Below are 457,071 nucleotides of genomic sequence, written 5' to 3' on the forward strand. Positions count from 1 at the left end.
GAAGCCCAGCCGCCTTCCATCTGACGCATTTCACGGCGCAGCACTTCATCTTCAGACTTGGTGTTGCCACGGAAGTTGATGCGGTTAACGTAGGCGCGCTTGCCAGGATCGACCACAAAGGTAATCGAAACGGTGCCATCGTCATGGGCTTCTGGAACGCCGTTGACGTTGGCAAAGGTATAGCCTTCGTTACCCAGGCGGCGGGTAATCAGCTCGGAGGTCGTGGTCATCACCTTGCGCGAGAACACCTGACCTTCCTGAACCAGCAGCAAAGCACGTACGTCCTCTTCCGGCACTTTCAGCTCACCGCTGAGTTTGACCTCACGCACCGTGTACTTCTCGCCTTCATCAACGTTGACCGTGACATAGACATGCTTCTTGTCTGGGGTGATGGATACCTGGGTCGAGCTGATATCCATATTGATATAGCCACGGTCCAGGTAATAGGAGCGCAGACGTTCCAAGTCGCCGGAGAGTTTCTCGCGGGCGTACTTGTCATCATTTTTGAAGAAGGACAGCCAGTTGGTGGTCTTCAGCTCGAACAGATCAATCAAGTCCTCATCGGAGAAGACCGAGTTGCCCACCACGTTGATGTGCTGAATGGCGGCAACCGAACCTTCATTAATATTGATCTTCAGCGCCACGCGGTTACGCGGCTGCGGAATTACTTCAGCTTCGATTTCAGCTGAGTAACGACCTTGAGCGACATACTGACGCTGCAACTCGTTGCGCACGCCTTCCAGAGTAGCCCGCTGGAAAATTTCGCCTTCGGCCAGACCGGACTGATTCAAGCCCTTGAGCAGGTCTTCGCTGCTAATGGCCTTGTTGCCCTCGATCTCGATGCTGGAGATCGACGGGCGCTCGACCACGGTAACAACCAGAACATCGCCATCGCGACCGAGCTGGATGTCCTGGAAAAAACCGGTTTTGAACAGTTCACGTGTCGCCTCAACCAGTGATCGGTCGTCGGCTTGCGCACCCACGTTAAGAGGCAAGGCTCCAAATACGCTGCCAGCGGAAACACGCTGCAGACCGGTGACCCGGATATCGGAGATGGTGAAGGACTCGGCGTGAACTTCGGTGATCATCAGTGCGGCAAGCACCGCAGGTAGCAGCAGACGTTTCATGAAGTCCTTTCTTATTCCAACTGACAATAAAAAATCTGCCGCTAAGTGCGACACGTCTTGTTCGTACCGAGAGCGTAATTCAGCAGCGGCTACAGGCGGCCCAAGTCGTTCACCAGGGCCAGCAACATCACCCCGACGACCAAACTGATGCCGATCTGCATCCCCCAACCCTGTATCCGTTCCGACAGCGGGCGACCACGCACCCATTCGACCAGATAAAAAAGCAGATGCCCCCCATCCAGCACGGGAATAGGCAATAAATTAAGAACCCCCAGACTAATGCTCAAGTAGGCGAGAAATTTCAGGAAATCACTCAAACCTGACTCAGCAGAAGCGCCCGCCACTTTAGCAATGGTTATCGGCCCGCTCAAGTTTTTTACCGAGAGCTCGCCAAACAGCATTTTCTTTAGAGAATTAAGGGTCAGAACACTCATCGTCCATGTGTTTTTGGCACCTTCGGCGATGGCTTCTAGCGGGCCATAGCTGACCTCGCGCAGCATCTCGGCCGGCCATTCGCCACCCGCCACGCCAGCACCCAGATAACCGCTGAGCGCCTCACCCTCACCACGGGCAGCCAGGGTCAGCGGCACATCCAACTGCTGGCCTTGACGCTCCACCTGCAGATTAATCGTTTTACCCGGCAATCCGCGGACCTGATCTACCAACTGCTGCCAATCAGCCAAAGGTCGGCCGTCAAGGGCAAGTAGGCGATCACCGACCTGCAAGCCCGCCGCAAATGCCGGCCCCCCAGGATCAAGCTGCGCCAGAATCGGTTGCAGCACGGGCCTCCACGGACGAATCCCCAAAGAAGCGATAGGGTCCGGCTCATCGGCGCCACGCAACCAGTTGTCCAGTACGATCTGCCGGGGGCTGTCGACCGAGGAGCCCGGCTCGCGCACCGCCAGATCCAGGCGACCGCTCTCACCCAAGCGACTGACCAGTTGCAGATTTACTGCAGCCCAGCCGGTGGTGGACTGGCCATCAATTGCGACGATTTCCTGCCCTGCCTGAAGGCCGGCAACATCGGCCAGACTGCCCGCCTCGACCGCACCGATAACCGGGCGCACCTGCAGGCTACCCAGCATCGCCACAACCCAGAAGAACAGCAGCGCAAGCAGGAAATTCGCCACCGGCCCAGCCGCCACGATAGCAATGCGCTGGCGAACCGACTTGCGATTGAACGATTGGTCAAGCAACTCCGGCGGCACATCGCCTTCGCGTTCATCGAGCATCTTCACGTAGCCGCCCAGCGGGATGGCGGCCAAAACAAACTCAGTCCCCTGGCGGTCATGCCAACGCAGCAGCGGGCTGCCAAAGCCGACAGAAAACCGCAGCACCTTGACGCCGCAACGACGGGCGACCCAGAAGTGTCCGTATTCGTGAATGGTTACCAGCACCCCAAGTGCAACCAGGGTACCGACCAGCATATAAAGCGCACTCATCAAACTTCTCCGCGTCAGCGATCAGCGCCGACTCAGCCATTGCTCAGCCAGATGGCGGGCGCGACCATCAGCGGCCAGCACGGTATCCAGACTCTGAACCGCCAGGGCGGGCTCGGTGTGCAGAACGTCTTCGATCATACTCGCGATCTCGGGAAAGCGGATGCGCCGCTCAAGGAACGCGGCAACCGCCACTTCATTAGCCGCATTGAGCATGGCCGGCGCTGTACCTCCGGCCTGGGCTGCTTCGCGCGCCAGACGCAGACAAGGGAAGCGCTGCTCGTCCGGCGCCTGAAAATCTAGCCGCGCGATAGCAAACAGATCCAGAGGCGCAACACCCGAATCAATACGCTCCGGCCAGGCCAGAGCGTGACTGATCGGCGTGCGCATATCCGGATTACCCAACTGAGCCAGCACCGAGCCATCGACATAATCGACCAGCGAATGAATCACGCTCTGTGGATGCACCACCACTTCAATCTGCGCCGGCGCGGCATCAAACAACCAACAGGCCTCGATCAACTCCAGACCTTTGTTCATCATGCTTGCCGAGTCGACCGAGATTTTTCGCCCCATCGACCAATTGGGATGGGCGCACGCCTGCTCGGGTGTGACCGCATGCAACTGCTCCAGCGGCATTTCGCGGAACGGCCCACCCGAAGCGGTCAGCAGAATACGCCGCACTCCGACTGACTGCAGTCCGCGAGCGTAACCACCGGGCAAGCACTGAAAAATCGCATTATGTTCGCTGTCGATTGGCAGCAGCACAGCACCACTTTTACGCACAGCCTGCATAAACAGCGCGCCCGACATCACCAGGGCTTCTTTATTTGCCAGCAATACCTTCTTGCCGGCCTCGACCGCCGCCAGGGTCGGCGGCAAACCCGCTGCACCGACGATAGCGGCCATCACCGCATCCACTTCAGGATGCGCCGCCACTTCACACAAGCCCTCGGGGCCATGTAGCACCTGAGTGGCCAGGCCGGCAGCACGTAAACATTCCTGCAGATCGCGGGCTTCCAGAGCCTGCGACACCACTGCAAAGCGCGGCCGGTAGATCATGCACAACGCTTCCAGCTCAGCCAGGCGACTGAAACCAGACAACGCGAATACTTGATAACGCTCAGGATGACGAGCAATGACATCGAGGGTACTTAGACCGATCGAGCCGGTTGCCCCCAGCACGGTAATCTGCTGCGGTTGACTCACAGCGGGCCCCAGCCCGCCAACCACAGCAACGCGGCAAACACCGGAATCGCCGCTGTCAGGCTGTCGATACGGTCGAGCACACCGCCATGGCCTGGCAGCAGATTACTGCTGTCCTTCACCCCAGATTGGCGCTTGAACATGCTTTCGGTCAAGTCGCCGACCACCGAGATCAGCACCACCACGGCCGTGCCGAGCAGGCCCAGCAGCAGGCTGGCAAACGACCAGTCACGGTAAATCGCCACACCCACGCAGATCAGCAGCGTTGCCAACAAGCCACCGAACACCCCCTCCCAGCTTTTACCGGGACTCACCCGCGGGGCCAGCTTGCGCTTGCCGAAGCGTCGCCCGGAGAAATAGGCGCCGATATCCGCACCCCATACCAGCACCATCACCGCGAGGATCAGCCAGTTTGCTTCAGGCCATTGCTTAAACAGTACGAGGCCCTGCCAGGCCGGCAGCAGAATCAGCAGACCAATCAGCAACCTGACCGGTGCCTGCGCCCAGTATCGGCTGCTGGCCGGATAGCCCAGCACCAGAAAGGTCGCCACCGCCCACCACGCCACGCCAGCCCACAGCACCCAGAGCGCCAAAGCGGGCAGCAGGTACAAGCCGAACAATAAGCCTGCTACCAGCGCGGCGTAGGCCACCCGCTGCATTTGCGCAGTAAAACCTGCCAGGCGCGCCCATTCCCAGGCGCCCAGGCTGACCACTGCGCCGATAAACAGCGCAAACAGCGCGCCGTCTAACAGAAAGAAGCCACCTAAGGCGAATGGCAACAGCACCAGTGCCGTGATAATTCGTTGTTTGAGCATCAGCTACGGACCTCAGCTGCCACCTGATCGCTGGTTTTCCCAAAGCGACGCTGACGGCTAGCAAAATCGGCCAAGGCTTTGCGCATGGCGTCGTGTTTGAAATCCGGCCAAAACAGGCCGGAGAAATACAGCTCGGTGTAAGCCAGCTGCCAGAGCAGAAAATTACTGATGCGGTGTTCGCCACCGGTACGGATACACAGATCTGGCAGCGGCAAATCGCCGGTGACCAGGCAGCTCTGTAGCAGCTCGGGGGTGATGTCCTCGGCGCGCAAATGACCTCCTTGAACTTCACGGGCCAAACGCTGCGCCGCCTGAGCGATATCCCACTGGCCGCCGTAGTTGGCCGCCACCTGCAGGACAAAGCGCTTGTCACCGGCAGTCTGCGCCTCAGCCTCACGCATCGCGGCCTGCAGCTCAGGGTGAAAGCGCGAGCGATCACCGATAATGCGCAGGCTGATGTCATTGGCATCGAGCTTCTTCGCCTCGCGGCGCAACGCACTGAGGAACAGCTCCATCAGCGCACTGACCTCCTCGGCCGGGCGCTGCCAGTTTTCACTGGAGAAGGCGAACAAGGTCAACACCTCGACCCCTGCCTCAGCGCACACCTCAATCACCGCACGCACCGCATCGACACCGGCTTTATGGCCGGCAACGCCAGGCAGCAGACGCTTCTTCGCCCAGCGATTGTTACCGTCCATGATGATCGCCACATGCCGTGGCACGGCGAACAGACTACCGTCTTTGGTCTTTTCCATGACGATATCCTGGCCGTTAAACGGCCATCAGATCCGCTTCTTTCTGCTTCACTGCGACTTCGATTTCCGCCACAAACTTGTCGGTCAGCTTCTGGATCTCGTCGGCGGCACGGCGCTCTTCGTCTTCACTGATTTCCTTCTCCTTGACCAGGTCTTTCAACTGGCTCAAGGCATCACGACGGATATTGCGCACCGCTACGCGACCATCTTCGGCGGCATCACGGGCCTGCTTGGTGAAGCCTTTGCGGGTTTCTTCGGTCAGCGCCGGCATGGAAATCAGCAGCAGCTCACCCAGGTTGGTCGGATTGAAGCCCAGACCGGAGCTCTGGATCGCCTTATCGACAGCCGCCAGCATGTTGCGCTCGAAGGCTACAACTTGCAGAGTGCGTGCGTCCTTGACGGTAACGTTGGCCACTTGATTGAGCGGGGTGTCGGAACCGTAGTAAGGCACCATCACACCACCCAGGATACTCGGGTGCGCCTGGCCGGTGCGGATACGGCTAAAGGCATGGACCAGCGATTCCAGGCTCTTCTGCATGCGGACCTGGGCGTCTTTTTTGATCTCATTGATCATGTTTATCTTCCTCAATCAGAGTGCCTTCAGCGCCGCCGACTACAACGTTCAGCAGGGCACCGGGCTTGTTCATATTGAAAACGCGCAACGGCATAGCATGGTCACGGCACAGACAGATGGCCGTCAGATCCATGACACCCAGCTTGCGATCAAGCACTTCATCGTAGGTCAGGCGCTCGAATTTCTCGGCGTGCGGATCCTTGAACGGATCGGCAGTGTACACACCATCCACCTTGGTCGCTTTGAGCACCACGTCGGCATCGATTTCGATGGCGCGCAGACAAGCGGCCGAGTCGGTGGTGAAGAACGGATTACCAGTGCCAGCGGCGAAAATCACCACCTCACCGGTTTTCAGATGACGCAGCGCCTTACGGCGGTCGTAGTGGTCGGTCACGCCAACCATGGAGATGGCCGACATGACGATGGCCGGGATATTCGAACGCTCCAGCGCATCGCGCATGGCCAAGGCGTTCATCACGGTAGCCAGCATGCCCATGTGGTCGCCGGTTACCCGATCCATACCCGCCGCGCTCAGCGCCGCGCCACGGAACAGATTGCCACCACCGATCACCAGACCGACCTGTACGCCGATACCGACCAGTTGACCGACTTCCAGCGCCATACGGTCAAGCACCTTGGGATCGATGCCGAAATCTTCCGACCCCATCAGGGCCTCGCCGCTAAGTTTGAGCAGAATGCGCTTGTAGCGCGGTTGACGACCACTCATCTGCTGAGCCATTGCGAGTCTCTCCTGCGGCGTTTGAATTCTGTGCAAACCTTCGGTTCGCTTTTATCGAGCGCTTCGACAGCGCCCCGAGTCATTGGTGCCAAAGCCCCAACCACCCCACAGCTTAGCTGTGCCCTCAATTTGACAAAGAGGCCGCGCGCGTTAGCGGGCAGCCTCTTTGGGGCAACAGCGGTTAGCCGTCTTACTGCTTGCTGGCAGCAGCTACTTGCGCAGCAACTTCTTCAGCAAAGTTGTCGACCGGCTTCTCGATGCCTTCACCAACCTTGAAGTAGGTGAAGGAAACGATTTCAGCACCGGCTTTCTTGGCCAGAGCACCGACCTTGATTTCCGGATCCTTAACGAAGGCTTGCTCAACCAGGCTGGCTTCAGCAAGGAACTTCTGGATACGACCAGCAACCATCTTCTCGACGATTTCGGCCGGCTTGCCCTTGATCTTGTCTTCGTTGAGGCTGACGAACACGGCTTTCTCGCGCTCGATGGCTTCAGCGGAAACTTCCGAAGGCAGCAGGAATTCAGGGTTGCTTGCAGCTACGTGCATGGCGATGTCTTTGGCCAGGTCGACGGTGCCGCCCTTGAGCACAACCACAACACCGATCTTGTTGCCGTGCAGGTAAGAACCCAGAACGTCACCCTCAATACGCGCCAGACGACGGATATTGACGTTCTCGCCGCACTTGGCAACCAGAGCCAGACGGGCTTCTTCTTGAGCAGCGATCAGCGGCTCAACGTCAGACAGTTTGTCAGCGAAGGCTTTCTCGACGCTGGCAGCAACGAAGCTCTTGAAATCGTCCTGCAGAGCCAGGAAGTCGGTCTGCGAGTTAACTTCGAGAATGACTGCAGTCTTGCCGTCTTCCTTGATGCTGATGGCGCCTTCGGCAGCCACGTTGCCAGCTTTCTTGGCAGCTTTGATCGCGCCGGAAGCACGCATGTCGTCGATGGCTTTTTCGATGTCGCCGCCGGCCTTGGTCAAGGCCTTCTTGCAATCCATCATGCCTTCGCCAGTACGCTCACGCAGTTCTTTAACCAACGCTGCAGTAATTTCTGCCATTTCAAAATCCTCTGGATAGGTTGTTAACCATTCCACCCGCCAAAAACGGGCGCTCAATTCGTAACGCATTGCCGACAATGACCAGAAACAATTGCAACTGCACGTCGGCGATGGTTTTCAAGGTGGCAAAAAGGGGGCCAAGCCCCCTTTTTGCGAACTAAGCAAACGCTATACGCGTTTTACTTAGCCTTCTGCAGCTTCTGCAGCCGGGGCTTGCTCGACGAATTCGTCGGTGCCGCCGTTAGCGTTGGTGCGACCACGGATTACCGAGTCAGCCATTGCACCCATGTACAGCTGGATGGCGCGAATGGCGTCATCGTTACCTGGGATGATGTAATCAACACCTTCCGGGCTGCTGTTGGTATCAACTACGCCGATAACCGGGATACCCAGCTTGTTGGCTTCGGTGATAGCAATGCGCTCGTGGTCAACGTCGATCACGAACAGAGCGTCTGGCAGACCGCCCATGTCCTTGATACCACCCAGGCTGCGATCCAGTTTTTCCAGATCACGGGTGCGCATCAGGGCTTCTTTCTTGGTCAGCTTGGTGAAAGTGCCGTCCTGGGACTGAACTTCCAGATCACGCAGACGCTTGATCGAGGCGCGGATGGTTTTGTAGTTGGTCAGCATGCCGCCCAACCAGCGATGATCGACGTACGGCGAACCGCAACGTGCTGCTTCTTCAGCAACGATCTTGCCAGCGGAACGCTTGGTGCCCACGAACAGAATCTTGTTTTTGCCCGAAGCCAGTTTCTCAACGAACGACAGCGCGTCATTGAACATTGGCAGGGTTTTTTCAAGGTTGATGATGTGGATCTTGTTGCGCGCGCCGAAAATGTACTTGCCCATTTTCGGATTCCAGTAACGGGTCTGGTGGCCGAAGTGCACACCGGCCTTCAGCATATCGCGCATGTTGACTTGGGACATGATAGTTCCTTGATAAGTCGGGTTAGGCCTCCACGTATCCCGATCTCCAACCCGGCGAACTTGTCGCAAGGCACCCAGGAAACCGTGTCGATACGTGTGTGGGTTTAAGCTTTCGGGCACACAGCCCGTAAAGCGGCGCGTTTTATACCATAAAAGCCAGGAGCAAGCTACTTGCAGACAGCACATATACAAGTGGCGCAACGGCAGGTTTTTACGTGGAGCTTATGGCTGGCGGATTGTAGCTGTTAAGATGGCGCCCTTTCTGTTCGCGTTCGAGAGCCGCACATGACCGTCACCATCAAAACGCCCGACGAAATCGAGAAAATGCGCGTAGCCGGTCGCCTGGCTGCCGAAGTTCTGGAAATGATTGGCGAGCACGTCAAGCCCGGCGTCACCACCGAAGCGCTCGACCGTATTTGCCATGACTATATTGTCAACGTGCAACAGGCCATCCCTGCGCCGCTCAATTACAAAGGCTTCCCCAAGTCGATCTGCACTTCGGTCAACCATGTGGTCTGCCACGGCATCCCGAATGACAAGCCGTTGAAAGAAGGCGACGTGATCAACATCGACATCACCGTGATCAAGGATGGCTACCACGGCGATACCAGCAAGATGTTTATGGTCGGCAAAGTGCCTGAGTGGGCCGAACGCCTGGCCAAGATCACTCAAGAGTGCATGTATAAAGGCATCGAGCTGGTCAAACCCGGCACGCGCCTGGGCGATATCGGCGAAGTGATCCAGAAGCACGCCGAGAAGAACGGTTTTTCCGTTGTGCGCGAATACTGCGGCCATGGTATTGGCGCGGTGTTCCATGAAGAGCCGCAAGTATTGCACTACGGCCGCGCTGGCACCGGCATGGAACTGAAAGAAGGCATGACGTTCACCATCGAGCCGATGATCAACCAGGGGCGCGCGGAAACCCGCACTCTGGGTGACGGCTGGACCGCGATCACCAAGGACCGCAAGCTCTCCGCCCAGTGGGAGCACACCATTCTGGTGACCGCTGACGGCTACGAGATCTTCACCTTGCGCAACGACGACACCATCGCCCGCACCTCAGCCTGAGCCTCTCGCCGAGTCTGCTGTATAGATAGAAGGAAGGCCGCAATGCCGCAGGTAGATCCCGAGCTGTTCGACCGCGGCCAGTTCCAGGCAGAACTGGCGCTCAAGGCCAGCCCTATTGCGGCATTCAAGAAGGCCATCCGCCACGCCCGTGAGGTGCTCGACGGGCGCTTCACCAGTGGCCGCGATGTGCGCCGCCTAGTCGAAGACCGCGCCTGGTTTGTCGACCAGATCCTGCGTGAAGCTTGGGAGCGCCTGGACTGGAGTGAAGACGCCGATATCGCCCTGCTGGCTGTCGGCGGCTATGGCCGCGGCGAGTTGCATCCCTTCTCCGATATCGACCTGCTGATCCTGCTTGATAACGCCGACCACGAAACCTTCCGCGAGCCCATCGAGCGTTTCCTTACTCTGCTCTGGGACATCGGCCTGGAAGTCGGGCAAAGCGTGCGCAGCGTGGATGAATGCGCCGAGGAAGCCCGCGCTGACCTGACGGTGATCACCAACCTGATGGAAAGCCGCACCATCGCCGGCCCCGAGCGCCTGCGTCAGCGTATGCAGTTGGTTACCAGCACCGAGCAGATGTGGCCGAGCAAGCAGTTCTTCCTGGCCAAGCATAAAGAGCAGCGTGCCCGTCACGGCAAATACAACGACACCGAATACAATCTGGAGCCCAACGTCAAAGGCTCACCCGGGGGGCTGCGCGACATCCAGACCATCCTCTGGGTCGCGCGCCGGCATTTCGGCACGCTGAACCTGCACGCCATGGTCGGCCAGGGCTTTTTGCTGGAAAGCGAATACGCCCTGCTCGCCTCCAGCCAGGAATTCCTATGGAAAGTGCGCTACGCCCTGCACATGCTCGCCGGCCGCGCCGAAGACCGTCTGCTATTTGACCATCAGAGCAAGGTGGCGGCCCTGCTCGGTTACGAGGACAGCGACAGCAAGCGCGCCATCGAGCGCTTTATGCAGAAGTACTACCGCGTGGTGATGGCGATTGCCGAGCTCAGCGACCTAATCATTCAGCACTTTGAAGAGCAGATCCTGCGCGCCGGCGAGAGCGGCCCGGCGACCCAACTCAACAGCCGTTTCCAGGTGCGCAATAACTACATAGAGGCCACCCACCCTGGCATCTTCAAGCGCACTCCGTTCGCCATCCTGGAAATTTTCGTGGTGATGGCCCAGCACCCGGAAATTGAAGGTGTTTGCGCCGACACAATCCGCTTGCTGCGGGATCACCGCTACCTGATCGACGATGACTTTCGCCGCGACATTCGTAACACCAGCCTGTTTATCGAGCTATTCAAGTGCAAGGAAGGCATCCATCGCAACCTGCGGCGGATGAACCGCTACGGCATTCTCGGGCTCTATCTGCCAGAGTTCGGCCTGATTGTCGGGCAGATGCAGCATGACCTTTTCCACATCTACACGGTCGATGCGCACACCCTGAATCTGATCAAGCACCTGCGCAAACTGACCAAACCTGGGGTCGCGGAGAAATTCCCACTGGCCAGCGAGCTGGTCGAGAAGCTGCCCAAGCCAGAGCTGATCTACCTTGCGGGGATTTACCACGATATCGGCAAAGGTCGCGGCGGCGATCACTCTGAACTTGGCGCAGTCGACGCAGCCGCGTTCTGCGAGCGTCATCAGCTACCCAGCTGGGATTCCAAGCTGATTGCCTGGCTGGTACAGAGCCATCTGGTGATGTCGACGACCGCGCAGCGCAAGGACCTTTCAGACCCACAAGTGATCTCCGACTTTGCGCATTTAGTCGGCGACCAAACGCGCCTGGACTACCTCTATGTGCTGACCGTGGCCGACATCAACGCCACCAATCCAAGCCTGTGGAACTCCTGGCGCGCCAGCCTACTGCGCCAGCTGTATACGGAAACCAAGCGCGCACTCAACCGTGGCCTGGAGAACCCGCTGGACCGCGAAGAACAGATTCGCCTGACCCAGGTCGCAGCGCTGGACATTTTGGTGCGCGGTGGCACCGATGCCGACGTAGCCGAACAACTGTGGGCGCAACTGGGCGATGACTACTTCCTGCGTCACACCGCAGAGGATGTTGCCTGGCACACGCTGGCAATCATCCGCCACCCAAACGATGGCAACCCTCTGGTATTGATCAAGGAAACCACCCAGCGCGAATTCGAGGGCGGCACGCAAATCTTCATCTACGCCGAAGACCAGCACGACTTCTTTGCCGTGACAGTGGCGGCCATGGCCCAGCTCAACCTGAACATCCATGACGCACGGATTCTCACGTCCACCAGCCAGTTCACCCTCGACACCTATATCGTGCTGGAAAGCGAAGGCGGCTCGATTGGCGACAATCCGCAGCGGATCGAAGAGATTCGCCAGGGCCTGATCGATGTACTGAAGCATCCCGACGACTACCCCAGCATCATTCAGCGCCGCGTACCGCGCCAGCTCAAGCACTTTGCCTTTGCCCCGCAAGTGACGATTCACAATGACGCGCATCGTCCCGTGACCATTATCGAAGTCACCGCACCGGATCGACCGGGATTGCTCGCGCGGATCGGGCGAATCTTCCTCGACTTCGATCTGTCGCTACAGAACGCCAAGATTGCCACCCTGGGCGAGCGAGTCGAAGACGTGTTCTTCGTTACCGACGCGCACAACCAGCAGCTGTCTGACCCCGAGCTGTGCACGCGCCTGCAGGCCACCATGGTGGCGCAGCTGTCCGATGCGCCGGGGGCGCAGGTAGAACCGACCCGAATCATTATTTAAGCCACTTGCCCTTGCCTTGAGCCGCCCGATATCTAGGATGCGGGCGCTGGCAGACCTCAGGAAGCAACAATGAACGACGCGTTAAACCAGCTTCAGCCCTACCCGTTTGAAAAGCTCCGCGCATTGCTGGGCAGCGTGCAGGCTAGCGCCGACAAGAGCCCGATCGCCCTGTCGATCGGCGAGCCCAAACACCGCTCACCAGAGTTTGTCGCCGAGGCATTGCGCGCCAACCTCGACCAGCTTGCGGTCTACCCGACCACCCTGGGCATTCCGGCGCTGCGTGAAGCCATCGCCAACTGGTGTAACCGCCGCTTTGGCCTGCCGGCCGGCGTGCTTGACCCAGCGCGCCATGTGCTGCCGGTCAACGGCACCCGTGAGGCGCTGTTTGCTTTTACCCAGGCTGTGGTCAAACGCGATGTGGATGGCCTGGTAGTCAGCCCCAACCCCTTCTACCAAATCTATGAAGGCGCAGCTTTTCTTGCAGGCGCGCAGCCGCACTACCTGCCGTGCTTGGAAGAGCATGGCTTTAACCCGGACTTCGACGCCGTCAGCGACGAGGTCTGGCAGCGCTGCCAAATCCTCTTTCTCTGCTCGCCCGGCAACCCCACTGGTGCGTTGATTCCGCTGCCCACACTGAAAAAGCTGATCGCCCTGGCCGACACCTTCGACTTCGTGATCGCGGCCGACGAGTGCTACAGCGAACTGTATTTCGATGAAGGCAATCCGCCGGCCGGTCTGCTGAGCGCTTGCGCCGAGCTGGGCCGCACTGATTTCAAGCGCTGTGTGGTATTCCACAGCCTGTCCAAGCGCTCCAATCTGCCGGGCCTGCGTTCTGGCTTCGTGGCTGGCGACGCCGACATTCTGAAATCTTTCCTGCTGTACCGTACCTACCACGGCTGCGCCATGCCGGTACAAACCCAGCTGGCCAGCGTTGCCGCCTGGAACGACGAAGCCCACGTCAAAGCCAACCGCGATCTGTATCGCGAGAAGTTTGACGCAGTGCTGGAGATTCTCGATGGCGTACTGGATGTACAGCGCCCTGATGGCGGCTTTTACCTGTGGGCGAAAACCCCGATAGACGATGAAACATTTACCCGCGAGCTGTTTGCCCGCGAGCATGTCACCGTGGTGCCCGGCTCGTACCTGTCGCGCGCAGTGGACGGCCACAACCCAGGCGCCGGCCGCGTGCGCATGGCCCTGGTCGCGCCGCTGGCCGAGTGTGTGGCAGCAGCCGAACGTATCCGCGACTTTGTGAAGAGCCTCTGATGAGTAAGTCCCTGTTTGGCATAAAAGCCTGCGACACCATGAAAAAAGCCCGCACCTGGCTCGACGAGCACGGGGTAAGCTACGCCTTTCATGATTACAAAGCCTGCGGCATCGACCGTGGCAACCTGGAAAAGTGGTGCAATGAGCATGGTTGGGAAACCATCCTGAACCGTGCAGGCACCACCTTCCGCAAGCTGGACGAGGCGCAGAAAAGCGACCTCGATCAGCACAAGGCGATCGAACTGATGCTCGCCCAACCGTCGATGATCAAACGCCCGGTGCTGGATCTCGGCAACAAGACCCTGGTTGGCTTCAAAGCCGACCGTTATGCCGCCGAACTGGTTTGAATCAGCCGGCCCACACGAATTTGCGGTAAGGAAAACAGCATGAGCACAACCCTCTTCAGCCTGGCCTTTGGCGTTGGCACCCAGAACCGTCAGAGTAACTGGCTGGAAGTCTTCTACGCCCAACCGTTGCTCAACCCGGCCAGCGAGTTGGTCGCCAAAGTAATCGAAAAGATCGATTACCAGGGCGGCAACCACGCCATCATGATCAGCAACAACCAGGCCGGCGAACTGGCCGAAGCCTTGAAAAATATCGATGCTGCGCAATCTGCCCTGCTCACCCGCCTGGCCGAGAGTCAGAAGCCGCTGGTAGTCACTCTGCTCGCCGAAGACAGCGTACTGACCAGCACCCCTGAGGCCTACCTCAAGCTACACCTGCTGTCGCATCGCCTGGTTAAGCCACACGGTTTGAACCTCACCGGTATCTTCCCACTACTGCCCAACGTGGCCTGGACCAGCCAGGGTGCAGTCGATCTCAGTGAACTGGCTGAACGTCAGCTGGAAGCGCGCCTGAAAGGCGAGCTGCTGGAAGTGTTCTCGGTGGACAAGTTCCCGAAAATGACCGACTACGTGGTACCGGCTGGCGTGCGTATTGCTGACAGCGCCCGTATCCGTCTGGGCGCCTATGTGGGCGAAGGCACCACCGTGATGCACGAAGGTTTCGTCAACTTCAATGCCGGTACCGCCGGCCCAGGCATGATCGAAGGCCGCGTGTCTGCGGGCGTATTCGTCGGCAAGGGCTCGGACCTCGGCGGCGGCTGCTCGACCATGGGCACCCTGTCCGGTGGCGGCAATATCGTGATTTCGGTGGGCGAAGGCTGCCTGATCGGCGCCAATGCCGGTATCGGCATTCCGCTGGGCGATCGCAACACCGTGGAATCCGGCCTGTACATCACCGCAGGTACCAAGGTGGCGCTGCTGGATGCTGACAACCAGCTGGTCAAGGTACTCAAGGCCCGTGACCTGGCGGGTCAACCGGACCTGCTGTTCCGTCGCAACTCGCAAACCGGTGCCGTGGAGTGCAAAACCCACAAGTCGGCGATTGAACTGAACGAAGCCCTGCACGCGCACAACTAAGCGCAGCGCAGTTGCCACAGGCCGGGCCCATGCCCGGCCTGTCTATTTATACTCAACAGACAGTTCCTACGGTGCCGAAGCCAATGTCACTGATCTCACCCTGGCGTGCTGACTTCCCTGGTGTCCAGGCCCTTGCGGCCGAAGGCCAGACCTATCTGGACAGCGCCGCCACCGCGCAAAAACCCCAGGCCATGCTCGATGCTCTGCTTGGCTATTACGCCGGTGGCGCAGCCAATGTGCATCGCGCCCAGCATGTACCGGGCGAGCGCGCCACCCGTGCCTTCGAAGCCACTCGCGAAAAGGCCGCACGCTGGCTAAATGCGCCCGACGCGCAACAGATCATCTTTACCCGTAGCGCCACCGAAGCCTTCAACCTGCTGGCCTACGGCCTGGAGCAGCGTTTACAACCTGGCGACGAGATCGTTATCAGCGCGCTAGAACATCACGCCAACCTGCTGCCCTGGCAGCAACTGGCACTGCGCCGGCAGCTCAAGCTGGTGGTGCTGCCACTGGATCAGCATGGATTGATCGATCTAGCCCAAGCGGCGCAGCTGATCGGCCCGCACACCCGCCTGCTAGCGGTCAGTCAGCTGTCCAATGTGCTCGGTTGCTGGCAACCGCTTGAGCAACTGCTCGCCATGGCACAGGCGCAAGGCGCGCTGACTCTGGTCGATGGCACCCAGGGTGTGGTGCACGGTCGTCAGGACGTGCAGGCACTGGGCTGCGATTTTTATATCTGTTCCAGCCATAAGCTCTATGGCCCGGATGGCGTCGGCCTGCTTTATGGCCGCACGCAGGCCCTGGAGCAGCTGGCGCATTGGCAGTTTGGCGGCGAGATGCTGTTGCACACCGACTACACCAGCGCCAGCTTTCGTCCTGCGCCACTGGGTTTTGAGGCCGGCACGCCGCCAATTGCCTCGGTGATCGCCCTTGGCGCCAGTCTGGATTACCTGAGCAGCCTCGACGCCAGCACCGTCAGCGCCCACGAAACAGCGCTGCATGCAGAGCTGATCGCCGGACTGCAGCAGCGCCAAGGCGTGCGCCTGCTCGGCGCGCCTAACGTCGCCCTGGCCAGTTTTGTGGTCGACGGCGTGCATAACGCCGACCTCGCCCACCTGCTGACCGAACAGGGAATAGCCGTGCGCGCCGGCCATCACTGCGCGATGCCGCTACTGCAGGGCCTTGGTCTGAGCGGGGCAATTCGCGTATCCCTAGGGCTGTATAACGATGGCGGCGATCTGCAGCGCTTCTTCAGCGCTCTGGATCAAGCGCAGGAGCTGTTGCAGTGAGCCACCTGCCCGCCAGCGCCCAGACTGCGTTACAGGCCTTTAGCGCCTGCGCCGGCTGGGAACAGCGCGCACGCCTGTTGATGCAATGGGGCGACCAGCTGGCCCCGCTCAACGACGCAGAGCGCTGTGAAGCCAACCAGGTGCAAGGCTGTGAAAGTCAGGTGTGGCTACTGGCCGAGCGCGACGGCGCGCACTGGCAGTTTCGCGCCAGCAGTGATGCTCGACTATTGCGCGGCCTGCTTGCGCTACTGCTGGCACGGGTCAACGGCCTGGGACAAGACGAACTGATAGCGCTGGATCTTGCCGATTGGTTTACCCAGCTCGGCCTCGCCCGCCACCTGTCGCCCTCCCGCAGCAACGGCCTGCAGGCTGTGCTGACACGGATGCAGCAATTGTTGGATACGGCCGATCAGGGCTCCGTCAGCCACTGATCGGCATCACCTGAATACAAAGCCTGCTGCAAACGCTCCAACTCGCCATTTTCGGCCAGGCGACGCAAGCCGGCATTGAACACCTTGCGCAATCGATCAGCCTTGGCATCGCCCTTGCGAAATAGCAGGTGCAGCGGCTCGGTGTTCAACGTACGCGGGTGGTGGGTAATTGTCGCGCGCGCTTCAGGGCTGAACATCCGCCGCAGCATGGCGTAGCCCACCGCGCGATCCTGCGGATGAAAATCCACCCGGCCCAACTCCAGCAGCCGAAATCCGGTGTCCTCCTTGCCGCTCTGCTGCACCGTCAGCGCCCCACTCTGCACCGCCGCATCAAACTCCGGGCCATAGGAATAGCCCAGAGTGGTGGCGATGCTAAAGGCATCGAGGTCGTCGATAACATTCCAGTTCAGCTGCTGGTCGGTGCGCTGGAACAGCACAATTTCGCCTTGCACCACGGGATCACTGCACTCACTGATGCGCCGCCGCGAGGCAGAGCAGGAGTAAGGCATAACCGCATCCAGCCCGCCCTGTTCGAGCATCAGCAAATTACGGTCCCAGGGGTAATAGACGAATTCAACCTGATAACCCGCCGCCTTGAAGATATCGCGCACCAGTCGCGACAAGGCGCCACCATCGGTACGCTGTTGATCGACATAGGGCACCCAATCACCGGTTCCAACCCGTACAACCGGATGGGCATAAGCATTCAGGCAAGCGAAAAACGCTGCACACAGCAACATAGATCGCGGGAGATGACGTAACACATGACGCAGCAGGGACAACACAGCACACCTCAGAAGAGAATCACCAGCACATCCCTGCTGAACATCGACCGCAATCGGCCATTCTTTAAAGCTTAGTTAACATCATCATGTGCGGGCCGCCGCTCCGCCGGCCGCCGCGTACCAGCGACCAATTTATCGACGATGCGCGCGGCGGCCACCATGCCAAACGTTGCGGTCACCATCATCACCGCGCCAAAGCCACCGGCGCAGTCGAGCTTGACCCCTTCGCCGACAAAACCCTTGTACTGACACACCGTGCCATCGGGTTTGGGATAGCGCAGCTGCTCGCTGGAATACACGCACGGCACGCTGTAGTTGCGCCCCGGTGTACGTGAAAACCCATAGTCGCGGCGCAGGGTGGAACGCACCTTGGACGCCAGCGGATCGTTCCAGGTCTTGTTCAGGTCGCCGACCTGAATCTGCGTCGGGTCGATCTGTCCGCCTGCGCCGCCGGTGGTAATCACCTGAATCTTGCGGCGTTTGCACCACGAAATCAGCGCGGCCTTGGCGTTGACGCTGTCGATGCAGTCGATAACCGCATCAAGCTGCTCGGTGATGTAGTCGGCCATGGTTTCACGGGTAACGAAATCCGCTACCGCATGCACCACGCAGGCCGGATTGATTGCGCGAATACGCGCCGCCATCACCTCGACCTTGGGCTGGCCAATGGTGCTGTCGAGTGCATGCAGCTGGCGATTGCTGTTGCTGACGCAGACATCATCCAGGTCAAACAGAGAGATCTCGCCTACCCCGGAACGCGCCAACGCTTCAGCTGCCCAGGAGCCCACGCCGCCAATACCGACCACCGCCACATGCGCAGCCGCCAGCCGTTCGGCTCCTTGGCGGCCATACAGACGGGCAATTCCGGCAAAGCGTTGTTCATCCACAGGCATTCTTCTCTCTCGCTAACTACAGCGGCGCGCATTATAGGTAGCCGGCGGACAGCACCCAAGCGCTGTATCGCGCCAATGCGTGTTAACCGATGAACAGCAGTGGCACTTAGCCACAACAGGAACCTTCCACGCGCACGACCGTCCCATCAACATGCCCTAGCTATACAGCCCTGCGCCGGCGTAGCATGCGCCACCCGACGTCCGTCGCTTTTTATTGCCCCTTCGCTGGACCTGCACACTATGCCTTCGCGTAAGTTTGGACTGAACCTGGTCATGTTCCTGGCGATTGCCGCCCTGTTTACTGGTATTTGGGCGCTGTATAACCGCCCGGTAACGGCCCCCGATTGGCCAGAACAGATCTCCGGGTATTCATTTTCGCCCTTCCGCGCCGGGCAGAACCCACAGCAGGACACCTACCCCAGCGATGAGCAGATGCGTGCCGATCTGGAACTGCTGAGCACCCAGACCGACAACATCCGTACCTACTCGGTGGATGGCCCGCTGGGAAATATCCCTTTATTAGCCGAAGAGTTTGGCCTGCGCGTGACCCTGGGCATCTGGATCAGTCCGGACTTGGAGCGCAATGAGCGGGAAATCGCCAAGGCCATCGAGATTGCCAACAATTCACGCAGCGTGGTGCGTGTGATGGTCGGTAACGAGGCCCTGTTCCGCAGTGAAGTGACGCCAGAGAATCTGATTACCTATATCAAGCGTGTACGCGCTGCGGTCAAGGTGCCTGTCACCACTTCCGAGCAATGGCACATCTGGCAGGATCATCCGGAACTGGCGCAGCACACCGATCTGATTGCCGCACACGTGCTGCCCTACTGGGAGTTCGTACCCATGGAGGACTCCACCGAGTTCGTCCTTGAGCGCGCCAAAGACCTGAAGAAGCTCTTCCCGAAAAAGCCCCTGCTGCTCTCCGAAGTTGGCTGGCCGAGTAATGGCCGTATGCGCGGTGGTGCCGATGCCTCACAAGCGGACCAGGCGATCTACCTGCGCACCCTGGTCAACGCGCTGAACGCTAAGGGCTACAACTATTTCGTCATTGAAGCGTTCGACCAACCCTGGAAGGCCAGCGATGAAGGCTCGGTGGGGGCTTACTGGGGCGTATATAACCTCGAGCGTCAGGCCAAATTCGCCTTCGAAGGGCCGGTGGTGGCGATTCCACAGTGGCGCTTGCTGGCCATCGCCTCAGTAGTACTGGCGCTGCTTAGCCTGGCCATGCTGCTGATCGACGGCAGCGCTCTACGCCAGCGTGGGCGTACCTTCCTGACGGTTGTGGCCTTCGCTGGCGGCTCCGCTCTGGTGTGGATCGGTTATGACTACAGCCAGCAATACAGCACCTGGTTCAGCATCCTGGTCGGCCTGCTGCTAGGTATCGGCGCCTTCGGCGTGTTTATCGTCCTGCTCACCGAGGCTCACGAACTGGCCGAAACCGCCTGGACCCATGCACGCCGCCGGCCGTTCCAACCGGTCGTAACCGACACTGCCTACCGGCCCAAGGTGTCGGTCCACGTGCCCTGCTACAACGAGCCGCCGGAGATGGTCAAAAAGACCCTCGACGCTCTCGCCGCACTGGATTACCCGGACTACGAAGTCATCATCATCGACAACAACACCAAGGACCCGGCCGTGTGGGAGCCGGTAGAGGCGTATTGCAAAGTACTAGGCCCGCGCTTCCGCTTCTTCCATGTCGCGCCGATTGCCGGTTTCAAGGGCGGGGCGCTGAACTACATTCTGCCGCACACCTGTCCGAGCGCCGAAGTGGTGGCGGTGATCGACGCCGATTACTGCGTCGACAAAAACTGGCTCAAGTACATGGTGCCGCACTTCAGCGACCCTAAAATCGCCGTAGTGCAATCGCCGCAAGATTACCGTGACGGCAACGAAAACGTCTTCAAGAAACTCTGCTACGCCGAATACAAAGGCTTCTTCCATATCGGCATGGTGACCCGTAACGACCGTGACGCGATCATCCAACACGGCACCATGACTATGATCCGCCGCACCGTGATGGATGAATTGAAGTGGGCTGACTGGACCATCTGTGAAGACGCCGAACTGGGCCTGCGTGTGTTTGAAAAAGGTTACAGCGCCGCCTATGCCCACGAAAGCTTTGGCCGCGGGCTGATGCCGGACACCTTTATTGATTACAAAAAGCAGCGTTTCCGCTGGGCCTACGGTGCGATACAGATCATGAAAGGCCATGCCCGCAGCCTGTTCCTCGGCAAGGACTCCGAGCTCAAGACCGGTCAGCGTTACCACTTCGTAGCCGGCTGGCTGCCGTGGATTGCCGACGGCCTGAATATCTTCTTTACCGTCGGTGCGCTGCTCTGGTCGGCAGCGATGATCATCGTGCCGCAGCGGGTCGATCCGCCCTTGATGATCTTCGCCATCCCGCCCCTGGCGCTGTTCTTCTTCAAGCTGGGCAAGATTTTGTTCCTCTACCGCAAGGCCATGGGCGTCGATCTGGTGCGTTCATTCCAGGCGGCAGTAGCGGGCCTGGCGCTGTCGCACACGATTGCCAAAGCAGTGCTCTACGGCACCTTTACCAAGACCATCCCGTTCTTCCGCACACCAAAGATGGCCAGTAATCACGGCATCATGGTGGCCTTGGCCGAGGCCCGCGAAGAAGTGTTTATCATGCTGCTGCTATGGGGAGCGGCCGCAGGTATCAGCGTTGTCCAGGGCCTACCCAGCGCCGATGTGCAGTTTTGGGTGGCTATGCTGGTGGTGCAGTCGCTGCCCTACCTGGCGGCGCTGATCATGGCGCTGCTGTCGTCCTTGCCAGCGCCACAGGCAAGCGCGCAGCAAACGGTCGCTGCCAGCTGACACTGGCTATGCCCGAATGCTAGACGGCGGCCAAGGGCCGCCGTTTTGCTTTAAGATGGCGGCCTTTCCGCTTGATGCCGCCTTGGAGCCGCAATGACCGCCAACGCCACGCCCCTCTCCCCGACGCTGGAGCTTGCCTGCGAGCTGATTCGTCGCCCGTCCGTCACGCCGCTCGATGAAGGCTGCCAGGAACAGATGACGCGCCGCCTTGCCGCCTGCGGCTTCGTCATCGAGCCGATGCGGATCGAGGAAGTGGACAATTTTTGGGCCAGCCACGGCAGCCAAGAGGGACCCGTACTGTGCTTTGCCGGACACACCGATGTAGTGCCAACCGGCCCAGTACAAAACTGGCAGCACCAGCCATTCGATGCCCTGATCGACGAGCAAGGCATGCTCTGCGGTCGTGGCGCAGCGGACATGAAAGGTAGCCTGGCGTCGATGATCATCGCCGTTGAGCGCTTTGTTGCCGAATACCCGGACCACAAAGGCCGTATCGCCTTCCTGATTACCAGCGACGAAGAAGGTCCGGCGCATAACGGCACCAAGGCCGTGGTCGAGCGCCTGCGCGAACGTAATGAACGTCTGGACTGGTGCATCGTCGGCGAACCATCAAGCACCACCCTGGTTGGTGACGTGGTGAAAAACGGTCGCCGCGGCTCCCTCGGCTGCACGCTCACCGTACGCGGCAAACAAGGTCACGTGGCCTACCCACACCTGGCGCGCAACCCGATTCACCTGGCCGCGCCGGCCCTGGCCGAACTGGCTGCCGAGCATTGGGACGACGGCAACGCGTTCTTCCCGCCGACCAGCTTCCAGATCTCCAACCTCAACTCGGGCACTGGGGCGACCAACGTGATTCCGGGTGAGTTGAAAGCCATCTTCAACTTCCGCTTCTCGACTGAATCGACGGTTGAGGGCCTGCAGCAGCGTACTCAGGCCATCCTCGACAAACACGGCTTGGATTTTGAGCTCGACTGGGCACTCTCCGGCCTGCCTTTTCTCACTGAGCCAGGTGCCTTGCTCGACGCCGTAGCGGCCAGCATCAAGGCCGTCACCGGCCGCGACACCAAGCCCTCGACCAGCGGCGGCACCTCGGATGGGCGCTTTATCGCCACCCTCGGCACCCAGGTGGTCGAACTCGGCCCGGTGAACGCCACCATCCACCAGGTAGATGAACGCGTACTGGCCAGTGATCTGGATGTGCTGACCGAGATCTACTACCGAACCCTGGTCAATCTGCTCGCATGAAAATCCATGAACAAGCCTGCTACGCACCCCGATAGCTGCGTTGGGCGGTACTCGCTCCTCGCCTATCTATTTGATATGTCTCGTCGCTGCGTTCCGTCCGCCTTGCTCTCGGGGCGCTCGCGACGGCCTGTTAATGGATTTTTCGCATGCTGATCTGCCCTATCTGCCAGGCGGCGCTGCAAACGCTCGATAATGGCGTCACCTGCCCGGCCAACCACCGCTTTGACCGTGCGCGCCAGGGTTACCTGAACCTGCTGCCGGTGCAGCACAAGAACAGCCGCGACCCGGGCGACAACGCCGCCATGGTCGAGGCGCGGCGGCGATTTCTCGACGGTGGTCATTACGCACCATTAGCCAAGCGCCTGGCCGAACTGGCGGCCGGTTATAACCCGGCACGCTGGCTGGATATCGGTTGCGGCGAGGGTTACTACACCGCGCAGATCGCCGATGCCCTGCCGCATGCCGATGGCTATGCCCTGGATATCTCCCGCGAAGCGATCAAGCGCGGTTGCAAGCGCGCGCTCCAGCTCAATTGGCTGGTGGCGAGCATGGCCCGCGTGCCACTGAGTAATGCCAGCTGCCAACTGCTCGCCAGCGTTTTCAGCCCACTCGACTGGCAGGAAGCCAAACGCCTGCTCGCCCCCGGTGGTGGCCTGCTGCGTATGGGCCCGACCAGTGAGCATCTGATGGAGTTGCGGCAGAAGCTGTATGACGAAGTGCGTGACTACGATGATCAGAAGCACCTGGAGCTGATCCCGGAGGGCATGCGCCTGGCCCACAGCGAAACCCTGACCTTCAATCTGCACCTGCCGAGCAGCGAGGCCCGCGCCGACCTGCTGGCCATGACCCCACACGGCTGGCGCGCCAGCGCCGAACGCCGCGCCGCGGTAATCGCCGAACCATGCGACGTGACTATCGCCATCCGCTACGACTGGATCGAGAGACTATGACCATGCGCCAACCGGATATCGAGATTTACCTGAAAGACGCCGACCACACCGCCATTGGCGAGTGGCTGAACAGCGCACTAGGTAACTGCACGCCCTGGCAGCAGAAAGGCCAGACCTACAAATGCATGGCTGGCGACGTGCCCGTTACCTGGCTGCCAAAAGCCGTCGGCAAGTGGAACAGCCTGTTTCTGGAAAGCGACGCCACACCCTGGGCCGACGACCTGGCCTGCGCCCAGGCCGCCTTCGCCGCACTGAATGTTGAAGTGCGTTGCGCCCCCGGCGGCTGGCAGGAAGAAGAAAGTGACGAGCAAGCCGACCGCTGGATGCGTATCAGCGCCGACGGGGTAGAAGAAATCACCTGGCGCACCGCTTAACCGACCGCTGAAAACTACTGCACTCGGCTATTCAGCGTCGGAAGCAGCCTCAAAATGCTCATGTACAGACGTACACTCCGCTTTTTCGGCTACTTCCGCCTTGCCTAGCCATCGCTCGCTACGTTTTCAACGACCGGTTTATAGACGAGCACAAAAAACCCCGCCTAGGCGGGGTTTTGTTTAAACGGGCGTTTACTTCTTGCCCAGTTTCTTCAGCTCTTCGTCACGCAGTTCGCGGCGCAGGATCTTGCCAACGTTGGTAGTCGGCAGTACGTCGCGGAACTCGACAGCCTTGGGCACCTTGTAGCCGGTGACGTTGGCGCGCATGTGCTCCATAACCTGCTCTTTGGTCAGGGTTTCACCCGGCTTGACCACCACAAAGATCTTGATCGCTTCGCCCGACTTCTCATCCGGCACACCAATGGCTGCGCACTGCAGCACGCCCGGCAGCGTGGCGAGCACGTCTTCCAGCTCGTTCGGGTAGACGTTGAAGCCGGACACCAGAATCATGTCCTTCTTGCGGTCGACGATGCGCATGTAACCGTCTTCCTGGATCACCGCGATGTCGCCGGTCTTCAACCAGCCTTCGGCGTCGAGGATTTCGTCGGTGGCTTCCTGGCGCTGCCAATAGCCCTTCATCACCTGCGGACCTTTGACGCACAGCTCGCCAATCGAACCCAGTGGCTGCTCGACACCTTCGTCGTCGATTACCTTGCATACTGTCGATGGAACCGGAATACCGATGGTGCCAATCTGGATATTGCTGAACGGGTTGACCGAGGCCACCGGGCTGGTTTCGGTCATACCGAAGCCTTCGCAGATCGAGCAACCGGTCACCTGCTTCCAACGCTCGGCGGTCGCCAGTTGCAGCGCCATACCACCGGAGAAGGTGGCCTTCAGGGTGGAGAAGTCCAGCTTGCGGAAGTCCTCGTTGTTGCACAGGGCAACGAACAGGGTGTTGAGGCCGACAAAACCGGTGAACTTGTATTTGGCCAAGTCTTTGGTCATGGCTGGCAGATCACGCGGGTTGGTGATCAGCACGTTGTGCCCACCAATCAGCATCATTGCCATGCAATGGAAGGTGAAGGCGTAGATGTGGTACAGCGGCAATGGCGCGATCAGCACTTCGCTGCCTTCGCTCATTTCCGAGCCCATCAGCGCCTTGACCTGGAGCATGTTGGCGATCAGGTTGCGGTGGGTGAGCATCGCGCCCTTGGCCACGCCAGTGGTGCCGCCGGTGTATTGCAGCACGGCGATATCGCTATTGCTCGGCGCTGCATCCTTGGGTGCCTGGCCACGGCCTTTGCCCATGGCGGCGGTGAATTTGATGGCGTGCGGCAGGTTGTAGGCCGGCACCATCTTCTTCACATGCTTGACCACGGTATTGACCAGCAGGCGCTTGAGCGGCGAGAGCATGTCACCGACTTCGGTGATGATGACCGTCTTGATCCCGGTTTTCGGCAGAACCTGTTCAGCCAAATGGGCCATGTTGGCCAAGCTGACCAGAGCCTTGGCGCCGGAATCGTTGAACTGGTGTTCCATTTCCCGGGCGGTGTACAGCGGGTTGGTGTTGACTACCACCAGGCCGGCACGCAGGGCACCGAAGACTACAACCGGATACTGCAGCACGTTGGGCAGTTGCACGGCGATACGGTCGCCGGGTTGCAGGTCGGTGTTCTGCTGCAAGTAGGCGGCAAAAATGCCGGACAACTCGTACAGCTCACCATAGGTAATGGTTTTACCCATATTGCTGAAAGCTGGCTTGTCGGCGAAGCGTTGGCAGGACTCTTTCAGTACCGCCTGGATGTTCGGGTACTGGTCAGGATTGATTTCGGCAGCAATCCCAACGGGATACTTATCCTTCCAAAAGTTTTCGGTCATGGAAGCCCACTCCTCAGCAACAGCTTGATCTTCACCGCGCGTAGACGGTTGTTTATTGTAGATTTGCGTGTTTTCTGCGATTTGAACGGCAAAGAAATTGCCGGGAGCAATTTTGGACGTCGCACAGCGCCGGCCCCAAAAGGTGTGGTCGCCATGGATGATGGATCACAAAAAAGCCGCCCGAGAGTAGCAGCTTTGCCAAACAGCGACCAGCACCAATAAGCGCCGCAGCGGTCACAAAAGTGACCAACCACAAGCACTTGGTCACTTCTATAATTTCGCTGAAACAGGCGAGCTACAGGCGTTGCGCTAGAACGAAAGAGGTTCAGCGCAACCGCAGGTGGCCTGCGGAATGCGCTGAAACGGTCCGATTCTCAAAAATCAGGCGATATCGCGCAGCTCGCGACGCAGAATCTTGCCAACCGGCGTCATCGGCAGCGACTCACGGAAGACAATCTGCTTGGGCACCTTGTAGCCGGTGAAGTTTTCCTTGCAGTAGGCCTTCAGTTCATCGGCGCTTAGGCTGCTGTCGCGGGCCACTACAAACAGTTTGACTGCTTCGCCAGACTTCTCGTCCGGCACACCGATGGCCGCGCAGCTGGCGACCTTCGGGTGGGCCATGACCACATCCTCGATTTCGTTGGGGTACACGTTAAAGCCGGAGACGATGATCATGTCCTTCTTGCGATCGACGATGCGCACGAAACCGTCCGGGTCGATCACCGCCACGTCACCACTCTTGAACCAACCCTCGGCGTCCAGCACCTCGGCGGTGGCTTCTTCGCGGTTCCAGTAGCCTTTCATTACCTGCGGGCCCTTGATGCACAGCTCGCCACGCTCGCCCAGCGGCTGCTCGACGCCATCATCATCGATGACCTTGAACGCCGTGCCCGGCACCGGAATGCCCACAGTGCCCAGACGCGCCTTGTCGCCGTAGGGATTGGTGCTGGCCACCGGTGAGGTTTCGGTGAGGCCATAGCCTTCAACCACGGTGCAGCCAGTCATCGCCTGCCAACGCTCAGCGGTGGCTTTGACCAGAGCGGTGCCGCCGGAATTGGTGACCTTGAGCTTGGAGAAATCCAGCTTCTGGAACTCGGGGTTATCCATCAGCGCAACAAACAGCGTATTGAGGCCCAGCAACGCGGAAAACTGCCACTTGCCCAGCTCCTTGACGAAGCCTGGGATGTCACGCGGGTTGGTGATCAGCACGTTGTGGTTGCCGTTAACCATCATGCACATGCAGTTCGCGGTGAAGGCATAGATATGGTACAGCGGCAGCGGCGCGATCATGATTTCCTGGCCCTGCTTCATCAGCGGGGTGCCATCGTTGCCCAGCTGCGACAGGCAGGCATCGACCTGCAGCATATTGGCCACCAGGTTGCCGTGGGTGAGCATCGCGCCCTTGGCCACGCCCGTGGTGCCGCCGGTGTATTGCAGCACGGCGATGTCTTCCTGGCCGACTTTGACCGGTTTCAGTGCATGACCATGACCCTGCTTGAGGGCGTCCTTGAACGCCACCGCCTGCGGCAGGTGGTAATCAGGGACCATCTTCTTGACCTTCTTGACCACGGTGTTGACCAGCCAGCCTTTCAGGCTTGGCAGCATGTCACCCATCTTGGCTTCGATCAGGTAGTCGATCTCGCTATCCGGCAGCACATCCTGCACCAGCTTGCCGAACATGTTCAGGTACACCAGCGCGCGTACGCCGGCATCCTTGAACTGGTGGCGCATCTCGCGGGCGGTGTACAGCGGGTTGGTGTTGACCACAATCAGCCCAGCGCGCATGGCGCCGAACACGGCAATCGGGTACTGCAGCACATTAGGCATCTGCACGGCGATGCGCTCGCCCGGCTGCAGATCAGTGTGCTTTTGCAGGTAGGCGGCAAAGGCCGCCGAGAGCCGATCCAGCTCGGCATAAGTCAGGGTCACGCCCAAGTTGCTGAAGGCGGGCCGGTCGGCGAACTTCTTGCACGAGCGCTCGAACACCTCAATCACCGACTTATAAGCCCCCAGGTCGATGTCATTGGGTACGCCGGCCGGGCGTTTGTCGCTCCAGAAATCAGGCTGCATTATTTTTATCCTCTTGCCCTGAAATGATCCTAATCCGCGCAAGAGGGTGCTTACAAAAGTAGCGAGCGATGGCCATGCAAGGCGAGATCAGCCGAAAAAGCGGAGTGTACGAATTGTACACGAGCATTTTGAGACGCCGTGTCTCGGGCGGGGCTCAACGCAGCATGAGCGAGCGCAGTATTTTGTAAGCACCCTCTAGCGGAGTTGGCTGGAAGTTAACAGCTAACGTCAAACAGGCAAATAGCCAGGCAGCGTCATTGACGCACTGAATCTTGCAGCTCCGTGTGGAACTATCCTGCCGCGCCGCCTATAACCAATCTGCCTCTTCAGCTTGTGGTCGTTCATGCCTATCGTGCTATTCGCTGCAACATTGCTATTACTCTTCGCGCAATCGGCGCAGGCCGAACCACAGCTGCGCATGGCCACCCTGGAATACCCGCCCTACAGCTCTGAACATCTACCGGATGGCGGCAGCATCGTCGCCCTAACCCGCCGCGCCTTTGCTGTGCGCGGCTATCCGCTGCAGATCGATTTTCTACCTTGGGCGCGGGTACGCGTGGAGTTGGCCAAAGGCAACTACCAGGGTGCGCTGGCGCTATGGCCCAAGGAAGTCAAAGAAGAAAGCCTGCAGCCCTCGCGCCCGCTGTTCTACAGCGAGCTGGGTTTGTTTATCCGTAACGACTATCCGCTGCAATTCAGCCAGCTGCAGGAACTGCGCGGCAAAACCCTAGGCATTGTGCGTGGTTACGGCTACCCACAGCATATTCTTGACGCTGGGCTGACACTGGAATACGCCGTGGACGACATCAGCAACCTGCGCAAACTCAATGCCCGACGCTTCGACATGGTGCTGCTCGAGCGCATTGTCGGTAATCACCTGATCGCCCACGATGAGCAGCTGCGCGGCAAGCTCAGCTGGCACGGCAATGTGCTGGAGCGCATCCCGCTACTGGTCGGCTTTACTCCGAAAAGGGCCGGCGAGCCGGACTGGAGCCAGGTGTTTGAACAGGGCCTTCGCGACCTGCACAGCAGCGGCGAATATATGCAGATACTGCGCGACCATAACCCTTAAGCCCGCGCGGACTTTGCGCCGCGCTGCGCGGGGTGCACAATGCGCAGCTTATGCAGGCTTAAGGGATTCGCCATGCTCCACCAAGCGTTCTGGCTCAACAGCACCGATGCAGCGCCCCTCTACGTCAATCGTTGGTACGCCGAACAGCCGCCCAAGGCGCTGCTGATGGTCGCTCACGGCATGGCCGAACACAGCGGGCGCTATGCACGCCTGGCCGAAGCGCTGGTGGCGCAAGGTTTCGAGGTGTATGCGCATGATCAGCGCGGGCATGGCAAAACCGCCGAACATGGTCTACTTGGCCACTATGCCGACAGCAAGGGCTGGGAGCTGGTGGTCAATGACCTGGCCAACCTCAACCACCATATACGCCAGACCCACCCGCAAACGCCGATCTTTCTGCTTGGCCACAGCATGGGCAGCTATATCGGCCAGGCCTACCTGATGCAGCACAGCTGCAGTCTGCAAGGGGCAATTCTCTCCGGCTCCAACTACCAGCCCGTGGCGCTGTACCGCATCGGCCAATTGCTGGCGCGCTTCGAGCGCTGGCGGCAAGGCCCGCAGGCTTACAGCGCCCTGCTCGAATTCGCCTCATTCGGCTCATTCAATAAAGCCTTCAAGCCCAACCGTACTGCCTTCGACTGGCTGAGCCGCGACCCGCTGGAAGTCGATAAATACGTCAACGACCCGCATTGCGGCTTCCGCTGCAGCAACCAGCTGTGGGTCGACCTGCTCGGTGGCCTGCAACAGATCACCCCGCTGCAGAGCCTGGCGCAGATCGACAACAGCCTACCGCTGCTGGTGATTGGCGGCGCCTGTGACCCGGTCAGCGACGGCCATCGTCAGCAAGACCTGGTCAATGCCCTGCAAGCCTCCGGCAACCCGCATGTGCAGGTGAAAATCTACCCGGACGCGCGTCACGAGCTGCTCAACGAGAGCAACCGCGACGAAGTGACCGCCTACATCATCGACTGGTTGCAACAGGCACTCAGCCAACCGCGCCAGCGCCATCTACAGAGCCAAGAGAGTCATCCATGAGCCAAAGCAGCAACACGCCCTACGACGCCCTCGAAGTCGGCCAGACGGCCAGCTACAGCAAGACCGTCAGCGAACGCGATATCCAGCTGTTTGCCGAGGTATCCGGCGACCATAACCCGGTGCACCTGGATGCCGAATACGCCGCCACTACCATGTTCAAGGAGCGTATTGCTCATGGCATGTTCAGCGGCGCATTGATCAGCGCCGCCGTGGCTTGCGAGCTGCCTGGCCCAGGCACCATCTATCTCGGCCAGAGCATGCGTTTTACCGCACCGGTAAAACTCGGTGACACCCTCACCGTGCGCCTGGAAATTCTCGAAAAACTCCCGAAATTCCGCGTGCGCGTGGCCACTCGTGTGTTCAACCAGAACGATGAGTTGGTGGTGGACGGCGAAGCGGAAATTCTAGCCCCACGTAAAGCACAGACTGTTGAACTGACTAAGTTGCCGCCGATCACCATCGGCTAAGAACTTGCCTCGGATCTGCTGCGCGTCGGCCCTGCGGCGTTAAAAACAGGCTCGGAATGCTCATGTACAAAAGTACACTCCGCTTCCTCGCCTGTTTTTGCCTTGCAGGACTCTAGCTCGCGAGATCCCAAACACGTTCTAAGCTTGCTGCCTCAGGCCGCTGCCTGCGGCGGTGCACTGCCCTTCTACATAATCGCGCCCGGGCAATCGGTTTCGGCGCTTCTGGAGATACCCATGTACCTGTCCATGTACCAAGCATCCATCCCTGTCTTCACCCGTCAACTGAACAACCTGTCGACCTTCCTCGGCATCGCCGCGGCCCACGCCGAAGAGAAAAAAATCGAGCAAAGCGTGTTTCTCAACGCGCGCCTGGCCCCCGATATGTTCCCACTGAGCCGCCAGGTGCAGATCGCCTGCGACGGCGCCAAGGCTGGCGCTGCGCTGCTAGCTGAAGTGGAAGCACCGAGCCACGCCGACGACGAAACCAGCTTCGCCGAGCTGCAAGCGCGCATCGCTAAAACCCTGAGTTTTCTGCAAGGCCTGAACGCCGCACAGATCGACGGCAGCGAAGCCCGCACCATCACCCTCAAGCGCCGCGACAAGGAAACCCACTTCCAGGGCCAAGCCTTCCTGCTTGATCACGTGCTGCCAAACTTCTACTTCCACCTCACCACCGCCTACGCCATCCTGCGCCACAACGGCGTGGCAATTGGTAAGCGTGATTTCCTCGGTACTCGCTAAGTAGCTCTGCGCCTTAAAGCCGCGCCCACTGCCCATCCTCACGATGGGCCTGCAGGTGCGGCAACACTGCCGCCAGCAAAGGCTCCTTGAACGCTTCCTGAAAGCGATGTGCCAGGCCAGGTATCAGCTTTAATTCGCTGTTTTTAATATGCGCCGCTACATGCACACCGTGCATCACCGGTAGCAGCGGATCGGCCGTGCCATGCACCACCAACGTTGGCACACGCAGACGGTTAAGCAGCTCGACCCGGCTCGGCTCAGCCAAGATCGCCAGCAGCTGGCGCTGCACACCCTCCGGATTGAAGGCGCGGTCGTAGGCGATCTGCGCCTGTTGCAGCAATAACTGCCGGTCATCGCTGACCGTGGGGCTGCCCAATGCCGCCAGCAGGTCAGCTTGTTGCTCCAACGCTATCGCGCGGTTGGGCGCTTCACGCTTGGCCAGCAGGCTCAGCAGCGCGCTGCTTGGTGCCGGCAAGCCCTGAGCACCGGAGCTGGTCATGATCAAGGTCAGGCTCTGCACCCGCTCAGGGGCAAGGTCGGCCATATGCTGGGCAATCATCCCGCCCATGCTCGCGCCCAGCACATGCACCTGATCCACCGCCAGGGCATCCAACAGGCCCAGGGCATCCAACGCCATATCGCGCAGCCCATAGGGCGCAGCCACCGACAAGCCAAGCCGATAACGCAGCGCTTCATAGGTCAGATTGATTTCCGGCGCGCTGCCAGCCCAAGTGCTCAGGCCGACATCCCGGTTATCGAAGCGGATCACCCGAAAGCCTTGCTGACACAGGCGCGTGACCACCTCATCTGGCCAGTGGATCAGCTGTCCACCGAGGCCCATGACCAGCAGCAGCGCCGGATCACTTTCACGACCAATGCTCTGGTACGCCAGACGCACCTCGCCCACATCAGCCGTGTGCATCGGCACCTGAACATCACAACGCTGCGCCGCAAAAGCCGGCAGGCCGCACAACAGTGCGGCGAAAAGAATCAACCCACGCATAACATCACCCAGACCTAGGGCAGCAGAACGCAGCACCCCATTAAGACGCGAGTGTGGTGATGTTTGTGCGAGCGCGCTGCCACACAAGCATGACAATTTGATGAAGGGAGACGAGCGGTCTCCCCTGCTACACCTGATCAGGCGCGCGGGAGGTGCTTTAGCGGCGACAGAACGCAGCTCAGGCCAGCTCAGTACGCAGCTGCCGTGCGGCAGACACCATGTTGATCAACGCTGCCTCGGTCTCCGGCCAGGCGCGGGTTTTCAGGCCGCAGTCCGGGTTGACCCACAGCCGCTCGACGGGGATGCGCTGGGCAGCCTTGCGCAGCAACTTGACCATATCGCTGCTGTCCGGCACCCGTGGCGAGTGGATGTCGTATACACCCGGACCGATGTCGTTGGGGTAATCGAAACGCTCGAAGGCCTCCAGCAGCTCCATGTCCGAACGTGAGGTTTCGATGGTGATCACGTCAGCATCCATGGCGGCGATGGAGTCGATCACATCGTTGAACTCGCTGTAGCACATATGGGTATGGATCTGCGTTTCATCGCGCACGCCGGAGGCGCACAGACGGAACGCCTCGGTGGCCCAGCTCAGGTAGCCCTGCCACTGCGCCTGACGCAGCGGAAGGCCTTCACGGAAGGCGGCTTCGTCGATCTGGACGATCTTGATCCCGGCCGTTTCCAGGTCAACCACCTCGTCACGAATGGCCAGGGCCAGCTGGCGCGCCTGCTGCTCACAGGAGATATCGTCACGCGGGAAGGACCACATCAGCATGGTCACCGGGCCGGTCAGCATGCCCTTCATCACCTTGTTAGTGAGGGTTTGTGCATAACCGATCCAGGCCACGGTCATGGCCTTGGGCCGGCTCAGGTCGCCATAGATCACCGCTGGTTTGACGCAGCGCGAGCCATAGCTCTGTACCCAGCCAAAACGGGTAAACGCATAACCGTCGAGCTGCTCGGCGAAGTATTCGACCATGTCATTGCGCTCAGCTTCGCCATGCACCAGCACATCCAGGCCGAGGTTTTCCTGCACCTGGACGGCGTGGCGAATCTCGCTGTGCATGGCCTCTGCATAATCACCCGCCGACAGTTTGCCGACTTTGAACGCCTGACGCGCCAGGCGGATCGAAGCCGTCTGCGGGAACGAACCAATGGTGGTGGTCGGGAACGACGGCAACTGTAGGCGCGCACGTTGCAGCTCGATGCGCGTGGCAAACGGCGACTGCCGCTGGCTATCAGCGGCAGTAATGGTCGCGAGGCGATCCTGCACGTTCTGCTTATGGATACGCGGTGATTGCGCACGACTGGCCTGCACGGCATTGCTGGCCGCCACTGCCGCTTGCACCTGGGCGTTCCGCGGGTCATTCAGAGCGCGGGTCAGCAGCGCAACTTCCTCGCACTTCTGCACGGCGAAGGCGAGCCAGCTTTTCAGCTCGTCATCCAGCTTGTCTTCGCGGTTCAGATCGACCGGGCTGTGCAGCAGCGAACAGCTCGGTGCCACCCACAACCGCTCACCCAAGCGCTCCTGAGCCTGTTGCAACGTCTCCAGCACCGCCTGCAGATCGGTACGCCAAACGTTGCGGCCGTTGACCACACCGAGAGACAGCACCTTATAGGCCGGCAGGCGGTCGAGGATAGTCGGGAACTGCTCAGGGGCACGCACCAGGTCGATATGCAAGCCGTCCACCGGCAGGCTGGCGGCCAGGCCGAGGTTGTCTTCCAGGCCGGCAAAATAGGTGGCGATCAGCTTCTTGCCCGGTTCACGCTGCAGCAGGTTATAGGCACGTTCGACGGCATTCTTCCAGGCTTGCGGCAGGTCCAGCACCAGAATCGGCTCGTCGATCTGCACCCACTCCACCCCCTGAGCGGCCAGGCGCTGGAGAATTTCGCCGTAGACCGGCAGCAAACACTCCAGCAGGTCGAGTTTGTCGAAATCGGCGCCCTTGGCTTTGCCCAGCCACAGATAGGTCAGCGGGCCGATCAGCACCGGCTTGATGCGGTGACCCAGGGCGCGTGCTTCTTCTACTTCATCGAACAGCTGCTCCCAGCTCAGGCGGAACTGCTGATCGGCAGTGAATTCCGGCACCAGATAGTGGTAGTTGGTATCGAACCACTTGGTCATTTCCTGGGCATGGGCACCGCCGCAGCAGCTATTACTGACGCCGCGCGCCATGCCAAACAGGGTATCCAGGGTCGGCTTGCCATTTGCCGGACGGAAGCGCTCGGGGATCACGCCGAAGGTCAGCGAATGCGTCAGCACCTGGTCGTACCAGGCGAAGTCACCAACCGGCAGCAAGTCGATGCCGGCGTCTTTCTGCAGTTGCCAGTGAGCGGCGCGCAGCTCGCGGCCAACCGCTTGCAGGCCGGCCTCGTCCAGTTCATCTTTCCAGTAGGCCTCCAGGGCCTTTTTCAGTTCACGGTCGCGACCGATACGCGGAAAACCAAGGGTATGGGACAGGGCCATGTCAGAACGCTCCAGCAGATCAATAAGATGCAGCTATTCTCGGCACCCCGTCTAAGTGAGACAAACTCAATCTATTCGCCTTGATCTACAGTTTCACTCATGTTCTGCTTGTCGTCGGAATCCCGCCCTGCCAAATACCGAGGCCCGCCATGCTCGAATTGCGTCACCTGAAAACTCTGCATGCCCTGCGCGAAAGCGAAAGCCTGGTGGATGCTGCCGAGCGTCTACACCTGACCCAATCAGCACTCTCCCATCAGTTCAAGGAGCTGGAGGAGCGCCTGGGCATGCAGCTGTTTGTGCGCAAGACCAAACCGGTGCGCTTTACCAGCGCCGGTCTGCGCTTGTTGCAGCTGTCCGACACGGTGTTGCCGCTGCTGCGCGGGGCCGAACGCGACCTAGCGCGCCTGGCCGGTGGCACCGCGGGCAGGCTGCATATGGCCATCGAATGCCACAGTTGCTTCCAATGGCTGATGCCGACCATCGACCAGTTCCGCGACGCCTGGCCGGAAGTGGAGCTGGACTTGGCATCGGGCTTCTCCTTCGCCCCGCTGCCGGCGTTGGCCCGCGGCGATCTGGACCTGGTGGTCACCAGCGATCCCGTCGAGCTGGCCGGTATCACCTATGTGCCGCTGTTTACCTATGAGGCGATGCTGGCGGTTGCCAATCAGCATCCACTGGCGAGCAAGCCGTGTATCAAGCCGCAGGACCTGGCCACGGAAACCCTGATCACTTACCCGGTGGAGCGTGATCGCCTGGATATCTTCACCCGTTTTCTCGAACCCGCTGATGTCGAGCCCGCTCAGGTACGCACGTCCGAGCTGACGGTGATGATGATGCAACTGGTGGCCAGCGGGCGCGGGGTGTGCGGCCTGCCCAACTGGGCACTGCATGAATACAGTTCGCGCGGCTACGTGACCGCCAAGCGCCTGGGCGACAAGGGCTTGTTCGCCACCCTGCATGCCGGTATCCGCACCGACATGCTCGACGCGCCGTTTATGCGCGACTTCCTGCTGACAGCCAAGGACACCTCCTTCGCCAACCTGGAAGGCGTCAGCGTGGCGCGCGGCTAGAGTGAGTGTGCTTAGCTTGAATAAACCGCCACCTGAATATCGAGCACTGCATGCGTCGTTTGCTCACCGTCTTGCTGCTCTGTGCCGGCCTTTGCCAGCCCGCACAGAGCCAGGAACATATCCGCATCGCCATCGGCGAATGGCCACCCTTTATCGGTAAGGCGCTGCCGCACTATGGGGTGGTGCCACAACTGATCAACGAAGCCTTTGCCACCCAGGGTATCAGCGTGGAATACGGCTTCTTCCCCTGGAAACGCGCCTATGCGGAAGTTAAACGGGGCCGCTGGCAAGCCTCAGCCATCTGGGGTCGCACGCCGGAGCGCGAGGCCGACTGCCTGTTTTCCTCGGTGGTGTATCGCGATGAAGTAGTGCTGTTCTACCGCCGTGACAATCCCATCAGCTGGGACGGTAGCCTGGCCGGAGCCGAGCAGCTAAACGGCTTGCGCATCGGTATTCCGCTGGGCTCGGCGAAGATGCCGGTGCTGGAGCAAGCCGAACAACGCGGCTGGGTGCAGTACGAGGCAGGCGGTGATGAACTGATCAACCTGCGCAAGCTGGCCGCCGGGCGCATTGACGCGGTGGACATCGTCAAAGGCTCGGGGAGCCATGTACTCAACCAGCTCAGCGCCAAGGAGCGAGCCCGCCTGACCACCACGCAACCCTATGAAACCTGGGACTACCACCTGATCTTCTCCCGCCAGCTACCTGAGAGCGAGCGCCTGCAGCAACTGTTCGATCAGGGCCTGCGTGAGCTGAAAGACAGCGGCCGTTACGCAAAACTCTGGCAGCAGTTCACCTCGCCCACCACCCCCTGAAACCCTGTCGGATCGAGCCACGGCAAAGCCTGTTACATCTGCCGGCTTGCTCACCGTGACCGACAGTCATAGCATGACCACTGGTCACGACTTTCGATAAATACCCATGCGCTACCAAGACCAACTCTTTGAACAACGCGAGAAAACCCTCCTCGATGCAGCCCGCCAGCTGTTTGCCGAGCAGCCCTGGGACCGCGTAACCATTGCCGAAGTGGCGATTGCCGCCGGTATCGGCAAAGGCACGGTGTACAAACACTTCCCCAGCAAAGAAGCCCTGTATGCGCGCCTGGTGCTCGACCTCAGCCGCGACAACTTGCTAGAACTGCGCGAGCTGCATGCCGCTAGCCCAGCACAGGACGCCATGCGCCGTGTGATCCACCGCGCCTTCGAACAAATGCTGGCCAACCCGATCCAGGCGCAGCTGTGTTTGCACTGCGACCGTCCGGAGTTTCAAGAGCGCCTGGAAACCCCATATCGTCAGCAGTTCCTCGATATGGAGCGCGAATTTCAGCTGTTCTTCAGCGACATGCTCAGCGTCGCCTTAAACAACCAGGCGCTAAGCCAGCGCGACTGTCAGAACCTGTTGTGGGGCGTCGAGGCCTGCGTCAACGGGGTGATGGCGCGCATCGCCTCCGGTGGTTTTGTCCACTGGGCCGAACCGATTGCCCTGGATGAGTATTTCGCCCGCGTCACCGACTTCATCATTGCCGGCCTGCGTACTCAGGCCGCTGAATTGCTTGCGCAAGTCCCTGGTCAACCCTATAGCCACGAGTAACCACCATGTTCAGTCAGCTGTTCAAACGCCCCTGGTTGATCGCCGTCGCCATCAGTCTGCTGCTCGTGCTCTGGCTGTTCAGCGGTGCGCTGTTCGAGGCTCAGGAAACCGCCACGGCCGATGCGCCCACAGAAAAACAGGGCCTGGCCAAGGTTGAAGTGCAATGGCTGGAAGCCAGCCCGATGCAACGCCAACATGTGGTGCAGGGGCAGATCGAAGCCTGGCGCCGGGTCGAACTGCGCTCGCAGATCAGCGGCACGGTGGTACGTCTGGATCAGGATAAAGGCAACCCGGTCAAGCAAGGCCAGCTACTGCTTAGCCTGTCCACGGACAACCGCCCGGCCCAGGTGGCCAAGGGTGAAGCGGATGTACGCCAGCGCGCCGCCGATGCCAGCGCTGCCGAACGGCTGCGTGAACGCAACATGGTTTCCGCCAACGAGCTGATCCGCCTGCAGAGCGAGCTGGCCAAGGCCCGTGCCGAGTTGGACCTGGCGCGCATTCAGCTGGGCAATACGCAAATCACTGCGCCCTTTGCCGGGGTGTATGACCAACGCATGGTTGAGTTGGGCGATTTCGTTCAGCCGGGGCAAGGTCTGCTGACCCTGGTGGATATCAGCCAGCTCAAGGTCAGCGCGCAGATTGCCCAACAGGAAGTCACCCAACTGACTTTGGGCCAAAGCGTGCGCGTCGAGCTGCTCGATGGCCGCGAACTGCAGGGTGAGCTGCACTTTATCGCCGCAGCTGCAGACCCCGGCTCACGCAGTTTCCGTATCGAGGTCAAGGTCGACAATCCGCAGGCTCTGCGTCTGGCGGGTGCCAGCGCCACCCTGCATGTACAGACTGGCGAAGCCCTGGCTCATCGCCTGTCGCCTGCCCTGCTGAGCCTGGATAAAGCCGGCCGGCATGGCGTCAAGTGGGTGAACGAGCAGCAACAGGTGGAATTCACGCCCGTGCAACTGATCAGCGTCGACAATCAGGGAGCCTGGGTCAGCGGCCTGCCAAACAAGGTGGCCTTGATCACCCTCGGCCAGGGTTTTGTCGAGCCGGGCCAGCAGGTCATCAGCCAGCTGGCCAAAGGGGGTAGCTGATATGCATGGCCTGATCGCTGCAGCGCTGGATCGCAGCCGCACCAGCCTATTGTTATTGCTGTTTCTTATGTTCGGCGGGCTGACGGCGTATTTCGCCATCCCCAAGGAAGCCAATCCGGATGTCAGCATCCCGATCATCTATGTCTCGGTAACCCTCGAAGGCATCAGCCCGGAAGACGCCGAGCGCCTGCTGGTAAGGCCACTGGAGCAGGAGCTGCGCAGCCTCGAAGGGGTCAAGGAAATGCGTTCCATGGCCAGCGAAGGCCATGCTTCGGTAACCCTGGAATTCGATGCCGGATTCAATGCCAAGCTGGCCCTGGCCGATGTACGCGAGAAGGTCGATACCGCGCGCAGCAAGCTGCCGGAAGAGGCCGAGGAACCTACGGTCAATGAAGTCAACGTGGCGCTGTTTCCAGTGCTGTCGATTGGCCTGTCCGGGCCGATTGCCGAAACCGAATTGGTGTATATCGCCCGTCGCCTGAAAGAAAACGTCGAAGGCATCGCCGAAGTGCTGTCGGTAGAAATCGGCGGCGACCGCGAGGACCTGCTGGAGATCGTCGTCGACCCGCAGGTACTCGACAGCTACGGCATTGATTACAACGAGCTGTTCAATCTGATCAGCCGCAACAACCGCTTAGTCGCCGCCGGTAGTCTGGACACCGGTGCCGGGCGCATGAGCATGAAAGTGCCCGGGGTGATCGAAAACCTCGAAGACGTGCTGTCCATGCCGATCAAGGTGGTAGGCAACAGCGTGGTGACCTTCGGCGACGTCGCCACCATTCACCGCACCTTCAAGGACCCTACCGGTTACGCACGAATCAATGGCCAGCCGGCCGTGGTGCTGGAAGTTTCCAAACGCAGCGGCGCCAACATCATCGACACCATCGAGCAGGTCAAAGCGCTAATGGTCAAGGCTCAGCCGCTGCTGCCCGAAGGCCTCAAGGTCAGCTACATCATGGATCAGTCGCAGCAGGTAAAAACCATGCTCAGCGACCTGCTCAACAACGTGATAACCGCCATCGTGCTGGTGCTGATTCTGGTGGTGGCGAGCATGGGTATGCGCTCGGCCTTGCTGGTTGGCTTGACTATTCCAGGGGCTTTTCTGACCGGTATTTTGCTTATCTGGATGCTCGGATTCACCCTGAATATAGTCGTGCTGTTCAGCCTGATTCTGGTCGCCGGCATGTTGGTCGATGGCGCCATTGTGGTGTCTGAGCTGGCCGACCGTTACCTGCACCAGGGGCAAACGCCGCGCCAGGCCTGGGCTAACGCTGCCACGCGAATGGCCTGGCCGGTGATCGCCTCCACTGCCACCACCCTGGTGGTGTTTCTGCCGCTGCTGTTCTGGCCCGGTGTGGTCGGCCAGTTTATGAAATACCTGCCGGCCACGGTCATTGTCTGCCTACTGGCCTCGCTGGCCATGGCACTGGTGTTTCTGCCGGTACTCGGCGCGGTCACCGGCGGCCAGCCGCTGCCGCAAGCCACCCAGCCCGGCCGTGGCGCCGTCGGTTATCGGCGCCTGCTGGGCAACTTGCTGAAACGCCCCGGCCTGACCCTGCTGGGCATGCTCGCAGTGATCGCGCTGATTTACACCGCCTATGGCCGCTTTAACCATGGAGTGGAGTTCTTCCCCGAAGTCGAACCGGAAAACGCGCAAATCTGGCTGCGCGCCCGTGGCGATTTATCCGTGCAAGAGAAAGACGTTCTGCTGCAAAAGGTGGAACAACGCCTGCTCGGCATGAGCGAGGTCAAGGCGCTGTATGCCCGCTCCCTGGCGCAGCCGGACGGCCAGCTCGGTGCGGATGTAATCGGCACCCTGCAGTTCCAGTTCGTTGAATGGCACGAGCGGCGCTCGGCCGGCAAGATTCTCGCGGACATGAGCACGCGCACTGCGGATATCCCCGGCATCGTCCTGGAATTCCGCAAGCAGGAAGAAGGCCCGAGCAGTGGTAAGCCGGTGAAACTGCAGGTCAGCTCGCTGGACCCGGCCAAGGCTGATCAGTGGGTCGAGCAGGTACGCGCCAATATGCAGCGTCTGGGCGGATTCAAGGACATCGAGGATGACCGCGCCCTGCCGGGCATCGAATGGCGGGTCAAGGTCGACCGCGAGTCGGCCGCCCGTTTCGGCGCAGATGTGCTGAGCGTGGGCAATGCCGTGCAGATGGTTACCAATGGCCTGAAACTGGCCACCTACCGCCCAGAAGACGCCAATGATGAAGTGGATATCCGCGTGCGCCTACCGGCCAACTGGCGCTCCCTCGACCAACTCGGCCGGCTGACGCTGAACACCCCGGCCGGGCAGATTCCGCTGAGCAACTTCGTCTCCCTGCAACAGGCGCCCAAGGTCGGCACCCTGCGCAGGGTCGATGGCAACCGCACCATCACCGTGCAGGCCGATATAGCCGAAGGCGCGCGCCTGGACGAACGCCTGCAAGCCCTGCGCGAGGCTATGGGCGAAGTGTCCAGCGATGTGCAGGTGAAGTTCGCCGGCGAGGATGCCGACCAGCGTGAAGCCGCGACCTTTCTTGGAACCGCCTTTGCGGTGGCGATCTTCCTGATGTTTATCATCCTGGTGACCCAGTTCAACAGCATCTACCAATCGCTGCTGGTGCTCTCGGCCATCGTTCTGTCCACCGCTGGAGTGCTGATGGGCCTGTTGGTCAACGGTCAATCGTTCGGCATCGTGATGGTGGGTATGGGCCTGATCGCCCTGGCGGGCATTGTGGTTAACAACAACATCATCCTGATCGACACCTACAACCAGCTACGCCGTCAGGGCCTGGAGCCGCGTGAAGCGGCACTGGAAACCGGCAGTTTGCGCTTGCGCCCGGTGCTGCTCACTGCCGTAACTACAGTGCTCGGCCTGGTGCCAATGGTGATCGGGGTCAACGTCGACCTGCTCACCCCAAGCCTGGGCTTTGGCGCGCCGTCAACCCAGTGGTGGACCCAGCTCTCCAGTGCGATTGCCGGTGGCCTGAGCTTCGCCACTGTGCTGACTCTGTTGCTGACGCCTTGCCTGCTGGTACTCGGCTCACGATTCGAACGTCGCCCGCCGCCGCTGGAGACCTTCGACGACGACCTGTTCGACCTACCGGAGCACCTACTGGCCAATCCGCCAGGCAAAACCGAGCTGCAACGCACGCCATAAACTCTATGCCCAGGTCAGCAGTGGCCTGGGCATAGCCCCCCCAACGAAAGCCTGGCCTCCAGGCTGCGACTGGGTAGTCGGGCCGCCAGCCCGTACACTCGGCGCATCATTGCCGAGGGCACACCATGCGCACGCTTTATCAGTTCCCGATTTCCCACTACTGCGAAAAAACCCGTTGGCACCTGGACCATAAGGGCCTCGAGTTTCAGGTCGACAACCTCTTCCCCGGCCTGCACCGATTGAAGAGCAAGCGCCTGGCGGACATCGTCACCCTGCCAATTCTCAGGGATGGCGACAGCGTGATTGGCGACTCGACGCAGATTGCCCTGTATCTGGAACAGCGCTACCCGCAGCGCCCATTGCTGCCGAGCGACGCCGCACAACGCGCCGACGTACTGGAGCTGGAAGAACAGTTCGATCGCCTGGGCGTGCATGTACGGCGCTGGCTGTATGGCCAGATCAAACAGTGGGACTCGGTGATGCACGCCATGCTCAAGGTCTACCGACCATTGCTGGGCCTGCGCGACCTGATGAAGCCGGTGCTAATCAACGGAGTGCAACGTCTGTATGGCGTCACCCCGCCGCGCGTGGCGAAGTCTCAGGCCGAGCTGCTCGAAGGCCTGGCGCTGATCGAATCACGCATCCACGGCGATCCGTCACGCTATCTGGTGGGTGAGCAACTGACCCTGGCCGATATCAGCGCCGCCGCGCTGTTCGCCCCGCTGTTCACACCAGCAGGCACGCCATGGGCTGGCATCGCTGGACATGACAGCAAAACCCAGGCCTTTCTCGACGAACTGAACGCTCACCCGGCTGGCCAGTGGGTACTGCGCCGCTATGCCGAAGATCGTCAACGTAACTGAGTCGTTTCACTAAAGGATTCATGCCATGAACATCAGCGATATCCCCTTCGGCGTCACCGACTGGAGCCAGGTCGAGCGCAGCGAACACGCCGGCGAAACCGGCATGGCCTATTGGCGCACCCAAGTTTTCGGCAATATCCGCGTGCGCATGGTCGAGTACAGCGCCGGCTACCTGGCCGATCACTGGTGTAAGAAGGGCCATATCCTGCTGTGCCTGGATGGCGAACTGCACACCGAACTGGAAGATGGCCGGCGCTTTGTGATGACGGCGGGTATGAGCTATCAGGTCGCCGATCAGGCCGAAGCGCATCGCTCATCCACCACCAGCGGAGCGCGACTGTTTATCGTCGACTGAAGCGGCATATACATGCCCTCAGTCATGCTGGGCATCATCCACTTCGGCATAACCCTGGCCTCGCCATTGCAACAGGCAACAGCCATGGCCAAAAGGGTCGCGCAGGCCGACCAGACGCCCCCATGCCTGGTTCTGGATCGGTCCTTCCTGCCGTGCCCCAGCCGCCAGGGCGCGGGCCAGGGCGTCATCCAGATCCTCGACCTGCAGGTCGAGGTGCAACGGAGTCCAGTGCGGTTGATAGCTGCGCTCTGCAGTACTGCCCGCGAAGGGCACGGTGCCTGCAGCCTTGGCCAGCAGATAAATGGGCATTGGCGCGCCCAGCAGCTCGCGCACCTGGCCGGCAAACAGGCTCCGCCCCAGTTGCAGGCCAAAGGCCTGGGTATAAAACGCGCTGGCCGTATCGATATCCGGCACGTCGATATTCAGCAGCAGTTGCATCCACCCTCCTCTTTTCAGAGACCTGCTAGCCGCGCTCTGAGCTGAGCAGCATTAGCAGCGACACCGGCTGCTCGCTCTCTGGATGCAGCGGCTCCTGCAGCCATTGCAGGCGCCAGCCAGTGTCGCTGAACAGGCCCAGCCAAGACTCCAGCGTGCGGAAAAACCAGGGCATCGGCTGGGCAAAACCTTCGCCAAAGCCGGCAAAGGTTTCCACGCGCCAACCATCGCGATAACCCGCATCATTGCAGGCGCGCCAGGGATGTAGGGTCTGGATCAGCAGCCGACCATCGGCTGCCAGCAAGCCATGCAGGGCATTCAGGGTGGGCGCCAGGGGTTCTTCCAGCAGGGCGAAATTGCCCACCAGCGTATCGAAACGCCCTAGCTGCGCGGCCTGGCTTTCCAGCTCGGCATAACCGCACACGCGGTACTGCGATGCGCCGCCAGCCGCCTGTTGTGCCACGGCGATCAAAGGGGCGGAGGCATCCACGCCGACGGCCTCAATGCCATACTCGACCAGCCCACGGCACAACCAGCCTTCGCCGCAGCCCAGATCCAGCACACGTTTGGGCGCCAAGGCGAGAATCGCCTGGATGATCGCCGCGTCCGTCACCAATCGACGACTCTCGATGCGCTGCTCGCGCACCGCGGCCGTCCAGGCATCGGCATTCGCCTGCCAACTGAGGTTGAGTTGCTCCCGATGATCGCGTTGCATAGCTCACTCGTCGCCTGTTCCGTCACGGCAAAATTCTAGCAATCTGCAGGTGCACGCAGCGCCAGGGGCAATCCTGCGCCAGTTATCGGACAGCTGTGTTGCCGCTGATCACTTAATCCGCGCACCGGCACATAAAAATCAGCAAAAAATCCTCTCGCCACTATGTCCCGCCATGCCTACCTGGCCCACCAGCGGCTAAACTGCGGACAGTGGCCAGCTGAGAGGACTCAGTGTTCAAGCCCGCTGAAGTTATTCAGCAACCTGTCAAACCTTATGGATGAGTACATCAGGCTAAATGAATATGGGCGCACCCTGGCAACTCGACATCACTACCCTGCCAGCCGGCAAGCAACCCAACCGGCGCAAGCGCGCCAGTAAGTTGAAGGTCAGCTTCTGGCTGCTCGTTCTGCTGTCGTGCATCGCCGCCGGACTGCTGCTTATCGAGGAAGTACGTACCTCGCGCTTCCAGGCTCAGGAGCTTAGCCGCTACGCGCAAACCCTCAGTTACCGGGTCAAACCGGGCCCCAGCCCGGCGATCATCTACCCCAAGGAAGGCCCCTTCGACAAGCGCCAGGGCTACACCTACCTGCCCTTGATGCTAGAGCGCCTTGGCCAGCGCAATTTTATCGTGCAGCAACAGGCGCAGTTCTCTCCCGCCCTGCTCGACTATGCCCAGCGCGGCCTGTTTGTTCCCTACCCGGAAAAAATCCAGAGCGGCCTGCGCATCGATGACTGCAGCGGCACGCCGTTCTATGAGTTTCGCTACCCGCAGCAGCGTTACCCGAGCTTCAACGCCATCCCGCCGCTGGTGGCCGGCAGCCTGCTGTTTATCGAAAACCGCAAGCTGCTCGATCCCGAGCAACCACTGGCCAATCCGGCAGTGGATTGGCCGCGCTTCGTTATGGCGGCCATTTCCCAGGTCGGCAAACTGCTGGATATGCAGGACCAATCAGCAGGCGGCAGCACCCTGGCCACCCAGTTAGAGAAATACCGTCACTCCCCGGACGGCCTGACCTTGTCGGCCACCGAAAAACTGCGGCAGATGCTCTCCGCCAGCGTGCGCGCTTACCAGAGTGGCCCACAGACGCTGGCTGCGCGGGAAAATATCGTGCGCGACTATCTAAACAGCGTGCCGCTCTCTGCCGCCCCTGGGCACGGCGAGGTACATGGTCTGGCGGATGGCCTGCGTATTTGGTTCGGCGCGGACTTCGCACGAGTTAACCAGCTACTCGATCCCGCACGCTCACCGGATGCGAGCCTGGCAGAGCGCGGCCTGGCCTTACGCCAGGTGTTGGCCCTGATGATTGCTCAGCGGCGCCCATCCTATTACCTGGCCCAGGGTCGCAATGACCTGGCCGAGCTGACTGACAGCCATATCCGCCTGCTGGCCGGCGGCGGCCTGATTGACCCGCCGCTGCGCGACGCAGCCCTGCGCGAACAGCTCACCTACCGCGACTGGACGCTGGACCCCAACCTGCAGCCGGTAGATAGCAACAAGGGCATCAGCGTCTCGCGGGCGCGGCTTTCAACCATGCTCAATATGCCGCTATATGATCTGGACCGTCTCGATCTAAGCGCCACCAGCACACTGAACAACGAGCTACAGCAGGCCGCCAGCCACTACCTGCAGCAATTAGCCGACCCGGACTTTGCCGGGCAGATCGGTCTGTTTGGCGAACGTTTGCTGTCCCCGGAAAAAACCGCCGACGTGCGCTATAGCTTCACCCTGTTCGAGCGCACCAGTAACGGCAGCGTGGTGCGGGTGCAGACCGACAGCACCGACCAGCCGTTCGACATCAATGAAGGCAGCAAGCTGGAACTGGGTTCCACCGCCAAGCTCAGGGTGCTGGCCACCTATCTGGAAATCATTGCCGAACTGCACCAGCGCCACGCGGGGCGGAGCGCCAGCGAATTACGCGCGGTCAACGCCCAGGACAACCTCACCCGCTGGGCTATCAGTTACCTGCAGAGCACCCCCAACGCGAGCCTGCCGGCCATGCTCGACGCCGCGCTGGAGCGCAAATACTCGGCCAACCCTGGCGAGCGCTTCTTCACTGGCGGCGGCATCCACACCTTCGCCAACTTCCGCCGCGAGGATAATCAGCGCATCGCCAGCATGCGCGAAGCACTGCGGGAGTCGCTCAATCTGCCCTTCATCCGCCTGATGCGTGATCTGGTGCGCTACAGCACCTATCAGGGCCAGGACAACAGCGCCGAACTGCTCAAGGACGACAATGACCCGCGCCGCCAGGCCTATCTGCAAGATTTCGCCGACCGCGAAGGCACTACTTTCCTGCTGCGTTTCTGGCGCAAGTACCAGGGCCAGCCTGAACAACAGCGCCTGGATACCTTTCTCAATGGCCTGCGCCACACCTCGGTGCGCCTCGCCGCCGTGCACCGCTACCTGATGCCACATGCCGACGAAGCCAGTTTCGCCGCCTTCCTGCGCAAGTACCTGCCCCAGGAAAAACTCAGCGATAAGCGCATCGCCGAGCTCTATAAGCGCTACGGTCCCGGTGCCTACGACCTGCCGGACCAGGGCTATATCGCCCGCGTACACCCGCTTGAGCTGTGGCTGTTGGGTTATCTGATCGAACAACCGCAAGCCACCTTCAGCAATGCTGTGGCCGCCAGCCAGGACGAGCGCCAGAAAGTCTACGGCTGGCTGTTCCGCAGCCGCCATAAGAGCGCACGCGACAGCCGGATCCGTATCATGCTGGAGGTGGAAGCCTTCCTCGATATTCATCGGCGCTGGCAAAACCTCGGCTATCCCTTCGCCCACCTGGTGCCATCATTGGCCACCGCCATTGGCAGTTCCGGCGACCGCCCGGCAGCGCTGGCCGAGCTGGTGGGAATTATCCAGAACGATGGCATTCGCCAGCCCACCGCACGCATCGACAGCCTGCATTTTGCCGCTGATACGCCCTACGACACCCTGGTAGTCCGCGACCACACCGAGGGCAAGCGAGTCATGGCCTCTGAGGTCGCAGCGGCGCTGCGCAGCGCGCTCGCCGATGTGGTTGAAACCGGCACCGCGCGACGCTTGCTCGGCAGCTTTACCCAGGCCGATGGCCAGCCGCTCAAGGTCGGTGGCAAAACCGGCACAGGCGATAACCGCATCGAAACCGTTGGCGCTGGTGGCCGAGTGCTCAGCTCGCGAGCGATGAACCGCACCGCGACCTTCGTCTTCTACCTCGGCTCACGCCACTACGGCACCCTCACCGCATTCGTCCCCGGCCGCGCTGCAGAAAGCTTTCGTTTCACCTCGGCGCTACCGGTGCAGGTACTCAAGGGCATGGCGCCCATTCTGCAGCCCTACCTTGAGCCGGATACCTACAGTAAATGCCTGCCTCCTACGCCAGCGGTCCAGGCCAGTAACTTGTAAGGCCGCAATAAAAAACGGGAGGCTAATAGCCTCCCGTTTTTTGATACTTACGACTATTACTTCGCTTTATAGATAATCCCAGGGCTGCACTGCACCATCTGGTAGTGGTTAGGCAGACCATTGAGCGCTTCAGAAGCACCCAGGAACAGATAACCACCCGGTTTCAACATGGCGTGAATGCGCGTGAGGATGTCCTTTTTCACCTCGGCTGAGAAGTAAATCAGCACGTTACGGCAGAACACCACATCGAACTTGCCCAGGCTGGCGTAACTGTCCAGCAGGTTCAGCGGACGGAACTCGATACGACTACGAATCGCCGGTTTGACCACCCAGCGCCCCGGCCCTTTCGGGTCAAAATAGCGCTGCAGACGCTCCTGAGAAAGACCGCGGCCCATTGCCAGGCTGTCGTACTCACCGGACTTGCAGTTGATCAACATGGTTGGCGAAAGGTCGGTGGCAACAATCTGCAAACCGCCCTTGAGCTGACCGATATTGGTCTTCTCGAACTCATCGATGGTCATCGACAGTGAATAGGGTTCCTGCCCCGAGGAACAAGCCGCCGACCAGATGCGCAGGCGCTGACCAGGGCTTGCCTTGATCATCTCCGGCAGCACACGGTTTTTCAGCACTTCAAAGGGATAAGTGTCGCGAAACCACAGGGTTTCATTGGTCGTCATGGCATCGACCACCTGCTCACGCAACCCACTGCGCGGCTGGGTCTGCATGCGCTGCACCAACTCACCCAGAGTCTTGATGCTGTTCTGCTCCATCAACTTGTTGAGCCGACTGGAAACCAGATACTGCTTGTTGGTGCCAAGCAGGATGCCGCAGGCTTTTTCCAGGAAAGTCCGGAACTGCTCGAAATCCAAATTACCTGTAGACACTCGCGAGGCCTCGACAAACATATGATTCACTGAGGGCCAAGCCCTCAGTCCCCTGCCGCGATATTGATGCGGTCAGCTACTCGTGCCGCCAAGTCATCCGGGCGAAACTTGGCGAGAAAATCATCTGCGCCCACCTTTTTCACCATGGCCTGGTTGAACACGCCCGATAACGAAGTATGCAGGATGATGTGCAGCTTTTGCATGCGCGGATCAGCGCGGATCTCTGCGGTAAGCGTGTAGCCATCCATTTCCGGCATCTCAATGTCGGAAATCAGCATCAAGAATTCATTTGCGGGATTTTTGCCTTCTTCAACCATTGCCTTCAGATAGTCCAGCGCCTGACGTCCGTCGTTCAGCGCCACGACCTCCACACCGACAGTCTCCAGGCAGCGGGTGACCTGCTTGCGCGCCACCGAGGAATCGTCGCAGGTCAGCACGCGCATACTCACCGCACGTGCCTGGGTCTCAGCAGTGAGAACACCTTCGGAAATAACTTCGGATGTCGGCGCCACCTCGGCCAGAATCTTCTCGACATCGATGATCTCGACCATCTTGTCGTCCAGGTGGGTTACCGCCGTCAGATAATGGTCGCGGCCGGTGCCCTTGGGTGGTGGATGAATCGACTCCCAGTTCATATTGACGATGCGCTCGACCGATTGCACCAGAAAGCCCTGAACCTTGGTGTTGTATTCAGTGATGATGACAAAGCTGTTGTCGATATTAGCCAGCGGCGCGCTGCCGGTGGCCATGGACAGATCAAGAATCGGGATAGTACCGCCGCGGATATTAGCGACACCGCGAACGACCGGACTGGATTTCGGCATGATGGTGAGCTTGGGGCATTGCAGCACCTCTTTCACCTTGAATACGTTGATCCCATACAGCTGGTTGCTGTTCAAACGAAACAGCAACAACTCCAAACGATTCTGTCCAACCAACTGAGTTCGCTGGTTAACCGAATCCATCACACCGGCCATACCCAAACTCCTTATTTGAGTAACAGATTGCTGTCAGCGTAGCAGGCGGCACGCGCCTTGCTATCTAACCCATATGAACATTGAAACGACAACTAACCGACACTCAATGGCAAAATGCCGCTACTGGCTGGCAGTTGTACCCGCTTTGCTGGCACTCGGCTATAGCGCCTTGGTAACCGCCAACGCCACGCGGCCTGAACAACTTATCGGCGCTGGCGAGGTTTTTCTTGAGCAAGCGGTGAGCGATTATTTACAGCGTAGCAACATCGCTGGCCGCCATGAGATTCAAATCAACCGGCTCGACCCACGCCTGCGCCTGCCGCTGTGCGAACAACCTCTGACTACCACTCTGGAAAGCCCTGCCGAGCCTATTGGCCGGGTGACGTTGCGCGTACGCTGCGATGGCGCCGCTCCATGGACAGTGTTCGTGCCTGGGCAAGTGCGTCTATACCGCGAGGTGGTGATCGTCAGTCGTCCTCTGAAGCGCAACAATATAGTGACGGACATGGATATCGCACTGGCGGAGCGCGATGTTGGCCTGCTTAACCAGGGCTATCTCACTGCCCTGCGACAGGCAATCGGCAAAAAATTGACGCGCCCACTATCGCCAGATCAAGTGCTTACGCCGAGCCATGTGCAAGCAGCTGAAGCCATACGTAAAGGCGACCAGGTCGTAATCAGCGCCCACAGTGGCGGTATCAGTGTACGTATGCCGGGCGAAGCCCTATCAGACGGCACTATTGGCAAGCAGATCAGCGTACGCAACCAACGCTCGAATCGGGTCATCAGAGCCCGCGTGGTCGGGCCTGGGCAAGTTGAAGTGGCAATGTAGCGATGCTTCTTGTCTTAACTTTGTGCGCTCGTGGAGCTGACGATTATCCACACTGTGTTTAGACTGTTAACCGACGCAGATATTTTTGCCCTAAAGTTTTCCAAGGCAATGCCGACAAGCTAGGCAAGCGTCCAAATACTGTTCGAGGTTTTGCATCATGGTCATCGACATCAACCGGCTTAACAATGCCGCAACGCCAGCCAATTCGGGGCGGACCGGCAGTGCGCAGGCAGGTGGCAAGAACGAAGCCATCGGCAGCAAACAACCTGAAACCGCGGCCAAATCTGCTGAGCAGGCGCCACAACAAGCCGGCAAAAGCGGCGAGTCGGTACAACTGAGCCGTGAGGCCCAACAGTTGCAGAAAGTCAGCGAGAAGCTGCGCGATCAGCCAACCGTAAACAAAGAGCGTGTCGCCCAGCTCAAGCAGGCAATCGAAGACGGTAGCTACCAAGTTGATAGCCAGCGCGTCGCTAGCAAACTGCTTAATTTCGAGTCCCAGCGCTAGTCACAGGGCTACGCTGGGGTAAATGGTCGCCCAATAGACGCTTCAAGCAATGCCTTGAATCGCTTATTACCCCGAAGAGCCCGCAATGCATGACACAAACCTGCTTGAACTATTCACCGACGATATCGGCACGGCCGAGCAGTTGCTTGAATTGATCGACACCGAATTCCAAGCGCTGAATGATCGCGACCTTCCCCGCCTGCAGGGCATTTTGGCGGAAAAACTACCGCTGCTGGCCCTACTCGACCAGCATGGCAAAGAGCGCAGCCAAGTACTCGCCAGCCTTAACCTCGCCCCCAATCGCGAAGGGCTGCAAGCCCTTGCCGCACAGTCCAATCAGGGTGAACTGCTGCTTGAGCGTGGCGATAAGCTCAATGCCCTGCTCGAACGCTGCCAAGCGGCAAACCTGCGTAATGGTCGATTGATTCGCTCCAGCCACGCCTCAGCACAGAGCATGCTCGGCATTCTACGTGGCAACGAGACGCCCAGCCTCTATGACAGCCGCGGCAGTGCCGCTAGAATCGGCCAGCAGCGCCCGCTCAGCCAGGCCTGAAACCTATAAAAGGCACAGGGGACATACTGTCACATTGCCAGTATGCTAGTGCCATAGCATTTGCTCGGAGAGTTATGGACCGTGTCCAGTCCTTTTAGCCAGGAAGATGGCCCGCAGCCGCCCAAGGTGCTCAAGGCACCGGTGGAAATAGTTGCCAACCTGCGCCAACTGCAACAAAACCATGACCCGCTGATCATCACCTTCCACGAACGCAACCAACGCTTCCAGAGCTACGTGATCGAAGTTGATCGCGACAAGAAGCTGCTGATTCTCGATGAACTGATGCCAAGTGACGGCGAGCGCTACCTGGCCAACGGCGAAGCCTTCAATGTCGAGGCGTTTCATGAAGGTGTGCGTGTAGCCTGGAAATGCGAAGAGAACGTGCGTATCGCCGAGCATGAAGGCGCGCGCTGCTACTTTAGCCCGATGCCGCTTGAGGTGACCTATCACCAACGGCGCAGCGCATTCCGCGCCCCGCTTAAACAGGCTGAGCTGATCAAAGTCGAGCTGGCCGGCGATAAGCTGCGCGCCGCCCTACCTGGGCTATTGCTGGACATCTCGGCAACCGGCTGCAAATTACGCTTCCCGGGCAATATCAGCAGCAGCCTGCAAGCTGGCCAAGTATACGAGCGCTTTACTGCAAGATTTCCTTTCGGTGCCATGACCACTGCCATTGAAATGCGTCATGTGCAGTACGAGGAGAAGGTCGACACCACCTTTGTCGGCGCACGTTTCCATCGCATCAACGGCCAGGAACAGCGATTGGTCGAACGCTTCGTCTACCAGCTACAACGTGAAGCGCGCCGCGTTGAAAGCGACGGGCTGTTCTAGCGTCAGATAAGGATATCCAACGCCGCCAGGCGTGACAGATCCTCAGGCCGATCCACATCCCACAACGTAGTCAGCAGCGCCGGACGCCAGCCCAGCTGCTGCAGGCGTTGCAGCGTTATAGCGAAGACCCGCTCCGTGCCCCACGGCATATCGCTGAACAAGCTGGCGGTCATGCGACGCAATCCTAGCAGCACATAACCGCCATCTTCGGCCGGACCGATCACCACGGGCTGCTTCTGCAATGCATCGCACGCCGCCTGCAGATAACTGCCATCAAGCGCCGGGCAGTCATTACCGATCAGAATTACTGCATCGCTTTCGGCCAATCCCAGCGTGGCAATACGGCGCATACGCTCACCCAGATCGCCAGCCGGTTGCTCTACCAGCGTCCAGCCGAGGTTTTGCGCCAGCTGCTGCAAACCAGCATCCGGCAAATCATCCAGCCAGAGAAAGCGCTCGCTAAAGCCATAAGCCGGTAACTGCAAGGCGCGCTCCAGCAACAGCCGCTGCAAATCACAAGCACCCTGCGCCCCCAATGCCGGGATCAACCGTGTCTTTACCCGACCCGGTACGGGTGCTCGAGCGAGCATATGCAATGAGATCGACAGATTCATAGCAGCGACCCTCGACGGTACTGACGAGCGAGTTTTTCCGGGCTGACGCCACAGTAATAGGCCAGCCGCAAACACCACATCAGCACCACGGTACGCCAGATTCCATTCTGCTCCCAGCGCCGGCTAGACGTTACAAGCGGCGGGCGCAGACAGCGCGGCCATGCCAGCACTTTCAAACGGCGACAAAGGTGCAAATCTTCCATTAACGGAATCGGCGCATAACCACCCAAAGCCTCGAATCGCTGCCGGACAACAAATACTCCCTGATCGCCAGAAGCTATTCCGCTAAGGCGCGAACGCAGATTGATCATCGCGCCAATCAGCCGTAATGCCAGGCCAGGACCCGACAGGCGCACATCGAAACGCCCCCACATTGGCCGCTCGCTCAACGCCTTTTGCAAACTTATAAGGGACTCGGCACTAACCCGCGTATCGCCATGCACGAACCACAGGTACTCCCCGCGAGCCAAGGTCGCACCAGCATTCATCTGCAATGCACGACCGGGGGATGTTCGGAGTAACTGATCAACCCGCCCCAGCGCCAGTTCGCAGGTACCATCACTGCTGCCGCCATCGACCAGGATCAACTCGGCACCAGTGGAGCGCAAATCCGCCAAATCATCCAGCAAACCCGGTAACGCCTGCGCCTCATTGCGCACTGGGATCACCACACTAAGCAGCGGCGTCATTCACGCGGCTCTGCTGGAGCCGTAGGCTCAGCTGCTGGCTCTTGCACTGTAATGTTGTCGTGCATCTGCTCATGCACCACTTGCTCATCGACACGCGGGTCGAGGGCTGCCGTCAGCGGCGAGCTGGTGGTGCTATCCGGCATGGGGATATGGTGCAGCGGCGCGTCTTCAACCTGATGCAGATGGGTGACGCGCTCTGGCCGGATACGTAGCACCAGAATCAAGGCGCAGACACAGACGAAAACATACAGCATGTTGGCGCCAAGAAAGCGCATCAGCACACCCGCCAGCAGCGGCCCGATACTCGCACCAACACCGAAAGTCACCAGCAGCATCGCGGTCAGCGATACCCGTCGCTCAGCCTCGACATGATCATTGGCCAGCGCCACCGCCAGCGGGTAAAGACTGAATTGCAGGGCGCACACCGCAAAACCGCCGGCAAACAACAGCGGCAAGCTGGCCTGCGGCAGAATTGCCAAGGGCAGCGCCGCCAGTGCCAGCAAAGCAGCGCAACCACGAATCAGTTGCACGCGATCATGTCGATCAGACAACCAGCCCAACGGCCACTGCACCACCAGGCCGGCGATGATGCAGCACCCCATAAACAGACCGATCTGCTCAGTGGACAAGCCCATACGTGTGCCGTACAGCGGCGCCAGGCCATAGAACGAGCCGATCAACAAGCCCGACACCACAATGGTGGTCAGCGACAACGGCACGCGCTCGATAAAAAAGCGCATTTCCAGCGGCGCCGGGTGTAATGGCGCAGGGTGCAGCTTGCGGGTCAAGGCCACCGGTACCAAACACAGGGCAAAGCACAGCGCCACCAGCATTAGTAGCTCAAGACCCAGCGTCGGATGCACCACCAGTACCAGCTGGCCAAGGATCAAGCCGAGGTAAGAAGCCCCCATATAGCCAGCAAACACCTGGCCACGCTGGCTGGTTTCCGCCTGCTCATTGAGCCAGCTCTCGATCACCATGTACTGGCACATCATGCCTAGGCCAACCAGCATCCGCAGCAGCAACCAACTGGGCAGCCAATCACTCAAGCCATGTCCAAGCACCGCAGCGGTAACCACGCCGGCGCAGGCGACATAGGCCCGGATGTGACCCACCCGGGCGATCAAGCGATGGCCAATTTTGCCGCCCAGCACCAGCCCCAGGTAATTGGCCGCCATCAGCGCACCGACCCACAACCCATCGGCCGTTTCCGCCAGCCGCAACGCCAGATAAGTACTCAACAAACCCGAGCCCAACAGCATCAACAGGGTGGCGAAATACAACGAACTAAATGACTTAAGGATCACAGACATGGGGCAGCACATGGCTCCATAAAGGCCGCCGAAACCCTGTCCGGCGGAAAGACTCTAGGCGTGGGCCGCCAGTACGCGACGCTCCCACGGGGTAATTTCGTTATAGAAGCTGGTGAGTTCCAACGTCTTGCTGGCAATGTAGCCTTCGATGAACTCTTTGCCGAACAGTTCCAGCGCCAAGCCACTGCGCTTGAGACGCTCAATCGCGGCATGCATGGTACAGGGTAGCGCCAATTCGTCTGGCACTTCGAACTCGCCTTGGATTGGCGCGCTGGGCTGCAGCTGCTGTTCAATCCCGTACAGACCTGCCGCAAGACTCGCCGCCAACGCCAGATAAGGATTGGCATCGGCGCCCGGCAGGCGGTTCTCCACCCGCCGCGCTACCGGCGCACTGGCCGGAATGCGCAGGCCGGCAGCGCGATTATCCTCCGACCAGCAGGCGTTGTTCGGCGATGCATAAGGATGACAAAGGCGCTGATACGAGTTCACATGCGGGGCAAATAACAGAGTGAAGTCGGCCATGGCTGCCTGCTGTCCGGCGATAAATTGATAGAACGCCGGCGTTGCCTGGCCATCGGCCGCGCTAAAAATATTCCGCCCACCGTCCTGCGCCACCACGCTCTGATGAATATGCATGGAGCTGCCGGGTGTGTGTGCCAATGGTTTGGCCATACACACCACAGTGAGCCCGTGCTTGAGCGCGACTTCCTTGAGCAGGTGCTTGAACAGAAAAGTCTGGTCCGCCAGCAGCAGCGGATCGCCGTGCAACAGGTTGATCTCGAACTGGCTGACACCCATCTCATGCATAACGGTATCGCGCGGCAACCCCAGGGCCGCCATGCATTGATAGACCTCTTGGAAGAACGGGCGCAGACCGTTGTTGGAGCTCACGCTAAAGGCCGACCCGCCATCTTCGCGCCGACCATCCAGGCCCAACGGCGGCTGAAACGGCTGCAGTGGGTCGGCATTACGGGCAAATACAAAAAACTCCAGTTCGGTCGCCACCACCGGCTGCCAGCCATGACTGGCATAACGCGCGATCACCTGTTTGAGCAGGCCGCGGGTGGACAAGCCGGAGCTGCGACCATCCAGCTCATCGGCATCGCAGATGGCCAGCGCGCGCGGCGTTTCACTCCAGGGCAGCCGGTGAATCTGCGTCGGTTCGGCATTCAAGGCCAGGTCACCGTCATCACTGCCGTAATAACACGGCGCCGGGTAGCCACCCATGATGCATTGCAGCAACACCCCACGCGCCAACTGCAGGCGCCGCCCCTCTAAGAACCCCTCAGCCGTCATCACCTTACCGCGCGGCACACCATTGAGATCGGGCGTCACGCATTCGATTTCATCAACACCACGCAGCAGTTCAGCCAAGGCAGTGCGGTCTGGGGTACTCATATTGCTGTTGTCCTTATTGAGCAAGAGGCCGCAGTGAAAACGGCGAGGCGTACAAAATACGCACCAGCCGTTTGATATTTCAAGCAAAGCCACACCCGCTACCTGAAGCACAGACTATAGCGCCAAACACATCGATAAATTAGATGTTAATGATCATGTACATTCGCTCCAAAAACTACTTGGTCGGTATCAAAAAATACACGTAACAACATGATTAATAAATAATTAAACCGACTATCGATACCGTCGATGTTTACCATGCTCAGCCTGCACTTCTTCATCAAATTTTCATCCGTATTATTGGCTCCGTACTCACTTACTACCCGCCCTTACGAGGAGCCTGAACATGAAAAAGCAAATTCTTACCGCCGTGATCCTAAGCAGCCTGTCTATCAGTGCCTTTGCCCTGCCACAGAACAACCCGCAGCCATTGTTGGGCGAAATGCAGGACAGCAGCGTAGAAACCCTGATGGGTTTTGGTAGCAACCTGCAAACTGAAGGTGGTGCCGAGCGTACTGGCGCTAACCACGTAGCCGAAGGCGGTGCCGAGCGCACTGGCGCTAACCGCTTAGCCGAAGGCGGTGCCGAACGTACTGGGGCTAACCGCGTTGCTGAAGGTGGTGCCGACCGCACTGGCGCTAACCGCTTAGCCGAAGGCGGCGCCGAGCGTACTGGCGCTAACCGCGTTGCTGAAGGCGGTGCTGAACGCACACCAGGGCTACGCTACAGCTGATCGGCGATAATCGACAACATAAAAGGTGCTCAATCGAGCACCTTTTATGTTTATTGCGTAGGCGATTCCAACTGTGCCAAGCGTTCTTCCAGAGCGGCGATGCGCGCTTCCAGAGCCTCCAAACGCTCATCCTGCTGACCGCCCGCCGTGGCGCGCTGCGGCTCACTGGCCCTGGCTGCAAGTGCCGCCTGCAGATCCGCCGGATCACCCAGCACATGCATATAACGCTCTTCGCGCTGCCCGGGCTGACGCGACAACAGGCAGACAAGCTGTCGGCTGATCAGGCGGTCAAGGTGATGCTGCACCTGCTCGGCATCATCAAAATCATGCATGCGGCTGCTGCGCGTAAGCAGTTCGTTGATGGTTTGCGGGCCACGCAATAACAGCAGACCGAGCAATACCACCTGCGCCGCCACCAACTCCAGCGCCTTATCGGCGCGGTGCTCCCAGCGATCCGCGCGACTGCCCATTACCAGGCGCGCCATTTCGCGCCCTTCCAGACTGCGCAAGGCCTGGCCGACCTGGCCGGCGGTAAGGTTGAGCACCGGCTCACGGCTGGTTTTCTGATTACAGGCCAGCACCAAGGCGTTCAGCGTCAGAGGATAGGCTTCGGGGGTGGTCAACTGTTTTTCGACCAGGCAACCCAGCACCCGCGCCTCGACGATCGTCAGGGGTTCAAGAGCCGGAGCACTCGTATCTTCGTTGAACATAACCACCTCATGGCCTCGCAAAGGCCCTAGCCTAGCCCGCCTGACGGCCGGTTGATAGGCATATGCGCCGCTGGACGTGGCTCGCACTGCGCCAGCGCGTGACAGCGAGTCATTGTGATAGAGTCGCGCGCTATTTTTCAGCGTGGCCTTGTTTCATCCCCCCCGCGAAAAGCCTCATAACGCGCACTGCAGCCATGCATCCAGCCCCCGCGCCCCGAGCCCGGCCGGCAATAAAAAGAGATCGCAGGCCTGCCCGCCAAGTAGAGATGCATGTCATGACTGCCCAAAACCCGCTTATCCAACTGCTCAACCGCACCAGCCTGGTGCTGCAAATTGCCATTGGCCTGGTGGCCGGTATCGCCTTGGCGTTGTTCCTGCCCGACGCCGCGGCAAGCGTCAGCTTCCTCGGCACGGTGTTTGTCTCGGCGCTGAAGGCCGTAGCTCCGGTGCTGGTATTCGTGCTGGTGGCGGCGTCGATTGCCAACCATCAACAAGGCCAGCAGACCCATATCAAACCAATTCTGCTGCTTTACCTGATCGGCACCTTCAGCGCGGCGCTGATCGCGGTGGCCGCCAGCTTTGCCTTCCCGTCCAGCCTGACCCTGGTGATTAACAGCGCCGAATTGTCGCCCCCTGGCGGCATTAGCGAAGTGTTGAAAACCCTGCTGCTGAATGTGGTAGATAACCCGGTCAATGCCCTGCTCAAAGGCAACTTTATCGGCATCCTGGCCTGGGCCATCGCCCTGGGCTTTGCCTTTCGCCACGCCAGCCCCAACAGCAAGCAGATGCTCGCTGACCTCTCTAGTGGAGTAACCAGTATCGTCAAGCTGGTGATTCGCCTGGCACCGCTCGGGATCTTCGGCTTGGTTGCGGCAACGTTGGCCGAATCAGGCATGTCGGCCCTGCTTGATTACCTACACCTGTTGCTAGTGCTAGTAGGCTGCATGCTGTTTGTCGCACTGGTGAGCAACCCGGCGATTGTCTACTTCAAGACCCGGCGCAACCCCTACCCGCTGGTGCTGACCTGCCTGCGCGAAAGCGGCCTGACGGCGTTCTTTACCCGCAGCTCAGCAGCCAATATCCCGGTCAACCTGCAGCTCTGCCAGCGCCTAGGCCTGCATGAGGAAACCTACTCGGTATCGATCCCACTGGGCGCGACCATCAACATGGCCGGCGCGGCGATCACCATCACCGTGCTGACCCTGGCCGCGGTGCACACCCTGGGCATCGCCATCGATCTGCCGACAGCCTTGCTGCTCAGCCTGCTCGCCTCGATCAGCGCCTGCGGTGCATCGGGCGTAGCAGGTGGCTCGTTGCTGCTGATCCCGCTGGCGTGCAGCCTGTTCGGTATTCCCAATGATGTGGCCATGCAGGTCGTCGCCGTCGGCTTTATCATCGGTATCGTCCAAGACTCTGCGGAAACTGCGCTGAATTCTTCCACCGACGTGCTGTTCACCGCAGCTGCCTGCCAGGCCGAGCAGCGCGGTTAACGCCTGCTGAAACACCCTAGCGGCTTACCCCCATGGGTAGGCCTTTTGCTAACCCGCTATCCCTGCGGCGTTTGCCTGACCGACTGATTACGGTAGGCTTTGTCGCTTATTTATAAGGAGTAATTCCCATGCCACGCGCCACTGCCCGTCACATCCTGGTTGCCAGCGAAGACAAGTGCAACGAACTGAAAGCCGCCATCGAAGGCGGTGCTGACTTCGCCCAAGTCGCCAAAGACAACTCCAGCTGCCCGTCCAGCCGCAGCGGCGGTGACCTCGGCTCGTTCGGCCCAGGCCAGATGGTTAAGGAATTCGACACCGTGGTATTCAGCGCACCGGTCAACGTGGTGCAAGGCCCGGTGAAAACCCAGTTTGGTTATCACCTGCTGGAAGTGACCAGCCGCCAGGACTGATCCTACCCGCTCGCTGGGCCGCCCAGGCCCGGCGAATCCCTTCGTTTCGTGCAGCGCCGCCAGGCACAGCGCCACTGACCAACAACCGCAAGCCTCGGGCAATAGCCAGGTATACTCGCCGGCCTTTTCTTCTCGCACCCGCGGACATTGCCATGACCCAGACTCCAGCAGCTGAACCCACACTCGCCGTTCAGCCTGCCGACAGCGCAGCGCCGTCCGAAAGCGAGAATGCCGCTACCAGCGCACCCAAAACCAGCGGCTTTGCCTCGCTGTTCGGGGCAGCTAAGGCTGCTTCCGGCAAACAGAACGACCAGCCCTGGCACCAGAAGGGCAACAAATCGAGCCACGAAAAGAAGATAGGTCCAGCGCCAAGTGGTACCCGCCGCGCCATGGGCAAACGCTAAAAACCTGCTTACGATCTGCTGCGCGTCGGCCCTGCTGCGCTAAAAACAGACTCAGAATGCTCATGTACAACAGTACACTCGTGTGCGAGCCCAGTCCGCTTCATCGCCGTTTTGACCAGTCGAAGGCTGTTACTGGCGTAGCGCCTTGCAGGACTCTAGCTCGCAAGCTCGTAAACAGGTTTTATAAGGTCTAGGCCCAGCGCGCGCGCAAACGCTCCTGCAACCAGCCGCCGCAGACATTCAGCAGCAAGCCGAGCATCACCAGCAGCACTCCGACTAACTGCAAACTGCTCAGGCGCTCATCGAGTAGCAATGCGGCAGAGGTCAGCCCGACCACCGGCACCAGCAGTGAGAACGGTGCCACCTGGCTGGCCGGATAACGCGACAGCAAGCGGCTCCAAAGGCCATAACCGAGAATGGTCGCACCGAACGCCAGGTAGACCAGCACCAGCAGCGTATCCAGGCTAAAACCGCGCAGCGCTGACTCGATCACCTCGGGGCCTTCCAACATCCAGGACAGCGCAAAAAACGGCAGCGGCGGCACCAGGCTGCCCCACACCACCAGCCCCACCAAATTCACCTTGCCCAACTTGCGCGTGACGATATTGCCCAGCGCCCACATGGCCGCCGCGCAGAGTGTCAGCAGAAAACCGGCCAACGTCATCAGGCCGTTACCCTGCGAGCCGATCAGCAGTAAACCGCCGCTAGCCACCAACAACCCAAACAGATTGACCAGGCGAAAGCGCTCACCCAACAACAGCACAGCAAACAGCAGGGTAAATAGCGCCTGCGACTGCAGCACCAGCGATGCAAGGCCGGCCGGCATGCCGACGGACATCGCAGAGAAGAGAAAGGCAAACTGCCCCAGCGAGATGGTCAAGCCATAGGCCAGCAGCCAACGCAGGGGAATCTGCGGGCGCTTTATAAACAGCACAGCCGGAAAGGCCGCCAGAAGAAAACGCAACGCGCCCAGCAGCATCGGCGGCATCTCGTGCAGGCCGATCTTGATCACCACAAAATTCATGCCCCAGACGATGATTACCACCAGAGCCAGCAGTAAATCCTTGGGTTGCATGGGTGCTCCAGATTAATCAATCAGCGCTTATTAAAGCGGCCAGCAGCGCCATAGCGCCCATACAGAAACCCGGCAAATAAGCCGTACAGCACAACACTGATCCGCAGATTGCAGCGCCACAGGTGCCGCCAGCGCCTCGAAGGGCTAGAATCGCAACCCTTAGAATTTGTTTTCGGATCTTGCGCAGCTCGAGCGTCGCGTTTTTAGCGCGGTATCGCCGACGCGCAGCAGACCCGAAATCCACCTATCAACCCGCAACGACGAGATACCCCATGGGCGCCCAGTGGAAAGCCAAACCTAAAGAAGCCGCGGCCAACGCCAGAGGCAAGATTTTCGGCCGTTTGGTCAAGGAAATCATGATCGCCGCCCGTAATGGCGCCGATCCGGACCTGAACCCCAAGCTGCGCCTGGCGATCCATCAGGCGAAAAAAGCCTCGATGCCCAAGGAAACCCTCGACCGGGCCATCAAGAAAGGCGCCGGCTTGCTCGGCGATACCGTGACCTTTCACTCAGCCACCTATGAGGGTTTCGCCCCACATCAGGTGCCAGTGATCATCGAGTGCCTGACCGACAACATCAACCGCACCGTGGCCGAAGTCCGCGTGCTGTTCCGCAAGGGCCAGATGGGCGCTTCCGGCTCGGTGACTTGGGATTTCGACCACGTCGGCATGATCGAGGCCAGCACTGAGAGCGATGCCGACCCAGAGATGGCCGCCATCGAAGCTGGCGCCCAGGATTTCGAGCCAGCCGAAGACGGCAACACCCTGTTTATCACCGAGCCAACCGATCTCGACGCCGTGTGCCGCGCGCTGCCGGAGCAGGGTTTCAACGTCAACTCGGCGAAAATCGGCTATATCCCGAAAAATCCGGTAAATAGCCTGAGCGCAGAGCAGCTCGAAGAAGTCGAAGCCTTCCTCGAAGCCCTTGATGCTCATGATGACGTGCAGAACGTCTATGTTGGGCTTTCAGGCTAAGCACAAGGCAAACCAGGCCGCCGCGCAGGATGCGCGGCAGGCCCACGAACCGCACGAGCAAATGTGTGCAGTTCGTCGATTTGGCCGATTGGCCGCTGCCTGCGCCCAACAAAGCGGGTAGAATCCCCGCCCGCCGCGCCGCCAGCGCCAGGCGTGTACACAAGGACGTTGTCACACAGGAGTTTTACCGTGCATAAGTTTCTGATTCTGGCCGCCAGCCTGCTGCTCGGCGCCTGCGCCAGCAACCCGCAGACGACCTATCAGCAAGACGTCAAAGCGGGCAAAAGCCCGATGGCCAAAAGCGCCCTTGAGGCCATCCACAACACCCAAGCCATTCCGCTGCCGCTGAAACCTGGCCTGCTCGCCGCACAGTGGCCGATCAGTGCCGACGAGCCACGCCTGGATTTCGGCAGCTCGATCTCCAACTACCGGATCTTTTCCCTGCAGCTGAAAAAAGGCGAACGCTACACCCTCAACGTGCACTCTCTGTGCAACGACCCGTGCATGGGCGTCAGCAAATATGCCCTCAAGCCACGCGCCATGCTGCTAGACGCCTACGGCGCGGTGATCGCCGACAAGCCCTCGCATGCCGAAGCCGTGGTCGGGCAGATCAACCTCAGTTGGGATGGTGAAGCGACAGAAGATGGCACCTACTACCTGCTGGTAGCCGCCGATAAGGATGACATCGGCCAGACCATCGTGATCGACGATGTCTGGGTCAACAACTCGCCACTGATGGCGGTCAAGGTTGATATGCAAAGCGCACCGTTCGGCAAGATCAACGCCTTCTCGAGCACCAAGTGACTGTTCAGCACACTCGATAACTCAACAACCCGCTTCCCTCGCCATGCCAGGCACCTTGAATCAAGGTGCAGGGCGTGTCGTATCACCGTGCAACACCTGATCAAGGATGAGTCATGAAAACTCTGCATTACCTTGTAGCCGCACTGTTCAGCCTGAGCCTGACCGGCTGCGTATCCTTTACTCCAACAGGTCCAATTGGCGACCCTAAACAGCCCGCCAGCTTCACCCAACCCCGCGCGGTCATGGTCGATGACGTGCAGATCTCCGACAGCAAGGTCAACGACAACCTGCGCAAGACCTTGAGCAGCCAGTTCACCGAACAGCTGAGTAAGCGCATCGAACGCGGGGAGTACTTCGCGAAAGTCATCAGCTTCCCGGCCACCCTCGGCGAGCAGGATGTAACGCTCAAGCTCAACCTCACTTCGCTCAAAGGTAAGCGCACAACTCACCCGGCTTATTTGCCCGGCGCCCTGCTGACACTGACCATGTGGATCTGGGTCAATGGCCCCATCTATGTCGACAAATATGATCTGGCCGGCGAGCTGTCGATTACCGATGCCCAGGGCAAACTGCTCGCCAGCAGTCGCCAGCAGGTCAAGCTCGACCAGAACACAGGCCTCTGGGACAACGACTACTTCAATATGTCGCTCGGCTCAGACCAGCTCAACCAACTGGTTGAACAACTGCTGCAAGACAGCACCCGTCAACTCGCTCGCCCCTAACAAGGACGTTACGCATGAAAGCATTGTTTGCTGCTCTACTCTCCACCGCCCTCCTCTCACTGACGGGCTGCCTGTCTTACTCGCACAAGGATCTGGCCCAAGTTGAGCAGTGGCCACTGACGGCGGCCGAACAACCTACGCAGTCGGCCTACATCAACGTTGATAGCCAATACCTGTTCAATGACCAAACCCGCGCCGGCGGTTTCAACCAGGCAAACCTGGAAAAACTGATCGTCAAGCAGTATCAGGACAGCAAGCGTTTCAGCAACGTCACCACGGCCAAGCAGAACTCCGACCTGTATATCAGCGTGCGAGTGAGCAACCATGAGCGCGGCAGTATTGCCAGCGCAGTCATCACGGGTGCCACGCTGTTTGTCATACCAGGCAAGTTCAGCAATGAGCTGAGTATGGAAACCACCTTCAAGGACGCCTCCGGCAAGGTGTTGGGACGTATCGAGAAGAGCGAAACCATTACCACCTGGATGCAGCTGCTGCTGATATTCGCTCTGCCTTTCAACGAATCGGTCGACCCAATCCTCGACCAGCTGACCCAGAGCAGCCTGGAAGAAGCCGCACGACAGAAGTTGATCTAGTCACACAACACCGGGAACCACGACCGCAATGGTCGTGGTTTCAAACAGCCCGCACACCCACTTATTGATCCATCGCAAGATGCTCTGCCCATAGCTCCTTAGCCTATGCCGATGACTTCCACTGCCATCGACGAGGTTTCCATGAGCATCACCTCTGCCAGCATCTGTGCGGCTGCCGACCAACTGCAGGGTTTTGTTGGCTTCAATGCCAAGACCGGGCGCTATATCGTGCGCTTCTCCGAAGACTCCTTCGGTCTCGACGTGCTCGAGCAGAGCATCACCCCGACCTGCGAATTTGTCTGGCGCGCTTTTGACGGCGAGCTGATGAACCTCGACCGCGCGCGCCTGCAATTGCTGCTGGAACAGAACATCAATGATCGCCTGAACGTCAGCGAACCACTGCGAGTCTACGTGCGCCGCACCGATATGCCGGAGATCAGCGCCGAGCGCCGGCGCCTTAACGCCTAAGTAGTGAGCGGACTTAAGCGCCCGTGGCCGAATAGGCCCCAGCTTGTTCACTTATGCCCTCACAGCCGCCCCGCGCAGCAGACTAAGCTCGATTGGCCGAATTCATTCGCCTAGGAGCCTGCCGATGTTCGATGTGCTGATCAAGAACGCGCTGTTTTTCGATGGCAGCGGCGCGCCTGGGGTGCTGCGTCACCTGGGCATCGCCGACGGCACGCTGACCTGTATCAGCACCAGCGCCCTGGATGAACACGGCTGTGGTCAGGTGATCGATGCGCAAAACCGCTGGGTGACGCCCGGCTTTATCGACATGCACACCCATTACGACGCCGAACTGGTGGCCGCGCCTGCGCTCAAGGAATCGGTGCGCCATGGCGTGACCACGGTGATGATCGGCAGCTGCTCAATCAGCATGGTGCTGTCCAGCCCGGAAGACTGCTCCGACCTGTTCACCCGCGTCGAATCGGTGCCGCGTGAACATGTGCTGCCGCTGCTGCAGGCGCGTAAGACCTGGAACAGCGCCGGCGAATTCGCCGCCTTTCTCGATCAGCATCCGCTGGGACCGAATATCTGCTCCTTCCTCGGCCACTCCGATTTGCGCGTCGCCGTACTCGGTCTTGAGCGCGCGGTAGACGCCAAGGTACGCCCCAGCGAACACGAGCTGCAGCAGATGGAAAGACTGCTGGAAGATGCGCTGGACGCTGGCCTGCTCGGCCTGTCGAGCATGACCAACCCCTGGGACAAACTGGATGGCGACCGCCAGCGCTCAAAATCCCTGCCCTCGGTGTATGCGCGCTGGGCCGAGTACGCGCGGCTGAACAAAATCCTGCGCCGACGCGGACGCATCCATCAGGGCGCGCCAAATCTGGTGACCAAACTCAATGTGCTGGCCTTTCTTTGGGACAGCATCGGCGGCTGGTGGCGCAAGCCGCTGAAGACCACCCTGATCACCCTGATGGACGTCAAAGCCGACCCTTGGCTGGCGCCGATCCTCGGTCCGCTGACCCGCTGGATCAACCGCCTGACCCGCGCCGACTTCCGCTGGCAAACCCTGCCGGTGCCGTTCGAAACCTATGCCGATGGTATGGAGTTCGTGGTCTTCGAGGAATTCCCCGCCGGCCAGGCCGCCCTGCATCTGGCCAACCACGACATGCGCAGCCAGCTGTTTCAGGACCCGGCCTACCGCCTGCGCTTTCGCCAGGACGTGGAGAAGAAATTTGGCCCACGGGTCTGGCACCGCGACTTCGACGACGCCTGGATTGTCGATTGCCCGGACGCCAGTGTGGTCGGTAAAAGCGTCGGCGAACTGGCCAAGACCCGCAATGAACACCCTGCCGATCTGTTTCTCGACCTGCTGGTGGCCCACGGCCCGCGCCTGCGCTGGCGCACCCTGATCGCCAACCATCGCCCCGAGGTGGTGGAAAAACTGGTGTGCGAACCCAGCACCCTGATTGGCTTTGCCGACTCCGGCGCGCATATCCGCAATATGGCCTTCTACAACTTCGGCGTGCGCCTGCTCAAACTGGTGCGCGACGCCGAGCTATGCGGCCAGCCGGTGATGCCGATTGAAACCGCGATCTGGCGCCTGACCGGCGAGTTGGGCGAATGGTTCGATATCGATGCCGGCAGGCTGTACGAGGGCGCACGGGCCGATTTGGTGATCATCGACCCAAGCGCATTGGATGAGTCCCTGGCCAGTTATCAGGAAGCGCCGATGGAGGCTTTCGGCGGCCTGCAGCGCATGGTCAACCGCGGCGCGGCGGTGGATGCCGTGCTGATCAATGGGCGCATGGCATTTCAGCACGGCGAGTTCGCCAGCGACCTGGGGCATGCAAGCGGCTACGGGCAGTTTCTGCGCAGCAACGCCTAGCCTGGCGTCAGGGCATGCGACCTACGGCATAACAGCGGCGCGCCGGGCTGGCATAATGCGCGCCGCACAGCCCGATTACGTAACCCCGGGCCGGTATTGAAAGGACTCTAACCGAAATGCCCCGCACGCTTTCGCAGGCGGCCTGGCGCTGGCTTTGCGGCCTGCTGCTGGTCAGCCTGATAACCCCACCACTGCTCGCCGATGACAGCGGCACCCTGCGCTACCCACGCAGGGCCGACGGCGATGAGTTTCGCTCCATCTATGCCCTGGCGCAGCTGCAACTGGCGCTGGATAAAGCCGGCAGCGCGCTGCGCCTGGAGCCCTCGCACTACAGCATGGAGCAGGAACGCGCGCTGGTTAACCTGGAGCAAAACGACCGCCTCGACGTGGCCTGGAGCATGACCAGCCATGAGCGCGAGCAGCGCCTGCTGCCGGTGCGTATTCCGCTGGACAAGGGCCTGTTCGGCTGGCGCATCGCCCTGTTGTCCAAAGACCGTGTGCAGCTGCTCAAGGATGTGCGTAACCTTGAGGACCTGCGCCAGTTCTCTGCCGGCCAAGGCCATGACTGGCCGGACAGCGAAATCCTCCGCGGCCATGATTTGCCGGTCCGGGTTTCATCCAGTTACGGCAGCCTGTTCCGCATGCTGCAGGCGCAGCGCTTCGACTACTTTCCGCGCTCGGTGATCGAGATCTGGGATGAGCTGGAGCACCCGCGCGCGAAACAGCTGGTCGTCGATCCGCATGTGCTGCTGCACTACCCCACGGCGATGTATTTCTTCTTCTCGCCTAAACGCCCGGAGCTGGCGGAAACCGTGCGCCTGGGCATGGAAAAAGCGCTCGCCGATGGCTCATTCGAGCGCTTGTTCCAGCAGCATTTCGCCACCAGTTTGCAGCGCGCGCAACTCACACAGCGTCAGGTGATTGAACTGCGCAACCCGCTGCTGCCCAGCGCCACGCCCTTGCAGCGACATGAGTTGTGGTTCACTCCAGCGGCGCCAGCACTCTAGACCGGGCTGCGAATCAAGCAGGCTATGCCTTATCAAAGCAATGCCGCTGGGCGACACCGTGACCTTTGACGGCACCACCTATGCAGGCTAAGCGCCAGCTCTCGCAGCCAGACTGAGCTAAAGTACGCGTACAGCCAAGGGACAAACCATGTACATCGGACAACTAGCCAAACTAACCAACAGCACACCCAAGGCGATTCGTCATTACGAAAAGCTCGGCCTATTGCCCGAACCGTTGCGCCAAGGAAGTTATCGCTGCTACGACACACACCACGTAACCCTGGTACGAATGATTCGTATGGCCCAAGCCGCAGGCTTCCGGCTGCTGGAAATCACCCCGTTGATTACCGAGAAACTGCGCAGCCAGCGCTTTCCCCTTGAGGTCGCCAACCACGGCATCGAGCAAAAACGTCTGCAAGTGAAGGCCGAAATAGAAGCCTTACGACAACGTGATCTGCACCTGCAACAACTCAAGCAGGAGATCAACCTGCTGTTCGCCCCCGCACTCGCAACACCCACCTGTTGACTCTGTCCCTAGGGACAAGCTTTAGCCTCTCTTGCAACACGTCAATCAATCAAGGCGAAGGGAGAGGCAATGGGCAATCTATGTCTGGTCACAGGGGCCAATGGTCATCTGGGCAATAATCTGGTCAGAACCCTGCTCGAACAGGGTCATCACGTCAGAGCCGGGGTGCGTGACCTGAGCAATACCGAGCCGTTCCAAGGTCTTGAGTGCGAGTTGGTCTACGCCGAGCTTGAGGACAAGGCGGCGATGCTCAAGGCATTGCAGGGCGTCGAGGTGCTGTATCAGGTGGCGGCCGTATTCAAGCACTGGTCGTTGGATCCCGAAGCGGAAATCGTCAGGCCCAATGTCGACGGCACGCGCATAGTGCTGGAAGCCGCCGCGTTGGCCGGAATCAAGCGCGTGGTCTATGTCAGTTCGGTCGCCGCAGTTGGCCACAACGGGCAACCCTTGAACGAGGACGACTGGAACCAGGACCTGAGCAACCCCTACTACCGCTCCAAGATTCTCTCCGAACAAAAGGCCTGGCAAGTTGCCCAGGCCCATGATCTGCAGATGGTTGCGGTGCTGCCCTCAGCCATGATCGGCCCTAACGCCCAGCGTCTGACCGACACCATGGCGTTTCTCGACAGCATTCACAAAAAGGTCGTGCCTCTGGACCCGAACTTCCACTTTAACTTCGTCGATGTGCGCGATGTGGCGAACGCCTGCATCATGGCCGCGCAACAGGGCATCGCCGGGCAGCGCTACATCTTGGCCAACCAACACTCGTCCCCGTTCAGCGCGATAGTGGCGGCTGCCAATTGCGTAACGCCTGGATATAAACAGCCGCTCGTCGCTCCCAAATGGCTATTGCTGGCGGTAGCTTGGGGCACTGAGTGGCTCGCCACGCTGACCGGCAAGCCGGCGAATCTAACCCTGAGCCAGGTGCAGACCTTCTATGGAGTGAAGCAGGAATACGCCATCGCCAAGGCGCGCGAGCAATTGGCCTTTCGGCCCAGGCCTCCTGCGCAAGCCTTGCAAGAAACCTTCGCTTACTTGCAAAACAGACTGCCGAGCTAAGGCTGACTAGGCCGCCCACTCGCGGAGGCTGTTTTGCTCCGCCGCTCAGAGACCGCCCACGCCTCCTCTGCGGGAGGTTTATTCGATCACCTGTTCCACAGCGCTGCGTAGCCAGTCTGTGGCAGCACAAACCGTGACTCAGTCCATCGTCAAGTGTGCGCCAGACGCCGGCTGCGCCAAGGTGGTTTGCACCACGTTGCGAGTGTGTGCGCCGAAGCGTTTGAATAGCTCCAGCAGTAAGGGTTCGAGCAGCGGTTCCGCCTCGACCGGGGCCAGCTGATTACTGTCACTAAAGCCCGCGGCGACCGCCGGCTTGCGCGCCAGCCACTGGCCGATCACTTCATCTAAAGCATCGGCGCTGGCATAAGACTCGGCCGCAACCACCTGCTGCGCGTAGTCCACCGAATAGGCCGGATAGCTGTCCTGCGGGTTTTGCGTATAGGCCTGCAACAGAGGCGAGGTCGCCTGCTTATCCATCAGCTGCTGCATGCGCTCCAGCTGATACTCCTCGATGGCAGTGTGCCGGTCCGCGACGCGGGCAATGGTCGCCAGACGATCTTCGGGATAACCGCTCGCCGCCTTGAGGGCGATCAGCATCAGCTCGGCCGTGGCGACGCCCGGCACGGTCTTAGCGTGGTAGGGCTGGGTCAGGTCCTGCATGTAGTGCAGCGCCCAGCCGAGGAAACGGTAACCCCAGTAATCGTGCCCGCTTTCCAGGGCCAGCCGCGCCAGGCTGGTGTACTGGTAGATGCGCCAGTGCGGCAAAGTGCGGCGAAGATAGGGCGCCGCCTGCAACACCAGCTCCGGCTCGTGGTAATAGCCGATATGGAATGGCGCCTGGGAGGAATACTCGAAACGCGCATCGCCAAAGGGCTGCGCGCCAAAGTTGTAGTGCTCGCCGACTTCGCCTGGGTTGTCGCTGAACAGGTTGATGTCGTGGCCATAGTCCGGCTCATCGGCCGCACTGCTGAGCACCTGCACGGCACTCACCGCCTCACCCGACTGTAGGGCCAGATAACGCCAGTGGCTCCAGGGGCCGATCTTGCGAAACACCAGCACCTGCTCGGCGGCCAGACGCGGTCGGCCGTCATCGGCCTGCCCAGGCAATTGCTGAACGAAAGCAGCCAGGCGAATCTGCGGATTGACCCGTAGCGCCTGCAGAAACGCACTGCGCCTGTCAGACGAAGTAGTGGTCGCAGCGCTGAAACGCAAGGCATCCGGCCGCGCCGGGTAATCCGCAAAATGCGCGCGAGCAAAGGCTTCCTGCTGATCCAGCAGCTGCTCGATGGCCGGAGCCTGTGCGTTGAGAAAAGCCTCCAGCGGCTCGTAGCTCAAGGTGCGCTGCAGCTCCGGCACGGCCTGCAACGCCAACTGGCTGCCCAACGAATGATTGGACCAGGCCAGCGCGCTTAACGGCTGGCACACCAGGCAACAGGCAGATAGCAACAGGAGCAATGGCTTCACGGAGACTCCGACAGCAGATGGCAGGGCAAAGGCGCGTAGCCTAACGCCAAAGCAACCATTTGGCACTGTCGTATCAAGTCAGTCCATTCACCAATCGAGCAGCACGCTGCATGCCCAACCAGGGCGGGTTAAAGCGCAAACACCGCAGCCGCCACCACCAATCCAGTCACCAGCAGCAACGCCAATGCCAGCAAAGGTTTGTTCAGGCCGCTGGGCGCACTGACGGGCGCCGCCGCAGCACGCATCGGATTGGCCTGCGCGACAGTACGCAGTGGGTTGGCCTGGCTACTCGGCGAGCTGGACAGAGGTGCCGGTTTGAGCGGTTTGGGCAGATCCACAGCGCGCATAAACAGCGTGGCATCTTCATCCTCACTCGGCGCCACGGTGCTTTTCGGACCGATCACCAGCAGGCTGACCGAGCCCATCTTCAGCTGGTCGCCAGGCTGCAACACCGCCGTCGCAACCTTCTGCTGGTTGACCAGCAGGCCATTGGCCGACGCCAGGTCCTTGACCTCCAGCACGTCATCCTTGAGGTAGAATTCGCAGTGCCGACGCGACAACTCCTGGTCGCTGAAGCACAGCTCGCACTTCACCGAGCGGCCAAAGGTCATGGAGCCGTTGATATGGAATTTCTTGCCTTCGTGCTCGCCCTGAATCACCTGCAAATACCAGCGCGCGGCCTGTTCGGCCTTGGTCTTGCTGCGCGCTGGGTCGACCAGCAGCAGCTCCACCGAGCCCAGGCGTACGCGGTCGTCGGCGCGCAGCTGGAAGCGTGTATTGATCCGTTCGTCATTGACGAAAGAGCCGCTCGGGCTGCCAACGTCGGTCAGGTAGTAGAAGCCATGGTCCTGGCGAATTTCCGCGTGAAACGGAGCGATGCTCGGGTCCACCAGCACCAGGCTGTTGCGGCTGTCCTGGCCGATGGTGAAACGCTCGTCGACCAGCCAGATCGGGGCCTGACGATTATCACTGAAGTGAATTCTGAGCATCTGCGTACTCCGCCAAAACAGTTAGCCAACCATCAGGGACTCGCCACTTAGCATCAACAGCTGGCGCAATGAGCGAGGCGCGCATGCTGCCTGCCAATCAGCCAGGTAGCAATACGCCAGCATGACGACTTAATCAAAAATGTTGTTCCACAGCCGCTTGACTGGGTTAACCGGCGCCGGCTGCTTGGTCGCCGTCGGCCGGCGCGCAGGCGTTTGGGCCAGTCGAACACGCTGCTCGTGGCCATCGAGCAATTGCAATAACTGCTCGTTGGCCGGCTCCACTTCCAGGCCCTGCTGCACCAGCGCCAAGGCCAGCGCAAACTCGCGACGCTTGTACGCGGCTTCGCTTTGCTCGATGTAACGCTGCGCCACCCGGTTGATTCCGGCCAGGGCCAGCAGGTTGTCTGGCTCCCAGGCCAGCACCTGACGGAAGTAATGAGTGGCGCTGTCGCCTTCAGGCAGCAGCAACTGCTGATCGGCCAGACGCTGCTCGGCCAACTGCAGGTACTGATTGATCCGCGCCTGCAGCACGCGCGCCAGGCCATCCAGAGCCGCCGGGTTGTCCGGGTCCAGTGCTAGCACCTGGCGGAACAGATAATCAGCGTTGTCCTGCGGCGGCTCCAGCAGGCTGCCGTTTTGCAGGCGTAATTCGGCGCGCGCCAGGTACTCGCTGATCTGCTTCTGCTGATACAGGTAATAACCACCGCCGGCCGCCCCAGCCAGTAACACGATGCCGGCCAGCAGCGAGACACATAGCGTACTGCGCGCAGTTTTGCCTCTGGCCGGTTTGCCCAGGCTGAGCGCGGGGGCGATGCGCGTGCTGTCCGGGTCATCGCGGGTCAGCTCATCGAGGCTGGCCAGCAGCACCTTGCAGTCGGCAAATCGCTCATCCGGGTCTTTCGCTAGCATGCGTTCGAGCAGCCACTGGTAGTTCTGCAAATGCGCCGGCAGTTGCGGCACGTCCATCTGCAGGTGGTTCATCACCGTTTGGGTGTAGTTGGCGGCGCGGTAGGGGTTACTGCCAGTGAGCATCTCCAGCAGGATCACCCCCAGGCTGTAGATATCACTGCGCGCATCCAGCGCCTGGCACTGCGCCTGCTCAGGGCTGCTGTAGGACGGGCTGCCGACGGCGATGCCGAACTGGGTCAGGTCATGGTCCAGCTCGACTTCCTTGGCCACGCCGAAATCGGTGATTACCGCCGTGCCGTCGCTGCGAAAGAGGATGTTGGCCGGTTTGATATCGCGGTGTACCAGGCCCTTGTCATGCACCACGGCCAGGCCGCTGGCCACCTGCTGAACGATACGTAGCGCGCGCGGCAGGTCGAATACCTCGCCCTTGTGCTGCGCCAGATCGCCACCGGGGACGAACTCCATGGTCAAGTAGTGGCGACCATCGGCGAGCTGGTCAATGTCATAGATGGTGATGATCGAGGGGTGATGCAGGGACGCTACGATGTGGCCTTCCTTGAGAAAGCGCTGGCTGAACGCCTGATCGTCCGCGCTCAGCAGCACCTTGATCGCCACCTTGCGCTGCAGCGACGCCTGGGTGGCCAGGTATACCTCGGCCATGCCGCCTTTACCCAGGCGGCCATGCACCTGATAACCGGGGATTTCGAGCAATTGTTCAGTCATGGGAGTCAGTGCACACCGGCGAATTAGGGCTTGCGGGAGGTAAACAGGCGGCTGAGCAAACCTCGCGGTTTGGCCTCGACGCTGGGCGCGGCCGCATCACGGCCGAGCACGATACAGGAGATATTATCCTTACCGCCCAGCTCGTTGGCCTGCGCCAGCAGCTGCTCCACCAGCTCATCAAGGGTATGGGCGTTGCTGCATAGTTGTTGGATCTGCGCGTCTTCAAGCTCGCCGGTCAGGCCGTCACTACAGAGCAGCAACAGCTCATGCTCACCGAGTACGCCCTGCAGCAAACCCACCTGCAGCGGCTGATCGTCGCGGCCCAGGCACTGCAGGATGACATTGCGCTGCGGATGGCTGCGCGCCGCCTCGGCGCTCATCTGCCCGGCATCGATCATCGTCTGCACCCAGCTGTGGTCGTGGGTCAGGCGCTCGATATGCCCGGCGCTGACCCGATAGGCGCGGCTGTCGCCGGCCCAGGCAATGGTGAATGCGGCGCCAGCAAAGCGCACTGCCACCAGGGTTGTGCCCATGCCGCGATGCTCTTCGGCGCGCGCAACTGAAAGAATCTGCCGATTGGCCGCATGCACCGCCTCGACCAATTCCTGGCCATCGGCGCAGGCCGCCTGCAATGTCTGCAAGGCCAGGGCGCTGGCCACTTCGCCGCATCGATGACCGCCCATGCCGTCGGCGATCGCCCACAGATTCAGCTGCGGGCAACACAACAGGGCATCTTCATTGTGCCCACGCACCCGCCCAGGCACGCTTTGGCCGGCGTAAATCAGCGCTTGTTCCATCAACGTCTCGACCTAGGGGTTAACAGTCGTACAGCAGTCAGGCTGCACGCGGCGTAATAAGCCCATGATGCGGCGGCAAACTCAGGCTGTCACCGCCAGCCGCCGATTTTGCCGGTGAACTGTTAACCAGTCGAACCCAGACCAGCCCTCTGCCTGGCCGGATAACTCCCCAGCTATTCGCCCAGCATGGGCGTAGACTCACATCACCAGCCTCGCCTCACAGCGAGGGGATGGCCCGCTCCAGAACATTCAACCACGACATTGTCAGAGGTGAAGATCATGAGCAAAGGTATGGATTCGAAGAAACAAGTGAAGAAAAAGCCGCTGAAAACCGCCAGCGAAAAGCGCATGGACAAGAAAGACAAGCAAGGTGCGAAAACCCTGCTCGGCAGCCACGCCGCCGTCTGAGCCACCGATCTGAGGCAAGCATCGTGCTTGCGCTCAGGCATTCAATCAGCCGCATGACCACTACCCGCTATGCACTACCGCCTACTCCCCGCCCCGCTCAAACCACTTGCCGACAAGTTCTACCGCAGCCAACGCTCAGCCATGCGCGCCACTGCCGGTGCCCAGCTATGGGTGGCAGAAGATCAGGAAATCGTTGCCGCGCTATGCCTGCACAAGGTCGCGCATGGCCACTGGCTAACCAGCCTGCTGGTCGATAGCACGCGGCGTGGGCAAGGCATGGCCCGTCAGTTGATCGAAGCTGCGCTGGCGGATTGCACCACACCGGTCTGGCTGTTCTGCCACCCGCAGCTAAGCGACTTCTACCAGCTTCTGGGTTTTATCCCCTGTACCGACCTACCTCAGCCGTTGGCTGAACGCCTGGCCCGCTATCAGCGCAGCAAAAGCCTGCAAGCATTCTCCCGTGCGCCCTGCACAAGCCTTACTGAACAAGGGCTGGAACCTTAGTACCAGGCAACTCGGGCGCCATTCGGCAGATAGAGGCCCACACTGGCCCTTTGCTGGTTTTTACTATTGCCATCGCCAGGGCAAGCTCTGCATGCTTAGCTCATAACAACGACAACAATGGTCTTTTCTCTATGCGCATATCGCGGCTGCTCAGGCGCCTGCGTAACGACTTTCAGTTGTCCATCATTACGCTGATGGGCCTGTTTGGCGTGATTGGTATTACCCCCTATGCCGTCTACCGGTTAGCCACCGGTAACTACTTGGTAGGCACTGCCGACACCGTAATTGTGGTTTCCACCATGCTTGCAGTGCTCTATGCCTGGCGCACCGGTGACACCGTCAAACCCGGCATTTACCTGGCCAGCATTTTCTCTATCGGCTCGACGCTGATCGCCATCAACCTGGGCGTCAACGGTCTGTTCTGGATCTACCCACTGATCCTTTTTAACTTCTATATGGTGTCGCCCACCAAGGCCTTGATTGCCACCATTCTGGTGCTCACCACCTTGGTCGGTTACGGCCAGCTAAACCCTGGGGCGGTGTTCGAAAGCGACTACCAGATGGTTTCGTTTCTGGTCACCAGCATGATGGCCAGCATCCTCAGCTTCGTCTTTGCCTACCGCACCAACAGCCAGCGCGACCAGCTACAACAACTGGCCATCCATGACCCGCTGACCGGCGCTCGCAACCGCCGGGCGATGAATGAAGAGTTGAAAATCGCCGCCTCCACCTTCCGTCGCCATGGCAACAGCTACGGCGTACTGGTGATGGACCTGGATCACTTCAAACGGATCAACGACAACCACGGCCACCAGGCCGGCGACCAGGTGCTGGTGGACTTTGTCGAGCTGATCAAAAGCTCCTCGCGCAAGGAAGACCGGCTGTTCCGCTTCGGCGGCGAGGAATTCCTCCTGCTGCTGCCCAACACCGAGCGCGCGGGCCTGGTGGCCGCCGCGCAGCACCTGCAACAGCAAGTGGCGCAGCACCTGCGCGGCCCTGGCGGGGCGGTGACCATGTCGGTCGGCGGGGCCATCCTGCGCCGCGACGAGCATTGGGAAAGCATGCTGCAGCGCGCCGACGAACGCTTGTATCGCGCTAAAAATGCCGGGCGCAACTGCATCATGATCGATGAAGACACCGCCACCGCGCTCCGTTGCCCTTAAACCCAGCGCCGCCACACAACGTCCGTATATCAGGCGAATTTCTGCTCTGCCGACAGGGCACTACACTGAACGCATAACCACAATGACCTACTTCAACACAAGCAGACGCTGGGGAGTCTGCAACCGGTAGCGAATGAGGTGCAGCATGAATAGGCATTTTTACATCAGCGACAATCTGGATGATCTCGAATCTCTGGAACACGACCTGGAAGCCAGCGGCATCAGTACCGAGCAAATCCATGTACTGAGCGAAAACGATCGCGAGCTCGAACGTCACCATCTGCATGAGGTCTCGCCCCTGCTGAAAAAGGACCTGGTCAACTCCGGCAGCAAAGGCGTGCTGATTGGCGCAGGCCTGGCGGCAGTAGTAATCGCACTGGCGTACTTCACCGGGTGGAGCAACAGCCCGGCAGGCTGGACACCCTTCGCCTTTCTAGCCCTGGTATTACTCGGCTTTTGCATCTGGGAAGGTGGCTTTCTCGGTATTCAACGCCCCAACAGTTACTTCGAACGATTCCAACACAGTCTGCACACAGGCAAACATGTGTTCTTTGTTGACGTCGCCGATAATCAGGAAGCCGTGCTGGAACAGGTCGTCAGGCAATATCCGATGTTGCAGACTGCCGGCACAGGCGTCGCAACGCCTTATTGGCTGCTGCTCTGGCAACAGAAATGGCATCAGTTCAAGAGCAGTATCTAGCCTTCAGGTTGAGCGGCCTGAGCTAAATCGTGACGCTGAGTCTCGGCATTTGCTGGCGCGCTGTAACAAGTCAGGCACGGCAGGGTCTATTGGCCACACATCAATACAGAGCACTGCCATGAAAAGACGCTCCCTGCTCAAGGGAATGGCCCTGTTGCCAGCCCTGCCCCTGCTCGGTCATGCCCCGCTCAGCCTGGCGCAAGCCATCGCTAGTAGCGTGACCCCCTTGGATAAACCCCATGACGACTGGCGCGCCCTACTGACGCCCGAAGCCTATGCCGTGCTCTTCGAAGAAGACACCGAAGCCCCTGGCAGCAGCCCGCTGAATCAGGAAAAACGCGACGGCACCTACCTCTGCGCCGCCTGCTACCTGCCGCTGTTCGCCAGCCAGGACAAATATGAAAGCGGCACCGGCTGGCCCAGCTTTACCCAGCCGATTGCCGGCCACATGGGCACCAAGCGCGACTTCAAACTGTTCTTTCCGCGCACCGAATACCACTGCGCACGCTGCGGCGGGCATCAGGGCCATGTCTTCGATGACGGTCCGAAACCGCGCGACGAACGCTGGTGCAACAACGGCGTGGCCTTGCGCTTTATCCCCCAAGGCGAAGCCTTACCTGAGCTGCGGAGCTGAATATGACTGCGATTACCTCTACCTGGCGCCGCCGTCTGCTAGCCAGCAGCATCCTCGCTCTGGGCGGCCTACTGGCCGCCTGTGAACCCACCGCCGCGCAGGCGCCACAGCCACAAGCCAGTGCGTCAATGGTGGAAAACCCTGGCGTGGCGATCTTTGCCGGCGGCTGCTTCTGGTGCACCGAATCGGACTTCGACAAAGTACCTGGAGTGATTGAAACCACCTCCGGCTATATCGGTGGGCATGTCGATAACCCCACCTACGAACAGGTCTCAGCCGGCAGCAGCGGGCATATCGAAGCGGTGCAGGTGCGCTTCGATCCGAGCAAGACCAGCTACGCCAAACTGCTGGAAGCCTTCTGGCCCACCATCGACCCGGTTACCGCCAACGCCCAGTTTTGCGACCGCGGCCCGCAGTACCGCAGCGCGATCTTCTACAGCAATGCTGAGGAGCAGCAACTGGCCGAAGCCTCCAAGGTCGCCCTGGATAAATCCGGGCGCCTACCGGCCCCGGTGGTCACGGAAATCCTCGCCGCCAGCACCTTCTACCCCGCCGAGGACTATCACCAGGACTACTACCAGCGTAACCCGCTGCGCTACAACTACTACCGCAACGGCTGCGGCCGCGACCAGCGCCTGGAGCAACTCTGGGGCAAGAAGCAGTAAGCCGCGCCCATCAGCTGGCCCTCGCGCCAGCTGATGGCATTGTATTCAGCCGCTGATACCAGGCTGCGGCAATCGTCGTATCCGCTATGGTTGAGCTCACACCTTGCCCAGTGAGCACGCCATGACCCCGTTGAAACCCCTGTTCAAACTTACCTCGCTGATCGCCCTGGGCGGCTGGCTGATGCTGGTCTGCCTGCCGTTCTGGTCTTATACAGATGAGTTGGTACTGGGTCTCAGCGTGGTGCTGCTGGCCATCGTCTATAGCTGGCTGCTGTTCGTTGCGATGCGCCAGCGCCCCGAACCGGGCAGCGGCAAGCCCGGTTTCTTCAGCCTCGGCGGAGTACTTTCGCTGCTTCGCCAACCCACCGCCGCACTGGCAGCCTGGATACATATCCTGGCGTTCGATCTGATGGTCGGGCTGTATATCCGCCATGAAGGCGCCATCGCCGGCATCAGCCACTGGGCACTGCTGCCCTGTTATGTGCTGACCCTGATGTTCGGCCCGCTGGGCCTGCTGGCATTTCTAGCGCTGCGCTGGGGGTTGGTCATGGCGGCCTGAGCTAGCGACTGCGCTCGTAGTATTCGCTGCTCTGTCCCGGATACTGCTGCACCCGGTAGCCATTGGGGTACTCGATCGTTTGCTTGATCGTCCCACGATTTTCTATCGACTGGCTGCCGTAGCGCTGCTCATGGCGCTGCAGGCCGTCAGGAAGGCGCTGCCCGCCATAAAGGTTATGGCTTTCAATGCTCTGTGAGGTGCCGATGCTGCCGCTGGCACCGGGGCTGATATAGGTTTTCGGAATGACCCGCAACGTCTGCGGCGCTTGCGGCTCGGCATACAACGGAGTCACCAGCAGAAACCCCACCAGACTGAGCACATATCTGCACATCGTCATCACAACCTCTTCGCCATGGGCGCGAAACGAACCTGAAGGTTTGGCAACAGCAGCTCGCTTGCGGTTCCGACCATTGATCCATCCAGGCGGACGCGAGCCGTTTAATTGCTCAAATTATGCGCAATCTTCCTCGTATCGTTGAAAAGCGCAAGCAAGCCCAGATTCACCAAGCAGGAAACCATCTGGTAAATCCGACGTGCTGTTTCGCGATACCCGTCCCGCTTAATCTGCTGAGCATTTATTACTATCAATGGCCGCACTCGCCTGAGCATCGCCAACCTGATGACTACCCGTATCGCTTTACTCCTTCTCGCCTGCTTGCCAACCTTCACACTGGCTGAACCATTCACCTGCCGGGTGATGACCATCAGCGAAGGCGACACCTTTAGCTGCCTGACCACTGAAAATAAGCGGCTGCGGGTGCGCCTTGCGGAAATCGACGCGCCGGAAAGAAAGCAGCCCTATGGCGCCGAAGCCAAGCAGGCCCTGTCTGATCTGGTGCTGGAAAAGCAGGTGGTTCTGCATGTGCAAGAAATCGATCGCTACGGCAGAACCCTGGCGCGCGCTTTCGTCGGCAGCGTTGACGTGAATTACACCCTGGTCGCACAAGGCGCGGCCTGGGCCTATACCGAACAGCTGAAAGACCACCGCCTCAAGGATGCCGAGACCCTGGCCAGAAATATGGGTAAAGGCCTCTGGCAGCTTCCTGCCGAAGATATAGTCGCGCCCTGGGACTGGCGCTACGCCGGCAGAATTGCTGCGCCACAAAAAACCAAACCCAGTCGAACGGCGTCGTTTTCCCAGTTCGGTGGCGGCTAACGGATTGATGTGGATGGTGCCGGAGACAGGAATCGAACCTGCGACCTTCGCGTTACGAGTGCGCTGCTCTACCGACTGAGCTACACCGGCAAGATGTCGCTTAAGTCGCGCAGTACGTTACTTGCAACGCGACTCAAGCTGACACCTCAAGCCTAGCAAGCTAACTACAGAACGTACGACTCACCGCTGGCAATGCCGTGAGTCGTAAACGCGGAGCACTGCTGCTTACTTGCTCGGCAGTTCGATACGGTCTTCGTGGATCACGATACGACCCTGTTTGTACAAGCCGCCGATGGCTTTCTTAAAGTTGCCCTTGCTGACCCGAAACAGCCCAGCAATTTCTTCAGGCGAACTTTTGTCATTCACCTTGAGTACACCATCGTGCTCGCGCAGCTTGGCCAGAATCTGTTCACCCAGGCTGCTGGCAGCTTCCTGACCAACCGGCTGCAGGCTCAGGCTGATTTTGCCGTCGGCACGCACTTCCTTGATAAAGCCTTTTTCCTGCATGCCGCTGCGCACGAACTTGAACAGCTCATTCTTGTGGATCAGGCCCCAGTGCTTGCCATTGATAATGGCCTTGAAGCCCATATCGGTGGACTCGGCCACCAGCAAGTCGACTTCCTCGCCCGCCGTGTAGTTGGCCGGCACGTTATCCAGGTAGCGATCCAGGCGTGCAGTGGCGGTGATGCGCTTGCTGCGCTTATCGAGGAATACATGCACCACGCAGTAATCACCGATCTGCAAGGGACGTTTTTCTTCGGAGTGCGGCAGCAACAAATCTTTCGGCAAACCCCAATTAAGGAATAAGCCCACGCGATTTATATCCACAACTTTCAAACTGGCAAATTCGCCTACCTGAACTTTTGGCTTTTCCGTGGTGGCAATCAATTTGTCTTCACTGTCCAAGTAAATAAAGACGTTTAACCAGTCTTCCACTTCACTTGGGGTATCACTCGGAATATAGCGTTTGGGCAATAGAATCTCGCCATCCGCGCCGCCATCCAGATACAGGCCGAAGTCGGTGTGCTTCACCACCTGCAAACTATTCATTCGTCCAATTACAGCCATGATGCCCTACCCTCATTACCAGGCCGGCATTCTAGCCGACTCGCCTGTTAATTTCTCGGCCTACCGGCCATCGCACCGCGCCAGCCTGATGACCTGCGGGGCAATCCGACCGATGGCCCAGAGCGCGAAACGCGGCCTCAACACGAATTATCTATTCTTATTAAAACAATCACTTACCGGCATATCTGCTAATCACTAGGACTATTTACAGAATAATCTCTCTGCATATCGCTACATCCGAGCTTTATTTATCAAGCAATTGTCAAGTATTTCGAGTATTATGCGCGGCCAAATTAATTTTTGAGTAGGTTAATGGCCGTCATGCGCGTAAAAGCATCCAACAGCAAACCCAAGCCGGCTCCAGCCGTGGAAACCAGCGCCTCGATCGACGCACAGATCGAAGCCTTCCTGAAATCCGGCGGGGAAATTCAGCAAATTGCCAAAGGCGTCAGCGGTCAGGTGTACGGCACCACCAAGCAGATCACCATCGGCAAAAAGTAACGCTTTCTGGCCATGCAGCGCTTTGCTCGCAATGACAAGGCGCTGGCCAGTGCATAACCACCCCTAATCTCCCCGCTCTCCACCTCATCACAACACCCGTTGTTTTGCCCTTTTGTGCCCCGCGCACTGGCGCTTAGCACATCCTTGTTTCAGAATCATGTCAGCCCGCATCTTGCGGCTGATTCGGCATTGCCGTAGCTAAACCATGGCAATTGCCCCAGGAGTACCCGTGCGCGTTACCTGCAATTGGCTGCGACAGCCTTTCAGCACCCTACTTATTCTCGGCTTGTTATTGCTTGTCCTGCCGTTGCTCAGCCGCTATGCCCTAGGCTGGTCACATACCTATGGCTATCTATCCGACCTGGCAATTGGCAGCCTGCTGCTGGTTGTTATTCACCAGCGCTCCTGGCTGCTAGGCGTTCTCCTGCTGCTGGGCTGGTGCATCTTTACCCTAAGCACCGCCGAGCTGGTCAATGCAGTGGGGCGTATGCCCGAGCCTGCCGACCTGCAATACCTGGGTGATGCACAATTTATCAGTCACTCAACTCAGGGCAGCGGCTTGAGCCAACCGCTATTGGCTATAGCCATGGCCGTGCTGGTCACGCTTTACCTGGGCCTGCGCAGCGTACAAACGCCACGTCGCACAGCCCCGCTTGCACGCACCTGGCTGCTGCTTCCACTAGCACTGTTTGCGGTGCACAGCGTTGGCCAGCAATTCAAACCCAGCCAAGCGGATCAATGGCTGCAGTTCAACCTGCCGCACAAGCTGCTGGCGGAAAATAGCAATATCGCTCAACAACACCTAGCCGACTGGCTCGCGAATGATGAAGCCAGCAGCCCTGCCGATATCAGCGGCCTAAATCAACTTGACCTGAATGGCATGCCACTGCTCAAGCAGGCTGGCAGCGCCCGCAACGTGCTGATCATTACCCTGGAAGGCGTAACCGGCGCTTATTTGCAAGCCAGCCGTCAAGCCATCGGCAGCAGCTATACGCAAGACCCGATGCCGCGCCTAAGCCAATGGGCCGAGCGCGGCATGCTCACCACCGACTATGTGCTGCACGGCCATCAGACCATCCGCGGCCTCTACGCCATGCTCTGCGGCGACTACAACAAACTCGACTCTGGCACCCCGAAGGGCGTTGAACTGCTCAACAACCCGGCGCGCAGCGAGCAATGCCTACCCGCACAACTGCGCGAACGCGGCCTCAGCACGCACTTTCTGCAAGGGGCCGGGCTGCGCTTTATGGCCAAAGACCAGATCATGCCGCAGATGGGCTTCGACAAGACCTTGGGCCGCGACTGGTTCAAGAACAAGCCCTATCTCGAGTTCCCCTGGGGCATGGACGACAAGGCCTACTTCGAAGGCGCTCTGGGGTACGTGCAACAGCTGCGCAAGAAGCGCCAGCCCTGGATGCTCACCCTGCTGACTGTGGGCACCCACCAGCCCTACTCCGCCCCACAGGACTACCTAGACCGCCACCCCAACGCCAAGCTGGCGGCGATTGCCTATCTGGATGATGCCGTTGCCGACTTTCTCACTGCCCTGGAAAAACAAGGCGTAATGAAGGACACCCTGGTGATTGTCACCTCGGACGAATCCCACGGTCTGGAGAACGTCCGCCTGGCTTCGGCTTGGGGCTTCAACCTGCTGCTGGCCCCTGAGCAGACACAGTTGCCGGCGCGCAAGCACGGCGTTTATGGTCATGTCGACCTGACAGCCTCGGTACTCGACTATTTCGCCTTCCCGGTGCCGGCCAATATTGCCGGCCGCTCATTGCTGCGCGATTACACCACGGGCCGCGAGATCATCTCCTACACCAACGGTCTGTTACGCCAGCATGACGGCAACGGCACGCTGACCGAGTGCGACTTCCAGAATGTCTGTCGACGCTACGCCAGCCCTGGTTTTATTGCCGATAGCGCACGCTATCTGGGCCGTGTCAGCGGCAAGCCGGCGCGCTTGATCAGCCAGCAAGCGGCTCTGCTCGACCAATCGTTGAGCAACGGCAGCCAGGCCGAGCAGCGCTACCAGTTCGCCAACCAGCACCCCATCAAACTCAAACCCAGCGTCAGTGATGACTGGGCGGATAACCTGGTGGGTGCACAGTACCTGACGCTGGGGGCGAAAACTCAAACCACCGTGACCCTGAAAATCCGCGCGCTGGGTTTGGGTAAACAGGGCGCCACGCTGCAATTGAAAACCAAGGAATACGACCGCAATGTGGAACTGCCGATTCCTGAGCTGCCGCTGCTGACCCGCGACAAGCCAGTCGAAGTCAGCTTCACCTTCGACAATCCGCAAGCGCGCAAGGCGTTCTCCTTCCATCTGCTGGGACAAGGCCAGGGCGCTATCGAGATCGTCGATTTCAGCGTCAGTAGCAGCCCGCTACAAACCCGGACAAAGCTGCTGGCCGCCCAGGAGGGCCTCGACGAAGAGCCCCTGAGCCGCTAGGCCTGAGGCGTCAGTGCATCGCGTAACGGCGCTCGATGGCAATGTATTCACCATTTTCCCGAATCGTCGCCAACCCTTGATTGAAGCGCTCGCAATGAGCCTGCTGGCGGCAACCCAGCTTGTAGTCCGTAGCCGCAAAAATCGGATAGAGGGCTAGCGGCTGAGTTACGTCGACCTGGGTGTACACCTCGCGGTTGAAGTAACGCAGAATGCGCATATCCGTTACGACCACATCCACCCGGCCGCTGTAGAGCATGCGATTGCGGGCAATCTGGAAGGCTTCCTCGCGATAACGCGGGTTGTTTTCAGCCATGGCCTGAAACTCGCTACCCAGCAGAAAACGCGCACGCTGGAAGGCATTAACCGAGTAGCCGACCAAATCGCTAATGCGCTGGATATCCAGGTTTCGTGAACGCAACGCCACTGCAACGTTCTGGTAACGGATATAGACGTCCGAATAGAAAATTGAACCGCCACTGCGCTCGTTGGTGGTGGCGATAACGTCGATCTGGCCCTTGCTCAGCATCAGGTTCAAGCGCTCCATCGGCGCGTAGTACGCCACCGGCTCCAGCCCGCCGCGTTGCGCAGCAGTCATCACGATGTCGTACTCCAGACCACGGGCTTCACTCTCGAAAATATACGGCGGCTTGTGCGTACCAAAGCCTACGCGCAAGGCTTGCGCCGAGGCATTCAGGCTGCACGACAATAAACAACAGAGCCACAACCACTTCATGGTGATACCCGAGTTAAACCAGTGCCCAGCATAGCCGGCTCTGGGGTAACTCTGCATGGCTCTATCACTGAGGTCGATTAAGCAGCCGTGCAGGGAAGGCCTGCACGGTAGGCATATGCCGAGTGCTCCAAACAAATACCAAAGCCCTGGCTGCTGCCCAGCCATAACCCGGCCGGTCATAACCAGCGGCCATTAAAGGAGATTGGCTTTGCCTGCAGTTTCGTCAAAAACCTCCGGCACCAGGGCCGCCGTGCCTTGGTCGTCAAGCAGTTCACGGGAGTGCTCGCCCCCAGGAATACTGCTGTCAATCATGCTAAGCAGCTGCAAGCCGCGTGGCGTCAATACGAAGTTTTCGCCGTTACCACCCTCTTCCTCTGGTCGCGGCTCGATAAAACCCGCACTCAGCAATTGTGACTCATACTCTGCGGCCTGCGCCTTCAATGCATCCAGATCACGAGTGTGCTCACCCGCGCGCTCAAGCTCCTGCGCGAGTTCCTCGGCATAAGCCCGAGGGGCGAAATTTTTACCGGCAGAGTTTTGCACCTCATGCAGCAAGCGCTCGATAAGATCCCAGTTATAAGACATATCACCTTCTCCCGTTTACGTTGCGCTCACCCTGTGGCAAGCGCGAGGGACTCAATCGCACGTCGCGCATGGCCCTCTTAATTTCGGACCCATGCATAGCCGCTTAGGTTCGACCTTAAGCTGAACCGTGCCTGCGCACCCTGAACCATGCGCTTATAGCAGCAGTCAGACATTCGGCACCTGACATGCTTCGAGGTTTGTGCCCCATGCGTCTATCCCAGCCATTACTGGCCATTGCAATACTGACCATCATCACAGCTGCTCAGGCAGAAACGCCGCTGCGCCTGACGCACCTGCAGCGCTGCGGCGACCTATTCGACAAGCGTCAGCAGCATTTCTGCCTTGAGAGCCAGGGCTTACAACGCGGGCCGCTCAAGCTGATATTCAATGGCGCGCCGCTGCCGAGCACGGCAATAGAACGCAGCGGCAAGAAATTACAGATCAAGATTGCACAAGGCAGCCAAAAAAGCGGACCGATCTGGCTGGAGCAGCAGGGCCAAGCCAGCAATCCGGTTTGGCTGTCGCTCAAAGGTAGCCACGTGGTAGCCGCTAAACCCGACGAAGTGGCGAAGAACATGGACGGGCTGACCACCTATGTCGACCTGATCAGCCTGATTATCGAGGAAGACGCCGACGGCCTGGCCGTGTCGCGTCAGCTCGCGCAGAAATACGGCGCCACCGTGGTGGGTGCCATTGCCCCGCTCAACACCTACCAGTTGCGCTTACCGGTGGACAATCTCATTGAGCGTGACGCCATAGTGTTGCGCCTGGGCAGTGAGGTCAGCGTGGACGCCGTGGTGATCGAGGAATCCGGCGCGGAAGAAGGCGACGCTATGGCCCAGAACAGCCCTGCGGCAAATACGCCGAAGCAGAATGAATGGACCGCCAATCGCTTTCTCGACGCGGTCAATTATTACCAACGGCGCATTCCAGCCAAAAACTCGCCCATACCGACCACACCGGTGCGCATCGGCCTGATCGAGCGCGAGGTGGATTTCGATGCGGCCGATTTCAGTGACTACCTGGGTGCCGCTGCGCGCGCCGATGGCAAACCCCATACCCGCTTGTACGCCCGCGATGCCGCGCGGCCGGACGGGCACGGATCAACCGTCGCAGGGATTCTCGCCGCACGCTGGGATAAGGGCGGCAACACCGGCTTCCTGCGAGGTCTAGACGGTGCCGGGCCGGGCTTTGAGGTGATCGTTGAACGCAATTCGGATGCGGGCATCACTGCCAACATCGCCGCGTCGGTCAACTTGGTCGAGGATGGTGTGCGGGTGCTCAACTGGAGCTGGGGCCTTCATCGCATCGGTGCGAAAAACATTCGCGGCGACGAGGTCGACTCACTGGTTCGCTCGGGACTGGCCATGAGCGGCTATGAGGAACTGCTCGAAGAGTTTTTCTTGTGGCTGCGCAGCGAGCATCCCGAGGTGGTTGTGGTCAACTCGGCCGGCAATGGCGCGGCGTTCTCCGGTGCCGATGAATATCGGCTGCCGTCCTCGTTTATTACCGATCAGCTGCTGGTAGTGGGCGGGCATCAACGTAGCGAGAACGACGTGCCGGTGGAGGATGCCGGCTACGCCATCAAACGCAGCTCATCGAATGTCGATACCCGGGTCGATATCAGCGCCGCTGCCTGCGTGCAGGCCTCCACCATGGGCGCGGATGAGCAAGGCGATATCCATTGTGGAACCTCTTACGCCACTCCACTGGTCGCCGGCCTGATCGCTGGCGTGCTGTCGATCAACCCGGACCTGCACCCCGCCCAGCTGCGCATGCTGTTGCGCCGAAGCGCCATGACCTTGGGGGAAGAGTTCGACTTCGAACCGACCGACGCCGAGGACCTGACCGCGCCGATTCTGCCCTCCGAACGCGACTACGAGTTGAATAACCCGGACATTGGCCGCTCCGCGCGACTCGATATGCAAAAGGCCCTCGATCTTGCGGTGAAAAGCCGCGACCGCGTGCGCTAGAGCCAACTGTAGCTACCCGACAACGCCTGAACTTCCAAGGCCAGCTGAACTCAACCGAAGACGCCAGCCTGTTTCGCCCGCGAGGACATAGCCATGAAGACTAATCTGCCAAGTAAAACTGCCATCGGCCTTTGCGCCGCCTTCGCTTTATTTGCCCAGAGCCCGACCTACGCATCCTGCACGGCCGAAGAGGCGACCGCCAAAGCCGAGCAACTCGCGGCAAAAATCGCAGAAATCACCGAGAAAGACCCAGACCGTGCGGCCCAGTTGCGCGCAGAACTTAAAGAAGTATCGCCGCAGACCTCGTCCGACGAATTAGACACGGCGTGCGAGGGTTATGAACAACGCATCAAAGAGCTGGAAGAAGCCGGGGATGAAGTTGATAGCCAAAACTAGCCATCGCCCAGGTTGTTCAGCCGCCGCCAATCACTCATGTCGATGACAGAGGATTCGCCTCGCCTTGGCCACTCCGGTCTAGACTGCAGCCACTGTGTCCAGCCCCTAGCGGAGAATGTCCATGCTTAAAGCCGAGTACCAACACCGCGGCCCGCAACCCCATGAAGTGATCAGCGCAGTTGAGCTAAAACTGCCAGAGCCTGGCGCCGGTCAGGTACGGATCAAGGTACTGGCCGCACCGATTAATCCATCCGATGTGCTGACCCTTACTGGTGAGTACGGCATGCTGCCGCCACTGCCGGCGATTGGCGGTAATGAAGGCGTCGGTCGGATCGAAGCGCTGGGCGCCGAGGTCGGCAACCTGAAGGTCGGTCAGATGGTGTTGCTGCCGGTGGGTTGCGGCACCTGGGTCAGCCACCTCAACGCCCCGGCGAACAAGCTGATTCCGCTGCCCGAAGCCGACCCGCAGCAACTGGCGATGCTCACGGTAAACCCGCCGACCGCATCCCTGATGCTCAGTGAATTCGTCGACCTCAAACCCGGCGATTGGGTGATCCAGAACGCGGCCAACTCTGGCGTCGGCAGCTACCTGATCCAACTGGCCAAGCTGCGCGGCTTCAAAACCATCAACGTGGTACGCCGTGAGTCGGCCGTGGCGGGCGTTGAGGCCGAAGGCGGTGACGTGGTACTGGTCGATGGCCCGGACCTGGCCAAGCGGGTACGCGCAGCCACTGCCGGTGCAAACGTGCGTTTGGGTATCGATGCGGTAGGCGGCGAGTCTACCGACCACCTGGCTGCCAGCCTGTGCGACGGCGGCGTGCTGGTTAACTACGGCATGATGAGCCGCCAGCCGTGTCAGGTTTCACCCTCGTCGTTTGTCTTCCGGGACGTCAGCCTGCGTGGCTTCTGGTTGGCCAAGTGGTTCCAGAACGCCAGCCAGGCCGAACAGATGAAGGTGTTTGGCGAGTTGGTACAGTTGATCGCCAGCGGCAAGCTACACACCCGCGTTGCTGCCACCTATGACGTCAGCGAGATCAAGCAGGCCGTAGCAGCCGCCGCCGATGGCGAGCGCGATGGCAAGATATTGATCGTACCGAAGTAATCCTCAGGTGAACGGCGGTGGATACCACGCCGTCGTTCAGCCGCCTGTTGGCGTATTGCTCAACCACAGCACCAGCCCCGCCAGGGACAGGTGCAGCAAGACGATCAACCAGAACAGCAGCTGATAACTCAGTTTGCGGTTCTTGTGCCGAATCAGCCGCTGCGCCAGAAAACCGCCTGGCCAGCCACCCAACAACTCATACAGATGCAGGCGCGCCTCGGGTGTGCGCTGCTGGCCTTTGATGGCGAACTGTTTGTCGCGGTAGTAGGCGATAAAGCAGATCACGCTCATCAGCCCGTAAACCAGTGCGAGCACAGACAGCACATCGACCCCGACCAGCAGCGGCTGCAGCCGTTCGTGCCAGAGCGGTGCAACACCCTGCAGCAGCGGCGGGTAGCTGGCGTAGTCGCTGACACTCAAGGCCAGGTTGCTGTGGGCAATGCTGCAGGGCTGATCGGTGTAGAGCACCACACCGTCAGGCTGCACGCATTTGTGCACCGCGCCCTGGGCCTGCGCGGCGATTAACAGTGCAACAATCCAGCAGACCCAGCGGCCCACGCCGTTACTCGGCAGCTGGCGTACGGCGCTTCAGCGGCGCCAGGCCGTCCTGGCTGACCAACACCGGCGCATCGGGTTTCGGCCGGTTGATGGTGTTGCGCTTCGGCGCCTTGGCTGCCGGCTTCTTCGTGGCGAGCTTCTTGCCGGTTTTCGGGTCGATCTTTTTCTTCTTCGGGCCAACCGCCTTGCCGGACGCCTTGAGGTTTTTCGGGCCCTGGTAGATGCCCTTTAGGTCCTTGATATTGCGTCGCTCGAAACGCTGCTTGAGGTAGCGCTCGATGCTCGACATCAGCGCCCAGTCGTTATGGCAGATCAGCGAGATCGCCAGACCTTCAGCGCCAGCACGGCCGGTGCGGCCGATACGGTGCACGTATTCATCGCCGGAACGCGGCATATCGAAGTTGATCACCAGATCCAGACCGTCAACATCCAGGCCACGGGCCGCCACATCGGTGGCCACCAGAATCTTCACCGCGCCCTGCTTGAGGCGGTCGATGGCCAGCTTGCGATCCTTCTGGTCCTTCTCGCCGTGCAACACAAAGGTTTTGAAGTCGTGAGCGACCAACTTGCCATACAGGCGGTCAGCCTGGACGCGGGTGTTGGTGAAGATGATCGCCTTGTCGTAGGTCTCGTTCTTCAGCAGCCACTCGACCAGACGCTCTTTGTGATGATTGTGGTCAGCGGTGATGATCTGCTGACGGGTGCCTTCGTTGAGCTGGCTGACGCGGTTGAGCTGCAGGTGTTCAGGCTCTTTCAGCACCTTACCGACCACTTCACGCAGCACTGCGCCGCCACTGGTGGCGGAGAACAGCAGGGTCTGGCGATCGGAGTTGCACAGCTCGGACAAACGCTGCACGTCCTCGGCAAAACCCATGTCGAGCATGCGGTCGGCTTCATCGAGCACCAGCACTTCGACTTCATCAAGCAGCAGGTTACCGGCGTTGGCGTGTTCGATCAGACGGCCAGGCGTGCCGATCAGAATATCCACCTTGCGCAGCATGGCGGCCTGCACCTTGAAGTCTTCACCACCGGTGATCAACCCGCCTTTGAGGAAGGTGAACTGAGCGAAGCGCTCGACCTCTTTCAGGGTCTGCTGCGCCAGCTCGCGGGTCGGCAACAGAATCATGGCGCGTACGCTCATGCGCGGCTGGGAAGCGCCATCGCCGAGCAGGCGATTGAGCATCGGCAGTACAAAGGCCGCGGTCTTGCCGCTGCCGGTTTGCGCGGTAACCCGCAGGTCTTTTCCTTGCAGCGCCAGCGGAATGGCCGCCAACTGCACCGGGGTAGGCTCGACAAAGTTAAGCTCGGCCACGGCTTTGAGCAGGCGTTCATGCAGGGCGAATTGGGAAAACACGGGTATACCTCGACAAAAAATCAGCAAAACAGCGGCATAGATTACCGGTTCTGCCGGCTAAAAGCCCTAACGGCCTGGCCAACGGCGTCTGTAACCAAGTTCGCAGCTCTGCGAGAGGACGATCAAATGGCGTAGATCGACACCTCCGGTCAGGCCACTACGCAAGCGCTGCGTCACGCCGTTAGAATGCGCGCCGCCATTCAATTCCGGATGACATGGGTTCCCTAACCCCATTCAGCAAAAAGGTTTCGTCATGCTAATTGCCGCCCCTCAGCGCTTGCGCAATGCGCTTATTGCACTGGTGCTGTTCCATATCCTGATAATTATTGCCAGCAACTACCTGGTGCAGCTGCCTATCACCCTGTTCGGCTGGCACACCACCTGGGGCGCATTCAGCTTCCCGTTTATTTTTCTCGCCACCGACCTGACCGTACGCCTGCTTGGCAAACAAGCGGCGCGCCGGGTGATCGCCCGGGTGATGCTGCCGGCGCTGCTGATTTCCTACATCGTCTCGGTGCTGTTTCAGGAAGCCAGCTTTCGCGGTTTCAGTGCACTGTTGGAGTTCAACGAGTTCGTACTGCGCATTTCCATCGCCAGCTTCCTCGCCTACGTACTAGGGCAGTTCCTCGATATTCAGGTGTTCGACCGCCTGCGCCAGCTGTCGCTATGGTGGGTAGCGCCAACAGTCTCGACCGTCCTTGGCAACCTGCTGGACACCTACGCGTTCTTCTCGGTGGCGTTCTGGAACAGCAGCAACCCGTTTATGGCCGAGCACTGGGTGGAAATTGCCACGGTCGATTACGGGGTCAAACTTGTCGTCAGCCTGCTACTGTTCGTGCCGCTCTACGGCATGCTGCTCAATGCCATTCTGCGCATGCTGGCCGGACGCGATGACAGCACCCCGCCCGCCACGCCGGCCAATTCTGAGCCACACTGAAGCGAACGCAGCCGATGGCTGCGTCAGTTTTTAGCCACGCCACTCGCGGAGTACCGCCATGTACCGTTCCTTGTTGCTAACCGTCACCAGCCTGGCCCTGGCAGTTGCCTTGAACAGTGCCAGCGCCGCTCCCAAACACGACAAGCATGACAAGCACGGTGGCGATGGCGATATACAGATTGATGTGCGCGGCCCGAGCATCGATATCGGCCAGGTGCGTATCGTGCTTGGCGATAACCGCGCGCTGATCGGCCCGACCCAGTCTTTGCCGCCGGGCATCCGCAAGAACCTGGCGCGCGGTAAACCGCTGCCGCCGGGCATCGCCAAGCGTTTCGACAATCGCCTGCTCGGCCAACTGCCGCACTACGAAGGCTACGAATGGCGGCAAGTAGGTACCGACGTGGTGCTAGTGACCCTGGCTACAGGGCTGATCTACGAGATTCTGCAGAACGTACTGGACTGAAGCTCGCCAGGAAACTTTGTCCCCTATTGCCACTCCACTGATCAGGGCTTCAAACGAGCCCCTCATTGCGATTGGGGGCTCACAATGACATCCACTTTGATTTATTACGTGGCCGCCAGCCTGGACGGCTATATCGCTCGCCCGGATGGCCGTGTCGATTGGCTGGAAGCCATTCAGGCTTCTGGCGAAGACCACGGCTACCATGCCTTTTATGACGGCATGGATGCCCTGCTGATGGGCCGGATGACCTTCGATACGCTGATGGGTTTCAAGGGGGATTGGCCTTACCCGGGAAAGCCCTGCCATGTACTAACCCGCCATCCGCATGAGCAATTGCCGGCGGGCGTGAGCATGCGCCACTGCACTCCTATCGAGGCGCTGACAGAGCTGGCCGAGCAAGGCCATCAGCGTATTTGGCTGGTAGGTGGTGGCTCGCTGGCGGGCAATTGCTTCGCCGCCGGCTTGCTCAACGAGCTGGTGGTGAGCGTGGTGCCGTATCTGCTGGGTGCCGGTATTCCGATGTTCTCCAGCGGCCTGGAGCGCAGCCTGAAACTGCATGAGCAGCGCAGTTTCAGCAGCGGTGTGGTACAGCTGCATTATCACGTCCTGCCGGAAAACCCTGCGAATGCTGCCCTATAAGCCTTGCCGCGCCTGCTTGAGCAGCAGCCGCGCACTGTCCCAGCCGACTAACAGCACCGCCAGCCAGATCGGCAAATAGGTCAGCCATTGCGCGCTGTTGAACTGCTCACCAAGAAACAGCAGCGCCACCAGAAACAACAGCACCGGCTCGACATAACTGAGAATACCGAACAGGCCCATCGGCAGCAGGCGACTGGCGGCCATCATCGCGGCAAACGCCAGGGAGCTGAGAATCGCCAGCCCCGGCAGCAGCCACCAAAGTTGCGGTGCCTGGCTGAACAGCTGCGGCGGGCTCCACTGCAACACCAGCCAGATCGCCACCGGCGCCATAAACAGCATCTCGAAGGCGAAACCGGACAAGGCATCCAGGCGCATCCAGCGGCGCAACATAAAATACGGCGGATAACCCAGCACCGTGACCATCACCACCCAGGAGAACGCCTGGGTCAACCACAGTTCATGGGCCACGCCAAGCAAGGCGCAGAACACCGCCAGACGCTGCAACGGCCGCAGCCGCTCGCCATAGAACACCCGCCCGGCCAGCACCATGGCCAGCGGCAGAAGAAAATAGCCCAACGACACTTCCAGCATGCGCCCGGCCAGCGGCGCCCAGACAAACAGCGCCCACTGAATGCCCATCAGCAGCGCAGCCAGCGGCAAGCTGGCGAATAACAACGGCTCTCGTCGCACACGGCCGCAGGCGGCGAGCAGCATCGGCCATTGCCGCGACAGGGTAATCAGCAGCAATACCGCCGGAATCGACCACAGTACCCGCTGGGCAAACACCTGCAGCCCATCGAGCGGCGCCAGCAAGCGCACATAGCCGGGCACCAGGGCAAACAACCCCGAGGCAATAATCGACAGTGCTACACCACGCCCAGACAGCTGCATCACATTCCCCGGTTCAATCAGATCCAGCATCTTGCCTGGCTTGTAGTTAAGACCACAGCCACAAAGCGACACAGCTAGCCACTGAAACAGCCGTACAGAACAAATGCAGGACGTAAAAAAGCCCGCGCTGCTTCAGCAGAGCGGGCAGAGACGTCCAGGAGCACCGAACGCCAGGAGAGCCGGACTTAGCGGGAAAATCAGATAGCCTGGGCCAGTTGCGCCTTGGCCTGGTTCAGGCCCTTTTCCATAAACTCGCCGCCCAGGTTGAGGCCTTCGGCATGGATAAAGCTGACATCGTGAATACCGATAAACGCCAGCGCCTGGCGCAGGTAAGGTTCCTGATGATCCTGAGGGCTACCGGCATAGATGCCGCCGCGGGCCGTCAGGACAAAGGCACGCTTGCCGCTGAGCAGGCCTTGCGGACCGGTTTCGCTGTACTTGAAGGTCACCCCGGCGCGCAGCACGTGGTCGAGCCAAGCCTTCAAGGTGCTGGGGATGGCGAAGTTGTACATCGGCGCAGCCAGCACCAGTACATCGGCGGCCAGCAGCTCGTCGGTCAGTAGATTGGACAGCGCCAGCGCAGCCTGCTCGGTTTCACTCTGCTGTCCGGCCGGCGTCATCCAGCCGCCTAGCAGGTTGGCGTCCAGGTGCGGTACCTGGTCAACCGCAAGATCACGCACTTTGATCTGATCCGCCGGATTGGCAGCCTGCCAGTTGGCGATAAATTGCGCGGTCAGCTGACGTGAAACCGAACCTTGCTGACGGGCGCTGCTTTCAATTACCAGGACGTTTGCCACGTTGTTTGCTCCACCGAAGGGTTGTTGAACGTCGATGGGCAAAGAATAGGAGCGCACAATCCGATTAAAAAGCGCAAATACCTGCGCCAAACAATCTAATAATTTGATTTATATTCAACCCGCGCTTAGTCTCTGAAGCTGTCGCGGCCCAGCACCTAACTGAGTTCGCAGGTCAGCTTGACCCGTAACTTGATAATGCTGCGAGTCGACTTCAGTGTCAGGTTGCCGCTTTCACCTGCAGCCAGACTGACCTTACGGGTACGTGGCGCCTCAGGACCATTGCGAAACACCGCCGTGCACTTGGCGTCGCTGCGGCCATAGTTGTAGAGCTGCACGGCGCCCATGTTGTGGTCGATTTCTTGGGTAGTGGCCGACACTTCAGCGCCATTGAGCTGTTTCTCCAGCTCGATCGGGTAAGCCATAACAGTCAGCGGCAGGCAGGTGAGCAGTGCGCAACAGAGCTTTTTCATCAGGGCAGTCTCCGGCAAAAGACAGCCAGTTTAGGTTGATTACGTCGACATTTGCACCCTAGAACCTGTAGACGGGAAACACTATGAAAGCCCCCCGCGTAACCCTTGACCAATGGCGCACCCTGCAGGCGGTGGTCGATCATGGCGGCTTTGCCCAGGCCGCCGAGGTGCTGCACCGTTCGCAATCCTCAGTCAGCTACACCGTGGCGCGCATGCAGGAGCAGCTGGGCGTACCGTTGCTGCGTATCGACGGGCGCAAGGCGGTACTCACCGAAGCCGGCGATGTGCTGCTGCGCCGCTCGCGGCAATTGGTCAAGCAGGCCAGTCAACTGGAAGACCTCGCCCATCATATGGAACAGGGCTGGGAAGCCGAAGTACGCTTGGTGGTCGATGCTGCCTACCCAAACGCCCGTCTGGTACGCGCACTGACTGCGTTTATGCCGCAAAGCCGTGGTTGCCGGGTGCGCCTGCGCGAAGAAGTGCTGTCCGGCGTGGAAGAAGTGCTCAAGGACGGCATGGCTGACCTCGCCATCAGCGCGCTGAATGTTCCCGGGTTTCTCGGCGCAGAAATGAGTACCGTGGAATTTGTTGCCGTGGCCCACCCCGATCACCCGCTGCACCGCCTGCAGCGCGTCGTAACCTTCCAAGATCTGGAAACCCAAATGCAGGTAGTGATCCGCGATTCCGGTCGCCAGCAGCCACGCGATGTTGGCTGGCTCGGCGCTGAGCAACGCTGGACAGTCGGCAGCCTGGCCACCGCCGCCACCTTTGTTAGCAACGGTTTGGGCTTTGCCTGGTTACCGCGCCACCTGATCGAACGCGAACTTAAGGACGGCCTGCTCAAACCGCTGCCGCTGGATCAGGGCGGCAGCCGCAACCCGCTGTTCTTCCTGTATTCGAACAAGGACAAACCCCTGGGCCCGGCCACGCAGATTCTCGTCGAGCTGATCCAGCGCTTCGATGCCGCCCCTTTGCATGCAGCCTTTGCTGCGCCCCTGCCCCCAGCCTGACAAGGAGCCCAGCAGATGTCCTATTTCACTAACGACGACTGCCAGCTGCACTACGAGGAATACGGCCATGGCGCACCGGTGCTGCTGGTGCATGGCCTCGGCTCAAGCACCCGCGACTGGGAATACCAGATTCCCGAACTGGCCCGCCATTATCGGGTGATAGCCCTCGATGTGCGCGGCCACGGCCGCTCGGACAAACCCCGCGAGCGCTACAGCATTCAAGGTTTTGCCGAGGATGTCAGCGCGTTGATCGAGCACCTGAAGATTCCCCAGGTGCATCTGGTGGGTATCTCCATGGGCGGCATGATCGGCTTCCAGCTCGGCGTGGATCGCCCCGAACTGCTGAAAAGCCTGTGCATCGTCAACAGCGGCCCGGAAGTGAAGGCCAAAAGCCCGCGCGACTATATAGAGATCGCCAAGCGCTGGAGCCTGTCGCGCCTGCTCAGCCTCGACACCATTGCCAAGGGCCTCGGCCGCTTGCTGTTCCCCAAGCCAGAGCAGGAAGAACTGCGGCAGAAAATCCTGGCGCGCTGGCCGCAGAACGACAAGCGCGCCTACCTTGCCAGCCTGGATGCGATTATCGGCTGGGGCGTGCGGGAACGCCTGGCGCGAATCAGCTGTCCGACCCTGGTGGTCACGGCCGACCGCGATTACACCCCGGTGGCGCAAAAGCAGGCCTATGTTGACGAAATGCCCAATGCGCGCCTGCTTGTGATCGAAGATTCGCGTCACGCCACACCGCTGGACCAACCCGAACAATTCAACAGCAGCCTGCTAGCCTTCCTTGCCGAAGTCGAACAGACCGCCCCCACTGCCAAGCAACAATAAGGACTACCCGCATGTTCAAGACCCTCACCCTCGCCGCCTGCTCCATCCTGTTTGCCGGCAGCCTGCTGGCCGCAGAAAACCCGAAAGTGCTGCTGACCACCAGCCTTGGTGAAATCGAGATCGAACTGGATGCCGAGAAGGCGCCGATCAGCACCGCCAACTTCCTCGCCTACGTCGACAGCGGCTACTACGCCGGCACCCAGTTCCACCGCGTGATCCCAGGCTTTATGGTGCAAGGCGGCGGCTTCGATGCCGACATGCAGCAAAAAGACACCCAGGCGCCGATCAAGAACGAAGCCGACAACGGCCTGCACAACGTGCGCGGCACCCTGGCCATGGCCCGCACCCAGGTACGCGACTCCGCGACCAGCCAGTTCTTTATCAACCACAAAGACAACGCCTTCCTCGACCACGGCTCGCGTGACTTCGGTTACGCGGTATTCGGCAAAGTGGTGAAGGGCATGGACGTGGTCGACAAGATCGCCCAGGTGCCGACCGCCAACCGTGGCGGCCATCAGAACGTCCCGCGTGAGCCGGTGCTGATCACCGAAGCCAAACGTCTCTGATAGCACCACGCGGGGTGGGCCTGCTCACCCCGCGCGCGTCAACCCTCATTTTTCTGCGCAACACCCTCCTAAGCATTTGATTCGCTTCGCTCACCCCTTCGAGGCCGCGCTGAAGCGCATTCATCCTTCAGCTGTGAGGCTGTTTTTAACGCCGCGATGGCAACGCAGGTAGTTTTGCAATGGCCTGTTAGAATCGGGCGCTATTCCCTGATCTAGGCAGGATGCCTGACATGTTGTTTCGCCGTTTCGAACACCTTATCGACGTCTTCAAAGCCAGCCCGGATGTCGAGCCTCCGGCCGGCATGCTGGCGTTTTATGTCTACTATTTGCGCCAGGTCTGGCCGTTGATGATCGCCGTGCTGGTGGTCGGTTTCGTCGCCGCCCTGATCGAAGTGGCGCTTTTCAGCTTCCTCGGTCAGCTGATCGACATGACGCAGAACACCCCGAGTGGCGAGTTCTTCGCGCAACACCAGAACACCTTGCTGTGGATGCTGCTGGTGGCGCTGGTCATCCGCCCGCTGGTATTCGGCCTGCACAACCTGCTGACGCATCAGACCATCAACCCTGGCCTGACCAACCTGATCCGCTGGCAGAACCACCGCTATGTGCTCAAACAGAGTCTGAGCTTCTTCCAGAACGATTTCGCCGGACGTATCGCCCAGCGCATCATGCAGACCGGCCCTTCGCTGCGTGATTCAGCGATGCAGGTGGTTGACGCGCTCTGGCATGTGCTGGTGTACGCCGCCAGCGCGCTGTACCTGTTTGCCGCCGCCGACCTGCGCCTGATTGCCCCGCTGCTGCTGTGGATTGTGGGTTACTGCGCGGCGCTCTGGTACTTCGTGCCGCGCATCAAGGAACGCTCTGCGGCGGCCTCGGCAGCGCGCTCGAAAGTCATGGGCCGGGTGGTCGACGGCTACAGCAACGTCACCACGCTCAAGCTGTTCGCCCACACCCAGGTCGAGGAACACTACGCCCGCGAAGCCATGCAGGAATTGCTCGGCAAGGTGCGTTTGCAGTCGCGCATCATCACCACCCTGGATTTCCTGATCACCTGCCTCAACGGCATGCTGATCGTAGGCACCGGCGCGCTGGCGCTGTGGCTATGGGATCAGCAACTGATCAGCACTGGCGCCATCGCCCTGGCGTTGGGCCTGGTAATCCGCATCAACGGCATGGCCGAATGGATCATGTGGGTGGTTAACGGCATTTTCGAGAACGTCGGCACTGTGCAGGACGGCCTGAAAACCATCGTGCAGCCGCGCCAGGTGCTCGACCAGACCGAGGCCAAGCCGCTGCACGTCAGCCAGGGCGCCGTGCAGTTCGACAACATTCACTTTCATTACGGCAAACGCAACGGCGTGATCGCCGGCCTGAGCCTGACAGTGGCGCCCGGCGAGAAGATCGGCCTGATCGGCCCTTCCGGCGCGGGCAAATCAACCCTGGCCAACCTGCTGCTGCGCCTCTACGACCTGGAGAGCGGACGCATCCTGATCGACGGCCAGAACATCGCTGACGTGGCCCAGGAAAGCCTGCGCGCGCAGATCGGCATGGTCACCCAGGACACCTCGCTGCTGCATCGATCGATCCGCGACAACCTGCTCTACGGCAAACCCGAAGCCAGCGAAGCACAGCTGCTCGACGCCGTGCGCAAGGCCCGCGCCGACAGCTTTATCCCACTACTTGACGACGGCATGGGCGGCCATGGTTTCGACGCGCAGATCGGCGAGCGCGGAGTCAAACTCTCCGGCGGCCAACGACAGCGCATCGCCATCGCCCGCGTGCTGCTCAAGGACGCACCGGTCCTAGTGCTGGACGAAGCCACCTCGGCGCTGGACTCGGAAATCGAAGCGGCGATTCAGGAAAGCCTGGATACCCTGATGCAGGGCAAAACGGTGATTGCCATCGCCCACCGCCTGTCGACCATTGCGCGCATGGACCGCCTAGTGGTGATCGATCAGGGGCGCATCGTCGAAACCGGCAGTCATAGTGAGCTGATCGCCACAGGCGGCCTTTATGCGCGACTCTGGCAGCATCAGACCGGAGGTTTTGTCGGCGTCGATTAAAAACCTGCTCTAGGGGTAGATCTGGCGAAGCTCAGTTGCGCGCATGGGCCATCTGAAACTTCGCCACCCCTTCCAGCTGCGCCAGCTCATCAGCCATATCACTGATCCGCGCACTCTTCTGCCCGTCCACTGCCACGGCTACGAAGCGCCACTCCAGCTGCCCCTGTTCGAAGCTTACGGTGAACGAGCCGCCGGCAATCACATAGCCGCGCTCGCGGGCAATCTCACGTAAACGCGCCTCATGCGGGCGAACAAATCCCGGAGCGAAGCGCAGCACAATGGCCAGCGCCGGACGCGATGGCAGCCGCGCTTCCAGCTTGGCGCCCCACATCATCAACCCGGCGGAAATCAGACTAAGCAACACCGCCGCGCCATAGAAACCGACGCCCACCAGCACACCAATCGCCGAAGACGCCCAGATCGACGCTGCGGTGGTCAGGCCGCTGATGCTCATACCGTCCTTCATGATCAGCCCGGCGCCGAGAAAACCGATGCCGGTGACCACGCCCTGAATCACCCGCGTCGGGTCGACGCTGGATAATGAGTGATCGCCCAGCCAGTGCTGTGGGTACACACAGAGCACCGTCAGCGCGCAGGACGCCATGCAAACCATGCCATAGGTGCGCATGCCCGCCGCGCGACCATGGTAGGAGCGTTCATAACCCACCAGCAGGCCGAGCAGCAGCGCGCCAAGCATATTCAGAAACAGGGTCAGATTGACTGCCACGCCCGGCAGCAGCCAGAACTTATCGACCAGGGCAAATGCACTCACAACACACCTCGCGCAGCAGCGGACATGCTCTGAGCGTAGTTGCCGCCCCGACAAACTGCGCGAGCCGGGCGCTATTGGCGGTACGGCAGCAGCTCGCAAGCCTGTTCGGCATAGCCGCGCACGCCCTGCTGTTCTTCGGCGAGGAAGTTCGCCACCGCTGAGCGCAGGCCAGGGTGGCAGAGGTAGTGCCAGGAATGAGTGATCACCGGTTCAAAGCCGCGAATCAGTTTGTGCTCGCCCTGGGCGCCGGCGTCGAAGCGCTGCACCCCCTGGGCAATCGCATAGTCCATGCCTTGGTAAAAACAGGTCTCGAAATGCAGCCGGTCGAATTCGGCCAGGCAACCCCAGTAGCGTCCATACAGGCTGTCGCCGCCTAACAGGCTAAAGGCCATGGCCACCGGTCTGCCGGCCTGATGGGCGAGCACCACGCGGATCATCTCGGGCATGCGCTCGGCCAGCAGGCTGAAGAAAACGCGCGTCAGGTAGGGAGACTGGCCACGCACGCGGTAGGTATTGGCGTAACACAGGTAGACGAAATCCCACTCCAGTTCACTGAGCTGATGGCCCTCGCGCCACTCGAACTCGATGCCCTGCTCCGCCACCTGCTCGCGCTCCTTGCGCATCTGTTTGCGTTTGCGCGAACTGAGTGCGTCGAGAAAGTCCTGAAAATCCCGGTAACCCCGGTTGCGCCAGTGGAACTGACATCCCAGGCGCTGCAACCAGCCCTCGCGGTCCTGCAGCAGGGCATTTTCGGCCTCGCTGGTGAAGTTGATATGCAGGCTCGACAGCCCCTGTTGTTCCAGGCCGGCGCTTAGCTCATCGAGCAGTTGCCCGGCCGCCTCCGGCGCGCCCAGCAGGCGCTGGCCAGTCACGGGAGAGAAGGGAATCGCGCCGAGCAGCTTGGGGTAATAGTCGATCCCGGCGCGGTGGCAAGCATCGGCCCAGCCGTGATCGAACACGTATTCGCCGTATGAATGGCTTTTCACATAGCTCGGCATGGCAGCCAGCAGCTGGCCCTGCGCGCCATTTAAAACAGCATGGGCCGGCTGCCACCCACTGCGACCACCAACGCTGCCGCTGTCCTCAAGCGCACTCAGGAAGGCATGCCGGAGAAACGGCTGGGGTGAGGCGCACAAGGCATCCCAGGCATCAGCGCTCAAGCTGCTGACGGATTCGAGAGAGACAATCGGCATGCAGGATTCCATTTCGGGCGAAAACAACAGACAGCTGCAATATATCTCTAACAATGCCTACGCAAGATAGCGACTGCTCAATCCCCCTATCGAGGAGTCATCATGCAAAAGTCCCTGCTTGCCCTGGGCATCGCGCTGTTTATGGGCAGCACTGCGGTCATGGCTGAGAAAACCATTGTCCATCCTTTCCACGCCGCTCAAGCGGAAAATGCGCCGAACGACGTGCATATGGCCGTGGAAATCCCAGCCGGCAGCTTTACCAAGTATGAAATCAGCGAGGAAGGTCTGGTCTTCGTCGATCGATTCCAGTCCATGCCTGTGGTCTACCCGGCCAACTACGGCTCGCTATCGCGCACCCTGGGCGGTGACAACGACCCACTCGACGGCCTGGTGCTGACCCGCGAAGCTCTGCACCCCGGCGTGATGATCAAGTTCCGCCCGATTGGCTATCTGAAGATGATCGACGGCGGTGAAGCCGATGAAAAAATCATCGGGGTGCCCAGCAGTGACATTGACCCGACCTACGACAACATCAAGGACATTGAGGATCTGCCGGTTATCGAGCGCCAGCGCATTGAAGCCTTCTTCCGCGTTTACAAACAACTGCCAGAGGGCCGCAAGAAGGTCGAACTCAACGGTTATGGCAACGCCGAAGAAGCCCGCAAGCTAATCCAGCAGGCAATGGACAACTACAAAAAATAAGCTTGAGCTGCAGATCGCAACAAACCCCGCCTAGGCGGGGTTTGTTGTTTATCGGATTAGCAGACCGTTGAAAAACGTAGGCGAGGCAGTCAGCACAAGGCGAAAACAGGCGCTACGCAGCGAAGCGGAGTAACAGCTGCAGGCTGGCCCGCAGGGCGAACGTAGTGAGTCAAAAGCGGAGTTTACGAGCTGTAAATGAGCATTTGATTCGCTTCGCTCACCCCTTCGGGGCCGTGCTAAAGCACGTTCAACCTTCGGCTGTGAGCCTGTTTTAACGCAGTGATGGCAACGCAGGTAGTTTTTCAACAGCCTGCTAGAGCGAACGCTTGTGCTGGATCATATAGCCCAGCTTCTTGCTGGCCATCTTGCTCATTTCCTTGCGGTCGACAGAAGCATAACCACCCAGCTCTGACGCCTTGAAGCCGCTGTCGCCCACCGGGCTGTCGGCCTGTAGCGCCACCATCAGTTTGGCAGCCTCGGCAATCGCGTCACGGTAGTCGTCCTTATTGCGCAGGTCGTACTCGCTCAGTTTGAGCTCGCCGCGCAACCAGTTGCCCCAGTAGAACTCAAGAAATTCCGGCGCCACTTCGCCCGAGCGCGGTTTGTCATAGGCCACCTCGCGAGTGAAATACACCAGCGCACGGTAGGGATCATCCGCCAGGCTGCCCAGGCCCAGCTGCGCTGGAATCTGCTCCGGGCTGATCACCTGGCCCTGGCCATCCTTGAGCCAGACCTTGCGCGCTGCCTGCATGCGTTGCCAGAAGCTGCTCAAGTCCGGGCTGTCGCTGAAGTTGTCAGTCACCTTGACCCACATCTGCAGCGTTGCGCCGCCTTCTGGCTGTTCCCATAGCGTGGTGAAAGTGTGGTGACCATCGGTCAGGTACAGCTGGCCCTCTGGACCAACCACCACGGTCTTCATCTCGCTGCTATGCGCCCCCACCTCAGCCTGGCAGCTAAAACTGTCCGGCTGATACAGACTTGCACCCTTCGGCACCTTGCTGCTCTCGCCCTGGCCATTGGCCTCGCAGTACTCATCAAAGAGTTTGTTCGGCTCCTTGGCAAAGCGCCCGAGCTTGTAATAGATCTGGTCATAACCCACCACTGCCTGAGTCGGGTGCAACTGCTCAAGACGTACCTGCAACAACTCACCGGGCTTGGCCGAACGGTAGTCCTCGGCCACGGCAGCAACGCTCAAACCTGACAGCAGTAACAACACAGCACAAATGCGCATCAGACTTTTCCTCACGCAGAAAACGCTGAAAAAAAGCCCCGCACTGAGCGGGGCTTAAAGATAGGAGCAGCGGTTAAACGGTATTGCTTAGAACACGTATTGCAGGCGACCTACGATGGCTTTGCCATCATCTTCATTCTTGTCATTGCCACCCACGACAGCGACTGTATCGATGTTATCTACTTCGTAGTCGATGTAGTTCAAGCTCACGCGTACAGCGGGCGTGGCGAAGTAGTTCACACCTACCACCATGGCGCTGGCATTGAATTCATCACCGGTATCAGCCGCTACGACGCCAGCCAGACCCAGGTTGCCCGGGATAGCAGTCGCGTCAGAATCAACTTCGGAGTTCTCATAGCGCGCGAAGACTTCCCAAGTACCCTTCATATCGGTCGGCTTGTCCCACTTGCCATCACTGCCTTTGTAACCACGAGCGGCGCCGAACATGTAGGAAACCTGCGCGGTGTAACCGCTCATATCCACATCGGAGTCAACACCGACCAGGTTTTCACCGGCAATGCTGCGCTGGAAGTATTCAGCCTGGGCGCGCAGGGAACCGAACTGGACGCCCGACTCCAGCAGCCATTCGCTGTCCTTGTCCGCCACACGCACGTCACCGAGGGTCAGACGGAAATCGTTGTCGCTGCGGATGCCCATGCGAGTACGGGCGCGGGCACGGTCATCGTCCGAGCTGCTGTCGTGGTAGTTGGCCGCCAAGTGCACAACGTCAGTCCCGTTCAGGTACGGAGCCCAATGTGCGCGCAAGGTGTAGCCGTACAACTCATCGTTGTCGTCTGATTCGTAGTTATTGTTGTTGTCGCTGTCTTCGTAGGTCGCAACCTGAGCCATAAGGCCGTAGTTGTCGCCAGAGTGTTTGAAGTTCACGCCAAACTGGGTGTCTTCATCACCATGCAGGAGGTCGTACATAAACGGACGTTCGATAGCGGTGATCCACGACGAACTGGTGGTGCCTTCCAGGCCGTAATCAACACCAAAGCGGCCAACGGTGAAGGTGCCAAAGTCCAGACCGGTGTAGGCGATGAAAGCACGGTCAACACTGGTGTCATCGGTCTCGTCGTAGCTCAGACGCAGACCCCAATCCCAATCACTGTAAGCGGTGCCTTCCAGGCCGAACTCACCACGACGGATGTAGGTGTTGAAGGTATCGTCGAAGGGATCGTTTTGATCGGCAGCCATCAGGCCGTCGAAGTTGGTTGCGTCCCACTGCAGCTTACCGCTGAGTTTGAAGCTGAACGCTTTGTCGGTGGTAGCGACTTCCAGACCGCCTTTGGTCTTGATCACGATATCGGCGCCGTCAGATGTGACGGTACCGGCGAAAGCCTGGGCGGAAACGGCCAGGGCCAGAGCGCTGGTTGCGAAGCCGGCCATTACTCCACGAAAGCTGTGCTTACGGATCATCGAAGATTCCTCTAAATGGACTTTAAGTGTTGAAAACACCCGAGCGCTGGGGCTCGTTCGTGCTGGAGGGAATCTTGGCGGCGGGATATTTCAGGGCAGTTGCTGATATATAAATATTTGATTACAAGGGAACTTTTTACTTCCTTTGCCTATAAGCAGTGAAAAGCGCTCTGGAACCATGCTGTGCTAAAGGCCTATCGCCATTGCGGCGACAGGCCAGGTTCAGCTTATGGCTGCTTACGAAAGGCCTTGGCCAACCAGTAGTCCACGCTCAACCAACGCCCCGCGCCGCTGAAAAACAGCGCCACCAGCATCACCAGGTAGGTGGCGGCAAACTCGATGCCGTTGTTCAGTATCACCAGCTTGCCGCTGCTGGTCAGCCAGTCGTAGTTGCCGTGCTCTTTGAGCAGCTCACGGGCGCGTTCGAGCTTGCCCACCGACTCCATGACACGCTCATTGGCGAACGGCGCACTGGCATCGGCAATCGCCTGCCAGCCGTAAGGCAGGTGCACGGCGAAGATCGCCACCAGCATGGTGACAATCAGCGGGATGCTGATCCAACGCACCGCCAGGCCGAACAACAACAGCAGCGCCCCACCCGCCTCGGTCAAAGCCGCTGCCCAGGCCAGCAGCTCGGGGAATGGCAAACCCAAGCCCCAGTCCGGGTTGCCGAACCACGCCGCCGTAGCGTCGATATCGGCCAGCTTATGCATGCCAGCCATCCAGAACACCGGCACCAGATACAAGCGCAACAACAGGGGCCCAAGAAAATCCAGGCGACGAGAAGCGTCCAGGGCGTCCTGGAGACGATTGATAAAGCTCAGCATGGTAAATCTCCACAAGCCGGCGTTTGGCGCCGAGGTCAGGTACAGCGGGGGGTTAAGAACACCAGATGCCCTGGCGTTGCCAGTCATCCAGCAGGGTTTTGGCGTTGTTGAAATAGGCGTTGTCGGCGTTTAGCCCATGCTGCTGAGCCAGCGCTAACAACGCCGGTTCAGCCGCCTCACCAGCCTGCAGGCGCGCCGCCAGTTGGTAAGCAAAGGGGCTTATCTGCATAAAGCGCACCTTATCCTGCGTATCACGCCAGACCAGCAGACAGGTCGGCTCGGCATCTGCCTCACGGGGTTGGAAGTCCATACCTATGCGCTGCACCGGCCACTGATACGCCAACGGCCAGGCCAGTGGCGACCAACCCTGGGCCGGTAGCGTGGCTTCGCTGACATCCAGCGCCAACTCGACCCATTCGTAATGCGCCAACTCCAGAATAAACGGGGGATCGCCGGCTTCGGCGACGTAGCCCTGCTGCAACCAGGCAAGAAACTCCTGGCTGATCTCAAGAAAGTACGGCGTGCGCGCCTGATGCTCGGCGATAAAGCTGCGCACCAGGCGCTGCCAGCGACTTGCCTCGATCAGCCGGTGCAGCACCGGAAAGGCGCCGCTGATAAAGCCTTCGATATTGTTGAAGAACAGCGTTTCATACACCGCCATACGCTCAGCGCTGACGCCACCCAGCAGCGGCTGCTCTGCCGGTTGGCGAATACGCGCGGCAAAAGCGCGCTGTGCTTCGACGCCGCTCATGTGCCGTAACTCCGCAAAGGAACCGCTGCCGTTTGCAACTGACGAATCTGCGCCACCTCGGCGTACAGCTCGGCAATCGGCGGGAAGTTGAAATCCCGTTCCAGCAAGGTCGGGCGTATGCCGTGCACGGCATACGCCTGTTCTAGCAGCGCCCAGACAGGGTCGATCACCGGCGCGCCGTGAGTGTCGATCTTCAAATCACTGGCCTGGTCGTAATGCCCGGCCACATGCAGATAGGCGATGCGCGCACTGGGCATGCTGGCGATATACGCCTGCGCATCGAAGTTGAAATTGATGCTGTTGACGAAGACGTTGTTCACATCCAGCAACAGCTGGCAGTCGGCCTGTTCCAGCACCGCGCGGACAAACGCCGCCTCATCCAGCTCGCCCGGCAACTGCGCATAGGCTGAGACGTTCTCGATTATCAGCGGCCGTTCCAGCACGTCCTGGACGATGCGCACGCGCTCGGCGATACGCAGCACCGACTCCTCGGAAAAGGGCAGCGGCATCAGGTCATACAGCTGGCCATGGTCGGCGCAGGCCGACAGGTGTTCGCTGTAACCGCGCACGCCGTGCTGCTCGAGAAAGCCCTTGATGGCCTTGAGCAGCTCGATATCCAGCGGGGCAAAGCCACCGAGGTTGAGGGACAGACCATGACAGAGCAGTGGCAGGCGCTCGCTTAAGGCACGCAACTGCTTGCCCAAACGCCCGCCGACACCGATCCAGTTCTCCGGTGCCACTTCGAGGAAATCCACCTCGGCTGTGCTGCAGTCCTGCAGCGCGCCAAGCAGGCCGCGACGCAAGCCCAGACCGGCACCGTTGACGAAATCCATCTGCATACCCTGCCCCTGCCTCAGTTATTCAGTTACTCGGCTTTCTTCTCAGCGCCGCACTTGCCTTCACCGCATTTGCCCTCGCCATCGGCTTTGACTTCGCCACCACATTTGCCTTCACCACACTTGCCTTCGCCTTCGGCTTTTTTCATATCGCCGCCACATTTGCCTTCACCGCAGCTGCCTTCGGCGGATTTTTCGCCGGCAGCCAGGCTGTAGCCGCTGCTCAGTTCCTGCGCGGCAAACGGGTTGCTGGCGGCCTGCACGCTAAACGCAGCGCTGCTCAGCAGTACCGCGCCCAGGGATGCAACAACGGTGTTCAGATGGTTCATAGCAACTCTCCAATGGTGGTTTACAGTGGCGGCCGATTGGCTGCCTCGCGCTAATAGACGCAGCCAAAAAGCGGCTGTTACAGCTAACCCGTAAAAAGAATTCCGCGCGAGCTAAACCCTAGAAGATTTTTGCCGCCGGCCAAGCGATCCGGCACACTACGCCCCCCGAGCAAATGCTCGTTTTCAAGCCTGCAGACTCCGTATGACCCGATCCCCGCTCCGTCGTCTTATTTTTGGCACCCTGCGCCGCGTGCTGTACCTCTGGGTGCGCTCGGAAACCATCAACCAGTCCGCCTTTACCCTCAAGCTCGACCGCAGCAAGCCGGTGTTCTATGTGCTGCAGCAACCGTCGCTGAGCGATCTGGCGGTGGTCGATACCGAGTGCCGCAAGGCCGGCCTGCCGCGCCCGGTACTGCCGGTAGCGGTGGGTGAGCTGCTGGAGCCTGCCGCCTTCTTCTACCTGACGCCTGAGCCCGATTGGCTCGGCCGGCAGGACAAACGCGGTATCTCGCCCACCCTGCAACGCCTGGTCAGCGCGCTGAGCCAGCATGCGGTGGACGATGCGCAGATCATTCCGGTCAGCGTGTTCTGGGGCCAATCGCCCGACCGTGAAACCAGCCCGTGGAAGCTGCTGTTTGCCGACAGCTGGGCGGTTACCGGGCGCCTGCGCCGGCTGGTCAGCATCCTGATTCTCGGCCGCAAGACCCGCGTGCAGTTCTCCACCCCTATTCATATGCGCGAGTTGATCGAGCAGGACAAAGGCCACGAGCGCACCCTACGCATGGTCCAGCGCATCCTGCGGGTGCACTTCCGCAACCAGAAGGCCGCCGTGATCGGCCCGGACGTCTCGCACCGGCGCAACCTGGTCAAAGGCCTGGTGCACGGCCCACAGGTGCGTCAGGCGATCATCGAAGAAGCCGAACGCGAAAATATCAGCCTGGAGAAGGCCGAAAGCCAGGCGTTGCGCTATGGCAACGAGATCGCCTCGGACTACACCTACACCGCCATTCGCTTCCTCGAACTGGTGCTGAGCTGGTTCTGGAACAAGATCTACGACGGCATCAAGGTCAACCATATCGAGGGCGTGCAGGAAGTCGCCCAGGGCCATGAGGTGATCTATGTGCCCTGCCATCGCAGCCATATCGACTACCTGCTGCTGTCCTACCTGCTGTTCCGCAATGGCCTTACGCCGCCGCATATCGCCGCCGGTATCAACCTCAATATGCCGGTGATTGGCAGTCTGCTCCGGCGCGGCGGTGCGTTCTTTATGCGCCGCACCTTCAAGGGCAACCCGCTGTACACCGCAGTGTTCAATGAATACCTGCACACCCTGTTCAGCAAGGGCTTCCCGGTCGAATACTTCGTCGAAGGCGGCCGCTCGCGCACTGGGCGTATGCTGCAGCCGAAAACCGGCATGCTGGCCATCACCATGCGCAGCTTCCTGCGCAGCAACCGCCTGCCCGTGGTCTTCGTGCCGGTGTATATCGGCTACGAGCGCGTGCTGGAAGGCCGCACCTACCTGGGTGAGCTGCGCGGCGCGAGCAAGAAGAAAGAATCGATCTTCGACATCTTCAAGGTCATCGGCGCCCTCAAGCAGCGCTTCGGCCATGTCTGGGTCAACTTCGGCGAGCCGATCAAGCTGGCGGAATTTCTCGACAGTGAGCAACCGGACTGGCGCGAGCAAGATTACGGCACGCAGTACCGCCCGGCCTGGCTCAATGAAGCCACCAACAACCTGGGCGAGCGCGTGGCGCAGCACCTCAACGAGGCGGCGGCGATCAACCCGGTCAATCTGGTGGCCCTGGCGCTGCTTTCCACCAGCAAGCTGGCCCTGGATGAACGCGCCCTGTCGCGGGTGCTCGACCTCTATCTAGCCCTGCTGCGCAGCGTGCCTTACTCGCCGCACACCACCCTGCCGGACGGTAACGGCCAGGCGCTGATCGAATACGTGCAGAAGATGGACCTGCTCGCCGAACAGAAGGACGCCCTCGGCAAGATCCTCTATCTGGACGAGCACAATGCCGTCCTGATGACCTACTACCGCAACAACGTGCTGCATATCTTCGCCCTGCCTGCGCTGCTGGCGAGCTTCTTCCAGAGCAGTTCGCGGATGAGCCGCGAGCAGATCCTGCGCTTTACCCGTGCGTTGTATCCCTACCTGCAGTCCGAGCTGTTTATCCGCTGGGATATGGACGAGCTGGACGGTGTGGTCGATCAGTGGCTGGCCGCCTTTGTCGAACAGGGCCTGCTCAAGCTCGATGGCGACATGTACGTGCGCCCGGCCCCGAGCTCGCGCGAGTTTGTCCTGCTCACCCTGCTGGCCCGCGCCATCGTGCAGACCCTGCAGCGCTTCTATATGGCCACTGCCCTGCTGCTTAATGCCGGGCAGAACACCATCAGCGCCGAAGAGCTGGAAGATCTGTGCACCGTGATGGCCCAGCGCCTGTCGATCCTGCATGGCCTCAACGCCCCGGAGTTCTTCGATAAGAGCCTGTTCCGCCACTTTATCCAGAGCCTGCTGGAGCATGGGGTGCTGCGTCAGGATGAAGCTGGCAAGCTCAGCCACCACCCGCTTCTCAGCGAACTGGCTGAAGGCGCCGCCAAACGCGTACTGCCAGCAGAAATTCGCCTGTCGATTCGCCAAGTAGCCATGGATCAAAACGAGGATGTCGTCGAGCCGGTGTAACAGAAAATTGTAGGAACGGCTGGGCGGCACTCCGCCATGCCCGCGAACACAGCGCATCCAGCCAAGTGATCGCGGGCATGGCCCGCTCCTACACCATTCGCGACGTAGGGTAGATGACGCTTTTCTCATCCACCATGCGATTCGGTGGATGGATAAAGCGTCAGCCACGCGCCCCTATCCACCCTACGAAGTCACAGGCTTGTAGATACCCCAAGATCGACCACGGCAGAGCACCATGGCCCCAAGCGACGACAAAACCAGCAAACCGTCCCGCGCGGAATTTCACCAAGCCAATCAGACCCGCGCCGAGGCCGAAGCTCTGCGCCTTCTAGCCGCCAAGGCTGAAATGGGTGGACGCTGGTTAAGCTGGGTGGCAGCAGAGCTGTACGCCCTAAGGCCTGCTGCCTATGCGCAGATGGTGCGCCGCGAGTTGCAACGCCTGAACCACTAACGCCACAGCCACGCGATGGAATGAACGAGGGCACTGACTGCAAAGAATATGCGCGTTTACCGGCCTTACTGCTGATCAGTCAGCGCGCACGAACTGACGCGAGCGCGCCCTGCTTGCTTGGCCAGGTAGAGCTGCCGATCAGCTTCGCCAACAACGGTTTCGGATGTCGCTCCAGCAGCCGGCACAATAGTCGCCACCCCAAGCGAAACAGTAACAACGTGCTCCAAGTCGGAATCCATATGTTCAAGCTTGAGCGCCCGTACGGCTGTTTGCATGCGCTCGGCAAGCTGCACAGCATCGCTCAACCCTGTACTGGGCAACACACAGGCAAACTCTTCACCGCCATAACGCGCCAGCAAATCGTATGGGCGTCTAATCACACCATTAAGCGCCCCAGCCACAGCCTGCAAGCACGAATCACCTCGTTGATGGCCGTAGCAATCATTGAAGCGCTTAAAGTAATCAACATCGATCATGATGACCGATAACGCAGTTTTTTCCCGCAAACTGCGCCGCCAGTTGAGTTCAAGCGCTTCATCGAACTTGCGTCGGTTGGCAACACCCGTAAGGCCATCCAGTAAAGCAATAGAACGCAAGATGTCGCTCTGCCGTTTAAGCGTCAGGTGGGTGTTGACCCGCGCTTTTACAATGACGGGGTTGATCGGTTTAACGATAAAGTCCACCGCGCCCAGCTCAAAGCCACGCACCTCATCCTGCTCTGCCCCCTGAGCGGTAACAAAGATGATCGGGATGTCACGGGTTTCCGGGTCTTCTTTGAGATGACGGCACACGTCATGTCCGTCGAGCCCCTCCATATGCACATCAAGCAGGACCAGGTCCGGCAATATCGTGCGACAACTCTGCAATGCTTGCTCACCGTCCGTGGCCATAAAGATTTCGCACTCGTCACGGAACAACTCGTGCAGCACCAAGATATTGACGCGCTGATCATCAACCAAAAGTATTTTTGGTTTCTGCCGCATAGCCGTTTGCCACCGCTGCATCAATAAACCCTCAGACCGAATTCAGCAGCTCATGCCCAGCCAGTAAAGATGCAGCAAAGTCCAAGGACTGCACTGAATCTAGAAACTTGCCAAACTGGGGCCGCAGCGCCTGTGGCGTCTGCGCCAACAGCGCCTCACTTTGGACTATTGCCTGCATATTGCCGGTCTCTAACAACGCCAGAATATCCCCCAAGGCCTCACGCCATTGTTCGAGGGAAAATACTGCAGGATTTATCTCTGCTGAAGGCAACTCAGTAGGCAATTCAAACATAGCCTTCAGCGCTTGATCACTTGTGTGTAGCAGCTCACGCAACGCCTCAACAAAGCCGCCATCGGCTAACACTTGCGCCTTGGACGCGTCATCTCCATGCAGTAATTGCTGCTCCAGCTCACCCGCCAGCTGTGAAATGGCCCAGGCACCCATGGTGCCGCTGCTGCCTTTGATGGCATGTAGCACAGCGGCCGCACCGGCGGCATTGCGCTGTTCAACCTGCTCTTGCAAGCGAGCGAGCTGCTTCGCCTGCTCTGGCGCGAAACTGCTCAGCACATTGCGAATCAATTGATGATTACCGCCAAAACGTTGATTAATCGAAGCGGCTGACTCCACCGCAGAGTCATGCGGTTGTGCTGGTGGCTGGGTTACTGGCGCCACATCCTCGCGCCCCGCGTGACGCAGTAGTGTGGCAACCATTTTTTCCAGATCAATTGGCTTACCGAGGTGATCATCCATCCCCGCCGCACGGCATGCTTGCTCATCAGCGCTGGACGCATTGGCCGTCATGGCAATGATTTTTAGCCCCTGGTTCCGTGCATCTGCGCGAATCCGCCGCGTTGCTTCCAGGCCGTCGATGTCAGGCATCTGAACATCCATCAACACGGCATCCAGGGTTTGTGCGTTGTCAGTGACCAGCTGCACCCCGTCAAGGCCTCCCTCGGCAAGGGTCACCTGGGCTCCCTCGCCTTTCAATAACTCGAAGGCGACCTGACGGTTGAGCATGTTGTCCTCGACCACCAGTAAGTGCATGCCACTCAAACGCTTTGGCTGCGCAGCGCGTTGGCTGGCTACAGACGGCTGAGGAGCGACCTCCCCCATGGAGACTCGCTGGATCGTATCGGCCAGCTGCTGAGGCGTTACCGGTTTACTGAGGAACCCGGCAAAAGGCGCGTCATCTTCCTGTTGCGCATCAGCCAGCACCTCGCGCCCGTATGCAGTAATCATGATGACCAACGGCATCGACAGCCCCTGACTGCGCTGACGAATCAGCCGTGCTGCGCTCAACCCATCCATATCAGGCATGCGCCAGTCCATCAGGATTACATCGTAGGCTTTACCCTCGCGCTGCATTTGCTCGACGCGCTCAACCGCTTGTAAACCATCATTGACAAGGTCCACCTGCCATCCCAACGCCTCGACCATGCGCGCCAGCAGATAACCGGCCACCTCGTTATCATCTGCCACCAGCAAGCGCATTGGTCGATCAACACCCGGGCAGAACGCGCGCAACGGTAAGGGATGCGAGACACCCAGTTCGATGTCAAACCAGAAGCGGCTCCCTACGCCCACTTCGCTGCTGACCTGCAGTTCACCGCCCATCAAGTTGATCAGCCGCTTGGAAATAACCAAGCCCAACCCGGTGCCACCAAAACGCCGGGTAGTCGATGCCTCAGCCTGAGTGAAGCCATCGAAAATACGGGTCAGGTGATCGGCATTGATACCGATACCGGTATCCGTGACTTCAATACGAACGCTTACTTCCTCACCCAAGCGTTGCAACGCTTCGATCCTGACCACCACTTGACCGTACCGGGTGAACTTCAAGGCATTGCCTGCCAGATTGATCAGCACTTGCTGTAAACGCAGGCTGTCGCCAAGCAAGGCACTGGGTAATTGCGGGTCCAGATCGAACATTACTTCCACATCTTTGTGGCCCTGATTACCCGACAGCACGACCGCTAAATCGCGCATTAACGTCTCGAGTTCAAAGGTGTGTAGATCCAACTGCAACTTACCCGCATCAATTTTTGAGTAGTCGAGGATATCGTTCAGCAGCCCCAGCAAAGACTTTGCAGCTGTCTCGGCCTTGCTGACGTAATCCAGTTGCCGGCTATCCAGTTCGGTGTTCTGCACCAGGTGCAGCATGCCCAGAACCGCGTTCATTGGCGTGCGAATTTCATGGCTCATATTGGCCAGGAATGATGATTTGGATGCGCTGGCCGCATCCGCCTGCTCCTTGGCATCAAGCAACCGTGATTCGAGCTCACGTTGCTCAGTGATGTCGCGATTGATACCCGTAACCCGGACCGCAACACCCCGACTGTCCCTCTCCACCTGAGCGCCTGCCTGAACAACCCGAACCTGGCCATCAGGCCGTACGACACGGAAGATCGGGTCGTACAGGCCTCGCCCCTCGACCGCCATACTCAGCTTGCTCGCCGCCATTTCAACATCGTCAGGGTGTACGCGTGCATGCCAGTGTTCGTAGTTCAAGCCCGTATCACGCAAGCTCAGCGGCTGGTCATACAACTCGAACATACGGTCGTTCCAGCTCAACGAGTTGTCAGCCAGGATCCAGGACCAGATACCCAGCTCGGCCACATCAGCCGCCATCAATAACTGATCACGCGCCGACGCAAACGCATTCTCGGAAGCCTTGCGGGCAGTCAAATCCACAGCAATGCCGAGGTAACCGGTGATCTCGCCATGCTCATCACGCATAGCCGTGACGGCCAGGGACACAGGTAAATAGGTGCCGTTCTTGCGCACATAGGTCCATTCACGTGTCTCGGCCCCCTCGAGTTCGGCCGTGTGCACAAATACGCGGAAGCCTTCTATGGTTTGCCCGTATTGCGCAGTCAATTCGCGTGAGCGAGCCTCTACTTCTTGATTCAGATGGAAGATGGCCGGGCTGCTCTTATCGATCAGCTCAGCCGCCGTGTAACCCAATATGCGCTCTGCGCCCGTGTTGAATAAGCGAATAATGCCCTCGCGATCAGTGGCAATGATCGCGACTTCTGAGGCTGAACGCATCACGTTGCCAAGCAATACATTGAGCTGGTTTAACTCGGATGTACGTTGAACAACCTGAGCCTCAAGGCTGCTGTTGAGTTCATGAATCTTCGCCTCAGCAGCTATTTGCTCAGAGTTATCCCGTACGGTTTTTGACGCCCCGATTACTTGGCCCGCAGAGTCGCGGATAGGCGACACCGTGACGGAAACAGGGATCAACGTACCGTTTTTATCTTGCCGTTGGGTATTAAAACTGGGCACTGATTTGCCCGCTTCAATACAGGCCAGAATCTCGGCTTCTTCACTTTTTAGCGACTCGGGAACGATCAGCTCAGAAAGGCGGCGCCCTAACGCCTCCTGCGCACTAAATCCAAATAGCCTCTCGGCGCCTCCATTCCAACTGGTCACCGTGCCATCAAGGTTTTTCCCAATAATCCCGTCTACCGAACTTGCAACAATCGCGGCCAATTTGGCCTGTTCTGCGATGAACTGCAGTTGACGTGCACGACTAACGCTTAGCACGCCGACCAAGGCGGCCAACAGCACAGAACCAATCAACCCAAGACTCAATACCAATAACGGGGAAAGCTGACGAAGTTGGCTGATAAACAGCGGATGCACGCCGAACTGCAACTGCCAGCGCCGGCCATACACATCACGCTCTACAGTTTTTGAAAGCACAATATCCTGAGTAGCCTCATCCTCAGACTTATAAAAAACGACACCTTGTGTGGGGTCGGTAATGTCACGTAACTCAAGGCTAACGGCCTGCTCCGGCGGGCGTATCCCACTGAGTACGGCATCCATACTTAACGCCGCATAGCTCCAGCCAAATGCTTGCGCCTCACGTGCATCAACGGTGCTTGGATCAACCACGCTACGATAGATGGGCATCAGAATCAGAAACGATTGCTGCGGCTGACCAATGCCCTGCACCAGCGTAATAGGGCCTGACAGACGCACTTCACCACTCAACATGGCGGAACGTGCGGCCTGCCGCCGATTCGCCTCGGAGGCGATATCCAGCCCAATGGCCACCCTATTGGGCTCGACCGGGCTGATGTATTGGATGACATAACGCTCGGCGTCATGGGGCGTAAGCTGGCGAATAGCAAAGTCTGGCCAGCCATCAGCACGCGCCTGAGCCAAAAACGCCACTTCATCTTGCGGGGCTACGCGGCGAATAAAGCCAAACCCTCGCGCCCCCGGGAACTCTACTTCAACGTTGCGCGTCTTGCTGTAGCGGTCAAAACCCTCACGGGTGATGCCGTGCTCGCCCATCGTTTGGATCGAGCCGCGCGCGCCACGCAAACCATACTGATAAAGCTTGATTCGATTGACCACTGCATCGGCAGACTTCTGCGCAGCAGTATTGACGGCCTCACCAGCCTGCTGCTGATTAAACCGAGCAACTCCCACCGCTGCAGCAATGCTGATTACCAAGCCGGCAAGCAGGCTGAGAATGGTCCATTTATTGGCAGCAACGATGGCGTAATTGTTTTTTATCGACATAGCATCCCTACAACAATGTCAGAGCGCTGATCAGCAATGTTCACCCACAGCAAAACCTGGATAACTCAAGCGTGGTGCGGTGATTGGCGAATCAACAAAACGTATCGCACGACTGCTTTTATGGTTATCGAGCACTGAGGTTGCCAGAGTCCAGCAGTACGCAGAGTTGGATAAACGGCACCGGCCGAGAGTACAAGTAGCCCTGCATGATTTGGCAACCAAAGACTTGCAAGGCAGTAGCTTGCTCCTGGGTTTCCACGCCTTCGGCGACCAATTCAAGGCCGAACGCCTGAGCCAGTCTGACAATGGCCTCAATAATCGCTGCATCACTCTTATCAACCAACATGTCACGCACAAAACTTTGGTCGATTTTCAACACATCAACCGGAAAGCGTTTGAGGTAGCTAAGGCTTGAGTAACCCGTACCAAAATCATCGAGCGCAATACGCACCCCCATACCGCGCAAGGCGTTCAGTACGTGTTGCGTGTGCGCGACATCCTTTGCCAGTACACCCTCGGTGATTTCCAGCTCAAGAAACTCTGGCGCAAGCTTCGACGCCAGCAAGGCATCCTGCACTATCTGTAGAAATGACTCTTCGCGAAACTGCACCGCCGAAATATTCACACTAACCACAAGACGCATGCCCTGCGCGATAAGCATCTGGGCATCCTCACAGGCCTGCTGCAGTACGAATGTGCCGATGGGGATAATTAGCCCAGTCTCTTCGGCCAGGGGGATAAACTCGGCAGGGGAGATAAGCTGACCACTGCTGTTACGCCAACGTACGAGCGCCTCCATACCGACCACTACATTCTCGGTGGCCATGACCTTTGCCTGGTAGAAGACCTCAAATACGCCATTCTCCAGCGCTCCACGCATGTGCTGTTCCAACAGGTGCCGCCCGCGGGTGCTGCGCTCGATATCGGGGGAAAAGAAACGACAACGGTTACGCCCATCGAGCTTGGCTTGATACATGGCCGAATCCGCATGACGGTAGAGCGACTCGGTGTCCTCGCTGTCGTCAGGAAACAGACTGATGCCGATACTTGCCGTCAGGTCGTAGCGATTACCTTGAATCATGAAGGGTGTACTGATGATGGCGAGCAATCGCTCAGCAAAATCGCCGACCACATCAAACCCGCTGACTTCTGGCAATAGGACGATGAACTCGTCTCCGCCCTGTCGACTGACCGTATCCAACGCCCTGGATGCCAGCGATAAGCGAGCAGCGACTTCCTTGAGTAGCTCATCACCAATGGAATGCCCCTGCGAGTCATTAATGCCTTTGAAGTTATCCAGGTCCAGCAACAGCATGGCCACATGAACCTCGCTGCGACGGGCCTTCTGCAAGGCTTGCTCGGTACGGTCCTGCAGCAGCGTACGGTTTGGCAACCCTGTCAATGCATCATGATTGGCGAGTTTCTTAGCCTCATAACGCAATGCCAGGTGGGCTTTGATATGGGCCCTGGCCACCGGCGCGTTCAGCGGTTTGTGAATGAAATCAATGCCGCCATATTCCAGCGCGCGCAATTCGTTCTCAGACTGAACATGCGAAGTGACAAAGATAATGGCGGCATCGCAAAGTTTCGGATCAGCCTTCAGTGCCTTGCAGACGGCAAAGCCGCTCATACCAGCCATCTCGATATCCAGCAACACAAGATCCGGCTTGCACTGCCTGGCCATTGCCAAGGCAGAAGGGCCATCATTGGCTAAATGTACCTCCCCTAGATCGCGCACGGCCTCATGCAGAGCGAGCGCATCCGTGGTCTGGTCTTCGACGATCAGAATGACCGACTCGACGTCAATTCCTTTACTTATGCGCATGCGCGGCTCCAGATCCTTGCGTTGCAACTCCATACTCGCTCAGCCTAGCTCGCTTTGTGTTTACTGGTAGTTCACCGAATGTATGCCCATACCTCACGCCAAACCAGCGAGTCTGCTCAGCCGGTCAACAGTGGCCGGTGGTTCGCTATTATTTATAGCGGCTGCAAGCCGCATCAGTACCTGCTCGCGGCGGACCTGCGCCTGTGGCAGCGCATAAACAGCACCTATCAATTCTCGCAAGGCCATAGGCAGTTCCCACTGGGCTTTCAGCTTGATCGCAAATGGCGCGGCAAAATCGCAGATAGCCTGCATAAGCAGGTTTTCATCCAGCGTATTACCTTGGTTTTCCCACTTATAAGCTTGATAGATCACACACAGCTCGCCGATTCGATGTAACAGAGCAGCAGTCTGCAGTGGCACCGGCTCAATGCCACACTGCTTAGCCAACGAAACCACACGCTCAGCAAGAGCGGTGGCATTGTCCAAATAATCTTTCATGAGCACTGACAGGACTAAATTGTCCTGCATGTTGACCTGCTTTAAGGCAAACCCCATCGCCAGATTCACACTGGTACGCGGCCCGAGGCGCCTAAGCGCATCACGCAAGCTGGTGCACTGCGCGCCCAAACCGATATAGGCCGCGCTATTGGACGCGGCAATAAGGTGCACGCAAAGTGACGGGTCACCTTGCCAGCCACTCGCCAATTCACGCAAATCAAGTGACTCTCCGCGATAACCCAGTTGAAGCTGCTCTTTCACCTGTTCCAGCATCGGCAAGTCGAGGCCGTCAGCTGTCAGCCCGCTCAAATAGGCGGTGAATGCTTCCTGAGTCATGGGAGCCGTGGCTACAAAATCCTGCTGCGGGAGGAGCCCTTCAATACACGCCACAACACGTGGCACATCAAATGGCTTGGTAATGAAAGCACTAATGCCCAGCCGCCTTACCTCAAGCACACTCTGCCGGTCAGAGCGGCCGGTAATCATCACCAGTGGTGTTTCGCGGTCCTGTAAACGAATTTTCTGCAGCAAACTCACGCCCGAACCGTCAGGCAAATTCCAATCAGCAAGCACCAGGGTATAGCGCGCCTCCTGCCAAGAAGCGAAAGCACTTTGCATGTCACCAAAGCAATTGACCTGAATGCCGGGACGAAGGCTTAGGACGATCTGTTTCAACAAATCTGCTATCCATGGATCATCGTCAACAATCATCACCTGCATGTACCGCCCCCATGGCCGCTTCAATCCGTTACGCGATGTAGCTATAGGCTCGTGCCGCGTTTCTGACCGCCATTTCACCAACTCAGCCTAGCACTCCATTGATGACCCTGACCTGGCAGTAGACATTGACACGAGCACTGGCAGAGCAGCCGCCAAACGTGGAATGCCCGCAGAGATTCGAGAGATGCGCTGTCGACTCGCCAAGTTGCCATAGACCAAAACGCAGACGTCAGCAACCCGGTGTACGGACTGTAGAAACGGCGTGAACGCTTCGGCCAATGGCCGCGAATAGGCATGCCCCGCTCCATCTCCTACGAGACTTGGGGGATAACGCTTTAACCCGCTAACACAACCGTTCTACGAAGCAGGCACCTGCCCCACTGCCGCGTTAACACAAAAGACGCAACGCCTCGGGCGGCATCGGCCGGTTGAGAAAATAGCCCTGAGCTTCATCGCAACCGTATTTGCGCAGCAGGTCGAGTTGCTCCTGGGTTTCCACACCCTCGGCAGTCACGGTCAGCGTCAACGCCCGACCGAGGCCGATAATGGCCTGGATAATCGCCTGGCTATTCTCGGCGGCGTGCAGGTCGGTCATAAAGCTGCGATCGATCTTCAGGCCATCGAACGGGAAGGAGCGCAGGTAGCTGAGGGAGGAATAACCGGTCCCGAAATCATCCATCGACAGCCGCACGCCCAAGCCTTTCAGCTCCAGCATCAACGCCAGGGCACCCTCGGCATCCTCCAGCATGACGCTCTCGGTAAGTTCCAGTTCCAAGCGGTGCGCTGGCAGGCCGGTTTCTTCGAGCACAGCACGGATCTGCGCCACCAGTTGGCCGCGGCGAAACTCCACCGGTGACAGGTTGACCGACACGATCAGCGCTTCGCTCCAGCTTAGGGCTTCCCTACAAGCGGCACGTAGCACCCAAGCGCTGAGCGGGATGATCAGACCGGTGCTTTCGGCAATCGCAATAAAGCTGTCCGGCCCCAACAGACCACGCTGCGGGTGCTGCCAGCGAACCAGGGCTTCGGCCGCCACTATGCGTTGGCTGCTAACGCTGTAACGCGGCTGCAGCACCAAGCGTAATTCTTCATTGGCCAGGGCCTGGCGCAGGTCACTCTCCAGTTGGCGACGCTCGATGACTCGCTCGTTCATATCTTTGGCGTAAAAACACCAAGAGCTTTGCCCAATGCCTTTGGCTTGGTAGAGGGCGATATCAGCAAAGCGCAACAGCTCATCCGCCTCGGTAGTGTCAGCCGGTGACATGGCCACACCAATGCTGGCGCCGAGAAAAATAGTGTGGCTGCCAATGTTGAAAGGCTGTTCGATACCGGCGATCAGGCGCGCGCAAAGCCGCTCGACTTCCTGCGCCGCAGCTATACCGCAGACAATCAGGATAAATTCATCGTTGCCCATGCGCGCCACCAAGTCACCGTCACGCAGAGCGAAGCGCAAACGTTGCGACACCTCGGCAAGCACCTGATCGCCCACCTCATGGCCGAACGAGTCATTCACCGGTTTGAAACGGTCCAAATCAATGCTCAGCATGACCAAAGGCTTGGATGCTGAAGACAGGGCCTTGAGTTTGCCTTCGAGAAACGCCTGCATGCGATTGCGATTCGGCAGGCCGGTCAGCGCATCATGCAATAACAGATGCTCGATGCGCGCCTGAGCCTGTAGTTCATCGGTGATATCGCTAACCGTACCGCGGTAGCCATCGGCCATCGGGCCGTCCTCAATACGCAGCAATGTCAGATGACAGGTGCGCAGCTCACCATCGAGATCGCGGTACTGGCATTCGCAGTTATGGCTGGCCATTGCATGGCTGTTGCACCCCTGCAGCCAGGCATCCAACCCGCCAGGGAACTGCATCAACTCGCTCAACGGACGACCTAGCCAGGAACTGACCGGATGCCCGGTCAACGTCTGAAAGCGAGTCGACAGGTACGTCAGACGCAGCTCTGCATCAGCCTCCCAGATCCAGTCCGAAGCGGCCTCGGCTACATCGCGAAAGCGCAGTTCACTGGCAGCCAGCGCCTGCTGACTGGCATATAAAGAGGCATAACTGGCGTCTACTTCCCGCGCCGACGCGATGGCCCAACGCAGGTTCAGCCAAGTGATCAGAGCAAAAATAGCGCCGCCCAGGCCCAGCAGCGGCAAAATCAGATAGAGCAATTGTCTACCGGGCTGTGCAGGCTCCCAGTGCAACCACAGAGGCGCTGCCCCCACACTGGTCAGCGACAATGTGGGCGAGGCTTGGGGGTCGGCAGGCGCAGCCACCAGCCGTAAGTTATCGACGCCGAAATCCTGGCCAAGGGCCTGCAGCTTTGCGGGAGTGAGCAGGTCGACAAACAGCAGAAGCGAGGGCGGCCCTGTCTGTATGCCGACCTGCGGATCGCCACCCGTGGTAAAACCGGTAGCGGCCAGCAGCGCTGCTTGCCCGCCGACCTGCGCAAACCCGACAACCGGCTCCTCATCTTCGGTTTGTCTGCGTGCCTGCTCCAGCAGTTCGTCTATGTCTTGCCCCAGCCATTGCCCCAGTTCGCTGCTCACCCTCTGGCCGTTGACCACCGAATAGGAGGTACGCCCCTGAGGATCGACCACGAACACGCCCTCATAGGCGAAGTCCTGAAATAGGCTGGGCCCCAGATTCTGCCGGGTATAAGCCCACTCATAATTGACTGTGACGTGCAGGTTGCGATACGCCTCCCCCCAGTATGCGTAGTCTTTAAGGGTCGCCAATATCGACTTTTCTCGGGCTCTGATGGCCTTGTCGAGATAGAACAAGCTCTGCTCGGTCGCCCGCGCATTCTGCTGTAGGGCGATCTGCACCAGGCCCCCGCTGGTCACCACAAACAACAGCAATAGCAACGCGGCCATAAACAACAGGGAGTGGCGAGTGGCAGTTGAAGAGGCAACAGCTTTGCCGGGGAGGCGGGCCAATTCGGCGGGTAGCGGCATTTAGAGTCCTTAGGGCCTGTCCAAAAACACTGTCGTGCGGGAACCCATTTTATTTCACGAGCATAGCAGCATTAAAACGCCCTGCTCGCCGCCGACAGCCGTAGCTTTACTGACCTAAAAGCCGCACGCCACAGGGCGTTAAGCCGACAGGCGCGACCCAAAATCATTGACCAAGCCCAACACCTGTTGACCGCCAAGGCCGAACTTGGTGGGTGCTGGCCCAGCTGGATAGCCGCCAGCCTAGGCGCGCCTAAACTCTGCGCTTACCCGCAAAAAGCACCTGTTAGTTACAGCCGCTAGATAACAGCTAGCCCCGGCTTAATCCGGTCAACCGTGATGACAACGCCTGCATGGCACTGCTGACCTCATCCAGCGCCTGGGCATCGCGGGCGTTTTCTTCACTGATGCTGTGGATACGCACCGCCAGTTCGTTGATCTCCTGAGTGACATGGCTTTGCTGCTGCGCCGCCACGGCGATCTGCTGGGCGCGTTGGGAAATATCATCGAAGCTCTGCACTGTGCTGGACAGCGCCGACGCTGCGCCTTCGGCTTCAACCACCGCATGTTCGGTACGTGCCTCACCGGCCTGCATGGCCTGCACCGCCTGGCGTGAGGCCTGCTGCAAAGCGCTGATCATGGTGCTGATCTCATTGGCCGAGGCCTGGGTTTTACCCGCCAGGGTACGCACTTCATCGGCTACCACGGCAAATCCACGTCCCTGTTCACCGGCACGCGCGGCCTCAATTGCGGCGTTCAGTGCGAGCAGGTTGGTCTGTTCGGAAATCGCCTTGATCACATCCAGCACGGCGCCGACCTGCTGACTGTCTTTCTCCAACCGACTGATCACCGAGGCCGCGTCAGCCATCTCCGCCGACAGCGCCTGAATCGCCGAGCTATTAGAGGCAACCTTCTGCTGCCCCTGCTGCACGACTACCAGTGAACTCTGCGCGGTATTGGCGCAATCGTTGGTGTTCTGCGCCACTTCCTGGGCACTCGACGACATCTCGGTAATCGCCGCAGCCAGCTGGGTGTTCTCTTGCCGCTGTTGTTCAGCGCGCCCGGCCAGGGTGCTGCTCAAACCGCCCAGTTGTGCGGCTTCGGCCTGCAGGTGATCGGCTTCCTCGGCGATGCGCTGGAGCATGGTGCGTAACTGCCCGGCATAGCGATTGACCGCGTGGCGCAACGCGCCGATTTCATCCTCGCGCTCCACACTCAGCTCAACATCGCGGCTGGCCGACCCTCGGCCCAGGGAATCGATCTGCGCGGTGGTTTCTTCCAGTTGGCCGATTAGCTTGCGACCAGCAAACCAGGCCAGCGCCAGTAACACCGCCAGCAGCGGCAGGAGGAACAGCAGAATCTCCCAGGTCAGCGCCCTGGCCAGGCCGGTAACCCGCTCCTGCGGGGTTGCCAGGCCGATTACCCAGCCGGTATCGGGCATCACAAACAGGCTGACGCGGCTGGCCTGCTTAAGCTGCTCATCGTTCTCCAGGTCAAGGTTGCGAATCGCCCCTGAACTGCTGCTGGCCAGCGCCTCCTGCACCGGCTTAAGCCAGCTGTGCTGCTGCGCCAAATCGGCGAACTTGAGCATTGCGCCGCCCTTAGTTCCGGTCATGCCGGGAAAATGCAGCACGTTACCGGCCTGATCGAGGGCGAAGGCGTAGCCATCGGTGACCTTGCCCTGCTCGGTGAGAAAGCGCGCCAGATCATCCAGCAGCAGATCCAGGGTGGCGACGCCGGCAAAGCGACCCTCAAGCTGGTAAGGCACGCTACAGGTCACCATCGGCACGCCGGTCACCGCATCCTGATAAGCCTCCGACCACAGGCACTGACCGGCCGGGCTGCTGCGCGCACCGGTGTACCAGGCATCGTTGTGGTAACCGGGACCATCGGCGGCGTTGTAATCGTCGGAATAGGCCAACTGCCCGTCACCACCGCGCGCCCAGAAGAAACTACGGCGCGCCGTGCCCTCACTAAAGGCATTTGGCTCTGGCCACACACCACCGCCGGCAATCGCTTTATCACCCTGGCTATCGATCAGATTGGGCAGGCTGTTGAGGTACAACGGCTCTTCACGCGGCAGCACTTCGGCCAGATGCGCCAGGCTGGCCGTCACCCCTTCAATGCGCGCCAACTGCAACGCCAGCTGACGCACGATGGCGCTGCCGGTCTGCTCGATCAGCTCGCCACTGGCCGCCACCACACGCGGCTGACCACGCAGGGCCATCACGGCAAACACCGCCAGCGCGGTCAGAATCAGAAGGACGATGCAACCCAGGGTCAAACGCTGCGACAACCGAACGGGGACGAAAGCCATGCTATTACTCCTGCTTGGAAAGGACGCTCAGAGGGACTACCAGAACTGCTTACGAACCGCTCCTAGTTCCACCAGCAAGATCAGGTACTGCAAAAACAGTACTAATTTGCGTACGCGCGCTCTGATGCTGAACACCTCAGATGTATGCCATGAGTTATAGATGAATAAGCGCAGGGCCGTGGCGCTTGGCCCGCGCAGCACCAACTAACTGCACGGGCTTGCAACAGCCTGAGTACGACACGAGTACATTTGCCTGTACGCGCCACTCCGTTAAGCTCCAGCTACTGCCTTACCCATCGCACAAGGATGCCCCTCATGCTTCGTCTTATCTCCCTGGCCGCCGGCCTCGCCCTCTCCAGCAGCGCCTTCGCCCTGTCGCTGGCCGACCTCTCGCAAAGCGACGCCAGCGGCGGCCTCAAGGACGCCCTCACCCAAGGCGCCAAAGTGGCCGTGCAGCAACTGGGCAAACCCGGCGGCTTCAGCAATAACCCGGACGTACGCATCGAGCTACCGGGCAACCTCGGCAAAGCCGCAAAAACCATGAAGATGATGGGCATGGGCGCACAGGTTGATCAGCTCGAAGCCAGCATGAACAAAGCCGCCGAAGCCGCCGTACCGCAAGCCCAGGCGCTGCTGGTGGATTCGGTGAAGAAGATGACCGTGCAGGACGCCAAGAGCATCCTCGCCGGCTCGGAAGATTCCGCCACCCAGTACCTGAACAAAACCAGCCGCGAACAGATCCGCGCCAAGTTCCTGCCCATCGTTAAACAAGCCACCGACCAGGTCGGCCTGGCCAAGCAATACAACAGCTTCGCCGGCCAAGCCGCGAGCTTCGGCGTGATCGACGCGAAAAGCGCGAATATCGAGAACTATGTAACTGAGCAGGCGCTGGACGGCCTGTTTGCGATGATCGCTGAGCAGGAAGCCAGCATCCGGGAAAACCCGGCTGGGGCGGCGACCAGCTTGGCGAAGAAGGTGTTTGGGGCGTTGTAAGAAGGGTTGGATGGATGTGAAAAAGCCAGACCGTGAGGTCTGGCTTTTTTGGCACTGCAGAAATCTGGCTTATTGAAGAATAAATCTGCCCACTTTTCCGCAATAAATAAAGTATTGCATCGGCAAAAAAGCCGCAGCGAACAAGAAAAAGAACCAACACCCCTTAAGAAAGAACCACAGCCTAAATATTAATCAAACACAGCCATAACTATAAAACATATACATGCAACATACTGCTTCTAGAAAAGCTCGACCACCACATCTTCTGCAATTTTAATTTTTTTCACTTCGAAAGCCTCAACTTTCGCCCGACTGCCATCGGAAAAAAACAGATTACCACTTACCCAAACACGCTGCCTTTTAACATGCCTTTCGTTTAGACTTTCATAAAGAGAACCATCGACTAGAACAGAAGTGGAAAAAGTTCTTCCATCGTATTCAAAACGTATATACACGCGACCTTCAGCCTCACCCTCCCTGCGCGTAAAACTTTCTAAATATGCGGGAAGAGCCTCTACTCTCGCAACCTGATAGTGCATTAGTATCTTTGAGTACTCGATAATCCGTACACGATCTTCACGATCAAACGAAATAGCTTCTGGAGCCGATACTAACGTCGGCTCCAAGAAAGACCATACGAAACCAAAATCTACCGTATCAGCCTCATCAACAAAAACACTTGAAACACCATTGCAGTATCGATGATCAATACCTTCCCTCAAAAGAGAGCTTTTAACCGCGGCTTGATCTCCAGTTAAAATAGACTTAAATCTTTTCAACCTACTGGCAAAATTTATATTAATGAGGCGACCTATAGAACTAACACCAGCAACATTCAACACAGGGACATCTGCGCCAGGTGGATTGTAGAGCTTCGCATCAAAGTTGAAGATAAAGCTCCCTGCACGCGGAGCAGACAATCTAAGTGATTCTAAGTAACCACGAGATATATTTCTTTTCCCTTTTATATTTACAGCTGAACTAGCTGCAATCTTGAAAAGAGTATAAACACCTGACATCACAGTAACGCCTGAAGCCAAGCTAATAGCTCCTTCAGAAATAGCTGCTCCTGACTCTCTTAGGGAGAAAAAATCATAATCTGAACTCAATAGTAACTTTTGTATTTCAGCAAAACTCTTACCTTCCCTGGATGAAATAACCTCTATAGCTTCATCTAGCAAATCTCGAGATTGCTTGTGATTGACCAATATAGAATCAGGAATCAATAACTCCGAGGTCACATTATCTGGGGAACGATAGGCATCATAACGTCCCTCTTCACGACTAAAGCAAGTCCACTGATGAGCAGCTAAATACTTATGCAAAGAATAAAGAATCAATTCATTATAGGTTCTCATACTGGAGCCCCTACATTATTTTGAATGGGATAGCCTTGACTAACTTGTTGCATCATCCAAAGCAATGTATTAGGCCCCAACCTTTGGGCAAGAGGAATGCGCACTGAAATATTACTCTTATTAGCGCTAGGCGGAAGCCCTGCCAAGCTACACCAATACGTTGCATATCGAAGAGTGAGTCCTAAATCCTTGTGCTGCAACCAACAGACTTGATCAATAGGCGCAAAGTGAACAGCTAGCAAGATTGGAATTATTGAAGGTTCAACGAGATAATTATAATTATGGACTGGAAGCGGGTAAACCAACTCATTAGTAGCCGTATCAATATAAGAGTGCGAACTAGTACACTTAAGCTGGATTTCAACTTTAGGAGAAGAGAACCTCCCTGTAAAATTCTTTCCCCGAAGCGTGATATCTACACCATCATTATCAATTTCAGGCTCATTATGATTGAGACCAGTAGCAGCACATAACGCTTGGATATAAGCAAAACTCAACAACTCTTTTGAATGAGAAACAGCCGTACCACCAGACCCTCGAAGTCCTTTTTGAGATGACATTCACGCCCCCACCATCAACCACTAAACAATAGTGTTATTAAGCATCATATCTAGAAGCTGCTCGCGCACCAACAACTCACCCTTATATATTACAGAGCCGAAAGTATCGTCTACCAACCACTTCCCGTTGGCCCTGACGTGAACATGAACACCCTTCTCTTGAGAGCGATTGGCAGTCCACAGGATTGCAGGTGTCGACGCCCACACAGCAAAATTACAACCTTCAAACTCGTCTAAATTGAGAATTCTTTCAGGAACTTCATAAGCTGCTGAAGAATCAAACTGATCATGCAATGGCTTTAATGGGGTGGAAACAATTGGCTGCTTACTCCAAGTACTATCTCGACCACAATTCCCACAAAAATGTTTGCGATGGGGTTTCAAACCGAACTCACCCAAATCCAAGTGTGGATATCCACAAGTACTGCAGTTTATACAGTCCAAATCACGACCATGCTCAATTGCCAGCATAAACTCTAAAGCTGAAGGAGGCGTTATATTAACTTTTGATATTTCCGAATTACCAAATAAGTCAGACTCTGGATTATAGTGCAAAGAAATTGCCTCATAATCACCATCTATAACCTTGGCAGCATTAACCTCTTCTCTAACATGAAGATGTATTTTAGGGGGCCGTGGTCTAATAATTTCTCCGCTAGTGATTGCCGGGGGCAGCGAGCACCACATCCCCACTTCCACATGCTCATCTAAACGAATATGAAAAGGGTTCAAAACATAGCTCATAGGCTGATCATGGTTAGAGCAAATAGCTCGACCCGCTCGCCTGGCAGACAAAATATCGGCCTTTGTGCCCCAATGTTTCTGATGCGTTCGGCACCACCAACGATCAGGACCATGACGGAATTTACCAGCATCGACTAAATCGCAAGCAAGGATCGCATCATTACCTTGCTCAGCAGCAAAACTTCCGAGCACCTCTTGGGTAAAGACTGCAATGTTTCCTAATGTTCTTCCGTAAGCCCAGCAGATAGCCTCTGCCTGGGCATGCCCTTGATCGACTTCTGGCCGAAGCGGTTGCTCGAGACCTAAGCGCCTGAGAAAAACTTTGCGCGAAGGCTCTCCCTCTGGGCGCTCCCACTCACATTCCCATAGCTCAAGCCGGCCGTTGTGCTCGCGACGCTCGATAAACATCAGATACCCCCACCTTGCAGTCGTGTTTGAGTATCTCTCACGGGTGACTACATCGACAGTATTTTCTGAAACGCTCAGGTTCAAAGGGATCGTGATAGAACAGGAGCGACTATGCGGTGAATTTAGAGGATTACACTCGCCACGCAGAGGTGATTGAGAATGCAGGGATCCGGTTCGTACCCCTGCGTACACCAGACAAAACAATGGCTTAGCTCGTGAGGTTAAGCGCAGAGATATTCATCGACCCTCTAACGCCCGCCGCATTTTCTCTAACTGCTACTACTGGTTTCGCCTTTACGGCGAGTCACTTTCTCTTTGCGCGCGCAAAGAGAAAGTAACCAAAGAGAAAGCGCGCCCGGCATCCGGGTTTCGCTGCGCTCAACTCCCCTCGCTCCGGTGCTGTTCCGAGGGTCGTCACGGTGGGCCATCCCTGGCCCATCGTTCCTCGTTTGGCATCCATGCCAAACGCCCCTCTCCACAACACCTACGCTCGGCCTCCTGACGGGATTCGGGGACCGCGTTGTTTGGGCGAGCTTTGGATGGCAGAGCGAAAGGCAAAAGCAGAACGGAAAAGCAGAAGAAAAAGCAAAAACATCGCGGGCAAGCCCGCTCCTACAGTTTGCTTTGCTCCTAGAACACCAATCTCCCAGACGACGCCAAACGCCCCATCAGGAGGCCGAGTGGAATCGTTGTGGAAGGGTGCGAGCCGCATGGATGCGGCGAGAGGCGTAAAGGGCCAGGGACGGCCCTTGTACGCCGGTCCCTGGAGGAATGATGGAACGAGGGAAGTCGAGCGCAGTGAGACCCGGATGCAAGGGGCAAGACTTTTTGCTTACTTTTGGGGCGTCTGCCAAAAGTGAGCCGCCGTAAGGGCGGAACCGTTAGTCCAAACAACACATAAGCGGCGCAAACAAAGCCCCCAAAATAAACAACAAAGCTCGCGGCCATAGGCCGCTCCTCCAGAGGCGATATGCCCTCGCCCGGCCCAAAAAACAAAACCCCCGCCAATCAGCGGGGTTTTGTCCGTCAAACGCCTGGCTTATTCCGCCTGCGCCACCAGCGTGCCGTTGTGGTTACGGCTCCACTGCGGCAGCAGCGTACCAATCAGCATACCGGCCATGCTGAACAGCAGGCCCGCCAGCTGCGGCGGCCAGAAGGCGGCTTCGCTCCAGGTGTATTCCAGATAGATCCACGACACCAGACCAAAGGCGATGGCAACCAGCGCGCCCTGAGTGGTCGCACGCTTCCAGAACAGGCCTGCGAACAACGGCACTACGGCCGCCACCAGGGTCACCTTGTAAGCGTTGCCGACCATCTCGTAGATGCTCGCATCCGAATACAGGGCAAAGCTCAGGGTCGCCACCGCACAGACCACAATGGTGAGGCGCATCAGCAGCAGGAACTGCTTGTCGTTAAGCACCGGCAGGAAGCGCTTGAGCACGTTCTCGGTCAGGGTCACCGACGGTGCCAGCAGTGTGCCGGAGGCGGTGGACATGATCGCTGAGAGCAGCGCGCCGAAGAACATGATCTGGGCAAACAGCGGCGTTTTTTCCAGAATCATCAGCGGCAGAATCATCTGCGAATCTTCTGCCAGCCACTTCTCGACCAGCGCCGGGTCGATCATCGAGGCGGCGTACACCAGGAACACCGGCAGCATGCAGAAGCCGAGGTAGAACACCGCACCGGTCATCGAGGCGCGGGCGGCGATGTTCTCGCTCTTGGCCGACATCACGCGCTGGTATACGTCCTGCTGCGGGATGGAGCCGAGCATCATGGTCACCGCGGCGCCGATAAAGGCGACGATGTCCTTGGGCTCGAAGGCGTGCATAAAGGTGAACTTGCCTTCGCTGGCTGCCTTGCTGATCACCAGGTCAGCGCCGCCGGCCATGTCGCTGAATAGCCAGACCAGGTAGATCAGGCCGACGACGATGATGATCATCTGGAAGAAGTCAGTCAGGGCAATCGACCACATGCCGCCAAACAAGGTGTACAGCAGCACGATAAAGGTGCCGAGGAACATGCCCTGGGTGGTGCTGATACTGCCGTCGGAGATGACGTTGAACACCAGGCCCAGCGCAATCAGCTGCGCGGCGATCCAGCCCAGGTAGGACATGACGATGACCAGGCTGATGATCAGCTCGACCTGCGGGCCGAAGCGCTTCTTGAAGTAGTCGCCGATGGTCAGCAGGTTCATCCGATACAGCGGCCGGGCGATAAGCAGGCCGACCAAAAACAGGCAACCAAAGGAGCCGAATGGGTCTTCGACGATGCCGGCAAAGCCTTCTTCGAGGAAGGTGGCGGGGATACCCAGCACGGCCTCGGAGCCAAACCAGGTAGCGAACACCATGGCGGCGACGATGGGGAAGCCCATGCTACGACCACCGGAGGCGAAATCGCGGGTGTTGTGCACCCGGGTGGAGGCGTAGAAACCGATGGCGACAGTCACCAGCAAATAGAGCGCAACGAACCAGATCAGCATGCTTTCCCGTTCCACAGACGTCAGCCCACCGCATGCATGGCCCACGCAGGCTGCGCAGGACGCGACGATGGGCTACAGGTTTTTGTTATGTGCATTTTTGACGGGTAGCTGCACGCGCCCGTTCAAGGTCGCGCAGTCTGGCAAATACGTAAAATATGTCAAACAAAAACGACGAAACGTAAGCAGATAATTCTCCAAAACGCTCTACACACCTCTGTAACAGACTGTAATCGCTGCATAACCTGTTCATATGCAGTTGAAGGTAGTTGCATATTTTTGACAGCAGGCCAGCAAACGTCCTACCCGTCAGGCATAAAAAAGCCAGGCACTAGGCCTGGCTTTTTCCGATCAGCTGCCGCCGGGTCAGGCGGGCTTCGCTTCCGCTTCCTTAACCCGGAACCACGCCGCATACAGCGCAGGCAGGAACAGCAGGGTCAGCGCCGTGGCGACGATCAGGCCGCCCATGATCGCGACTGCCATCGGCCCGAAGAACACGCTGCGCGACAGCGGGATCATCGCCAGTACCGCCGCCAGGGCGGTCAGTACGATGGGGCGGAAACGCCGCACGGTGGCTTCAATAATCGCGTGCCAGCGGTCCATGCCGGCGGCGATGTCCTGCTCGATCTGGTCGACCAGAATCACCGAGTTACGCATGATCATCCCCGACAGGGCGATGGTGCCGAGCATGGCGACGAAGCCGAACGGCTGCCGGAAGATCAGCAGGAACAGGGTCACGCCTATCAGCCCCAGCGGCGCGGTGAGGAACACCATGGCCGAGCGCGAGAAGCTTTTCAGCTGCAGCATCAGCAGGGTCAGCACCACCACGATAAACAGCGGAATACCGGCGTTTACCGACGCCTGGCCACGGCTGGAGTCCTCCACGGTGCCGCCGACGTCCAGCTGGTAGCCGTCCGGCAGTTGCGCACGCACCGGCTCAAGAGTCGGCAGGATCTGCTTGATCAGGCTGGCCGGCTGCTCCTTGCCGTATACGTCAGCGCGTACGGTGACGGTCGGCAGGCGATTGCGGTGCCAGATGATGCCTTCCTCGAAGCCGTACTCCAGGGTGGCGATCTGCGACAGCGGCACGCTGCGGCCATTGTCGGTCGGCACCGCCAGGCTTGGCAGCAGGCCGAGCTCCTGACGCTCACTCAAGGTGCCGCGCAGAAGGATTTCGATCAGCTCGTTGCCTTCGCGGTACTGGCTGACTGGCGAGCCGGTCAGCGAGCTTTGCAGGAAGCGCGACAGATCGGCAGTGCTGACGCCCAGGGCGCGGGCGCGTTCCTGGTCGATGTTCAGGCGCACCACCTTGCTCGGCTCTTCCCAGTCCAGGTGCACGTTGCTCACGTGGCTGTTCTCGCGCACCTTGTCGGCGACCTGACGGGCCAGTTGGCGCACCTCGTCGATATGCTCGCCAGAGACGCGGAACTGCACCGGGTAACCCACGGGCGGGCCGTTCTCCAGACGCGAGATACGGGTGCGCAGGGTCGGGAACTCATCGTTGAGCACCTCGATCAGCCAGGTGCGAATCTTCTCGCGGTCTTCGATGCTTTTCGCCAGGACCACAAACTGGGCAAAGCTGGCGGCCGGCAGTTGCTGGTCCAGCGGCAGGTAAAAGCGCGGCGAGCCGGTGCCGACGTAGGCGACGAAGTTGTCGATGCCTTCATGGCCGCTGAGCAGCTGCTCCAGACGCTTGGCCTGCTCTTCGGTGGCGGCCAGGGACGCGCCTTCGCTGAGTTTGAGGTCGACCATCAGCTCCAGACGGCCGGAGGCCGGGAAGAACTGCTGCGGGACAAAGCGGAACAGCAGGATCGAGCCAATAAACAGGGCGATGGTGAGCACGATTACCGTCTTGCGCCGACGCACGCACCACTCCACCGCTGTACGCACGCGGCGGTAAAACGGCGTGCCGTAAGGGTCATGACCATCGGCGCTACCGCCGTGCTTGGCCGCGTGCAGCTTGGCCAGATCCGGCAGCAGTTTGGCGCCGAGGTACGGCACAAACACCACGGCGGCGATCCACGACACCAGCAGGGCAATGGCCACCACTTGGAAGATCGAGCGGGTGTATTCACCAGTGCCGGACTGCGCAGTGGCAATCGGCAGGAAGCCGGCGGCGGTGATCAGGGTGCCCGTGAGCATGGGAAAGGCGGTGCTGGTCCAGGCATAACTGGCCGCTTTGATGCGATCAAAGCCCTGCTCCATCTTGATCGCCATCATTTCCACGGCAATGATCGCGTCATCCACCATCAGGCCCAGCGCCAGCACCAGCGCACCGAGGGAAATCTTGTGCAGGCCGATGCCGAGGTAATACATGGCGGCAAAGGTCATCGCCAGCACCAACGGAATCGACAGCGCCACCACCAGCCCCGTGCGCAGGCCGAGGGAGAAGAAACTCACCAACAGCACGATGATCACCGCCTCGGTAAGCACACGGACGAACTCGCCCACGCCGGTCTTTACCGCCGCCGGTTGATCAGAGACTTTGTTCAGCTGCATGCCGGCCGGCAGGGTTTCCTGCAGCCGAGCAAATTCGCCTTCCAGCGCTTGGCCCAGCACCAGGATGTCGCCACCAGGCTTCATCGACACGGCGAGACCAATAGCGTCTTCGCCCATGTAGCGCATGCGTGGTGCGGGTGGATCATTGAAGCCGCGCTTGACCTCGGCCACATCGGCGATGCGGAAGGTACGATCGGCCACACGAATCGGGAAGTTGCGGATTTCCTCCACCGTCTCGAAGCGCCCGGTCACGCGCAGTTGCACACGATCAGAGGCGGTTTCGAAGAAGCCCGCAGCAGCCACGGCATTCTGTTCTTCCAGCGCCTGCTGCACGGCGGCCAGCGGTAGGCCGAGGGTGGCCAGCTTGGTGTTGGACAGCTCGATCCATACCTTTTCATCCTGCAAACCAAGCAGGTCGACCTTGCCGACGTCCTTAACCCGCTGCAGCTGCAGCTGGATGCGGTCGGCGTAATCCTTGAGCACGGCGTAGTCGAAGCCCTTGCCCGTCAGCGCGTAGATATTGCCGAAAGTGGTGCCGAATTCGTCGTTGTAGAACGGCCCCTGAATGCCTTGGGGCAAGGTATGGCGAATATCGCTGACCTTCTTGCGCACCTGATAGAACAGATCGGGAATGTCGGCAGAATGCATCGAATCGCGAGCGATAAAGGTGACTTGGGATTCACCAGGGCGCGAGAACGAGACGATCTTGTCGTAGTCACCGGTCTCCATCAGCTTCTTTTCGATGCGCTCGGTTACCTGACGCGACACCTCTTCGGCGCTCGCCCCCGGCCAGTTGGTGCGTACCACCATGGCCTTGAAGGTAAAGGGCGGGTCTTCGCTCTGGCCCAGCTTGGTGTAGGAAATAGCCCCGACCACAGCCAGCAACAGCATGAGATACAGGACAATCTGGCGGTTACGCAGCGCCCAGGCGGATAGGTTGAAATCCATCGGGCTTACTCCTCGACCGTCAGGTCGGCCTTGGCCGTCAGCTGTACCGCCCGGTTATCGCGGTCAACCGGACGCACTTGCTGGCCTTCGCGCAGCACCTGACCACCGGCGGCTACCACCCAATCAGTGGCTTGCAGTCCTTCGAGCACCGGCACGGTTTTCTCGCCGTAGGCACCGATGCGCACGTCGGTACGCTTGAGCGTGGAATCCTTCGGATTGACCACCCAGACGTAGGGCTGGCCCTTCTCTGCCGTCAGCGCCGACAGCGGCACGGCCAGTGGCACTTCACCGTTGTGGGCGATAAACACGCGAGCACTCTGGCCCAGCTCGGCCGGAACCTTGCCTTCGGTAAAGGCTACGCGGGCCGCAAAGGTACGTGATTGCGGATCGGCCGACGGCGACATTTCACGAATACGCCCGGGGAAGCGCTGATCCGGCTGCGACCACAACTCAACGGCCACTTCCTGACCGACCTTGAAGCGCTCGAAGGCTTGCTCCGGCAGGTTGATCAGTACTTCACGCTCACCGTCAGCGGCCAGGGTAAAGACTGTTTGCCCTGCGGCCACCACCTGGCCAACTTCAACCATGCGCCGCGCCACCACACCATCCTCGGAGGCACGCAACACGGCATAGCCGGCCTGGTTATTGGCCACGTTGAACTCGGCCTTGATCTGTTTCACCCGCGCTTCACCGGCACGGTAGGTATTTTCCGCATTGTCGTACTGCGAACGGCTGACCAGGTTGCGCGCCAGCAGGGTCTTATAGCGATCACGTTCGGCGCGCACCAGTTGCAGATTGGCCTCGGCCGCCGCTACCTGGGCGCGGGTGGCTTCCAGCTGCAGACGCACGTCCTGCGGGTCCAGCTCGGCCAGCGGCTGGTCCTTCTTCACCCGCGCACCGACATCGACCAGACGCTTGGCCACCTTGCCGCTGATGCGGAAGGCCAGTTCCGGCTCCAGGCGCGCACGCACCTCACCGGGGTAGGCATCCATCAGCTCGCCAGCCAGTTGCGGCTGCACCACCATGGCCGGGCGCACGGCAACCTTGGCGGGCTCGCCATTGCCGCAAGCGCCAAGCGACAGGATAAGACTGACAGGCAACGCAACAGACAGTGCATGACGGAACATGATGACGAACCTTTGTGGAGGCTTTTGAATAATTAAACTGGCAGGTATAGTAAAAATAGCAAACTCACTAGTCCAGTATTAAAAACGACCAATGCCAAACAAAGTGTTGCCAACCAGCGGCCCCGGCCGCCCCAAAGACCTGGCCAAGCGCAAAGCCATTCTGGAAGCGGCGAAAACCCTCTTCCTCAGTAATGGTTATGACGGTAGCAGTATGGATGCGATTGCCGCGGAAGCCGGGGTATCCAAGCTCACGGTGTACAGCCACTTCACCGACAAGGAGAAGCTGTTTGCCGCGGCGGTGCAGTCCAAATGCGAGGAGCAACTGCCGGAGCTGCTGTTCGAGCTGAACGACGAGGTGCCGGTAGCGCAGTTGCTGCTGAATATTGGCCGAGGCTTTAATGAGCTGATCAACAGCCGTGAGTCGGTGGAGCTGCACCGGGTGATGGTGAGCCTGGCCGCGCAGGACTCCAAGCTCTCGCGGATGTTCTACGAAGCTGGCCCACAGCGCGTGCTCCACGGCATGGAAGAGCTGCTGCGCCGCGCCGACCAGAGCGGCAAGCTGCGCGTGCCTGACCCGCTGAGCGCTGCAGACCAGTTCTTCTGCCTGATCAAGGGCGGTGCCAACTTCCGCCTGCTGATCGGCTGCGGCGAAGCCCTGCAGGGCGCCGAGGCCGAAGCCCATGTGCGCGATGCGGTTGAAGTCTTCCTGCGCGCCTTCCGCGCCGAGTAGCGCAAGGCATCGCCAGCGTCACTCGCTGGCGGCCTGCAGCTTCTTCTTCGGGTAGATATCGTAGCGGCTGGACTTACCTTCCAGGGCATAGCCCGGCTTGGCGCCGTCAATCAGCGGGGCCTTGCGTGGGCGTTTGACCACTACACGATGGCTGGCCAAATTCAGCGCAGCCTCAAGTAGCGCAGGCGCATCCAGGTCATCACCGACGAATGGGCGGAACAGGCGCATCTCTTTTTTCACCAAGGCGCTCTTGTCGCGGTGCGGGAACATTGGGTCGAGGTAGATCACCTGCGGCGGCTCGCCCTGCCAGGCGCGCATCAGCTCGATGGCGTTGCCATTAAGCAACTGCATCTGCGCGGCAATCGGCGCGACATCTCGGTCCTGCGCCGCACGGGCCAGGCCGTCTTCCAGCAGCGCGGCAATCAGCGGCTGGCGCTCGATCAAGGTCATGCGGCAACCCAGGCTAGCCAGGACAAACGCATCGCGGCCCAGTCCGGCCGTAGCATCCAGCACCGTCGGTCGCACCCCGGCCTGTACGCCTACCGCCTTGGCGATCATCTGACCACTGCCGCCACCGAATAGCCGGCGATGCGCCACCGCGCCTTCGACAAAATCCACTTTCACCGGCCCTGGCGCCTGCGGCCCCAGCTCCACCAGCTGCAAACCACCCTCACCCAGCTGCAGGGCAAACTCGCTGTCGCCATCCAGCGGTAAACCCAGGCGCGCCGCCCAGGTTTCAGCCGCTGCCTGCAGATGGGGAGCCAGGGCCTGCATACGAATTCTGGCTATTAGCCGCTCATCACTCATCAGAAAATGTGCTCAAAAATCACTCAATTGACTGCAAAAGCAGCCGATAACTTGCCTGAGCGGCATTTTGCCAGACCCGGCAGCTTCCAGCCGCACCGAGTTCGCCATGTTCGATGTGATTTCCGCTCCGCGCAGCACCGCCACGTCGGCTGCCGACACCCGTTCAATCAGCGAAACACTGGATGAAGGCAAGCGTGCCTCGCTGGATTATCAGATTCTACGACGCACCCTGATGCCCGATGAGGCGGAGACTGAAGCACCTGCCAGCCCACCGGAAACGCCCAGCGAACCACCCGCCGTCACGGCCCAGGCCAGCGATTTTCAGGAGCTGGCTGCCCAACGCGAGCTGGGGCTGAATGTCACCATCAACGCCGAGCCGCAAAAAACCGATCCTCTGGTGCTGGACCTGGCCAGCAACGGCTTCAGCACCAGCGGCCTGAATCGTTCAGTACATTTCGACCTGGATGGCGACGGCAAACTCGACCAGATCAGCGTGCCCACCGGCGATGACGCCCTGCTCGCCTATGACCGCAACGGTAACGGCCGCATCGACGATGGCCGCGAGCTGTTCGGCGACCAGAACGGCGCGGCCAACGGCTTTGCCGAACTGCGCAAATATGATGACAACAGCGACGGCCGCATCGACAACCAGGATGCGATCTTCGAGCGCCTGAGACTGCTGCGTTTCGATGCTCAGGGTCAGCAATCCAGCCAGTCACTGAGTCAGGCCGGCGTAAGCGCCATCGACCTGCAAGCACATGACGTGAAGATTGCCCTGGGCGCCTACGACGAAATCGCCCAACTCGGCCGCTTCGAGTTCGCCGACGGCCGCAGTGGCCAGGCTGCCGATCTATTGCTGGCGCAGCGTTAAGCCGGTACTTAGCGGCACATCCGCCACAGCCCCATATCCACATGAAAGTGGTCACGATGAGCCGCGTTGTATTCCGGCCCAAGGGTGGTGTTGAAGCGCCGGCAGGCGCCCTGCTGCACCTGGCGCAGGAACTCGGCGCTCTTGCTCTGCTTGGGCCAATCCTGCAGCACACTGATGCGCCGACCATCGGCCAAGCGAAACCCAACAATATCCAGCGCGTTGGCCGAGGCATGCTGGCTACGCCGCTGACTGCCAGCAATGCTTCGGCAGGCGAAGCTGCCCACATGTTCGACCCGCGCCACTCGCTGGCCAAACACGGCTTGGGCAGCTGGCTGCAGATCATGCTGTTCAAACAGGGCAAAGGCCGCAGCCAGCGGGCAACTGGCAAGAAAGCTGCTGCTGAACGTAACCCCGGAGCTGTGAACCCGCAGGGTATTGTTCAGCGGGCAGGCCACTCCAAGGTTGCTGTCGACCTGCGGAGTAAAACGCAGTGATGAGGTGCCCAAGGCCTGCTGACACAGCGCCGGATCATCCTGCAGCCGCCACAGTTTGAAGCCGGTCAGCAGGTTCGGTGTTTCGCGGATATCCAACACCGCCCAGGGGTTCCAGCGCGGCGGTACATCCAGCCAGCCACGCCAGATAGCCAACAGCAGGCCAGCGAGCACTACACAGAGAAGCAGAAAAGCACGGAAGAAGGTCATGCCGCGCAGCCTATCAGAGCAGCCCCAATTGCTCGACCGCGTCCTCACGCTGTATTTGTGGCAAGGCCGGCAAACCCGGTAAACGCTGCATCAACTGCTGATGAAAGCGCTGCGCCAGTTGCGGCGCCAGGCGGTTATCCGAGGTGTGCAGAAAGACGTAGGGCGTACGTCCCTCTTCGATCCAGCCTGCAACCTTATCCAGCCAGGGTGCCATAAACGGATCATTGGCCAGCAGCTCGGGATGACCAATAAAGCGCAGCTGCGGCGACTGACTAAAGGCCGTAGGGCGCAGCGGCAGGCGCGGCTTCTTCGCCTGCGCATGCAGTACCGCCGGGGCTGTGGAAACACAGCTGAACAGCGCCCGCGAATCCAGGCAGATGCGCTCGATACCACGGCCATGCAGCAGGCGATTAAGGCTGCGCTCCTCCTCGCCTTTGGCAAAGAACGCCGGATGACGCACCTCGACGGCCAGCTCCCCGGCCTGCCAAGGCTCGATAAAGGCGATCAATTCCGCCATACGCTGCGGACTGAAACTCGCCGGCAACTGCAGCCAGAACGGCGACACCCGTTTGCCCAGCGGCGCCAGCAAGTGGCGAAAATCTTCGGTAGCGCTCAGTTGCTCACGCAGGTCGCCGTTATGGCTGATCTCACGCGGCAGCTTGGCACAGAAGCGCAGGTGCACCGGCATGCGCTCGGCCCAGCGCGCCACAGTTGCAGAGGACGGCTGCGCATAGAAGGTGGTGTTGCCCTCAACGGCGTTAAACACTTGGGCATACATCGGCAGAAAGTCGGCGCTACGACTGCCTTCTGGATACAAGGAACCGCGCCAGACGGGCTCGCTCCATGACGGGCAACCGAGGTAGTAAGGCAGCATCAATTTGAAGACCGTTGAAGAATGTAACGAGCGCTGGCAAGGCAAGGCGAGATCAGCCGAGGGGGCGCAGTGTACGAGTTGTATATGAGTACGACGAGGCTGATATCAACGCGGCATGGCCGAGTGCAGTCGTATCGCAATGGTCTTCAGGCGTAAAGGTCGAGGCCCATAACCTGCTGGGCATCCGCCTCGCTGGCGAAACTGGCGGTTGAGCCGTAGCTGGCCAACGCCTGGGCGGCGCGGTTGTTCAGCGGAGGTTGGTAGAGTTGATCTTGCAGACGGGCTGGCAAACGGTCGGTGCTGGCATTGCTGGCTTCGACCTTGCGCATTTGCGCAACTTGCTCAAGGCCCTGGGTACTGGCGGGGGATGCCGGCTGCTCACGACGCTGCTCAATCTCGCGCTGCGCTTCGCGAAATGGCGTAACCGCAGAGCCCGGGCGGGCACTGCGATCTGGCGAATAGGAAGAAATAAAACCGTCGATACGCATCAGTTACTGCTCGGCTTGATTAGCCAACGATGGACTCAGATGGGCGCAATTTAGCTCTCGCGCGCCGGCTTGGCAATCAAGCGGGGGCAATGCAGCAAACTCCGCGACAAAAGGTAGAGCACAATCCTGATGTTTAGACTGCGGCCTTGGGCGTGGCCACCTGATCACGCAAATAAACCGGTTGCGCCAGGTCGGCATCTAACGCCTCACCACGGGCCCAGGCAAAGCGCGCCAGACTGAGCAGGTCTTCGGCGTGGGGCAGCATGGCGACATCGTGCCCGCTGATCGCAACAGGAATACGCGCGGCAAAGGTGCCCCAGCCGGTGCCGGCGGCAAACCAGTCGCCGCTGGCATCAACCGGCAAGCTGGCGCGCTCCGGCGGCAATACCGCCTCGACACCGGCCTGGCGCATCTCACCCTGCTCGGCGCGGTAGCAGCCCCAATAGACCTCATCCATACGCGCATCGATGGCCGCTGCCACCTGCTGCGCGCCATGCTCGCGCAAGCTGCGCTGCGCCAGCACGGCGAGGTTGGACACCGGCAGCACCGGACGCTCCAGGGCAAACGCCAGACCCTGCACCACGCCGATGGCAATCCGCACGCCGGTAAAAGCGCCCGGGCCACGACCAAAGGCAATTGCGTCGAGCGCTGACAGCGGCACCCCGGCATCGGCCAGCAGTTGCTTGATCATTGGCAGCAAGCGCTGGGCATGCAGGCGTGGAATCACTTCGTAATGGCTGAGCACCTGACCGTTATGCAGCAGCGCAACGGAGCAGGCTTCGGTAGCGGTATCCAGAGCCAGGAGAGTGGTCATTGCATTCGGACAGGTGACGAAATGGACCGGCATTAGAACGGCTTGAGGTTTTTTTTTCCAGCGCAATCACTGCCTCGCGGGCCGGTCACGCGAGGAAAATCACAGCACTAGAGGCATGCAGAGGCCCGACAGACCCGCTGCATGCCAGAACAAAAGCTGCTTACCAGGGTTCGATAACGGTCTTAGCGTCCCAACCTTGCAAAGGCGCTTTGGACCAGGTGCCGTAACTGGCGTTTGGGAAGACGATCCACTCGGTGCCCCATTTGCCAGCCTCAGCGGCGACGGTGGCGCGCTGATCGGCCAACGGCGTCTTGCGGAAGCGCCCATCGAAGTCATGCAACGTATCGCCCAGCAGCAACACGATTTGATGATCGGCGCTGACAATGGCGCGCCGCTCGACCTTGGGCGGCCCCAGCAGCAGCACGCTTTCTTCAGAGATCTGCGGCAGGCCAAGCTTACTCAGAGTGGCCAGGGTGTGCGGCTTCTGCTCGTCGGCACGGTCCGAGATATAGCGAATGGTCACCCCGAGCTTATCGGCGTGCTCAAGGAACTTCTTCGCCCCAGGAATCAGCCCTGGAGTACCGTCGCGCTCCCAAGGTAACCAGGTGTCCCAGGCGTCGTAGGTGTGACAGTTGGCAAGATCACGCGCAAGCAGTGCGCTGTTATCAATAACGGTTTCATCCAGGTCCGTAACGATGGCCAGTTTGGAGGAGTCTTTCGCTGCGGCCACTGCGGCATCCAGCTTAAGGGTGGCGATGTTGTAGGCCTGCAGCTGCAACGCCTGAATCTCCGCCGATTGCTGCTGGAAACGCAGGCCCATGGTGAACTCGGCAACAGCGCAGTCTGTTTTAGGCTTCGCAGCGGTATCGGCAAAGGCCGCAGGACTGCCCACCAGCGCTAAAGCAAGGCCCAACCAGATGGCGCTCTTTGCTGTTTTCTCGGTCATTGAATGCGCTCTCTTCCTTAGTATGGATTCAGGCTGAACGTCTACGACCACCTCATCTCGTGGTATAGACCAGCCGAATGCTAGCCTAGGCGAGCAAGGTTACTGTTCTATGAACGACGCTCAGCGATTCCTGCGCGCCAACCGCAGAAACAACAACGGCCCGCAAAAGCGGGCCGTTGATTGACTGCGACAAAGCTAACTGAGCGCAGCGAGCACCTTGGCAGTGATCTCGTCGACCGAACCAACGCCAGCAATGGCGCTGTACTTCGGCGTGCCTTCAGCGGCTGCGAGCTTCTGGTAGAAGTCCACCAGCGGCTTGGTCTGCGAGTGGTAGACCGACAGGCGATGACGCACGGTTTCTTCTTTGTCGTCCTCTCGCTGGATCAGCTCATCACCAGTTTCATCATCCTTACCGGCAACTTTCGGCGGATTGTGCTCGGTGTGGTAGACGCGACCCGAGGCCGGGTGCACGCGGCGACCGGCGATACGGCCAACGATTTCTTCGTCGTCCACGGCTATCTCGACCACGTTATCGATGACTACACCGGCTTCCTTTAAGGCTTCAGCCTGAGGAATGGTGCGCGGGAAACCATCAAAGAGGAAACCATTGGCACAATCGGGCTGAGCGATGCGCTCCTTGACCAGATTGATGATCAGGTCGTCGGAGACCAGGCCACCGCTGTCCATAACGCTTTTGGCAACCAGGCCCAGTTCAGTGCCAGCCTTGACCGCAGCACGCAGCATGTCACCGGTGGAGATTTGCGGAATACCAAATTTCTTGGTGATGAAACCAGCTTGGGTACCTTTACCGGCACCGGGCGCCCCCAGCAAAATCACACGCATCGATGTGCTCCTCAAGATTTAAGTAAAAATCGTCGGACTCGCCTCGTGGGGCCAATCTCAGAATTGTTCAAGCAGCGCTGCCAAACTGGGCCAGAGTGCCGAAAGGCCGCTCAAGATACACAGCGCACCCATAGCGCACAAGCCACCGAAAGTCGGATACACCTGCGACTACACTTGGTAGGTAGTGCTTTCGCCGACGCACTACATCGGCACCGGCGAAAGCACCACTGCACTGATTAATCCACCTAGCCAGTGTTGCGCAAACCGGCCGCAATACCCGCCACACTGACCAGTAATGCCTGTTCCAGAGGGCTGTCAGCCTGATTGCCACGCAACCGCGAGCGTGCCAGCAGCTCGGCCTGGAGCAGATGCAGCGGGTCCAGGTAGGTGTTGCGCACACTGATCGATTCCAGGGTTTCCGGGCTATGCGCCAGCAGCTGCGACTGCCCGGTCAAACCCAGCACTGCGGCCACCGCCTGCGACAATAGGCCGCGTAGATGCTCACCCAGCGGACGCAGGGCCTGCTCGACCAAACGCTCGTCATACAGCTGGGCAATGGACTCGTCGGCCTTGGCCAGCACCATCTCCAGCATGTCGATGCGGGTGCGGAAGAACGGCCAGTGTTCGCGCATCTGCCCAAGCAGCTCGCCTTCGCCGCGCTGAAAGGCATTGGCCAGCGCAGCTTCCCAGCCCAGCCAGGCCGGCAGCATCAGGCGGGTCTGGGTCCAGGCGAAAATCCATGGAATCGCGCGCAGGCTCTCCACCCCGCCCTCTCGGCGCTTGGCCGGGCGACTGCCCAGGGGCAAGCGACCCAACTCCTGCTCCGGCGTGGCCTGGCGGAAGTAATCGACGAACTGTGGGTGCTCGCGTACCACCGCGCGGTAAGCGCTGACGCCATCGCTGGCCAGTTTATCCATCAGCTCGCGCCAGGCCGGCTCCGGACTGGGTGGCGGCAACAAGGTGGCTTCGAGTACTGCGGCCAGGTAGAGATTGAGATTCTGTTCGGCAATATCCGGCAGGCCGAATTTGAAACGAATCATTTCACCCTGCTCGGTGGTGCGGAAACGCCCCGCTACCGAGCCAGGCGGCTGCGACAGAATTGCCGCATGCGCTGGACCGCCGCCGCGCCCGACTGTGCCGCCACGGCCATGGAACAGCAACAACTCGACATCCTGCTCGCGGCATACCTGAACCAGGGTTTCCTGGGCGCGGTATTGCGCCCAGGCGGCCGCCGTGGTGCCGGCATCCTTGGCCGAGTCGGAATAGCCGATCATCACTTCCTGCGGCCCGTGCAAGCGCGCGCGGTAGCCATGCAGCGCCAGCAGACGGCTGATCACCGGGCCAGCGTTGTCCAGATCAGTGAGGGTTTCAAACAACGGCACCACACGCATCGGCCGTTGCAATCCGGCCTCTTTAAGCAGCAGTTTCACCGCCAGCACATCGGAAGCCGCACCGGCCATGGAGATCACGTAAGAGCCCAGGGAAGCAGCGGGCGCACCGGCCACTTCACGGCAGGTCGCCAGCACCTCTTCGGTCTCACCGCTGGGTTTGAAGTGCCCCGGCAGCAGTGGCCGGCGGTTTTCCAGCTCTTTCAACAGAAACGCAAGACGCACTTCCTCATCCCATTCCGCGTAACGCCCAAGGCCGAGGTAATCGGTGATTTCGCTCATGGCGGCGGCGTGCCGGCTGGAGTCCTGACGCACATCCAGGCGCACCAGAAACAGGCCAAAGGTCGCCGCACGGCGCAGGCAATCGAGCAACGGGCCATCGGCGATCACGCCCATGCCGCACTCATGCAGCGACTGGTAACACAGGGTCAGCGGCTCCAGCAGCTCGCGATTGTCCTGCAGCACGGCTGCAGACGCGGGCACCTGATCCTGCAACGCGGCCTGAGCCCAGCTGCGGGTAGCGCGCAAACGCTCACGCAGCTGCTTAAGCAGGCTGCGATAGGGCTCGGCGCTCTCGCCTACCCGCGCCAGCAGCGCTGGGCTGGCCTGCTGCATGGAAAGCTCGGCGGCCAGGTTATCGACATCGCGCAAGTACAAGTCCGCCGCCATCCAGCGCGCCAGCAGCAGCACTTCGCGGGTAATAGTGGCCGTGACATTAGGGTTACCGTCACGGTCGCCGCCCATCCAGGAAGCAAAGCGAATCGGCGCAGCATCCAGCGGCAGGTGCAGCCCGGTGGCGCTGTGCAATACCTGATCGGCTTTGCGCAGCACATTGGGAATGGCGTGCCAGAGCGAATGCTCAATCACCGCAAAGCCCCATTTGGCTTCATCCACCGGGCTCGGCCGGCTGCGGCGGATTTCCTCAGTGTGCCAGGCTTCGGCAATCAGCCGCTGCAGACGCTGCTTGACCTGCTCACGCTCGGCCGCCGAAAGGTCGCTATGGTCGCCAGCCGCCAGCTGCTCGGCCATCGCATCGTATTTCTGAATCAGCGTGCGCCGTGCCACTTCGGTGGGGTGCGCGGTCAACACCAGCTCGATATCCAGACGGCCTAACTGGCGGGCCAGGGCCTCGCCCTTGTGGCCGTTGCTGGACAGCCGCTGCAGTAAGTCGGCGAGGATATTGTCTTCAAACGGCTGCGCTTCACCCGGCGCGCGGCGGCGTACGCGATGGTACTGCTCGGCGATATTGGCCAGGTTGAGAAACTGATTGAACGCCCGCGCCACCGGTAACAGTTCGTCATCGTCCAGCTGGTTCAGGGTTGCACTGAGTTGCTCCGTACCCTGCTGCGAACCACGGCGCGAGGCCTTGGCACCCTTGCGAATACGCTCGATCTTGTCGAGAAACACAGCGCCGTGCTGCACGCTGATGGTGTTACCCAGTAGTTCGCCGAGCTGGTGGACGTCCTCGCGTAGACGCGCGTCGATTTCTGCCATGAGTCTTGCCTCCGCTGATCCTGCCTTCAGAGTGCCCAGCGCGCCAACTTCTTACAAGTGCGCGACGCCCAGACCGCACTAATCGCGCTAAGCACTAGTCTTAACTGTGCAGCCCGTCCAACGAACGGCGGGCATAGAATAGACACGAGGCAATCATGAAGATTCGCGAGCTTGTTCAGCACTGGCAGGAAAATGCCCAGGGGCGGCTGAGCGCAACGCCTTATCAGATAAGGCTAGATCTGGAAGCGGCAGCGCGCTTGGCGGCGCTGCAGGAGATGTACCCCAAACACCACGTGGAAGAGCTGCTGGGGGAATTGCTCGGTGCCGCGCTCGAAGAGCTGGAGGCCAGCCTGCCCTACGTCAAGGGCAGCAAGGTGGTGGCCAGCGATGAACAGGGCGACCCGCTGTATGAAGACGTCGGCCTGACGCCGCGCTTTCTGGCCCTGTCACGCCGGCATCTGCAGCGCCTTAGCGAGCAGCAGAAGCAGGCGGGGTGAGCTTATTGGCCTTCACTGCAACGCACGGCCTGCTTGCGCCGGTCGACCAGTACGCCACTGAGGCCCTTCTGCTCCAGATCAAACAGCACCAGTACGCCATCGATGCACTGGGCGACTTGGCCGGCCGGTTTGAGCGAGACCTTGTAGTCCTCACCCGGCACGGTCTTGAGCATGGTGAACTCGGACAGCAGCAAGGCGTCTTCTGGCTTGGCGATATGCAGGTAGCCGTAATAACCGAGCACAGCCACCGTGGCGCAGATGCTGCCAATGCCGGTAAGGATCAGCGGGATAGGGTTTACTTCGCTCATAACAGACTCTCGGAATGATCAATTGGCGCAACAAGCGGCGCAGCTTGCAGCAAACACTCGCCCCTGCAAAGGCCCAGATTGCCGCATCATTTACCGCCAGCGCGCACTTCCTCGCGGGCCTTGAAGGTCGCCTCATAGATGCGCTCGGCCAGGCGCGAGAACGGCAGGCTCTGCACCCACACCGTGCCGGTGCCCTTGAGCGTGGCGAGAAGAATGCCCTCCCCGCCAAACAGCATGCTTTTCAAGCCGCCGGCCAGGGCGATGTCGTAATCGATGCCGCTGGTAAAGGCCACCAGGCAACCGGTGTCCAGGCGCAGAGTTTCGTTGTTCAGCTCCTTGCGAATCACCGTGCCGCCGGCATGCACAAAGGCCAGACCATCACCTTCAAGTTTCTGCAGAATAAAACCCTCGCCGCCGAAGAACCCGGCGCCCAGACGCTTGTTAAAGCTAATACCGACAGCCGTGCCGTAGGCCGCGCAGAGAAAAGCGTCCTTCTGACAGATCAGCGTGCCGCCATGCTCAGCCAACTGAATCGGCACCACGGTGCCTGGATAAGGGGCCGCAAACGCCACCCGCGCCGGGGTTTTACCGGCATTGGAGAAGTGCGTCATAAACAGCGATTCGCCGGTCAGCATGCGCTTGCCCATGCCCCACAGTTTTCCTAGCACGCCCGTGGCCGCCCCATCGCCCATGCGCGTTTCAAAGCGGACGCCGTCGGTCATGTAATTCATTACCCCGGCTTCGGCGATCACCGTTTCACCCGGATCGAGAATGATCTCCACACTTTGCGCAGAAGCGCCGAGGATTTCGTAGTCGAGTTGATGACTGGACATGCGCAGCTCCTGTTAATGCGGGAAGAGCAACACGGATTTCATCCGGGCTACGGAACGTCTATTAAAGGGCTAGGAGCGTCACGAGCGAAGGATAGGCAAGGCGCGCACGACCTGAAAAAGCGGAGTTTACGACTGTAAATGAGCATTTTTCAGGTTGTGCGCAACGCTGCATAACCGAGCGCAGTAGCGACTAGAGGATATTGGCGTAGTCGGCTTCGATCCGATCAAGACTCAGGTGGTTCAAGAAATTGGAGAAGCACATCCAGGCCGACAACGAGTTGAGGTCGCTGAACTGCGGTGGCAGGTACTTGGGCGCAACAACCAGCCCCTCATCCACCAACTGGCGCAGGGTGCGCATGTCTTCCAGGGTGGTTTTACCGCAGAACAGCAGGGGAATCTGCTCTAGCTTGCCCTTGCGCACGGCCAGCTGGATGTAGTTGTAAATCATGATGAAGCCTTTCAGGTAGGACAGGTCCTTGGTGAAAGGCAGACCGCTGGGGGTGGAGCCACGGAACACCCGGTTGGCGTTGCTGTAGCTGTCTTCCTGGCTGAAACCCTGCTCGCGGTAGAAGTCGAACACCTGCAGGAAATCCGCGCCCTCTTCGGCCATATGAATGGCGCGAGTGCGGTTGGTCAGCTTGCGCAACCGGGTTGGGTAAGAAGCGAAAGTGATCACTTCCATCAAAATCGCCAGCCCTTCCTGGGTCACCGTGGACGAAGGCGGGCCCTTGGCCAGAAAGGTGCAGATCGGCTGATTCAGCCCATTCAAGGTAGTGGCCACATGCACCAGGCCCTCGTGCACTTCCAGGGCTTTCACATCGCGGTCATTGAACATCGCGTCGGCGCGAATCTTGATGTAATCGGCACCGGCGGCGGCATCGGCAAGAATACCGTCGGACTCGAACACCCGAATGGTGCCCTCCTCCTCACCAAACACCTTGTTCAGGCGGTGTTGCAGCAGGCTGACGGCCTCTTTGGCGGTCAGGGTCTTGGCTTCGTCTTTGAGGTCGCCGCGCTTATCAATGTTATTGAGGAAGTCGGAAAACATCAGGCCCAGATCAGCCAGGGTCGGATCGCCGGCATGGAAGGCATCGGACGCCGCGCCGTAGAGCTCCTGGCTAATCAGACCGAAATCCTCGGTGCCGCGCGCTTCGAGCATGCGAATCACCATGCGGTACTCGCGGCACATGCGCCGCATGATCTTGCCTACGGGGTTGAACTGGCCGAGCTGGCGGGTGATATCGCGCTCGATATTCTGGAATTCCAGCTTCTTCGCCGCCGCGTCAAAGGGCAGCGGCCGGTTGGCATAGTAGAGCTGGTCGACGGCGGGCAGCTTCTTGCCCTTGTGCTTGAGAAACTCGCTGCGGATCGAGTCATCCCACTTCACCGCATCCAGCACGCGAATCGGCGTTTGCGCGTCGACCAGGCGGTCGGACAACGCGCGCACGATCAACTGATAATCGTCCAACCCGGTATGACTGTTCATGCTTTCCTCACCACAACCTACTAGTCACCCGCCCGTTGATAACGCGCGACTTCAATAAATACATCCGAATTGGCCTGATCGTCGAGGTAGCTGAACACCTGCTCCAGTGGGCTGCTGATCAACACACCATCGCCCTCTGCACCGTCAATCACCTCGCCCTGCAGGGCACCCTGCTCCAACTCCTGAAGAATTCGGTCGACATCTAGGTTGTAGATCACCAACTCATTGCTGGTGGTCAGCTCGAAACCGGCGATGGCGAAATTTGCCCCCAAGCTTTTTGGCAAACCCGCCGAGAGGTACCAGCGACGGCCATGGTGGGCGACGGTAAAGCCGTATTCTTCAACGCTGTCGAGGTTGTCCAGGCTGTCGACGTAGGCCCGCGCCTTATAGACGTTGGAGCCGGCACGGGTGATCTGCAGATACAGCTGCTCGCCCCATTCATTCTTGCGCGACCATTCGCCAAGCAGGGGAATCGGGGCTGCTTCATTGGCGGGAATCGGGTCCTTAAAGGTCACCAGACAACCACCAAGCAGCAGGAAGGACACGGCAAGCAGCGCGCGCCAGGCTTTCATTCAGCTCTCCTTGTGAACGGATTTAGCGGGCTATAACCCCAGCACCAGATGCATATAACGTTTAAGCATGGCCAACATATCCTCACTGTCCAGATGATCAACGCCATCGAGCAGGCCCTGATACTCCATGCGCACAATAATCGCCGTCAAGAGCTTGGCATCCTGCTCTGCCTGCTGAGAACCCAGCACCTCAAAGAAGTGCGTGACGCCCTGCAGCAGAATCTGCCGATGGGCACGCATCAGCCCGTGCAGACGCGGGTTAAGCAAAGCCTCCTGCTGAAAGGCCTGCTCGGCCAGCAAATGTTCGCGGCGGGTCAGCAGCTGCTGGCGCACGTATTCCACGGCCAGCCGGGCAATTTCATTGGCCAGGCGCCGCCGCGCCTCGGCGCTGCCATCCAGACGACTCACCTGATCACGCAGCAAACCCTCGGTGCTACTCCAGAACTGGCCCATATGCGCCGCACTGCGTTCAACGAACAGAGCGAAGGTGTCGGTGATCAGATCATTGATGTCTTTGAAGTAATAGGTCGTCGCCGACAACGGCACTTCGGCTTCGGCGGCCACGGCGCGGTGGCGCACCGCACGCACGCCTTCACGCACAATAAGACGCATGGCGGCATCGAGAATGGCCTGACGACGCTGTTCGCTGCCTTGGCGGCTGGCTTTGCGTCCTTGGTACTGCACGCTCTCAGCGACGGCATTGGCCACCAGGGTGGCGCTTTCTTGGGCAGGCTTGGCTGTCACAGCAAGGCGATCCTCAGTCGGTTATTCACGATTAGTCAGTAAATCGCAAAATTAATCCATTGGCCGGTGATAAAAAGACCGGCAACCAATAACCAGGTAATAAAAAGCCGCCCGGAGGCGGCTTATCAGCATCAGGCTTGCGGGCGCATGTGCGGGAACAGGATCACGTCGCGAATCGACGGTGAGTTGGTCAGCAGCATCACCAGGCGGTCGATGCCAATGCCCTCACCTGCGGTCGGCGGCATACCATATTCCAGGGCGCGAACGAAGTCGGCGTCAAAGTGCATGGCTTCATCGTCGCCGGCGTCCTTGTCGGCCACCTGCTGCATAAAGCGTGCGGCCTGATCTTCGGCATCGTTGAGCTCGGAGTAGGCATTGGCGATCTCACGGCCACCGATAAACAACTCGAAGCGATCGGTAACGCTCGGATCGTCATCGCTGCGACGGGCCAGCGGTGAGACTTCAAACGGGTAGCGAGTAATGAAGTGCGGCTGCTCCAGCTTGTGCTCGACCAGCTCTTCGAAAATCATCACCTGCAGCTTGCCCAGGCCTTCGAAGCCGAGCACCTTGGCACCGGCCTTCTTGGCAATGGCGCGGGCCTTGTCGATGTCGGTCAAGTCGGCGGCGGTCAGCTCAGGGTTGTACTTGAGGATCGAGTCGAACACCGACAGGCGCACAAACGGCTCGCCGAAGTGGAACACCTTGTCGCCGTACGGCACGTCGGTGGTGCCAAGTACCAGCTGAGCCAGCTCGCGGAACAGCTCCTCGGTCAGGTCCATGTTGTCTTCGTAGTCGGCGTACGCCTGGTAGAACTCCAACATGGTGAATTCAGGGTTATGACGAGTCGAGACGCCTTCGTTACGGAAGTTGCGATTGATCTCGAAGACCTTCTCAAAACCGCCGACTACCAGACGCTTGAGGTACAGCTCCGGCGCGATACGCAGGAACATCTGCATATCCAGGGCATTGTGGTGAGTTTCAAACGGCTTGGCCGCCGCGCCGCCCGGGATGGTTTGCAGCATCGGCGTTTCCACTTCAAGGAAGTCGCGCTGCATCAGAAAGCTGCGGATATGCGCGATGACCTGCGAACGCACGCGGAAGGTCTGGCGCACGTCTTCGTTGACGATCAGGTCGACATAACGCTGACGGTAGCGCTGTTCGGTGTCGCTCAAACCATGGTGCTTGTCCGGCAGCGGGCGCAGCGACTTAGTCAGCAGGCGCACGTCGGTCATTTCCACATAGAGGTCGCCCTTGCCGGAACGGGCCAGGGTGCCGACGGCGGATATGATGTCGCCCATGTCCCAGGTTTTTACGGCAGCCAGGGTTTCTTCCGACAGGGTCTTGCGGTTGACGTAGACCTGGATGCGCCCGGTCATGTCCTGAATCACCATAAACGAGCCACGGTTGAGCATGATGCGACCGGCAACTTTGACCGGAATGGCAGCCTCGGCCAGTTCTTCCTTGGTCTTCTCGGCGTACTGTTTCTGCAAATCGGCGCAGTAGTTGTCACGGCGGAAGTCGTTCGGGAAGGCATTGCCCTGCTCACGAACGGCAGCAAGTTTTTCCTTGCGCTGGGCAACCAGCTTGTTTTCTTCCTGCTGCTGGTCTTCGTGGGAAAGGGCTTGTGGGTCGAGTTGTTGGTCGCTCATGGTCATCGGTTTCCGTCACGGTGTCGTTGCCGCCCTCCCCTGGAGAGCGGAATCGAAAGGTATTACAGGCCCTGCTTCAGGCTGGCTTCGAGGTATTCGTCGATATCGCCGTCCAGCACCTTGTCGCAGTCGCTGCGTTCGATATTGGTGCGCAGATCCTTGATTCGCGAGGCATCCAGCACATAGGAACGAATCTGGTGGCCCCAGCCGATATCCGACTTGGTCTCTTCCAGCGCCTGCGAGGCGGCGTTGCGCTTCTGGATTTCCTGCTCGTACAGGCGAGCGCGGAGCATCTTCATCGCGGTGTCTTTGTTGGCGTGCTGCGAGCGTTCGTTCTGGCACGCCACCACGGTGTTGGTCGGTACGTGGGTGATACGCACGGCCGAATCGGTGGTGTTTACGTGCTGACCACCAGCACCGGAGGAGCGGTAGGTGTCGATGCGCAGATCAGACGGGTTGATCTCAATCTCGATGTTGTCATCGATTTCTGGCGAGACGAATACCGCGGAGAACGAGGTGTGGCGACGGTTACCAGAGTCGAACGGGCTCTTGCGCACAAGGCGGTGCACGCCGATCTCGGTGCGTAGCCAACCGAAGGCGTATTCGCCCTTGATGTGCACGGTAGCGCCCTTGATCCCGGCGACTTCGCCAGCCGACAGTTCGACGATCTCGGCAGAGAAACCACGTTTGTCGGCCCAGCGCAGGTACATGCGCAGCAGGATGTTGGCCCAGTCCTGGGCCTCGGTGCCGCCGGAGCCGGCCTGAATATCAAGGTAGGCGTTGTTCATGTCCATCTCGCCGCTGAACATACGGCGGAATTCGAGCTTCTCAAGGATCCCGCGCAGGCGCTCGACTTCGCTGACGACATCAGCCACAGCACCCTCGTCGTTTTCTTCGACGGCCATGTCGAGCAGATCGCGGGAATCGGACAGGCTGCCAGTAAGGTCATCGATGGTGTCGACGATCTGCGCCAGCATGGCGCGCTCACGACCCAGGTTCTGCGCGTATTCAGGGTTATTCCAGACGTTGGGGTCTTCGAGCTCGCGGTTTACTTCAACTAAACGATCATGCTTGTGATCGTAGTCAAAGATACCCCCGAATGGTCAGGGTGCGCTCGGACAAGTCCTTGATGCTGTTGAGGATCGGGTTGATTTCCATGGCGTTCAGCACTCGCAGGCGATTGAGGTGTACAGCGGCTCAGTGCGGCCCGACAAACCTACCTCACGGCAGCTGATCGAACGCGGCAACCAGACCGTGGCCCCGAAGTTTCAGAAAAGCCGGCGAGTATACCCCAGTCAACGCCCCCTGGCAGCCCATGCCGCACACCGCCACTCCAGAGGCCCCGAGTATGCGCGCACACCTCTAACCAGGCTCAACAACCCCCACCTGGTTACGCCCACTCTGTTTGGCCAGGTATAAACCTCGGTCAGCCAGCTCGACCAACTCGGTGGGGGCCATGTCGACCCGAGGCGTGAGCGTGGCAACCCCCAGGCTGATGCTGACAATAGAACCCTGCACGGGACATTCATGAGGGATCGCCAAGGCCTGCACGGAGAGGCGCACTTTCTCGGCAAACAAACGTGCGCCTCCACGCGTTGTTCCCGGCAGAATCATGGCGAATTCTTCTCCGCCATAGCGCGCAGCCATATCTGACGAGCGACTGCACATCTCATTCATGCACGCAGCAACCTTGCGCAGGGTTTCATCCCCCTCCACATGGCCAAAGCGATCATTGAAAGCTTTGAAGTAGTCGACATCGATCATCAGCAGCGACAGCTCGCTCTGCTCGCGCAGCGCGCGTGCCCATTCACTGTTCAGGCAATCATCAAAGTGTCGGCGATTGGCCAACCCAGTGAGTCCGTCAGATCGCATCAAGCGCTGCAGTACGAGGTTGGTCTCCAGCAACTGTTGCTGACTTTCACGCAGCGCACGAAAGGCATCATCGCGCTGCTGCAATGCCAGATAGGAACGTGAGTGGTAACGAATGCGCGCAACCAGTTCGATGACATCGGGCAGTTTGACCAGATAGTCGTTGGCGCCCAGGGTAAATGCCGCGCTCTTGACCTTGGGGTCTTCCTTGGTCGATAGCACGATAATCGGCACATCCTGCAGGGCGCGGCGAGCCCGGTATTGGGTCAAGAGTTCGAGACCGTCGACCCCCGGCATAACCAAATCCTGCAGTATCACGGTAGGTTTTATCTGTTCCGCCAGACTCACGGCTTGCAGAGGGTCCGAGCAGAAGTGAAAGCTAATGTTAGCCTCGGGTGCCAAGGCCCTGCGCACAGCCTCGCCAATCATCGCTTGATCATCAACCAGTAGAACCATCAATGGCGCAGATGTCGATGCATCCTCATGAGCACCGCTAAACTGAGGCAAACCCTGCATACCACTTTCTCCGGGCGTAGTGCCCTTTATCGTTATAGACCCTGCGACACCCAATAGCACCTAGCCATCTCCAGCAGTTAGTCACACAGCATCATCAAGCGTCGGCCAATATCGGCCAGCGGCAATATTTCCGTTGCGGCCTCGAGCTGCGCGGCAGCCTTGGGCATGCCGTATACCGCGCAACTGGCCTGATCCTGGGCGATGGTCATAAAACCACGCTGGCGCATATTCAGAAGACCTTGAGCCCCATCACGGCCCATGCCCGTGAGTAGCACACCAATGGCTTCACCTTTCCAATTGGCCGTCACACTGTCAAAAAACACATCAATCGACGGTCGGTAAATGTGCGCACTGGGCGTGGCGCTATAAGCCAGCTCACCACTGCCCTGTAAAATCAGATGGTCATTGGTACCTGCCAATAGCACGCAGCCCGGCTGCGGTATATCCCCCATACGCGCCAAGCGCACCGGCAGGGGCGACTCACTGGCCAGCCACTGCGCCATGCCAGTGGCGAATGATTCATCCACGTGCTGCACCAGCACGATGGCTGCGGGGAAACCCGGCGAAAGTTGTTTGAGCAAGTCAACCAAGGCCGCCGGCCCCCCCGCCGACGCACCAATCGCCACCAGGGACTGGCGGCAACTGTTACTGTCGCGCAGAGCCGGCTCAGGCGCTTTACGCGCTGTTTTCTGCCCCAGGAGCAGGCCCAGGTTATGAATCTTGCGCAGCAGCGCAGCCGCATCCGGCAACGGTGTCGCCCCCAGCACAGGCGTCGCCACCACATCCAGCGCACCATGCCCCATGGCTTCAAACACCCGACTGACGTGCCGCTCAACATCCGAGGTAACGATCAGAATGGCGCAGGGCGTATTGGCCATGATCTGCCGGGTGGCTTCAACACCATCCATTTCTGGCATCAGCAGGTCCATCAGCAGCAGGTCCGGCGTATCTTCGCGGCATCGCCGCACGGCCTCCGCGCCGCTGCCCGCGACCCAGGCTACTTGGTGCTCGGGGGCACGCGTCAGTGCGCGGTGCAATGCCTCTACAGCTAACGGCATATCGTTGACGATACCGATTCTCATCCTTGCGCCTCGCCTATCAATACCTGCACCGCATCAAGCAGCGCTTCGTCATGGAAACTGGCTTTGGCCAGGTAATAATCCGCACCGGCATCCAGACCTCGACGACGGTCTTCTTCGCGGTCCTTATAGGACACCACCATCACTGGCAACGTGCGTAAACGATTGTCACGGCGCACCAACGTGACCAGTTCGATACCGTCCATGCGCGGCATGTCGATATCGGTAATCAACAAATCGAAGTGTTCTGCACGCAGCGCATTCCAGCCATCCATGCCGTCCACGGCAACCGCTACGTCATAGCCGCGGCTGAGCAGTAACTTGCGTTCAAGTTCACGCACTGTCAGTGAGTCGTCGACTACCAACACTCGCTTACGGGCGGTTTCCTGAGCACCTTGACTACGCCGATCGACTCGCTCCAACTGGCCGCTGCCCAAGAGTTTGCTAATCGAACTGAACAAGTCTTCGACGTCCAAAATCAGCACCGGCGTGCCGTCATCCAGTAAGGCACCTGCGGCCACATCTCTGATCTTGCCCAATCGCACATCCAACGGCATGACCACCAGCGTGCGCTCGCCAATAAAACGCTCCACGGCAATGCCATAAAGGTTGTCGCGCTCGCGAATCAATACCAGCGGGATGCCCGCCTCTTCGGTACGCCCTTCTGGGCGCTGCAACAGCTGGCTGGCGGAAATCAGGCTGACATGGCGGTCGCCGTGCCAGAAGTGCTGGCGCCCCTCCAGCTGCACGAGATCTTCCGAGTTCACCCGCACCATGTGTTCGATATGCGCCAAGGGGAAGGCATAGGCCTCGCCGGCGACTTCAACTACCAGGCTGCGCACCACCGAAAGTGTCAGCGGGACTTGCAGAATGAATGTACTGCCCTCACCTCGACGCTGCTCAAGCCGCACGCTGCCGCGCAACTGGCGCAGTTCATGCTGCACCGCATCGAGCCCCACACCACGCCCGGACACCTCAGTCACCTGCTCGCGCAAGCTGAAACCCGGCAAGAACAGAAACGCCAGTAACTCGCCTTCATCCAGCTTGGCCGCCGTTTCGCTGCTGGCAAACTTGCGCGCAACCACCACGTCGCGCAGACGCTCCATATCAACGCCAGCGCCATCATCGCTCAGCTCCAGCAGCAGCATGCCGGCTCGGTGACGCGCCCTGAGCAACAGTCGCCCCTCTTGCGCTTTACCCTTGCGCGCACGCAGCTCAGGCCGCTCGATGCCATGGTCGATCGCATTGCGCAACAGGTGGGTTAAGGGCGCATCCAGGCGTTCAAGCACATCACGATCGACTTGCGTCGCCTCCCCTTCGATATCCAGGCGTACCTGTTTACCCAGCGAGCGCCCTAGATCACGCACCATCCGCGCACGCCCGACCAAGACATCGGCCAACGGCCGCATACGCGAAGACAATGCCGCGTCATAGAGTGAACGGCTGCGCTGCCCGCCCTCCCAGGAAAACTCATCAAAGGCTTCGAAATGATCGTGCAACAGCCGCTGACACTCATAGAGCTGCGTTCTAGACTCTTCCAGCAACGCCAACACCTGCGGCTCCAGCGAGCTGTTCAAGGTGGCATCGCGCAATCCATCCAGGCTCCGTCGAACGGAGGTTTGCTGGCGTTTGAGGCGCTGCAGCGAGTCAGCCAGGGGTTGAATACGCTGAAATTCGACCAGTGCTTTACCCGACATATCCAGCAGGTGATCAAGGCGCTCAGCCGACACCCGCAAAACCCGCCCACGATTATCCTCATGCAGCTCCTCAGCGGGCTCTGGAGCAGTCACCGGCGGCGGCATGACTTCGTTCTGGACCCTGGGTTCTTCTGCCGCAGCGGCACGCCCCAAGGCAGGCACCGCAGTTGCCAGCTGCTGCTGCAACAAGCCCACCAGTTGCTCAACTCGCTCGGCCGAAGGCGCATCGGCAACGACCGGAGCACCCACCCGGCGTAGTAGATCACTGCCCTGCAAAAGTCCGTCAATTTGCTCTGGTAGCAGACGCAACAGCCCCTCCTGAGCTGCAACCAACAGGTCCTCCATGGCGTGAGCGACTTTCACTCCATCGTCCAGACCAACAATACGTGCCGCACCCTTGAGCGAGTGCGCCGCCCGCATGCAGGCTTCCAGCTGCCCCGCATGATTGGGTTCGCGCTCCAAGACCAATAAACCTGCGTCCAGCACCTGCGCCTGGGCATCCGCCTCCATGCGGTAAAGCTCCAACAGAGAAGCGTCCCTCATCTGATCGGGCGTCATGCGAGGCTCCTGACCAGGGCCTGCTGCAGCCGTTCGTCATCGAGTTGGGTAATGCTACGGCCCTGCCACTGCAATACCCCACTGGCAAACTGGCTGACTGCCAGGCCACCATCGCGTACCGCGGGCTGCACGCTATGCAGAGGAATCGCGTGAATACCTTCCACCTCATCCACCGGCACCACCACCGGGCCACCTTGCCCGACCAGAATCAACATACGCGGAACGACCCGCTGATGAGACGTCGGTGCCGCGCCGCTAGCGATACCCAGCAGCTCAGCCAGCGACACGCAGGCCACCAAGGTGCCGCGCACATTGGCCACCCCTAATAGACTGCGTGAGCGCTGGTGGGGCAGCGAATGAATCGGCATCGGTGCCACCACCTCGTCCAGGCTACGCGTCGCAATCGCCAGCCACTCCTCAGCAACCCGGAATACCAGCAGCGAACGACATTCGACAGCTTGCTCTTGTGCATCAGTTTCAACATCGTCTTGCACCGACGCATAGCGTTCAAGCAGACGAATGGCGGCCGCCGCATACACCTCACAGTTGCGGCAGTGGACATGCTCACGCAGGCGCTCACAGCTCTTGTCGCCCTGCACACCGATACGGTTCCAGCAATCATCGATAGCTGCCCCGCCCTCTACCAGCCTCAGCTCATCGCTCATCGCGCGTCACTCCAGAAGGACTTGCCCGACTTACCCGTTGCTGCAGGCGCTTGGCGCCCTCATGGTCGCCGCGCGCAGCCAGTAGGGCCGCTAAGTGCACCAGGCTTGCGACATGCTCAGGCTCAAGATAAAGCGCTTTGCGGTAGTAAGCCTGGGCACTGTCGACCTGACCAGCCATGTCGTTAAGCAGGGCCATCCAATAGAACGCATCGGCACTCGGGCCGTGCTCAAGCAGGTACTGCTCGCAACCGCGTAGTGCCTCATCGCTGCGCCCAGCATCAGCCAACTCAACAACCCTCGCTAATGCACTGACGGCATGATCGCGCGGCGCTGTAGGTGCAGATGTGATGGGCGGCAGCACACGGGGTTGTTGCAGTGGCCGCGCCGGGCGAATAGGGGCAGGTGCAGCCAGGTTTACTGGGGCTTTCACGGCAGGCACCGCTACCATGCGCTTGAAAGCAAAGGTCAGCGGTGCGCCCAGCACCTGCATTCCGCGCTGACTCAGCAAGCTGGCCTCAGCTGGACCGACGAAGAACGTGCCAGCGGCGTGCAACAGGTTCTGTAATACATCCAGCACAGCATTCTGTGTTGGGCGGTCAAAGTAGATCAGCAGGTTGCGACAGAAGATAAAATCAAACGGGGCTTCCCCACCCAGCAGTGTGCTGTCCAACAAGTTGCCACAACGCAGCTTGACCCTATCGCGCACCCGCGCCTGCAACTGAAATCCACTGTCAGTGGCCTCGAAATATCGCTCGCGAAAGCTCAGGTCCTGACCACGAAATGAATTGCGCCCGTAGTGCCCCAGACGCGCCAGCTCCACCACCCGGGCACTGACATCCAGCGCCTCGACCTGAAACGCAGCGGGGGCAAACCCGGCGTCCAGCAGCGCCATGACAATCGAATACGGCTCTTCACCGCTGGAACACGGCAAACTGAGTATGCGCAACGGACGGCTACCCGCCAGCGCGGCCTTACGCTTGAGCGCCAAGTCGACCAAGGTGACAAACGACTCCGGATAACGGAAAAACCAGGTTTCCGGCACCACAACAGCCTCAATCAAGGCCTGTTGTTCGCCACTCGAACGATTCAGCTGCTGCCAATACTCAGCCGGCTCAGAAATATCCAGCGCCTGCATACGCTGACGGACAGCTCGTTCAATCACCAGCCGCCCCACTGACTCGGCTTCCAGGCCGATCAGTTGCTTCAGCAGACGCTCTACCTGGTTAATCATGTGGCATCGTCCACTCCAGGGAACAGCAGCGCACAGACATCGGCAGGCAGTAGCCCGGTCACGTCAATGCGCTGCACCAGCCCTTGCGCGCAGCCCTGCACCGCACCCAGATACGGCGCCTCATCCGAGGCCAAGCCAGAATCACGAAAGGCACTGGTAGGCAGGCGCAAGGTATCGGAGGCCTTTTCCAGAATCAGGCCCAGCACACGACTGGCCGGGCGATAGTGCACCAGTACCAAGCGCGTACTGGTCAGTTGCGCAGCGGGTCGTCCACACGCACGCACCAGTAGATCAATCACTGGCACCAGCGCCCCACGGTATTCAAAGCCACCGGCCACCCAAGCCGGCGCTTGCGGGAACGCCTTCAGGCGGCGTAACGGCAGCACCTCGACCACCTCATGCACAGTGAGGGCATAGCGGTCGCGGTCCAGATTGAAGAGCAAATACAACTCGCCCGCCTCACGATTGACGGACGTTTGGCCGGTACCCGGGCTGTGCATACTCAGACCTTGAATCGGCTAACGCCGCTGCGCAGGCTAGCGGCCACTTGGTTCAATTCATCAATCGCAGCACCGGCCTGACGCAGCGAATCAACCGTCTGCCCGCTAGCCTCACTCAGCTGCACCAGCGCCTGGTTGATCTGCTCGGCGCCAGTCGCCTGGGCTTGCATACCCTCGTCCATCATCTGCACCCGCGGTGCCAGCGCCTGTACCTGATGAATGATCTGCGACAGCTGATCACCGACCTGGATCATCTCGCTATTACCCCGGCGCACCTCTTCGGAGAATTTGTCCATGCCCATAACCCCCGCCGACACTGCAGACTGAATCTCACGCACCATCTGCTCGATGTCATAGGTAGCAACAGCGGTCTGATCGGCCAGGCGCCGTACCTGGGTGGCGACCACCGCAAATCCACGTCCGTACTCGCCGGCTTTCTCGGCCTCGATAGCCGCATTCAGGGACAACAAATTGGTCTGATCCGCCACTTTGACAATGGTGGTCACCACATGATTGATATTGCTCGCTTTCTCATTGAGGATCGCCAGCTTGGCATTCACCACATCGGCCGCCCCCGCCACATGACGCATCACATCCTCCATACGCGCCAGGCCTAGCTGACCAGAACCGGCGAGCACCGAGGTTTGTTCGGCCGTGCCGGACACCTCACTCATGGTGCGTACCAGGTCACGTGAAGTCGCGGCAATTTCACGCGAGGTAGCGCCGATTTCAGTCGTGGTGGCGGCCGTTTCAGTGGCAGTCGCCTGCTGCTGTCGGGACGTCGCGGCGATTTCGGTAATCGATGTGGTCATCTGCACGGCCGAACGCTGGGCTTGGGCTACCAGGCTCGTCAGCTCGTCGGCCATGCTATTGAACCCTTCCTCGATGGCGTTGAACTCATCACGCCGGCCCATACTCAGGCGTGCAGAAAGATCACCCGAACCAAGCACTTTGAAGGTATCTACCACCGCAGTGATGGGTTGGCTGATCGCTCGCTGCAGGGTCACGGAACTCATGGTCGCGACACCCAGGACGATGAAAATGGCCAGCACCAGACTTAACTTGGTCAACTCCACATCGGTGACAATTTGCTCCACTGCCTGGTCAGCAGTTTGCTGATTCAGCTCAAACAGCTGCGTCAGTACCGCGCGCGCCTCTAACCAGGCCGGCAGCAATTGCTCACGCGCCAACTGCACAGCCGCCATATCATTCCCCGCCGCCGCCAGCTCCAGCAACTGAGCATGCAATTTCATGTACTGGTCACGCTTGGCCAGAAAAGCCTGTGACTCAAGACGATCCTCTTCAGTGCTAAGGATCTTCTGGTAGGCATTCCAGGTTGTATCCAGACGCTGAGCCAACTCGGAGAAAGCCTTAAGCTCATTGGCATTCAGATTGCCTTGCGCCTCATCACCCTGACCAACCATCAGCAGGCGCTGGGTCGCCATAAAGTGATCAGCCCACGCCAGGCGCATCAATCCGGCCTGGTGCATACCCGGCGCTGCCGAAGCGCGCACGTTGATCGCGGCTTGCTCAACCATCGCCAAGCGGTAGTAGGCCGTGATAGAGAGCAGTAATAGGATGACCACCACCACAGAAAAGCTCGCGATGATGCGTTGCTGGACAGTCCAGTTTTTCACAGTATTCCCCACTCGATTAAACACGCCTGGTCTGCCATATGCCGCTCACGCGCAGATGTAAGGACTCTAGAGTTTGCTTCAGCCAGCGGCAAGCGTTGAAGTATGAGCGCATGATTAGTGAGGGGACGCTGTGCCTCAGTGTCGCTAAGCTAAACTTCTAAACATTCATGCGGGCCTTCTTGGCTAGGCTCCTGAAACAGCTTGATGCCTCAGCCTGAGATCAACGGAGTTGCTTCAGCATGGCTAGACCGTACAGCCTGCGTAGCCGTTTTGCGCTTCTAATCGCCTTATTGGTCGCAGGCTTGAGCTGGATGCTCGGCAGCCTGATAGGTCAGGACGCCAGCCAGCGAATCCGCGAGGAAGTCGGCCGGGACCTTGCCGAGGTCTCATTTATGATGGTTGACCGCCTGGACCGCGACATGCAAAGCCGCGCCGCCATGCTGCAAGTCCTGGGAAATCTGCGGGCGCTCAGTCAACCGGACGATATCGACGAGATTCGCGGGTTGCTTGACCGCCTGCAAAGCGAATTCCCCAGCATTGCCTGGATCGGCTTTACCGATGCCAAAGGTACGGTACTGGCTTCCAGCAACCGTGTATTGGAAGGCGCCAGCATCGCCCAGCGCCCGGTGTACCTTGAGGCGCAAAAAAGCGTGTTTATCGGCGATGTACATGAGGCCGTACTGCTGGCCAAGCTGCTGCCCAACCCCACGGGTGAGGCGATGAAATTTGTCGACATCAGCCTGCCGGTGTTCGGCCCGGATGGCAGCTTGGTCGGCGTGCTGGCGTCACATTTGTCCTGGTCATGGGCAGACGAAGTACGCATGGCCATTCTTGAGCCCATCCAGAAACGCCGTAATGTCGAATTCTTTGTCATCGGCCAGGATCGCACCGTACTGCTCGCCCCCAAAGACATGATCGGCCAGCGCTTGCACCTGCCAGCCCTCCAGCAACTGGAGACGCAGAACGACCTCTGGGCTGTTCAAGAATGGTCTAACGGCAAGCAATACCTCACAGGCATTGCTCGCAGCCAGGGCCATATGGAATACAAAGGCCTCGGCTGGACGGTGATTGCCCGCCAGCCGCTGGACGAAGCCTATGCCCCGGCGCGTGAGACAACGCGCTATATACTTTTCTGGGGCAGCGGCCTGGCTGTTGCCTTTGCGCTGATCGGCTGGCTCGGCGCCGGATATTTTACCCGCCCACTCAGGCAAATTGCCGAGGCCGCGGACCGCCTCAGCGCCGGTGAAATTGGCGTGATTCCCGAACTGAAAAGCACCCGAGAGATCGAGATTCTCAGCCACTCGATTCGCCACCTAGTGGAAAGCCTGACCCACCAGCAAAACGCCCTCGGCGCCATGAAGAACCTCGCCCACCACGACGCGCTCACCGGCCTGCCCAACCGCATCGCCCTGGAGAGTTATCTGCCGCGCGCGCAACAACGTAGTCAGACCAACCATAACTGCCTGGCCTTGTTTTATCTGGATCTGGACGGATTCAAACCCATCAATGACCAGTTTGGTCATGCGGCAGGCGATCAGCTGCTACGTGAGGTGGCACAACGTCTGCGTAGCTGCCTGCGTGATGGCGACCTGGTAGCACGCCTGGGCGGCGATGAATTCCTGATGGTGCTGCAAGTGCCCAGCGGCGAAGCCCTGCCGCAGGCGCAACTGGTGGCCGAACGCACCCTGAAGGCGCTAAGTGCGCCGGTCGACCTGGGTGAGAACCAGGTTAAGGTCAGCTGCAGCATAGGTGGCGCGCTCTGGCCGCTGGACAGCAGCAACCTGGCCGAAGCACTGGAACTGGCCGACCAGGCCCTGTACCGGGCGAAACATGCCGGCAAGAACTGCGCGGTGTTCCACTCGGCCTATCAGCACTGAGGCCTATTTAGCCCGCAGGCGCAGCAACTGGTCCGCCATCTCGGCTGCGTGCCGCTCGACCACCAGCGGCACCAGGTTGTCGTTGTAGCCAACCAGGCGTGAGTAGATAAACTTCCAGCGCGTCTGTGCCCGCTGCAAACGCTGTTGCTGCTCGCCGGTCAACTCCGTCGCCAGGCTGGCCAGCTCAGCATCGACCTGCTTGGCCAACACGTCGATATCCTGATTCAGGTAGTGCTGCTGTTGCTCAGGCAGGGTCTCGATATCGCCGACATAAGCCCGCGCGGTGTAGCGCGCCGCCAGGTATTGCACCTTTGCCGGCAGGCTCTGCAAACGCATATCCGCCGCTGGCAATGGCTGCGCCAGGCCTTTCAGCAGTTGCTGCTCAAGTGCCTCCACAGCCGCCACCAACTCGCGCATGGCCTTGCTGTACTGGAAGTTGAACTCCCACGGAAGGTCCGGCTCGCTGGGGTTATAGGCCAGGGTCTGCTCGACTAGCGCAGTAAAGGTTGCCAAGGGCGGCTGCAATTGCGCCATCGCCAAACGCGCCGAATCGGTCAGCGGCTGCGCCTGCAAGGTCGCCATGTTGTCGCGCAATTTGCCCAGGTCAGCCTGCACTTTGGTCGCCAGCTCGGCATGCCCGCCTTCACCACGATGGATAAACAGATCGGTACTGGCACGAAACACCTGCACCTGTGCTTGCTGTACCTGAGTCAGGGCTACATCAGGCGCGGCCTGGGTTATCGCGCTGAATACGATCAGCGCCAAGCTCAGCAGGCGATTGGTGTAGGTGCGGCGCATCGGGGCATCCATCCATAGCAAGGAAAGGCGCCGATTATAGGGAGGCCGCCGGTTAGCGGCCAGGACCCTGGGGCAGATAGCCGCTAGGCAGTATCAGCCGGCCACCAACTCCTGACGCACCTGGGCCTCAAGCTCGGCCTTTAGCGCCGGATCGAGCTTGAGCTGACGTGCCAGTTCTTCTAAGTAGGCGCGCTCCATAAAGTGCTCTTCATCGACCATCAGGACGCTGGCGATATACATTTCTGCCGCCATTTCCGGCGTGCTGGCGGCGCGGGCGATTTCGGCGGGGTCCAGCGGCTTATTCAACTCGGCCTGCAGCCAATGCTGCAATTCAGCATCACTGGTGAGTTTGACCAGCTCGCCTTCGATCAACTGCCTCTCGCGGGCATCGACATGACCATCGGCTTTGGCCGCACCGACCAGCGCCTTGAGAATCGCCTGGCTGTGCAGCTCGGCCTGCGGTGCTGGTAAGCGATCCAGGGTTTGTGGCTCGCCCTGGGGGGCACCCGCCTGCTGCGCCTGCCAGTTGTTGTAAGCCTTATAGGCAACCACACCAAGCGCGGCCAGGCCACCATAGGTCAGCGCCTTCCCGCCCATCTTGCGCGCACTCTTGTTGCCCAGCAGCATGCCCAGCGCACCCGCGGCCAGCGCGCCGCCACCCGCCCCCTTGAGCAGAGTGCCCAGATCACCGCCCTGGCTACCTTTGCCGGCACCGCCGAGCAAACCACCCAGAGCGCCGCCTAGGCCACCGGCCGAGCCACCTGAGTTATTGCCAGAGGATTTCTGCTGCATCAGGTCCTGGCCGGATTTCAACAACTGATCAAGCAAGCCACGGGTAATCATCAAGCGCTCTCCCTAAAAATAGTTGTGCAAGCACACGGGCTGATTCTAGAGACGGAGGTTTCTCGCCACCTAACGCCAGAGTGCTTCGAAAGATTGCCAACAGAGGTGAAAGCCAGGAAAACCGGCTATTCGTCGGCTTTATGCCGCTTGCACGACAGCAATATGTCAAATAGTGGTCACCATCACATTTTGCCGATGGCCGATCTATATTTGACGCCGATAGGATGACGGACACAAAACTCGCAACGGCAAAAGGCTATCAAGAGCCGACGCCGGAGACTTCGCGCCATGTCGCCACGCGCCAATCGCCCCGCCCACCGCTTACTGCGCAGCCTGCTTGCCAGTTGCTGGCTGTTCAGCCCAGTGCTGGTAGCCGATGCATCGAACACTCAGCACAGCGCCCTGGCAATGGCGCTTAGCGATACGCGCCTGGCGAGCTGGCTCAACCTGCTCGACAACTCCGCTGGCGACAACGAACGCGCCCAGTTGGAGCGGGTCAATCACTTTATCAATCGCTCAGTGAGCTTTGTCAGTGACCAGCAGGCCTGGGGCGCCGATGACTATTGGGCGACGCCCGCGCAGACACTGAGCCTAGGCAAAGGTGACTGCGAAGATTTCGCCATCGCCAAATACTTCAGCCTGGTGCGCATGGGCGTACCCAGCGAGAAGCTGCGCCTGACTTTCGTCAAAGCGCTCAAGCAGAACCAGGCGCATATGGTGCTGGCCTATTACCCCAGCGCCAGCGAGCAACCGCTGATTCTCGACAACCTCGACCCGCGCATCCGCCCAGCCAGTGAGCGTGGCGATCTGTTGCCGGTGTATTCCTTTAATAACCACGGCGTGTTTCTCGCCAAGTCGCCGCAGCGCGTCAGCCAGCCGCCGCAGTTTCTTGCGCGCTGGAATGAGTTAAGCGAACGGGCCCTGGCCGATGGCTCAGCCGCCCCATCACCGCAGAGCTAGCCCAATCAGCGCGGGCTGATATGGGCGATCAGCAACTGCACACTTTCCTGCCCACGGTACTCATTAACATCCAGCTTGTAGGCCAGCTCGACCCAACGCACAGTCGGGTTCGGCCAGATATCTCGGTCCACACCAAAGGCGATGCCATCGAGCTGCACGCTGCCGCATTCGCTCTTCAGCACCACCTTCAGATGGCGCTCGCCAACCACGCGCTGCTGCACCAGCTGGAATACGCCATGAAACAGCGGCTCGGGAAAATGCTGGCCCCAGGGACCGGCATTGCGCAGCTCTTTGGCCAAGGGCAGGTGAAACTCTTCGATGGACAAAGCACCGTCGGACAGCAAACGCCCGGTCAGATCGTCCTCACACAGCTGGCGACGTACTTCGGCATCAAAGGCGGCGGCAAAAGCGCCGAAATTCGTCTGCGGCAGTGACAGCCCAGCGGCCATGGCATGACCACCGAACTTGCTGATCAACGCTGGGTGTTTGGCGGCGACCGCATCCAACGCATCGCGGATATGAAAGCCCGGCACCGAACGCGCCGACCCTTTCAGCACGCCATCGCCAGCATCGGCAAAAGCGATGGTCGGACGGTGATAACGCTCCTTCATCCGCGAGGCGAGGATGCCGATTACGCCCTGGTGCCAATCCGCCTCAAACAGGCACAGACCAAACGGCATATCTTCCAGCGGCAGGTCCTTAAGCTGAGCCAGCGCCTCGCGCTGCATGCCCTGCTCAATGGCCTTGCGATCCTGATTAAGCTGATCCAACTGCACCGCCATATCGCGGGCCAGGGCTTCGTCTTCACAGAGCAAGCATTCGATGCCCAACGCCATGTCGTCCAGGCGCCCCGCCGCATTCAGCCGTGGACCAAGGATAAAACCCAGATCGGTGGAGGTAATACGCCGATGATCACGCCCGGCCACTTCGAGAATCGCGCGCAAGCCCGGCCGCGCCCGCCCGGCACGAATCCGCGCCAGGCCCTGATGCACCAGAATGCGGTTATTGGCATCCAACGGCACCACGTCGGCGACGCTGCCCAGAGCAACCAGATCGAGCAGCTCGCCGAGGTTAGGTTCCGGGCGCTGCACAGTGAACCATCCCATCTCCCGCAGCCGTGCGCGCAGGGCCAGCAGCACATAGAACATCACGCCAACCCCCGCCAACGCCTTGCTGGGGAACTCACAGCCTGGCTGATTGGGATTGACGATGGCATCAGCCGCCGGCAGCTCGGCACCGGGCAAGTGGTGATCGGTGACCAGCACAGTCAGGCCAGCCGTCTTCGCCGCAGCCACACCTTCGACACTGGAGATGCCGTTATCCACGGTAATCAGCAACTGAGGCTCGCGCTCCAGCGCCACCGCGACGATCTCCGGGGTCAGGCCGTAGCCGTATTCGAAACGATTGGGCACCAGATAGTCGACATGCGCCGCGCCGAGCATGCGCAACCCCAGCACTCCCACCGTACTGGCGGTGGCACCATCGGCATCGAAGTCGCCGACTATCAGCATGCGCTGGCCCTGCTGCAAGCCCTGCACCAGCAGCTCGACTGCCGCGCCCATGCCCTTGAGCTGCTGATACGGAATCAGCCGCGCCAAGCCCTTGTCCAGCTCGGCAGCCGACTGCACGCCGCGAGCGGCATACAAGCGGGTCAGCAACGGCGGCAGAGCGCCCAGATCAGGCAGAGTGGCGGGTAGCGGGCGGGACTCGATACGCATGGGGGGGGTCTCAACATCATGACGGGGCGAAACGTAGGATGGGTCGGGCCGCGTAGGTTGAGCCTGCGATACCCATCGTATGGTCGGTAGTTGATGGGTATCGCTGCGCTCAACCCACCCTACCAATCGAAGTCTTAGCGTTCACCCGCCAGCCACTCAATCGGCAACTCATGCTGACCGCGCTCATCGGTCACAAACAGCTCACCGTCACTGATCATCACGCTCCAGTTCAGTGAACGCGGCATGTCCAACGCCAGGCTAGCCAACGCCTCCTGATCCAGCGCCACCACATTGATATTTTTCAGGCTGCGCACCGGGTCGAGCGCCTTGGTCTGCCACACGCGCAGGTTGCCGTAGGCCACCAGGCTGAATTTCTCGGTACGCCGCGAGCACCAGGTGATGCGGTCGCTGTCCGGCTGGCCGACTTCGATCCAGTGCAGCACACGGTCATCCAGGCTCTTCTCCCACAGAGCAGGCTCGTCTACATCCGACAGGCCGCGGCCGAACGCCAGGTGCTCGTGATAGAACAAGGCATAGCCAATCAGCCGCGCGGCCAGGCGCTCTTCGGTTTCCGAAGGGTGGCGGGCCACGGTAAAACGCAGGTTTTCATAGACGCTGCGGTCCATGTCGGTGAGGTTAAGCTCGATTTTGTAGGTCGTAGACGGCAGGGCCATGGACGGGGCTTCTTGACTGGGCGAAAGAGCGCAAGTCTAACCCGAAACGCGACTCACCGAACCGATCAGCTCACTCAACAACGCATTTGCTGCTCGTCACCGCTCTCGGGGTCACGGTAGTCGATGATTGCCTGGCACGTGCTCAAGTCAACATACAACTGGCAGTAGTGCTCGCCATGACGCCAGGCAATCGCCACGCTGCCGTCACTGGAATGCTTCAGCTCAAAACGCCCAGCAAACGCAGGGTGGCTGTTGCGTAGCCGCATCAACGCCAACAACCGCTGCACCAACGGTTGTTGCAACGCCTGCTCGGCCTCCTCCACGCTGTAATAGTGACGGTTAACGTCACGCGCTTCGCCACTCGCCTCACACAGTTCAAAGTCGTTGCAGCCGGCCAGCAAGCCTACGTAATAGACCTGAGGAATACCGGGTGTAAAAAACTGAATGGCCCGTGCGGCGATATAGGCATCTTCGTTACGCATCAGCGCCTCGAAGAAGGTACAGGTCAATTGGTAGATGGCCCCTACGCTATGCACGCTGACCGCAGAACGGCGCATGATCGGATCGGCGCTGCGGGCTGAAACCTCATCGATAAGAAAGCGAATTTCTGTCTCCGGCAGCATGCTCTCAACGTCAGGGATGCAGATGCCGTCATGGGTATCCAGCACCGTCACCTGGTTGCGCGGGCACATGCGCAGCCACTGCTTGAGGTAGCGACTGTTGCCGCTGAGAAAGGCGTGCAGTACCAGCGGCGGCAAGGCGAAGGCATAGGGCCGCATATGCCGGCGCGAGATGGCGTACTGGTAGCTGATGTGGTCGTGCACTTCGGGGAGCATTTCGGCGCCGTACTTCTCACCCGTCTCGCGAAACCAGTCAAGGATGCGATAAACGTCCGGCTCGACTAGAAAACAGCTGCTGCCAATACGTTTGGTGGTATAGCCGAAGGCATCCAAGCGAAACAGCTTGACCCCGCGCGCAGCAAGAAACGCCAGATAACGCTCCATCAACTGATAGGTCAGTGGCGACTCGTAATTAAGGTCAATCTGCCGCTCGGTGAAGGTGCACCACACCCGGCAGGTCTCGCCATTCGCCAAGAGTACGTCGCGAAACGGCTCTTTCTCCTTGCGGATATGAATCTTGGCCAGGTCTTCCGGGCCAATCTCGCCGAGCTTGTCCACCTGTACGAACAGCTCGGCGTGGGCGGAGTCCTGTCCTTTGGCGACAAAATCGAGAAACTCCGGCGATTCGTCGGCGATATGGCTGATGACCAGATCAACACACAGATCGAAGCGTGCGGAAATCCGCTCGACATCGGCCCAGTCGCCGTAACGCGGATCGACCTCCATGTGAGTCAGCGGCGAAAAACCACCGTCGGCATTGGACGGGTAAAGCGGCAGAATGTGCACGCCGCCCACCGCATCGGCCAAGTGTTTGTCGAGCAATTGATAAAGCCCGGCGAGATCACCGCCCAAACGGTCCGGATAGGTGATCAGTTGCACCGCATTGCGCAACGCCATGCGTTCCCTCCTCTAACAACGAGCGAAAAACCCTACCGTCCGTTAAAGCAGGCTGAGCGCACACGTCAACCTAAAGGCGTTGCAACAGCGCCGTTAAAGCGGCTTGCGGCTCCAGTTGCCAGAGGGCGTAGCTCAGCGGCACGGCCTCCAATCCTGCGCGAGCCAGCACCAAGTAGCGCTCTAACTCAAGGAAAGCCTCGCTCTCACCGGGATAGCCAATCAGGTCGATGGCCAGGCAGCGCTCGCCGCGCTGGCAATATATATCCAGACGTTGCCCGGCCAACGGATGCCCCACCCAAGTACGCACACCCTGCTCCTGCAGTGCCTGACACACCGCCTGGGTAAACGCATCGAGAACGGGCGAACGCGCGTCCAACTGCTGCCACACCTGCTCGCTGCGCTCCAGATAGCGGCGCAACAGGTGCCCGGCCGCCAGGTCTCGCTCGTTACCACTGAACAGCAGCACCTGGCGCTCACGGGCACGGGTGATGGCCACATTGAACATGTCTGCACGGTTGAGGTAATTAGCCGCCTGAGAGCGGGCGTCGTGCAGTGCAAAGCTGATGATCATCAGGTCACGTTCTTCACCTTGAAAACCATAAGGCGTGGCAACCAGCAGGCGAAAGTCGCGCAACTGCTCCAGCGACATATCGGCGCCGATGCGCTGACGAATCGCCTCGACTTGATCGCGAAAAGGCGATAGCACGCCAATACTCGGTTTCAGCGCACTGCTGGCGTAGCGCATGACATGTTCGCGAACTAACTCCAACACCCGCTCCACTTCCACGTCATTAACGCCATTGCGTCCACGGCTGCCTGCCAGCCGCTCCAGCTGCAGGCTGTCGCACGCCTCCTGACCCGGCCGTTCCTTCATCACCTTGAGGCGCTGCTCGTAGAAGTGTTCGTTGCTAAAGCGGATCAGCGCTGGGCGGCTGCGGAAATGCTCGTCGAGGAAGATCACCGCTTCCTGCCGGGACAAGCGCAGACTGACCAGATCAAGCACGCTGTTATCACGGTAACTCCAGGCGTCACGGTCTTCGGCGGGCAGCCCGGCACGTTCCAGTAGCAGCGTCTCACGGGCCCGCGACAGAAAGGAGATATGCCGCAACTGCCGCGCATCACCGGCAACCACAGCGCGCCGGCAGCGCTGCAATGCGGGCAATGCCGAGGCGATGTCGCACTGGGTGGCCTCATCCATCACCAGCACATCAAATAGACCAGCCCGTAGCGGCAGCAAACGATGCAGTTCATCCAGGCTGACCACCCAGATCGGGAAAGCCGCCAGTAAGCGTTGTGGGTCGATGTCCTCGAATAATGCCAATTGGCGCTGTGAGTTGCGCGCGCGAATGGCCTGGTTGTAGCGCACTAGGGTGTCTCGATCACGGCTCAGTAACCGCTGCAAGCGACTCCGGCGGCGCACATTGATGTACTCACGGCTTAAACGTTCTCGGCGTTGCTGACACTCACGCAGCTCATCCAGCAACCCCCATGGCCTGGCACTGTTGCGCACCCGGTAGCGCGCCAGCGGCAACTGCAACCATCGCCGCCAGAACGGCAACGAGCCACGCTCGGCGCGCAACAACAGATGGCTCCAACGCTCGGCCCGCGCGCCACGACGGCGAAAGCGCCCGGCCAGTGATTGCTCTTGCTTCAACAGCTGCTGCAGCTCCTGATACAAACGCTTCTCCGCGCCGGCTTCGGGCACTGCCAACTCGCCTTGCAGCAGCCGCGCCAGCCGCTCTCGCAAGGTTTTGAGCATGCTCTGACCGTCGCCCTCGAGCACCGCATCCTCAAGGCCGAAGTCGTTGCGCAGCTTGTCGGCCATCACCCGCACGGCCTGCTCACTGCGGCTAACCAACAACACACTTTCGCCTTGCAAGTAGCGGTCTAGAGCCAGCGCCGCCAAGGTATAGCTCTTCCCAGTACCGGGCGGGCCAGAAATCTGGCTCAGTTCGAAGCGCGCCGCGTTACCCAGTACCTGACATTGAGAAGCACTGAGCAGTGCGGGCAAGGCCTGCGGGGTACTGGGCAACGTGGTCTCTTGCAAGGCAGAGGCATCGCCTAGCAATTGCCGCAGTGGCGGCGACAGTTGCTCTGCACTTTGCAGGGCTTGAAGTTCATGGGCGATACCACGGCTACCCGTGCCTCGCGGCACCAGAGCTACAGCCGCACCGGCCTGCAGCGACAAGCTCTGGCGGCGTTGTGCTTTGCTCAGATCGGCTGCCGGCGCCAGCGCGGGAAACCCTGCTGCCATTTCTACGCTGGCCACCTGCGTAGCGTTTTCGACCCAGGCCAACAACTCACCCAAAGCCAGGGTGTCGATGGCAGCGCCAGGCAGTGGAAAATCATCCAGCGGCCGTCCCGCCTCAACCAGGCTACGCAGCAGGCGCCAGTTAGCCTGGGGCAGCTGTAGGTCGATGGCGAGGAAATAACTTTGCCCGTCCGCAGCGGGTTGCAGGCGCGCCTCGTAATACACCAGGGGGCCACACAGATTGACGGTAGGGGCATCAGCCAGCGTCAACCGGCCGCAAACGGGCAACACCCCATAGACCAACTGCAACTCACGCTGATACAGGCGCTGCTGGGCATCTAGCGCTGCACCGAGCTCAGACGACAGCGGCAATAGCGGCAAGCCCCCACTGGCCAGCTCCTCGCCGCCCTCCAGCCAAGCCCAGCGATCAGCCGGCAACTTGCCAAGGTTGTCCAGATCCAGATCACGGCTGTCGGCCAGGTAGCAGCTGCGGTAAAAGCCGATGCGTTGCCGTACCTGATCAGCAGACGCTTCACTCATGCATTGTTCGCATAACGGGCCCACAACACTTCAAATTCGCGGGTGTAAGCAGCCAGCAACTGGGGATGGTCGACCACCATGAAGTTCTCTTCATTGCTGGTACTAGCACTGCGGGTCCAATTGAAGCTGCCATTAAGCAGCAGCTGGCCGTCGAACAGGGCGAACTTGTGGTGCATATGGAACGGGCCGGAATCAATGCGCAGAGGCACGCCCTTTTCGCGCAGCCATTGCACGTCGCTGCCGGCGTCGAACTGTTTTTCGTTATCACTAATCACCCGCACGGTCAGGCCGCGCTGATGGCAGGCGAAGATTTCTTCGCTAAGCGGGTCGTCGGAGATGGTATAGACGCAGATATCCACACTCTTGCGCGCCTGACGGCACAGTTCGCGAATCTTCCGCCGGCACTCCTCGCCAGGGCTGAAATGGGCGCTGGCGATATTGCGCGTCGGTACGACATTGGCATCCAGGGTTTTGATCACCTGTTCCAGCCACTTCAGCGCAGGCTCGGCGTTCTGCGGCTCGCGGATCAGCTCGCGCACCAGGGCAAAGGCGCGGTTGCGCATGTAGCGCACCTGATCGGGGCTCAATTCACTGCCGAGCTGACGCAGTTCGTCGCGCTCCTCGTTGCTCAAACGTAGATCGGCCAGGCTGTCGCGCAACTGTTGATCGAGACGGTTGAAATCCACTTAAGCTCCTTGTTTGCGGTGCAAGCGCGGGGAATAGCGCCAAGCTGCATAGAGTCCACCGCATAACGCGCCGGCCAGATGATATTCGAATGAGACGCCCTGCTGCGGCAGCAAACCGAAGACCCAGCCGCCATGCAGAAAGAACACCAGCACCGCCAGCAGCAGGTCGAGCCAGCTGCTGCGAAACCAAGCCCGCGCCAGCAGCAATGCCCACAAGCCAAACAGCCAGCCGCTGGCGCCGACATGAATACCCTGGCGGCCGAACAGCCAGACCAACAGCCCGCTGCCGAGGATGATAAACAGGCTGGCCTGGATAAAGTCGCGGCGCGATTCAAGCAGGGCCAGCAGCCCCAACACCAACAGGCCGCTGAGGTTACTCAACAGATGCATCCAACTGCCGTGCAGCCAGGGAGCAAATACAATACCCGGCAATGACTCCATTCGCCGAGGTATCACACCCCAGATATTCAGGCTGTAACCACTCAGGCTATTGACCAGCTGCACCACCAGCATCAGTGCGGCGATGCCCAGCAACAGCTGCACACGCGGCACCAGCCCGGCCTTCATGGCGTTTCGCTGTCGCTGTCGCCACCCAGGCGCTGCTCATGGCCCAACTGCTCACCGAGGTCGCGCAGCTGAGTGGAAATTTCCAGCATGCGGTTGTGCGTGCGCAGGTCGATATCGATCTTCTTGTCCATCGCTTTGACCAACGGCAGAAAGCTGTTCTGCAGGCTGTCGGCCAGGCCTTCCAACACTTTCTGCACCGCCGGCTGCGGCGGGGTAACCACCTCGACCTGCGGGCGCAGCTTGCCTAGGTTATCCAGGCCGGCGAGCAGTTCAGCCCAGGGAATAGTCGGCGCTGCGGCTTGCTCGCCCGGCGCCAGCTTGGCCAGGCCGCGCACGCCCTCGACCAGATCGTTGAGCTGCGCCACCACGCGGCCGCCGACATCGGTGTCGCTGCCGCCCATGGCCTTGTTGCGCATAAAGTCGCGCTTGATCTGCGCCCAGCGCTCGGCTTGTACGTCGGTCATATTTCCGCGCAGCTCGGCGAGCTTGAGCAGGTTTTCCTCGGCGCCGGTGGTAAGCAGTTGGGATTCGCCCTGGTAGTGATCGGCGATCAGTTGCAGCACCTCGGTATCGTTCATCACCGCGGAAATTTTCTCGGCCATCTTGTTCATATTGCGGTAGCTGCCCTGCAACTTGAACGGCGGTTCGGTGCGGTATTGATCGGCCTGGGCGGCGCTGGCGATGTACTGCTGGTTGACCCGGCCGACCACATCACGCACCTGCATCAGGCGCTGCAGGGTGGTGACGATTTCATTAACCTCGGCGCCGCTGTAGCTGTGGGAAAGCTCGTTACTGGAGAACGGCTTGCCCTCGGCCTTGGCGACGAAGCGATAGACATCGCCCATATCGCGGGTGGCCAGCGGCGCGAGCACAGGGTTGGAGGTCAGACCGTTTTCGATGTAGCTGAGAGCGAAGGCTTCCTGCATGCCGCCCAGGGTGTCGCCGAGGTTATAGATGTCAGCGCGGTTGGCCAGCATATCCGGGATTTTGAACACGTCGCCGGACTCGGTGTAGGGGTTACCCGACATGATCACGCAGAACTTGCGCCCGCGCATATCGTAGGTACGGGTGCGGCCCTTCCACACGCCTTCAATACGTCGCGTGCCATCACAGAGCGAGATAAATTTCTGCAGGAATTCCGGGTGGGTGTGCTGGATATCGTCGAGATAGAGCATCACGTTGTTGCCCATCTCCAGCGCCAGGTTGAGCTTTTCCAGCTCCTGGCGCGAGGTGGCGTCCGGCGCCTGGGCCGGATCCAGGGAGCGTACTTCGTGGCCCAAAGCCGGGCCATTGATCTTCATAAAGATCAAACCCAGACGGTGGGCGACGTATTCCATTAGCGTGGTTTTGCCGTAACCCGGCGGCGAAATCAGCATCAGCAGACCGGACAGGTCCGAGCGGCGGTTCTCCCCGGCGGTGCCCATCTGCTTGGCCAGGTTGTCGCCGATCACGCCGAGGTAGACATCGTTGATCAGCTTGTTGCGCACGAAGGAGCTGAGCGGCTTGGGCTTGAACTCATTGAGACGCAGCGCCTCGCGCTCGCGCGCTACCACTTCCTGGCGCAGCGCCTGGTAGCGCTGCAAACCGGGCAGAAACTGCTCGCGGTGTACGCGCAGGCGGGCGAAGAAGTCGTCCACCGCCAACACCAGTTGCCGCTCGCCAATGCGCGGATGCTCACCCATCAGCTCTTTGACGGTAAAGCGCAGGTCCACCTCGGTGATGCGCTTGGGCAAGTCCTCGGCAAGCAAGGTCAGGGCCACGGCCTCGGGCACATAAGCACTGAGCGCGGCGAATTCGTCTGCCGCGCAGAGGCCGCGCAGCCAATTTTCCACCAGGGCCCACTGGGCCGCCGGGCGCTCCTGCAGTTGCGTCAGAGTTTGCTGATAAACATCCCACATATGCGCCGTCTGCAAGCGCGCCTGCAGGCCAGCCAGCAGTTCGCGGGCGTATTTGCTAAAGACGAACTCGATCCGCTCGGCGGCCAGTTCCTGCACCAGGTATTCCGCCGCCTCGGCCAGCGTCGCCTGGCTTAGATTCATGCCCTGCTCGGCGATATAGCCGACCATGGCCTCGGCGATTTCCGCCTGCAACTGCAGCAGGCTGTCGCGCTGGCCAAATAACTGCTGAATATGCCGGGCGCTGCGCGCACGCTGCGGCCATTGCTGGGCATCGTCGCGACGTTGCGCCTGGCCCCAGAAAAAGCTGGCGAAACCTCGGGGCAGTGCGCCGTAGCTGAGTAGCCCGGCGCTGTCGCGCAGCGGCAGCAACTGGGCGAGGATCAGCGCCGCATCGTGGTCGTGGATGCCCTTCTCGTAGCCTTCCTTGTAGCGCGGTGCGGCGAAGTCGCGAATGCTTTTGATCAGCGCATCCGGCTGGGCCAGCTGTTGCTTCAGCAGATCCAGGCTGAGGCCATCGCGGCCGGCATCAGCCGCCGCCAACACTTCGCCAGCGAGGTATTCGGCGCGGTAGAGAGTGGCGGACTCGGACTCCAGGGATACCTGCCAATAATCGCGCAACGCTTCCAGTTCATCGTTACGCAGCGGCTCGAGGAATTCGGTGCCGGTCAGATGCAGATAGAGCTGATCGCCGCGCGGCATCAGGGTCAGGTCCAGCTCCTGGGTGTTGACGCTGAAGCGGTGGCGCGGGCCGAGCTTGATGACGTTGCCGCCTTCCTCGAACAGCTCGCTCTTGTCGCGCAGGCTGCGCACCGCCTGATCGCGGGCGGCCTTGAGGCGCGACTCGACATCCTCGGCCTTGACGCTGTCCTTCAGCTCGCGCAGGCGCTCGGCCAGTTCGCGCAGCTTGAGAATCAACGGATCGGAAGCGAAGAATGCGTTCAGCTCATCGGGCTGGGTCAGGCGCGCGGTGCGCCGACCGAGGCTTTCCAAGATCCGCCGGGCGGCATCGAGCAGACCCTGGGCCTTGCGCTGACGCTCGTCGAGCAGCGCCTGCTTGTGCGCCTCGAAGGTTTCCAGCAGCTCTTCGCGCTTGGCCAGGATATCGCCGAGGAACTGCTCCTGATCGCCGAACTGGCTCTCCAGCTCTTCCAGCTGCACCAGCAGACGCGACAGCTGTTCGTCGCAGCGCTCCGGGTCCTGGGCCATGGCCAGGGCGTTGGTAATGCCCTGGCTGAACAGTTTGAACTGGGCGCCGAACTGCGCCACCGTCTCCGCCGAACCCAGGCCTTTGCGCCGTTGTTCGGCGCGGGCCTTGGCCTGGTTGAGACGGGCGTAGACTTCGGAAATCGACTCGACGATCTCAGTACGCTGGGTGGCGTCGTCGATCGGCAACGAGGCCATCAGGCTGGACAACATATCCAGATTGCCGGCCATGGCCTGCAACGCCACCAGTGGCTCGTTGAGCTGGCTGACGCTTTCGGCCTTCTGCGCCTGGTTATCAAGCTGTGCAAGCTGCTGCACATAAGGCTCCAGGGCCGCCTTGCTGGCGAGGAACGCCGAGGTCGCAGTTGCGACCTGCTCCTGGGCCGCCAGCAAGTCGGTTTCCATGGCATCGATACGTGCCACGTCGATATAGCGGTAGTCGCGGATGGTCAGCAGTTGGCCGCGCTGGGCGTTAATGCCGTTGAGCGCCTCGACGAAGTGCTGCACCTCGTCCCAACTGTCGATCAGCAGGCCAGAGAGCAGCGTCTGTTGCCGGGTTTCGGCCTCGGCCATGGCGCGCGCCGATTGCTGACGAATGCTCTCGACCTTCTCGAATTCGTCGAGCACCAGCTCGCCCGTGGCGGCGATTTCGCGCAGCAGCGGCGCCATGCCCTGGCACTGGGCATCGCCCAGCCAGTGGTAGACGTCGAACAGGCGTCGGGTGTTCTGACACAGCTGCGTGTAGCGTGGCACCGAAACTTCCGGACTCTCGATCTCGCGGCTAAGGCCCAGCAGGTCGGAGACGCCGCGTACCAGCTCAGGATTGCCGATGCGCCCGAAGAAGCCGCTGCGCACCGGTTGGCGAGCGGCGAAATCATCACTGCAGAACGGCGTCTGCCAGATTTGCATCGGGTGGATACGGGTCGGCTCGCTGCCTTCGGCGGCGAAGATCACCATGCGCCCGTCCTCCAGGCGCGCGTAGCCGTGGCCAAAGATCGGGTTGTGCAACTGACGGTTGATCATGTTGTAGGTGAACAGTGCCGAACGGCCTTCTTCCGGGTGGTAGAAGATGTACTGCACGTCCTCGCCATTGGGCGAACGCACCGCGCGCTTGAAGCGCATACCAGCCATGGGCTGCTCGAACGCCTTGGACTCGCCGTTCTGCAGGTAATAGCCACCGGGGAAAATGATGCCGTGATCTTCCGGCAACTGCACGCAGGCCAGGCCGATGGCATCGATACGCTCAACCTTCTGCGTCAGGCTGTTGAACACCAGGTAGCGCCACTGCTCTTCGCGGTACGGCAGGACTTTCAGCAGAATCAGGCTGCCGAGCTTGGCGTACTCGATCTGCGCATCGTCCAGCGACTGGGTCTTGTCGACCACCGCTTCGCGGTAGATGCCCTGGCCGTCTTCGGTGTTGTTTTCGACCTTGACCGTGAGGTCGCCGCCGATGGTCTCGACGAAGATGGTGTCGAGGATATTCATATGCGGATGACGGCCGTTAACCACCATCTCGCGGGATGTCTTTTGCCATTCAAAATCGAACGGCTCGGGCAGCGCTATATCGCGCTCGCCGCGGTTGTCGATATAGCGAACCTCTTTGCCGTCGAGGGAGATCGACCAGCGAAACACGCGCACATCGGTAACCCGCTCGCCAATCTGGAAGCTCGCCAGCAACTTGCCATCGCGTACCAGCAATTGCAGCAAGCGGGTGTTCTTGTAGTAGGTATAGAGCTCATTGAAGTCGTTGACGAAGCTGCTCTGGCCGAGAAAGCTGTCGGCCAGCGCCACGCTCTCGGCTTCATAGCCTTCGTCCTGCTCGCTGAGGCGATACAGGGAGAACACGTCCTCGACCCGGGTTTCCTTTTTCAGGCCGAGAAACACGTTGTAGCCGAACAGCAGATTCTCGCCGACCTGGACGATATCGCGCGCAGTGCAGTTGTTCTCGGTGCGGATGCGCACCCGCCCCACCACTTCCATCTGGCTGCTGCCGAACTCCTGCAAGCGTTGAGCGTTCAGTGCCTCAGTGGTCTGGCGCAGGCGTAGGCCCTGCTCCAGCAGGCGCTTGTGCAGCACCTCATAGGCGCCGCCTTCGGCGACGGCCTTGTCCAATACGTCCTGTGGCTGGGCTACGGCTGGAGCATCCGACATCGTGGTCTTCCTGAATCTGCGCTGTCTGTAAGCAAAGACGCCCCCGCGCGGCGGGGACTGGGACGAGGGCCGGCGGCAACCGGCCGAAAGGGGAAAAACGAGTAATGTTGCCCCTTAGTTATGCACCGATTTTTTCCGCGACCTCGGCCAGCTTGTCGCGCATAGCTGGGTCGAGCTCTTCCGGTTTGATTCGGGCAATGATGTTCTTCAATACCCGCGTCTCGTTTTCGTCGATCACCCCGTCACGCTCAGCAATCTGCAATAGCGAACTCAACTCTTGTACATCCAAGCGGCCATCATTGGCGAAGCACTGGATCGAACGGAAGGACATTTCCAAATAGTCGCGTGGCTCTGACATAACGATTTCCCTGTCTCATATAAAGTGAATAAGGCTCTGCGCTTAGCGCCTTATTCAACTAAGCAGCACCCGACGTGATCATCAGCGTCAGGTGCCGGGCTCACTCACACTTCGGTGACATTCGACTCTGGCGCTTTGGTTTCGCCAGTACGACCGTTCAGCAAACGTGCGAGGACGTCCTGCACAACCGGGCTCTTGCCGACCACGCCTTCGATGGCTTTGCCCACCGACAGCGATTTGGCGAAGGAATTGAAGAAGTCGCCTTCGCCGCCGACGATCTCGATCTTCGCCTTGGACAGCGCCGCCGAGAGCACTTCGGCCTGGTCCTTGGCGATTTCCTTGTTGGCAGCGATCGCAGCCATGGCCTCGTCGAAGTTCTTCTCCAGCTGCATACGGAACTCTTCGTGCTGACGCGCGTTGTCGCTGAGCGCGTCGAGGGCGCTGAACTTCTTGCCCAGACCTTCGGCCTCGGCATTCAAGCGTTCCAACAACACATGGGCTTCAGCCATACCCAGATCCTGGGTGGCTTTGGCCTTGGCCGCGCCCAGTTGTTCTTCACCGCGCGCCTGTGCACCGAGATTTTCTTCCAGCACCTTGGCATCGGCCAGGCCGTCTTTCTCTTTCGCAGCAGCCTTGGCTTCGGTAACCCGCGCTTCGGCCATGCCCTTCTCCTGCTCGCCCTTGGCTTCGGCGATCAGTTGCTCGGCATGTACGCGCGCTTCGGCCAGGCCTTCCTTCTCCTTGGCGGCGGCGGTGACTTCACGCACCCGCGCATCGGCCAGACCAGGCGCTGCACGCTCGGCCTCGATACCTTCGGCCATTTTCTTCTTGGCTTCGCTTTGCTTGGCCGCAGCTTCCAACTCGGCCTGGGCCAGGTTGTTGATTTCCACCGCCTTGTGCTGGGAGCGGGTCTCGTCGGCTTCGGCCTGTTTGACCTGGCGCACCAGCTCCTGCTCAGCTTCGGCCTGGGCGTTAAGTACCATGACCTGCTTGGCCCGGTCGGCTTCGGAAACCTCACGCACTTCCTTGATGCGCTCTTCTTCCTGGGCCACGGTTTTCTCGACCGCCACACGCTCGCGGATCACCCCGGCGATGTTCTTGCGCTCGACTTCCAGGGCTTTCTCTTTCTCGATGCGCTGCAGCTCGACTTCGCGCTCGCGGGAGACGATTTCCAGGTCCTTGGCGCGGGTGACTTTTTCCACCTCAATAACCACGGCGCGCTGACGGTTCTGCTGCGCCACTTCGACTTCGCGCTGATGGTTCTCGGCGCGGATATCCAGTTCCTGCTGGGTATTGATGCGTGCCTGCTCGGACTTCAGGCGCTCTTCTTCCTGCACCTTGAGCGTTTCGGCTTGCTCGCGGGCGCGAATGGTCTCGATCTCGCGCTTCTGCCGCGCCACGGCGTCTGCTTCCTGGCGTTCCAAGGACAGCGTGGCCTCGCGGGTTTCGACGTTCTTCTTCTTGATCGCCAGCTCTTCGTTGCGCTCCAGTTCGTTGGTGATAACGTTCTGCGCGGCGGTCAGCTCGGTGATCTTGCGGATGCCTTCGGCATCGAGAATATTGCTCGGGTCAAGCGACGCCTTGGAAGTCTGCTCCAGATAGTCGATGGCTACGTCTTCCAGCACATAGCCGTTGAGGTCGTTGCCGATCACCTCGACGATGCGGTCGCGGAAGTCCTGACGATTTTCGAACAGCTGAACGAAATCGAACTGCTTGCCCACGGTTTTCAGTGCTTCGGAGAATTTGGCGTTGAACAGCTCATTGACCGCACTGCGATCAGAGGCGCGGTCGACGCCGATGGCTTTGGCCACCTTGAGCACGTCCTGCTGGGTTTCGTTGACCCGCAGGTAGAAAGCCACAGTGATATCGGCGCGCATATTGTCGCGGCAGATCAGCCCGTCCTTGGCGCGACGGTCGACTTCCAGGGTGATCAGGGAGATCTTCATGAACTCCTTAAGGTTGATCACCGGATACACCAATGCGCCAGTGAAATGCACCTTGGGCGTCGACGACATGTCGTTGACGATCAACGCCGTGCCTTGCGGAACCTTGATATAGAAGGCTTTGAACAGAACGAAAAAGCCAAAAATAACTAGAAAAAACAGACCTACGCCGGTCAGAAAAGGCATTAGTAGCTCGAGGCTCATTACAATCAATCTCCTTGATAAACGGGCTAGATGCCCTTGAACTCGTCTTCGGTAATCACCCGATAGGCGTGTTCGGCCTCCAGGTACTCCAGCAACACCACGCGGTCGCCACGTTTGAATCCATGCGCCTCATCGGCACGCACGCGCAAAATCAACCCGGCACCACCATCGTCAAGCATTGCCTCACCCTGAGTCGCAGTTACCCGCCCGCTACGCACAATGGCTACTTGCCCGAGCACGGACTTACTGGTGGTGGCTTCCAGCTTGAGAAACAGCGGACGCAACGGACGCACCAACAGGCTCACCACGGGCACCACGGCGATCAACGCAGCGGTAACCACCAGCAAGCCCAGGGGGTAACGCAAAATGCCCAAAGGCAAAAAGCGCAGTAAAAGCAGTTCGGCGAAATAGCAGAGCGCCCAGGCAAAAAAGAACAACAAGGTGAGAATCAGCGTCACCGGCACGCCATTGAGACCCAGTTTGAGTAACAGGCCGGCCAAGCCTTCGGGCTGCAGCGCATGGTTCTCCAGCGACGAGTCGACTTCGATATCCAACAGGTCGACATCGACAATCCCCATGGCGGCGACCAGCCAATACAGAATCGCCACACATAGCGCAAAACTGAGCAGCACCACGGGAAACGACAGCGCGGTCTGTATAAATAGCTCCATCTTCTTTACATCCTGGTAGTCGAAGAAGCGGGAGCCGAAGCCCCCTCATTAGCCGTTTAGGCTTCTGGTTTGGCCTTACTCTTCAAACGTGCCAGCACGCTGTCAGCACTTGCGTTGTCCGCCACAATGCCGGCAGCACGCAGTTTGACCTCCAGAGCATCATCCGGGGCGCTGGTTGCGGCCAGTTCCGCCGTCGCTTCCATTTTCGCCGCGCGCTCGGCCTGTTTGAGCTTGATCCGCTCCAGCGATTCGACGGCGGTGTGCAATTTGGCCTGCGAGCCGCCATAGCGCTGCGCCACAGCCATCTGCGCTTTCTGCACGCTTTCGGTGGCCTTGACCGTATCAACCTGCTGCTTGAGGCGTTTGATATGCCCTTCCGCCTGGGTTACCGCTTTGCGCAACTGCGCAACGCTGGCCGCAAACCCATCGGCCTGCTCACGGTCGCTGGCCTGTTCGGCTTCCAGATTGGCGATCTTCTCGGCGACTTCCTTGGCCAGGGTTTCATTACCAGCATCCAGAGCCTTGAGCGCGTACTGCTCATACTCGGCAATCTTCGCCGTGCTCTTGCCCAGGCGATCACTGGCCAGTTTCTGCTTGGCCATAATCTCAGCCAGGGCTTCCTTGGATTTGCGCAGCTCAAGGTCAGCATCGCGGATCTCCTGATCGAGAATGCGCAGCGCCTGACCGTCAACCACGGCCTCACCCACTTCATTGGCGCCGCCACGCAGCGCCGTCAGCAACTTGCTCCAGACGTTCATAGCATCACTCCTTAGCATCAGCTTTGAGGAAGCCTTCGTAGGCTTCGGTAGCCTTGATTACGTTGTCAGCCAACAACTCGATCTCAAATACCACGTCGGTCAATGTCGACGCCGAACTCAACGCACCGAACATGGTGTAGCAAGGCTGGCCATCCGGCAGGGTTTCTAGACCGATGCACGACAGCGGAAACAGTTTGTGAGTGCGCAACACTTCCTCGTTGAAGGCCGCCCTATCGCGCACATCGGCAGCCGGCCAGAGCAAACTCTCGACCACGATTTGCTCGCCAAATACGGCAATAAACAAAGGCAGATCGCCATAGTCGTGCATGGTCACATGCAAGCTGGCGTCCGAGCTTTGAATCAGCTCAATGCTCGCTTGCCCACCCTTGAATAACTCAGCGGCCGACAGCGCATCGTATAAAGCCTGTGCAGTCCAAACCTGCGGCATGCTCATACACTCCTCCTTTTCCGTTGAAGCCAGCTTTACTGGGTGCGGCTGGCGAAGTTTCCGCTCGAACGCCATAAGCAGCGGGGCATGCTCTGGCAGTATCCAGACCTCTTTTTTCACTAACCCCTGCTCGCGCAGACGCTGACGAAAAAGACGCTGGTAGTGGGCTGATGATTTGCTTTCCATGAACGCAGACTAGCCTCACACATGTAATGAATCAACAGATCACATGTAATATTTTAAAACGCATGTTTACTGTTTTTCAGGCATGCGAATGCGCGTCACTCAAAAGTAGCGCCGCAGAAAACACACAGGGGAAAGTCGCAGGACGAAACCATCCAAGGCTAGCAACGCAGAGCATCCATTCGTGATGGCAATTTAACGTTATATCGCTCATCAACTAAACAGCTAAATCTGCCAACCCCATCGCAGCCACAACACCCGCTAGCGACTATTCAAATATGACGTGACACCCCGCAATCGAATAGCCTTGGTCAGCCCCGCCAACGGAACCACCTTATGAACACATCCAGCCAACCCCTCAACGGCCTGAAAGTGATCGAGCTCGGCACCCTGATCGCCGGCCCCTTTGCTTCGCGCATCTGCGCCGAATTCGGTGCCAAGGTCATCAAGGTGGAGTCGCCTGATGGCGGCGATCCACTGCGCAAGTGGCGCAAGCTGTATGAGGGCACTTCGCTGTGGTGGTTTGTACAGGCGCGCAACAAGCAGTCGCTCACTCTCAACCTCAAACACGAGACTGGACGCGAGATACTGAAAACGCTGCTCAGCGAAGCCGACATATTGATCGAAAACTTCCGCCCCGGCGTGCTGGAAAAGCTCGGCCTCGGCTGGGACGTGCTGCATGCACTGAACCCCAAGCTGGTGATGGTGCGCCTGTCTGGCTTCGGCCAGACGGGACCAATGAAGGACCAGCCAGGCTTTGGCGCGGTGGGCGAATCCATGGGCGGACTGCGCTATATCACTGGCTTCGAGGATCGACCACCGGTGCGCACCGGCATCTCGATTGGCGATTCGATTGCCGCGCTGTGGGGTGTGATTGGCGCGTTGATGGCGCTAAGACACCGAGAAGTTAACGGCGGCAGCGGCCAGGTGGTCGACGTGGCGCTGTATGAGGCGATCTTCGCCATGATGGAGTCCATGGTGCCGGAGTTCGATGTGTTCGGTTTTATCCGCGAACGCTCCGGCAATATCATGCCCGGCATCACGCCCTCCTCGATCCACACGAGCTGCGACGGCAAGCATATCCAGATCGGCGCCAACGGCGATGCGATCTTCAAGCGCTTTATGCAGGCCATCGGCCGCCAGGACCTGGCTGACGACGTGACGCTAAGCAGCAATGACGGCCGCGACGCACGTCGCGACGAGATCTATGGCGTGATCGACCGCTGGGTCGGCGCGATGCCGCTGGAGCAAGTGCTGACTACGCTGAACCAAGCCGAAGTTCCGGCCAGTCGCATATTCAGCTCCGAGGACATGTTCCACGACCCACAATTTCTTGCCCGAGAAATGCTCCTGTCGGCCAAGCTGCCAGACGGCAAAGCGTTCAAAATGCCCGGCATCGTGCCCAAACTGAGCGACACACCGGGAGAGGTGAACTGGGTAGGCCCGGAGCTGGGCGAGCACAATGAACAAGTGCTGAGCGGGCTGGGCTACAGTGGCGAACAGATCACCCAATTGCGCCGCGATGGCGTTATCTAACCAGCAATCCCAGCAAGCGAGCTGTCGCTCGCAGACCGTTGGAAATGTGGGCGAGGCAGGCAAGACGGCCGAAAAAGAACTTACGGCTTTAATTAAGCATTTGCGGTGCATTTAACACAGGATTGCCACGCAGATAGCTCTCCACGGCCTGCTAGAGGTGAACGCCGTATTTAGCGTATATCGCTTCGATAACACCGCGGCGCTTGAGCTCTAAAATTGCCGTATCCAGCTTATCCAGCCAGACCTCATGGCGCGGATGAACACGCATGCTGACATCGAAAGAGCTCATTACATCGCCGATCACGAGGTTACGGTACTCAGGCGTCTTGGCGAGGCTGTACTGAGCGATCGCCTTGTTGATCACAATCTGATCAAAACGCGACTTCGCCAACATTTCCAGCAACTGCGCTTCATTGCGCGCATTGCGCCGATCAAGCTGCCCCGCCTCAATCAGCGCGCGCAAATCTGGGTAGGCATAGCCACGCACCAAGCCCACTGATTTGCCGCGCAAATCCTCAGGCCGCAACACAGGAAAAACCTTACCTCGGGCAAACATCATGACATCGACAACCTTCCCGAACGGCACCGAAAACACCCCAGGGATCGACTGGTTGCGTACCCAGCCCGGATAGACACCCGGCTCGATATCCAACTGCCCGCCATTGAACAGCAAGCCAATGCGCGGATAGGGATAGTACTGCACGCTGAAAGTGTCGCCTGTCAGCTTGCCCAACTCATCGAAGATGTCCTGATAGATACCGGTTTTACCCTGCTCGATCATCATCGGCGGGTAGTTGTAAAAACCAACTGAAAAGGTAGCGGCGTAGACCCCAGCCGAGAGAGAGGCAGCGCACAGCAGAAAAACCAACTTGATCAACCATCTCACCGCATCACCCTTACTCACCTTACGCATAACACACACTGCCGCTAGAACGCGCCAAACAGCCAGGCAATCATTACACCCAGCACAAGTAAGCCCAACAACCAGAAGATACCGCCATGCCCGCCAGACTGCACCACCGACATACCACCCGCCTGTCGTACAGGCCCGTAGTCATCCACGGCGTCCTTGGCCTCTTTCAAACCAATGCCTCTTAGCTCACGCAGCAGCTTGATCGCTTCGATTTTCCGCCCACGCTCAAGTGCCGCCACCACCTCTACCGGCAAATCCTGATCACACTCAGCCATGACACGCTCCATCCCAAAAAACCATCCAAAGCATAGCCGCAAAAAAAGCCGGCCCCTCGCGGGTACCGGCTTTATCGACAAGCGCCAAACTTACAGCGGCTTACCACGATTACCGTGCTGAGCCACAAAGCTCTGTACGGTTTTCAGATCATTGGTCAGTACCGTGCAGCGCTCCTCGCGCTCGAACAGATCCGCCAGATGCGCGGGCAGCGCCGGTGCCTGACCAACACCGGCCTTCTCCACGGCCTCGGGGAACTTCACCGGATGCGCCGTGCCAAGGATGACCATCGGCGTCGCCAGGCTGCGACGGCACTCACGGGCAGCACGCACACCAATCGCGGTATGCGGATCAAGCAGCTCACCGCACTCGTTAAACACGTCGGTAATGGTTTCGCAGGTTTGCGCATCATCCACAGCGAGGGAATCGAACAGCTTGCGCGCCTCGGTCCAGCGGTCCTGATCGACGCTGAAACCGCCACCCTGTTTGAAGGTGGCCATCAGCTCGGCAATCGCCGCACCGTTTCGGCCGTGCAGGTCAAACAGCAGGCGCTCGAAGTTCGACGAAACCATGATATCCATGGACGGCGACAGAGTTGGGTGCAGCTCGCCCTTCACGTACTGGTTGCCACTCATAAAGCGGTGCAGGATGTCGTTGCGGTTGGTGGCGACGATCAGCTGGCTGATCGGCAGCCCCATGTTGCGCGCCAGGTAGCCGGCGAAGATGTCGCCGAAGTTACCGGTCGGCACCGAGAACGCGATGGAACGCGCCGGGCCGCCCAGCTGCAGAGCCGCATGGAAGTAGTAAACAATCTGGGCCATGATCCGCGCCCAGTTGATCGAGTTGACCGCCACCAAACGGGTGCCCTTGAGGAAGCCCTGGTCAGCGAAGCTGTCCTTGACCATCTCCTGGCAGTCGTCGAAGTTACCTTCGATGGCGATGTTATGGATGTTGTCGCCGAAGATGGTGGTCATCTGCCGACGCTGCACCTCAGACACGCGGTTGTGCGGGTGCATGATGAAAATATCGACGTTGTCGCAAGCCTTGCAGCCTTCGATCGCCGCCGAACCGGTATCACCGGAAGTGGCACCCATGATCACCACACGCTCGTTCCGCTTGGCCAGCACGTAGTCGAGCAGGCGGCCGAGCAGTTGCAGGGCGAAGTCTTTGAAGGCCAGGGTCGGGCCGTGGAACAGCTCCAGCACCCACTCGTTGCCGTTCAGCTGGCGCAGCGGCGCCACGGCACTGTGGGCGAATACGCCGTATGTTTCTTCAAGGATTTTTTTGAAGTCCGCATCCGGAATGCTGCCAGTGACGAACGGGCGCATCACGCGGAAGGCTAGCTCGTGGTACGGCAGGCCGGCCCAGGAGGCGATTTCTTCCTGAGTGAAGCGCGGCAGGTTTTCCGGTACATATAGACCACCATCGCTGGCCAAGCCGGCGAGCAGCACGTCTTCGAAATTCAGGGCCGGTGCCTGGCCACGGGTACTGATATAGCGCATAAGGGCAAACCTTCGGTTGAATCTTCAAGAGCCGCCGCAGCCTGGCTGCGGCGACCAAAAGCGGGTTAGTTCAGCTGCTCGACGCGAATACGCACAACGCTGCCGACCACATCCTCAAGCGCCTCAAGGGCGCTGATCGCTTCGTTAATCCGCACTTCCACCACGCGATGAGTGACCAAGATCATCGGTACCAGGCCGTCCTGCTCTTCAACCTCTTTCTGCATGATCGACTCGATATTGATCCCGCGCGCCGAAAGAATGCTCGCCACCTGGGCCAGCACGCCGGGATGATCCTTGGCCTGAATGCGCAGGTAATAGGCGCTCTCGCAAGCTTCGATCGGCAGAATCGGGTGATCGGACAGCGAGTCCGGCTGGAAGGCCAGGTGCGGTACACGGTTGGTTGGATCGGCCGTCAATGCGCGAACCACATCAACCAGGTCGGCTACAACCGAAGAGGCGGTCGGCTCCATGCCAGCACCGGCACCGTAGAACAGCGTGCTGCCGGCGGCATCGCCATTGACCATCACTGCGTTCATCACCCCATTGACGTTGGCGATCAGGCGATCAGCCGGGATCAACGTCGGGTGTACACGCAACTCGATACCGGCGTCGGTGCGGCGGGCCACACCCAGGTGCTTGATGCGATAGCCCAGCGCTTCGGCGTAGTTCACGTCAGCGGTGGTCAGCTTCGTGATGCCTTCGGTGTAGGCCTTGTCGAACTGCAGCGGAATACCAAAGGCGATAGACGCCAGGATGGTCAGCTTGTGCGCGGCGTCGATGCCTTCGACATCGAAGGTCGGATCGGCTTCGGCATAACCCAGCGCCTGCGCCTCAGCCAGCACGTCTTCGAAGGTGCGCCCCTTCTCGCGCATTTCGCTAAGGATAAAGTTGCCAGTGCCGTTGATGATGCCGGCCAGCCAGTTGATACGGTTGGCCGCCAGGCCCTCGCGGATGGCTTTGATTACCGGGATACCACCGGCAACGGCGGCTTCGAAGGCGACGATGACGCCTTTTTCACGGGCCTTGGCGAAAATTTCATTGCCGTGCACGGCGATCAGCGCCTTGTTCGCGGTAACCACATGCTTGCCGTTTTCGATGGCTTTGAGCACCAGCTCCTTGGCCAGGGTGTAACCGCCGATCAATTCGATAACGATATCGATCTCGGGGTTGTTCACCAGCTCGAAGGCATCGCTGGTCATGCTAATACCGGTTGTGTCGTACTGCGGCTTGGGCGAGCGAATAGCGATCTGGGCAACTTCAATACCACGCCCTGCGCGCCGGGTAATTTCCTCGGCATTTCGCTTGAGTACATTCAACGTACCGCCACCGACGGTACCCAGCCCACAGATGCCTACTTTCACCGGTTTCACACTGAACTCCCCATCTGCACTGCGTAAAACGGCCGGAGCAAGCCCCGGCCGTAGAAAAGAGCCGCACCATACGAAGCGGCTGTTTATTAGTCAATCAGGCGCACGCCTCAGATCATTTGGATTCCAAGGCAATTTTCGCCAGCTGCGGTGCCGGTTGATAGCCAGGGATGATCTTGCCGTTGGCCAGAACGATAGCCGGTGTACCGCTGACACCGATCATCTGCCCCAGCGCGTACTGCTTGGCCACCGGGCTGTCACACTGTGCATCAGCCACGCCCTGGCGGCTCTTCGCACGGTTCATGGCGTCTTGCTGGTTCTTGGCGCACCAGACATTCGACAGTTCCTTGGCTGCAGCACTTTCCAGACCCTGGCGCGGGAAGGCCAGGTAACGCACTTCAACGCCCAGGCGGTTGAGCTCAGGCACTTCGCTGTGCAGCTTCTGGCAATAGCCGCAATCGGTGTCGGTGAATACGGTGATATGGGTTTTCGGCTGTTTGGGCGCAAACACCACCATTTCCGACGTTGGAATAGCATCCAGCAATTTGACCACACCACGGCTTTCCGCCGCTTCGGTAAGGTTCACCGGCTTGCCGTCCTTAACCTGAAACAGGTAGCCCTGCAACAGAAACTGACCATCAGCACTGGTGTAGAGCTGCCGCCCACCGGCCAGCTCGACCTGATAAACGCCCGGCATCGGGCTCTCGGCAATCGCCTCGATCGGCAGCGCCGGATCGATCGCCTTGAGGCTATTGCGGATGGCCTGGTCGGCATCGGCGGCAACGCCCACGCCGCTAAACAGACCCAAGGCCAACGCGACAACAATGCGGTTAAAACGCATACAAACTCCTGACGGAAGACGATCTAACAAAGGATGGGCGCAGCCTATCATAGAAGCCCACAGAGGCCGACCATCGCAGGCCAGACGGCGCTCTCAGCCTCGCGGGTGGTGTTGCGCATGCAGCTCCTGCAGCCGCGCGCGGGCAACATGGGTGTAGATCTGCGTGGTCGACAGATCGCTGTGCCCCAGCAGCATCTGTACCACGCGCAAATCGGCACCGTGATTGAGCAGGTGCGTAGCAAAGGCATGACGCAGGGTATGCGGCGACAAGCTCTTGGCAATCCCCGCCACCTTGGCCTGGTGCTTGATGCGATACCAAAAGGCCTGCCGGGTCATCTGCTCACCACGCTGGCTGGGGAACAGCACATCACTGGGCCTGCCATCGAGCAGAAACGGCCGAGCCTCCTTGCTGTAACGCTCAATCCAGGCGATCGCCTCCTCACCCAGCGGCACCAGCCGCTCCTTGCTGCCCTTGCCAAACACCCGCAGCACGCCCTGACGCAGATTGACTTGCTCCAACGTAAGACCAATCAACTCACTGACGCGCAGACCACAGGCATATAGCACCTCAAGCATCGCGCGGTCGCGCAGGCCAATCGGATCATCTAGCTCCGGGGCGGCCAGCAAAGCCTCAACATCCATTTCGGACAACGACTTGGGCAGCGGCCGACCCAATTGCGGCAAATCCACCTGCAGGGTTGGATCACGACTGATCAGCTGCTCACGCAAGAGAAACCGGTAGAAACCGCGCAACCCCGAGAGCAGGCGTGCAGTAGAACGCGCCTTGTAGCCCTCATTCAAACGCCAAGCCAGATGATCAAGGATCAGTTCCCTACCGGCGTCTGCCAACTGCACATCACGCGCCTGCAACCAGCCATTAAACAATGCCAGGTCACTGCGATAAGCCAAGCGCGTATGCGCCGAGAGCCCCTTCTCCAACCATAGGGCTTCAACAAAATGATCAATTAGTGGATGGTCGATGGCAGGCATGCTGAACTATGGGGCAGTTGAAAGCAGGTTAGTCTTTCACACCTGGGCCATGCAGGGCCAGGCACACACTCGCAAGGACCTTTGATGAACGAGCAGCATATTCTTCTCGCCTTCGCCGCCATCGGCGCTGGCTCTCTCGCCTGCCAGTGGCTGGCCTGGCGCCTGCGTCTGCCGGCGATCCTGTTTCTGCTGATAACGGGGATACTTGCAGGACCCATACTGGGCTGGCTTGACCCGCAGGCCCTGTTCGGTAACTTGTTATTCCCCCTCGTATCGATGGCCGTCGCACTGATCCTGTTCGAGGGCAGCCTGACCCTGCACCTGTCCGAATGGCGCGAAATCGGCTCGGTCGTCAGACGCATGGTAACGGTTGGCGCACTGGCCACTTGGGCCGTGATCGCGGCCAGCACGCATTATCTACTGGGCTTTAACTGGGATATGGCCCTGCTGTTCGGCACCCTTACGCTGGTCACCGGTCCTACCGTGATCGTGCCGATGCTGCGCGTCGTACGCCCAAAGTCGTCCATCGCCAATATTCTTCGCTGGGAAGGTATCGTTATCGACCCGATTGGCGCGCTGCTCGCCGTCGTGGTGTACAGCTTTATCATCGCCAGCAATGAAGGCAACGGCTGGAACAGTGGCCTGATCACCTTCGCAAGCGTAATCGCCTGCGGCAGCCTGTTTGGGATTGCCGGCGGCTGGGGCTTAGGCCAAGTGCTAAGACGTCAATGGCTCCCGGACTACCTGCATAACCTCGCCGTATTAGCCGCCGTACTAGGTGCCTTTATCGCCTCCAACGAAGTCATGCATGAGTCCGGCCTGCTCGCCGTCACCTTGATGGGCATGTGGCTCGCCAACATGAAGGGCGTCGATGTTCGACATATCTTGCACTTCAAGGAAAACCTCAGCGTCCTGTTGATTTCAGGACTATTTATTCTGCTGGCCGCACGCCTCAATCTTGGCGCCCTGCTCGCGCTTGGCCCGGCTGTGCTGGTGCTTCTAGCCATCATCCAGTTTGTCGCTCGCCCACTCAATGTGGCGCTATCCACTTTTGGCTCCAGCCTAAACTGGCGCGAGCGCGCCTTGCTGGCATGGATATCCCCACGCGGTATTGTTGCCGCTGCAGTCTCAGCTATTTTCGCAATCCGCCTCGACGAGCTAGGTTATGACGGCGCCCAGCTACTCGTCCCTCTCACTTTCGCCGTAATTATTGGCACCGTTGTCTTGCAAAGTGCCACGGCACGCCCGCTCGCCAAGCTATTGAAAGTGGCCGAACCGGCCCCCAGCGGCTTTCTTATCATCGGCGCCAACCCGGTGGCCCGCGCACTTGGCGCAGCCCTGCAAGACCTCGGCAACCGCGTCCTGCTGTGCGATTCCAGCTGGGAGAACATCAGCGCCGCACGCATGCAGAAACTGCCCACCTACTTCGGCAACCCCACCTCGCAGGATGCGGAGGCTCATCTTGACCTGATCGGTCTTGGCCACCTGCTTGCCGTGTCGCCCTCCAGCGAACTAAATGCACTGGCCTGCATGCACTTTCGCCACGATTTTGCCGCCACCCGCCGGTTCACCTTACCCAGCGGCACCGAAAGTCGGCGCAGCGATAAACACCGCTCTCGCGACGCCGTACGTGGCCGCCCACTCGGCAACCGCACACTGAGCTTTCCTCAGTTCGCCAGCCGCCTCAGCAAAGGCGCCGAGGTGCGAACCACCACGCTCACCAACACATTTGACTGGCCGGCCTATCAGAACCTGCATGGTGACCGCGCCGTTGTGCTGCTCGCCCGCGACCCAAGAGGCTGGATACACATCGCCACCCAACCTCTCGAGATTCAACCAGGCCCTGACTGGACTCTGGTTGCCCTGATTGATGAGGACCCGGACAGCCCCCGTTGACTACCAACAAGACAAGCTGCGCTATCGTCACCCTATCCTTGGATGGGTGACAGATATCAATTAGCGGCCCATGATTGCACCACGCCACTACAGTCGACGGGCCTAAACGATGTCCAGCCAACAGCATTCACGCCTTGGTCAGATTCTGATCAATAAAGGACTGATTAACCGCGGCCAGCTGGATGCTGCCATTCAACTGCAGCTCACCAATCAAAAACGCCTCGGCGAAACGCTGATTGAGCAGGGCTGGCTAACCGAGCGCCAGCTGAAAAAAGCCCTCAGCAAGCAAAACAACCTACGCCTAGCGGCCACCTTGGTCGCAGCCCTGCTCAGTCCCTTCCAAATCGCCAGCGCCGACGCGCCGCGCAACCTCCCCAGCGCCATCAGCCAGGAACAAACACCGAGCGGCCTACGCCCCTTGAGCGATATGGAAATGAGTAATGTCAGCGCCCAGGGCCTGGACGACGTGCTGCAAGGTTTATTTCTACAGGCTGGCAGCGGTGACGGCCTGGGCACCGTCGGTCAGCTGAGCAAACTGGTGATGCCGGTACTGAGCAGCCTGGAAGCGGAAACATCAATGAAGGACGTGCAGTACGACACCAGCAAGCTGACCTCGGTGATCAATGCCGACGGCTCGGTCAATGTGCGCTTGCCCAGCTCGATTGGCGAGCTGCGCTTTGACAACATCCGCGTCGCCGGCGCCCCCCAGGGCCAAAGCTTTGGCAGCCTGAGCCTGCATGACATCGACTTGTCGCAAGCCTCGCTAAAAATCAGCCTGCGCTAGCCGCAGCACACGATTATTCAGACCAGAAGAATCAGACCGCAGAAACGAAAAAAGCAGCCAGAAGGCTGCTTTTTTATTGGAAAGCTGAGACTTAGCCCAGTTTTTCCTTGATGCGTGCTGCTTTACCGGACAGGTCACGGAGGTAGTAAAGCTTGGCTTTACGCACGTCACCGCGACGCTTAACGGCCAGGCTGTCAACCAGCGGGCTGTAAGTCTGGAAAGTACGCTCAACGCCAACACCGTTGGAGATCTTACGAACAGTGAAAGCACTGTTCAGACCACGGTTACGCTTGGCGATAACAACACCTTCAAACGCCTGCAGACGCTGACGGTCGCCTTCCTTTACTTTTACCTGAACAACGATGGTGTCGCCCGGTGCAAAGGTCGGGATCTCTTTGCCCATCTGCTCAGCTTCAAGCTGCTGAATAATCTTGTTGGTCATGCTGCGCTCCTAAGACAGGCCTTGGCCGGTCATCGATACATTAACTATCGTCCCGCTGGCGGATGTATTCCTCCAGCAGCTTGTTCTCTTCCCCAGAAAGCGAGCGGCTATCCAGAAGATCGGCGCGTCGTTCGTGCGTCCTACCAAGGGACTGCTGCAAACGCCAACGCCGGATGTGTTCGTGGTTACCGCTAAGCAGCACCTGTGGAACACGTTTATCCGCATACACCTCCGGGCGGGTGTAGTGCGGGCAGTCAAGTAAGCCATCCGTAAAGGAATCTTCCTCGGCCGAACCTGCATGACCTAATGCACCAGGCAAAAGGCGCGTTACCGCGTCGATCAGCACCATGGCCGGCAGCTCACCGCCAGACAGGACGTAATCCCCAATCGACCATTCTTCATCGACATGCGCCTCAATAAAGCGCTCATCAATGCCTTCGTAGCGACCTGCGATGAGGATTAAAGCCTCTTCGTTTGCCAGTTCGCGTACTGCTGACTGCGTCAGCTGGCGACCTTGCGGCGAAAGATAAATCACCTTCGCTTTATCACCTGCGGCGTGCTTGGCATCGAGCAAAGCATCCTCAAGCGGCTTGATCTTCATCACCATGCCAGGGCCACCGCCAAAAGGCCGATCATCCACAGTGTGGTGACGGTCAGTGGTGTAGCTTCGCGGGTTCCAACAGGTTAGTTGCAACAACTCCTGTTTCACCGCGCGGCTGGTAATGCCGTATTCGCTGATAGCGCTAAACATTTCCGGGAACAGCGTGATGACTTCAACGCGCAGATTTGGCATCAGGCTTAAAAGTCCGCATCCCAGTCGACCCGCATTTCGCCAGCACTCAGGTCAATCGACAACACGCATTGCTCGGTATAGGGCAACAGGCGCTCACGACCATCCAAGCTGTCGGTGCAGGGTTTAACCACCATCACATCGTTGGCACCAGTTTCTAACAGGTGATCAATCTTGCCGAGCAACTGCCCCGCCTGGTCGATGACCTTCAGACCTACCAACTGGTACCAGTAGTACTCGCCGTCTGTTAATTCAGGAAACAGATCGCGTGGTACACAGATCTCATAACCGGCAAGAAGGCGTGCCTCTTCACGGTCATCAAGACCTTTGAGCTTTGCGACCAGGAACTTGTCACTCCCGCGTCCGCTGATCAGCTCTACCTGCTTGACACTGCCTTCGCGCCTAAGCGTCCAGGTCTTGTACTCGAGCAGATTTGCAACAGGATCGGTAAAGGAATAAACCTTCACCTCACCGCGAACGCCATGTACAGAGTAGATCTTGCCGATAACGATCAAATCATCGGTAGAAACAGGCGTCGCGCTCATATTGCTTAGGCCGCAGCCTTAGCAGCGTCCTTCAACAACTGAGCAACACGATCAGAAGGCTGTGCGCCAACGCTCAGCCAATGGGCCAGGCGATCTTGCTTCACGGACAGACGAACTTCCTGGCCACGAGCGATCGGGTTGAAGAAACCGATTTCTTCTTTGTGCGAACCGTCGCGTGGGTTACGGCTGTCGGTCACATTGATTTTGTAGAACGGGCGCTTTTTGGAGCCGCCAAGGGCAAGACGAATCGTTAGCATGTGAACATAGTTCCTGTAGTCGGTGCTGCAAATCTAAATGCACGGCGGGCATAGGGTGCCCGAAAGGCCGCATATTCTAAGGAATATCCGGACTTTTGCAAATGGCTTTTTCAGGCGCATAGGGCTGTGCGATCAAGATTTGCCAGAAGGCCGCAGTCAAACCGGCCAATCAGCTCCCGCAAAAGGCGGGTTTACTGTAAATCCCCGCCTTCAGCGGGGTCTGCGCCGACATCGCTGCCGACGCGGATTCCTTACATCTTCGGCATACCGCCCGGCATCATCCCGCCCATGCCGCGCATCATCTTGGCCATGCCGCCTTTGGCAGTGAATTTCTTCATCATTTTCTGCATCTGCTTGTGCTGCTTGATCAAGCGACCGATGTCCTGCACCTGAGTGCCGGAGCCCATGGCGATGCGACGCTTGCGCGAACCGCTGATCACATCAGGATCACGGCGCTCCTGAGGGGTCATCGAGTTGATGATCGCCTCCATCTGTTTGAACTGTTTCTCGGCAGCACCTTGGGCATTGCCCATCTGGGCCAGATTGACACCGCCCATCTGCGGCAGCTTGTCCATCAGGCCGCCGAGGCCGCCCATGTTCTTCATCTGCTGCAGCTGGTCACGGAAGTCTTCGAGGTCAAAGCCCTTGCCCTTCTTCAGCTTCTTGGTGAGTTTCTCGGCTTTCTCACGATCCAGAGTTTGTTCGGCCTGCTCGATCAGGCTGAGCACGTCGCCCATACCGAGAATACGCGAGGCAATCCGGTCCGGGTGGAAAGGCTCAAGCGCCTCGGTCTTCTCACCCATACCGATAAACTTGATCGGCTTGCCGGTAATCGCCCGCACCGACAACGCCGCACCACCGCGCGCATCGCCGTCAACCTTAGTCAGCACCACGCCGGTTAGCGGCAGCGCGTCATTAAACGCCTTGGCAGTATTGGCGGCGTCCTGACCGGTCATGGCATCGACCACGAACAGGGTTTCCACCGGTTTGATCGCCGCGTGCAGCGCCTGGATCTCAGCCATCATTTCGGCATCGATAGCTAGGCGACCGGCGGTGTCGACGATCACTACATCAATAAACTTGAGCTTGGCTTCCTTGATTGCCGCCTCAGCGATATCCACCGGCTTCTGGCTGAGATCGGAGGGGAAGAAGGTCACGCCAATATCGTTAGCCAGGGTTTCCAACTGTTTAATAGCAGCAGGGCGATAAACGTCGGCAGACACCACCATCACGGTCTTTTTCTTGCGCTCTTTTAGGAAGCGCGCCAGCTTGCCAACGGTAGTGGTCTTACCGGCACCTTGCAGACCGGCCATCAGCACCACAGCCGGCGGCACGGCATTTAGCGCAAGATCTTCGTTGGCTGCGCCCATCAGCTCTTCGAGTTCGGCGCGGACGATTTTCACGAACGCCTGGCCCGGCGTCAGGCTCTTCGACACTTCGGTGCCAACCGCGCGATCCTTGACCTTATTAACGAAGTCCTTGACCACCGGCAAGGCGACGTCAGCCTCGAGCAAGGCCATGCGCACTTCACGCAAGGTGTCCTTGATATTGTCTTCGCTCAGCTTGGCTTTGCCGGTGACATTTCGCAGGGTCTGCGAGAGACGGTCAGTCAGATTTTCGAACATGCGCGTTCCTTTCAGGCTCAGCCGAGCCGAGGGTGGGCTTGCAACAGGTCGCGGATTATAGCGAAGACTACGAGGTACCGACACCGCCAGACGCTTTCGTGGCGCACGGGTTGTATGCCACACTGGCCGCCTTTCGGGTTTGCCTAACAAGGATTTATGCACCCTCTGCTACCCAGCCTCGCCGCTGCCTGCCTCTATGCGGGAGCCGCACTTTATCAAGGCCTGCGCCTGCAACAGCGCAGCACGTCCAACAAGCGCCTGCTGGTTGTACTCGGCACACTGGCTTTGCTACTGCACGGCAGCAGCCTGTTTTTGCAGATGTTCGATGCCAGTGGTCTGTCGCTGGATTTCTTCAAGGCCGCCAGCCTGATTGCCGCTGCGGTTATTCTGCTGACGCTGCTGGCCTGCATGCGCATCCCAGTGGAAAACCTGCTGTTGCTGCTGTTTCCCTTGGGCTTTGTTACTGTGCTGCTCGCCCAATTTATGCCCAGCGGCACCACCCAGGCCATTGATGAAGCACCCGGTATCCTGGCGCATATACTGCTCTCGATTACCGCCTACGGCATGCTGACCATTGCCGTGTTCCAGTCGCTGCTTCTGCTATTGCAGGATCATCAACTCAAACACAAACACCCTTCCGGGCTGATCAAGAACTTTCCACCGCTGCAAACCATGGAAAGCCTGCTATTCGGTTTTCTCTGGGCCGGCTGGGCTCTGCTGTCACTCTCGCTGCTATCTGGCGCACTGTTTATCAGCGACCTGTTTGCCCAGCACTTGGCGCATAAAACCATCCTGTCATGCTTTGCCTGGGTGGTTTTTGCCGTGCTGTTGTGGGGCCGCCACCAACTTGGCTGGCGCGGCCACAAAGCCATTCGCTGGACCCTGGCGGGCTTCTGCCTGCTGATGCTGGCCTACTTCGGCAGCAAGCTGGTTCGCGAATTTATCCTGCATATCTGAGACCCCTTCCGTGGACGACCTTCACTCCGGCTACCTGCTTGGGCTGCTGATTTTTCTGATTCTATGCTCGGCATTCTTCTCCAGCTCGGAGACAGGGATGCTCAGCCTCAACCGCTATCGCCTCAAACACATGGCCAAGGAAGGGCATAAGGGCGCCAAGCGAGTGACCACACTGCTCAGCCGCCCGGACCGCCTACTCGGCACGATTCTGGTCGGCAACAATGTGGTCAACATCCTCGCGGCCTCCATCGCCACTGTGCTGGCCGTGGATATCTGGGGCGAGGCCGGGATTGCGATCGCCACCGCAGGCTTGACCATCGTGGTGCTGATATTCGGCGAAATCACCCCGAAAACCCTTGCAGCGCTGCGACCAGAACTGGTGGCGTTTCCCGCCAGCCGCGTACTGTTGTTCCTGCAACGCCTGCTTTATCCAGTGGTCTGGGCCACCAGCGCCATCAGCAACGTACTGCTGCGCCTGCTGGGTGTCGACCCGTCGCAACGCGCCAGCGACAGCCTTTCCACCGAAGAGCTGCGCAGCGTGGTGCGCGAATCCGGTGCCGGCATGCCGAAAAACCGCCAGAACATGCTGCTCGGCATTCTTGACCTTGAGCGGGTGACGGTGGATGACATCATGATTCCGCGCAACGAAGTCACCGGTATTAACCTCGATGACGACCTTGAAAGCATCATCAGCCTGCTGACGAACACCACCCATACGCGCCTGCCAGTATTTCGTACCGACATCAATCAGATCGAAGGCATCGTGCATATGCGCCAGATTGCCCGACTGCTAACGCATAACGAGCTGAGCAAAGAGGCGCTATTAGCGGCCTGTAACAAGCCGTACTTCGTGCCTGAAGGCACGCCGCTGTCGACCCAGCTGATTAATTTTCAAAAGCAAAAACGCCGGATTGGTATCGTCGTCGATGAATACGGCGACGTAATCGGCATCGTTACCCTGGAAGATATCCTCGAAGAAATCGTAGGCGACTTCAGCAACCAGGACACTCTGCGCAGCCCGGATATTCATCCCCAGGAAGACGGTACTCAGGTGATTGATGGCGCCGCCTATATCCGCGAAATTAATAAGGCGCTGGACTGGCACCTGCCCTGCGACGGGCCGAAGACCCTTAATGGTTTGGTGACCGAAGCCTTGGAGAGCATCCCCGACAGCGCCGTATGCCTGAAGATCGGCCCTTATCGGCTGGAAATTCTGCAGTCGTCAGAGAACCGGGTTAAAAGCGTGCGCGCCTGGCAAACCAAGCCTAAGCCGCACACCGAGCCGCCGGCACAAGACTGACGGCCAGCCCCTGAGCCCACACGCGGTAGCCCAGGCTTGACGGGTGATAACCATCACACGCCAAGTACTCGGCAGCAAACTCCAGCTCAACCGAGTGATGCCCCGCGCCGAGGCGCGCAGCCAACTGACGCAGGCGCGCGTCCAGCAAGCCAGCACGCATACCGAGCAAACGCCGCAACAACCAGGGCAACGCACTGAAATGCTGCAATGGTGGCACCGCGCTAAACGCCACTTGCGCGCCGCACGCGGCTAACGCCTCGGCCATGCCGCCAAGCGCAGCCTCCCAACGCGGCAGTGGAGTCAGATGGGTGGTGTCGTTGACGCCGAACACCAGCAGCACCAGATCAAAGGGCTGATCCAGCACCTGCGGTAATAGCCGTTCACGGGCCTGGGCAGCGGTAATACCGTTTTCACCACAAGCACGCCAGGCGACTGGCCGCCCGCAATGCAGCGCCAGCGCCGCAGCCAGCTGCCCGACCAACGCTGCATGCAGCTCATCGACACCCACGCCCACCACGGTCGATTCGCCCAGCACCAACAGGCGTAACGGCTCCCCCGGCAGATCTGCGCCTGCCACACCGCTCAACAACCCAGCGGCCGGAGGTAAACGAAGGGTGTTGCGCCGCGTATGCAGCGCCAACGGCAAGGCAATCGGCGCCAATAGCGCCAGCCCTAACCACCAGGCATAAGCGCGCCAGGCATTCACAGCTCGGCCTTGACCGCCTGCGCCGCACGCGTGGCCTTGGCCCGCGCGGTTTGTAATGACTCATCACGGGCCAGCGCCACGCCCATACGGCGCTGGCCGCTAACTTCCGGCTTGCCGAACAGGCGTAGAGCAGTATCCGGCTCGGCCAGAGCCGCGCCGAGGTTGCCGAAGCTGACCTGCTGCGACTCGCCCTCGATCAATATCACCGCAGAGGCGGACGGGCCGAATTGGCGGATCGCCGGAATCGGCAAACCGAGAATCGCCCGCGCATGCAGCGCGAATTCGGACAGATCCTGGGAAATAAGGGTGACCAGACCAGTGTCATGCGGGCGCGGCGAGATTTCGCAGAACCACACCTGATCACCTTTGACGAACAACTCGACGCCAAACAGCCCGCGCCCGCCCAATGAGCCGGTGACCGCCAGGGCAATACGCTCGGCTTCGGCCTGAGCCTTGGCGCTCATCGGCTGCGGCTGCCAGGATTCCTGATAGTCGCCCTTCACCTGACGATGCCCCACTGGCGCGCAGAAGGTGGTGCCGCCGCTGTGACGCACGGTGAGCAGCGCGATTTCGTAATCAAAATCGATAAACCCTTCGACTATCACCCGGCCTTTGCCGGCGCGCCCACCGGCCTGGGCGTAATCCCAGGCAGCTTGCAAATCATCCCGACTTTTCAGCACCGACTGACCCTTGCCCGAGGAACTCATAATTGGCTTGATCAGGCAGGGAAAACCAATGCTCTCCACCGCCGCGCTGCACTCTTCAAAGGAATCGGCAAACTGATAAGGTGAGGTCGGCAGGCCTAGCTCTTCGGCAGCCAGACGGCGAATGCCTTCGCGGTTCATGGTCAGCTGCGCGGCACGGGCGCTGGGGATGACGGTAAAACCTTCATTCTCCAGCTCGACCAGCGTTGCGGTGGCGATGGCTTCAATTTCCGGCACGATGTAATGCGGCTGCTCCAGCTCGATTACTGCCCGCAGCGCGTCACCGTCGAGCATATTGATCACATGGCTGCGATGCGCCACCTGCATGGCCGGCGCGTTGGCGTAGCGATCCACGGCGATCACCTCGACGCCGAGGCGCTGCAACTCGATCACCACTTCCTTGCCCAGCTCACCAGAGCCACACAGCAGCACACGGGTCGCGCTTGGCGACAAAGGGGTTCCGATACGGGGCATGGAATTTCCTCAAACGAATAGATGTACGCGGGGTTACAACAAGATGCCTTGAGCCTTCGCACGCTCATGACAACGCTGGAGCACCTGACGGCGCTCGGCGTTATCCATCAAGCCCCAGCGAGTTATTTCGGCAACAGTGCGCTGGCAGCCAATGCAAATGTCGTGATCATCCAGCGCACATACATGTACACAAGGTGACGCCACGGGACGCTCCGCCTGCATCAGTCCTCCTGCTCAAGCAGGTCACGAGCATAACGCTGGGCGTTGTGCACGTAATGGGCGGCGCTGGCTTCGAGCATCTTTTTCTGCGGTTCGCTCAACTCGCGCACCACCTTGCCGGGCGAGCCCATGACCAGCGAACCATCGGGAATTTCTTTGCCTTCACCGATCAGGCTATTGGCGCCGATGATGCAATACTTGCCGATTTTCGCACCGTTGAGGATCACCGCATTGATGCCGATCAGGCTGTAATCGCCCACCGTGCAACCGTGCAGCATGGCGTTGTGGCCAATGGTCACACCAGTACCGATATTCAGCGGGAAGCCCATATCGGTGTGCATCACCGTGCCGTCCTGCACGTTGCTATTCTCGCCGATGTGAATCAGCTCGTTGTCGCCGCGCAGTACGGCGTTAAACCACACACTGGCGCCCGGTTCCAATTTGACCTTGCCCACCAGCGTGGCATTCGGTGCGACCCAGCTGTCGGCATGGGTCTCGACGCGGGATGAACCCAGTCGGTATTTCATGGATGCTTCCTCAATAGGCTCAGGTGAGCTTGATAAAGTGCTCAGGCGGCTGGTGCATATCGATATGCACATCGTCGTACACCAGGTTGACCAACTCGACCAACATGATCGCCGTCAGCCCCCAGATTTTATATTCGCCATAACGGTAACTCGGCACATACCAGCTGCGCCCAAGGTAATCAATGCGATGGGTGGTTTCTCGCGGATCATCACGAAAGAACGCCAGCGGCACGGAAAACACTGCAGCAATCTCACCGTCATTGGGCTTGTACTCGACAAAGTCTGGCACTACGCCGACATAGGGCGTGACCTCAATACCGTGGCGCGATACCAAGGTGCTAAGCGGCCCAACCACTTCGACCAGGCCAGGCGGCAAGCCGATTTCCTCCTCCGCCTCGCGCAAGGCAGTTTCGATCAGATCGACATCTTCCGGGTCACGCCGGCCACCGGGAAACGCCACCTCACCACCGTGAGTAGACAGCCCGCTAGCGCGCAAGGTGAGCACCACTTCGGGCTCGTCGCTGCGGGTGATGGGCACCAGCACGGCGGCTTCAGGGTAGCGCTTGTCGGTCTGCAGAATGTGCGGGCTATAGCCGCGCATGCGATGGAGTAACTCATCCAGCATGGAGATTCTCGGTCTTTTATTCTGCGTTTGATCATGGCACGAAAGCAGCGCACGCCCCAAGCCCCGAGCCGCCAGCTGTAATCATTCAGGCGCTCGCTAAACCGATCCATCAGTCCGCTTGCCGTGCAGTTGAAATGCGCGCCAAGATAGCCAACACGTAGCGAGGACCTGGCATGAAGTTCTGTAGCAACTGTGGCGGCGCGACCAGCCACATCATCCCGCAGGGCGACAACCGCCCACGCCACGTCTGTGCACAGTGCCAGATCGTGCACTATCAGAATCCGCGAATCATCGCCGGCTGCCTGCCAGTGTGGGGCGAACAGGTGCTGCTGTGCCGCCGCGCCATCGAACCACGGCGCGGCTACTGGACCCTGCCGGCAGGCTTTATGGAGAACGGCGAAACCCTGGAACAGGCCGCCGCCCGTGAAACCCATGAAGAGGCCTGCGCGCGGGTGCGCAGCCTGAGCCTTTATACCCTGTTCGACCTACCGCACATCAATCAGGTGTATATGCTGTTTCGCGCAGAACTGGTCGACCTAGACTTTGCCCCTGGCGAAGAGAGCCTTGAGGTTCAGCTATTTCATGAACAGGACATCCCCTGGTCAGAGCTGGCTTTCCCGACCATCGGGCGTACCTTAGAATGCTATTTCGCGGACCGCCGCGAGCAGCACTACCCGGTCCGCAACGAGCCGCTTGAAGCCTTGCGCGCACACTACAAGAAAGCCTTTTGATCCATGGAAATTACGATGCGCTGGTTGTTCACCCTACTCTGCCTGACCGTTGCTCTGACTGGCCACGCCAGCACCACCCCGACCCTTGACGGCAAGACCATCGACAAAGTGCTGGTGGTCAAATCCGACCGCAAACTGCACCTGATCAGCCGCGGCAACACCCTCAAGTCCTACCGCATTTCCCTGGGTAAACAGCCTAAAGGAGCCAAGCAGCGCGAAGGCGACCTGCGCACCCCGGAAGGCTTCTATTGGATCGACTGGCGCAAGACCAGCGACAAGTACAACCTGTCCATGCACATCTCCTACCCCAACGCACGCGACCAGGCGCAAGCGCGCAAGAGCGGTGTATCGGCGGGCGGCATGATCATGGTTCACGGCACGCCGCTGGACGAGGAATACCCTGAGTGGATGTTCCACACCCTGGACTGGACCGAAGGCTGTATCGCCATGCGCAATATCGACATGCGCGAGGTCTGGAGCCTGGTCAAAGACGGTACGCTGATCGAAATCAGGCCCTGACCACCCCCCATAAAAAAGGCGCCTTCATAGCGCCTTTTTTATGGGTTAGAACTGGATATCCGACAATCGCCACACCTCAAAAGCCGGTGTCTCGTAGGGATGCTGCTTCTTCATGGCCTTGACCGCGTCATGGATAAGCTCATCGGCCACGACCATCTCGACTTTCCACTCTGCCACCTGTTCAACCTGCCCCGGCTGGCCGAGAAATGGCTGACTGCCTTCCAGAGCGCGGAACTGGCCCTGCCCCAGGGTCTGCCAACAACACTGATCATAATGACCAATACGTCCTCCACCGGCGCTGAATACCGCGCTTTTCACGGCATCCAGATGAGTTTCAGGCACATAAAAACACAGCTTGTACATCGAAGTCTCCGCCGGCAAGACTGATAAAAACAGTTCGATAATGATGCCACACAATAATGGCATTTTGCCTTATCGGGTATTCGCGCAGCGCATCACAGTTGCATCCTATGACCGGATAATGTGCTGTGTGTTCAACGTATTAGCTTAATAACCCCACAGGCTACAAGCCACGCCAGAATCGCCGCCAGCGGGCCTTGAAGCCGCTTACCGGCTGGTTATGGCTACCATCACAGTAAGGTAGACGTTGCGAGCGAGCGCAACGGCAAAGCAGCAGAAACTGCTCACGGTCAGGCTGTAGCTCAAGCGCATCAGGACAGGCGGAAACACAATCGGGACACTGGGACGAACGCCCGCAGCGGCACAGCAGCAAGGTATCGCCAGGTTTGACCTGGCGCACCTCAGGCATAATCGGCGCAGGCTTATTCGACATAAGCCCGCGCCACCCTGATCAATCCACCCACACGCGGGCATTGCGGAACATCCGCAGCCAGCCAGCATCTTCCTGCCAGTCATCTGGCTTCCAGGAGTTCTGTACGGCGCGGAATACCCGCTCCGGGTGCGGCATCATGATGGTCACGCGGCCATCGCGGCTGGTCAGACCGGTGATCCCGCGTGGCGAGCCATTTGGGTTGGCCGGGTAGGTTTCGGTGACCTTGCCGTGGTTGTCGATAAAGCGCATGGCCACGCAGCCGGACAGATCGGCCTCGAGCAGGGCTTCCTCATTCTCGAACTCGGCATGACCTTCACCGTGGGCGATGGCGATTGGCATACGCGAACCGGCCATGCCCTGCAGGAAGATCGACGCCGACTCCTGCACCTGAACCATGGCCACGCGCGCTTCGAACTGCTCGGAACGGTTGCGCACAAAATGCGGCCAGAACTCGGTGCCAGGGATCAGCTCGTGCAGGTTGCTCATCATCTGGCAGCCGTTACACACGCCAAGACTGAAGCTGTCCTTGCGCTCGAAGAACGCCTGAAAGCCATCACGAGCACGGGCATTGAACAGGATTGACTTGGCCCAGCCTTCGCCAGCACCCAGTACGTCGCCGTAGGAGAATCCGCCGCAGGCGACCAGGCCCTTGAACTCGTCCAGGCTGACGCGACCGCTGAGGATATCGCTCATATGCACGTCGATCGCGTTGAAACCGGCGCGGTCGAAGGCTGCAGCCATTTCCACCTGACCGTTGACGCCCTGCTCACGCAGTACGGCGATCTGCGGACGTACACCCTTACGGATGTAAGGCGCGCTGATGTCCTGATTGACGTCGAAGCTGAGCTTGGCCGACAGGCCCGGATTGTCCTCGTCGAGGATGGCGTCGAACTCCTGCTCGGCGCATTGCACGTTGTCGCGCAGACGCTGAATCTGGTAGCTGGTTTGTGCCCACTGGCGCTGCAGCAAGCGACGCTGGCCGGCGAATACCGGCTGACCGTTGAAGCTGATCGCCACGTCGTCGCTGTTGACCGGCTGGCCGATCACCGCCACACAGTCGCCCAGACCGGCAGCGCTGAACTGCGCCAGCACTTCAGGCGTAGCGTCCTGGTGCACCTGGATCACTGCGCCCAGTTCTTCGTTGAACAGCACAGCGGCCAGCTCAGCGCTGTTATCGGCCAAGGCATCGAGGAATAGATTCAGACCGCAGTGGCCGGCGAAGGCCATTTCCAGCGCGGTAACCATAAGGCCACCGTCGGAACGGTCGTGGTAAGCGAGGAGAAAACCGTCGGCATTCAGGCCCTGGATTACCGCGAAGAAGGCCTTGAGGTCTTCGGCGTCATCGACATCCGGCGCCTGGCTGCCGAGCTTGCCGTAGACCTGGGTGAGGATCGAAGCGCCCATGCGGTTCTGCCCACGGCCCAGGTCGATCAGGATCAGGTCGGTTTCGCCCTTGTCCATGCGCAATTGCGGGGTCAGGGTCTTGCGGATATCGTTGACCGGAGCAAAGCCAGTCACCACCAACGACAGCGGCGAGGTCACGCTCTTGTCCGTGCCCGCGTCCGTCCATTGGGTCTTCATCGACATCGAGTCCTTGCCGACCGGAATGGTGATGCCCAGCTCCGGGCACAGCTGCATGCCGACCGCTTTCACTGTGTCGTACAGGCGCGCGTCTTCACCCGGGTGGCCAGCGGCGGCCATCCAGTTGGCAGACAACTTGATGTCGGAAATCTTCTCGATGCGCGAGGCAGCCAGGTTGGTCAGCGTCTCGCCAATCGCCATACGCCCGGAAGCCGCAGCATCCAGCAGCGCCAGCGGTGTGCGCTCGCCCATAGCCATAGCTTCACCAGTGTAGACGTCGAAACTGGTGGCGGTGACGGCGCAATCGGCCACCGGAACCTGCCACGGACCAACCATCTGGTCGCGAGCAACCAGGCCGGTAATGGTGCGGTCGCCGATGGTGATCAGGAAGCTCTTGCTGGCCACGGCCGGGTGATGCAGCACGCGGGTCACGGCTTCGTCGATGGCCAGGCTGCTGGCATCGAAATCATCGCCCAATTCAGCTTCGCGAGCAGCCGAACGGTGCATGCGCGGCGGCTTGCCGAGTAGCACTTCCAGTGGCATGTCCACCGGGGTGTTGGCGAAATGGCTGTCGGTCACGGTCAGATGGGGCTCTTCGGTGGCTTCACCAACCACGGCAAACGGGCAACGCTCGCGCTCACAGATGGCCTTGAAACGCTCGAAATCGACGGCGCTGACGGCCAGTACGTAACGTTCCTGGGACTCGTTGCTCCAGATTTCGTGCGGCGCCATGCCCGGCTCATCATTCGGCACGTTGCGCAGTTCGAAACGCCCACCACGGCCACCGTCATTGACCAGCTCCGGGAAAGCGTTGGAAATACCGCCTGCGCCGACGTCATGGATGAAGGCGATTGGGTTGTTATCGCCCAACTGCCAGCAGCGGTCGATCACTTCCTGGCAACGGCGCTCCATTTCCGGGTTCTCGCGCTGTACCGAGGCGAAATCCAGATCAGCCGAGCTGGCACCGGTGGCAACCGACGAAGCGGCACCGCCGCCAAGGCCGATCAACATGGCCGGGCCGCCGAGCACGATCAGTTTGGCGCCCACGGTGATCTCGGCCTTCTGCACGTGATCTGCACGGATGTTGCCCATGCCGCCAGCGAGCATGATCGGCTTGTGGTAGCCACGCACTTCTTCGCCGCGTGGGGTCTGGATCGCCTGCTCGAAGGTGCGGAAATAGCCGGTCAGGGCCGGACGGCCGAATTCGTTGTTGAACGCCGCGCCGCCCAGCGGGCCTTCAATCATGATGTCCAGCGCGGTCACGATGCGCTCGGGTTTGCCATACGGCACTTCCCAAGGCTGCTCGAAACCGGGAATGTTCAGGTTGGAGACGGTGAAACCGGTGAGGCCAGCCTTCGGCTTGGCACCACGGCCGGTGGCACCTTCGTCGCGAATCTCGCCACCGGAGCCGGTGGACGCGCCAGAGAACGGCGAGATGGCCGTCGGATGGTTGTGGGTTTCCACCTTCATCAGAATATGCACGGGTTCCTGGGTCGAGCCGTACTGGCGGGTCTCAGGGTCCGGGAAAAAACGTCCGGCAACACTGCCGACGATCACCGAGGCGTTGTCCTTATAAGCGGACAACACGCCTTCGCTGTGCATCTGGTAGGTGTTCTTGATCATGCCGAACAGGGATTTTTCCTGGCTCTGGCCGTCGATATCCCAACTGGCGTTGAAGATCTTGTGGCGGCAGTGCTCGGAGTTGGCCTGGGCGAACATCATCAGTTCGATGTCGTGGGGGTTGCGCCCCAGACCGTTGAAGCTGGTCACCAGGTAATCGATTTCGTCTTCCGCCAGGGCCAGGCCTAGTTCCACGTTGGCCTTTTCCAGCGCAGCGCGACCACCACCGAGGATGTCCACAGCGGTCAGCGGCTTGGGCTGAGCGTGGCTGAACAGCGCAGCGGCGCCTTCGAGGTTATCCAGCACCAGTTGGGTCATGCGGTCATGCAGCACGTCGGCAACCTGCTGCGCCTCGGCAGCATTCAGCTCGCCGCTTACGTAGTAGGCCAGACCGCGTTCGATGCGCTGAATCTTCGCCAGACCGCAGTTGCGAGCGATGTCGCTGGCCTTACTAGACCAGGGCGAGATGGTGCCAAAGCGCGGAATGGTCAGGAACAGGCGGCCGCTTGGCTCCTGCACCGGCACACTCGGGCCGTATTTCAGCAAACGGGCCAATACCTGCTCTTCGTCGGCAGTCAGAACGCCGGTGACTTCAGCGAAATGCGCGAACTCGGCATACAGGCCGGTGACCGCAGGAACCTTGCTGGTCAGTTGCTCAAGCAGTTTGCCGTGACGGAAAGCAGAAAGGGCGGGAGCGCCGCGCAGGATCAACATCGGGGACAGCCTCTGGGAAGGGGTGTACTTTGAGGCCGTGCATTCTAGCCTAAAGCGTTGCCAACGGCACCCGTGGCGGCACGCCGCGTGCAGCGGCTGCGCTAGCAGAGAAGCCACCCGCTGTCGAGATATGGCGCGCCCCATGCTTTGCGTATACTGCGCCAATGTTTGCCCAATCTGCGTTCCGTGTGCGCCGCGCCTGCTGGCTGTCGGTGATCGGAATCCTCCTGGTGCTCGGCGGCTGTGCTGAAGAACCCAGCACACTCGAGCGCGTTCAGGCGGAGGGTGTACTGCGGGTGATCACCCGTAACAGCCCGGCCACCTATTTCCAGGACCGTAACGGCGAGACCGGCTTCGAATACGAGCTGGTGAAGCGCTTTGCCGAGGATCTGGGCCTTGAGCTGAAAATTGAAACTGCCGACAACCTCGACGAGCTATTCGCCAGCCTGAACAGACCCAACGGCCCAGTATTGGCCGCCGCCGGTTTGGTGGAAAGCGACGGACGGCAGCAACAGGCGCGCTTCTCCCTGCCCTATCTCGAAGTCACCCCTCAGGTGATTTATCGCAACGGCCAGCAACGCCCGACCCGCCCGAACGATCTGCTCGGCAAACGCATTCTGGTACTTAAAGGCAGCAGCCATGCCGAACAGCTGGCCGCGCTCAAGCTGCAGCTGCCAGACCTGGCTTACGAAGAATCCGCTGCCGTCGAGGTGGTCGACCTGCTACGCATGGTCGATGAAGGGCAGATCGACCTGACCTTGGTCGACTCCAACGAACTGGCGATGAACCAGGTGTACTTCTCCAATGTACGCGTGGCCTTCGACCTGGGCGATTCGCAAAACCTGGCCTGGGCCACCGCCCCCGGCGAAGACCGCAGCCTGCTCGACGAAATGAATGCCTTTATCGAACGCGCGCAGCAGAACGGCAGCCTGCAGCGATTGAAAGACCGCTACTACGGCCATGTCGATGTACTCGGCTATGTCGGCGCCTACACCTTCGCCAAACACCTGCAACAACGCCTGCCGCGCTACGAGAAACACTTTCGCGAAGCCGCCCAGGCCAATCAGGTCGACTGGCGCCTGCTCGCCGCCATGGGGTATCAGGAATCACTCTGGCAACCCACCGCCACTTCAAAAACCGGCGTACGCGGGCTGATGATGCTGACTCTGCGCACCGCCCAGGCCATGGGCGTATCGGATCGCCTAAACCCCAAACAGAGCATCGAAGGCGGAGCCAAATACGTTGTCTATGTGAAGAACCAGCTGCCGGAAAGCATTCAAGAGCCGGATCGCACCTGGTTCGCCCTGGCGTCCTACAACGTCGGTGGCGGCCATCTGGAAGATGCGCGCAAGCTCACCGAAGCTGAAGGCCTGGACCCGAACAAATGGCTGGATGTGCAAAAGATTCTGCCGCGCCTGTCGCAGAAGCAGTGGTACAGCAAAACCCGTTATGGCTATGCCCGCGGCGGCGAGCCGGTGCATTTTGTGCGCAACATTCGCCGCTACTACGACATCCTCACTTGGGTAACCCAACCGCAGCTGGAAGGCTCGCAAATCGCTGAAAGCAATCAGCATCTGCCGGGCATCGACAAGCGTCAGCCAAATGAGCAGACCCCGCCGCTTTAAAAACCGCTAGCGCTGCTCGCGCCTAGATTTAAAGAAGGCACTCAGCACCGCCCCACACTCCTCCGCCAGCACCCCGCCCTCAATCAACACGCGGTGATTGAGAAATTCCTGGCTGAAAAACTGCCCACGACTCAATGCCACCCCGGCCTTGGGCTCGGTTGCGCCATACACCACGCGCTGCACCCGCGCATGCACGATCAGCCCGGCGCACATGCTGCACGGCTCCAACGTCACATATAGGGTACTGCCCGGCAGGCGGTAGTTATCCACGGCTTGCGCTGCGGCGCGAATCGCCACCATTTCAGCGTGGGCGCTAGGGTCATGGGTGGAGATCGGGCAATTAAAACCGCGCCCGACAATCTGGCCATCCTGCACCAGCACCGCGCCGACCGGCACCTCGCCCAAGGCGGCGCCTTCGGCGGCCAGGGCCAGGGCCTCGCGCATAAAGTGCTGGTCCTGGCTGCGATCAATAATCAGGGGTTGGCGCACGCTTAAACGACCTCGATTGATGCCATCAGACCGGTTTCCATATGGTCTATCACATGACAATGGAACATCCAGACGCCTGGATTATCCGCGACCAGCGCCACCCGTGCACTTTCGTTCTTACCCAGCAAGTAGGTGTCAGTGAAATACGGAATGATCGACTTGCGATTGGATGCCAGCACCTTGAAGGTCATGCCGTGCAGGTGGATCGGATGCTGATACTGGCTGAGGTTGCGCAGCTCGAAGATATAACTCTTGCCCAGCTGCAGGCGAGCAATCGGCCGGTCGGCGCAGGTCTTGTCATTGATATCCCAAGCCTGGCCATTGATCTGCCAGAAACTGTGCGCCGCGCCCTGAGCCAAGCCGACCGACACCGCGCCGGCCCACTCGAAGTTGAACTTGATGGTGCGCGCATTGGCCAGATCCGGCTCGGCCACCGGGTTGGCTGGCAGCGCAGGCGGCCACTCACCCGCCGCCTCGACACTGGGCTGCGCACGCAGGGTCGCCAGACGCAATGGCCCATTGCGCAGCGACAGCTCTGCCCCAGCAGCCGGTACCTTCAAACCCAGCTCAATGCGCATACCAGGCCCCAACCAGTACTCCTTGCCCAGCGGCCGCGGCTCGACCGGGTTGCCGTCCAGCGCATAAATGCGCGCCTCCGCGCCAGGCAGATTAAGGCGGTAAGTCAGGGTGTTATCCAGATTGATCAGGCGTAAGCGCACCACCTGCCCGGCTGGTAGATCCAGGGTCGGAGCATGCTTGCCATTGACCGTACTCAAGCGCCCCGGCGTACCGCCTCGAGCAGCCTCGCGCGGTACGCTAAATGCAGTGAATGCGCCCTGCTCGTCGACATGCCAGCTTTTAAGATTCAGCGTGTGGTCATGTTGAAATCCGCTTGGCTCGCGCTCCTCGACAATCAGTGCGCCGACCAGCCCGCGCCCTAGTTGCTCGCTGCTGGCAACATGCGGGTGATACCAGAAGCTGCCGGCATCGGGGGTGATGAAGTTGTAATCGAAGTACTCACCCGGCAGCACCGGCGCCTGCGACACGTAGGGCACACCATCCATCTCCAGCGGCAGACGGATGCCGTGCCAGTGAATAGTGGTCGGCACGTCCAGCTTATTGATAAAGCGCACACGCAAGCGCTCGCCCTGCCGACAGCGCAACTCCACGCCAGGCGCCTGACCACCATACGCCCAGGCCGGCGTTGCATGCCCCGGCACCAGCTCGATATCCAGCGGCGCAGCGATCAGTTCATAGTCGTGGGTCGCCACATTTTCCGGGCGGCCCAGCCAGTAGCGCACGCCGCCGGCACCAAGGCCAACAACACCAAGGCCGGCCAGACCGACCAGCATTTGTCTGCGGGTAAAAGACATTGAGATTCCCGTAGCCCGGATGCAATCCAGGAAGATATCAGCCCGGATTTAAACCGGACCAGCAATTGCAATATCTTCTCATTTAAGCAGCCGGACTGACGACCCCGAAAAGCGGACAGGATGCCGCAGCAGAAACGACAAGGGCAGCTTACGCTGCCCTTGTCGGCTACATCACTCCCACTCGATGGTCGCTGGCGGCTTGCTCGACACGTCGTAAGTGACGCGGGAGATGCCTTCGATTTCATTGATGATGCGGCCGCTAACGGTTTCCAGCAGTTCGTAGGGCAGGTGCGCCCAACGTGCGGTCATAAAGTCGATGGTTTCCACGGCGCGCAGGGCGACAACCCAAGCGTAACGACGGCCATCACCGACCACGCCGACCGATTTCACTGGTTGGAATACCACGAAGGCCTGGCTGACCTTGTGGTACCAGTCGGCCTTGCGCAGCTCTTCGATAAAGATGTGGTCGGCGCGACGCAGCAGGTCGGCGTATTCCTTTTTCACTTCACCAAGGATGCGCACGCCCAGGCCTGGGCCGGGGAATGGGTGACGGTAGACCATGTCGTACGGCAGGCCGAGTTCGAGGCCCAGACGACGCACTTCGTCCTTGAACAGTTCGCGCAGTGGCTCGACCAGTTTCAGGTTCATTTCTTCCGGCAGGCCGCCGACGTTGTGGTGCGACTTGATCACGTGGGCCTTGCCGCTTTTGGCGCCAGCCGACTCGATCACGTCCGGGTAAATAGTGCCCTGAGCGAGGAACTTGATGTTGTCCAGCTTGCAGGATTCGGCATCGAACACGTCGATAAAGGTGCGGCCGATGATCTTGCGCTTCTTCTCTGGGTCCGCTTCGCCGGCGAGGTTGTTGAGGAACTGCTCTTCGGCATTGGCGCGGATCACTTTGACGCCCATGTTCTCGGCGAACATGGCCATCACCTGCTCGCCTTCGTGCAGGCGCAGCAGGCCGTTGTCGACAAATACGCAAGTCAGCTGATCACCAATGGCCTTGTGCAGCAGCGCCGCAACCACCGAGGAATCCACACCGCCAGAGAGGCCGAGCAGCACGTTGGCGCTGCCAACTTGCGCACGCACGTTGGCGATGGCGTCTTCTGCAATTTTCGACGGTGTCCACAGCGCTTCGCAGCCGCAGATCTCCAGGATAAAGCGCGAGAGGATGCGACCGCCCTGCTTGGTGTGGGTCACTTCCGGGTGGAACTGCACACCGTAGTAGCCGCGGCTGTCGTCCGCGATGGCGGCGATCGGGCAGCTCGGGGTGCTGGCAAGAATATGGAATCCGGCCGGCATGGCGGTGACTTTGTCACCGTGGCTCATCCACACATCGAGACCAAATACGCCGTCGTCATCGACGTGGTCTTCGATGCCGTTGAGCAGACGGGCTTTGCCGACGATATCAACGCGGGCATAACCGAACTCACGCAGATCGGAACCTTCAACCTTGCCGCCCAACTGCTCAGCCATGGTCTGCATGCCGTAGCAAATGCCGAAAACCGGTACGCCGAGGTCGAACACGGCTTGCGGCGCGCGCGGGCTGTCGGCTGCATGCACCGACTCCGGGCCACCGGCGAGGATGATGCCGCGCGGGGCGAAGGCACGGATATCATCGTCGCTCATGTCGAATGGGTGCAGCTCGCAATACACACCGATCTCGCGCACGCGGCGGGCAATCAGCTGGGTGTACTGGGAACCGAAATCCAGAATCAGGATGCGGTGAGCGTGGATGTCTTGATGAGCCATGGCCGTCTCTCGTAGCGGAATTCACAAATGACTCGGGGCTGCCCCATCGTTCTCAACAGCAGCAGCCCCGTGTATTCAACAGTATTAAAAATCGTTGGATTCGCGTCGCGAACGCAGCTCAGGCAAGGCGGAAAGTAGCGAGCAAGCGCAGTTGGCTGGAGCCAATGAGCATTGCGAGCTGCCTTCCAACGCCGCATGAGCAAGCGCAGCAGCGATCCGGCGATTTTTCAGCCCACGCGGTAGTTCGGGGCCTCTTTAGTGATCTGCACATCGTGTACATGGGATTCGGCCATGCCAGCGCCGGTGATGCGCACAAACTCAGGCTTGCTGCGCATTTCTTCGACCGTCGCACAACCGGTGTAGCCCATGGAGGCACGCAGGCCGCCCATCAACTGGTGAACGATGGCTGCCATCGCGCCCTTGTATGGCACGCGACCTTCGATACCTTCCGGCACCAGCTTCTCGGCACCGGCCGAGGAGTCCTGAAAGTAACGATCCGAAGAGCCCTGCGCCTGCGCCATGGCGCCCAGCGAACCCATGCCGCGGTAAGCCTTGTAAGAGCGGCCCTGGAACAGCTCAACTTCGCCCGGCGCTTCTTCAGTACCAGCGAGCATCGAACCGATCATCACGCAGGAAGCACCCGCGACGATGGCCTTGGACAGGTCACCGGAGAAGCGAATACCGCCATCGGCGATCAGCGGCACACCAGTGCCGGCCAGAGCGGCGGCAACGTTGGCCACAGCAGAGATTTGCGGCACGCCGACACCCGCGACGATGCGCGTGGTGCAGATCGAGCCTGGGCCGATGCCGACCTTGACCGCATCGGCGCCGGCTTCGGCCAGGGCCTTGGCGGCTTCGCCGGTGGCGATGTTGCCGCCGATCACCTGAACATCCGGGAAGTTCTGTTTGACCCAGCGCACGCGGTCGATCACGCCTTTGGAGTGGCCGTGGGCGGTATCAACGATAATCACGTCAACGCCAGCGTTAGCCAATGCAGCGACGCGGTCAGCGGTATCGGCACCGGTGCCGACAGCTGCGCCGACGCGCAGACGACCTTGATCGTCTTTGCTGGCCAGCGGATAGGCTTTGGCTTTTTCGATGTCCTTGACGGTCATCATGCCCTTCAGGTGGAAGGCATCATCGACGATCAGGACTTTTTCGATGCGGTGCTTGTGCAGCAGCTCGCGCACCAAGTCTTTGTCGGCGCCTTCCTTGACAGTGACCAGACGCTCTTTCGGCGTCATCACTTCACGCACGGTGGCGTCCAGGCGGTTCTCGAAACGCACGTCACGGGAGGTGACGATGCCGACCAGGTCACCATCGCTCAGCACCGGTACACCGGAGATGTTGTGCATGCGGGTCAGTTCGAACAGATCGCGCACGGTGGCGTCGGCTTCGATGGTGATCGGGTCCTTGACCACGCCCGCCTCGTAGCGTTTGACCTTGCGCACTTCGGCAGCTTGCTGCTCGACGGTCATGTTCTTGTGGATGATGCCGATGCCGCCTTCCTGAGCCATGGCAATCGCCAAGCGGGCTTCAGTCACGGTATCCATGGCAGCAGAGAGCAACGGAATATTCAGTTCGATGCCACGGGTCAGGCGCGTTTTGAGGCTGACATCCTTCGGCAGAACTTCGGAATAACCTGGAATAAGTAGAACGTCGTCGAAGGTAAGAGCTTCTTGACTGATACGCAGCATGGCGGGGGCTCCCGGACGGGAAAATTGGAAGCGCGCCATTATACTCAGACGCCCCCCTGCACTCAATGCAAACAATCGACTAGGCGTGCTGATCGTTGAGATGCGCGTCGACAACGTCGCCGAACTGACTTACAAGTCAACTCTTACCAGCGATAGCGGATAGCCTAAACGCGCGGCGAATTCGTCGAGAAAACTCTGCTTGAAACCGGCATCCGCCCAGTTATTAAAGATAAAACCCAGGTTGGAAAAGCCGCAGGGTTGCAGAAACAGAAAGCCGTTGATGTCGTCTTCATGGCCGCATAATGGACAGCGGAAATTATCGGTGTGCCCCGGCATCCACTCTTCCAGGCTGTCGAACAACCGCTCACCGACTTCCCGCCGGCACTCGGGACAGCCAGCCTCCTCAAGAAAACCGGCGGTTGGGGTATAGATGCAACGCTTGTAGATGATCTCCAGGCCATGCACCGCATGCCCGAACGGCAACAGCTCGGGCCGTTCGACCACTCGCCGCGCACCCTCGGCGATACCGTAGCCCATATGCTTGAAGGTGCGCCCACAGGTGGTCAGCTGCTCCTCGATGACGTTCTGCTTGACCAGCCAACGCACGATCAACCGCGCCCGCGCCTCATGGCCAGGAAAGCTGGAAATCTGCGGCACGATGATCGCCTGCTGCTCACTCATAATGGGGCTCGGTTTGCGGTGAAGGCGCGCAGCTTAATGGGCTAACGGCAGCGGTCAAGATCATTGCACTAACAGGCTGTTGAAAACGTAGGCGAGGCAGGCAAGACAAGGCAAAAGCGGCCGAGGAAGCGGAGTGTACGAGCTGCACATGAGCATGACTCGTTTCACTTCCCCTCCGGGTCGCGCTAAAGCGCGTTAGCCGCAAGCGGCTTTCCGAGGCCGCTTTTAACGCAGTATTGCCAACGCAGGTAGTTTTCAACAGCCTGCTATGGTCGCCTCGGCAAAGCCTTTATTATGCCGGCCATGATCAAAGATCCCTTCCAACGTCTGAACCTCGACCGTGAGGTTCTCAGCGTCAGCCAATTGAACAACCGCGCACGCCTGCTGCTGGAAGATGTATTCGGCGGCATCTGGGTCGAGGGGGAAATCTCGAACCTGGCCAAGCCGGCGTCCGGGCATATCTATTTCACCCTTAAAGATAGTCAGGCTCAGGTGCGCTGCGCGCTGTTCCGGCAGAACGCCGCCAAGGTGCGCCAGGCGCTGCGTGATGGTCTGGCGGTCAAGGTACGTGGCAAGGTCTCGCTGTTTGAAGGGCGCGGCGATTACCAGCTGATTCTTGATGCCGTCGAGCCCGCCGGCGATGGCGCGCTGCGCCTGGCCTTCGAGGCGCTGAAAGAAAAGCTCAGCGCCGAAGGGCTGTTCGCAGCCGAAGCGAAAGTTGCCCTCCCGGCTCATCCAAAACGCATCGGTATTATCAGCTCGCCGACCGGCGCGGTGATCCGCGACATCATCAGCGTATTCCGCCGCCGTGCGCCGCAGGTCGAGCTCACCCTGATTCCCACCGCCGTGCAAGGCCGCGAAGCTACCGCACAGATCGTCCGCGCCCTTGGCGTGGCCGACGCCCGGGGCTTCGATGCGCTGATCCTGGCCCGTGGCGGCGGCTCGCTGGAAGACCTCTGGTGTTTTAACGAAGAGCCGGTAGCCCGCTCGATTGCCGCCTGCGTCACGCCCATCGTCAGCGCAGTGGGCCATGAGACCGATGTGTCCATCGCCGATTTTGTCGCCGATATCCGCGCGCCAACACCATCGGCCGCCGCCGAACTGCTGGCCCCCGATAGCAGTGAGCTGGTGCAGCGCCTGCATAACCTCAAGCGTCGCCTCAACCTGCGCATGCAGCACCGCCTGGAACGTGAGCGCATGCGCCTCGAAGGCTTGCAGCGGCGCTTGCGCCACCCCGGCGAACGCCTGCGCCAGCACGCCCAGCGCGTGGATGATTTGGAGATGCGCCTGAGCCGTGCCTTCGCACGCCAGCTGAATAGCCGCCGCGAACGCCTGAATCACCTGCAAACCCGCCTGCTGAGCCTGCACCCTGAGCGCAATCTCAAGTTGCTCGATCAGCGCCTGCAAGCCCTGGCCGAGCGCCTGCAACGCAGCATGCGCGAAAGCCTCAAGGCGCGCCGTCTGCAGCTGCACAGCCAGGTGCAGACGCTGCACGCGGTCAGCCCGCTGGCGACCCTAGGGCGAGGCTACAGCATCCTGCTGGATGACCGCGGCCGCGCCATCCGCAACGCCGCCGACACCCGCCCCGGTCAGCGTCTGAAAGCGCGCCTGGGCAACGGCGAGCTGGATGTGCGGGTCGAAGACAACCATGTGCAGCCGGTTACCCTCTCGCTGCTCGACTGACCTTTTCGATTTACCTTTTAAAGCGGTGGATAAGCTTCGCGTTATCCACCCTACGGATATTCAATGCGCCTGTTCACGCTTATCACCCTGCTGTGCCTCGCCCTGCCCGTCCACGCCGAAGGCTTTATCAGCCGGCTGCTGAATAAACCGGTGCCGGGCGGCGTGGCCGTGGTTGATCTGGGGCCAGCAGCCAGCGCGCCCAGAGTGCGCTATCAGGGCAAGCCGGTACTGGTTATCCACGAAGACCAGCAGCGCTGGATCGCCATCGTCGGCATCCCGCTGAGTATCAAACCCGGCAATCAGCAGATCGGCGTCAACGGCAGACAGACACTGAACTTCCAGGTGGGCAGCAAGCATTACGTCGAACAGCGCATCACCATCAAGAATCAGCAGCAGGTCAATCCGAACGCCAAGAACCTTGCACGCATCGAACGCGAGCTGGCCGAGCAAACCCGCGCCTACCAGCAGTTCAGCGCGCGCCAGCCGAGCAATCTACTGTTCGACAAGCCGGTCAACGGTCCGCTGTCCAGCCCCTTCGGCCTACGCCGCTTCTTCAACGGCGAGGAGCGCAACCCGCACTCAGGGCTGGACTTCGCCGCCAATAGCGGCACGCCGATCAAGGCTCCGGCTGCTGGCAAAGTGATTCTGATTGGCGACTACTTCTTTAATGGCAAGACCGTATTTGTCGATCACGGCCAGGGCCTGATCAGCATGTTCTGCCACCTCTCGGCCATCGGGGTAAAAGTCGGCGATGAAATTCCCCGCGGCGGCGTGCTCGGCAAAGTCGGTGCCACCGGCCGCGCAACCGGGCCGCATCTGCACTGGAATGTCAGCCTGAACGACGCACGGGTTGATCCGGCGATCTTTATCGGTGCTTTCAAACCCTGAACAGGAGGACCGCCATGCGTATCCGCGCTCAAGAATCCTGCCTGCTGATTATTGATATTCAGGAGCGCTTGTTCCCTGCCATCGCCGAGCATGCCGAGCTGGCCGCCAATACCCTGTGGTTGCAGCAGGTGGCGCAGCGCATCGGCGTACCCGTGCTGCTCACCGAGCAATACAGCAAGGGCCTGGGGCCGACCATTGCCTCGCTGCGCGCCGGGCATGCGCCCGAGGCGATTGTCGAAAAACTGCACTTCTCCGCCGTCAGCGAGGGCGAGCTGCTGCAACGCCCTGGCGGCGACCGTCGGCAATTTGTTGTGTGCGGCAGCGAAGCCCATGTCTGCGTGCTGCAAACCGTGCTCGACCTGCTGGAGCAAGGCCGCACCGTATTTATCGTGGCCGAGGCCGTTGGCTCGCGCAAGCCAGCCGACAAGCAACTGGCGCTGCAGCGCATGCAGCAAGCCGGGGCGGTGATCGTCTCGCGGGAAATGGTCGCCTTCGAATGGCTGGAACAGGCCGGCAGCGAATTGTTTCGCAGCATCAGTCGGGAATTTATCCGCTAGCGGCGCTACAGGCCGCGCAATCAAAGGTCAAAGCCGCACACCGCAGCGCTATAAAATCGCAAACACCTATTCGTAGCGCGATTTATCACCAATTTTTTTAGCATGCTTGCACGCTTTACCCTCGCTGGTTAGGGTTGACGCCATGCACACTAATCACACTCTTATTCTGCTGCGCCAACACGCCAACCTCTGCTTGGTCAGCCAGCGACTGCGTGGCTAATTCTTAAGCCCACGCCCTGCCTTAATTTTTCAAATTCCGCCCGGCTCGCCGATTGCCGCAGCGCTAAAAGGATTGCCCCATGAGCATGCTTAAAGACCCGTCCAGCAAGTACCGCCCGTTCACCCAGATTGCCATCCCGGACCGAACCTGGCCGGACAAGATCATCGACAAGGCGCCAATCTGGCTGTCCACCGACCTGCGCGATGGCAACCAGTCGCTGATCGAGCCGATGGACGCCGAGAAGAAGATGCGCTTCTTCAAGTGCCTGCTGGCCGTGGGCCTGAAGGAAATTGAAGTGGGCTTTCCGTCCGCTTCGCAGACTGATTTCGACTTCGTCCGCGAACTGATCGAAGGCGGCCATATCCCCGACGACGTGACCATTCAGGTGCTGACCCAGGCCCGTGACGACCTTATCGAACGCACTTTCGAATCACTGAAAGGCGCAAAGAAGGCCATAGTCCACTACTACAACGCCTGCGCGCCGAGCTTTCGCAAGATCGTCTTCAATCAGGACAAGGCCGGGGTCAAAGCCATCGCCGTGGCCGCCGGCACCACCATCAAGCGCCTGGCCGATGCTGCACCGGAAACCCAGTGGGGCTTCGAGTATTCGCCGGAAGTGTTTAGCAGCACCGAAATCGACTTCACCGTCGAGGTGTGCAATGCGGTAATCGAGGTGTTCCAGCCGACTCCGGCAAACAAGCTGATCCTCAACCTGCCGGCGACCATCGAGTGCGCTACGCCGAACAACTATGCCGACCAGATCGAGTGGTTCGGCCGCCATATCGACAAACGTGACAGCGTGCTGATCAGCGTGCACACCCACAACGACCGCGGCACTGGCGTCGCGGCCTCCGAGTTGGCCGTAATGGCGGGCGCGGATCGGGTAGAAGGCTGCCTGTTCGGAAACGGCGAGCGCACCGGCAACGTCTGCCTGGTGACCCTGGCGCTGAACCTCTACACCCAGGGCGTCGACCCGGAGCTGGACTTCTCCGATATCGACACCGTGCGCAAGGTGGTCGAGGACTGCAACCAGATCCCCGTGCATCCACGCCATCCTTATGTCGGCGACCTGGTGCACACCGCCTTCTCCGGCTCGCACCAGGACGCGATCCGCAAGGGTTTCGCTCAGCAGCAGGCCGATGCAGTCTGGGAGGTGCCCTACCTGCCGATCGACCCAGCTGACATCGGCCGCGATTACGAGGCGGTAATCCGCGTCAACAGCCAGTCCGGCAAGGGCGGTATTACCTTCCTGCTCGAACAGGAATACGGCATCAACCTGCCGCGACGCATGCAGATCGAGTTCAGCCAAGTGGTGCAAAAGGAAACCGACCGCCTCGGCCTGGAAATGAGCGCGGCGCAGATCTATCAGCTGCTGGAGCGCGAGTACCTGCAAGCCACTGTGCCCTATGCACTGAAAAGCCATCGCCTGCAGGAAGAAAACGGCACCAGCGCGGTTGATGTCGAAATCACCAATGCCCGCGAAACCCAGCACTGGCGCGGTATTGGTAAAGGCCCGCTGGAGGCGCTGGTGGCCGGCCTGCCGGTCGCCGTGGAGATCATGGACTACTCCGAGCACGCCATCGGCGCCGGCACCAACGCCAAGGCGGCGGCCTATATCGAGTTGCGCGTGGCCGGCGGCCGCGCCCTGCACGGTATCGGCATAGATGAAAACCTCACCACGGCGAGCTTTCGCGCGCTGTTTAGCGCGCTGAACCGCGCCATCGGCCAGGCAGCCGAGCAAGCCGCCTAGCAGTGCGTTGAAAGCTGCCTGCGTTGGCAATACTGCGTTGAAAACGGCCTCAGAATGCTCATTTACAACACGTAAACTGCGCTTCTTCGGCCGCTTGACCAGCCGGAGGCTGTTACTAACGTAGCGCCTTGTCTTGCCTGCCTCGCCTACGCTTTCAACACACTGCTGATCGCTGCAGCCGCAGTCAGCGCTATACGGCTGACGGCTCGTTCGCCAGATAGCGTGCAGTCGCCTGCAACGCCTGGCCGATATCCGGCCACTGCAGTTGATGGCGCTGCGCCAAAACCTGGGTCGCGCCGGTATCGAAGCGGGTGGTCTGGATAAAATCCAGCGACTCGGCATCGGTACGCAGTAATCGCGGCACACCCGGAATTTTCAGCAACGCCCGCAGCAAAGGAATCGGCACATGCCGACTCGGCGCGCTGACGCCTAGCGTGTGGGCCAATTGCTGCAGCATGCCCTGCAGGTTGGGCGTCGCGGCATCCAGGGCAAGAATCTCCTGCCCGGCCTGCTGCTCATCAAAGGCCGCAGCCACGATCAGCTCGGCGAGAAAATCCACACTGACCAACGGCAACCAATGCGCTGTCGAACCCGGTATAGCCCCGAGCCGGCCGCCAGCCAGATTGCTGATCAGCCCAGCCAGCGGCTGCGCCGGCAAAATATGCCCGCTGCGACTATGGCCGCACACGGTAGCCGGATGCACCACCGTTAGGGGCGCCCGCAGCTCCGTCATTCGTGCACGTACGCGAAAATGCGCCTCCAGCTTGCTGCCCTCGTACGCCCCGGTGCGTTGATAAACCTTGTCCCAATCGGTGCGCTCGGGCAGCTGCAGATCGATGCCGATGCGCTGTAGATGCCCATGATTGGCCAACATAAAGCCGCCCACCATCAGCAGGCGACTGCCTTGCTGCGCCGCCAGCTCAGCCACCGCCAACGCGCCCTCGACATTGACCTGACGCGCCTGCTCGGCAGCCAGCCCCCAGGCGAACTGCGCGCCCAGGTGGAACACCACGGCAGCCTGACGCACCTGCTCACGTGCAGCGCCATCCAGGCCCAGGTCAGCGCGCCCCAAGTCACCAGCCACTGCCGTCAGCAGCTCACCGCGGCCGCCCAATTGCTCAATTTGTGCGCGCAAGGCCGGCAAGGTTTGCGGCTGGCGCATCAGCAGCGTCGCCGAATGGCCCTGACGAGTCAGTAGCGCCAGAAGATGCTGACCGATAAAACCGCTGCCGCCGGTTACCAAACAATGTTTGTTCATGATCAATCCACCCGAACCATTAATGACCCGAGCAGGCTAAACTGTCGAGCACACTCTACAGTCAAGCGAGATTTTCATGCGCATAGGCGAACTGGAAAAACGCAGCGGCGCTAGCCGCCACACCCTGCGTTATTACGAAAGCCTCGGGCTGATCAGCGCCCTGCGGCGCGACAACAATTACCGCGAATACAACCCGCAGACCTTGGGCGATCTGGGTTTTATCCAGCAGGCCCAGGGCATGGGCTTTTCTTTGGGCGAGATCGGCGAAATCCTCAAGGCCAGACGTGAACAACAGCTCGACTGCGCCCAGGGCGCGGAGCTGGTCAGCCGCAAGCTGATTGAGGTGGAGCAGAAGATTGCCGACCTGCAGCAGCTGCGCGCATTTCTGCACAGCGAGAAACTGCGTCTGGAGGCCAGCGCGGCAGAACAGGCGACTAGGTCAGGCTAAAGTCATCGGCATCCAGATGTGCTGGAAAACGCTGCCGATAAACCACTAAATCCTCCGCCTTGAGGGTTACTCGAAAAACACCATCCGCCGCTCCAGACTCAAGCAGCGGCTCGCCCTGGAAATCCAACACCTGGCTATCGCCACTGTAGGCGTGGCCCTTTCCGTCCTCACCGATGCGATTCACCGCCGCGACATAGCAGAGGTTTTCGATAGCCCGCGCCGGCAACAGGCGGTTCCAGTGATTGCGCCGCGCGGCTGGCCAATTAGCGGTATAGAGCAGCAGGTCGGTGGACTGTGGATCGCGACTCCATACCGGGAAGCGCAGGTCGTAGCAGATCAATGGCCGCACCTGCCAGCCGTTGAGTTCAAACACCACCTGCTCGGAGCCAGCCGCGTAATGCTTATGTTCGCCGGCCATGCGAAACAGATGGCGCTTGTCGTAGTGCGCCACAGAGCCATCCGAGCGCGCCCAGAGCAGGCGGTTGCGGTAGGAGCCATCAGCGGCCTGGATAATCAGGCTGCCGGTGACTACAGCCTGCAGCGCCTGAGCCTGCTCACACAGCCACTGGCTGGTTGGGCCATCTTCGGGCTCGGCCAGGGTGGCGGAGTCCATGGAAAAGCCGGTGCTGAACATCTCTGGCAACACGACCAGGTCCGCACCACGTGCTCGCTCCAGCAAGGATGCGAAATGTGCGCGATTAGCCGCAGGGTCCTGCCAGGCCAGGGTGGTCTGAATCAGCGCCAATTCGAGGTCGGGTTTGTCATTCACGTCATTTCACTCGCCGTAGGGTGGATGTCGCTTTTCACATCCACCACGCCTTGGTGGATAACGCTTCGCGGTTATCCACCCTACACCGCGCATAGCTTTTCCGCCGCCTGACGCAACGTCTCCTCACGCTTGGCAAAGCAGAAACGCACCAAACGCAAGTCCTTAGGTGGTGCCTGGTAGAACACCGATACAGGAATCGCCGCAACACCGTGTTCGCGGGTCAGCCATTCGGCCATGGCGACATCATCCAGATCATTGCGAATGGCCGAGTAATCGACCAACTGGAAATAAGTGCCCGCAGCTCGGGTGAAGGTAAAGCGCGAGCCGGCCAGCAGGTCGCAGAACAGATCGCGCTTAGCCTGATAGAAAGCCGGCAGCTCCTCGACGTGCTCCGGATGCTCGGCCATATAGTCGGCCAGCGCCCACTGCAGCGGGGTCACGCCGCAAAAGCTGACGTACTGATGCACCTTGCGCAGTTCGGCGCTCAAAGCCGGCGGCGCCACTACGTAGCCGGTTTTCCAGCCAGTGACGTGATAGGTCTTGCCGAACGAGCTGACCACAAAGGCGCGCGGATACAGCTCCTCGTGGGCCAGCACGCTGGCGTGCTGAATACCATCGAACACCAGATGCTCGTAAACCTCATCGCTGATCAGATAGATATCCCGTTCGCGGATCAACGCAGCCAGTTGATCCAGCTCGGCGCGGGAAATCAGCGCCCCGCTGGGGTTATGCGGGCTGTTGAGGATAATCAGGCGGGTCTTGTCACTCAATGCATCCTGCAGACGCTGCCAGTCGATGGCGAAATCCGGCAAGGCCAGCGGCACATGCACGCAGCGCCCGCCGGCCAGCTCGACCGAGGGCTCGTAGCTGTCGTAGCAGGGATCGAAGACGATGACTTCGTCGCCCGGATGGATCAGCGCCTGCACTGCGCAGAAGATGCCTTGGGTAGCGCCGGGAACTATGGTGACCTCGCTATCGGCGCTAACCACACGGCCATAACTGCGGGCGACCTTCGCCGCCACCTGCTCACGCAGCGCTGGCAAGCCGGTCATCGGCGCGTACTGATTATGCCCGGCGGCAATATGCCGGCCGACAGCATCACGCAATGCCTGCGGACCATCGAAATCCGGGAAGCCCTGGGACAGATTGAGCGCACCGGTTTCCACGGCGAGCTGCGACATGCGGGTAAAGATGGTGGTGCCGACGTTCGGCAGCTTGCTGATAAGCATCGCTCTATTCCCTAGGGCGGGAGCAACCCGCTAAAGATTCCAGGCCGGCGGGTTTGACCCGTCCTCCGCCAGTGTTGATGGCGCAGAATAGCCGATCCCCCAGAGACGCAAAAGGCACCCGAAGGTGCCTTTATAGAGCGATCAGACTCAAGCTTAGCGCTTGTCTTTGCGCTTCTTCTCGGCCTTTTTGTGGTGGCTCATCAGACGACGCTTCTTGTTCACCTGACGATCCGTGAGGGTGTTCTTGTTGCCCTCATAGGGGTTATCGCCGCCCTTGAACTCGATACGGATCGGCGTACCGACCAGCTTGAGCACGCGGCGGTAGGTGTTTTCCAGGTAGCGGATATAGGACTTGGGCACCGCCTCGACCTGGTTGCCGTGAATCACAATCAGCGGCGGGTTGGCACCACCCAGGTGGGCATAGCGCAACTTGATGCGGCGATTGTTGACCATGGGCGGCGCGTGATCGCTGACGGCATCTTCAAGAATCGTGGTCAGACGGTTGGTCGGCCAACGGGTGATCGCCGACTTGAACGAGGCCTGCACCGACTTGTACAGGTTGCCCACGCCGGTGCCGTGCAGCGCCGAGATAAAGTGGATATCGGCAAAATCAACGAAGAACAGCCGGCGTTGCAGCTCGACCTTCACATAATCGCGCTCGCTCGGCTCCATGCCGTCCCATTTGTTCAGGGCGATTACCAGGGCGCGACCGCTTTCCAATACGAAGCCGAGCAGGTTTAGGTCATGGTCAACCACGCCTTCGCGTGCGTCCATGACGAACACCACGACGTTGGAGTCCTGGATCGCCTGCAGGGTTTTCACCACCGAGAACTTTTCCACCGCCTCGAAGATCTTGCCGCGGCGACGCACGCCGGCGGTGTCGATCAGGGTGTACTTCTCGTCATCCCGTTCGAACGGAATGTAGATGCTGTCGCGAGTGGTGCCGGCTTGGTCATAAACGATGACCCGCTCTTCGCCGAGCATGCGATTGACTAGAGTCGACTTGCCGACGTTGGGCCGGCCGATGATCGCCAGTTTGATGCCGTCCTTCTCGCTCGGGCCGGGAATGCGCTTGGCTTCCTGTCCTTCGAGAACGACTTCCTCTTCCTCGCCGTCTTCCGGCTCGGTGGCATCCTTGGGGAAGGAACCGAGCACGGCTTCGAGCATCTGGGTGATGCCCCGACCGTGAGCACCGGCGATCGCCAGGGACTCGCCCATGCCCATGCTGGAAAACTCGGCGCGGGCCAGGTCGGCGTCGATGTTGTCGACCTTGTTGATCACCAGGAAGCTGCGCTTGTTACGGCGACGCAGGTGCTCACCGATCATCTGATCGGAAGCCGACAAGCCGGCGCGCGCATCCACCAGAAACAGCACGGCATCGGCTTCTTCGATAGCCTGCAGCGACTGCTCGGCCATCTTCGCGTCAATGCCTTCCTCGTCACCGGAAATACCACCGGTGTCGATGACGATATAGGTTCGCCCCTGCCACTTGGCCTCGCCGTACTGGCGATCACGGGTCAGACCAGACAGGTCGCCGACAATCGCGTCACGGGACTTGGTCAAGCGGTTAAACAGGGTGGACTTGCCGACGTTAGGGCGGCCCACCAGGGCAATTACGGGAACCATTAGGCTCTCCACTTCGTTATTTCAGAAAATACAAAAGCCGCTGCAGAGGCAGCGGCCGGAATTCATTGCGCTGGCCCGTGCCGCACAGCCCTAAGTGCAGTGCAGCATAGCCAAAGCCTCAGCGAGCGATCACTTGATGGTCAGAGCCACCAGATTGCCGCCGTTGCCGTAGGCATATAGCCAATCACCCACCACCAGCGGACGAGCACGTAGGCCGTCGCTGTCGATACGTGTGCGGCCAACAAAACGTCCGTCCACCTGGCTGACCAGGTGCAGGTAGCCTTCCAGGTCACCGAACGCGATATAGCTGGAGAACACTTCCGGCGCCGACAACTGGCGACGCGCCAGGGCATCGTTGCTCCACAAGGCCGAAGCCGAACGCTCGTCGATACCTTCAACGGTGCCACTGGCCAGGCTTACGTAAACACTGCCGTAACCCTGAGCAACGCCGACCGAACTGGACGCTTCACGTTGCCAGAGGATACGACCGCTTTCCAGATCCAGCGCAGCAACGCGACCTTGATAGCTGACTGCGTAGAGGGTGCCAGCCGAGAGCAGCAGGCCGCCGTCGATGTCGACCACACGATCCAGCTCGGAACGACCTTGCGGAATAGCCACGCGCTGTTCCCAGACCGGAATACCGCGCTGTGCATCCAGCGCAATCACCTTGCCAGTGGACAGGCCGGCAATCGCCAGACGGTTGGTCAATACCGGGCTGCCAGTGCCGCGCAGAGTCAGTACCGCCGGGGTGTTTTCAAAGATCCAGCGCTGCTCGCCCGTATCCATATCAAAGGCAATCAAGCGATCATCTTGAGTCTGTACCAGCACCACATCGCCATTCAGCGCAGGCGGAGCCAGCACTTCGCTAGTCACGCGGGCGCGCCACTTCTCTTCACCGTTTGCGGTATCGAGGGCGATGATCTCGCCTTTCAGCGTGCCAACCACCACCAGACCATAGCCTGCACCGACTGCGCCGGAAACCGGCAGCTCCAGGTCAGCTTTCCAGATGACCTTGCCAGTCATGCGGTCCATGGCCATGACCAGACCTTCGACGTCGGCGGCATAAATCTGCTCACCATCAATCGCCGGCACCAACATATTGAAGGACTCGCCCTGGCCGTCGCCAATCGAACGACTCCATTCCTTCTGCAGGCGCACTTCTTCCTCGAACTTGGGCAGATCGGCCGGTGGCAGTTCCTTCTTGCTATTGCTGCTGCAACCTACGGCCAGAACGGCCAGGGCCAGCAGTGCGGCATTCTTCCAGCGCATCACGTCACGCATCCCCTTTTGCCAGATCATCCAGCTTCATTTGCAGACCACCGACAGCAGCATCTTCAGACAGCGCTGCCTTGGCTTTTTCGTAGGCGGCGTGCGCATCGTCGGCACGGCCGAGTTGCACCAGCAGGTCACCTTTAAGTTCTTCACGGCTGGCGGCAAAGGCCGGCGCAACCTTGGCGTCCAGCAGCTTCAAGGCATCTTCTGCCTTGTCCTGCGCAGCGAACACGCGCGCCAGGCGCTGACGGGCCAGCTCGGCCAGGCTGTCATCAGCCGGCTTCTCGACAATAGCCTGCAGCTCGCTGGCAGCGTCATCCAGCTTGCCCGCTTCGACCGCAACCTTGGCTACAAACAGACGGCCATACTGGGCGTAATGGGTGCCGGAAAAATCTTTCTTCAGCGTATTGGCCAACTCAGCGACCTTGCCTGCGTCAGGCTTGCCGCTCGGGTCCAGTGCAGCTTCGAGCAATTGCTGATACACCAGCGAAGCACCCTGGGACTGATTAGCCTGATATTTCTGCCAGCCCTGCCAGCCAAACACCACCACCAACGCCAGCGCAACACCGGTCAGTAATGGCATACCATTGCGCTGCCACCAGTCCTTGATTACCGCCAGCTCTTCATCATCAGTACGCGAAACCACCCCAACACTCCTATTCGCTAAATCACTCAACAGGCGCTCAGGCCTGATCGGCGCAGGTCGCCAAATGGTCGGCCAATGCCGACCACGCAATACTTTGTTGCTCACCCTGACCGCGCAGCGGCTTGAAACCTACCACTTGCTGGGCCAATTCGTCTTCACCCAAGATCAAGGCATACAGCGCGCCACTCTTATCGGCCTTCTTGAACTGACTCTTGAAGCTACCAGCCCCGGCATTTACCTGCAGACGCAGGTTCGGCAGCTGATCACGCAGTCGCTCGCTCAAGGTCAGCGCCGCCAGTTCGGCAGGCTCACCAAAAGCGCACAGATAAACATCGACCGTGCGGGCGATTTCAGCCGGTACTTTACCTAGAGTTTCGAGCAACAGCACCAAACGTTCGATGCCCATGGCAAAACCCACGCCTGGCGTCGGCTTGCCGCCCATCTGCTCGACCAGGCCATCGTAACGGCCACCGGCACACACTGTGCCTTGGGAACCAAGCTGATCGGTAACCCACTCGAACACGGTCTTGCTGTAGTAATCCAGGCCACGCACCAGCTTGGGATTGATCACGTAAGGCACACCGGCGGCGTCCAGACGGGCCTTGAGTCCCTCGAAATGCACCCGCGATTCTTCATCCAGGTAATCCGCCAGCTTTGGTGCATTTACCAGCAGGGCCTGGGTTTCCGGCACTTTGCTGTCCAATACACGCAGCGGGTTGCTGCCCATACGGCGGCGACTGTCTTCATCCAGCTGATCGGCGTGCGCAGTCAGAAACTCAACCAGCGCATCGCGATATACCGCGCGGGCGGCGCTGGTACCGAGGCTATTGAGCTCAAGCTTCACCGCATCACGGATACCCAGCAGGCCCCACAGGCGCCAGGTGAGCACAATCAACTCGGCATCGATATCCGGGCCATCGATATTGAAGACTTCCACACCAATCTGGTGGAACTGGCGATAACGGCCTTTCTGCGGGCGCTCGTGACGGAACATCGGGCCGATGTACCAGAGTTTCTGGGTCTGCCCACCGCCCGCCAGACCGTGCTCAAGTACGGCACGCACGCAGGCCGCGGTGCCTTCCGGACGCAGGGTCAGGGAGTCGCCATTGCGGTCGTCGAAGGTGTACATCTCTTTTTCAACAATATCGGTGACTTCACCAATCGAGCGTTTGAACAGCTCGGTGAACTCAACGATAGGCATGCGGATCTGCCGATAGCCGTAGCCATCCAGTAGGCTGGCCACGCCGCCTTCAAAGTAGCGCCAAAGCGGGGTCTGCTCGGGCAGGATATCGTTCATGCCACGAATGGCTTGCAGGGACTTGCTCAATTCAATTCCTTAACGGTGTTAGCTGCGCAGAATCAGAGCGGCGTCAGCTGCGACCTTGTCGGCCGCTTTCTGGCGGATCAGCTTTTCTAGCTCATCGACCAGGTTGTCATTGCCCAGCTTGAGCGCCGGTTTGCCATCGATATAGATCAGATTGGGCGAGCCGCCGGTCAGGCCAATATGGGCCTCCTTGGCTTCTCCGGGGCCGTTGACCACACAGCCGATCACCGCAACATCCAGTGGCACCAACAAGTCTTCGACGCGCTGCTCCAACTCGTTCATGGTTTTCACCACATCGAAGTTCTGCCGCGAGCAGCTTGGGCAGGCGATAAAGTTGATGCCACGGGAGCGCAAGCGCAGGGATTTGAGGATGTCGTAACCGACCTTGATCTCTTCAACCGGATCAGCGGCCAGGGAAATGCGGATGGTGTCGCCGATACCTTCGGCCAACAGCATGCCCAAGCCCACCGCTGACTTGACCGTACCGGAGCGCAGACCGCCAGCCTCGGTGATGCCTAGGTGCAGCGGCTGCTCGATCTGTTTGGCCAGCAGGCGATACGCCTCGACGGCCATAAACACATCAGAGGCTTTTACGCTGACCTTGAAGTCCGGGAAGTTCAAGCGATCAAGATGTTCGACATGACGCAAAGCGGACTCAACCAATGCGGCAGGCGTCGGCTCGCCGTATTTCTTCTGCAAATCCTTTTCCAGCGAACCGGCATTCACCCCGATACGAATCGGAATGCCTTTGTCGCGCGCCGCTTCAACCACCGCACGCACACGGTCTTCACGACCGATATTGCCCGGATTGATACGCAGGCAGTCGACGCCAAGCTCAGCCACGCGCAAGGCGATCTGATAATCGAAGTGGATGTCGGCCACCAGCGGCACACGCACCTGCTGCTTGATCTTGCCGAAGGCTTCAGCGGCGTCCATGTCCGGCACCGAGACCCGCACAATGTCGGCACCGGCATCTTCCAGACGACGAATCTGCGCCACAGTGGCGGCTACATCATTGGTATCGCTATTGGTCATGCTCTGTACGGCGATAGGCGCATCGCCACCCACCGGTACAGAACCAACCCAGATTTTGCGTGAAATACGGCGTTTGATCGGTGACTCGCAATGCATGTTACTGCCCACCCAATTTCAGACGCGCGGTCTCACCGGAGATAAAGGGCGCCACATCGACGGGATTGCCATTCAGGCTGACCTGCACACCACGGGCATAACCCAGACGCAGCTCCAGCGGAGCCTTACCGGCCAACTGCAGGCTATCGCCTTTACGCTTGAGAGCGCTGAACAACACCTTGCCATTGGCATCGGTAAGTTGCGTCCAGCAATCGGCAGTAAAGCTCAGGCTGACAACCGCCTCGCCTGCGGCCGCTTGCGGCGGCGCTGTTTCCGTCGGTGTTGCCGGTAAAGCCTCAGAAATAACAGGCGCGGCGTTTTCCTGGCTAGAAAGCCCTGCGGGCGCTACCGGCAGACTTGTTGCGTCAGTTGGCGCTTGCGGTTGCTCCGCTTGCGGGGCAGTGACTGCAGCGGCGTCTGGCGATGGCAATGCCGGGGCACCCTCTGGAAGTAGTGGCAAGGTGATTTCTGCGTCCAGCTGGGCAGCTTCCACTGCCTGATCTTCCGGCTCATCCAACGGATGAATCTGCGTAGTGCCGTCAGCCCCGTCCACCTCGACGTGCTCAAGGCTGGTTGAAGCCAGATCCTCTGCCCGACGCTCGGCTTGTTCCTGCCACCAGAAAAAGCTCAAGCCGGCCAAGGCCAACAACAGAACAAAACTGACCATACGCAGAATGCGCTGCGAGTAGCTCACTGGTTCCTCGATTCGCCCTAGGCTGTGCACGCTGCTGCCGGCGGCGTCGCTGCCAGTGAACTGATCGAACTCCAGCACCAAACGGTTCTGATCGACTTCCAGCAACTTTGCATAAGCACGCACATAACCGCGGGCAAAGGTGTGTCCAGGCAGCTTGTCGAAGGCACCCTGTTCAACCTGGCTCAAGCGCTGCGGGGTCAGGTTCAACTGCGCAGCAACCTCGGCAATGGTCCAACCACGGCTCTCACGAGCCTTGCGCAAAGTCTCACCCGGATTGACACGAGGAACTGCTAGCACTTCTGAATGCGCCGCTTTCATCATTGCTCCGACAGGTATTGCTGATATTCCGGGGTGCCCGGATAAAGTCGTTTCAACTGCAATCCGAGGCTCGCGGCATTATCACGCTCCTCGAAAATCTTCGCCAGACGCACACCCAGCAGCAGGCTGCGAGCGTCAGGCTGGGCAAGCGCCATATAATTCTCGTAATAGCCACGCGCAGGGACGTACTGCTTATCCTCATAGGACAGCTGTGCCATTTCCATCAAGGCGCGAGGTCGGCGGCTATTCAAACGCAGCGAACGCTCAAAATAGGCCTTGGCCTGCTCACGCTGCTTGAGCTGCATCGAGGTCAAACCGAGGTTTTCAAAAACCCGAGAGCGCTCTGGGTAAAGAGTGTCCTGAGCCGCCTGGGCATAGCGTTCCAGCGCTTCATGATAACGCTGCTGTTCAAACAGAAAGCTACCGTAGTTATTCAACAAGCGAGCATCGCCGCTGCGTTGCGAAATAGCCTTGCGGAAGTGTTCATCAGCGAGCTTAGGTTCCATTTCAATCTGGAACACCAAGGCCAAAGCCGCATGTGCATCCGCATTCGAAGAGTCAAGCTCCAGCGCTTTTTTCAGTGGAACTTTGGCGCGCTCGGTTTCGCCTTGCTGCAGATAGCCGATACCCAGCTGGACATAAGCATCGCGTGCTTCGTCGCGACCCTTATCGGTTTTCATCGGATCAACATTACCGGTCGTAACGCAACCGACTAACAGACTGGCGGCCAACAGCAATAACGCGGGACGCAAGGTCATGGATATCCTCCCCTCAGGTTCGATTGGCGGCGGAACTCGGCGTTTCGGCCTCGCTACTCAATTCACGCACAGCAATGTAGCGCTCACTACGGCGGGTACGGTCCATAACCTGGCCGACCAACTGGCCACAAGCGGCGTCAATATCCTCGCCCCGCGTGGTGCGCACGGTGACATTGTGCCCGGCTTTGTGCAGCAGGTCTTGGAAACGGCGAATTGCATTGTTGCTTGGCCGCTCGTACCCGGAGTGGGGGAAGGGATTAAACGGAATCAGGTTGATCTTGCAAGGCACATCTTTGAGAAGTGCGATCATTTCCTCAGCGTGCTCGGTCTTATCGTTTACATCCTTGAGCAGGGTGTACTCGATTGTAAGCACGCGTTTCTCGCCGAGACGCGAGACATAACGCTTACATGCCGCCAGGAGCATTTCCAACGGGTACTTCTTGTTGATCGGCACCAGCTGATTGCGCAGCGCGTCATTCGGCGCGTGCAGCGACAACGCTAGCGACACGTCGATAACCTCACCCAGTTTGTCGATCATCGGCACCACGCCTGAAGTCGACAGGGTCACCTTACGCTTGGAAATACCATAACCGAGGTCATCCATCATGATTTTCATGGCGGCGACGACGTTGTCGAAATTCAGCAGCGGCTCGCCCATGCCCATCATCACCACGTTGGTGACAGCACGATCAATTTTCGCTGGCTGAGTACCGAATGACTTATTGGCAATCCACACCTGACCGATCACTTCAGCGGCGGAGAGATCGCTGTTGAACCCTTGCTTGCCGGTCGAGCAGAAACTGCAATCCAGCGCACAGCCGGCCTGCGACGACACACACAAGGTGCCACGCGTGCCCTGGGGAATGTAGACGGTTTCTACGCAACTGCCTGACGCCACTCGCACGACCCACTTACGCGTGCCATCAGTAGAAATATCTTCGCTGACCACTTCCGGGCCGCGGATTTCAGCACAGGCCTTGAGCTTTTCGCGCAAGACCTTGCTGACGTTACTCATGGCATCGAAATCATCAATGCCAAAGTGGTGAATCCACTTCATCATCTGACCGGCACGGAAACGCTTTTCCCCGATGCTTTCGAAGAATTGTTCCATTTCTGCCTGGGTCAGACCCAGCAGATTGATTTTACCGGTAGCTTCAGTCATGGCTTCACCCTCACCCGATTCGCTTAGCGAATACGTGCGCAAACTTCGGTGGCGGCGAAGAAGTAAGCGATTTCGCGGGCAGCGGAGGCTTCCGAGTCGGAGCCGTGAACAGCGTTTTCGTCGATGGAAACGGCGAAATCAGCCCGGATGGTGCCGGCAGCTGCTTCTTTCGGGTTAGTTGCGCCCATCAGATCACGGTTAGCCAGAACAGCGTTCTCGCCTTCCAGAACCTGAACGATAACTGGACCGGAGGTCATGAAAGCAACCAGGTCCTTGAAGAAGCCGCGCTCGCTGTGCTCAGCGTAGAAGCCAGCAGCTTCGCGCTCGGACAGTTGAACCATTTTCGAAGCAACGACGCGCAGGCCGGCTTTTTCGAAACGAGTGGTAATCTCGCCAACAACGTTTTTAGCAACGGCATCAGGCTTGATGATGGAGAAAGTGCGTTGAACAGCCATGTGAAACTCCAGAAACAATGATTAAAGCGAAAAATTAAACCCGCGAATTATACGCGGGTTCCGGTTAAATGCGTAGGCCAGGCCAAAAAGCCGGCTAATCCACCTCGTCAATCCAGGCGGCCTGAATGGCTTCAAGTACCTTCTCGCCGCCGCGCTGTGGATCGTCACTGAACTCCGGCAGCGCCAGAATCCATTTATGCAGATCGACAAAGTTAACATAGCGAGGGTCTACCTCAGGCTTGGACTCCGCCAACTGAATGGCGATTTCCAGAACATCAACCCACTTCAGACTCATAACAACTCCTGAACTCAATGCGGCGCTTCGGCAGCGTGGTTTAGCGAGTACTTGGGAATTTCCACGGTCAGGTCTTCATCACCCACAATAGCCTGACAGGAAAGCCGCGATTGCGCTTCCAGCCCCCAGGCTTTGTCGAGCATGTCTTCTTCCAGCTCATCGGCCTCAGCCAGCGAGTCAAAACCTTCACGAATGATGCAGTGACAAGTAGTACAGGCGCAGACACCGCCGCAGGCACTTTCGATCTCGATATGGTGCTCGTGAGCCACCTCAAGCACCGAAGTACCCGGCGCGACCTCGACCACGAGGCCTTCCGGACACAGCACAGCGTGGGGCAGAAAAATGATCTGCGGCATGCTTATTCCTCAATCTCATCAAGACTACGACCGGCCAGCGCGGCCTTGACCGTGGCATCCAAACGACGCGCGGCAAAAGCGTCAGTCACTTGGGTCAAACGTTTGGTTTGCTGCTCAATCGCCAGGCCATCACTGCCAGCCATCAATTCGCGCAACAGCTCTATCTGCGCATCGATTGCCAGACGCTCATCAGCATCCAGCAAGCGCTCGCCATCGGCCAGTAACGCTGCTTCGACCGCTTCCAGCAGGCGCCGAGCATCGACCTGCTGCTCGCGCAGTACACGGGCAACCTTGTCGTCGCCGGCGTTCTTGAAGGAATCTTGCAGCATGCGGGCGATTTCGCCATCGGTCAGCCCATAGGACGGCTTGACCTGGATACTCGCCTCGACACCCGAGGCCAGCTCACGCGCAGCAACACTGAGCAGGCCGTCAGCATCGACCTGAAAGGTCACGCGAATCTTCGCCGCGCCGGCAACCATCGGTGGAATACCGCGCAATTCGAAGCGCGCCAGGGAGCGGCAATCACTGATCAACTCACGCTCACCTTGCAGCACATGCACCATCATGGCTGTCTGACCATCTTTATAAGTAGTGAAGTCCTGGGCGCGGGCCACGGGGATGGTGGTGTTACGCGGAATCACCTTCTCCATCAGCCCGCCCATGGTTTCCAGGCCAAGCGACAGGGGAATCACATCCAACAACAGCAATTCTTCGCCATCACCGCGCTTATTGCCCGCCAGGGCATCGGCCTGAATCGCCGCACCAATGGCGACCACCTGATCGGGGTCGATATCGGTCAATGGCTCACGGGCGAACAACTCGGCGACGGCATGACGCACACGCGGCACGCGGGTGGAGCCGCCGACCATGACCACGGCTTCAATCTCTTCAAGCTCAATACCGGCGTCACGCACAGCGCGGCGGCAGGCCTTGAGACTGCGCGCCAGCATCGGCTCAATCAGTGCGTCAAACTGCTCACGACTCAACTGCCCTGTCCAGCCGGCATAGCTGAGGCTTGCCATAGCGCTGTCGGTCAGCGCTTCTTTAGCGGCGCAGGCAGCTTCTAGCAACAGTCGCTGCTGTGCTGGATCAAGATCAGGGGAAATCCCGGCCTGCTGCACAATCCAGCCAGCAATCGCATGATCGAAGTCATCACCACCCAGCGCGCTGTCACCACCGGTAGCCAGCACTTCAAACACACCACCGGTCAGGCGCAGCACGGAAATATCGAAGGTGCCGCCGCCCAGGTCATAAATGGCGACCACGCCCTCGGCGTGCTGATCCAGGCCGTAGGCCACGGCAGCAGCAGTCGGCTCATTAAGCAGACGCAGCACATTCAAGCCAGCCAGACGTGCGGCGTCTTTAGTGGCCTGACGCTGCGAGTCGTCGAAATAAGCCGGCACGGTGATTACAGCACCGACCAGCTCACCACCAAGGGCTTCCTCGGCGCGCTGACGCAGCACTTTGAGGATATCGGCAGAGACCTCGACCGGGCTTTTCGGCCCCTGCACGGTCTCAATAAACGGCATATGCGATTCGCCACCGACAAAGCGGTACGGCAGCTGCTCGCCGAGCTGTTTGACGTCAGCCAGCCCGCGCCCCATCAAGCGCTTGACCGAGAGCACGGTATTCAACGGGTCTCCCGACGCGGCCGCCTTGGCGACGTCGCCCACCTCTACACGATCAGCGTGATAGCGCACGGCGGACGGCAGAATAACCTGCCCCGCCGCATCGGCCAGCGGCTCGGAAAGGCCGCTACGCACAGCGGCGACCAGCGAATTGGTGGTGCCCAGATCAATCCCCACGGCCAGTCGACGCTGGTGTGGCTGGGGGCTTTGTCCGGGCTCAGCGATCTGCAGTAAGGCCATGATTAATCAGTGCTTAGGTATCAGGTACGCGGCAAGGGCATACCAGCGTTAATCGTCGAGGCGCTCTTCCAGCTGGCGCACCTCGTGAGAAAGCTTGTCGAGAAACTGCATGCGTCGCATCAGGCGCTCGGCCTCTTCGCGCCGCGAGGCATCATCCCAACAAACGGCAAAACTTTCGTTCAGCTCATCCTGAGCCACTTTCAGCCGCCGCTTGAACTGCGCAACACCCGCCAGGTCTGCACTGTCGTGCAGGTCTTCCAGCTCTTCGCGCAATTGCATCTGCTGCAGCAGGAAATCTGGGTCCTGCACCGTCACCTCAAGTGGTAGCTCAGGGCCGCGCAACGCCAGCAAATAGCGGGCACGCTGCGGCGCACTCTTAAGCGTACTGTAAGCCTCGTTGAGACTGGCGGACTGCTCGAGGGCCAGGCGCTGATCACGCTCCGACGCATCGGCGAAGCGGTCAGGATGGACATTGCGCGCCAGCTCGCGATAACGCGCGGCTAGCTGGTCAAGATCCAGGCGAAAGCTCGGCTGCAGGTCAAATAAAGCAAAGTGACAAGGACTGCCCACACGCGCCTCAGATATTGAAGCTTTCGCCGCAGCCACATTCGCCGCGTACGTTCGGGTTGTTGAACTTGAAGCCTTCGTTCAACCCTTCTTTGACGAAGTCGAGCTCGGTGCCGTCGAGGTAGACCAGGCTCTTGGGATCGATGATCACCTTGACGCCATGGTTCTCGAACACCTGATCTTCGCTGGCGGCCTCATCGACAAACTCCAGCACATAGGCCAAGCCGGAACAGCCCGTGGTGCGCACACCCAGGCGAATACCTTCGCCCTTTCCGCGCCCTTCAAGCGAGCGGCGCACGTGCTGAGCCGCAGCTTCGGTCATGCTGATAGCCATCGACGCCTCCTTAGAGCAAGCCTTTCTTCTGCTTGTAATCGCGTACAGCTGCCTTGATGGCATCTTCAGCGAGTACCGAGCAGTGGATTTTCACCGGGGGCAGAGCCAATTCCTCGGCCAGCTGGGTGTTTTTGATGGTTTCGGCTTCGTCCAGGGTCTTGCCCTTCATCCACTCAGTGGCGAGGGAGCTGGAGGCGATCGCCGAACCGCAGCCATAGGTCTTGAACTTGGCGTCTTCAATCACGCCCGCCTCGTTGACCTTGATCTGCAAGCGCATCACGTCACCACAAGCCGGCGCGCCGACCATGCCGGTGCCTACGCTTGGGTCTTCCGCGTCCATCTTGCCGACGTTGCGCGGGTTCTCGTAGTGGTCAATGACCTTTTCACTGTAAGCCATGCTGGTATTCCTTCCTCATCAGAGAGTCGCTCTTGCTTGGCGACTACTTAGTGCGCCGCCCACTCAATCTTGGAGATGTCGACACCGTCTTTGTACATATCCCACAGCGGCGACAATTCGCGCAGCTTGGTGACCGCCTCGCACACTTTCTGCGCGGCGTAATCGACTTCTTCATCAGTAGTGAAGCGGCCGAAGGTAAAGCGGATGGAGCTGTGTGCCAGCTCGTCATTGCGCCCAAGGGCGCGCAGTACGTAGGACGGCTCCAGAGAAGCCGAAGTACAAGCCGACCCGGACGAAACCGCCAGGTCCTTGAGCGCCATGATTAGCGACTCACCCTCAACGTAGTTAAAGCTGAGGTTGAGGTTGTGCGGTACGCGGGCGGTCATGCTGCCGTTGATATACAGTTCTTCCAGGCCATCGACCTGTTTGAAGAAGCGCTCACGCAGGGCCAGGATGCGCTGGTTTTCCTGGGTCATTTCTTCCTTGGCAATGCGGAACGCCTCGCCCATACCGACGCACTGGTGGGTCGCCAAGGTGCCGGAACGCATGCCACGCTCGTGGCCACCGCCATGGGTCTGAGCCTCCAGGCGCACACGCGGCTTACGGCGGACGTACAACGCACCTACCCCCTTGGGGCCATAGGTCTTGTGTGCGGAGAAGGACATCAAATCGACCTTGAGCGCGTCGAGATTGATCGCCACCTTGCCAGTGGATTGCGCCGCATCAACATGCAAGAACACGCCGCGCGAGCGGGTCAGCTCACCGATTGCAGCGATGTCGTTGATGGTGCCGATTTCATTGTTCACATGCATGATCGACACCAGAATGGTGTCCTCACGCAGCACCGCCTCGATCATGACTGGGGTAATCAGGCCATCTTCACCAGGCTCGATGTAGGTTACTTCGAAGCCTTCGCGCTCAAGTTGGCGCATGGTATCCAGCACCGCCTTGTGCTCGATCTTCGAGGTGATCAGGTGTTTGCCTTTGCTTTTGTAGAAGTCGGCGATGCCTTTGATCGCCAGGTTGTTGGACTCGGTAGCACCGGAGGTCCAGACAATCTCACGCGGGTCGGCATTGACCAGCTCAGCCACCTGGCGGCGAGCATTTTCCACCGCTTCCTCAGCCTTCCAACCAAACACATGGGAACGCGACGCCGGGTTGCCGAAGTTACCGTCGACCAGCAGGCATTCGCTCATTTTTTGCGCAACACGCGGATCAACCGGCGTGGTGGCGGAATAATCGAGGTAAATCGGCAACTTCATCAACTTTCTCCTAATCAGGTATCAGGTCAGCTAGCCAGCGCTTTGCGCTCAATCGACGGCGGACGTTTCGATCTTATCCAGGTACGGCGTCCTGCCATTGCAGCGGCGCTGATCCTGGCGCTGAGCAACTTCCTGCACTTCACGCCGGGTCACCAAGTCAGCAAGACTGATGCCGCTTAGAAATTCGTGTATCTGCTGGCTGAGGTCGCACCACAGATGATGGGTCAGACAAGTATCACCCGCATGGCAATCGCCCTGACCCTGGCAGCGCGTGGCATCGACCGACTCGTTGACCGCGTCGATCACCTCAGCCACTTGAATGCCTTGCATGTCACGTGACAGCTGGTAACCGCCGCCAGGCCCACGCACGCTGGAGACCAGATTGCCGCGGCGCAACTTGGCAAATAGCTGCTCCAAATACGAAAGGGAAATACCCTGTCGCTCAGAGATATCAGCCAAAGACACCGGCCCACGCTGAGCGTGCAGCGCCAGATCAAGCATGGCGGTGACGGCGTAACGGCCTTTGGTGGTTAGTCGCATAAGGGATTACCGCGTGGTCGCAATATGCCGCGAGTATGCAATTCCCGAGCATTTAAGTCAACTATAAGACCTACTGCTTTAGTCGGGATTAGCCAAAATGGAGGGCGCGCAGCATAGCAAAATGTGCGCACCCACACCATCAAGCTGCGGGCTTGTCTGCGTCTTTGACCACGCCGGCGAAGTCCTCGTCACGCAGTTGCGGCAAATCCTTGGCGCAGTAGTCACTGCCTAGCGACTTGAGCGCGCCGCACATGCCTTCCAGGCGCCCATCTACCGCATGCAGGTGGTCTAGTAGCTGACCAATAGCGCGCGCCACCGGGTCCGGCATGTCCTGGCTCACACCATACGCATCGAAACCGAGCTTTTCGGCAATTGCTTGACGCTTGGCTTCTTGCTCGTCGTCGGTTTTGACGATGACCCGCCCCGGAATGCCGACCGCCGTAGCACCCGCCGGCACTTCCTTGGTCACCACAGCATTGGAACCGATCTTGGCACCCGCACCGACAGTGAATGGCCCCAGCACCTTGGCCCCTGCACCGACCACCACACCATCTTCCAGCGTCGGATGCCGCTTGCCCTTGTTCCAGCTGGTGCCGCCCAGGGTTACTCCCTGGTACAGGGTGACGTCATTGCCGATTTCGGCGGTCTCACCAATCACGATGCCCATACCATGATCGATAAAGAAACGCCGACCGATCTTCGCGCCAGGATGGATTTCGATGCCGGTCATCCAGCGCCCGAAGTTCGACACCACACGCGCCAGCCACTTCCAGCCACTGCCCCACAGCGCATGCGCCACGCGATGCAGCCAGACCGCATGCAAACCGGGATAGCAAGTGACCACCTCAAAGGCATTACGCGCCGCCGGGTCGCGATGAAATACGCTCTGGATATCCTCTTGCATGCGCTCAAACATCTGCCTTCTCCTGCCTAGGGTGCTCACCACGCGCTGCCTTGATGGTTTCCGTCAAGATACCGCGCAAGATATTCATTTCCAGCTTGCTTATCGCACTGCGTCCATACAAGCGCCGCAGGCGACTCATCAAATGCCGCGGCTTGGCCGGATCAAGAAACCTGATCTCAACCAGCGCCTGCTCCAGATGCCGATAAAACGATTCCAGCTCATCCGCCGCAACCGGCTCTTCATCCGGATCGACAACCGCCACCTGCTTAACCGGCTGGCCTTCTGTGGCCAGCCAGGCCATGCGCACTTCATACGCCAGCACCTGCACCGCCGCCGCCAGATTCAACGAGCTGAACGCCGGATCGGAAGGGATGTGCACATGATAGTGACAGCGCTGCAGCTCCTCATTGGTGAGGCCGGCATATTCACGACCAAACACCAACGCAACCTGCGCACCTTGCTGCGCCTGCTCACACGCTGCCACGCCACACTCGCGCGGCTCCAGCATCGGCCAAGGGATATGCCGATCACGCGCACTGGTGCCGAGCACCAGGCGACAGCCGACCAGCGCCTCTTCAAGCGTCGCCACCATCTGCGCCGTGTCGAGAATATCAGTCGCCCCGGAGGCTCTGGCCACAGCCTCTTCGCTCGGGAAATCGCGCGGATCAACCAGCACCAATTGCGACAAACCCATGTTTTTCATGGCCCGCGCCGCACCTCCGATATTGCCCGGATGACTGGTGCCGACCAACACAACGCGAATATTTTCCAGCAACGCAAACGCTCACAGACAAGGCTTAGAGGGGCAAATCTTACAGAAGCCACCCGCCTTGCGCCACGCAAGGCGCAGGTTGCACTTCAACCTCTGGGCTTTTCTGCTAGAATGGCCGGCTTTCTTTAACGACCCAGGTGAACATCCATGCAGCCCATGCTGAATATCGCGCTGCGCGCAGCCCGTAGCGCCGGCGAAATGATCTTCCGCTCGACCGAACGCTTGGACGTCATCTCGGTCGACGAGAAAGAAGCCAAGGACTATGTAACTGAAGTTGATCGCTCTGCCGAGCAGCTGATCATTCAGGCCCTGCGCAAAGCGTTCCCGAACCACGGCATCCTCGGCGAGGAAAGCGGCCTCAGTGAAGGCAGCGGCGACGGCGCCGATTACCTGTGGATCATCGACCCACTGGACGGCACCACCAACTTTATCCGTGGCATTCCGCATTACGCCGTCAGCATCGCCTGCAAATACCGCGGCCGCCTTGAGCACGCCGTGATCATCGACCCGGTTCGCCAGGAAGAATTCACTGCCAGTCGTGGCCGTGGCGCTGCTCTCAACGGCCGCCGCCTGCGCGTTGGCAATCGCAAGAGCCTGGAAGGCGCCCTCCTAGGCACCGGCTTCCCGTTCCGCGACAGCCAGATGGAAAACCTGGAAAACTACATCGGCATGTTCCGCAGCCTGGTCGGCCAGACCGCTGGCATCCGCCGCGCTGGCGCAGCCAGCCTGGACCTGGCCTACGTGGCCGCCGGTCGCTTCGATGCATTCTGGGAATTCGGCCTGTCCGAGTGGGACATGGCAGCCGGCGCACTGTTGATTCAGGAAGCAGGCGGCCTGGTCAGCGACTTCAGCGGCAGCCACGAATTCCTTGAAAAAGGTCAGATCGTGGCCGGCAACACCAAGTGCTTCAAAGCTGTGCTGACGGCTATTCAGCCGCACCTGTCGGCCTCGCTGAAACGCTAATCGCGAGCCACAAAAAAAGCGCCCCGAGGGGCGCTTTTTTTATTGCAGCGCAGTTTTAGTTAGCCGACTCGTCCGCCAACACCAACTGACCATCTTTTACCGGAATCTGCCGACCCGGATCATTGGCCATGCGCACCTGACTCACTTTGCCATCGAGTTCGTATTTGACGTCATACCCCACCAGCTTTTCACTGGTGTCAGTCACCGTGCTGCAACGGGTTTCGGTAGTGGTGTAAGTGTCACGGTTCTGCAGATGCTCCTGAGTTTTATTGCCGGCATAACCGCCGCCGACCGCACCAGCGACTGTCGCCAGCTTCTTACCGTTACCGCCACCGACCTGATTACCCAGCAAACCACCAACCACTGCACCAATCGCCGTACCGGCTATCTGGTGCTGATCTTTGACCGGCGCCTGACGGGTGACCGCCACATCCTTGCAAACTTCGCGCGGGGTTTTGATGGTTTCATTGATGGGCTTAACTGCAAGCACTTCGGCATATTTCGGCGCACTGACGATGTTATAGGTGGCCACTGCGCCACCCGCTGTCACACCCACGGCACCCAATACCGCGCCTACCAACATAGACTTATTCATACATGCCTCCTTCCAACCGCTGCATAAGCGCTCAATGCACCTTACTCCTAGCCTTGGACCATAAAAAAGCCGGGCAGGTTCAACACCTGCCCGGCCCATTCAGCCATATGCGATAAAACGCACAGAATCAGGGACGCTCGTCGACCTCTTCTTCCACTACCGGCGGAATTAGGTCATCAACCGTAAGATCGAGCCAGACCAGCACCACGTTGGCGATATAGACCGACGAGTAAGTGCCCGCCGCCACACCGACAAACAGCGCCACCGAGAAGGCAAATAGGTTGTCACCCGCAAACAACAGCAGAGCAGCGATGGCCATCAACGTAGAAATTGACGTCGCCAACGTACGCAGCAGAGTCTGCGTAGTGGAGATATTGATGTTTTCAATCAGCGTTGCCTTGCGCAGCACGCGGAAGTTTTCCCGTACCCGGTCGAAGACCACAATGGTGTCGTTGAGCGAGTAACCAATGATCGCCAGCAAAGCCGCCAATACAGTCAGGTCGAAGGTGATCTGGAAGAACGACAGGATTCCAAGGGTGACGATCACATCATGGATCAACGAGACAATCGCCCCCGCACCGAACTTCCACTGAAAACGGAAGGCCAGATACAACATCACTCCGCCCAGCGCCAGCAGCAGGCCAAGCCCACCTTGGTCGCGTAGCTCTTCACCCACCTGCGGGCCAACAAACTCGACCTTTTTCACCTCAAGCTGCTCACCGGCCTGACGCAGCGCTGTGGCCACTTTATTACCCAAGTCCGGATCATTGCCCTGCATGCGCACTACCACATCGGTGGTAGCGCCAAAGCTTTGCACCACGGCGTCGGCATAGCCTGCGCCAGCCAGTTGCGCACGGATTTTACTGAGGTCCGCCGGCTGCTCGTAGCTCAGCTCGATCTGCGTACCACCGGTAAAGTCCAGGCCGAGGTTCAACCCTTTGGTAAACAGGCTAACCAGTGCCAGCAACGTCAGCAGCAGGGTGAAGGCGAACGCAATATTGCGCACCCCCATGAAGTTGATCGTACGATTCATCACAGCCCCTTAAATCCACAACTTCTTGAAGTCACGCCCGCCGCACGTCAGGTTGACCATGCAACGCGTCACCAGAATGGCGGTAAACATCGACGTAATAATGCCCAGCGACAGTGTCACGGCGAAGCCTTTAACCGGCCCGGTACCCATCGCAAACAGAATGCCGCCAACTAGAAGAGTGGTCAGGTTGGCGTCAACAATCGCCGAGTAGGCCCGATCGAACCCTTCATGGATAGCCCGCTGAATCGACATGCCATTGGCGATCTCTTCACGGATACGCGAGAAGATCAGCACGTTGGCGTCCACCGCCATACCCATGGTCAGCACGATACCGGCGATGCCCGGCAGGGTCAGCGTGGCACTGAGCAACGACATCAGCGCCAGCAACAGCACCATGTTCAAGCCCAGCGCAATAGTCGCCAGCACACCAAAGGCGCGGTAGATGGCAATGATAAATAGCGAAACGAACAGCATTGCCCACAGCGACGCATTGACGCCTTTGGCAATGTTGTCAGCACCCAGGCTCGGGCCAATGGTGCGCTCTTCAGCAAAGTACATCGGCGCGGCCAGACCACCGGCACGCAGCAGCAGCGCCAGCTCGGACGACTCGCCCTGACCATCCAGACCAGTGATGCGGAACTGGCTACCCAACGGCGACTGAATAGTGGCCAGACTGATGATCTTCTTCTCTTCGACGAAGGTCTGCAGCTCGACTTCTTTCTCGACGCCATCAATCACCTGGCGCACGTAGCGGGTTACCGGCTTTTGCTCGATAAAGATCACCGCCATGCTGCGCCCGACATTATTACGAGTTGCGCGGTTCATCAGGTCGCCGCCACGGCCATCCAGTCGGATATTGACCTGCGGGCTGCCGTTCTCATCGAAGCTGGCCTGAGCATCGGTGACCTGGTCACCGGTGATGATCAGATCACGCTCCAACTGCGCCGGCGGACGACCCTCCTGGCGGAACTCGAAGCTCTCGGTCGCAGCCTTGGCAGCGTCCGGCTCGGCAGCCAGACGGAACTCCAGGTTGGCGGTCTTGCCGAGAATACGCTTGGCTTCAGCGGTGTCCTGCACGCCCGGCAGTTCAACGACGATGCGGTTGGCGCCCTGGCGCTGCACCAGCGGCTCGGCGACGCCCAGCTCGTTGACCCGGTTACGCACGGTGGTCAAGTTCTGCTTGATCGAGTATTCACGAATCTCGACCAGTTTGGCCTGGGTCAGCGCCAGGCGTAGCACTTGCTGCTCGCCGCGCTCAACAGTGGTCATATCAAAATCATTGAAGTCCTTGCGGATCAGCTGCTGAGCTTTTTCCAGCGCGTCTTCATCGACAAAGCCCAGCTGAATAGCACCATCCAGCTCAGGCAGGCTGCGATAACGTACGCGCTCTTTACGCAGCAGGCTCTTGACCTCGCCTTCGTAGACCTTGCGGCGCGCATCCAGGGCTTTGTCCATATCCACTTCCATCAGGAAGTGCACACCACCGGACAAGTCCAAACCGAGTTTCATTGGGCTACCGCCCAGGTTGCGCAGCCAGTCTGGCGTGGTTTGCGCCAGGTTAAGGGCTACTACGAACTCATCGCTCAAGGCCTTGCGCACCAGCTCTTTGGCCGGCAGCTGGTCTTCAGCGCTGTTCAAACGCAGCAAACCGGCACGGCCCTGATTGGCCAGGCTGACGGCTTTTACGCTAATACCAGCTGCTTCCAGGGCGCGGCTGGCGCGGTCCAGATCAGCCTGCTCAACGCGCATGGCGGAGCTGTTGCCACTGATCTGGATCGCCGGATCATCCGGGTACAGATTGGGCGCGGAATAAAGGAAACCGATTGCCAGCACAGCTAGAATCAGCAGGTACTTCCAGAGGGGAAATTTGTTGAGCATGACGCCGCCCGTTATGACGCGGGGCGCATTAAGCGCCCCGTCGAATGGTAAAGGTGTGTTGCTTAGATCGCTTTCAGCGTGCCCTTAGGCAGCGAGGCGGCAATTGCCACTTTCTGAATCTTCAGCTCGACGGTGTCGGACACTTCGATTACCACGAAGTCATCGGAAACCTTCGACACCTTGCCAGCGATACCGCCGCTGGTTACCACCTCATCACCCTTCTGCAGGCCACCGATCAGACCCTTGTGCTCTTTCGCACGCTTGGCCTGTGGGCGCCAGATCATCAGATAGAAGATGACCAGAAAGCCGACCAGAAATACCCATTCAAAACCACTACCAGCAGGGCCGGCAGCCGGTGCGGCGCCTTCAGCGAAAGCAGCGGGGATAAAAAAGCTCATGTAACACTCCTGTTGCAAGGGTCTTTAAAAGGTTGGGAATCAATCCAGAGGCGGCGTTGGCAGCCCGCGCTTGGCATAGAAGGCATCGACAAAGGCGGCCAATGTACCCTGTTGAATAGCCTCGCGCAAACCAGCCATAAGCACCTGATAATGCCGTAAGTTGTGGATTGTATTGAGCATGCTACCGAGCATTTCGCCGCATTTATCCAGATGGTGCAGATAGGCGCGGGAGAAATGTTTACAGGTGTAACAATCGCAAGTCGGGTCCAGCGGCGAATTATCCTGTTTGTGGAAGGCATTGCGAATTTTCAGCACGCCAGTATCGACAAACAGATGGCCGTTGCGCGCGTTACGGGTCGGCATCACGCAATCGAACATATCCACGCCACGTCGCACGCCCTCAACCAGATCCTCCGGCTTACCGACGCCCATCAGGTAACGCGGCTTGTCGGCCGGCAGTTGCGCAGGCAGGTAATCCAGAACCTTGATCATCTCGTCCTTCGGCTCGCCGACTGACAGACCGCCAATGGCATAACCGTCAAAACCGATCTGCTCCAGACCATCCAGCGACACCTTGCGCAATTCCTCATGCATGCCGCCCTGAACGATGCCAAACAGCGCCGCCGTACTTTCGCCATGGGCCTCTTTCGAACGCTTGGCCCACCGCAGTGACAACTCCATCGAGCGCTTGGCCACATCGAACTCGGCCGGGTACGGCGTGCATTCGTCGAAAATCATCACAATGTCAGAGCCCAGATCACGCTGCACCTGCATCGACTCTTCCGGCCCCATAAACACCTTGGCACCGTCGACCGGCGAGGCGAAGTACACGCCCTCCTCCTTGATCTTGCGCATGGCACCGAGACTGAACACCTGGAAACCACCGGAGTCGGTAAGGATCGGTCCCTGCCACTGCATAAAGTCATGCAGGTCGCCGTGTTTCTTGATCACTTCAGTGCCGGGACGCAGCCACAAGTGGAAGGTGTTGCCGAGGATGATCTGTGCACCAATCGCTTCGATATCCCGCGGCAGCATGCCCTTGACCGTGCCGTAGGTGCCCACTGGCATAAACGCCGGGGTTTCCACCACGCCACGGGGGAAGGTCAGCCGACCACGGCGCGCCTTGCCCTCGGTCGCCAACAATTCGAAAGACATGCGGCAAGTGCGCGTCATAGCTGTTCCTCTGGCCCGCGCGGTGCGGGGTTGCGGGTGATGAACATGGCATCACCGTAACTGAAAAAACGATAATTCCCGGCAATCGCCACCTGATAGGCCGCCATGGTTTCCGGGTAACCGGCAAAGGCCGACACCAGCATCAGCAAGGTCGATTCCGGCAAATGGAAGTTGGTCACCAGTGCATCGACCACATGCAGCGGCCGGCCTGGGTAGATAAAGATATCGGTGTCACCGCTGAAGGCCTTGAGCACGCCATCACGTGCGGCGCTCTCCAGCGAACGCACACTGGTGGTACCGACTGCTACCACCCGACCGCCACGTGCGCGACAAGCGGCCACGGCATCGACCACATCCTGGCCGACCTCCAGCCACTCGCTGTGCATATGATGGTCTTCAATGCGCTCAACTCGCACCGGCTGAAAGGTGCCAGCACCGACATGTAAGGTGACGAATGCGCGCTCAACACCCTTCTCGGCAATCGCCGCGAGCAACTGCTGGTCAAAATGCAGCCCCGCGGTAGGCGCTGCGACAGCACCAGCACGATCCGCGTAGACAGTCTGATAGCGCTCACGATCAGCCTGCTCATCCGGCCGGTCGATATAAGGTGGCAACGGCATATGTCCGACCCGCTCCAGCAGCGGCAGCACTTCTTCGCTAAAGCGCAGCTCGAACAGCGCATCGTGACGGGCAAGCATCTCGGCCTCGCCACCGCCGTCGATCAGGATGTTCGAACCCGGCTTGGGCGACTTGCTCGAACGCACATGGGCCAACACGCGATGAGCGTCCAGCACGCGCTCGACCAGAATCTCTAGCTTGCCGCCCGAAGCCTTCTGGCCGAACAGCCGCGCCGGAATCACCCGGGTGTTGTTGAACACCATCAGATCGCCAGAGCGCAGGTAATCCAGCAGATCACTGAACTGTTTATGAGCCAGCTCACCTGTCGGCCCATCGAGCACCAGCAAACGGCTGGCACGACGTTCGGCAAGAGGGTGGCGGGCAATCAGAGCATCTGGCAGCTCGAAATTGAAGTCGGCAACACGCATGGTCGGAAGGGGGTCGTCTAGCAGGGCGGCAAAGCTTACCGGAAATAGTGCATGCTGACCACGCAAGTGGATTGACCAACCCCAATACCATCCCTATACTGCGCCGCCATTGTGCCCCGGTGGCGGAACCGGTAGACGCGGCGGATTCAAAATCCGTTTTCGAAAGAAGTGGGAGTTCGAGTCTCCCCCGGGGCACCATAGATCCGAAGAAAGGCGTTGAGATTCAAGGCCTTTTTTATTGCCTGAAATAAAGCTACGGCACACCCGAACAGCACTCCGATACCGCACTGACTAATGCGCCAACCTCCCACAAAGCGCCCCCTCTAAGGGCTGGGCAAAACACCTACAAGCCAGCAACCGCATGCCCCGCCGGGGCTTGGCATTTGCCTGGAAGTTGGCGTAGAGTTTCCCCACTGAGTTTGCATGGGTCGCCGAAAATCGTGACCTGGTGCAGTAGATCATCCAGATCCGCTACATCCCTCTCGACGTCGCATACCGCCTTGCAACCAGTATTCAGCCCCTCATGTCGAGTAGCGGCTGTTATCAACCCTAGGTTCAAGGAAATACGCCATGTCGAATCGTCAGAACGGTACCGTCAAGTGGTTTAACGACGAGAAAGGTTTCGGTTTTATCACTCCAGAAAGCGGTCCTGATCTGTTCGTGCACTTCCGCGCGATCCAAGGCAACGGTTTCAAGAGCCTGAAAGAAGGCCAGAAAGTCAGCTTTATCGCTGTACAAGGCCAGAAAGGCATGCAGGCTGACGAAGTACAAGTTCAGGAATAATCCTGCAGTGTTGAAGAACCCCTGATGTCGCCATCAGGGGTTTTTTATGTCCTGCCATCCATGGCGGCCACCCTTCGGGCCGTCGCTACGCAACGTTAAAAATGACTCCCGGTCATTTTTTATGCCCTGCCATCCATGGTGGCCGCTCTTAGCGCCGTTAATACGCGACGGCTAAAATGACCCCCGATCATTTTTTATGGCCGACCATTCCCATGAATGCCGTATCGTTGCCGCCATTCCGCCAGCCGATTGAGTAAAGAGCCAACCATGCCGAAACACCTGCTGCGCCCGCAGGGTGAATTCCCCAGCGCCGGCCTGATCCGCCGCCTCGCTGCGATGTTTTATGACTTTCTACTGTGCGTCGCACTGCTGATCGTCGTGACCTTTATCTACAAGCTGATCCTCATGGGCTTCTACGGCGAGGCACAGCTCAAGCAGATGTCCGACTCAGGCGCCCTGGATGGCGATCCTCTGCTCTCTACGCTGTTGTTTCTCAGTCTGTTTGGCTTCTTCGCCAAGTTCTGGACGCACAACGGTCAGACCCTCGGCATGCAGGTCTGGGGCCTGCGCATCCAGAATGCCGACGGCACGGCGATCAGCCTATGGCAAGCACTGCTGCGCTTTCTGGTCGCCATCGGCTCCTGGCTGCTATTGGGCCTGGGATTTTTCTGGGTGCTTTGGGATAAACAAAAGCGCAGCTGGCATGACATCTATTCGGACAGCCAGGTGATTCAACTGCCGAAGAACATCCACAAGAAGTAAATTCCACGCGTAAAAAAAGCCGGCGTGTACGCAATGCACACGCCGGCTTTTTTATGCACGCATCAACCCGCGCGGCGGAGCAACCAGACGCCAGCCAGCGCGCAGACACCTGCGGGGATCAACACCGCCAGCAGCGGCGAGAAGCCGAAGACCAGGCTCGACGGGCCGAGCAGGTCCTGGCTGATCTTGAACACAAAGCCCACCAACACCCCGGTAAACACCCGCTGCCCAAGGGTCACGGAGCGCAACGGACCGAAGATAAAGGAGATCGCCATCAGCACCAGCGCGGCGGTTACCAACGGCTGCAGTACCTTGGTCCAGAACGACAACCAGTACTGGCTGTTATTCAAGCCCTGCTCGGCCAGGTAGTGGATGTAATTCCACAGCCCGGTCATCGACAGTGCATCCGGTGCCAGCACCACGGTGCCGAGCAGCTGGGGCGTCAGCTCGACGTCCCAGCGCTCGCTACCCTGCTCAATAACCTCACTGCTGCGCTCACGGAAATGCGTGGTCGCGACATCTTCCAACTGCCAGTGATCACCCTGGTGCTGGGCGCGTCGAGCGAAGCTGGATGACTGCATGCGTTGCTGTTCATCGAAGCGATAGCGGGTAACCCCGAGCAGCACGCCATTGGGCTGCACGGCGTTGATATGCACATACTCCTGGCCCTGACGATGCCACAGACCGCGCTTGGCGCTCTGCGCTTCACCACCGCCCTGCGACATGGCACGACTGGCCTGAGCCTGATTCTCGCTATAAGGCGCGAGGTATTCACCGATCAGTACGCCGACCAACATCAGCACCAGCATTGGCTTCATCACCGCCCAGACAATCCGTCCGATCGACACCCCTGCCGCACGCATGATGGTCAGTTCGCTGTTACTGGCCAGCGAGCCCAAACCGATCAGGCAACCGATCAGCGCCGCCATCGGCAGCATTTCATAGATGCGCCGCGGCGCCGTCAGCAACACATAGCCAAGGGCATCGAGCAGGCTGTAGCTGCCCTCGACATCGCCTAATTCGTCGATAAAAGCAAACAGCAACGCAAGGCCGACAATGATGCCCAGCACAGCCAAGATGGCGACAAATACCTGTGCACCGATATACCGATCCAACTTAACCACGGGCCACCTCCACACGACGGGCCGCCCAGCGCAAGCGCAACGACTCCCAATACAGCAACAGCAGCCCGATCAATACGAACAGCCCATGCACCCACCACAAGCCCAGGACTGCGGGGATTTTCTCTTTATCCAGCGCACCACGCGCGCCAATCAGCAACGCCAGGTAAGCCATGTACAGCAGGATGGCCGGCAACAGCTTGAGAAAGCGACCCTGGCGTGGATTGACCCGTGACAAAGGCACCGCCAACAGCGTGACCACAAAAACCAGCACCGGGATCGATAAGCGCCACTGCAACTCAGATTGCAAACGCGGTTTGTCGCTACCGATCAGCTCGCGCGTCGGCATCGCCTCGCGGTCGGATATCTCTACAGCCACTTCCGGCTTGGGCAACAGCACACCGTAGGTGTCGTATTTGATAGCACGGTAATCGGCCTGCCCCGGATTGCCGTCGTAGCGGTAGCCATTTTCCAGAATCAGATAGCGGCTACCGTCCTCCTGGATCTCCTGGCGACCGGATTCGGCCACCAACACAGAGATGCCACGCTCCTTGTCGCCTTCGCGGGACAGCTGCTTCTCGGAGATAAACACCCCGGCCAACGCGCCGCGATCCTCCGACAGCTCCTCGGTATAAGTCACCCGCGAGCCATTTTTCATCGACTGAAAACGCCCCGGCACCAAAGTGTCCAGCTCAGTCATGGCGCTTTGCTGATTCAGAATTCGCGCTACATGTTCGACACCTTGCGGGGCCAACCCCAGGCTCAGCCAGCCGGTGAGCAGAGCCATCAGCGCCGCAGGGGCCAGGCTGTATGCGAACAGCCGTTGCTGACTCATACCAGTGGCCGAGAGCACAGTCATTTCACTGTCGAGGTACATCCGCCCATAGGCCAGGAGAATGCCGAGAAACAGCCCCAACGGCAGAATCAGCTGCAGAAAGCCGGGAATCCGGTACGCCATGATCAGCAGCAGCACCCCAGGGTCGAGCAGGCCCTGCGCGGCCTGGGCCAGATAGCGAATAAAGCGACCACTCATAATTATGACCAACAGCACCGCACTTACGGCACTCAGGGTCAACAGCACTTCACGGGACAGATAACGGAAGACGATCAAACCAGACACTCCAGGGTTGTCAGGCTCAGGCGGCTAAGATCAAACTAACCGCACTGCTTGCCGGCTCGCCCAACTGGCGAACCATCGAAAAATAGCCGGCATTATCCTGCAATACCGCCGCCTTGTCTTGGGGACACCACGTAATGGAATTTATTGTTAAAAGCGCACGCCCAGAAACACTAAAAACCGCCACCCTGGTTATTCCTGTTGCTGAGGGCAAAAAACTCGGCGAAACCGCCAAGGCCGTCGACACCGCCAGCGCTGGCGCAATCAGCGCCCTGCTCAAGCGCGGCGACCTGGCTGGCAAGGTCGGCCAGACCCTGTTGGTACACCATCTGCCGAACCTGAAAGCCGAGCGCGTACTGCTGGTCGGCGCCGGCAAGGACAGCGAACTGTCTGACCGCCAACTGCGCAAATTGGTCACCAGCGTTTACAACAGCCTGAAAACCCTCGGCGGCAACGACGCTGTGCTGGCCCTCGACGAGCTGCAGGTCAAAGGTCGCGACAGCTATGGCAAAGCCCGCCTGATGGTGGAAACCCTGGCCGACGCCGGTTACTGCTTTGACCGTTTCAAGAGCCAGAAGGCCGAAGCAGGCGCACTGAAGAAGCTCACCCTGCTCACGGACAAAGCCAACCTGGCTGATGCCGAGCGCGCCAGCACACACGCCCAGGCGATTGCCGCCGGCATGGCCTTTACCAAGGACCTCGGCAACCTGCCGCCGAATCTCTGCCATCCAAACTATCTCGCCGAAGAAGCCAAATCCCTGGCCAAGGCCTACAAAAACCTCAAAGTCGAAATTCTCGACGAGAAGAAACTCAAGGAATTGGGAGCCGGCGCCTTCCTCGCTGTGGCCCAAGGCAGCGACCAGCCACCGCGGATGATCGTACTCAACTACCAGGGCGGCAAGAAAACCGAGAAGCCCTACGCCTTGGTCGGCAAAGGGATCACCTTCGACACCGGCGGCATCAGCATCAAGCCGGCGGCCGGCATGGATGAAATGAAGTACGACATGTGCGGCGCCGCCAGCGTATTCGGCACCCTCAAGGCCGTGCTTGAGCTGCAACTGCCGATCAACCTGGTATGCCTGCTGGCCTGCGCCGAGAACATGCCGAGCGGTGGAGCAACCCGCCCAGGCGACATCGTCACCACGATGAGCGGGCAGACCGTGGAAATCCTCAATACCGACGCTGAAGGCCGCCTGGTGCTGTGCGACACCCTGACTTATGCCGAGCGCTTCAAGCCGCAAGCGGTGATCGACATCGCCACCCTCACCGGCGCCTGCATCGTTGCCCTGGGCAGCAATGTCTCCGGCCTGATGGGCAATAACGACGAACTGGTGCAGCAGATTCTCGGCGCAGGCCTGGCAGCCGACGACCGCGCCTGGCAGCTGCCGCTGTATGACGAATACCAGGAGCAACTCGACAGTCCGTTCGCCGACATTGCCAATATCGGCGGGCCAAAAGCCGGCACCATCACTGCGGGTTGTTTCTTGTCACGCTTCGCCAAGGCATACAACTGGGCGCACCTGGATATCGCCGGCACCGCCTGGGTCAGCGGCGGCAAGGACAAAGGCGCTACCGGTCGTCCGGTGCCGATGCTGACGCAGTACTTGCTGGATCGCAGCAACGCCTAAGAACCTGCATCGGATCTGCTGCGCGTCGGCGATACAGCGTTAAAAACGGCCTCGGAAGCCGCTTGCGGCTAACGCGCTTTAGCGCGACCCGATGGGCGAGTGAAACGAGTAGTGCTCATTTGCAGCTCGTAAACTCGAGTGCGAGCCCAGTCCGCTTCCTCGGCCATTTTGACCGGCCGATGGCTGTTACTAACGTAGCGCCTTGTCTCGCTCTAGCTCGCGAGATCCGAAACAGGTTCTACGTTCCAGGCGCATTGTAGGAGCGGTGTTGACCGCGATTGACTGGTAAGCTGCGCGCCTATCAGCACACCGCTCCTGCAATTAACACCAAACTGTGCCGCCATGCCCCGAATAGAATTCTACGTACTCTCCACCGCCGTGCCGGCCGAGCGCCTGCGCGCGGCCTGCCAGCTGGCGATGAAAGCCTGGCGCGCCGGTATGCCAGTGTTTCTGCGCGGCAGCGATGCCCAGCAATGCACCGAAGTGGATGAACTGTTGTGGCGTTTCAAGGCCGAAAGCTTTGTGCCGCACAGCCTGTACGCGGAAGATGCGAAAGCATCGGTGGTGATTGGGTTGGATGAAGAACCCAGCAGCGCTCAGGGCGTATTGATCAACCTTGGCAGCACCCTTTCACCGCAGGTTGAGCGCTTCAGCCGGGTGATTGAAATCGTCAACCAGGAACCCGACCTGCTGACCGCCTGCCGGGAGAATTTCCGCAGCTACCGGCAGCGCGGGTATGATCCAAAACGAGTCGAACTCTAGCAGGCCGTTGAAAAACTACCTGCGTTGGCAATACTGCGTTAAAAGCGGCCTCGGAATGCTCATTTACAACACGTAAACTCCGCTTCCTCGGCCACTTTTGCCTTGTCTTGCCTGCCTCGCCTACGCTTTTCAACCGCCTGCTAGTTGCACATATGGACACCCCAAAGCCTCCGCAAAAACCCGCACAACTGCTGAACGACCTTGAGTCGATCCGGCAATTGCTGGGCGATGAAAACCTCGAGCCACCGCTGCTGATCGACTCGCTCGACCCGGACAGCATCCCCCTGCTCTCGGAAATCGTCACGCCACCGCCCACGGCCGCCGCGCCACCGCCCCCATCCAAGCCGCCGATTGCGCAGACCCTGCGTGAAACAGTTAGCCAGAGTGTCGGCCGCGACAGCGAAGTGAATCGCCTGGACAGTGAACTGCGCGCCGCTGCCCAGCTGATCCTGCAGGATGTGATCGATGATTTCGTGCCGCAGATCGAGGCCGAGTTGAAACGCCGCCTGGAAGCCCGCCTGCCCCGCTTACTGCCGCCGCGCCGCCCCTAACGCCGACGCATAGCAGTCCGTCAGCAGTACCCAGCGCGCCCTTACGTCATGCAGGCCATCCCCGCTATACTTGCCGGCTTTTCCGTCTAGCCGTCATAAGGGTCCCGCCGCGCATGGACAAGACCTACCAGCCGCACGCCATTGAAACCGCCCTGTACCAGAACTGGGAGGCGAACAACTATTTCGCCCCACAAGGTTCGGGCGAGCCCTACACCATCATGATTCCGCCGCCGAACGTCACCGGCAGCCTGCACATGGGCCATGGTTTCAACAATTCGATCATGGATGCGCTGATCCGCTTCCGTCGCATGCAGGGCCGCAACACCCTGTGGCAGCCGGGCACAGACCACGCCGGTATCGCCACCCAGATGGTGGTGGAGCGCCAGCTGGCCGCCGACGGCATTGGCCGTCACGATCTGGGCCGCGAGAAATTCCTGGAGAAAGTCTGGGAGTGGAAGGAACAGTCCGGCGGCACCATCACCCGGCAGATACGTCGCCTGGGCTCATCGGTGGACTGGTCGCGCGAGCGCTTCACCATGGACGACGGCTTGTCCGAGTCGGTTAAAGAAGCCTTTGTGCGTCTGCATAAAGACGGCCTGATCTACCGCGGCAAGCGCCTGGTCAACTGGGATACCAAGTTCCACACCGCCATCTCCGACCTCGAAGTGGAAAACCACGACGAGAAAGGCAGCCTGTGGAACCTGCGCTACCCGCTGGCCGACGGCAACAAAACCGCCGACGGTAAGGATTACCTGATTGTCGCCACCACTCGCCCGGAAACCATGCTCGGCGACAGCGCCGTGGCCGTGCACCCGGAAGACAAGCGCTATAAAGCCCTGATCGGCACCTTCGTCGAACTGCCGTTGGTTGGCCGCCGTATCCCGATCATCGCCGACGATTACTGCGACCCTGAGTTCGGCACCGGCTGCGTGAAAATCACCCCAGCCCACGATTTCAACGACTATGAAGTCGGCAAGCGCCACAACCTGCCGCTGCTCAACATCTTCGACAAGAACGCCGCCGTGCTCGCACAGGTCCAGGCGTTCAATGTCGATGGCAGCGTCAACAGCGAGATCGACTGCAGCCTGCCGGCCGAATACGCCGGCCTGGATCGTTTCGAGGCGCGCAAGCAGATCGTTGCCGCCTTCGAAGCCGCAGGCCTCTTGGAAAGCATCGACGCCCACGCCCTGAAAGTGCCGAAGGGCGACCGCTCCGGCACCATCATCGAGCCGTGGCTGACCGACCAGTGGTACGTCAGCACCAAGCCGCTGGCCGAAAAAGCCATCGCCGTGGTCGAGAGCGGTGAAATTCAGTTCGTGCCCAAGCAGTACGAAAACATGTACTTCAGCTGGATGCGCGATATCCAGGACTGGTGCATCAGCCGTCAGCTCTGGTGGGGCCACCGTATCCCGGCCTGGTACGACGATGCCGGCAACGTCTATGTCGGCCGCGACGAGGCGGAAGTGCGCGCCGAACACAACCTCGGAGACGCCAACCTGCGTCAGGATGAAGACGTCCTCGATACCTGGTTCAGCTCCGGCCTGTGGACCTTCTCCACCCTCGGCTGGCCTGAGCAGACCGATGCATTGAAAACCTTCCACCCGACCGACGTGCTGGTGACCGGTTTCGACATCATCTTCTTCTGGGTCGCCCGGATGATCATGCTGTCCACTCACCTGACCGGGCAGATTCCGTTCAAGACCGTGTACGTGCATGGTCTTGTGCGCGACGGTCAGGGCCAGAAAATGTCCAAGTCCAAGGGCAACGTGCTCGACCCGCTGGATATCGTCGATGGCATCACCCTCGACGCCCTGCTGGAGAAGCGCACCACCGGTTTGATGCAGCCTAAGCTCGCCGAAAAAATCGCCAAGCAGACCAAAGCGGAATTCCCCGACGGCATCGCCGCCTACGGCACCGACGCCCTGCGCTTTACCAACCTGGCGCTGGCCTCCACCGGCCGCGACATCAAGTTCGACATGGGCCGGGTTGAGGGTTATCGCAACTTCTGCAACAAGATCTGGAACGCCGCCAACTTCGTCATCGAGAACACCGATGGCCAGGACACCGGTATCAACGGTGAAGAAGTCGAGCTGTCCTCGGTGGACCGTTGGATCATTTCCGCCCTGCAGCGCACTGAAGCCGAAGTAACCCGCCAGCTCGACGCCTTCCGCTTCGACCTGGCTGCACATGCCCTGTACGAGTTCATTTGGGACGAGTACTGCGCCTGGTACCTGGAACTGGTCAAGCCGGTGCTGTGGGACGAGAACGCGTCGATCGAACGTCAACGCGGCACCCGTCGCACGCTGATCCGCGTGCTGGAAGTGGCGCTGCGCCTGGCCCATCCGTTTATGCCGTTTATCACCGAAGAAATCTGGCAGCGGATCAAGGCGCAAGCCGGCGTCAGTGGTGAAACCATCATGCTGCAGGCCTGGCCGGTGGCCAATGAAAGCCGCATCGATGCCGCCGCCGAAGGCGATATCGAGTGGGTCAAGCAGCTGATGCTCGGCCTGCGGCAGATCCGTGGCGAGATGAAAATCTCCATGGCCAAGCGCATCGATATCATCCTGCAGAACGCCAGCGCGGAAGACCTGCGTCGCCTGGCGGACAACGCGCCGCTGCTGAACAAGCTGGCCAAGCTGGAATCGGTACGCGTGCTGGAAGCCGGTGAAGAAGCGCCGATGTCCGCCACCGCTCTGGTTGGCGATATGCAGGTGCTGGTGCCGATGGCCGGGCTGATCGACAAGGACGCCGAGCTGGCGCGCCTGGATAAAGAGATCACCCGCCTCTCCGGTGAAGTGCAGCGCGTCGGCGGCAAGCTGAGCAACGAAGGCTTCGTCGCCAAGGCCCCAGCCGAAGTGCTCGATAAAGAGCGCGCCAAGCTGGCCGAAGCCGAACAGGCCCTGAGCAAGATGGTCGAACAGCGCGGCAAGATCGCCGCACTCTGATCCACTGGCAACACCCGCAGCCCGCGCCCTCACCGGCGCGGGTTTCGTTTTTTCTGGGCAGGGCCTTAGCCAGCCACAACACTACTGATCGACCGGTACACCCATGACTGATGCGCGCTCCCCTTCCCTGTTCGATGCCCTGCTGCCGATTGGCGTGCTGGTGGTACTGCTGGGGCTTTCCGTATACCTGTATGGCGACAGCTCCTCCAGCGGGCCCAATCAGATCGCGCTGATGAGTGCGGCCCTGATCGCGGGCCTGATAGGACTGAAGAACGGCCTGAAATGGGCAGACATCGAGGAGGGTATCCTCGCCGGCATTCACATGGCGATGAAGGCCAACCTGATTCTGCTGGCGGTCGGTGCGCTGATCGGCACCTGGATTCTCGCAGGCACCGTACCGACCATGATCTGGCTCGGCCTCAAACTGATTTCCGCCGAATACTTCTACGTCACCAGCTGCCTGATCTGCGCCCTCACCGCGCTGTCCATCGGCAGCTCCTGGACCGTCGCCGGCACCCTGGGCATCGGTCTGATGGGCGTTGCAGCTGGCCTGGGTCTGGATCCTGCAATCACCGCTGGCGCGATCATTTCCGGGGCTTATTTCGGCGACAAGCTCTCGCCGCTGTCGGACACCACCAACCTGGCGCCCGCCGCAGCCGGGGCCGATCTGTTCGCGCATATCCGCCTGATGCTGCGCACCACAACACCGGCCTTGCTAATCGCCCTGGTGATTTTCTTTGTGCTTGGCCAGCAAGCCAGTAGCAGTCATGACACCGCGCGTATCGCTGAAGTGCTGACAGCCCTGGAAGCCCAATTCAGCCTGGGCTGGCACCTGCTGCTGCCGGTGGCCCTGCTGCTTTTTCTCGCAGTGCGCCAGTGGGCGGCTTTCCCGGCGGTATTTGTTGCGGCGCTGCTCGGCGGTATTTTTGCCGTGATCTTTCAGCCCGAGGTGATGGCGCGTCTGGCCGATCCAGCCGCCGGAAGCCTGGCCCCGCTGAAAACCGTATGGACTGCGCTGTTCGCCGGTTATGAGTCAAACAGCGGCAACCCGGCGCTGGATGGCTTGCTGTCCAAGGGCGGCATGGCCAGCATGCTTACCACGGTGTGGCTGATCATCTGCGCCATGTGCTTTGGCGGCGTGCTGGAAAAGCTCGGCCTGCTCCAGCGCCTGTTGCAGAGCACCCTGCACCTGGCGAAAAGCACCAGCAGCCTGATCGCCAGCACCATCGCCACCAGCATCGGCACCAATATCATCACCGCCGACCAGTACATCGCCCTGGTACTGCCGGGCCGCATGTACCGAGCCGAATATGAAAAGCGTGGACTGGCCCCGATCAACCTGTCGCGCGCCCTGGAAGACGGCGGCACCTTGACCTCGGTGCTGGTGCCGTGGAATACCTGCGGTGCCTATATGGCCGCCACCCTCGGCGTGGCCACCCTGAGTTACCTGCCGTACTGCTTCTTCAATCTGCTAATGCCGTTGTTGGCAATCTGCCTGGCATTTATCTCCCCGCCGCAGCCCGCCACGCCTGCGCACGCTGAACGCGACGACCTGTCGCAGGCCTGAGCAAACGCCCGCCCGCAACTGCGCAGCACCGCGTAGTTCGGGCGCGCCAGAGCTAACCACACGCCCCAAAATAACCGGCGGACAAGCACATAGCCCGTCTCTGGTGATAAATCCGCTGCCAATTTCCACACAAATCAGGCATCTTCGTCCGCGCATCTAGATGCCTCTGGCACCTCCAACTCAATAAAAAAGCCCTGAATCTGGAATTCTGACCATGTACGCGTTGATGGCACTGACCTTCGTCTTCGGCTACCTGTGTATCGCCCTCGAACACCCGCTGAAAATTGATAAAGCCGCGTCGGCGATCCTGACTGCGGTAATCTGCTGGACCCTATTGGTACTGGGCGCAGACAGCATTCTTCCGCTGATCGGCGCCGCCACTGCCGGCGCTAGCGGCAATGACCATCACGTCACCGAAGAGCTACGCCATCACCTTGGCGAAATCTCCGAGATCCTGTTCTTCCTGATGGGCGCCATGACTATCGTCGAGCTGATCGACGCCCATGAAGGTTTCAAGGTCATCACCGACCGTATCCGCACCAACAAGCGCGTGCACTTGCTCTGGCTGGTGGGTGTAATCACCTTCTTCCTCTCGGCGGCGCTGGATAACCTGGCCACCACCATCGTGATGATCTCGCTGCTGCGCAAGCTGATCGACGATCAGAAAGAGCGCTGGTTCTATGCCGGCATTGTGGTGATTGCCGCCAACGCCGGCGGCGCCTGGTCGCCGATTGGCGACGTGACCACCACCATGCTGTGGATCGGCAATCAGGTCACCGCCAGCGGCATCGTGGTCAAACTGATCATCCCAAGCCTGATCTGCCTACTGGTGCCGCTGACCATCATGAGCTTCGTGCTCAAGGGCGACATCACCCCGCCCAAACTCAAGGAAAGCCGCGAAAGCCGTCGCGACCCAACCACGCCCTTCGAGCGCAACCTGGTATTTGTTATGGGCCTGGGCGCGCTGATCTTCGTGCCGGTATTCAAGACCATCACCCATCTGCCACCGTATATGGGCATCCTGTTCGGTCTCGGCGTGCTCTGGGTGACCACCGAAATCATCCACCGCAGCAAGAACAGCGAAGACAAGGACCCACTATCAGTGGTCGGGGTATTGCGCCGCATCGACGTTACCAGCGTGCTGTTCTTCCTCGGCATCCTGCTGGCAGTGTCCAGCCTGTCCACCGCCGGGCACCTGATCGACGTGGCCACCTACCTGAAAGACAGCCTGGGCAATGTCTACACCATCGCGATGTCCATCGGCCTGCTTTCCGCCGTGGTGGATAACGTGCCGATGGTCGCTGGCGCGATGAAAATGTATCCACTGGTCAGCCCTGAAGTCCTAGCGACAGCCACGGCTGCAGAGTTGCCCTGGCTGAGCAACTTTGTGGTCAATGGCAACTTCTGGGAAATGCTCGCCTACTGCGCCGGCACCGGCGGTAGCTGCCTGATCATTGGCTCGGCCGCTGGTGTGGCCGCCATGGGCATGGAGAAGATCAACTTTATCTGGTACGTGAAGTACATCAGCGGCCTGGCCTTTGCCGGCTATATTGCCGGGGCCCTGAGCTATATCGCGCTCTTCGCCATGTAAGCCACGTAAAGAGGCGGTGGCTAAGCCGCCTCTTGCAGGAGCCCTTATGGACATCAGTAAAACCCGTACCAGCTTCTACCGCCGCCTGTATGTGGCCTGGCTGATCGACAGCGGCACCGCCACCAGCGTCCCGGCGCTGATGGCCGCCACCGGTATGCCACGGCGCACCGCACAGGACACCCTCGCCGCCCTGGCCGAGCTGGATATCAATTGCGCCTTTACCCAGCAAAGCGGTGAGCGCAATAACGCCGGGCACTATGAGATTGGTGACTGGGGCGCGATTAATCCGCAGTGGATCGCCGCCAATCTGGCGCAGATAAAGGCTGTACTCGGCTACCCCTGAAACCACGAGGCCGCCATGCGCAGCTCATCCCGCCTGCTTTTGGTCATCGTGTTTTTGCTGGGTCTGTTCGTGCTGTTCGAAGCTCTGGGCATCCGCGCACAGTTCAACCTCGACGCCTTGCAGGCAATGATCCTGATGCATCCCGTCGCAGGCTTGCTGCTGTTTATCCTGCTGTTCGCCCTCGGCAACCTGATCCAGATTCCCGGCTGGGTGTTTCTCGCCGCCGCCGTGCTTGCCTTGGGCCGGGTTTATGGTGGCATCGCCACGTACGTGGCCGCCTGCGTGTCCTGCATCGTCACATTTGTGACCATCCGCTACCTGGGTGGTAACGCCCTGCGCGAGCTGAACAATCGCCTGGCGCAGCGCCTGCTCAGCGGCCTGGATCGTCATCCCCTGGCCAGCATTGTCGCCCTGCGCATGCTTTTTCAAACCGTGCCGGCACTGAACTACGCCCTGGCCCTGTCCGGCGTGCGCTTGCGCACCTACCTGCTCGGCACTCTACTGGGGCTGCCGCTACCTATCGCGCTCTACTGTCTGTTCTTCGATTACCTGGCGATGTGGCTGAATATTGTTTAGCGACAAGCAAGCCGCGCCCAGCTGTGGGAAAATCCCGCGCCCCAAGCCTTAGATCCGCCAGCCATGTCCCTGCCGCCGAAACGCCCCAGCCGTATACCTGCCGCACCGCGCCCTGCGCCTAATAAACCTGTTGACGGCAAGCCGGATGCCGCCAAAGGCCAGTTGCATCCACGTAATCGGCATCAGGGGCGCTACGACTTCCCCGCGCTGATCAAGGCCAGCCCGGAGCTGGCGGCCTTTGTGATCATCAATCCTTATGGCAATGAGAGCATTGACTTCGCCAACCCGGCGGCGGTCAAGGTGTTCAACCGGGCGCTGCTCAAGCAGTTCTACGGCATCGCGCATTGGGACATTCCGGCAGACTACCTGTGCCCGCCGATTCCCGGGCGAGCCGACTACCTGCATTACCTGGCCGACCTGTTGGCCGCCAGCAATGGCGGCGAGATCCCGCGCGGGGCCCAGGTGCGTGCGCTGGATGTTGGCGTGGGGGCCAACTGCATCTACCCGCTGCTGGGTAACCGCGAATACGCCTGGCAGTTTCTCGGCTCGGACATTGCCGCCAGTGCCATCGACTCGGCCAAGGCCATCGTGCAGGCCAATCCAGGCTTGAGCGAGGCGATTGAGCTACGCCAGCAGAACGACAGCACGCAAATCTTCCAAGGGCTGCTGGACAGCGCAGAGCGCTTTGATCTGACCCTGTGCAACCCACCCTTTCACGCCAGCGCGGAAGAAGCCAGCAGCGGCAGCAAACGCAAATGGCGCAACCTCGGCAAGCTCGACCCCAAGCGCAAGCTACCGGTGCTGAACTTTGGTGGTCAGGCGGCGGAATTGTGGTGCACGGGCGGTGAAGCGGCCTTCGTCGCCCGCCTGGTCGCGGAAAGCGCCGAGGTCGGCCAGCAAGTGCTGTGGTTTAGCAGCCTGATCTCCAAGGCTGGCAACCTGCCGGGCGTCTACAGCGCGCTGAAGAAAGCCGGCGCGCTACAGGTGCAAACCGTGGAAATGGCTCAGGGGCAGAAGCAGAGCCGCTTTGTTGCCTGGACCTTCCAGACGCCGGAGCAGCAACAAAGCTGGCGAAAAGCCCGCTGGTCGTAGGATGGGTCGGGCCGCGTAGGTTGAGCACAGCGATACCCATGCTACCCAAGACGCCCCGTGATGGGTTACGCCGCAGCAATATAGGCGCACGATTCAGGCTGTGTGCAGCGGCCAACCCATCCTACCCGTGCCCTGACACTACCAGGGCAACCAGCCACCCAACGCCAGCCACAACCCAGCCACGCCCATACTCAGCAAGGTCACCGGTACGCCGCTGCGGGCAAAATCGACAAAACTCAACGGCACGCCCTGGCGCCGCGCGCTTTCGGCGACGATCAGGTTAACCACGCTGCCAATCAGCAACAGGTTGCCAGCCAGGGTCGACATAATCGCCAGGCCCACCAGCAAGGCCCCGCTGGCATCCGGCAAGACGCCCAGCAACAGCATCACATACGGCACATTGCCGATCAGGTTACCGGCCAGTAGCGACAGGCTCGCCAGCGTGATTACCCCCTGCGGCAGCAGGCCCAGCTCGGCCAGATTGCCAGCCATACCGGCGACCTGCGGCAGGCTCATCGCCGCGCCAGTGACGACGAACAACCCGGCAAACAGCAGCAACAGGTTCCAGTCGATCTTCTGCACATAGTCGCGGCTATCCACCCGCCGCGAAATCATCACCAGGGCGGCAATCAGCAGCGCGGAAATCTCCCGCGGCATGCTGGTGGAAAACAGCCCAAGCAGCACCAGACTGGCCAGCAGCGGTTTCAGGTAACTGTACGGGCCGTAGATGCGCTCGACCGGCGTTTCCTCCTGCGCCAGTGGCTTGGCCGTGCCCCAGCGTTTGCGCCATTGCAGCCAGATCACCGCGTAGGTGATGGCCAATGCCGCCAATGCCGGCGGGCCGGCAATCAAGGTATAGGACCAGAAATCCAGACCGCCGGCCTGGCCAATCAGAATGTTCTGCGGGTTACCAATCAGGCTCGCGGAGGAGCCGGCATTGCACGATAGCGCCAGCGCCAACAGAAACGGCCGTGGATCAAGGCCACGGACCAGCAGGCTATGGCACAGCAGCGGAGTCAGGGCGAAGGCGACGATGTCATTGACCAGCAACGCCGACAGCACACCGCCCAGCAGTACCACGCCCAACAGCAGCAGCGCCGGCTGCTCGGCATAGTGGCTGAGTTGTTGATTAAGCCAGGCATATACCCCGGAGAACTCGAACTGAGCACTGATCAGCATCAGCGCCAGCAGCAACAACAGCGCGCCGGCATCCAGATGGCTGGCGGCATCGCTGGGTGACTGCGCGCCGCTGACCAGCAGCAACACCGCCGCGCAGCCGGCAATCCAGCTGCGATCAACGCGCAGGCCACGAATACCCCCTGCGGCCATGCCCAGGTAAGTCAGTACAAATAGAGTTGAAACGACCCAGAAGGTCATGCTGCGGCCATCCTTTGTTACCCGCGCGATTGCGCTGCAGCACTCTAAAGGGCCCGAGGCTGGCGGGGAACTGGCAGTAAAGAAAATACCGCGCAGCATCGTCCAACCGGCAGCGCCGGCAGATAAGAGCTGCACAAATTACCGAGGTCACAACGCAGCAACTATTCTTAGACGAAGACCTGCGAATAACTAAACCCGCAATAACGCTTAACCTGTGATGGCGTATAAATGAAAGATCATGGCGTTCTATCTACACCGATGCAGTCGGTAAATACTGGGGCCATAAGCATGCGCACGGCACGATTGTTGGCTGTCATTAAGGGGCTTCAATGAAGTGGAAAAACCTGCTCGTCGCCTTCAGTTTGCTGCTGGCTCTGCCCGCGCAAGCCAGCGAACAGCCGGAACTGAAAATCAGCGTCGGCGACTGGCCGCCTTATCTGTCCAGCGAATTGCAGCACAACGGAGTAATCGCTCACCTGATCAGTGACCTGCTGGCCGATGAGGGTTATCGCGTCACGTTCCAGTTTCTACCCTGGCCGCGGGCCTATGCTGCGGCTGCGGCCGGCCGCTTTGACGGCACCGCGGTGTGGATGCACAAGGCCGAGCGCGAGGCGGATTTTCTATTCAGCGAGCCACTGCTTGATGAACAGTTCGTGTTCTTTCACCTAAAAAGCCTGCCCTTTGAATGGCAGCGCTTTGACGACCTTACCGGCATGACCCTCGGCGGCGGACTGGAATACAGCTATGGCGCGCCGTTCGATGCTTTTCTCGCCGAAGGCAAGGTAAAGATCGAGCGCGTTTCCAGCGATCAGCAGAACTTTGAAAAGCTGCTCAAGGAGCGAGTGGTGCTCTATCCCCAGGAAATGAACGTGGGCTACGCCGCCCTGCGCAGTCACTTCAGTGCGGAAAATCAGGCCAAGATCACTCATCATCCCAAACCGCTGCTGGTCAACCTCAGCTACCTGATGTTGCCGAAAAGCCTGGAAGGCAGCCCGGCGCTGCTCGAGCGTTTCAACAAGCGCCTTCAGCACTACCGCGACAGCGGCCGTTATCAGCGATATTTCGATGATCTACAGCAAGGCAAGTACGAGCAGGAGCCGTCAGCATCAACGACAAGCGAGTAAGGACCGGTCTTTATATGCACAACTGACTAGAGCGTTTTAGAGGATCACATGCATAGCCAAAATAAGAAGAAATGGACGTGCAGGTCTTGCAGTGTCCTGCAAGCATGGCAAGGAGCCTAGCGATGAACCTTCGACAGCTGCTGCACGGTTTGGTAACCAGCTGCCTGCTGCTACCGGTTTTGTCCGACGCAGCGGAGCCCGGCCTGAGCGCGGGTGAAGTGCGTGTCGGCATGGTCAATGCGCAGAGTGGCCCAGCGGCAGCACTGGGTCTAGGCATGCTCAATGGCACGCAGGCCTACTTCAAACGCGTCAATGCCGAAGGCGGGGTGCATGGCCGGCGTATCAGCCTGCTCAGCCTGGACGATGGCTACGAGCCCAGCCGTACCGCCGCACATACCCGTAGCCTGCTGAAAACCCAGCAGGTATTCGCCTTGCTTGGCTACGTCGGCACGCCCACATCGCGCGCCGCCGTACCGCTGGCGCTGCGGGCGCAGGTGCCTTACCTGTTCCCGTTTACCGGCGCTGAGTTCCTGCGCTCACCGGCAAAGCCTGGGGTGTTCAATATTCGCGCCTCCTATATCGAAGAAACCGAGCAGCTGGTCGAACGCGTGACTCATGACCTCAAGCTGAGCAAGATCGCCATCCTGATGCAGGACGACTCCTTCGGTGAGTCGGTCAAGGGCGGCCTTAACGGTGCCCTGCTCAAACGCGAACTGAAGATTCATGCGCAGGCGCGCATCCAGCGCAATTCGCTAGACGTGACGGCGGCCATTGAGGCGCTGCAGCGTGCCCAGCCGGAAGCGGTGTTCTTTGTCGGTACTTACAGGCAACTGGCGGTCGCGATCAAGCAGGCGAAAACACTGGGCTTTAATACGCGCTTTATCAGCGTGTCGTTTATCGGCACCGAGGGCTTTATCCGCGAGGTTGGCAAGGACGGAGATGGCGTTTATATCACCCAGGTGGTGCCCTCCCCGCACGATAGCTCGCTGGCGCTAGTGCGGGACTACCAGGCCGATATGCAGCCAGCCGACTTTGATCATGCTTCGCTGGAGGGTTATATCGGCGCGGCGGTGTTTATTCAGGCACTGCGCCAGGCTGGCGCCGAGCCAACACGTGAGGCGTTTCTCGACGCGCTGGAACACCTGGAAATGGACCTGGGCGGCTTCAAGGTGGCGTTCTCCCGCAGCCAGCATCAGGGCTCCAGCGCGGTATTTCTCACTCGTATTGAGAATGGCCAGGCGGTTCCCGTCGCGACCATGCGCTAGCGCTGCCAGGACATTACGGCTTAGCGCCCGGACAGTTGCACCTGCAGCAGATCGGCCACCGGCAGCGCCACGCCGAGGCGACTGAGGTTCCAGTAGTGCCCCTCCAGCGTGCGATTGACCAGCAAGGTGGCTGGCGCCGGTTGCAAGCTGCCCAACGCGCCCAGCACATCGGGCAGCAGCCGTTGCACCTGTTCATGCAGCGGCGTGGCGGCAAAATCCCACTGCACCCCAGGCTGCAACAGCGGCCCAAGCAGGCCATGCAACTGACGGTACAGGCCATAGGGTGTGGTGGATTGCGGCTGGCGCGTGCCGAGCGCCTGGAAGGCCTTTTCCAGCTGCTCGCCGTCGCGGGCCTGCAGCGCCTTGTAGGTTTTCACGTAAGCCGCCAGCAGTGGCTCGGACAATGCCTGCACACAGCCGAAGTCATACACCACCAGCTCACCGGCTGCGGTGTAGGCAAAATTGCCCGGATGCGGATCGGCATGCAGCAGGCCCAACTCAAAGGCCTGGGCACTCAGCCAACGCACCAGAGTCAGGGCCAGGCGTTCACGCACTTCGGCACTGGCCTGACTGACCTCCGCAAACGGCAAGCCAGCCTCCTCGCTGAGCGCCAGTACGCCGGGGCGACACAGGTCTTCCTGCGGCTGTGGCAGACGCAAGCCCGGCCAATCGGCGAAATGCGCGCGAAAATCCTGCAAGCGGCGCATCTCTGCCGGGTAATCCAGCTCGGCCCCAATCACCGTCGCCAACTCTTGGTACAGGCCCTCTAGCTGTTCAGCCGGTGCGCGGAACAAGCGCCCCAGTGGCAGCAAACGGCGCAGCTGACGCAGATCTGCCTGGCAAATTTCGGCAATACCTGGGTATTGCACTTTTAGCACCAGCTCTCGGCCATCCGCCGCTATAGCGCGATGCACCTGGCCCAGGGACGCGGCTGCAAAAGGTTGCTCGTCGATTTGCTGAAAGAACTGCCCGAGGTCTGCGCCATATACCTGCTGCAGGTGTTCGCGCAGCGCGCTAAAGGGCAAGGCTGGCACGCGGTTCTGCAACGAGGCCAATGCCAGTGAAACTGGCTCGGGCAGCACACCCTGCCATTGCGAGGCCATTTGCCCCAGCTTGAGCACCGGGCCTTTCATCTCGCCCAAGACATCCGTAAGCAGATCGCCGACCGGCTGCCAATCAATTCCACCGCGACCAGGACGCAGGCTCTGCCCCAGCACGCTGCCGCCGATGCGCGTAGCGGTGCCCGCCAAGGTGAGAAAGCGCCCCAGCGCAGAGGCAGACGGTGGAGCGGCAGGAGGCTTGGCCATGCGGCATTACTCATCGTGACGAAGCACGATCATGCGCCTGTGTTTGGCAGGCACCAAGCACTAACCGGCTCAGGGCTGCGCGCGTTCCAGAAAGGCTCGCACCTGTTGCTGATACGTCACCGACTCACGCTGGCGCTCAATTTCATTCCAGATGCGCGCGGCCAGCTCTGGGTTGGCTGCCATATAAGCGTTGGACAGCATCAGGTAGTAGGCCTTCTCTTCCAGCGGCAAATTGACCTTTTCCAGCTGCGATGCCAGCTCAGGATGGGCCTGCAGCACGAAATCGCCACGCAGACTCTGCAGCGCAGCCGCGTCGATGCGTTTATGCCTAAGCATCTGCAACAGCGCCAGGGGATCACGGCTGGTTTCATCCACCTCGGCGCCCTGGGCGCGAATAAAATCGACAATCGAAAAGCCGCTCAGAGAACCCACCCGCCCATGCAACTGGCGAAACTCCTCACCGTTCCAACTTACCGGGCTGTCCTTGCGCCGGTACAGGGCATAGATCGAAGTGTGCAGGCGCTTGCGCTCATCCAGGCGGCCGTCGGCATCTTGCGGGTAACGCCCGAGAAGTAAACGCTCCTCCTTGAAGCTGGAGGCAAAAGCACCGTCATAAAAGCCCTGGGCGAGCCCGGACAGACAGCGCTTCCACGGCACGGCAACGAAACTGAACTGCAGCGACAAGGCGTCTTCGACCAAGCGCAGCAATTGCAGGTTGAGCCCGCTGCCGTCGGTCATCACCCAGGGGTAGGAGTTCTGGTCCTCATAGCAGAGGGTTAAGGCCTGAGCCGAGCGCGGGGCCGCACCCACATTGCCGACCAGGCAACAGCAACACAGCAGGCAGATCAACAGCTTGGCCAAGCGCAACGCTCCAAAGCAGTGGTAACCGCCGCTCCTGGCGGGAGTGGAAGGCGCGTCCTGCGCTGCCTTTCAGTATAGATAGGCGTGGACAAGGCACGCTGGCGCAGATCAATTGTCCTGCGCATTCACCGCAAAGCGCTTATCCAGGCCGCTATAGCCCATGCCTACGCCCTTGTGCACTTTCAGCTGCACCGGGATGCGTTCCTTGAGCGCCTCGACGTGACTGATCACACCAATCATCTTGCCGCTGGCGTTGAGGTTATCCAGGGCATCCAGGGCTACCTCCAGGGTTTCCCCGTCGAGCGTGCCGAAGCCTTCATCGAGGAACAGCGAGTCGATGCTGGTCTTGTGGCTGACCAGATCAGACAGCGCCAACGCCAGGGCCAGACTGACCAGAAAGCTCTCGCCACCGGACAAGGTCTTGGTATCGCGCGCCGCATCGGCTTGCCAGGTGTCGATCACCTCCAGCTCCAACTCGCCGCTGCTGCGCCGAGCTAACTGGTAGCGGCCGTGTAAGCGCTCGAGCTGCTGATTGGCCAGGTAGACCAGATGATCGAGGGTCAGACCCTGGGCGAACTTACGGTACTTGGCGCCATCGGCAGAGCCGATCAGGCTGTTAAGCTGCTGCCATAAATCGTATTCGCCCTGCTTGGCGCTAATGGCGGCAAACAGGCTTTGCTGACCGAGCCGGCGTGCGTCATCGCCCTGCAGCTGCGCGCGAATTTCGCCCTGGCGCTCGCTCAGGGTTTTGAGCTGGGCACTAAGGGCGAGCAGGTGTTCATCCAGTTGCGCCACGCTAAGCGCGGTTGCCGGGTTAGCCTGCAGAGCAGCTAACTGCTGCGCAGCGGCACTGGCCAGTGCCTGGGCATCGCTCAGGGCTTTATCCAAGCGCTGACGCAGTTGCTGCAGTGCGGCGCGCTGAGATTCATCAAGTAAGGCAGCCAGATAAGCGGCCTCATCATTAAAGGGGCTGGCGCTTAGCGCGGCCGTCCACAGCTGTTCGGCCTGTTGCAGCCGTGCCTGATCACCCTGCAGACGACTGGACAACTCCTGGCGGCTACCGGCTAACTGCTGCTGACGGCGCAGCACCTCCTCCAGCTGCATCTGCGCCTGCTGCAAGGCTGCCGGCGCATCGGCGGGTTTGCTTAAGGCCGGTTGATCGGCCAGGTGCAATGCGTTCCAACGTTGCTGCCAGAGCTGAGCCAGCTGAGCCGCGCTTTGCAGGCCATGGTCCAGCTCGCTTAGCTCGCGCTGTAAATCCAGGTTCCGCTGCTGATTGTGCTGCCAGCGCTGCCACTCGGCCTGTCGCTCGGCTAGCCAGGCGATCGCGTCCTCCGGCATCTGATAGCCGAACTCGGCCAGAGCCTGGCCCAAGCTTTCACTGCGTTCGTGCGCAACATCCCGCAATTGCTGCAGACGTGACTGGCCTTGTTCCACCTGCTCCTGACGTTGCTGCAGTTGCAGGCGATTGAGCGCCAGCTGCTGTTCCAGCTTGCTGCACTGCTGCTGCAGAACCAAGCGCGCCTGTTGGCATTGTTCAAGGCTGCTGCCTAACTGTTGCAGCTGCTCCAGTTGCTGTTGCAGTTGCTGCAGCTCAATGCTCTGTTGCGTCTGCTGCTTCGCCAGGGCAGCGACATCAACCAGCGGGTTTTCCAGCTGCGCATTAAGCGCCTGCCAACGTTCGTCCTGCTCGGCCTGTATCTGCTGGCCGCGCTCAAATTGCTGCTGTTGCTGCTCCAGGCGGGCGGCGAGCTTTTCCAGCTCGCCAGCCAGTTGCCTGCCTTGCTCGGTCAGCGCCTCCAGCTCGGCACGCTTGCTAGTGAGCAGCGCCTTGGTCGCCGACACGTCCAGGGCCTGATAGGCACTGATCGCCGGGTGCGACTCGGAGCCGCACAGCGGACAAGCCTCGCCGGGTTGCAACTGGGCGCGATGGGCCTCCAGGGCCTGAATGCGCTGTTCCTGCTCCAGCAGTTTTTCCTGGGCCTGCACCTGTTGTTGCAAATCCTTGTAGCGCAGGCGCAACTGCGCCACCTCGCCACCCTTAGCCTGATGCTGCTCGCGCAATAGCGTCACGGCGCTAGCCAGCTGCGTTTGCTCGACTGCCAGATGTTGCTGGGCCACAACCAGCTCGCCCAGCTGAGTCAGCACTCCGCCCTGAATATGCAGCTGCTGCCAGCGCTCACGCAAAGCCGCCTCACTGCGTCCGGCAAGCAGCGCCTGCTGTTGCTGCTGAGCAGTGTCTTCCTGCTCGCGCGCCTGCTGCAGGCGGAGCTGCTCGGTGTTCATCTGATCAGTTTGCTGGCTCAGTTGCGCCTGCAGCGCGGCGATGGTTTCTTGCAGTTGCCGCTGACTGAGTTGCAACTGGGCGATTTCCTCGGCCAATTGCTGACGCGCCTTTAGCTGCTCGCTCCAGCTACCTAGCTGCTCGCCCAGCTGAGCATGTCGCGACTGCTCGGCCAGTAATTGCTGCAACTGTTGCAGGCGCTCGGCCACCTGCTGACGCTGCGCCCGGCAATCGGCAAGCAGCTCCGCGCTAACTTCACGGGCCTGCCAGGTCTGCTCGGCAATCGCCTGTTCAGCCTGGCGCTGCTCAGCGGCATTCTGCTGTAACCCCTGCTCGGTCTGCGCCAGGCTCTGGCGGGCTTGCAGCCAGTCATGGTGCAGCGGTTGCAAACGCAGCGCAGGTTCGCTGGCGGCCAGTTGCGCCAGTTGCGGCTGGGCTTGCCTTAACTCATCCTGCGCCGCCTGTTCGGCCTGCTGGCTGGTGTGCAACTGAGCCTTGGCCTTGCTCAGCTCCTCACACCAGCGGCGCTGGCGCTGCAACTCGGTTTGCTCTGCATCGAGCGCGGCTTGTTCAATAGCTCGCTGTTCGGCCTGCGCCTGCAACTCGGTGCGCTGCTCTTCACTTAACAGCTCGACGCCTTCGGCCTTCGCACGCAGTTGATCGAGCGCGACCTTGACCTCGCGGCACTGCTCAAATACCCGCTGGGAAATCTGCCCGTAGATATCGGTGCCGGTCAGTTCTTCCAGCAGCTCGGCGCGTTGATTGGCGTTGGCCTCGAGAAAGGCGGCAAAGCCGCCCTGGGCCAGCAGCATGGACTTGGTAAAACGCTCGAAATCGAGGCCCGTGAGGCGCTCGGTTTCGCGCAGTTTCTCGTTGATCTTGTCGGTGATTATCTGGCCATTGGCGTCGGCCAGCTCAACCTTGGGCGCCTGCAACGCACCATCGGCCTTGTCGCGGGCACGGCGCTGGCTCCAAAACGCGCGGTAGCCCACGCCCTTGACCTCGAATTCGACCTCGGCCAGGCAATCGGCGGTATGCCGGCTCATCAGCTCGTTGGCGCTGGCCGATATCGTGCTCATACGCGGGGTGCGGTGGTACAAGGCCAGGCAGATGGCGTCGAGCAGCGTGGTCTTTCCGGCGCCGGTCGGCCCGGTGATGGCAAACAGGCCGTTGTCTTTGAATGGTTCAGCGGTGAAATCGATCTTCCACTCACCCTTGAGCGAATTTAGATTTTTCAGACGCAGGCTAAGGATCTTCATACCTCGCCCTCGCGCAGCTCGCTCACCACCTGTTGATACAGCCCCAGCAGGCGCGCCTGCTCGGCCTCATCCAGGCCTTCACTGCTTAAGCGTTGGGCAAACACATCCTCGACGCTTAGCTCATCCAGGGTTTCCTTGGCCTGGCCCTGCAGGCCGGCCACTGCATTGCCGCGCTCGCGGCGGATACGCAGCACCTCCACCGGCAGGCCCTCGCACAGCGCGGCGATACGCAGCTGCAGATCGCTCAGATAATCGTCGGTGCCGACCAGTACCTCCAACCACACCGGCTGCTCGGCACTGCCCTGTTTGGCGGCGTCCTGAATGGCGGCTTCCAATTCCTTTAGCGAGCCGCGCAGCGACAGCAGCGGCTGAAAACGCGGCACCGGTAGCGCGGTGATCTGGCGCAAGCCGCTGCTATCCAGCTCCACCAGCAGCACTTCTTTCTGCTGCTTGGCTTCATCGAAGCTCAGGGCAATGGGCGAGCCGCAGTAACGGATATGTTCCAGGCCGCCGACCTTCTGCGGCCGGTGAATATGCCCCAGGGCGATATAGGCCGCCGGCGGAAAGGCGCTGGTGGGAAAGGCCTCCAGGCTGCCGACATAGATCTCGCGTACCGAATCGCTGGCACTGGCACCGACAGTGGTGAGATGCCCGGTGGCAATAATCGGCAGTTCGCCACCCAGCTCGGCACACTTGGCCTCGGCCAGGGCGTAGAGGTCCTGATAGTGCTGGGCGATTGCCTGCTGCAACGATTGCTGTTTGTCCTGCGCGCTCTGCCCGGCCTGGCTAAGCAAAACGTCGCGCGGGCGGATAAAGGGGATGCCGCAGAGAATTGCACCGGGAGAACCGTCACGTCGATGCAGCACCAGCAGCTGTTCATCCAGCTGCTCACAGACACCGGGAATCACCCGCGTACCCAGCTGAGCCAGCAGCGTTTTGCTCTCACCGAGCATGGCCACCGAATCATGGTTGCCGCCCAGCACCACCAGCTCGCAGCCGGTGTCGCGCAGTTCGACGATAAAGCGGTTGTACTGCTCGCGGGCGTAGCTCGGCGGCGCGCCAGTGTCGAAGATATCACCGGCAATCAGCACGGCATCGACGCCCTGCACGCGCACCTGCTCAATCAACCAGGCGCAGAACGCCTGGTGCTCGGCCTGGCGAGTCTTGCCCATAAAGTGCTGACCGAGGTGCCAGTCAGAGCTGTGCAGGATCCGTATGGGCTGAGTCAAAACTGCCAATCCTTGACCACCATATGGGTCTTCACTTTCTGCATGCCGGGGAAGTTTTCGATCTCGCCGCGCACCTCACTGAAGCGCTGCATTGACGGGGCTTCGATATACACCAGCATATCGGTCTCGCCGCTGATACCGCTGCAACGGCGCACTTCGGGGAACACGCGCATCAACTCGACATAATGCTCGCAGCGCCCGCCGCTATAGAACAGTTCCAGATAGACCTTGATCGCCGCATCACCCGGCGAGGCGACCTGAGCGTGATAACCACTGATAATGCCGCCCTGCTCCAGCTGACGAATGCGCTCGCTGACCGCCGAACGCGACAAGTTGACCTCGCGGGCGATCTGGCTGACGGGCAAACGCGCATCGGCACGCAACAGGGCGAGTATCTGCTGATCGAACTTGTCCACGGGGCTTTCTCAGAAAAAGGTAATACGACGGCCAATTCCGTCACTTTGTTGGATAACGCCGACGCTTCTACAGCGGCGCTTTGCAGGGCAGCGCCCTACCATAGCCGGCAAAACATCAGAGCATACAACATGAGTCGTCTGAACCAGGAATTGGGCCTGCTGCAAGGGATTGGCCTGCTCAGCACCTCGCTGCTCGGCACCGGGATATTTGTCATCCCTGCGCTGGCCGCCACCGCTGCCGGCGAGGCGTCGCTATGGGCCTGGATGCTGCTGATCGCCCTGGTGCTGCCGGTGGCCTTTACCTTCGCGCAGCTGGGCCGCCACTTCCCTCATGCCGGGGGCGCTCCGCACCTCATTGGCCGCGCCTTCGGTGCACGAATGGAGCGCCTGAGCGCGCTACTGTTTCTCGCTGTGCTGCCAGTAGGCCTACCCGCGGCGCTGAATATTGCCAGCGGCTTCTGGCAGGCGCTGTTTGATCTTAGCCGTGGCCAAGCTCTGGCGATCCAGCTGGGCACACTCGCCGCCATGCTGTTACTCGGCCAGCGCCCGGCCAAGGCCAGCGGAGTGATTCAAGGCGCTATCGCCGTGGCGATTATCGCCACCATTGCGCTGATCTGGTGGGTCGGGGACCTGCCCGTCAGCAACCAGCCGCTGCTGCCACCCATCAACGGCTCCTGGCACTTGCTGCCGACGGCGCTGGGCGTGATGTTCTGGTGTTTTGTCGGTATCGAGGCCTTTACCCATATGGGCGAGGAGTTCAAGAACCCCGAACGCGACTTCCCCCTGGCCCTACTGTTCGGCGTGCTGCTGGCCGGCCTGGTGTACTGGGCCTGCTCGGTGGCAGTGCTGAGCCTGCATACCTACGGCGATGTGCAGACCGATGCGGCCTCCATGCCACGCATGCTCGACCTGCTGCTGGGCGACAAAGCGCGCTGGATCGCCGCCACCGTGGGCTACCTGGCCTGCTTCGCCTCAATGAATGTCTATATGCAGGGCTTCGCCCGGTTAATCTGGAGCCTGGCCGATGAAGGCAAACTGCCGGCCAGCCTGGCTCAGCGCAACCAGCACGGCGTACCGGCCCGCGCGCTGCTATTTGTGATACTTGCCTGCGCCCTGTGCGCCAGCCTGGCTAGCGTGCTTAACCTGACCGTGGATGACTTAATCCGCTATGCCAACGGCAACTTTGTAGTCATCTATCTACTGAGCATGGCTGCAGGTTGGATGCTGCTGCGAGGTATCTGGCGCTGGCTGGCCGCATTCAGCGCCCTGCTGTGCGGCCTGGTACTGCTGATGCTCGGCATCGATGCCGGCTATGCCCTGGGCCTGCTGGTGGTGCTCGGGTTACTGGATCGTTGGCGCGAGCAGCGCGGCACACGCCAGCTGGCTGGGCAGAACTGAAATTGCGGCTTAATCGCGCAGCTGAAAATTACCGGTCAGCAGCAGGTCACGACGCTTCTTGCGGCTGATCTGCTGTTGTTTGCACAGCGAATAGACGCGTTCAAAGCCAGCACGATCAATACCCGCATACGCGTCCAAAGCGGCATTTACCAAGTGATCATAATGAGCCTCGTCGATATGCTCCTGCACCAGACGCAAGAACAGGAAGGCAAACTGAAACCCCAGAGCCTCGGACCAGTATGGCGGATGACCGATATAGCAATTCTCCAGGTCAACCACCTTCATCGCCTCCATACGCTGCGGATCAAGCATGATATTGCCAACCCACAGATCCAGATGGCAGACCTGTTTCTCATGCAACTCACCGATCAGGGCAAAAGCGCTCTGCAGAAAAGGCTCAATCTGCATCTGCGGTTGAGCCAACCAGAACTGACCATCGACATAGCCATCTAACATTTCACTGATCAAAAACAACTCGCGCACAGGAAGCAGCCCCCGACGGAGATAGCCGAAACCACGCAGGCGCGGCACAGGGGCACCTTGGCGCCGAGCATCGACACTGTTCATCAGTTCGGCTATCGGCCAGTCATACCAGCCAAGACGACGCTGGCGCCCCAAGGTCACACGCAACCGCGAAGGCAGGCTTTCCAGCTCGACGGTTTTCACGAACAGTCGCGAACGCACACCGCTCATGCAGCCGGAAATATTACGGCGCAATGTACCGTGGTCGCGCTGAGCAAGCAGCGCGGCGATTGGCTCAAGGATATCTGCTGCCCCCTCTTCATCGAGATGCAAGGTCAGATCGCCACTGACAACGGTATGGGAAAAGCCTTGCTGGTAGGACTTGAGGTAGCGCATCCCTACATCCGGTTTATTTTAAAGGTTGGCGAAACTAGCGACTTAACTGCGGTGTCTCAATCTATTTTTCATATTTTCGTCACATTTCAGATAAACGCCGCAGACTCAATCCAGCAGCGACACCCTGATAAAAGGGACGCCAGCTATTCTCAGCCCAGGTAACGACAAGGACCGACTATGCGCCGCATTCTCCGAGACCTGAAAATCCTTATTCTCGCCAACCTATGGCTCGTGCCGGTAATCGCGGGTCTGGTTGGTGCGCTGTTCTATTTCGTCGCGCCACCGCCACCGATGCACGCCCGCATGGCAACGGGTGCGATGGCAGGTGGTTACCATGCATTTGGCCAGCGCTTACAGGCTGAACTTGCGCAGCAGGGCTTCACCCTGGAGCTGGTTAACAGCGCCGGCTCCGAGGACAACCTTGACAAACTTACCGCGGGTGATGTGGAGCTGGCCCTGGTGCAGAGTGGCCAGGAACTGACCCTACCCGATGAGACACGCGAGGAGCTGAAAGGCCTGGGCGTGATGTACCGCGAACCGCTTTGGCTGTTTCTCGCTGACGGGGCCAAGTTCGAGCGTTTGGCCGATCTGATGACTTTACGTCTGGCGGTTGGCGCTCAGGGCAGTGGCACTCAAGCGGTTACCGCGGCATTGTTTGCCGCCAACCGCATTGGCCCAGCAGAGTATCCCCAGAGCTGGCAACAAATGGGTGGCAGCCGCGCCGCCGAGGCTCTGATTGACGGCACCCTGGATGCAGCCTTTTTCGTTGGCCCTGCGGAAAACGCACTGATTCAGCGCTTGGCGGCTGAACCTAAAGTGCGCCTGGTCAGCCTGCGCCGCACCGAGGCCTATCTGGCGCGCCTGCCTTACCTTAGTCAATTGCATGTAGGCGAAGGGATGCTGGATATGGCCCATAACACTCCGGATCGCGACATCATCACCCTCGGCCCGGTCGCCACCCTGGTAGCTGGCGACACGTTCCACTCATCACTGACCCCGTTGATCCTGGAAGCCGCAAAAAACGTCCTCAAGAATGGCAGCCTGCTCGACCCTGCCGGGAGTTACCCAGCCAAACCGCCACTGTCGCTCAACACCCTGAGCGAAGCCGATTACTATTACGACAAGGGCCTGCCGATCCTGCAGCGCTATCTGCCATTTCGCATCGCCTCGCTGGCCGACCGCTATATCATCCTGGCTATCCCGCTACTGGTACTGCTGTTTCCGCTGTTCAAGGCTATTGGCCCGATCTACCAGTGGCGTATCCGCGCACGCATCTACCGCTGGTATAAGCACCTGCGGGAAATCGACCAACAACTGTACAAGGGCAACCTACCCCGTGACCTGAACGCCGAGATCGCTCGACTGGAGCGCCTGGAGGACGAGTTGGCGCGGATTGAAGTACCACTTTCCTATTCCAATGAGCTGTACCAGTTGCACATGCACTTGCGCTATATGATTGAACGGCTGCAAGCGCTCAAGCAGCGGGAGTTGACGGTCAGTTAGACCGCCAAGCAGCAGCGAACATTTTTTACAGACAAAGAAAACCCCGCCAAAGCAGAGCCTGGCGGGGTTTTTCTTTTCAGCCAATCACTTGATCCAGTGTTTACCCCAGTGAGTGATGTCGTAGCTCTGCGCACTACGCGCCACACTCTTCTCGGCCGTAGCAGCCTCGATTTGGTCATCAACTACTTTGGTGGAGAACGACAACCAGCTGGTCACAAAGGCCATCGCGTCGCCATTGATCTCCAAGGCACGCTGGGCGATGTTGTTCAGATCGTCGCAGCTATCGTGGTAGCAAGGGTCCAGCGCGATGCCTGCTGTACCGCCATAACGGCTCGCCTGCTCAGGCGTTTTCAGCACTTCAGCTCCGGTAAACAACCCACCAAAAGCGATACCGTCCAGGAAGAACTGTGCGTAATCCGAACGGAACGTGATCTCATCGCCTTCTGACGGCAGGCCGCGCAGTTTGTAGTACTCCTCGAACAGCTTCTCGATGGCGCCAGAACCGGGCGGACCTTGCAGACCGAACGCCGAGCCGTCGCCGTCATAGATGAAGTAGGCGAAGTTTGGCGAGGCAATCATGTCGAAGTTCAAGTACGCCTTGATCTTGGTTTTCTGCTCTGCCGGAAGCTGATTGACGTAGTACGTCGAACCAACCAACCCCGATTCCTCAGCCCCCCACCAAGCGAAACGTAGCTTGTTCTTCGGCCGAACCTTCTGCAGTTGCAACGCCAACTCCAGCAACGCGGCACTGCCGGATGCGTTGTCGTTGATGCCTGCACCCTCATACACCGAATCGAGGTGAGCACCGGCCATCACCACGTTGTTGGCATTGCCGTGACGGCTCTCGGCGATCAGGTTGAACGTTTGCGTGCGCTCGCGCACCACGTCGGCCAGCATGCGCACCTGAGTGTCTGCACTTTGCGCCAGGCCAACGCCGACATCATAGGTGGCAAAAAAGGCCGGGATACCGCCGGCATAGCTGTCACCCAAGGTGGCGTTGAGCAAGCCTTTGCGGTCTTCCGTGTCGCCCTGGTTGAAGATAATCACCCCTGAGGCACCGGCCGCCGCGGCGTTCTCCGCCTTTATCTGAAAGTTACAAGTACCGCGCTGCAGCAAGGCGATGGAGCCGGAGGGGAAGTCGACAAAGTCTTCAGCCTCACAACCACTGCTGGACAGGTTGCCCGCACCAAGCGCGATATCCACAGCCGCCACCGGTGCGCTGATGTCACCGTCCTCAGTTTGCGACAGGTAGGTGAAATCCACATCCCATTCATACACCGCTGGCGTCGGCGCTAAAGCCTGCAACTCGCCCGGCCCTTGCGGGTAATAAGCGGTAAAGGGGAACGGCTGCACCTCCACGCGGTAGCCGGCACCTTCCAGGGTGGACTTCACATAGTCGAGCGAGCGCTGATAGCCGGGCAAACCCGCCGCTCGATTGCCGCCATTGGCTTGAGCGATATCCTTGAACATCTGCAAATGGATGGACGTGTTGCTCGCCTGCATACAGCGCGGCAACCCTAAAGTAGTGCTATTGAGCAGGCCAAACCGGCATTCCAGAGGGCCCAAACGCGATGGGCTCCAAAACGCGTTAAATAGTTGGCTACTGCTTTTATTCGACTCGGCGAGCACCTCGCCAGAGATCGCCGCCAGTAGGCTTCCAACAATCAGACCGCTTCTCACAATCTTGTTATGCATGCTGCCTCCAATCCATATATGGAGTTTTTAGGTGCGACAGCGCTTGTGACACCGCCGCGATAGGTCCCTTTACTGCGTCGTGTGGACAGCTACATAACCTAGACGTGGATATTCAACTTCGCGAACCTTCACCGCTATTTTTCTTGAAAATAAGAACTTATCGACGAATATAGAAGCAAATTGCCAGCATTTTGCCATCAATCATCGGGCTTTGGTGGACGCCTGCGCGGCGGTTAAGTGCCCGGCGCATCGCGCCGGCCGATGGAGAGAGGCCGGTACTCAGGTAAACTCTGCGCACATTTGTAAATGGGTTCCGTGCTGGCGCGTCCAGCAGCCGAGGAACCATCACCCCTTGCGACTGACGTGAAGACCTAGCCCCATGCCGATCCGCCACTGCATCGTCCACCTGATCGACAAAAAGCCCGATGGCACACCCGCGGTGCTGCATGCCCGCGATACCGAGCTGGCTGCCTCGCAAGCCATCGAGAACATGCTTGCCGACCTCAACGAAAGCTATAACGCCAAGCAGGGCAAGGCCTGGGGCTTTTTCCATGAGGAGTCCGGGGCATACCCGTTCAGCGGCTGGCTGAAGCACTACCTCGACGAAGGTCAGGACTTTGCCGCCTTCAGTCGTCAGGCGGTCGAGCAGCTGCAGAAGCTGATGGAAGAATCCAACCTGTCCACCGGCGGCCATGTGCTGTTCGCCCATTATCAGCAAGGCATGACCGATTACCTGTCGATCGCCCTGCTACACCACAGTGAAGGCGTGGCGGTGAACGAGGCGTTGGACGTGACCGCCGCCAAGCACCTGGACCTGAGCCAGCTGCACCTAGCGGCGCGGATCAACATCTCCGAGTGGCGCAACAACGCCAACTCCAAGCAGTACATCTCCTTTATCAAGGGAAAGAACGGCAAGAAGGTCTCGGAGTACTTCCGCGACTTTATCGGCTGCCAGGAAGGCGTCGACGGCCCGGGCGAAACCCGTACCCTACTGAAAGCCTTCAGTGACTTCGTGGAAAGTGAAGACCTGCCGGAAGAACAGGCCCGCGAGAAGACCAAGACCTTGGTCAGCTATGCTGCGAACCAGGCCAAACAAGGCGAGCCCATCACCCTCGATGAGCTATCCGGACTGATCGACGAAGAACGGCCCAAGGCCTTCTTTGAGCATATCCGCAACAAGGATTACGGCATGGCTCCGGAATTTCCGGCGGACAAACGCACCCTAAGCCAGTTTCAGCGTTTTACCGGGCGCGCCGAAGGCCTATCAATCAGCTTTGAAGCTCACCTGCTCGGCTCGAAGATCGAGTACGACGAAAGCACTGACACCCTGGTGATCCGCAACCTGCCGACGCAGCTCACCGATCAGCTCAAGCGCCGCAAGTCCTAAGACCATGACGCGCCTGCCGGACAACCTGCTGGATGCCTGCCGCTGTGACCCGGCAGCGCCCTTTGCCCAGGGTCCGGCGCGCGACTTCGGCCTGGATAAGCAAATGGCCAAACTGGCTCTGGCAGAACTGCGCCCCTGGCTCAACCAGCAACAGCGCATGCTCTGGGCCAATCGGCGTAATGCCCTGCTGCTGATCCTGCAAGGCACCGACTGCTCCGGCAAGGATGGCGTGATTCGCCGGGTGGTCAGCAGCTTCGATCCTCAGGGCCTGCGCATTCACAGTTTTCAGAAACCCGATGCCTGCGAACAGCGCCATGAATTTCTCTGGCGCTACCAGCGGCGTTTGCCAGGGCTGGGCCTGCTCGGGGTATTCAACCGTAGCTACTACGAAGGGCTGATCAGCGACCCGCTGGATGGCCTGTGCAGCGCCGCCGAGCTGCCCGCGCGCCAGCAGGCGATTCATACCTTCGAGACGGAGCTGATCAGCCAGTCGATTCGGCCGCTGAAATGCTTTTTGCAGCTATCCAAAGACGAGCAGAAACGCCGCCTGCAAGAGCGCCTGGAAAAACCGCATAAACGCTGGAAACTGCACAGCAGCGACCTGCAGTCCTACCGCGAATTTGACCTGCGCCAACAGCGCTGGGCAGAGCAGCTAACGGCCAGCCACAGTGACGCAGCGCCCTGGTACGTGATTCCGGCGGATCATCGCTGGCTGCGCGACTGGCTGGTGGCTAGTCTGCTGGCCCGCGAGCTGGAAAGCTTGCAGCTGGACTGGCCGGATACCCCGCCGCCGTTCAGTTTGGAAGAATTGCAGCGCAGTTAGCCGACTCACTAGACCCTCAACAGAACCCGGCAAAGGAACGCCCCATGAAGAAAGTCATCCTGCTGCTAAGCGCCCTGGCGCTGTTCCAACACTGGGACACGGTGCAGCGCTGGTTTCAACCACCGCTGGCCGAGCGGCCGGGCGAAGTGGTGTTGTATGCCACGCAATGGTGTGGCTACTGCGCCAAGACCCGCGAACAACTGGCGCAGGACCAGATTGCCTATCGGGAAATCGATATCGAGAAAGACCCAGCCGGCCAGGCGACCTTCAAGGCCCTAGGTGGCCGCGGGGTGCCCTTGCTGGATATCAAGGGCACGCTGGTGCACGGCTACGACCCCAAAGCGATGCGAGCCGCGTACTAAAACCTCGGCGCGCACGTTAAACCGTGCGCGCCGAGCATTGCAGCCTTACAGCGCTTTGATGGCAAAACCCACACGCGGGAAATGCACATGCACGGTGCCGGCGCGTGGGTCTTCGCGGCGCAGGATCAGCTCTTCGCTGCCGCTAAAGACCAGCTCGCCTTCCACCGCATCCACACCGTAATCGATGGCGGAAATCGCCACCTGCTGGCCGACGGCAAAACCGTTTGGATCAGCCAGCGCTGCATCCGGCAAAGCAGCCGGAGTAGCATCACGGGCGATTCCGACGGCATCTTCAGCACTGATGTCACTGAATGAGCCGTGACCAAAGTCCAGCACCCGCGCCAGCCAGGCGGTGATTGCCGGATAGGCGTCGACCAGTGGCGCAGTCACCGGCGTACCCCGCAGGAACCACAGCGGGTGGGCCATGGCGATATCGGCCAGCGACGGCTCACCAAACAGGAAGTCGCCCGGTTCGCGCTCAAGCTGCTGCTGCAAACGCGTCATCAGCGTGGGCCACTGGTGTTTGGCTAAGTCCAGCGGAATGCGCGCCGCCAAGCCGCCGGTAAACAACGTCGAACGGTCTGCGATAAAGGTTTTGAGAAACTCCGGAGGCAGCTTGCCGAAACGCGCAGCGATGGACTCTGGCTGAAACACCAAGCTGACCGCGTGCAGAAACACCTGGGAATCGGCCCACTGGGCGAAGCAGGCGACATTGAATTCCTGGCCCTCGGGGAACAGCGCGGGTGTGCTTTTTTCCGCTTCCAGACGGCGGGCGATCAGCGCAGTGTCGCAGTAGATATCAGCGCCGACCTGCAGCACGGGGGTCTTGCGGTAGCCGCCGGTTAGTGCGGTCAGATCCGGTTTAGGCATGATTGGCGGAATCAGCACCGAACGCCAGGACAGCTGCTTGAAACCGAGCATCAACCGCGCTTTTTCGGCGAAGGGCGAGGTTGGGTAATGGTGCAGGATCAACTCGTGCATAACAGGCTCCGCAGCAGTTCAGGTAGACCAGCAGCTTAACCGCGCAAACCGTAGCGGCCTACCCGCTTAGCCTGATATCGCGCTATCAGCTACAGCGATAACAGACGCCGTAGCCACCAAGGCCTCCTTGGCCAGCTTGCTCATGGCCTTGACCGCCCGTTCGCGACGCAGCGCATCGCCTTTGCCAGCACAGCGTTCGATGTACACCAGGGCCTGGGCCGGGCTGGAGTGGAAAAAGCGCGCACCCTTGCCGCTCTGGTGTTTGGCAAAGCGCTTGTGCGGATCGTCGCTGATGCCGCAGTACAGCGCGCCATTGGCCGCCCGCACCAGATAGACAAACCAGGGCTTGGCAGCAGCAGGGATTTCCACAGAGATCACATCAGACATCACGAAGATCGACAGACAGGCAAAGTAGGTCGCCGAGCTTAACAGACCGTTGAAAACGTAGGCGAGGCAGGCAAGACAAGGCGCTACGTAGTAACAGCCTCCGGCTGGTCAAAGCGGCGAGGAAGCGGACTGGGCTCGCACGCGAGTGTACTTTTGTACATGAGCATGACTCGCTTCGCTCGCCCTTCGGGCCGCGCTGCAGCGCGTTAGCCAGGCGGCTTTCCGAGCCTGTTTTTAACGCAGCATTGCCAACGTAGGTAGTTTCTCAACGGACTGTTAACGACTCTTCTGAAAGGCCGCCAAACCTTTACCCGCCTGCTGGCGAATGGCGTTCTGCACAAACGGCGCCCAGCCCAGCAGTCGACCTTTAAGGCCCAGCGCCTGACCGGCCCAGCGCCACAGATTGAAGTGATCACGGTGCTCGCAGATCTTGCCGTCACGAAAACGGAAGTTGGCCTCGATATGGTTGACCACCTGATTGCCAGTCTGGCTAAAGGTGTAGGTCGCCACCCAGCGCGCCCGCCCAGAATGATCATCCGCCGCCACGCCATCAAAGGTCAGGGAAAAGCCCTGAGCCTTGGCGCAGAGCATGCGCCACATATCGCCGGCAGCCGCACCGCGCAGGTCGGTAAACACCGGGTCGCTGAACTGCACGTCTGCGCTGTAACAGCCGGCCATGGTCTCGGCATCCAGCTGCTGGAAGGCTTCATAGAAACGGGTGATCAGCGCGGCATTGGGGTGAGTCATAGGGCGAACTCCGGTAGGGGACGTGCGAGCAGTATTGCCGTTAAAGCGCTGCCGCGCGATTGGCGCAAAAGACATACTTGTGTCAATAATCGCCAACCCCATCAAGCCTGAGCGCGTCATGCTGAAGATTGCCCTGTACGTTTGCCCGCAAACCGTGTGTTCCAGCCTGAGCATGGCGATGGACGCTTTTGTGCTGGCCAACCGTCTAGCCGAGCAGCGGCTGTTCCAGTTGCAGCGCGTCAGCCTGGATGGACAAGCGGTCGATCTGGGCTTTGCGCAAATCCAGGTCGACGGCGACCTGAGTCTCGCCGAACACGCCGACCTGATTCTGCTCGCCGCCAGTGGCAGCGCCATCGACAGCACCCTGAGCGACAATGCCGCCCTGCTGCCCTGGCTGGCGCAGCGCCCGCCTCGCCAGCAACTGGCCAGCCTGTGCAGCAGCGCTTTTCTATTGGCTGCCGCTGGTTTGCTCGATGGACGCCGCGCCACCACTCACTGGGCGCTGGCTGCTCAGTTTCGCCAACGTTTCCCACAGGTCACTCTGCAGATCGAGCAACTGGTTTGCGAAGATGGTCACCTGCTCAGTTCAGGCGGCGCGCATGCCGGGCTTGACCTGTGCCTACACCTGATCCGTCAGCATGGCGGCGACGGCCTGGCGCAGCTGGTGGCCAATGCCTTGGTCTTCGACAGCCAACGTGGCCAGCAGTCACGCTTCGCCCCGTTACTGCCGCCAACCAGCGCGGATGGCCAGCTCACGCCAGTGTTGCAATGGCTGCATCGCCATCATGGCGAAGCCATCGACCTCAACCGCCTGGCTGCTCAGGCCAATTGTTCATCGCGCACCCTGTTGCGGCGCTTCAAGGCGAGCACCGGGCTGACGCCTAACGATTATCTGCAACGCGTGCGCATCAGCGCTGCACAGCGAGCCCTACATAGCCCGGCGTCATTGGAGCAGATCGCCGAACAGGTTGGTTATGCCGACCGCGCCACCTTTGCCAAGCTGTTCAAGCAACTCTGCGGGGAAAGTCCCGGGGCGTTTCGCAAGCGCCTACGCCAAACAAACTGAACGTCGCAGCAACGGATCAACTTGCCGCGCCTGCACTTGGCGATAAAGTCCCGAATGGATTAATTGTTTAATTCTTGCGAAGCCACCATGCCGACCACCTTCTTATGTGCTGGATCCAAACATGCAACGCTTTCTCGGTTTTAACTTCGCAACCATTCAGGCGCTGGGCATTCCCTTGGTGGCTGGGCTGTTTATCTGCGCCGTCACTGGTGAGCTGCGCAACCAACGCGTCACGCTGGAATGGCCATTTTTGATTGATGTCGATTACCCGCTGCTGGAAATCCTGCTGCTATCGATACCCAGCATGTTGCTCTACGCAGCCTCAGTTAGGGCGCTGAAAACGCCTCAGTGGCGAGCTGCCAGCTTTGTTCTGCTGGCTGTGCTGGCGGCCTACTTCAGCTGCAAGGTCTTTGCTCAGGCCTTTGGTAATACCTGGGCGCCGTTAGAGATTTTCTTCGGGCTGTTTCTCGGACACCTGCACCTGCTTGCAATCGCCCTGCTACCCGGCCTGCTGCTGTGGTGGCTCATTGATGTACTCGCAATGGCAATACGCAGACGCCAGGCGCAGGCGTGAGCACCTCGCCCAGCGCCTGAGCGCAGTCGAGCTTCAGGATGCGCGCTTCGACCCGCCCTACTCCAAGGCGCATACCGGGCTGATCAGCGGCGGCCCCGCGCGCACGACCGTGGCCTTCGGCACCGAAGGCGGCTGTTCCACCAGGCCGGCATCCCCACCGTGGTCTGCGGGCCGGGTAGCATGGAGCAGGGCCATAAGCCGGATGAGTTTGTCAGCCAGCAGCAGCTCGATGGCTGCGATGCGATGTTGGTGCGTTTGGCCGCTTGGCTGCAAGAAAGTGTCTAGGCCCGATCAGCAGCGCGCTCCCCCGAAATAAACGCCGCGATATACGCCGCACTGGCGTCGGGATATTGATTCTGTGGCCCATGCCCGGTGCTGGGCAGGGTCAGCAGATGCAGAGTGGGCAAGGCGCGATTGAGTGCGTACCAGTTCTCCACGGGGAAGACGATGTCGTGATCGCCGCCGAGGTGCAGCACCGGCGTCTGCGTTTGTTTGAGGGCATCCAGCGCAGCCTGCAGCGGAAACATCGGATTGCGCGGCCCGTCACCCAGGGACTGCGCGGCCCAGGCATAAGGTACCGGCGTGCAGCGCCCGTCTCTGCGTTGGGCAATGCGCTCGGCCGAACGCAACGCAGCTTCACGGCTACTCGCCGAGGTCGGCTCGAAGAACAGGCTGACGAAATCCTCGAAATCGTTATCGCGAGCCGCCAGTTGGTAGAACTGTGGTTCACCGGTTTTGACCAGAGGGCCGGGCGGCGTTGTGGCAATCAGCAGCAGATGACTGAGCAGTTGCGGCGCTTGCAACAACACCAGTTGCGCCGCGACGCCGCCGATAGACCAACCACCCAGCACCACCCTGCCCAGCTGCAGCGCGCCGATCAGATCGATGACGTCCTTGGCCAGTGCGGCCGGGTCATAGGTGGGCTGGCCTGTGGACCAACCAAGACCGCTGTAATCGAAGATATAAACCCGAAAGCCCCGCGCGGCGAGCGCATCAAGGAAGGCGGGGTCCCAATCGTCCATGATGCCTCTGAAGCGCAAGCACAGCACCAGCGGCGTGCCCTCGCCAATTACTCGATACGCCAGACGGCGGCCGTCGACCTCAACGAACTGGTTGGGTACTGTGCAGGCAGATATGGAAAGGCTCATGATCATTCGCTCCAAATCAAAGAATCTTCAGCTTCAGCGCAGCAACTCAAGCGCCAACGCTACACCCGCGCCATAAGCCGGGTCAGCCTTGTTGCAGTTGCCGATATGGCGCAGCTTGACCTCATCGGGTGCATCACCCAGCGCTCTGGCTGTGTTATCGAATAGCGCCTGCTGCTGCGCCGGGCTCATCAGGCGGAACAGGTCGCCGGGCTGCTGGTAATGATCGTCGTCAATACGGTGATCCCAGTTGGTCGCACTGCCGTCGAGTGGCAACGGCGGCTCGCGCAGTTCCTGCTGATCCTCCCAGACGCCCTGACTATTGGGGAAATGGGCGATGGTCGAGCCCTGATTGCCATCGGTGCGCATGGCGCCGTCGCGGTGGTAGCTGTGGTACGGGCAGCGCGGCGTGTTAACCGGGATCTGGTTGAAGTTGACGCCCAACCGGTAGCGCTGGGCATCACCGTAGGAAAACAGCCGTGCCTGCAGCATCTTGTCTGGCGAAAAGCCAATACCAGGGACGATGTTGGCCGGCGAAAAAGCCGCCTGCTCTACTTCGGCAAAGTGGTTGTCTGGGTTGCGGTTCAGCTCCAACACACCGACCTCGATCAACGGGTAGTCGCCGTGCGGCCAGACCTTGGTCAGGTCGAAGGGATTATGCGGATGGCGCTGCGCCTGCTCTTCGCTCATCACCTGAACGCACAACGTCCAGCGTGGAAAGTTGCCATGCTCGATGCTCTGATAGAGATCGCGCAGATGGCTTTCGCGATCCTGGCCGATCACCGCGCCCGCCTCGGCATCACTGAGGTTCTCGATACCCTGTTGGCAGCGCAGATGAAACTTGACCCAGGCCCGCTGGTTGTCGCCGTTGATCAGGCTAAAGGTATGGCTGCCAAAACCGTGCATATGCCGATAGCTGCGCGGAATGCCGCGCTCGCTCATGGTGATGGTGACCTGGTGCAGCGCCTCGGGCAGCAGGGTCCAGAAATCCCAGTTATTGCTGGCACTGCGCAGGCCGCTGCGCGGATCGCGCTTGACCGCATGATTGAGATCCGGGAAGCGCATCGGGTCGCGGAAGAAGAACACCGGGGTGTTGTTGCCGACCAGGTCCCAGTTGCCTTCATCGGTGTAGAACTTCACCGCGAAGCCGCGAATATCGCGCTCGGCATCGGCCGCGCCGCGCTCGCCCGCCACGGTAGAAAAGCGCACGAACAGCGGCGTCTGCTTGCCGACGTAGGCAAACAGACTGGCGCGACTAAAACGGCTGATGTCGCCCGTCACCGTGAAGGTGCCGTAAGCGCCGGCGCCCTTGGCATGCATACGTCGCTCGGGAATCACCTCACGGTCAAAATGGGCAAGCTTCTCGATCAGCCAGATATCCTGCAGCAGCGCCGGCCCACGTGGCCCGGCGGTCTGGATATTGAGGTTGTCGACCACCGGCGCGCCGGTGGCATGAGTCAGTTTGTTCGTGGACATGCCAGGTACTCCTCAACAGGTGCGTCAGACAGCCGCCGGCAACGATAGAGGCAGCTCCGCTGAATGATTTAGTCCGTGGACTTCCAGGTTGCAGGCAGCGACAGGTCACCGGAGGCCACATCCCACACGCTGGAAACACACAACAGCGGGTTATGCAGATCGGCGTTTACCTGCAACGCAGTGGCTACCCCGTCGTAGTTGAAACTGGCGGGAAAACCGGCGGCGGTCAGCGGTACACGTATCTGCGCGGCATCGTTCTTCACGCTGAGGTCATAGCCGGGCGAGTCGATGTAGATCGGCACACCAGGCCAGGTAGGCGGCAGCTTGGGCTTAGCACCCTCGGAAATATCACGCACCTTGAGGCCGCTGGGACCGCAGTTGGTGTCCTTGGTCAGCACCACCCAATGTGAGTGCCACAGGCCGCCATCGTTGGCCTTGTCGCCATCGCCGTTCTCATCGAGCTGCGGCGTGTCGTCGAAGTCCGGATGCGAAGTCAACGCCAGGGCAAGGATGCCCGAGCCCTGCTCAAACCCAACTACACCGCTGTCCAGGCTGGTGGGCCAGACGTAGCTGTAAACCTCAGCGCCAGCGAAGCTGCCCTTGGCTGTCGGCGTGCGGCTACCGGCTTTACCGTCGACCAGTTGTTCGAACACCAGATCGTTGCCGTCCTTGAATACGCGGGTATGCACTAGGTCGAAAGCAGCCTCGACCTGAGCACTTTTTTCGCTGTGGATACCCCCGCCGTCATGCGCCCAGGCAGGACTTAACAGCAACGCCCCACATGCAAAAGTCATCATGTGCCTCATAGGACCTCCTAGAGCGCCTGCAGATACTCTGCAGTGGAAATCACCTGCGCATAGCCGAAGCTGAGCGCCGCCATAAAGGCCGCGTGAACTTGCTCAGCGGGCACTTTGACGCCGTTGAACTCGAGGTCGAGGGTGGCGCAGGCGTCGTGCAGCACCGTGGTGGCGTAGCCTAAATCCGCGGCGGCGCGGGTGATGCCGTCCACGCACATATGGCTCATATTGCCCACCACCACGACGGCCTCAATGCTATGCCGATCCAGCACGGCCTTGAGCTCGGTTTCACGGAAGGAGTTGATGTAGTGCTTGAGCACCACCGGCTCGTTGGGCTGATTGATCACGCTGGGGTGCAGCTGCGCGCCCTCACTGCCGGGGCGGAAGAACGGCGCGTCGGCACTGGTGAACTCATGGCGGATATGCACGACAAGATCGCCGCGCTCACGAAACACGGCGATCACCTGCGCCGCCTTGGCGGCAGCTGCCTCGACCTTGCTCAGGGTCCACAGCCCGCCTGGAAAGTAATCGTTCTGAATATCCACCACGATCAACGCTGTTTTGCTGCTCATATACCTGCCCTTTCAATAGGTGTACACAATGCCGCTGACAGCCGCTTAGCTGCGCAGGAAGGCCAGCATGTCGGCGCTGAGTTTTTCCTTGTGGGTATCAGTGATGCCGTGGGGCGCACCGGGGTAAATCACCAGTTTGGCGTGCGGCACCAGCTTGGCCGAGGCGCGTGCGGCGGCGTCCACCGGGACGATCTGGTCGTCGTCGCCGTGCAGGATCAGCGTGGGGATGGAGAACTTCTTCAGGTCTTCAGTGAAATCGGTTTCGGAAAAGGCCTTGATGCAGTCGTAGGCGTTCTTGTGCCCGGCCATCATGCCCTGCATCCAGAAGGCGTCGATCACCCCCTGGGAGGGTTTGGCGCCGGGACGGTTGTAGCCAAAGAACGGGCCACTGGCGACGTCCTTGTACAGCTGCGAGCGGTCGGCAATTGAGCCCGCACGAATGCCGTCGAACACCGAAAGTGGCAGACCGCCGGGATTGGCCTCGGTCTGCACCATCAGCGGCGGAACCGCCGAGATCAGCCCGGCTTTAGCCACTCGCGCCGTGCCGTGCTTACCGATATAACGCGCCACCTCACCGCCGCCGGTGGAGAAGCCAAACAGCGCAGCACCGCGTACATCCAGGTGATCGAGCAACTGAGCCAGGTCATCGGCGTAGGTGTTCATCTCGTTACCGTTCCAGGGTTGGCTGGAGCGGCCGTGGCCACGCCGGTCGTGGGCGATCACCCGATAGCCGTTATTAGCGAGGAAGAACATCTGCGCCTCCCAGCTATCGGAGTTGAGTGGCCAGCCGTGGCTGAGGACGACAACCGGGCCTGTGCCCCAGTCCTTGTAATAAATCTCGGTGCCGTCGCGAGTAGTAATAGTGCCCATGGTCTTGCGCTCTCCATTCTCAGGTTGCGGACCGGTTGCTGCGGAGCCACTGCCGCGCATGCAACCGCCTAGGGGTAACAACATCGTTGTGGCCAGCACGGCCGAGCCGAGTAGCAGCTGGCGACGGCCTTTATTCAGGGGTTGTTCAGGGTTTTGCGGCATCGGCGGGCTCTCCTTTGATTGACGATTGCGGCAGGCGTACACGCATCAGGTTCCAGGTACTCACCCGCTCTTCCCACTCATCGCCCTCGGCAGGCGTCAACGGCAGGGCCAGGTTGCTGACCACCATCCACTCGCCCTGCACCACGCTGCTGGCGGGAAACAGCAGGCCACGCGGCGCGCCATTGCTGGCGATGCCCTGAAAACCACCCGCACGCACGCGGATCAGCCCGCGCTCATCGATCCCGAACAATTGGTCGATCTGATTGGCCAGCAGCCACAGCAAACCGTCGTGAAACAACAAGCCATCAGCCCCCGGCAAGCTCTCGGCCAGCACCTGCACCTCGCCGTTCGGCATGCCCATCCGCAGCAGGCGACCGTCACCGGCGTTGTTGATATACAGCTGACGTTCGTCGGCACTGAAGGCCAGGCCGTTGGCACCGAAGGGCAGAGAACCCGCCGTGGCCAATAGCGGATCACGCGACAGCACCTCTAGCGCGCAGGGCTTGCATCGCGTGGCATTGGCGATGCGATACAGCGCGCCCTGAAAAGAGTCGGAAACATAGAGGTCGCCGTTACGAGCGAACACCAGACCGTTGGGTGCAGGCATGCCGTTGGAGCCAAAGTGGATCTGATCCTGGCTGCCGTCCGGGTTGGCCACCGCGCGCGCAGCCGGTGCCGGCGGGTTCAATTGCGGGAAGTCGAGTAGATCCTCAATGGGAGTATCTGCCGCAAACTCGGCCGGAATGCGTTGCAGTTTGCCCGCGCCAAAATTGAGGATGTATATCTGGCCGTCGGCATAGCCCAGCCCCGTCAGTGGGGTAACGGCAAACGCGCGTTGCGCCAACAGCCGGCCGTCCGCCGTATAACGCAGCAGCTGGTTATTGCGGGCGCTGGCGGGTTGGCGGGCATCGAAGGTGCCGACGTAGATTTCGCCGTTGTGCGGATTGACGGCGAGCCCTTCCGGATAGCGCACGCCGGCTGGCAGTTCGGCGAACGGCTCGACCTCAAGCAGCTGCGGCCCCTGCGACTCAGCCCGCACAAAGGCGGGCGCAGCGGCCAGAACCAGCCAGAGGATGCCCATACTGCGCTTCGACAGACTCATATAGCCTCCACTCGCGTCGACAATGCTCGAACACTTCTGGGGGCTCGTCAGGACGCCGAATGCGGGGCAGCGGATGGCGAGCAGTGAGCTGATGCTGACGGCATTCAGCAGTGGCCGGCTACGTAAAATCGGCAAAGTTGCTCAGCCTGTAGATTTGCCTGTTTTACGTATCGCTGCCCTGCAGCTCAGTGCAGCCTGGAGCCATCACCTACGGCTAGGACGCCGCCATGCCACCACGCACCACGCCGCGCCAGCGTGCTCGCCAAGCCACTTACGAGAGTCTGCTAAGCCAGGTATTGCAGCTGCTACCGATCACCACCGGTCGTACACCGCGCCTGGCCGAGTTATGCCGCGCAGTGGGCGTCAGCGAACGCACCCTGCGCAGCGCTTTCGTCGCCACTCTGGGTATGGCTCCGGCGCGTTATTTGCGCCTGCGCCGCTTACACCTGCTGCGTGCCTCGTTGGCTGTGGCCGACCAGAGTCACACCAGCGTTGCAGAGGTCGCTCAACGTTTCGGCTACACCGACTGCGGACGTATGGCGGCGAATTACCACGCGCTATTCGGCGAATACCCTAGCGCGACCTTGCAGCGTGGGGTCAACGGTGACTGAGCGACAAAGCCGGTGGCACAGGCCGCCGACTGCGCAGCGAATGCGACGGCAGTTCGCCGAAATAGCGCCGGTAGAAGCCGGCGAAGCGGCCGAAATCCCACACGCCAAAACGTGCGCAAATATCGGTGATGGTCTCCCCTGGCGGCGCGCGCAGAATGGCGCGGCGAATCGCGTGCAGGCGGTGCTGCATCAGATAACGATGCGGGCTCATGCCCAGGTAGCGGGTGAACAGGTTGCGCAAGGTGCGCTCCGAGGTATTGCAGGCCTGGCACAAGTCGACCATATGCAACGGGGCATCCGGCATCGCATCCAGCAGTTCCAGCGCCCGTCGCAGAATCTGCTGATGGCTCTGCTGGGCGGCCACACCGCGCTGCGCAGGCGTTGCCGGCAGCAGGCTGCGGAACACCAGCGCCATCAGCTCGTTGCGCGCCGCGCTCTCGGCCGCCGGGGCATGCAGTTCCTGCGGTGCGCAATGATCAATACGCAGCAGGCGCAGCGCCAGCCAGACCAGCGGTGCCAAGTCCTGCTGGGCCCGGCAGATCAGGTTGCGCGAAAGGATCGACGCGTCGAACTCGTCCTCATGCTGCTGCGCCCAACGCAGCACCAGCTCGCAGGACATCGCCACCGTCATCCAGCTCGCTGGCTGGCTGGCGTCGATATGGAACATCGCTTCGGGCACCATCCAGCCAATCAGACGGCGGTCCAGGCGCTGGCCGCCCAATACGGTGCACTCGTGGCGGCTCAGCGGCAGGAAGATATTGAAGAAACCCGGCAAACCGACGCCGCTGTAAACGGTGCCAGCGCCCTCACGGCCGAACATCAGGGCCACGCCGTTCAGTTCAACGACGCGCAGACGCCAATCGCGCTGCTGCCGCGAGCGCAGCACGTAATGCCCCTCTACCCCATATAAAGCCTCTTCGAATTCGTCAAAGTCAGCGCAGATCAGCCGGCTCATACCGCCCCCAGAAAAGCGCCCTACGCCGGTATTGGACATCCGCAGATCAACGCGCGAATCCAGTGTAGAAGCATTCGCATCGGCTTACCGCGCTTACGACTAAAGGATAGTGCCGCGTTATTCAGCTGCACTTCTGCCCTGCAGACGGGGTGCCCAGTCCTCGACCAAGCCCTTCTCCAGCCGCCGCTCCAGGGTGCGCCGCCACGACGGCGCCAATGGCAGGGCCAGGCACTCACGCAGCAGTTCGCTTTCCACTCGCTTATCGAACAGCACGGCAGACAAGCGGGTCAGCAACCAGTCAGCAAACTGCCGTTCGACCAGTTGCAGGTTATCGCCAGCGCTGACTACGCCCTCCTCCAGCACCCGGTAATACCAGCCGGTGCGCCCCGACTGCTGCACACGCAGGGCCAATTCAGCCACGCCGAAACGGTCGCTGAGCTTCCAGCACGGCATACGCCCTTGCGAGATCTCCAGCAGCGCCGTGCCCACGCGAATGCGGTCACCCAGGCAGACGTCATGTTCCGTCCAACCGCTGCTGCTGAAGTTCTCACCAAAGGCTCCCGGCTGCGCCAGCAGCGGATGCGCCCCCAGCTCGGCGGCCCAAGCGGCGTAATGCTCACGCGGGTAATGGTGAATGGCTTTCTCCACCCCGCCGTGCACGCGCAGATCGCCCTGCTCATCACCGCTCAGACCGAGCGTGGTCACCGTCAATTGGCCATGTTGCGGCTGTTTGTCGATGGCACTGCGCGAGCCAGGTCGGGTAAATGGCTGTGCCCGTCCGGTGAGCAATGCATCCAGGCGGATGGTGGGCAGGCTCATACGTCTACCTCGCAGGTTTGATGTTCACGACAGATCAGCGCCGCATCGGCGGGCGCCAGAGGCTCCTTAGTCAAGCCGCAGAACGGCTTGTTATCGATCTGCTGGTGGAAGCGGCAGCTGCGGCACAACCCGAAGCTCGGCACATCTGCACTGCGCTGCACCTCGCGAAGCAGCTCGCCTAACAGCATCTCCAGCTGCGTGCCGCGCTCCCCCATGCGCGCTTCACCCTCAGCGAGAAAAGCCGGCGGTAACAGAGCGGCCAGCAGGCTACGGGCAGCGTCGGTCAATTGCAGGTGAACACTGCGCTTGTCGCGCGCATCCTGGGTTTTGACGATCAGCCCCTTGGCCTCCAGCGCCTTGAGCGACTGCGACACCGTGCCCTTGGTCAGGCCCAGGTAGTCGGTCACTCCCAGCGGCGTATTGGAGTAGTGGTTGCAACGCGCCAGGTACATCAGCGCACTCAGCTGAATGGGTTGCAACTCGGCCAGCAACGGGTGCTGGCGAAACCAGATGCGGGTCAGGCTGGAGAGTCTTTCAAGCAGATCGAAAAGGGTTGGATCGGTCATATATCACTCCTGTCGACATATAGTATCGATTAAAAACCATATTGACAAAGGCATGATCAAGCGTCACCTTTGCCACAGTATCGAATCGATACCAATAACTCACGGAGACTCGAAATGACCAACGCACGCTTCTATCACGCCGGCTGCCCTGTCTGTATTTCGGCCGAACAGACCCTGCTCAACCTGCTGGACCCAACACTGGAGGTCGAGGTAGTTCACCTGGGCGAACAACCACAGCGCGTCACCGAAGCCGAACTGGCCGGGGTTAAGTCAGTCCCGGCGTTTGTGCACGAAGGCCAGGTGCTGCACCTGAACTTCGGCGCGTCCATCGACGACCTGAAGTGAGGAGCTGAGCATGAAGACCCCTCTCGCATTCGCACTCTCTGCGTTACTCGCCAGCACGGCCTGGGCTCATGGCCCAGGCGGCATTCACAGCGAGAAAAGCACTCAGGTCGACGCTGCATTCGACCTGGTACATACCCGCGTATTCAAAGACGGCAGCGACCTGGTGTTCGAACAACTGGTCGATGGTAAAGCCGGCAGCCGCACGCCCACAGCCGAGGGCAGCTTTGCCGGTGCCGAGGTCTATAGCTACGTTTGGCCCACCAGCCTGGACAGCGCTGCAGTCGGCTTCGAGCCAGGCTCGGGCATCCTCGCCCTGGCCCTGACCTCGCACCCGGACTTCGACGACACGCCCCAGCTCGACGAAAACCGCGACGGCGACAAGGCCAACGATGGCGGCCTGTGGCACTCGCACTGGGTAGTGCTGAGCAAAGACGCCAGCTGCGGCCCTAGCGGCCTCAAGGTGCGCGACATCCCTGAAGGTGCCAAGCCAAAACTACCGGCCACCTGGCCTGGCGCACCGCTCTACATCGACTCGCCCGGCTATAACCTCAGCGTGAACAACGACGCCGCGCAGATTCGCGTACCGCTGTCGGCAGTCGGTTTTCCGGCCAGCTTCAACTATGACGGCGTAACCGCTGCGCTGCAGGTAAACGCCGATCTGCATAACCCGTTGCTGTGTGTTTCCAGCGTGTGGGACGTGGCCTCCGGCGACCTGTCGCTGCCGGCTACCTGGAAGGAGGAAAAGTAATGAAAGTGAATGTATTCGATACCCATGTGCGCACCCGCGACGGCCGCTACCTACACTTTGATGTGCTTATCGAAGGCACCGACCAGGCTCGCGCCACCCAGTACGCTCGCGACTGGGTGGCCGAGCGCGGCGTACAGGATGCCGACATCGAACAGAGCCGTTGCCAGTTCTGCCACAGCGAACCGGCCCACCCCGAAATCGCCGCTGCCGTCACTGCGCAGGGCTACTACATCATCCCGCTGCAAGGCTGCTAGGAGACACATCATGAACGCGTATCAGCCCCTGAACTGCGATTTGCACGACTACCTGGAGATCGCCTGTATGCACAGCTACGGCTTGCAGATCGAACTGCTAGACGGGCAAAGCTTCGCAGCCAGGGCGCTGACCACGCGCACGGCGCCGAGCAAGGAAGAATTTCTCGTACTGGAAAACGATAACGGCCAGTTCGAGGTGCGCCTCGACCAACTGCTGGCCATCACCCCGTTCGACGCCAATGCCAGTTTCGGCCGTGTCGAGCTGGCTGGAAGTTACTGCGCATTCTGAACCTAGGATGCGCACGCCCTGAATGATCGAGAGGTTAACGATGAAAACCGCCCTAGCCATTCGCCATCTGCACTTTGAGGACCTGGGTACCCTGGAGCCGCTGCTGCACGAGATGAATTATCAGGTGCAGTATGTCGATGCCGTACTGGACGACCTCGCCACGCTGGATGTGGAAAGCCCGGATCTGCTGATCGTACTGGGCGGGCCAATCGGCGCCTATGACGACGCGCTGTATCCCTTTCTTGCAGCAGAACTGCAACTGCTGCGCCGACGCCTGGCCAGCGCTCGACCACTGCTGGGAATCTGCCTCGGGGCCCAATTGATCGCGCGAGCCCTGGGTGCCAACGTCTATCCCCTCGGCAGAAAGGAAATTGGCTTCGCACCGCTGACACTGACCGGCGCCGGACGCGCATCACCTCTAGCGGCGTTGGAGGGCATGGCCGTGTTGCACTGGCATGGCGATCAGTTCGACATACCACCCGGCGCAACTCACCTGGCCGCCACGGCTATCGGCACCAACCAGGCATTCGCCCTCGGCTCGCAGGTGCTGGGTTTGCAGTTCCATCTAGAGGCCGATCCGGCGCGGATAGAAAGCTGGCTGGTTGGCCACGCCAGTGAACTGCACCAATCTGGCATCGATCCACGCACGTTGCGCGCCCAGGCGCGTGCGGCGCAACCCTACCTGACCCAAGCCGCCGGGCGCGTCATCAGCCACTGGCTGGAGGTAGCCCAGCACGCCGCGTTGTAGCACCCACCCTTCATTACCGAGTACCGCTGCAGCACCGAGCAGCGGCACTCCGCTGTTGAGAAACCAGAATGAAAAGATACCGGCTTATGGTTCACCGAAACACCAAACTGATGGGGCATTTCGAGTCCGCAACCCCCTGGGCGCAGGATGCGCTGCAAGACATCGCACGTTGCCTGGCTGAGGCTGGCTATGACCTTGAACTATTAGTCGCTGAGAGCGAGCGCCGGCTACTGGATAGCGGCCCGGATGGCGTTCGCATAGTGAGCAGTGAGCCGATCTTCAAGGCGGCAACCCTGCACGGCCTGCTCTCTAGCGGCTGAACAACCGCTCGCCTCGGCGCCCCAGGCAGCAAGCGCGGTTAAAGCCAGCCTATGCACGAGCACCTGGGGTGCCGCGAGCGTTCTTCTTTTGCAGGATCATCGAGGCTTCGTTGTAGGCATGCTGGAATGCATCGCTGCCGATCCATTCCACTGCTGTGTCTTCGTCGTCCTCGTGGAAAATCCCGCGATAGACGATCAGCAGCCCCATCATAAAGTCGGTGGCAGCGTCTTCCGCCTCTTCTGCGACCACCAGTTCCAATACCGGGTATTGCAGAAACACCAGGCACATCGCCAGCAGACTGATGCCCTCGCCGACTTTCATCGCCTGGAACAGATCATCGAAGTGCGCCGGGTCGAAGCCGTGCTCTTCGATGTCCTTGAAGTCGAAGGTGCTCAGGTCGATTTCAACATCATCAAACGGCTCGTTGATCAGCGGATTGGCCAGCAGCGGGTGTACGACATGGGCTTTGGCCGTGCCCGAGCGATTCTGCTTAGCCTTGGCTTTAGCCCGCTGGGCACGTTTTTGCTGTTTATCTGGAGAGGCCATGCAGGCAAGTTCCTTGTTCGAGGTAGCCATAGATATGGCCCGGGATATGCTGGCGCATAGTGTATTCACTCTTGGATGAGGACGTCGGTCAAAGGGAATGGATTTATTTTCCCTGAAACGCTTGAGCCGCGACTGCTTTGCATGACCCGCCGCAAACACTTCGCCAATGAGGGCGATATCACCTGGCGCTGCCGCATCATCGGCTTCAAGGTGGGGGGATTATCCCCTCCACCCAGGGCGCATGATCATGGCACCGACCTTGGTGGCTGGGCGCATCGACCTGGACGAATTGGTGGCTAAAGCCAGACTCGCGGTGGATCGCACGGCGACGGAGTTGGGCCTGCCTAAGCGGTTATTTCCAGCGCTGGGCGGCGTCCTGGTCCGAGCAACGTCCTTCGACCCAGCGCGGGCCTTCGGCGGTGTCTTCCTTCTTCCAGAACGGTGCGCGGGTTTTCAGGTAGTCCATAACGAAGTTGCAGGCATCGAATGCCGCCTGACGGTGGGCGCTGGTGGTGCCGACGAAGACGATCGGCTCACCGGGTTCCAGACGGCCAATGCGGTGGATGACTTCGATGCCCAGCAGTGGCCAGCGCTGGACGGCTTCCTCGGCGATCTTGCCCAAGGCCTTCTCGGTCATGCCAGGGAAGTGTTCGAGAAACATGCCGCCGACTTCGCGGCCCTCGTTGAAGTCGCGTACATAGCCGACAAAGCTGACCACCGCGCCAATGCCCAGGTTGGCGGCATGCAGGGCGTTCAGCTCGACGCCCGGATCGAAGGGTTGCGACTGGACGCGAATGGCCATGCTCAGCCTCCGGTAACGGTGGGAAAGAACGCCACTTCATCGCCGGCTGTCAGCGGCTCGTCCAGGCTACAGAGTTCCTGATTGCGCGCGCACATCAGGTTCTGCTCGGCCAACACATCCCACACGCCGCCGCGGGCCAGTAGGTGTTGGCGCAGTTGTTCAAGGTCAGTAAAGCTACCACTCAATTGCTCGCCATCCAGGCCGAGGGCCTCGCGATAACGGGCAAAATACTGCACGCGGATCATGCCTGCTCTCCAACAATAAAGTGGCCACTCTTGCCACCGACTTTTTCCAGCAGCCGCACACCTTCGATCACCATGCCGCGGTCCACGGCCTTGCACATGTCATAGATGGTCAGCGCGGCGACGCTAGCGGCGGTCAGGGCTTCCATTTCTACCCCGGTCTGCCCGGTCAGCTTGCAGCGCGCGGTGATGCGCACGGCGTCCGCACCCTCAGGCATCAGTTCAACCTTGACGCTGGTGAGCATCAGCGGATGGCACAGCGGGATCAGGTCGCTGGTTTTTTTCGCCGCCTGAATGCCGGCGATACGCGCCACGGCGAACACATCGCCCTTGGGGTGATCGCCCTGGGCAATCATCTGCAGGGTTTGCGGGCGCATGCGCACCAGAGCTTCAGCCACGGCTTCACGGACGGTCAGGGCTTTGTCGCTGACGTCGACCATATTGGCGCGGCCTTGGGAATCGAGATGGGTTAACACAGACAGACTCCAGGCAGGTGTCCGGCGATTGTAAACCCAGGGGTCAGGTTTCGGCACCTGTGAATGCCAAGGGATTCAGACGAGAGGTTATGCAGCGAGGTCCGCACCTGGCCCTGCAGCCGTAACGGCCTGCAGGGCCAGCGAGGTGGAGGGGCGTTACATATGGGTTTCGGCGTACTCGGCGAGGATCGAGCGCGGCACACCCTGCAGGGTGATATGCACGCCATGCTCGAAGTCTTTGAAGCGCTCCGTCAGGTAGGTCAGGCCCGAGCTGGGCGCGGACAGGTAAGGCGTGTCGATTTGCGCCAGGTTACCCAGGCACACCACTTTGGAACCGCTGCCGGCACGGGTGATGATGGTTTTCATCTGGTGCGGGGTGAGGTTCTGGCATTCATCGATCAGGATCAGGCTCTGCTGGAAGCTACGGCCACGGATGTAGTTGAGGGATTTGAACTGCAGCGGGACCTTTTGCAGGATGTAGTCGACGCTGCCGTGGGTGTTCTCGTCGTCCATATGCAGGGCTTCGAGGTTGTCGGTAATCGCGCCAAGCCAGGGCTCCATCTTCTCGGCTTCGGTGCCGGGCAGAAAGCCGATCTCCTGATCCAGCCCCTGCACGCTGCGGGTGGCGATGATGCGCCGGTAACGCTTGCTGACCATGGTCTGCTCGATGGCCGCCGCCAGGGCCAGGATGGTTTTACCGGAACCGGCCGCGCCGGACAGGTTGACCAGATGGATGTCCGGATCGAGCAAGGCAAACAGCGCCAGTGACTGGTAGATATCCCGTGGACGCAGGCCCCAGGCTTCCTGATGCATCAAGGGCTCCTGATGCATATCAAGAATCAGCAACTCGCCGTGCTTAATGCCTTTGATCCAACCGACAAAGCCCTGCTCGTCGATGATGAACTCGTTGACGTGCACCGCAGGCAGGTTGTCGGTCAGCTGCACGCGGTGCCAGGTACGGCCGTGATCCTGACGGGTTTCCACCTTGTTCACGCGGTCCCAGAAGGAGCCGTCCATATTGTGGTAACCCTGCGACAGCAGCGATACATCGTCGACCAGCTGGTCGGTGTGGTAGTCCTCCGAATCGATGCCACAGGCGCGCGCCTTGAGGCGCATGTTGATGTCTTTAGTCACCAGCACCACGTTGAGACCGGGGCGGCGGGACTTCAGCTCGACCAGTTGATTGATGATCTTGTTGTCGTTGAGGTCTTCCGGCAGCCAGGTGATCGGGGCTGCGCTCTTGCTCATAAGAATGGAGAGAAAGCCACACGGGCCGCTCTTGTCACGCTGGATGGCGACGCCGTGTTCCACTTCCTCGGGGACGGCACTGCCAAGGATCTTGTCGATCAGACGGATGGCTTGGCGACACTCGGCGGCCACGCCCTGCTTGCCGGTTTTAAGCTTGTCCAGTTCCTCCAGTACGGTCATCGGGATAGCGACATGGTGCTCCTGAAAATTCAGCAGCGCGTTGGGGTCGTGGATCAGTACATTGGTATCGAGGGCGTACAGGGTTGGGGCGGTGGGTTTGGAGCGTCCGTGGTCATCCATACTCGGTCACCTTCTTGTAGTAGCCAAGCAACGCAGGGGCGAAACTGCGCCGCGGAGGGGCCGTCGACTCCTCAGTGCCGAGGCTGAGAAGGCTGCAAAAAGGTGAGGGCCAATGGCCGCCACCTGTCTGCAGGGTTCGGCGGTCTTGCCTTTTAGATACTCCAAAAAAGATGACAGAAAAACGTATTTTTTGGTTTTCTCAGGTTTATTTATCGGAGCGACAAATAGCGCTTGGCGCACCGGGCAAGCGCCGTTAAAGTCGGAAGTCCAACCGGCGTTCGAGCCAAAATATTTTTACCTTTCAGCCCTGCTCCACCCCGTGCTTATCGGCACAGCGATTGACCTCCACGGTCACATGCACCAACTCCGCAATCCCCGCCAGCCGCGCCTTGTAGCGATCCGCTGAGCCCTCACCATGGGTCACCACGCTGACGATGCAAGCGAACTGAGCCCGGCCAACGCGCCACAGATGCAGATCGGCCAGTTCGGTGTCTGCCTCCTGCGCCAAGGCGCTGCGTACGCGCGCGACCACCGGGCTGTCCATCTCGCGATCGAGCAGTACCTTGCCGGTTTCGATCAGCAGTCCTTTGGCCCAGACCGCGATGATCACCGCACCGATGACGCCCATCAGCGGATCGAGCCAATCCCAGCCCAGCAGCAAACCACCCAGCAAGGCGACGATAGCCGCCACCGACGTCAGTGCATCGGCCAGAACATGGATAAAGGCCGCGTGGCGATTAAGGTCCTTGCCCGCCGCGGGCTCCGGATGATCGTGATCGTGATCGTGATCGGCATGAGCATGCGCGTCGGTGTGGCCATGGCCTGCACCATGCGCATGACCGTGATCATGGCTGTCGCGCAGCAGCCAGGCAGATGTCAAGTTGACCAACAAACCGACGACCGCCACCCACAGCGCCATATCGAAGGCGATCACCTGGGGCTGCCATAGCCGCCACAGCGATTCGAACGCCAGCATCGCCACGACCACCAGCAACATCAATGAACTGGCAAAACCGGCCAGCACCTCAACCTTCCAGGTGCCAAAGGCAAAGCGCGGATCATCGGCGTAGCGCCGCGCCAGCAGATAAGCCAAAGCAGTCAGGCCAATGGCAAGCATATGCGAGGCCATGTGCCAGCCATCGGCGAGCAAGGCCATGGAGTTGAATGCATAGCCGGCGACAATTTCCACCAACATGGTCACCCCGGTCAGCGCGGCAACGCGCCAGGCCTGACGTTCGGCGGTGGTTTCCAGCGGGCGGTAATCGTGGGACGGCTCCCAGCGCGAATGGTTGCAAGCGGTCATAACAGCTCCTTGGAGAATTCGACCTGGGCAGACTACAACCCCGTGGCGGCCCCTGGGTCAAGTCGCAACGCTAATCGCCCTAATAGGTAGTCTCAGCGGCTGCCAGCTTCTAGAATCGCCGCAGACTTTCAGGAGCACAGCTTATGTTGATGGTGATTTCCCCGGCCAAGACCCTCGATTACGAGACGCCGCCGGCGACTCCACGTTTTACCCAGCCCGAACATCTCGACTACGCCCAGGACCTGATCCAGCAGCTGCGCGACTTCACCCCGGCGCAGATCGCCGAGCTGATGCATCTGTCGGACAAACTCGCCGGCCTCAATGCTGCGCGTTTTGGCAGCTGGGAGCGGCCGTTCAATCCGTCCAACGCCAAGCAGGCGCTGCTGGCGTTCAAGGGCGACGTGTACACCGGGCTTAACGCCGAGGATTTCAGCGAAGCCGACTTCGATTTCGCGCAGACCCACCTGCGCATGCTTTCCGGCCTGTACGGCGTGCTGCGCCCGCTCGACCTGATGCAGCCCTACCGCCTAGAAATGGGCACCAAGCTGGCCAATCCGCGCGGCAATAACCTCTACGACTTCTGGGGTGAACGCATCAGCGGCTGGTTAAATGAGGCGCTGGCAGCCCAGGGCGACGAGGTGCTGCTCAATCTGGCGTCCAACGAATACTTCAGCGCGGTCAAACGCAAGGCACTGAATGCGCGGATCATCGACACCGAATTCAAAGATCTGAAGAACGGCCAGTACAAAATCATCAGCTTCTACGCAAAAAAAGCTCGCGGTCTGATGGCACGCTACGTGATCAAAGAGCGCCTGAGCGATCCGGCCGGCCTCAAGGATTTCACCTACGAAGGCTACCGCTACTCGGCCGAAAACTCGAAAACCGACACCCTGGTTTTCCTCCGCGACCATCCTCAGAATTAACCCCCTCTCCCTCCTGCGGGCCGCGTAAATGGCCCGCCCTGCTTCATTCCCCCGCCCCATACAATACTTATTCAAACAGTCAGATTCTTTAATCTGAAAAATTCTTATTGAACTTTCTAACACACTTTCCCGTCGCGCCGAATTAACGGCCAGCTCATTGCAAAATGCCATCAAAGTGCAACTACCAAGCAGTTCTCATTTCATTACGAAAGATGACGAACGGTCGGAACCATCAGAAAATTACCGCACTCATAGCGACACGATGCTTTTCTTTATGCGACTTTCGTGTGAGTAAAACTGCAATAAACACGGCCCATTATCCGCAGCAGTAAATCAACATTAGAAAGTCACCGACTCAAACAAGGTGGAACTAAAACGACTCAGCAACTTACTAACATCCCCATGCCAGAGCCGACCGTGCAAATGGCAGAACAAGTAGAACGGGCACGTAATCTATAAAGCCCGACGCCGGCAACCGCTTTAAGTTGCCAATCAATTCTTATGCCTGAATTAGTTCAAGCACCTTAGCGTGCAGAACTAACGAATAACTGTGGCCAGCTGCCACTTATTAATAGTAGCAATAAATGGACGAGGTGAATGCGATGCGAATTAGCATCTTCGGTTTAGGTTATGTCGGGGCAGTTTGTGCAGGTTGTTTATCGGCGCGCGGTCATCAGGTGATCGGCGTGGATGTATCCGCCAGCAAGATTGATCTGATTAACAATGGCAAATCACCAATCGTCGAACCCGGCCTGGAAGAACTGCTGCAACAGGGGCTGGCTTCGGGGAATTTGCGCGGTACCACCGATGTGATCGATGCGGTGCTTAACAGCGACGTGTCGTTTATCTGCGTGGGTACGCCGAGCAAAAAGAACGGCGATCTGGAGCTTAATTACATTGAGGGCGTGTGCCGCGAAATCGGTCTGGCCATGCGTGATAAAACCGAACGGCATACCGTGGTGGTCCGCAGCACAGTGCTGCCGGGCACCGCCAAGAACGTGGTGCTGCCGATCCTCGAAGACTGCTCGGGCAAGCAGGCCGGGGTTGACTTCGGCCTGGCAGTAAACCCGGAGTTCCTGCGCGAAAGCACCGCGATTAAAGACTATGACTTCCCGCCCATGACAGTGATCGGGGAGCTGGATCAAGCCTCCGGCGATCTGCTGGAAAGCATCTACAGCGAGCTCGATGCGCCGATCATCCGCAAAAGCATCGATGTTGCAGAAATGATCAAGTACACCTGCAACGTCTGGCACGCCACCAAGGTCACCTTTGCCAACGAAATTGGCAACATCGCCAAAGCGGCTGGCGTAGACGGTCGCGAGGTGATGGAGGTGATCTGCCAGGATCACAAGCTCAACCTCTCCAAGTACTACATGAAACCCGGCTTCGCCTTTGGTGGCTCGTGCCTGCCCAAAGATGTTCGCGCCCTCTCCTACCGCGCAGGCTCCCTGGATGTTGACGCACCGCTGATTGGTTCACTGATGCGCAGCAACTCCATTCAGGTGCAAAACGCCTTCGACATCATCGCCAGCTACGACAAACGCAAAGTCGCCCTGCTCGGTTTGAGTTTCAAGGCGGGCACCGACGATCTGCGTGAAAGCCCGCTGGTGGAGCTGGCGGAAATGCTGATCGGTAAGGGCTATGACCTGAGCATCTTCGACCGCAACGTCGAGTACGCCCGCGTCTATGGGGCGAACAAGGACTACATCGAGTCGAAGATCCCCCACGTGTCCTCTCTGCTCAGCAGTGATTTCGATGCTGTGGTGGATAACGCCGACATCATCGTGCTGGGCAACAGCGACATGCACTTTGCCCCTCTGGCGCAAAGCGCCATGGACGGTAAACACGTGGTTGATCTGGTGGGCTTTATGCCGACTGCGTCGCGTGCTGGCAGCGAAGGAATCTGCTGGTAAGCACAGCGGCTCGTAAGCCCAAGCAAGCCCTGGGCGGCCAACGCTAGCCCAGGGCCTATCAGCACAAACGATGGATATGTTTATGCACTTGCACACGCTTAAAAGCGGCCTCAACCAGGCCGCCGGCTGGCTGTTCTACTTATCACTGCTAATGCTGCTGGCGCTGGCATTACCGAGGAGCGTGTTCGACCCCGACTCGCGCGACTACCTCCTGCTGATCGGCGTCGTTGGCATTTGGCGATATTCCATGGGTGCCGTGCATTTCGTACGCGGCATGCTGTTTCTCTATGTGGTGTTCCCCTACTACCGACGCCAGGTCGCCGAGCTCGGCAAGGCTGCCGACCCGTCCCAGGTGTTTCTGCTGGTCACCAGTTTTCGCATCGATGCGCTGACCACCGCCCAGGTGTATCGCTCGGTCATCCGTGAAGCGATTGACTGCGGCTACCCGGCAACCGTGGTCTGCTCCATCGTCGAGCTGTCTGATGAGCTGCTGGTGAAAAACCTCTGGGCACAGATGCAGCCTCCGGCGCATGTCACCCTGGATTTTGTGCGCATTCCCGGTACCGGCAAGCGTGACGGCCTGGCCTATGGCTTTCGGGCGATCTCGCGGCAGATGCCAGGTACCGATGCCGTGGTGGCCGTAATTGACGGTGACACCGTGCTCGGCGAGGGCGTAGTACGCAAAACCGTGCCCTGGTTCAAGTTGTTCCCCAATGTCGGCGGCCTGACCACCAACGAGTTCTGCGAGGTTCGCGGCAGCTACGTAATGAGCGAATGGCACAAGCTGCGCTTTGCCCAGCGCCACCTCAATATGTGCTCGATGGCCCTGAGCAAGCGCGTATTGACCATGACTGGGCGCATGTCGGTCTTCCGCGCCGAAGTGGTGACTGACCCGGCATTTATCGCCGACGTGGAGAGCGATCACCTCGACCACTGGCGCCTGGGTCGTTTCCAGTTTCTCACTGGCGATGACAAGTCCAGCTGGTACAGCCTGATGCGCCTGGGTTACGACACTTTTTACGTGCCGGACGCGGCGATCAACACGGTCGAGCATCCACCGGAAAAGAGCTTTATCAAAGCCAGCCGTAAATTGATGTTCCGTTGGTACGGCAACAACCTGCGGCAAAACGCCCGCGCCCTACGCCTGGGAGTAAACCGCCTGGGTGGCTTCACCAGCCTGGTTTTGTTCGACCAGCGTGTCTCGATGTGGACCTGCCTGCTCGGCCTCAGCGTCGCGATTATCGCCAGTCTCAAATATGGCTTCGGCTTCATCCTCGTCTACCTGCTGTGGATCGGTCTAACCCGACTGGTTCTGACTCTGCTGCTCAGCGTTACCGGCCACCGCATCGGGCCGGCGTATCCACTGATTCTCTATTACAACCAGATCGTCGGTGCGCTGGTGAAGATCTATGTGTTCTTCCGTCTCGACCAGCAATCCTGGACCCGCCAGAACACCAAGCTTGATCGCGGCCTGGTGAGTTTTCAGCGCTGGTTCAACACATGGTCCTCGCGCGCCATGACCTTCTCTGCCGCCAGCCTATTCGTCGCCACCCTGCTGGTGCTGGTGTGACGACCGTGATCCTTTTGAACAGGAATTTGCAAGCATGAATACAGCCGTCAACGTCAATGTGGTCCATGAGTCAGAAGCCCAGCGCCAGCATGCTCGGGTGAGAATTCCAGCCCAGGTGCACTACCTAAACAAGAACCGCGAACGTATCGAGCTACCGCTCAGCGATATCTCTGCGGGTGGCTTCAGCGTGATCGACAAGCAGCAAACACTGCAGATTGGTGACTTTCATAAAGGCCGCATGCAGTTCAAGCTCGACAGCTTCAACCTGGGCATCGACATCGAATTTCAGGTGCGCTCAGTTGACATGGACGGCAACCGCATCGGCTGCCAGCTGCACAATCTCAAACCACGCGAGCAGGCCACTCTGCGCCACCTGATCAGCGCCTACCTGGGCGGGGAACTGGTGAGCGCCGGTGACCTGCTCAGCACCCTGCAACGCGACAACTTCACCAAGGCGCGCAAGAACACCAGTAACAATGCGGGCATGGGGGTATTGGGCCGCCTGAAGGCTGTAACGTTCAGCCTGGCAATCTTTCTGGTTGGCCTGGCCGCCTTCGGTTTTATCTTCAAGTCGGTTTACGGCCTGTACTTCGTCACGCATGCCCAGTCAGGCCTGGTCAATGTGCCTAGCCTACAGGTCACCATGCCGCGTGAAGGCACGGTACAGAGCCTGATCGGACCTGATGGCGCAATCGCCAAGGGGGCGCCGATTGCCTCATTCTCCGCCAGCATGCTGGAGATGCTCAAAGGCCACCTGAACGACGAGCAATTGAGCCCGGAAAATGTCGAAACCCTGTTCGGCAAACAAGTCACAGGCACTCTGACCAGCCCATGCGACTGCAAAGTGGCGCGCCAATTGGTTGCCGATGGTCAGTTCGCCAGCAAGGGCGACGTGATTTTCGAACTGGTACCGCAGAACACCCAAGCCACCGTGCTGGCGAGCTTCCCGTACCGCAACTTTGCCCAAGCCCGCATCGGCAGCCGCGCCAGTTTTATGGTCGCCGGTGACGATACCCCGCGCTACGGCAAGATCATCAGCAGCAGCCTGCATGACGGCGGTCTGGCCGCAGACATCCGCGTAGTGATCGAACCCGAGCAAACCTTGAGCAGCAGCTTGGCCGGGCAGCCGGTTGAAGTGGTGCTCGACCGCGGCCCATCCCTCGACTGGATGATCGACAAAGCCCTGGCGGCTGGTCTCTGAGGGCAGCCGTATGTCGAACTTGAACACTCGCCCACTGGCCACGCCCCTGCTGACGCTGTCCCTGGCGCTCGGCTTAAGCGCGTGCGTCAACCTGCCTGACCAGCGCCTGGCCGTAGAAGCACTGAAGCAGGGCGACCACGCCACCGCCGAACAGCATTTCCGCCAGTTGGCCGAGCTGGGCTATGTCGACGCGCAAATCGGCCTGGCAGATCTGCAGTTGGCCAGCGGCTCCGCAGAAGGTCTGGAGCAAGCCGAGCAGACCTACCGCAGTGCCCTCGACGGTTCGCCACGGGCGCAAGCGCGGCTGGGCAAGTTGCTCGCCCGCAAACCCACCGCCAGCCCAGCTGAGCGCCGCGAAGCCGCGCAGCTGCTGGAGCAGGCCTTCGCTACGGGGGAACCGGGCAGCCTGCTGCCGCTGGTGATGCTGTATCTGCAATATCCACAGGATTATCCCGACATGAACGTACAACAACGCCTCACCACCTGGCGCCAACAAGGCCATACCCAGGCCGATCTGGCGCAGATCCTGCTGTACCGCAGCCAGGGCAGCTACGACCAGCATCTGGATGAGATCGAACAGATCTGCCAGGGCCTGATCAACCAGGCAGATGTTTGCTATGTCGAGCTGGCTACCGTGTACCAGAAGCAGGGCAAGACCAAGCAGCAAAAAGCTTTGATCCAACGTTTGATGGCCGGCTACCGCAGCGCGGCGATACCCGCACAACGAGTGGAGGCCGTAGCCCAAGTGCTGGCCGATGCCGAACTCGGCAAGCCGGATGAAAGCCAGGCGCAGGAGATGCTCGAAGCCATTGCACCGACCTACCCAGCCGCCTGGGTCAGCCTGGCGCGCCTGCTTTACGACTACCCCGCGCTGGGTGATGTCGAGCAAATGCAGGAGTACCTCGAGCAAGGCCGTGCGGCGGCTCTGCCACGTGCTGAATTGCTGCTCGGCCGCCTGTACTACGAAGGCAAACTGCTGCCACAAGACCCGCAGAAAGCCGAAGAGCATCTGCGCAAGGCTGCGCCCAGTGAACCCAGCGCCAACTACTTTCTCGGCCAAATCTACCTGCGCGGTTACCTCGGCGACATCTACCCGCAACAGGCCCTCGACCACCTGCTCAGCGCAGCACGCAATGGCCAGATCAACGCCGACTTCGCCCTTGCGCAGATGTATACGCAGGGCAAAGGCATCCAGCCAGACCCGGTTAACGCCTTTGTTTTCAGCCAGCTGGCCTTGCCAAAGAACACGCCTCAAGCCACCGAGCTGGCACGCAACAGCGAACAGCAACTAAAGCCCGGCGAGCGCGCCAAGGCTGAGCAGTTACTCGCGGAGGAACGTCAGTTGCGCGGCAGTGCCTGGCAGACCCAACCCACTCTGCAGGCGCACAACCAATGAATTACAGGGCCAAGTGCAAACTCAACCCCATCAGCCTTGGCGTTGGCCTGTCCATGCTCTGCGGCAGCCAAGCCTGGGCCGTGCAGATGGACGCCAAGCACTTTGGCGTCGACGTCAAGTTCACCGTGCAGTCGGAAGACGATCGCGACCTTGGCACCCGTGGTGGTGGCGACGCCAACGGCGCGGCCCTCGACCTGCGCCCCTGGGTGCGCGTCCAACGGGGCGACTGGAGTGTCTTCGCCATGGGCCAGGCGGTCGTAGCCAGCGACATCATCCAGACCGACACCCTGGAGTCATCCACCAGCGAGACCGATGCCAGCCAGACCGATGGCCGCACCCGCGAAAAGAACTACTTGGCACTGCGCGAGTTCTGGGTCGACTACGCCGGCCTGACCGACTACCCAGGCGAACACCTGCGCTTGGGCCGACAGCGCCTGCGCAACGAGGACGGGCAGTGGCGCGATACGAATATCGAAGCACTGAACTGGCGCTTCGATACCAGCCTGCTAGAGGCCAGCCTCGGGGTCGCGCAGCGCTTTAGCGAGTACCGCACCGACATCGACGAGCTGGCCCCGGAAGACGAGGATCGCCTGCATCTATTTGCTGATGTTGCCGGTCAATGGCAGCCCGGGCACTGGGTCGGCGTGCGTGTGCATCACTCGCGCGACGATGGCGAACTGGCTGACCCCAATCAGCCCATCGACACACTGGACAAGCGTGCCAACGGCGACCTCACCTGGCTGGGCCTGCATGCGCATAGCGATGCCTATAACGTGCGCAATCAACAACGCCTCAACTACTGGGCCAGCCTCACCTCGCTGACAGGCGAACGCAACAGCCTCAACAACGACGTCGATGATGGTATTGCTGGCGGCCAGAACAGCACCAATCTCAACGCCTGGGCTACAGACCTGGGCCTGCGTCTGCGCCTTGATCCCAACTGGCAAATCGGTGCGGCCTACGCCCGTGGCAGTGGCGGCGGTGATGACGACGGCAATGGCAACGACAACTACCGGCAGACCGGCCTGCAGAGCAACCGCTCCACCTTCGCCGGCACCCGCAGCAGCGTGCAGCGCTTCGGCGAGGCCTTCCGTGGTGAGCTGAGCAACCTGCAGGCCGCCACCCTGTTCGGCACCTGGCAGCTGGCTGACGAGTACGAGGCCAGCCTGGTCTACCACCATTTCTGGCGCGTCGACGAGCATCAACAAATCGGGCGCAGCGGCATTAACGCACGTTTCGATGACCCACTCGCCGACCTCTCCCCCGCGCCGCAGGTGGCCCTGGTGGATGGCGAGAAGGAGCTCGGCCAGGAGCTGGATCTGGTCGTGACCAAGTACTTCAAGCAAGGCCTGCTGCCTGCAGCGATGAGCGAAGCCATCGACGAACCGGCAGCCCTGGTGCGTTTTCGCGGCGGCGTATTCAAACCCGGTGACGCTTACGGCAGCGACACCGACTCGCTGATGCATCGCGCCTTTATCGACGTTATCTGGAAATTCTGAGGACCCTGCGCCATGACGCCACGCCCCAGCAAACTCAAACGCGCCACCGGCATTGCGCTGCTGTGCAGCGGCATTCTGCTCGGCGCGCTGCAACCGGCTGCGCCCTGGATAACCGCAGCATCTGCCAGCGAGCCACAGTCGCAACAACTCAAACAAACGCAGAACTACACGGTGACCAGCGCGCCCATTGATGCCTTGCACCTGGATCCACCGCAGCTGCCGGACCTCAGCGGCTATACCCTGGCGGCTGTCGAAGCCAAGATCAAACGCAGCCCAGGCGGCAAGGTCGTGGTGCGGCGCATGGTGCAGCAGGATGCGCTGAAGGACTTTATCGGCGGCAACGAGCGTCTGCGCGAGTGGGTAGCCCGGCAGAAAGGTATGCCCCAGGCAATCTTCGTCGAGGGTGGCTATGTCACCCCGCAGGATCTGGCCAACGCCTTGCCGGACAGCCAGTTCAGCGAAGTCGAGCCGGGGGTCTACCTGGCCCGCCTGCCCATTGTGGTGGCCCAGGGCGCGACCTTGCATATCGACAAGAGCACCCAGGAACTGCGCCTGTCGCAAGAGCGCGGAAGCTTTATGGTCAATGACGGCCAGCTGTTTTTCACCGAAACCAAACTGACGGCCTGGCGCGAGGCCGATAATGGGCCAGCCACCTTCCGCACACCTAACGAGTTCCGGCCTTTTCTGGTGTCCTGGGGTGGCAGCGAGCTGTATATCGCCTCCAGCGTATTTACCAGCCTGGGCTACAACACCAGCAAGTCGTATGGCGTCAGTATCACCCAGTACACCCCCGGCATGCAGGCCCGGCTGAAACGCCCGGAACCGACCGGCTGGCTGATCGACTCAGAGTTTGTCGACCACTGGTACGGCTTCTACTGCTATGAAGCCGAAAACGTAGTGATCAAGGGCAATACCTACCGCGACAACATCGTTTATGGCATTGACCCGCATGACCGTTCACACGGCTTGATCATTGCCGAAAACACCGTGCACGGCACCAAGAAGAAGCACGGCATCATCATCTCCCGCGAGGTCGACGACAGCTGGATCATCAATAACAAAAGCTACGACAACAAACTCTCCGGCATCGTTATCGACCGTAACAGCGTCAACAACCTGGTGGCCTACAACCATGTGTATGGCAACCACTCGGATGGCATCACTCTTTACGAAAGCTCGGACAACCTGCTGTGGGGCAATCGGGTACTGAACAACGCCCGCCACGGCATCCGCTTGCGCAATAGCGTGAATATCCGCCTGTACGAAAACCTCGCCGCCGCCAATGGCCTGAGCGGGATCTATGGGCACATCAAGGATCTCTCCGATACCGACCGCAATATCGAGCTCGACCCCTTCGATACCGAAGTGTCGATGATCGTGGTCGGCGGCACCCTCGCGGCCAACGGTTCCGGCCCACTGTCCATCGACTCGCCGCTATCGGTTGAGCTGTACCGCGTGGAAATGCTCGCCCCGAGCAAAAGCACCGGGATCAGCTTCAGTGGTGTGCTCGGTGACAAACAGGAGGAAATCCTCGATCTGATGGTGCGCCGCCAACTGGCCGTGTTGATCGACCCCGTGGAAAGCCAGGCTGAACTCCAGGATTGAGGAGCAACAACGTGAACACGCACCCTTTTAAACTCCGCCAACTGGCCCTTATCTGCACCTTGCTGGGGACGGCCGCTGTACAGGCTGAACCGCAGTATCAAGTCCAACGTGTCGGCCCACTGTGCCCTATCGCCCAGGACCCGAGCCAATACAACACCAAGTACCTGAGCTTTTTCACTGCGCTGGTACAAGGTCAAGGGGATTGGCTGTTTCGCAGCCGTTATGACCTGCGCACCGACTTTGGCACCACGCCCGCTGGCTACCGTCAGTTCAAACGGCTGCGCGATGCGCTCAAACGAAAAGGCGTGGAACTGCTGATCGTTTATCAACCGACGCGCGGCCTGGTTAACCGCGAAAGACTCACCGCCGAGGAAAAAGCCAAGTTTAATTTCGAGCTGGCCAAGCAGAACTACCTCAAGGCCATTGAGGGCTTCCGCCAGGCGGGGATCTGGACCACAGACCTGTCGCCGCTGTTCGATGAACAGGGTGTGGACACCGACTACTACTTCAAGGCGGACCACCACTGGACCCCCGCCGGAGCCGACCGCACCGCCAAACTGGTGGCCACCACGCTCAAGGAAATTCCTGGGTTCGACGCAATTCCCCAGCAACAGTTTGAGAGCGCCGTCACCGGCCTGTTGCCCAAGGCCGGCACTCTGCACAAGACCGCTGCGAATTTCTGCGGCACCACCTACGCCACCGAGTATGTGCCGCGCTATGAGACCGCCATACAGGGGGTGGCTGACAGCGACAGCCTGTTCGGCGATGAAGCCGACCCGCAGATTGCCTTGGTCGGCACCAGCAACAGCGGCCCGGCCTACAACTTCGCCGGTTTTCTGCAACAGCACAGCGGCGCTGAAGTACTCAACCGTTCGGTCAGCGGCGGTGGCTTCGACAGCGCCCTGCTGCAATACATGACCAGCCAGGAGTTCCATGACAACCCACCACAGATTCTGATCTGGGAATTCGCCACCCATTACGACCTGGCGCAGCAAAGTTTCTACCGCCAGGCCGTGCCGCTGGTGGACAACGGCTGTGAAGGCCGCAAGGCCGTAATGAAGAACAAGGTCACCCTCAAACCCGGTGCCAATCAGGTGCTGGTCAACGGTGAGCACAGCCCATTGCAGGACTTGCGCGGTGGCGACTACCAGATCGACCTGACCTTCAGTGACGCCAGTGTGCACGAAGCCCAGGCCACGCTCTGGTACCTCACCGGCCGCCGCGAAAACTTCAAACTCGAACAGAGCGAACGCGCGCCCACCGACGGCCGCTACGTCTTCGAGCTGCGCAACGACGCCGACTGGGTTGACCTCAACCTGCTCGCCCTGGACATCCAAAGCCCGGAAAACATGCCGGCCAACCTCAGTGTCGAGGCGACCCTGTGCAAGCGCCCCAGCGCTGACAGCAAAGCCCTTACGGCGCATGCCCAATGAACATGAAACCACGTCCACATAGGGTATTCGTCCCCTGCCTGCTGGGTGCCGCGCTGTACAGCCAAGCGCTGCTCGCCACCGACCTGGTGCCGCCTGCTGGCTACTACGCGCCGGTAACGGTTACCGAAAAGCAGGCCAAGGCCTGCCCAGCGACGCCGCCGCCCTACACCGACAAGCTGGTATTTCGCAGCAAGTACGAAGGTTCAGGCAAAGCTCGCGCCACCCTTAATCTCGACTCGGAAAAGGCCTTTCGCAGCAAAACCGCGGCCATCACCGAGATGGAGCGCGGGGTCAATCGATTCATCATGCGGTACATGCGTGATGGTCAACCTGCGCAGCTCGAATGTGCCCTGCAGTGGCTGAACGACTGGGCAGAGGCCGACGCGTTGCTCAGCGGCGAGTACAACCACACTGGCAAATCGGTACGCAAATGGGCGCTGGGCAGCCTGGCCTCGGCCTACCTGCGTCTGAAGTTTTCGACTTCGCAGCCGCTGGCGGCCTATGCGCAGCAAAGCCAAATAATCGAAGCCTGGTTCATCAAGATGGCCGAAAACACCGTGCATGACTGGAGCGATCTGCCACTGAAGAAGATCAACAACCACAGCTACTGGTCCGCCTGGTCGGTCATGGCCACCGCCATCGCCACCAACCGCCGCGACCTGTTTGACTGGTCAGTGGCGCAGTTTCGCGTAGGCGCCAACCAGGTTGACGCCGACGGCTATCTACCTAACGAACTGAAGCGCAGCCAACGCGCCCTGGCGTACCACAACTACAGCCTGCCGCCACTGATGATGATCGCCGCCTTCGCCCAGGCCAACGGTGTCGACCTGCGTGCGGAAAATCAGGGCGCATTGCAGCGCTTGGCTGAGCGTGTACTGCGCGGGGTGGATAACCCAGACGAATTTGCCAGCAAGACCGGCGAGAAACAGGACATGGAAGACCTGAAGAAAACCAACAAATACGCCTGGCTCGCGCCCTATTGCGCGCTCTATGCGTGCTCGACCGACGCCCAGGCGCTGCAGCAGAGCATGGGCCCGTTCAAGACATTTCGCCTCGGCGGCAACGTCAGCCAGGTGTTCGAGCGCAAACACGCCAAAGGCAGTTGATTGGCACGCGCAGGCGAGCATTTCGCCCTAGCGCTAGTACGTCGTTAACCCGTCCGCGGACGGGGTGAAACAAGCCTCCCGCGCGCGGGGGGAAAGGGGGGCTTGCGAGCCCCGGAGAGTGCTACTCAACGGAGACATACGGATGGTCTTTTCATCCAACATATTCCTGTTCCTGTTTCTGCCGATTTTTCTCGGCTTGTATTACTTGAGCAGTAATCGCTATCGCAATTTGCTGATTCTGATTGGCAGCTACGCCTTCTACGCCTGGTGGCGGGTGGATTTTCTCCTGCTGTTCGTTGCCGTCACCCTGTGGAATTACATCTTTGGCCTGCGCATCTATACCGCAGGTGTACGCAGCAAAGCGGCGCAGCGCTGGGTGCTATGGGGGGTGGCCGGCAACCTGGCGACCCTGGGCTACTTCAAGTACGCCAACTTCGGTATGGAAAATATCAACAAGGTGATGGCGGCGGCCGGCTTGGAGCCGTTCCTGCTGACCCATGTGATCCTGCCGATCGGCATCTCCTTCTATATTTTCCAGTCGATCAGCTACCTGATCGATGTCTACCGCGGCGACACCAAACCGACGGAAAACCTGATCAACTTCGCGGCCTTTATCGCCCTGTTTCCGCAGCTGATTGCAGGCCCGGTGCTGCGCTACAAGGATCTCGCCGACCAGTTCACCGACCGCACCCACAGCCTCGACAAGTTCAGCGAAGGCGCGACGCGCTTTATGCAGGGCTTCGTCAAAAAGGTATTTATCGCCGACAGCCTGGCGCCGCTGGTTGATCACTGTTTTGCGCTCAGCAACCCGAGCACCGGCGATGCCTGGCTAGGCATGATCGCCTACACCGCGCAGCTGTACTTCGATTTCTCCGGTTACAGCGACATGGCCATCGGCCTAGGCCTGATGATGGGCTTCCGCTTTATGGAAAACTTCAACCAGCCCTATATCAGCCAGTCGATCACCGAGTTCTGGCGGCGCTGGCATATCAGCCTGTCGACCTGGCTGCGCGACTACCTCTACGTGCCGCTGGGTGGTAATCGCAACGGTACCTTCAACACTTACCGCAACCTGTTTCTGACCATGCTGCTGGGCGGCTTTTGGCATGGCGCCAACTGGACGTTCCTGATCTGGGGCGCCTGGCACGGCACCTGGCTGGCCATCGAGCGCGCGCTGGGGGTGAACGCCGCGCCCAAGGTGCTCAATCCGCTGAAATGGCTGCTCACCTTCTTCCTGGTAATGCTCGGCTGGGTGATCTTCCGCGCCGAGAACCTCGACGTGGCTTGGCGCATGTACAGCGCGATGTTCAGCTTCAACGAATGGCAGCTAAGCGAACTCAACCGCGCAAGCATCACCGACCTGCAGATCGCCACCCTGGTGCTGGCGTACGTGGTTCTGGCGTTCTGCGGTCTGCGCCAGTTCTATCGGCACAAGGCGGCGGACGCCCGTGCCAACGGTCCGGCGACCGATCAGCCGCGCATCGTCAAAGCCGTACCGGGTGACGAGCCTGGCCTGGTAGTCGGCAGCGGCGGCGTGCTGGTGCAACAACCGACCTGGAGCGTGGCGATTCCTCGCTACCTGGTGCGTGGTGCGCTGTTGCTGCTGTTCTGCGTGTCGGTGCTGAAGCTCTCCGCGCAGAGCTACTCGCCCTTCCTCTATTTCCAATTCTGAGTAGGCCGACCATGACGCGTCCATTACGCAAACTCTATGTCGCACTGTTCCTCGGTGTACTGCTCCTGCTGTTCGTGTGGTCCATGCGCGGGGTGCTGAGCTACGACGCACCCAAGCAGTTCACCGTGCTTGACGGCGGCCTGGCGAAAACTTTCGAAAGCCATTACGACAAGCAGTTTCCGGTGAAGAACATCGGCACCAATGTCTGGGCTGCACTGGATTATCTGCTGTTCAACGAAGGCCGCCCCGGCGTGCTGATCGGCGAAGGCGAATGGCTGTACTCCAACGAAGAGTTCGATGCCGTGGCCGACGGCCAGCAGCAGCTCAACGACAACATGGCGCTGATCAAAGGCGTGCGCGACGAGCTGGCGGAACGTGATGTGCTGCTGGTGCTCGCGATAGTGCCGTCGAAATCGCGGCTGTATCCCGAGTTCGTTGGCGACAACCGGCTCAGCAGCATTCGCGAAAACCTCTATCAGCGCTTCCTCGACGAAGCCCGCAATGCCGGCATCGCCGCACCCGACCTGCTGACCACCCTGCAGGCGGGCAAGAGCAATGGCCAGGTGTTTTTGCGTACCGACACGCACTGGACGCCCCTTGGCGCCGACCTGGTGGCACGTCAGCTGAGTGAAACCGTCAACCGCGCCACCACCCTCGACGGCGAACCGCAGGTGTTCGTCACCGAAGCTGAAGGCAGCGCGCCATACATGGGCGACCTGACCCGCTTCCTGCCGCTTGACCCGCTGTTCGCCGACCTGATGCCGGCGCCGGATCAGCTGCAGAAGCACGTTACCCGTGCGCCTGAACCGGCCGCGGGCGCCGACGCCCTGTTCAGCGACAGCGAGATTCCGGTGGCGCTGGTGGGCACCAGCTACAGCGCCAACCCCAAATGGAATTTCGACGGTGCATTGCGCCAGCACCTGCAGCGCGACCTGAGCAACCACGCCGAAGACGGTCTAGGTCCGATCATTCCGATGCTCAAGTTCCTGCAGAGCGACGAACTGAAAAATACCCCACCGCAGCTGGTGATCTGGGAGTTCCCCGAGCGCTACCTGCCCATGGCCAACGACCTGAGTGCCTTCGATACGCAGTGGCTAAGCGCACTTAAACAACCCGATGGCAACCGCCACCTGATCGCTAGCGACCGGCTCTGAAGCCTGCCGCCATACCTGCGGTACGACCTACCGCTTTATCACCCACAGGGAGTCCTACTCATGCACAGAACCACCTCACCTAACTGGATGCTTTATGCCTGCACACTCGTGCTAAGCCTCGCCAGCCTCACAGCCACAGCGGGCGAAGGCGGCTTGTACGCGCCAACCGCGCCCAAAGGCTCGGCGTTTATCCGCGGTTTTAACGCCAGCAACAGCGAGCTCAACTTCAGCGTTGGCAATACCAAGCTAGACGATATCGCGCCCCTGGCCTCGAGTGACTTCAGCTTTCTGCCGGCGGGCAGTTACAGCGCCCAGGTAGGCAGCAACAACCTGCAGGTGGACCTTGAGGCCGAGCATTTTTACACCCTGGTCAGCCAGGTCGGCGAGCCGCCGAAGCTGGTGAGCGAGGAACCTTTCAATAACAAGCGCAAGGCGCTGCTGCGAGTTCAAAACCTCTCCGACAGCACCCTCAGCCTGAAAACCGCCGACGGCAAACCGGTGGTCGACGGCGTAGCGCCAGATGCCAACGGCCAGCGCGAAGTAAACCCGGTCAAGGTCAACCTGGCGCTGTTCGAGGGCGACCGCAAGGTCAGCGACCTCAAACCCGTCACCCTGGCCCGCGGTGAAGTGGTGTGCCTGTACATCACAGGCAGCGGCAATGCGCTCTCGCCGGTATGGGTCAAGCGCCCGGCAAGAACCGATTGAACACCGGACAAGTACAAGCGCTGGCAATGACCAGCGCAGCAAAGCAGCGTCTTTCGCAGTAGACGTTTTGGAGTACCCCCCAGCGCTGCTTACCAGCCTGGGCAACAGGGCCAGCCCGGCCACAAGCCGGCAACCCAACCAACCAAAAGTGCTTTAGGAGTACATGCAATGATTCCAGTAATTCTTTCCGGCGGGAGCGGTTCACGTCTGTGGCCACTCTCGCGCAAACAGTATCCCAAGCAGTTTCTCGCCCTTACCGGCACCGACACGCTGTTCCAGCAAACCATCAAGCGCCTGCGCTTCGCCGGCATGCAGGCGCCGGTGCTGGTGTGCAACCTGGAACACCGCTTTATCGTGCAAGAGCAGCTCAGCACCCAGCAACTGGAAACCCAGACCATTCTGCTTGAGCCCTTTGGCCGCAACACGGCGCCAGCAGTAGCCATCGCCGCCATGCAGCTGCTTGCCGAAGGCCGTGACGAACTGTTGCTGGTCCTTCCTGCCGATCATGTGCTGGATGATCAGGCTGCGTTCCAGGCGGCCTTGCAGTTGGCCAGCAGTGCGGCGGAAAAAGGTGAAATGGTGCTATTCGGCATCCCCGCCACCCGCCCAGAAACCGGCTACGGCTATATCAAGTCAGAGGCAGATCCGGCCCTGCCAGAAGGCATTATTCGCGTCGCCAAATTCGTCGAGAAACCTGATGAAGCGCGTGCCAGCGAGTTCGTTGCCAGCGGCGATTACTACTGGAACAGCGGCATGTTCCTGTTCCGCGCCAGCCGTTACCTCGAAGAGCTGAAAAAACACGACGCCGACATCTATGACACCTGCCTGCTGGCGCTAGAACGCAGTCAGATCGAGGGTCGCCAGGTGACCATCGACGCCGCCACCTTCGCCTGCTGCCCGGATAATTCCATCGACTACACGGTGATGGAAAAAACCACCCGCGCCTGCGTGGTGCCATTGGATGCCGGCTGGAACGATGTCGGCAGCTGGTCATCGATCTGGGACGTGCATGACAAGGACCAGGACGGCAATGTGCTGTCCGGCGATGTAATGATCCATGACAGCCATAACTGCTTGGTGCATGGCAACGGCAAGCTGGTCTCGGTGATCGGCGTGGAGGACATCGTGGTGGTCGAGACCAAAGACGCCACCATGATCGTGCACAAGGATCGTGTGCAGGACGTCAAGACCATGGTCAACCAGCTCGACGCAAACGGCCGCAGCGAAACCCAGAACCACTGCCACGTCTATCGCCCGTGGGGCTCCTATGACTCGGTGGACATGGGCGGACGTTTCCAGGTCAAACACATCACGGTCAATCCCGGCGCCACCCTTTCCCTGCAGATGCATCACCACCGCGCCGAGCACTGGATCGTGGTCTCCGGCACCGCCGAGGTGACCTGCGATGACAAGGTGTTCCTGCTCACCGAAAACCAATCCACCTACATCCCCATGACCTCGGTGCATCGCCTGAGCAACCCCGGCAAGATCCCCCTGGAAATCATCGAAGTGCAATCGGGCAGCTACCTGGGTGAAGACGACATCCAGCGCCTGGATGATGTCTACGGGCGCAGCCAAACCTCCACCCTCAGCCTCGCGGCGAGCTGACGCACAACCGCCAGCCCTGCGCAGGGGCTGGCGGGCCAAAGCATGTACCCAGCCGCCCGGCCTTGTGTAGGATGAACGTCTGTTTATCGACCAAGGCCATCTATCACCATGCTATTCGGCGCAATTCTGCTACTGAGCTGGCTGATCCTGCTAATCCGCTACCCGAGCAAGGCACTGCCGATTTCTCTCGGCGCGCTGATCGGCCTGGGCCTGGTCGCCAGCTGGGTGCTGTGGCAGGAAAGCCGCGAAAACCGCCATCTGGCCCACCTCGAATTACGCCTTGATTACGCCCCCGAGCGCTGCCCGGCGGATCGCCCGCTAGCCCTGAATTTGAAGAACGACAGCGAAGCCGCACTGCTTAAGCTGCAATGGCAGATCGCCGCATACCGTCCCGGCGACCGCATTAATCTGGCCGAGCGTTTATATGAAACACCACGCTACAGCGGCCCCGGCGATTTGCAACCCGGTGCCGACTGGCAAACCTGCCTGCCGCTGCCAACGCTACGCAGCGGCTACCGTGCAAGCACCCTGGAGTTTCGCGCCGAGCGCCTGCAAGGCAGCTTTGCCCATTAAGCCCGCATAACAACCATAAGGAGCGGTGCATGCGCCAACCCAACGTATTGATCACCGGATGTTCCAGCGGCATTGGCCGCGCCCTGGCCGAGGTGTTCCAGCACGCCGGTTATCAGGTCTGGGCCACCGCGCGTAAGGCCGAAGACCTGGCAGCCCTGAGCGAAGCCGGGTTCCACGCTATCCAGCTGGATGTCAATGACGGCCTCGGGCTGGGTCAACTGGCAGAGCGCCTTAAAGCCGAAATCGGCGGCCTCGACGTACTGATCAACAATGCCGGCTACGGCGCCATGGGCCCGCTGCTTGATGGCGGCGTTGAAGCCATGCGCAAGCAATTCGAAACCAACGTGTTCTCGCTGATCGGCGTAACCCGCGCGCTGTTTCCGCTGCTGCGGCAAAACAAGGGCCTGGTGGTGAATATCGGCAGCGTCTCCGGCGTGCTGGTCACCCCGTTTGCCGGCGCCTACTGCGCCTCCAAAGCCGCCGTGCATGCACTGACCGATGCCCTGCGCCTGGAGCTGGCGCCCTTCTCCATCGAGGTGATGGAAGTACAGCCCGGCGCGATTGCCTCCAGCTTCGGCGCCAATGCCAGCCAGCAGGCCGAACAGCTGATCGACGAAGCCTCACCCTGGTGGCCGATCCGCGACGGCATCCGCGCCCGCGCCAACGCCTCGCAGGACAACCCCACCCCCGCCAGCCACTTTGCCCGCAACCTGCTCGCCGCCGTGCAAAGCAAATCCCGGCCCAACCTGGTGCGCCTGGGCAATGGCAGCCGTAGCATGCCGCTGCTCGCCGCCCTGGTGCCCAAACGCCTACTCGAAGCCGTACTGAAAAAACGCTTCGGCCTAAACCGCAGCCTTTAGGAGCACACGCCTTATGCGCGAGCCAAGCCCCAACAGCGTCGCGGTTACCCGCCTGGCCCTTGGCGGCGTGGTGGCGGTTATCGTGCTTAACCTGCTGCTGCGCACCTTCGTCAAACTCGGCGGGCTGTTTACCACGGTGTTGATCGCCGCATTGGTGGCCGCGGGCATGACCCTGTGGTTCTCCTGGCGCAACCGCCGCGCGCCTCTGCAAGGCGAACGCCGCCGTCTGCTCGCCCTCTACGGCGGCATACTGGCCCTGCTTTATCTGGGTTTATTGGCGATGATGGCGCTGCAGGACAACCCTAGCCCAATGGGGTTGCTGATCTTTGGCCTGCACTACTTTTGCTATCCGCTAATGGCCTGGCTATTTCTCACCAAGGGCTTTGCCAAGCGCAGTGAATAACTGCGCAAACGCCCCACAACCGGGGCACCCCATGTCGGTCATCCGCCTTGTCAGCATGACGGCGCTCGCATTGATCGCCTTCGCCGCCAACTCCCTGCTGTGCCGGGCAGCGCTCGCCGACGGCAGCATTGATGCCGCCAGCTTTACCAGCATTCGTCTGATTGCCGGAGCCGCAGTGCTCTGGCTGATCGTACGCATCCGCACCGGCAGCGCGATTGGCAAAGGCAACTGGCTATCGGCGCTGGCCCTGTTTGCCTATGCCGCCGGCTTTTCCTTCGCCTACCTCGAACTGTCGACCGCCACCGGCGCCCTGCTGCTGTTCGGTGCGGTGCAAAGCACCATGATCGGTTACGGCCTGTACCGCGGCGAACGCCTGCGAGTGCCCCAGCTTGGCGGCTTGTTGCTGGCGATTGGCGGACTGGTCGGCCTGCTCCTGCCGGGACTTGCCGCGCCGCCGCCACTGGCCTCGGCACTGATGCTGGGTGCGGGCATAGCCTGGGGCATCTACTCGCTACGCGGCAAAGGTAAAGGTGATCCGCTGCAAGTCACCGCCGGCAATTTCCTCCGGGCGGTGCCGATTGCATTGATCCTCAGCGCCGCGATGCTCGGCGATATCTCCCTGCAGCACTGGGCCGGAATTGCCTACGCCATCGCCTCGGGCGCGCTGGCCTCCGGCCTGGGCTATGCCGTCTGGTACAGCGCCTTACCGGCCTTGAAAGCCAGTACCGCCGCCAGCGTGCAACTCAGCGTACCGGTGATCGCCGCCCTTGGCGGCGTGGTCCTGCTCGCCGAGCCCCTCAGCCTGCGCCTGCTGCTGGCCTCCCTGGCTATACTCGGCGGCATTGCGCTGGTGATTCTGACGGGGCAACGCAGCCGATAGGATTACCAATCAGCCTAGCGCTTGATGGTCTTAAGCAGATCTTCCGGGGTGATATAGCCCACCGCGCCGCTTTGAGTCTGGGCGCTGCCCGGCTGTGGCTGATGGAGGATATGGCCTTTCATCTTGCCGATGATGTGCATCTCGCACGGCTTGCAGTCGAATTTCAGGGTCAGCACTTCGTCCTGATGGATCAGCTGCATGTCCGACACCTTGGTGCGCACGCCGCTAACGCCCTTGGCCTGTTTTGGGCACAGGTTGAAGGAGAAGCGCAGGCAGTGCTTGGTGATCATCACCGGCACTTCGCCCGCCTCTTCGTGGGCCTCGTAGGCCGCGTCGATCAGTTGCACGCCGTAACGCTTGTAGAAGGTGCGAGCCTTGTCGTTGTAGACGTTAGCAAGGAAGGTCAGGTGCGATTCCGGGTACACCGGCGCCGGCACGCTGACCGGCTTGCGCCCGCCACGTGGATGTACCGCAACGCGCGCCTGGGTCAGCGCCTCAATGGCTTCGCGGCGCAGGGCCTTGAGCTGCGAGCCGGGGATAAACGGCACGGCCTCGCAGTCGATCTGCACGCCGGTGCTGTAGTACATCGTGGTACCCAGCTTGCTCAGCGTGTCAGCCAGTTGCTCACGGGACTGTTCGGCATCCTTGGCGGCGGCGAACGGGCCAGTCAGGCTGACATTAGCCACCACGCCCTCTTCGCTGGTGACACTCAGCTGCAACTGATCACCCTGCAATGCCACTTGCCAGCTAACCGCGACACGGCGCTCGGCCGAGGTTTTCTGCAGGGCCTGTTGCCAGTTGTGATCAAGGTTGCGATTGAGCGGATGCAGCGGACGCACGCGGTGCATGGCCTCAGGCATCTCGTTGGGCTCGACGCGGTAGCGGTAGCGCTTCTCGCCGTCGTCTTCAAACTCGCCTTTCAGCTCGCAGATATTGCTGCGAAAACCTACCACTTCACGTTTGATCAGCACGTTAAGGCCATCGCCGTTGGACAGCGGTGTGTCGGTGACGGCGATCAGGTCGCGCTTGTTCACTTTTTCGATATAACCCACGGCCAGCCCGGTAAAGGTCGGCGAGTCGAACGCGCCGATGTCCACCTTGCGGTCGCTGACGAAATAATCGGTGCTGCCGCGGTGGAAGGTCTTGTCGGTGTCCGGGGTGAAGAAGTGCTCGGTGCGGCCGCTGGCAGCGCGGGCCAGGTGCGGACGCTGTTCAAGAATGACATCCAACTCGCGGCGGTAGTGCGCAGTGATGTTCTTCACGTAGCTCATGTCTTTGTAGCGCCCCTCGATCTTGAACGAGCGCACACCAGCATCCACCAGATGGATCAGGTTGTCGGTCTGGTTGTTGTCCTTCATCGACAGCAGATGCTTATCAAACGCCACCACGCGGCCCTGATCGTCCTTGAGGGTGTACGGCAGGCGGCAGGCCTGGGAGCAGTCGCCACGGTTGGCGCTGCGCCCGGTCTGCGCGTGGGAGATATTGCACTGCCCGGAGAACGCCACACACAGCGCACCGTGGATAAAGAACTCCACCGCTGAATCAACGTTACGGCAGATGTTGTTGATCTCTTGCAGGTTCAACTCGCGGGCCAGCACCAGCTGGGAGAAGCCGGCGTTGTCGAGAAAACGGGCTTTCTCCAGGGTGCGGATATCGCACTGGGTACTGGCGTGGATCTCGATGGGCGGCAGGTCCATCTCCATCACACCCATGTCCTGCACGATCAGCGCATCGATACCGGCCTCGTAAAGCTGCCAGATCATCTGCCGCGCCGGTTCCAGCTCATCCTCATGCAGGATGGTGTTGAGGGTGACAAACACCCGCGCATGGAACAGGTGGGCAAACTGCACCAGATCGGCAATGTCCGCCACGCTGTTGCTGGCATTGTGCCGCGCGCCAAAGCCGGGGCCACCGATGTACACCGCGTCGGCCCCATGCAGGATGGCTTCCTTGGCAATGGCGGTATCGCGCGCAGGGCTGAGCAGTTCGAGGTGGTGCTTGGGCAGGGACATGGCGTGGGCATCGAGGCAGTCAATCAAGCCGAGCATTTTACCCCTAAAGCAGATTTTATATGTGGCCGCTGAGCAGTCGCCCCAACACTGTATAGGCATACAGACAAAAGCCCGCGTAGAATTGCCCGCTCAACACGACCTGAGAACAACACGGTGGATCTACAACAGGGCTTTATCCTCACCCGCCACTGGCGTGACACGCCGGCCGGGACGCAGGTGGAGTTCTGGCTGGCCACCGACCACGGCCCGCGACATATCCGCTTGCCGCTGCAACCCTCGGTGGCGTTTATCCCGGCCGAGCAGCGCACACAGGCCGAGGCGCTACTGGCCAACGAAAGCGGCGCTGAGCTGCGCCCGCTGGCGCTCAAGGACTTTCAGCAGCGCCCGGTGCTGGGGCTGTATTGCCAGCAGCATCGCCAGTTGATTGACCTCGACAAACGCCTACGCCGCGCTGGCGTGACGGTGTACGAGGCCGATGTGCGCCCGCCCGAGCGCTACCTGATGGAGCGCTTTATCACCGCACCGGTGCTGTTCGCCGGCACGCCCGATGCGAACGGCCTGCTGCTGGACGCGCAGATCAAACCCTGTAGCGACTACCGCCCCACCCTCAAGCTGGCCTCGCTGGATATCGAAACCAATGCCTTCGGCGAGCTGTACTCCATCGCCATCGAAGGTTGCGGCCAGCGCAACGTGTATATGCTCGGACGCGCGCCCGAACAGCCGCCAGCGGTGGATTTTCTGCTGGAGTACTGCGTCAGCCGTGAGCAGTTGCTCGACCGCCTCAACCACTGGATGGCGCAGCACGACCCGGACGCGATCATCGGCTGGAACCTGGTGCAGTTCGACCTGCGCGTGCTGCACGAACACGCCCGTCGCCTGGCCATCCCGCTGCGTCTGGGCCGCGATGGCAGTGAGATGCAGTGGCGCGAGCATGGCAGCGGCAACGGCCACTTCTTCGCCGATGCAGCGGGCCGGCTGATTATTGATGGCATCGAAACACTGCGCTCGGCGACCTGGAGCTTCCCCTCGTTCAGCCTGGAAAACGTCGCGCAAACCCTGCTCGGCGAGGGCAAAGACATCTCCACGCCCTACCAACGCATGGACGAAATCGACCGCATGTTCCGCGAGGACAAACCCGCCCTGGCACGCTACAACCTGCGCGACTGCGAGCTGGTCACGCGGATCTTCGGCAAGACGGCGATCCTCGACTTCCTCCTCGAACGCGCCACGGTCACCGGCCTGCCCGCCGACCGTAACGGCGGCTCGGTGGCGGCCTTCGAGCATCTGTATATGCCGCTGATGCACCGTCGTGGTTTTGTTGCGCCGAACCTCGGTGACAACCCGCCGCAGGCCAGCCCCGGCGGTTTTGTCATGGACTCGCAGCCAGGACTATACGAGTCGGTACTGGTGCTCGACTACAAGAGCCTGTATCCGTCGATTATTCGCAGCTTTCTGATCGACCCGGTGGGGCTGATCGAAGGCCTGCGCCAGCCGGATGACGTCCACTCGGTGCCGGGCTTTCGCGGCGCACGCTTCTCGCGCAGCGAGCATTGCCTGCCAGCGATTGTCGAGCGCGTGTGGCAGGGCCGCGAAGCCGCCAAACGCGAGCACAACGCGCCGCTGTCACAAGCGTTGAAGATCATCATGAACGCCTTCTACGGCGTGCTCGGTTCCAGCGGCTGCCGCTTCTTCGACACGCGCCTGGCCTCCTCCATCACCCTGCGCGGCCACGAGATCATGGCCCGCACCCGCGCGCTGATCGAGGCCGAAGGCTACGCGGTGATCTATGGCGACACCGACTCCACCTTCGTCTGGCTGCAACGCCTGCATGACGAAGCCGATGCAGCGCAGATTGGCCGCGCTCTGGTGGCCAAGGTCAATGCCTGGTGGGCTGAACATCTACAGAGCGAATACGGTCTGAGCAGCGCCCTGGAACTGCAATACGAAACCCACTACAGCCGCTTTCTGATGCCGACTATTCGCGGCGCCGAAGAAGGCAGCAAAAAGCGCTATGCAGGGATGATCAGCCGCGCCGACGGCAGCCACGAGATGGTCTACAAAGGCCTGGAAACCGTACGCAGCGACTGGTCGCCGCTGGCTCAGCAGTTTCAGCGCGAGCTATATGAGCGCATCTTCCTCAACCAGCCCTACCAGGGTTATATCCGCGACTATGTCGAACGCACCCTGAATGGCGAGCTGGATGAGCTGCTGGTCTACCGCAAGCGCCTGCGTCGCACACTCACAGACTACGAGCGCAACGTACCGCCGCATGTGCGCGCCGCACGCCTGGCCGACGAATACAACGCGGCGCACAGCCGGCCGCTGCAATACCAACGCGGCGGCTGGATCAGTTACGTGATCACCACCGCCGGCCCACAACCGCTGGAAGCGCGCAACGCCGCCATCGACTACGACCACTACCTGACCCGCCAATTACAGCCGGTGGCCGACGCCATCCTGCCGTTTGTCGATGATGACTTTGTCACCTTGATTGGTGGTCAGTTGGGGTTGTTCTGAGTATGTCAATAGCCCGGGTATCGCCGCAGTGATCGCAACACGACAATCCTGAGGCGAAAAACTGGCTTAGCGCTTCTAACGAAATATCGGGCCCGCTGTTCTGGCGGCCTGTCCGCATAAATGTATATTCTCAATGCCGACCTACTGACTGGGTCCTCTAAGAACAATGAGGGAAAAATCACCATGCGCAACTCACACATTGCCCTCGCTGGCTTGTTCGGCGTGGTTAACCTGATGAGTACGGCCTACGCACAGACGCCGCTTACTCGCGATTGGTCGGGGGTCTACTTCGGGGGCAGCCTGGGGAGCGCTGAAGGTTCGACCGACACCCGGGCCTCTACCAGCTCGGGCTTCCCTACCTCCTATTTCCAACCTCCTTCCGAGCCACAAGTTGAAGATGCAGCGGATGGGCAGTTGTCGCAGTGGAATCTTTCTGGTGGGTTGTTTGCCGGCTATGGGAAGCAGTTTGGCAAGCTGTATGTTGGCGTCGAGGGCAGCGCTAATAGCCTTAGCTTCGATGAGTCTCGTACCTCTGGGGAACCCTACATTGTGGTTCCATCAGCACGGTTCAGTTACACGCAATCCGTTGAGGCCGATTGGCAAGCAACCCTGCGCGCCCGACTGGGCTGGGCAGAGGATCGCTGGTTGGCCTATGTGACTGGCGGCGCTGCCGTGAGCCAAATCCGCCTGGACACTGCGTTTTCGGATACCACCTTCGGAGGCGGAGCAAGTGGACGGGACTCAACCACTGACACCAAGTGGGGCTGGGTGCTCGGCCTAGGTGGTGAATACGCCTTAAGTAACAGCTGGACCATTCGCGGTGAATACCTGTACGCCGACTTCGGCAAAGTGAGCACTGATACTGTGATCGCTCACCCGGCTTCCTCTATCGTTAGTAACAGCATAAAAGGCTCGGCTGAGTTCAAGACCCAGACTGTTAGCTTGGGCATGGCCTATCGCTTCTAAGATTACGCTCAGCAGCAATAAGCCCCGCACGTGCGGGGCTTTAAAATCTAAACTCTGCCCCTTTTTATGCAGCCGTTTTGCCGCCGAGCTGCAACACAAAGTCCTGCTATAACTGGTGCCAACTACGACCACTACCTGACCCGGCAGTTACAGCCGGTGGCCGATGCCATCCTGCCGTTTGTCGATGACGACTTCGCGACCTTGATTGGTGGGCAGTTGGGTTTGTTCTAGGCCTGCTGCGTACCTAAAATCCCCCTTCAACTGTCAGGACGACATCGCATGCTGCACACCCTCGCCGTCGCCAACTACCGCTCAATCAACACCCTGGTGCTGCCATTGGGCAGGCTCAATCTGGTGACCGGGGCCAACGGCAGCGGCAAGTCGAACCTCTATCGCGCCCTGCGTCTGCTGGCGGAAACCGCCCAGGGCGGCGTGGTCAATGCCCTGGCCCGTGAGGGCGGGCTGGACTCCACTTTCTGGGCCGGACCGGAAACCATCAGCAGACGCATGCTCAGCGGCGAGGTGCCGGTGCAAGGCGGCCCGCGCAAGGAGGCCAAGCGTCTGCGCCTGGGTTTCGCTGGCGATGATTTCAGCTATGCCATTTCCCTCGGATTGCCGGAACCGAGCCTGTCCGCCTTTGCCCTTGACCCGCAGATCAAGCGCGAATGCATTTGGGCCGGGGCCAGCTATCGCCCCGCCTCGCTGCTGGTGGATCGCGCTGGGCCGATGGTACGCAGGCGCGAAGAACGCAGCTGGCAGGTCATGGCCCAGCACCTGCCGCTCTTCGATAGTCTGTTCGATCAGATCGGCAATGACCCGGCCTGCCCGGAAGTGTTTCAGCTGCGCGAACATATCCGCCGCTGGCGCTTCTACGATCACTTTCGCAGCGACGCCGAAGCCCCGGCACGCCTCCCGCAACTGGGCACCCGCACACCGGTACTGCACCACGACGGTCGCGACCTGGCGGCAGCGTTGCAGACCATTCGCGAAATCGGTGACCCGGCTGCGCTGGATGCGGCAATCAGTGACGCCTTCCCCGGCGCACGGTTACGCATCGATATACAGGCTGGAGGACGCTTTGCCGTGGAGTTGCAACAAGACGGATTGCTGCGGCCCTTATCAGCCAGCGAACTGTCGGATGGCACCCTACGTTATCTGCTGCTGGTCGCCGCCCTGCTCACCCCAAGGCCACCCTCGCTGATGGTGCTGAACGAGCCGGAAACCAGCCTGCACCCCGACCTGCTGCCAGCCCTCGGCCGACTGATCATCGCCGCCTCGCAGCACACCCAGGTCTGGGTGGTGTCCCACGCCAGCCGGCTGATCGCCACCCTGGAACAGCACCCCGAATGCAACGCCATCGTCCTGGAAAAACTGCTAGGGCAAACCGTGATCCAGGGTCAGGGCATGCTCGATGAACCAGCCTGGAAGTGGCCGAGTTAACCCTGGCTGGCCCGCGCGTGCAGAAGATTGCGGACGCTAACCACGCCATGACGCACTGACTTGCCCTGTTGAAAACGCTTAGTTACCACCACCCACCGCACCGCCTGTTGAGCCGCCAGCAGCGCCCCGATTGCCACCTGTATTGGACGTACCGCTGCTACCGGCAGCGTCACCAGATGCCCCTCCCTGAGAGCTGTTTTCACCCGTATTAGTGCCGGTTGAATTACCGGGTGCGGTAGTCGACTGGCCTTGTCCGGTGGTTGGCGTACCTGGCGCAGTAGTCGATTGGCCCTGTCCAGTGGTCGGCGTACCCGGCGCAGTAGTCGATTGACCCTGTCCAGTGGTCGGCGTACCCGGCGCAGTAGTCGATTGGCCCTGTCCAGTGGTCGGCGTACCCGGCGCAGTGGTCGATTGACCCTGCCCTGCGGCCGGTGTGCCTGGTGCAGTGGTCGGCTGACCTGTGCCGGGTACAGGAGCACCCGGGGTATTGCTCGGGTTGTTTACTGCCCCCGGTTGCTGGGCGTTGTTATTCACACCCGGGGCATTGTTCTGCTGCTGGTTACTGTTCTGCTGTTGGGTTGCCTGGCCGTTCACAGTGTTGTCGACTGCGGGTAGACCATTGCGCTCGCGCACCATGTTGTCGCCGATTTGGTCACGCTGCTGCTCGAGGGTCATGCCGCCGTCGTCTGCCAATGCGGCCTGGGAAACCAGTATCGCCAAAACCAGCATCGGGAATTTGAGTTTTCTCATCTCGGTTTCTCCAAGAGGTTTGTGGGCTTGCCTAGTGGTGGACCACCGGCATCGCATGCGCGTTCAGCAAATCGGCTGGTCACAAGTCTGGCGTCCCGATGCATGGGTTCGCCATCTCGGAGGAACTTTGTCCAGTCGCTTCTTTTCCGAACGTTAAGGACCGAACTGCGGCCAGCGAACCAGCAGCCGACAAGTCACTCCAGAGAAAGCCCCATGAGCAGACCCGCTACATTGCAAACAAAACAGCCACAACAATTGTTATTCGACAGCGATGGCGTGATTCCCAATAGCCCGCTGCCGGTGCTGATCTATCGTCAGGTCGACCTCAATGGCGATCTGACAGCCGCGTTCGAGCGAGCCTTCGAGGCCAATCAATGGCCGCCACAATGGCGCGACGGCATCTTCGATTATCACCACTACCATTCCAACGCCCATGAAGCACTGGGCGTCGCAGCGGGTAGCGCCGAGGTTATGCTAGGTGGCGAACAAGGCCAGGCGGTACACCTGCAGGCCGGTGATCTGGTGATTCTGCCGGCCGGCACCGGGCATTGTCGTATCGAACAAAGTGCCGACTTTCTGGTAGTGGGTGCGTACCCCGCGGGCCAGGAGCAGTACGATATTCAGCGCGCCGACGCCAGCAACCTCGACGCCTCGCTGGAGCGCATCGCCCGAGTGGCAATGCCGCAAACCGATCCGCTGTATGGCGACCAGGGCGCCCTCGCCCATGCGTGGGGCGTAAAACCTTGAGCGAATACCGTTAACCAGGAGGTCGCCATGAGCATGAACACTGAGTACCTTGCCAACGAACCCACCCGGGATGCACTCGACGCGCTGCCCGGACCCACCCTGATTGAGTTCGGCACACCTTGGTGCGGCCATTGCCAAGCGGCGCAACCCTTGCTCGCCGAGGTATTCGCCGGCCATCCACAGGTACGCCACCTTAAAATCGAGGATGGCAGCGGCCGTCGTCTCGGTCGCTCGTTCAAGGTCAAATTGTGGCCAACGCTGATCTTCTTTCACGACGGCCAGGAAGTCGCGCGCCTGGTCCGGCCCACCAGTGTCGGCCAGATCGAGCAGGCCTTTCTGACGCTCACCACGCCTTAATCCAGACCTGCATGGCAGCGGTCGCGTTAACCCTTTGCGGCCAGTGCAACCGTTGTCGGCAACGCCTTAGGTTTACGGAACACCAGCACGTTACCGAGCATCACCAGCACCAGGCCGAACAACGCCGGAGCCGTCCATTGATAGCCCTCGGCAAACACCGAGATATTCAGCGCCACCACCGGGAACAGCACGGTGCAGTAGGCCGCGCGCTCCGGGCCCATGCGTCCGACCAGGGTCAGGTAAGCGGTAAAGCCGATCACCGAGCCGGGAATCGCCAGGTACAGCAGAGTGCCGACGTAACGGGTATTCCACTCAAAGCCGAACGGCGTGCCGCTGACCAGACAGATCGCCACCAGCATCAGCGCGCCATACAGCATGCCCCAGGCATTGGTGGTCAGCGGCTTGAGCCCGGCCTTTTGCTGCAGGCTGGAGAGTATATTCCCAGCGGAGAAACACAGGGTGCCGACCAGCGCCAGGCCGATACCCAGGAGGGTTTCATGGCTGGCTTCCTGCCCGGCCAGCTCCGGCCAGAACAACAACGCCAGGCCGCCTAGGCCCAGCGCGCCCCCAGCCAGCACATTGACGGCGATCTTCTGCTTGAAGAACAGCCGCGCGTTGATCGCATTCCACAGTGTCGCGGTAGAAAAAATCACCGCCACCAGGCCGCTGGGGATCCACTGGCTGGCGGTGTAGAAGCACATAAAATTCAGACAGAACAGACACAAGCCCTGCACCAGGCAGATCAGCTGACCGCGTGTGTCGAGCTTCTGCAGGCGACCGCTAAGCAGCAGGATAGCGAACAGCACAGCGGCAGCCAGGGCGAAGCGATAGGCAATCGACGCGGCAATCGCCACCTCGCCCAGCTGCAGTTTGAGGGCAATCCAGGTGGTGCCCCAGATCAGTACGGTCAACAGATAAAGCGACAGGTTCATCAACAGACTCCCGGTAGATGGATCAGAGTCTGCGCCTGATCAGGTCTGGCGTTCTTGCACAAACTTGCGCTTATTAAGTGCTAAGGCCGCTTTTGTAGGTTGGGTTAGTGGCGCAGAACCGAGGACTGAGGAACAACTGCATACCCGCGCGCCACGTAACCCAACAAGCGGATCACGGCTAGATGCATCTAGCCGTGATCCGCAGGCCTAACAGGGTCCTGTCGATGCCTAGGCAACCCGATGGAAATCAACGCCGCTAGCAGCACAAAGCCCGAGGACACCCACAGGCAGGCTTCCAAGCCATAGGCCTGATAGACCCAGCCCGACAGCAGCGTGCCGAGAAGCCGGCCGAGGGCGTTGGACATGTAATAGAAGCCGACATCCAGCGACACGCCGTCTTCCTTGGCGTAGCTGACAATCAGGTAGCTGTGCAGCGAAGAGTTCACCGCAAACAGCGCGCCAAACAGCATCAGCCCGCCGAGCAATACCCACTGCGCCGGCAAGTCACTGTTCAGACCCAAAGCAATTGCGGCGGGCAACCCAGCCAGCACGGCAGCCCAGGCGAATGCCGCGCGACCATCCGGCAACTGACCGCTGGCCTTGCCGGTGATGGTCGGGGCGAAGGACTGCACCATGCCGTAGCCAATCACCCAGGCGGCGAGAAAGCCGCCGACCATCCAGAAATCCCAACCAAACACACTGGACAGATAGACCGGCAGCGCCACGACAAACCACACATCGCGGGCACCGAAGAGAAACAGTCGCGCCGCCGAGAGAATATTGACCGCCTGGCTCTTGGACAGAATGTCGCGAAACTTCGGCTTGGCTTTCGCCTTGCCCAAATCCTTTTTCAACAGCAGCAGACTGGCCAGCCAGATCAGCGCCAGCACAGCGGCCATGGCCAGCACTGCGCCGGCAAAACCGAGCAGCGCCAGCAACGCACCGCCCATAAAGAAGCCCACGCCCTTCAGCGCATTCTTCGAGCCGGTCAGTATCGCCACCCACTGGTACAGCGTGCCCTGCTGGCTGTCCGGCACCAGCAGCTTGATCGAGCTTTTCGCGCTCATCTTGTTCAGGTCTTTGGCGATACCGGACAAGGCCTGGGCGCCCATCACCCAGGGAATCGTCAGCCAGGCCGCAGGCACCGTGAGCATCAGCAAGGCCGCCACCTGCAGGCCCAGGCCGATATTCATGGTGCGATTAAGCCCCAACCGCGCCCCCAGGTAACCGCCGACCAGATTGGTGACCACGCCGAAAATCTCATAGAACAGAAACAGCGCGGCAATCTGCAGCGGCGTGTAACCGAGGCTATAAAAATGCAGCACCACCAACATGCGCAACGCACCGTCGGTAAGGGTAAAGGCCCAGTAGTTGCCGGTGACCAGCAGGTATTGGCGCACTTCGGGGGCTAGGCGGGATAGCGCGTGCATCAAGAGTTCCTGTTGTACTACGAAGCTTGGTGGGTATCGTCGAGTTCAACCCATCCTACGGGGCTACAAACCAGACCGTAGGGTGGATGGCGCTTTATCCATCCACCAGATAACCAAGGTGGATGAAAAGGCGTCATCCACCCTACGAGTCAATCGGCTGCGCCGACCATTCGCGCCAGTTCAACCGCGCGGTTGGCGTAGCCCCATTCGTTGTCGTACCAGGCGTAGAGCTTTACCTGGGTGCCGTTAACTACCATGGTCGACAGCGCATCGATGATCGAAGAGCGCGGGTCGGTGCGGTAGTCGATGGATACCAGCGGACGTTCCTCATAACCGAGAATGCCGGCCAGCGGCCCGTCGGCCGCAGCCTTGAGCAGTGCGTTGACCTCCTCCGCCGTGGTCGCGCGCTCCACCTCAAACACGCAGTCGGTCAGCGAGGCGTTGGCCAGTGGTACACGCACCGCGTGGCCATTCAGCTTGCCGCGCAGCTCGGGGAAGATCTCGGCAATAGCCGTGGCCGAGCCGGTGCTGGTGGGGATCAGGCTCATGCCGCTGGCGCGGGCCCGGCGCAGGTCCTTGTGCGGCGTATCGAGGATGCTCTGGGTATTGGTCAGGTCGTGGATGGTGGTGATCGAGCCGTGGCGGATGCCGAGGTTCTCGTGGATCACCTTGACCACCGGGGCCAGGCAGTTGGTGGTACAGGACGCCGCCGCGACGATGCGGTGCAGCGCCGGATCGAACAGCTGCTGGTTGACGCCCATGACGATATTCAGCGCGCCCTGCTCTTTCACTGGCGCGCAGACCACCACGCGCTTTACGCCCTGATCCAGATAGCCTTGCAGCAGGGCGACGGTTTTCATCTTGCCGCTGGCCTCAATTACCAGATCGCAGCCGCTCCAGTCGGTATCGGCAATGGCCTTGTTGGCCGTGACCTGAATCCGCTTGCCATCGATCAATACACAGTCGCCATCGCTACCGGCCTCATGCAGCCAGCGGCCGTGCACCGAGTCGAAGTTCAGCAGATGGGCGTGGGTCGCGGCGTCGCCGGCCGGGTCGTTGATCTGCACAAACTCCAGCTCCGGCCAGCCCCAGGCGGCGCGCAGCGCCAGACGACCGATACGACCAAAACCGTTGATACCTACCTTGATAGCCATGGACAGAGTCTCTCGTTGAACGGATTAAATATTGCGCGGCGCAAACATAATGATCGCCATACCGAGCATGGCCACAGCCGCGCCCAGCAGGTCCCAATGGGTCGGGCGAATACCGTCCACCAGCCACAGCCAGATAATCGCCATCGCCACATACACCCCGCCGTAAGCGGCATACACGCGCCCGGCGGCGGTGGGGTGCAGGGTCAGCAGCCAGGCGAACAGCGCCAGCGATACAGCGGCCGGCAGCAGCAGCCAGATGCTCTTGCCCTGCTTAAGCCACAGATACGGCAGATAGCAGCCGATGATCTCGGCCAGCGCCGTAAGGGCGAACAGGCCCAGGGTATTGAGCATGCTCACCTCAGTTGCCGAACTGGGCGAGCCAGCCCGCATGGGCCGGATGCTGGATGGCTTTCGGCCGCAGCGCCTGCACCAGGCTGACAGCCTCACTGCGGGCAATACCCAGCTCGATCAGGATGCGCGCAGCAATCAGCCCGGTGCGCCCGGAGCCGCCTTTGCAGTGGATGGCGACGGCCTTGTCGGCCGCCAGCAGCTCAGCCATCTGCGCCATAGCCGCCGGCCAGGCTGCATCGAAATCCGCCTGTGGCACTTGCTCATCAGCCGCTGGTAGATGCAGCCAAAGCAAACCTTGCGCGGCGCACAGCGCGGGCAAATCGCTGGCGGCGTTTTGCGCCAGCTCGGCGGTCGGCATCAAGGTCAGCACGGCATCGGCGCCTGCCTGCTTGAGGGTACTCAAGGCGCTGTCGATGCTGCTGTCCTTGGTGCCTGGACAAGGTGTGAAGATCAACCGGCCGGGGCGATGGGGAATGCTGAGAACATCAAAAGGATGGGACATGCTGATTGATCCTGAAAATTAAATGGAAGCCTGATTGACCCGTTTGCTCAGCTGCTCGGCCGATTCCTTTCGCTCGGAGTAGCGGTCCACCAGGTAGTCCGTTTGGCCGCGCAGCAGCAGGGTGAACTTGACCAGCTCCTCCATCACGTCGACCACGCGGTCGTAATAGGCCGAAGGTTTCATCCGCCCGGCGTCGTCAAATTCGAGGAAGGCCTTGGCCACCGAAGACTGATTGGGGATGGTGAACATGCGCATCCAGCGCCCCAGCACGCGCATCTGGTTCAGCGCATTGAACGATTGCGAGCCGCCGCTGACCTGCATCAGCGCCAGGGTCTTGCCCTGGGTCGGGCGCACCGCGCCCATGCTCAGGGGAATCCAGTCGATCTGCGATTTGAACACCCCGGTCATCGCGCCATGGCGCTCCGGCGAGCACCAGACCATGCCCTCGCTCCACAGCACCAGCTCGCGCAGCTCCTGCACCTTGGGGTGATCCTCGGGGGCATCATCCGGCAGCGGCAGGCCGCTGGGATTGAAGATCCGTGCTTCGGCACCGAACTGTTCAAGTAAACGCGCGGCTTCTTCAGTCAGCAGGCGGCTGTAAGAGCGCGCGCGGTTGGAGCCGTACAGCAGCAGAATGCGCGGTTTGTGCAGCGGGGCCGGCTTGGCCAGCTGTTCCTGGTTGAGCGGATCGAGCAGTTCGGGGTCGATATTCGGCAGTTCGGGGCTCATGGCCTTTCTCCAGAAAACAGTGGCTCAGCCGCACAGTGAGGCGCGATCAGGGCGGTCACGCATGCTGTGCAGACGCAAGCGATCTTCGGCCAGCTGTGGGTCATCAGCCTGAAGCACCTGAGCCAATATCTGACCAACCCAAACCGGCAGTTGCGGGTGCAGGCGGTAATACACCCACTGCCCAGCGCGGCGGTCCTGCAACAGGCCGCTGCTGCGCAGCTGCGCCAGATGACGGGAGATCTTCGGCTGGCTTTCCTGCAGGGCGGCGGTCAGCTCGCAGACGCACAGCTCGCCCTCCTGGGCGATCAGCTGAGTCATGCGCGCGCGGGTGTCGTCGGCCAGGCACTTGAACAAGGTGACCGGCGCCAGCATCTGCAGCGGAGCCTGGGCCTTGCTCTTGACCAGCACGAACATCTTGATGCGCTCATGGATCTGCTGCAGGCAGTGCTTGTAGGCATTCTTCTGCTGGCTGCTGGCCGGGTCCTCGAAGTCCCAGGCGATATATTCACCGGCACCGGGCAAGGTGCTGCACTCGAAGGCGGACTTGTCGCACAGGGTGATCACGTAGTCGAACTGCTGACCGTCAAAACTCTCCAGCGGCTTGCTGTGCAGGCCTTCTGTGCTCACGCCCAACTGCTCCAAGGCCTGGCGCGCGCGCGGGTCGACCTCGCCAGGCAGGGTGCCGGCGCTAAAAACCTCATAACCATCGGGGTCGGTATGGCGCAACAGGGCTTCGGCCATCTGCGAGCGGGCGGCGTTTGCAACGCAGAGAAACAGCACGCGGGTCTTTTGGCTCATGGCGATGGGTGTCATGTAAATACGGTTTGGCGAATATATTGATATCCATATATCTTGTAAACCGTATATTCAGCCCAGTCCAAGCCGACCCAGATCAATAACGAGCGCAGCGGGACTGGCTAGCAGGCCGTTGAAAAACGTTGGCGAGGCAGCCAGCGCAAGGCAAAAACAGGCGAAAAAGCGGAGTTTACGGACTGTAAATGAGCATTTTGAGCCTGTTTTTAACGCCGCGATGGCAACGCAGGTAGTTTTTCAACAGCCTGCTAGAGTCGCCCCTCACCCAAGGAATCCAGCATGGCCAACGCCCTAGAATCCTCCACCCCTCAAACCCGCTCGCCGCTCGGCCTGTTCGAGCGCTACCTGACGCTCTGGGTATTTCTCTGCATCATCGGCGGCACCCTGCTTGGCCTGTTCGCGCCCAAAGCCGCGCAGACGGTGGGCGCGCTGGAAATCGCTCAGGTGAATATCCCCGTAGGCCTGCTGATCTGGGTGATGATCATCCCCATGCTGATGAAGATCGACTTCGGTGCCATTGGAGAGGTCTACCAGCAGCGCGCCGGCCTGGGCGTGACGCTGAGCATCAACTGGCTGATCAAGCCATTCACCATGGCCTTTATGGCCTGGCTGTTTCTGCGCCATGTGTTCGCCGGCTGGCTGCCGGCCGAGCAGATCGACAGCTACGTGGCCGGGCTAATTCTGCTCGGCGCCGCGCCCTGCACCGCCATGGTGTTCGTCTGGAGCAACCTGTGTAAGGGCAACGCCAACTTCACCCTGACCCAGGTGGCGATCAACGACCTCGTGATGGTGTTCGCCTTCGCCCCCATCGTCGCTTTACTGCTGGGCGTGTCGTCGATTCCGGTGCCCTGGGACACCCTGCTGCTGTCGGTGGTGATGTATATCGTCATTCCCCTGGCCATCGCCCAATTTATCCGTGCGCGCTTGCTGCGCCGAGGTGATGCAACGCTGCAAGCGGTGCTGGCGCGCATCGGCCCCTTCTCCATCCTCGCCCTGCTGGCCACTCTGGTGCTGCTGTTCTCCTTCCAGGGCCAGACCATCGTCGCGCAACCGTTGATCATCGCCATGCTGGCGGTGCCGATTCTGCTGCAGACGCTGTTTATCGCTGCGCTGGGTTACTGGATGTGTCGGCAACTCAAGGTGCGCCACGACATCGCCGGGCCGGCAGCGATGATCGGCGCGTCGAACTTCTTCGAGCTGGCGGTGGCAGTGGCCATCGCGCTGTACGGCTTCAACTCCGGCGCAGCGCTGGCAACGGTGGTCGGCGTGCTGATCGAGGTGCCGGTGATGCTCTGGCTGGTGCGCATGGTCAATAACAGCAAGGGCTGGTACGAGCAGCGGGCCTGATCTCCGCATTGCACAATCTTGCGCATTTCTCCTGTCGGGGGCTGGCAGCCGTTGCAAGCCGGCGTAGCATGGTGCGACGGAGGTTCTATGTCGCAACTTGAGCACCTACAGGTTTTCCAGAGCATGCACAGCTCGCCCAACACCCGCCTGCACCGCAGCGCCGAGTTGGGCGACGGGCTGGCGGCTGCCGTGTGGAGCAACCGCCATGATGCCCGCGACTACGAAGCCCCCAGTCATCACACCCTGTCCTGCTACCTGGCCGGCGGCACCGGTACCTTCCGCCGCGAAAGCCCACACAGCAAAGGCGCGCCGGACAAGTTATGCATCCTCCCGGCCGGCCATCAGTCGGAATGGGTGATCAACGGTGAAATCCATCTGGCCCATCTGTATATCAGCCAGGAGCAGTTCGCCCTGGCGGCCGTGAATCTGCTGGATCGTGAGCCACGGGAACTGGAACTGCGCGAAGGCACCTTTCTCGACGACCCGCAGCAGGCCCAGCGCTTTCGTCAGCTCAGCCAGCTGGATTGGCAGGAACCCGCCGAACGCCTGCTCAGCAGCAGCCTGGCCCACGGGCTGATCAACCACGCCTTGCTATCCCAGGTGGGCCGCCGCGAAGGCCTGCGCCTGACCGGCGGCCTGGCCCCTAGCCAGCGCCGCCGGGTGCGCGAGTTTATCCAGGCCAACCTCAGTGAGCCGCTCAGCCTGGGTCAGCTGGCCAGTTTGTGCGCGCTCTCCGAATACCACTTCGCCAGGATGTTCCAACTCAGCTTCGGCCTGCCGCCGCACCGCTATGTGCTCGCGCAGCGCCTGCGCCATGGCCAACAGCTGTTGCAACACAGCACCCTACCATTGGCTGAAGTGGCCATGGCCTGCGGCTTTGCCAGCGCCAGCCACTTCAACAACCGCTTCCGCCAGGCCTTCAGCGCCACGCCGGGACAATACCGCGCGGCCCTGCAAAGCCCCTAACCCCACGCAAAGCAGCATCAGCCCACCGCATACCTGCCTATCAGGTAACGCAGCTTTGCGCCTCCTGCGCCTGAAAACAGCCTGCTAATCCCACGCTGGCTGTGCAAGAATCATCGGCTGCCTTCGAGAAAGCTGCCCATGCCACGATTCATCCACTCGCCTGCCCGGTGCCACTGATGGCCCTCGATATCCTGCATCTACGCCAGGAAGACTGGCGCGCGGAATTCGGCGTGGGCGATCTGCAGCGCGGCCAGGGCTATGCCGCGCAAGGCCGCAGCCGTTTGCTCAGCCTCAAGGACAGCACCCTGCTGGCCAGCTGCCGTGGCTCCGGTGCGCAAACCTATCAACAGCGCATTACCCTGCATCATTACGGCCAGGGCTGGGGCGTGACCGGCCATTGCAGCTGCCCGGTGGGCTTCAACTGCAAGCACGTGGCCAGCGCCCTGCTCACCCTGCAAACCCAGCAGGAACAAGGCGTCGACCTCTCGCCGCTGATCGTCAGCAGCCCGCAGGCCCGCGAAGAGTGCCTGGAGAATCTGCAACCGACCCCAGTGCTGAGCCTCGGCAGCCTGGTACGCGTGCACTTCGATGCGCGCAAGGGCCGCATGCAGGAACAAACCCAGCACCGTGCCGCATTGGCCTTCGATTACCAGGGCCATCTGGCGGCGGGCAAACAGGGCAAGGACCTGCTGATCAAGCAGAGCGCCCAGCACAGCCTGCGCATCGTGCGTGACATCAGCGCTGAAACCCAGCTGCGCAAACGCCTGGAGCAGACCGGTCTGCAAGTGGCACTGCGGCAGAGCGAAGCGCTGCCGGAAAGCGCCGGCGAAGCTTACGAGCAACCCAACGAGGCCGCCTGGCTGCAGTTTGTCCGCGAGCAATTGCCGCTGCTGCGCGAGGAAGGCTGGCAGATCCGCATGCAGCCGGACTTCCAGTTCAACCTGACGCCAGTGGATGACTGGTACGCCGAAGTCGAGGAAGACCCCGAGCAGAACTGGTTCGATCTTGAACTGGGTATCGAGGTCGAAGGTCAGCGCATCAGCCTGCTGCCGATTCTGCTGCAAGCCATCCGCCGCGCGCCCTGGCTGCTCAATGGCGAGGCGCTGAACAAGCGCGATGACGATGAGGTGCTGCTGGTCAGCCTGCCGCACAACCACAAGCGCGTGGCTTTGCCGCTGGCGCGACTGAAACCGCTGCTGGCGACCCTCGGCGAGCTGTTCGTGCGTGAGCCGGGCGAGCCCAGCCAGCGCCTGCGCCTGTCGCGCCTGGATGCCGCGCGCCTGAATCACCTGCAAGAAGGACCAGCAATCAGCTGGCAAGGTGGCGGCCCGCTGCGCGACTTCGCCGAACGCCTGCAGCGTCTGGACAGCGCCACCTTGCAAGCGCCCGCCGGTTTGCACGCGGAGCTGCGGCCCTATCAGCTGCAAGGTCTGGCCTGGATGCAGGGCCTGGCCGAGCTGGAAGTCGGCGGCCTGCTGGCCGATGACATGGGCCTGGGCAAAACCCTGCAGACCCTCGGGCATATCCTCTGCGAGTTCAACGCCGGGCGTCTGCAGCAGCCAGCGCTGATCGTCATGCCCACCAGCCTGATTCCCAACTGGCAGGATGAAGCCGCGCGCTTCACCCCGCAGCTCAAGGTGCTAGCCCTGCACGGGCCGAAGCGCCGCGCGCTGTTCAAGCAGATCGACGAGCACCAGATCATCCTCACTACCTACGCCCTGCTGCCGCGCGACCTCAAGGCGCTGGCCGCCTACCGCTATCGCCTGCTGATTCTCGATGAAGCGCAGAACATCAAGAACCCGCGCAGCAAGGCCGCCGTCGCTGCCGGGCAACTGCAGGCCGGGCAACGCCTGTGCCTGACCGGCACGCCGCTGGAGAATCACCTCGGCGAGCTGTGGTCGCTGTTCAACTTCCTCATGCCTGGCTGGCTCGGCGACAGCAAGAGCTTTACTCGCGACTACCGCACGCCGATTGAGAAGAACGCCAACCAGCAGCGTTTGGCGCATCTCACCGGGCGGATCAAGCCCTTTATCCTGCGCCGCACCAAGGAGCAGGTGGCCAGCGAGCTGCCGCCGAAAACCGAAATCACCCACTGGGTCGAACTCAGCGCGGCGCAGCGCGACCGTTACGAAACCCTGCGCCTGGCCATGGACCAGAAGGTCCGTGCGGAAATCGCCCGCCAGGGTTTGGCGCGCAGCCAGATCGTGATTCTCGAAGCGCTGCTGCGTCTGCGTCAGGCCTGCTGCGACCTGCGCCTGCTCGGTGATGAGAGCGACAGCAACCTGACCAGTGCGGACTCCGGCAAGCTCAGCGGTCTGCTGGAAATGCTTGAAGAGTTGTTTGCCGAGGGTCGGCGGGTGCTGCTGTTCTCACAATTCACCTCGATGCTGGCGCTGATCGAAGCCGAATTGAAGACGCGCAATATTCCTTACGCCAAGCTCACCGGCAGCACCCAGGATCGCCGCACCCCGGTGCAGCAGTTCCAGGCTGGCGAACTGCCGATCTTCCTGATCAGCCTGAAAGCAGGCGGCTCAGGCCTGAACCTGACCGCCGCCGATACGGTGATCCACTTCGACCCCTGGTGGAACCCGGCCGCCGAAGCCCAAGCCAGCGACCGCGCCTACCGCATCGGCCAGGACAAGCCGGTGTTCGTCTACAAACTGATCGCCCGTGGCAGCGTCGAAGAGAAGATCCAGCAGCTGCAGCAGGCCAAAGCCAACCTGGCCCGCGGCGTGCTGAAAGGCGGCAGCCAGACCCAGCTGCAGCTCAGCGAAGACGATCTGCAGGCACTGTTTGCGCCGTTAAGCGACTGACTCGCCTTTAGTCGTTTCTCTGCCGCACTATTGGGCCTATTGCGTTTGCGCAATAGCCCATTGGTCGCCAATACGAGAAGGCCAAGCGCATAGCAAAATTGCCAGCAGGTCGCAGGGAGCACGCCGCGGTGGAATATGACTGCAGGTCTGCGAGAGGCCTTGCACAATCGTCTCCAGCGGGCAACTCGAGCAGGTAGCGCGGTGTGCAAAGATGACGCAAATCGGCGCGTTGCTGTCCGCATTCTGGCAGGTATCCAGGAAGCAAGATGCTAGTCTGGTTAGGCCGGAGGCCCAGGGTAGTTGTCCGCTGCTTGCAAGCTAGGGAGGCCAATCTCGCTATCATTCGGGCACATCCAGATATCCCGCTCAGTTTTTCAAATCCAGGAAATCAACCATGCCCAGTAGTACGCGGTTTGCCGTTGCAGTCCATATTCTCACCGGGTTGGCCATTCACGAAAATGAACCCCTGCCATCAGAGATTATTGCCAAAAGCGCCAGCACCAATGCCTCGGTTATTCGACGCATCCTGTCGATGCTTAATGACGCAGGCTTTTCCACCTCGCAGTTAGGCCAGGGCGGCGGGGCCTTATTAGCCAGACCTGCCAGCAGCATCACACTGCTGGACATCTACCGAGCGGTGGAAACGGTGCCATTGTTCTCCATGCACAGAACCGCACCGGATAAAGGTTGCGCGGTGGGCAAATACATCCAGCCGATCTTGCAGGAAAAAATCGACATAGCCACCGCAGCACTGGAACTCGAACTCAGCCGGGTAAGCATTGCCGATATCGCCGGTCAAATCTCCGAAAGCGAACGCGCCTGTCCTGATTTGCTGGATTACCAGGCCCGCTAATCAGGCAAAGCGGCCACGCTCAGGGACTGGCCAAGCAGGGTGCTCATGATGTTGCGTGCGTTGTCAGGTGTGGCACTGCTGCAGAACGCCAGGGCGCCCTGGGTTTGCTGGCTACTGAGCAAATCCAAGGCCCGCAAACGCCGGCCGACCTCAGCGGCAACCGCCGCCGAGGGGTCGATAATCTGCACAGCGGGCCCCACCAGCCGCTGGATACTGTCGAGAAGAAACGGGTAGTGAGTACAGCCCAGCACCAGGGTGTCCATGCCCTTGCACAGCGCTGGCATCAGCAAATTCCTGAGCAGTTGTTCCACGTCGCTGGAATGCAGATCACCCGACTCGACCTTGTCCGCTAGCCCTGGGCAGGGTACGAACAATACCTCCACCCCGGCGGCATAGCGCTTGCGTAATAACTGCAGGCTTTCGCTGTGCAACGTGCGGGTGGTGGCCATAACCGCGATGACCCCGCTCTGGGTCATGGCCACAGCCGGTTTGATGGCTGGCTCGATGGCGATAATGGGGATCGTGAAGCTGTCGCGCAATTCGCTTACCGCCACTGCGGTAATGGTGTTGCAGGCGATCACCACGGCCTTGCACTGCTGTTCAACCAGATAACTGACGACCTGCGCGGACCTTGCGCTGATCCAGGCAGGCGTCTTGTCGCCATAAGGTGCATAACCCGAATCGGCCACATAAAGCAGATTTTCCCGTGGCAGCTCTGCTTGGATTGCACGCAACAGCGACAGCCCCCCTACTCCCGAATCAAGTATGCCTATCGGCCGAGTTACATCCACGTCCACTGCCTCAAGTAACAGTCATATCCACACGCCATTGGATTTATTCCATGGTTTTATCGAGTTTTGCAGCCCGCTGACCACGCGGGGTCCATGCTGTCAGCAGGGCCGGGGTAGCGTGCAGCAACAACATAGACAAGGCACCGGCCAGCATGCCCCAGAACGCCGAACCGATACCCAGCAGAGAAACCCCCGACGCGGTTACCAGAAAGGTGATCAAGGCCGCTTCACGGTGCTGTTCTTCCAACAGGGCGCTGGCCAGGCCATTGCCTATGGTGCCGAGCAGGGCCAAGCCGGCGATGGCCAGAATCAGCTCATTGGGGAATGCCATAAAAAGCGCCCCCACAGTGGCGCCGAAGATGCCCACCAGCAGGTAGAAGAAACCTGCCGCGACCGCTGCCGCATAGCGTCTTTTCGGGTCTTCATGAGCTTCCTTGCCAGTGCATATGGCCGCAGTGATGGTCGCCAGATTCAAAGCGTACGCGCCGAAGGGAGCCAGCAATAAGGTCGCCACACCGGTCCAGCCAATCAGTGGTGAGCTTGGTGTCTGGTAGCCGGAAGCACGCAGTACGGTAAGCCCCGGAATGTTCTGCGAAGCCATGGTCACAGCGAATAACGGCAAGGCGACGCCTACCATGGCCTGCAGGCTAAAGCTTGGCGCGACGAATTCGGGCGTGGCCAAGGCCAGGTCGACCCCCTGAAACGCCAACATACCGGTGCCTGCGGCAATACAGATGCCGACCAGCAACGGCACCATGACCGCATACCTGGGCAGCAGGCGGCGCGCCAGCAAGTATGAAAGGAACATGGGGAACACCAGGCTGAACTGGGTTTGCATGGCCTTGAAGGCATCCAGACCGAAACGCAGCAATATGCCGGCCAGCATGCCTGCGGCTATAGCCATGGGGATATGCTTGACGATGCGCTCGAACCAGCCGCTGAAACCGCATAGAGCGATCAGCGCGCCGCAGACGATAAACGCGCCAGTGGCTTCCTCTAGTGAAACGCTGGGAGCGCTGGTGATCAGGATCGCCGCCCCGGAAGTAGACCAGGCAATGGCGATCGGCGCCTTGTAACGCAGTGACAGCGCAATACCTGTCACCCCCATGCCAATGCACAGGGCGAGCATCCACGAGCCGATCTGCGCCGGCGTGGCACCCAAGGCCTGAGCGGCCTGAAATACCAGAACGGCAGAGCTGGTGAAACCCACCAACACCGTAACGAACCCGGCATTGATGGCGGAAAGAGACAGATCATTGAAGAAACGCATAACCAGATCCTGTTGGCTTGAAAGCGGCCAGGCCTTCCGCGCGCGAAAGGCCTGGCGGAACATAGGCGCCCGTCGTTACTGCGAGGCGACCTGTTCGTCGGCGACGGCTTTGCTATAGGCCGGATGAGCCTGTACCGCTGCGATCATGCGCTTGACCTTGTCACTCATCAGGATATCGACCGGGAAGTAGACGCCCCAGCTCGCATACACGGTCAACATCATATCGACCACAGAAATGCGCTCGCCGAAGATAAAGGTCGAGTTCGTCAGCTGCGCATCCACCGAAGTCCACAGGGTGCTGATGATGTCGCTGGCGGCGTTCAGCGCTTGCTCTTTGGCCGGACCGTCGGCAAGGGTCTTGCCGATAAAGAACAGGCGGCCATAGGCAGGGTGCATGGTGGCGTTGGCGAACATCAGCCACTCGGTAAAGCGGGCCTTTTCCAGACCGCCATCGGGCAGCATCTGGTTTTTGTGCTTCTCCAGCAGATAGAGAATGATTGCCGCGCCTTCGCGGATGACCTGGCCGTTATCGACCAGTACAGGGACCATTCCGCGCGAGCCCAGCTTTTCGAAATCGCTGGCCTTGTTGCGGTCAATCAGTTCCACGTCCTGGTTGAGCTCGTTGAGCAGCGCATGGATAGCCAGCGAACAGGCGCCTGGCATGTAATAAAGTTTGTACATGATGTTCTCCTACCTTGGTTTCGAGCTGTTGCTCTTCGAATTGGCCTGCCCTTAGCGAGCGTGCCGTCCATCTCTGTTGCCTGTTCCTTCACGCTCAGTTTGCTGATGCCGAGTGAAGACAGGCACACAGTCGTTACAACGTTGCAGCACTTGTATGCGTGCTGATGCTGTTACCAACACCAGCCGTTTTGTTGCATGGGCACAGTCTAAATATGCTCAGTTACTTATGTATACCTACAATCTTTTAGTTGCTACATTTACAAGTAACCATCTGGTAACTAGCTAGCTGAGGAGAGAACATGCTGCCGAGACGGCGCAACCCTGTAGCCCACCCCCGCTGCCCCTTGAGCGAATGCTTGAGCATCATCGGCGGCCATTGGACGCCCAATATCATCTGGTACTTGAGCCAACAACCACGTCGCTTCAGCGAGCTGAAGACAGACATTCCTGGCATTTCGGCCAAGGTTCTTAGCGCCCGCCTGAAGAAGCTCGAGGCCGAAGGAGTGGTCATCCGCGCGGTACTGCCCACCTCGCCGCCCAGCGTCGAATACAGCCTTTCGGGTCTGGGCCAGGAGCTGAAACCAGCGATCGAAGCCATAGTCGCGGTGGGCCATCGACTCAAGGAAATCGAGCAGGCCGCAAGCTGATAGCCCGTTCTGGCATTAGCCATGAGCATCGCCAGATGGTTACCGAGGACCTGCATCAGCTCCATGCCGAACTGCCCCCTCAGGCCGGCATGGAGCTGTGCCTGGCTTGATCTAGCCAGGGTGCTGCAACCGGTCGCGCTCACTCACCTGGATGCCGCCGGTGCCCCAATTGTCGGTATTGACCTCGTCGATAACCACGAAGGTCGTGGCTGGGTTCTTCTGCAAAACATCCTGCAGAAGTTGGGTGACGCCGGCGATCAGACGCGCTTTCTGCTCCCGGGTTACCCCCAGGTCGGTCACTTTGATATTTACGTAAGGCATGTTGTGCTCCAATTTTTGTTTAGCTGACGAGGGTGCTGTCAGGCGCAGCCGCAGCTCTCGGCTTGCTCTGCACTCAGGTGCGACACGTTGTGGGTGACGAAACCGCTGCGCTTCCACCAATCCAGACCGCCGATCAGCTCCTTAACCTTGAAACCGAGGCGGGCCATCTTCAGCGCCGCAGAGGTGGAGGCGTTGCAGCCGATGCCATCGCAGTACACGACATACAGCGCAGTACGGGACAGTTGCGCGGTGTGCGCCTCAATCATGCGTTTATGCGGAAAGCTCAGGGCCCCGGGGATGTGTTCGCGGCGAAAAGACTCGATGGAACGTGCATCGAGAATCACCAGGTTCTCGGCCGTTTTCTGAGCTTCTGCCAAGTCCCAAGAATCGATTTCGAAAGCCAGCTTGTTGGCGTAATGCTCAATCTGTTGCTGCATGATGGTCTCCAGGATGATGGGCGATACGTTAGCGCCCGGCCCGCTAAACGCCGGGCGCTGGCGATCAAGCGCGGATAAAGCGCTGCTCGCGATCGGCATCGAAATAGGGGCTATCAACGATCTTGCTGCCGTCTTCCTTGCATATTTCCAAGTGAAACTTGGTTGGCCCGGCATAACCGTAATGATCACGGGGAATCTCGATGCTCTTGGCGCGGGCCAGGTCATAGCGCGAGTCGTCGGCGATAAAGCGCAGGGAAAAAGCGTCGCGGGTTTCCAGCTCGCCTTCGCCCAGCTTGACGCTGCGGTGAATCACGTACTTGTCGAAGAGCAGCGCGTCACCCAACTCGTAGTCGTCCTCGACCGAGAAGTATTCGAGCAGGCGGCCAATCCCGGGCGAGTTGAGCGGCTCGTCGCGCAGCGCCACGTAGTCGTCAAAGGCGATGCCGCCGGACTTGATGCGTTCATCCAGGCAGCGAAAGACGGCCGGGTCGATATAGTCGTACATGAACTCGCCGGAGATGATGTCGCGCGGCACATAGCGCATACCGCCGGCCTGCTGCTGAGTATTGATCGGGTGCAGGGGCGCCCAGAGGGTGGTGGCGTAGTCTTCCGAGCGGTTGAAACCGAAGCTCTGCGATTCGATATGCCAGGTGAAGCCCTTGCTGACATTCCTCTTCAGGCCGAAGCCGACACCCTGTGTGAAGAACAGAGTGCGCTCGGTGAGGTCGTGCATGATCTTCTTGAACTGCTGGTTGGCGAGCAACTCGAAAATCACTTCATCGTTGTTGCACAGGTCATAACGCAGCTTGTCGAAGCCCTTCTGATAATGATCAGTGGGCGTTTCCAGCTCATCATTCACCCGCTTGCGCAGGTACTCGATCATGTCGCGGGAAAAGAACTGCTTGAGCAGGACGAAACCCGTGCGCTGGTAGTCGGCAATATGCTCATCGGTTAGACGGAAGTTCTGATTAAGCGTTTCCACAAAACACATCTCCATTGTTTATTTGCTGGACTCGTAGGACTCTGCGCGCAGCAGGCGGCACGAACCTGCTGCGCAGGTTCGGCATGCCTGACTCGGATTACACCTGCAGTGCGAGAGGTCTTGGGGTATCGGCGTCTTCGTAACTGCTGGGACGAAGAGCAAATACATTCTCTTTGCGCAACACGCCGACAAACTCATCGAGCCATTCATCGCTGGGTGCGGTGAAACTCCGGCCCAAGCGCTCAAGCGTGCGCAGCGTGCGTTCGTTGCTGTATTTGATGTTGCGACTCTTACGGCTTGCCCAGAACTTACCGAGCAAGATGTCTGGGTCATTGCTTCCCTCAACCGCGCGAAACAGTTCGGCGAAGTTGCCGTGGCCACCGCGGCTAAAGTTGAAACCGCAACGTTCCAGGGCGGCAAAGACCCGCTCCATGCTCACCTCGTGGGTGCTGTCGACATGGTAGGTACCAGGGCTGGATGAAGCGTCCAGCGACACCGCCACAATGCCCGAGGCAACTTCATCGACCGGCGAGAGAACCAGGGGCTCGCCTAGGCATTCCGGTAACTGCCCGACCTTGATGCACGACACAAGGAACTGCACCAAGCGGTTGTCCCGCGCATTGATCTGGAAGCGCGCGGCGCGTGAGTCCGCCGAAACATTGCCAGAGCGGTAAATGAAGCCGTTGTTGCCATGCAGGCGGAAGCGGTTGACCAGGCGTTCGGCGGTATATTTGGTCAGTTCGTAGTTGTTCTGAAACTCCTGACCGATATCCAGTGAATCTTCGCAGAAGAAGGCGACTGGCTCCTGGCGGTTTACCCCACTTACCGCCAAGGTAGACATGTAGTGCAAGTCCTTGGCACGCTGAAATTCGGCCAGCTCGATACAGCTCTTCACCGATTGCACATTGCTCCTGGTGAACTCCTCCTCGGTGCCGAATAGGCGGGTGTCGGCAGCGAAGTGATAGATCGCGTCCACCTGCTCGCCGAGCTGCCGGTAGGTCTGATCATCCAGCCCCAACCGGGCTTCGCAAACATCGCCCTGGTGGATGCTCAAGCGACTGCTGAAACCCTCCAAGCGGATGCTGGGAAAATACCAGCTGAATAGCTGCTCCAGCCGGGCCTTGGCGGAGGCACCTTGCTTGTGGCGGACAATGCAGTGGATATGGGCATTCGACTGAAGGATCAGCTCTTTAAGCGCATAAATCCCGACGAAACCAGTAGCCCCCGTCAGGAGCACATGGCGATATTCGCGGTGTTTCTGCTGCCGAGTCTGGGCCAGTAATTGACGCGGCGCATAGTTGAGCATGCCGGTACGCGTACCCTGCTCCAGCACGATCTGCGGCGCCGCTGGGGGCATGCCGGCCAGCTCGGTCAGTTGCGTGGCGATGCCGCGCATCAGCTCGTGCATGTCGGCAACTTCGACTGTTTGCGGGAAGGACAGGTCGAGCAGCAACTGCCCACCTATCACCTTGCCAGTCAGTTTCAATTCATGGCAACGGTTGTTCTGCGCATGGCGGGCATGACCGAAAGCGAATTTGGCCGGAGTCAGTTCGAAACGCTCATCGTGGGCGAAATTAACATCGCCGAGGAAGTTGAAGCATACCGGCGCGGACGGTGCATAGCGGCCTTCATGGGCATGTGACCGGGACAACCCAAAACCCACCCCGAGGTCCTCCACCGCAGCAAACTCACGGCTGACTTCCTGTACCGCCGTCGGCATATCCAAGTGCGGTAACGTCAGCAACAAGGGGAAGGTCGAGGTGTGCCACCCCACTACGCGGCTGACATCAGTGTTGTCATCGAAGGTCACCCGTCCATGGCTTTCAACATCAATGGCCTGCCGTTCGCCGCCACGCAGTTGGCTCAGCCCCAAACCGAAGGCTGCCAACAAAAGCAAATGGAACGGCGTACCGGTGCTGTTCACCAGATCATGCAGTAATTGCTGGCTGTCCTGTGCGGAGAAACCCAGCCACAGCGTGGAGGCCGCACCTTCAGTATTGCTTGCAGAGAAGTAACTTGGCAGCGTCGCCGCAGCTTGCTCAGTGCGGCGTAGCCAGGCGCTCTGCAATTGCGCCTTATGTCTGTCCATATGCTCCACCCAATCCCAAAAGGTGGTGCGACTGGGCGTGCGCGGGCTGGTGGTGCCGAAATATTTGTCGCTGTAGTTACGCGTCAGCTCGGCGATGATGATGCGCCAGGAAATCACATCCACGGCGAGGTGATGGGCAACCAAAAGCAGCAGGTCTTCACCCTCTTTGACCTTGAACAAGTGCACGCGCAGCAGGATACCGTCCGCCAGGGATAAGGAGGCATGGACGCGCTCGGCAACTCGCTCGACATGGCTCTGGATTTGCACTTCGCTGTCGCCGGCTATAAAGGACACGCTAAGGCTATCGTTGCCGTCCTTCTCGGTATGGCTGGCGTGCAGGCCTTGGGCATCGCTGGCGTAGGCCACACTCAGCGAAGGGTGCTGCTCCAGTAACTGACTGAGGGCGGCGTTGAGGATGGCCATGTCGATTTTATCGGCGCTTCGCAACAGCAGCGCCTGGTTGTAATGGTCCGGATTGGTCAGTTGCTGCTGTAGCAACTCGTGCTGCGCTGGCGAGAACAGGGTCAGACGTTGCAGGTCACGTTGCACCACCGTTGCGCCCTGGCTGCTGCCCTGCCGGTCCAATGCCCGCAACAGTCCATTCACGCAGGGATTCTTGAGAAAGGCATGAGCGCTGACCGGATAACCTTTTTCCTGCAACTCGGCGATCAGTTGGATCGCATCCAGGGAATCGCCGCCAAGATCAAAGAAGCTGTCGTCAAGGCCAACCGCCACGCCACGCAGGTGTTTGCGAAACGCTGTGCGAATGGCCTTGAGGCGCTCGTCACCCTCCTCATCCTGCGTCGGTGGTTCGTCCGATGACTGATGCTGCAGGCGCTCCTGAAGCTGCGCGCACAGCAGCGCCAGATTGGTCTTGCCGTTGGCATTGCGTGGAAAGTCCGCCAGAGGCAGCAGGATCTTCGGAAGCATGTAGTCGGGTAGTAGCGACGGCAGCTGCGCCGTCAGATCCGGCTCAGGACGTTGGCTTAGCAGCGCCGCAACCAGGCGTTTACGCCCGCCCAGTTCAAGGAAAAACACGGCAGCATCGTTAATGCCAGGAATGCTGCGCAAAACGGTTTCTACATGCTCCAGTTCGACCCGGTAGCCGTTGACCTTAACCTGGCGATCAACCCGACCAAGGAACTGCACAAGACCATTGGCATCCAGGGTCACGAGATCGCCGCTACGATAGAACCGCTGCGGGCCTTGCGCGGTTTCCATCTCAAGAAAACTCTGGGCAGTGGCCTGCGGGTTGTTGCGATATCCCTTGGCCACCGAGGGTCCACCTATATACAGCTCGCCCTTGGCACCGTGGCTGGCGAATGTGCCCTGCTCATCACGCACACACAGCAGGCTATCGCCCAATGCCAGCCCAACGGGAATCGAATCGGCGGGCAAGGCGTCTATCTGTGCGAGGCTGGTCACGGCAAAGGTGGTGACCCCTACGGTGGTCTCGGTGGGGCCGTAGTGATTGAACAACTTGGCGATCCGCCCAGACGCCAACACGCGTCGGGCCAACGTCTTCGACAAGGCATCACCGCCGAATATCAAGTATTCCAAGTGTGGCAGCTCAATGCCTGGCTGCTCGGCGGGAAACATGGCATTCCAGTGCGAGGGGGTGATCTTGAGAAAATCAATCCGCTGCTGTTGCAAATAGTCGCGAAACGCCGCCGGATCTTTGCGCTGCTCCACGCTGAGCAGGTGCAGGCAACCTCCGCTGCTCAGCGACAGAAACAGTGAGGTATTGCCAAGATCCGCAGCCAAGGTGCTGACGTGGGCATAGTTAAGCGGCCGGGTGATCGCGAAGCGTTGGCTGACTGACTCCGTGTAGTGCTGGATATTGCTATGGCTGACGGCTACCCCTTTGGGCGTGCCGGTAGAGCCTGAGGTAAACAACACATAGGCGCTCGCATCACGCTCGACCCGGACGCCGCGACCTTGCTCCGTGGCCTGCCCCGCGTCATGCATATCCAGCGCTGGCAAGCCCAATGCGCGCAGCGGAACGAGATGCTCCGCCGCACAGAGCACAGCATCGGCAGCAATAGCCGTCAGCCTGTGGTAGTTCTCCTCACGAACACCATCATCCTCGACGAAGGTGTAGGCCGCGCCGATTTTCAGCACGGCAAACAGCGCAACTATCGAGTGGGTATCGCGGTTGGTATAGATCGCCACCAGCGCATCTTGGGCAATACCCGCTTGCGTCAGGTAAACGGCCAGATGTGACGACTGGCGCTCCAGCTCAGCATATGAAAGCACTTGCGAGTCGGCGACGACTGCCGGTTGTAGTGGCGCGGACAGACTCAACTCACGGAGTTTATCTAGCAGCATTTCATCAACTTCCTGTCGAGTGTTGGTTAACGAATGAAGGCTCGACTAGAGCGCGACGCCATGCTGGATAAAAGCCGCACGAGTGGGTGCGTGATCGAGGACGCCCGTGCGTTGCAGCAGCTTGACCAGATTGGCCTTGGTGGTGACCACATAGCTGGTCAGGTTGTCGAGAAACTGCGCCTGAGTGTCGTCGATAATTTCCGTTACCTGAGCTTCGCTGAAACCGCTGGCGCGCAAAATCTTGCGGTCAAAGTCACGTTCCTCGTCAGCTGCAAGGTAATCATCCAAGTAAGCTGGCAGCATGCTGCCGATAATCTGCTTGTGCTCTTCGGGCAGGCGCGCCCAGTGCGCTTTCATCATTTTGGCGAAGTAGCTGGCGTGACGCCCTTCATCAGAAACGTGATCGGTCATCACCTTGGTGAACGCGGCGGAAGCATCCTTCTCACGCCCGATACTGATGAGATCCTTGGTCAGGGTGTGTTCAGCCAGGGTTACGGAAATCAACTGAAAGTCATTGTGCACATGGGCTGGTAACAGTTCGAAAGCACGTTTGACTGCACTCAGATTGCCATTGGTTTGCGGCACCTCAAGCGGCTCGATGCCACTCAGGGTTTTCATCTGAATGATGTAATCCATAGCCACATGAGCGTGGTAGCCCTCGTCGATGACCACAGTCAAAGCGTCAAGCTTCTCCTCTTCGCTGGCCCCGGTTATCACGTTGTTGATGATGTTCAGGCTGCAATCGATGACGAAGCGGGTTTCCAGCAGACCGATTTCATACATGTACTGGTAGGCGGACTGGGTCAACACATAAGCCACACCCTTGTAACCGAGCTCTTGAACCTTCGGGTGCTCGCTAAGAATCTGCCGGGATCTCGGGTAGGTGAACTCGCCATTGGCCGCTTCTGGAACGATGATCCGCGGGCTGTTGCGCACGGTTGCCCCGGCATACCATTTATTGACCGAGTCGAAGAATTGTTTGGCGTTGGGTTCGACGATCGCATTCATGTGCATTCCTCCTTAAAAGTCACGGGTTTGATGAGTCGTACTCAGAACGGCAGCAGAACCGGAAAGGCCTGACGGTGCGCAGCTAGCGCTTCACCTATGGATTCGCCGAGGGCCGCGGCAAAATTTCTTAGGTCCTGGTCGCTATGGGCGGCGGAAAGAAAGATCGGTTCCTCCAGCGAAGGCGCCATCAGAAACCCCCTGTCCAACATCAGTTGATGGGTCTTGGTGTAGACCTCGTAATGCTGGTTCTTGACGTCTTGATAGGACTTCATCGCGCGAGTGCTATCGCGGAAGGCAACCCCCGCGAGCGCGCCGAAGCGGGTGAACAGGAACGGAATATTGTTGGCGTTGAACTCAGCGCGAATGGCGTTATCGAGCACCTGTCCCTTACGTTCTATTTCCTCGTAGAAGCCCGGCTGCTCCAGGACGTCCAGCGCAGCATTGGCCGCCGCCATAGTCAGCGGGTTGCCGGCGAAGGTGCCCGACTGGAATACGCTGTTGCCGATCGCCACGTGGCGCATAAAGCGCTCTTTGCCGGCATAGGCGCCGATCGGTGTACCACCACCAATGATCTTGCCGAAGGTCACCAGATCGGGGTCGATGTCCATCAGGTTGCAGATGCCGCCAAAGGTGAAACGAAAACCGGTCACCACCTCGTCGAAGATAAACAGCGCTTCATGCTGATCGCATAGCAGACGAATCAGCTCCATAAAGCCTTCCTGCGGACGTACGAAGCCCATATTGGTCGCGTAGGGCTCGACTATCACCGCCGCGATATTCGCGCCGTGCTCTTTGAACAGGCTCTTAAGCTGGCTGGCATCGTTGTATTGGCACAGCAGGGTTTCACGCCCCAGATTTGGCGAAATGCCCTGGGTAACGCCTTTGGTCTTGATCCCGTTAGTACTCGGCGTAGCCAGCAGCACGTCCGAATGACCGTGGTAGGAGCCGACGAACTTGACCAGTAAATCTTTGCCGGTATGCGCGCGAGCAATACGCGTGGCCGTCATCACTGCCTCAGTACCACTGCATACGAAGCGGATCTGTTCGATAGCCGGAGTGCTGGCGACTATGCGCTGAGCCAACTGGTGTTCCAGTGGTGAGGTCAAACCCACTACGGAGCCCTGTGCGGCCTGCCGAGAAATCGCCGCACTGACCTCTTCGCGACCATGCCCCAACAACAAAGCACCGAAGGCGTTGAGAAAGTCGGTGTACACGTTGCCGTCTACATCGGTGATTTTCGAACCTTTGGCTGTTGCAAAACAGATCGGATTGCCACCGACCTGCTGAAAGGCCCGCATAGGCGAACTGACCGCATCTGGGATAACCGAGCGAGCGAGTTCGAATAAGTGAGCTGAAGTTTTGGTGGAGCGCATTCTTGTCTCTTCCCTAATGAACAGAGTGGCCCCCTGGTACTTCACTCTCTCCAAGGGCGTTAGCGTTTATACAAGCCGATCTAAATGTATCTGTGTTGCAAACACATGAACACTACAAGGCAAAATGATGGACACACAATTCGCACACGATGAAATCGTGACCTAATTCACTGCAGCGAGGAGTGGTAGGGCTGAATGCTGGCGAGCCTAGGCGGTTTTGCTGCGGTTTTATCGCTGAGGGAGAACCTTCCCTGCCTGCCATTCGGGAACATCGGCAGCAAATGGATGGTGCGGGAGGGTTGTCTTGCAGGGGTCAGTAATTACAGCAGGCAGCAGAGCTTACAAACTGACCGTAGAGGCAGTGTGATAGGAAGACTTTGCGGCGGCTCAGTGAAGACAATCTAACGGCGTTGCCGCACCTCGATACGAATGATTAGCGCCAGAACCTGGTGATGATTATGCAAGCCAGAACCAGGCAGCAGGCTAGATTCGCCGCAGCCTGCTAGTGGTCCGTGTAACGAATCTAGCGGACAGGACCCGCCTCCCAGGCGGCGGTAAGGCCCACCTAAAACCGTAAACAGCTGTTCAGTCATCACTCTGCGTATCATCTTTTTCGGCCGCTTCATCCGCCAAATTACGTTTGCGCCGCGCCCCATCGGCTTGCACTGCGGGAAAGCGCGAGGAGGCGTAACGCACCACAAAGATAGCCACAGCCAGCAACAGAATCGCCCCGGAGACCATCACCACACCCATGTCGGGTTTATGGTTGTGCGAGATATCGGAAATCATCAGACGGGTCAGCGCGGTAATCGCCACATAGATCATGAAGCGGATCGGCATATGGTTGGTCTTGAAATAGATCCCCACCATCGCCGCCAACTCGAGGTAGATAAACAGCAGCAGGATGTCGTCTACCGTGATGTGTCCCTTCTCCAGCATGCCAAGAAAGGCCATGATCGCGGCCCAGGCGGTGATGGCGCCGATGGCGAACAGCGCCAGGTAGTGGAACGCCTCCATCAACAGATTGCCCAACGACTCCGCGAGCCCATGCATGCGCTCGCGCATCAGCTCGGCCCAGTTTGGCTTACCCATAAAAGCTCCTAGAAAAGCGAAAATGACGACAGCACCGCGCGCCACCATCTAACAGTGTCAGTAGAAGAAGCTTGCTGCGGGCGAAAAAGCACCTGCAACCGCCGCGCCATGCTGGCGGCTGGCTGTTGCATCCTGAAGAATCGGCTATGTTGTTAACCGCCATGGCAATTGCTGCTGGCCAAATGCAGGCGAGTTCTTTATGCTTGCAACCACTGTACAAATAAACAGTTTATTGCAACCTATCAGCGTGAAGGCGTAGAGGTGATGAATGGCCGTCGAAGTGGTGTACCGCAGCAGCCGGGATTTGGAGCGTTTATTCATGGATAAAGCCGAAGCCGACCGTCATGACAAAATGCTCGAACTGGCCGAGCTGCTCACCGAGGTGCTGCAAAAAGCCGTGCCATCGCTGAATGAATCCCAGGGTGAAGAGTTGGGGATCTATATGGCGAAGAACCGTGACATCTTCGCCAAGGCGTTCAAGAACCAGCCCGACGCCTTGAGTGAACTGAGCGAACCTGCTGCCGAGTAACGCCAGCAGCAGTAAACAAAACCCCAGTCAGTGACTGGGGTTTTGTGTTTCTAGCAACGGTCAAACTCAGCCATACAGCAAGCACTCGGCAATAGCATCGGCGACCCGCGCTGGCGAGCGCTTATCGGCCTGAGCATGGCCGAAGATTTCGGTCAGCCGCCGGCTGATCTGCGTCAGGTGCGCGGTGATCGCCGGCAGCGGCTCGCCCTGATGCTTCAGCGCCACGTAGATCAGGCCACCGGCATTGATCACATAATCCGGCGCATAGAGAATTCCCCGCGCTTGCAGGCTGTCGGAGATATCCGCACTGGCCAGCTGATTGTTTGCCGCACCCGCCACCGCCGAGCAGCGCAGTTGGCCAACTGTGGTGTGGTTCAGCACGCCGCCCAGCCCGCACGGCGCGAGGATGTCGCACGGCGTGGCGAGCAACGCCTCGCTGGCCACCGGCCGCGCGCCCAGTTGCTCGACCGCCAATTGCACACGGCCCTGATCCAGATCGCTGACCAGCAGTTCCGCCCCCGCAGCATGCAGTTGCTCGGCCAGCGCAAAACCCACATTGCCCAGCCCCTGAATCGCCACCCGCAAGCCTTCCAAGTTGTCGCTGCCGAGGCGTGCCAGGGCGGTGGCACGAATGCCGGTAAATACGCCCATGGCCGCGTGCGGCGAAGGATCACCCTCGGCAGTGGTGCTGGTGACGTGCTGAGTGTGCTGGGCGATGCAGTCCATATCGACGCTGGAAGTGCCGCTGTCCATGGCCGTGATGTAGTGACCGTTCAGGGTTTCGATGAACCGGCCGAAGGCTTCAAACAACGCACCGCGATTCTCGACGTGCTTGGGACGGATGATCACCGCTTTACCGCCGCCCTGTTGCAGGCCGGCTAGCGCCGCTTTATAGCTCATGCCTTTGGCCAGGCGCAGCACATCCTCAATCGCACTTTGCGTATCGGTGTAGGGAAGGTAACGGCAGCCGCCCAGCGCCGGGCCCAGGCGACTGTTGTGGATGGCAATAATGGCCTGCAGACCGGTCAGCGGGTCCACGGCGAAGTGCAACGACTCCAGCCGGGCGGTTTCCATCATGGCGAACATGCTGTGGCTCCCGTACTGATTTGCACATCAGTATAGGCCGTGGCTTTGCAGGCACCCGCCCAGTGGTCAGTTGCGATATGGCGCCCGCACAACAATCCACTGGACGAAGCCTCGGCGCTTGACTACAAAGCCAGTGACATCGGGAGATTGTTATGACCCCACGCGCCGCCTGCCTCGCCTGTCTGGAGCAAAACCCGCCTGCGCTGTTCGAGGCGGCGCTGTGGATTGCTGCGGAGCACCAGCACACGCTGCAACCAGCCGAAGTGCTGTGCCAGCTCTCCAGCCTGCAGCAGCAGGTCAGTCGAGGCCTGCCAAACCTGCCGCCGCAGGAACTGGCGCAGCCGCTGCTGCGCAAGCTCAGCGAGCTGGACTTCCATGAAGATGACGAACGTCCACTGCGACCAAGGGCGGCGCTGCTGGATCAGCTATTGCTGCGCCGTCGCGGCCAGCCGCTTTCCCTGGCTCTGCTCGCTCTGGAACTGGCCAGGCGCTTGGCAATCCCGCTACAAGGCGTAAATTTTCCCGGGCACTTTCTGCTGCGTGTACCGGGCGCCGATCATCTACTCGACCCGTGCAGCGGCCGTCGTCTTTATACCCGCGAATGCCGCGAACTGCTGCAACGCCACCTAGGGCCGACTGCCGAATTGAGCGCCAGCCAACTGCAGCCCTGTGATGCACGCAGTATGTTGCAGCGCCTGTCGCGCAACCTGCGGCAACTGCATCAACTGGATGATGACCCGCTGGCCGCGCTGCGCGATGCCGAGCGCGTGCTGCTGCTCGGCACACCAACCCTGCATGACCACCTGGCCCGCGCGGAGATTTATCAATTGCTCGATTGTCCGCAGGGCGAGCGCTTCGACCTGCAATGCGCCCTGCTGCTTAGCGATGATCCGGCGCAGCACCTGCAACTCAGCCAACGCCTACGCCTGCTGAGCGCTAGCCCGGCACTGCACTAGCAGTGCTGCTAAAAGAAGCCCAACGCCTTGGCCTTGGCCACCGCCTGAGTACGCCGCGCCACGCCCAACTTGCCGTTGATCCGCCGCGCATGGGTTTTCACCGTGTGCAGGGAAATAAACAGCTGCTCGGCCACTTCCTGATTGGACAACCCTTGAGCGATCAAGCCGAGCACCGCCAGTTCGCGACTGCTCAAGGTATTGGCACCGGCGGTGGGCAGAGCATTTAGCGCCTCATTGGCTTGGCTGGACACGCGCAAGCACGGCCACTGATAACCCAAGCGCTGCTGCAACGTTTTGCCGGTTTGACGGGCCTGTTCGGCAGCAGTTTTATCGCCACAGGACGCGCAGGCTTCGCCATAACTGAGCCAAAGATCGCTGGCCAACGCCTGCCGCCCCTGCCCTGCAACCTGCTCCAGTAACTGGCGCAGAGGCTCGCGCACATCCTCACCCTGTTCGCGATCCAATTGCAGCAATAGCGCCTGAAAACGCGGAATAAGCTCAGGGAAGTTCGGCGTCGGCAGCACCGCTTTAACCCGCTGCTCATAACCCAGTACCCGAGTCGCGGCGAGGCGCGCCCGCGCATAGTGGCCCTGAGCAACCCACAAATGGCTGCTAGCCAGCAACAGAGTGCCGCGGTACAGGGTTTCATTGACGCGCTGGCGCTGCATCTGCCGTTCGGCGCGCGCCAGATGGGCAAAGGCTGCAGCGATATCACCCTGCGCCATCGCCAACTCAGCCAGGCCGAGGTAACCATGAAACGCCCCCGGATCACCGCAAGCGAGGGCATGTTCAAGCCCGCGCTGTAACGCTGCCTCCGCCTCATCCGCACGACCCTGGCGCAGCTGCAGACGCCCTAGTCGTAATTCGAGACGCGCAAGGACTGGCGTGTTGCGCAAGGAAGTCGGCGCAGTTGCGGTCAGCACCCGTTGCAGCAGCGCTTCGGCGCGGGCGAACTCGCCACGCGTCTCCAGCAGCAGGGCATGGTCCAATTCCAGTAAGGCTTCAAACACCGGATTGCCATGCAGGCGTGCCTGCTTCAAGGCTTCAAAACTGAGCTTCTGCGCCACTTCCAGCTGACCTTCACCAATGGCCACCAGGGTCAATGCGGAACGACACAACAGCGATTGCGCCCAGGCGCTTTGTGGCAGCCCCTGTAAGGCATCATGTAGATGGGCGCGGGCATCCACGGCACAGACTCGCCCGTACGCGATGATGCCCTGGATGGCCTGCCAGTGAGCAAACAGCTCGCGGGTCCGCGGACCGTCACTGCGCGGTTGAAAGCGCGCCAGCTGGTTGATACAGGTCTGCGCTTCGTCCAGGCGACCAACCAGCAGCAATACCCAGGAATTGAGCAGAATCAGCCGCGGCGTACTGCACAGCAAGCTCTCCGGTAACTCGCTGCGCCAACGCAGGATCAGCGCCAGGTCCTGACCTTGCAGCACCTGTTCCTCGGTAAAACGTTCGAGAAAACTGCCCGCCACATCTGGCTGTCCGGCCAGCAAGGCGTGCTCCACCGCTGCACGAATATCGCCATGGCCGGCAAACCACTGACTGGCATGCACATGCAAGGCGCTGCACGGCAGATTCGACGCCTGCCGCTGTAGCAGCCTGGCCAACGGTGGGAACAGCCCATACCAGCCTTTGGCAGCTTCCAACTCCTGAATAAACACACCGCGCTCGATCAGCGCGCGCAACCATTGCGCGCCCTCGCCCACACCAAACAGGTGATCACATAGCGCCGGATTGAAGCGTGGTAACTGGGCCAGCTGCTGGAGCATCTGCAACAGCTCATCGGGCAGCCCTTGCAGCACTTCGCGTTCGACATACTCGGCGAGCAGCTGGTCATGTTCACCATCCTGCGGCGCGCTCTGTATCGTGGGCTCGGCCTGCGCGGCCAGTAGACGCAGGCGCAAGGCCGCCGGCCAGCCCTGGGTCAGCTCATGCAGATCGTGCGCCCAGGCGCTGCGGCTTGAATCCAGCTGCTGCAACCAGGCCAGCACTTCCGCTTCGCTGAAGGCGAGTTCGCTGGCGCCCAGCTCGAGCAGCTCGCCTTCCAGTAACAGGCGCGACAGGTTGCAGGCCGGCCGCCGCCGGCTACCCAGCCACCAGCAGATGCCCGGCGGGGTGACCATCAGCAGTTGATTGAGAAAGCCATCGAGGGCGAGATTCGGCTGCGCCGGGTAGTCATTAAGCATGATCCACAGCGGCCGCGACTCTTGCGCCAGAGCCGCCAGCAACTCATCACTGCTGAGATCTGCGGGGTAATCGAGCAACCTGCCGAGCTGCTGAGCCAACTGCTCGGCGTGCACGTCTTCGCCAGTGCAGGTAAGCCAGAGCAGGCGGTAACTGGCCGGGCATTCGCGGGCACAATCGGCCAGCAGTACGGTTTTACCAAAGCCCGCCGGGCCGACCAGCAAACGCAGGCGACAGTCTTGCGCTAGCAGGCGCTGCTGCAGAGATAGCCGTGGGATATGTCCCGGCGGCAGGCGTTGCACGCTGCCACAGGCGGACGCTGCGGCGCTCAACAGGAATGGCGCTAATGCGTTCATGACGGCTCGTTTTATTGTTCTTGCAGGAACCGGGTCATTGCAGGCTAAACCTCAATGCCTATCGCTCACAGTTCTATCACGACACGTGATGGCGGGCGATAAAAAAGGCGGCCCGCAGGCCGCCCAATCACGGAGCAACGTTACAAGGCAGGTGCTTAACGCACACCGCTGTTACGCAGAGCAGCTGGAGTGAAATCCGCTGCACTGGCTTTGAAGCCGAAGCGGTAAGCGTTCTTCTCTTCGTTCTTCATGCCCAGCGCCAGGTAACGGCCAGCCGTCAGGTCATAAAGCGCTTCAAGGGTGTAGCCTGGGGTCTTATGGTTGTAGTAGTTCTGCGCATGCCCTTCGGCAACACGCCACAACTGACCACGACCGTCGTAGTGATCAACCAGAGCCAACTGCCAGGTGTCTTCGTCGAAGTACATATGCCGCTTGGCATAGATATGGCGCTCACCCGATTTGAGGGTCGCCTCCACTTCCCACACCCGGTGCAATTCGTAACGAGTCAGGTCCTGATTGATATGACCGGCGCGAAGGACGTCATCGTATGTCAGCGATGGCGAGTCCAGCTTGTAGGCGTTGTAGGGGATGTACACCTCCTTCTTGCCAATCAGCTTCCAGTCATAGCGATCTGGGGCGCCGGAGAAGAGGTCGAAGTTATCCGCGGTGCGCATACCATCTGCGGCGGTACCTGGCCCGTCATAAGCCACCTGCGGCGCACGCCGAACACGGCGCTGACCTGCGTTGTAGATCCACGCCAGACGCGGTTCTTTCACCTGATCAATGGTTTCGTGTACCAGCAGCACGTTACCAGCCAGACGCGAAGGCGCAGTGACGCGCTGCTTGAAATACAGCAGCACGTTGGCCGACTTGGCGGGGTCGATATCGGGCATGTCCGACGGCACGGCGACCTCGTCAGCGAACTTAACAATGCTGAATGAGCCATTGGTCTGCGGCGTGGCCTGCGCAATCAGGCGCTGGACGTTGCCACCACGGTAGCGGGTGATGTGGTTCCAGATAACCTCGACACCGGTTTTCGGGATCGGGAAAGCGTAGTAACGGCTATCGCCGAAGTTCTGCAGGCCGTTGCCGCCATCAATGGTGGTGGTATTCAGCGCGCTTTTTTTGGCTGCGGCATAAATAGCATCCGGCACGGCAGCGGTGCGATGGGTCGGATACACCGGGATTTTATAATCGGCGTAGCGCTGCAGCATCGCCAACTGCCCAGGCGAGAGCTTGTCCTGATACTGCGCCGCATTGGCAGCGGTAATAGTGAACAGGGGCTGCTCACTGGCGAATGGGTCAGCGAGGAAACCCTTGCCATCCACTGCACCGGCGTCAGTCGCCAGGCCACCGGTCCAGGCGGGAATGCTGCCATCAGCATTGCCGGCCATCTCCGCGCCCAGCGGCGTCAGGCTGGTGCCCAGCTGGGCGGCTTCCTGCTCACTGACTGCGGCCATCACGCTGCTGGCCAACAAGGTCAGCGCCAGCGCTCCGGTTTGCAGGATTCTTGTGCTTTTCATCATGTACGGATCCTTTTGCGCTGCATTGATCAGAAGTTCACACCAAAACTCAGGGCCACAAAATCACGATCGATCGACGTGTTGTATTCCCCACCGAAGAAATCGGTGTAGCTGAGGCTGCCGGTGTAAGTGTTCTTGTAATCGGCGTTCAGGCCGACGCTGATGGCCTTGGAGCCTTCAATGAAGTTCGGGCCATAACCATCAACGTCATGCGACCAAGCGACGTTCGGGGTCAGGTTGACGCCCGCAAACACGTTGTTGTAGTCCAGGCTGGCACGCATGCGGTAACCCCAGGAGCTGCTGGTGTAGAAGCCATCGTTGTTACACTCGCCAGGCTTGGCAGTGTTGAAAGCACCTGTACAGGTGGTGTTAGGCGCCACTTCACCTAGGCCGTAAACCGGATCACGGCCGAAACGCAGCTCACCCACATCATCATTTATGCCGCTGACATGGTTGTAGCCAACCTCACCGACGAGCGTCAGACGACTGGCACCCAGTACACGGTCGAAAAACTGCACGGCGCTGATCTGCGCTTGAGTCACAGGCTTGCGCACATAACCGGCGATTTCCTCACCCGAGACATTGCGTGCATGGCCGCTGGTGAATACCGGCGAATTGGGAAGACCAAGCGAGCCGAGCGTCATATCAGTTGAGTTGATCGAAATCGGCATATTCGGCCGATAGCTGAGTTCACCGGACAAAGCTGTACCGGCAACGTTGGTCTGGAAGCTCAGGCCATACAGACGAATATCCTCAGGGTATTCGAGGAAGTAGCTAGCACCAGTCGCCCCCGGGACGACGAACGCAGATGGCGTGGTGGTGCGGGTAAAGCTGCCCGCTGGCGAACGACTGTGGTAGTTCATGGCGTACAGGCCGAATTCGGTGTCGTTCAACGACTCGGCGAACCAGCGCAGCGCTACCCCGAACTGGCCGCTGTCGCGTGCATCACGGTCACCGGCGCGCGGAATGTACAGCGGGTCACCTGGAGCGCCAGTATTGGTCGAGTCCCCTGGCGCCACATCGGCACCGGCGACAACCAATCGGTCCTCGCAGCCATCGGCGGCCGTGTCGCTGGGCGCGAAGAACGTACCGCAGTTATCGATAACGGTCTGGTCCCACTCCAGCTGGTAGAAGGCTTCCATGCTGAGCGTGTCGGTCAGGCTCTGAGAAACGTAGAGCATATTGACAGGGATCAGGCCTTCCTTGAGTTCGGCACCTGGGCGACGGAACGCGGCCGCATCAACCGGGTTGATGCTGTTGATCGAGTTACCGATAAAGGTACTCTCGCCCCAACTGACCACTTGCTTACCAACGCGCACGCTGCCTGGCTTATCGCCAATGCTGTAGTTGTGGTAGATAAACGCATCGAGAATTTCCGCACCCGAGGCTTGCGCTGCGGTCTTGCGGTTGTGGTCATCAATGTCATAGAGCAGGCGCTGCTCATCCTTGGTTTCAAAGTCATACCAATACTTGCCGCGGATAAACACGCCGGTATCGCCGTATTTCAGCTCCAAGTCATGCACGCCCTTGAAGATCTTGGAAAAGGTCTCACCCTTTTTGAAGTTCAGGCGACCGTCGTCGTTAGTTTGCGAAGCGGCTTTACCGCCGTTACGCACACCCACCATGTCTGGATCGGCCCCACGCACACTCCAGCTAGCCCCCACCGACAGTGAAGAGTCGAACTGCGCTTCGACATCACCAATATTGAACGTAATAGCCTGGACAGGCCCTACACAGCCTACAGCGATGGCAACAGCCAAGATGCTGGGCTGGAAGATGGCATGTCTTGTTGTTGTTCTCATGCGGCTCTCCTAGAAAGCGGGTTTCGTGTTGAGCCCCCACGCTACCCAGGCACCAGATGCTGGATAAGCGCCCGAAAGAGGTATTTGCCTTGTCAGCCGAAAGAGTGAACGCACCTCTAAAAAGCCGCTCTGCGCCCGGCCCATGAGCCATTTCAATGGGGCTTTATAGGGTGGGTGAATGGCCCCGCCGGCTCTGCGCCAGAATTGGTCATTGCCGGCACGACGGCGCAGGCCGCATTACGGCGCCAGCGCCGTGGCTGCAAGCGGGATTAAGCGAGCCACTGTATCGAATTAAATACACCGTAATGAAAGCGACACAAAGCGTTCAGCCCGCGACGTCAGAGCCTTCGCGCCGTGCTTTACGTGCGAACTGAAAGCGCCCGTATCGAAATCGCTACAATTCTTGCAAAAGCGAACTTGCGATTATCATTTAACCTATTGTTTTTATTGATAAAAATAACAATGGCACCTACTTTGCTATGGTCTTTCTACCTTCCGCTCGTGCCCAGCGCGAGTGACCAGCACATCGCCCCCAACAGAAAGGGCGAGTCACCACCCTTGAGGAGTTCACATGAGCGAATTGCGTTTTACCGTTGAGCACGAATGGCTGCGTCAGGATGCCGATGGTCTGGTTACCGTGGGCATCACCGCCTATGCCCAGGAAGCCCTGGGTGACGTGGTATTCGTGCAGCTGCCGGAAGCCCAGAGCTATGCCGAGGGTGACGAAGTGGCCGTGCTGGAATCGGTAAAAGCTGCGAGCAATATCGCCATGCCGCTGGACGGTGAGGTGGTCGAGGTCAATGGCGAGCTAGAATCCAGCCCTGAGCTGGTCAACGAAGATCCCCTGGGCAAGGGTTGGTTCTTCCGTTTCCGCCCGGCCAACGCCAGCGCGGTAGCCGACCTGCTCGACCAGGCCGCCTACGAGCGCCTGCTCAACGCCAATGCTGACGCCTGAGAGATTGTGATGACCAAGCTGACCACCCAGAACGAATTTATCGCCCGGCATATCGGCCCACGTGACGCCGATACCGCTGCCATGCTCGAACTGCTGGGCTACGCCAGCATCGACGCGCTGACTGATAACGTCATCCCCGAAAGCATCAAGGGCACCAGCGTGCTGGGTGCTCAGCCGGGTCTGTCGGAAGCCGACGCCCTGGCCAAGATCAAGGCCATCGCGCAGAAGAACCAGCAGTTCAAGACCTATATCGGTCAAGGCTACTACGGCACCCTGACGCCGAGCCCGATCCTGCGCAACCTGCTGGAAAACCCGGCCTGGTACACCGCCTATACCCCTTACCAGCCGGAAATTTCCCAGGGCCGCCTGGAATCTCTGCTGAACTTCCAGACTCTGGTCACCGACCTCACCGGCATGCAGATCGCCAACGCGTCCCTGCTCGATGAGGCCACCGCTGCTGCCGAGGCCATGACCTTCTGCAAGCGTCTGTCGAAGAACAAGGCCAGCAACGCCTTCTTCGCCTCGCAGCATTGCCACCCGCAAACCCTCGACGTGCTGCGCACCCGTGCCGAGCCGCTGGGCATTGAAGTAGTCGTTGGCGATGAAGCCGCCATTACCGATGCCAGCGCCTACTTCGGCGCGCTGCTGCAATACCCGGCCAGCAACGGCGACATCTTCGACTACCGCGAACTGGTTGAGCGCTTCCACGCTGCCAATGCCTTGGTTGCAGTCGCCGCCGACCTGCTGGCCCTGACGCTGCTCACCCCGCCAGGCGAGTTCGGTGCCGACGTAGCCCTGGGCAGCGCCCAGCGTTTTGGTGTGCCGCTGGGCTTCGGTGGCCCGCACGCCGCCTACTTCGCCACCCGCGACGCGTTCAAGCGCGACATGCCGGGCCGCCTGGTCGGCATGTCGATCGACCGTTTCGGCAAGCCGGCCCTGCGCCTGGCCATGCAGACCCGCGAGCAACATATCCGCCGCGAGAAGGCCACCAGTAACATCTGTACCGCTCAGGTGCTGTTGGCCAACATCGCCAGCATGTACGCCGTGTATCACGGCCCGAAAGGCCTGACGCAGATTGCTCAGCGCACCCACCAGTTCACCGCGATCCTGGCCAAGGGCCTGCGCGCGTTGGGTCATAGCGTTGAGCAAGAGTTCTTCTTCGATACCTTGACCCTGGCTACCGGCAGCAAGACCACAGCCCTGCACGCTGCTGCGAACAAGGCCGGGATCAACCTGCGCATCGTTGACGGCGAGCGTCTCGGCTTGTCGCTGGACGAAACCACTGATCAGGCCGCAGTCGAGGCACTGTTGGCGGTGTTTGCCGACGGCAAGGCGGTACCGGCATTCGCTGAACTGGCTGCTGGCGTAATCGCTCAACTGCCAAGAGGCCTGCTGCGTGAGTCGGCGATCCTGGCTCACCCGGTATTCAACCGTTACCACAGCGAAACCGAGCTGATGCGCTACCTGCGCAAACTGGCGGACAAGGACCTGGCGCTGGATCGCAGCATGATCCCGCTGGGCTCGTGCACCATGAAGCTCAACGCCGCCAGCGAAATGATCCCGGTGACCTGGGCCGAATTCGGCAGCCTGCACCCCTTCGCCCCAGTGGAGCAAAGCCAGGGCTACAGCCAACTGACCACCGAACTGGAAGCCATGCTTTGTGCGGCCACCGGTTATGACGGCATCTCCCTGCAGCCGAACGCCGGCTCCCAGGGCGAGTACGCCGGCCTGATGGCCATCCGCGCTTACCACCTGAGCCGCGGCGATGACCAGCGCGATATCTGCCTGATCCCGCAATCGGCCCACGGCACCAACCCGGCCACCGCCAGCATGGTCGGTATGCGCGTTGTGGTGACCGCCTGCGACAGCAGCGGCAACGTCGATATCGCTGACCTCAAGGCCAAGGCCGAAGAGCACAAAGAGCGTCTGGCTGCGATCATGATCACCTACCCGTCGACCCACGGCGTGTTCGAGGAAGGCATCCGCGAGATCGCCCAGATCGTTCACGACAACGGCGGCCAGGTGTACATCGACGGCGCCAACATGAACGCCATGGTCGGCCTCTGCGCCCCGGGCAAGTTCGGCGGCGACGTCTCGCACCTGAACCTGCACAAGACCTTCTGCATCCCTCATGGCGGTGGCGGTCCGGGCGTTGGCCCGATTGGCGTCAAGTCGCACCTGATCCCGTTCCTGCCCGGCCACGGCCATATGGCCCGTAAAGAAGGTGCGGTCAGCGCCGCGCCATTCGGCAGCGCCAGCATCCTGCCAATCACCTGGATGTATATCAGCATGATGGGCGGCGAAGGCCTCAAGCGCGCCTCGCAGATGGCCATCCTCAACGCCAACTACATCGCCCGCCGCCTGGAAGAGCACTACCCCGTGCTGTATTCGGGCAGCAACGGCCTGGTGGCGCACGAGTGCATTCTGGATATCCGTCCGATCAAGGACAGCAGCGGCATCAGCGTTGACGATGTGGCCAAGCGCCTGATCGACTTCGGCTTCCACGCGCCGACCATGTCCTTCCCGGTGGCTGGCACCCTGATGATCGAGCCGACCGAGAGCGAATCCAAGGAAGAGCTGGATCGCTTCTGCGACGCCATGATCGCCATCCGCGAAGAGATTCGTGCGGTGGAAGCTGGCCAGCTGGATGCCAACGACAACCCGCTGAAAAACGCCCCGCACACCGCCCTGGAACTGGTCGGCGAGTGGACTCACGCTTACAGCCGCGAGCAAGCCGTGTACCCGGTTGCTTCTCTGATTGACGGCAAATACTGGCCGCCGGTCGGCCGTGTCGACAACGTGTTCGGCGACCGCAACCTGATCTGCGCCTGCCCGTCCATCGAGGCGTATCAGGACGCTTAAGCACCGCTGAAAACCTCCCCTCACCCTAACCCTCTCCCCAGGGGGGCGAGGGGATGGTTCAACATTTAGCTTCACCCAAGAATTTCGACTCACCTCCACCCGAGGCGGGTTAGCTGCACCTCATATAAAAACCAGAGGGCCTCACCATGTTTAGCAAGCACGACCAACTGCAAGGCTACGATGACGCCCTGCTCGCCGCGATCAACGCCGAAGAGCAGCGCCAGGAAGACCATATCGAGCTGATTGCCTCGGAAAACTACTGCAGCCAGCGCGTGATGCAGGCCCAGGGCAGCGGCCTGACCAACAAGTACGCCGAAGGCTATCCGGGCAAGCGTTACTACGGCGGCTGCGAGCATGTCGACAAGGTCGAGGCGCTGGCCATCGAGCGCGCCAAGCAGTTGTTCGGTGCGGACTACGCCAACGTGCAGCCGCACTCCGGCTCCTCCGCCAACAGCGCGGTGTACCTGGCCTTGCTGAATGCCGGCGACACCATTCTCGGTATGAGCCTGGCCCACGGCGGCCATCTGACCCACGGCGCCAAGGTGTCGTCCTCCGGCAAGCTGTACAACGCGGTGCAGTACGGCATCGACGAACAGGGCCTGATCGATTACGCCGAGGTCGAGCGCCTGGCCATCGAACATAAGCCGAAGATGATCGTCGCCGGCTTCTCCGCTTATTCGCGCACCCTGGATTTCGCTCGTTTCCGCGCCATCGCCGACAAGGTTGGGGCCCTGCTGTTTGTCGATATGGCCCACGTTGCCGGCCTGGTCGCCGCCGGTCTATATCCCAACCCGCTGCCGTTTGCCGACGTGGTCACCACCACCACCCACAAGACGTTGCGCGGCCCGCGTGGCGGCTTGATCCTGGCCAAGGCCAATGAAGAGATCGAGAAGAAACTCAACTCCGCCGTGTTCCCCGGCAGCCAGGGCGGCCCGCTGATGCATGTGATCGCGGCCAAAGCCGTGTGCTTTAAGGAAGCGCTGGAGCCAGATTTCAAGACCTACCAGCAGCAGGTGATCAACAACGCCCAGGCCATGGCCGAAGTGTTTGTCGCACGCGGCTATGACGTGGTCTCCGGCGGCACCGACAACCACCTGATGCTGGTCAGCCTGATCAAGCAGGGCCTCACCGGTAAAGCCGCTGATGCGGCTTTGGGCGCGGCGCATATCACGGTGAACAAGAACGCCGTACCGAATGACCCGCAGTCGCCATTTGTCACTTCCGGGATCCGCATCGGCACCCCAGCGGTGACCACCCGTGGCTTTAAGCAGGGCGAGTGCCGCACCCTGGCCGGCTGGATTTGCGACATCCTTGATGACCTGGAAAACCCGGCAGTAATCGAGCGCGTTGGTGGTCAGGTTGCGGACCTATGCGCCAGTTTCCCGGTCTACGCTGACTAGAACGGCACGCAGTTTTTGCCACTAGTGGCGCGGTTACCCAGCGCGCCGCATCATCGCCGCCCCACAAGGGCGGCAGCAAAACACGCAGTCGGAGCAAGCATGTCACTTAGCGTTTTTGACCTCTTCAAGATCGGCATTGGCCCTTCCAGTTCGCACACCGTGGGCCCGATGCTCGCAGCCCTGCGCTTTGCCGAAGGCCTGCGCCGCGATGACCTTTTGGCCACCACCGACAGCATCAAGGTCGAGCTATACGGCTCCCTCGGTGCCACCGGCAAGGGCCACGGCAGCGATAAAGCCGTACTGCTGGGCCTGGAAGGCGAACAGCCGGACAGCGTCGACACCAGCAACGTCGATGCCCGTCTCGCAGCAATCCGCAGCAGCGGCGAACTCAGACTGCTCGGCGAGAAAGCCATTCGCTTTGCGGAAAAGCAGCACCTGGCGATGATTCGCAAGCCGCTGCCTTACCACCCCAACGGCATGATCTTCCGCGCCTTCGACGGCGCCGGTTTGCAGCTGCGCTCGCGCGAGTATTACTCAGTGGGCGGCGGCTTCGTCGTGGACGAGCAGGCTGCCGGCGCCGACCGCATCGTCGAAGACACCACGGCGCTGCAATACCCCTTCACCACCGGCAAACAGTTGCTGGCCCACTGCGCCGAACACAACCTGTCGATCAGCCAGGTGATGCTGGCCAACGAGGCGGCCTGGCGCCCGGAAGCCGAAACCCGCGCGCGCCTGCTGCATATCTGGCAGGTGATGCAGGATTGCGTCGAGGCCGGCTGCCGCAACGAGGGCATCATGCCCGGTGGGCTCAAGGTCAAACGCCGCGCCGCTGCCCTGCACCGCCAGCTGTGCAAACACCCGGAAGCCAGCCTGCGCGACGCCTTGAGTGTGCTCGACTGGGTAAACCTCTACGCCCTCGCGGTGAACGAGGAAAACGCCAGCGGCGGCCGCGTAGTCACCGCCCCCACCAATGGCGCGGCCGGCATCGTGCCGGCGGTGCTGCATTACTACAGCCGTTTTATCCCCAGCTCCAACGACGACGGCGTGGTGCGCTTTCTGCTCACCGCCGCCGCCATCGGCATCCTCTATAAGGAAAACGCCTCGATCTCCGGCGCCGAAGTCGGCTGCCAGGGTGAGGTCGGCGTGGCTTGCTCTATGGCCGCCGGTGCGCTGTGCGAAGTGCTCGGCGGCAGCGTCAACCAGGTGGAGAACGCCGCCGAGATCGGCATGGAACACAACCTCGGCCTGACCTGCGACCCCATCGGTGGTCTGGTGCAAGTGCCCTGTATCGAACGCAACGCCATGGGCTCGGTGAAGGCGATCAACGCCGCGCGCATGGCCCTGCGCGGCGACGGCCAGCATTTCGTCTCCCTGGATAAGGTGATCCGCACCATGCGCCAGACCGGTGCCGACATGAACAACAAATACAAGGAAACCGCCCGCGGCGGCCTGGCCGTAAATATTGTCGAGTGCTAAAGCCGACACCCCTGTAGGAGCGCTATGACGCCTAGTCCCATGCCTGCGGGAATTGCTGCCGAAAAGCATCGCGGGCATGGCCCGCTCCTACCTTGAATCTATCCGTCATACAGACACTTAGCTTTGGAGAACCGCATGACCACTGAAACCCTGGCGAAAACCCCACTACACGCCCTGCATCTCGAACTGGGCGCGCGCATGGTGCCGTTCGCCGGCTACGACATGCCGGTGCAGTACCCGCTCGGGGTGATGAAGGAGCACCTGCACACCCGCGAAGCCGCCGGCCTGTTCGATGTCTCGCATATGGGCCAGATCATTCTGCGCGGTGCAGATGCCGCCAAGGCTCTGGAAACCCTGGTGCCGGTGGATATCATCGACCTACCCGTGGGCATGCAGCGTTACGCCATGTTCACCGATGACCAGGGCGGCATCCTCGACGACCTGATGGTCGCCAACCTGGGTGACGACACGCTGTTCCTAGTAGTCAACGCCGCCTGCAAGGAGCAAGACCTGGCCCACCTGCAAAAGCACATTGGCAGCCAATGCGAAATCGAAAGCCTGTTTGAAGCGCGCGCGCTGTTGGCGCTGCAAGGCCCGAAAGCCGTCGACGTGCTGGCGCGCCTGGCCCCCGAAGTGGCCAAGATGACCTTTATGCAATTCGCCCCAGTACGCTTGCTCGGTGTCGACTGCTACGTCAGCCGCTCCGGCTACACCGGTGAAGACGGCTTCGAAATCTCGGTGCCGAGTGAGCACACCGAAACCCTGGCTCGCAGCCTGCTGGCCGAACCGGAAGTGGCCGCCATCGGCCTCGGCGCCCGCGACTCGCTGCGCCTGGAAGCCGGCCTGTGTCTGTATGGCCATGACATGAGCACCAGCACCACGCCAATCGAGGCCAGCCTGCTGTGGGCCATGTCCAAGCCACGCCGCGCCGACGGTGCTCGTGCTGGCGGCTTCCCGGGTGCCGAACGAATCTTCGCCCAGCAACAGCAAGGCGTGGCTAGCAAGCGCGTCGGCCTGCTGCCGCAGGAGCGCGTGCCGGTACGTGAAGGCGCGGAAATCGTCGATGCCAATGGCACGGTGATCGGCACCGTATGCAGCGGCGGCTTTGGCCCGACGCTGGCTGCGCCGGTAGCCATGGGTTATCTGCAAAACAGCCATATCGCCCTGGATACCGAGGTATGGGCCATGGTGCGCGGCAAGCGCGTGGCAATGAAAGTGGCCAAAACCCCGTTTGTGCCGCAGCGTTACTACCGCGGCTAACGGTTTGAGCAGCATCGTCCGCCAGGCCGGTGCTGCAGCTCAACGCTATGCAGCATTGATATCGGTAAAGATCAGCCGATTGCCAAACGGATCGGTCACCGTCATATCGCGCCCCCAGGGCTGGCTGGTAATACCCGGCCGCGCATTGCCATAGCCCCGCGCCGTCAGCTCGGCGTGCAGGGCATCCAGATCATCGACGCTGATACGCAGCGCCGCACCCGGGCAGCAATCGCCGTGGTGTTCGGACAGATGCAGCACACACCCCATCCTGGACACTTGCAGATAGAGCGGCAAGCCCGCCTCGAAGCGATGCGCCCAATCCTCGCTAAACCCCAGAAACTCGCAGTAGAAGGCCCGCGCCTTGGCTTCATCGAAGCTGCGCAGAATGGGAATCGGAGCCGCCAGCTGCATAAACACCTCTGCCTGATTGTCTGCCCGGCACTCTATTTCAGCCCTAGGCCAATGTCATCCGACTCAGTCCGGCAGCAGGCTATTGCGCTTGTTGCTGAACGCCTCGCGGTTGATGTCGCGCACATCCAGCGATACAGCATTGACGCTCGGCAAACGCTCGACCAGCGCCCGCACGATCTGCCGTGACAGCAGGCGCTTCTGCTCATCCGTGCGCCCGGCAAGGATGTAGAAAATCAGGTGAACAAAATCCTCCTGGGTACCGCCCACACTGAAGTGCTCATACAGGCTCAGGCGCAATTTGACCTCGCCCGGCTGGAACAGCTGGGTAGCAGTCGCCGCATCCTCGACAACGCCAAGCAGTTCGGACGGTGTGATCAAACGTGTGAGGGTAAGCGAGCCTTCAACCAGACAGTGCGGCATAGGTGTCTCCAGAAGTGGGGGCGGCCAGCGGGCTGATTTGTCATACGTTATCGCACAACTAAAATCATAGAAATAGTGCTTTTAGCTTCCTATTCGGCCGCGTAGCTCCGCACCATACATCGCACTAACCTGGCACTGAAAACTGTACACACCTTGCACAGCAAGGGATACAGCTTTAAATGCGCGAGTACTCAATGACTGATCAGTGCCGCGCTCATACAACTTTGGTCTGGCATGCGTTGACAAACCCAACAGAGGCTGTCGATAATTCAGCCAATGTTGTATGACAACATACAACAAATCATAAAAACAAAAATCAAGGTCCCATCATGACGATTGTCGCGCTCGCCACATCGCTCACCCTGTGCCCTGCCACAGCACGCAACGCCACGCCGATCTATCGACCGAGCCGCCGGCAACTCGCGTATCGCCCTACTGAATTCGCCGACGGCTAAGCCTGAAGCAGAGGCGCACCCCGACCGAGGGTGCGTTTGTCGCCCTGGCATGGGGCAACTCACTCGTTCCTTTCGCCGCTGGCAACTCAGGCCGGCAAGGGAACGGCTTGTTCAAAAATGGGAGCACAACAACAATGACTGCACGCAATGCCCTCTCGCTAGCCCTGCTCACCACTGCAGGCAGCATGGCCCTCGCTCTGCCACTCAGCAGCCAGGCTGCCGGTTTTATCGACGACGTCAAGGTCAACATTGGCCTGCGCAACTACTACTTCAACCGTAACTTCCTCAACCACACCGGGGCGAATGACCAGGGTCAGGCCGCCGAGTGGGCGCAGAGCATGATCATCGATGTACGCTCTGGCTTTACCCAAGGCACCGTAGGTTTTGGCCTGGACGCGCTGGTTCTTGGCGCGATCAAGCTCGACAGCGGCGGCGGCTCTACCGGCAGCGGCTTGCTGCCGACCGACCGCAGCGATGGCGAGTCGGCCGATAGCTACGGGCGCATTGCCGTTGCAGCTAAAGCCAAGCTGTCAAAAACCGAACTGAAAGTCGGCGAGTGGTTTGCCGTGCTGCCTATCCTCCGCGCGGACGACGGTCGTGCCCTGCCGCAAACCTTCCAGGGTGCACAGCTCACCTCCAACGAAATCGACGGCCTGAGCCTGTACGGCGGTCAATTCTGGAAGAACAGCCAGCGTAACAATGCCAGCCGTGAAGAAATGAGCTACAGCGGTATCGAAGGCGATGATTTCAACTTCGCGGGCGGTGAGTACAAATTCAACGCCAACAACACCCTGGTTGGCGTCTGGCACGCCCGCCTGGAAGACGTTTACCAGCAGAGCTACGTGCAACTGACCCACAGCCAACCGGTCGGCGACTGGGTGCTGAGCACCAACCTAGGCTACGTCGACGGCAAGGATGAAGGTGCAGCCAAGGCCGGCAAGCTGGACAACAAGGTCTACCAAGGCAGCTTCACCGCCAAGACCGGCAACAACGCTTTCACCCTGGCCTACCAGCACCTGGACGGCGACACCAAGTTTATGCGTATCGACGGCGCCAGCGGCGGCACGCTGGTCAACGACGGGTTCACCAACTCCTACGACAACCCCGAAGAGCGCTCCTGGCAGGTGCGTCACGACTACAACTTCGCCGGCCTTGGTGTGCCGGGCCTGACGCTGATGAACCGCTATGTCAGCGGTGACAACATCAAAGCAGCGGGCCGCGATGACGCCGAAGAATGGGGCCGTGAATCCGAGCTGGCCTATACCGTGCAGAGCGGTGCGCTGAAAAACCTCAACGTGAAATGGCGTAACTCCAGCGTCCGTCGTGACGTTGGCCAGGATATTCACGAAAACCGGCTGATCTTCAACTACCCGCTGTCCCTGCTGTAAATCCACCGCTCCATCGGCATCGATTACTCCTCGTGTGTGAAACCTTCAGCCCGTCCTTGCGACGGGCTTTTTTATGTCCTGCTATCCATGGCACCCACCCTGCGGGCCGTCGCTACGCAACGTTAAAAATAGCCCTCGGTGATTTCTATGCCTTAGCGCAAATCATCGACCATCGCAGCGACAACGCTGAGCACATCTTTGCCCAGCTGCATCGAGCGCTCTCCGCTCCAGCCGGTGTGCGGGTTAGGGTTGTCGTCGTGATCCTTGAACGGCATTTCGATGGTAAAGGCCAGGCAATCGAACTCCATGCCGACAGCGTTGCAGGCCAGGCTGGTGTTGGCTTGGCCGAACTGATCGGGGGTGTAGCCGAAGGTGGTCTGGAATTCGGCGCCGTTATCGATCAGCGACCGCTTGAACTGGTTTTCCAGACGCTCCAGGCGCGGGCTGTAACTCGGATTGCCTTCGCAACCGGCGGCAAACACATGAGGGATTTCCTCATCACCGTGGATATCCAGAAACAGATCGACGCCCACCGCGCGCATCTGCTGCTGGACGAAAAACACCTCGGGGCTGTCCGCCTCACTGGCTGATTGCCAGGCGCGGTTGAGGTCGCGCCCGGCGGCGTTGGTGCGCAGATGCCCCCGGAAGGCGCCGTCCGGGTTCATATTCGGCACTAGGTACAGGTCGGCCGTCTCCAGCAGGTCATTCAGCTCAGCATCGTCGCGTAGTTGCAGGCGCTCAAGCAGACCTTGCATAAACCACTCGGCCATATGCTCGCCGGGATGCTGCTGGGCGATCAGCCAGATCTTGCGCTGCGCCTGTGGGTTGCGGCTGATGCGCAGCAACTCGATGGGCCGACCTTCGATGCTCTTGCCCGTGGCAAACAATTCAGCACCGGCCAAACGCTGCGCATCCTCAATCAACTGGCTATGGCGCTCGCGGCTGTAAGGCTCGAAATAGGCGAACCAGACCTGCTCGTCCTGCGGCTCGATGTCGAACTTCAGTGCGCCTTCTTCAAAGCGGCTCGGCACCCGAAACCAGTTGAACTGATCGTAAGAGGCCACAGCGTGATAACCGCTCCAGGCATCCTTGTAAGACGACTGCCCGGCGTTGCCCAGGCTAAAGCCATAGCGCTGCCCAGGCTGCAAGCCTTCGACCTTGAAATGGAACCACTGGAAATGTCCGCTGTTGAGATCCGGACGAATCGCCAGCACCACTTGCTGCGGGTTGCTGGCGTCGATGACCTCGATATTGCCGCTGTCGAAGTTGGAGCTGATCTGCATGGATACCTCGGAGGCTTGGATGCACGAAGAGACACGAATATGACCAAGAATCGCAGCTCTGGTGCATGGGCGAAACGCTGCAGGCGACAAACTGATATGGATTGTGCAACCTGCAACACAACCGATCACCCGAGCGCCGCGCAACTTGCGTGCGAGCCTGCAGTCTGGTGTTTACCTGCCACAGGTTCAACTCAAGTGCCAAGGCAATATCAAAGGAGCAGCCATCCGTATGAACATTGCGCCATTACGCCAACGCCCACTGTTGTTACTGCTCTGCGCCGGCCTGTTGCTAGGCGGTTGCGCCAGCCAGCCGGAACATAGCCAGACCGAACAGCCCACCCTGGAAGCTGATGCCCCCAGCGAAAACCACGCTGCCGAGGCCAACCTGCGCAGCCAGGCCAATCGCGGCGACCTCGACAGCCAGTTCCAGCTCGGCAGCCTGTACTTCGTCGGTAAGCCTAATAAGGACCTCAAACAGGCCGAATACTGGTGGAAGCTCGCCGCCGACAAAGGCCACGCCATGGCCGCTGTCAGCCTGGCCTACCTGTATACCGGCCGCGACAACCCGGATTTCAACAACCCGCCGCTAATGCTCAAGTACCTCAACCAGTCCGCCGCCGGCGGCAACCCGATGGCCCAGCACATCCTCGGCAATCTCTACCTGCGCGGCGAACAAGGCGTACCGCTGGACGCCAACCAGGCCCGACGCCTGTTTACCAGCGCCTGCCAGCAGAACTACAGCGCCAGTTGCGAAGCGCTAAAAACACTGCCTTGATACCCACGGCCCGAAGCGTTTCGCGTCAATCAGTCGGCAGGCGCGAACGCAGATGCTCCAGGCTGACATGCCCCTGAAATGTGCCGCTTCCTGTGACCGCGTCGCCCTGCTCGATGGCGCTGGCAAAGCGCACCGCAGCGTCGCTACCCAGCCGATCCAGATAACGCGCCAGATTCGGGTAAGCCGCGGGCAGGTCGAACAACTGGTGATAGCTCACCCAGCGCGCTACTCCCGCTAGATAGGCATCGGCCAGACTGCGCTGCTCGCCGAGCAGCCACGGCTGGTCAGCCAGCAACTGGTTCAGATAGGAGCAAGCGTTGCTGACCTGTTCGCGGCCGACGGCTTGTAACAAAGCACGTTGATCCGCGCTCAGCTCGGCCTTCTCATAGGCGATCCATAGGGGACTGAAGGCGCTGAAAAAATCAGTCACCAGATAGGACAGCATCTGATTGAGCTGGTCGAACGCCGCACTGCCCTGCCGCGGACCGAGACCATCCGCAGCTGAACGAGCGGCCACGTGCAGCAAAATGGCCAGGCTTTCATTGACCACTGCACCGTTCTCGGTCAGCAGCGACGGGGTTTGATACAGGGCATTAACCTGGCCGTACAGCGGGTCCCAGGGTTGTTCAAGCATCTCGATACGGCAGAGCTGGTAGGGCTGGCCCAACCATTCCAAGGCCACGATGGAGCCGAACGAGCAGCCCTGGGGAACGCCATAAAATAGAACCGGGTACATAGCTTGTCTCCTTGACGGGGGATTGCCGCAGCGCCTTTCGCTGGGGCCTTGAGCACAAGCTAACGGCCTAATAGGCTATATTCCGCCCTATTAAAAAGCCGAATTCGATTTTTTATGAGCAACCCCACCACCCGCGTACTGGCCCTGCTGGAACTGCTGCAAAGCCAGGGACAAATCAGTGGCCGCGAACTGGCGCAGCGTCTGGAGGTCGATGGCCGCACCCTGCGCCGCTATATCAGCAGCCTGGAAGAACTCGGCATCCCGCTTACCACCGAGCGCGGCCGTCACGGCGGTTATCGGTTGGTCGCCGGCTTCAAGCTGCCGCCGATGATGTTCAGCCCCGACGAGGCCCAGGCCATTGCCCTCGGCCTGCTCGCGGCGCGCAGCCTGGGCCTGAGCGATAGCGCACCGGCGCTGGCCAGCGCCCAGGCCAAGCTAGAACGGGTGATGCCGGTTGCCCTCAAGCAGCGGGTTCGCGCCCTCGGCGAAAGCGCGACCCTGGATATACCGCGCAGCCGTGACGAAACCGACCATCAGCTACTGGACGCACTGGCTTTCGCCGCGCAAGCCAGGTTGCGGGTACGCCTCACTTACGAGACAGCGAACCAGGCGAGTAGCGAACGCGAAGTCGACCCCTATGGCCTGGTTTACCGTTGGGGGCTCTGGTACCTGAGCGGGTTCTGTCATCTACGTGGCGACCTGCGCTCGTTTCGTCTGTCGCGCATTCAAGACCTGCAGCCCATGGACATCCCCTTCGAGCGCCCCGCGGACTTCGATGCCGCACAGCACCTGAGTGCCAGCATCGCCAACCTGCCGCGCAGCTATCCGCTGGAAATCCAGCTGCTGACCGATCTAAACAGCGCCACCCTGGAGCTGGGTGGCAATGCCGGCATGCTGGTGCCCAATGCCCAGGGCGTACGACTGGTCAGTAGTACCGACAGCCTGACCTGGTTTTCCCGCCAACTGGCGCGCCTGCCATTCGATTTCAGGGTGATCAGCCCGCCCGAACTGACTGCCGCGCTGCACGCCCAGGGACAACGCCTGCTGCGCCTGAGTCAGTAGGGCGTGGTAAAGGGGAATTACCCAGCGCGCTTGTGGCGCGCCGGTCACGCTAGGAGGTGGGGGTAAAACACCCCGCCGCTTGTGGCCGCGAGGCTGATAAGTGCGCCGAGAGGCTCGACAGACTTATGCGGCAGGCGAGCGGTTCACAAAGGCGTGAGCAACTCGCCGTGTTCGATAAAACCCTGCAGATTGGCCAGCACCAACTCCTCCATCTGCAAACGGGTTTCTTGTGTGCCACTGCCAACGTGGGGCAACAGCACTACATTGGGCAAAGCGAACAGTGCGGGCGGCACTTCGGGCTCATCGGCAAACACATCCAACCCGGCACCGCCCAGAGAGCCATCGAGCAGCGCTGCGACCAGCGCCGATTGCTCGACCACGCTGCCACGCGAGATATTCACCAGAATGCCCTGCGGCCCCAGCGCCGCCAGCACGGGCGCATCGATCAGATGCCGGGTGGCCGCACCGCCGGGGCAGGCCAACACGAGAAAGTCCGCCCAATGCGCCAAAGCCAGCAGGTCTGGCTCGAAGCCATATGGGCTGCTCGGGTCCTGGCGGCGCTTGTGATAACGCACCGGCATCGCAAAACCTTCGGCGCGCTGGGCGATGGCCTGACCGATACGGCCAAGGCCGACAATGCCGAGCTTCTTGCCGCTGACCTTGCGCGTCAGCGGGTAGTTGCCCGCCAGCCACTGCCCTTGGCGGACAAAACGATCAGCGGCGGCCAGCTGCCGCGCCGTGTCGATAATCAGGCCCATGGCCAGGTCGGCGACACAGTCGTTGAGCACATCCGGCGTGGTGCTGATGGCAATACCACGCTCGCGCAACAGCTCCAGCGGATAGGGGTCGTAGCCCACACCGAAGCTGCAGATAGCGCGCAGCCTGGGCAGCAACGCCAACTGTTCGGCGCTGCAGCCGAAACGCGCCGACGACACCAGCAGCTCGAACTGCCCGCCCTGCTCGTGCAGAAAAGCCAGCGGATCGGCCTGCTGCCATAGCGCGGTGACTTCATATTGCTCAGCCAGCGTGCGATTGAAGCGCTCGCTGAGCGGGCCGATCTGCAGTACTTGGGGTTTGTTCATGTCGGCTCCTGGGATGGCCTTTATCTCGGTGGAAATTGGTGCGCACGGCGCACCCTACAGTCCGTACGCGCCTGCTCCGTAGGGTGCGCCGCGCGCACCGGGATTCAGGTCACCGGCGCCGGGTTGAACAGGGTCAGGTCGTTGTGCAATCTGTGCTTTTCGGCCCAGGTCTGTTGCTTGCCGCTGGCGACATCCAAGTACAGCTGGAAGATATGCCAGCCCATTTCGTCGAGGGTCATGCGCCCGCTGGTGATCTGCCCAGCATCCACGTCGATCAGGTCCGGCCAGCGCTCAGCCAATTGGGTACGGGTGGCGACCTTGATCACCGGCACCATGGCCAGGCCATAGGGCGTACCGCGACCGGTGGTGAAGATATGCAGGTTCATCCCGGCGGCGATCTGCAGGGTGCCGCAGATAAAATCGCTGGCCGGCGTGGCGCAGAACCACAGGCCCTTGCCGCGCACCCGCTCGCCCGGCGAGACCACCCCGGCGATGGTGCTGGAGCCGGACTTGGCAATCGAACCCATGGCCTTTTCGACGATATTGTTCAGCCCGCCCTTCTTGTTGCCCGGCGTGGTGTTGGCGCTGCGGTCGGCCATGCCGCGCTGCAAATAGCGGTCGTACCAGTCCATCTCGCGGATCAGCGCATCGGCGACTTCGACGCTGGCGGCGCGCGGCGTGAGCAGGTGGATGCCGTCACGCACCTCGGTGTTCTCCGAGAACATCACCGTGGCCCCGGCGCGCACCAGCAGATCGGCGGCCACACCCAGGGCCGGGTTGGCGGTGATGCCGGAAAACGCATCGCTGCCGCCACACTGCATGCCCACCGACAACTCGGACGCCGGCACCGTCTCGCGGCGGCGCTGATTCAGCGCCTGCAGGCGCGCCTCGATCATCGCCATAATCTGCTCGACCATGCCGGCAAAGCCGTTGCTGGAATCCTGCAGACGGAACAGCCACTCTTCCTCGTCCATGCCATTGGTCAACTGGTCGCCATCCATCAACTGGCTGGCCTGCAGCTTCTCGCAGCCAAGGCTGATGACCAGCGCCTGACCGCCGAGGTTGGGGTTACGGCTGATGTTGTACAGGGTGCGGATCGGCACCACCGCGTCCGGCGCGTTGATCGCCACGCCGCAGCCGTAGCTGTGCGACAGCGCGACCACATCATCGACATACGGGTACTTGGGCAGCAGCTCCTTGCGCACCCGCTGCACGCAATGATCGAGCACGCCGACTACGCACTGCACGGTGGTGGTCACGCCGAGGATATTGCGTGTACCGACCGTGCCGTCCGGATTGCGGAAACCCTCGAAGGTATAACCGGTAAGCGGCTCAATCGGCGCAGCGGCCAGGGTCGCCTTGGGCAGGTTGTCCAGCGCTGGCGGCTCGGGCATGCGCAACTGCGCCTCGGTCACCCAGCGCCCGGCGGCGATGGGTTCCAGGGCATAACCGATGACCTCGCCGTAGCGCACCACGTCGCCGTCCACGGCGATGTCCTGCAAGGCCACCTTATGGCTCTGCGGGATGCCTTCGACAGCCACCAGGCCATCGGCAAAGCGGCCGCCCTTGGCCACGCCCTGCTCGTTGACCACCACGCCGACGTTGTCGGCCGGGTGCAGGCGGATATAGCGCGGCGAGTCCTGATGGGGGATCAACTGCATGGACATGTTCTCCTCTAATACTGATCAGGCGCGGGAAATGGACGCCGCCGCAGCTGGCGACTCGTCCAGCTCGATCCTGTGAATACGACCGACGATAAACAGGTAACTGATGACCGCCAGCACAGCGTTGGCGCCGACATAGATCAGCGCCGCATCAAATGAGCCGGTGTGGCTGACCAGGTAACCGACCACGATAGGTGTGGTGATCGCCGCCAGGTTGCCGAAGGTATTGAACAGCCCGCCGGACAGGCCAACGATCTGCCGGGGCGAGGTGTCGGCCACCAGCGTCCAGCCGAGCGAGCCGAAACCCTTGCCGAAGAACGCCAGGGCCATCAGGGCGATCACGGCGCTATCACTGTCGACATAAATGCTCAGCACGATGCAGCTGGCCAGCAGCATGCCGACGACGATGGGCAGCTTGCGCGCCAGGGTCAGCGAGTAGCCGCTGCGCAGCAGCCCGTCCGACACCAGGCCGCCAAGCATGCCGCCAATGAAGCCGCTGATCGCTGGCAGCGCGGCCATCAAGCCGGCGGTGAGAATGCTCATGCCGCGCGCCTGCACCAGGTACACGGGAAACCAGGTGAGGAAGAAATAGGTAATGGCGTTGTTGCAGTACTGGCCCAGATACAGGCCGATCAGCGTACGCTGGGTCAGCAGCAACTTGAGGTAGCGCCACTGCGAACCGCCCGCACCGGCCGGCCGTGGGGCCAGGTCGATCAGGCCGCCGCCGTCTTCGATATGGGCGAACTCGGCCGCGCCAAGATGTGGATGTTCACGCGGGCTGTGCATCACCTTGAGCCACACGCCACACAGCAGCAGGCCCAGGCCGCCCAGTACAAAGAACACGTACTGCCAGCCCATGTCCTGCACCACCCAGCCCATCAGCGGGGCAAATACCGCAGTGGCGGCATACTGCGCCGACGTGGACATGGCGGTGGCGGTGGCCCGTTCGCGGGTGGGGAACCAGGCGGCGATGATCCGTGCATTGCCGGGAAAACACGGTGCCCCGGCAAAGCCTACCGCCAGGCGCAGCACAAACAGGGTAACGACGGCCCAGGCCAGCGGCAGCATGTCGACAAAGCCCTGCAACAGGGTAAACAGCGACCAGCAGAGCAGCGTGATGAAATACACGCGCTTGGCACCGAAGCGATCGAACAGCCAGCCACCGGGAATCTGCCCGATCACATAGGCCCAGCCGAACGCGGAAAAGATATAGCCGAGCACCACCGCATCGATGCCCAGATCCGCCTGCAGCGCGGCACCGGCAATCGACAGGCTGGAGCGGTCGGCAAAGGTGACCGTGGTGACGAGGAACAGCATCAGCAGAATGGAATAACGCACCCGGCCTGGTTTGACTGCTTGCATCTGGCCAACTCATCGAGAAATTCGCGTAAAGCAGGCCCGGTGTCTTTGAACACCGGGCCGCCAGACCGCCGGACCGAGGTTTAGCGCACCAGGCAGGGGCGCTTGTTATCGAACTGCCAGCCGGAGATCAGGTACTGCATGGCCACCGCATCGTTGCGCGCGCCCAGGCCCATGCCCTTGTACAGCTCGTGGGCCTTGGCCAGCGCATCCCAATCCAGCTCCACACCCAACCCCGGCGTTTTCGGCACCTGCACCAGGCCGCCTTCGATCTGCAGCGGGTTGTGGGTCAGGTACTGGCCGTCCTGCCAGATCCAGTGGGTGTCGATGGCGGTGACCTTGCCCGGCGCGGCGGCAGCCACGTGGGTGAACATCGCCAGGGAAATGTCGAAGTGGTTGTTGGAATGCGAGCCCCAGGTCAGGCCCCACTCGTTGCACATCTGCGCCACGCGCACCGAACCCTGCATGGTCCAGAAGTGCGGGTCGGCCAGCGGAATATCCACTGACTGCAACTGGATGCAGTGACCCATCTGCCGCCAGTCGGTGGCGATCATATTGGTCGCGGTCGGCAGGCCGGTGGCGCGGCGGAACTCGGCCATCACCTCGCGGCCGGAGTAGCCGTTTTCTGCGCCGCAAGGGTCTTCGGCATAGGCCAGCACGCCGTGCAGATCGCGGCACAGGTGCACGGCTTCGGCCAGGGACCAGCCGCCATTGGGGTCGAGGGTTACGCGGGCATCGGGGAAGCGTGCGGCCAGGGCACGAATCGCCTCGACCTCTTCCGCGCCCTGCAGCACACCGCCCTTGAGTTTGAAGTCGTTGAAGCCATAACGCGCATGCGCCGCTTCGGCCTGACGAACGATAGTCTCGGGGCTCAGTGCTGTTTCGTTACGAGTACGGAACCAGGCGTCATCGGCGTTACGCTCGTCGCGGTAGCCGAGGTCAGTCTTGCCCTTGTCGGCGATAAAGAACAGGTAGCCGAGCATCTCTACCGCATCGCGCTGCTGGCCTTCGCCAAGCAGGGCCGCGACCGGTACACCGAGATGCTGGCCGAGCAGGTCGAGCAGCGCGGCTTCCAGCGCAGTGACCGCGTGGATGGTGATACGCAGATCGAAGGTCTGCAGGCCACGGCCGCCGGAATCACGATCGGCGAAGGTCTGGCGCACCTGATTAAGCAGGCCGTTGTAGTTGCCGATGGACTGGCCGACCAGCAGCGTGCGGGCATCTTCCAGAGTCTGGCGGATGGCTTCGCCGCCCGGTACTTCGCCAACGCCGATATGCCCGGCGTTGTCTTTGAGAATCAGGATATTGCGGGTAAAGAATGGGCCGTGGGCGCCACTCAGGTTGAGCAGCATGCTGTCGTGGCCGGCGACCGGAACCACCTGCAGCTCAGTGATAATCGGGGCACCTGCAAAGGCGCCGGCAGTATTCAGTGCACTCATGACCGTTCCCTTTTTATTGTTAGGCGGGATGCTTACAGCACGGAGTAAATAACCTGAGGCCCGTAGGGTGGATGACGCTTTTTCATCCACCGTGACGACGCCATGGTGGATCGGTGAAGCGTGATCCACCCTACGTGGGCTAGCCGATATAGGTCGTCTTCACCGTTGTATAGAACTCCTGGGCGTATTTGCCCTGCTCGCGGCTGCCGTAGGACGAACCTTTGCGGCCACCGAACGGCACGTGGTAATCCACCCCGGCAGTGGGCAGGTTGACCATGACCATACCGGCCTGGGAGTGACGCTTGAAGTGGTTGGCGTACTTCAGCGAAGTGGTGCAGATACCGGCCGACAGGCCAAACTCGGTGTCATTGGCCATGGCCAAGGCCGCGTCGTAATCGGCGACTTTGACGATATTGGCCACCGGACCGAAGATCTCTTCGCGGCTGATGCGCATATCGGCAGTGCTGTCGGCAAACAGCGTCGGCGCCAGGTAGTAGCCGTCCTGCTCGCAGGAAACGCGCTCGCCACCGCAGACCAGGCGTGCGCCTTCCTGCTTGCCGATTTCGATATAACGCAGGTCCTGCTCCAGCTGCGCCTGGGAGACCACAGGGCCGATGTCCACGCCTTTTTCCAGGGCGTTGCCGACCTTGATCGACTTCATCCGCTCGGCCATGGCCGCAACAAACTGGTCGTAGATACCGGCAGTGACGATCAAACGGCTGGAGGCGGTGCAACGCTGGCCGGTGGAGTAGAAGGCGCTCTGCACCGACAGCTCGACAGCGGTTTTCAGGTCCGCGTCATCGAGGATCACCTGCGGGTTTTTGCCGCCCATTTCCAGCTGCACCTTGGCGCCACGCGCCACACAGTTGGCGGCGATAGTGCGGCCGACACCGACCGAACCGGTAAAGCTCACGCCATCGACCTGGGTGTTCTGCACGATGGCTTCACCGACCACACGGCCGCTGCCCATCACCAGGTTGAACACGCCGGCGGGGAAGCCCGCGCGGGAGATGATTTCGGCAATCGCCCAGGCGCAGCCCGGTACCAGATCGGCCGGTTTAAGCACCACGCAGTTGCCGTAGGCCAGGGCCGGAGCAACTTTCCAGGCCGGGATGGCGATGGGGAAGTTCCATGGAGTGATCAGGCCGATCACGCCCAACGGCTCGCGAGTGACTTCTACCGATACGCCGGGGCGCACCGAAGCCAGCAGTTCGCCGGCCTGACGCAGGCATTCGCCGGCGAAGAACTTGAAGATATTGCCGGCGCGGCTGACTTCGCCGATGGCTTCGGGCAGGGTCTTGCCCTCTTCCCGGGCCAGCAGGGTGCCGAGCTCTTCACGGCGGGCGAGGATTTCGCTGCCGACTTTATCCAGCGCATCGCTACGCGCCTGGATGCCGGAGGTCGACCAGGCCGGGAACGCGGCGCGGGCGGCAGCGATGGCCTGGTCAACCTGGGCGGCATCGGCCTGAGCGTACTCGCCGATCACATCGGACAGATCCGACGGGCTGGTGTTGCTCGAGTAACTGGCAGCAGCGACCCATTGGCCGCCGATAAAGTTGTCGTAACGCGATGGATTGGCCACAAGTGCCTCCTGTTGCGAAGCGGCGCATAACGCGCCGCTATCAGATGACGGGGTTTATTGCGCGCCCTGGGTGTCGATCAGCGCGGCGAGCATCTCGTACTCTTCCGGCAGCAGGTCGGTCAGCGGCGTGCGCACGGGGCCGGCGTCATGCCCAACAATCTTCGCACCGGCCTTGATGATGCTGACGCCATAACCGGCGCAACGATTGCGGATGGCCAGGTACGGCAGGAAGAACTCGTCGATGATCTTGCCAACGGTGGCGTGATCGTCACGCGCCATGGCGTGGTAGAAATTCATCGCGGTTTTCGGGATGAAGTTGAACACCGCTGAGGAGTACACCGGCACACCCAGCGCCTTATAAGCGGCGGCGTAGACTTCGGCAGTCTGCAGGCCGCCGAGGTAGCTCAGGCGATCACCCAGACGACGGCGGATGGAGACCATCAGCTCGATATCGCCGATGCCGTCCTTGTAGCCGATCAGGTTCGGGCAGCGATCCGCCACCTGCTCCAGCAGCGGCGCATTCAGACGGCAGACGCTGCGGTTATAGACCACCACGCCGATCTTCACCGATTTGCACACGGCTTCAACGTGCAGCGCCACGCCTTCCTGGCTGGCTTCGGTCAGGTAATGCGGCAGCAGCAGCAGGCCTTTGGCCCCCAGGCGCTCGGCTTCCTGAGCCATTTCGATGGCCTGACGGGTCGGGCCACCGACGCCAGCGAGAATTGGCACGCTGCCGGCGCAGGTATCGACCGCAGTCTTGATTACAGCCGAATACTCTTTGCCCGTCAGCGAGAAAAACTCACCGGTACCACCGGCAGCGAATAGCGCAGAGGCGCCGTAAGGGGCCAGCCACTCCAGGCGGCGGGCATAGGTATCGGCGCGGAAATCGCCGGCAGCATCGAAGTCGGTCACCGGGAAGGACAGCAGACCGGAAGAGAGGATGGACTTCAGTTCTTGTGGATTCATTATTCGAACACCCTGTAGAGCAATTGTGAGGGGAAGCGTCAGCCGCAGCTGTAGAGATACGTTATCGTACAACAATCACTAGCGCCATACCTTTACGCTACCGACCATCGTCGATAGCCGCCCTCGCGTGCCGGCCACACGCCGTGTAGCAATCGCCACACTTCGCATCAGCCCTGATCTAGACGCCCGCTATCGCAATGGCGAAGCACCGCGCAAGGCAGCTGTGCAATCCACTGATTCCGTCCGTAGCGAAAACCAGTGGTCGCTCATCGCACTTTTCAGTCCAGGCTGCGTTGACAAGCCCGGCGAACGCTGCTGATAATCCGACCAAGTTGTACGACAACGCATAACAATTTTAAAAACAAAAGATCAGGCCCAGCCATGATTACAGCAACCCAGGCCCACGCGCCTTTGACATGCCCGACCGCCGTCACCCCGCGAACTACGCCGGGTGTCCGCCAGCCTAATGCATTGCGCCTGCGATGCATTTCGACCTTCGTCTGCCCTTCTGCCGGCCGATTGCCCCTGCAGCAAAGCGACAGCCCAGCACCCCTCTTTCTATTTGCCCCCATTGCCCAGCGCCATGCTGGTAATGCCGAGCGCCCGAACCGTTAACGGTTAAGCCCATCACTGCCCCGTGCTGTCATCAGGAGAACCATGCGTATGTTTGAACAGGCCCCGACACACACACCGCACGTAGTGACGGTGCAGGTTATCCCGGTGGCAGGCCGCGACAGCATGCTGCTCAACCTGTGCGGCGCCCATGCGCCGTATTTCACCCGCAACCTGGTGCTGCTTACCGACAGCGCCGGGCGCACCGGCTGCGGTGAAGTGCCGGGCGGAGAAGGCATTCGCCAAGCGCTGGAACGCTGCCGTGACCTGGTCATCGGTCAGCCAATCGGCCGTTACAACCGCGTGCTCAATCGCCTGCGCCAGGCCATCGCCGGCCGCGGCAATGGTCCGCAGACCACCCAGCACCAGGTCACCTCGGAGTCCGAAGCGCGGGTGCTGCAGCAACCCCACGAAATCAACCTGCGCCTGGACAACGTGATCACTGCGGTAGAAGCCGCCCTGCTCGATCTGCTCGGCCAGCACCTCAATGTGCCGGTGGCCGAACTGCTCGGCAGCGGCCAGCAGCGTGACCGTGTGCCGATGCTGGCGTACCTCTTCTATATAGGCGAGCGCCAGCGCACCGACCTGCCCTACCTGACAGGCAAGGGCTCGACTGACGACTGGTATCACCTGCGCCATCAGGCCGCGCTGACACCGGCGGCCATCGCCCGCCTGGCTGAGGCCGCGCATGCGCGTTACGGCTTCAACGACTTCAAGCTCAAGGGCGGAGTGATGCGCGGCGCGGAAGAGATGGACGCGATTCGCGCGATCAAGGCGCGCTTCCCCGACGCTCGCGTAACCCTCGACCCCAACGGCGCCTGGTCACTGGCCGAGGCCATTGAACTGTGTCGTGGCCAAGGCCATGTGCTGGCGTACGCCGAAGACCCCTGCGGCCCGGAGAACGGTTATTCGGGCCGCGAGATCATGGCCGAATTCAAGCGCGCCACCGGCATCCCCACCGCCACCAATATGGTCGCCACCGACTGGCGGCAGATGGGCCATTCACTGCGCCTGGAGGCCGTGGATATTCCGCTGGCCGACCCGCACTTCTGGACCATGCAGGGCGCCGTGCGCCTCGGCCAGGTCTGCGAGGAGTTCGGCATGACCTGGGGTTCACACTCCAACAACCACTTCGATATTTCCCTGGCCATGTTCACCCACGCCGCAGCCGCCGTGCCGGGGCGCATCACCGCCATCGACACCCACTGGATCTGGCAGGAAGGCGAAGAACGCCTGACCCGCGAGCCGCTGCAGATAATCGGCGGCCAGGTCGAAGTGCCCAATAAACCCGGCCTCGGCATCGAACCTGATATGCAGCGGATCATGGCCGCCCATGAGCTTTACAAGGAAGTGGCCAGCGGTGCGCGCGACGACGCCATGGCCATGCAGTACCTGATTCCAGGCTGGCAGTACCACCCCAAGCAACCGAGCCTAGGCCGCCAACCGGCCTAGCGCGCAACGCACCCCAGCAACACCTCACCACCGGAGACTTACAATGAAAAAAACACTCTGCGCTTCCCTGATGTCGGCCATGCTGACCTTTACTGCCGGCAGCGCCTTGGCTGCCGACGCTGCCAACTGGCCGACCCGCCCGGTGCAAGTAGTGGTTATCGCCAACGCCGGCGGTGACACCGACTTCAACGCCCGCATGATGGCCAAGTACTTCAACCAGATCACCGGCAAGAACATGGTGGTAACCAATATGGCCGGCGGCGGTGGCACCCTGGCGGCCGAACAGGTCAAAGGCGCCGCAGCGGATGGCAACACCATCCTCTTTACCCATACCGGCCAACTGATCGTCAACGAAGTCGCCGGCCTCTCCGAAGACAGCTTCGAGGCCTTCGACATTGCCTGTATTGCCGGCGTGGACAAGGGCGCGATCTTCGTTGCCGCTGAGCAAGCCGGGGTGAAAAGTCTGCAAGAGCTGATCGACAAAGCCAAAGCCAACCCCAACAGCGTCAGCTATGGCACCGAGATGGGCAGCTTCTCGCACATCCAGGGCCTGATGTTTGAACAGCTGGCCGGGGTGAAGCTGAAAATGGTCGATGCCGGCACCGTGTCCGAGAAAGTTGTGGCGCTGCTCGGTGGTCGTATCGACCTCGGCGCCATCAGCTACGGCTCCGTGCAGGACTACGTTACCGGCGGGCAGATGTATGCACTCGGCCAGCCAAACCAGGAGCGCAACGCACTGCTCGGCGAGGTGAAAACCTTCAAGGAGCAGGGCGTCGACTTCACCATCGACAAGCCTTACGTGGTGGCCTTCCCGAAAGGCACCGACCCGGCGATTGTGCAGAAAATGGCCGGCATCATGAAGCAGATCACCGAGCTGCCTGAATACGCCGACGAGCTGAAGAAATCCTTCAAGCAGCCAGTTGCCTACTACGACAGCGCAGCAGCCGTTGCCGTGCTGAGCAAAACCCGCGACGACTTTATGCAGTACAAAGACGCCCTGCGCCAATCCAAGTAATGCCAACGCTAGCCGGCTACCCAGCCGGCTGGCCGTTACCCATCATGCGAGGTTTCCTGATGGTTATCCGTAATAAGAAGGAGCTGCTGATCGGCGTCGCCATGCTTGGCGTCGGCCTCGGCTACCTGTTTATGACCAGCAAACTGCCACGGCATGCCGGCATCGATGTGGCGTTTGTACCCTACCTGCTCTCAGCCATGCTCTGTTTGCTCGGCGCCATACAGCTGGTCAGCGGCTTTACCGCGGCCAAAGCGACTGAGCAGGGCGCGGATGACGAAACGCTAACCAGCGCTGAGAGCATCGACGTCAAGACTGTGATCAAAACCCTGGCGCTGATCATCGGCTATATCGCGCTGCTGAAAACGCTCGGTTTCCCAATCATGACCGTGACCTACCTGTACCTGCAGTTCTGCGTCCTCACCCCGCTCGGGCAGAAGATCAATCACCTGGTCTACGGCCTGATTGCGCTGATCAGCTCGGCGACGATCTACCTGCTGTTCCGCGAGGCCTTCGATCTGATGCTGCCATCCGGATTACTCGGCCTTTAGGAGAATCGACCATGCTCGACTTACTGCAGCAAGGCTTCGGCGCCGTGTTTTCGTTTCACATCCTGTTTTTGATGGTGGTGGGCGTGGCCGTGGGCATTGTTTTCGGTGCCGTGCCCGGCCTCTCGGCCACCATGGCGGTGGCTCTGTGCCTGCCGCTGACCTTCACCATGGGCCCGCAAGCCGGTTTGTCACTGCTGGTGGCGTTGTTTATCGGCGCCACCTCGGGCGGGCTGATATCGGCGATTTTGCTAAAAATTCCCGGCACGCCCTCCTCCATCGCCACGGTATTTGATGGCGGTCCGCTGATGGAGCAAGGCCATGGGGTTAAGGCCCTCGGCGTCGGTATCGTGTTCTCTTTTCTCGGCACCATCTTCAGTATCGTGGCGCTGATGTTTATCGCCCCGCAGCTGGCGAAGGTCGCCCTGCGCTTCGGCCCGCATGAATACTTCGCCATCGCGGTGTTCTCCCTGACCCTGATCGCCACCCTGTCAGCCGGCTCCATGGCCAAGGGCCTGTTCGCCGGCGCACTGGGTTTTGCAGTTTCTACCGTGGGCATTGCACCCGTGGAAGCGGTTCGACGCTTTACCTTCGGCGTCACTGAACTCAATGGCGGCTTTGCCATGCTCACGGTGATGATCGGCATGTTTGCCGTCGCCGAAATCATCAAGGTGGCCGAACGTGGCCGCACCGTCAGCCAGGGCAAGGCGCAGTCGGTGAGTATGAAAAACATCAAGGGCTTCGGTTTCTCGCTCAAGGAATTTCGCGAGCAGGTGCCCAATGCCTCGCGCTCCGGCCTGATCGGCCTGGCCATTGGCATTTTGCCGGGCATCGGCGCCGGCACCTCGAACCTGGTGGCCTATATCATTTCCAAGAAGCGCGCGAAAAACCCGGAAACCTACGGCAAAGGCAATATCGGCGGCATCGTCGCCAGCGAGACGGCCAACAACGCAGGTATTGGCGGCGCCATGCTGCCGCTGATGACCCTGGGCATTCCCGGCGACACGGTCACCGCGATTCTGCTTGGCGGTTTTCTGATTCACGGTATCCAGCCCGGGCCGCTGCTGTTTATCAGCCAGGCGCCACTGGTGTACACCATCTTCGCCGCGCTGATCGTCTCCACCGTGCTGATGCTGTTTATGGAGTTCTACGGCCTGCGGTTGTTTATCAAACTGCTCGATATTCCCAAGCACATCCTGCTGCCGATCATCCTGGTGCTCTGTGTAGTCGGCGCCTTTGGCCTCTCCAGCCGGCTGTTTGATGTCTGGTCAATCCTGTTGTTCGGCTTGCTCGGCTATGCCTTTGTCAAAGCGGGGATGCCGGCCGCGCCCTTTATCATAGGTTTTATCCTGGGCCCCATGGCGGAGACCAACCTGCGCCGCGGCCTGATGCTCTCGGATGGCAACTTCGGGGAGTTCCTTAGCAACCCCATCGCGGCGTCGTTTCTCGGCCTGGCGCTGGCGTTCATCATCTGGCAGGTGTTCAGCTCGCTGCGCACCAAGAAAAGCATGGTCAGCGAGATCCTGCGCACCTGAGGCCGATAGCCGCTGCTAGCTGCAATGCCGTTCACCGATGTTCGGTGTCGGCATTGCCACTCGTCCATAACGCGAGCCTGAACGCGATCTCCGCCGGTGAAGCCGGGCAGTAAAAAGACATGTCATCGTACAACAAGACGTTAATTGACCTCCCGCCACCCTGCCGCGAGATGGCTCAAGGTTACGACGCTTCACGCTGCTAATTCAGTGCCTGACAAAAACCAGCAAAAGCGCCTATTTAGAGCGCCCTATTTGAAAATAAAGGCGTAATACCACACAGGTAATACGGCTACTACACACACCACCTGGCCCGCAGTTCGAGCAAATTTTCGACCATAGTCGCGTTGACAAAGATCAACAACACTCCCGATAATCGGGACAAGTCATACGACAACAGATGACAACTCAATAACAACAAGCAGAGACGCAGAGACTGCCATGACCACATCCTACACACCCTTCAATCGCCTGCTGCTCACCGGGGCGGCAGGCGGCCTCGGCAAGGTACTGCGCGAAAGCCTGCGACCTTATGCCAACATCCTGCGCGTATCCGATATCGCGGCCATGCGCCCTGCCACAGGCGCCCATGAAGAAGTCCAGGTCTGCGACCTCGCCGATAAAGCGGCAGTCCATCAACTGGTCGAAGGCGTGGATGCAATCCTGCACTTCGGCGGCGTGTCGGTGGAGCGGCCCTTCGAGGAAATCCTCGGGGCCAATATCTGCGGCGTGTTCCATATCTACGAAGCGGCGCGCCGGCATGGCGTGAAGCGGGTGGTCTTCGCCAGCTCCAACCACGTTATCGGTTTCTACAAGCAGGACGAAACCATTGACGCCAACTGCCCACGCCGCCCGGACAGCTACTACGGCCTGTCCAAGTCCTACGGCGAAGACATGGCCAGCTTCTACTTCGACCGCTACGGCATCGAGACCGTGAGCATCCGCATCGGCTCCTCGTTCCCCGAGCCGCACAACCGCCGGATGATGAGCACCTGGTTGAGCTTTGCCGACCTGACGCAACTGCTCGAACGCGCGCTGTACACCCCCAACGTTGGCCACACCGTGGTCTACGGCGTGTCCGACAACAAGACCGTCTGGTGGGACAACAGCCTGGCCGCGCACCTGGGCTTTGCGCCCAAGGACAGCTCCGAGGTGTTCCGCGCGCAGATCGATGCGCAACCGATGCCAGCCGCCGATGACCCGGCGATGGTGTATCAGGGTGGCGCCTTTGTCGCAGCCGGGCCGTTCGGCGACGACTGATCGCAGGACAGCGACGCGCAACATTCATAACAAGAACACACCAGAGAACGAGCTGCCATGCACGCTGAACTGATTCTCGACGCCCGCAATGCCACTGGTGAAAGCCCGGTGTGGAGTGCCGCCGAACAGGCGCTGTACTGGGTCGACATTCCGGCCAAGCGCCTGCACCGCTGGAGCGCTGCCGACGGCCAATCGCAGAGCTGGCTTGCCCCGCAAATGCTCGGCTGCATCGCCCGCAGCAGTGACGGCGGCTGGATCGCCGGAATGCAGAGCGGTCTGTTCCACCTGCATCCCCAGGCCGATGGCCAACTGAGCAGCCGCCTGCTCTGCGAGGTCGAGCATGCTCGGCCGGGCATGCGCTTCAACGACGGTCGCTGTGACCGCCAGGGCCGTTTCTGGGCTGGCAGTATGCTGCTCGATATGGCCGCCGCCGCTCCGGTCGGCGCCATGTACCGCTACAGCGCCAGCCAGGACGAGCCGCTCAATGCGCAACTGAGTGGCTTTATCGTGCCCAACGGCCTGGCGTTCAGCCCGGACGGCCGCACGATGTACCTGTCCGACTCGCATCCGTCCGTGCAGGCGATCTGGACTTTCGACTACGACATCGACAGCGGCAAGCCGCATAACCGCCAGCTGTTCGTCGACATGCGCGAGCACCCGGGCCGCCCTGACGGCGCCGCCGTGGATGCCGACGGCTGCTACTGGATCTGCGGCAACGACGCCGGACAAATCCATCGCTTCACCCCAGATGGTCGCTTGGACCGCTCCCTCACTGTGCCGGTGAAGAAGCCGACCATGTGCGCCTTTGGTGGCCGCAACCTGGACACCCTCTACGTCGCCTCGATTCGCCCGGATGGCATCGACCTCGCCGATCAGCCGCTGGCCGGCGGCGTGTTCGCCCTCAACCCAGGTGTCACTGGCCTGGAGGAACCCCATTTCAACGACTGAGGCGTACCCGCTGCGCCTCAGCCATCGCAACGCTGCACTCCCAACAACAACAATAGACTGGAGCTTAACCATGACTTTCAAACGCAAGTTGCTTGTCGCCGCCCTGCCCTTTGCCTTCTGCCTGTCGGGGCTGGCGCAAGCCACCACGATGAAGATGGCCGAGATCCACCCGGCCGGTTACCCGACCGTGGTCGCCCAGGAAGCCATGGGCAAGAAGATCGAAGCGGCCACCAATGGCGAGCTGAGCTTCAAGATGTTTGCCGGCGGCGTGCTCGGTTCTGAAAAGGAAGTGGTCGAACAGGTGCAGATCGGCGCCGTGCAGATGACCCGCGTCAGCCTGGGCACCGTTGGCCCGGTGGTTCCAGACGTCAACGTGTTCAACATGCCGTTTATCTTCCGCGACACCGCGCACATGCGCGCGATAATCGACGGTGAAATCGGCCAGGAAATCCTCGACAAGATCACCAACTCCGAATTCAACATGGTCGGCCTGGCGTGGATGGATGGCGGCACCCGCAACATCTATTCGAAGAAGCCGGTACGCAACCTTGAAGACCTCAAGGGCATGAAGATCCGCGTCATGGGTAACCCGCTGTTTATCGAAACCTTCAACGCCATGGGCGCCAATGGCGTAGCCATGGACACTGGCGAAATCTTCAGCGCCTTGCAGACCGGCGTCGTCGATGGCGCGGAAAACAACCCGCCGACCATGCTTGAACACAACCACTACCGCACGGCCAAGTACTACAGCCTGACCGGCCACCTGATCCTGCCGGAGCCACTGGTGATGTCCAAGGCCAGCTGGAACAAGCTCACCCCCGAGCAGCAGGCCATCGTCAAGAAGTACGCCAAGGAAGCGCAGTTCGAAGAGCGCAAGCTGTGGGATGAGAAGTCCGCGAGCAGCGAAGCCAAGCTGAAGGAAGCCGGCGTCGAGTTTATCGAAGTCGACAAGAAGCCCTTCTTCGACGCCACCGCACCGATTCGTGCCAAGTACGGCGCGCCTTACGCTGAGCTGATCAAGCGTATCGAAGCGGTCCAGTAACTCGGCATCTCTGAAGAACCCCGTGGCGGCGGCTCAGGCCGTCGCCACGCGCGTGGTGAAGTCTCATGAAAAACTTGCTGTTACGCATCAACGACGTGATTTACCAAGCCTGTATCTGGGTAGCTGGCACCGCCATCGTGGTGATGGCGCTGATCATTCCCTGGGGCATTTTTGCCCGCTACGTGCTGGGCAGCGGTGCCGGTTGGCCGGAACCCATTGCGATCATGCTGATGGTGCTGTTCACCTTTATCGGTGCCGCCGCCAGTTACCGGGCCGGCGCGCACATGGCCGTGACCACCTTTACCGACCGCCTCTCGCCCACCTGGCAGCCCTACATCAGTCTGTTGGTGCAACTGCTGATGGCCGCCATCGCGCTGTTTATGACCATCTGGGGCATCAAGCTGTGCGCGGCCACCTGGAACCAGTTTATGAGCACGCTGCCGACACTGCGCGTAGGCATCAGCTACTCGCCTATTCCGATTGGCGGTTTTATCACCCTGATCTTCGTCCTTGAGCGCCTGTTCCTCGGCGACCAAAGCCATCGCCGCGTGGTCAACTTCGAGCTGGTTGAAGACAGCAAGGAGGCCGTGTAAATGGACGCTCTGATCCTGCTTGGCAGCTTTATGCTGCTGATTCTGCTGCGCGTACCTGTGGCCTATTCGCTGGGTTTATCGGCCTTGCTCGGTGCCTGGTACATCGATATTCCGTTCCACGCGATCATGATTCAGATCAGCGGCGGCGTGAGCAAATTCTCCCTGCTGGCCATCCCGTTCTTCGTCCTGGCTGGCGCGATCATGGCCGAGGGCGGCATGTCGCGGCGTCTGGTGAATTTCGCCAACGTACTGGTGGGCTTCGTGCGTGGTGGCCTGTCGCTGGTCAATATTCTCGCTTCGACCTTCTTCGGCGCAATCTCCGGTTCGTCCCTGGCGGACACCGCTTCGGTCGGTTCGGTGCTGATTCCAGAAATGGAAAAGAAGGGCTACCCGCGTGAATACTCCACCGCGGTCACCGTCAGCGGCTCGGTGCAAGCGCTACTCACCCCGCCCAGCCATAACTCGGTGCTGTATTCGCTGGCAGCCGGCGGCACAGTATCGATTGCCTCGCTGTTTATCGCTGGTATCGGCCCAGGCCTGCTGCTCAGCGCGGTGATGATGAGCATGTGTCTGTACTTCGCACGCAAACGCAATTACCCCAAAGGCGAGGTCATCCCGCTCAAGCAGGCGCTGAAAATCTGCGTGGATGCGCTGTGGGGCCTGTTCACCATGGTGATCATCCTCGGCGGCATTCTCTCAGGCATCTTCACCGCCACCGAGTCAGCCTCGATTGCCGTGGTCTGGGCGTTCTTCGTGACCATGTTTATCTACCGCGACTACAAGTGGCGCGAGCTACCCAAGCTGCTGCACCGCACCGTGCGTACGCTGTCGATCGTGATGATTCTGATCGCCTTCGCCGCCAGCTTCGGCTACATCATGACGCTGATGCAGATTCCCTCGAAGATCACCGCGCTGTTCCTGACCCTGTCGGATAACCGCTACGTGATTCTGATGTGCATCAACTTTATGCTGCTGGTGCTCGGCACGCTGATGGACATGGCGCCGCTGATTCTGATTCTTACGCCGATCCTGCTGCCGGTGGTGGTGGATATTGGCGTCGACCCGGTGCACTTCGGCATGATCATGCTGGTCAACCTGGGCATCGGTCTGATCACCCCTCCGGTGGGCGCGGTGCTGTTTGTCGGCGCAGCCATCGGCAAGGTGACCATCGAGAACACCATCAAGGCGTTGCTGCCGTTCTACGCAGCACTGTTTATGGTGCTGCTGGCGGTAACCTATATTCCGGCCATTTCGCTATGGCTGCCGAGCGTGGTCCTGTAAGAACCTGCTCACAATCTACTGCGCGTCGGCCCTGCGGCGTTAAAAACAGGCTCGGAATGCTCATGTACAGCTCGTACACGCCGCTTCCTCGCCTGTTTTTGCCTTGCAAGGCTCTAGCTCGCTAGATCGTGAACAGGTTCCAAGGTTTATGAATGCGTCACGATCCCCTAGAGCCGCCGATCTGGCGGCTCCTTGTTTTGTAAGGACACTGCATGTCTGCCGCGCTCTTCCCCCGCCATATCGCGGTGCTGATTCTAGCCACCCTGGCCTGCTCGTTCGCTGGCGGGCATATCGCTGCACGCATCGCATTCGACCATGACACCGGCCTGCTGCTGGCGATGCTCTGCCGCTCCGGCGTGACCATGCTGGCGCTGATCGCTCTAGTGCTGTGGCGTCGTGAATCACTGCACCTGAAACCGCAAACCTGGGGCTGGCAACTGCTGCTTGGCTTGCTGATTGCGGTGCAGAGTTTCTGCATCTACTCGGCGGTGGCGCGGATTCCGGTGGCCCTGGCGCTGCTGGTGGTCAACCTCGCGCCGATCATGCTGGCACTGCTGACCTGGGCCCTCGGCGGGGCACGGCCAACCGCGCGGGCGGCGTTGCTGATGGGGCTGATTCTATTCGGCTTGGTACTGGTGCTTGATCTGCCGTCGCGGCTGTCGGGGGCAACCCAGATCGATGCCACCTGGATCGAAGGTGTGTTATTCGGCCTGACCGCGGCGGCGGTGTTTGCCTGCGCCCTGTGGGTCACCGAAAACCGCCTAAGCGCAATGCCGGGTACGGTGCGCAGCATGCTGACCATGCTGATGGTATTTATTGCATCAGCCCTGGCCGGTGCAGGCGGCTTGCTGCCGGGCGGTATGGGCCTGCCGTCGGCAGCCGCCGGCTGGGTCGCCCTGGCCTGCCTGGTGCTGCTTTATGGCACGGCGTTTTCCACGTTATTTATCCTGGTCACGCGGCTAAACATCGCACGCAATGCGCCGGTGATGAACATGGAGCCGGTGGCTGGGCTGATATTTGGCTGGCTGATTCTCGATCAACTACTCGGCGGCATACAGATTATCGGCGGGCTGATCGTGGTCAGCGGCATCGTGCTGCTGACCTACCGCCGGCCGACCTGAAGCATGTCAGGCCAGAGTGTTTCAGGCCTGCTGAGCTTGCGCCTCGGCGGCTTCGTGAGCCTGGCGCAGACGCTCGCGGCTGTTGGTCAGATGCAGGCGCATGGCCGCGCGTGCCGCATCGGAATCCTGGCGGGCGATGGCTTCAAAAATCTGCTCATGCTCGCGGCTCAGACGCGCCATGTAATGCTCCTGATCATCGTGAGCAATGCGTGCCGAGTTCAGCCGCGTGCGCGGAATGATGCTGGTGCCCAGGTGACTCATGATGTCGGTGAAATAGCGGTTGCCGGTCGACTCGGCAATCAGCAGGTGGAACTGAAAATCCGAGGCCACCGCATCGCCCGCCTGCGACACGCTCTGATACAACACATCCAGCACCTCGCGCATGGACGCCAGTTGCTCGGCGCTGCGGCGCTGCGCCGCCAAGCCGGCCGATTCAACTTCCAGGCTGATGCGCAGCTCGAGAATCGCCAGCACATCGCGCAGGGTGACAATGGTTGCCGGGTCAATACGAAAGCCGCTGGGGCTCGGCGTATCCAGCACAAAGGTGCCGATGCCGTGACGCGTTTCGACCAGGCCGGAAGCCTGCAGCCGCGACAATGCCTCGCGCACGACAGTGCGGCTAACGCCCTGCTCTTCCATGATCGCCGACTCGGTCGGCAACTTATCGCCGCGCTTGATCACCCCATCACGGATGCGCTGCGACAGCTCGGTCACCAATTCCTGAGCGAGGCTGCGGTGCTTTCTGCGGGCGCGTGGTGGGGTGTTCAGATTATCCATATCGGCGGTCTTTCTCGGCTGACGGCTAAAGCGCAATCATAGCCCAGGCAGTTGTACGATGACACACTCCTTGAGTCGCAGTTCCCGCACAAATCCGATTTATCACTGTGAATTTTCTGCCCGAGCGCAACCGCCATGCTGAGCAAACTGCTGATCCTCGAAGACCAATTGACGCGCCTAGTTCTGGCCCCAGAGCTCGGTGGCAGCATCGTCAACTGGACCCTGCGCGCCAACGGTCACGCGCTGCTGCGTTCCAGTGATCAGCAGGCCTTGGACGCAGCTAACCCACGCCGTCTGGCCTGCTACCCGTTGGTGCCCTGGTCCAACCGCATCGGCCAGGGCGGCTTTAGCAGCCCGGACGGCTGGTTTGCCCTGGCGGCCAACAGCGCCAACGACCCGCTGCCGATCCACGGCAGCGCTTGGCAACAGCCCTGGCAGGTCATCGAACAGAGCGCGAACGGGGTTTGTTTGCAATTAGACAGCTGCGTGCCTTTTGCCTACCGCGCGCAACAGCGCTTTCGCCTGCATGACGGCTGCCTGCAGATGCACTTACAGGTCACCCACCTGGACCCGCGCGCGGCCTGGCATGGCCTGGGCTGGCATCCATACTTTCCGCGCACCGCCGACACCCGCCTACGCGCCGCAGCGCGACAATTCTGGCAATGCGACCAGGCGCGCCTATCCAGCGAATTGGCGCCATTGCCGGCTGACTGGAACTTCGCCGAAGCTCAACCCTTGCCCGCCGAGCAGATCGACAACGCCTTTACCGGCTGGGATGGCAGCTGCGAGATTATTCAGCAAGACGCCGGCTATCAGCTGCACTGCCGCAGTCAGGGCACCGACTATTTCATCCTCTACACCCCGGCTGGGCAGGATTTCTTCTGCTTCGAGCCGGTCAGCCACCCGGTCAATGCTCACCATTTACCAGGGCAGCCGGGCTTGTATCTGTTACGCCAAGGGCAAACCTGTCAGCTGTCCCTTGAGGTGCAGTACCGGGCGCTGCCCAGTTAGTTCTGATGCCAGCTACTTGGCAGAGCCGCCAATAGACTTAATAAAGCGAAGAAAACCCGAGGCGAATTATCCCCACCACATCCAGCAGGATGATTTACGCAACTGCCTAGCGGCGTGTAGGCCTTAAGGCATTTCATTGGTGCTGCAGAAAAGCTTAAAAACATATCCGATATCAATCAGCGTAATGAGCATCAATAACCAGCGTCAGTTATTGAGGCTCAATGCCAGATGCTTTGCCGAGTAGGAATAGTCGTGCTTAATCGCGATGTGGCCTGTGACTTTCTCGAACGCGCAAATATGGATTAATGGCACCAAGCCGGGGATGTTTCACCGAGTTCATATGGCATTGGTTTGCAAGCAAAAGTCAGCCCCGCACAGCCCATTGCCCGCAATCGCAGGCTGAGACACCGTATAAAAACGACCAGCTCGCAATCAATGCGCAGAACGATGGTCTGTAGCTAGCGCATTAATACGCAGGCTGGACTTTTGATCGGGCTTCGCCATAATTGCCAGGCGCAGCCAAATAGCCCTTTAACAAACCTGATAATTCGTTCAGGTACCCACGTTTAAAGGGCAACGGGTGACGACGCGATAGTCACTGCAACTATTCGCCGCGCTTATAAATGCGTTTTATCTAAACTATTTGGCCGCTTCAGGTGTCTACGCGTTATGCCTGATATTCAGCCAACATCTATTCAAGACCATGGGTAACTACGTGACGAAAGACGAACTGCGCGCAGAACTTGAGCGCCAGGCGCAGCGTTACAAGGATGTATACGGCGGGGAAGTGATTACCTACGCCGCTCAACCGGATCCCGAGCGCAAGCCATGGCGCAAGAAGGCTAACCTTCTCGACCAAGCGTTTGAAAAAGAATTGGAAAAAATCGAAAAAGAGCTGCAAAGCAAAGCCGACGAGGCCTCTGGCTGACGCCCCGCCGCCTGCTGCCGGATCACCTGGCCATCCCTGCTCCTGGATGGCCACTTGGCTCAACGCCCTTTACCACCCATCAGCGAGCCCAACAGACCGCGTACCAGTTGCCGACCAATCTGATTGGCCGCCTGGCGCATAGCGGTTTTCATAACCTGACTGGCCAGGCCACCGAGTAGCTCGCCAGCAGCACCCGCAATCCCACCACTGGTCTCAGCCTTCTTGCCGGCAGTGCTCGGTTTGCTTGACTCTGCGTGTTGCGCGGCCTGCTCGGCGCGGGCGGTCAGCAATTCGTAGGCCGACTCACGATCAATTGGCTTGTCGTAGCGCCCCCGCAACGGCGACTGCTGAATCAAAGCGGCGCGCTCACTCTCGCTCAACGGCCCGATACGCGATTGCGGCGGCGCAACCGCCACCCGCTGAACCATGGCTGGCGTGCCTTTGGCTTCCAGCGTGCCAACCAGCGCCTCACCGATCCCTAGCTCGGTAAGCACCGTCAGCGTGTTGATGGTCGGATTGGGCCGGAAGCCATCGGCCACCGCGCGCAGCGATTTCTGCTCTTTGGCGGTAAAGGCGCGCAGGCCGTGCTGAATTCGTAGGCCAAGCTGGGCCAGCACATCGTCGGGCAGATCACCCGGCGACTGGGTGACGAAATACACCCCCACGCCTTTTGAGCGAATCAATCGCACCACCTGTTCCAAGCGTTCCTGCAAGGCCTTGGGCGTGTCGGCAAACAACAGATGCGCCTCATCGAAGAACAGCGCCAGCAGCGGTTTGTCGGCATCACCACGTTCCGGCAGTTGCTCGAACAGTTCGGCCAGCAACCACAGCAAGAAGGTCGCGTAGACCTTCGGCGCCTCGTGCACCAGGCGGCTGGCGTCAAGCAGATGGATGCGCCCGCGACCATCGCGATCCGGATGCAGAATGTCTTCCAATTGCAGCGCCGGTTCGCCAAACAGCGCATCAGCACCCTGCTGTTCCAGTCCCGCTAATTTACGCAATAAGGCTTGTGATGACGTGTTGGTAAATAGCGCGCTGTCTTCGCCGAGCACTTCGGGGTGGTTTTTCAGGTGCGCCAACAGCGCTTTGAGATCTTTCAGATCAAGCAGCAGCAAACCTTCGCGGTCTGCCACCTTGAATGCGGCATAGAGGGCGGCCTGCTGGCTGTCGGTCAGCTCCAACAGCGCACCGAGCAGCAAAGGCCCCATCTCACTCAACGTGGTGCGCAGCGGATGGCCGCTCTTGCCCTGCACATCCCATAGCGTGACTGGATAAGCCGTAGGCTGATGATTGAGCCAGGGCATGCTGGCGATACGCTCAGCCACCTTGCCTTGCGGCGTGCCGGCAGCGCCCAGGCCACAAAGATCGCCTTTGACATCAGCGGCAAACACCGCCACGCCTGCATCGCTGAAGGTTTCGATCAAGCGCTGCAGGGTCACTGTCTTGCCGGTGCCTGTTGCGCCTGCAATCAGTCCATGACGATTGGCCAGGCGCAACGCCTGCCCCACCGGCAGTCCCTGAGGATCGGCCCCTACAACAAACTGCTCGGTTTGCTCCATCTTGTTATCTCCATGGTTAAAGCTTTACTTCAACTAAGCCGACATAGTCAGCATGTCGCATACGTGCGACAGGCCTGCCTTACATCAGCCCAAGACTGATGCCAGAACTTACCGGACGCAAGAAGCCATGACTAACAACCTGAAGTTCAGCCACAAGATCCTGCTCGCCGCCTCGCTGGTGGTAATCGCCGCCTTCTCGCTGTTCACCCTGTACAACGACTACCTGCAACGCAACGCCATTCGTGATGATCTGGAAAGCTACCTGCATGAAATGGGCAACGTCACCGCCAGCAATATCTCAAACTGGCTGTCGGGGCGCATCCTGCTGGTGGAGAACGTTGCCCAATCGGTCGCCCGGGATTCGTCCGCAGAAGCCCTGACGGGCCTGCTGGAGCAGAAAGTCCTGGCGTCCACTTTCGCCTTTACCTACCTGGGCAGCGCCGACGGTAGTTTCACCATGCGTCCAGACGAAGACATGCCGGATGGCTACGATCCGCGCCAACGCCCCTGGTACAAGGACGCTATGGCTGCAGCCGGTAGCACCCTCACCGAGCCCTATGTCGACGCTGCCACCAGCGAGCTGATCATCACCATCGCCACGCCCGCCAAAGCGGCCGGTGTTGTCGGCGGCGATCTGAGCCTCAACACATTGGTCGACATCATCAATTCGCTGGACTTTGCCGGCATGGGTTACGCCTTCCTGGTCAGCGCCGACGGTAAGATCCTGGTGCACCCGGATAAATCCCTGGTGATGAAGAACCTCAGCGAGGTCTACCCGCAGAACACTCCACGAATCAGCAGTGATTTCAGCGAAGCGGAACTCAACGGCGAAGACCGCATCCTCACCTTTACTCCGGTCAAGGGGCTGCCTTCGGTGAACTGGCATGTCGGTCTTTCCATCGACAAAACCAAGGCCTACTCGATGCTCAGCGAGTTCCGCGCCTCGGCGATTGTTGCGACCATCATCGCCGTGGTGCTGATCATTCTGCTGCTGAGCATGCTGATCAGCGTGCTGATGCAACCACTGAATGTCATGGGCAAAGCCATGGAGGACATCGCCCAGGGCGAGGGCGACCTGACCAAGCGCCTGAGCATCCAATCCAATGACGAGTTCGGCCGCCTGGCCACAGCCTTCAACCGCTTCGTCGAACGTATCCACAGTTCGATTCGCGAAGTGTCATCCGCCACCAGCCAGGTTAATGAAGTGGCGAAATTGGTGGTCGGCGCCTCCAACTCGTCGATGATCAACTCGGATGAACAAGCCAGCCGCACCAACAGCGTGGCCGCAGCGATCAACGAACTGGGCGCCGCCGCTCAGGAGATCGCGCGTAACGCCGCCGACGCGTCGAATCAGGCTTCCGACGCCCGGCACCTGGCTGAAGACGGCCGCCAGGTCGTGGAAAAAACCATCCAGGCAATGAATGAGCTGTCCGGCAAGATCAGCGCCTCCTGCAGCAATATCGAAACCCTCAACGGCAAGACGGTGAATATCGGCCAGATTCTCGAGGTGATCAAAAGCATCTCCCAGCAAACCAACCTGCTGGCGCTCAACGCCGCTATCGAAGCGGCGCGCGCTGGTGAGGCCGGCCGTGGCTTCGCCGTGGTAGCCGATGAAGTACGCAACCTGGCCCACCGCACCCAGGAATCGGCGCAGGAGATCGAGAAGATGATCGAGGAGCTGCAAGTCGGCTCCCGCGAGTCGGTCACCACCATGACCGAAAGCCAGCGCTACAGCGAAGAAAGCGTGGAGATCGCCAATCAAGCCGGCGCACGGCTGAGCAGTGTCACTGAACGCATCGGCGAGATTGATGGCATGAACCAGTCGGTAGCCACCGCCACCGAGGAACAGACCTCGGTGATCGAATCGCTCAACGTCGACATCACTGAAATCAACACCCTTAACCAGGAAGGTGTGGAAAACCTCAACGCTACACTGCGCGCCTGTGGAGATCTGGAGCAACAGGCCAGCCGTCTCAAACAACTGGTCGACAGCTTCCGCATTTAAGGTATTGACCACAATCAGCTGCGCTTGGGCCCTGCGGCGTTAAAAACAGGCTCACAGGACTCAAGCTCGCAAGGTCATAGCCGGCTGTAGCGGGAATAAAACAAACGGGGCGCTCAGTGAGCGCCCCGTTTTATTTCGGCTTATCGCTGTTTGTTGGCGGTTGGTGGTCTTGCTGCAATTGCCGCCACAATTCGGCAGCATCGGCAAACTCGGTGCCGTCTTCAGGGCTCAACGCCTTTGGGTCATAGCGCTGCGTACAACCCTCCCCGAGCACAGGTGGCGCACTGGATGTTGCACGCTCAAGGGGATCAGTCATAACGCCTCCAGTGCATGCCGTTCAGGCCTCAGTTAGTAGCCAGGTGACCTTCGTCATGCTGGGCGAACTCCTTGACCGCACGCAGTACGTCGCTGCGGCTGACCTGCCCGATCAGGCGGCCCTCTTCGACCACGGGCAAACGACGACGCCGGCCGCGCAGAAAGCGCTCGGATATTTCGATGATGTCCGCCTCAGGCGAAATCACTTCCACCTCGGTGGTCATATAAGCGCTGACATCACCGCCTGCTGACTCGTAATAAGCCCCGGACAGAATGCCGCGTAAGCAATCGCCCTCCGACAACAGCCCAACCAGGTGCCCTTGCCCATCGACCACCGGTGCGCCGGAGATACGGTGTTCAAGCAAACGATTGATGGCGGTGAACAGGTTCATTTCAGGGCGGAAAGTCACCAGATTGCGGGTCATGTAATCACGTACTTTGATTGACTTGAGCATCAGTAAACACCTCTGTCTGCGCTGAACCGAACGTTTATCTGTGCATCAGTCAAACACCACTGTTTTGTTATCGTGCACCAGCACTCGGTCCTCTAAGTGATAGCGTAGACCACGCGACAGCACCATCTTCTCTACATCCTTACCCAGGCGCACCATTTCTTCGATGCTGTCGCGATGGCTGACGCGCACCACGTCCTGCTCAATGATCGGCCCGGCGTCTAATTCCTCGGTCACGTAGTGCGAGGTCGCGCCAATCAGCTTGACCCCACGCAACGACGCCTGGTGATACGGCTTGGCCCCGACAAATGACGGCAGAAAGCTGTGATGGATGTTGATTACCCGCTGGGAGAACTCCGCGCACAGTGGCGCAGGCAGAATTTGCATATAACGCGCCAATACAATTACGTCAGCGGCATGGGCTTTTATCAAGTGCGCCACTTCGTCAAAAGCCGGCTGTTTATCCTGCGGATTGACCGGTACATGGAAGTACGGAATGGCATGCCACTCAACCATGCTGCGCAGATCGTCATGGTTGGAAATCACGCAAGGAATATCGCAATCCAGTTCGTCGCTGTGCCAGCGGTGCAGCAAATCGGCCAAACAGTGCGATTCACGACTGGCCATCAATACCACGCGTTTCTTAACCGCCGAGTCAGTTACCCTCCACTCCATAGAAAACTCGCGGGCAATCGGCGCAAAAGCCTGGCGAAAACCATCCAGATCAAATGGCAACGAGTCGGCGCGTATCTCATGGCGCATAAAGAACCAACCACTCTGATTATCCGAGTGATGGCTCGCCTCGGTAATCCAACCGTTATAGGTGGCCAGAAAGTTACTGACCTTGGCCACGATCCCGACCCGGTCCGGACAGGCAATGACCAATCGAAAAGTACGCATCAACGGCTCCAGCGCTCAAATAAAGTCGGCCATTCTAGTCACAGCCAGAGAAAACTGCAGTACTCAAACAGCGCTTGCCAGCGCAGTAGTAGTGCAAGATTGAACAGTAGCCGCCAGGCAAATAGGGCAAACACTGTGGCCATAACTGGCGAATAACAAGGCATGTACAACAGGCCACACACCCAACTAGTTACTTAACAATACAATTCATAAAAAATACCAATAAAGCGGTTTACTTGTGAAAAGTGCCTGACTACTATTGCTATCACTTAATCGCCAATCCCGAATCAGGTACCCATCATGTCGTTGATCAACGAATACCGCGCCACCGAAGAAGCCATCAAAGAACTGCAAGATCGCCTGAAAAATCTGTCGCAAGACGACAAACTGAAAAAAGAACTGGAATTCGAAGGCAAACTGCGCGCACTGATGGGTGAATACCAGAAGTCACTGCGCGACATTATCGCCATGCTCGACCCAGACGCTAAAGGCAGCAAAGCCACTCGCACTACCAAAACCACCGGCACCAAGCGCGCTCGCAAAGTTAAGCAGTACAAAAACCCGAACACCGGCGAAGTTATCGAAACCAAAGGCGGCAACCACAAGACATTGAAAGAGTGGAAAGCCAAGTGGGGCGGTGACGTCGTTGAAGGCTGGGCAACCCTGCTGGGCTAAGCCTGCCGCTCAAGCGACACAGGCTTAAAGCAAAAACGCCAGCGATGCTGGCGTTTTTTATGGGCGCTATGTCAAGAGAGCCTCTGGCATTTATCCTTATGGCCTACAAGGCATAACGCTGGCGTAATTGCTCAGCATAATCACGCCATTCCAGCAACATAGCGTGTTGCTCCGTACCACTACCTGGAAGTGCTGCGGTAAGTGCCTGACTGAATTGTTCGAGCGTATTTGGCGCACCATATTCGGGCTGGCTCAGACGCTGTTGGCAGAATGCGTACCAGCGCTGTTGCTCTTCAGCATTTAACGTCGCGGCGAAGTTGCGCGCCCGGTAACGAAACAACAATTCCGGCAAACGCTCATCATCAAATGGCCAAACTGCTTCGGCCAAACGCTGCGGTTCGGCACGCCGGACCTGTTCACACAGCCGTCGATCACGATCGCCAATAAAGCCATCGTATAGCTGCTGCTCAGGGTCTTGATTGGCAGCGAACTGTTCTTCGGCGTATACCTGCGCAAGTTTGTCCTGCCACAGCCCAGGATTGCTGCGTAACTGTTCGGCCTGCGCCTGATAAGCCGGCACATCGAGTTGCAGGCGCCGGATATCCTCGGCGCGCAAGACCTTCATTGGGGCAACAACCGGGCAACGATTGATATGCAACAACTTCAGTGGCACCGGCAATTCACCCTCGGCCAGTTGATCGCGGCGTGTGTATAAACGCGTACGCAATGTTTCAGCTGACTCATTGAGCAACGGCGAGATATCAGCCTGCAAGTCACAGACAATCAGCGCGTTGCGGTTACGCGGGTGCCAAGCCAACGGCAACACCACTGCCAGATAATGCCGCGCCCCGGCATAACGCCCGGAGATATGCACCAACGGCTGCAACAGGCGAATTTGATCCTGCACACGCTGTTTACTGCGCAGTTGATACAAGTAGTCATAGAGTTTGCGCTGCTTGCTGCGCAGCAAGCGCGCCAGAGCGATAGTGGCACGCACATCGGACAGCGCATCGTGAGCCTGGCCGTGCTCGATGCCGTTGGCCGCAGTCAGGCGCTCCAGCTTGAGGGTCACCCGCCCGTCTTCTTCCGGCCAGACGATACCTTCCGGGCGTAGAGCATAGGCCGTACGCACCAGATCGATCAGATCCCAGCGGCTATTGCCACCCTGCCATTCACGGGCATAGGGGTCGAAGAAATTACGGTACAGGCTGTAGCGCGTCACCTCATCATCGAAACGCAGGCTGTTGTAGCCCACCCCGCAAGTGCCGGGCAGCGACAGCTCGGCATGCACACGGCTCATAAACTCGGCTTCATCCAGGCCATGCTGCGCCAACTTGCTCGGGGTAATCCCGGTTACCAGACAGGCTGCAGGATGCGGCAGGATGTCGTCGCTGGGCTGGCAGTAAATATTCAGCGGCTCCGCAATTTCATTGAGCTCTTCATCGGTGCGAATCCCCGCGACCTGCAGCGGCCGGTCGCGCCGCGGGTCAATACCGGTGGTTTCGTAGTCGTACCAAAAGAGGCTGGAAGTCACTGTCATGTCCTGATGCTGAGGCGCTGGCAGTCTACCACCCTGAAAGCATCAGGCAGACAAGCGCAGAACCTTGCGCCAGCGCACGCCCCGCGTGGTGCCTATGCCTTGTGGGGCGTCCTGACGGCGACTAGAGTGGGAGGCTCGGTAACCACTCAACACAAGGACGCCCCATGAGTGATATAAGCCCCAGCAATCCATACGCTGCTCCCGCCAGCGCGCTGCAGGAAACGCCACGTGACAGCCAGGTACCCAGCATCGAAGAAGCCCTGAGCCGTGGCTACGACTTCACCATCAGTGACCTGCTCAGCGAAGCTTGGCAGCGAGTAAAAGGCACCAAAGGCATCATCATCGGCGGCTTTCTGGTGTTCTACGCTGTGCTGCTCGCGGCGTCCTTTCTGATTGGCGGCTTTTTCGGCCTGTTGGGCGTAGTCAGCGAAAGTCCGATGCTCGCGGTCGTCGCCGAGCTGGTCATCGGCATTCTGGCCTCGGCCCTGGCTTATCCCTTTATGGCTGGGATCAACATGATCGGCATCCGTCGCGCCGCCGACCAACCGATCAGCTTCAATGACATCTTCAGCCACTTCGGCCGCACCGTGCCGCTGGTGATTACCGCGATTATCAGCATGCTGCTGATCTACCTCGGCATGTTCCTGCTGATCATTCCCGGCCTGTACCTGGCCATCGCTTATATGTTGGCCATCCCGCTGGTGGTTGAGCGCGGCCTGACGCCGTGGCAAGCCCTGGAAGCCTCGCGCAAGGCGATTACCCAGCGCTGGTTCAAGGTGTTCGGCCTGTTCCTGTTGCTGGGTCTGATCACTCTGGTCAGCGCAATCCCGCTGGGTATTGGTCTGGTCTGGACCATTCCGCTGTTTGTCATCGCCATGGGCGTGCTCTATCGCACCATTTTTGGTGTATTACCTGCGCCGCAATAATCCTCACTAAATAGCCCCGCTGCACCGGTTCAAATCACTGAGCCGGTTGCTTCCCTGCCTGCTGCTGGCTAGCATCGGGCTTTCCTCGACGCAGTCTGCCGATGTCGCCCACGCCAACCCCTGCTTCAGTCGCCGCTCACCCGCTGCTGGATACCCGCTATAAGGTGGAGACACCGGAAGGCATCGACCTGATCCTGCGCCCGGCGGGTGTAGTGCCGCGCGCGCTGGCATTCAGCATTGACCTGCTGATTCGCGGCGCGCTGCTCGGCGCTATGTTTGCCGTGCTGGCGCTGCTCGGCCAGTTCGGTATGGGCCTGGGTACCATCCTGCTGTTTCTCGTGACCTGGTGGTACATGGTGCTGTTTGAAGTGCTCAACCAGGGCCGCTCACCCGGCAAGCAGATGATGGGCCTGCGGGTGATTCATGACGACGGCACGCCGATTGGCTGGGCCGCCTCGCTGACCCGCAATCTGCTGCGCTTCGTCGATATCCTGCCGTTTGGTTACACCCTGGGTATTCTCAGCTGCCTGAATCATCCGGCGTTCAAGCGCTTGGGCGATATCGCAGCCGGCACCTTGGTGGTGTATCGCGATAACGCACCGGCAGCCCCCGAATTGCCGCAAGCCGAAGCGCTGCGTGCACCGTTCAGCATGAGCCTGAGCGAGCAGCGCGCCCTGCTCGGATTTGCCGAGCGAGCCCAGAGCCTGTCCAGCGCAAGACGCCAGGAGCTGGCAAGCATCCTTGCCGAACCTTTGCAGGTACCCACCGAACAGGCCGAACAGCAGATCCACGGGATTGCCCGTGGTTTGTTGGGGCCGGCATGAAACAGAGTCTGTTTGAACACCAGCACCAGGCCGACTGGCAAGCCTTCAACACGCAGCTCGAAGCCCTTGAGCGCGGTAAAGCCGATAGCCAGCAGTGCAAGGCCTTTGCCGCCGACTACCGCAGCCTGTGCCAGCACCTGGCCCTGGCGCAGAGTCGTGGCTATAGCAGCCACTTGATCGAGCAACTGCAACTACTGGCCATGCGCGGTCATCAGCAGTTCTATCGCCACCGCAGCCCATTGGGCGGCCAATTACTCGGCTTTATCCTCGCGGGCTTTCCGCGCTTGGTCCGGGCCGAATGGCGCTTTGTCGTCGCCGCCAGCCTGCTGTTCTTTGGCAGCCTGCTGCTGATGGGCGCGCTGGTGTATCACTTCCCCGATTTGGTCTATGGGGTGATGGGACCCGACCAGGTCGCCGATATGGAAAAGATGTATGACCCCGACGCCAGACGCATCGGCCGCTTTAGCGAACGCGACTCCGGCGATGACTGGATGATGTTCGGCTACTACATCATGAACAACATCGGCATTGCCTTTCAGACCTTTGCCAGCGGCCTGCTGTTTGGCCTGGGCAGTCTGTTCTTTCTGCTGTTCAACGGCTTGATGATTGGCGCCGTAGCCGGCCATCTGACGCAAATCGGCTATGGCGAGACCTTCTGGTCATTCGTCGTCGGCCATGGCGCGTTCGAACTCACCGCCATAGCCCTGGCCGGTGCGGCCGGTCTGAAGCTCGGCTGGGCGCTGCTAGTGCCCGGCCGCCTGCCACGCGGTGAAGCCCTGCGGGTAGCCGCTGGCAGCAGCGTGCGGCTGGTCGGCGGGGTCATCGTGTTTCTCCTGCTGGCTGCTTTCATTGAGGCCTACTGGTCATCCATGGACCTGGCCAGCCCCGCGATCAAATACGCAGTCGGCGCCGCACTCTGGTTGCTGGTACTGGCCTATCTGCTACTGGCTGGCCGAGGTGCACATGCGCCTGACTGATGCCAGCGTCGCCATTCGCCCGCGCAGCGCCTGGGAAGCCGTCGACCTCGGCGTGTTATTGGCCAAGCAGCACGCCGGCCTGCTGATGGCCAGCTGGGCACTGGTGACCGTGCCGATCTTCGCCCTGCTGTGCCTGCTGCTGTGGGATTATCCAAGCATCGCCGTGCTGATTTTCTGGTGGCTGAAGCCGGCTTACGAGCGCTTGCCGCTGTACATCCTCTCTCATGCTCTATTCGGCGCTAAGCCGAGCCTCAAGCAGGCGCTGCAAGCCCTGCCCGGCCTGCTCAAACCGCAACTGCTGGCCAGTCTGACCTGGCGGCGGCTAAGCCCGACACGCAGCTTCGACCTGTCCGTGATGCAGCTTGAAGGTTTGTCCGGTAAGGCCCGCAGCCAGCGCCTGATCGTGCTCGGCCAGCGCGATGCCGGCGGCGCCAGCTGGCTGACGATAGTCGGCGTGCACCTAGAAATGGCGCTATGGTTCGGCATCATCAGTTTCGTCTACATGCTCCTACCGGCCCAGATGGAGCTGGACTGGACCTGGGACAGCCTGATCAATGCTGCCTCGGGCGAGTGGCTGTGGCTCGAGCACCTGTCCAATCTGATCTATGTCCTGGTGCTGACTCTCTGGGAGCCTATCTACGTCGCCTGCGGCTTCACCCTCTACTTGAACCGCCGCACTGCCCTGGAAGCCTGGGATATCGAACTGGTTTTCCGACAGCTGCGCCAGCGTCTTACAGGCGTAGCTTATGCCCTGCTGCTGGGCTGCGGCCTGCTGTTAATGCAGGTACCAAATAGCGCCATGGCTGCCGCAAACGCAAGTAGCTGCCCGCTACCGATTGAAGATCCCATGGGGCCAGAGGCCGAACGCCTGCTCAAGCAACCGCTGACCAGCCTGGAAGCGCGGGACAGCATCAGCCAGCTGCTCGATCAGCCCCCGTTCGAACATCGCGAAACCGTCACCCGTTGGCGCCTCGGCGAAGAACCCAAGGAACCCAGCGAAGAAGACGCCAAGGCGCTGATTGAGCTGCTGGAGAAGTTCTTCAAACTCACCGAGATGTGGAAAAGCATCGACGCCGTAGCGCTGTTCTTCGAGGTGCTGCTATGGGCCGCACTGTTCAGCCTGATCGCCTGGCTGCTATGGCGCTACCGCGACTGGCTGAGCACCTTTGCCGGGCGCTTGCGCTTGCCGCAAGCGCGCAAATACCAAGCGCCAGAGCAGCTGTTCGGCCTGGAAGTCGCGCCACAAAGCCTGCCAGCGGATATTCCCGGTGAGGTTGAGCGACTCTGGGATGAGCAGCCGCGCGCCGCCCTCGGCCTACTCTACCGCGCCCTGCTCAGCCGCATGCTGCATGAACAACGCCTGCCGCTAAAAAGCTCGCACACCGAAGCCGAAGTGCTGCAACTGGTGCAGGCGCTGCAGCAGAAAGACCTCAGTCACTTCAGCCAGGCTTTAACCCGCCACTGGCAGAACCTCGCCTACGGCCATCGCCTACCGCCGGCTGCACTCAAACAAGGCCTATGTAACGCCTGGCGACGCCTGTTTGAACAAGAGGCGCAGGCATGAACCGGCGCCTCCAGTTCTTCCTCGGCGCAGGTCTGCTGCTGGCGCTCGGCCTGCTCGGCATCTACCTGCTGGGTAAACTCACGCCTTATCAGGAAACCCTCGAACACGGCCCCGATCCCGAAGCGCGGGCCAATCCTTATCTCGCAGCCGAACACTTCCTGCGCAAACAGGGTCTGCAAGTGCAGCGCGCCGATGGCCTGGAGGCCATGAGGGGCCTGCCAAGCGCCGGGCAAACCCTGTTGCTGCTCGGTGACCGCAACAGCATGACGCCCAAGCAGGCCGAACGCCTGCTGGCCTGGACCGCTAAGGGCGGGCACCTGCTGTTTGTCGCAGAACGGCTGTGGGATGAAGAGGACGGTAAAAGCGGCGACCTGCTGCTAGACAGCCTGGGCATCCAGCAGTACGAGAGCGAAGAGCTCGAAGAAAACGCCAGCGAAGCGACGGATGAAGAGACCTCGACAGAGGACGAGCACGACGCCGAGCAGCAAACCGAGCCGATGCCCGGTGAAGAGGCACCGGCGGCTGCCGACGAAGGCAACGCCTACCCGGAGCTGACCCAGCTGTATCTCGAGAATGAAGAGGCTCCGGCCTATTTCAACTTCGACACTGACTACCACCTCTACGATGCCGAAAACCGCGCCCATGCCTGGGCCAACAGCGATGCGGCCACTCACTTGCTGCAGCTCTACCATGGCGATGGTTTGATCAGCGTGGTCAGCGACAGCTGGATCTGGCAAACCGAGGGCATCGGCGAATACGACAACGCCTGGCTGCTCTGGTACATGACCCAGGACAGCCAGGTCACCCTGCTCTACCGCGCCGACCGCGATGACCTATTCAGCCTGCTGCTTGAGCACTTCCCCCAGGCGCTGGTCGCCCTGGCACTGTTGCTGGCATTCGGCTTGTGGCACCTGGGCATGCGTCAGGGTCCGCTGCTGCTACCCGCCAGCCGTAACCGCCGGCAGTTGCAGGAACACCTGCGTGGCAGCGCCGACTTCCTGCTGCGCCACAATGGTCAGCACAGCCTGCTGCAAGGCTTGCAGCAAGATATTCAGCGCCGCGCGCGGCATCGTCACCCCGGTTTCGAACGCCTTGCGGTGGCCGAGCAATGGCAAATACTCAGCCGCCTGACCCGCCAACCTTCCAGCGTTATCAGCCAAGCCATGCGGCCGCTGCCCAGGCAGCGACTGGCCGCCGCCGACTTCACCCGCCAGGTCGCCAACCTGCAAACCCTCAGGAATGCCCTATGACGAGCGAACACACCCCCGAACAGCCGGAAAACGCAATCGAACCCATTGCCGTAACCCCTGAGCCCGTCACCGAGACACCAGCTGCGGCACCCGTTGCGACACCAGCGCCAGCTGCCCCGGCAGCCGCAGCAGCCAACCCAAATGCGCAGCGCCAACGTGCCAGCCAGTTGGCTCAGGCACTGCGTGGTGAACTGCAGAAAGCCCTGATCGGGCAGACGGCGGTGATCGACGATGTGCTCAGCGCCCTGATCGCCGGCGGCCATGTGCTGGTCGAAGGGGTGCCCGGCCTCGGCAAGACCCTGCTGGTACGCGCGCTCGCACGCTGCTTTGGTGGTGAATTCTCGCGCATCCAGTTCACCCCGGATCTGATGCCCAGCGACGTCACCGGCCACGCCGTATACGACCTGCAAACCGAGCAGTTCAAGCTGCGTAAAGGGCCAGTGTTTACCAACCTGCTGCTGGCGGATGAAATCAACCGCGCTCCGGCCAAGACCCAGGCGGCGCTGCTGGAAGTCATGCAGGAACGTCAGGTGACCCTGGAAGGCCGCGCGCTGAATGTGCCGCTGCCCTTTATGGTGCTGGCCACGCAGAACCCGATCGAGCAGGAAGGCACCTACCCGCTGCCGGAAGCCGAACTCGACCGTTTTATGCTCAAGCTGCGCATGGATTACCCCGAGCAGATCGAAGAGCTGAACATGGTTCGCCAGGTCGCGCGCTCGAGCAAAGCCGACATGCTCGAAGTCACGCCACTGCGCACTCTGTTACAGGCCCGCGATGTCCTTGCGCTGCAGAAGATTGCCAGTGACCTGCCGATCGATGAGCAGGTGCTCGACTACGCCGTGCGCATCGCCCGCGCCACTCGCACCTGGCCGGGCCTGGCCATCGGTGCCGGGCCGCGCGCATCAATTGCCCTGGTACGTTGCGGCCGAGCCCGCGCCCTGCTGCGCGGCGGTGATTTCGTGCTGCCGGATGACATCAAGGGTTGCGCCCTGGCCGTACTGCGCCACCGCGTGCGGCTGTCGCCGGAGCTGGATATCGAAGGCCTGTCGGTGGATCAGGTGCTGCAACAACTGCTCGACCAAGTTCCGGCACCGCGCCTATGACACCCACATTGAAACAGTCCGCAACGAAAGGCGCACCGGCATGAAACCCTCGCGCGCACTGCTGGCGCTGCTCGCCGGCCTGTTCGTCCTCGGCATTGCGCTGGGCACCTGCAGTGCCCTGGGCGTTGCCATGCCGCGCAGCTTTACCTCGATCTACTGGGGCCTGCTACTGGTGCTGCTCGGCCTAGCGCTGATCGATGCCCTGCTACTGCGCAAAATGCCCTCGCCGCGCATCGAGCGCCAGCTACCCGGCAACCTGCCGCTGGGACGCTGGAGCGAAGTGCGACTGAATCTGCACCACGGCTACAACCGTGCGCTACAGGTGGAGGTATTCGACCATCTGCCCGGCGACATGGCCTTCGAGCACCTGCCGCTCAAGGTCGATCTACACCCCGGCGAGCAGACTCAGGTCAGTTACCGCGTGCGCCCGCTACTGCGCGGACACTTCCACTTTCCCCAGTGCGAAGTGAGCCTGCCCAGCCCCATGGGCCTATGGCGCGCCCAGCGCAATCTGCCGCTGGCGGCGGAAACCCGTGTCTATCCAGATTTCGCCCGCCTTTACGGCGCGCAACTGATGGCGGTGGATGACTGGCTCAGCCAGCTTGGCGTGCGTCAGCAGCAACGCCGCGGGCTGGGTCAGGAGTTCCACCAGCTACGCGAGTTCCGCGACGGCGACACCCTGCGCCAGATCGACTGGAAAGCCACCGCGCGCAAACGCACACCAATTGCCCGTGAGTACCAGGACGAGCGTGACCAGCAGATCATCTTCCTACTCGATTGCGGCCGACGCATGCGTAGCCAGGATGGCGAGCTGTCGCATTTTGATCACGCCCTCAACGCCTGCCTGCTGCTCAGCTATGTGGCGCTACGCCAGGGCGATGCGGTGGGTCTGTCGACCTTTGCTAGCGAGCAGAACCGCTTCCTCGCGCCGGTGAAAGGCCAGGCGCAGCTGAATGTGCTGCTCAATGCCCTGTACGACCTGCACAGCACCCAGCAACCGGCGGACTTCACCGCCGCAGTGGAAAACCTCCTCAGCCGTCAGCGCCGCCGCGCTCTAGTGGTGCTGGTAACCAACCTGCGTGATGAAGATGACCAGGCACTGCTCGGCGCGGTCAAACGCCTGAGCCGCCAGCACCGCGTGCTGGTCGCCAGCCTGCGCGAAGAAGTGCTGGATACCCTGCGCCACACCCCGGTGCAGGACCTCTCCAGCGCCCTGGATTACTGCGGCACCCTGGACTACCTGAACGCCCGCGCCGGCCTGCACGAACGCCTGATTGCCAACAAGGTGCCGGTGCTGGATGCGCGCCCGAGCGAGCTGGGCCCTCAGTTGGTGAGCAGTTATCTGGCCTGGAAAAAAGCCGGCGTTCTCTAGCGCTGGCTAATACCGACGCCGATGTAGGTTGGCACTGAGCGCAGCGAAGCCCAGCAAGCTGCACGACTCACAACCAGGTTACATGCTGCTCCAACGGAAAGCGCAGACGCGGGTTGTATACGCCCTTCCCATCCTGCCTGCCCACCGCCAGCAACATGATCGGCAACGCCTGCCGCGGGATGTTCAGGGTCTTGCGCAGGCGCACCTCATCGAAGCCTTCCATTGGGCAGGTGGCATAGCCATGGCTCTGGAAGGCCAGCATCAGGTTCTGCGCCGCCAATGCCGTGGACTTCACCGCCCAGATACGCATCTGCGCCTGACTGTTGGGCGCGCGCATCAGCGGCTTGCGCCAGGCCGCCACACGCAGCAGCTGACGCTTGAACAGACCGAGCAGACCGAATGGGCCCTGGTTGTACTGAAAGGGTGCGGTCTTGTTGTAGAAGCTGCGAATCCGCGCCGGCACTTCAGGCTCCGGCCAGTAGTCGATGATGTTCTGGCAAGCCTGCTTCCAGGTGTCCGGGCGCGCCAGCACGGCAATAATCAGCGGCGCCTTGGCGGCGTTCTGGCTCATGCACACCGGGTGCAAACGGGCCAGCAACGCAGGGTCGCGAATCACCTGAAAGCTCCAGGGCTGTAGGTTGCAGGAATTCGGCGCGAGCACCGCCAGCTCCAGGCAATCACGTACCACTTCATCGGGCACTGCTTCGGCGGTAAAGCGACGCACCGCGCGGCGACTCTCGATCAGCTCACGCAGCGCGGCGGGGGTGGCGGGGGAAATGCAGGTGTCGGTAGGGAACAGGCTCATCGGGGACATCCTCGGCAGATCGCCCGATTAAGCCGCGATGCTCGGCTACGGACAAGCCATATACCGGCTTAGTCCGCAGCCTTGGCGCAAATGGCCTTAGCCCAAGGCCTTTTCGATTGCCTGGATAATGCTCGGATCATCCGGCGTGGTGCGCGGCGAGAAGCGCGCCAGCACGCGACCGTCGTGACCAACGAGGAATTTCTCGAAATTCCAGGTGATATCACCAGGAAACTCGGCCCCCTCGCCTGCCAGCAGACGGTACAGCGGATGACGCTCCGGCCCGTTCACTTCAAGCTTGCTGCCCAGGGGAAAAGTTACGCCGTAGTTGAGGCTGCAAAACTCGCGGATGGCTTCCTCACTGTCGGGCTCCTGCTCGGCAAACTGATTGCACGGCAGCCCCAGCACGCTGAAGCCCTGCCCCTTGTACTGCTGATAGAGCTTTTCCAAGCCTGCATATTGCGGCGTGAGGCCGCATTTGGAGGCCACATTGACCACCAACACTACCTGCCCTTTAAAGGGTGCCAGCGGCAGCTCTTGGCCATCCAGTGCACGCAGGTTGAGGTCGTGAAAGGCACTCATGGCTAACTCCTTGAGAACACACGGGTTACACGTAGCGGACAAAAAAGGCGCCTATCTGAAGGCGCCTTTCTTCTGTTGCAGCTTAGCAGTCGCTCGTTGGGATGAAACGACCGCAAGTCGTTTCATCGAGCAGGCAATTCTAACTTATGGCCTAGCGAGCTAGAGTCAGGCAAGGCAAAGTTGGGCGAGGAAGCGGAGTTTACTGGTGTAAATAAGCATTACTCGTTTCACTCGCCCTTCGGGCCGCGCTGAAGCGCGTTAGCCGCTAGCGGCTTGCCGAGCCCAACTTTAACGCCGCCTGGCCGACGCGCAGCAGGCCAGGATTGCTGCTTAGTGGTGATGACCACCTTCGCCATGGATATGCCCATGCGCGACTTCTTCTTCGCTGGCATCACGCACGCTGACAACCTTGACTTTGAAGTGCAGGCGCTGGCCAGCCAGTGGGTGGTTACCGTCAACGATCACATCGTCGCCGTCCAGTTCGCGGATGGTGACGATCTGCATGCCGCCATCCGGACCGGAAGCGTGAAACTGCATGCCGACTTCCAGCTCATCAACGCCTTCGAACATCGAACGGTTGAGGGTGGCTACCAGCTCGGCGCTGTATTCGCCGTAGGCGTCTTCCGGTTCGACTGCAACGTCCAGCTCATCGCCAGCTTGCTTGCCCAGCAGGGCTTTTTCCAGGCCGCCGATGATGTTGCCGGCACCGTGCAGATAAGCCAGCGGCGCGCCGCCTTCGGAACTATCGATCACCTCACCGGCATCGTTAGTCAGGGTATAGTCGATGGAGACGGCCTTATTGGCGGCGATCAGCATGGGGCGAGACCTTTTGCTTGGAAATAAAGAGCGAGCAAGTTTACCCAAGGGCACGCGCGAAAGCGAACCGCACGCAGACGGACGGCCAAGCGCGGCCTTAGTGCGCGTGCTTGATTTTCGTCAGGATGAGCACGGCGATTGGCTGGCAGTATTGTCCTGCGGCCATACTCAGCACCTGCGCCACCAGCCGCCCTGGCAAAATCGCGCCTGGGTGTTGGATGCCCAACAGCGCCAGACGCAGCTGGAAAAACCTTTCCTCTGCGGCTGGTGCGCGGCTGAAAATTCCGCAAGCGAGGCGCTGATAGAGCGCTCGAACCAAGATTTGAACAAGGAGCGGTAAATGCCCGCGCGCAACATTCTGGTGATCAACTGCGGCAGTTCATCGATCAAGTTTGCCCTAATCAACGAAGAGCAAGACGCCTTTATCCTTAGTGGCCTGGCCGAGCGTTTGGGCAGCCCGGATGCGCAAGTGCACTGGCAACAGGGCGACAATAAAGACAGCCTGATTCTGCCCCATGCCGATCACCGCGCCGCTCTTGCCCAGGTGTTGCCGCTGGTACAGACCGCAGCAAACGGCCAGCTGCACGGCATCGGTCACCGCGTGGTACATGGCGGCGAGCACTTCACCACAGCTTGCCGTCTGGATGCACTGAGCCTCGCCGCGATTCGCGCCACAGCGCCGCTGGCACCCCTGCACAACCCGGCTAACCTGCTGGGCATTGAAGCGGCGATCAAACTGTTCCCGAACCTGACCCAGGTGGCGGTGTTCGACACCGCATTTCACCAGACCCTGCCCGAACACGCCTACCGTTACGCCCTGCCCGAGCACCTGTACCGTGAACATGGCGTTCGCCGTTATGGCTTCCATGGCACCAGCCACCGTTTTGTCAGCCAGCGCGCCGCAAAAATGGCCGGGCTGCCGGTCAATGCCAGCAGCTGGCTGGTGGCACACCTGGGCAATGGCTGCTCGACCTGCGCCATCGTCGATGGGCAAAGCCGCGACACCAGCATGGGCCTGACGCCGCTGGAAGGCGTGGTAATGGGCACGCGCAGCGGCGATGTCGATCCCAACCTGCATAGTCATCTGGCCCGCACCCTGGGCTGGAGCCTGGAGCAGATCGAAACCATGCTCAATAAAGACAGCGGCCTGCAGGGCCTTTCCGGCCTGTCCAACGACATGCGCACCCTGGAGCAGGCCCGTGAACAGGGCCATGCTGGCGCCACCCTGGCCATCGAGGTGTTCTGCTACCGCCTGGCCAAATCCCTGGCAGCCATGAGCTGCGCACTGCCGCAACTCGACGGGTTGATTTTTACCGGCGGTATCGGCGAGAACTCGGCGCTGATCCGCAACAAGACCGTCGCTCACCTGAAATTGCTCAACCTAGTGCTCGACGAGCAGGCCAATGCCCGCACCGTGCGCGGCGCGGCCGGGCCTATCCAGGCCCACGGCCATCCGCGCGTGCTGGTCGTGCCGACCAATGAAGAACGCCAGATTGCCCTCGACACCCTCGCGCTACTCGAAGCCTGAGCACATAGCATTCCATTGGGCTTCGCTACGCGAAGCGCCACCCAATACCTGGAGACAGCATGCATACCTTCTTTATTGCTCCCACCGGTTTCGGCGTTGGCCTTACCTCGATCAGCCTGGGCCTGGTCGGCGCCTTGGAGCGAGCCGGCCTCAAAGTTGGCTTCTTCAAGCCCATCGCCCAGCCGCATCAAGGCGACATGGGCCCGGAGCGCTCCAGTGAGCTGATCGCCCGTACCCATGGCCTGCACTCACCGAAACCGCTGGCTCTAACGCATGTCGAGCGCATGCTCGGCGACGGTCAACTGGATGAACTGCTGGAAGAAATCATCAGCCACTATCAGCAAGCGGCTGAAGGCAAAGACGTGGTGATCGTCGAAGGCATGGTGCCGACGCGCCAGGCCAGCTATGCCGCGCGGGTTAACTTCCACCTGGCCAAGAGCGTGGATGCCGAGGTAATTCTGGTCTCCGCACCAGAGCAGGAAAGCCTCAGCGAACTAAGCGATCGGGTGGAGATCCAGGCCCAGCTGTTTGGCGGGCCGAAAGACGAGAAAGTGCTCGGCGTCATCCTCAACAAGGTGCGCAGTGACGACGGCATTGAAGCCTTCGCCAACCGCCTGAAAGAGCTCTCGCCGTTGCTCAAGGGCGATGACTTCCGCCTGCTCGGCTGCATCCCCTGGCAGGACGAACTGAACGCCCCGCGCACCCGTGACATTGCCGACCTGCTCGGCGCGCGGGTGCTGAATGCCGGCGATTACGAGCAGCGGCGCATGCTGAAAATCGTGCTCTGCGCCCGCGCTGTAGCCAACACCGTGCAACTGCTTAAACCCGGCACGCTGGTGGTGACGCCGGGGGACCGCGACGACATTATCCTCGCCGCCAGCCTGGCCGCCATGAATGGCATGCCGCTGGCCGGCCTGCTGCTGTGCAGCGATTTCGCCCCCGATCCACGAATCATGGAGCTGTGCCGTGGTGCGCTGCAGGGCGGTTTGCCGGTGATGACGGTGAGCACTGGCTCCTACGACACCGCGACCAATCTCAACCGCCTGAACAAGGAAATCCCGGTCGACGACAAAGAGCGTGCGGAAACAGTGGCCAACTTCGTCGCCAGCCATATCGACCACGAATGGCTGTTCGCCCGCTGCGGCACGCCACGCGAACTGCGCATGTCGCCACCGGCGTTCCGCTATCAGCTGGTACAACGTGCCAAGGCTGCGAAAAAGCGCATTGTCTTGCCGGAAGGCAGCGAACCACGCACCGTGCAGGCCGCTGCCATCTGCCAGGCGCGTGGCATCGCCCGCTGCGTGCTGCTGGCCAAACCGGAAGATGTTCACGCGGTGGCGCACGCCCACGGCATCGAATTGCCGGAAGGCCTGGAAATCCTCGACCCGGACCTGGTCCGCGAGCGCTATATCGAGCCGATGGTTGAGCTGCGCAAGGGCAAAGGGCTGAATGCGCCGATGGCCGCCGCACAACTGGAAGACACCGTGGTACTGGGCACCATGATGCTCGCACTGGATGAAGTCGATGGCCTGGTTTCCGGGGCAATCAACACCACCGCAAACACCATCCGCCCGGCACTGCAGCTGATCAAGACCGCGCCTGGTTACAAACTGGTGTCCTCGGTGTTCTTTATGCTGCTGCCCGATCAGGTGCTGGTCTACGGTGACTGTGCGGTAAACCCCGACCCGACAGCGGTGGAACTGGCGGAAATCGCTATACAAAGCGCGGCATCGGCCAGTGCCTTCGGCATTACTCCGCGCGTGGCGATGCTCAGCTACTCCACCGGTGATTCCGGCAGCGGTGAAGAGGTCGAGAAAGTTCGCGAGGCCACCCGCCTGGCCAAGGCCATCGATCCGCAACTGCTGCTCGACGGCCCGCTGCAATACGATGCGGCGGCAATTGAAAGCGTCGGCCGGCAGAAGGCACCCGGCAGCCCGGTTGCCGGACGTGCCACGGTGTTTATCTTCCCCGACCTGAATACCGGCAACACCACCTACAAAGCGGTGCAACGCAGCGCCGATTGCGTCAGCGTCGGACCGATGCTGCAGGGCCTGCGCAAGCCGGTAAATGATCTGTCGCGCGGCGCACTGGTCGATGACATCGTCTACACCATCGCCCTGACCGCAATTCAGGCCGCCAACCTGCCGCAGTAACCAACAACTACAACAGAGCCGTCTACGGCCAGCCCTGCCCAGGAAAAGAGCTAAAAATACGCGAAAGGCAGCGATCACCAGCGTTTCGAAAGGCTTGCAGTTCGGTGCACAGGCGTTAACCTGTGCGCCGACCGATCTGTGGTGGAAAACCACAGGCATAGATAAGTCGGAGCAGTTCCGCTGAGCACCACCCCATCGTTCTCAGCAGAACTGCTCCATTTTTTGGAGGCACCTGCCCCAATGCTGCATTTTCTGCCTGCCCCTGTTCGTGGCTGTCTCGCCGCCCTGATGCTCGCTCTGAATACCCTGATCTGCTGCTGGCCGCTGTTTGCTGTGGCCTTGCTCAAACTGCTGCTGCCTATTCCCGCGATCCAGCGAGGCTTGCGCTTTGTGATGCATGGGATTGCCGAGTTCTGGATCAGCACCAACAAATTCTGGATGAACCTGGTTGGCCGCACGCACTGGGATGTGGCTGGCCTCAGCGGCTTCGACAAGCAGCATTCCTATCTGGTGACCAGCAACCACCAGAGCTGGGTGGATATTCTGGTGCTGCAATACCAGCTCAACCGACGCGCTCCTTTTCTGAAGTTCTTTCTTAAGCGCGAGCTGATCTGGGTGCCGGTAATTGGCCTGTGCTGGTGGGCGCTGGAATTCCCGTTTATGAAGCGCTTCAGCAAGGAATACCTGGCTAAACACCCTGAGAAACGCGGCCAGGACCTGGCCACCACGCGCAAGGCCTGTGCGCGCTACAAGACCAACCCGGTGGCGGTGTTCAACTTCCTCGAAGGCACGCGCCTGTCTCCCGCCAAGCACGCGCAGCAGCAGTCACCCTTCAAGCACCTGCTCAAGCCCAAGGCTGGCGGCATTGCCTTTGTTCTCGATGCCATGGGAGAGCAACTGCACAGCCTGGTCAATGTCACCATTCATTACCCGCAGGGCAACCCTGGCTTCTGGGACCTGTTGTGCGGGCGAATTGAGCAGGTGGTAGTGCGCTTCGATCAGCTGCAGATTCCCGAAGAATTTATTGGCGGCAACTACGATCAGGACGAAGCCTACCGTCTGCAGTTCCAGCAGTGGGTCAACCAGCTGTGGCTGGACAAGGATGCGCAACTCGATGAGCTGAAGAAGCGCTACCCCGCGCGCTAACTAAGCACTGCAACAACCTCAAGTCCGCTTAATCTGCGGGCTTTTCATTGAGCAACGGCAAATTCTGCCAATCCAGCTGTGCGGGGAAGGTCTTCAATTGATCGGCGCTCAGACCCGGCGCGACCAAAAAGCCCTGCATGATGGCGCAGTTATGCGCCGCCAGCCAATCGCGCTGGACCATGGTCTCCACGCCCTCGGCAATCACTTCCAACCCCAGGTTACGCCCCAGGTCGATGATGGTGCTGACCACCGCAGCGTCGCGCGGCGAGTCGAGCATATTGGAGATAAACAGACGGTCAATTTTCAGCGTATCCAGCTCGAAATGGCGCAGGTAGGCCAGTGATGAGTAGCCGGTACCGAAGTCATCGATGGCGATCTTCACGCCCAGCTTACGCAACTGGCGTAACTGCTCCTGACTGGTTTCCAGATCCTGCATCAGCGCACTTTCGGTCACCTCCACCTCCAGCTGCTGGGGATCTAGCTGGTGCTCTTCGAGCACCCGGCGCAAGTCTTCGACCAGCTGCGGCATGCCGAACTGCACCGGGCTGACATTCAGGCTAAGCACCAGCTCAGTACCGTACTGCTGGCTAAGTTGCCGGCATTTTTCTACCCCTGCCCGAAAGATCCAGCTACCCAGGCGATTGATCAGGCGGGTCTCTTCCAGCAGTGGAATAAACACCCCTGGCGCCACGGTACCGGCAACCCGGTGCTGCCAACGCAGCAACCCTTCGAAACCACGCAAGCGCCCGCTTTGCAGATAGATCTGCGGCTGATAGACCAGCACAAAATCGTCATTGTCGATGGCACTGCGCAGGCTCTCCTCAAGCATCAGCCGTGAGCGCGCACGCCCGTTCATTTCCGTGGAAAAAAAACGGTATTGCTGGCGGCCGGCACGCTTGGCCTCGTACATGGCCATGTCCGCGGCACGTAGCAAGCCTTCCACGGTTTGCCCGCATTCGGGGAAACAGGCAATGCCCACGCTCGCCCCCAGGGTAACGTCTATGCCGTCTAGGCTATGCCTTACCGACACCTGCTCAATCAGCTTTTCGGCAATTCGCGCAGCGTCTTCAGGATGCTCCAGGCTGTCGAGCAAGGCGGTGAACTCATCACCGCCAATGCGTGCCAGGCTGTCATAGGGGCGCAAGCTGATCTTGAGTTGCTCACCGACCAGCTTCAGTAAGCGGTCGCCTACATCGTGACCGAGTGAATCATTGATACGTTTGAAACCATCCAAATCGAGATAAAGCACGGCCATACGCTGGCCACTGCGATCAATCCGCGCCAACGCCGAATCCAAAGCCTGATAGAAGCCGCGGCGGTTGAGCAGGCCGGTCAAGGCATCGGTAATCGCCTGCGACTCCAGCTGCTGGTGCAAATGGCGCACCACCGACATATCCAGCGCCATGATGACCATGGCGTGCTGCAAACGTGGCAAGGGTGAACAGGAGAGCGCCACCGGGACCTGCCCCCCCGTCAGCGTACGTAGGCTGGCATCGTGTAGACGATATGACTCACCGCGCCGCCACTGCCGGTAGAACTCTGACATGCGCCACTCGCAAGTCACCTGAGGGTTGAGCAGGTAGGAAAGCATTTCACTGCCTTCCAGATCGCTAATCGCACCATCAAGCATGCGCGCCATGGCTGGGTTGGCGAAATTGATACGGCCATCTTCACCGACCACCATAATCCCTTCGGCGGCGTTATCCAGCACCGACGCATTGAACGCCCGTGCCGTATCCAATTGCTGGGTCAGCTGCAACAGCTCACTGCGGTTGCGCTCGTGTTCCAGCAGGGCATGAATCTTGTGGCGCAAGATGTTGGAGTCGAACGGCTTAAGCATGAAGTCCACCGCGCCGGTGGCATAGCCTTTGAGTACCGACTCCTGAGTCTGGGCGATAGCGGAAACAAAGATGATCGGGGTATAGCGAGTACGCGGATTACCGCGCATCAACCGGGCAACTTCGAAGCCGTCCATGTTGGGCATCTGCACATCCAGCAGTACCAGGCCGACGTCTTCTTCGAGGAGACACTGCAAGGCTGCCTCGCCCGAGTCGACACAGCGCAGTTGCCAGTCGCCTTCCTCCAGCAGAGCTTGCATGGCCTCCAGATTTTCCGGACGGTCGTCTACTACCAATAGAATCTGTGTACTGGCGGCGATTTTCAGCTGCACGTGTGCCATATATCCTCCCTTGTCCCTGGCGAGCGCCTTGCGACTCCTGTTGCGGTACAGGGTAGCAGGCCACGACAAAACTACTGCGGCGGCGCTGCAGGCGCCTCGAATGAGCCAGCATGCGGGTCAGCAGTAGCCAGCCAACGTACCAGCAGCTCCAGCAAGGCTTCGCGGCTGACTGGTTTGGCCAGATAATCATCGGCCCCCGCGGTGATGCATTTCTCCCGATCGCCCTTCATCGCATGAGCGGTCAGGGCGATGATCGGAATGCTGCAGCCATGCTCGGTCTTGAGCAGCCGGGTGGCCGTGTAGCCGTCCATGGTCGGCATGGCCATATCCATCAGGATCAGGTCGAACGGCTCACGCTCGTAACAATTGATAGCTTCCTGGCCGTCCTTGGCCGAGCTGATGATCAGCCCCACCTCATCCAGCAAAGCCGTCAGCGCATAGACATTGCGCACGTCATCATCCACCAGCAACACGCGCAGCCCCTCCAATGGATTCTGTGCCCTTGGCACGCCAACCCGCGAGGAATCACTTACGCCGCCCAGAAAACCCTGTACCGCTTCACTGAGCGCCTGCATATCCTCACCATGCTTGTGCACCACTACCGCGCTATAACGGCGAAGTCGCTGAAAGGCCTGACGTGTGACGTCGACACCGGTATTGATCACCACCCGCGTGCCATTCAGCGGCCGCTGCCGGTTGAAGCTTTCCAGCAATTCAAAACCGTCCTGATCGGGTAGATCGAGATCGATCACCAATGCACTAAACACCCCGTCGGCATAGGCCTGTTGCGCTTCATCGGCGCGGGCACAGGCCTGTACGGTGAAACCCAATTGCTCTAGATGTTCACGGTAATGCTCGCGCTCAACCTCAACATCCTCGACCAGCAACAGGCGCTGTGCGGGTAGCTGGTCAATCTGCTGCAGGTCGACAAACACCTGTTCCAAATCCGCCCGCTGGATGGGTTTGACCAAATAACGCGTACCGTCATCGTTCCAATCCACCGGTTGCGGTACGCAGGAGATGATATGCACCGGCGTGCTGCGGTGGCTGGCCTGGCTGCGCAGGCGGCGAAACAGCTGCCAACCGCTGATATCCGGCAGCAGAATATCCAGGATCACCGCGCTAAATCGTTCGCTTTGCAGCACACTGAGTGCCTGCACTCCAGAGCGGCAATGCACGCTGGCAAAGCCGTGGGCGTGGGCTTCCTCGGCGAGTACGGCGGCAAAATTCACATCATCCTCGACAATCAGCACAGCTGGACCCTCGCCAATACGCTGTGGCGCTTCTGCTATTGGCTCCATCGGCGCCTGTGCCACCACCCGCACCGGCAGCTGCACGGTAAAGCAGGAGCCTTGGCCTGGTGTGCTTTGCAAACCTATTTCGCCGTCCATCGCCAGCACCAGCTGACGGGTAATTGCCAGCCCCAACCCGGTGCCGCCAAAACGCCGGCTGGTGGAGCCGTCGATCTGCTGAAACGCCTGAAAAATCTGCTCATGCTGCTCGGCAGGGATACCAATACCGCTGTCGCGCACGCTGAAGTTGAGCAGTTCATGGCCCTCCTCCGGCTCGCCTCTGGCGCAGGAGACGGTCAGGCTGACCTCGCCATGCTCGGTAAATTTCAGGGCGTTGGACAACAGATTGCGCAAGATCTGCTGCAGGCGGATGCGGTCCGTGTGGATCACCCGCGGCACACCGGCCTCCAGCTGGGTATGCAGCCGCAGCCCCTTGATCTCAGCCATTGGCCGCAGGCTGGCATCCAGCTCGACGAGAATGTCCTGCATGTTCAAGGGTTCGAGCTTGAGCTGCATACGCCCGGATTCGACCTTGGCCAGATCCAGCACATCGTTGATCAGTTGCAGCAGATCACTGCCGGCACGGTGCACGATATCGGCATGCTTGGCCTGTTTCTCGGTCAGGTTGCCAGCACTGTTCAGACGCAACTGGTCGCTAAGGATCAGGATGCTGTTGAGCGGCGTGCGCAGCTCATGGGACATGTTGGCGAGAAACTCCGACTTGTAGCGGTTGGCCAGAATCAACTGCTCGGCCTGGTCGCGCAGGCGCTGCTCGGCCGCCTTGCGCTCGCTGATATCAATAATCACCGCCTGCACCAGAGCATCCTCACCGCCGCGGATAGGCGACAGCCCCACCTCTAGCGGAATCAGCCGTCCATCGCGGTGCTGCCCGAACAGCTCACGGTTATTCCCCATACGTCGCGGCTCTGGGGATTTTTGATACCCCTGACGCATCGGAACATGGCTGCCACGCAGGGCCGCAGGCAGCAGAGTCTCCACTGGCTGCGCCAGCAACTCCTCCCGGGCATAGCCAAACAGCTGCTCGGTCTGACGATTGACCATGGCAATACAGCCTTGGTTATCGACCAATACGATGGCATTGGGAGATGCCTCGACCACCAGACGAAAACGCTCTTCAGCGCCTTTGCGGGCGCGCAGGTCAATCAGATTGATCAGGTAATTGACGCCACCCGAATCACCCAGCACGCTCAGGCTAAGCCCCACTGGCACCTCTTCACCCAGGTCTCGGCGCGCCAGGTACTCATTGACCAACTCGGCACTGTCGTGATCGATGGCCAGCTCACTCAACTGCTCGACCGTCGGCAGAAAGCGTTTGACCCGCTCTCCGATCAACCCCTCAGGCGTCGAATCGAGCAAGTCAGCAGCACTGCGGTTGGCCATTTCGATACGGCCCTGGGCGTTGCACAGCAGCGTTGCCACCGGCAAGCGCTCGACCAACAGACGAAAGCGCTCCTCGCGTTCGCGCAGCTTATCGGTGGCCAGGTGATTGGCGTGCAGCTCACGCTCACGCAGGTACAGATAGCCGCCGACCAACAAGGCCAGTAAGGCCGCGGCCACCAACCCGACCCACAGGCTGATGCCACCACGGCTTGGCATGGCCGCCTCATACGCAGCCGTGCTGGTCACTTCCAGCACCCAGTGGCGTCCATAGAGTGGCAACTCCAACACATGCTGAAACTGCGGCGGCCGCATGGAGGCTTGCGCGTCGACGCTTAACAACGGGGTTTTCAAAGCCTGCTGGTCCTTGATCGCCACATCGAAGCGCTGCCCTTGCGCGCCGAGAATGCCTTCCATCAGCTCATGACTGCGAAACGCTCCATGCACCACGCCCAGCAAGGCCGCCCGGCGCTCCTCGGCAGTACTCTGCGGCATGTTGGGCAGGTATACAGGCAGGAACAGCAGTACCCCGCCCTGCACATTGGTATCGGTTTCCTGGCGCAGGGTGACGGGCGCACTGAGTATCGCCTGGCCCGTATCGATAGCCTGCTCAACCGTGGTGCGGCGTACGGTTTCGCTGAGCAAATCAAAACCCAGCACCCGGCGATTACGCCAATCCAGCGGGCTGATGTAGTCGATCAACAGGTAGTGTTCGCGCGTCCCCGTGGGGAGTGCGCGGTAATCGGCGCGTCCCTGGCTCTGCTGTGAGGCCAGATAGGCATCAAGCTGCTCGGCACGCAAGTAGCGCGACCATGCCAGGCCGAGGATGCCTGGGTAGCGGTCCTGCAGTTGCAGCTGATCGATAGCACGGTCCCATTCCGCCAGGGACACATAATCACTGCCAGTCATCAACCCGGAAACGCCACGCAGAACCATCTCATAAGCGCGCATGCGGCTTTTCACCCGCTGGCCAATGTCCTGCGCCTCCAGCTCAAAGCGCTGCTGGTGCTGCTCGCGCTCACGCTGCTCGAAGACTTGCCACTGCCAAACGATCAACGCCCCCAGACCAAGCGACAAGGCCAGGGTGACCCATAACGGCAACCAGGGTTTACGCGAGGTGGAAGCATGCCTGTCGTCCATGATTTCTCCAGTTTTCGTCCATGTCCGGCGCGTCGATGCGGCAGGGTTATTGGTACCACTGCCAGCAGTCTAGACATGATTTGAACGGCTGACCGAGTCTAAATCGCAGGCATAAAAAAGCCGCGCATTCGGGCCAATGCGCGGCTTTTTTACAACCTGCGGCTACAGTGGGCGCAGGTTGATTTCTACCCGGCGATTCTGTGCGCGACCTGCCTCATTGGCATTGCTGGCAATCGGCTGATTGGGGCCAGCGCCATAAGACGACAGCCGCGAGGCCGGAACGCCATTGGCACTCAGATACGAGGCCACACTCTGCGCACGGCGGTTTGACAGGTTCTGGTTCAACTCCAACGAACCGGTGCTGTCGGTATGGCCGACAATATCCACACCATTCTTGTCGAACTCCTTGAACACCGTGACCAAGGAGTTAAGGGTTGGATAGAAGCTGCTGGAAATATCCGCCGAATTGCTGGCAAAGGTGATATTGCCCGGCATGATCAGCTTCAGGTCATCACCATTGCGCTGCACCTGCACGCCGGTGCCCTGCAAGGTCTGGCGCAGTTTGGCTTCCTGGGTGTCGACGTAATAACCGTAACCACCACCGGCCGCACCACCGACTGCCGCACCGATCAAGGCACCTTTGGCGCGGTCCTTCTTGCTGGACGTGGCCGCACCAATCACCGCACCGGTAACTGCGCCAACACCACCGTAGATGCCCGCCTTGCCCGCTTCACGCTCACCGGTATAAGGGTTGGTGGTACAGCCGGCGAGCACGCCAAGACCGAGGGTAACAACAGCCAGATTTCGCCACAGCTTCATGCGTACTTCCTTTGAATGTTGGATCAGGGAATATCAGGTTAGCACCTGAGTTTTCGAGCCCTATACGTGGTTAAAGTTCATTACAGGGGAATTGAGTAGGCAAACGCACGAGCTAAGCGCGGACAAACGGGTTATCACGCATCTCATCACCGAGGCGCGTATCGGCGCCATGGCCGGTCACCACGGTGGCGTCCTCGTCCAGGCTGTACAGGCGCTGCTTGATCGAGCGCTCAATGGTCGGGTAATCGCCGCCCCACAAGTCGGTGCGACCGATACCCCGTTTGAACAGGGTGTCGCCGGCAATCAGCAGCTTGTCCTGCGGGAACCAGAAGCTCATCGAGCCGGGCGTATGCCCCGGCGTATGCAGCGCAACGCCGCAGCCGCAGGCCAGTTCTTCATCATCGGCCAACCATTGATCCGGAGCCGGCACCGGGGTGTAGGGCACGCCGAACATGCGGCACTGCATCTCCAGGTTGTCCCAGAGGAACTGATCTTCCTTATGCAGGTGCAGGGTCGCGCCGGTCTTCTCCTTCATCTGCCCGGAAGCCAGGAAGTGATCCAGATGGGCGTGAGTGTGGATAATGCTCACCACCTTCAGCCCATGGGCCTCCAGGCGCGCCATGATGTGCTCGGGGTTACCACCTGGATCGACCACGATGGCCTTCTTGGTCAGCGGGTCGCCAATAATCGTGCAGTTGCACTGCAAAGGCCCGACGGGGAAGGTTTCTCGGATCAGGGTCGGGGTTGCGGCAGAATTCATGGTTATTCCTCAGCGCGGTAATCGCTGGGCAGTTTACCCGTCCATTTCTTGAACGCACGGCGAAAATTCGACGGGTCGCTGAAGCCCAGCAAGTAGGCGATTTCATACAGTGGCAGGTGGGTGGTGGTGAGGTATTGCAGGGCCAGGCTCTTGCGCACCTCATCAAGCACTTGCTGGTAACTGGTGCCCATATTCGACAGATGCCGACGCAGGCTGCGGCCACTGGTGTGCAGGGCATCGGCGGCGCTGGCCAGGTCGGGGAAGTCACCGGGGCGCGCCAGCAGCAGGCGGCGCACGCGGGTCAGCAGGCCGTCCTGCACATCCAGGCTGGCCAATAGGGCTTCGCACTGTTGCTCGCACATCTGCACGGTGGCCGGGTTGGCCAGGGCCATTGGTCGGTCCAGATAGCTGACCGGCATACTCAGGCGGTGATAGGGCTGATCAAACGCCACCGCCACGCCAAACAGCCGCTCGTAGCGCTCGGCGTAATGCGGCGCGGCATGGGCAAAGCCCACCTCGACCTCCTGCAAACGCTCGCCCACCAGAAAGCGCGCGATGGTGTAGAGGCTGGCCAACAAACCTTCGGCGGCGAAGCGGCTGAGCGGGCCTAGCGGTATTGACTCACTGGCGCGCAGTTCGACTCGCTCGCTCTGCTCGACCATTTCCAGCTCATAAGTCAGGCCCAGTACGCGGTAGTACTTGAGGGCGAACTGCATGGCCTTGCCCAGGTTGGCACTGGACAGCACCGCATAGCCGAGGATGCCGTGGGTCGAGACATTCAGCCGCTGGCCAAGCAATAGACCCAGCGCCGGCTCGTCGCACAAACGCAGGGCGCTGCTGGTGAGTTGGGTGAAATCAATAAAAGACAAACGTCCCTGAGGATTGCCCAGCACCTCGGGACGCACCCGCGCCTCGGCAAACAGCTGCGCGCGCGGCACGCCCAACTCCTCGACCAAGTCGAGCAAGGCGGCGGCATAGGCAACGGGAACCAGCTCGGCAGAGAAATTCAATGTTGGCTTCATGGGCTTCTTATTATCTGGCCAGATATGACCACTGACAGCGACGATAACCCTGTTCGACAAAACCCGACAAGGGCATCCCACAGCACGGTGCCAGGTCAGTCAGCTTGCGCAGCTTTGCGCGAGCTTTGGCCATACTCAGGACTTGAGCGGCCGATCACCACAACCGAAGGTTGGGCTTGCAAGGCGCAATGTCCATTTCGCCCAGGCAAGCGCTCTAGCACGAGGGCTTGGCAAGCTAACCATGGCGCTGGCAAGCCATATTTCCTGGTACACCCGTGCAATATTGGCCATATATGACCGAAAAATTGGCTGTTGTGAACCTTTGCCCAACCGTTTGGCGAATCCATAGTGAAACCACGCTTTAGTCACGGACTCAGGGAGTCAGCATGGTCAGCACTACCCCGGAAGGTTTGCAGATTCGTCCACGGCATATGGATTTCGATTTTCCCAATCCCCTGCCGCGCCACTGGCACAGCGGTGATGCCTTCAAAAGTCATCTGTTCGACGCCATGTCGGTGCTGTTCCCCGACGGCGAGCGCTTCTTTATCGACTCGGTGCGGCACTTCCGCGACCAGATCGATGATCCGGTGCTGAAAGAGCAGATCCGTGGCTTTATCGGCCAGGAAGGTCACCATAGCCGCGAGCACTTGGAATACAGCAACCGTTTGCGCGACCTGGGTTACAACATCACCCGTATCGAGAAGCGCGCCCAAGCACGGATCCGCTTCACTCAGAAGAAGTTTTCGCCGCAGCGCCAGCTGGCGGCCACCGCAGCGTTGGAACATATCACCGCGATCATGGCCGACGGCCTGCTCAAGGATCCGCGCCATATGGCGGGCGCGCACCCAACCATGGCGCGCCTGTGGCGCTGGCATGCACTGGAAGAAACCGAACACAAGGCGGTGGCCTTTGACGTGTACAACCAGGTCTGCGGCAGCCGCAAACTACTGCGTCGGGCAATGCGCATGGGCACCTTCTTCTTCGTGCTCGACACCACCCGAGGCCTGGCGCATATGCTCAAACAGGACGGTCTGCTGTGGAACTGGCGGGTGTGGCGCGACGGCCTGCAGTGGATGTGGGGCAAGGAAGGGGTTTTCCGCCCGCTGATCGGTGCCTATCTGGACTTCTTCAAAGCAGATTTCCACCCCTGGCAGCACAACAACTTGGAATTGCTCTACCAGACCCGCGCGGAGTTCGATGCGCCTGCGCAAAGCCAGGCGGCCTGAGTCGGACGCTGAAGCAAAACGACAAGGGAGCCAGATGGCTCCCTTTTATTGTGCGCCAGCATTTCTGTGGCCCGGATGTAAGACGGGAAATCACCCGTCAACCGATCCGCACCCGTACTGCATCCTAGCTAGGTCCTGCGCCTCCTGAAACTGCGGGCCCGCGAAACTGCAGCCCGCACCCTAAGAATCACCCCTGCAGAAAACGCAGAGCATCGGCAGCACTTTGCTGCGGGATTTCTTCCATCGGGATATGGCCAACGCCTGGGTAAGTTTTTACTTGGATACCCGGCAGATCGCGCTGCCACAGCGGCACATGCTTGGGCGAAATCCAGCGATCACGCTCGCCCCACAACAGAAGGGTTGGCGCCTGAATCTGTGCGACCCGCGCTGAAGTGCCGTGTAACTCCTCTTTGTTAACCTTGAGCAGCACCCGGAAGATATCCATCATCGCCCGGCGATTGCCCGGCCGCCGCGTCAGATCGTTGTAGCGATCCACTACACCTGGCTTGATACGCGCCGGCTCGCCGTAGACTTCCTTGATGCCCTGAGCGATCAGCGCGCGCGGCATCCACAGCGGCATGGCCACGGTGGCGCCGGGCAAGGCGGCAGCAGCAATCATCCACGGCACCTTGTGCATGTGATAGCCAGCGGGGTCGATCAGCACCAGTTTCTCCACCCGCTGCGGCTGCGCCAGGGCGAAGTTCCAGGCGATATAACCGCCCAGGGAATTACCGACAATCGATGCCTTGCTTACGCTCAGGTAGTCGAGCAGCAGGCCGAATACCTTGATCATTCGCTCGGCGGAATACACGCCATCACGCGCCGGCCCGGTCAGGCCAAAACCCGGCACATCGAAACGGATCACCCGGTAATCGGCGGCAAAGGCCGGCAACCAGTCATCCCAGGTGTGCAGCGAGGCGACCACGCCGTGAATCAATACCAGCACCGGTTTGTCGCGGCTGCCCTCATCGCGGTAATGCAGGTTGAAGCCATCGAGTTCGATATAGCGCGAGCCATTGGCGGCATTGCCATAGCGCGCCTTGAGGCTTTCCAGCGGCAAAGCGCCGAAACCCAGGCGGGCAAAACCGGCCGCCAGCGGCGGCGTCAGCGGGAGACTGGAAGCAGACATGCAGGCACCTCGATATTGTTGTTTTGGGGAAGACGCATCCGCCCTATCAGAGCATGTCTACCCAGGGCTGACGCCTAACCTAGGTTGAGCGGGCGGCAGGACACAGCGTGGCAATCAGCAACTCGCTGAGCACGCGTTTGGCCTGTTCGATTTCCTCGCGGCTGGCAGCGCGACTTAGCAACTCCAGAGACGCGGCTTCCATGGCCCAGATCAGGGCGCGGTAGGTCAGCGGCTCGGCCGCCAGGGTCACTCTATGCAAACGCTCGGCGAGCAGCCGTGCCATCTCTGCATGAGCCCGCTGACGGTGCGCGGCCAGCGGCGAGTCGGCGCGCAGTGCTTCTTCCTGCATCAGGCGGATAATCGGCCCGACCGCCAGGTGATAGTCGAAATAACGTCCGACCATGCCCTGCAACCAGGCCTGCGGGCTACCGGCCAGGCTCTGCATCTCACCGAAGCGCGACAGCAGCAGGGACACCGCCGTCTGGTAGATGCCTTCGAGCACCTGCATCTTGTTTTCGAAGTATTTATAGAAGGTCCGTCGTGACACATTGGCTGCTGCCAGTAGGTCATTCACCGTGGTTTCCGCCAGCCCCTTGCGGGCAAATACCGGAATCGCCGCCAGCTGGATATTGGTGCGCTGCAGATGGCCGATCAGCGGCCCGTCGCCATCCTGCTCTTGCTGCTGGGCCACCGCGCCGTATCCGCCGAGATCTTCAAATACCGCACGCACAGCCCCCAATTCTGCCAACGCCTGCTGCATCGCACATTTCCCAACCAAGGCGCGGGTGACGCGGATCGCCAAGCTGGTTACGCTGAGCTACGCCATCGCCGCAGGATTATTGTTGTGCTGAACACGCTAACACGCCGCCTTTGCCCACCGCTGGCCATCCTTTTACTGGTTCTGCTGTCACCGGTACAGGCTGCCGAGCTGTTCTATCTTGGGCAGAAAATTCCCGATATCCACAAGCCCTGGAATAGCGCCGACTATCAGCAATTGCTGGAAGCGTTGAACAAGGTCGACAGCACCCAGCTCAACGCCCTGCCCCGGCGCAGCGGCGAGTTCACTGGGCCGATCTATGAGCGCATGGTCAGCGAAGAGAACTTCCGCCCGCAGTTGAATATCTACGCACCGCTTGAACTACGGCAGAACGAAGCCCGTGAAGCATTGTTTCGCCTCAAGGAGCTGATGCGCCTGTATTTCGATTTTCGCGCCGTGCAACAGCCTTATGCTGCCGAGGCGTTGGGTCTGATGAGTTATTCGCTGCGCCAGCAAGCGGTGCTGTTCACCCTGACCACCGAGTTCTGGATGACCCTCTCGGAAACCGAGCAGAGCAACCCGGTACGCCTGCAGGGCCTGCATGAAACCAAGGCCGCAGCGGCCATGCTTACCTCAAGCGCCCTGGACTATCTGGGGCTGACCAAACAGTTCGGCCGCGAAGAGCTGGTGCTTTACAGCGCCGAACTGAGCAAGCAACTACCCGAGCTGTTTATCCATTTAAGCGGAGATGTTCGCGATACGCTGCTGCAACGCGTTGAGCAGCTTGCCCAGCAGCATGCCTATACAGAAGTGCAGACCAACATGCGCGAGTTACAACCGGTGTTGTTGAGTATCCAGCAGGATGTGCAAAGCAAACTCGCAGCGGCCGCGGCGCAGCCGCGCAAGGCGCCCGCACGCAGCCTCGACCTGTCGGTACCGACTGAGTCAGTGCAGTAGACCGAGGCTCTTGGCGCGCGCTACGGCCTGGGTGCGCCGCTCGACGCCAAGCTTGCTGTTGATATGTCGGGCGTGGGTCTTCACTGTATGCAGGGAAATAAACAGGCTGTCGCTGATCTCTTGGTTAGAACAACCCTGGGCGATCAGTTGCAGCACTGCTAATTCACGCGAGCTAAGGGCATCGACCACACCGGCATAGTCGTCCCGGCTGTCCATCTGCGTTGCCTGCGGCAGGTGCTGCCGCAAGGCTTCAATCAAGGGGCTCGGGTCCTGCCCCAGCAACTGCTCGCGCAACCACTCCGGCTGCTGATTTATTAGCCCATGAAATGGCAGTAACCCGCCACCGGCGGCTGCCTGCAAAGCACTGCGCAGCAGCAGCTGCGCTTCGCGCTCGCGCCCGCCAGCACGTAGCAGGGCCACCAATTGCACCTGCGCAATCGCCCCGAGCAACTGTCCGCCGGCGTTCTGCGCCAGCTGGCTCAAACCGCGCAAACGCCGCTCGGCTTGCTCATTCTCGCCCTGCAATCGCTCGTAAGTGGCCAGATGCAGTTGGATATGCAGCGGCAATTGCGGATGAAACTCCGGGGCGGCGGCGGCCTGCTCGCCACCATAAGCATCCAGCAGACGGCTCAACCAAACACCCGCCAGCTCGGTTTGCCCCTGACGCAACCACAACTCACATTTGGTCAGGGTGATCATCGCCAGGTAGTAAATCGGCGGAATATCCCAGATATGCATCAGCCGTTCCGCTTCCGCCAGATGAGCAAAAGCCTGCGGTAAGTTGCCACCGCGCCCTTCCAGGCTGGCCAGCACGCAGTAACCAATCAACACACTGATATCGCGACAGCTACGCGCTTCGGCAATCCCTGCCAGCAGGCGTTGCCTCGCCTGCTGCGGCTGCAGGCGCAGGCTCAGCAGATAGCCTTCATACAGGGTCAGTCGCCCACGCGCAGCGTACTGCCGTTGCGCCGGTAGACTGGCCAGGCGCTGCTGGCCCTGGCGCACTTCGTCCAGCGCGCGCAGCACTTCGCCACGGGCCTGCAGCACGCGCGCGCGGTCGTAATGGGTCAGGGCTTCGAATAGCGGATTACCGACACGCTGCGCCAATTCCAGAGCTTCGCGATTCAGCCCACGCGCACGCCATAAATCACCATGCACGATGGCCAGGTTAGCCAAGCTGGAAAGGCACATCAGGCGCTGGCCATAACGGTCCTGCGGCAAACAACTCAGCGCCTCGCTGCAATAGGCCAGGGCCTTGGCACTGTCGCCACGTCCACGGGCTATCACCCCACTCAGAGCCAGCCATTGCGCCAGCAGGCCTTCCTGCTCACAGCGCTCACGGGCGGGGAGAAAACGCCCCAATTCAGCCAACAGCTCTTCGGCGGCATCCAGCTGACAAGCCAACGCCAGTGCCCAGCCGTACAGCAGAATAAGACGCGGGGTGCTGGTCAGCAGGCTGTCCGGCAAGTCCATTTTCCAGCGCAACAAGGTGGCGACGTTCTGCTCGGCCAGTAATTGTTCTTCGGAGAGGTTCTGCACCAGGTTGGCTGCCACATCCGGTTGGCCTGCGCGCAACGCCTGCTCGATGGCTTCATCCAGCAGGCCCTCTGCGCTGAACCAGCGACACGCTCGCAGGTGCAGGCCTGAGGTTGGTTGCGGGCGACTGCGCAACAGATCGGAAAACAAGTGGTGATAACGAAACCATTTGCCCTGCTCATCCAACGGCACCAGAAACACCTGATGCGCCTGCAGATGACGGAGGATAGCGGCGCTGTCATGGGCATCGCGCAGGGCATCGCATAACTCGGCGCAGAAGCGTTCCAGGCAGGCGGTTTCGTAGAGAAAAGCCTGTACCTCGGGAGGTTGGCGTTCGATTACCTCCTCCAGCAGATAATCATGAATCAATCCATCACTGCCCTGGGCCAGCGCCGGCAGCGCTGCGGACTCCTGCGATTCACTGGCGGCCAGTGACCACAGACGCAAACCCGCGACCCAGCCTTCACTACGCTGCAGCAGAACGGCCAGCGCCTCGGCTGACAGCACGCGGCCCTGCAGCGCGAGTAATTCAGTACATTCCGTATCGCTCAGGCGCAGATCCTGCTCGTGCAACTCCAGCAGTTGCCGCGAAAGACGTAGGCGCGCCAAGTGCCAGTCCGGGCGTTGGCGACTGGTCACCAACATCACCAGGCCGGGCGGCAGATGGCTCAAGAAGAACTGCAAACAGCGGTCGAGCACCGCGCCCTGCGCCAGGTGGTAATCATCCAGCACCAACAGTAACGGTTGCTGAGGATCGAGACGTAGCGCCAGCTCATCGAGCAGACCATCGAGCCATTCTTCAAAGGCAAACGGCTGATGCCGTTGACGCAAGCGCAGCAAGCCCAGCGCTTCCTGCCCAACACCAGGGAAAAACTGCTGCACGCCGCCAAGCAACCGTTCCAGAAAACGCCCCGGATCACTGTCACGCGAACTCAAGCCCAGCCACAGGCTTTGCCAGTGCTCGGGCAAATGCTCGCAGAACTCGATGGCCAATGAGCTTTTACCAAAACCGGCCGGCGCACTGATCAGCAGCAAGCGCCCCGTCAGGCCGCCCAGCAGACGCTCACACAATTCTGGGCGCGCTACGTAACTGGCCGGTAAGGGTGGTCGATAGAAATGCCCGCCCAGTACGTTGGGCGCGGCAACCAAACCAGGAATGCGGGACAGATCAGTCATTAGCCGGTTTCTTGTAGTAGTCAGGCAGAGGCACTACCAATGCCCCGCAGACTAGCCTCTTGATGCGCGCATTTGAAGCCCTTGCGGCCATCAGGTAGCAAACAGCAATGATTGCTCACCACCTATTGAACATTTCCCGGCTTTTATAACAGACATAAAAAAATGGCCGGGAGCCATTTTTAGCGTCACGCCGCGATCGCCCGAAAGGAGGCCGCCATGGATGGCTGGCCATAAAAAACCGGCCCTCAGGGGCCGGTTCTTTATGCAGCATTACTCAGGTTTAGCGTACGCCAGCCTGGCGCAGGGCCGCTGGGGTGTAATCGCTTTCCTTCGCCGGGTAGTCGAACTCGTAAGCACTTTTCTCTTCATTCTTCATACCCAGAGCCAGGTAACGACCGGACAGCAGGTCGTACAGGGTCTCTACGCTGTACCACGGCACTTTCTTGTCGTAGTAGTACTGAGCATGGGCTTCGGCCACACGCCACAGAGTACCGCGACCGTCGTAGTGGTCAATGACAGCGGCTTGCCAGGTGTCTTCGTCAAGGTAGAAGTCACGTTTGGCATAGATATGACGCTCGCCCGATTTCAGGGTTGCAGTCACATTCCATACGCGGTGCAGCTCATAACGAGTCAGGTCCTGGTTGATGTGGCCAGCCTTGATGATCTCGTCATACTTCAGCTTCGGTGAATCCAGACGGTAGCTGTTGTAAGCGATGTAGATGTCCTTCTTACCATTAAGCTTCCACTCGTAACGGTCAGGAGCACCGTTGTACATGTCGAAGTTATCGGAAGTACGCAGGCCATCAGCTGCAGTGCCTGGACCGTCATACGACACCTGCGGCGCGCGACGCACGCGACGCTGACCGGCGTTGTACAACCACGCCAGACGCGGCTCTTTCACCTGGTTGAGGGTCTCGTGTACCAGCAGTACGTTACCCGCCAGGCGAGATGGAGCGGTTACGCGTTGTTTGAAGTAGAACAGCACGTTGCTTGGCTTGCTGGTATCTACATCCTTCAGCGCACCACGGAAGGTGAACTCATCCTGGAAATAAACCAGGCTGTAAGAACCATTGGCCTGCGGAGTAGCCTGAGTTACCAGACGCTTCACGCTGCCGCCGCGATAACGGGTGATGTGGTTCCAGATCGCTTCCAGACCATCCTTCGGAATTGGGAAAGGATAAGCCTGGTCGAAGTTCTCCAGACCGTTACCACCCTCAACCATCTTGGTGTTGACTGCGTTGTTCTTCGCAGCTGCCAGGACGGCATCCGGCATTGTGGCAGTACGGTGGGTCGCGAACACCGGCATTTTGTAGCTTTCCGGGTAACGCTTGAACATCGCCAGCTGGCCAGGGGTCAGCTTGTCTTTGTACTGATCCACATTTTGCGCAGTGATGGTGAACAGCGGCTGCTCATTCGGGAACGGGTCCGAGAGGAAACCGGCAGCATCAGCAGTACCGGCGCTGGCTGGCAGGCCGCCAGTCCAGGCTGGAATAGAACCATCGGCGTTACCCGCCATTTCCGCACCGACTGGCGTCAGCGTGGTACCCAGCTTGGCCGCTTCATCCTGCGACACCGCCGCCATCACACCGCTAGCCAACAGCGAGAGTGTCAGGGCGCCGGTTTGCAGCAGACTTTTTGTTGTTTTCATAGTCATAGTCGTCCTCAAAAATCTCGTCCGCTTAGAAGTTCACGCCAAAGCTGAGCGCAACGAAGTCACGGTCAATTGCAGTGTTGTATTTACCACCAAAGAAGTCGGTGTAAGCCAGGCTGGCGGTGTAGGTGTTCTGGTACTCAGCATCCAGACCCAGGCTGATAGCCTTAGCGCCTTCAGTGAACAGACCATTAGGACCATAACCATCTACGTCATGCGACCAGGACACGCTTGGACGTAAGTTGATACCGGCCATTACGTCTGGGTAATCCCAAATGGCGCGAGCGCGATAGCCCCAAGCAGTGTTAGTGACGAAACCATCGTCTTCACAATACTTGGACTGGTTCTCTCGGCTGTTTGTACCCAAGGTGCTGGCATTGAGGCCTTCGCACGTAGGCAAACCACCGAGAGTTCCGTTAAGCGGGCCTGGACCATAGACCGGGTCACGGCCATAACGCAGATCACTCGAATCTTCCAAACCACCGACATGAACAACACCGATTTCACCTACCAGCGTTAAACGGCTTGCCCCCATAATCTGATCAAAGAAGTGAGTAAAGGTTGTCTGGAACTGAGTAATTTCCTTACGTTTATAACCATTAACTTCAGTGCCAGGCTCGCCAGTAATTAAAGAAGCATTAGCAAACCCTGGCAGCGGGGTAACACCGGCAAAAAGAATATCGGTGGTATTAAGCAGAACAGGAGCATTGGGGCGATAACTTAATTCACCGCTCATGGCGGTTCCAGTAGGCAATGTAGTGGAGAAGCTCATACCATAGAGCTGAATATCCTCTGGGTATTCAACGAAATAATTAGAGTTACCCGCAATAACAAGGGGTCGCAATTGGGCTAATGCCGGAACTGCTCCAGGAAACGCCGCACCGGTAGCAACATTATAAACATCTTGCCCAGGTGCAGCAGCACTGAACGCTGGAGTGCGGCTATGGTAATTTATAAAGTAAGCACCAAACTCAGTATCCAGAGCAGGCGAGAAGTAACGGAAGGCTGTACCGAACTGCCCGCTGTCACGCGCATCACGATCGTCCGAACGGCGAACCAAAACGCCCTCACTATTCTGGTTTACTGCAAGATCCGGACGACCAGCCACAGCTGCAAGCCTGCCATTAACAGCCGCAGCCGCAGCCGGATTATTACTCAGCACACGCAGATTATCGGTACACCCATCAGCGATAATATCTGGCTGGGCAAAGAAAGTTCCGCAGTTATCAGTTACGGTCTGGTCCCATTCCAATTGGTAGAAAGCCTCCATCGAGAGGTTTTCGGTCAGGCTCTGAGAGATGTAAAACATGTTAACCGGAATCAATCCTTCTTTGATCTCAGCACCTGGGCGACGAAATGCGGAGACATCCACCGGATTGATTTCATTGATGCTGTTACGGATAAAAGTACTTTCGCCCCAACTTACAACTTGCTTACCCACTCGAACGGAACCCGGCTGACCGGCGATATCATAGTTGTGGTAAACGAAAGCATCGAGAATCTGAGAGCCGGAGGATTGCGCACCCTCTTTACGGTTGTGATCGTCAATATCTTTAAACAAGCGACTTTCATCTTTCAACTCAAAGTCATACCAGTACTTACCACGTACAAATACGCCGGTATCACCATACTTCAGCTCAAGGTCATGAATACCTTTGAATATCTTGGAGAATGTCTCACCGCGCTTGAAGTTCTGCCGCGAGTCATCCGTAGTTTGCGACAGACCTTGACCACCATTATTGGACCCAATCAGATCTGGATCAGCGCCACGCACCGACCAGCTAGCACCAACCGACAGCGAAGAGTCGAACTGACCTTCGATTTCACCGATATTGAAAGTAACGCCGAATGCAGGTGCGGCGAGGGTGGATGCGAGGCTGACGGCCAGTGGCAGTTTTGCCAGGCGCCAGGTTTGTTTTGTTTTTGTCATCGACGCTACTCCATGTGTTTTTTGTTATGGATGGTGCGGACTATAGCCAGCGGGTACTTCTGCTTGATCCCTCTAAAGTGTGATTTGCAGCCCCCAGGCACTCTGGCTCGCTGGTTTCGGCGTGTTTGGCACGGCCGGCAGAGCCAAGAATGGCTTGGAATGAGCAATTAGCAAGCCAAACGCTTGTTTGACTGATCAGTCACCAAAAACGACTTGGCTTGGCGCGAATTGAACACCCCGCAGCGTTATGCAAGCCACCCTCAGAGAACGCTGTTAAATCGCCTGAAAGCCTTTATCCAAAAGGCTTTCAGGCTATTGAAAGGCAAACGCGAAAACGGGCGAAGCCTGCGCCTCACCCGTGTCTCAGCCCCTTAGACAGTGGACAAAAACGGGCTGCCTGCGGCCTGCCACTGGACGATATCCAGGCGAATGCGTTTCTTATCCAGCTTGCCGACGCTGGTCTTGGGAACTTCGGTAACAAGGGCGATCTGCGACGGTATCGCCCACTTGTTGATGCTGCCCTGATCGACATAAGGCTTGAGGTGTTCCTTAAGGCCCTTGGCATCCAGACTCTGACCTTCGCGCAGCACCAGCAGGGCAAATGGCCGCTCGCCCCACTGCGGATCAACCACTCCCACCACCGCCACTTCACGTACCGCAGGGTGACGGCTGATCAGATCTTCCAGTTCCAGGGAGGAGATCCATTCACCGCCAGTTTTGATTACATCCTTGATGCGGTCGCGGATATCGATAAAGCCAAAGTCGTCGATGGTCGCCACGTCACCAGTGTGCAGCCAGCCGTGTTCCCAAAGCTCAGCACCCTTCTCCGGTTCGCGGAAGTAACCCTGGGTCAGCCACGGCGCACGCAGCACCAGTTCGCCCTGGCTTTCGCCATCAGCCGGTAACAGCGTGCCATCGGCGGACATGATCGCCGCCTCCACCAGAGGCACAGGCACACCAGCCTTGATCCGGTAAGTGGTGCGTTCATCTTCGCTGCCGGCCATCAGCTCATCATTGATATGTGCGCAGGAGATCAGCGGGCAGGTTTCCGACATGCCGTAGGCAGCGGTCAGCTGGATGCCGCGCGCCTTGGCTGCCTCATACAGCGAACGATTCAGCGCGCTGCCACCGATAATCATCTTCAGCCCGCCAAAGTCATGACCCTGAGCCCCAGGGGCGGCCAGCACCATTTGCAGAATGGTTGGCACGCAGTGAGAGAAGGTGACCTTCTCCTCTTTGATCAGGCGGCAGAGCATGTCCGGCTCATAACGGCCGGGATAGACCTGCTTGATCCCCAACATGGTGGCCACATACGGGATACCCCAGGCGTGCACGTGAAACATCGGGGTGATCGGCATATACACATCATTGGTGCCCAGCAGACGGATGCTGTCCAAGCTGCCCAACACGCTGGCTTCGGCCATGGTGTGCAGCACCAACTGGCGATGACTGAAGTACACACCCTTGGGGTTGCCGGTGGTGCCGGTGGTGTAGAAGGTGGTGGCGACCGAGTTCTCGTCGAAATCCGGGAAGTCGTAGCGCGGGCTGGCGGCGGCCAGCAGATTTTCGTACTCACCGACCATGCCGCCCATATCAGCAGTTTTCTCGGCTGCGTCGGTCAGCAGAATGGTTTTCTGTACCGTGGTCAGCTGGCTTTCGATACCTTTGTAGAGCGGCACGAACTCGCTGTTGACCAGCACGAACTTATCGTCGGCATGGTTCATGGTGTAGAGAATCTGCTCAGCCGATAGGCGGATGTTGATGGTATGCAGCACCGCGCCGATCATCGGGATAGCAAACATGCACTCCAGGTAACGGTGGCTGTCCCAGTCCATCACGGCTACGGTGTCACCGGCCTTGACCCCGGCTTCGGTGAGCACATTGGCCAACCGCGCCACGCGCTCATTAAGGGTGGCGTAGCTGTAGCGCAATTGGTCGCGGTAGACGATTTCGCGGGTTTTCTCGTAGCGGATACCGGACAGCAGCAGACGCTTGATCAGCAGCGGCGCTTGGTGGGCATTGTCGGCGGGGGCGATCAGACGGGTCTGCAGCATGGCGGTACCTTATTGTTGGTTTTTTCAGTGCGGCCAATCTAGAGCGCCAACCGCTTGCTCAAATCAGCCCAAAGAATGATTTTCCGCGTGACTCTTTGGGCATTTTTAGTCACGCAGTAGAATCGACGGATCGCGTTCGATGTGTTTGGCCCGCGATCTACTACAAAAACGAGGAGTTTCCTGATGTCCGATATCGTCATCGTCAGCGGCGCACGTACGCCGATGGGTGGTTTTCAAGGCAGCCTGTCGAGCATTGCTGCGGTTGATCTGGGTGCGGCCGCCATTCGTGCTGCAGTTGAGCGCGCCGGTGTTGCGCCTGCCGACGTGCAGGAAGTGATCATGGGCTGCGTACTACCCGCCGGCCTTAAACAGGGCCCGGCCCGTCAGGCATCGCTGAATGCCGGCCTGCCCGCCGCCACCGGCTGCACCACGATCAACAAGCTGTGCGGCTCGGGCATGAAAGCAGTGATGATGGCGTTTGATTCGCTCAAGGCCGGCAGCAATAACGTGATGATCGCCGGCGGCATGGAAAGCATGTCCAACGCGCCCTACATCATGAGCAAAGCCCGCGCGGGCCTGCGCATGGGCCACGGCGAGATCAAAGACCATATGTTCCTCGACGGCCTGGAAGATGCGCGCACCGGTCGCCTGATGGGCTCATTCGCCCAGGAAACCTCCGACCAGTACGGCATCACCCGTGAGCAGATGGATGCCTACGCCATCGAATCGCTGAAACGTGCCCAGGCGGCCATCGCCAGCGGCGCGCTGGATGCGGAAATCGTCCCGATCACCGTCAGCGGCCGTAAGGACGATGTCGTGGTCAAGGATGACGAGCAGCCGCTGAACGCTAACCTGGAGAAAATCCCCGGCCTGAAACCGGCCTTCCGCAAGGACGGCAGCATCACCGCGGCCAACGCCAGCTCGATCTCCGACGGGGCCTCGGCGCTGCTGCTGATGACTGCCGAAGAAGCCGCCAAGCGTGGCCTCAAGCCGCTGGCGAAGATCGTTGCGCATGCCACCCAGAGCCAGGACCCAAGCGAGTTCACCATCGCGCCGATTGGTTCGATCAGCAGCCTGCTGAAGAAAACCGGCTGGGACAAGGCCGAGGTTGATCTGTTCGAAATCAACGAAGCCTTCGCCATGGTCACCATGCTGGCCATCCGTGAACACGGCCTGGATCACGCCAAGGTTAACGTTTACGGCGGCGCCTGCGCCCAAGGCCACCCGGTCGGCTCCACTGGTTCGCGGATCATCCTGACCCTGATCAATGCGCTGAAAAACACCGGCGGCAAGCGCGGCATCGCTTCGCTGTGCATCGGTGGCGGCGAAGCGACGGCGGTAGCGGTTGAGCTGATCTAAAAAAATCCACACTGGCCGCAATGGCCAGTTCAAGCTGCAGTAACGGGCCCGCCTTGTGCGGGCCCGTTGTGTTTTAGATGCCGATCTTATCCAGCGACTTGCCAACCTTGCGCCAGAAGCTGCGTTGCATGCGCTCGGTTTCACCGCTGGCGGCAATCCGCTCGAAGGGCTGCACTTCATGGGTGGCGCCGATTTCCGTATCTGCCACTGCCTTGGCTACCAGTTGTAACGGGCCATCGCCCTGGCTGGGCGCCTGCTCGTTAACCGGTGGTGGATTGAGCTCGTCATAGCGTAGGTAGTAGATACCGCCGGCTTCGGCATCCAGGGTGAAACTGCTAATCAGGGTGAAGTCCAGCGGGCCATCGGCGAAGAAGGTCCAGTGCGTGCCAAACAGCGGCCGGCGCATCTCCAGCTGGTAACTGGCGATATCGAACTCCAGCACCATATAACCATTGCTCGGCAGGCTGCCGATGCGCGCGTTATTCAGAAACAGCGCAGGCGCTTCCATTTCCTGATCGGCCCAGTCACTTTGTGGGCGGTATAGGTAGACCAACGCATGGTTGTCATCACTGAGCGCATGCTCACGGAATGCCTCACCCTCGGTTGCGCCAAAAAACGCCCCCGGGGTCGAGCAACCACTCAAGGCAATCAGCAACACAGCAAGCCAGGGCAGAGCACGCATCGGCAGCATCCTTATCGGTGTAATCGGCCGAGCATAACCCTGCCTGACACTGCCTACACCCGACAAAAGTGCGGGTCAGCGGCGACGGTCAAGCACATTGACCACCAACTGATCCAAAGCGCCCCATACCGATTGCTGCAGCCGCCGCCACCAGGGTCTGGCGCGCCAGTCGGCCAGTGTGATTTCCTGGCTCTCGGCAAAGTCAGCCTGAAAGCTTGCCGCCACACTGGCGGTAAACTGCGGGTCCAGCGCCTCCAGATTGGCGTCCAGATTGAAGCGCAGGTTCCAGTGATCAAAATTGCACGAGCCAACACTGACCCAATCATCCACCAGCACCATTTTCAGGTGCAGAAAACGCGGCTGATACTCGAAGATGCGCACCCCTGCCTTGAGCAACGTGGGGTAGTAGCGCTGGCCGGCAAAGCGCACCGCTGGGTTATCCGTGTGTTGCCCGGCCAATAACAAACGCACCTCAATGCCGCGCTTTGCAGCCTGGCGCAGGGTGCGGCGCACGCGCCAGGTGGGTAGAAAATAAGGCGTCGCCAGCCAGATACGCTGCTTGGAGCCACGCAATGCACGCACCAGCGAGAGCAGTATGTCGCGATGCTGCGAGGCGTCGGCATAGGCCACGCGCCCCAAGCCCTGACCCAGAGCAGGCAATGCCGGCAAGCTCTTCAAGCGCAACGGCATACGGGGTCGCCAGACGATCCAGTCCTGACCCGCCTGCCACTGGCGTTCAAATAACTGTTGCCAGTCGGCCACCAGCGGCCCGCTGATTTCCACCATGACCTCGTGCCAACGGCTGCTGGGGTATTCCGGATGCCAAAATTCATCCGTCGCGCCCGTGCCACCGATAAAAGCAAACTGTCTATCAACCAATAACAACTTGCGGTGATCGCGGTGAAAGTTGCGCAGGCCATGCTTCCAGCGCAGCGGGTTGTACCACTGCACCTGCACGCCGGCTGCCTGCAGGCACTGCCGATCAGCGCTGTACAACCGTTGCCCACCAAAGGCATCCAACAGGCATCGCACGGCAACGCCGCGCTGGGCGGCAGCGCACAAGGCATCAAGCAAAGCGCTGCCGCAGGCGCCGCTTTCCACCAGATAAAGCTCCAGTTCGATCTGCTTCTGCGCCGCATTGATGCGCGCCAGCATCTGCACAAAGAACTGCGGCCCGTCGATCAGCAGCGCCAGCGTGTTACCACGCCGCCAGGGAAAGACGTTATGCGGCATAACCATTCATTCTGGGCATTGCGTCTCACGCATCGTGAATAGGAGACGCCACCATAGCGGCCCGGCAGAGCCTTGCAAACCCTGCCAGGCCTCACCCTCAGGACTCGGGCAACGCAGCCGCTTGCGGCAGCAACTGGCAGCCCTGACGTGGCCCCAGCCACTGCGCAGTTTGAGTGCTGCCCAGACCGCGCGCCGTCACGCGTTTATTGGCTTGATCATCGAAGAAGCCTGAAAGCGCAACATACTGCGCCACATACGCCTCACAGTAGTCGGCCGGGTTGTTCACCACATAGCGACACGAGCAATACTCCTTGGCCGAATAAGCACCGACGATGCCTGGGAAGGCCTGCAGGTGCGTGCGGTTCTGCCAGGCCAGCGCGGCGAGCAACAGCGCAAGAAGCAGCAACAGACTACTGAATGGACGACGGCGGATCATGGCTGCACCTCCTGGGCCAACGCGGCGAGAACCAGCTTGAGGAAATGGTTGCGATCAAAGCTGCCATCGCGGTCATCGGCATAGCGCACGATCAACAGGTTCTCGCTGGCGATCACATAGAGTCCCTGCCCCCAATGCCCGGACGCCACCAGGGTGTCCTCGGGCGCATCCGGCCAGGGCCTGCTCGCCCCAGCCACCGCAGCGTTAAGCCACCAGTGCCCGCCAGGCACCGCCTCACCGGCTAGCTCGGCCTGCAGCTGGTAATTGGCAAAGGGCGTACGGTTGAACTCGACCCAGGCTTTCGGCAGCAACTGCTGCTCGCCCCAACGGCCATCGCGCTGCATTAGCAGGCCAACGCGGGCCAGGTCGCGGGCACTCATATAGGCGTACGAGGAACCGACAAAGGTGCCCGCCGCATCGCGCTCCCACACGGCAGTCTTGATCCCCAGCGGGTCGAACAGCGCGGTCCAGGGGTAATCAGCGTAAGCCTCGGCGCCAACCATGTTCTTCAGCGCGGCGGACAGCACGTTGCTGTCACCACTGGAGTAACGGAAGCGCTTGCCTGGTACGGCATCGGCACTGTGCGCGGCGGTGAAAGCGGCCATATCACTGCGGCCGCGGGTATAGAGCATCGCCACCACCGAGGATTGCAGTGGCGCGTATTCATAATCCTCCTGCCAGTCCAGACCCGAGGCCCAGTTGAGCAGATGACCGACCTTGACCTGCGGGTGGGCGGCAAACGGCGGGTAGTAATCGGCCACCGGTGCATCCAGCTTGAACAGGCCCTGTCCGTAGGCCACGCCCATGGTGGTGGCGAGCAGGCTCTTGGCCATCGACCAAGTCAGATGCGGTGTAGCAGCAGTCGTCGGCGCGGCGTAGCGCTCATAAACGACGTGACCATCGCGGACCACCAGCAGGGCGTCGGTGCGCACACCCTTACGGGTCGCATCATCACGGGTCGGGAAGGCGTAGTTTTCCAGTTCGCTCAGCGCAGCGTTGGGTGCGGCCAACTGGCTGTCCCAGTCTTCACCTGGCCAGTTTTCGGCCTGCGCTGTTACGCAAGCCAAGCCGATGACACACGCCAGAATCAGCCGCCGTGCGGGAAAGAGATTGAAGGACATTGCACAGCCTCTGCGGGATCGGAGGCGGCACCCTAGCATGCGTTTGACGCCGACAAAAAGCGCCGAACACGCCGGTTTACCCAGTGATTCGGCGCGAAAAGTCACTGCGCAAACTTAGGCCGCTATTTCGGCAGACGGTAATCCTCCGGCCCCATCAAATCCATGCCGCACTCCAGATTCTCGATCCAGTAGAGGAAGGCATTGATCATTTCCGCGCCGACAAAAGGCCGGCCGTGCTGTGGCACGATCATCGCCACATCCATCTCACGGACCATCGCCGCCCACAGTCGGCAAACTTTGTTGCTAGCCATATAGCGTCGGTGAAAACCGAGCATGTTCGGCACATGGTTGATGAAGTCCGTTACCGGATGCGCGTCGTCGACCAGCGAGGCGCCCATATCGCCGGAAAACAGAATCTTGCTCACCGGGTCATACAGCTGGAAGTTGCCAACCGAGTGAAGAAAGTGCGCAGGCACCGCCTTGAGCGTGCATTTGCCCAGGGCAAACGCCTGACCACGATCCGGCAGCGCAATAATCCGGTCGAAAGTATTAATGCCGCGACTCAGCGCCAGGTAGTTGGCCGTCAGGTGCGGCAGAAAGCGCGCCCAGAGCTTGGAGCAGATCACTCGCGCGCGGGTGTGCAGCAGCCATTTATCCAGCGAGGCTATGATGTCCGGGTCCTGGTGCGAGGCGAAGATATAGGTCAGGTCCTGCACCGGAATATGCTTGGACAGCTCCAGCGACAGCGGCGTATAGGTCAGATCACCACCCGGGTCGAGCAGCAAGTACTGCTCGTTGTCGGTGATCAGAAACTGATTGGACTGCACACCCTCCCCGCTGACCAGATCATCGAACATCATGCATTGATGCTCGCCGTTATCGAACAGCACTATGGGCTCGCGTCGCATGGCAGGCTCTCTCCCGAAAGCCGGCGAGCTTAACCACCTGCCGTAATCGGCTTACTGATCTGGATCAAGCCGGCCGACATACACCGGTTAGACCCGTAGCCCGGATGCACTTCAGGGCAATCCTCAGCCTATGCAACCGCTGCCGGATTACATCCGGGCTACGTGCAGCAATCGATTTAGAGAGTGACGCCAAGCACCGCCTGGGCCTTCTGCAAACGCTTGCTGCGCGCGCTGCCGGCAATCACAAGCAGGCCTTTGTCGCGTTGCCAGAGCTGCGCCCAGCGCGCTTCGCCAGTGGCAAAAGCGCTATCGAGTTCGGTACGCAAGCTGTCGAACTGGGCAAACAGCCCGGCCAGCAACAGATGGCCCGAAGCCGAGTTCGGGCATTGCCGCGCCACCTCCGCACAGCCGGCCAACAGACCAAGCAGGCGCAACTGTAAAGCCTGCGTCCAGGCCGACTCCTGACCCACCCCGATAAGCCAGGCGGTGAGCGCCGCCAGCACATGGGTGTCTTCCAGGGTGCGGAAAGGCTTTACGTAATCATCCCAGCCATCGCCAGGCAGCCGCTCGCACTGCGCGTCTTGCAGATGCAGGCGGCCATGGCTGATATCCGGCATCAAGGGTAACGCCGGCAGTGTCTCGATCTGCACACCCGGCGCGCCATTGCGCACCACCCCCAGAGCAAGCTGCACCGGCGCGCCGTCGGCCTCCTCGCGAGCAGCCACCAGCAGCCAGTCGGCGGCCTCGGCAGCGGTGACGAAATCCTTGCGGCCCTCAAGGGTCAGCGCGCCGATCCGCGTATTCATATCCGCCGGGCGGGTGCTGCGGTTCTCGGTCACGCACAGCGCGCCCAAAGTCCAGGGCGCAGCCGGCCAGAGCGCGCGCAATGCGCCTTGATAACCGGCAAGAAACGCCAGCCCCGGGGTCGCGGCCAATCGTCCGCCGAGCAGAGCCAGCTGCAACGGGAGCGGGTTGCCGATGCGTTCGAGCAGGCTGGCGTACCACTCCTCCAGTCCCGCGACCGGCAGACGCGCTTGCGGGCTCAACAGCTGTTGCCAGGGCATGCATTGCTCCTTGTAGGGGTTATTGAAAGCACTGTCACACAAGCATCACCAAAGATTCACGGAGGTGACACCGCCGCTACCTAGCCTGAGCTTGCCCAACAAGATCGACCGGCTGCAAGGCAAAAAGCCGGCTAACGGAGATGACGGCATGACCCAGATGGCAATCACCCGCGACCGCACCACCCCCGCTCGTCGCCTGCAGGCCGAGCGCTTACACGGCGCTGCCGCCCTGCGCGAAGCTCAGGCGCTGCGCTTTCGCGTATTCAGTGCCGAATTCGATGCCAAGCTCAAAGGTGCCGAGCAGGGCCTGGACATGGATGACTACGATATTCACTGCCAACACATCGGCGTGCGTGACCTCAATAGCGGTGAGCTAGTAGCCACCACCCGCCTGCTCGACCATCAAGCCGCAGCCGGTCTCGGGCGTTTCTACAGCGAAGAAGAATTCAGCCTGCACGGCCTGCCGCACCTCGAAGGGCCGGTGCTGGAAATCGGCCGCACCTGCGTCGACGCCGCCTACCGCAACGGCGCGACCATCGCCGTACTCTGGGGCGAGCTGGCCGAAGTGCTCAACGAAGGTGGTTACCGCTACCTAATGGGCTGCGCCAGCATCTCCATGCAAGACGGCGGCATTCAGGCCCAGGCAATCATGCAGCGCCTACGTGAGCGCTACCTGTGCAACGAACACCTGCGCGCCGAGCCGAAAACCCCGCTGCCGGCGCTGGATGTGCCGAGTAACGTGATCGCCGAAATGCCGCCACTGCTCAAGGCCTATATGCGCCTAGGCGCGAAGATCTGCGGCGAGCCATGCTGGGACCAGGATTTCCAGGTTGCCGACGTATTTATCCTGCTCAAGCGCGACGAACTCTGCCCGCGCTATGCACGGCATTTCAAAGCCGCTGTTTAACAGCAGGTCGGAGTAATGTTGCGCAACTCGCCGGCACTCTGTAGACAGTGCCGGCGTTTGTGTTTTTGCCGCGAGAGAGTTCGATGAAGAAAGTGCGTTTGTACCTGCGCCTGGCGCGCCTGCTGTTAGTGATCAGCTTCGGCACCCTGCTGGCGGCGGCTATCACCCTGCTCGAACGCCTGGTGCGGCATGACCTGATGCCGACTCGGCAACGCCTGACCCGTTGGTTTCTCGCGCGCCTGGCGGCGGCCTTGCCGTTCCGCTTGCAGGTACAGGGCGAGCTGCCACGTCAGCCGATGCTGTGGGTCAGCAATCACGTGTCCTGGACCGATATTCCGCTGCTCGGCATGCTCACCCCGCTGTCCTTTCTGTCCAAGGCCGAGGTGCGTACCTGGCCGGTGGCTGGCTGGCTGGCGCACAAGGCCGGCACGCTGTTTATCCGCCGCGGCTCAGGTGATAGCGGCCTGCTCAGCCAGCAGCTGGGCAACCACTTGCAACGCGGGCGCAACCTGCTGATCTTCCCCGAAGGCACCACCACCGATGGCCTCGGCCTGCGCACCTTTCATGGCCGCTTGCTGAGCAGTGCGATCGACAGCGGTGTGTCTGTGCAGCCGGTGGCCATCCGTTACCTGCGCAATGGCCAGCCGTGCAGCGTGGCGCCGTTTATCGGTGATGACGACATGCTCTCGCACCTGCTGCGCCTGCTCGGCAGCGAGCTGAGCGAAGTGCAGATCCAGCTGCTGACGCCGATTGCCAGCAGCGAGCTGAACCGCAATGCCCTGGCCCGCGCGGCGCAGCAGGCGATCAGCCAGGCGCTGTTTGGCGCGGCAGACGCAGCTGAAACAGCAGGCACGCAAACAGAAAGCCAGGCGGCCTAGCAGGCCGTTGAAAAAACGTAGGCGAGGCAGGCAAGACAAGGCGCCACGCCAGTAACAGCCTCCGGCTGGTCAAAACGGCGAGGAAGCGGAGTTTACTGGTGTAAATGAGCATTCCGAGCCTGTTTTTAACGCAGTATTGCCAACGCAGGTAGTCTTTCAACGGCCTGCTAATCGGCGAGCCCACGCTCACGAGCCACGAAGGCCTGTAACTCAGGATAGAACTGGCGAAAGTCCTCCAGCAGCGGCTGATACAGCCGCTCCAGCTCGGCCGCACCGCCCGCCAACAACCCAGGCCGCGACAGACGCCGGTCGATCCCCGCAACCACCCGCTCCAGCACGGCAAATTCGCGGTAACTGCCCAGCCAGTCCTGCGCGGCCATGCGCGGTGCGATCAGCGCCAGGCGTTCGGGCAAACGCGGTTCGTCAGCCAGCACCTGATACACCCGCCCGGTAAAACGCGGCAGTGGCTCGGCGGCATAGTCGCCCCAATTCAGCGCCAGGCAGTGATCGAAAAACACATCCAGCAAGATGCCGCTATAACGCCGCCGCTCAATGGCAAAACGCGCCCGTGCTTGCGCTTGCAACGGGTGACTGTCGGTGAATACATCGATGCGACGGTGCAGGCGGATCGCCGCCTCGATATCCGCCGGCCACTGACCAGCCAACGGCCCTTTGACGAAATCGCCATACAGGCTGCCCAGCAATTGAGCCGGCGCGTCACCGCCGAGGTGTAAATGCGCGAGGTAGTTCATGGCCTCAGCTTACACATCAGCACGCGTGATGATGACTATCGCCACGAACGATCTGTATATCGTCAGCAACCGATATAAGGTTCGCCTCATCGCGATATGACGTTACAGCGCACAGGGGATAACCCGCATGCAACTCGACATCGATGAAGTGATCAAGGCACTGGCCCATCCGGTGCGGCGCGACATCCTGCACTGGCTGAAGGACCCGCAGGCGTATTTCGCCGATCAGGACCATCCGCTGGAAATCGGCGTGTGTGCCGGCAAGATCGACCAGCGCACTGGCCTGTCGCAATCAACAGTCTCAGCGCACCTGGCAACCCTGCAGCGCGCCGGCCTGATCAGCAGCAAGAAGGTTGGCCAGTGGAACTTCTTCAAACGCAATGAAGAGACCATCCAGGCGTTCCTCAACCACATCAGCCAAGCGCTCTAAAGCAAACTTTTCATCCACCATTTTTCAGGAGCTGACGGCATGCCTGCAGCGCTTCTCGTCCTCGCTTTGTCCGCGTTTGCCATCGGCACCACGGAATTCGTCATCATGGGCCTGCTGCCGGAAGTGGCGGGCGACCTCGACGTGTCGATCCCCGGTGCCGGCTGGCTGGTTACCGGTTACGCCTTGGGCGTCGCCATCGGCGCGCCCTTTATGGCCCTGGCCACTGCTAGCTGGCCGCGCAAGGCCTCACTGCTGACGCTGATGAGCATCTTTATCGCCGGCAATCTGTTCTGCGCCCTGGCCAGCGATTACCAGATGCTGATGCTCGCCCGGGTGATCACCGCCCTCTGCCATGGTGCGTTCTTCGGCATCGGCTCGGTGGTTGCCGCCAGCCTGGTGCCGGCCAATCGCCGCGCCTCGGCCGTAGCCTTGATGTTTACCGGCCTGACCCTGGCCAACGTGCTCGGCGTACCGCTGGGCACCGCGCTCGGTCAGTACGCTGGCTGGCGCTCGACCTTCTGGGCAGTGACCTTGATTGGCGTAATCGCCCTGATCGGTTTGTGGCGCGTACTGCCGAACAAAACCGATGAAACCAAGGCCGACTTTGCCAGCGAAGTACGTGCCCTGCGCGGTGCTGGCCTGTGGTTGGCGCTGAGCACCACGGTACTGTTCTCCGCGTCGATGTTTGCCCTATTCACCTATATCGCGCCGCTGCTCGGTGATGTCACCGGCGTATCACCCAACGGTGTGACCTGGACCCTGCTGCTGATCGGCCTCGGCCTGACTCTCGGCAACGTACTCGGCGGCCGCCTGGCCGACCGCAGCCTGAAAGCCACCCTGGTCGGCGTGTTCGTCGCCATGGCGCTGATCTCCACCCTGTTCAGCTGGACCAGCCAAGCGCTGATCCCAGCCGAAATCACCCTGTTCCTCTGGGCCACCGCCGCCTTCGCTGCCGTGCCTGCCTTGCAGGTCAATGTGGTGGCCTTTGGCAGCGGCGCACCGAACCTGGTATCGACCTTGAATATCGGCGCCTTCAACCTCGGCAATGCCCTTGGCGCCTGGGTTGGCGGCCTGGTAATTGCCGAAGGCTTTGGCCTGACCCGCGTTCCCTTGGCAGCGGCAGCCCTGGCCATATTGGCGCTGCTTGCCACCCTGCTGACCTTCAGTACCCGCACTCCTGCACCTGAACTTGCACTCAACGAATAACCTGAGAGGACCGCCCCATGGCTACGCTTTCTGACCCGATCAAAATCGGTGACCTTGAACTGAACAACCGCATCATCATGGCGCCGCTGACCCGCACCCGCGCCGATAAAGGCCGCGTACCCAATGCCTTGATGGCCGAGTACTACGTGCAACGTGCCAGCGCAGGGCTGATCATCAGCGAAGCCACCGCCGTGACCCCGATGGGCGTCGGCTACCCAGATACCCCCGGCATCTGGTCGAATGATCAGGTGCGCGGCTGGAGCAATATCACCAAAGCCGTGCACGCTGCTGGCGGCAAGATCGTTCTGCAGCTGTGGCACGTTGGACGCATTTCTGACCCGATCTATCTCAACGGCCAACTGCCGGTA

At 60.0% G+C, this 457,071-nt stretch carries 412 protein-coding genes, 2 tRNA genes and 7 pseudogenes (2 of these 421 only partly in view); 183 read left to right on the forward strand and 238 right to left on the reverse strand.

Annotation, left to right across the window (positions count from 1 at the left end; genetic code table 11):
- From bamA to rpsB, 9 genes are all read right to left on the reverse strand, one after another.
- Positions 1 to 1,127, reverse strand: the start of a protein-coding gene (gene bamA / locus AACY25_RS02885) for an outer membrane protein assembly factor BamA (protein WP_339410071.1). 1,222 nt of this gene lie to the left of the window's left edge; the window shows 1,127 of its 2,349 coding nt (coding positions 1-1,127); its start codon is at positions 1,125 to 1,127; its stop codon lies beyond the left edge, outside the window.
- An 89-nt stretch (positions 1,128 to 1,216) separates the two neighbouring features.
- On the reverse strand, positions 1,217 to 2,569 hold the full coding sequence (rseP, locus tag AACY25_RS02890; protein ID WP_339522395.1) for a sigma E protease regulator RseP: 1,353 nt from the start codon (positions 2,567 to 2,569) through the stop codon (positions 1,217 to 1,219).
- A 21-nt stretch (positions 2,570 to 2,590) separates the two neighbouring features.
- Positions 2,591 to 3,775 (reverse strand): 1-deoxy-D-xylulose-5-phosphate reductoisomerase, encoded by a 1,185-nt coding sequence (gene ispC, locus AACY25_RS02895; RefSeq protein ID WP_339522397.1) that lies wholly within the window; start codon positions 3,773 to 3,775, stop codon positions 2,591 to 2,593.
- A complete protein-coding gene (locus tag AACY25_RS02900; RefSeq protein ID WP_339522399.1) occupies positions 3,772 to 4,587 on the reverse strand; it encodes a phosphatidate cytidylyltransferase in 816 nt (271 codons plus the stop codon). Before AACY25_RS02900 ends, ispC begins: the two co-directional genes overlap by 4 nt.
- Entirely contained in the window at positions 4,587 to 5,342 is a 756-nt protein-coding gene (gene uppS / locus AACY25_RS02905) for a polyprenyl diphosphate synthase (protein WP_339522401.1), read from the reverse strand. Before uppS ends, AACY25_RS02900 begins: the two co-directional genes overlap by 1 nt.
- 16 nt (positions 5,343 to 5,358) lie before the next feature.
- Positions 5,359 to 5,916 (reverse strand): ribosome recycling factor, encoded by a 558-nt coding sequence (frr, locus tag AACY25_RS02910; protein ID WP_090248391.1) that lies wholly within the window; start codon positions 5,914 to 5,916, stop codon positions 5,359 to 5,361.
- Entirely contained in the window at positions 5,906 to 6,655 is a 750-nt protein-coding gene (pyrH, locus tag AACY25_RS02915) for a UMP kinase (RefSeq protein ID WP_339410079.1), read from the reverse strand. Before pyrH ends, frr begins: the two co-directional genes overlap by 11 nt.
- A gap of 190 nt (positions 6,656 to 6,845) precedes the next feature.
- Positions 6,846 to 7,712 carry a translation elongation factor Ts gene (gene tsf / locus AACY25_RS02920; RefSeq protein ID WP_275961184.1) on the reverse strand — a complete coding sequence of 289 codons (867 nt, stop codon included), beginning with the start codon at positions 7,710 to 7,712 and terminating at the stop codon, positions 6,846 to 6,848.
- Between the two features lie 183 nt (positions 7,713 to 7,895).
- The gene (rpsB, locus tag AACY25_RS02925; protein ID WP_339522404.1) at positions 7,896 to 8,639 is read right to left on the reverse strand and encodes a 30S ribosomal protein S2; all 744 of its coding nucleotides are present in this window, start codon (positions 8,637 to 8,639) and stop codon (positions 7,896 to 7,898) included.
- Between the two features lie 285 nt (positions 8,640 to 8,924).
- Between rpsB and map the strand changes: the two genes are divergently transcribed.
- The 7 genes from map (at position 8,925) to AACY25_RS02960 (ending at position 16,859) form a co-directional block, all read left to right on the forward strand.
- A complete protein-coding gene (map, locus tag AACY25_RS02930; protein ID WP_339522406.1) occupies positions 8,925 to 9,707 on the forward strand; it encodes a type I methionyl aminopeptidase in 783 nt (260 codons plus the stop codon).
- Between the two features lie 42 nt (positions 9,708 to 9,749).
- The gene (locus AACY25_RS02935) at positions 9,750 to 12,452 is read left to right on the forward strand and encodes a [protein-PII] uridylyltransferase (RefSeq protein WP_339522408.1); all 2,703 of its coding nucleotides are present in this window, start codon (positions 9,750 to 9,752) and stop codon (positions 12,450 to 12,452) included.
- Between the two features lie 69 nt (positions 12,453 to 12,521).
- Positions 12,522 to 13,718: a succinyldiaminopimelate transaminase gene (gene dapC / locus AACY25_RS02940; protein WP_339522409.1), complete on the forward strand. Its 1,197-nt coding sequence runs from the start codon at positions 12,522 to 12,524 to the stop codon at positions 13,716 to 13,718.
- Positions 13,718 to 14,065, forward strand: a complete 348-nt coding sequence (locus AACY25_RS02945; protein ID WP_339522410.1) for an ArsC family reductase — start codon at positions 13,718 to 13,720, stop codon at positions 14,063 to 14,065. Before dapC ends, AACY25_RS02945 begins: the two co-directional genes overlap by 1 nt.
- Positions 14,066 to 14,104: 39 nt before the next feature.
- Positions 14,105 to 15,139 (forward strand): 2,3,4,5-tetrahydropyridine-2,6-dicarboxylate N-succinyltransferase, encoded by a 1,035-nt coding sequence (gene dapD, locus AACY25_RS02950; protein WP_339522412.1) that lies wholly within the window; start codon positions 14,105 to 14,107, stop codon positions 15,137 to 15,139.
- Between the two features lie 83 nt (positions 15,140 to 15,222).
- Entirely contained in the window at positions 15,223 to 16,428 is a 1,206-nt protein-coding gene (locus AACY25_RS02955) for an aminotransferase class V-fold PLP-dependent enzyme (protein WP_339522413.1), read from the forward strand.
- Positions 16,425 to 16,859, forward strand: coding sequence for a SufE family protein (locus AACY25_RS02960; protein ID WP_339522414.1), 435 nt, complete (start codon positions 16,425 to 16,427; stop codon positions 16,857 to 16,859). Before AACY25_RS02955 ends, AACY25_RS02960 begins: the two co-directional genes overlap by 4 nt.
- On the opposite strand, the gene AACY25_RS02965 is transcribed toward AACY25_RS02960, so the two are convergent.
- Both AACY25_RS02965 and tcdA read right to left on the reverse strand, forming a co-directional pair.
- Complete coding sequence (locus AACY25_RS02965) at positions 16,838 to 17,599, reverse strand: substrate-binding periplasmic protein (protein WP_339522415.1); 762 nt, start codon at positions 17,597 to 17,599, stop codon at positions 16,838 to 16,840. The two genes, AACY25_RS02960 and AACY25_RS02965, sit on opposite strands and share 22 nt — an antisense overlap.
- 116 nt (positions 17,600 to 17,715) lie before the next feature.
- Positions 17,716 to 18,537 (reverse strand): tRNA cyclic N6-threonylcarbamoyladenosine(37) synthase TcdA, encoded by an 822-nt coding sequence (gene tcdA, locus AACY25_RS02970; RefSeq protein ID WP_339522417.1) that lies wholly within the window; start codon positions 18,535 to 18,537, stop codon positions 17,716 to 17,718.
- Between the two features lie 240 nt (positions 18,538 to 18,777).
- On the opposite strand from tcdA, the gene AACY25_RS02975 reads away from it, so the two are divergent.
- From AACY25_RS02975 to AACY25_RS02990, 4 genes are all read left to right on the forward strand, one after another.
- Positions 18,778 to 21,372 (forward strand): glycosyltransferase, encoded by a 2,595-nt coding sequence (locus AACY25_RS02975; RefSeq protein ID WP_339522418.1) that lies wholly within the window; start codon positions 18,778 to 18,780, stop codon positions 21,370 to 21,372.
- Between the two features lie 93 nt (positions 21,373 to 21,465).
- The gene (gene dapE, locus AACY25_RS02980) at positions 21,466 to 22,620 is read left to right on the forward strand and encodes a succinyl-diaminopimelate desuccinylase (RefSeq protein ID WP_339522419.1); all 1,155 of its coding nucleotides are present in this window, start codon (positions 21,466 to 21,468) and stop codon (positions 22,618 to 22,620) included.
- Between the two features lie 146 nt (positions 22,621 to 22,766).
- A complete protein-coding gene (locus tag AACY25_RS02985; RefSeq protein ID WP_339522420.1) occupies positions 22,767 to 23,570 on the forward strand; it encodes a putative RNA methyltransferase in 804 nt (267 codons plus the stop codon).
- Positions 23,571 to 23,572: 2 nt separating this feature from the next.
- Positions 23,573 to 23,944 (forward strand): hypothetical protein, encoded by a 372-nt coding sequence (locus AACY25_RS02990; RefSeq protein ID WP_339523806.1) that lies wholly within the window; start codon positions 23,573 to 23,575, stop codon positions 23,942 to 23,944.
- 192 nt (positions 23,945 to 24,136) lie between these two features.
- Here AACY25_RS02990 and fadD1 read toward each other — a convergent pair whose 3' ends face one another.
- Together fadD1 and fadD2 are read right to left on the reverse strand one after the other, a co-directional pair.
- Positions 24,137 to 25,825 (reverse strand): long-chain-fatty-acid--CoA ligase FadD1, encoded by a 1,689-nt coding sequence (gene fadD1 / locus AACY25_RS02995; RefSeq protein WP_339522421.1) that lies wholly within the window; start codon positions 25,823 to 25,825, stop codon positions 24,137 to 24,139.
- 381 nt (positions 25,826 to 26,206) lie between these two features.
- Entirely contained in the window at positions 26,207 to 27,895 is a 1,689-nt protein-coding gene (gene fadD2, locus AACY25_RS03000) for a long-chain-fatty-acid--CoA ligase FadD2 (protein ID WP_339522422.1), read from the reverse strand.
- Between the two features lie 343 nt (positions 27,896 to 28,238).
- Between fadD2 and AACY25_RS03005 the strand changes: the two genes are divergently transcribed.
- The 4 genes from AACY25_RS03005 to AACY25_RS03020 all read left to right on the forward strand — a co-directional run bounded on the left by AACY25_RS03005 (position 28,239) and on the right by AACY25_RS03020 (position 31,210).
- The gene (locus AACY25_RS03005; RefSeq protein ID WP_339522424.1) at positions 28,239 to 28,967 is read left to right on the forward strand and encodes a substrate-binding periplasmic protein; all 729 of its coding nucleotides are present in this window, start codon (positions 28,239 to 28,241) and stop codon (positions 28,965 to 28,967) included.
- Between the two features lie 72 nt (positions 28,968 to 29,039).
- Positions 29,040 to 30,002, forward strand: a complete 963-nt coding sequence (locus AACY25_RS03010; protein WP_339522425.1) for an alpha/beta hydrolase — start codon at positions 29,040 to 29,042, stop codon at positions 30,000 to 30,002.
- Positions 29,999 to 30,469, forward strand: coding sequence for a MaoC family dehydratase (locus AACY25_RS03015; RefSeq protein WP_339522426.1), 471 nt, complete (start codon positions 29,999 to 30,001; stop codon positions 30,467 to 30,469). The genes AACY25_RS03010 and AACY25_RS03015 overlap by 4 nt, the downstream gene beginning before the upstream one ends.
- A gap of 234 nt (positions 30,470 to 30,703) precedes the next feature.
- Positions 30,704 to 31,210, forward strand: coding sequence for a DUF1993 domain-containing protein (locus AACY25_RS03020; protein WP_339522428.1), 507 nt, complete (start codon positions 30,704 to 30,706; stop codon positions 31,208 to 31,210).
- Between the two features lie 13 nt (positions 31,211 to 31,223).
- On the opposite strand, the gene AACY25_RS03025 is transcribed toward AACY25_RS03020, so the two are convergent.
- Both AACY25_RS03025 and metE read right to left on the reverse strand, forming a co-directional pair.
- A complete protein-coding gene (locus tag AACY25_RS03025) occupies positions 31,224 to 32,213 on the reverse strand; it encodes an alpha/beta fold hydrolase (protein ID WP_339522429.1) in 990 nt (329 codons plus the stop codon).
- A gap of 178 nt (positions 32,214 to 32,391) precedes the next feature.
- On the reverse strand, positions 32,392 to 34,680 hold the full coding sequence (gene metE / locus AACY25_RS03030; protein ID WP_339522430.1) for a 5-methyltetrahydropteroyltriglutamate--homocysteine S-methyltransferase: 2,289 nt from the start codon (positions 34,678 to 34,680) through the stop codon (positions 32,392 to 32,394).
- Positions 34,681 to 34,829: 149 nt separating this feature from the next.
- Between metE and metR the strand changes: the two genes are divergently transcribed.
- The 7 genes from metR (at position 34,830) to AACY25_RS03065 (ending at position 42,794) form a co-directional block, all read left to right on the forward strand.
- Positions 34,830 to 35,750, forward strand: coding sequence for a transcriptional regulator MetR (gene metR, locus AACY25_RS03035; protein ID WP_339522432.1), 921 nt, complete (start codon positions 34,830 to 34,832; stop codon positions 35,748 to 35,750).
- A gap of 50 nt (positions 35,751 to 35,800) precedes the next feature.
- Entirely contained in the window at positions 35,801 to 36,565 is a 765-nt protein-coding gene (locus AACY25_RS03040) for a substrate-binding periplasmic protein (RefSeq protein WP_339522433.1), read from the forward strand.
- A 106-nt stretch (positions 36,566 to 36,671) separates the two neighbouring features.
- On the forward strand, positions 36,672 to 37,340 hold the full coding sequence (locus tag AACY25_RS03045) for a TetR/AcrR family transcriptional regulator (RefSeq protein WP_339522434.1): 669 nt from the start codon (positions 36,672 to 36,674) through the stop codon (positions 37,338 to 37,340).
- A 5-nt stretch (positions 37,341 to 37,345) separates the two neighbouring features.
- Positions 37,346 to 38,428: an efflux RND transporter periplasmic adaptor subunit gene (locus AACY25_RS03050; protein ID WP_339522435.1), complete on the forward strand. Its 1,083-nt coding sequence runs from the start codon at positions 37,346 to 37,348 to the stop codon at positions 38,426 to 38,428.
- Between the two features lies 1 nt (position 38,429).
- The gene (locus AACY25_RS03055) at positions 38,430 to 41,576 is read left to right on the forward strand and encodes an efflux RND transporter permease subunit (protein ID WP_339522436.1); all 3,147 of its coding nucleotides are present in this window, start codon (positions 38,430 to 38,432) and stop codon (positions 41,574 to 41,576) included.
- A 125-nt stretch (positions 41,577 to 41,701) separates the two neighbouring features.
- Positions 41,702 to 42,439, forward strand: a complete 738-nt coding sequence (locus AACY25_RS03060; protein ID WP_339522437.1) for a glutathione S-transferase family protein — start codon at positions 41,702 to 41,704, stop codon at positions 42,437 to 42,439.
- Between the two features lie 25 nt (positions 42,440 to 42,464).
- Positions 42,465 to 42,794, forward strand: coding sequence for a DHCW motif cupin fold protein (locus AACY25_RS03065; RefSeq protein WP_339522438.1), 330 nt, complete (start codon positions 42,465 to 42,467; stop codon positions 42,792 to 42,794).
- A gap of 18 nt (positions 42,795 to 42,812) precedes the next feature.
- Here the strand turns inward: AACY25_RS03065 and AACY25_RS03070 are convergent, their stop codons facing one another.
- Both AACY25_RS03070 and AACY25_RS03075 read right to left on the reverse strand, forming a co-directional pair.
- The gene (locus tag AACY25_RS03070) at positions 42,813 to 43,232 is read right to left on the reverse strand and encodes a VOC family protein (RefSeq protein WP_339522439.1); all 420 of its coding nucleotides are present in this window, start codon (positions 43,230 to 43,232) and stop codon (positions 42,813 to 42,815) included.
- Between the two features lie 25 nt (positions 43,233 to 43,257).
- The gene (locus tag AACY25_RS03075; protein WP_339522440.1) at positions 43,258 to 43,944 is read right to left on the reverse strand and encodes a class I SAM-dependent methyltransferase; all 687 of its coding nucleotides are present in this window, start codon (positions 43,942 to 43,944) and stop codon (positions 43,258 to 43,260) included.
- 301 nt (positions 43,945 to 44,245) lie between these two features.
- On the opposite strand from AACY25_RS03075, the gene AACY25_RS03080 reads away from it, so the two are divergent.
- Entirely contained in the window at positions 44,246 to 47,329 is a 3,084-nt protein-coding gene (locus AACY25_RS03080) for a transglycosylase domain-containing protein (RefSeq protein WP_339523808.1), read from the forward strand.
- A 56-nt stretch (positions 47,330 to 47,385) separates the two neighbouring features.
- Here the strand turns inward: AACY25_RS03080 and cheR are convergent, their stop codons facing one another.
- Both cheR and AACY25_RS03090 read right to left on the reverse strand, forming a co-directional pair.
- On the reverse strand, positions 47,386 to 48,213 hold the full coding sequence (gene cheR / locus AACY25_RS03085) for a protein-glutamate O-methyltransferase CheR (RefSeq protein WP_167354419.1): 828 nt from the start codon (positions 48,211 to 48,213) through the stop codon (positions 47,386 to 47,388).
- 44 nt (positions 48,214 to 48,257) lie between these two features.
- Positions 48,258 to 49,190 carry a chemotaxis protein CheV gene (locus tag AACY25_RS03090; protein WP_339522442.1) on the reverse strand — a complete coding sequence of 311 codons (933 nt, stop codon included), beginning with the start codon at positions 49,188 to 49,190 and terminating at the stop codon, positions 48,258 to 48,260.
- A 73-nt stretch (positions 49,191 to 49,263) separates the two neighbouring features.
- Here AACY25_RS03090 and flgA point away from each other — a divergent pair, with 73 nt between their 5' ends.
- From flgA to AACY25_RS03110, 4 genes are all read left to right on the forward strand, one after another.
- The gene (gene flgA / locus AACY25_RS03095) at positions 49,264 to 50,022 is read left to right on the forward strand and encodes a flagellar basal body P-ring formation chaperone FlgA (protein WP_339522443.1); all 759 of its coding nucleotides are present in this window, start codon (positions 49,264 to 49,266) and stop codon (positions 50,020 to 50,022) included.
- 157 nt (positions 50,023 to 50,179) lie between these two features.
- Entirely contained in the window at positions 50,180 to 50,527 is a 348-nt protein-coding gene (gene flgM, locus AACY25_RS03100) for a flagellar biosynthesis anti-sigma factor FlgM (RefSeq protein WP_339522444.1), read from the forward strand.
- 85 nt (positions 50,528 to 50,612) lie between these two features.
- Complete coding sequence (locus AACY25_RS03105) at positions 50,613 to 51,080, forward strand: flagella synthesis protein FlgN (protein WP_339522445.1); 468 nt, start codon at positions 50,613 to 50,615, stop codon at positions 51,078 to 51,080.
- Between the two features lie 81 nt (positions 51,081 to 51,161).
- On the forward strand, positions 51,162 to 51,911 hold the full coding sequence (locus tag AACY25_RS03110) for a flagellar brake protein (protein WP_339522447.1): 750 nt from the start codon (positions 51,162 to 51,164) through the stop codon (positions 51,909 to 51,911).
- Between the two features lie 2 nt (positions 51,912 to 51,913).
- Here AACY25_RS03110 and AACY25_RS03115 read toward each other — a convergent pair whose 3' ends face one another.
- Genes AACY25_RS03115 through AACY25_RS03130 form a run of 4 tightly spaced genes read right to left on the reverse strand, consistent with a single transcriptional unit; the run spans position 51,914 to position 55,823 of the window.
- The gene (locus AACY25_RS03115; protein WP_339522449.1) at positions 51,914 to 52,525 is read right to left on the reverse strand and encodes a TIGR04282 family arsenosugar biosynthesis glycosyltransferase; all 612 of its coding nucleotides are present in this window, start codon (positions 52,523 to 52,525) and stop codon (positions 51,914 to 51,916) included.
- A complete protein-coding gene (locus AACY25_RS03120) occupies positions 52,522 to 53,214 on the reverse strand; it encodes a TIGR04283 family arsenosugar biosynthesis glycosyltransferase (RefSeq protein ID WP_339522451.1) in 693 nt (230 codons plus the stop codon). The genes AACY25_RS03115 and AACY25_RS03120 overlap by 4 nt, the downstream gene beginning before the upstream one ends.
- On the reverse strand, positions 53,211 to 54,527 hold the full coding sequence (locus AACY25_RS03125) for an MFS transporter (protein ID WP_339522452.1): 1,317 nt from the start codon (positions 54,525 to 54,527) through the stop codon (positions 53,211 to 53,213). The genes AACY25_RS03120 and AACY25_RS03125 overlap by 4 nt, the downstream gene beginning before the upstream one ends.
- Positions 54,528 to 54,581: 54 nt before the next feature.
- Positions 54,582 to 55,823: a glutamine synthetase family protein gene (locus AACY25_RS03130; protein ID WP_339523809.1), complete on the reverse strand. Its 1,242-nt coding sequence runs from the start codon at positions 55,821 to 55,823 to the stop codon at positions 54,582 to 54,584.
- A gap of 448 nt (positions 55,824 to 56,271) precedes the next feature.
- Here AACY25_RS03130 and AACY25_RS03135 point away from each other — a divergent pair, with 448 nt between their 5' ends.
- Positions 56,272 to 56,658 (forward strand): phage infection protein, encoded by a 387-nt coding sequence (locus AACY25_RS03135; RefSeq protein WP_339522453.1) that lies wholly within the window; start codon positions 56,272 to 56,274, stop codon positions 56,656 to 56,658.
- Positions 56,659 to 56,708: 50 nt separating this feature from the next.
- On the opposite strand, the gene AACY25_RS03140 is transcribed toward AACY25_RS03135, so the two are convergent.
- Positions 56,709 to 57,368 carry a YceH family protein gene (locus tag AACY25_RS03140; protein ID WP_339522455.1) on the reverse strand — a complete coding sequence of 220 codons (660 nt, stop codon included), beginning with the start codon at positions 57,366 to 57,368 and terminating at the stop codon, positions 56,709 to 56,711.
- A 275-nt stretch (positions 57,369 to 57,643) separates the two neighbouring features.
- Here AACY25_RS03140 and sstT point away from each other — a divergent pair, with 275 nt between their 5' ends.
- The 3 genes from sstT to AACY25_RS03155 all read left to right on the forward strand — a co-directional run bounded on the left by sstT (position 57,644) and on the right by AACY25_RS03155 (position 59,672).
- Entirely contained in the window at positions 57,644 to 58,858 is a 1,215-nt protein-coding gene (sstT, locus tag AACY25_RS03145) for a serine/threonine transporter SstT (protein ID WP_339522457.1), read from the forward strand.
- 128 nt (positions 58,859 to 58,986) lie between these two features.
- Entirely contained in the window at positions 58,987 to 59,268 is a 282-nt protein-coding gene (locus tag AACY25_RS03150) for a peptidylprolyl isomerase (protein WP_339522458.1), read from the forward strand.
- A 152-nt stretch (positions 59,269 to 59,420) separates the two neighbouring features.
- Entirely contained in the window at positions 59,421 to 59,672 is a 252-nt protein-coding gene (locus AACY25_RS03155) for a hypothetical protein (protein WP_339522459.1), read from the forward strand.
- A 190-nt stretch (positions 59,673 to 59,862) separates the two neighbouring features.
- On the opposite strand, the gene AACY25_RS03160 is transcribed toward AACY25_RS03155, so the two are convergent.
- Entirely contained in the window at positions 59,863 to 60,747 is an 885-nt protein-coding gene (locus AACY25_RS03160; RefSeq protein ID WP_339522460.1) for an EamA family transporter, read from the reverse strand.
- Between the two features lie 272 nt (positions 60,748 to 61,019).
- Between AACY25_RS03160 and AACY25_RS03165 the strand changes: the two genes are divergently transcribed.
- The 9 genes from AACY25_RS03165 (at position 61,020) to AACY25_RS03205 (ending at position 68,767) form a co-directional block, all read left to right on the forward strand.
- Complete coding sequence (locus tag AACY25_RS03165) at positions 61,020 to 61,721, forward strand: YebC/PmpR family DNA-binding transcriptional regulator (RefSeq protein WP_339522461.1); 702 nt, start codon at positions 61,020 to 61,022, stop codon at positions 61,719 to 61,721.
- Between the two features lie 189 nt (positions 61,722 to 61,910).
- Positions 61,911 to 62,525 (forward strand): hypothetical protein, encoded by a 615-nt coding sequence (locus AACY25_RS03170; RefSeq protein ID WP_339522462.1) that lies wholly within the window; start codon positions 61,911 to 61,913, stop codon positions 62,523 to 62,525.
- Positions 62,526 to 62,638: 113 nt separating this feature from the next.
- Positions 62,639 to 63,247 carry a hypothetical protein gene (locus AACY25_RS03175; RefSeq protein WP_339522463.1) on the forward strand — a complete coding sequence of 203 codons (609 nt, stop codon included), beginning with the start codon at positions 62,639 to 62,641 and terminating at the stop codon, positions 63,245 to 63,247.
- A 14-nt stretch (positions 63,248 to 63,261) separates the two neighbouring features.
- Positions 63,262 to 63,840 (forward strand): hypothetical protein, encoded by a 579-nt coding sequence (locus AACY25_RS03180; protein WP_339522464.1) that lies wholly within the window; start codon positions 63,262 to 63,264, stop codon positions 63,838 to 63,840.
- A 141-nt stretch (positions 63,841 to 63,981) separates the two neighbouring features.
- The gene (locus tag AACY25_RS03185) at positions 63,982 to 64,308 is read left to right on the forward strand and encodes a DUF2025 family protein (protein WP_339522465.1); all 327 of its coding nucleotides are present in this window, start codon (positions 63,982 to 63,984) and stop codon (positions 64,306 to 64,308) included.
- A 124-nt stretch (positions 64,309 to 64,432) separates the two neighbouring features.
- On the forward strand, positions 64,433 to 66,175 hold the full coding sequence (locus AACY25_RS03190; RefSeq protein ID WP_339522467.1) for an N-acyl-D-amino-acid deacylase family protein: 1,743 nt from the start codon (positions 64,433 to 64,435) through the stop codon (positions 66,173 to 66,175).
- 116 nt (positions 66,176 to 66,291) lie between these two features.
- A complete protein-coding gene (locus tag AACY25_RS03195; RefSeq protein ID WP_339522469.1) occupies positions 66,292 to 67,182 on the forward strand; it encodes a hypothetical protein in 891 nt (296 codons plus the stop codon).
- A 148-nt stretch (positions 67,183 to 67,330) separates the two neighbouring features.
- The gene (locus AACY25_RS03200; protein WP_339522471.1) at positions 67,331 to 67,708 is read left to right on the forward strand and encodes a MerR family transcriptional regulator; all 378 of its coding nucleotides are present in this window, start codon (positions 67,331 to 67,333) and stop codon (positions 67,706 to 67,708) included.
- Between the two features lie 69 nt (positions 67,709 to 67,777).
- Entirely contained in the window at positions 67,778 to 68,767 is a 990-nt protein-coding gene (locus tag AACY25_RS03205) for an NAD-dependent epimerase/dehydratase family protein (protein ID WP_339522473.1), read from the forward strand.
- A gap of 138 nt (positions 68,768 to 68,905) precedes the next feature.
- Here the strand turns inward: AACY25_RS03205 and AACY25_RS03210 are convergent, their stop codons facing one another.
- The 4 genes from AACY25_RS03210 to AACY25_RS03225 form a co-directional block, all read right to left on the reverse strand.
- Positions 68,906 to 70,231: a phospholipase gene (locus tag AACY25_RS03210; protein ID WP_445262108.1), complete on the reverse strand. Its 1,326-nt coding sequence runs from the start codon at positions 70,229 to 70,231 to the stop codon at positions 68,906 to 68,908.
- 128 nt (positions 70,232 to 70,359) lie between these two features.
- On the reverse strand, positions 70,360 to 71,220 hold the full coding sequence (locus AACY25_RS03215) for an FHA domain-containing protein (protein WP_339522475.1): 861 nt from the start codon (positions 71,218 to 71,220) through the stop codon (positions 70,360 to 70,362).
- Positions 71,221 to 71,349: 129 nt separating this feature from the next.
- Entirely contained in the window at positions 71,350 to 72,852 is a 1,503-nt protein-coding gene (locus AACY25_RS03220) for a serine/threonine-protein kinase (protein ID WP_339522477.1), read from the reverse strand.
- Positions 72,853 to 72,875: 23 nt separating this feature from the next.
- Positions 72,876 to 73,649 (reverse strand): PP2C family protein-serine/threonine phosphatase, encoded by a 774-nt coding sequence (locus AACY25_RS03225; protein WP_339522479.1) that lies wholly within the window; start codon positions 73,647 to 73,649, stop codon positions 72,876 to 72,878.
- A 279-nt stretch (positions 73,650 to 73,928) separates the two neighbouring features.
- On the opposite strand from AACY25_RS03225, the gene AACY25_RS03230 reads away from it, so the two are divergent.
- The 7 genes from AACY25_RS03230 (at position 73,929) to AACY25_RS03260 (ending at position 78,282) form a co-directional block, all read left to right on the forward strand.
- Positions 73,929 to 74,057, forward strand: a complete 129-nt coding sequence (locus AACY25_RS03230; protein WP_339523884.1) for a hypothetical protein — start codon at positions 73,929 to 73,931, stop codon at positions 74,055 to 74,057.
- Positions 74,058 to 74,126: 69 nt separating this feature from the next.
- Complete coding sequence (locus AACY25_RS03235; RefSeq protein ID WP_339522480.1) at positions 74,127 to 74,561, forward strand: GNAT family N-acetyltransferase; 435 nt, start codon at positions 74,127 to 74,129, stop codon at positions 74,559 to 74,561.
- 131 nt (positions 74,562 to 74,692) lie between these two features.
- Positions 74,693 to 75,724: a GGDEF domain-containing protein gene (locus AACY25_RS03240; protein WP_339522482.1), complete on the forward strand. Its 1,032-nt coding sequence runs from the start codon at positions 74,693 to 74,695 to the stop codon at positions 75,722 to 75,724.
- 145 nt (positions 75,725 to 75,869) lie between these two features.
- Complete coding sequence (locus AACY25_RS03245; protein WP_339522483.1) at positions 75,870 to 76,424, forward strand: magnesium transporter; 555 nt, start codon at positions 75,870 to 75,872, stop codon at positions 76,422 to 76,424.
- A 118-nt stretch (positions 76,425 to 76,542) separates the two neighbouring features.
- Complete coding sequence (msrB, locus tag AACY25_RS03250; RefSeq protein ID WP_339522485.1) at positions 76,543 to 77,058, forward strand: peptide-methionine (R)-S-oxide reductase MsrB; 516 nt, start codon at positions 76,543 to 76,545, stop codon at positions 77,056 to 77,058.
- Positions 77,059 to 77,060: 2 nt separating this feature from the next.
- The gene (gene msrA, locus AACY25_RS03255; RefSeq protein WP_339522487.1) at positions 77,061 to 77,723 is read left to right on the forward strand and encodes a peptide-methionine (S)-S-oxide reductase MsrA; all 663 of its coding nucleotides are present in this window, start codon (positions 77,061 to 77,063) and stop codon (positions 77,721 to 77,723) included.
- Positions 77,724 to 77,844: 121 nt separating this feature from the next.
- Positions 77,845 to 78,282 carry an ABA4-like family protein gene (locus AACY25_RS03260; RefSeq protein ID WP_339522489.1) on the forward strand — a complete coding sequence of 146 codons (438 nt, stop codon included), beginning with the start codon at positions 77,845 to 77,847 and terminating at the stop codon, positions 78,280 to 78,282.
- A gap of 1 nt (position 78,283) precedes the next feature.
- Here the strand turns inward: AACY25_RS03260 and AACY25_RS03265 are convergent, their stop codons facing one another.
- On the reverse strand, positions 78,284 to 78,619 hold the full coding sequence (locus AACY25_RS03265; protein ID WP_339522491.1) for a hypothetical protein: 336 nt from the start codon (positions 78,617 to 78,619) through the stop codon (positions 78,284 to 78,286).
- Between the two features lie 282 nt (positions 78,620 to 78,901).
- Here AACY25_RS03265 and AACY25_RS03270 point away from each other — a divergent pair, with 282 nt between their 5' ends.
- Positions 78,902 to 79,438 (forward strand): thermonuclease family protein, encoded by a 537-nt coding sequence (locus AACY25_RS03270; RefSeq protein WP_339522492.1) that lies wholly within the window; start codon positions 78,902 to 78,904, stop codon positions 79,436 to 79,438.
- 14 nt (positions 79,439 to 79,452) lie between these two features.
- Here AACY25_RS03270 and AACY25_RS03275 read toward each other — a convergent pair.
- Positions 79,453 to 79,528 (reverse strand) — tRNA-Thr (locus tag AACY25_RS03275).
- 135 nt (positions 79,529 to 79,663) lie between these two features.
- Positions 79,664 to 80,506, reverse strand: a complete 843-nt coding sequence (locus AACY25_RS03280) for a CvfB family protein (RefSeq protein ID WP_275961125.1) — start codon at positions 80,504 to 80,506, stop codon at positions 79,664 to 79,666.
- Between the two features lie 312 nt (positions 80,507 to 80,818).
- Between AACY25_RS03280 and AACY25_RS03285 the strand changes: the two genes are divergently transcribed.
- Positions 80,819 to 81,007, forward strand: a complete 189-nt coding sequence (locus AACY25_RS03285; protein ID WP_169852821.1) for a hypothetical protein — start codon at positions 80,819 to 80,821, stop codon at positions 81,005 to 81,007.
- Between the two features lie 229 nt (positions 81,008 to 81,236).
- Positions 81,237 to 83,462, forward strand: coding sequence for an LTA synthase family protein (locus AACY25_RS03290; RefSeq protein WP_339522495.1), 2,226 nt, complete (start codon positions 81,237 to 81,239; stop codon positions 83,460 to 83,462).
- Between the two features lie 10 nt (positions 83,463 to 83,472).
- On the opposite strand, the gene AACY25_RS03295 is transcribed toward AACY25_RS03290, so the two are convergent.
- Positions 83,473 to 84,195, reverse strand: coding sequence for a substrate-binding periplasmic protein (locus tag AACY25_RS03295; RefSeq protein WP_339410234.1), 723 nt, complete (start codon positions 84,193 to 84,195; stop codon positions 83,473 to 83,475).
- Between the two features lie 192 nt (positions 84,196 to 84,387).
- Positions 84,388 to 84,780: a transcriptional regulator gene (locus AACY25_RS03300; protein ID WP_339410236.1), complete on the reverse strand. Its 393-nt coding sequence runs from the start codon at positions 84,778 to 84,780 to the stop codon at positions 84,388 to 84,390.
- A gap of 206 nt (positions 84,781 to 84,986) precedes the next feature.
- Here AACY25_RS03300 and AACY25_RS03305 point away from each other — a divergent pair, with 206 nt between their 5' ends.
- The 3 genes from AACY25_RS03305 to AACY25_RS03315 all read left to right on the forward strand — a co-directional run bounded on the left by AACY25_RS03305 (position 84,987) and on the right by AACY25_RS03315 (position 88,251).
- Entirely contained in the window at positions 84,987 to 86,753 is a 1,767-nt protein-coding gene (locus AACY25_RS03305) for a S8/S53 family peptidase (protein WP_339522496.1), read from the forward strand.
- Positions 86,754 to 86,846: 93 nt separating this feature from the next.
- A complete protein-coding gene (locus AACY25_RS03310; protein WP_339410240.1) occupies positions 86,847 to 87,149 on the forward strand; it encodes a hypothetical protein in 303 nt (100 codons plus the stop codon).
- 121 nt (positions 87,150 to 87,270) lie between these two features.
- On the forward strand, positions 87,271 to 88,251 hold the full coding sequence (locus tag AACY25_RS03315) for a zinc-dependent alcohol dehydrogenase family protein (protein WP_339522497.1): 981 nt from the start codon (positions 87,271 to 87,273) through the stop codon (positions 88,249 to 88,251).
- 36 nt (positions 88,252 to 88,287) lie between these two features.
- Here AACY25_RS03315 and AACY25_RS03320 read toward each other — a convergent pair.
- The 3 genes and pseudogenes from AACY25_RS03320 to AACY25_RS03330 all read right to left on the reverse strand — a co-directional run.
- A pseudogene (locus AACY25_RS03320) lies at positions 88,288 to 88,557 on the reverse strand (DUF1294 domain-containing protein); the annotation flags it as partial.
- Between the two features lie 150 nt (positions 88,558 to 88,707).
- A pseudogene (locus AACY25_RS03325) lies at positions 88,708 to 88,809 on the reverse strand (hypothetical protein); the annotation flags it as partial.
- Positions 88,810 to 88,813: 4 nt separating this feature from the next.
- On the reverse strand, positions 88,814 to 90,163 hold the full coding sequence (locus AACY25_RS03330; RefSeq protein WP_339522499.1) for a DEAD/DEAH box helicase: 1,350 nt from the start codon (positions 90,161 to 90,163) through the stop codon (positions 88,814 to 88,816).
- 253 nt (positions 90,164 to 90,416) lie between these two features.
- Between AACY25_RS03330 and AACY25_RS03335 the strand changes: the two genes are divergently transcribed.
- The 3 genes from AACY25_RS03335 to AACY25_RS03345 all read left to right on the forward strand — a co-directional run bounded on the left by AACY25_RS03335 (position 90,417) and on the right by AACY25_RS03345 (position 92,202).
- On the forward strand, positions 90,417 to 91,100 hold the full coding sequence (locus tag AACY25_RS03335) for a 7-cyano-7-deazaguanine/7-aminomethyl-7-deazaguanine transporter (RefSeq protein WP_339522500.1): 684 nt from the start codon (positions 90,417 to 90,419) through the stop codon (positions 91,098 to 91,100).
- A gap of 58 nt (positions 91,101 to 91,158) precedes the next feature.
- The gene (locus AACY25_RS03340) at positions 91,159 to 91,563 is read left to right on the forward strand and encodes an anti-virulence regulator CigR family protein (RefSeq protein ID WP_339522502.1); all 405 of its coding nucleotides are present in this window, start codon (positions 91,159 to 91,161) and stop codon (positions 91,561 to 91,563) included.
- An 84-nt stretch (positions 91,564 to 91,647) separates the two neighbouring features.
- Positions 91,648 to 92,202, forward strand: a complete 555-nt coding sequence (locus AACY25_RS03345) for a dihydrofolate reductase family protein (RefSeq protein WP_339522503.1) — start codon at positions 91,648 to 91,650, stop codon at positions 92,200 to 92,202.
- Here the strand turns inward: AACY25_RS03345 and rarD are convergent.
- The 3 genes from rarD to AACY25_RS03360 all read right to left on the reverse strand — a co-directional run bounded on the left by rarD (position 92,197) and on the right by AACY25_RS03360 (position 94,360).
- Positions 92,197 to 93,093 (reverse strand): EamA family transporter RarD, encoded by an 897-nt coding sequence (gene rarD, locus AACY25_RS03350; RefSeq protein WP_339523812.1) that lies wholly within the window; start codon positions 93,091 to 93,093, stop codon positions 92,197 to 92,199. The genes AACY25_RS03345 and rarD overlap by 6 nt on opposite strands.
- 197 nt (positions 93,094 to 93,290) lie before the next feature.
- A complete protein-coding gene (locus tag AACY25_RS03355) occupies positions 93,291 to 93,890 on the reverse strand; it encodes an FMN-dependent NADH-azoreductase (RefSeq protein WP_339522504.1) in 600 nt (199 codons plus the stop codon).
- A gap of 155 nt (positions 93,891 to 94,045) precedes the next feature.
- The gene (locus AACY25_RS03360) at positions 94,046 to 94,360 is read right to left on the reverse strand and encodes a 3-phosphoglycerate kinase (protein WP_339522505.1); all 315 of its coding nucleotides are present in this window, start codon (positions 94,358 to 94,360) and stop codon (positions 94,046 to 94,048) included.
- An 83-nt stretch (positions 94,361 to 94,443) separates the two neighbouring features.
- Here AACY25_RS03360 and AACY25_RS03365 point away from each other — a divergent pair, with 83 nt between their 5' ends.
- From AACY25_RS03365 to AACY25_RS03380, 4 genes are all read left to right on the forward strand, one after another.
- A complete protein-coding gene (locus AACY25_RS03365) occupies positions 94,444 to 95,370 on the forward strand; it encodes a LysR family transcriptional regulator (protein WP_339522506.1) in 927 nt (308 codons plus the stop codon).
- Positions 95,371 to 95,385: 15 nt separating this feature from the next.
- Positions 95,386 to 96,198 carry an alpha/beta fold hydrolase gene (locus tag AACY25_RS03370; RefSeq protein ID WP_339522507.1) on the forward strand — a complete coding sequence of 271 codons (813 nt, stop codon included), beginning with the start codon at positions 95,386 to 95,388 and terminating at the stop codon, positions 96,196 to 96,198.
- Between the two features lie 11 nt (positions 96,199 to 96,209).
- Positions 96,210 to 96,764 carry a peptidylprolyl isomerase gene (locus tag AACY25_RS03375; RefSeq protein WP_160085194.1) on the forward strand — a complete coding sequence of 185 codons (555 nt, stop codon included), beginning with the start codon at positions 96,210 to 96,212 and terminating at the stop codon, positions 96,762 to 96,764.
- Between the two features lie 230 nt (positions 96,765 to 96,994).
- Complete coding sequence (locus tag AACY25_RS03380) at positions 96,995 to 98,827, forward strand: ABC transporter ATP-binding protein (protein WP_339522508.1); 1,833 nt, start codon at positions 96,995 to 96,997, stop codon at positions 98,825 to 98,827.
- A gap of 31 nt (positions 98,828 to 98,858) precedes the next feature.
- Here the strand turns inward: AACY25_RS03380 and AACY25_RS03385 are convergent, their stop codons facing one another.
- The gene (locus AACY25_RS03385) at positions 98,859 to 99,599 is read right to left on the reverse strand and encodes an MgtC/SapB family protein (protein WP_339522509.1); all 741 of its coding nucleotides are present in this window, start codon (positions 99,597 to 99,599) and stop codon (positions 98,859 to 98,861) included.
- A 71-nt stretch (positions 99,600 to 99,670) separates the two neighbouring features.
- A complete protein-coding gene (locus AACY25_RS03390; RefSeq protein WP_339522511.1) occupies positions 99,671 to 100,792 on the reverse strand; it encodes a GNAT family N-acetyltransferase in 1,122 nt (373 codons plus the stop codon).
- A gap of 102 nt (positions 100,793 to 100,894) precedes the next feature.
- On the opposite strand from AACY25_RS03390, the gene AACY25_RS03395 reads away from it, so the two are divergent.
- A complete protein-coding gene (locus tag AACY25_RS03395; protein ID WP_339522512.1) occupies positions 100,895 to 101,494 on the forward strand; it encodes an inorganic diphosphatase in 600 nt (199 codons plus the stop codon).
- 313 nt (positions 101,495 to 101,807) lie between these two features.
- On the opposite strand, the gene AACY25_RS03400 is transcribed toward AACY25_RS03395, so the two are convergent.
- The 6 genes from AACY25_RS03400 to AACY25_RS03425 form a co-directional block, all read right to left on the reverse strand.
- Complete coding sequence (locus AACY25_RS03400) at positions 101,808 to 102,725, reverse strand: ParB/Srx family N-terminal domain-containing protein (protein ID WP_339522514.1); 918 nt, start codon at positions 102,723 to 102,725, stop codon at positions 101,808 to 101,810.
- Between the two features lie 87 nt (positions 102,726 to 102,812).
- Positions 102,813 to 104,144 carry an OprO/OprP family phosphate-selective porin gene (locus AACY25_RS03405; RefSeq protein WP_339522515.1) on the reverse strand — a complete coding sequence of 444 codons (1,332 nt, stop codon included), beginning with the start codon at positions 104,142 to 104,144 and terminating at the stop codon, positions 102,813 to 102,815.
- A 227-nt stretch (positions 104,145 to 104,371) separates the two neighbouring features.
- The gene (locus AACY25_RS03410; RefSeq protein WP_339522516.1) at positions 104,372 to 104,971 is read right to left on the reverse strand and encodes an HvfX family Cu-binding RiPP maturation protein; all 600 of its coding nucleotides are present in this window, start codon (positions 104,969 to 104,971) and stop codon (positions 104,372 to 104,374) included.
- A 52-nt stretch (positions 104,972 to 105,023) separates the two neighbouring features.
- A complete protein-coding gene (locus tag AACY25_RS03415) occupies positions 105,024 to 105,722 on the reverse strand; it encodes an HvfC family RiPP maturation protein (RefSeq protein WP_339522517.1) in 699 nt (232 codons plus the stop codon).
- The gene (locus AACY25_RS03420) at positions 105,719 to 106,561 is read right to left on the reverse strand and encodes an HvfB family MNIO-type RiPP peptide maturase (RefSeq protein WP_339522518.1); all 843 of its coding nucleotides are present in this window, start codon (positions 106,559 to 106,561) and stop codon (positions 105,719 to 105,721) included. The genes AACY25_RS03415 and AACY25_RS03420 overlap by 4 nt, the downstream gene beginning before the upstream one ends.
- Positions 106,562 to 106,587: 26 nt before the next feature.
- Positions 106,588 to 106,887 carry an HvfA family oxazolone/thioamide-modified RiPP metallophore gene (locus AACY25_RS03425; RefSeq protein ID WP_339522519.1) on the reverse strand — a complete coding sequence of 100 codons (300 nt, stop codon included), beginning with the start codon at positions 106,885 to 106,887 and terminating at the stop codon, positions 106,588 to 106,590.
- 202 nt (positions 106,888 to 107,089) lie between these two features.
- Between AACY25_RS03425 and plsB the strand changes: the two genes are divergently transcribed.
- Positions 107,090 to 109,573 carry a glycerol-3-phosphate 1-O-acyltransferase PlsB gene (plsB, locus tag AACY25_RS03430; protein WP_339522521.1) on the forward strand — a complete coding sequence of 828 codons (2,484 nt, stop codon included), beginning with the start codon at positions 107,090 to 107,092 and terminating at the stop codon, positions 109,571 to 109,573.
- 235 nt (positions 109,574 to 109,808) lie between these two features.
- Positions 109,809 to 110,024, forward strand: a complete 216-nt coding sequence (locus AACY25_RS03435) for a hypothetical protein (protein WP_339522522.1) — start codon at positions 109,809 to 109,811, stop codon at positions 110,022 to 110,024.
- Between the two features lie 65 nt (positions 110,025 to 110,089).
- Here the strand turns inward: AACY25_RS03435 and AACY25_RS03440 are convergent, their stop codons facing one another.
- The 7 genes and pseudogenes from AACY25_RS03440 to AACY25_RS20890 all read right to left on the reverse strand — a co-directional run.
- Positions 110,090 to 111,028, reverse strand: coding sequence for a diguanylate cyclase domain-containing protein (locus AACY25_RS03440; protein WP_339522524.1), 939 nt, complete (start codon positions 111,026 to 111,028; stop codon positions 110,090 to 110,092).
- 10 nt (positions 111,029 to 111,038) lie between these two features.
- On the reverse strand, positions 111,039 to 115,547 hold the full coding sequence (locus tag AACY25_RS03445; RefSeq protein ID WP_339522526.1) for a PAS domain-containing hybrid sensor histidine kinase/response regulator: 4,509 nt from the start codon (positions 115,545 to 115,547) through the stop codon (positions 111,039 to 111,041).
- Positions 115,548 to 115,671: 124 nt separating this feature from the next.
- The gene (locus tag AACY25_RS03450) at positions 115,672 to 117,405 is read right to left on the reverse strand and encodes a putative bifunctional diguanylate cyclase/phosphodiesterase (RefSeq protein ID WP_339522527.1); all 1,734 of its coding nucleotides are present in this window, start codon (positions 117,403 to 117,405) and stop codon (positions 115,672 to 115,674) included.
- A gap of 60 nt (positions 117,406 to 117,465) precedes the next feature.
- Complete coding sequence (locus tag AACY25_RS03455; RefSeq protein WP_339410280.1) at positions 117,466 to 118,590, reverse strand: HDOD domain-containing protein; 1,125 nt, start codon at positions 118,588 to 118,590, stop codon at positions 117,466 to 117,468.
- A gap of 388 nt (positions 118,591 to 118,978) precedes the next feature.
- On the reverse strand, positions 118,979 to 121,549 hold the full coding sequence (locus tag AACY25_RS03460) for a bifunctional diguanylate cyclase/phosphodiesterase (protein WP_339522528.1): 2,571 nt from the start codon (positions 121,547 to 121,549) through the stop codon (positions 118,979 to 118,981).
- Positions 121,550 to 121,856: 307 nt separating this feature from the next.
- On the reverse strand, positions 121,857 to 122,987 hold the full coding sequence (locus AACY25_RS20885; protein ID WP_445262125.1) for a methyl-accepting chemotaxis protein: 1,131 nt from the start codon (positions 122,985 to 122,987) through the stop codon (positions 121,857 to 121,859).
- Positions 122,973 to 123,863: pseudogene (locus tag AACY25_RS20890) on the reverse strand (cache domain-containing protein); the annotation flags it as partial. The gene AACY25_RS20885 and the pseudogene AACY25_RS20890, both read right to left, overlap by 15 nt.
- Before the next feature lie 315 nt (positions 123,864 to 124,178).
- On the opposite strand from AACY25_RS20890, the gene AACY25_RS03470 reads away from it, so the two are divergent.
- Positions 124,179 to 124,856, forward strand: a complete 678-nt coding sequence (locus tag AACY25_RS03470; RefSeq protein ID WP_339522532.1) for a DUF4197 domain-containing protein — start codon at positions 124,179 to 124,181, stop codon at positions 124,854 to 124,856.
- A gap of 239 nt (positions 124,857 to 125,095) precedes the next feature.
- Here the strand turns inward: AACY25_RS03470 and AACY25_RS03475 are convergent, their stop codons facing one another.
- The 6 genes from AACY25_RS03475 to AACY25_RS03500 form a co-directional block, all read right to left on the reverse strand.
- Positions 125,096 to 126,214, reverse strand: a complete 1,119-nt coding sequence (locus AACY25_RS03475) for a hypothetical protein (protein ID WP_339522533.1) — start codon at positions 126,212 to 126,214, stop codon at positions 125,096 to 125,098.
- On the reverse strand, positions 126,211 to 126,774 hold the full coding sequence (locus AACY25_RS03480; protein WP_339522535.1) for a DUF4365 domain-containing protein: 564 nt from the start codon (positions 126,772 to 126,774) through the stop codon (positions 126,211 to 126,213). The genes AACY25_RS03475 and AACY25_RS03480 overlap by 4 nt, the downstream gene beginning before the upstream one ends.
- A gap of 21 nt (positions 126,775 to 126,795) precedes the next feature.
- Positions 126,796 to 127,926, reverse strand: coding sequence for a hypothetical protein (locus AACY25_RS03485; protein WP_339522536.1), 1,131 nt, complete (start codon positions 127,924 to 127,926; stop codon positions 126,796 to 126,798).
- Positions 127,927 to 128,965: 1,039 nt separating this feature from the next.
- On the reverse strand, positions 128,966 to 130,405 hold the full coding sequence (locus AACY25_RS03490; RefSeq protein WP_339522538.1) for a sodium:solute symporter family protein: 1,440 nt from the start codon (positions 130,403 to 130,405) through the stop codon (positions 128,966 to 128,968).
- A gap of 363 nt (positions 130,406 to 130,768) precedes the next feature.
- Positions 130,769 to 133,849 (reverse strand): efflux RND transporter permease subunit, encoded by a 3,081-nt coding sequence (locus tag AACY25_RS03495; RefSeq protein ID WP_339522540.1) that lies wholly within the window; start codon positions 133,847 to 133,849, stop codon positions 130,769 to 130,771.
- A gap of 5 nt (positions 133,850 to 133,854) precedes the next feature.
- A complete protein-coding gene (locus AACY25_RS03500) occupies positions 133,855 to 134,976 on the reverse strand; it encodes an efflux RND transporter periplasmic adaptor subunit (RefSeq protein ID WP_339522541.1) in 1,122 nt (373 codons plus the stop codon).
- A 91-nt stretch (positions 134,977 to 135,067) separates the two neighbouring features.
- Between AACY25_RS03500 and AACY25_RS03505 the strand changes: the two genes are divergently transcribed.
- On the forward strand, positions 135,068 to 135,706 hold the full coding sequence (locus tag AACY25_RS03505; RefSeq protein WP_339522543.1) for a TetR/AcrR family transcriptional regulator: 639 nt from the start codon (positions 135,068 to 135,070) through the stop codon (positions 135,704 to 135,706).
- 18 nt (positions 135,707 to 135,724) lie between these two features.
- Here AACY25_RS03505 and AACY25_RS03510 read toward each other — a convergent pair whose 3' ends face one another.
- A complete protein-coding gene (locus AACY25_RS03510) occupies positions 135,725 to 136,513 on the reverse strand; it encodes a class I SAM-dependent methyltransferase (RefSeq protein WP_339522545.1) in 789 nt (262 codons plus the stop codon).
- A gap of 106 nt (positions 136,514 to 136,619) precedes the next feature.
- Here AACY25_RS03510 and AACY25_RS03515 point away from each other — a divergent pair, with 106 nt between their 5' ends.
- On the forward strand, positions 136,620 to 137,384 hold the full coding sequence (locus AACY25_RS03515; RefSeq protein WP_339522546.1) for a hypothetical protein: 765 nt from the start codon (positions 136,620 to 136,622) through the stop codon (positions 137,382 to 137,384).
- Between the two features lie 8 nt (positions 137,385 to 137,392).
- Here the strand turns inward: AACY25_RS03515 and AACY25_RS03520 are convergent, their stop codons facing one another.
- From AACY25_RS03520 to ppc, 7 genes are all read right to left on the reverse strand, one after another.
- Entirely contained in the window at positions 137,393 to 138,085 is a 693-nt protein-coding gene (locus AACY25_RS03520; protein WP_339522547.1) for an extensin-like domain-containing protein, read from the reverse strand.
- A 13-nt stretch (positions 138,086 to 138,098) separates the two neighbouring features.
- Positions 138,099 to 138,959, reverse strand: coding sequence for a DUF72 domain-containing protein (locus AACY25_RS03525; RefSeq protein ID WP_339522548.1), 861 nt, complete (start codon positions 138,957 to 138,959; stop codon positions 138,099 to 138,101).
- Between the two features lie 146 nt (positions 138,960 to 139,105).
- Entirely contained in the window at positions 139,106 to 139,447 is a 342-nt protein-coding gene (locus tag AACY25_RS03530; RefSeq protein WP_339522550.1) for a hypothetical protein, read from the reverse strand.
- Between the two features lie 133 nt (positions 139,448 to 139,580).
- The gene (tsaB, locus tag AACY25_RS03535; protein WP_339522551.1) at positions 139,581 to 140,261 is read right to left on the reverse strand and encodes a tRNA (adenosine(37)-N6)-threonylcarbamoyltransferase complex dimerization subunit type 1 TsaB; all 681 of its coding nucleotides are present in this window, start codon (positions 140,259 to 140,261) and stop codon (positions 139,581 to 139,583) included.
- A gap of 160 nt (positions 140,262 to 140,421) precedes the next feature.
- Entirely contained in the window at positions 140,422 to 141,207 is a 786-nt protein-coding gene (locus AACY25_RS03540; RefSeq protein WP_339522553.1) for a 5'-nucleotidase, lipoprotein e(P4) family, read from the reverse strand.
- Between the two features lie 195 nt (positions 141,208 to 141,402).
- Positions 141,403 to 142,050, reverse strand: coding sequence for an adenylate kinase (gene adk / locus AACY25_RS03545; RefSeq protein WP_339522555.1), 648 nt, complete (start codon positions 142,048 to 142,050; stop codon positions 141,403 to 141,405).
- Positions 142,051 to 142,295: 245 nt separating this feature from the next.
- On the reverse strand, positions 142,296 to 144,932 hold the full coding sequence (gene ppc / locus AACY25_RS03550; RefSeq protein WP_339522556.1) for a phosphoenolpyruvate carboxylase: 2,637 nt from the start codon (positions 144,930 to 144,932) through the stop codon (positions 142,296 to 142,298).
- A gap of 155 nt (positions 144,933 to 145,087) precedes the next feature.
- Between ppc and AACY25_RS03555 the strand changes: the two genes are divergently transcribed.
- Positions 145,088 to 145,429 (forward strand): pilin assembly protein, encoded by a 342-nt coding sequence (locus AACY25_RS03555; protein ID WP_339522558.1) that lies wholly within the window; start codon positions 145,088 to 145,090, stop codon positions 145,427 to 145,429.
- A 2-nt stretch (positions 145,430 to 145,431) separates the two neighbouring features.
- Here AACY25_RS03555 and AACY25_RS03560 read toward each other — a convergent pair whose 3' ends face one another.
- The 14 genes from AACY25_RS03560 to AACY25_RS03625 form a co-directional block, all read right to left on the reverse strand.
- Positions 145,432 to 145,737, reverse strand: a complete 306-nt coding sequence (locus tag AACY25_RS03560; RefSeq protein WP_339522559.1) for a hypothetical protein — start codon at positions 145,735 to 145,737, stop codon at positions 145,432 to 145,434.
- A gap of 86 nt (positions 145,738 to 145,823) precedes the next feature.
- Positions 145,824 to 146,570: a TIGR00266 family protein gene (locus tag AACY25_RS03565; protein WP_339522561.1), complete on the reverse strand. Its 747-nt coding sequence runs from the start codon at positions 146,568 to 146,570 to the stop codon at positions 145,824 to 145,826.
- Positions 146,571 to 146,760: 190 nt separating this feature from the next.
- Positions 146,761 to 148,056 (reverse strand): flavohemoglobin expression-modulating QEGLA motif protein, encoded by a 1,296-nt coding sequence (locus tag AACY25_RS03570; RefSeq protein WP_339522562.1) that lies wholly within the window; start codon positions 148,054 to 148,056, stop codon positions 146,761 to 146,763.
- Between the two features lie 20 nt (positions 148,057 to 148,076).
- Positions 148,077 to 148,628 (reverse strand): hypothetical protein, encoded by a 552-nt coding sequence (locus AACY25_RS03575; RefSeq protein WP_304865448.1) that lies wholly within the window; start codon positions 148,626 to 148,628, stop codon positions 148,077 to 148,079.
- Positions 148,629 to 148,658: 30 nt separating this feature from the next.
- Entirely contained in the window at positions 148,659 to 149,372 is a 714-nt protein-coding gene (locus AACY25_RS03580) for a TetR/AcrR family transcriptional regulator (RefSeq protein ID WP_339522565.1), read from the reverse strand.
- 131 nt (positions 149,373 to 149,503) lie between these two features.
- Complete coding sequence (lysS, locus tag AACY25_RS03585; protein ID WP_339522567.1) at positions 149,504 to 151,021, reverse strand: lysine--tRNA ligase; 1,518 nt, start codon at positions 151,019 to 151,021, stop codon at positions 149,504 to 149,506.
- Between the two features lie 62 nt (positions 151,022 to 151,083).
- Positions 151,084 to 152,179 (reverse strand): peptide chain release factor 2 gene (gene prfB / locus AACY25_RS03590; RefSeq protein WP_339522568.1). Its coding sequence is split into 2 segments (ribosomal slippage): positions 151,084 to 152,106 and positions 152,108 to 152,179, totalling 1,095 coding nucleotides; the frame shifts between segments, so codons are not numbered across the junction.
- 204 nt (positions 152,180 to 152,383) lie between these two features.
- Complete coding sequence (locus tag AACY25_RS03595; protein ID WP_445262109.1) at positions 152,384 to 153,406, reverse strand: diguanylate cyclase; 1,023 nt, start codon at positions 153,404 to 153,406, stop codon at positions 152,384 to 152,386.
- A 77-nt stretch (positions 153,407 to 153,483) separates the two neighbouring features.
- Positions 153,484 to 154,488, reverse strand: coding sequence for a chemotaxis response regulator protein-glutamate methylesterase (locus tag AACY25_RS03600; RefSeq protein WP_339522570.1), 1,005 nt, complete (start codon positions 154,486 to 154,488; stop codon positions 153,484 to 153,486).
- Positions 154,485 to 156,740 carry a hybrid sensor histidine kinase/response regulator gene (locus tag AACY25_RS03605; protein WP_339522571.1) on the reverse strand — a complete coding sequence of 752 codons (2,256 nt, stop codon included), beginning with the start codon at positions 156,738 to 156,740 and terminating at the stop codon, positions 154,485 to 154,487. The genes AACY25_RS03600 and AACY25_RS03605 overlap by 4 nt, the downstream gene beginning before the upstream one ends.
- Positions 156,737 to 157,405, reverse strand: coding sequence for a chemotaxis protein CheW (locus AACY25_RS03610; RefSeq protein ID WP_339522573.1), 669 nt, complete (start codon positions 157,403 to 157,405; stop codon positions 156,737 to 156,739). The genes AACY25_RS03605 and AACY25_RS03610 overlap by 4 nt, the downstream gene beginning before the upstream one ends.
- On the reverse strand, positions 157,395 to 158,636 hold the full coding sequence (locus tag AACY25_RS03615; RefSeq protein WP_339522574.1) for a CheR family methyltransferase: 1,242 nt from the start codon (positions 158,634 to 158,636) through the stop codon (positions 157,395 to 157,397). Before AACY25_RS03615 ends, AACY25_RS03610 begins: the two co-directional genes overlap by 11 nt.
- Positions 158,633 to 159,136 (reverse strand): chemotaxis protein CheW, encoded by a 504-nt coding sequence (locus AACY25_RS03620; protein ID WP_339522575.1) that lies wholly within the window; start codon positions 159,134 to 159,136, stop codon positions 158,633 to 158,635. The genes AACY25_RS03615 and AACY25_RS03620 overlap by 4 nt, the downstream gene beginning before the upstream one ends.
- Before the next feature lie 2 nt (positions 159,137 to 159,138).
- Positions 159,139 to 160,773 (reverse strand): methyl-accepting chemotaxis protein, encoded by a 1,635-nt coding sequence (locus tag AACY25_RS03625; RefSeq protein WP_339522577.1) that lies wholly within the window; start codon positions 160,771 to 160,773, stop codon positions 159,139 to 159,141.
- 239 nt (positions 160,774 to 161,012) lie between these two features.
- On the opposite strand from AACY25_RS03625, the gene AACY25_RS03630 reads away from it, so the two are divergent.
- Entirely contained in the window at positions 161,013 to 162,650 is a 1,638-nt protein-coding gene (locus AACY25_RS03630) for a diguanylate cyclase domain-containing protein (RefSeq protein WP_339522579.1), read from the forward strand.
- A gap of 3 nt (positions 162,651 to 162,653) precedes the next feature.
- On the opposite strand, the gene AACY25_RS03635 is transcribed toward AACY25_RS03630, so the two are convergent.
- Entirely contained in the window at positions 162,654 to 163,448 is a 795-nt protein-coding gene (locus AACY25_RS03635) for a hypothetical protein (RefSeq protein WP_339522580.1), read from the reverse strand.
- Between the two features lie 93 nt (positions 163,449 to 163,541).
- On the reverse strand, positions 163,542 to 164,291 hold the full coding sequence (locus AACY25_RS03640) for a tellurite resistance TerB family protein (protein ID WP_339523816.1): 750 nt from the start codon (positions 164,289 to 164,291) through the stop codon (positions 163,542 to 163,544).
- 288 nt (positions 164,292 to 164,579) lie between these two features.
- Between AACY25_RS03640 and AACY25_RS03645 the strand changes: the two genes are divergently transcribed.
- On the forward strand, positions 164,580 to 165,251 hold the full coding sequence (locus tag AACY25_RS03645) for a transglutaminase-like cysteine peptidase (protein ID WP_339522581.1): 672 nt from the start codon (positions 164,580 to 164,582) through the stop codon (positions 165,249 to 165,251).
- 5 nt (positions 165,252 to 165,256) lie between these two features.
- Here the strand turns inward: AACY25_RS03645 and recJ are convergent, their stop codons facing one another.
- The 12 genes from recJ to bacA form a co-directional block, all read right to left on the reverse strand.
- Complete coding sequence (recJ, locus tag AACY25_RS03650) at positions 165,257 to 166,969, reverse strand: single-stranded-DNA-specific exonuclease RecJ (protein ID WP_339522583.1); 1,713 nt, start codon at positions 166,967 to 166,969, stop codon at positions 165,257 to 165,259.
- Positions 166,970 to 167,103: 134 nt separating this feature from the next.
- A complete protein-coding gene (locus tag AACY25_RS03655) occupies positions 167,104 to 167,643 on the reverse strand; it encodes a YaeQ family protein (protein ID WP_339410339.1) in 540 nt (179 codons plus the stop codon).
- Positions 167,644 to 167,717: 74 nt separating this feature from the next.
- Positions 167,718 to 169,160, reverse strand: coding sequence for a sucrose phosphorylase (gtfA, locus tag AACY25_RS03660; RefSeq protein ID WP_339522584.1), 1,443 nt, complete (start codon positions 169,158 to 169,160; stop codon positions 167,718 to 167,720).
- Between the two features lie 70 nt (positions 169,161 to 169,230).
- Entirely contained in the window at positions 169,231 to 171,951 is a 2,721-nt protein-coding gene (locus tag AACY25_RS03665) for a DEAD/DEAH box helicase (protein ID WP_339522586.1), read from the reverse strand.
- Positions 171,948 to 172,637: a phospholipase D-like domain-containing protein gene (locus AACY25_RS03670; RefSeq protein ID WP_339522588.1), complete on the reverse strand. Its 690-nt coding sequence runs from the start codon at positions 172,635 to 172,637 to the stop codon at positions 171,948 to 171,950. Before AACY25_RS03670 ends, AACY25_RS03665 begins: the two co-directional genes overlap by 4 nt.
- Positions 172,638 to 173,204, reverse strand: coding sequence for a rhomboid family intramembrane serine protease (locus AACY25_RS03675; RefSeq protein WP_339522590.1), 567 nt, complete (start codon positions 173,202 to 173,204; stop codon positions 172,638 to 172,640).
- Positions 173,201 to 178,456 (reverse strand): DNA repair ATPase, encoded by a 5,256-nt coding sequence (locus AACY25_RS03680; RefSeq protein WP_339522591.1) that lies wholly within the window; start codon positions 178,454 to 178,456, stop codon positions 173,201 to 173,203. Before AACY25_RS03680 ends, AACY25_RS03675 begins: the two co-directional genes overlap by 4 nt.
- A gap of 118 nt (positions 178,457 to 178,574) precedes the next feature.
- Entirely contained in the window at positions 178,575 to 178,814 is a 240-nt protein-coding gene (locus tag AACY25_RS03685; protein ID WP_339410347.1) for a hypothetical protein, read from the reverse strand.
- Between the two features lie 104 nt (positions 178,815 to 178,918).
- On the reverse strand, positions 178,919 to 180,961 hold the full coding sequence (locus AACY25_RS03690) for a flotillin family protein (RefSeq protein ID WP_339522592.1): 2,043 nt from the start codon (positions 180,959 to 180,961) through the stop codon (positions 178,919 to 178,921).
- Between the two features lie 26 nt (positions 180,962 to 180,987).
- Complete coding sequence (locus tag AACY25_RS03695) at positions 180,988 to 181,632, reverse strand: hypothetical protein (protein WP_339522594.1); 645 nt, start codon at positions 181,630 to 181,632, stop codon at positions 180,988 to 180,990.
- A 56-nt stretch (positions 181,633 to 181,688) separates the two neighbouring features.
- On the reverse strand, positions 181,689 to 182,390 hold the full coding sequence (locus AACY25_RS03700) for a PspA/IM30 family protein (protein ID WP_339522595.1): 702 nt from the start codon (positions 182,388 to 182,390) through the stop codon (positions 181,689 to 181,691).
- 4 nt (positions 182,391 to 182,394) lie between these two features.
- A complete protein-coding gene (bacA, locus tag AACY25_RS03705) occupies positions 182,395 to 183,024 on the reverse strand; it encodes a biofilm formation regulator BacA (RefSeq protein ID WP_339522596.1) in 630 nt (209 codons plus the stop codon).
- 333 nt (positions 183,025 to 183,357) lie between these two features.
- Here bacA and AACY25_RS03710 point away from each other — a divergent pair, with 333 nt between their 5' ends.
- A complete protein-coding gene (locus tag AACY25_RS03710; RefSeq protein ID WP_339522598.1) occupies positions 183,358 to 184,557 on the forward strand; it encodes a CaiB/BaiF CoA transferase family protein in 1,200 nt (399 codons plus the stop codon).
- Between the two features lie 151 nt (positions 184,558 to 184,708).
- Here AACY25_RS03710 and AACY25_RS03715 read toward each other — a convergent pair whose 3' ends face one another.
- The 6 genes from AACY25_RS03715 to xerD all read right to left on the reverse strand — a co-directional run bounded on the left by AACY25_RS03715 (position 184,709) and on the right by xerD (position 190,443).
- Positions 184,709 to 185,425: a substrate-binding periplasmic protein gene (locus tag AACY25_RS03715; RefSeq protein ID WP_339522599.1), complete on the reverse strand. Its 717-nt coding sequence runs from the start codon at positions 185,423 to 185,425 to the stop codon at positions 184,709 to 184,711.
- A gap of 59 nt (positions 185,426 to 185,484) precedes the next feature.
- Complete coding sequence (locus AACY25_RS03720; protein ID WP_339522600.1) at positions 185,485 to 185,745, reverse strand: ribosomal protein L7/L12; 261 nt, start codon at positions 185,743 to 185,745, stop codon at positions 185,485 to 185,487.
- A gap of 90 nt (positions 185,746 to 185,835) precedes the next feature.
- Positions 185,836 to 187,245 (reverse strand): threonine synthase, encoded by a 1,410-nt coding sequence (gene thrC / locus AACY25_RS03725; RefSeq protein WP_339522602.1) that lies wholly within the window; start codon positions 187,243 to 187,245, stop codon positions 185,836 to 185,838.
- A gap of 65 nt (positions 187,246 to 187,310) precedes the next feature.
- Positions 187,311 to 188,615, reverse strand: coding sequence for a homoserine dehydrogenase (locus AACY25_RS03730; protein WP_339522604.1), 1,305 nt, complete (start codon positions 188,613 to 188,615; stop codon positions 187,311 to 187,313).
- Positions 188,616 to 188,727: 112 nt separating this feature from the next.
- Positions 188,728 to 189,453, reverse strand: a complete 726-nt coding sequence (locus AACY25_RS03735; RefSeq protein WP_339522606.1) for a thioredoxin fold domain-containing protein — start codon at positions 189,451 to 189,453, stop codon at positions 188,728 to 188,730.
- A 93-nt stretch (positions 189,454 to 189,546) separates the two neighbouring features.
- Positions 189,547 to 190,443, reverse strand: a complete 897-nt coding sequence (xerD, locus tag AACY25_RS03740) for a site-specific tyrosine recombinase XerD (RefSeq protein WP_339522607.1) — start codon at positions 190,441 to 190,443, stop codon at positions 189,547 to 189,549.
- Positions 190,444 to 190,527: 84 nt separating this feature from the next.
- On the opposite strand from xerD, the gene AACY25_RS03745 reads away from it, so the two are divergent.
- Positions 190,528 to 192,339: a cation:proton antiporter gene (locus AACY25_RS03745; RefSeq protein WP_339522608.1), complete on the forward strand. Its 1,812-nt coding sequence runs from the start codon at positions 190,528 to 190,530 to the stop codon at positions 192,337 to 192,339.
- Between the two features lie 109 nt (positions 192,340 to 192,448).
- On the forward strand, positions 192,449 to 193,123 hold the full coding sequence (locus tag AACY25_RS03750; protein ID WP_339522610.1) for a hypothetical protein: 675 nt from the start codon (positions 192,449 to 192,451) through the stop codon (positions 193,121 to 193,123).
- Between the two features lie 91 nt (positions 193,124 to 193,214).
- On the opposite strand, the gene rplS is transcribed toward AACY25_RS03750, so the two are convergent.
- The 5 genes from rplS to ffh form a co-directional block, all read right to left on the reverse strand.
- Positions 193,215 to 193,565, reverse strand: a complete 351-nt coding sequence (rplS, locus tag AACY25_RS03755) for a 50S ribosomal protein L19 (RefSeq protein WP_090248568.1) — start codon at positions 193,563 to 193,565, stop codon at positions 193,215 to 193,217.
- A gap of 40 nt (positions 193,566 to 193,605) precedes the next feature.
- Positions 193,606 to 194,358, reverse strand: a complete 753-nt coding sequence (gene trmD / locus AACY25_RS03760) for a tRNA (guanosine(37)-N1)-methyltransferase TrmD (protein ID WP_445262110.1) — start codon at positions 194,356 to 194,358, stop codon at positions 193,606 to 193,608.
- A gap of 5 nt (positions 194,359 to 194,363) precedes the next feature.
- Positions 194,364 to 194,900, reverse strand: coding sequence for a ribosome maturation factor RimM (gene rimM / locus AACY25_RS03765; RefSeq protein WP_339522613.1), 537 nt, complete (start codon positions 194,898 to 194,900; stop codon positions 194,364 to 194,366).
- 5 nt (positions 194,901 to 194,905) lie between these two features.
- A complete protein-coding gene (gene rpsP / locus AACY25_RS03770) occupies positions 194,906 to 195,157 on the reverse strand; it encodes a 30S ribosomal protein S16 (RefSeq protein ID WP_090239277.1) in 252 nt (83 codons plus the stop codon).
- Positions 195,158 to 195,408: 251 nt separating this feature from the next.
- Positions 195,409 to 196,782, reverse strand: coding sequence for a signal recognition particle protein (gene ffh / locus AACY25_RS03775; RefSeq protein ID WP_311088955.1), 1,374 nt, complete (start codon positions 196,780 to 196,782; stop codon positions 195,409 to 195,411).
- A gap of 156 nt (positions 196,783 to 196,938) precedes the next feature.
- Here ffh and AACY25_RS03780 point away from each other — a divergent pair, with 156 nt between their 5' ends.
- Positions 196,939 to 197,739: a cytochrome C assembly family protein gene (locus tag AACY25_RS03780; protein ID WP_339522614.1), complete on the forward strand. Its 801-nt coding sequence runs from the start codon at positions 196,939 to 196,941 to the stop codon at positions 197,737 to 197,739.
- Between the two features lie 10 nt (positions 197,740 to 197,749).
- Positions 197,750 to 199,039, forward strand: a complete 1,290-nt coding sequence (locus AACY25_RS03785) for an HlyC/CorC family transporter (protein ID WP_339522615.1) — start codon at positions 197,750 to 197,752, stop codon at positions 199,037 to 199,039.
- On the opposite strand, the gene AACY25_RS03790 is transcribed toward AACY25_RS03785, so the two are convergent.
- The 5 genes from AACY25_RS03790 to AACY25_RS03810 are packed head-to-tail and all read right to left on the reverse strand — an operon-like array spanning position 199,005 to position 202,294.
- Complete coding sequence (locus AACY25_RS03790; protein WP_339522617.1) at positions 199,005 to 199,745, reverse strand: SGNH/GDSL hydrolase family protein; 741 nt, start codon at positions 199,743 to 199,745, stop codon at positions 199,005 to 199,007. The two genes, AACY25_RS03785 and AACY25_RS03790, sit on opposite strands and share 35 nt — an antisense overlap.
- Complete coding sequence (gene purT, locus AACY25_RS03795) at positions 199,742 to 200,923, reverse strand: formate-dependent phosphoribosylglycinamide formyltransferase (protein ID WP_339522618.1); 1,182 nt, start codon at positions 200,921 to 200,923, stop codon at positions 199,742 to 199,744. The genes AACY25_RS03790 and purT overlap by 4 nt, the downstream gene beginning before the upstream one ends.
- A gap of 33 nt (positions 200,924 to 200,956) precedes the next feature.
- Positions 200,957 to 201,145 carry a DUF1289 domain-containing protein gene (locus AACY25_RS03800; protein ID WP_339522620.1) on the reverse strand — a complete coding sequence of 63 codons (189 nt, stop codon included), beginning with the start codon at positions 201,143 to 201,145 and terminating at the stop codon, positions 200,957 to 200,959.
- Positions 201,145 to 201,669: a gamma carbonic anhydrase family protein gene (locus tag AACY25_RS03805; protein ID WP_339522621.1), complete on the reverse strand. Its 525-nt coding sequence runs from the start codon at positions 201,667 to 201,669 to the stop codon at positions 201,145 to 201,147. Before AACY25_RS03805 ends, AACY25_RS03800 begins: the two co-directional genes overlap by 1 nt.
- Before the next feature lie 19 nt (positions 201,670 to 201,688).
- Positions 201,689 to 202,294, reverse strand: coding sequence for a CoA pyrophosphatase (locus AACY25_RS03810; RefSeq protein WP_339522622.1), 606 nt, complete (start codon positions 202,292 to 202,294; stop codon positions 201,689 to 201,691).
- A 173-nt stretch (positions 202,295 to 202,467) separates the two neighbouring features.
- On the opposite strand from AACY25_RS03810, the gene AACY25_RS03815 reads away from it, so the two are divergent.
- Positions 202,468 to 203,025: an NUDIX hydrolase gene (locus tag AACY25_RS03815; protein ID WP_339522623.1), complete on the forward strand. Its 558-nt coding sequence runs from the start codon at positions 202,468 to 202,470 to the stop codon at positions 203,023 to 203,025.
- Between the two features lie 15 nt (positions 203,026 to 203,040).
- Complete coding sequence (locus AACY25_RS03820) at positions 203,041 to 203,544, forward strand: L,D-transpeptidase family protein (protein ID WP_339522624.1); 504 nt, start codon at positions 203,041 to 203,043, stop codon at positions 203,542 to 203,544.
- A 45-nt stretch (positions 203,545 to 203,589) separates the two neighbouring features.
- Here the strand turns inward: AACY25_RS03820 and AACY25_RS03825 are convergent, their stop codons facing one another.
- The 3 genes from AACY25_RS03825 to purL all read right to left on the reverse strand — a co-directional run bounded on the left by AACY25_RS03825 (position 203,590) and on the right by purL (position 208,252).
- Positions 203,590 to 203,907, reverse strand: a complete 318-nt coding sequence (locus AACY25_RS03825) for a Nif3-like dinuclear metal center hexameric protein (RefSeq protein ID WP_282875228.1) — start codon at positions 203,905 to 203,907, stop codon at positions 203,590 to 203,592.
- 160 nt (positions 203,908 to 204,067) lie between these two features.
- Complete coding sequence (locus AACY25_RS03830; RefSeq protein WP_339522627.1) at positions 204,068 to 204,337, reverse strand: CDGSH iron-sulfur domain-containing protein; 270 nt, start codon at positions 204,335 to 204,337, stop codon at positions 204,068 to 204,070.
- Positions 204,338 to 204,355: 18 nt separating this feature from the next.
- Positions 204,356 to 208,252: a phosphoribosylformylglycinamidine synthase gene (gene purL, locus AACY25_RS03835; RefSeq protein WP_339522628.1), complete on the reverse strand. Its 3,897-nt coding sequence runs from the start codon at positions 208,250 to 208,252 to the stop codon at positions 204,356 to 204,358.
- A 164-nt stretch (positions 208,253 to 208,416) separates the two neighbouring features.
- On the opposite strand from purL, the gene mltF reads away from it, so the two are divergent.
- Complete coding sequence (gene mltF / locus AACY25_RS03840) at positions 208,417 to 209,877, forward strand: membrane-bound lytic murein transglycosylase MltF (RefSeq protein ID WP_339522629.1); 1,461 nt, start codon at positions 208,417 to 208,419, stop codon at positions 209,875 to 209,877.
- A 6-nt stretch (positions 209,878 to 209,883) separates the two neighbouring features.
- Here the strand turns inward: mltF and tadA are convergent, their stop codons facing one another.
- The 5 genes from tadA to AACY25_RS03865 all read right to left on the reverse strand — a co-directional run bounded on the left by tadA (position 209,884) and on the right by AACY25_RS03865 (position 215,869).
- Positions 209,884 to 210,366 carry a tRNA adenosine(34) deaminase TadA gene (gene tadA / locus AACY25_RS03845; protein ID WP_339522630.1) on the reverse strand — a complete coding sequence of 161 codons (483 nt, stop codon included), beginning with the start codon at positions 210,364 to 210,366 and terminating at the stop codon, positions 209,884 to 209,886.
- Between the two features lie 2 nt (positions 210,367 to 210,368).
- Positions 210,369 to 211,739 carry a multicopper oxidase family protein gene (locus AACY25_RS03850; RefSeq protein WP_339522631.1) on the reverse strand — a complete coding sequence of 457 codons (1,371 nt, stop codon included), beginning with the start codon at positions 211,737 to 211,739 and terminating at the stop codon, positions 210,369 to 210,371.
- A gap of 171 nt (positions 211,740 to 211,910) precedes the next feature.
- Complete coding sequence (guaA, locus tag AACY25_RS03855) at positions 211,911 to 213,491, reverse strand: glutamine-hydrolyzing GMP synthase (protein WP_339522632.1); 1,581 nt, start codon at positions 213,489 to 213,491, stop codon at positions 211,911 to 211,913.
- Positions 213,492 to 213,718: 227 nt separating this feature from the next.
- Complete coding sequence (gene guaB, locus AACY25_RS03860) at positions 213,719 to 215,188, reverse strand: IMP dehydrogenase (protein WP_339522633.1); 1,470 nt, start codon at positions 215,186 to 215,188, stop codon at positions 213,719 to 213,721.
- Positions 215,189 to 215,317: 129 nt separating this feature from the next.
- Entirely contained in the window at positions 215,318 to 215,869 is a 552-nt protein-coding gene (locus AACY25_RS03865) for a sugar ABC transporter ATPase (protein WP_339522634.1), read from the reverse strand.
- Positions 215,870 to 216,172: 303 nt separating this feature from the next.
- On the opposite strand from AACY25_RS03865, the gene xseA reads away from it, so the two are divergent.
- The 4 genes from xseA to leuA all read left to right on the forward strand — a co-directional run bounded on the left by xseA (position 216,173) and on the right by leuA (position 220,967).
- On the forward strand, positions 216,173 to 217,552 hold the full coding sequence (xseA, locus tag AACY25_RS03870) for an exodeoxyribonuclease VII large subunit (protein ID WP_339522636.1): 1,380 nt from the start codon (positions 216,173 to 216,175) through the stop codon (positions 217,550 to 217,552).
- A 63-nt stretch (positions 217,553 to 217,615) separates the two neighbouring features.
- Complete coding sequence (locus AACY25_RS03875; RefSeq protein WP_339522637.1) at positions 217,616 to 218,440, forward strand: peptidoglycan DD-metalloendopeptidase family protein; 825 nt, start codon at positions 217,616 to 217,618, stop codon at positions 218,438 to 218,440.
- Between the two features lie 14 nt (positions 218,441 to 218,454).
- Positions 218,455 to 218,997 (forward strand): hydrolase, encoded by a 543-nt coding sequence (locus AACY25_RS03880; protein WP_339522639.1) that lies wholly within the window; start codon positions 218,455 to 218,457, stop codon positions 218,995 to 218,997.
- 299 nt (positions 218,998 to 219,296) lie between these two features.
- Positions 219,297 to 220,967, forward strand: a complete 1,671-nt coding sequence (gene leuA / locus AACY25_RS03885) for a 2-isopropylmalate synthase (RefSeq protein WP_339522641.1) — start codon at positions 219,297 to 219,299, stop codon at positions 220,965 to 220,967.
- Positions 220,968 to 221,157: 190 nt separating this feature from the next.
- On the opposite strand, the gene AACY25_RS03890 is transcribed toward leuA, so the two are convergent.
- A complete protein-coding gene (locus AACY25_RS03890) occupies positions 221,158 to 222,225 on the reverse strand; it encodes an SDR family oxidoreductase (RefSeq protein WP_339522643.1) in 1,068 nt (355 codons plus the stop codon).
- 76 nt (positions 222,226 to 222,301) lie between these two features.
- Between AACY25_RS03890 and AACY25_RS03895 the strand changes: the two genes are divergently transcribed.
- Positions 222,302 to 222,673, forward strand: coding sequence for a MerR family transcriptional regulator (locus tag AACY25_RS03895; protein ID WP_339522645.1), 372 nt, complete (start codon positions 222,302 to 222,304; stop codon positions 222,671 to 222,673).
- Here the strand turns inward: AACY25_RS03895 and AACY25_RS03900 are convergent.
- The 21 genes from AACY25_RS03900 to trmJ all read right to left on the reverse strand — a co-directional run bounded on the left by AACY25_RS03900 (position 222,660) and on the right by trmJ (position 241,355).
- Complete coding sequence (locus AACY25_RS03900; RefSeq protein WP_339522647.1) at positions 222,660 to 223,442, reverse strand: amidohydrolase; 783 nt, start codon at positions 223,440 to 223,442, stop codon at positions 222,660 to 222,662. The two genes, AACY25_RS03895 and AACY25_RS03900, sit on opposite strands and share 14 nt — an antisense overlap.
- An 80-nt stretch (positions 223,443 to 223,522) precedes the next feature.
- Entirely contained in the window at positions 223,523 to 224,671 is a 1,149-nt protein-coding gene (locus AACY25_RS03905) for a pyridoxal phosphate-dependent aminotransferase (RefSeq protein WP_339522649.1), read from the reverse strand.
- 153 nt (positions 224,672 to 224,824) lie between these two features.
- Entirely contained in the window at positions 224,825 to 226,297 is a 1,473-nt protein-coding gene (gene der / locus AACY25_RS03910) for a ribosome biogenesis GTPase Der (protein WP_339522651.1), read from the reverse strand.
- Positions 226,298 to 226,426: 129 nt separating this feature from the next.
- Positions 226,427 to 227,578 (reverse strand): outer membrane protein assembly factor BamB, encoded by a 1,152-nt coding sequence (gene bamB / locus AACY25_RS03915; protein ID WP_339523819.1) that lies wholly within the window; start codon positions 227,576 to 227,578, stop codon positions 226,427 to 226,429.
- Positions 227,571 to 228,152 (reverse strand): tetratricopeptide repeat protein, encoded by a 582-nt coding sequence (locus tag AACY25_RS03920; protein ID WP_339523820.1) that lies wholly within the window; start codon positions 228,150 to 228,152, stop codon positions 227,571 to 227,573. The genes bamB and AACY25_RS03920 overlap by 8 nt, the downstream gene beginning before the upstream one ends.
- A gap of 100 nt (positions 228,153 to 228,252) precedes the next feature.
- Complete coding sequence (hisS, locus tag AACY25_RS03925; RefSeq protein ID WP_339522653.1) at positions 228,253 to 229,542, reverse strand: histidine--tRNA ligase; 1,290 nt, start codon at positions 229,540 to 229,542, stop codon at positions 228,253 to 228,255.
- Positions 229,543 to 229,560: 18 nt separating this feature from the next.
- Positions 229,561 to 230,670, reverse strand: coding sequence for a flavodoxin-dependent (E)-4-hydroxy-3-methylbut-2-enyl-diphosphate synthase (ispG, locus tag AACY25_RS03930; RefSeq protein WP_339522655.1), 1,110 nt, complete (start codon positions 230,668 to 230,670; stop codon positions 229,561 to 229,563).
- A gap of 1 nt (position 230,671) precedes the next feature.
- Positions 230,672 to 231,682 (reverse strand): RodZ family helix-turn-helix domain-containing protein, encoded by a 1,011-nt coding sequence (locus AACY25_RS03935; RefSeq protein ID WP_339522657.1) that lies wholly within the window; start codon positions 231,680 to 231,682, stop codon positions 230,672 to 230,674.
- A complete protein-coding gene (pilW, locus tag AACY25_RS03940; protein WP_339522659.1) occupies positions 231,682 to 232,440 on the reverse strand; it encodes a type IV pilus biogenesis/stability protein PilW in 759 nt (252 codons plus the stop codon). The genes AACY25_RS03935 and pilW overlap by 1 nt, the downstream gene beginning before the upstream one ends.
- 13 nt (positions 232,441 to 232,453) lie before the next feature.
- Entirely contained in the window at positions 232,454 to 233,602 is a 1,149-nt protein-coding gene (gene rlmN, locus AACY25_RS03945) for a 23S rRNA (adenine(2503)-C(2))-methyltransferase RlmN (protein ID WP_339522661.1), read from the reverse strand.
- Positions 233,603 to 233,625: 23 nt separating this feature from the next.
- Positions 233,626 to 234,057, reverse strand: coding sequence for a nucleoside-diphosphate kinase (gene ndk / locus AACY25_RS03950; protein WP_296130150.1), 432 nt, complete (start codon positions 234,055 to 234,057; stop codon positions 233,626 to 233,628).
- A gap of 94 nt (positions 234,058 to 234,151) precedes the next feature.
- Positions 234,152 to 234,352, reverse strand: a complete 201-nt coding sequence (gene iscX, locus AACY25_RS03955) for a Fe-S cluster assembly protein IscX (RefSeq protein WP_339522663.1) — start codon at positions 234,350 to 234,352, stop codon at positions 234,152 to 234,154.
- Positions 234,353 to 234,366: 14 nt separating this feature from the next.
- Complete coding sequence (fdx, locus tag AACY25_RS03960; protein WP_160085290.1) at positions 234,367 to 234,708, reverse strand: ISC system 2Fe-2S type ferredoxin; 342 nt, start codon at positions 234,706 to 234,708, stop codon at positions 234,367 to 234,369.
- A 2-nt stretch (positions 234,709 to 234,710) separates the two neighbouring features.
- The gene (gene hscA, locus AACY25_RS03965; protein WP_339522664.1) at positions 234,711 to 236,576 is read right to left on the reverse strand and encodes a Fe-S protein assembly chaperone HscA; all 1,866 of its coding nucleotides are present in this window, start codon (positions 236,574 to 236,576) and stop codon (positions 234,711 to 234,713) included.
- A 48-nt stretch (positions 236,577 to 236,624) separates the two neighbouring features.
- Entirely contained in the window at positions 236,625 to 237,146 is a 522-nt protein-coding gene (hscB, locus tag AACY25_RS03970; RefSeq protein WP_339410417.1) for a co-chaperone HscB, read from the reverse strand.
- Between the two features lie 7 nt (positions 237,147 to 237,153).
- Positions 237,154 to 237,477 carry an iron-sulfur cluster assembly protein IscA gene (gene iscA, locus AACY25_RS03975; protein ID WP_090248639.1) on the reverse strand — a complete coding sequence of 108 codons (324 nt, stop codon included), beginning with the start codon at positions 237,475 to 237,477 and terminating at the stop codon, positions 237,154 to 237,156.
- 10 nt (positions 237,478 to 237,487) lie between these two features.
- The gene (gene iscU, locus AACY25_RS03980; protein ID WP_339410421.1) at positions 237,488 to 237,874 is read right to left on the reverse strand and encodes a Fe-S cluster assembly scaffold IscU; all 387 of its coding nucleotides are present in this window, start codon (positions 237,872 to 237,874) and stop codon (positions 237,488 to 237,490) included.
- A 47-nt stretch (positions 237,875 to 237,921) separates the two neighbouring features.
- Positions 237,922 to 239,136, reverse strand: coding sequence for an IscS subfamily cysteine desulfurase (locus tag AACY25_RS03985; RefSeq protein ID WP_339522665.1), 1,215 nt, complete (start codon positions 239,134 to 239,136; stop codon positions 237,922 to 237,924).
- Between the two features lie 48 nt (positions 239,137 to 239,184).
- On the reverse strand, positions 239,185 to 239,676 hold the full coding sequence (gene iscR, locus AACY25_RS03990) for a Fe-S cluster assembly transcriptional regulator IscR (RefSeq protein WP_090248642.1): 492 nt from the start codon (positions 239,674 to 239,676) through the stop codon (positions 239,185 to 239,187).
- A gap of 139 nt (positions 239,677 to 239,815) precedes the next feature.
- Positions 239,816 to 240,592, reverse strand: coding sequence for a serine O-acetyltransferase (gene cysE / locus AACY25_RS03995; RefSeq protein ID WP_160015860.1), 777 nt, complete (start codon positions 240,590 to 240,592; stop codon positions 239,816 to 239,818).
- Entirely contained in the window at positions 240,585 to 241,355 is a 771-nt protein-coding gene (trmJ, locus tag AACY25_RS04000) for a tRNA (cytosine(32)/uridine(32)-2'-O)-methyltransferase TrmJ (RefSeq protein WP_339522670.1), read from the reverse strand. The genes cysE and trmJ overlap by 8 nt, the downstream gene beginning before the upstream one ends.
- Before the next feature lie 144 nt (positions 241,356 to 241,499).
- On the opposite strand from trmJ, the gene suhB reads away from it, so the two are divergent.
- Positions 241,500 to 242,315, forward strand: a complete 816-nt coding sequence (suhB, locus tag AACY25_RS04005) for a type III secretion system regulator SuhB (protein ID WP_339522671.1) — start codon at positions 241,500 to 241,502, stop codon at positions 242,313 to 242,315.
- A gap of 55 nt (positions 242,316 to 242,370) precedes the next feature.
- Here suhB and AACY25_RS04010 read toward each other — a convergent pair whose 3' ends face one another.
- The 6 genes from AACY25_RS04010 to queA form a co-directional block, all read right to left on the reverse strand.
- On the reverse strand, positions 242,371 to 242,910 hold the full coding sequence (locus tag AACY25_RS04010) for a glycine zipper 2TM domain-containing protein (protein ID WP_339522672.1): 540 nt from the start codon (positions 242,908 to 242,910) through the stop codon (positions 242,371 to 242,373).
- A 127-nt stretch (positions 242,911 to 243,037) separates the two neighbouring features.
- A complete protein-coding gene (gene secF / locus AACY25_RS04015) occupies positions 243,038 to 243,943 on the reverse strand; it encodes a protein translocase subunit SecF (RefSeq protein ID WP_339522673.1) in 906 nt (301 codons plus the stop codon).
- Positions 243,944 to 243,952: 9 nt separating this feature from the next.
- Positions 243,953 to 245,821, reverse strand: a complete 1,869-nt coding sequence (secD, locus tag AACY25_RS04020; RefSeq protein WP_339522674.1) for a protein translocase subunit SecD — start codon at positions 245,819 to 245,821, stop codon at positions 243,953 to 243,955.
- Between the two features lie 62 nt (positions 245,822 to 245,883).
- A complete protein-coding gene (gene yajC, locus AACY25_RS04025) occupies positions 245,884 to 246,219 on the reverse strand; it encodes a preprotein translocase subunit YajC (protein WP_339410434.1) in 336 nt (111 codons plus the stop codon).
- Between the two features lie 39 nt (positions 246,220 to 246,258).
- On the reverse strand, positions 246,259 to 247,374 hold the full coding sequence (gene tgt, locus AACY25_RS04030) for a tRNA guanosine(34) transglycosylase Tgt (RefSeq protein WP_339523821.1): 1,116 nt from the start codon (positions 247,372 to 247,374) through the stop codon (positions 246,259 to 246,261).
- A gap of 14 nt (positions 247,375 to 247,388) precedes the next feature.
- Positions 247,389 to 248,438: a tRNA preQ1(34) S-adenosylmethionine ribosyltransferase-isomerase QueA gene (queA, locus tag AACY25_RS04035; RefSeq protein ID WP_339522676.1), complete on the reverse strand. Its 1,050-nt coding sequence runs from the start codon at positions 248,436 to 248,438 to the stop codon at positions 247,389 to 247,391.
- 113 nt (positions 248,439 to 248,551) lie between these two features.
- Between queA and AACY25_RS04040 the strand changes: the two genes are divergently transcribed.
- The 3 genes from AACY25_RS04040 (at position 248,552) to AACY25_RS04050 (ending at position 249,983) form a co-directional block, all read left to right on the forward strand.
- Positions 248,552 to 248,636: transfer RNA gene (locus AACY25_RS04040), tRNA-Leu, on the forward strand.
- 372 nt (positions 248,637 to 249,008) lie between these two features.
- Entirely contained in the window at positions 249,009 to 249,221 is a 213-nt protein-coding gene (locus tag AACY25_RS04045) for a cold-shock protein (protein WP_339410437.1), read from the forward strand.
- Positions 249,222 to 249,488: 267 nt separating this feature from the next.
- The gene (locus AACY25_RS04050; RefSeq protein ID WP_339522678.1) at positions 249,489 to 249,983 is read left to right on the forward strand and encodes an RDD family protein; all 495 of its coding nucleotides are present in this window, start codon (positions 249,489 to 249,491) and stop codon (positions 249,981 to 249,983) included.
- 62 nt (positions 249,984 to 250,045) lie between these two features.
- Here AACY25_RS04050 and lptG read toward each other — a convergent pair whose 3' ends face one another.
- Positions 250,046 to 251,107 carry an LPS export ABC transporter permease LptG gene (gene lptG, locus AACY25_RS04055; RefSeq protein WP_339522679.1) on the reverse strand — a complete coding sequence of 354 codons (1,062 nt, stop codon included), beginning with the start codon at positions 251,105 to 251,107 and terminating at the stop codon, positions 250,046 to 250,048.
- A complete protein-coding gene (gene lptF, locus AACY25_RS04060) occupies positions 251,100 to 252,215 on the reverse strand; it encodes an LPS export ABC transporter permease LptF (RefSeq protein ID WP_339522680.1) in 1,116 nt (371 codons plus the stop codon). Before lptF ends, lptG begins: the two co-directional genes overlap by 8 nt.
- A gap of 143 nt (positions 252,216 to 252,358) precedes the next feature.
- Between lptF and AACY25_RS04065 the strand changes: the two genes are divergently transcribed.
- The 9 genes from AACY25_RS04065 to rlmF all read left to right on the forward strand — a co-directional run bounded on the left by AACY25_RS04065 (position 252,359) and on the right by rlmF (position 263,276).
- Positions 252,359 to 253,849, forward strand: coding sequence for a leucyl aminopeptidase (locus tag AACY25_RS04065; protein WP_339522681.1), 1,491 nt, complete (start codon positions 252,359 to 252,361; stop codon positions 253,847 to 253,849).
- A gap of 342 nt (positions 253,850 to 254,191) precedes the next feature.
- Positions 254,192 to 254,611, forward strand: a complete 420-nt coding sequence (locus tag AACY25_RS04070) for a DNA polymerase III subunit chi (RefSeq protein ID WP_339522683.1) — start codon at positions 254,192 to 254,194, stop codon at positions 254,609 to 254,611.
- 152 nt (positions 254,612 to 254,763) lie between these two features.
- A complete protein-coding gene (locus AACY25_RS04075; protein ID WP_339522685.1) occupies positions 254,764 to 255,162 on the forward strand; it encodes a DNA polymerase III subunit chi in 399 nt (132 codons plus the stop codon).
- Between the two features lie 113 nt (positions 255,163 to 255,275).
- Positions 255,276 to 258,107: a valine--tRNA ligase gene (locus AACY25_RS04080; protein ID WP_339522686.1), complete on the forward strand. Its 2,832-nt coding sequence runs from the start codon at positions 255,276 to 255,278 to the stop codon at positions 258,105 to 258,107.
- Between the two features lie 103 nt (positions 258,108 to 258,210).
- The gene (nhaC, locus tag AACY25_RS04085; protein ID WP_339522688.1) at positions 258,211 to 259,674 is read left to right on the forward strand and encodes a Na+/H+ antiporter NhaC; all 1,464 of its coding nucleotides are present in this window, start codon (positions 258,211 to 258,213) and stop codon (positions 259,672 to 259,674) included.
- A 214-nt stretch (positions 259,675 to 259,888) separates the two neighbouring features.
- A complete protein-coding gene (nhaD, locus tag AACY25_RS04090; protein WP_339522689.1) occupies positions 259,889 to 261,265 on the forward strand; it encodes a sodium:proton antiporter NhaD in 1,377 nt (458 codons plus the stop codon).
- A gap of 46 nt (positions 261,266 to 261,311) precedes the next feature.
- Positions 261,312 to 261,608, forward strand: a complete 297-nt coding sequence (locus tag AACY25_RS04095) for a winged helix-turn-helix domain-containing protein (protein WP_339410454.1) — start codon at positions 261,312 to 261,314, stop codon at positions 261,606 to 261,608.
- A gap of 15 nt (positions 261,609 to 261,623) precedes the next feature.
- Entirely contained in the window at positions 261,624 to 262,184 is a 561-nt protein-coding gene (locus AACY25_RS04100) for a VTT domain-containing protein (RefSeq protein ID WP_339522691.1), read from the forward strand.
- A gap of 63 nt (positions 262,185 to 262,247) precedes the next feature.
- On the forward strand, positions 262,248 to 263,276 hold the full coding sequence (gene rlmF / locus AACY25_RS04105) for a 23S rRNA (adenine(1618)-N(6))-methyltransferase RlmF (protein WP_339522692.1): 1,029 nt from the start codon (positions 262,248 to 262,250) through the stop codon (positions 263,274 to 263,276).
- Positions 263,277 to 263,414: 138 nt separating this feature from the next.
- Here the strand turns inward: rlmF and AACY25_RS04110 are convergent, their stop codons facing one another.
- Positions 263,415 to 264,653: an SLC13 family permease gene (locus tag AACY25_RS04110; protein ID WP_339522693.1), complete on the reverse strand. Its 1,239-nt coding sequence runs from the start codon at positions 264,651 to 264,653 to the stop codon at positions 263,415 to 263,417.
- A 329-nt stretch (positions 264,654 to 264,982) separates the two neighbouring features.
- On the opposite strand from AACY25_RS04110, the gene AACY25_RS04115 reads away from it, so the two are divergent.
- Complete coding sequence (locus AACY25_RS04115) at positions 264,983 to 265,777, forward strand: substrate-binding periplasmic protein (RefSeq protein ID WP_339522694.1); 795 nt, start codon at positions 264,983 to 264,985, stop codon at positions 265,775 to 265,777.
- A 122-nt stretch (positions 265,778 to 265,899) separates the two neighbouring features.
- Positions 265,900 to 267,042 carry an ABC transporter substrate-binding protein gene (locus AACY25_RS04120; RefSeq protein WP_339522695.1) on the forward strand — a complete coding sequence of 381 codons (1,143 nt, stop codon included), beginning with the start codon at positions 265,900 to 265,902 and terminating at the stop codon, positions 267,040 to 267,042.
- A gap of 20 nt (positions 267,043 to 267,062) precedes the next feature.
- On the opposite strand, the gene AACY25_RS04125 is transcribed toward AACY25_RS04120, so the two are convergent.
- The 5 genes from AACY25_RS04125 to AACY25_RS04145 form a co-directional block, all read right to left on the reverse strand.
- Entirely contained in the window at positions 267,063 to 268,349 is a 1,287-nt protein-coding gene (locus AACY25_RS04125; RefSeq protein ID WP_339522696.1) for an ABC1 kinase family protein, read from the reverse strand.
- A gap of 69 nt (positions 268,350 to 268,418) precedes the next feature.
- Complete coding sequence (locus AACY25_RS04130) at positions 268,419 to 269,210, reverse strand: substrate-binding periplasmic protein (protein WP_339522697.1); 792 nt, start codon at positions 269,208 to 269,210, stop codon at positions 268,419 to 268,421.
- A gap of 108 nt (positions 269,211 to 269,318) precedes the next feature.
- Entirely contained in the window at positions 269,319 to 272,753 is a 3,435-nt protein-coding gene (locus AACY25_RS04135) for an SbcC/MukB-like Walker B domain-containing protein (RefSeq protein WP_339522699.1), read from the reverse strand.
- A complete protein-coding gene (sbcD, locus tag AACY25_RS04140; protein ID WP_339523823.1) occupies positions 272,750 to 273,970 on the reverse strand; it encodes an exonuclease subunit SbcD in 1,221 nt (406 codons plus the stop codon). The genes AACY25_RS04135 and sbcD overlap by 4 nt, the downstream gene beginning before the upstream one ends.
- An 8-nt stretch (positions 273,971 to 273,978) precedes the next feature.
- Positions 273,979 to 274,398 carry an Lrp/AsnC family transcriptional regulator gene (locus AACY25_RS04145; protein ID WP_339410469.1) on the reverse strand — a complete coding sequence of 140 codons (420 nt, stop codon included), beginning with the start codon at positions 274,396 to 274,398 and terminating at the stop codon, positions 273,979 to 273,981.
- A 129-nt stretch (positions 274,399 to 274,527) separates the two neighbouring features.
- Between AACY25_RS04145 and yjeH the strand changes: the two genes are divergently transcribed.
- Positions 274,528 to 275,796 carry an L-methionine/branched-chain amino acid transporter gene (gene yjeH / locus AACY25_RS04150; protein ID WP_339522700.1) on the forward strand — a complete coding sequence of 423 codons (1,269 nt, stop codon included), beginning with the start codon at positions 274,528 to 274,530 and terminating at the stop codon, positions 275,794 to 275,796.
- Between the two features lie 9 nt (positions 275,797 to 275,805).
- Here yjeH and AACY25_RS04155 read toward each other — a convergent pair whose 3' ends face one another.
- On the reverse strand, positions 275,806 to 276,654 hold the full coding sequence (locus AACY25_RS04155) for a lipopolysaccharide kinase InaA family protein (RefSeq protein ID WP_339522701.1): 849 nt from the start codon (positions 276,652 to 276,654) through the stop codon (positions 275,806 to 275,808).
- A 177-nt stretch (positions 276,655 to 276,831) separates the two neighbouring features.
- Here AACY25_RS04155 and AACY25_RS04160 point away from each other — a divergent pair, with 177 nt between their 5' ends.
- Positions 276,832 to 278,157: a TAXI family TRAP transporter solute-binding subunit gene (locus tag AACY25_RS04160; RefSeq protein WP_339522702.1), complete on the forward strand. Its 1,326-nt coding sequence runs from the start codon at positions 276,832 to 276,834 to the stop codon at positions 278,155 to 278,157.
- Positions 278,158 to 278,241: 84 nt separating this feature from the next.
- On the opposite strand, the gene AACY25_RS04165 is transcribed toward AACY25_RS04160, so the two are convergent.
- Positions 278,242 to 279,852, reverse strand: coding sequence for a M28 family metallopeptidase (locus AACY25_RS04165; RefSeq protein ID WP_339522703.1), 1,611 nt, complete (start codon positions 279,850 to 279,852; stop codon positions 278,242 to 278,244).
- A gap of 379 nt (positions 279,853 to 280,231) precedes the next feature.
- Here AACY25_RS04165 and yejK point away from each other — a divergent pair, with 379 nt between their 5' ends.
- From yejK to AACY25_RS04180, 3 genes are read left to right on the forward strand one after another with little or no spacing between them, the layout of a single operon-like run.
- Entirely contained in the window at positions 280,232 to 281,239 is a 1,008-nt protein-coding gene (yejK, locus tag AACY25_RS04170; protein ID WP_339522705.1) for a nucleoid-associated protein YejK, read from the forward strand.
- 4 nt (positions 281,240 to 281,243) lie between these two features.
- Positions 281,244 to 282,062, forward strand: a complete 819-nt coding sequence (locus AACY25_RS04175; protein ID WP_339522706.1) for a PPK2 family polyphosphate kinase — start codon at positions 281,244 to 281,246, stop codon at positions 282,060 to 282,062.
- A 44-nt stretch (positions 282,063 to 282,106) separates the two neighbouring features.
- Entirely contained in the window at positions 282,107 to 282,424 is a 318-nt protein-coding gene (locus AACY25_RS04180; protein WP_339522707.1) for a glutaredoxin family protein, read from the forward strand.
- A 45-nt stretch (positions 282,425 to 282,469) separates the two neighbouring features.
- On the opposite strand, the gene AACY25_RS04185 is transcribed toward AACY25_RS04180, so the two are convergent.
- The 3 genes from AACY25_RS04185 to AACY25_RS04195 form a co-directional block, all read right to left on the reverse strand.
- Positions 282,470 to 283,405, reverse strand: coding sequence for a glutathione S-transferase family protein (locus tag AACY25_RS04185; RefSeq protein ID WP_339522709.1), 936 nt, complete (start codon positions 283,403 to 283,405; stop codon positions 282,470 to 282,472).
- Between the two features lie 66 nt (positions 283,406 to 283,471).
- Positions 283,472 to 283,792 (reverse strand): GIY-YIG nuclease family protein, encoded by a 321-nt coding sequence (locus tag AACY25_RS04190; RefSeq protein WP_339522710.1) that lies wholly within the window; start codon positions 283,790 to 283,792, stop codon positions 283,472 to 283,474.
- A 276-nt stretch (positions 283,793 to 284,068) separates the two neighbouring features.
- Positions 284,069 to 284,539: a nuclear transport factor 2 family protein gene (locus AACY25_RS04195; protein ID WP_339522712.1), complete on the reverse strand. Its 471-nt coding sequence runs from the start codon at positions 284,537 to 284,539 to the stop codon at positions 284,069 to 284,071.
- Between the two features lie 118 nt (positions 284,540 to 284,657).
- Here AACY25_RS04195 and AACY25_RS04200 point away from each other — a divergent pair, with 118 nt between their 5' ends.
- The 3 genes and pseudogenes from AACY25_RS04200 to AACY25_RS04210 form a co-directional block, all read left to right on the forward strand.
- The gene (locus AACY25_RS04200; RefSeq protein WP_339522713.1) at positions 284,658 to 285,605 is read left to right on the forward strand and encodes a GlxA family transcriptional regulator; all 948 of its coding nucleotides are present in this window, start codon (positions 284,658 to 284,660) and stop codon (positions 285,603 to 285,605) included.
- A 121-nt stretch (positions 285,606 to 285,726) separates the two neighbouring features.
- Positions 285,727 to 286,179 (forward strand): hypothetical protein, encoded by a 453-nt coding sequence (locus AACY25_RS04205; RefSeq protein ID WP_339522714.1) that lies wholly within the window; start codon positions 285,727 to 285,729, stop codon positions 286,177 to 286,179.
- Positions 286,180 to 286,255: 76 nt separating this feature from the next.
- Positions 286,256 to 286,464: pseudogene (locus AACY25_RS04210) on the forward strand (M20/M25/M40 family metallo-hydrolase); the annotation flags it as partial.
- On the opposite strand, the gene AACY25_RS04215 reads toward AACY25_RS04210, so the two are convergent.
- The 6 genes from AACY25_RS04215 to AACY25_RS04240 form a co-directional block, all read right to left on the reverse strand.
- Positions 286,461 to 287,327 (reverse strand): alpha/beta fold hydrolase, encoded by an 867-nt coding sequence (locus tag AACY25_RS04215; RefSeq protein ID WP_339522715.1) that lies wholly within the window; start codon positions 287,325 to 287,327, stop codon positions 286,461 to 286,463. The pseudogene AACY25_RS04210 and the gene AACY25_RS04215 overlap by 4 nt on opposite strands.
- Positions 287,328 to 287,360: 33 nt before the next feature.
- Positions 287,361 to 288,800: a catalase gene (locus tag AACY25_RS04220; protein ID WP_339522716.1), complete on the reverse strand. Its 1,440-nt coding sequence runs from the start codon at positions 288,798 to 288,800 to the stop codon at positions 287,361 to 287,363.
- Positions 288,801 to 288,868: 68 nt separating this feature from the next.
- Complete coding sequence (locus tag AACY25_RS04225; RefSeq protein ID WP_339522717.1) at positions 288,869 to 289,594, reverse strand: hypothetical protein; 726 nt, start codon at positions 289,592 to 289,594, stop codon at positions 288,869 to 288,871.
- 20 nt (positions 289,595 to 289,614) lie between these two features.
- On the reverse strand, positions 289,615 to 290,169 hold the full coding sequence (locus tag AACY25_RS04230) for a cysteine hydrolase family protein (protein WP_339522718.1): 555 nt from the start codon (positions 290,167 to 290,169) through the stop codon (positions 289,615 to 289,617).
- Between the two features lie 45 nt (positions 290,170 to 290,214).
- The gene (locus AACY25_RS04235) at positions 290,215 to 291,039 is read right to left on the reverse strand and encodes an alpha/beta fold hydrolase (RefSeq protein ID WP_339523826.1); all 825 of its coding nucleotides are present in this window, start codon (positions 291,037 to 291,039) and stop codon (positions 290,215 to 290,217) included.
- Positions 291,040 to 291,184: 145 nt separating this feature from the next.
- Positions 291,185 to 292,303: an SMP-30/gluconolactonase/LRE family protein gene (locus tag AACY25_RS04240; protein WP_339522719.1), complete on the reverse strand. Its 1,119-nt coding sequence runs from the start codon at positions 292,301 to 292,303 to the stop codon at positions 291,185 to 291,187.
- Positions 292,304 to 292,530: 227 nt separating this feature from the next.
- On the opposite strand from AACY25_RS04240, the gene AACY25_RS04245 reads away from it, so the two are divergent.
- On the forward strand, positions 292,531 to 292,914 hold the full coding sequence (locus tag AACY25_RS04245; protein WP_339522720.1) for a helix-turn-helix domain-containing protein: 384 nt from the start codon (positions 292,531 to 292,533) through the stop codon (positions 292,912 to 292,914).
- On the opposite strand, the gene AACY25_RS04250 is transcribed toward AACY25_RS04245, so the two are convergent.
- The 3 genes from AACY25_RS04250 to AACY25_RS04260 all read right to left on the reverse strand — a co-directional run bounded on the left by AACY25_RS04250 (position 292,901) and on the right by AACY25_RS04260 (position 295,254).
- The gene (locus AACY25_RS04250) at positions 292,901 to 293,869 is read right to left on the reverse strand and encodes a helix-turn-helix domain-containing protein (protein WP_339522721.1); all 969 of its coding nucleotides are present in this window, start codon (positions 293,867 to 293,869) and stop codon (positions 292,901 to 292,903) included. The two genes, AACY25_RS04245 and AACY25_RS04250, sit on opposite strands and share 14 nt — an antisense overlap.
- A 117-nt stretch (positions 293,870 to 293,986) precedes the next feature.
- Positions 293,987 to 294,688, reverse strand: coding sequence for an MOSC domain-containing protein (locus AACY25_RS04255; RefSeq protein WP_339522722.1), 702 nt, complete (start codon positions 294,686 to 294,688; stop codon positions 293,987 to 293,989).
- Positions 294,685 to 295,254, reverse strand: a complete 570-nt coding sequence (locus AACY25_RS04260; RefSeq protein WP_339522723.1) for a MarR family winged helix-turn-helix transcriptional regulator — start codon at positions 295,252 to 295,254, stop codon at positions 294,685 to 294,687. Before AACY25_RS04260 ends, AACY25_RS04255 begins: the two co-directional genes overlap by 4 nt.
- Before the next feature lie 114 nt (positions 295,255 to 295,368).
- On the opposite strand from AACY25_RS04260, the gene AACY25_RS04265 reads away from it, so the two are divergent.
- The 6 genes from AACY25_RS04265 (at position 295,369) to AACY25_RS04290 (ending at position 297,958) form a co-directional block, all read left to right on the forward strand.
- A complete protein-coding gene (locus AACY25_RS04265; RefSeq protein WP_339522724.1) occupies positions 295,369 to 295,599 on the forward strand; it encodes a thioredoxin family protein in 231 nt (76 codons plus the stop codon).
- A 10-nt stretch (positions 295,600 to 295,609) separates the two neighbouring features.
- Positions 295,610 to 296,347, forward strand: a complete 738-nt coding sequence (locus tag AACY25_RS04270; protein ID WP_339522725.1) for a hypothetical protein — start codon at positions 295,610 to 295,612, stop codon at positions 296,345 to 296,347.
- Positions 296,347 to 296,601 (forward strand): DUF2024 family protein, encoded by a 255-nt coding sequence (locus tag AACY25_RS04275; protein ID WP_339522726.1) that lies wholly within the window; start codon positions 296,347 to 296,349, stop codon positions 296,599 to 296,601. The genes AACY25_RS04270 and AACY25_RS04275 overlap by 1 nt, the downstream gene beginning before the upstream one ends.
- Positions 296,602 to 296,611: 10 nt before the next feature.
- Positions 296,612 to 296,890 (forward strand): Rho-binding antiterminator, encoded by a 279-nt coding sequence (locus AACY25_RS04280; RefSeq protein WP_339522728.1) that lies wholly within the window; start codon positions 296,612 to 296,614, stop codon positions 296,888 to 296,890.
- 40 nt (positions 296,891 to 296,930) lie between these two features.
- Positions 296,931 to 297,638 (forward strand): glutamine amidotransferase, encoded by a 708-nt coding sequence (locus AACY25_RS04285; protein ID WP_339522730.1) that lies wholly within the window; start codon positions 296,931 to 296,933, stop codon positions 297,636 to 297,638.
- A gap of 86 nt (positions 297,639 to 297,724) precedes the next feature.
- On the forward strand, positions 297,725 to 297,958 hold the full coding sequence (locus AACY25_RS04290) for a cytoplasmic protein (protein ID WP_339522731.1): 234 nt from the start codon (positions 297,725 to 297,727) through the stop codon (positions 297,956 to 297,958).
- A 49-nt stretch (positions 297,959 to 298,007) separates the two neighbouring features.
- Here AACY25_RS04290 and AACY25_RS04295 read toward each other — a convergent pair whose 3' ends face one another.
- From AACY25_RS04295 to dmeF, 6 genes are all read right to left on the reverse strand, one after another.
- Complete coding sequence (locus AACY25_RS04295) at positions 298,008 to 298,505, reverse strand: hypothetical protein (protein WP_339522732.1); 498 nt, start codon at positions 298,503 to 298,505, stop codon at positions 298,008 to 298,010.
- Between the two features lie 352 nt (positions 298,506 to 298,857).
- Positions 298,858 to 299,307 (reverse strand): molybdopterin synthase catalytic subunit MoaE, encoded by a 450-nt coding sequence (moaE, locus tag AACY25_RS04305; protein WP_339522733.1) that lies wholly within the window; start codon positions 299,305 to 299,307, stop codon positions 298,858 to 298,860.
- 2 nt (positions 299,308 to 299,309) lie between these two features.
- Positions 299,310 to 299,552, reverse strand: coding sequence for a MoaD/ThiS family protein (locus tag AACY25_RS04310; protein WP_339522735.1), 243 nt, complete (start codon positions 299,550 to 299,552; stop codon positions 299,310 to 299,312).
- Complete coding sequence (gene moaC, locus AACY25_RS04315; protein ID WP_339522737.1) at positions 299,549 to 300,025, reverse strand: cyclic pyranopterin monophosphate synthase MoaC; 477 nt, start codon at positions 300,023 to 300,025, stop codon at positions 299,549 to 299,551. Before moaC ends, AACY25_RS04310 begins: the two co-directional genes overlap by 4 nt.
- Before the next feature lie 156 nt (positions 300,026 to 300,181).
- Positions 300,182 to 301,573, reverse strand: coding sequence for a PhoH family protein (locus AACY25_RS04320; RefSeq protein ID WP_339522739.1), 1,392 nt, complete (start codon positions 301,571 to 301,573; stop codon positions 300,182 to 300,184).
- A 301-nt stretch (positions 301,574 to 301,874) separates the two neighbouring features.
- A complete protein-coding gene (gene dmeF / locus AACY25_RS04325; protein ID WP_339522741.1) occupies positions 301,875 to 302,876 on the reverse strand; it encodes a CDF family Co(II)/Ni(II) efflux transporter DmeF in 1,002 nt (333 codons plus the stop codon).
- A gap of 143 nt (positions 302,877 to 303,019) precedes the next feature.
- Here dmeF and yaaA point away from each other — a divergent pair, with 143 nt between their 5' ends.
- From yaaA to AACY25_RS04410, 17 genes are all read left to right on the forward strand, one after another.
- Complete coding sequence (gene yaaA, locus AACY25_RS04330) at positions 303,020 to 303,799, forward strand: peroxide stress protein YaaA (protein WP_339522743.1); 780 nt, start codon at positions 303,020 to 303,022, stop codon at positions 303,797 to 303,799.
- A gap of 602 nt (positions 303,800 to 304,401) precedes the next feature.
- Entirely contained in the window at positions 304,402 to 305,712 is a 1,311-nt protein-coding gene (locus tag AACY25_RS04335; protein ID WP_339522745.1) for a nucleotide sugar dehydrogenase, read from the forward strand.
- Positions 305,713 to 305,794: 82 nt separating this feature from the next.
- On the forward strand, positions 305,795 to 307,282 hold the full coding sequence (gene alg8 / locus AACY25_RS04340) for a mannuronan synthase (RefSeq protein WP_445262111.1): 1,488 nt from the start codon (positions 305,795 to 305,797) through the stop codon (positions 307,280 to 307,282).
- Between the two features lie 34 nt (positions 307,283 to 307,316).
- Positions 307,317 to 308,483, forward strand: coding sequence for an alginate biosynthesis protein Alg44 (locus tag AACY25_RS04345; RefSeq protein ID WP_339522746.1), 1,167 nt, complete (start codon positions 307,317 to 307,319; stop codon positions 308,481 to 308,483).
- A gap of 10 nt (positions 308,484 to 308,493) precedes the next feature.
- On the forward strand, positions 308,494 to 309,879 hold the full coding sequence (gene algK, locus AACY25_RS04350) for an alginate biosynthesis TPR repeat lipoprotein AlgK (protein WP_339522748.1): 1,386 nt from the start codon (positions 308,494 to 308,496) through the stop codon (positions 309,877 to 309,879).
- Positions 309,876 to 311,378, forward strand: a complete 1,503-nt coding sequence (locus tag AACY25_RS04355; protein ID WP_445262112.1) for an alginate export family protein — start codon at positions 309,876 to 309,878, stop codon at positions 311,376 to 311,378. The genes algK and AACY25_RS04355 overlap by 4 nt, the downstream gene beginning before the upstream one ends.
- 12 nt (positions 311,379 to 311,390) lie before the next feature.
- Positions 311,391 to 312,983: a mannuronan 5-epimerase AlgG gene (algG, locus tag AACY25_RS04360; protein WP_339522749.1), complete on the forward strand. Its 1,593-nt coding sequence runs from the start codon at positions 311,391 to 311,393 to the stop codon at positions 312,981 to 312,983.
- Positions 312,984 to 312,994: 11 nt separating this feature from the next.
- The gene (locus tag AACY25_RS04365) at positions 312,995 to 314,416 is read left to right on the forward strand and encodes an alginate O-acetyltransferase (RefSeq protein WP_445262113.1); all 1,422 of its coding nucleotides are present in this window, start codon (positions 312,995 to 312,997) and stop codon (positions 314,414 to 314,416) included.
- A 2-nt stretch (positions 314,417 to 314,418) separates the two neighbouring features.
- Complete coding sequence (locus AACY25_RS04370) at positions 314,419 to 315,522, forward strand: mannuronate-specific alginate lyase (protein WP_339410592.1); 1,104 nt, start codon at positions 314,419 to 314,421, stop codon at positions 315,520 to 315,522.
- Positions 315,523 to 315,664: 142 nt separating this feature from the next.
- Positions 315,665 to 317,194 carry an MBOAT family O-acyltransferase gene (locus AACY25_RS04375; protein ID WP_339522751.1) on the forward strand — a complete coding sequence of 510 codons (1,530 nt, stop codon included), beginning with the start codon at positions 315,665 to 315,667 and terminating at the stop codon, positions 317,192 to 317,194.
- A gap of 11 nt (positions 317,195 to 317,205) precedes the next feature.
- A complete protein-coding gene (locus AACY25_RS04380; RefSeq protein WP_339522752.1) occupies positions 317,206 to 318,348 on the forward strand; it encodes an alginate O-acetyltransferase in 1,143 nt (380 codons plus the stop codon).
- 60 nt (positions 318,349 to 318,408) lie between these two features.
- A complete protein-coding gene (locus AACY25_RS04385) occupies positions 318,409 to 319,053 on the forward strand; it encodes an alginate O-acetyltransferase AlgF (protein ID WP_339522753.1) in 645 nt (214 codons plus the stop codon).
- A 168-nt stretch (positions 319,054 to 319,221) separates the two neighbouring features.
- Positions 319,222 to 320,661 (forward strand): mannose-1-phosphate guanylyltransferase/mannose-6-phosphate isomerase, encoded by a 1,440-nt coding sequence (locus tag AACY25_RS04390; protein WP_339522755.1) that lies wholly within the window; start codon positions 319,222 to 319,224, stop codon positions 320,659 to 320,661.
- A gap of 108 nt (positions 320,662 to 320,769) precedes the next feature.
- A complete protein-coding gene (locus AACY25_RS04395) occupies positions 320,770 to 321,234 on the forward strand; it encodes a multidrug transporter (protein WP_339522756.1) in 465 nt (154 codons plus the stop codon).
- A gap of 29 nt (positions 321,235 to 321,263) precedes the next feature.
- Entirely contained in the window at positions 321,264 to 322,094 is an 831-nt protein-coding gene (locus tag AACY25_RS04400) for an SDR family oxidoreductase (protein WP_339522757.1), read from the forward strand.
- Between the two features lie 13 nt (positions 322,095 to 322,107).
- Complete coding sequence (locus tag AACY25_RS04405; protein ID WP_339522759.1) at positions 322,108 to 322,497, forward strand: hypothetical protein; 390 nt, start codon at positions 322,108 to 322,110, stop codon at positions 322,495 to 322,497.
- A gap of 31 nt (positions 322,498 to 322,528) precedes the next feature.
- Positions 322,529 to 323,377, forward strand: a complete 849-nt coding sequence (locus tag AACY25_RS04410; RefSeq protein WP_339522761.1) for a DMT family transporter — start codon at positions 322,529 to 322,531, stop codon at positions 323,375 to 323,377.
- A gap of 14 nt (positions 323,378 to 323,391) precedes the next feature.
- Here AACY25_RS04410 and AACY25_RS04415 read toward each other — a convergent pair whose 3' ends face one another.
- Positions 323,392 to 325,389: a peptidase U32 family protein gene (locus AACY25_RS04415; protein WP_339523833.1), complete on the reverse strand. Its 1,998-nt coding sequence runs from the start codon at positions 325,387 to 325,389 to the stop codon at positions 323,392 to 323,394.
- A 153-nt stretch (positions 325,390 to 325,542) separates the two neighbouring features.
- Here AACY25_RS04415 and AACY25_RS04420 point away from each other — a divergent pair, with 153 nt between their 5' ends.
- The 4 genes and pseudogenes from AACY25_RS04420 (at position 325,543) to AACY25_RS04430 (ending at position 330,312) form a co-directional block, all read left to right on the forward strand.
- Positions 325,543 to 327,906, forward strand: coding sequence for a DNA polymerase II (locus AACY25_RS04420; protein ID WP_339522762.1), 2,364 nt, complete (start codon positions 325,543 to 325,545; stop codon positions 327,904 to 327,906).
- 120 nt (positions 327,907 to 328,026) lie between these two features.
- Complete coding sequence (locus AACY25_RS04425) at positions 328,027 to 328,872, forward strand: outer membrane protein (RefSeq protein WP_339522763.1); 846 nt, start codon at positions 328,027 to 328,029, stop codon at positions 328,870 to 328,872.
- Between the two features lie 120 nt (positions 328,873 to 328,992).
- Positions 328,993 to 329,103 (forward strand): annotated as a pseudogene (locus AACY25_RS20895) (hypothetical protein); the annotation flags it as partial.
- 48 nt (positions 329,104 to 329,151) lie between these two features.
- Positions 329,152 to 330,312, forward strand: coding sequence for an AAA family ATPase (locus tag AACY25_RS04430; RefSeq protein WP_339410527.1), 1,161 nt, complete (start codon positions 329,152 to 329,154; stop codon positions 330,310 to 330,312).
- A 78-nt stretch (positions 330,313 to 330,390) separates the two neighbouring features.
- Here the strand turns inward: AACY25_RS04430 and AACY25_RS04435 are convergent, their stop codons facing one another.
- Positions 330,391 to 331,062 (reverse strand): hypothetical protein, encoded by a 672-nt coding sequence (locus AACY25_RS04435; RefSeq protein ID WP_339410528.1) that lies wholly within the window; start codon positions 331,060 to 331,062, stop codon positions 330,391 to 330,393.
- Between the two features lie 213 nt (positions 331,063 to 331,275).
- Here AACY25_RS04435 and AACY25_RS04440 point away from each other — a divergent pair, with 213 nt between their 5' ends.
- Together AACY25_RS04440 and AACY25_RS04445 are read left to right on the forward strand one after the other, a co-directional pair.
- A complete protein-coding gene (locus tag AACY25_RS04440; RefSeq protein WP_339410529.1) occupies positions 331,276 to 331,809 on the forward strand; it encodes a cupin domain-containing protein in 534 nt (177 codons plus the stop codon).
- A 33-nt stretch (positions 331,810 to 331,842) separates the two neighbouring features.
- Positions 331,843 to 332,166: a thioredoxin family protein gene (locus AACY25_RS04445; protein ID WP_339410594.1), complete on the forward strand. Its 324-nt coding sequence runs from the start codon at positions 331,843 to 331,845 to the stop codon at positions 332,164 to 332,166.
- Between the two features lie 26 nt (positions 332,167 to 332,192).
- Here the strand turns inward: AACY25_RS04445 and AACY25_RS04450 are convergent, their stop codons facing one another.
- The 7 genes from AACY25_RS04450 to AACY25_RS04480 all read right to left on the reverse strand — a co-directional run bounded on the left by AACY25_RS04450 (position 332,193) and on the right by AACY25_RS04480 (position 338,062).
- Positions 332,193 to 333,098 carry a DMT family transporter gene (locus AACY25_RS04450; protein WP_339410530.1) on the reverse strand — a complete coding sequence of 302 codons (906 nt, stop codon included), beginning with the start codon at positions 333,096 to 333,098 and terminating at the stop codon, positions 332,193 to 332,195.
- 188 nt (positions 333,099 to 333,286) lie between these two features.
- Entirely contained in the window at positions 333,287 to 334,528 is a 1,242-nt protein-coding gene (gene arsJ / locus AACY25_RS04455; RefSeq protein ID WP_339522764.1) for an organoarsenical effux MFS transporter ArsJ, read from the reverse strand.
- A 149-nt stretch (positions 334,529 to 334,677) separates the two neighbouring features.
- Positions 334,678 to 335,682 carry an ArsJ-associated glyceraldehyde-3-phosphate dehydrogenase gene (locus tag AACY25_RS04460; protein ID WP_339522765.1) on the reverse strand — a complete coding sequence of 335 codons (1,005 nt, stop codon included), beginning with the start codon at positions 335,680 to 335,682 and terminating at the stop codon, positions 334,678 to 334,680.
- Between the two features lie 24 nt (positions 335,683 to 335,706).
- Positions 335,707 to 336,033 (reverse strand): YnfA family protein, encoded by a 327-nt coding sequence (locus tag AACY25_RS04465; RefSeq protein ID WP_445262114.1) that lies wholly within the window; start codon positions 336,031 to 336,033, stop codon positions 335,707 to 335,709.
- Between the two features lie 7 nt (positions 336,034 to 336,040).
- Entirely contained in the window at positions 336,041 to 336,535 is a 495-nt protein-coding gene (locus AACY25_RS04470) for a phosphatase domain-containing putative toxin (RefSeq protein WP_339522768.1), read from the reverse strand.
- Between the two features lie 18 nt (positions 336,536 to 336,553).
- Positions 336,554 to 337,264 carry an arsenical resistance protein ArsH gene (gene arsH, locus AACY25_RS04475; RefSeq protein WP_339522769.1) on the reverse strand — a complete coding sequence of 237 codons (711 nt, stop codon included), beginning with the start codon at positions 337,262 to 337,264 and terminating at the stop codon, positions 336,554 to 336,556.
- Between the two features lie 24 nt (positions 337,265 to 337,288).
- Positions 337,289 to 338,062: a metalloregulator ArsR/SmtB family transcription factor gene (locus tag AACY25_RS04480; protein WP_339522770.1), complete on the reverse strand. Its 774-nt coding sequence runs from the start codon at positions 338,060 to 338,062 to the stop codon at positions 337,289 to 337,291.
- A gap of 294 nt (positions 338,063 to 338,356) precedes the next feature.
- Between AACY25_RS04480 and arsB the strand changes: the two genes are divergently transcribed.
- The 4 genes from arsB to AACY25_RS04500 all read left to right on the forward strand — a co-directional run bounded on the left by arsB (position 338,357) and on the right by AACY25_RS04500 (position 344,056).
- A complete protein-coding gene (arsB, locus tag AACY25_RS04485; protein WP_339522771.1) occupies positions 338,357 to 339,424 on the forward strand; it encodes an ACR3 family arsenite efflux transporter in 1,068 nt (355 codons plus the stop codon).
- An 87-nt stretch (positions 339,425 to 339,511) separates the two neighbouring features.
- Entirely contained in the window at positions 339,512 to 340,390 is an 879-nt protein-coding gene (locus AACY25_RS04490) for an AraC family transcriptional regulator (protein WP_339522772.1), read from the forward strand.
- Between the two features lie 176 nt (positions 340,391 to 340,566).
- Complete coding sequence (locus AACY25_RS04495; protein ID WP_339522773.1) at positions 340,567 to 343,203, forward strand: DEAD/DEAH box helicase; 2,637 nt, start codon at positions 340,567 to 340,569, stop codon at positions 343,201 to 343,203.
- Between the two features lie 394 nt (positions 343,204 to 343,597).
- Entirely contained in the window at positions 343,598 to 344,056 is a 459-nt protein-coding gene (locus tag AACY25_RS04500; protein WP_339522774.1) for an Rrf2 family transcriptional regulator, read from the forward strand.
- On the opposite strand, the gene murI is transcribed toward AACY25_RS04500, so the two are convergent.
- The 3 genes from murI to AACY25_RS04515 are packed head-to-tail and all read right to left on the reverse strand — an operon-like array spanning position 344,053 to position 346,798.
- The gene (gene murI / locus AACY25_RS04505; RefSeq protein ID WP_339522775.1) at positions 344,053 to 344,853 is read right to left on the reverse strand and encodes a glutamate racemase; all 801 of its coding nucleotides are present in this window, start codon (positions 344,851 to 344,853) and stop codon (positions 344,053 to 344,055) included. The two genes, AACY25_RS04500 and murI, sit on opposite strands and share 4 nt — an antisense overlap.
- Positions 344,854 to 344,890: 37 nt before the next feature.
- Entirely contained in the window at positions 344,891 to 346,180 is a 1,290-nt protein-coding gene (locus tag AACY25_RS04510) for a benzoate/H(+) symporter BenE family transporter (RefSeq protein WP_339522777.1), read from the reverse strand.
- A gap of 12 nt (positions 346,181 to 346,192) precedes the next feature.
- Positions 346,193 to 346,798, reverse strand: coding sequence for a glutathione S-transferase family protein (locus tag AACY25_RS04515; RefSeq protein ID WP_339522778.1), 606 nt, complete (start codon positions 346,796 to 346,798; stop codon positions 346,193 to 346,195).
- A gap of 356 nt (positions 346,799 to 347,154) precedes the next feature.
- Between AACY25_RS04515 and AACY25_RS04520 the strand changes: the two genes are divergently transcribed.
- Entirely contained in the window at positions 347,155 to 347,445 is a 291-nt protein-coding gene (locus AACY25_RS04520; protein ID WP_339410544.1) for a winged helix-turn-helix transcriptional regulator, read from the forward strand.
- A gap of 111 nt (positions 347,446 to 347,556) precedes the next feature.
- Here the strand turns inward: AACY25_RS04520 and AACY25_RS04525 are convergent, their stop codons facing one another.
- From AACY25_RS04525 to AACY25_RS04555, 7 genes are all read right to left on the reverse strand, one after another.
- Positions 347,557 to 347,766 (reverse strand): tautomerase family protein, encoded by a 210-nt coding sequence (locus tag AACY25_RS04525; protein ID WP_339410546.1) that lies wholly within the window; start codon positions 347,764 to 347,766, stop codon positions 347,557 to 347,559.
- Positions 347,767 to 347,804: 38 nt separating this feature from the next.
- Entirely contained in the window at positions 347,805 to 348,203 is a 399-nt protein-coding gene (locus tag AACY25_RS04530; RefSeq protein ID WP_339410547.1) for a rhodanese-like domain-containing protein, read from the reverse strand.
- Positions 348,204 to 348,267: 64 nt separating this feature from the next.
- Positions 348,268 to 349,185, reverse strand: coding sequence for a hypothetical protein (locus AACY25_RS04535; protein ID WP_339410549.1), 918 nt, complete (start codon positions 349,183 to 349,185; stop codon positions 348,268 to 348,270).
- 97 nt (positions 349,186 to 349,282) lie between these two features.
- A complete protein-coding gene (locus AACY25_RS04540; RefSeq protein WP_339522780.1) occupies positions 349,283 to 353,602 on the reverse strand; it encodes an amino acid adenylation domain-containing protein in 4,320 nt (1,439 codons plus the stop codon).
- Between the two features lie 45 nt (positions 353,603 to 353,647).
- Positions 353,648 to 354,610: a diiron oxygenase gene (locus tag AACY25_RS04545; protein ID WP_339522782.1), complete on the reverse strand. Its 963-nt coding sequence runs from the start codon at positions 354,608 to 354,610 to the stop codon at positions 353,648 to 353,650.
- A gap of 41 nt (positions 354,611 to 354,651) precedes the next feature.
- On the reverse strand, positions 354,652 to 355,983 hold the full coding sequence (locus tag AACY25_RS04550) for an aspartate aminotransferase family protein (RefSeq protein WP_339522783.1): 1,332 nt from the start codon (positions 355,981 to 355,983) through the stop codon (positions 354,652 to 354,654).
- 585 nt (positions 355,984 to 356,568) lie between these two features.
- Positions 356,569 to 357,075 carry a phosphate-starvation-inducible protein PsiE gene (locus tag AACY25_RS04555; protein WP_339522785.1) on the reverse strand — a complete coding sequence of 169 codons (507 nt, stop codon included), beginning with the start codon at positions 357,073 to 357,075 and terminating at the stop codon, positions 356,569 to 356,571.
- 268 nt (positions 357,076 to 357,343) lie between these two features.
- Here AACY25_RS04555 and AACY25_RS04560 point away from each other — a divergent pair, with 268 nt between their 5' ends.
- Positions 357,344 to 357,604: a YebG family protein gene (locus AACY25_RS04560; RefSeq protein WP_339522786.1), complete on the forward strand. Its 261-nt coding sequence runs from the start codon at positions 357,344 to 357,346 to the stop codon at positions 357,602 to 357,604.
- A 66-nt stretch (positions 357,605 to 357,670) separates the two neighbouring features.
- Here AACY25_RS04560 and AACY25_RS04565 read toward each other — a convergent pair whose 3' ends face one another.
- Positions 357,671 to 358,690, reverse strand: coding sequence for a Leu/Phe/Val dehydrogenase (locus AACY25_RS04565; protein WP_339522788.1), 1,020 nt, complete (start codon positions 358,688 to 358,690; stop codon positions 357,671 to 357,673).
- A gap of 152 nt (positions 358,691 to 358,842) precedes the next feature.
- Between AACY25_RS04565 and AACY25_RS04570 the strand changes: the two genes are divergently transcribed.
- Positions 358,843 to 359,646, forward strand: coding sequence for a transglutaminase family protein (locus AACY25_RS04570; protein WP_339522789.1), 804 nt, complete (start codon positions 358,843 to 358,845; stop codon positions 359,644 to 359,646).
- Between the two features lie 8 nt (positions 359,647 to 359,654).
- Here AACY25_RS04570 and AACY25_RS20900 read toward each other — a convergent pair.
- From AACY25_RS20900 to AACY25_RS04585, 4 genes and pseudogenes are all read right to left on the reverse strand, one after another.
- Positions 359,655 to 359,840: pseudogene (locus tag AACY25_RS20900) on the reverse strand (response regulator transcription factor); the annotation flags it as partial.
- A gap of 219 nt (positions 359,841 to 360,059) precedes the next feature.
- Positions 360,060 to 362,195, reverse strand: a pseudogene (locus AACY25_RS04575) (hypothetical protein); the annotation flags it as partial.
- A 155-nt stretch (positions 362,196 to 362,350) separates the two neighbouring features.
- Positions 362,351 to 363,718, reverse strand: coding sequence for a DUF1329 domain-containing protein (locus tag AACY25_RS04580; protein WP_339522791.1), 1,368 nt, complete (start codon positions 363,716 to 363,718; stop codon positions 362,351 to 362,353).
- A gap of 29 nt (positions 363,719 to 363,747) precedes the next feature.
- A complete protein-coding gene (locus tag AACY25_RS04585) occupies positions 363,748 to 365,520 on the reverse strand; it encodes a DUF1302 domain-containing protein (protein WP_339522793.1) in 1,773 nt (590 codons plus the stop codon).
- Positions 365,521 to 366,091: 571 nt separating this feature from the next.
- Here AACY25_RS04585 and gcvH point away from each other — a divergent pair.
- From gcvH to gcvT, 5 genes are all read left to right on the forward strand, one after another.
- A complete protein-coding gene (gene gcvH, locus AACY25_RS04590; RefSeq protein WP_090248917.1) occupies positions 366,092 to 366,475 on the forward strand; it encodes a glycine cleavage system protein GcvH in 384 nt (127 codons plus the stop codon).
- 9 nt (positions 366,476 to 366,484) lie between these two features.
- Positions 366,485 to 369,337, forward strand: coding sequence for an aminomethyl-transferring glycine dehydrogenase (gene gcvP / locus AACY25_RS04595; RefSeq protein WP_339522794.1), 2,853 nt, complete (start codon positions 366,485 to 366,487; stop codon positions 369,335 to 369,337).
- A 146-nt stretch (positions 369,338 to 369,483) separates the two neighbouring features.
- Entirely contained in the window at positions 369,484 to 370,737 is a 1,254-nt protein-coding gene (glyA, locus tag AACY25_RS04600) for a serine hydroxymethyltransferase (protein ID WP_339522795.1), read from the forward strand.
- A gap of 99 nt (positions 370,738 to 370,836) precedes the next feature.
- The gene (locus tag AACY25_RS04605) at positions 370,837 to 372,213 is read left to right on the forward strand and encodes an L-serine ammonia-lyase (protein ID WP_339522796.1); all 1,377 of its coding nucleotides are present in this window, start codon (positions 370,837 to 370,839) and stop codon (positions 372,211 to 372,213) included.
- A gap of 135 nt (positions 372,214 to 372,348) precedes the next feature.
- Positions 372,349 to 373,473, forward strand: a complete 1,125-nt coding sequence (gcvT, locus tag AACY25_RS04610) for a glycine cleavage system aminomethyltransferase GcvT (protein WP_339522797.1) — start codon at positions 372,349 to 372,351, stop codon at positions 373,471 to 373,473.
- A 45-nt stretch (positions 373,474 to 373,518) separates the two neighbouring features.
- Here the strand turns inward: gcvT and AACY25_RS04615 are convergent, their stop codons facing one another.
- A complete protein-coding gene (locus AACY25_RS04615) occupies positions 373,519 to 373,884 on the reverse strand; it encodes a glyoxalase superfamily protein (protein WP_339522798.1) in 366 nt (121 codons plus the stop codon).
- Positions 373,885 to 373,947: 63 nt separating this feature from the next.
- A complete protein-coding gene (locus AACY25_RS04620) occupies positions 373,948 to 374,304 on the reverse strand; it encodes a 5-carboxymethyl-2-hydroxymuconate Delta-isomerase (protein WP_339522799.1) in 357 nt (118 codons plus the stop codon).
- A 589-nt stretch (positions 374,305 to 374,893) separates the two neighbouring features.
- Here AACY25_RS04620 and AACY25_RS04625 point away from each other — a divergent pair.
- Positions 374,894 to 376,147: an OprD family porin gene (locus AACY25_RS04625; RefSeq protein WP_339522800.1), complete on the forward strand. Its 1,254-nt coding sequence runs from the start codon at positions 374,894 to 374,896 to the stop codon at positions 376,145 to 376,147.
- A 152-nt stretch (positions 376,148 to 376,299) separates the two neighbouring features.
- On the opposite strand, the gene AACY25_RS04630 is transcribed toward AACY25_RS04625, so the two are convergent.
- The gene (locus tag AACY25_RS04630; protein WP_339522802.1) at positions 376,300 to 377,430 is read right to left on the reverse strand and encodes a M14 family metallopeptidase; all 1,131 of its coding nucleotides are present in this window, start codon (positions 377,428 to 377,430) and stop codon (positions 376,300 to 376,302) included.
- A 229-nt stretch (positions 377,431 to 377,659) separates the two neighbouring features.
- On the opposite strand from AACY25_RS04630, the gene AACY25_RS04635 reads away from it, so the two are divergent.
- Complete coding sequence (locus AACY25_RS04635; RefSeq protein ID WP_339522804.1) at positions 377,660 to 378,205, forward strand: tetratricopeptide repeat protein; 546 nt, start codon at positions 377,660 to 377,662, stop codon at positions 378,203 to 378,205.
- A 25-nt stretch (positions 378,206 to 378,230) separates the two neighbouring features.
- Here the strand turns inward: AACY25_RS04635 and AACY25_RS04640 are convergent, their stop codons facing one another.
- Positions 378,231 to 378,941 carry a glutathione S-transferase family protein gene (locus AACY25_RS04640; protein ID WP_339522806.1) on the reverse strand — a complete coding sequence of 237 codons (711 nt, stop codon included), beginning with the start codon at positions 378,939 to 378,941 and terminating at the stop codon, positions 378,231 to 378,233.
- 114 nt (positions 378,942 to 379,055) lie between these two features.
- On the opposite strand from AACY25_RS04640, the gene AACY25_RS04645 reads away from it, so the two are divergent.
- Positions 379,056 to 380,003, forward strand: coding sequence for a helix-turn-helix transcriptional regulator (locus AACY25_RS04645; protein WP_339522807.1), 948 nt, complete (start codon positions 379,056 to 379,058; stop codon positions 380,001 to 380,003).
- Positions 380,004 to 380,146: 143 nt separating this feature from the next.
- Here the strand turns inward: AACY25_RS04645 and AACY25_RS04650 are convergent, their stop codons facing one another.
- From AACY25_RS04650 to kdgD, 6 genes are all read right to left on the reverse strand, one after another.
- Entirely contained in the window at positions 380,147 to 381,085 is a 939-nt protein-coding gene (locus tag AACY25_RS04650; protein ID WP_339522809.1) for a 2-hydroxyacid dehydrogenase, read from the reverse strand.
- A gap of 104 nt (positions 381,086 to 381,189) precedes the next feature.
- Entirely contained in the window at positions 381,190 to 382,746 is a 1,557-nt protein-coding gene (gene garD, locus AACY25_RS04655) for a galactarate dehydratase (RefSeq protein WP_339522811.1), read from the reverse strand.
- A 24-nt stretch (positions 382,747 to 382,770) separates the two neighbouring features.
- The gene (locus tag AACY25_RS04660; protein ID WP_339522812.1) at positions 382,771 to 384,111 is read right to left on the reverse strand and encodes an MFS transporter; all 1,341 of its coding nucleotides are present in this window, start codon (positions 384,109 to 384,111) and stop codon (positions 382,771 to 382,773) included.
- A gap of 80 nt (positions 384,112 to 384,191) precedes the next feature.
- On the reverse strand, positions 384,192 to 385,547 hold the full coding sequence (gene gudD, locus AACY25_RS04665; protein ID WP_339522813.1) for a glucarate dehydratase: 1,356 nt from the start codon (positions 385,545 to 385,547) through the stop codon (positions 384,192 to 384,194).
- A 139-nt stretch (positions 385,548 to 385,686) separates the two neighbouring features.
- Entirely contained in the window at positions 385,687 to 387,129 is a 1,443-nt protein-coding gene (locus AACY25_RS04670; RefSeq protein ID WP_339522815.1) for an aldehyde dehydrogenase family protein, read from the reverse strand.
- Between the two features lie 54 nt (positions 387,130 to 387,183).
- Positions 387,184 to 388,095, reverse strand: coding sequence for a 5-dehydro-4-deoxyglucarate dehydratase (gene kdgD, locus AACY25_RS04675; protein WP_339522817.1), 912 nt, complete (start codon positions 388,093 to 388,095; stop codon positions 387,184 to 387,186).
- A gap of 663 nt (positions 388,096 to 388,758) precedes the next feature.
- Between kdgD and AACY25_RS04680 the strand changes: the two genes are divergently transcribed.
- From AACY25_RS04680 to AACY25_RS04725, 10 genes are all read left to right on the forward strand, one after another.
- Entirely contained in the window at positions 388,759 to 390,159 is a 1,401-nt protein-coding gene (locus AACY25_RS04680; protein ID WP_339523834.1) for an enolase C-terminal domain-like protein, read from the forward strand.
- Positions 390,160 to 390,202: 43 nt separating this feature from the next.
- Positions 390,203 to 391,174, forward strand: coding sequence for a tripartite tricarboxylate transporter substrate binding protein (locus tag AACY25_RS04685; RefSeq protein ID WP_339522818.1), 972 nt, complete (start codon positions 390,203 to 390,205; stop codon positions 391,172 to 391,174).
- 59 nt (positions 391,175 to 391,233) lie between these two features.
- Positions 391,234 to 391,722, forward strand: coding sequence for a tripartite tricarboxylate transporter TctB family protein (locus AACY25_RS04690; RefSeq protein WP_339522820.1), 489 nt, complete (start codon positions 391,234 to 391,236; stop codon positions 391,720 to 391,722).
- An 11-nt stretch (positions 391,723 to 391,733) separates the two neighbouring features.
- A complete protein-coding gene (locus AACY25_RS04695; RefSeq protein ID WP_339522821.1) occupies positions 391,734 to 393,254 on the forward strand; it encodes a tripartite tricarboxylate transporter permease in 1,521 nt (506 codons plus the stop codon).
- Between the two features lie 438 nt (positions 393,255 to 393,692).
- A complete protein-coding gene (locus AACY25_RS04700) occupies positions 393,693 to 394,511 on the forward strand; it encodes an NAD-dependent epimerase/dehydratase family protein (RefSeq protein WP_339522823.1) in 819 nt (272 codons plus the stop codon).
- Between the two features lie 57 nt (positions 394,512 to 394,568).
- A complete protein-coding gene (locus AACY25_RS04705) occupies positions 394,569 to 395,459 on the forward strand; it encodes an SMP-30/gluconolactonase/LRE family protein (protein ID WP_339522825.1) in 891 nt (296 codons plus the stop codon).
- Between the two features lie 70 nt (positions 395,460 to 395,529).
- A complete protein-coding gene (locus tag AACY25_RS04710) occupies positions 395,530 to 396,501 on the forward strand; it encodes a TRAP transporter substrate-binding protein (protein ID WP_339522827.1) in 972 nt (323 codons plus the stop codon).
- 65 nt (positions 396,502 to 396,566) lie between these two features.
- Complete coding sequence (locus tag AACY25_RS04715) at positions 396,567 to 397,094, forward strand: TRAP transporter small permease (RefSeq protein ID WP_339413943.1); 528 nt, start codon at positions 396,567 to 396,569, stop codon at positions 397,092 to 397,094.
- A complete protein-coding gene (locus AACY25_RS04720) occupies positions 397,095 to 398,375 on the forward strand; it encodes a TRAP transporter large permease (protein WP_339522829.1) in 1,281 nt (426 codons plus the stop codon). It abuts the gene before it with no gap.
- A gap of 212 nt (positions 398,376 to 398,587) precedes the next feature.
- Complete coding sequence (locus AACY25_RS04725; protein ID WP_339522831.1) at positions 398,588 to 399,496, forward strand: DMT family transporter; 909 nt, start codon at positions 398,588 to 398,590, stop codon at positions 399,494 to 399,496.
- A 21-nt stretch (positions 399,497 to 399,517) separates the two neighbouring features.
- On the opposite strand, the gene AACY25_RS04730 is transcribed toward AACY25_RS04725, so the two are convergent.
- Positions 399,518 to 400,273, reverse strand: coding sequence for a FadR/GntR family transcriptional regulator (locus tag AACY25_RS04730; RefSeq protein ID WP_339413940.1), 756 nt, complete (start codon positions 400,271 to 400,273; stop codon positions 399,518 to 399,520).
- A gap of 135 nt (positions 400,274 to 400,408) precedes the next feature.
- On the opposite strand from AACY25_RS04730, the gene AACY25_RS04735 reads away from it, so the two are divergent.
- Positions 400,409 to 401,284 carry an aldose 1-epimerase gene (locus tag AACY25_RS04735; protein WP_339522832.1) on the forward strand — a complete coding sequence of 292 codons (876 nt, stop codon included), beginning with the start codon at positions 400,409 to 400,411 and terminating at the stop codon, positions 401,282 to 401,284.
- Positions 401,285 to 401,999: 715 nt separating this feature from the next.
- Positions 402,000 to 402,212, forward strand: coding sequence for a hypothetical protein (locus AACY25_RS04740; protein WP_339413975.1), 213 nt, complete (start codon positions 402,000 to 402,002; stop codon positions 402,210 to 402,212).
- A gap of 59 nt (positions 402,213 to 402,271) precedes the next feature.
- Here the strand turns inward: AACY25_RS04740 and AACY25_RS04745 are convergent, their stop codons facing one another.
- Positions 402,272 to 403,771: a helicase HerA-like domain-containing protein gene (locus tag AACY25_RS04745; protein ID WP_339522833.1), complete on the reverse strand. Its 1,500-nt coding sequence runs from the start codon at positions 403,769 to 403,771 to the stop codon at positions 402,272 to 402,274.
- Positions 403,772 to 403,898: 127 nt separating this feature from the next.
- Between AACY25_RS04745 and AACY25_RS04750 the strand changes: the two genes are divergently transcribed.
- Positions 403,899 to 405,776 (forward strand): methyl-accepting chemotaxis protein, encoded by a 1,878-nt coding sequence (locus tag AACY25_RS04750; protein WP_339522834.1) that lies wholly within the window; start codon positions 403,899 to 403,901, stop codon positions 405,774 to 405,776.
- A gap of 130 nt (positions 405,777 to 405,906) precedes the next feature.
- On the opposite strand, the gene AACY25_RS04755 is transcribed toward AACY25_RS04750, so the two are convergent.
- From AACY25_RS04755 to purU, 3 genes are read right to left on the reverse strand one after another with little or no spacing between them, the layout of a single operon-like run.
- Positions 405,907 to 406,092: a hypothetical protein gene (locus AACY25_RS04755; protein ID WP_339522836.1), complete on the reverse strand. Its 186-nt coding sequence runs from the start codon at positions 406,090 to 406,092 to the stop codon at positions 405,907 to 405,909.
- A gap of 28 nt (positions 406,093 to 406,120) precedes the next feature.
- Entirely contained in the window at positions 406,121 to 406,546 is a 426-nt protein-coding gene (locus AACY25_RS04760) for a CBS domain-containing protein (RefSeq protein ID WP_339413935.1), read from the reverse strand.
- A gap of 45 nt (positions 406,547 to 406,591) precedes the next feature.
- The gene (gene purU, locus AACY25_RS04765; RefSeq protein WP_339413934.1) at positions 406,592 to 407,443 is read right to left on the reverse strand and encodes a formyltetrahydrofolate deformylase; all 852 of its coding nucleotides are present in this window, start codon (positions 407,441 to 407,443) and stop codon (positions 406,592 to 406,594) included.
- A 300-nt stretch (positions 407,444 to 407,743) separates the two neighbouring features.
- Here purU and mvaT point away from each other — a divergent pair, with 300 nt between their 5' ends.
- Positions 407,744 to 408,118 carry a histone-like nucleoid-structuring protein MvaT gene (gene mvaT, locus AACY25_RS04770; protein ID WP_339522837.1) on the forward strand — a complete coding sequence of 125 codons (375 nt, stop codon included), beginning with the start codon at positions 407,744 to 407,746 and terminating at the stop codon, positions 408,116 to 408,118.
- A 103-nt stretch (positions 408,119 to 408,221) separates the two neighbouring features.
- Here mvaT and sbcB read toward each other — a convergent pair whose 3' ends face one another.
- Positions 408,222 to 409,652: an exodeoxyribonuclease I gene (gene sbcB / locus AACY25_RS04775; RefSeq protein ID WP_339522838.1), complete on the reverse strand. Its 1,431-nt coding sequence runs from the start codon at positions 409,650 to 409,652 to the stop codon at positions 408,222 to 408,224.
- Between the two features lie 170 nt (positions 409,653 to 409,822).
- Here sbcB and AACY25_RS04780 point away from each other — a divergent pair, with 170 nt between their 5' ends.
- From AACY25_RS04780 to AACY25_RS04810, 7 genes are all read left to right on the forward strand, one after another.
- Positions 409,823 to 410,584, forward strand: a complete 762-nt coding sequence (locus AACY25_RS04780) for a hypothetical protein (RefSeq protein WP_339522839.1) — start codon at positions 409,823 to 409,825, stop codon at positions 410,582 to 410,584.
- A 101-nt stretch (positions 410,585 to 410,685) separates the two neighbouring features.
- Positions 410,686 to 411,408 carry an RDD family protein gene (locus AACY25_RS04785; protein ID WP_339522841.1) on the forward strand — a complete coding sequence of 241 codons (723 nt, stop codon included), beginning with the start codon at positions 410,686 to 410,688 and terminating at the stop codon, positions 411,406 to 411,408.
- Positions 411,405 to 412,385, forward strand: coding sequence for a stage II sporulation protein M (locus AACY25_RS04790; RefSeq protein ID WP_339522842.1), 981 nt, complete (start codon positions 411,405 to 411,407; stop codon positions 412,383 to 412,385). The genes AACY25_RS04785 and AACY25_RS04790 overlap by 4 nt, the downstream gene beginning before the upstream one ends.
- Complete coding sequence (locus tag AACY25_RS04795) at positions 412,372 to 413,949, forward strand: DUF4129 domain-containing protein (protein ID WP_339522844.1); 1,578 nt, start codon at positions 412,372 to 412,374, stop codon at positions 413,947 to 413,949. Before AACY25_RS04790 ends, AACY25_RS04795 begins: the two co-directional genes overlap by 14 nt.
- Positions 413,946 to 415,199: a DUF4350 domain-containing protein gene (locus AACY25_RS04800; protein ID WP_339522846.1), complete on the forward strand. Its 1,254-nt coding sequence runs from the start codon at positions 413,946 to 413,948 to the stop codon at positions 415,197 to 415,199. The genes AACY25_RS04795 and AACY25_RS04800 overlap by 4 nt, the downstream gene beginning before the upstream one ends.
- A complete protein-coding gene (locus AACY25_RS04805) occupies positions 415,196 to 416,302 on the forward strand; it encodes an AAA family ATPase (RefSeq protein WP_339522848.1) in 1,107 nt (368 codons plus the stop codon). The genes AACY25_RS04800 and AACY25_RS04805 overlap by 4 nt, the downstream gene beginning before the upstream one ends.
- 40 nt (positions 416,303 to 416,342) lie before the next feature.
- Positions 416,343 to 417,674: a DUF58 domain-containing protein gene (locus tag AACY25_RS04810; RefSeq protein WP_339522849.1), complete on the forward strand. Its 1,332-nt coding sequence runs from the start codon at positions 416,343 to 416,345 to the stop codon at positions 417,672 to 417,674.
- A 67-nt stretch (positions 417,675 to 417,741) separates the two neighbouring features.
- Here the strand turns inward: AACY25_RS04810 and AACY25_RS04815 are convergent, their stop codons facing one another.
- The 3 genes from AACY25_RS04815 to AACY25_RS04825 form a co-directional block, all read right to left on the reverse strand.
- Complete coding sequence (locus tag AACY25_RS04815; protein ID WP_339522850.1) at positions 417,742 to 418,479, reverse strand: nitroreductase family protein; 738 nt, start codon at positions 418,477 to 418,479, stop codon at positions 417,742 to 417,744.
- A gap of 96 nt (positions 418,480 to 418,575) precedes the next feature.
- On the reverse strand, positions 418,576 to 419,058 hold the full coding sequence (locus AACY25_RS04820; RefSeq protein WP_339413925.1) for a glutathione peroxidase: 483 nt from the start codon (positions 419,056 to 419,058) through the stop codon (positions 418,576 to 418,578).
- Positions 419,059 to 419,388: 330 nt separating this feature from the next.
- Complete coding sequence (locus tag AACY25_RS04825) at positions 419,389 to 419,874, reverse strand: FKBP-type peptidyl-prolyl cis-trans isomerase (protein WP_339522851.1); 486 nt, start codon at positions 419,872 to 419,874, stop codon at positions 419,389 to 419,391.
- Here AACY25_RS04825 and AACY25_RS04830 point away from each other — a divergent pair.
- The 4 genes from AACY25_RS04830 (at position 419,843) to AACY25_RS04845 (ending at position 424,701) form a co-directional block, all read left to right on the forward strand.
- Positions 419,843 to 420,214 (forward strand): DUF3565 domain-containing protein, encoded by a 372-nt coding sequence (locus AACY25_RS04830; RefSeq protein WP_339522852.1) that lies wholly within the window; start codon positions 419,843 to 419,845, stop codon positions 420,212 to 420,214. The two genes, AACY25_RS04825 and AACY25_RS04830, sit on opposite strands and share 32 nt — an antisense overlap.
- On the forward strand, positions 420,215 to 421,402 hold the full coding sequence (locus tag AACY25_RS04835; RefSeq protein ID WP_339522853.1) for an acetate kinase: 1,188 nt from the start codon (positions 420,215 to 420,217) through the stop codon (positions 421,400 to 421,402).
- A 59-nt stretch (positions 421,403 to 421,461) separates the two neighbouring features.
- Entirely contained in the window at positions 421,462 to 423,555 is a 2,094-nt protein-coding gene (gene pta / locus AACY25_RS04840; protein ID WP_339413921.1) for a phosphate acetyltransferase, read from the forward strand.
- A gap of 240 nt (positions 423,556 to 423,795) precedes the next feature.
- Entirely contained in the window at positions 423,796 to 424,701 is a 906-nt protein-coding gene (locus AACY25_RS04845) for an acyltransferase (protein WP_339413920.1), read from the forward strand.
- 28 nt (positions 424,702 to 424,729) lie between these two features.
- On the opposite strand, the gene AACY25_RS04850 is transcribed toward AACY25_RS04845, so the two are convergent.
- The 5 genes from AACY25_RS04850 to AACY25_RS04870 form a co-directional block, all read right to left on the reverse strand.
- Positions 424,730 to 426,880 carry a putative bifunctional diguanylate cyclase/phosphodiesterase gene (locus AACY25_RS04850; protein WP_339522855.1) on the reverse strand — a complete coding sequence of 717 codons (2,151 nt, stop codon included), beginning with the start codon at positions 426,878 to 426,880 and terminating at the stop codon, positions 424,730 to 424,732.
- A 71-nt stretch (positions 426,881 to 426,951) separates the two neighbouring features.
- Positions 426,952 to 430,710, reverse strand: a complete 3,759-nt coding sequence (locus tag AACY25_RS04855; protein ID WP_339522856.1) for a response regulator — start codon at positions 430,708 to 430,710, stop codon at positions 426,952 to 426,954.
- Between the two features lie 162 nt (positions 430,711 to 430,872).
- A complete protein-coding gene (locus AACY25_RS04860) occupies positions 430,873 to 431,529 on the reverse strand; it encodes an OmpA family protein (protein WP_339413917.1) in 657 nt (218 codons plus the stop codon).
- Between the two features lie 112 nt (positions 431,530 to 431,641).
- On the reverse strand, positions 431,642 to 432,289 hold the full coding sequence (locus AACY25_RS04865) for an MBL fold metallo-hydrolase (protein WP_339413916.1): 648 nt from the start codon (positions 432,287 to 432,289) through the stop codon (positions 431,642 to 431,644).
- A 2-nt stretch (positions 432,290 to 432,291) separates the two neighbouring features.
- Complete coding sequence (locus AACY25_RS04870; protein ID WP_339522857.1) at positions 432,292 to 433,311, reverse strand: AraC family transcriptional regulator; 1,020 nt, start codon at positions 433,309 to 433,311, stop codon at positions 432,292 to 432,294.
- Between the two features lie 386 nt (positions 433,312 to 433,697).
- Between AACY25_RS04870 and AACY25_RS04875 the strand changes: the two genes are divergently transcribed.
- Positions 433,698 to 434,537, forward strand: coding sequence for a metal-dependent hydrolase (locus tag AACY25_RS04875; protein WP_339522858.1), 840 nt, complete (start codon positions 433,698 to 433,700; stop codon positions 434,535 to 434,537).
- A 187-nt stretch (positions 434,538 to 434,724) separates the two neighbouring features.
- Here AACY25_RS04875 and AACY25_RS04880 read toward each other — a convergent pair whose 3' ends face one another.
- Together AACY25_RS04880 and AACY25_RS04885 are read right to left on the reverse strand one after the other, a co-directional pair.
- On the reverse strand, positions 434,725 to 435,666 hold the full coding sequence (locus tag AACY25_RS04880) for an alpha/beta hydrolase (protein WP_339522859.1): 942 nt from the start codon (positions 435,664 to 435,666) through the stop codon (positions 434,725 to 434,727).
- A gap of 79 nt (positions 435,667 to 435,745) precedes the next feature.
- Positions 435,746 to 436,426 (reverse strand): TetR/AcrR family transcriptional regulator, encoded by a 681-nt coding sequence (locus tag AACY25_RS04885; RefSeq protein ID WP_339522860.1) that lies wholly within the window; start codon positions 436,424 to 436,426, stop codon positions 435,746 to 435,748.
- 87 nt (positions 436,427 to 436,513) lie between these two features.
- Between AACY25_RS04885 and AACY25_RS04890 the strand changes: the two genes are divergently transcribed.
- A complete protein-coding gene (locus tag AACY25_RS04890) occupies positions 436,514 to 437,380 on the forward strand; it encodes a hypothetical protein (RefSeq protein WP_339523835.1) in 867 nt (288 codons plus the stop codon).
- Here the strand turns inward: AACY25_RS04890 and AACY25_RS04895 are convergent.
- The 4 genes from AACY25_RS04895 to AACY25_RS04910 form a co-directional block, all read right to left on the reverse strand.
- Entirely contained in the window at positions 437,369 to 440,092 is a 2,724-nt protein-coding gene (locus AACY25_RS04895) for a LuxR C-terminal-related transcriptional regulator (protein ID WP_339522861.1), read from the reverse strand. The genes AACY25_RS04890 and AACY25_RS04895 overlap by 12 nt on opposite strands.
- Before the next feature lie 280 nt (positions 440,093 to 440,372).
- On the reverse strand, positions 440,373 to 441,740 hold the full coding sequence (locus tag AACY25_RS04900; RefSeq protein ID WP_339522862.1) for a DUF1329 domain-containing protein: 1,368 nt from the start codon (positions 441,738 to 441,740) through the stop codon (positions 440,373 to 440,375).
- Positions 441,741 to 441,771: 31 nt separating this feature from the next.
- On the reverse strand, positions 441,772 to 443,673 hold the full coding sequence (locus AACY25_RS04905) for a DUF1302 domain-containing protein (protein ID WP_339522863.1): 1,902 nt from the start codon (positions 443,671 to 443,673) through the stop codon (positions 441,772 to 441,774).
- A 371-nt stretch (positions 443,674 to 444,044) separates the two neighbouring features.
- The gene (locus AACY25_RS04910) at positions 444,045 to 445,727 is read right to left on the reverse strand and encodes a fatty acid--CoA ligase (protein ID WP_339522864.1); all 1,683 of its coding nucleotides are present in this window, start codon (positions 445,725 to 445,727) and stop codon (positions 444,045 to 444,047) included.
- Positions 445,728 to 445,910: 183 nt separating this feature from the next.
- On the opposite strand from AACY25_RS04910, the gene AACY25_RS04915 reads away from it, so the two are divergent.
- Positions 445,911 to 447,086, forward strand: coding sequence for a thiolase family protein (locus tag AACY25_RS04915; RefSeq protein WP_339522866.1), 1,176 nt, complete (start codon positions 445,911 to 445,913; stop codon positions 447,084 to 447,086).
- Positions 447,087 to 447,159: 73 nt separating this feature from the next.
- Here the strand turns inward: AACY25_RS04915 and AACY25_RS04920 are convergent, their stop codons facing one another.
- From AACY25_RS04920 to AACY25_RS04945, 6 genes are all read right to left on the reverse strand, one after another.
- On the reverse strand, positions 447,160 to 447,768 hold the full coding sequence (locus AACY25_RS04920) for a DUF2846 domain-containing protein (protein WP_339522867.1): 609 nt from the start codon (positions 447,766 to 447,768) through the stop codon (positions 447,160 to 447,162).
- 75 nt (positions 447,769 to 447,843) lie between these two features.
- The gene (locus tag AACY25_RS04925; protein ID WP_339413905.1) at positions 447,844 to 449,001 is read right to left on the reverse strand and encodes a phospholipase D-like domain-containing protein; all 1,158 of its coding nucleotides are present in this window, start codon (positions 448,999 to 449,001) and stop codon (positions 447,844 to 447,846) included.
- Between the two features lie 97 nt (positions 449,002 to 449,098).
- Positions 449,099 to 449,437 carry an amidase gene (locus AACY25_RS04930; protein ID WP_339522868.1) on the reverse strand — a complete coding sequence of 113 codons (339 nt, stop codon included), beginning with the start codon at positions 449,435 to 449,437 and terminating at the stop codon, positions 449,099 to 449,101.
- Positions 449,434 to 450,558, reverse strand: a complete 1,125-nt coding sequence (locus AACY25_RS04935) for a serine hydrolase domain-containing protein (RefSeq protein WP_339522870.1) — start codon at positions 450,556 to 450,558, stop codon at positions 449,434 to 449,436. Before AACY25_RS04935 ends, AACY25_RS04930 begins: the two co-directional genes overlap by 4 nt.
- Positions 450,559 to 450,680: 122 nt before the next feature.
- Positions 450,681 to 451,466 carry an MBL fold metallo-hydrolase gene (locus AACY25_RS04940; RefSeq protein WP_339522872.1) on the reverse strand — a complete coding sequence of 262 codons (786 nt, stop codon included), beginning with the start codon at positions 451,464 to 451,466 and terminating at the stop codon, positions 450,681 to 450,683.
- Between the two features lie 176 nt (positions 451,467 to 451,642).
- Positions 451,643 to 452,530 carry an acyl-CoA dehydrogenase family protein gene (locus tag AACY25_RS04945; protein WP_339522873.1) on the reverse strand — a complete coding sequence of 296 codons (888 nt, stop codon included), beginning with the start codon at positions 452,528 to 452,530 and terminating at the stop codon, positions 451,643 to 451,645.
- Positions 452,531 to 452,678: 148 nt separating this feature from the next.
- Here AACY25_RS04945 and olsB point away from each other — a divergent pair, with 148 nt between their 5' ends.
- Together olsB and AACY25_RS04955 are read left to right on the forward strand one after the other, a co-directional pair.
- Positions 452,679 to 453,437 carry an L-ornithine N(alpha)-acyltransferase gene (olsB, locus tag AACY25_RS04950; RefSeq protein ID WP_339522874.1) on the forward strand — a complete coding sequence of 253 codons (759 nt, stop codon included), beginning with the start codon at positions 452,679 to 452,681 and terminating at the stop codon, positions 453,435 to 453,437.
- Positions 453,438 to 453,520: 83 nt separating this feature from the next.
- Entirely contained in the window at positions 453,521 to 454,315 is a 795-nt protein-coding gene (locus tag AACY25_RS04955; protein WP_339522876.1) for a lysophospholipid acyltransferase family protein, read from the forward strand.
- Positions 454,316 to 454,482: 167 nt separating this feature from the next.
- On the opposite strand, the gene AACY25_RS04960 is transcribed toward AACY25_RS04955, so the two are convergent.
- Positions 454,483 to 455,067, reverse strand: a complete 585-nt coding sequence (locus tag AACY25_RS04960; protein ID WP_339522878.1) for an acyl carrier protein phosphodiesterase — start codon at positions 455,065 to 455,067, stop codon at positions 454,483 to 454,485.
- Between the two features lie 127 nt (positions 455,068 to 455,194).
- Here AACY25_RS04960 and AACY25_RS04965 point away from each other — a divergent pair, with 127 nt between their 5' ends.
- The 3 genes in view from AACY25_RS04965 to AACY25_RS04975 are tightly spaced (at most 39 nt apart) and all read left to right on the forward strand, a layout consistent with a single transcriptional unit that may run on beyond the window.
- Complete coding sequence (locus AACY25_RS04965) at positions 455,195 to 455,497, forward strand: ArsR/SmtB family transcription factor (protein WP_090382593.1); 303 nt, start codon at positions 455,195 to 455,197, stop codon at positions 455,495 to 455,497.
- A 39-nt stretch (positions 455,498 to 455,536) separates the two neighbouring features.
- Positions 455,537 to 456,703, forward strand: a complete 1,167-nt coding sequence (locus AACY25_RS04970; protein WP_339522883.1) for an MFS transporter — start codon at positions 455,537 to 455,539, stop codon at positions 456,701 to 456,703.
- A gap of 17 nt (positions 456,704 to 456,720) precedes the next feature.
- Positions 456,721 to 457,071, forward strand: the start of a protein-coding gene (locus AACY25_RS04975) for an alkene reductase (protein WP_339522885.1). 699 nt of this gene lie beyond the right edge of the window; the window shows 351 of its 1,050 coding nt (coding positions 1-351); its start codon is at positions 456,721 to 456,723; its stop codon lies off the right edge, out of view.

It is taken from the genome of Pseudomonas sp. EA_35y_Pfl2_R111 (assembly GCF_963970955.1).
GTDB lineage: Bacteria > Pseudomonadota > Gammaproteobacteria > Pseudomonadales > Pseudomonadaceae > Aquipseudomonas.

Excerpts from the sequence above, each read along its gene's own strand:
- AACY25_RS03390 (WP_339522511.1), bottom strand. The coding sequence starts at position 100,792 with ATGCCGATTGTCTCTCTCGAATCCGTCAGCAGCTTGAGCGCTGATGCC.
- AACY25_RS02900 (WP_339522399.1), bottom strand. The coding sequence starts at position 4,587 with ATGCTCAAACAACGAATTATCACGGCACTGGTGCTGTTGCCATTCGCC.
- AACY25_RS03690 (WP_339522592.1), bottom strand. The coding sequence starts at position 180,961 with ATGAGCCTCGAGCTACTAATGCCTTTTCTGACCGGCGTAGGTCTGTTT.
- AACY25_RS04195 (WP_339522712.1), bottom strand. The coding sequence starts at position 284,539 with ATGACTCACCCCAATGCCGCGCTGATCACCCGTTTCTATGAAGCCTTC.
- AACY25_RS04285 (WP_339522730.1), top strand. The coding sequence starts at position 296,931 with ATGAAAACCGCCCTAGCCATTCGCCATCTGCACTTTGAGGACCTGGGT.
- tcdA (WP_339522417.1), bottom strand. The coding sequence starts at position 18,537 with ATGCCTGTGGATGAACAACGCTTTGCCGGAATTGCCCGTCTGTATGGC.
- AACY25_RS03135 (WP_339522453.1), top strand. The coding sequence starts at position 56,272 with ATGAAAAAGCAAATTCTTACCGCCGTGATCCTAAGCAGCCTGTCTATC.
- AACY25_RS04125 (WP_339522696.1), bottom strand. The coding sequence starts at position 268,349 with ATGGCCAAGCCTCCTGCCGCTCCACCGTCTGCCTCTGCGCTGGGGCGC.
- msrA (WP_339522487.1), top strand. The coding sequence starts at position 77,061 with ATGACTGCGATTACCTCTACCTGGCGCCGCCGTCTGCTAGCCAGCAGC.
- AACY25_RS04640 (WP_339522806.1), bottom strand. The coding sequence starts at position 378,941 with ATGTACCCGGTTCTATTTTATGGCGTTCCCCAGGGCTGCTCGTTCGGC.
- plsB (WP_339522521.1), top strand. The coding sequence starts at position 107,090 with ATGACCCGATCCCCGCTCCGTCGTCTTATTTTTGGCACCCTGCGCCGC.
- AACY25_RS04555 (WP_339522785.1), bottom strand. The coding sequence starts at position 357,075 with ATGGGTAAGCCAAACTGGGCCGAGCTGATGCGCGAGCGCATGCATGGG.
- AACY25_RS03635 (WP_339522580.1), bottom strand. The coding sequence starts at position 163,448 with ATGCGCCGCACCTACACCAATCGCCTGCTGAGCTTGGCGCTGATCGTA.
- AACY25_RS03115 (WP_339522449.1), bottom strand. The coding sequence starts at position 52,525 with ATGAATCTGTCGATCTCATTGCATATGCTCGCTCGAGCACCCGTACCG.
- queA (WP_339522676.1), bottom strand. The coding sequence starts at position 248,438 with ATGCGTGTTGCCGACTTCAATTTCGAGCTGCCAGATGCTCTGATTGCC.
- AACY25_RS03515 (WP_339522546.1), top strand. The coding sequence starts at position 136,620 with ATGTTCGATGTGATTTCCGCTCCGCGCAGCACCGCCACGTCGGCTGCC.
- sstT (WP_339522457.1), top strand. The coding sequence starts at position 57,644 with ATGACTGCCCAAAACCCGCTTATCCAACTGCTCAACCGCACCAGCCTG.
- AACY25_RS02985 (WP_339522420.1), top strand. The coding sequence starts at position 22,767 with ATGCTGATCTGCCCTATCTGCCAGGCGGCGCTGCAAACGCTCGATAAT.
- AACY25_RS03450 (WP_339522527.1), bottom strand. The coding sequence starts at position 117,405 with ATGGAGTTGCAACGCAAGGATCTGGAGCCGCGCATGCGCATAAGTAAA.
- AACY25_RS03365 (WP_339522506.1), top strand. The coding sequence starts at position 94,444 with ATGAAAGCCCCCCGCGTAACCCTTGACCAATGGCGCACCCTGCAGGCG.
- gudD (WP_339522813.1), bottom strand. The coding sequence starts at position 385,547 with ATGAGTGCACTGAATACTGCCGGCGCCTTTGCAGGTGCCCCGATTATC.
- secF (WP_339522673.1), bottom strand. The coding sequence starts at position 243,943 with ATGAATCGTACGATCAACTTCATGGGGGTGCGCAATATTGCGTTCGCC.
- AACY25_RS03080 (WP_339523808.1), top strand. The coding sequence starts at position 44,246 with ATGGGCGCACCCTGGCAACTCGACATCACTACCCTGCCAGCCGGCAAG.
- AACY25_RS03605 (WP_339522571.1), bottom strand. The coding sequence starts at position 156,740 with ATGACGCCCGATCAGATGAGGGACGCTTCTCTGTTGGAGCTTTACCGC.
- iscA (WP_090248639.1), bottom strand. The coding sequence starts at position 237,477 with ATGGCTATCAGCATGACCGAAGCTGCGGCTCAGCACGTGCGCCGCTCG.
- AACY25_RS04385 (WP_339522753.1), top strand. The coding sequence starts at position 318,409 with ATGCACAGAACCACCTCACCTAACTGGATGCTTTATGCCTGCACACTC.
- AACY25_RS03415 (WP_339522517.1), bottom strand. The coding sequence starts at position 105,722 with ATGAGCGGCGTCGAAGCACAGCGCGCTTTTGCCGCGCGTATTCGCCAA.
- AACY25_RS03175 (WP_339522463.1), top strand. The coding sequence starts at position 62,639 with ATGAAAACTCTGCATTACCTTGTAGCCGCACTGTTCAGCCTGAGCCTG.
- fdx (WP_160085290.1), bottom strand. The coding sequence starts at position 234,708 with ATGCCGCAGATCATTTTTCTGCCCCACGCTGTGCTGTGTCCGGAAGGC.
- AACY25_RS03645 (WP_339522581.1), top strand. The coding sequence starts at position 164,580 with ATGTCGCCACGCGCCAATCGCCCCGCCCACCGCTTACTGCGCAGCCTG.
- AACY25_RS04010 (WP_339522672.1), bottom strand. The coding sequence starts at position 242,910 with ATGAATAAGTCTATGTTGGTAGGCGCGGTATTGGGTGCCGTGGGTGTG.
- map (WP_339522406.1), top strand. The coding sequence starts at position 8,925 with ATGACCGTCACCATCAAAACGCCCGACGAAATCGAGAAAATGCGCGTA.
- AACY25_RS03395 (WP_339522512.1), top strand. The coding sequence starts at position 100,895 with ATGCAAAAGTCCCTGCTTGCCCTGGGCATCGCGCTGTTTATGGGCAGC.
- flgA (WP_339522443.1), top strand. The coding sequence starts at position 49,264 with ATGAACATTGAAACGACAACTAACCGACACTCAATGGCAAAATGCCGC.
- AACY25_RS03810 (WP_339522622.1), bottom strand. The coding sequence starts at position 202,294 with ATGCTGGATGAGTTACTCCATCGCATGCGCGGCTATAGCCCGCACATT.
- frr (WP_090248391.1), bottom strand. The coding sequence starts at position 5,916 with ATGATCAATGAGATCAAAAAAGACGCCCAGGTCCGCATGCAGAAGAGC.
- AACY25_RS04380 (WP_339522752.1), top strand. The coding sequence starts at position 317,206 with ATGACGCGTCCATTACGCAAACTCTATGTCGCACTGTTCCTCGGTGTA.
- AACY25_RS04630 (WP_339522802.1), bottom strand. The coding sequence starts at position 377,430 with ATGCAGATCAGCTCCAACTTCGACAGCGGCAATATCGAGGTCATCGAC.
- purT (WP_339522618.1), bottom strand. The coding sequence starts at position 200,923 with ATGCCCCGTATCGGAACCCCTTTGTCGCCAAGCGCGACCCGTGTGCTG.
- AACY25_RS04970 (WP_339522883.1), top strand. The coding sequence starts at position 455,537 with ATGCCTGCAGCGCTTCTCGTCCTCGCTTTGTCCGCGTTTGCCATCGGC.
- AACY25_RS04580 (WP_339522791.1), bottom strand. The coding sequence starts at position 363,718 with ATGAAAAGCACAAGAATCCTGCAAACCGGAGCGCTGGCGCTGACCTTG.
- AACY25_RS04605 (WP_339522796.1), top strand. The coding sequence starts at position 370,837 with ATGTCACTTAGCGTTTTTGACCTCTTCAAGATCGGCATTGGCCCTTCC.
- guaA (WP_339522632.1), bottom strand. The coding sequence starts at position 213,491 with ATGGCTCATCAAGACATCCACGCTCACCGCATCCTGATTCTGGATTTC.
- AACY25_RS03225 (WP_339522479.1), bottom strand. The coding sequence starts at position 73,649 with ATGGAACAAGCGCTGATTTACGCCGGCCAAAGCGTGCCTGGGCGGGTG.
- AACY25_RS03655 (WP_339410339.1), bottom strand. The coding sequence starts at position 167,643 with ATGGCCCTGCCGTCTACGACCTACAAAATCGAGCTTAACCTCACCGAC.
- AACY25_RS04690 (WP_339522820.1), top strand. The coding sequence starts at position 391,234 with ATGGTTATCCGTAATAAGAAGGAGCTGCTGATCGGCGTCGCCATGCTT.
- AACY25_RS04940 (WP_339522872.1), bottom strand. The coding sequence starts at position 451,466 with ATGCGACGCGAGCCCATAGTGCTGTTCGATAACGGCGAGCATCAATGC.
- AACY25_RS03805 (WP_339522621.1), bottom strand. The coding sequence starts at position 201,669 with ATGAAATACCGACTGGGTTCATCCCGCGTCGAGACCCATGCCGACAGC.
- AACY25_RS04860 (WP_339413917.1), bottom strand. The coding sequence starts at position 431,529 with ATGAAGCTGTGGCGAAATCTGGCTGTTGTTACCCTCGGTCTTGGCGTG.
- msrB (WP_339522485.1), top strand. The coding sequence starts at position 76,543 with ATGAAAAGACGCTCCCTGCTCAAGGGAATGGCCCTGTTGCCAGCCCTG.
- bamB (WP_339523819.1), bottom strand. The coding sequence starts at position 227,578 with ATGCGTGACGTGATGCGCTGGAAGAATGCCGCACTGCTGGCCCTGGCC.
- AACY25_RS03040 (WP_339522433.1), top strand. The coding sequence starts at position 35,801 with ATGCGTCGTTTGCTCACCGTCTTGCTGCTCTGTGCCGGCCTTTGCCAG.
- yaaA (WP_339522743.1), top strand. The coding sequence starts at position 303,020 with ATGTTGATGGTGATTTCCCCGGCCAAGACCCTCGATTACGAGACGCCG.
- AACY25_RS04175 (WP_339522706.1), top strand. The coding sequence starts at position 281,244 with ATGACGCGCCTGCCGGACAACCTGCTGGATGCCTGCCGCTGTGACCCG.
- rseP (WP_339522395.1), bottom strand. The coding sequence starts at position 2,569 with ATGAGTGCGCTTTATATGCTGGTCGGTACCCTGGTTGCACTTGGGGTG.
- iscX (WP_339522663.1), bottom strand. The coding sequence starts at position 234,352 with ATGAGTCTGAAGTGGGTTGATGTTCTGGAAATCGCCATTCAGTTGGCG.
- AACY25_RS04525 (WP_339410546.1), bottom strand. The coding sequence starts at position 347,766 with ATGCCTTACGTAAATATCAAAGTGACCGACCTGGGGGTAACCCGGGAG.
- arsJ (WP_339522764.1), bottom strand. The coding sequence starts at position 334,528 with ATGCACGCGCTATCCCGCCTAGCCCCCGAAGTGCGCCAATACCTGCTG.
- AACY25_RS04645 (WP_339522807.1), top strand. The coding sequence starts at position 379,056 with ATGAGCAACCCCACCACCCGCGTACTGGCCCTGCTGGAACTGCTGCAA.
- AACY25_RS03505 (WP_339522543.1), top strand. The coding sequence starts at position 135,068 with ATGCCAAACAAAGTGTTGCCAACCAGCGGCCCCGGCCGCCCCAAAGAC.
- AACY25_RS04355 (WP_445262112.1), top strand. The coding sequence starts at position 309,876 with ATGAATTACAGGGCCAAGTGCAAACTCAACCCCATCAGCCTTGGCGTT.
- AACY25_RS03570 (WP_339522562.1), bottom strand. The coding sequence starts at position 148,056 with ATGAACAGTCATACCGGGTTGGACGATTATCAGTTGATCGTGCGCGCG.
- AACY25_RS04745 (WP_339522833.1), bottom strand. The coding sequence starts at position 403,771 with ATGGAGCAAACCGAGCAGTTTGTTGTAGGGGCCGATCCTCAGGGACTG.
- AACY25_RS03485 (WP_339522536.1), bottom strand. The coding sequence starts at position 127,926 with ATGTTTATCGAGCGTCGCGAGCACAACGGCCGGCTTGAGCTATGGGAA.
- rpsP (WP_090239277.1), bottom strand. The coding sequence starts at position 195,157 with ATGCTAACGATTCGTCTTGCCCTTGGCGGCTCCAAAAAGCGCCCGTTC.
- cysE (WP_160015860.1), bottom strand. The coding sequence starts at position 240,592 with ATGTTTGAGCGCATGCAAGAGGATATCCAGAGCGTATTTCATCGCGAC.
- kdgD (WP_339522817.1), bottom strand. The coding sequence starts at position 388,095 with ATGAATCCACAAGAACTGAAGTCCATCCTCTCTTCCGGTCTGCTGTCC.
- AACY25_RS03305 (WP_339522496.1), top strand. The coding sequence starts at position 84,987 with ATGCGTCTATCCCAGCCATTACTGGCCATTGCAATACTGACCATCATC.
- AACY25_RS03825 (WP_282875228.1), bottom strand. The coding sequence starts at position 203,907 with ATGTACAAGCTGTGTTTTTATGTGCCTGAAACTCATCTGGATGCCGTG.
- AACY25_RS04805 (WP_339522848.1), top strand. The coding sequence starts at position 415,196 with ATGACGAGCGAACACACCCCCGAACAGCCGGAAAACGCAATCGAACCC.
- AACY25_RS03540 (WP_339522553.1), bottom strand. The coding sequence starts at position 141,207 with ATGACCGAGAAAACAGCAAAGAGCGCCATCTGGTTGGGCCTTGCTTTA.
- AACY25_RS04660 (WP_339522812.1), bottom strand. The coding sequence starts at position 384,111 with ATGCAAGCAGTCAAACCAGGCCGGGTGCGTTATTCCATTCTGCTGATG.
- uppS (WP_339522401.1), bottom strand. The coding sequence starts at position 5,342 with ATGGAAAAGACCAAAGACGGTAGTCTGTTCGCCGTGCCACGGCATGTG.
- leuA (WP_339522641.1), top strand. The coding sequence starts at position 219,297 with ATGAGCATGCTTAAAGACCCGTCCAGCAAGTACCGCCCGTTCACCCAG.
- AACY25_RS04180 (WP_339522707.1), top strand. The coding sequence starts at position 282,107 with ATGAAGAAAGTCATCCTGCTGCTAAGCGCCCTGGCGCTGTTCCAACAC.
- AACY25_RS03060 (WP_339522437.1), top strand. The coding sequence starts at position 41,702 with ATGCGCACGCTTTATCAGTTCCCGATTTCCCACTACTGCGAAAAAACC.
- AACY25_RS03475 (WP_339522533.1), bottom strand. The coding sequence starts at position 126,214 with ATGAGAACCTATAATGAATTGATTCTTTATTCTTTGCATAAGTATTTA.
- AACY25_RS02945 (WP_339522410.1), top strand. The coding sequence starts at position 13,718 with ATGAGTAAGTCCCTGTTTGGCATAAAAGCCTGCGACACCATGAAAAAA.
- AACY25_RS04100 (WP_339522691.1), top strand. The coding sequence starts at position 261,624 with ATGCGCAGCTCATCCCGCCTGCTTTTGGTCATCGTGTTTTTGCTGGGT.
- AACY25_RS04900 (WP_339522862.1), bottom strand. The coding sequence starts at position 441,740 with ATGAAAACAACAAAAAGTCTGCTGCAAACCGGCGCCCTGACACTCTCG.
- AACY25_RS04450 (WP_339410530.1), bottom strand. The coding sequence starts at position 333,098 with ATGAACCTGTCGCTTTATCTGTTGACCGTACTGATCTGGGGCACCACC.
- moaE (WP_339522733.1), bottom strand. The coding sequence starts at position 299,307 with ATGGCCATTCGCGTCCAGTCGCAACCCTTCGATCCGGGCGTCGAGCTG.
- AACY25_RS04230 (WP_339522718.1), bottom strand. The coding sequence starts at position 290,169 with ATGAGCAGCAAAACAGCGTTGATCGTGGTGGATATTCAGAACGATTAC.
- AACY25_RS03295 (WP_339410234.1), bottom strand. The coding sequence starts at position 84,195 with ATGAAGTGGTTGTGGCTCTGTTGTTTATTGTCGTGCAGCCTGAATGCC.
- AACY25_RS03685 (WP_339410347.1), bottom strand. The coding sequence starts at position 178,814 with ATGTCAGAGCCACGCGACTATTTGGAAATGTCCTTCCGTTCGATCCAG.
- AACY25_RS04790 (WP_339522842.1), top strand. The coding sequence starts at position 411,405 with ATGAAACAGAGTCTGTTTGAACACCAGCACCAGGCCGACTGGCAAGCC.
- AACY25_RS03050 (WP_339522435.1), top strand. The coding sequence starts at position 37,346 with ATGTTCAGTCAGCTGTTCAAACGCCCCTGGTTGATCGCCGTCGCCATC.
- pta (WP_339413921.1), top strand. The coding sequence starts at position 421,462 with ATGCATACCTTCTTTATTGCTCCCACCGGTTTCGGCGTTGGCCTTACC.
- AACY25_RS04785 (WP_339522841.1), top strand. The coding sequence starts at position 410,686 with ATGTCGCCCACGCCAACCCCTGCTTCAGTCGCCGCTCACCCGCTGCTG.
- adk (WP_339522555.1), bottom strand. The coding sequence starts at position 142,050 with ATGCGTGTGATTTTGCTGGGGGCGCCCGGTGCCGGTAAAGGTACCCAA.
- AACY25_RS03985 (WP_339522665.1), bottom strand. The coding sequence starts at position 239,136 with ATGAAGTTGCCGATTTACCTCGATTATTCCGCCACCACGCCGGTTGAT.
- AACY25_RS03205 (WP_339522473.1), top strand. The coding sequence starts at position 67,778 with ATGGGCAATCTATGTCTGGTCACAGGGGCCAATGGTCATCTGGGCAAT.
- AACY25_RS04345 (WP_339522746.1), top strand. The coding sequence starts at position 307,317 with ATGAATACAGCCGTCAACGTCAATGTGGTCCATGAGTCAGAAGCCCAG.
- AACY25_RS03270 (WP_339522492.1), top strand. The coding sequence starts at position 78,902 with ATGACTACCCGTATCGCTTTACTCCTTCTCGCCTGCTTGCCAACCTTC.
- AACY25_RS03230 (WP_339523884.1), top strand. The coding sequence starts at position 73,929 with ATGAGCAAAGGTATGGATTCGAAGAAACAAGTGAAGAAAAAGCCGCTG.
- AACY25_RS04830 (WP_339522852.1), top strand. The coding sequence starts at position 419,843 with ATGGAGACGGCCTTATTGGCGGCGATCAGCATGGGGCGAGACCTTTTG.
- AACY25_RS03895 (WP_339522645.1), top strand. The coding sequence starts at position 222,302 with ATGCGCATAGGCGAACTGGAAAAACGCAGCGGCGCTAGCCGCCACACC.
- AACY25_RS03335 (WP_339522500.1), top strand. The coding sequence starts at position 90,417 with ATGCTAATTGCCGCCCCTCAGCGCTTGCGCAATGCGCTTATTGCACTG.
- AACY25_RS03750 (WP_339522610.1), top strand. The coding sequence starts at position 192,449 with ATGTCCAGCCAACAGCATTCACGCCTTGGTCAGATTCTGATCAATAAA.
- AACY25_RS04945 (WP_339522873.1), bottom strand. The coding sequence starts at position 452,530 with ATGCCCTGGCAACAGCTGTTGAGCCCGCAAGCGCGTCTGCCGGTCGCG.
- AACY25_RS04750 (WP_339522834.1), top strand. The coding sequence starts at position 403,899 with ATGACTAACAACCTGAAGTTCAGCCACAAGATCCTGCTCGCCGCCTCG.
- AACY25_RS03700 (WP_339522595.1), bottom strand. The coding sequence starts at position 182,390 with ATGAACGTCTGGAGCAAGTTGCTGACGGCGCTGCGTGGCGGCGCCAAT.
- AACY25_RS04215 (WP_339522715.1), bottom strand. The coding sequence starts at position 287,327 with ATGAGCCTTTCCATATCTGCCTGCACAGTACCCAACCAGTTCGTTGAG.
- AACY25_RS04625 (WP_339522800.1), top strand. The coding sequence starts at position 374,894 with ATGACTGCACGCAATGCCCTCTCGCTAGCCCTGCTCACCACTGCAGGC.
- AACY25_RS03045 (WP_339522434.1), top strand. The coding sequence starts at position 36,672 with ATGCGCTACCAAGACCAACTCTTTGAACAACGCGAGAAAACCCTCCTC.
- AACY25_RS03055 (WP_339522436.1), top strand. The coding sequence starts at position 38,430 with ATGCATGGCCTGATCGCTGCAGCGCTGGATCGCAGCCGCACCAGCCTA.
- AACY25_RS03495 (WP_339522540.1), bottom strand. The coding sequence starts at position 133,849 with ATGGATTTCAACCTATCCGCCTGGGCGCTGCGTAACCGCCAGATTGTC.
- garD (WP_339522811.1), bottom strand. The coding sequence starts at position 382,746 with ATGCAGTTGATCCCCCATCAGGACTCGCCGCGCTATATCCGCCTGCAC.
- AACY25_RS03695 (WP_339522594.1), bottom strand. The coding sequence starts at position 181,632 with ATGGAGCTATTTATACAGACCGCGCTGTCGTTTCCCGTGGTGCTGCTC.
- AACY25_RS03850 (WP_339522631.1), bottom strand. The coding sequence starts at position 211,739 with ATGTCTTTTACCCGCAGACAAATGCTGGTCGGTCTGGCCGGCCTTGGT.
- recJ (WP_339522583.1), bottom strand. The coding sequence starts at position 166,969 with ATGCGTATCGAGTCCCGCCCGCTACCCGCCACTCTGCCTGATCTGGGC.
- AACY25_RS04895 (WP_339522861.1), bottom strand. The coding sequence starts at position 440,092 with ATGACTGATCTGTCCCGCATTCCTGGTTTGGTTGCCGCGCCCAACGTA.
- AACY25_RS04755 (WP_339522836.1), bottom strand. The coding sequence starts at position 406,092 with ATGACTGATCCCCTTGAGCGTGCAACATCCAGTGCGCCACCTGTGCTC.
- AACY25_RS04910 (WP_339522864.1), bottom strand. The coding sequence starts at position 445,727 with ATGCTGCAGACCCGTCTGATCGCCCCCGCCGACAATGCCCACCAAGCG.
- AACY25_RS04065 (WP_339522681.1), top strand. The coding sequence starts at position 252,359 with ATGGAATTTATTGTTAAAAGCGCACGCCCAGAAACACTAAAAACCGCC.
- AACY25_RS03370 (WP_339522507.1), top strand. The coding sequence starts at position 95,386 with ATGTCCTATTTCACTAACGACGACTGCCAGCTGCACTACGAGGAATAC.
- AACY25_RS04635 (WP_339522804.1), top strand. The coding sequence starts at position 377,660 with ATGAACATTGCGCCATTACGCCAACGCCCACTGTTGTTACTGCTCTGC.
- lysS (WP_339522567.1), bottom strand. The coding sequence starts at position 151,021 with ATGAGCGACCAACAACTCGACCCACAAGCCCTTTCCCACGAAGACCAG.
- AACY25_RS04415 (WP_339523833.1), bottom strand. The coding sequence starts at position 325,389 with ATGTCCCTGCCCAAGCACCACCTCGAACTGCTCAGCCCTGCGCGCGAT.
- AACY25_RS03445 (WP_339522526.1), bottom strand. The coding sequence starts at position 115,547 with ATGTCGATAAAAAACAATTACGCCATCGTTGCTGCCAATAAATGGACC.
- rimM (WP_339522613.1), bottom strand. The coding sequence starts at position 194,900 with ATGAGCGCGACGCCTGTTTCTACCGATGATTTGATCGTTATCGGCAAG.
- AACY25_RS04795 (WP_339522844.1), top strand. The coding sequence starts at position 412,372 with ATGCGCCTGACTGATGCCAGCGTCGCCATTCGCCCGCGCAGCGCCTGG.
- iscU (WP_339410421.1), bottom strand. The coding sequence starts at position 237,874 with ATGGCTTACAGTGAAAAGGTCATTGACCACTACGAGAACCCGCGCAAC.
- AACY25_RS04095 (WP_339410454.1), top strand. The coding sequence starts at position 261,312 with ATGGACATCAGTAAAACCCGTACCAGCTTCTACCGCCGCCTGTATGTG.
- gcvT (WP_339522797.1), top strand. The coding sequence starts at position 372,349 with ATGACCACTGAAACCCTGGCGAAAACCCCACTACACGCCCTGCATCTC.
- AACY25_RS04565 (WP_339522788.1), bottom strand. The coding sequence starts at position 358,690 with ATGTTCGCCATGATGGAAACCGCCCGGCTGGAGTCGTTGCACTTCGCC.
- AACY25_RS03075 (WP_339522440.1), bottom strand. The coding sequence starts at position 43,944 with ATGCAACGCGATCATCGGGAGCAACTCAACCTCAGTTGGCAGGCGAAT.
- AACY25_RS04850 (WP_339522855.1), bottom strand. The coding sequence starts at position 426,880 with ATGGCACACGTGCAGCTGAAAATCGCCGCCAGTACACAGATTCTATTG.
- AACY25_RS03830 (WP_339522627.1), bottom strand. The coding sequence starts at position 204,337 with ATGTCGAATAAGCCTGCGCCGATTATGCCTGAGGTGCGCCAGGTCAAA.
- AACY25_RS04050 (WP_339522678.1), top strand. The coding sequence starts at position 249,489 with ATGCCGAAACACCTGCTGCGCCCGCAGGGTGAATTCCCCAGCGCCGGC.
- AACY25_RS03615 (WP_339522574.1), bottom strand. The coding sequence starts at position 158,636 with ATGATTAACCAGGTAGAGCGTCTGCTGAAGCAACTGATCGGCCTGGAA.
- AACY25_RS04120 (WP_339522695.1), top strand. The coding sequence starts at position 265,900 with ATGAACCTTCGACAGCTGCTGCACGGTTTGGTAACCAGCTGCCTGCTG.
- AACY25_RS04815 (WP_339522850.1), bottom strand. The coding sequence starts at position 418,479 with ATGAGCCTGTTCCCTACCGACACCTGCATTTCCCCCGCCACCCCCGCC.
- AACY25_RS03360 (WP_339522505.1), bottom strand. The coding sequence starts at position 94,360 with ATGAAAAAGCTCTGTTGCGCACTGCTCACCTGCCTGCCGCTGACTGTT.
- AACY25_RS03425 (WP_339522519.1), bottom strand. The coding sequence starts at position 106,887 with ATGAACCATCTGAACACCGTTGTTGCATCCCTGGGCGCGGTACTGCTG.
- AACY25_RS03345 (WP_339522503.1), top strand. The coding sequence starts at position 91,648 with ATGACATCCACTTTGATTTATTACGTGGCCGCCAGCCTGGACGGCTAT.
- AACY25_RS03195 (WP_339522469.1), top strand. The coding sequence starts at position 66,292 with ATGCCCCGCACGCTTTCGCAGGCGGCCTGGCGCTGGCTTTGCGGCCTG.
- AACY25_RS04395 (WP_339522756.1), top strand. The coding sequence starts at position 320,770 with ATGCTATTCGGCGCAATTCTGCTACTGAGCTGGCTGATCCTGCTAATC.
- AACY25_RS03235 (WP_339522480.1), top strand. The coding sequence starts at position 74,127 with ATGCACTACCGCCTACTCCCCGCCCCGCTCAAACCACTTGCCGACAAG.
- AACY25_RS04430 (WP_339410527.1), top strand. The coding sequence starts at position 329,152 with ATGCTGCACACCCTCGCCGTCGCCAACTACCGCTCAATCAACACCCTG.
- fadD2 (WP_339522422.1), bottom strand. The coding sequence starts at position 27,895 with ATGCAGCCTGATTTCTGGAGCGACAAACGCCCGGCCGGCGTACCCAAT.
- AACY25_RS04680 (WP_339523834.1), top strand. The coding sequence starts at position 388,759 with ATGTTTGAACAGGCCCCGACACACACACCGCACGTAGTGACGGTGCAG.
- AACY25_RS03510 (WP_339522545.1), bottom strand. The coding sequence starts at position 136,513 with ATGAGTGATGAGCGGCTAATAGCCAGAATTCGTATGCAGGCCCTGGCT.
- AACY25_RS04410 (WP_339522761.1), top strand. The coding sequence starts at position 322,529 with ATGTCGGTCATCCGCCTTGTCAGCATGACGGCGCTCGCATTGATCGCC.
- AACY25_RS04425 (WP_339522763.1), top strand. The coding sequence starts at position 328,027 with ATGTATATTCTCAATGCCGACCTACTGACTGGGTCCTCTAAGAACAAT.
- AACY25_RS03620 (WP_339522575.1), bottom strand. The coding sequence starts at position 159,136 with ATGCACAGCCCGGGTACCGGCCAAACGTCCGTCAATCGTGAGGCGGGC.
- AACY25_RS04545 (WP_339522782.1), bottom strand. The coding sequence starts at position 354,610 with ATGAATGCGATCGTCGAACCCAACGCCAAACAATTCTTCGACTCGGTC.
- AACY25_RS03455 (WP_339410280.1), bottom strand. The coding sequence starts at position 118,590 with ATGCAGGTGATGATTGTTGACGATGATCCATGGATAGCAGATTTGTTG.
- AACY25_RS03575 (WP_304865448.1), bottom strand. The coding sequence starts at position 148,628 with ATGAAAGCCTGGCGCGCGCTGCTTGCCGTGTCCTTCCTGCTGCTTGGT.
- AACY25_RS03240 (WP_339522482.1), top strand. The coding sequence starts at position 74,693 with ATGCGCATATCGCGGCTGCTCAGGCGCCTGCGTAACGACTTTCAGTTG.
- AACY25_RS04205 (WP_339522714.1), top strand. The coding sequence starts at position 285,727 with ATGCAACGCTTTCTCGGTTTTAACTTCGCAACCATTCAGGCGCTGGGC.
- yajC (WP_339410434.1), bottom strand. The coding sequence starts at position 246,219 with ATGAGCTTTTTTATCCCCGCTGCTTTCGCTGAAGGCGCCGCACCGGCT.
- AACY25_RS04160 (WP_339522702.1), top strand. The coding sequence starts at position 276,832 with ATGCGCCGCATTCTCCGAGACCTGAAAATCCTTATTCTCGCCAACCTA.
- AACY25_RS03480 (WP_339522535.1), bottom strand. The coding sequence starts at position 126,774 with ATGTCATCTCAAAAAGGACTTCGAGGGTCTGGTGGTACGGCTGTTTCT.
- AACY25_RS03420 (WP_339522518.1), bottom strand. The coding sequence starts at position 106,561 with ATGCAGATGGATTTCGTCAACGGTGCCGGTCTGGGCTTGCGTCGCGGC.
- AACY25_RS04200 (WP_339522713.1), top strand. The coding sequence starts at position 284,658 with ATGCTGAAGATTGCCCTGTACGTTTGCCCGCAAACCGTGTGTTCCAGC.
- AACY25_RS04880 (WP_339522859.1), bottom strand. The coding sequence starts at position 435,666 with ATGTCTGCTTCCAGTCTCCCGCTGACGCCGCCGCTGGCGGCCGGTTTT.
- AACY25_RS04855 (WP_339522856.1), bottom strand. The coding sequence starts at position 430,710 with ATGGACGACAGGCATGCTTCCACCTCGCGTAAACCCTGGTTGCCGTTA.
- flgM (WP_339522444.1), top strand. The coding sequence starts at position 50,180 with ATGGTCATCGACATCAACCGGCTTAACAATGCCGCAACGCCAGCCAAT.
- AACY25_RS03005 (WP_339522424.1), top strand. The coding sequence starts at position 28,239 with ATGCCTATCGTGCTATTCGCTGCAACATTGCTATTACTCTTCGCGCAA.
- AACY25_RS03165 (WP_339522461.1), top strand. The coding sequence starts at position 61,020 with ATGGGCGCCCAGTGGAAAGCCAAACCTAAAGAAGCCGCGGCCAACGCC.
- AACY25_RS03310 (WP_339410240.1), top strand. The coding sequence starts at position 86,847 with ATGAAGACTAATCTGCCAAGTAAAACTGCCATCGGCCTTTGCGCCGCC.
- AACY25_RS04550 (WP_339522783.1), bottom strand. The coding sequence starts at position 355,983 with ATGCGCTCCACCAAAACTTCAGCTCACTTATTCGAACTCGCTCGCTCG.
- metE (WP_339522430.1), bottom strand. The coding sequence starts at position 34,680 with ATGGCCCTGTCCCATACCCTTGGTTTTCCGCGTATCGGTCGCGACCGT.
- AACY25_RS03460 (WP_339522528.1), bottom strand. The coding sequence starts at position 121,549 with ATGCCGCTACCCGCCGAATTGGCCCGCCTCCCCGGCAAAGCTGTTGCC.
- AACY25_RS03500 (WP_339522541.1), bottom strand. The coding sequence starts at position 134,976 with ATGTTCCGTCATGCACTGTCTGTTGCGTTGCCTGTCAGTCTTATCCTG.
- AACY25_RS04045 (WP_339410437.1), top strand. The coding sequence starts at position 249,009 with ATGTCGAATCGTCAGAACGGTACCGTCAAGTGGTTTAACGACGAGAAA.
- AACY25_RS02975 (WP_339522418.1), top strand. The coding sequence starts at position 18,778 with ATGCCTTCGCGTAAGTTTGGACTGAACCTGGTCATGTTCCTGGCGATT.
- mvaT (WP_339522837.1), top strand. The coding sequence starts at position 407,744 with ATGTCGTTGATCAACGAATACCGCGCCACCGAAGAAGCCATCAAAGAA.
- AACY25_RS04650 (WP_339522809.1), bottom strand. The coding sequence starts at position 381,085 with ATGAACAAACCCCAAGTACTGCAGATCGGCCCGCTCAGCGAGCGCTTC.
- AACY25_RS02955 (WP_339522413.1), top strand. The coding sequence starts at position 15,223 with ATGTCACTGATCTCACCCTGGCGTGCTGACTTCCCTGGTGTCCAGGCC.
- AACY25_RS03520 (WP_339522547.1), bottom strand. The coding sequence starts at position 138,085 with ATGACCTTCTTCCGTGCTTTTCTGCTTCTCTGTGTAGTGCTCGCTGGC.
- AACY25_RS04530 (WP_339410547.1), bottom strand. The coding sequence starts at position 348,203 with ATGCAGCAACAGATTGAGCATTACGCCAACAAGCTGGCTTTCGAAATC.
- AACY25_RS04620 (WP_339522799.1), bottom strand. The coding sequence starts at position 374,304 with ATGCCGCACTGTCTGGTTGAAGGCTCGCTTACCCTCACACGTTTGATC.
- trmD (WP_445262110.1), bottom strand. The coding sequence starts at position 194,358 with ATGCCAAATCTGCGCGTTGAAGTCATCACGCTGTTCCCGGAAATGTTT.
- AACY25_RS04725 (WP_339522831.1), top strand. The coding sequence starts at position 398,588 with ATGTCTGCCGCGCTCTTCCCCCGCCATATCGCGGTGCTGATTCTAGCC.
- AACY25_RS03610 (WP_339522573.1), bottom strand. The coding sequence starts at position 157,405 with ATGAGCGATGAGCTGAGGCTGGTAGAGGGCGGGGCAGCTATCGATGAT.
- AACY25_RS03890 (WP_339522643.1), bottom strand. The coding sequence starts at position 222,225 with ATGAACAAACATTGTTTGGTAACCGGCGGCAGCGGTTTTATCGGTCAG.
- AACY25_RS04865 (WP_339413916.1), bottom strand. The coding sequence starts at position 432,289 with ATGAATTCTGCCGCAACCCCGACCCTGATCCGAGAAACCTTCCCCGTC.
- AACY25_RS04335 (WP_339522745.1), top strand. The coding sequence starts at position 304,402 with ATGCGAATTAGCATCTTCGGTTTAGGTTATGTCGGGGCAGTTTGTGCA.
- AACY25_RS04695 (WP_339522821.1), top strand. The coding sequence starts at position 391,734 with ATGCTCGACTTACTGCAGCAAGGCTTCGGCGCCGTGTTTTCGTTTCAC.
- AACY25_RS03160 (WP_339522460.1), bottom strand. The coding sequence starts at position 60,747 with ATGCAACCCAAGGATTTACTGCTGGCTCTGGTGGTAATCATCGTCTGG.
- xseA (WP_339522636.1), top strand. The coding sequence starts at position 216,173 with ATGATCAAAGATCCCTTCCAACGTCTGAACCTCGACCGTGAGGTTCTC.
- AACY25_RS03155 (WP_339522459.1), top strand. The coding sequence starts at position 59,421 with ATGACCCAGACTCCAGCAGCTGAACCCACACTCGCCGTTCAGCCTGCC.
- AACY25_RS04955 (WP_339522876.1), top strand. The coding sequence starts at position 453,521 with ATGAAGAAAGTGCGTTTGTACCTGCGCCTGGCGCGCCTGCTGTTAGTG.
- AACY25_RS04905 (WP_339522863.1), bottom strand. The coding sequence starts at position 443,673 with ATGACAAAAACAAAACAAACCTGGCGCCTGGCAAAACTGCCACTGGCC.
- fadD1 (WP_339522421.1), bottom strand. The coding sequence starts at position 25,825 with ATGACCGAAAACTTTTGGAAGGATAAGTATCCCGTTGGGATTGCTGCC.
- AACY25_RS03935 (WP_339522657.1), bottom strand. The coding sequence starts at position 231,682 with ATGAAAGCGGCGCATTCAGAAGTGCTAGCAGTTCCTCGTGTCAATCCG.
- AACY25_RS04875 (WP_339522858.1), top strand. The coding sequence starts at position 433,698 with ATGGTCAGCACTACCCCGGAAGGTTTGCAGATTCGTCCACGGCATATG.
- AACY25_RS04370 (WP_339410592.1), top strand. The coding sequence starts at position 314,419 with ATGAAACCACGTCCACATAGGGTATTCGTCCCCTGCCTGCTGGGTGCC.
- AACY25_RS03565 (WP_339522561.1), bottom strand. The coding sequence starts at position 146,570 with ATGTCCAGTCATCAACTCGACTACGAAATCCTCGGCGCTTCTGCGCAA.
- AACY25_RS04715 (WP_339413943.1), top strand. The coding sequence starts at position 396,567 with ATGAAAAACTTGCTGTTACGCATCAACGACGTGATTTACCAAGCCTGT.
- xerD (WP_339522607.1), bottom strand. The coding sequence starts at position 190,443 with ATGCCTGCCATCGACCATCCACTAATTGATCATTTTGTTGAAGCCCTA.
- AACY25_RS03880 (WP_339522639.1), top strand. The coding sequence starts at position 218,455 with ATGCGTATCCGCGCTCAAGAATCCTGCCTGCTGATTATTGATATTCAG.
- AACY25_RS04915 (WP_339522866.1), top strand. The coding sequence starts at position 445,911 with ATGTCCGATATCGTCATCGTCAGCGGCGCACGTACGCCGATGGGTGGT.
- algK (WP_339522748.1), top strand. The coding sequence starts at position 308,494 with ATGTCGAACTTGAACACTCGCCCACTGGCCACGCCCCTGCTGACGCTG.
- AACY25_RS03260 (WP_339522489.1), top strand. The coding sequence starts at position 77,845 with ATGACCCCGTTGAAACCCCTGTTCAAACTTACCTCGCTGATCGCCCTG.
- der (WP_339522651.1), bottom strand. The coding sequence starts at position 226,297 with ATGGTTCCCGTAATTGCCCTGGTGGGCCGCCCTAACGTCGGCAAGTCC.
- AACY25_RS04510 (WP_339522777.1), bottom strand. The coding sequence starts at position 346,180 with ATGTTCCGCCAGGCCTTTCGCGCGCGGAAGGCCTGGCCGCTTTCAAGC.
- AACY25_RS03710 (WP_339522598.1), top strand. The coding sequence starts at position 183,358 with ATGAACACATCCAGCCAACCCCTCAACGGCCTGAAAGTGATCGAGCTC.
- AACY25_RS04515 (WP_339522778.1), bottom strand. The coding sequence starts at position 346,798 with ATGTACAAACTTTATTACATGCCAGGCGCCTGTTCGCTGGCTATCCAT.
- AACY25_RS04135 (WP_339522699.1), bottom strand. The coding sequence starts at position 272,753 with ATGAAGATCCTTAGCCTGCGTCTGAAAAATCTAAATTCGCTCAAGGGT.
- AACY25_RS20885 (WP_445262125.1), bottom strand. The coding sequence starts at position 122,987 with ATGCCCGATACCGGCTGGGTAATCGGCCTGGCAACCCCGCAGGAGCGG.
- AACY25_RS03375 (WP_160085194.1), top strand. The coding sequence starts at position 96,210 with ATGTTCAAGACCCTCACCCTCGCCGCCTGCTCCATCCTGTTTGCCGGC.
- iscR (WP_090248642.1), bottom strand. The coding sequence starts at position 239,676 with ATGCGACTAACCACCAAAGGCCGTTACGCCGTCACCGCCATGCTTGAT.
- olsB (WP_339522874.1), top strand. The coding sequence starts at position 452,679 with ATGACCCAGATGGCAATCACCCGCGACCGCACCACCCCCGCTCGTCGC.
- AACY25_RS04290 (WP_339522731.1), top strand. The coding sequence starts at position 297,725 with ATGGTTCACCGAAACACCAAACTGATGGGGCATTTCGAGTCCGCAACC.
- AACY25_RS04245 (WP_339522720.1), top strand. The coding sequence starts at position 292,531 with ATGCCACCACGCACCACGCCGCGCCAGCGTGCTCGCCAAGCCACTTAC.
- AACY25_RS04685 (WP_339522818.1), top strand. The coding sequence starts at position 390,203 with ATGAAAAAAACACTCTGCGCTTCCCTGATGTCGGCCATGCTGACCTTT.
- ffh (WP_311088955.1), bottom strand. The coding sequence starts at position 196,782 with ATGTTCGAAAATCTGACTGACCGTCTCTCGCAGACCCTGCGAAATGTC.
- AACY25_RS03490 (WP_339522538.1), bottom strand. The coding sequence starts at position 130,405 with ATGCTGATCTGGTTCGTTGCGCTCTATTTGCTGGTGACTGTCGCCATC.
- AACY25_RS03315 (WP_339522497.1), top strand. The coding sequence starts at position 87,271 with ATGCTTAAAGCCGAGTACCAACACCGCGGCCCGCAACCCCATGAAGTG.
- AACY25_RS04705 (WP_339522825.1), top strand. The coding sequence starts at position 394,569 with ATGCACGCTGAACTGATTCTCGACGCCCGCAATGCCACTGGTGAAAGC.
- AACY25_RS03405 (WP_339522515.1), bottom strand. The coding sequence starts at position 104,144 with ATGATCCGTAAGCACAGCTTTCGTGGAGTAATGGCCGGCTTCGCAACC.
- AACY25_RS03560 (WP_339522559.1), bottom strand. The coding sequence starts at position 145,737 with ATGAGCGAAGTAAACCCTATCCCGCTGATCCTTACCGGCATTGGCAGC.
- AACY25_RS03245 (WP_339522483.1), top strand. The coding sequence starts at position 75,870 with ATGAATAGGCATTTTTACATCAGCGACAATCTGGATGATCTCGAATCT.
- AACY25_RS03105 (WP_339522445.1), top strand. The coding sequence starts at position 50,613 with ATGCATGACACAAACCTGCTTGAACTATTCACCGACGATATCGGCACG.
- AACY25_RS03865 (WP_339522634.1), bottom strand. The coding sequence starts at position 215,869 with ATGAGTGAGCAGCAGGCGATCATCGTGCCGCAGATTTCCAGCTTTCCT.
- AACY25_RS04405 (WP_339522759.1), top strand. The coding sequence starts at position 322,108 with ATGCGCGAGCCAAGCCCCAACAGCGTCGCGGTTACCCGCCTGGCCCTT.
- AACY25_RS04490 (WP_339522772.1), top strand. The coding sequence starts at position 339,512 with ATGTCGCAACTTGAGCACCTACAGGTTTTCCAGAGCATGCACAGCTCG.
- AACY25_RS03300 (WP_339410236.1), bottom strand. The coding sequence starts at position 84,780 with ATGTCTTATAACTGGGATCTTATCGAGCGCTTGCTGCATGAGGTGCAA.
- AACY25_RS04440 (WP_339410529.1), top strand. The coding sequence starts at position 331,276 with ATGAGCAGACCCGCTACATTGCAAACAAAACAGCCACAACAATTGTTA.
- AACY25_RS04390 (WP_339522755.1), top strand. The coding sequence starts at position 319,222 with ATGATTCCAGTAATTCTTTCCGGCGGGAGCGGTTCACGTCTGTGGCCA.
- AACY25_RS03875 (WP_339522637.1), top strand. The coding sequence starts at position 217,616 with ATGCGCCTGTTCACGCTTATCACCCTGCTGTGCCTCGCCCTGCCCGTC.
- AACY25_RS03530 (WP_339522550.1), bottom strand. The coding sequence starts at position 139,447 with ATGCGTATCGACGGTTTTATTTCTTCCTATTCGCCAGATCGCAGTGCC.
- AACY25_RS03435 (WP_339522522.1), top strand. The coding sequence starts at position 109,809 with ATGGCCCCAAGCGACGACAAAACCAGCAAACCGTCCCGCGCGGAATTT.
- AACY25_RS03265 (WP_339522491.1), bottom strand. The coding sequence starts at position 78,619 with ATGACGATGTGCAGATATGTGCTCAGTCTGGTGGGGTTTCTGCTGGTG.
- AACY25_RS04270 (WP_339522725.1), top strand. The coding sequence starts at position 295,610 with ATGAAGACCCCTCTCGCATTCGCACTCTCTGCGTTACTCGCCAGCACG.
- AACY25_RS04265 (WP_339522724.1), top strand. The coding sequence starts at position 295,369 with ATGACCAACGCACGCTTCTATCACGCCGGCTGCCCTGTCTGTATTTCG.
- AACY25_RS04700 (WP_339522823.1), top strand. The coding sequence starts at position 393,693 with ATGACCACATCCTACACACCCTTCAATCGCCTGCTGCTCACCGGGGCG.
- AACY25_RS03340 (WP_339522502.1), top strand. The coding sequence starts at position 91,159 with ATGTACCGTTCCTTGTTGCTAACCGTCACCAGCCTGGCCCTGGCAGTT.
- AACY25_RS04930 (WP_339522868.1), bottom strand. The coding sequence starts at position 449,437 with ATGATCCGCCGTCGTCCATTCAGTAGTCTGTTGCTGCTTCTTGCGCTG.
- AACY25_RS04435 (WP_339410528.1), bottom strand. The coding sequence starts at position 331,062 with ATGAGAAAACTCAAATTCCCGATGCTGGTTTTGGCGATACTGGTTTCC.
- AACY25_RS04540 (WP_339522780.1), bottom strand. The coding sequence starts at position 353,602 with ATGCTGCTAGATAAACTCCGTGAGTTGAGTCTGTCCGCGCCACTACAA.
- AACY25_RS03665 (WP_339522586.1), bottom strand. The coding sequence starts at position 171,951 with ATGAGTGAAGCGTCTGCTGATCAGGTACGGCAACGCATCGGCTTTTAC.
- thrC (WP_339522602.1), bottom strand. The coding sequence starts at position 187,245 with ATGCGCTATATCAGTACCCGTGGCCAGGCACCGGCCCTGAATTTCGAA.
- AACY25_RS04925 (WP_339413905.1), bottom strand. The coding sequence starts at position 449,001 with ATGCCGCATAACGTCTTTCCCTGGCGGCGTGGTAACACGCTGGCGCTG.
- AACY25_RS03190 (WP_339522467.1), top strand. The coding sequence starts at position 64,433 with ATGTTCGATGTGCTGATCAAGAACGCGCTGTTTTTCGATGGCAGCGGC.
- AACY25_RS03410 (WP_339522516.1), bottom strand. The coding sequence starts at position 104,971 with ATGCTGAGCTTTATCAATCGTCTCCAGGACGCCCTGGACGCTTCTCGT.
- nhaC (WP_339522688.1), top strand. The coding sequence starts at position 258,211 with ATGACTGATGCGCGCTCCCCTTCCCTGTTCGATGCCCTGCTGCCGATT.
- AACY25_RS03680 (WP_339522591.1), bottom strand. The coding sequence starts at position 178,456 with ATGTCGGATGCTCCAGCCGTAGCCCAGCCACAGGACGTATTGGACAAG.
- AACY25_RS03180 (WP_339522464.1), top strand. The coding sequence starts at position 63,262 with ATGAAAGCATTGTTTGCTGCTCTACTCTCCACCGCCCTCCTCTCACTG.
- AACY25_RS03220 (WP_339522477.1), bottom strand. The coding sequence starts at position 72,852 with ATGACTGAACAATTGCTCGAAATCCCCGGTTATCAGGTGCATGGCCGC.
- AACY25_RS04375 (WP_339522751.1), top strand. The coding sequence starts at position 315,665 with ATGGTCTTTTCATCCAACATATTCCTGTTCCTGTTTCTGCCGATTTTT.
- AACY25_RS04730 (WP_339413940.1), bottom strand. The coding sequence starts at position 400,273 with ATGGATAATCTGAACACCCCACCACGCGCCCGCAGAAAGCACCGCAGC.
- AACY25_RS04460 (WP_339522765.1), bottom strand. The coding sequence starts at position 335,682 with ATGGCTATCAAGGTAGGTATCAACGGTTTTGGTCGTATCGGTCGTCTG.
- AACY25_RS03595 (WP_445262109.1), bottom strand. The coding sequence starts at position 153,406 with ATGCAGGGTTTGCCTCAGTTTAGCGGTGCTCATGAGGATGCATCGACA.
- AACY25_RS04920 (WP_339522867.1), bottom strand. The coding sequence starts at position 447,768 with ATGCGTGCTCTGCCCTGGCTTGCTGTGTTGCTGATTGCCTTGAGTGGT.
- rplS (WP_090248568.1), bottom strand. The coding sequence starts at position 193,565 with ATGACCAACAAGATTATTCAGCAGCTTGAAGCTGAGCAGATGGGCAAA.
- AACY25_RS04280 (WP_339522728.1), top strand. The coding sequence starts at position 296,612 with ATGAACGCGTATCAGCCCCTGAACTGCGATTTGCACGACTACCTGGAG.
- AACY25_RS03280 (WP_275961125.1), bottom strand. The coding sequence starts at position 80,506 with ATGGCTGTAATTGGACGAATGAATAGTTTGCAGGTGGTGAAGCACACC.
- rlmN (WP_339522661.1), bottom strand. The coding sequence starts at position 233,602 with ATGACTGAAGCTACCGGTAAAATCAATCTGCTGGGTCTGACCCAGGCA.
- AACY25_RS04845 (WP_339413920.1), top strand. The coding sequence starts at position 423,796 with ATGCTGCATTTTCTGCCTGCCCCTGTTCGTGGCTGTCTCGCCGCCCTG.
- gtfA (WP_339522584.1), bottom strand. The coding sequence starts at position 169,160 with ATGGCGTTGCGCAATGCGGTGCAACTGATCACCTATCCGGACCGTTTG.
- AACY25_RS03905 (WP_339522649.1), bottom strand. The coding sequence starts at position 224,671 with ATGCTTATCAGCAAGCTGCCGAACGTCGGCACCACCATCTTTACCCGC.
- AACY25_RS03555 (WP_339522558.1), top strand. The coding sequence starts at position 145,088 with ATGAAGATTCGCGAGCTTGTTCAGCACTGGCAGGAAAATGCCCAGGGG.
- AACY25_RS04255 (WP_339522722.1), bottom strand. The coding sequence starts at position 294,688 with ATGAGCCTGCCCACCATCCGCCTGGATGCATTGCTCACCGGACGGGCA.
- AACY25_RS04190 (WP_339522710.1), bottom strand. The coding sequence starts at position 283,792 with ATGTCTGATGTGATCTCTGTGGAAATCCCTGCTGCTGCCAAGCCCTGG.
- algG (WP_339522749.1), top strand. The coding sequence starts at position 311,391 with ATGACGCCACGCCCCAGCAAACTCAAACGCGCCACCGGCATTGCGCTG.
- AACY25_RS04075 (WP_339522685.1), top strand. The coding sequence starts at position 254,764 with ATGGACACCCCAAAGCCTCCGCAAAAACCCGCACAACTGCTGAACGAC.
- bacA (WP_339522596.1), bottom strand. The coding sequence starts at position 183,024 with ATGGAAAGCAAATCATCAGCCCACTACCAGCGTCTTTTTCGTCAGCGT.
- AACY25_RS04710 (WP_339522827.1), top strand. The coding sequence starts at position 395,530 with ATGACTTTCAAACGCAAGTTGCTTGTCGCCGCCCTGCCCTTTGCCTTC.
- AACY25_RS03640 (WP_339523816.1), bottom strand. The coding sequence starts at position 164,291 with ATGATTACCCGTGGCTTGCTTGATCAGTTGTTGAAATCCGGCCAGGAC.
- dapC (WP_339522409.1), top strand. The coding sequence starts at position 12,522 with ATGAACGACGCGTTAAACCAGCTTCAGCCCTACCCGTTTGAAAAGCTC.
- gcvP (WP_339522794.1), top strand. The coding sequence starts at position 366,485 with ATGACCAAGCTGACCACCCAGAACGAATTTATCGCCCGGCATATCGGC.
- purU (WP_339413934.1), bottom strand. The coding sequence starts at position 407,443 with ATGCGTACTTTTCGATTGGTCATTGCCTGTCCGGACCGGGTCGGGATC.
- AACY25_RS04570 (WP_339522789.1), top strand. The coding sequence starts at position 358,843 with ATGACCCCACGCGCCGCCTGCCTCGCCTGTCTGGAGCAAAACCCGCCT.
- AACY25_RS03285 (WP_169852821.1), top strand. The coding sequence starts at position 80,819 with ATGGCCGTCATGCGCGTAAAAGCATCCAACAGCAAACCCAAGCCGGCT.
- AACY25_RS03820 (WP_339522624.1), top strand. The coding sequence starts at position 203,041 with ATGCGCTGGTTGTTCACCCTACTCTGCCTGACCGTTGCTCTGACTGGC.
- AACY25_RS02990 (WP_339523806.1), top strand. The coding sequence starts at position 23,573 with ATGCGCCAACCGGATATCGAGATTTACCTGAAAGACGCCGACCACACC.
- AACY25_RS04780 (WP_339522839.1), top strand. The coding sequence starts at position 409,823 with ATGAGTGATATAAGCCCCAGCAATCCATACGCTGCTCCCGCCAGCGCG.
- suhB (WP_339522671.1), top strand. The coding sequence starts at position 241,500 with ATGCAGCCCATGCTGAATATCGCGCTGCGCGCAGCCCGTAGCGCCGGC.
- AACY25_RS03440 (WP_339522524.1), bottom strand. The coding sequence starts at position 111,028 with ATGCAGCGGTGGCAAACGGCTATGCGGCAGAAACCAAAAATACTTTTG.
- AACY25_RS04585 (WP_339522793.1), bottom strand. The coding sequence starts at position 365,520 with ATGAGAACAACAACAAGACATGCCATCTTCCAGCCCAGCATCTTGGCT.
- AACY25_RS04155 (WP_339522701.1), bottom strand. The coding sequence starts at position 276,654 with ATGCGCTACCTCAAGTCCTACCAGCAAGGCTTTTCCCATACCGTTGTC.
- arsH (WP_339522769.1), bottom strand. The coding sequence starts at position 337,264 with ATGAGCCCCGAACTGCCGAATATCGACCCCGAACTGCTCGATCCGCTC.
- AACY25_RS04260 (WP_339522723.1), bottom strand. The coding sequence starts at position 295,254 with ATGACCGATCCAACCCTTTTCGATCTGCTTGAAAGACTCTCCAGCCTG.
- ndk (WP_296130150.1), bottom strand. The coding sequence starts at position 234,057 with ATGGCTGTTCAACGCACTTTCTCCATCATCAAGCCTGATGCCGTTGCT.
- AACY25_RS03600 (WP_339522570.1), bottom strand. The coding sequence starts at position 154,488 with ATGAGAATCGGTATCGTCAACGATATGCCGTTAGCTGTAGAGGCATTG.
- pilW (WP_339522659.1), bottom strand. The coding sequence starts at position 232,440 with ATGACCTTGCGTCCCGCGTTATTGCTGTTGGCCGCCAGTCTGTTAGTC.
- dapD (WP_339522412.1), top strand. The coding sequence starts at position 14,105 with ATGAGCACAACCCTCTTCAGCCTGGCCTTTGGCGTTGGCACCCAGAAC.
- AACY25_RS04220 (WP_339522716.1), bottom strand. The coding sequence starts at position 288,800 with ATGTCCACGAACAAACTGACTCATGCCACCGGCGCGCCGGTGGTCGAC.
- ispG (WP_339522655.1), bottom strand. The coding sequence starts at position 230,670 with ATGCATTGCGAGTCACCGATCAAACGCCGTATTTCACGCAAAATCTGG.
- AACY25_RS04800 (WP_339522846.1), top strand. The coding sequence starts at position 413,946 with ATGAACCGGCGCCTCCAGTTCTTCCTCGGCGCAGGTCTGCTGCTGGCG.
- AACY25_RS04480 (WP_339522770.1), bottom strand. The coding sequence starts at position 338,062 with ATGAGCCAAAAGACCCGCGTGCTGTTTCTCTGCGTTGCAAACGCCGCC.
- AACY25_RS04185 (WP_339522709.1), bottom strand. The coding sequence starts at position 283,405 with ATGCACGAGTTGATCCTGCACCATTACCCAACCTCGCCCTTCGCCGAA.
- AACY25_RS03400 (WP_339522514.1), bottom strand. The coding sequence starts at position 102,725 with ATGCGCATTTGTGCTGTGTTGTTACTGCTGTCAGGTTTGAGCGTTGCT.
- secD (WP_339522674.1), bottom strand. The coding sequence starts at position 245,821 with ATGCTCAACAAATTTCCCCTCTGGAAGTACCTGCTGATTCTAGCTGTG.
- AACY25_RS04320 (WP_339522739.1), bottom strand. The coding sequence starts at position 301,573 with ATGGATGACCACGGACGCTCCAAACCCACCGCCCCAACCCTGTACGCC.
- AACY25_RS03470 (WP_339522532.1), top strand. The coding sequence starts at position 124,179 with ATGCTTCGTCTTATCTCCCTGGCCGCCGGCCTCGCCCTCTCCAGCAGC.
- AACY25_RS04960 (WP_339522878.1), bottom strand. The coding sequence starts at position 455,067 with ATGAACTACCTCGCGCATTTACACCTCGGCGGTGACGCGCCGGCTCAA.
- AACY25_RS04500 (WP_339522774.1), top strand. The coding sequence starts at position 343,598 with ATGCCCAGTAGTACGCGGTTTGCCGTTGCAGTCCATATTCTCACCGGG.
- AACY25_RS04870 (WP_339522857.1), bottom strand. The coding sequence starts at position 433,311 with ATGAAGCCAACATTGAATTTCTCTGCCGAGCTGGTTCCCGTTGCCTAT.
- AACY25_RS03920 (WP_339523820.1), bottom strand. The coding sequence starts at position 228,152 with ATGCCATTACTGACCGGTGTTGCGCTGGCGTTGGTGGTGGTGTTTGGC.
- AACY25_RS03815 (WP_339522623.1), top strand. The coding sequence starts at position 202,468 with ATGAAGTTCTGTAGCAACTGTGGCGGCGCGACCAGCCACATCATCCCG.
- AACY25_RS04735 (WP_339522832.1), top strand. The coding sequence starts at position 400,409 with ATGCTGAGCAAACTGCTGATCCTCGAAGACCAATTGACGCGCCTAGTT.
- AACY25_RS02935 (WP_339522408.1), top strand. The coding sequence starts at position 9,750 with ATGCCGCAGGTAGATCCCGAGCTGTTCGACCGCGGCCAGTTCCAGGCA.
- AACY25_RS03185 (WP_339522465.1), top strand. The coding sequence starts at position 63,982 with ATGAGCATCACCTCTGCCAGCATCTGTGCGGCTGCCGACCAACTGCAG.
- AACY25_RS03200 (WP_339522471.1), top strand. The coding sequence starts at position 67,331 with ATGTACATCGGACAACTAGCCAAACTAACCAACAGCACACCCAAGGCG.
- tsaB (WP_339522551.1), bottom strand. The coding sequence starts at position 140,261 with ATGACCACTCTCCTGGCTCTGGATACCGCTACCGAAGCCTGCTCCGTT.
- AACY25_RS03130 (WP_339523809.1), bottom strand. The coding sequence starts at position 55,823 with ATGACGGCTGAGGGGTTCTTAGAGGGGCGGCGCCTGCAGTTGGCGCGT.
- purL (WP_339522628.1), bottom strand. The coding sequence starts at position 208,252 with ATGTTGATCCTGCGCGGCGCTCCCGCCCTTTCTGCTTTCCGTCACGGC.
- AACY25_RS03525 (WP_339522548.1), bottom strand. The coding sequence starts at position 138,959 with ATGCTGCCTTACTACCTCGGTTGCCCGTCATGGAGCGAGCCCGTCTGG.
- AACY25_RS03025 (WP_339522429.1), bottom strand. The coding sequence starts at position 32,213 with ATGCGTGGGTTGATTCTTTTCGCCGCACTGTTGTGCGGCCTGCCGGCT.
- guaB (WP_339522633.1), bottom strand. The coding sequence starts at position 215,188 with ATGCTGCGTATCAGTCAAGAAGCTCTTACCTTCGACGACGTTCTACTT.
- AACY25_RS03745 (WP_339522608.1), top strand. The coding sequence starts at position 190,528 with ATGAACGAGCAGCATATTCTTCTCGCCTTCGCCGCCATCGGCGCTGGC.
- AACY25_RS04935 (WP_339522870.1), bottom strand. The coding sequence starts at position 450,558 with ATGTCCTTCAATCTCTTTCCCGCACGGCGGCTGATTCTGGCGTGTGTC.
- AACY25_RS04310 (WP_339522735.1), bottom strand. The coding sequence starts at position 299,552 with ATGATCCGCGTGCAGTATTTTGCCCGTTATCGCGAGGCCCTCGGCCTG.
- tgt (WP_339523821.1), bottom strand. The coding sequence starts at position 247,374 with ATGTCTTTCGAATTGTTGGCGACCGAGGGCAAGGCGCGCCGTGGTCGG.
- AACY25_RS04470 (WP_339522768.1), bottom strand. The coding sequence starts at position 336,535 with ATGTCCCATCCTTTTGATGTTCTCAGCATTCCCCATCGCCCCGGCCGG.
- AACY25_RS03015 (WP_339522426.1), top strand. The coding sequence starts at position 29,999 with ATGAGCCAAAGCAGCAACACGCCCTACGACGCCCTCGAAGTCGGCCAG.
- AACY25_RS04820 (WP_339413925.1), bottom strand. The coding sequence starts at position 419,058 with ATGAGTGCCTTTCACGACCTCAACCTGCGTGCACTGGATGGCCAAGAG.
- AACY25_RS04240 (WP_339522719.1), bottom strand. The coding sequence starts at position 292,303 with ATGAGTCTGTCGAAGCGCAGTATGGGCATCCTCTGGCTGGTTCTGGCC.
- AACY25_RS03215 (WP_339522475.1), bottom strand. The coding sequence starts at position 71,220 with ATGCTCAGAATTCACTTCAGTGATAATCGTCAGGCCCCGATCTGGCTG.
- arsB (WP_339522771.1), top strand. The coding sequence starts at position 338,357 with ATGGCCAACGCCCTAGAATCCTCCACCCCTCAAACCCGCTCGCCGCTC.
- AACY25_RS04250 (WP_339522721.1), bottom strand. The coding sequence starts at position 293,869 with ATGAGCCGGCTGATCTGCGCTGACTTTGACGAATTCGAAGAGGCTTTA.
- AACY25_RS04110 (WP_339522693.1), bottom strand. The coding sequence starts at position 264,653 with ATGACCTTCTGGGTCGTTTCAACTCTATTTGTACTGACTTACCTGGGC.
- yjeH (WP_339522700.1), top strand. The coding sequence starts at position 274,528 with ATGAGTCGTCTGAACCAGGAATTGGGCCTGCTGCAAGGGATTGGCCTG.
- AACY25_RS04225 (WP_339522717.1), bottom strand. The coding sequence starts at position 289,594 with ATGACTTTTGCATGTGGGGCGTTGCTGTTAAGTCCTGCCTGGGCGCAT.
- tsf (WP_275961184.1), bottom strand. The coding sequence starts at position 7,712 with ATGGCAGAAATTACTGCAGCGTTGGTTAAAGAACTGCGTGAGCGTACT.
- hscA (WP_339522664.1), bottom strand. The coding sequence starts at position 236,576 with ATGGCCTTACTGCAGATCGCTGAGCCCGGACAAAGCCCCCAGCCACAC.
- yejK (WP_339522705.1), top strand. The coding sequence starts at position 280,232 with ATGCCGATCCGCCACTGCATCGTCCACCTGATCGACAAAAAGCCCGAT.
- AACY25_RS04295 (WP_339522732.1), bottom strand. The coding sequence starts at position 298,505 with ATGGCCTCTCCAGATAAACAGCAAAAACGTGCCCAGCGGGCTAAAGCC.
- AACY25_RS04560 (WP_339522786.1), top strand. The coding sequence starts at position 357,344 with ATGGCCGTCGAAGTGGTGTACCGCAGCAGCCGGGATTTGGAGCGTTTA.
- rpsB (WP_339522404.1), bottom strand. The coding sequence starts at position 8,639 with ATGTCCCAAGTCAACATGCGCGATATGCTGAAGGCCGGTGTGCACTTC.
- AACY25_RS03800 (WP_339522620.1), bottom strand. The coding sequence starts at position 201,145 with ATGCAGGCGGAGCGTCCCGTGGCGTCACCTTGTGTACATGTATGTGCG.
- AACY25_RS04275 (WP_339522726.1), top strand. The coding sequence starts at position 296,347 with ATGAAAGTGAATGTATTCGATACCCATGTGCGCACCCGCGACGGCCGC.
- AACY25_RS04885 (WP_339522860.1), bottom strand. The coding sequence starts at position 436,426 with ATGCAGCAGGCGTTGGCAGAATTGGGGGCTGTGCGTGCGGTATTTGAA.
- AACY25_RS04495 (WP_339522773.1), top strand. The coding sequence starts at position 340,567 with ATGGCCCTCGATATCCTGCATCTACGCCAGGAAGACTGGCGCGCGGAA.
- AACY25_RS03630 (WP_339522579.1), top strand. The coding sequence starts at position 161,013 with ATGGCTAGACCGTACAGCCTGCGTAGCCGTTTTGCGCTTCTAATCGCC.
- mltF (WP_339522629.1), top strand. The coding sequence starts at position 208,417 with ATGTTTGCCCAATCTGCGTTCCGTGTGCGCCGCGCCTGCTGGCTGTCG.
- metR (WP_339522432.1), top strand. The coding sequence starts at position 34,830 with ATGCTCGAATTGCGTCACCTGAAAACTCTGCATGCCCTGCGCGAAAGC.
- glyA (WP_339522795.1), top strand. The coding sequence starts at position 369,484 with ATGTTTAGCAAGCACGACCAACTGCAAGGCTACGATGACGCCCTGCTC.
- AACY25_RS04615 (WP_339522798.1), bottom strand. The coding sequence starts at position 373,884 with ATGCAGCTGGCGGCTCCGATTCCCATTCTGCGCAGCTTCGATGAAGCC.
- AACY25_RS02965 (WP_339522415.1), bottom strand. The coding sequence starts at position 17,599 with ATGTTGCTGTGTGCAGCGTTTTTCGCTTGCCTGAATGCTTATGCCCAT.
- AACY25_RS04720 (WP_339522829.1), top strand. The coding sequence starts at position 397,095 with ATGGACGCTCTGATCCTGCTTGGCAGCTTTATGCTGCTGATTCTGCTG.
- ppc (WP_339522556.1), bottom strand. The coding sequence starts at position 144,932 with ATGGCAGAAATCGACGCGCGTCTACGCGAGGACGTCCACCAGCTCGGC.
- rlmF (WP_339522692.1), top strand. The coding sequence starts at position 262,248 with ATGTCCCTGCCGCCGAAACGCCCCAGCCGTATACCTGCCGCACCGCGC.
- AACY25_RS04465 (WP_445262114.1), bottom strand. The coding sequence starts at position 336,033 with ATGCTCAATACCCTGGGCCTGTTCGCCCTTACGGCGCTGGCCGAGATC.
- pyrH (WP_339410079.1), bottom strand. The coding sequence starts at position 6,655 with ATGGCTCAGCAGATGAGTGGTCGTCAACCGCGCTACAAGCGCATTCTG.
- AACY25_RS04235 (WP_339523826.1), bottom strand. The coding sequence starts at position 291,039 with ATGGGCACTATTACTACTCGCGACGGCACCGAGATTTATTACAAGGAC.
- AACY25_RS03720 (WP_339522600.1), bottom strand. The coding sequence starts at position 185,745 with ATGGCTGAGTGTGATCAGGATTTGCCGGTAGAGGTGGTGGCGGCACTT.
- AACY25_RS04070 (WP_339522683.1), top strand. The coding sequence starts at position 254,192 with ATGCCCCGAATAGAATTCTACGTACTCTCCACCGCCGTGCCGGCCGAG.
- AACY25_RS04825 (WP_339522851.1), bottom strand. The coding sequence starts at position 419,874 with ATGCTGATCGCCGCCAATAAGGCCGTCTCCATCGACTATACCCTGACT.
- AACY25_RS03380 (WP_339522508.1), top strand. The coding sequence starts at position 96,995 with ATGTTGTTTCGCCGTTTCGAACACCTTATCGACGTCTTCAAAGCCAGC.
- gcvH (WP_090248917.1), top strand. The coding sequence starts at position 366,092 with ATGAGCGAATTGCGTTTTACCGTTGAGCACGAATGGCTGCGTCAGGAT.
- AACY25_RS03010 (WP_339522425.1), top strand. The coding sequence starts at position 29,040 with ATGCTCCACCAAGCGTTCTGGCTCAACAGCACCGATGCAGCGCCCCTC.
- AACY25_RS04400 (WP_339522757.1), top strand. The coding sequence starts at position 321,264 with ATGCGCCAACCCAACGTATTGATCACCGGATGTTCCAGCGGCATTGGC.
- AACY25_RS03020 (WP_339522428.1), top strand. The coding sequence starts at position 30,704 with ATGTACCTGTCCATGTACCAAGCATCCATCCCTGTCTTCACCCGTCAA.
- AACY25_RS03735 (WP_339522606.1), bottom strand. The coding sequence starts at position 189,453 with ATGCGTTTTAACCGCATTGTTGTCGCGTTGGCCTTGGGTCTGTTTAGC.
- AACY25_RS03780 (WP_339522614.1), top strand. The coding sequence starts at position 196,939 with ATGCACCCTCTGCTACCCAGCCTCGCCGCTGCCTGCCTCTATGCGGGA.
- dapE (WP_339522419.1), top strand. The coding sequence starts at position 21,466 with ATGACCGCCAACGCCACGCCCCTCTCCCCGACGCTGGAGCTTGCCTGC.
- alg8 (WP_445262111.1), top strand. The coding sequence starts at position 305,795 with ATGCACTTGCACACGCTTAAAAGCGGCCTCAACCAGGCCGCCGGCTGG.
- AACY25_RS03675 (WP_339522590.1), bottom strand. The coding sequence starts at position 173,204 with ATGAAGGCCGGGCTGGTGCCGCGTGTGCAGCTGTTGCTGGGCATCGCC.
- AACY25_RS04115 (WP_339522694.1), top strand. The coding sequence starts at position 264,983 with ATGAAGTGGAAAAACCTGCTCGTCGCCTTCAGTTTGCTGCTGGCTCTG.
- AACY25_RS04810 (WP_339522849.1), top strand. The coding sequence starts at position 416,343 with ATGAAACCCTCGCGCGCACTGCTGGCGCTGCTCGCCGGCCTGTTCGTC.
- rarD (WP_339523812.1), bottom strand. The coding sequence starts at position 93,093 with ATGCAGCTGTCTGGGCGTGGTGTAGCACTGTCGATTATTGCCTCGGGG.
- AACY25_RS04965 (WP_090382593.1), top strand. The coding sequence starts at position 455,195 with ATGCAACTCGACATCGATGAAGTGATCAAGGCACTGGCCCATCCGGTG.
- AACY25_RS03065 (WP_339522438.1), top strand. The coding sequence starts at position 42,465 with ATGAACATCAGCGATATCCCCTTCGGCGTCACCGACTGGAGCCAGGTC.
- nhaD (WP_339522689.1), top strand. The coding sequence starts at position 259,889 with ATGTACGCGTTGATGGCACTGACCTTCGTCTTCGGCTACCTGTGTATC.
- AACY25_RS03150 (WP_339522458.1), top strand. The coding sequence starts at position 58,987 with ATGCCACGCGCCACTGCCCGTCACATCCTGGTTGCCAGCGAAGACAAG.
- AACY25_RS04445 (WP_339410594.1), top strand. The coding sequence starts at position 331,843 with ATGAACACTGAGTACCTTGCCAACGAACCCACCCGGGATGCACTCGAC.
- AACY25_RS04165 (WP_339522703.1), bottom strand. The coding sequence starts at position 279,852 with ATGCATAACAAGATTGTGAGAAGCGGTCTGATTGTTGGAAGCCTACTG.
- dmeF (WP_339522741.1), bottom strand. The coding sequence starts at position 302,876 with ATGACCGCTTGCAACCATTCGCGCTGGGAGCCGTCCCACGATTACCGC.
- AACY25_RS03090 (WP_339522442.1), bottom strand. The coding sequence starts at position 49,190 with ATGGCCGGTGTGATGGATTCGGTTAACCAGCGAACTCAGTTGGTTGGA.
- AACY25_RS04080 (WP_339522686.1), top strand. The coding sequence starts at position 255,276 with ATGGACAAGACCTACCAGCCGCACGCCATTGAAACCGCCCTGTACCAG.
- AACY25_RS04760 (WP_339413935.1), bottom strand. The coding sequence starts at position 406,546 with ATGCTCAAGTCAATCAAAGTACGTGATTACATGACCCGCAATCTGGTG.
- AACY25_RS03125 (WP_339522452.1), bottom strand. The coding sequence starts at position 54,527 with ATGTCTGTGATCCTTAAGTCATTTAGTTCGTTGTATTTCGCCACCCTG.
- AACY25_RS03070 (WP_339522439.1), bottom strand. The coding sequence starts at position 43,232 with ATGCAACTGCTGCTGAATATCGACGTGCCGGATATCGATACGGCCAGC.
- AACY25_RS03120 (WP_339522451.1), bottom strand. The coding sequence starts at position 53,214 with ATGACGCCGCTGCTTAGTGTGGTGATCCCAGTGCGCAATGAGGCGCAG.
- AACY25_RS04835 (WP_339522853.1), top strand. The coding sequence starts at position 420,215 with ATGCCCGCGCGCAACATTCTGGTGATCAACTGCGGCAGTTCATCGATC.
- AACY25_RS03140 (WP_339522455.1), bottom strand. The coding sequence starts at position 57,368 with ATGTTCAACGAAGATACGAGTGCTCCGGCTCTTGAACCCCTGACGATC.